Source organism: Glutamicibacter sp. BS14 (assembly GCF_056934375.1).
This window is the reverse complement of sequence record NZ_CM167801.1, coordinates 1-456730: the sequence shown is the minus strand read 5'-3', so window position 1 is coordinate 456730 and position 456730 is coordinate 1. Positions and strand designations below refer to the sequence as shown.

Sequence of the window (456730 nt, the reverse complement as noted above, 5' to 3'; positions counted from 1 at the left end):
AGCCGCGGTAATACGTAGGGCGCAAGCGTTATCCGGATTTATTGGGCGTAAAGAGCTCGTAGGCGGTTTGTCGCGTCTGCCGTGAAAGTCCGAGGCTCAACCTCGGATCTGCGGTGGGTACGGGCAGACTAGAGTGATGTAGGGGAGACTGGAATTCCTGGTGTAGCGGTGAAATGCGCAGATATCAGGAGGAACACCGATGGCGAAGGCAGGTCTCTGGGCATTTACTGACGCTGAGGAGCGAAAGCATGGGGAGCGAACAGGATTAGATACCCTGGTAGTCCATGCCGTAAACGTTGGGCACTAGGTGTGGGGGACATTCCACGTTTTCCGCGCCGTAGCTAACGCATTAAGTGCCCCGCCTGGGGAGTACGGCCGCAAGGCTAAAACTCAAAGGAATTGACGGGGGCCCGCACAAGCGGCGGAGCATGCGGATTAATTCGATGCAACGCGAAGAACCTTACCAAGGCTTGACATGTGCCAGACCGCCTCAGAGATGGGGTTTCCCTTCGGGGCTGGTTCACAGGTGGTGCATGGTTGTCGTCAGCTCGTGTCGTGAGATGTTGGGTTAAGTCCCGCAACGAGCGCAACCCTCGTTCCATGTTGCCAGCACGTAAAGGTGGGGACTCATGGGAGACTGCCGGGGTCAACTCGGAGGAAGGTGGGGATGACGTCAAATCATCATGCCCCTTATGTCTTGGGCTTCACGCATGCTACAATGGCCGGTACAATGGGTTGCGATACTGTGAGGTGGAGCTAATCCCTAAAAGCCGGTCTCAGTTCGGATTGGGGTCTGCAACTCGACCCCATGAAGTCGGAGTCGCTAGTAATCGCAGATCAGCAACGCTGCGGTGAATACGTTCCCGGGCCTTGTACACACCGCCCGTCAAGTCACGAAAGTTGGTAACACCCGAAGCCGATGGCCTAACCACCTTGTGTGGGGGGAGTCGTCGAAGGTGGGACTGGCGATTGGGACTAAGTCGTAACAAGGTAGCCGTACCGGAAGGTGCGGCTGGATCACCTCCTTTCTAAGGAGCTAACCATTATTGGTTGCCCATGCTGGACACGAGTGTTGTCCGGGTGGGTTGCTCATGGGTGGAATATCAATGGACTCAATACCGGAAAACGTGCTGGCTGATGCTGGTGCGGGGTATTGGCTGTGGCCGCGTGGTGCTTGGGCATCTGCTAGTACGCATTGCAGGGGGTTTTCTTCTTGCGGTGCTGGAATGCGGTGTGTGGGTGTTGCGTGGTTTGTATGGTTTGGCATGCTGTTGGGTTTTGAGGCAACAAGCCTCCTTTCCTGGTGAATGGTTGCTGGGGTTCTTCCTGTGGGGAGGGTCCTGGTGGTGTTCGCTTGGGTGAGGGGTTCTTGGTGTTTCGGTGTTTGTCCTGTGTTTGCTGCAAGGATGTCCTGTTGGATTGATGCTGGCCTTTGGTTGGTGTTGGTTTTGGGGTGTTGTTGCGGGGGTGCGGGGTTGTTGTTTGGGAACTGTATAGTGAACGCGAGCATCTTGCAGATGAGATGAGCTGGGTAGTCCTTTTCCTTGGATTGCCTGGTGTTGGAGTCTTGTCTGCGTGATTTTGTTAGATTGTTTTATTGCTCATATCTTTTGACTTTGATGTTGTGTTGAAGTTTTTAAGGGCGCACGGTGGATGCCTTGGCATCAAGAGCCGATGAAGGACGTGGGAATCTGCGATAAGCCTGGTGGAGTCGATAACCGGACGTTGAGACCAGGATTTCCGAATGGGGGAACCCCGCACCATGTTATGTGGTGTGACCTGCAGCTGAATGTATAGGCTGTGTGGAGGGAACGCGGGGAAGTGAAACATCTCAGTACCCGCAGGAAGAGAAAACAACAGTGATTCCGTTAGTAGTGGCGAGCGAACGCGGATGGGGCTAAACCGGTTGGTGTGTGATAGCGGATAGGCGTTGCATCACCGGGGTTGTGGGGTCGGCATGTACCAGCGCTATCTTGCTGGTGGGATGAGGTGCAGGCGTATAGGTGAATCGGTTGGAATGCCGGACCATAGAGGGTGATAGTCCCGTAGGTGTAATGCGTGTCTGCCGTTCTAGTGTTGATACCCGAGTAGCACGGGGCCCGTGAAACCTTGTGTGAATCTGCCAGGACCACCTGGTAAGCCTGAATACTACTTGATGACCGATAGTGAATCAGTACCGTGAGGGAATGGTGAAAAGTACCCCGGGAGGGGAGTGAAATAGTACCTGAAACCGTGCGCTTACAATCCGTTAGAGCTGGGGACTTGTTCCCTGGTGATGGCGTGCCTTTTGAAGAATGAGCCTGCGAGTTAGTGTTACGTCGCGAGGTTAACCCGTGTGGGGAAGCCGTAGCGAAAGCGAGTCTGAATAGGGCGTTTGAGTGGCGTGATCTAGACCCGAAGCGAAGTGATCTACCCATGGCCAGGTTGAAGCGCGTGTAAGAGCGTGTGGAGGACCGAACCCACTTCAGTTGAAAATGGAGGGGATGAGCTGTGGGTAGGGGTGAAAGGCCAATCAAACTTCGTGATAGCTGGTTCTCCCCGAAATGCATTTAGGTGCAGCGTTGCGTGTTTCTTGCTGGAGGTAGAGCTACTGGATAGGCGATGGGCCCTACAAGGTTACTGACCTTAGCCAAACTCCGAATGCCGGCAAGTGAGAGCGCAGCAGTGAGACTGTGGGGGATAAGCTTCATAGTCGAGAGGGAAACAGCCCAGAACGCCAACTAAGGCCCCTAAGCGTGTGCTAAGTGGAAAAGGATGTGGAGTTGCTGTGACAACCAGGAGGTTGGCTTAGAAGCAGCCACCCTTGAAAGAGTGCGTAATAGCTCACTGGTCAAGTGATTCCGCGCCGATAATGTAGCGGGGCTCAAGCACACCGCCGAAGTTGCGTCATTCAAATATTAACCTGGTTTCGATTGGGTGTTTGGATGGGTAGGGGAGCGTCGTGTGGACGGTGAAGTCGCGGTGTAAACCAGCGGTGGAGGCCACACGAGTGAGAATGCAGGCATGAGTAGCGAATGACGGGTGAGAAACCCGTCCGCCGAATGATCAAGGGTTCCAGGGTTAAGCTAATCTGCCCTGGGTTAGTCGGGACCTAAGGCGAGGCCGACAGGCGTAGTCGATGGACAACGGGTTGATATTCCCGTACCGGCGAAGGACCGCCCATACTGAGCTGTGGATGCTAACCATGATTGACGCTAGCTGTTGGTGCCTTCGGGTATCTTGCTGGTTGATGTGGTGGGAACCGATGCAGTGAGGTCAGCGTATTAACAGGTGTGACGCAGGAAGGTAGCCGAGCCAGGCAATGGAATTGACCTGGTCCAAGGGTGTAGGAAGAGTGGTTGGCAAATCCGCCGCTCATGTTTCTGAGACCTGATAGGCGCCCCGTTTTCGGGGTGATTCGGTGATCCTATGCTGCCTAGAAAAGCATCGGCGCGAGGTCCAAGTCCGCCCGTACCCCAAACCGACACAGGTGATCAGGTAGAGAATACTAAGGCGATCGAGAGAATCATGGTTAAGGAACTCGGCAAAATGCCCCCGTAACTTCGGAAGAAGGGGGGCCTGCCCCGTGATGAGAACTTGCTTCTCTGATGCGGGTGTGGGCCGCAGAGACCAGGGGGAAGCGACTGTTTACTAAAAACACAGGTCCGTGCGAAGTCGCAAGACGATGTATACGGACTGACTCCTGCCCGGTGCTGGAAGGTTAAGAGGACTGGTTAGCAGTAATGCGAAGCTGAGAATTTAAGCCCCAGTAAACGGCGGTGGTAACTATAACCATCCTAAGGTAGCGAAATTCCTTGTCGGGTAAGTTCCGACCTGCACGAATGGAGTAACGACTTCCCCGCTGTCTCAACCATGAACTCGGCGAAATTGCAGTACGAGTAAAGATGCTCGTTACGCGCAGCAGGACGGAAAGACCCCGAGACCTTTACTATAGTTTGGTATTGGTGTTCGGTGCAGCTTGTGTAGGATAGGTGGGAGACTGTGAAGCTTGGACGCTAGTTCAGGTGGAGTCATCGTTGAAATACCACTCTGGCTGTACCGGTCACCTAACTTCGGACCATGATCTGGTTCAGGGACAGTGCCTGATGGGTAGTTTAACTGGGGCGGTTGCCTCCTAAAATGTAACGGAGGCGCCCAAAGGTTCCCTCAGCCTGGTTGGCAATCAGGTGTCGAGTGTAAGTGCACAAGGGAGCTTGACTGTGAGAGTGACAGCTCGAGCAGGGACGAAAGTCGGGACTAGTGATCCGGCGGCACCTCGTGGAAGGGCCGTCGCTCAACGGATAAAAGGTACCTCGGGGATAACAGGCTGATCTTGCCCAAGAGTCCATATCGACGGCATGGTTTGGCACCTCGATGTCGGCTCGTCGCATCCTGGGGCTGGAGTAGGTCCCAAGGGTTGGGCTGTTCGCCCATTAAAGCGGTACGCGAGCTGGGTTTAGAACGTCGTGAGACAGTTCGGTCCCTATCCGCTGCGCGCGTTGGAAATTTGAGAAGGGCTGTCCTTAGTACGAGAGGACCGGGACGGACGAACCTCTGGTGTGTCAGTTGTACTGCCAAGTGCATCGCTGATTAGCTACGTTTGGAAGGGATAACCGCTGAAAGCATCTAAGCGGGAAGCCTGCTTCGAGATGAGATTTCCATGCACCTTGAGTGTGAGAGGCCCCCAGCTAGACCACTGGGTTGATAGGCAGGATGTGGAAGCAAGGACTAAAGACTTGTGTAGCTGACCTGTACTAATAGGCCGATGACTTTCAACACACAATAAAACAATATTTGAACTGATGATTTCAATGCTGTTCGCGTTCACTATGCGGTTACGAGACAACAACCTCTAACCAGCAAATACGGATACAAGACTTTGTAGCACCGGAAAACACTGACCAGGAAACGTTTTGGTTTGTGTGCTTCGTGATTGTTACGGCGGTCATAGCGTGGGGGAAACGCCCGGTCCCATACCGAACCCGGAAGCTAAGGCCCACTGCGCCGATGGTACTGCACTCGTGAGGGTGTGGGAGAGTAGGTCACCGCCGGACTTAACTTGAGTAGATGGTTTGAGGCCCTGGTACCGTTTGGTGCCGGGGCCTCACCTGTTTAACGGGAAGGGGAGGGGGAATTGGGCAGCTGGTGCTGCTTGGTTCCTCCTCCCCTCCTGCTTTAACGAGCTTGAGTGCTGGTCGCTAGCGCAGACCGCTCAAGGAACGACCAGGCAGGCATGGGGTTGTGAATGCAGCCATGGCTAAGCTGTGTCCCGATGTCGGACGCGCTTGAAGCGACTAAGCAGACGGCGTGGCCCTGGACCTCCGCGGCTCACTACGGGAGAGAACGCCCGCTCCGTTGCAGGTGCTTTATCCGATGGGTTCCGGTCCGCCAATCGGCAAGATCCTGCCTTTTGATGCCTCTGACAATCGATTGCTTGCACCTGGCTATCATTTCGGTAACTTGTTGCCGATTCTTGCTCCATGCTGAATGATAGTGAGCAGAATGTCGCCAATCGGCGAAATGCTGCCGGAAGAGGATCCTTCATGAATTCAGTGACTGAGCTAGGGGCCGAATTGCAGCGCGTTAGAAAACAGAATGGCCTGACGCAGGAACAGCTGGCTGAATTAGCTGGCATCTCCGAACGTACGCTGCGCTCCATAGAACGAGGGGCGGGAAACCCCTCCATTGAAGCGGTGCTCTCCGTCGCAAATGTACTCGGCCTTCGAATTCGCGTGGCCAAATGAAGCCGCAACTCCAAGAGCTCAAGCTTGTTACCAAGGCTGACGTCTACTGCAACGAAAACCTCGCCGGCACTCTAGCCAGACAGTCCGACGGAAGCGTGGCCTTCAGCTATAACAAGGACTACCTTGCACATGGTGGCGCGGGCATTGCGACATCTTTGCCAGCTTCTCCGGAGGCATACGTTGGGCCTGGGGGCGCGTTGCCATCGTTCTTCTCGGGACTATTGCCCGAAGGCCATCGCCTGACCGTTCTCAAGGACGCAACTAAGACCAGCATCTCTGACGAGTTGACTCTGCTGATGGCAGTGGGCGCCGATACTCCAGGCAATGTACGCGTTGTTCCGGAAGGATCAGCACTGGAGCAAACCCCCGTGGTTGCTGAATTCAGCAGCACGGCCGAACTCGACTTCTCGGTCCTCGCGCGCACCTTGGACCGCCACTCGATCCCCGGCGTGCAAGACAAGATCAGCGCAACCATGCTGACAACACCAGTGGAGTTCAAGAACAGCGCCTATCTGCTCAAGCTTGATCCCCGGGATCATCCGCATTTGGTCGTTAATGAGGCGCAGCACCTGAAAGCAGCGCGATTGCTCAAACTTCCGGTCGCAAACAATCGGCTAGTACTGGATTCCACTGGGAGTCCGGGGCTGCTGGTCGAGAGGTTCGATCGCGAGGGTGTCGAGGGGGCGGATAGTCCCACGCGTTTGGCGTTGGAAGATGCCATGCAGGTATTGAACCTTCCGCCGGCAAGCAAGTATGCAGTGAGCACGGAACAAGCTATTGAAGCCTTAGCGCTGCAGTGCCAGGCTCCGGTGCTCGCCAGGCGCAATCTATACATGCAGTTCGTCTTTGCGTGGCTAACTGGCAACGGCGACTTGCATGGAAAGAACGTCTCGATTCTGGCGGACTTGCATGGACGGTTTAATGTAGCGCCCATCTACGACATCCCATGCACCCTGGTCTACGGCGATGACACCATGGCTTTGACTGTTGCCGGCAAGGCTAAGAATCTGAAGAAGAAGCACTGGGCGGAGCTTGCAAGGGTGCTCGGCTTGGCTGACCGGGCCACGCAGTCAGCGAACCAGTTGGCATTGAAAGCCGCATTGACTGTGGATCTCAGCGAGTTGCCTTTTGAAGGTTCACCTTTGCGTGGTGCGCAACGAGAACTCAGGTTCCGGCGCATGGAGCTGCAGTAGGCGTCTGAGCGGGACAAGTTAGTCTGCGAGCAACGTGAACGCAGGCAGCTGACTATTCTGGCTTTTCTTCGCTTGCCCCTTAAGGCCAGCCGTCCATGATGGATAGACGCGGAAACCGCGCTTGCCTGGAGCCGATGCTGAGGCGAAGACGCCCAGCTCCTCGAGGTGCTGTTGAGTAAAGCGGAAGACGCCGAAACAGCCGGCTTCCTCGATAAAGACCATAACTCCGCGCAGTCCCTCTTCGGATTCGTAGGGGGCAGTAGTCCCAGTTTCGTCCCGATGCCATATGGCTACGAACCCACCTGGCTTTGTTGGCGTGATCCTTGCGGTCCTGATCCGCCACCGCTGTCCGTCAAGCTCAGTTACCCCGGCTTGATAATCGCTCTGCTGTTCTTCGGGAGTCACCTCGCCATACGATTGCCCAGTGAGGTGGCAATAGCGTTCCAACGCCGTGAACTTCATAGACTTCATCCTGTATTCGGTAGATCATCAAGTGGAGTGGCAGCGATCGAAATATCGCTGCTATTCACCGTAGCCGAGGGTGGTGCTTACGTAGCACTGCAAGACCTGTATTGGGCCGGCATCAATGCCGACTGCTCTAGGTAGTCATTGCGCTGATGCCGCCTTGGCCGTCACGCGCATGGAACCTCCAGATGCATCGTTTCGCCATGTGCGTTCTCTTCTTGTGCCTTGCTCAGACGCACGCATGCGCCCGCATCGTCTAATCGGCTGATGTGGGCACAATTCATTGGGTTCGCGTATATGCGTACGCTTCTCAAGGGTTCAATAAACTCGCTAGGTACAGGCGCTGATGCTCTGTGCAGCTGCGAAATAATGTTTACGCGCTCAGCCCTAGCTCGGTAATAATTGCCAGCGATTGGGCACATGGAAAGAGCCGAATCAGCAGTTCAGGAATTAAGTGTGCACGGTCACCGTCAAAAACCACCCACCCGATTTGCAGGACCCCCAAAACCTGTGTATAGTTTTTCCTTGTCGCCGAGAACAAAACGGAAGAAATAACCGGATGTGAAACGGCGGCAGAACCCCAGAAAATCAAGGTTTTTCCACAGTCTTGTGGACAACAATTGAAAAGAATGGGAACTGAGAATACTGGTTCAAATCACAAACAATGGATTTGACTTTCAGGAATTCGAAGTTATAGAATATGAATATAACGCTGGACGAAATTACCGCCTGGAATGGTGGGTAAAGAACCGGTAAGTGTTTGTTGTTTGAGAACTCAATAGTGTGCCAAGTTTGTTGATACCGAATATTTTTATTTGGTGAATACATAACATTTGCTTGAGGCATTGCACCCCCGTGCAGTGTTCTTGAGTGTTTTATTATTCGCCAGGACTTCATTGGCTTCGCCCTTATTTTCCAAGGGGTTGCCGGTGGCTTTTTATTTTTTTATGGAGAGTTTGATCCTGGCTCAGGATGAACGCTGGCGGCGTGCTTAACACATGCAAGTCGAACGATGAAGCCCAGCTTGCTGGGTGGATTAGTGGCGAACGGGTGAGTAACACGTGAGTAACCTGCCCCCGACTCTGGGATAAGCCCGGGAAACTGGGTCTAATACCGGATATTACCTTTGACCGCATGGTTGTTGGTGGAAAGATTTATCGGTGGGGGATGGACTCGCGGCCTATCAGCTTGTTGGTGAGGTAATGGCTCACCAAGGCGACGACGGGTAGCCGGCCTGAGAGGGTGACCGGCCACACTGGGACTGAGACACGGCCCAGACTCCTACGGGAGGCAGCAGTGGGGAATATTGCACAATGGGCGAAAGCCTGATGCAGCGACGCCGCGTGAGGGATGACGGCCTTCGGGTTGTAAACCTCTTTCAGTAGGGAAGAAGCGAAAGTGACGGTACCTGCAGAAGAAGCGCCGGCTAACTACGTGCCAGCAGCCGCGGTAATACGTAGGGCGCAAGCGTTATCCGGATTTATTGGGCGTAAAGAGCTCGTAGGCGGTTTGTCGCGTCTGCCGTGAAAGTCCGAGGCTCAACCTCGGATCTGCGGTGGGTACGGGCAGACTAGAGTGATGTAGGGGAGACTGGAATTCCTGGTGTAGCGGTGAAATGCGCAGATATCAGGAGGAACACCGATGGCGAAGGCAGGTCTCTGGGCATTTACTGACGCTGAGGAGCGAAAGCATGGGGAGCGAACAGGATTAGATACCCTGGTAGTCCATGCCGTAAACGTTGGGCACTAGGTGTGGGGGACATTCCACGTTTTCCGCGCCGTAGCTAACGCATTAAGTGCCCCGCCTGGGGAGTACGGCCGCAAGGCTAAAACTCAAAGGAATTGACGGGGGCCCGCACAAGCGGCGGAGCATGCGGATTAATTCGATGCAACGCGAAGAACCTTACCAAGGCTTGACATGTGCCAGACCGCCTCAGAGATGGGGTTTCCCTTCGGGGCTGGTTCACAGGTGGTGCATGGTTGTCGTCAGCTCGTGTCGTGAGATGTTGGGTTAAGTCCCGCAACGAGCGCAACCCTCGTTCCATGTTGCCAGCACGTAAAGGTGGGGACTCATGGGAGACTGCCGGGGTCAACTCGGAGGAAGGTGGGGATGACGTCAAATCATCATGCCCCTTATGTCTTGGGCTTCACGCATGCTACAATGGCCGGTACAATGGGTTGCGATACTGTGAGGTGGAGCTAATCCCTAAAAGCCGGTCTCAGTTCGGATTGGGGTCTGCAACTCGACCCCATGAAGTCGGAGTCGCTAGTAATCGCAGATCAGCAACGCTGCGGTGAATACGTTCCCGGGCCTTGTACACACCGCCCGTCAAGTCACGAAAGTTGGTAACACCCGAAGCCGATGGCCTAACCACCTTGTGTGGGGGGAGTCGTCGAAGGTGGGACTGGCGATTGGGACTAAGTCGTAACAAGGTAGCCGTACCGGAAGGTGCGGCTGGATCACCTCCTTTCTAAGGAGCTAACCATTATTGGTTGCCCATGCTGGACACGAGTGTTGTCCGGGTGGGTTGCTCATGGGTGGAATATCAATGGACTCAATACCGGAAAACGTGCTGGCTGATGCTGGTGCGGGGTATTGGCTGTGGCCGCGTGGTGCTTGGGCATCTGCTAGTACGCATTGCAGGGGGTTTTCTTCTTGCGGTGCTGGAATGCGGTGTGTGGGTGTTGCGTGGTTTGTATGGTTTGGCATGCTGTTGGGTTTTGAGGCAACAAGCCTCCTTTCCTGGTGAATGGTTGCTGGGGTTCTTCCTGTGGGGAGGGTCCTGGTGGTGTTCGCTTGGGTGAGGGGTTCTTGGTGTTTCGGTGTTTGTCCTGTGTTTGCTGCAAGGATGTCCTGTTGGATTGATGCTGGCCTTTGGTTGGTGTTGGTTTTGGGGTGTTGTTGCGGGGGTGCGGGGTTGTTGTTTGGGAACTGTATAGTGAACGCGAGCATCTTGCAGATGAGATGAGCTGGGTAGTCCTTTTCCTTGGATTGCCTGGTGTTGGAGTCTTGTCTGCGTGATTTTGTTAGATTGTTTTATTGCTCATATCTTTTGACTTTGATGTTGTGTTGAAGTTTTTAAGGGCGCACGGTGGATGCCTTGGCATCAAGAGCCGATGAAGGACGTGGGAATCTGCGATAAGCCTGGTGGAGTCGATAACCGGACGTTGAGACCAGGATTTCCGAATGGGGGAACCCCGCACCATGTTATGTGGTGTGACCTGCAGCTGAATGTATAGGCTGTGTGGAGGGAACGCGGGGAAGTGAAACATCTCAGTACCCGCAGGAAGAGAAAACAACAGTGATTCCGTTAGTAGTGGCGAGCGAACGCGGATGGGGCTAAACCGGTTGGTGTGTGATAGCGGATAGGCGTTGCATCACCGGGGTTGTGGGGTCGGCATGTACCAGCGCTATCTTGCTGGTGGGATGAGGTGCAGGCGTATAGGTGAATCGGTTGGAATGCCGGACCATAGAGGGTGATAGTCCCGTAGGTGTAATGCGTGTCTGCCGTTCTAGTGTTGATACCCGAGTAGCACGGGGCCCGTGAAACCTTGTGTGAATCTGCCAGGACCACCTGGTAAGCCTGAATACTACTTGATGACCGATAGTGAATCAGTACCGTGAGGGAATGGTGAAAAGTACCCCGGGAGGGGAGTGAAATAGTACCTGAAACCGTGCGCTTACAATCCGTTAGAGCTGGGGACTTGTTCCCTGGTGATGGCGTGCCTTTTGAAGAATGAGCCTGCGAGTTAGTGTTACGTCGCGAGGTTAACCCGTGTGGGGAAGCCGTAGCGAAAGCGAGTCTGAATAGGGCGTTTGAGTGGCGTGATCTAGACCCGAAGCGAAGTGATCTACCCATGGCCAGGTTGAAGCGCGTGTAAGAGCGTGTGGAGGACCGAACCCACTTCAGTTGAAAATGGAGGGGATGAGCTGTGGGTAGGGGTGAAAGGCCAATCAAACTTCGTGATAGCTGGTTCTCCCCGAAATGCATTTAGGTGCAGCGTTGCGTGTTTCTTGCTGGAGGTAGAGCTACTGGATAGGCGATGGGCCCTACAAGGTTACTGACCTTAGCCAAACTCCGAATGCCGGCAAGTGAGAGCGCAGCAGTGAGACTGTGGGGGATAAGCTTCATAGTCGAGAGGGAAACAGCCCAGAACGCCAACTAAGGCCCCTAAGCGTGTGCTAAGTGGAAAAGGATGTGGAGTTGCTGTGACAACCAGGAGGTTGGCTTAGAAGCAGCCACCCTTGAAAGAGTGCGTAATAGCTCACTGGTCAAGTGATTCCGCGCCGATAATGTAGCGGGGCTCAAGCACACCGCCGAAGTTGCGTCATTCAAATATTAACCTGGTTTCGATTGGGTGTTTGGATGGGTAGGGGAGCGTCGTGTGGACGGTGAAGTCGCGGTGTAAACCAGCGGTGGAGGCCACACGAGTGAGAATGCAGGCATGAGTAGCGAATGACGGGTGAGAAACCCGTCCGCCGAATGATCAAGGGTTCCAGGGTTAAGCTAATCTGCCCTGGGTTAGTCGGGACCTAAGGCGAGGCCGACAGGCGTAGTCGATGGACAACGGGTTGATATTCCCGTACCGGCGAAGGACCGCCCATACTGAGCTGTGGATGCTAACCATGATTGACGCTAGCTGTTGGTGCCTTCGGGTATCTTGCTGGTTGATGTGGTGGGAACCGATGCAGTGAGGTCAGCGTATTAACAGGTGTGACGCAGGAAGGTAGCCGAGCCAGGCAATGGAATTGACCTGGTCCAAGGGTGTAGGAAGAGTGGTTGGCAAATCCGCCGCTCATGTTTCTGAGACCTGATAGGCGCCCCGTTTTCGGGGTGATTCGGTGATCCTATGCTGCCTAGAAAAGCATCGGCGCGAGGTCCAAGTCCGCCCGTACCCCAAACCGACACAGGTGATCAGGTAGAGAATACTAAGGCGATCGAGAGAATCATGGTTAAGGAACTCGGCAAAATGCCCCCGTAACTTCGGAAGAAGGGGGGCCTGCCCCGTGATGAGAACTTGCTTCTCTGATGCGGGTGTGGGCCGCAGAGACCAGGGGGAAGCGACTGTTTACTAAAAACACAGGTCCGTGCGAAGTCGCAAGACGATGTATACGGACTGACTCCTGCCCGGTGCTGGAAGGTTAAGAGGACTGGTTAGCAGTAATGCGAAGCTGAGAATTTAAGCCCCAGTAAACGGCGGTGGTAACTATAACCATCCTAAGGTAGCGAAATTCCTTGTCGGGTAAGTTCCGACCTGCACGAATGGAGTAACGACTTCCCCGCTGTCTCAACCATGAACTCGGCGAAATTGCAGTACGAGTAAAGATGCTCGTTACGCGCAGCAGGACGGAAAGACCCCGAGACCTTTACTATAGTTTGGTATTGGTGTTCGGTGCAGCTTGTGTAGGATAGGTGGGAGACTGTGAAGCTTGGACGCTAGTTCAGGTGGAGTCATCGTTGAAATACCACTCTGGCTGTACCGGTCACCTAACTTCGGACCATGATCTGGTTCAGGGACAGTGCCTGATGGGTAGTTTAACTGGGGCGGTTGCCTCCTAAAATGTAACGGAGGCGCCCAAAGGTTCCCTCAGCCTGGTTGGCAATCAGGTGTCGAGTGTAAGTGCACAAGGGAGCTTGACTGTGAGAGTGACAGCTCGAGCAGGGACGAAAGTCGGGACTAGTGATCCGGCGGCACCTCGTGGAAGGGCCGTCGCTCAACGGATAAAAGGTACCTCGGGGATAACAGGCTGATCTTGCCCAAGAGTCCATATCGACGGCATGGTTTGGCACCTCGATGTCGGCTCGTCGCATCCTGGGGCTGGAGTAGGTCCCAAGGGTTGGGCTGTTCGCCCATTAAAGCGGTACGCGAGCTGGGTTTAGAACGTCGTGAGACAGTTCGGTCCCTATCCGCTGCGCGCGTTGGAAATTTGAGAAGGGCTGTCCTTAGTACGAGAGGACCGGGACGGACGAACCTCTGGTGTGTCAGTTGTACTGCCAAGTGCATCGCTGATTAGCTACGTTTGGAAGGGATAACCGCTGAAAGCATCTAAGCGGGAAGCCTGCTTCGAGATGAGATTTCCATGCACCTTGAGTGTGAGAGGCCCCCAGCTAGACCACTGGGTTGATAGGCAGGATGTGGAAGCAAGGACTAAAGACTTGTGTAGCTGACCTGTACTAATAGGCCGATGACTTTCAACACACAATAAAACAATATTTGAACTGATGATTTCAATGCTGTTCGCGTTCACTATGCGGTTACGAGACAACAACCTCTAACCAGCAAATACGGATACAAGACTTTGTAGCACCGGAAAACACTGACCAGGAAACGTTTTGGTTTGTGTGCTTCGTGATTGTTACGGCGGTCATAGCGTGGGGGAAACGCCCGGTCCCATACCGAACCCGGAAGCTAAGGCCCACTGCGCCGATGGTACTGCACTCGTGAGGGTGTGGGAGAGTAGGTCACCGCCGGACTTAACTTGAGTAGATGGTTTGAGGCCCTGGTACCGTTTGGTGCCGGGGCCTCACCTGTTTAACTAGACTATTTAAGCCGTACGCGCATCGGCCGTCCTCACCCTTCCTATCTTCATGGAAGTAGATAAGGTGTGTAGTAGAAATAACAAGATCTTCTACACGAGGGGCTTTCCTTGACCACCGAGACTACGAGTCCACTGACATACCGCGACGATTCAATTCGTCCCCAGGACGATCTCTACCGCCATAGCAATGGCAAGTGGTTCGAGACAGCAACAATTCCAGGAGATCAAGGAATTTACGGTTCCTTCATGGAACTCCGCGACCAGGCTGAGGCTGCGGTCCACGGAATCATTAATGAAGCAGTGCAGAAGGTCGATTCCGGTGCAGAAACTGACGCCGCCACCCAGCGCATCGCCCGCCTCTACAGCTCATTCATGAATGAAGCCGTTATCGAAGAACGCGGTGCCGATCCGGTTGCTGTCTTCTTGAATACTATTTCGGATATCCAGAGCACCGAACAGCTGCTCGAAGTATGCGGTTTCTTCCAGCGCAAAGGCATCAGCGGCTTCATGGATATCGGCGCGATGAACGACGCCGGCAATCCGGACCGGAACCTGCTGACCTTCCTGCAAGGCGGCCTGGGCCTGCCTGATGAGTCCTACTATCGCGAAGAGCAGTTCGCTGAAACCGTATCCGACTACCAGGACCACCTTGGCCGCCTGCTGGCCCTTGGCGGTATTGCTGATGCCGAAGCCGCGGCCGCACATGTCGTAGCGCTCGAGAAGGCCATGGCCTCGCATCACTGGGACCGGGTCAAGGTCCGCGATGCTCAGGCACGCTACAACCTGATGTCCGATGAGGAGCTTTCCGCGCTTTTCCCGGGTGTGAGGACCTGGCTGGCTGGCGCCGGCATTGAGCCGAAGTACTACAGCGAAGTTGTCGTCTGGCAGCCAAGCTACCTTCAGGGATTGTCTGAGCTATTCGGCTCCCAGCCGCTGGATGCCTGGAAGAACTGGTTGCGGGTCCAGGTGCTGCGCTCCTTCGCTCCCTATTTGTCCAGCGCATTCGTCAATGAGAATTTCTCCTTCTACTCGGCCAAGCTCGGTGGCGTGGAACAGCTCAAGGAACGCTGGAAGCGAGGTGTCGCATTCACCGAAGGTGCTGTTGGCGAAGACATCGGCCAGCTGTACGTGGCTGAGCACTTCCCTGCAGAGGCCAAGGGCGCCATGGACGCGCTGGTTCAGCGGCTCATCGAGGCTTACCGCATCTCGATCAGCGAACTGTCCTGGATGGGCCCGGAGACCATCGAAAAGGCACTGGATAAGCTTTCCAAGTTCCGTCCGAAGATCGGCTACCCGAACCAATGGATCGACTACTCTGCCATCCAGGCTGATGAACTGGACGTCATCGCGAATATTGCCTCGGCGAACGAATTCGAGTTCGCTCGTGAATTGAAGAAGATCGATGACGGGGTGGATCGCGAACTGTGGTTCATGTTCCCCCAGACTGTGAACGCCTACTACCACCCGCTGCTGAACGAAATCGCGTTCCCAGCGGCAATCCTGCGCCCGCCATTCTTCGACGTGAACCGCGACATCGCCTCGAATTTCGGCGGCATCGGCGCGGTCATCGGCCACGAAATCGGCCACGGCTTCGATGACCAGGGCTCGCAGTTCGATGGCACTGGCCAGTTGACCAATTGGTGGACCGATGAGGACCGGGCTTCCTTCGAGAAGCTGACCGCCAAGCTGGTGGACCAGTACAACGCGCTGTCCCCTTCAGAAGCCCCGGAACACAACGTCAACGGTGCACTGACCTTGGGCGAGAACATCGGCGACCTCGGTGGCCTGGGCATTGCCTACAAGGCCTACAAGCTCGAGTTGGCCGCCCTTGGCATACAGGAAGATGAAGTGATCGACGGCATCACCGGAGACCAGCGCTTCTTCTACTCCTGGGCCGAATGCTGGCGCACGCTGATTCGTCCGGAGACCGCGGTGGTACGCGTGACCACCGACCCGCATGCACCCGGGGAGTTCCGCTGCAACCAGGTTCCGAAGAACCTGGCATCCTTCCACGAGGCCTTCGGCACCAAGCCCGGCGATGGCATGTGGCTGGATCCAGCTGACCGCGTAGAAATCTGGTAAACCGCATAACTGAATGGATAGGGCAGGGGCAAAGCCAGCTTTGCCCTGCCCTATCCTGCGTTGCGGGCCAAGATCACTGTGTAAGGCTGATCATGAAGGGCTTCAACTGCACGCCATGACACGTAGAATGGTCTATTGTGACTTCCGAAAATAATTCCGCACAGGCCCCAGATCCAAACGACCAGCGACAGGTGCGCACCGATAAGCGCAACCAGCTGCTGGCCAAGGGCGAGGAAGCCTACCCGGTAGGCATAGCTCGCACCCACTCGTTGCAGGAAATCCGCGACAAGTACGAGCACCTCGAAGCTGGTGAAGAGACCGAAGACGTCGTCGGCATCGTCGGCCGCATCGTTTTCATGCGCAACACCGGCAAGCTGTGCTTCGCCACCTTGCAGGAAGGCGGCCAGAAGGGCGAAGGGGTTCGCCTGCAGGTCATGCTCTCGCTTGCCAACGTTGGCGAAGAGCGCCTGGCCCAGTGGAAGTCGCTCGTCGATCTGGGCGACCATGTGTTCGTGACCGGAAAGGTCATCTCCTCGCGCCGCGGCGAGCTGTCCATAATGGCAGACGCTTGGGAAATGGCTTCCAAGGCCCTGCGCCCACTGCCGGTGCTGCACGCCGATCTGAATGAAGAGACCCGCGTGCGCCAGCGCTACGCCGATTTGATCGTGCGCAACGAGGCCCGCGAAATGGTCTACAAGCGCGCCGCGATCGTCCGCGCCGTACGCAACACCCTGGAGAACCGCGGCTACGTCGAGGTTGAGACCCCGATGCTGCAGCTGGTTCACGGTGGCGCTTCGGCCCGTCCATTCAAGACGCACCTGAACGCCTTTGACCAGGAAATGACCCTGCGCATCGCAACCGAGCTGTACCTCAAGCGTTGCGTCGTTGGCGGTGTCGACCGCGTCTTCGAAGTGGGGCGCATCTTCCGCAACGAGGGTGTCGACTCGACCCACTCGCCGGAATTCACCACCTTGGAATCCTACGAAGCCTACGCCGACCAGTACGTCATGGCCGATCGCATCAAGGAAATCATCCTCAACGCCGCTGACGCCATTGGCGCCGGCCGGACCATCGAGACCCCGAAGGGCACCGCTAACCTGGACGGCGAATGGCGCTGGGTCAGCGTCTACCCTGGCCTGTCCGAAGCTGTTGGCGTGGAGATCACCCCGGAAACCGATGCTTCGGTGCTGCGCGAAGTCGCTGCGAAGCACGAACTGAAGATCGATCCGGCCTGGGGCGCCCAGAAGCTGGTCATCGAGCTGTTCGGCGAAATCGTCGAGCCGACCTTGATCGACCCGACCTTCGTGTGCGACTACCCGCCACTGGCACAGCCGCTGGCACGCCCGCATCGCTCGAAGCCGGGAGTCATCGAGGCCTGGGACCTGATCATCGGCGGCATGGAGCGCGGTACCGCGTTCTCCGAGCTGATTGACCCGGTGATCCAGCGCGAGCGCCTGACCGAGCAGTCCCTGATGGCTGCTGGCGGCGATCCGGAAGCAATGCAGCTTGACGAAGACTTCCTTCGTGCATTGGAATACGGTGCACCGCCGATGGGCGGTATCGGTTTGGGTATCGATCGTCTGGTTATGCTTTTCACCAACGTCGGTATTCGTGAAACTATTCTGTTCCCACTCCTAAAGCCGGAGGCATAGGAATGCCATATATTGAGGCGATCGTCCCGACAATCGGCCTGGCGCTGCTTTTCTGGTACGTGATGAAAGCAATTACAAACGCGGATCGAAAAGAACGCCAAGCTGAAGCTGAAGCTGATGCGCTAATTCAAAATCGCTCGGATTCTAATAATCCAGTAAACGAGAATTAGTCTTTCCTGAAAGAACCTTGTGAATTCTGATGATAATTAGAGTTTAGTGCGGCTATTTGTATATGCTTGTTGTTTGAAATGGGCTGATGATCGAATGTCAGTTGGTCCAGTACATTCAAGCTCGGAGGAATTCCTAAATGGCACGTCAGGTTCAAATTGCCCTGATCGACGATATTGATGGTAGCGAGGCGACTGAATCTATTGCATTCAGCGTCGCTGGTCAGCATTTTGAAATCGACCTGAACGACGAGCATGCTGCTCAGTTCCATGCAGCCATCGAGCCGTACATCGATGCGGCGCGCTCGTCGAAGCAGACTGCAGCGAGCGAAGCTCCAGCAATCCGCGCATGGGCGAAGGAAAACAACATCAAGGTCAACGCACGCGGACGCCTTAATGCAGAAGTTGTAGATGCCTACAATGCTGCAATGCGCAAGGGCGGACGAAACCGCGCGAAGTAATTTGCGAGGTTTTCAACAAGTCTCAATATAAGAGCCGGCACGCAATGCGTGCCGGCTCTTATTCTTATAACGACGTTCGTAATTCATCCAATACTTTCATTGAACATCGCAATATTGGCGAGCCAAGTAAATCTGGAAATTAATTGCACCTCAATTACGGATTTCCGGTACCAGGGGACCGCTTCGGTTATCCCTGTGGCGAACAAGGGCGCATTGCCGGCGCTTGGTGCGTAGCATCGAATTATTGGTAAGCAAGGAGTGTGCCGAAGATGTTTGAGAGATTTACCGACCGTGCCCGTCGAGTTGTCGTGCTCGCCCAAGAAGAGGCGCGCATGCTCAACCACAACTACATCGGCACCGAGCACCTGTTGCTCGGTCTAATCCACGAAGGCGACGGTGTCGCCGCAAAGGCGCTTGAGTCGCTGAATATTTCGCTGGGTGCCGTTCGTGAGCAGGTTCAGGAGATTATCGGCAAGGGCCAGCAGGCGCCTTCCGGTCATATCCCGTTCACTCCTCGCGCCAAGAAGGTTTTGGAGCTCTCGCTGCGCGAAGCGCTGCAGCTGGGGCATAACTACATTGGTACCGAGCACATCCTGCTCGGCCTGATCCGCGAGGGCGAGGGCGTCGCAGCCCAGGTACTGGTGAAGCTGGGCGCTGACCTCGGTCGCGTGCGCCAGCAGGTCATCCAGCTGCTCTCGGGCTACCAGGGCGGCAAGGAAACTGCCTCCGCTGGCGTCAGCTCGGGCGGACAGCAGGAAGGCACCCCGGCAGGCTCGGCGGTGCTCGACCAGTTCGGCCGCAACCTCACCGCAGCTGCCCGCGAGGGCAAGCTCGATCCAGTGATTGGCCGCGAGCACGAGATGGAACGCGTCATGCAGGTCCTCTCGCGCCGTACCAAGAACAACCCGGTGCTGATCGGCGAGCCTGGTGTCGGCAAGACCGCAGTCGTCGAGGGCCTGGCCCAGTCGATCGTGCGCGGCGATGTGCCCGAGACCATCAAGGACAAGCAGCTGTACACCCTGGACCTCGGTTCCCTGGTGGCCGGCTCCCGCTACCGCGGCGACTTCGAGGAACGCCTGAAGAAGGTCCTCAAGGAAATCCGCACCCGTGGCGATATCATCCTGTTCATCGACGAGATCCACACCCTCGTTGGTGCTGGTGCCGCCGAGGGCGCCATCGATGCCGCGTCGATCCTCAAGCCGATGCTGGCTCGTGGCGAACTGCAGACCATCGGTGCCACCACCTTGGATGAGTACCGCAAGAATATCGAGAAGGATGCAGCGCTTGAGCGCCGCTTCCAGCCGATCCAGGTCAAGGAGCCTTCGGTGGAGCTGACCACGCAGATCCTGCGTGGCCTGCGCGACCGCTACGAGGCGCACCACCGCGTGACCATCACCGATGGTGCACTGCAGGCCGCTGCCACGCTGGCGCACCGCTACATCTCCGATCGCTTCCTGCCGGACAAGGCCGTGGACCTGATCGACGAGGCGGGCGCACGCCTGCGCATCCAGCGCATGACCGCTCCTCCGGCCTTGAAGGAAATGGACGAGGAAATCGCCACCGTGCGCCTGGAGAAGGAAGCTGCGATTGACGCGCAGGACTTCGAAGGGGCTGCCTCGCTGCGCGATAAGGAATCCAAGCTGATTGAGGCCCGCAACGAGAAGGAGAAGTCCTGGCGCAATGGCGACATGGACGAAGTCTCCGAGGTGACCGAGGACCTTATTGCCGAGGTACTTGCCAACTCCACCGGCATCCCGGTTGTGAAGCTGACCGAGGAAGAGTCCACGCGCCTGCTGAACATGGAAGACGAGCTGCACAAGCGCGTCATCGGCCAGGACTCGGCCATCAAGGCCATCTCCCAGGCGATCCGCCGTACCCGTGCAGGCCTGAAGGATCCGAACCGCCCAGGTGGTTCGTTCATCTTCGCCGGCCCAACCGGTGTAGGCAAGACCGAGCTGGCCAAGGCGCTGGCAGAGTTCCTCTTCGGTGAAGAAGACGCGCTGATCACCCTGGACATGTCCGAATACTCGGAGAAGCACACCGTTTCCCGGCTCTTCGGTGCTCCTCCGGGCTACGTCGGCTACGAAGAGGGCGGGCAGCTGACCGAAAAGGTCCGCCGCCGTCCGTTCTCCGTAGTGCTCTTCGACGAGGTCGAGAAGGCGCATGCCGACTTGTTCAACTCATTGCTGCAGATCCTGGAAGACGGCCGCTTGACCGACTCCCAGGGCCGTGTGGTGGACTTCAAGAACACCATCATCATCATGACCACCAACCTCGGTACCCGCGACATCTCCAAGGGTGTGATGACCGGCTTCCAGTCGGCCGCGGATACCAAGACCGGTTACGAGCGCATGCAGGCCAAGGTCCAGGAAGAACTGCGTCAGCATTTCCGCCCTGAATTCCTGAACCGTGTTGATGACACCGTGGTCTTCCCGCAGCTGAACCAGGACGAGATCGAAGAAATCGTCGACCTGTTCATCGCACGCCTGGCCAAGCGCCTGGAAGAACGCGAGATCACCATCGAGCTGACCCAGGCTGCCCGCAGCCTGCTGGCCCAGCGCGGTTACGATCCAGCAATGGGTGCCCGCCCGCTTCGCCGCACCATCCAGCGCGATATCGAGGACCAGCTCTCCGAGCGCATCCTCTTCAGCCAGATCGTTGCGGGCCAGAAGGTCACCGTCGACGTCGAGGGCGAAGGCGAGAGCCGCAAGTTCGTCTTCCACGCTGAAGGCGGCACCGGCCAGCTGGAAGGCGAGCCGGCACCGGCAGCACTGGAAAGCTAGGCCGCAGAGGCATAACCCATAGCCGTGGAACTGACAACGTTCAGTTCCACGGCTATTGGCTTTAATCCGGCCATGTCGTAGGCTCAACACATGAAGAAGCGAAGCAAAGGGCAACAGCTGATTGCCGCTTCCTGCCTCGCAGTCATGGCCTATTCAGCCCTGTACCTTCTCCTCCGTCCCCAGCTTCCTGGACAATTGGTGCGCCATGCCGGCACCGACGGAGCCGGATACGGCCCAACGTGGCTGGTGGTGCTGGTGATTGGTGCCGCGGGCACGCTCAGTATTGCCATCGGCATCATTGCCTACCGCGACTTCACCTCATTGGGGCACTGGAACCCGGGACCGAAATCGATTGTGGTCTGCTTCCTGGCCGCTGGCTTCGGAATCCTCGGACTGGGCGCTGCCATGCTTCTCGCTGCCATGGGAGAAGACGCCGCGCAGCAAGGCACCCTGCCTATTGGCATGGGACTGCTTGGGCTGATCGGGGTCTTCGCGCTTTCCGCCTCGCTGCTGGCAAAGGCATTGCCCCAGGCGGAGCAAGAAAGCCTCGACGCCTGAAGAGCAATCGATTCCCTCCGGGCGTGCTGGGCTTAGCGGGCCACCGCCTTGGCTACCAACTCGGCAAGCATTTCTTCGAGCTGCCCATCAAGCGCGGTAATGGCGAACGAGGTGGGCCATAGGGTGCCCTCATCCAGCTGCGCAACATCGTTGAAGCCGAAAGTCAGGTAGCGGGTACCGAACTTCTTGGCATCCTGCATGAAGCACAAGATCTTGCCGTCCAAAGCGTAAGCGGGCATGCCATACCAGGTTTTCGGCTCCAATTCCGGAGCCGTCTCGGTGATGATCCGGTGCAGCTTCTGCGCAAGCACCTTGTCGTTGCCCTCGAAGGAAGCAATCTTCTCTTCCACTTCCTTGCGGGCCTGTTCCGCCTTCTCGGCTTTGGTCATGCGCTTCTTCGAAGTGCGCACCTCAGCGGCCCGCTCTTTCATCGCGGCCTTCTCGGCGGCTGAAAAGCCTTCTTGTTCTGAACTGCTCATGCTTCTTCTCCCTGAACTGCTTGGTTGATACGGACCATATTTCCCGAAGGATCGCGGAAGGCGCAATCGCGCGGACCCCACGGTTGGTCCATTGGCTCCTGCAGGACTTCAGCGCCCGACGCGCTCAAAGTTTCAAAGACCTTGTCCAGATCATTGGTGGACAGCACCAGCGGCCCGATCGCGCCCTTGGCTACCAGCTCGGCCAAGGCCTGCGCATCGGCAGCTGACCGGCCAGCGCCCGGAGCCGAAAGCACCAGGCTGGTGCCGGCGCCGTCGGAGCCGCCAAGGGACACCCAGCGGAAGCCGCCGTTGGCGACATCGGAGAGGACCGTGAAGCCCAGCGCATCGCGGTAGAACGCGAGCGCCTCATCCACATCGAGCACGGTCAAAGGGACATGATTGATTGAAATGCTTGCCATGGCTCCAGCCTAGGGAGCGCCGACCAGATAGCGCTTCTTCAAAACTGCTCAGAATCTCTCGGGACGCAAAAGGATCTTGGCGATGCAGGCAGGGATCGGCTCGGTGGCTGAATGGTCCCGTTCCCGGTATGACGAGGGAGTTTCGCCGACCACTTCGGTGAAGCGCGTGCTGAAGGAACCCAGAGAGGTCCATCCCACTTGCATGCAAGCATCTGTTACCGAGACCGATGCGCGCAGCAGATGCATGGCGCGCTCGATACGGCGGGTGAGCAAATAGGCATGCGGGGTCTCGCCATAGGCCCGCTTGAACTCCCTGGAAAAATTAGCAGGAGACATGGAAGCACGCTGGGCCAACGCAGGCACATCCAATGGTTCCGCATAGTGCCGGTCCATCAGGTCCCTGGCCCGGCGCAGGTGCGCCAGGGTTTTCAGCGCTTCGGCATCCACCGGCTAGCCCCGGTTCCTGGCTCGCAGGACAAGGAATGCACCCAGCACCGTTGAGCACAGGTAGATCCCGGTGACGGTGATCCAGCCCGCGGTGAAGCCACCGGCCGAGCCGACCAGCAGGCCCATGGCCAAGGGCCCCACGGTGAAACCGCCAAACTGGCCCGCCGAGACGATTCCGCTGGCACTTCCCAGGCGGCTTGCGGGGATCACCCGCAGCAAGCCCGCCATCAGCACTACCGAAACTCCCAGGGCCGAGGCGCCGTGCAGGCAGACCGCTAGCCAGAGCAAGGCCACCGAGTGCAGCTGCTGGGCCATCAGGAAGCTGGCACCGCCCGCAGTGGCCAGCGACGCCAGCAGCAGCAAGAGCTTAGGAGCTGATACGCCGCGTGACATCATCTGCCCCCATCCGACGCGGGCGGAAACGCCAATGACGCCAGCGACCGCGGCGGTCAGGCCGCCAGCGACCAAGGAGAAGTCCAGCTCGCGGACCGCAAAGAGCGCCAGGTAGACGTTGGTCGCCTGTACGCCGACACCGTTGATGAAACCGAATAGGGCCAGCGCAAAAATGACGAACTTCGTGGAGGGGGTGGCCGCAGCCACCGGCTGGCTCGCGCCCGTTGCCGCCTTCTGCGGGGCAGGCGCGGCGAGCATGGGGGTTGCGCGGATAACCCGTACAGCGATCACCGCGAGGACCGCGGCGAGCACGGCGCCGGCCAGCGATGCTCCGTTCCAGCCAATGAATGCAGCCAGCAGCGGGAACCCCACGCTGCCTACGAGCTGTGAAACCTGCACGCCAGACTGCTTGATGCCGGTCCACGTGATGCGCTGGGCACTAGGGACGCGCTGGGCCAGAATGCGGTTGGTGACCCCGTTGGGGAATGACTGGGCGAAGCCGGCCAAACCGGAAGCCGCCAGGAGCAAGACGTAGCCTGCGGGAATGGCTGCCAAGCCCAGCGCGACCGCCGTCGTGCCGAAGATCAGCAGGACCAGCCTGGTATCCGGTTGCCTGTCGGAGAACTTCCCGAAGACGGCGTTACCCAGTGCGGCGCAGCCGAAGCACACTGTCGCCAACAGGCCGAACTGGGATTCGGTGATTCCCAAATCCCTGATGACCAGGTCGCTGGTGGCGTTCAACCCGTAATTAAGCAGGGGAGCGATGCCGACGGCGGATAGGAGGATGGCAAGCAACCCGAATCCGGGGCGTGCTGTTCTAGCTGGCATCCTCATCCTTGCTCCAGTGCGACTTCAATGTTCAAGTTTATCTTGGCACACCGTGTTGCGGGATGTTCCTTCAATGACATATCCGGCATCTGCTTCGATTCTGCAAACGGTGGGGCATAGGATTTAGAACGTGAACTCTTTTACCGTCCGCTCAGCCAGAACCAGTGATGTCAACGCTATCCGCAATCTTGTGCGCCCGTTGGCCGAGGAACGGATCCTGCTGGATAAGGAAGCGGTCACCTACTACGAGTCCATCCAGGAATTCCTGGTCGCCGAGGACGCGGACGGCAATGTTGTCGGCTGCGGCGGTTTGCACGTCATCTGGGAAGACATCGCCGAAATCCGTACCTTGGCGACCTCGGGCGAGCTGCGTGGCAAGGGCGTAGGCCATGTCCTGCTCTCCGAACTCTTGGAACGTGCCCGGGAAGTCGGGGTTGGCCGCGTCTTCTGCCTGACCTTCGAAGTGGATTTCTTCATACGCCAAGGCTTCAAGGTGATGGCTGACCAGAGCGCCGTGGATCCAGCGGTATACCAGGAGATCCTGCTCTCCCGGGATGAAGGCGTTGCTGAATTCCTGGACCTCGCCCGCGTGAAGCCGAATACCTTGGGCAACACCCGGATGATCATTACGCTGGACTGATACTTCTAGTCCATCCGGTCGTAGCGCGCACGGAATACCAGGTACAGCGCGTAGCAAACCAGGCCCGCACCGATAGCAACCAGGGCAACCGGCCCAAACGGCTGATCCTGGATGGCCTTCAGCGCGCCATCGATGCCGCTGGCCTCTTCCGGGTCGCGCTGTACCGTGGCCACGATGAAGAGCAGGCCCACGGCACCGAGGACTACGCCTTTGGCAGGATAGCCCAGCATGCCCGAGTACTTGATCGCGCGCGATACCTCGGTATTTCCGGAACCGGAGAGATCCTTCAAGAACTTCCGGGTGGCACCCTTGTAGATGTAGTAGCCGGCCATGGCCAGCAGCCCCAGGCCCAAGGCGATCAGCAACCCCCGGCCAAGTCCGGTCTTCATCATTTCTCCGCTGAAGCTGGTGGCAGTCTTTCCCGAATCACTGGGAATTCCCACCGCAAACCGCCCAAAGGTGAAGCCGACAGCCAAGAAGGACACCGAGATGGCCGCGGACTTGAGCCTGCCCTTCAGCTCGTTTTCGGGCAAGAAGGCCTGCGCCAAGGACCATAGGCCCAGCAATAGTGCGCCGATTGCGCAGATCCACAGCAAGACCATGCCGAAAGGCTGCTCTGCCAAGGCGCCCATGGCTCCGCCCTGATCGGCTTCCGCCTTGCCGCCGGCAGCGACGAAAGCTGCGAGGATTCCCACGGTTGCGTGAAGTACGCCGTTGGCGACGTATCCCAGGCGTGCGGCGCGTTCGAACCATGGGTGCTTGGCTACGTGGCGAACAGCAGCGGCCGGATCAACTGAAGCGTTCATGGGCTAAGCATAGGTAGGCATCAGGGCATAAAGCTAGCCGCTTCTGGCTCGTTCCGGGCCGATGCTACGAAGGCAGGCGGATTCCATCTTCTTCGGCGATCGCCAGGCCATCTTTGAGCAGCCCGGCCAGTGCCCGTTCACGCTGCTCCAATGGTGATTGCAATTGGTCAAGCGCCACATACCTTGCATGCGATTCATGGGACAGCTCGGCCAGGAAGGACTGCTCTGGCACCGCCTGCTCATGCTCGCGCAGGATCGCCATGATGGCGCCGCGGACCTGCCGGTCCGTACCCTTCCAAGCTTGTCCCTTCGGGATGTAGTGCGGGGCCGGCTGCCCCTGGGCAATCCATGCGCACTGCTGGAAGACCGGGCATTGCTCGCACTTCGGGCTGCGAGCGGTGCACACCAGGGCACCGAGTTCCATTACCGAAATATTCCACAGATTCGCTGCCTGATGATCCTCGGGCTGGACTTCTGCAGCCCGGGCGAATTCACTGGCACGCGGGCTTGGCTCGGGCAATGCCATGCCGCCAAAGAGCCGTGCATGCACGCGGCGAATGTTCGTGTCCACGACAACGGTGCGCTCGCCGAAGGCAAAGCAGGCAATGGCGGCCGCGGTGTAGGAGCCGATGCCCGGCAAGGCCAGGAGCTCGGCTTCGGTGCGCGGGACTTCGCCGTTGTACTCGGTGGTGATCTCCACGGCGGCGGCATGCAAGCGCTGCGCGCGCCGCGGATAGCCCAGCCGTCCCCACGCTTTCAGTGCTTCGGACAGCGGTTCCGCAGCCAGATCCTGCGGCCGTGGCCAGCGGCGCATCCATTCTTCCCAAACCGGCAAGACACGAACTACCGGAGTCTGCTGGAGCATGAACTCGCTGACCATGACTTCCCAGCCGCTCACTCCGGGGCGTCGCCAAGGCAGGTCGCGGGCGTTCTCTAGGTACCAGGTGTTGATGGTGTTGTGGATTTGCTGCACCCCACCACTCTAAGCCAGCGCACCGTCCGCCCGGAATCAGCGGGAATGGATTGCAGAACGTGATTTGCCCTGGATCCTACGCCATTACCGGCTTCGGGCAGGCAAATGAATTAGCCTTAAGCCATGAGCAACGCATCAGGGGGGAAACCATCGGCCAGCGTCTACCGGCGCAGGCGGATCACCGTGGCAGTACTTGCCCTGGTGCTCGTCGGCCTGCTTGTCTGGGGCGTCGTTGCGCTGGCCGGATTGTTCTCCCCTGATGAGAAGAAAACTGCAGGCAATGAGCCAAGCGCCCAGCAAACCCAGTCGGTTCCTTCGCCATCGCCAGAGCCGGAAGACGACGAAGCTGCGGCCAAGAAGTGCAAGAGCGACGAGGTCGAGATTACTGCGACTACCGATGCGAAAAGCTACGCCTCGGACAAGAAGCCGACCTTGCTGCTGGGCATCGAAAATGTTTCCAAGCGCGAATGCGAATTGAACGTCGGAACCACGCAGCAGGAGTTCCTGGTTTCCAGCGGCGCGGACCGCATCTTCTCCACCATCGATTGCCTGGATGGCGCAGAAGATGTGAACCTGGCCTTCAAGCCGGGGCAGAAGGAGAACGCGCGCTTCACCTGGAACCGCGAGCGTTCGGCTCCCGGGTGCAAGTCGGTCAGCGTGCAGCCGCGTCCGGGAACCTACAAGTTCACCGCCGCTATCGGCGACTTCGTTTCGGAGCCGGTCACCTTCACCTTGGAGTGAAAACGCCTAGATGTAGCGATCCAGCAACGAGGATTCGGCCATGCGGGCCAGCCCTTCCCGGATGGAGCGTGCACGCTGCTCGCCGACGCCCTCGATTTCCATGAGCTGGCTGGTGGACGCTGCCATGAGCAGCTGCAAGTTATCGAAGGACGCCACCAGGCGGTCCCCGACCAGCTTGGGCACCGTGCGGATCTGCGAAAGCAGGCGGTAGCCCTTCGGGGTCAGCTGGTCGTCTTGGCCAATGGTGGAGTGCGGGAACAGGATCTTGGTCAGGCCATCAAGCTCAATGAGCTGGGCATCGGAAACTTCATGCAGCGTCTCCAGGGCACGCTCGATATCCAGCTCCTGGCCTTCAGCGTCGGAATAGTCCCGCAGGAGCAACTGGTTATCCGCCTGGATGCCGGAGAGCAATTCCGCATGCTGGGCCGCCAGCAGGCGCCCATCGATGCCCAGCTCCAGCACGTAGCGGGAGATTTCTTCGCTGGTACGGCGCAGCATCTCGGTGCGCTGCAAGACAGCGAGCACTTCCCGCGCGGTGGCGACATCTTCAATTTCCGCAGCTGACAGGGCGCTGGTGACCTGGTCCAGGCGGTGGCGGTACCGTTCCAAGGTAGCAATAGCCTGGTTGCCGCGGGCCAGCAGGCGCTCGGCTGGCTCGAGCACATGGCGCTCGCCGTCGGCATAGAGGGTGATGGTCTGCATGGACTGCGAAACCGAAATCGTCGGGAACCCGGTTTGCGCGGCTACGCGTTCTGCCGTGCGGTGGCGGGTGCCGGACTCCTGGGTTTCAATCTGCGCATCCGGCATCAGCTGCACGCCGGCCTGCTGGATCTGGCGTCCTGTGCCGTCCAGAATGATCGCGCCGTCCATCTTGGCCAGTTCGCGGATGCGTGTAGGCGTGTATTCGGTGTTGATCCTGAAGCCGCCGGAGCTGATCGACTCCACGAGCCTGTCATGGCCCAGCACTATGAGAGCGCCAGTACGGCCGCGCTGGATCCGTTCAAGACCCTGGGCGAGCTCGGTACCCGGGGCAATCTGGGCCAGAACGGCAAGGAATCCGGGGGTTGGGTGCGCTTTCAACTTGCGTCCTTTCGGCGGGCAGCAACAATCAAGTTTATCCTGCGGGCTTCTGTCGCTGGTTAAACGCAATATCCAGCGCCTGCGCGATGTTCTCCACCTGGAATACGCGGATGCCCTCGGGGATATTCTTCAACGGTTCCGGGGTGGCCGGAGCCATCGCGAAAGAGAAGCCCAGACGCTGCGCCTCGGTGATGCGCCGCGAGATTTCCGGTACTTGCCGAACTTCGCCGGCCAAGCCGACTTCGCCGAAGGCCACGAAGTCCTGCGGCAGCGGGAACTCATTCATCGAAGAAGCCAATGCCAGCGCGCAGGCCAGATCCGAGGCGGGTTCGGCAATTTTCACGCCACCCACGGTGGCGATATACGAGTCCATGGACGACAGATCCATATGCGCGCGGGCCTGCAGCACCGCCACAACCATTTGCGCCCGCGCGGCATCCAAGCCACTGGTGGCCCGGCGGGCAGCAGGGGCATTGCTGCGCGAGAGCAAGGTCTGCACCTCGGCAACCAGCGGCCGGCGGCCCTCCATCGTGACGGTGATGCAGGTGCCCGGCACCGGGGTGCGGGTTCGGGTGACGAAAAGCTTGGAAGGATCGGTCAGCGATTCAATGCCGTCTTCATTCAAATCGAAGCAGCCCACCTCGTCGGTGGCTCCGTAGCGGTTCTTCAGCGCGCGCAGGATGCGCAACCGCGAATGCTTCTCGCCATCGAACTGGCAGACCACGTCCACCAGGTGCTCGAGCAGCCGTGGGCCGGCGACCGAACCTTCCTTGGTCACGTGGCCGACCATGATGGTGGACATGGCTCGGGTCTTGGCCGCGTTGATGATCGAGGCAGCGACTTCGCGCACCTGGGAAACGCCGCCGGCAGCGCCGTCCACCTCTGCCGAGGAGAAGGTCTGCACCGAGTCCAGGATCAGCAGCTGCGGATCGATCTCCTGGATCTGGCCCAAGGCCAGAGCCAGGTCGGTTTCGGCGGCCAGGAACAGCGTATCGGCGATGGCGTTGATGCGTTCGGCGCGGGACTTTACCTGCGCGGCGGACTCTTCACCGGTTAGATAGAGCACGCGCAAGCCGGTTTGCGCGGCTTTCGCGGCAACGTCCAAGAGCAGCGTGGACTTGCCCACGCCAGGTTCGCCGGCCAGCAGGATCGCAGCTGCCGGAACCAGGCCGCCACCGAGCACGCGGTCAAGTTCGGAGACGCCACTGGGGCGGAAGGCCGCTTCGGAGCCGTCAATCTGCGCGATCGGCTTGGCTGGGTGGGCCACCTTGGCCGCGGCTACGGTACGGGCGGAGACGACACCCACTTCTTCGACAGTGCCCCAGGCCTGGCATTCGCCGCAGCGGCCCACCCACTTAATCGTGGTCCACCCGCATTCAGAGCATTTGAACGATGCGGAAGACTTGCTGCGAGTGGAGGTTTTGGCCATGGCTCAATGCTATCGAGCTATGCGGACATTTTCGTTCAGGACAGCTTGGGCAGCACTTCGATGGCTTCTTCGTGTTCGCGGCCTGCCGCTTCGAGCAGATCCACCACCATCGGGCGCAGCAGCAAGACCAGGCCTTCGCCCTGGAGCCCCTCAACTCCCAGGGCGCGCGGATCCAGCTGGGCGGCGACGCCTTCGAGCTGCAGCTGGGCGGCCTTCTCGTATTTGCGTTGGCCAGCCACCGTGGTTTCGCGCACCGAGTGCGCCAAGGTGTTGACCGCCTCGGATAGCTCGCGCATCAGGGGAGCCAAGGTTTGCGCGCCTTCCGGGTTCAGTGCGCTGTTGCTGAGCACGGAAGCAAGGCGCCGGGCGAAGACCCGCGAGTTGCGGGCGGCCCAGTCGTAGTGGTTGAAACGCTTGGATAGCCGGTTCAGTTCATGGCGGTGGCGACGCCCGGTGGGGGAAATCGTTGCGATTTCCTTCGAAGCGCGGAAGGCGGCTGGCAGCATATCCAGGTACTTCTGGGTTCCGCGAGCCTTGATCAGTGCGTGGAAGGCTGCGCGCCGGTCATCGTCGCGGATGGCCCAGGCGCATTCCAAAAGCGCTTCGGAGAGCTCCTTGAACAGATCCGATAACGCGGACACCGGGCTGCGCCGCGGGTCGGTAGGCCAGAAAATAATCACCAGCAGGGCAAGCAGGGACCCGGTCAGGGCATCGACGGAACGGGCAAATGGCCCATCCGCGCTGATGGGCAGCAGCACTACCAGTGCCGATTGCATGCCCAGCTGGGTGGAGAAGATGGCACCGGAATCCAAATAGCGGGCAATGACCAGACTCAGCGACATCACCAGTGCGGCCTGCCAGATCCCCTGCCCGAACCAGTGCATGAGGGTATCGCCCAGCGCCACCCCCAGGGTGCACCCCAGGGCGACTTCGGCGGTTTTGCGCACGGTGGTGGAGGCGCCGAAGCCCAGGGAAACCAGCGCGCTGGTGGCTGCGAAAATCGGTTGGGAATGTCCCCAGATGCTTTCGGCGATCCAAAAGGCTCCGATTGCGCCAAGCGTCATGCGCAGGATTCTAGGCAGGGAGTTGCGCGAGCGTATCAGCCCAGCGCGATTGCGCTGCGCTATGAATCCGAATAGATGCGCTGGCATGCGCTTCACTTTCCGCCCAGTTGCCATGGCTTCAGTCTTCCACGTGTTCGGCGGCAGGTGGCAGAAGCTGCCGGGATATTGCGCTGGTGAGCAGGATCACTTGGCTTCAGGTATGTTGTTAACCTTATGTTCACCTTTGCCGGGGGAGCTGGTTACTTTCGATCTTTAACGTCGTAGATGAAGCGGGAAGACGCCGCTGAAGGTTTTACATCGATCTACCAACATGGGGAGTAAATCTCGTGAAGCTCAATCGCTTTGGCAGCGCAGCTGCTGTTCTTTCCGTAGCGGCACTCGCGCTGACCGCTTGCGGCTCGGATAACCCAACCGCCGCAGCAGGTTCTGAAGGTGCCGAGGCGTCGGCAGCATCCGGTGTCACCGGAACCCTGACCGGCATCGGCGCATCCAGCCAGAACTCGGCCATGGAAGCATGGACCACCGGCTTCAAGACCGCCAACCCGGAAGCCAACGTGCAGTACTCGCCAGATGGCTCCGGCGCAGGCCGCGAAGCATTCCTGGCAGGTGGCGCGCAGTTCGCCGGCTCGGATGCATACCTGAAGGAAGACGAAGCCGAAAAGGCCAAGGAAGTTTGCGGCCCAGAAGGCGCATTCAACATCCCGGCCTACGTTTCGCCGATCGCGATCGCTTTCAACCTCGAAGGCGTTGAAGAGATCAACATGGACGCAGCCACCATCGCCAAGGTGTTCAAGAAGGAAATCACCAAGTGGAACGATGAGGCTATCGCCAAGCAGAACGAAGGCGTTGAACTCCCGGACACCGCAATCACCGTGGTGCACCGCAATGATGAGTCCGGTACCACCGAGAACTTCGTCGAGTACCTGAAGGCCGCAGCGGCTGACGTTTGGAGCTACGATGTTTCCGGCGACTGGCCAAGCGACATCCAGTCGGAGAATGCCAAGGGCACCTCTGGCGTGGTTTCGACCACCACCTCCACCAACGGCGCAATCACCTACGCCGACTTCTCCGCAGTGGGCGGCCTGTCCACCGTGAACGTGAAGGTCGGCGAGGAATACACCAAGATTTCTGCTGAAGCAGCTGCCAAGGCCCTGGAGACCGCAACCCCAGTTGAAGGCGCAGCCGAGAACGACCTGGCTCTGGACCTGGAGCGCGACACCACCGAAGCGGGCACCTACCCAATCGTCCTGGTTTCGTACCACATCTTCTGCAGCAGCTACAAGGACCAGGCAACAGCCGATCTGGTCAAGGCCTTCGGCAACTACGTCATCTCCGAAGATGGCCAGAAGACCGCGCAGGCTTCGGCAGGCAACGCCCCGATCTCGGCAGCCATTGCCGAGAAGGCAAAGAAGTCGATCGACGGCATCACCGTCGCCGAGTAGTACCCCGCCGGGCAACCGGCACCAGGTGCGGGTGGACGAACTCACCCACCCGCACCAGCAGTACCCCTCCACCCCCGCAGTGAAAACTGCACCACCCCCGTTTCGTAAAGGCTCTAGCCATGACTACCAATGCTTTGACAAGCAAGTCATCGACTTCCGGCCGCGCTGGTGACAAGATCTTCTCCGGTGCCGCCCTGGGCGCCGGTGTCCTGATCCTGATCACGCTCTTCGCGGTCGCGGTCTTCTTGCTGATCCAAGCCCTGCCGACGTTCTTCGCCGATCCGGCGGAGATTTCCGGCGGCGCAGGATTCTTCGCTTACATCTGGCCGATTGTTATCGGCACCGTGATCGCAGCGGCTATCGCGCTGCTGATCGCCACCCCGATCGGCATCGGCGTGGCGCTGTTCATCTCGCACTTCGCTCCACGCAAGGTCGCAGGCCCGCTGGGCTACCTGATCGATCTGCTCGCCGCGATCCCCTCGGTGATCTACGGCGCGTGGGGCTACATGGTGCTCGCTCCGGCTCTGGTTCCAGGCTACGAATGGCTGGCCAAGAATCTGGGCTTCATCCCCATCTTCGAAGGCCCCGCCAGCCAGACCGGCAAGACCATGCTCACCGCCGGCATCGTGCTGGCCGTGATGGTGCTGCCGATCATCACCTCGCTGAGCCGCGAGATCTTCTTGCAGACTCCCAAGCTGCACGAGGAAGCCGCGCTGGCACTGGGCGCAACCCGCTGGGAAATGATCACCACCGCGGTGATCCCGTTCGCCCGTCCGGGCATCATTTCCGCCGTCATGCTGGGTCTGGGCCGCGCCTTGGGCGAGACCATGGCCGTTGCGCTGGTGCTCTCCACCGGCAACCTGATCCCATCGCTGATCAAGACCGGCAACCAGACTATCGCCGCGGAAATCGCCTTGAACTTCCCTGAGGCCTTCGGCCTGCGCCTGGCAGAGCTGATCGCCGCCGGCCTGGTCCTGTTCCTGATCACCCTGGTCGTGAACATGATCGCTCGTGGAATCATCGCCCGCCACAAGGAATTCTCGGGAGCTAACTGATGAGCACCATGACTACTAACCAGAGCAACAGGCCCGGGGCCCCGACTCCACCGGTGCGCAAGCGCAACTCCTTGGCCAAGGGCAAGCTGCCGAAGTGGGCCATCTGGGCGATCGCCGCAGGCGCCATCATTGTCGGCGCGGCAGCGTCCACGCTGACCGGCTTCAACGTTGCCTCCTTCGCCATCTACTCGGCGCTCATCTTCCTGGTGGCCGCCTCCGTGATCACCACCGCAGCTGAAGGCAAGCGCCGCGGCAAGAACGCGATGTGGACCTACCTGATCTACGCGGCGTTCATCGTCGCCGTAATCCCGCTGGTATCCGTGCTCTATACGGTGCTGGAAAAGGGCATGCCGGGCCTGAATAGCCACTTCCTGTTCAGCTCCATGAACGGCGTGACCGGCGCGGTGGACAATGAATCCGTCGCCAATGGCACCCCGGTAGTCGGCGGCGCGTACCACGCGGTGATGGGCACCTTGCTGATCACCCTGTGGGCCACCTTGATCTCCGTTCCGGTGGGCATGCTGACCGCTGTCTACCTGGTGGAATACGGGCAGGGCAAGGCGCTGTCCAAGGCGATCACCTTCTTCGTCGACGTGATGACCGGCATCCCTTCGATCGTTGCCGGCCTGTTCGCAGCGGCCTTCTTCGGCATGATCCTGGGTCCGAACGCCCGCATGGGCATCGTCGCGGCGGTCGCGTTGAGCGTGCTGATGATCCCAACGGTGGTCCGCTCCACCGAGGAAATGCTCAAGATCGTTCCCAACGAACTGCGTGAAGCTTCCTTCGCGCTGGGCGTGCGCCGCTGGCGCACCATCTTGAAGGTCGTCATCCCGACCGCGATCTCCGGCATCGCCTCGGGCGTCACCCTGGCCATCGCCCGCGTGATCGGCGAGACCGCGCCAATCCTGGTCACCGCAGGCATCGCAAGCCAGATCAACATGAACGTCTTCGCAAACTGGATGTCCACGCTGCCGACGTTCATCTACTACCAGATCCTGACTCCGACCAGCCCGACGAACATCGACCCGTCGGTGCAGCGCGCCTGGGCTGCTGCCCTGCTGCTGATCTTCATGGTCATGGCTTTGAACCTCATCGCCCGCCTGGTCGCTTCGATCTTCGCCCCAAAGAAGGGCCGTTGAGCTAAGGCTCCGGTCCGGACAAACCCGAACTTTTCAAGGATTACATCATGGCAAAACGCATTGACGTCAACGACCTGAACGTCTACTACTCCAAGTTCCTCGCCGTTGAAGGCGTCTCGATCAACATCGAGCCGAAGTCCGTCACCGCTTTCATCGGCCCCTCGGGCTGCGGCAAGTCCACCTTCCTGCGCACCCTGAACCGCATGCACGAGGTCATCCCGGGCGGCCGCGTCGAGGGCCAGGTCCTGCTGGACGGCGATGACCTGTACGGCGCCGGCGTCGACCCGGTCACCGTGCGCAGCCAGATCGGCATGGTCTTCCAGCGTCCGAATCCGTTCCCGACCATGTCCATCAAGGACAACGTGCTCGCCGGAGTGAAGCTGAACGGCCAGCGGATTTCCAAGTCCGATGCCGATGCCCTGGTCGAGAAGTCGCTACGCGGCGCCAACTTGTGGAACGAAGTCAAGGATCGCCTGGACAAGCCGGGCTCGGGACTCTCCGGCGGCCAGCAGCAGCGCCTGTGCATCGCCCGCACCATTGCGGTCAAGCCGGACGTGATCCTGATGGATGAGCCTTGCTCGGCATTGGACCCGATCTCCACCCTGGCTATCGAGGACCTGATCAACGAGCTGAAGAACGACTACACCGTAGTGATCGTGACCCACAATATGCAGCAGGCCGCACGCGTGAGCGACAAGACCGCGTTCTTCAACATTGCGGGCACCGGCAAGCCGGGCAAGCTCATCGAGTACAACGACACTGCAGCCATCTTCTCCAACCCGGAGCAGAAGGCCACCGAGGATTACGTCTCCGGACGCTTCGGATAAAGATTTCGGATACCGCCGCTCCTTGAGCCGGCGGTAGACGGACCGGAAGGGGGGTCTTCCGGGGATCCTGGAGGGGATCACCGCCAGCGGCGCACCGATTACGGTGCGCCGCTGCACTTTAACTATTCATGTAAAGCACCCTTGACTGTAAAGCACGCTTGTCAGTAAAGTGTGGTTTACATCAATAGGGATAGGGGACAACGATGGATTCAAAAGCAGTTGGCCAGAGCAAATGGGGCCGTTCGCGCTTCGGTGGCGGGTCGGGCGCCCTGATTGCCGTCAGCCTCAGCGCAGGGGCAGTGCTTTCAGCCGGTGCAGGTGTGCTCTTCGCCCGGCTGAACGCCCCGGAGCATTTCGTCTTGGCAGCGTTGCTCATGGCCGCTGGCTTGCTGCCGGTGCTTTCTACAGCTTGCTGGGCGTTGCTGCTGGATCGCGACACCCTGCGCGGTGCCACAAGGAACCCCGAGATATCGGTGGAGAGCCAGTGGTATGACCGAGCTGCCATCGGAGTGTTCCAGGATTTGCTGTTAGTTTGCGGCCTCGGTGGTGCAGTGTTTTCGTTCATTCAGATCCAAGCATCACTTGGCCTCGTTCTGGCTGGTGTCGTGCTGCTGGCGTTGCTTGACTTCGGAATCCGCTATTTCATCATTAAGCGGGCAGAAAGCTAGTGGAGAACAATCTCAGTGCATACCGCAGGGAACGCGGGTTCTCCCAGCAAGCATTGGCCGACCTGCTGGGCGTCTCCCGGCAGACCGTCATCTCGCTTGAAAAAGGCCGCTACGACCCGTCCCTGCCGCTGGCATTCAAGCTCTCGGCGGTCTTCGGCTGCAAGATCGAAGACCTCTTCATTCCGGGCGAAGACTAGGCGTTGCCCAGCAGCGGGTGCACCGCCAGGGTGAGAATCGCGCCGCAGGCAACGCAGGCAATCGGGGTCAGCACCCAGTGCAGCAGCACCTTGGTGACATTGCGCCACACCACCGATTCGAAAGACTGGTTATTGCCGGCACCGACGATGCCGCTGGTTACCGCCTGCGTGGTGGACAGCGGCAGGTGCAAGACGAGCGAGCCGAGGAACAGCATTGCCGCGGCTACGCCCTGGGCGATCATGCCGCGCAGCGGATCGAAGTTCACCAGCCGGCGGCCGAGCGTATAGGTGATGCGCCATCCGCCCAGGAGCACGCCAAGCCCCAGTGCCGAGGCCGCGGCCAGCTGGATAGCCCATGTCACGGGCCCCGGGTCCATTGCATGACCGGTGATCAGCACCAGTGCGATCATCGCGCCGGTGCGCTGGCCATCTTGCAGCCCCAGTCCCAGAGCCACGGCGCAGGCGGTGATGGCCTGGCCTGCGCGCGAGCCGTTGTTGACCGAACGCGAGGAGTTGTGGCGCATCAGCCAGGTCGCCGGAATCACCAGCGCATAGGACAACAGGTAGGCGATGACCGGGGTGATCAGCATGGGCAGCAGCACCGAGCCGAGCAGCAGACCCCAGGCCCCGGACATCGACAGGTCGCCCATGAAAGCCGAGGCGCCGCTGGCGCCCACCAAGCCGGAGAACAGCGCATGGGTGGAACTGACCGGCAGGCCGCGCCACCAGCAATACAGGCCCCACGCGCCGGCGGTCAGCAGGCCGCAGATCAGCAGCTTCAATCCGACGACGCCATCGGGGAGATTGAAGTTCAGCTTGTCCACCAGCGCCACGCTCAGCCCCGAGGTCGCCAAGGTGCCGAGGAAGGCGAATACCGCCGCCACAGAGACCGCAATGGCCGGGCGCAGCGCCCTGGTGCGGACGGAGGCCGCAACGGCCGTAGAGGAATCCCTGAAGCCGTTGAGCACGCCATAGCCCAGGGTCAGGACGATCGCGAATCCGGTGAGGACCGAAAGGATGGTCATTTCCCCTAGGACTCCTTCACCAGCACGCGACCCAGGTGGTCGGCGAACTGGCGCAGGGTGTTGGCGGTAAGCATCAGGTGGTCGGCCACGCGCTGGTGGCGGTGGATGGTCCCTGGCTTGGCGAACTTCGCGATCTCATTGACCCACACCAGGTGGGTTCGGGCCGCGCGCTTGGAGAACTGCAGCATCTGCAGCCAGTTGTCTTCCAGGTCATCGAGGTTATGCAGGCGCTGGACCGAATCGGAGGCCAGCTCGGCCAGCTGCGAAATGAGTTCAAGCTGCTCCGAGGAACGCTCGGAAAGCGGGGTGGAGCCAACGGTCATGATCAGTTCGCCGGTGCCGCGCAGCTGTTCCATGGTTTCGTGCAGCAAGCGCGAAAGCGTGTACATGTCTTCGCGGGGAAGCGGGCTGATATAGCTGGTTCGCAGGTGGGTGAGCACCGCGTGCACCAGATCGGAGGCCTCGGCTTCCGCGGAGGCCAGATCCCGCAGCTGGTCCGCACGGGTATCGGGTGAGCCGATCATCTCGGCGACATTGGCAACGGAGGTGCGAATGGTCGTCGTCAACCCGCACAGCAACTCGATGCCGCGCGAGGCGGAGGGAAAGATCTGGAACTTCACTTTACGGCGCACCATTCGATTCGACGGCTATTGGTACCAACGCAGAACAGTTTACGACGTGGAAGTTAACACCGGGTATTTGAAGGTGCCGGACCGGGAACGCCTCTCGGCGGAAGGCCGCTCGAAGCGGCAGAATTTTGGAGCCCGGGGTTACCAGCGGCCCGGCACCGTTACCTAGTGTTCTCGCCCTACCGGTGTGCTGTCAACCGCAGGGCGGCGCTCGTGCGTTTTCTCACGCTAGCGGCGCACGCTCTTCTCCGCTCCGCTCAGGCAGAGCAGCGCGCAGCAGAACCAGATCGCTCCCGCCGGCCCCAAACCCGCGGCGACCGTACTCGAGATGATCGGCAAAGCTACTTGTCCGACCCGGTTTCCCATGAGCCGCACGGCCAATGCGGCACCGCGGTCCACCGCCGGTACCGAGGTGGAAATCATGGTCATGGTCATCGGCTGGCCCAGGCCCAGGAAGAAGCCGCCGACCAGCAACGCGGCCCCGGAGGCCCACAGCGAATCGATGAAGATCGGGGCCAGCGCGATGGCTATGCCCGAAATGTACAAACTGGTGACTAGCAGGTGGTTGCGTTCGAAGTGGGCCGAGAGCTTGGGGATGAACAGCCGGGAAACTACCGAAGCGAAACCTCGAATGGCCAAAAGCACACCAACATCTTCGGGTGTGACGCCATGTTTCTCCGCCACCAGCGGCAAGAAGGCCGTGAGGATGTCCAGCATGGCCAGCAAGGTCATCGAGGCGAACATGTGCGAAGCCATGCCCTTGATGCGCAAGACCGAGGGAATGGAGGCTTCGGACTTCGCCGGGCGGGTTTGCGGCGCCGTCTTGGAAATCCTCGGCTGCCAGCTCGGAAGCAAGAAGGGGACAGCTAGCAGTGAGCACCCGGCCGCAATCCACAGCGACAGGCTGATGCCGGCGATGCGCTCAGGGGAGGCGGCATCGGTACCGGAGCCGAGCACCAATCCGCCAATCAGCGGCCCGATGAATTGCCCAGCCGCGTAGGCGGCCGTGAACCAGCCAAAGCCCTTGTCCAGATCGCTGTCGGGGAAGAACCGGGCGATGGAAGATTGCCCGCCAATGGTAAACATCAGATGCCCGAGCCCGAGCACGGCACTGGCCAGCGCCACGGTCAAGGCATTCGGGGAGAAATTGATGCCGATGCCGCCCGCGGCCAGCAAGGCCACGCCGGCAACCATCAGGAACCGGATCCTGCGGATCCGCGAACTGGCCCGGCCCAGCATCATTGCGGTGAACAGCGGGAGGATGGCATAGGCGGCGGTCACCACGCCGACGGTGAACTCGCCGGAGCCAAAAGAGATGAGCTTATAGGTGGTCACCGGACGAATGAGGTTCAGCGCCGTTTGGGAAAGCAACGCCGTTGCGATCAGGATCAGCAACCAGCGTACGAGCCCTGAAGAGTTGGTCCTCGATGCGGCGCCCACACCCACCTGCCTAAAATTGAGGGGCAACTTCCTCAACCCATCCTAAGGGCGCGGGATCATGTTTCAGTCCAATGCGTCCTGGCGCCAAAGCCGGGCGCAGGCTTCCAGATCCACGGCGGTGCCCATCAGGGCCTTGGCCTGCTGGGTCAGCTTGGTTCCCCGATCGCTGCTGGAAAAATCCGCGGCATCGGCATGCTCGGTCATGCCCAGCGCCAGTACCCGGCAATAGGCGGCGGTGCGTTCCAAGGCGTGGGCGAAGTCGCCGTCGAAGGCGCCGGAGAGAATCGACCCGGTCATCTTCTTCATCTCCTCGGCGGTCGGCGGCTCGGCCACTCCGGCGACGATGCGTTCGACCTGGGCACGATGGGCTCCAGCCTGGAAGCGTGCAGAATGCACCTCGGGCTTGCTCATTGTTGCCGCGCGAACCGCATACAAGCGCCACAGGGCACCTGGCAGGGAGCGGGCCGGAGCCTCGCTCCACAGCTGCGCGAGCACCTCCAGCCCTTCTTCTTCGGCCACCGCAATCAGCCGGCGTGAAACTTCGGGGTCGTTGTTGGCAATGCCGCGCTGCACGAAAGCCTGGGCGGACAGATGGGCTGCCTCGGATACGCGTGCCGGATCAGCGCCTCCCTCGTAGGGCTCGAAATCTGCCGGGGCGAAGGGGCGTGGTTTGTGATGGCGGAATCCCGCATCCTGGGCAACTTTTGATCCTGCACGTGCACCTCTCATGCGCTCCAGAATACTCGCTGATCCTGAGTTCTGCGCCAACAAGTGATTTAGCTTGCAAACCCCAAGATCCAGCGGAAATTACGGGCTGCCGAATTGCGGAATACGCCGATTAATACTCATGCCGGTCCATCAGGTAGTATGGATTTTGGCCTTGTGCCGTGCGCCTTTAGCTCAGCTGGTAGAGCACTGGACTTTTAATCCATTGGTCGCGGGTTCGATCCCCGCAGGGCGCACAAAATGAAACCGGACCCGGCTTGCTAACGCAAGCCGGGTCCGGTTTTTCGATTTATTGTCCGGCATGGAACCAGCGGACTGCCCTCGTGCTAGACGTAGGGCTGAAGGAACTTGACCATGCGTTCCATCACCAACGCGCGAGCTTCTGGATCATGCGAGCGAAGCGAGCTGTCGGTGAACAGGTGCTGCTTGCCAGGGTAGGTGAAGAGCTGGGCGATATCGCCGCCCTCTGCTTCAACGAAGCGCTGAGCTGCCTCCAGGTCGCCTTCCTTCGCGAAGAACGGGTCCTGGTCCATGCCATGGATCTGCACCGGGACATTTTCCGGCCACGGCCCGAAGCTCCAGTCGGCGTCCAGATCCACGAAGGATTCGAGCAGGATCGCGGCGATGGCGCCGGGACGTTGCTGCGCGCACTGCTGGGCCAGGGCCGCGCCCCAGGAAGTGCCGATGTAGACCAGCTCTTCGGGCAGTTTGCCAAATAGCTTGTCGACGCGTTCCTGGATCTTGTCCGCGGTCAGCTTGCCTGCCATGCGCATCCCGGCATCGAAATCCTTGGGCAGCTTGCCGGCGTACAGATCCAGTGCGTGCACGGTGTGGCCAGCGGCGCGCAATTCTGCGGCCATCTCCTGCACCCCGGGGGTCAGGCCCTGGACGTGATGGAAAAGAACAATCGTAGCCATGGGTGCTCCTAGCGGTTTCTAGCGTTCGTCGACCAGGTTCTCGATGCGCTGCGGCAAGTGCTCAATGGCCATGTCCCAGCCGGGCATCTGGCTATTGATCTCCACGCTGTACCCCTCGACCAGCATGAATTCTGCGCAGGTGAGGATTTCCTGGCCGGAACCGGTTTCATAGATGAAGGCACGTTTGATGTCCTGCCAGAGCAGGGTTGCGGACTGGTCGATCACGAGGCCGCTCTTGACGACTTCGACGGTGCGCTGGGGGTAGGACATACTCAACTTGCTTTCGGGGTCCTTGGCGGTGTGCTTTGAACAAGTCTAAACCGGCAGCACACCGCCGTGGGGTTATCAAACTGGATTCGGGTAGGACTTCGCCAAGGTTCCCTGCGCATCCAGCTCCAGCAAATAGTCCAGATCCAGCTGCGACAGGAAATGCTGATCGTGGCTGACTACCAGCAACGCACCCTTATAGGCGCCCAGTGCTTCACTGAGCTGGCGCACGCTGTCCATATCCAGATTATTCGTCGGCTCATCGAGGATGAGCAGCTGCGCGGCTGGTTCTGCCAGCAGCAACGTCGCCAGATGGACCCGGAAACGCTCGCCGCCGGACAGCGCCGCCACTGGCCGGTCGGCGCTGGCCCCGCGCAGCAGCAACCGGGCAAGCATATTGCGCACGTCGTTCGCGGTTGCTGCTGGCGCCACCAGCGCCACGTTCTGGATCGCGCTTAGTTGGCCATCCAGGCCGTCCAGGCGCTGGGGCAGGTACCCGACCCGGTCCACGAAGAGCGTTCCGCCCGGTCCGGGGCCGGGATCTTCGCCGGCGAGCATCTGCTGGAGCAGCCGGGTCTTCCCGGAACCATTGGGGCCGACAAGGCCCACGCGTTCGGCTCCCTGGATGATGAACTGGTGATCTTCTGCACCTAGCGCCGCGACCTGCTTGCCCGAGGGCAACCGGGGATCGGGCAGCTCGATGCTGATGTGCTCGGCCTGCCGAACCCGCCGATCGGCATCGTCGAGCCTGGCCTGGGCCGAATCGACCTTGCCATCCAGGTTTGAACGCATCTTCCCGGCGTTCGCCTCGGATTTCTGGCGAAGGTGGTTGGCCAGGATCTTCGGCATGCCTCCGGAAAGCTGGGTGGCCCGACCCTTGCGCTTGGCCCGCGCCAACTTCGTTTCGGCCTCTGCCCGTTGGCGCTTTTCCACTTTCAGGGAGGCCTGGGCAGTTCTGGCTGCCTGCTCGGCCGCCTGCTGCTCGGTTTCAAGCTGCTCGCGGTATGAGCTGTAGGGCCCTCCGAAAACGCTGAGCTTCCCGTCGTAGAGCTCCACCGTATGCTCCATGAGCTCGAGCAGCTCGATATCGTGGCTCACCACAACCAGCGTGCCCTTCCAGGCACGTACAAGGTCGTAGAGCAATTCACGGGCAGGGCGATCGAGGTTATTCGTCGGCTCGTCGAGCAGCGTGATCGGCGAATCGGCCAGTCGCAGGCCCAGTACCGCCAGTAGCATGACCTCCCCACCCGATAAGGTGGTGATTTGGCGGCCCAGATCCAGCCCGTCGAAGCCCAGCGGCGCCAGTTCAGCTCGAACCCGGGCTTCGGCATCCCAGTTCGCGCCCACCGCATCGAAATCCGCTGGGTCGACACTGCCGGACTCGATAGCTTCCAAAGCCGCCAGGACCTGATGCGCCCCCAGCAGCTGGGCGACGGTCGTGTCCTGTTCCAGAGCCAGCGTTTGCGGCAGGTAGCTCAGCGGTGCGTTCGTTTCTGCCGTTCCGCTCGTTGGGCGCAGCTGCCCAGCGATCAGCTTCAGCAACGTCGATTTGCCGCTGCCGTTGGCGCCGATCAACCCGGTCCGCCCGGATGGAAACGTGCCGTCCAGATTGGCCAGGGCGCTTTCTCCCGTGGGCCAGGAAAAGCTGAGGTTGTTCAGGGTAATTGGTGGTGTCAAAGACATGCAGGTCCTCCCGCGAATGCGAAGGGGCTGCCGGCTTGGGGGATCGCAGAATTGGCTCAACCCCGCAGGGGAGCCGGAAAGGAAAAGGATACCGAAGCCGGTAGCCGAAATGAACAAGATGCACCGTTGGGAATCGATGCGGGGTCATCGGCTGGCTCAGTAGGTATCCATGCCAACGAGTGTAGCAGGGGGGAATTGGGGTGTTAACCCCCTCAGTACAAGAAGATCGGGAGCCATTCCCGGTTGTGCGCGTGGACCAGCGCGAGGAACAGGACGAAGTCGAAGATCAGATGCACGCTAACTACATAGGACAAGGACTTGGTCAGCTTGAAGGTATACCCCTGCAGCAGGGCGAAGGGAAAGGTCAGCAACGGCCCCCAGGATTGGTAGCCGATCTCCCACAGGAAGGAGGAGAAGATCACCGCTTGCAGGAGGTTGGCCTGCCAGTCCGGGAAATGCTGGCGCAGCAATGCGAATGCCGTGCAGATGAAGAACAGCTCGTCCCAGATGCCCACCGAATTAACTCCGAGGAAGAGCCGCCAGAAGATGACTGGGTCCGAGGCATCCGGCCAGTTCTGGTAGGCGCCGGTGCTGATCAGGTACACCGGGAGGATGAAGAAGCCCAGCGCCACCACCCCCAGCAAGTACAGCTTCGCTGCCAGCGGCCACTTGAGGCCGGTGTTCACCGGGAACTTGATGATCTGCTCGCGCAAGGCGAAGCGCGAGATCAGCCAGGGCAGCAGGACTGCCGCGGCCAGCGCTGCGCCCATCAGCGCCATGTGGCCCAGGTCCAGATCGGCGTTGAGCGGAACCAGGCTGATGATCACCAGCCCTGCAGCGATCAATGCCAGATGCCGAGCGAGCCTGCGCTGGATGACCGCTGCGCACAGCAGGCTCAGCGCCAGCAGGCCGTAGCCCAACAGGTCGTTTTCGGCGCCGAAGAGGAACACTGCGGAACCCGAGAGCAGGGAGGCTGGCAGCAGCTTCCAGCTCATCGCGGGGCGGTGCGATTCGGTTGGTATCTGGCTCACGGACACAAGCATGCCAGCTGGGCCGGCAGAAAGACACAGCCCGCCGCCGCGGAACCAGTGCTTTAAAGCTTCTGGCCCGCATCCGTCATTTCGGCTGCGGGCCAGAAGGAAAATTCTGGAGAAGTGCTACTTCCAGGCGCGGTGCACGGCGACGATGCCACCGGTCAGGTTGCGGTATTCCACGTTCTTCCAGCCAACGTTGACGAACTTGGCACCCAGTTCGTCCTGGTCTGGCCAAGCTGCAATGGATTCAGCCAAGTAGGCGTAAGCGGTCGGGTTAGGGGAAACCAGATAGCCCAGCGCAGGAATGGCGCGCGGCAGGAACTGCTTGTAGGCCGTCTTGATCGGGGCGACGGTCGGAGTGGAGAACTCGGCGACGACGATCCGTCCGCCGGGCTTGGCCACGCGGCGCATTTCGGACAGGGCCTTCTCGGTATCCGCGATATTGCGCAGACCGTAGGAGATGGTCACTGCATCGAAGGTGTTGTCTTCGAACGGCAGGTCGGTTCCGTCTCCGTAGACGAAGTTCAGCTGCGGGTAGCGCTTGCGACCCTCATCGAGCATGCCGTGGGACATGTCGCAAGCGGTGACGTCAGCGCCGGCTTCCGCGAGCGGGACCGAGGAGGTGCCGGTGCCTGCGGCGAGGTCGAGAATGCGCTCGCCGGGCTTTGGCGCGATCGCTTCGGTGGTGATCTTGCGCCAGTAGTTCACGATGCCGCCGGTCATCAAGGTATTGAGCAAGTCGTAGCGAGGAGCCAGCTTGTCAAACATTTCCTGAACCTGATCGGCCTTCTTGTCCAGGCCTGCGCGCGCATTCTGAGAACTCATGGGTCTAAGTCTTCCATATTTGCGCGCGCCAAGGCGCCGGATGTGGGGCGAATCGCCCTTTAGAGAATCGATTCGAGCCGGGCGTAGCTGGCCTCCATCCCGTCGATCATTCCGGTGGCGAGCACCATGTCGCGGGTTTGCGCATCTGGGTAGGTGATCAGGATCGTCAGCAGGGTGCCGCCCTGGTTGGATGTCAGCGTTAATTCATTCACCGTGGCCGGGTAATCGGTGCCGATCATTTGCTCCGTGGTCCGCTCGTAGGACTGGGGCAGCGTTTCAAGTACGGTTCCAGTGAAACCGAAACCGGAGCCGTCATCGGCAGATAGCGGTTCCCACCAGTACCGGTAGGTCTCGCCGGCCTCTTGCGCCGTCACGCATTCAGCCAACTGCCATCCGTCGGGGCCGAGCATCCAACGCTTCATGAGTCGCTGGTCATGGTGGGCCTGCCAGACTTGCTCCATTGACCCGCGAACCAAGCGGGTAATGCGCACCTGGGTGTCCGACAGGATCTGTGCGTCGGTGATGAAATCTTCGGCATAATTGCGCAGGTCGATGAGGACTTGCTCGATCTGGCTCATGGCCGAGCGGGTGCCATCGATCATGCCCATGGAGACGACTTGTTCCAGCTCCTCAACGGAATCGAAAACTGCTGTAATCGTCAGTTTTGATCCTTCAGGCGTCGGGTCGAAGGAGAAAACCATGCGGTTGAGGGGCAGGTCGGGGTTCGGAGTGCCGTCGGCGTGCGCAAAGCCGTCGCTGACCTCAAAGAATTTGTGCTCGACGACTTCATTCCAGATCCAGTAACCGTGGAATTCTTCGCCTTCGGGAGAAGTCATGTGGTAGTTCGAGCGTCCACCAGGGGTGGCATCGTGCCGGGTGAAAGTTGCCGGGTATTCCACCGGCCCCCAGAATTTTTCAAGTTGCCGGGCGTCCAGGTAAGCATCCCACAGGCGGGAAACCTTGACCGGAAATTCTGCGTGGACAGTCAGTGAGAGTGCTTCGGAATCTTTGACAACGGATGTGACAGGCATGGGAATGCTCCTTATTTGTCCCCATCGGCGAGGAAATCATCGAGCCGGCTGATGCGTTGGCGCCAGATGTCTTCGAGGGAAGAGAGTAGCTCTTGCGCGTGCCGGATGGTATCCGGCTGCCCGCGAACTATGCGTTCGCGACCACGTGCGATTTTTGTGACCAGACCAGCGGATTCCAATGCCGCGACGTGCTTCTGAACTGCCGCAAAAGACATGTCATAGCTTGCAGCAATTTCCGAAACGCTCACCTCGGCGTTTAGCGTCCGCCGCACGATGTCTCGTCGTGTGGCATCTGCCAAGGCGCGGAAGACCTTGTTTGCCTGTTCTTCGCTCAACTCATATACAACCATTTGGTTGTATGTTACGCCCGGAATGGGCTGGAAGTAAAGAGGTGGATCAAAACTTTTGGAGGTAGTGTACTTATCCCCTATATAATCGACATTGTATAGGTGATATGTCACCTGCGAATTTTAGCCTTGGGATTGCGCGCCGCGGGGCCGCCCCCATGCCACTCGCGAGCAGCCGTTCCCATGTCGGGAACAGGGTGCTGATGCGCATCGTGCGCGGATTTCCGATTTGCCGAACCCGAGGCGGTGGCCGATGCGATCGCATCCCTTGCCTCGGCGAGGCGTCGGGCATGAGCGGAGCGAATTCCCCAGTGCGCCCTGAGGCGACTGCTTGCGCAAAGCCTGGACGGGGCAAGCATCATCCATGGCTCCGGTGATCATGATTCAGCGCTTCTGCAGCGTCGCGCCCAGGATTGCTTGGGCGCGCGTGGCAAGTGGATGCGCTGCCCGGGGCGTTCGAGAGGCCGGATTGTAAAAATATATAGACTGGTCTATTTTTAATTGTATGACTTCCAAAGGAGACCTCACCAAGGCACGGCTCGCAGAGTCCATGCTTGAACTCATCCAGACCAGCGGATACAGCGGCACCGGCCTCAATGCAGTGATCGAGCACGCTGCAGCACCAAAGGGGTCGGTCTATTTCCACTTCCCCGATGGGAAAGAGGGGCTGGGCGTGGCCGCAGTAGAACTGGCCGCCAAGCAATTCGAGACCATGATTATCCAGGTCGCCCAGAGCGCAGGAGGTGCTGCCGAAGCCGCCAAGCTTGCTATCCAAGCGTTGGCCGCCATCATCAGCGATAGCGGCTTCCGCTTAGGCTGCCCCGTGTCAGTGGTGACCTTGGAAATGGGAGACTCAAGTGAACGCCTGCGGCAAGCCTGCGCCACCGCATTCGAGTCATGGATCACTCCGACCACTGCCCTGCTCGAAGCCGATGGCGTGGGCAATGCCCAAGCGAAGTCCCTGGCAACTGTTATCGTCTCGACCATCGAAGGGGCCGCCATCGTTTCCCGGGCGATGAAAAGCACCCGGCCGCTTCTCGCCGCCGCCGACGCGGTAGCCGACCTCATTGGCCTGCGCCAACAGGGCGAAGGGGACCAGAATTGATGCACGGAGCCAACCTTCGCCATGCGCTGGTTTTCGGGGCATCGGGACTAATCGGCAGGCATCTGATCCTTGCCCTCCTCGACGCCCGAACGCAGGTAACAGCAGCTGTCCGGAATGCTGAATCCGCAGCGAAGGTCAAGAATTGGCTGAGCCAGCACGGACTGGAACAAGAGATCAATACCGCGATCGTCGACTTCGACGCCCCTGAAATCCTGGCTGGCGGACCTGCGGCCTTCACCAGCGTCACCGAAATTCACAATTGCGCCGGAACCTACCGATTCGGCATGAGTGCGCAGGAAGCCCGCAGCGCTAATGTTGGCATTGTCGAGAAGCTGGTGGATTTTGCTGCAGCACTGCCAGAGCTGCAGCGCATTGTGCATATTTCCGGCTACCGAGTCGGCGGGCAGGATCCCTCGAAGGTTCCGTGGCCGCAGGACTGCCGCGATCATCTCTACCGGAAACTAGGCGCTTACGAAGCCTCGAAAGTGGAGTCCGACGCGGTCTTCCAAGCCCTCGGCAAAGAACACGGAATCCCTTGGACCATCGTCAATCCGGCCAGCGTCATCGGCCACAGCATTACCGGGGAATCCGACCAGCACATCGGGCTGGCCGGCACCATTGAGCAGCTCTGGGAAGGGAAAACCGCAGCTCTTCCCGCAGGTGACTCGACTTTCTTGCCGGTGCTCACGGTCGACTATATGGCTGCGTTCATGGCGGCCGTGGCCATTGCGCCGGAGGCGATAGGCAAATCCTACTGGCTGCTGGATGATGCCACTGCGCCACTGGGGCGCTTGCTGGCCGAAACTGGCCGGCATCTTGGCGCGAAAGTCCCCAAGCTGCGCTTGCCCGTGGGTCTAATCAAGGCTCTTCCTTCGTGGGTCACCAAAGCCGATCCGGAAACGCTCCACTTCATGTCCGCGGACCGCTATCCGACCGGGCCCGCGATCGAATTCGCCAACCGGCACGGAATCCAGATGCCTGATGTTGGTTCCTCTCTGGAGCGCTGGGCCGACTATCTGGCCGCCCACCGATTCGGGGCCGCGGCATCTGGGGCACGCCGCTATGTAGATGTCGGGGGAGTGAGAACTTTTGAGCTGGGCGACCGCGAGGAACGCCGGTTGATCTTCCCTGGCCTTCCGGTAAATGCCGATACCTGGGCCGCAGTAGCTCAGGGCATTGGCGGACGGGCCGTTGACCTGCCAGGGCTTGGGCTCAGCGGCGGACGGGGCGTCCCGGATTGGGGCCGGTGGCTTCCCGCTCTCCTGGCAGGCGGCCCGGTGGATCTGATCGGGCACTCCATCGGGGCAGCCGCCGCCACGCTCGCCGCGGGTCGACTGCCGGGCAAGGTCCGCTCGCTGACCTTGGTTGCGCCGTTTTTCTTGCAAGGGCACGCAGGGAAGGCGCCAAGGTTCCAGCCGCTGGTCCGCGGCTATTTGCGCCATGCGACCGCGGAGCAACTCTCACGTCAATTGACCGGCAACGAGGCGAGCTCAACTGCCTTGGTCTCCAGCGTCAGCGATCTGAAGCGAAGTACCGCCGCCGCGGTAGCTGGCCATCTCGCCCTGGCGAGTTCCAAGCAGTGGCGCCGGCAGTTGCGGGAGATGCTCGATCGCTATGACGGTCCGCTCCGAATTATCTGGGGAGCCGAAGACCCATTGGACCCCGCCGCAATCCGGCAGCTGGAGTCCCGGCCCGAGGCTGGACTGCACTCCATTCCCTCCGCGGGGCACCACCCGCAGCTGACCCACGAGGATGCCCTGATTGAACTGTTGAAGTAGGGGTTGGAGCACGCCTCTTCTCAAGCATCCCCTCTTCGCCTAGTCTGGTTGGAACTGCACAGAACCATCTTTCCGACGGGGTGAAGGGGGAGCGTGAGCACATCTGCCATCGACTGGTCCAACGCAACTCGCCGCGCACAAAAAGCCCGCGAGCTGCTCTCCTCGCAGGAAACCGGACTGGGCGACCTCCCATTGCGCAATGACGTGCGCGAATCCTGGAAACGGTCGCTGGCCCAAACAGGCTCGGTTCAAGAACCGCCGGTTCTGAGCAACGACCGGTTGCGCCTTGCCCGCGAGCGCAGCGAGCTCCAGCGGATTTGGCCTGTTTTCGAAAAGCTCCTTGTTCCCGCCGCAACCGACGCCAATCTCTTGGTCGCCCTTGCGGATGCCGGCGGAACCTTGTTGTGGGTTGCGGGAAGCACCAGTTCGATGAGCCAAGCCGAGCACGTGGGCTTCATGGCAGGTGCCGACTGGGCAGAAAAGAGTGTTGGCACATCCGCGCCGGGAATGGCGCTGGCAACCGGGGCCGGTTCGCAGGTCTCGGGGGCTGAGCATCTCTATGAGCAAGCCCAGCAGTACAGCTGCTCGGCGGTACCGATCCGCGATCCGCGCACTGGTCAGGTAATTGGCGCAATCGACCTGACCGGTGGCCCGGAAGCCGTTGCCACGCACTCCTTGCCGCTGCTGCAAGCGGCGGTCATGGCTGCGGAAACGCAGCTGCTCTTGCCGGGTGCCGGAGTCGTGGCCGATCCCGACTACCTGGACTTGGGGCGCTCTGATGGGGCCCATCTGGGATCAGTGCCGATTTCCCTTCGCCATGCAGAAATATTGACCCTTCTGGCGCACTACCGGGAAGGCCTGAGCACTGCCCAGCTGGTGGAAGAGCTGTTCGAGCGTCCCGATTCCGCGGCCGAGGGCACGGTCCGCGCCGAAATCGTCAGGCTGCGCAAGGTACTCGCGGGCCCAGGCGGGCGTGCCTTGACTTCACGCCCGTACCGCCTTCAGTGGGACCTGCATACGACCCTTGGCCGCCTATGGCGTGCACTGGAGCAGGGCGATCTCGATTCCGCCCTGCCGCTGTACTCCCCGGGCCTGCTGGCCCGCTCCCAGGCGCCAGGCATCGTCTCGCTGCTGTACCGGACCGAGGCCGCGCTGCGTGAAATGGTGCTGGATCGAGGAACTGCGCATCAGCTGCTGAACCTGGGCCGCCAGTTGGCTGACCCTGGCCTCTTGCGAGCTGCCTTGCGCGAATTGCCTGCGCAATCGCCAGCGCGCTCACTTGTCGTCGCCGAGGTCCAGGCCCTCGAGAACTAGGTTCCTTGCCATTGCCGTTCCTCCCGCCAGGCACGAACATGCCATTGCGGTCATCTGGGACCCGTTGCAACCTGCCTGCAACCTTTATGTGACTAGAGTCACAAGCATGGTTCCGCGATGATGCCGTCGCGGCCAGGACATCCGATTAAGGAGACGTGGAGCAATGGCGGTTTACGCAAACCCGAATACCGATGGAGCACTGGTCAATTTCAAGCCGCGCTACGAGAACTACATCGGCGGTGAATGGGTAGCCCCGGTCAAGGGCATGTACTTCGAGAACATCACCCCGGTCACCGGCAAGGTCTTCTGCGAGGTGGCCCGTTCCACCGCAGAGGACGTCGAAGTAGCACTGGACGCGGCGCATGCGGCGGCTGGCGCCTGGGGCAAGACCAGCCCGGCCGAACGCGCAGTCATCCTGAACAAGATCGCGGACCGCATCGAGGAAAACCTTGAAATGCTCTCCGTGGCCGAGACCTGGGATAACGGCAAGGCGATCCGCGAGTGCCTGAATGCCGACCTGCCGCTGGCAGTTGACCACTTCCGCTACTTCGCCGGCGCCATCCGCGCCCAGGAAGGCAGCCTCTCCCAGCTCGACGAGGACACCACCGCGTACCACTATCACGAGCCGCTGGGCGTGGTCGGGCAGATCATCCCGTGGAACTTCCCGCTGCTCATGGCCGTGTGGAAGCTCGCCCCGGCCCTGGCTGCCGGCAATGCGATCGTGCTCAAGCCCGCCGAGCAGACCCCGGTCTCCATCCTGGTTCTCATGGAACTGATCGGCGACCTGTTGCCGGCAGGCGTGCTGAACGTGGTCAACGGCTTCGGCGTGGAAGCGGGCAAGCCGCTGGCCTCCAACAAGCGCATCCGCAAGATCGCCTTCACCGGCGAAACCACTACCGGCCGGCTGATCATGCAGTACGCGTCGGAAAACCTGATCCCGGTCACCCTGGAACTGGGCGGCAAGTCCCCGAACATCTTCTTCGAGGACATCGCTGCCAAGGATGACGCCTTCTACGACAAGGCGCAGGAAGGATTCACGCTGTTCGCGCTGAACCAGGGTGAAGTCTGCACCTGCCCATCGCGTGCGCTGATCCAGGAAAGCATCTATGACCGCTTCATGGGCGATGTGGTGGCCCGCACCAAGGCCATCAAGCAGGGACACCCGCTGGATACCGACACCATGATGGGTGCCCAGGCATCCAACGACCAGCTGGAGAAGATCCTCTCCTACATGGACATCGGCAAGTCCGAGGGCGCCAAGGTGCTGCTCGGCGGGGGACGGGCGGATCTGGGCGGAGAGCTCTCCGGCGGCTACTACGTGCAGCCGACCATCTTCGAGGGCACCAACGACATGCGCATCTTCCAGGAGGAGATCTTCGGGCCGGTGGTAGCGGTGACCAAGTTCAAGGACTACGACGACGCGATCTCCATCGCCAACGACACCCTGTACGGGTTGGGTTCGGGGGTGTGGAGCCGCAATGGCAACGTGGCCTATCGTGCCGGCCGCGCCATCCAGGCCGGACGCGTGTGGGTCAACCAGTACCACGCCTACCCGGCGCACTCGGCCTTCGGCGGATACAAGTCCTCGGGTATCGGCCGCGAGAACCACCTGATGATGCTGGACCACTACCAGCAGACCAAGAACCTGCTGGTTTCCTACTCGGAAGACAAGCTGGGCTTCTTCTAGGAGCAGTAGCTGCCACGAGCAGCATGAGATGACAACAGACCTCGAAGGTACGGGGCCAGCCGGGACAGCGTCCGGGGATCGATTGGCCTCATCCCCCGAACACCAGCCGGCACCCCGCACCTTCGAATGCCATGCAAAGGACAAAGTACATGAGCAAGATGAAAGCTGCAATAGTCGAGGGCTTCGGCGAAGAGTTCCAGGTGAAGGACGCCGCGATCCCCGAGCCCGGCCCCGGCCAGGTGCTGGTGAAGCTGATCGCCTCGGGCGTCTGCCACACCGACCTGCACGCCGCCGAGGGCGATTGGCCGGTCAAGCCGAAGCTTCCGCTGATTCCCGGGCATGAAGGCGTGGGCATCGTGGAAAAGCTCGGCGAAGGAGTCACCGAGGTCGCGCTCGGGGACATGATCGGCAACGCGTGGCTGGCTAGCGCCTGCGGGCACTGCCAGTACTGCCGCACCGGCTGGGAGACGCTGTGCGAAGCCCAGTCCAATGGCGGGTACTCCGTGGACGGTTCCTTCGGCCAGTACATGCTGGTGGATTCCCGCTATGCCGCGCACATCCCGGAGGGCTCGGATCCCCATGAAATCGCGCCGGTGCTGTGCGCGGGAGTGACTGTCTACAAGGGCCTGAAGATGACTGAGGTCAAGCCCGGCCAGTGGGTGGCTATTTCGGGTATCGGCGGACTGGGCCATATCGCGGTGCAGTACGCGGTGGCCATGGGCATGCGGGTGATCGCCATTGACGTGGCCGATGACAAGCTGGCGCTGGCCTCGAAGCATGGAGCGGAAATCACCGTCAATGCCTTCGCCCAGGACCCGGCCGAGATCATCCAGCAGAAGGTTGGCGGAACGCACGGCGTGCTGGTTACGGCGGTGCATCCAAAGGCGTTCGGGCAAGCGATCGGCATGACCCGGCGCGGCGGAACGATCGTGTTCAACGGGCTGCCCGCCGGTGATTTCCCCGCACCCATTTTCGACATCGTGCTCAAGGGCCTGACCATCCGCGGATCGATCGTGGGAACACGGCAGGACATGATCGAGGCGCTGGAATTCTATGCGGCAGGGAAGATCAAGCCGACCTTCCATACCCGCCCGCTGGAAGACATCAACGCCGTATTCGACGAAATGCGCCATGGCAAGATCGATGGGCGCGTTGTCATCGACTACGCCGGCAGGGCGTAGCCGGATCCGCAACGGTTGATGGCACGGTACCGGATGCGGCTTTTCGAAGCGGCATCCGGTACCGGTGCCCTGGCCGCCCTGGCCGAGCGATGGACGGTGCGGCCCAAAAAGAGGACACTGGCCACAACGAGATAAATCCGGACGTGGACAACGAGGCAGGAGCAGGACATGAGCACCGTAACCGAAACACGCGCCGCAATCGAGGGCGAAGAGTTCTCGCGGGTGGCCTTCACCTCCGAAGCCCTGGACCTGCTGCGCAAGCTGTGGGGGATCCATGGCCCGCTGATGTTCCACCAGTCCGGAGGATGCTGCGACGGGTCCTCGCCGATGTGCTATCCGGCCGGCGAGTTCCGCACCGGGGGATCGGACATCCGGCTCGGCGTGCTTTCCCTGGACGGCGCTGATGGCACCGCCCTGGGCGACATTGATTTCTGGATGTCCAAGGAGCAATTCGAATACTGGAAGCACACCAAGCTCACCGTTGACGTGGTCAACGGGCGGGGATCCGGTTTCTCCGTCGAAGCCCCGGAGGGCAAGCGCTTCTTGATTCGCAGCGAGATCATCGAGTTCCCGGCTGGCCCGAACCCCGACTAGGCTTGGCCCATGCGACTGTGGTCCCTGCACCCCTCATTGCTCGACGCCAAAGGGCTGGTTGCCTGTTGGCGTGAAACACTGCTGGCCCAGAAGGTGCTCGCCGGCCAGACCAAGGGCTATACAGGGCACCCGCAGCTTCTCCGGTTCAAGGCGCAGCCCGCCCCGCTGGTGCATATGGGCGGCTATCTGCAGGGCTTGTGGGACGAAGCGGCTGTCCGGGGCTATCGCTTCGACGCCGCGAAGATCCTGCATCCGGCAGCCGCCGCGCAGCTGGAAAAGATCCCGGTCACCCAGGGGCAGGTGCACTTCGAGCGCGAGCACCTGCTGCGCAAGCTCTCCGTCCGGGATCCCGCGCGCATCGCCCGCTTGGAACCGGCAGGGCAGGTGGCCCTGCATCCGCTGTTCGTGCAGGTCCCGGGGCCAGTGGAGGCCTGGGAGAAGGATGCGCTCGCCAGCGGGTGAGCTGCTGGCCCGGCAAAATCCTAGAGCAGCTCCGCGCGCAACTGTGCGGGGGATTTGGGCGAGAGCAGCCCCGGGGCCACATCGTAAACGGTCTGCGCACCGGTGATGCCGCGCTGGTTCATCCGGAAGGCGGCCCGGGCGTAAGCCACCAGCACGCTGGAAGTGAATTCCGGGTTGGAGCCAAGGGCCAGCGAATACTCGATGACCTGCTTCTGCTCGTCGCTGGTATTGCCCGAACGGATCACGAACCCGCCATGCGGCATACTCGAATGCTCGGCGGCCAAGGTCTGCTCGTCGATGAACTGCACCGTGGTGTCGTACTGGTCGAAGTAGTACTCCATGGTCACGATGGCTTCGCGCACCGACTCCGGATCGGCACCGTCTTCGAGCACGACAAAGCATTCGCGCTGGTGCTTCTCGCGGGTGCTCAAGGAAGGGCGCTCGCCGGCCCGGACCCGGTCGATAGCCTCCTGGCTCGGGATGGTGTACTGCACGCCGGCGGCGACGCCCGGGACGCGGCGGATCGCATCCGAATGCCCCTGGCTCAGCCCGCGGCCCCAGAAGGTGTAGGTTTCGCCGTCAGGCAGCAAGGCCTCCCCGAAGACCCGGTTGATCGAGAACATGCCCGGATCCCAGCCCACGGAGAGCAGCGCGGTCTTGCCAGCTGCCTTCGCCGGGCCGTCGATGGACGCGTAGTACTCGGGGATGCGGGCGTGGGTATCGAAGCTGTCCACGGTGTTGAACAGCGCCGCGAACTTCGGGCCCTGCTGCGGCAAGTCCGATTTCGAGCCGCCGCAAAGGATCAATACGTCGATCTGCGCGGCGTGCTTTTCCAGCTCATCGATGCCGAACCGCGGTGCCGGCTGAGCCAGCTGGAGGGCCTGCGGATCACGGCGGGTGTAGACGCCCACCAGCTCCATATCCGGATTCTTGGCGATCGCGGCTTGGACGCCGCGTCCCAGATTCCCATAGCCAGCAATACCGATGCGGATCTTTGAAGTCATGCCTGCCGTTTCCTTGGGGGAGTGAAGTTTGCTCAGCCGCGGATGGGCTAAATACTTCGGATTATGCCAACGAATCCCGGGGCAGTGAAACCCTTGACCCTCTATGACCCCGGCTTAGCCGAACAGGCGCTTGAAGAAGCCCTTCTTCGGTTCGGCTTCGTGGCCCTGGCAGCGGTCCTTATTGGGGACATTGCGCATAGTTGCTTCAACGTGCTGGCCGCAGCCAGCCCACGTGGTCTTCTGGCAGATCTTGCATTGAACCTGGCGGCACATAATTTTTTCCTTTTCGTCAGTAATCAGGACAGGGAGAGGAAGAGCTTTTCGAGTTCTTCGACGCTCAGGCCGTCTTCTTCCTCGGAAGCCTTCTCGGGATCGGCGATGCAGTACTGCATCGCGGTGGAGACAATGGCGAATCCGGCGCGGTCCAACGCGGTGGAGACGGCGGCCAGCTGAGTGACTACCTCTTTGCACGAACCATCGGTTTCCACGGCGTTGATCACCGCATCAAGCTGGCCTCGGGCACGCTTAAGGCGGTTGAGGATCCGCTTGCGGGTCGCTTCGTCAGCAGTACGCATCAATTTCTCCTTGGTACGGGTAGCGGGTTAGTCGTCTTCTGCAATTTCGGCATCCAGGTGTTTGAGTTGGACGAGCAACTGCTCCATAGCGCCAGAGCTCAACGCTCCGGGTTTTGAATGTACAAGTATCCCATCCTTGAACGCCATGAGCGTCGGTATGGATGCAATCCGGGCTGCCTGCGCCAAATCCGGCTGGGTTTCGGTATTCACCTTGGCGAAGGCGATTTCAGGATGCGCCGCGGATGCTTCGTCGAAAATCGGGGCAAAGCCGCGGCAAGGACCGCACCAAGGCGCCCAGAAATCCACGAGCACCAGCCGGTTCCTTGCGATGAACCCAGCGAAGTTCGAAGCTGACAATTCAAGCGGCTTCATCGGGTTTCTCCTTTCAGAACGAGCGGGCAGCGCGCCCCCATCGCCGGAATTTTGTTGCACAGCAGCACCAATGCGCCCGCGAGGGCTGCAACCGCAACTACGACCAGCCCGCCGGGAGCCGGCAGTTCCTGGCTGAGCACGAACACGCCCATGGCCAAGACGAAGTAGCCAAAACCCTTGCGCAAAGCGCGTTCGTCGATCCTGCGCGAAAGCCGTGCTCCGATCAACGAACCGAGGATCGCGGTGGTCGCCAGCCCTGCGGCCAGCGGCCAATCCAGTGCAACTGAATTCAACTGCCCGGCCAGGCCAGTGATCGAATTCAGGGTGATCACCAGCAGGGAGGTGCCCACCGCCTGTTGCATGGACAGCCCGGCCAGCAAAGCCAGTGCAGGGACGAGCAGGAAACCGCCTCCGGCACCGACCAGGCCGGTGACCATGCCAATGCCCAAGCCGACCGGGGCGGACAGCCACAACGACTGTGTTGCGCTGCCAGTGTTTTTCCGTCCGCGGATCATCCCGCGGGCACTGGCCAGCATGATGATCGCGAAACCGAGCATCAGCAGCTGGGCAGGGATCCCGCTGGCCAGCAGCCCGCCGCCAAAGGCGCCAAGCATGCTGGTGGCCGCGAAGACCATCCCCTGTTTCCAACGCACATTGGCCTTGCGGGCATGCGGGATCAGGCTCGTTGCCGAGGTCGCACCGACCACCAGCAGGGAGGTGGCGATCGCTTCCTTGGCGGGCAACCCGGCTACATAGCTGAGCAGGGGAACCATCAGGATTGAACCGCCGCCGCCGAACAGTCCCAGGGACAGCCCGACGATGCTCGCTAGTGCAAGGGCCAGAACCAGCAGCGGTCCGAACTCCATGGCCTACTTCTTTACTTTGTTCCAGGGCATCTTGCCCAAGAAGCTGATCATCGGGCAAGAATCCCGCAGGGCTGAGAACACCAGTCCGCCACCGATGGCCGCCGAAAGATAGGCGAACTTCGGGGAGATGAACTTCGCTCCGAGCAACCCGGCGAGCACCACGGAACCTGCGGTCATGCGCATCTGGCGGTCCAGCGCCCAACGCTGCACGCCGCGCACCATGGTGCCGCCGGCATTTTCGTAGGCGGTGACGCCGCCAAGCAGTACCGTGCTGTGCTCGATCTGTTGCTCCTGCAGGGCACGCTGCGCCTTGGAAGCACGGTTGCCGCTGTGGCAGATCAGCACCGGCTTGCCTGGAATCTTGGCGAGCACCTCGGTGGCGTTGGCGGTGAATTCTTCGAGCGGCACGTTGTACGAGCCGGGAATGTGGAGGGTTTCGAATTCGCCCGCGGTGCGCACGTCAATCAAGGCGAGGTCCGTGTCGGGGGCTTCCACCAGGCATTTAAGTGCTTCGGCGTCCATGGTGGTCAAAGGGGTAGTCATTGAATGCAGTTCAGCTTTCGTGGCGGGGGTGGCTAGTTGGCGAAGGAGGACCAGCCGAGGTAGCTGCCCTCAAGCTCGACGACGTTGTAGCCGGCATCGCGCAGTGCGCTGGCGGCCACGGCATTGCGCATGCCGCTTTGGCAGTAGGTGACGATGGTGCCGCCGGCGGGCAGCTGATCGAGATTCCACAACACCCGTCCGCCGGACAGCTGCTTGGCGCCCGGGATATGCCCGGCGGCGAACTCGGTCTTGTTGCGGACATCCAGCAGCATCTCGTACTCGAAATCGTCCAGCTGTGCCGGGGTGATCGACTTCGGCTTCACCGTTGGCAGGCCTTCCAAGCTGGTGGTGAAACCCTTGACCGCGTCGATGCCCACGCGCATTAGGTGGGCGCGGATCGTCGCGGCGTGTTCGCCGGTCTCGGCCAGCACGATCAGGGCGCGTTGGTCCTTTTCCGGATCGTAGGCCCAGGCGCCGAAGCTGGCGGTCTTCGCCGTACCCGGGATGGACAGCGCGCCGGGAACGGTGCCTGCGGCGATCTGGGTGTGCCCACGGGTATCGACGAACACCGAGACCCCCGCCTCCAGCTGCTGGAGGAGCTGCTGGACGGGTATTTCAGCTAGGGGGTCGAGCTGGCCCAGGATGGCTGGGCCCAGGCGGTTCTGCCGCTTCATGCGGCCGAAGTAGGCGTGGGCGTCAGGCTGGCCGTTGAGCAGTTCGGCGATGAAGCCGTCCTGGTCGTCGTTGGCCAGGTAGGTGCTCCACCAGGCGAACTCGCGTTCGTAGCCCAACGTGGTGGAAGGGACCGCGCCCAGCGCTTTGCCGCAGGCGCTGCCCGAGCCGTGGCCTGGATGCACCTGGATGTAATCGGGCAATTCTGCCAGGGTTTTCTTCAGCGAAGCAAAGAGATCGCGGGCGCCTTCGAAGCGGGTATCGACACCGCCGGCGGCCTCGTCCAGCAAATCCGGACGGCCTAGGTCGCCGGCGAAGATGAAGTCGCCTGAGAGCAGGTAGCCAGGGTCTTGGCTGAAGGCTCCGTCGGTGATGGCGTAAGCCAGGTGCTCCGGGGTGTGGCCCGGGGTGTGGCGGGCGGCGATGCGCAGGTTGCCCAGCGTGATGATATCGCCATCCATCAAACGTTCTGCCTCGAATCCGTACTGCCAATCTTTGCCGCCCTCGCCCGAAACGTAGCTGGTGGCGCCGGTGGCGGCGGCTAGTTCGCGGGTTCCGGAAAGGTAGTCGGCGTGGATGTGGGTTTCAGCGACGGCCGTGATGCGCATGCCGTGCTTGGCAGCCAGGGCAAGGTAGTCGGCGATGTCGCGGCGCGCGTCGACCACGAGAGCTTCGCCTTTGGCCTGGCAGCCGATGAAGTAGCTGGCCTGCGCGAGATCTTCGTCGTAGAGGCGTTCAAGCAGCATGGTTGGTTCCTTTCAAGGTGGATTGGAACCAGACTAGTCTATACCCCCGGGGGTATGTCAAAAATACGGGTGGGGGTATGTGCGGAGGCCCGCAATGCCGCTAGGTGGGAAAGGTGTTTTTATGCCCGGGTGAAAGTGCGCAGCCAGCCGGTTAGCCGCAGCTGCTCCGCGGGCTCCAAGGTTGCCAATAGCTGCAGGGTGCCGTCGTCTGCGGGGCGCAGAATACCCAGGTGATCGGCTGGAACATCGGACATCGCCTCACCAGCCGGGGAATCGGGCGATGCGCTCGCCGCCCTGGAGATGAAGACCTCGTCGGGTGAACCGTTCCAACCCTCGAGGATCGAGATGGTGCCTTCCAGCAGGCGCAGGGCCTCGTGCGCGTGGATCCATGCGCTGGCATCCTTGGCAGCCAGCTCGAACCCGGCTTCGGGAACAATCTTTCGCAGGCCCGTGGCCAGGACGCGCGCTTTCGCGCTGAGCCCCTCGGCCTGGAAGGCGGCTACCGCATCCAGGCGCTGTGTCATGCGCGCGAAGTCCTGCTCAATGCTTTTCCTGCTTGCGAAAATGCCCATGCTCCTATCTTCGCCTACCTTGCGAAAGGCTGTCGAGGTGCTCGGCCAATCGGGTGCTGGCGCGGGAGAGGTGCTGGGCCAAAACCTCTGCCGCGCCCTGGGCATCGCCGGCGGCGATGCATTCGAGCAGGCGTTCATGTTCGCTGGCGATGTCCGCGGTGTTCAGCAGCGTTGCATCCTGGACGTGGGTCATGCACAGGCGGATCTCATCGCTGAGCTGGCCGTAGATTGCGCTGGTACGGGTCGAATCCAGGGCCTGGACCAGTGCGGAGTGGAAGCGGACATCCGGATTGACGATCTGGATCGGGGAAGCATCGCGCAGTGCGGTGATTTCGGCATTGGCCTCGCGTGCAGCTTCCGGGACCTGTCCGGTGCTGGCCAGCAGCCGCACGGCCTCTGCTTCGATGATGGCGCGGGTGCGGTAGATGTCGCGGGCGTCGGCGGATGAGAGCAGCGTGACTTTCGCGCTCTGATGCGCGTTGCGCGTCAGCAGGCCGCTGGCAACGAGGTTCTCCAGCGCGGCCTTGGCGGTTGGCCGGGCCACTTCATAGTGCGCGGCGACGTCCACTTCGCCCAGCGGGGTGCCGGGAGACAGTTCCCCGCTGAAAATCCGGGCACGCAGGGACTTGACGACGGCCTGAACCACGGAAACCACACCTAAACGGGCCGCCATCAGGGTCCTTTCGAGCCGCGGAAAATTTACCTAACAAGTATCCCATGAATAGTACTACTATGGCTTGTGTACTTGTAAGACAATTTCCGTATTCGGCAAGCGCCGCTTGCCAACTGCACAGGAGCGCACCATGGCATTGAGCACGCCAGCACTCGGAGAAACGACGGTTTCATCCGGCATCCTCGATCTGGTCGGCGACCAGGATCGCGTCAAGACCCGATCCATCGACCGCGTTGCCTACGCCTCGGATGCCTCGCACTACCTGTACACGCCGCAAGCTGTCGTGCTGGCCAAGGACGCCGCGGAAGTCTCCGCGCTGCTGGCTGCGGCCGCGCGCGGCAACCAGCCGGTCACCCTGCGCTCGGGCGGCACCTCGCTGGCCGGGCAAGCCAGCGGCGACGGACTGATGATTGATGTGCGCCGCAACTTCCGCGGCATCACCGTGCTCGATAACGGAGCGCGCGTGCGCGTACAGCCCGGTGCCACCGTCCGCCAGGTCAACGCACGCCTGGCCGTCTACGGCAGCAAGCTGGGGCCGGATCCGGCCAGCGAGGCGGCCTGCACCATCGGAGGCGTGATCGCGAACAACTCCTCGGGCATGGCCTGCGGCACCGAGTTCAACACCTACCGCACCCTGGAATCCATGACTTTCGTGCTCCCCTCGGGCACCATGATCGACACCGCGGATCCGCAGGCCGACCGCAAGCTGGCCGCCGCAGAACCGCAACTGGTCGCCACGCTGGACAAGCTGGGCCAGCGCGTGCGCAGCAACCCGGCCTCGGTCGCCAAGATCGAGAAGCACTTCGCGCTGAAGAACACCATGGGCTACGGCATTAATGCCTTCCTGGACTACGACACCCCGGCAGAGCTGATGGCCCACCTGATCATCGGCTCCGAGGGCACCCTGGCGTTCGTCGCCGAGGCCGTCTTCCGCACCGTGCCGATCCGCAAGCTGGCCATCGCCACCTTGGCCGTCTTCGATAACCTGGATCTGGCCACCCGGGCGCTGCCTGAACTCGTGGATTCCGGCGCCGCCACCCTGGAACTGATGGATTCCACCTCGCTGCGCGTGGGCCAGTCGCTGCCCGGCGTGCCGGATGCCATCATGGGCTTCGACGTCGACCAGCAGGCCGCCTTGCTGGTCGAATACCATGCGGACACCGAAGAGGAACTGGCCGGGCTGCGCTCCGCTGGCCAGTCGCTGCTCGACGCATCGGCATTGCGCGCCCCAGCGGTGCTGTCCCCAGATGCGAAGAACCGCCAGGCCGCGTGGAAGTTCCGTAAGGGCCTGTATGCTTCGGTAGCCGGTGCCCGCGCCACAGGCACCACCGCGCTGCTCGAAGACGTCGTGGTCCCGGTAGAGTCCCTGGCCGAAACCTGCGACAGCCTGCAGGAGCTGTTCACCGAGTACGGCTACGCGGATTCGGTGATCTTCGGCCACGCCAAGGACGGCAACATCCACTTCATGCTCACCGACCGTTTCGAAGGCGATGCGGCGTTGAACCGGTACAACTCCTTCAACGACAAGATGGTCCAGCTGATTCTGGACAAGGACGGCAACCTCAAGGCGGAGCACGGCACCGGCCGCGCCATGGCGCCGTTCGTGCGCGCGCAGTACGGCGATGAGCTCTACGAGGTGCACCTGGAGCTGAAAGCCGCCTGCGACCCGCGCCTGATGATGAACCCCGGGGTGATCATCGACGAAGACCACGCCGCGCACATCCGCAACATCAAGCTCAACGAGACCATCGAGATCGAGGCCGACCACTGCGTGGAATGCGGCTATTGCGAGCCGGTCTGCCCGTCCAAGGACCTGACCCTGACCCCGCGCCAGCGCATCGTCGTGCGCCGGGCCATCGCCAAGGCCGAGGCCGAGGGCAACGCCGAGCTGGCGGCCGAACTGGAGCGTGACTACGAATACAACGGCGTGCAGACCTGTGCCGTGGACGGCATGTGCGTCACCGCCTGCCCGGTGGGCATCAACACCGGCCTGCTGGTCAAGCGCCTGCGCCGCGGAGACGCGCACCCGGTCCTGGAAGCCGGCTTCAAGGCCGCAGCCAAGGGATGGGGACCTGCCACGCGCGCTGGTTCGCTGGCCCTGAGCATCGCCGATAAATTCCCTGCTTCGCTGGTCCGCGGTGCCACCGATGCTGCGCGCAAGGTGGTCAGCACCGACACCATGCCACGTTACGATGCCGACCTGCCTGGTGGCGGCAAGGCGCGCAAGCCCATGGCCGGCAACTTGGGTGCAGCTGGCACCGAGCCGCTGGCCATCTACCTGCCAGCCTGCGTGAATTCGATGTTCGGCCCTGCAGGAGACGGGGAAGGAGTCGCCCCGGCGTTCACCAAGCTGCTGCACGCTGCTGGCGTCTCGGTTTACGTTCCCGAGGGCATTGAATCCACCTGCTGCGGTACCCCGTGGACTTCCAAGGGCTACGAACAGGGCCATGAGGTCATGGGCCAGCGCGTGCTGGAAGAAGTCCGTGCGGCCATGCCGGGCAAGGTCCTGCCGATCATCTCCGATGCCTCCAGCTGCACCGAAGGCTTTGCGCATACCCTGGCCGAGCATGGCTACGAAGTGGTTGACCTGCTGGCGTTCACTTCGCAGCACTTGCTGGAGAAGCTGCCAGCGCTCGAGAAGATCTCCTCGGTCACCTTGCACCCAACCTGCTCGTCCACGCAGATGGGCCTGAACCCGGACATGCAGAAGATCGCAGAGGCTGTGGCAGATACCGTGAACACCCCGGTGAACTGGGGCTGCTGTGGTTTTGCCGGTGACCGCGGCATGCTGCATCCGGAGCTGACCGAGTCGGCTACCGCTCGCGAAGCTGCCGAGGTTCGTGAACTGGATGCGCAGGAACACGCTTCGTGCAACCGCACCTGTGAACTGGGCATGACCCGTGCGACGGGCAAGGAATACCGCCACATCGTTGAACTGCTGGCAGACGCCGCCAGCAAGTAGAGGTCGGAGCAAAGCCGCTTGGAAAGTAGTTTCCAGGCGGCTTTGTCGCAGGATGCTGCGCAAAGCCGGTGGCGTCGAGCGGCATTAAGCCATGAGTACGCGCAATGGTTGCTTGCCGGGAGTCAGGCTGCGAGGTCTTCAGGGCCATCCTTGGGCTTCAGCCGTTCCTTGAGTTGCTGTATCCATTTCGAGTCGCGTCTCAATTGCGGGAACGGCTTGTGCGCGTACCCCGTGGCTGGTGGCGCGGTGGACTTGTAGGACATCGCCGAGCCGGGACAGATCATGATGGTGTGGCCGTTGCCGTAGCTCGTGTATTCGTACCAGCCGGCGGCTTCCTTGGCCTTGTTGCAACTAGCGCATCGGCCATCGCCGTTGAAGACGGTGCTCTTGCCTCCGCGGGCGTATTGCTTGACGTGGTCTATTTCCTCCACGATGCCGTCGCAGAACGGGGTGCGGCAGTGCCGGTCGCGGATCGCGATGAACTTCTTGAGCTTTTCCGGGAAGATCCGGGCTTTGGAGTCCATGGCGATCAGGTCCTGGTCGCCGGGTGCGGTGTAGAGGCGGGCGAGTTCGGTGCGCACGTCGAGCTGTTCGATCAGCTCCGTGGTGGGTTTGGCGTCCATTTGGTCGAAGGTCAGGCTGTTGGGGATCTGGTGCCCGCTGATCCATTCGCGTACGCTCTGGGCGGGGATGAAGCCGTAGCCTTCCAGGTAGGCTGGTTCGCGTTCGCCGGCGAACAGGGCCCGGTCGGTCATGACTACTGCGACTTGCAGGGCGATGGGCATTTTGGAGGGTTCGCCGACCATCATGTAGCTGAAGAGCAGGTCGGCGCGGATCTGGGTGCGGGTGCGGGGGTCGCCTTTTTTGCGCAGGGTTTTGGATTCTTCGTCGAGGTAGCGTTTGAGGCACATGCCCTGCAGCAGGGGGTATTCGCCGTGGATGATGATGCGGCCGTGCTGGTCGTCGATTTTCAGGGTGAGGTTGCGTTGCTCTTCGACGGTTTTCTGCTTGATGGAGTCGGGGTCGGAGATGTAGGCCAGGGCGAATTTTCGGACTGTTTCCTTGATTTGGGTGGTGCCCATGGATTCGAACATGTGCGGGTTCTGGGCGTAGAGCTGGTCGAATTCGGTGCGGCGCTGGGGTTTGAGGTCTTGGAGCGGGGTGAGGATGGCTTGGGTTTGGGCTTCGGTGAATTCGCCGCGGGCGCAGGCGGCGGCGAGGTTCGGGGTGTCTTCGAAGAGGATGCGGCAATTGACCAGGTAGTTGCGCATGCCGTGCGGTGATTGCTTGCGGGCCAGGGCGACGCAGGCGGCTGCGCCGCGGGTTTGGTCATCGAGGTGGACGCCGCGTTCTTCGTGGTCGCGGACGTATTCTTTTTCGATTTGGTGGGCGAGGCCGGCCTGCTTGCAACGTGCTGCGGAGATGAGGGCTTCCAGCAACTCGATGCCGTGGGCGCAGTCGGCTTTGCTGCCGTGTTCCTCGAGGGCGGAGAGGTCGTTTTGCACGGTTTGGACGTGGAGGTCGAATTCCTCGGGGGGTGCTGGTGGGGTGAGGCTGTTTCCGTGCGCCTTTGCTTCGGACATGTTCTAATTATACTTCGCTTGTTCGAACATGTCTTCTAATAGTGTGGAAAACTTCAGGGGTTTTCGATAGACGAGAGTGCGCGAAGCGGAATAAAATGCATAAATATGCATTCCTGATCATGAAATCCATCTCAAAAGCTGACTGCCGAGCGATGCGCAAATACGGCTAATGCCCAAGAAGAAGCGGGAATTAGTGCGAACCCGCCGGATTCCTGAAAAGTCGGGACCAGCTGGATTATGACATGATATTCCAGTTCAGAACTTCCACGCGCAGCGCCCGGCCGCATCCTAGGCAGGGGCGAGGCAGCACCACCATTTCCCTTGAGGATCCGCGATGAACCGCAAACCGTCCGTGAGCTCCAGTCCGGCCACCCTGCTGGGCGCGCAGCTGCGCCGCCGCAAGTCGATCACGAATATGATCGCCGAAGCGGAAACCAATGCAGGGGCAGGCCAGCTGCGCCGCACCTTGGGCATGTGGCAGCTGACCATGATCAGCGTCGGCGCCACCATGGGCACCGGCATCCTGGTGATCCTCGGCGATACCGTGCCGATCGCCGGTCCGGCCATCTGGATCTCGTTCGTGATCGCGGGCATTACCGCGCTGCTTTCGGCGGTGTCCTATGCCGAAATGGCCGGCATGGTTCCGGTTTCCGGCTCCAGCTATTCCTATTCCTATGCCACCATGGGCGAAGGCATCGCCTGGATCTGCGGCTGGTGCCTGGTGCTCGAATACGCGGTGTCGGTGGCTGCGGTGGCCGTGGGTTCGGGCCAGTACGTGAACGAAACGTTGCGCACCTTCGGCATGGAGCTGCCCGAGCTGCTGGCTGGCGGCCCGGCCGACGGCGGAGTGGTGAACCTGCCGGCGCTGATCGTCGTCGCACTGGCCACCTTGCTGCTGGTGCGCGGGGCGCGCGAGTCGGCCATCGTGAACTCGATCGTCGTGGCCATCAAGGCCGGCATCCTGCTCTTCTTCTCGGCCGTCGCCTTCAGCGCCTTCAATGCGGGCAACTTCGAGCCGCTGCTGCCAATGGGCGCCGCCGGCGTGACCGCGGCGGCATCGAGCGTGTTCTTCTCCTATATCGGCTTCGACGCCGCCTCGACGGCCGGCGAGGAAGCCAAGAACCCGAAGCGCGACCTGCCCCGGGCGATCATGCTCTCCATGCTGATCGTGACCATCAGCTACGTGCTGGTGGCCGTTTCGGCGATCGGCGCGCGCGAATGGAACTGGTTCGAAGGCGCACAGGCGCCGCTGGTGCAGATCATCGGCGAACTGACCGGGCAGCCGATCTTCGTGCTGGTCTTCGCGGTCGCCGCCGTGCTGGCCATCGCCTCGGTAGTGCTCACCGTGCTCTACGGCCAGACCCGCATCCTGCTGGCCATGTCGCGCGACGGGCTGGTGCCCGCGGTGTTCGGCAAGGTCTCGGCCCGCACCGGCACCCCGGTCGCCGGCACCTGGATCACCGGCATCCTGGTGGCGGTCACGGCCGGGTTCATCCCGCTGGGCGCACTGGCCGACGCCACCAGCATCGGCACGCTGTTCGCCTTCGCGCTGGTGGGCGCCTCGGTGATCTACCTGCGCAGAACCCAGCCCAAGGCCGAGCGCACCTTCCGCGTGCCGCTGTACCCGCTCACCCCGATCCTGGGCATCTTCGCTTGCCTGTTCCTGATGAGCCAGCTCGGTTGGCATACCTGGCTGGTGTTCATCATCTGGATGATCGTCGGCGCAGCGCTCTACCTTGGCTACGGCCGGCGCCGTTCGCGCCTGGGCCAGATGAGCGCGCAGGACTACGCGGCCAGCCACGGAAACGAAAAGTAGCTGCGCGCAGCACGCAGCAAGCGGGCGGGACCCGGCAGCCACAGGCATGCCGGGTCCCGCCCCTTTAACTACTTGCCCTGGTAGCTGAGCCCGAAGCCGTAGTCGAAGAGCGCTCCATCGGCAGTTTCGCCGTAGCCGGGCAGGTCGCTGAACTGCTCGGTGATCGCTTCGCGGGTGCCGGCCAGCGCGAACGGCATGCGCCCCTGCGGGGCGAACTTGCCCGAGAGGATGTCCATCAGCGCGGTGTCGGACATGCCGAAGCCGGCGACGATCGAAAAGCCCGCACTCTCGGATACCCCTTTCGGGGATATGTTGGGTTTTGAGGGATGACTTTGAAATCGTCGAATCTGTCTCAATTCCACGTCGCCAATTTGAGCTCACTAGCAAAAGTTCTGCAGCGCTTCCTCATCGCCGACGGCTTGGCCGCGAAAGATTGGCAGCCGCGAGTACATCGGCACTGTCATCAACAAGAGGGGGCGCAATGCTTGAAGTGGTCTGGGGTTCTTCTCTGCCTATGAATCAGGAAGCCCAGAACTGGAAGACCTTCTGCACCTCCGTATGCCAAGGCCGGATGCCATCAGTCCACCCACTGCCTGGCGCGCCCGTGTCTTTATTGACGATGAGCGCTGCCAGCGAAGGCTCTCCACGGTTGATGCAGTCATCGGAAAGGTCGTCCAGGACGTGCCTCAATTCGTAGAAGACGCCTACTCCTTCGATACCGATTGCCTTGCCCAGTTCGCCGTAGGTAACGATCGTGCGCCGCATAGCAGCCATAATCAATGCCGCTCGGGCCTGAGCGACGTCTACAGTCCTGTCTTTTCTAGCCATGAGCTAATCATCCCCCCAGCGCGACGGTAAAGCTATCGACGGCGCCGTCAAAGAATGTCCACGCTCCATCTTCTAGAGTTGGGCAGCTGACGGTCTTCTAGAGTTGGGCAGCTGACGGTTGGTGACGGGGTAACGCGCATGACCATCCAGATTCCTCCGGGCGTGGAGGCAAGCCTCGAAGCCGTGCTCGACACAGCCATGGCAGTCGGGAACTGTTGAACATGGTCCGTATTGTCGAGGCCTTCGGAATCGCCCTGAGGCTGCGGGAGGCGCCACGAAGCGTTCAGCCGGTCCTCCAGGCGGGTGATGGACGAGTCGGCCTGTGTTTAACTACTTGCCCTGGTAGCTGAGCCCGAAGTCGTAGTCGAAGAGCGCTCCATCGGCAGTTTCGCTGTAGCCGGGCAGGTCGCTGGCCTCGTCCATGACGAATGGCTGGCGGATCGCACCGGGCGCTTAATGCCCGTCGGGCTGTTGAATTCGCCGTTCGCCGCATTTGAGGAGCTGCAGGCGAGTTCCGCGAAGTTGGGGGAGGGTGCGGCTTTCCGTACCGCCCCCAGCTCTGGCCCCTAGATTTCGCAGGTTTCGGCGGGCGCGTTGCGGATCAATCCGCGCTCAGCCACCAGCGTGCTGATGAGCAGAATGGCGGCGGCCGCGTTCCAGGGAACGAGCGGCAAATAGCCTTCTGGCGGCAGGTCGGAGAGCAGCCAGCGGGTTACCAGGAACGTGGCCAATCCCAGCGCAAGCGAAATGGCGAATGCGATGCCCCGGTGCTTCTTGGAGACGCCCTGCCACGCGGGGATTGACCCGTCGGCAGGTGCTTCAGAGGTGATTCCCAAGAATTTCAGCATGCGTTCCTTCTCGATAATGTCCGATAGTTGTCATATAAAGATCAAGTCAACTAAGTGTTATTTCGATAGTATCGAATCTGAAAATTGCTGTACATGGTACTTTCGGATGACACTTCGACCTCGAGCTCCGAGCCCGGGTGAAACTTTTGTCCCCGTGCACGGCGCGGTGGCCACGGTGGCGCCATTCGGCGTCCGGTGCAGCCAAGCGCGGGAGCAGGACCGAGGTGTGTGGGCGCATCGCTCGGAACGCTGCGAGATCGCCCCCGGGGGAAGTGTTAATGGGAAGGCGCACTAGCGGCCTAGCGCCAGGCGCGGTTCCTGCCTTATTATCAGTGAGTCAGGAACATGGCCCCGCCAGATTCCGGCGCTCTCAAAAGGGGCGATACCCGTTGCGGTCCAGCAACCGGTAACGGCAGACATATATGGAATTTCTTCAGCACGATTTCTTGAAAAGAGTCCATAATGTCTAGCGTTTCAGCTGCCATTGCCCACGCCCTTAAGCCGCTGGCCCCGCGGATCTTCGGATTGATGGGCAACGGCAATGCCCACTTCCTCGACGCCGCAGTGCGTGCAGGCTTCGACTACACCGCCGTGCGCCACGAATCGGCCGCCGTTTCGGCCGCCGACGCCTACTTCCGCATCTCCAATAAGCTGGCCATCGCCTCCACCACTTACGGTGCCGGCTACACCAACACCATCACCGCACTGGCTGAAGCCGCCGCGGCCCGGACCCCGCTGCTGTTCGTCACCGGCGACGCGCCAACTTCCGGCCTGCGTGGCTGGGACGTCGACCAGGCCGCGATCGACACAGCAGTGCGAGCGCCGCGCTACGTCGTTGACCGCGACAACCCGGGTGCCACTGCTCTGGAGGCGGCCGCCCGGGCGTTGCGCGAACAGATGCCGGTTGTTTTGGCGATCCCTTATGATTTGGCCGCGGTAGATTCGCTCGAAGAGCAGCTGCCTGATTTCGCCTCCCTGCGCAGCACCCCTCCGGCACCGCAGCTGAACTCCACCCAGCTGGAGCAGATCGCTGGAAAGCTCAATGCCTCGCAGCGCACCCACATCCTCTATGGCCGCGGCGCGATCGATGCCGCCGCGCAGGTCCAGTCGCTGGCGCAGAAGCTGGACGCCACCACCTCGGGTACGTTGCTGGCCCGCGACCTGCTGGACTACGAGTTCGATTTGGGCATCACCGGAGGCTTCTCCACCGAGGCCAACGCCCGCATCATCGCGCAGGCCGATACGGTATTGGTGCTCGGCGCCTCGTTGAACCAGTTCACCATGCGTTTTGGCGATCTGGTCGCGCAGGATGCCAGCTTGATCCAGATCGACCTGGGGTGCGCCGCCACCAACCCGCGCGTGGACTATTTCGCCACCGCCGATGCGGCCCTGGCCGCCGCGGACCTGCTCGGTGCGGTGGAGCAGGCGCAGGGCGGATGGCGTTCAAGCCTGGACCTGTCCAATCTGCGCACCCGTCCGGCCGGTGACGACCTAGCCGCCGACGGGCAGCTTGATCCGCGCCGCGTGGCCAGCGAACTGGAGAAGATCCTGCCGGCCAATCGCGTGCTGGTGCAAGACGGCGGCCACTTCATCGGCTGGGGGCCCATGTACTGGTCGACCACCGGTGCACGCTCCTTGAGCTGCGTGGGCACCGCGTACCAGTCCATCGGCCTGGGCATCGCCTCCATGGTGGGCGCAGGCCCAGCGGCGCAGGGGCGCACGGTCGTGCTGGCCGCCGGCGATGGCGGCTTCCTGATGGGCCTGGCGGACCTCGAATCGATCGTTCGCACCGTGGAGAGTGGCGTAATCGTCATCTACAACGACTCCGCGTACGGAGCGGAAATCCACCAGTACGGATCCGTCGGCCTGCACGAAGACCCGATGCTGATCCCGACGGTGGATTTCGCCGGTATCGCCAAGGCCATGGGAGCCACTGGAATCCGCGTTGACACGCTCGAAGACCTCGCCGGGGTCCAGCAGTGGGTGGATGCCGGAGCCCGTGGTGTGTGCCTGGTGGATGCCCGTGTCTCGATGCATGTGCGTGCTCCTTATATGGACGAGGTCCTTTCCGCGAACAAGAAGGCCGCCGCGGCTGCGGCATTACAATCCGGTAAAGGTGGTGGCAAGCGGTAGCCGAACGTCGTAGGGTGGTTGAGTGCGCAAGTTATTAGTCGGAACAGCAAGTCTGGGTCTAGGGGCACTTTTGATGTTCCCCTCAACCGGCGCTTTTGCTGCACCCACTGGCCCTGGCGACTCGGCGGGTGCCAGCGCAGCGCAGCTTTCCGAGACCTCGCTTCGCGTGGCAACCATTCAGGCAAATCTCAGCGGCGAAACCCCCCAGGAGCTGCCCGCGAACCTGATGCGCGGATCCGACCGCCAGGCGGCGCAGGTTGCAGACAAGATCAGCAGCGCCAATGCGGACGTGGTGGTGCTGACAGATATGGACGCCACCCAGGACGCGGTTGATGCACTGAACGACCAGTATCTGAACAATCCCGACGATGCCCGCGCCGATGTGGAATACGGGTATTCCTACCTGGCCGTGGGCTCCAAGGGCCTGCAAAGCGGTGCCGATCTGAACGCTGATGGCGTCATCGGCGGCGCCGAGGATGCGTGGGGCCAGGCTGCATTCGCCGAGCAGGGTTCGATTGTCGTGCTATCGAAGTACCCGATTGCACAAGACCAGGTCACCAGCGTTTCCCAGCTCAAGTGGCAGGACGTTGCCAACGACATGATGCACCACACCGACTTCTCTGGTGTGCTGGCCGCCTCCATTCCGGTGATGAGCACCGGGCTGTGGGACATTCCCATCCAATACCGTGGCGAGCCGGTGCATATTCTTGCGACCCAAACCCAGCCAGATGCGCAGGACCAGGAATTCGCCAAGGCACGCCAGGCTGATGAGTTGAAGGTTCTCACCGGCTACCTGTCCGGAGAGGACTACGTTCGCACCGATGAGGGCGAGCAAGCAGAAGGAGTCGGCGAAGACCGCTATGTCATCGCCGGCGCACTTGGCTTGCAGGAGAACGCGGCAGATCGCGTTGAACCATTCCTCCAGGGGCTCAAGCGCGCGAACGCTTTGAATGATTCCGGAAGCTACCTGGTCCCCAGCGCAACTTGGCAGGTATTGGGCCAGGGCCGCATCCAGGAGCATCCGCCAAGCAGTTCCCAGCCCCTGCCAGGAACGGTGCCGGACTTGGTGAAAGCATCAAGCCCGCTGATCTGGACCGATGTCCAGTTCTAGATGCCGAGCAAACCCCGCAGATAAGGATTGAGGAATCGTCCCTCCGGATCGGCAGTTTGGCGCACCCTCGTGAAATCGCTGAATTTCGGGTAGAGCTGCGCCAAATCCGCTGCTTGCAGGCTATGTTCCTTGCCCCAATGCGGCCGGCCGCCCAAAGAACGGAAGATCTCTTCCATGGCCGGGAAGTATCCCGGAGCCTTATCCCGAATGTAGCGGTGCACGGCAATGTACGCTGTCTGCCTGCCGCTGGCGGTACCCAACCAGGTGGAGTCCCCGGCCGCGGTACGCACCTCGACAGGGAAGGAAACTCCAACTCCCGAACGCCTGAAGTACGCTCGCACCTTCGTGAAAGCTTCATCGAAGCCAGCTAGCGGCAGCGCATACTCCATCTCGGTGAAGCGCACCCGTCGCGCACTGGTGAAAGCTTCATTCCATGGCGCGATGCTGCTGCGCTCCGGCAGGGCCGCGCAAGCCACCTCATTCAATTTGGCAGTGGTCCGGGGGACCGCTGCGCTCAGCGAGCTGAGCAGCTGCAACGCGCCATTGGAGAGCAGTTCATCGTTCAGCCAGCGGGCCGCCGCAGGCGGCTGATCGGCAGGGACCTGGCCGTCGAGCCGGGTATTGATCTTCACCTGGGCTTTGCTGGTGCCCGGGAACCAGAAGAATTCCAGATGGTCTTCTTGCCGGGCACGATCAACAAAGCTTTCGGCGATCTGCCCGATGAGTTCGATGGATTCGGCCGCACGCATCATGTAGTAGGGAACGCACCGCAGCCGGACGTGGGTGAGTACCCCCAGTACTCCCAGGCCAAGCCGGGCCGCCTCGAATAATTCGCTATTCTCCTGCGCGCTGGCGCGCAGATGGGTCCCATCGGCCAGCATGAGCTGCACTCCGGTGACCGTTGCGCTGAATCCGCTGAATTCCAGGCCCGTGCCGTGGGTGCCGGTGCTGATTGCTCCAGCGACCGACTGCTTGTCGATATCTCCCATATTCTCCAACGCGAGGTTGAAGGGCCTGAGCAGGGCGGGGATCTGCCAGAGCCGGGTTCCGGCGCGGAACGTCACCTCGTGGGTGCGAGCGTCGACTTCCTCGATGCCGCGAAAGCCATCCAGATTCAGCAAGATCCCGTCGGTATCTGCCAGCGGAGTGAAGGAATGGCCTGCGCCGACGGTGCGCACCGGCTGGTGCTGGTCGGCGGCCTGCTCCAGGCTCTGTGCTAATTCTGCGATGCTGCGCGGAGAATGGACAGCTGCTGGGTGGGAGACCACGGTGCGTGCGAAATTCCTGAAAGTACTCACAGGAATGCTTTCCCTTCTCCACGGTAAGTAGGCCATTGTTCGACGATCCTGCCCTTGGAGTACACCGCCGCCTTATTAACGCGTTCGGCCGGTTCGCCGGACTTGGCATGGCGCAGCCACACGGTATCGCCAATGGCAATGCGATGCGCCGAGGGGCCAGTGAGCGGAGTCTGCACTTCGCCGGCGCCTTCCATGGCCAGGTAGCGAAGCTTCTTGGGATGCTCGATGGTGGGCAAGCGGTCCTTGCCGGCTGGACCCGATGCGGCCCATCCGCCACCAAGGATGGTGACCGTTCGCTCATCGGGACGGCGTACTACCGGGAACCCCAGGTACAGGGCAGGGGTGGGGCGGAATGCGCGGTAGGAATCGAAGAGCGCGGGCGCGAATAATCCTGAGCCCGCGGCGATTTCGGTTACCGCTGGTTCTTGGATGGTGCTTTCTACCGAACCGGTACCTCCGGCATTTACAAACCGCAGGTCGCCGAGCTCCCGTACCAATTCCACGGTTTCGGCCCGGCGGTCCGCCAGTTCGGCGGCGCTGGCTTGGCGCAGCTTGCGGGCGATCAGTGCCCTGGGGCTGAAACCCCCATCGGGGACCGAAGCGATTTGGGATTCGTAGCCCATCAGCCCGTCCAAGATGAAGTTGCGCCGGCGGTGCACCTGGGCGGCCAGTTCGGCGACCTGTTCCGGCCGGGTCAGCGGGGAACGCGCGGCGCCGATACGGAGGTTGCTGCTGGGGTAATAGGCAGCATCCAGTTCCAGGGCGACCTTCAGCGGCCCGTGCCCCGGTGCGATCCTGTCGATCAAATCCAACTGCTCTTGGGTATCCACCATGAGCGTTACCTCTTCGCGTGCCTGTTCGCTGGCGGCCCACCGGCTGATCGCTTCGGCATCGGTTTGCGGGTAGGCAACCACCAAGTCCTTCAAGCCATGGCTGGCCAGCCATAATGCTTCGGCCAAGGTGAAGCAGAGAACGCCGCGGAAACCGGGCTCATCCAGGACCCGTTCCAATGCCTTGCGTACACGCAGGGATTTGGACGCGATGCGAATCGGCACACCTCCGGCCCGTTCGCGCAGGGCGATCACGTTGGAATCGAAGGCATCCAGATCGAGCAGCGCGACCGGATGCTCCGAGATCCCGGCGCTTTTCAAGGCGTGGTTATACCGTTTGGCCTGAGCGTTCTTCATAGGCCAACTCTTGCACCAGCGTCGGGGAGTTTCAAGGAATTTTTCAAGACGCTTGCTTGAAAGCGCAAAGCCCAAGGTAACTCTCAGGGTCTTGCGGTTAAGCTGGAGCCATCATGAAAAACGATCCGATTTCAATGACTTTGATTGGCAAAGATGGAAAGCCGCGCTCCGGCGTGCAGGACGCCATCATGAAGGGCATCGGCGTGCAGCGCCCGCTGGTGCTTGCCTACATCAAGCGGCTGCGCAAAAAGCACCCTGACGCTACTACTGCCCAGCTGGCAGCTATTGTCGAGCGCGATTACCTGCGCGTAGTTACCGGTTCCGGTGCAGCCGTGGGTGGAACCGCAGCCGTTCCCGCTGTTGGTACCGGTATCGCCCTGGGCCTATCCATAGCTGCGACCCTGGGCTTCCTGGAAGCCTCGGCGCTGTATGCGCAAAGCCTGGCAGAGCTGCACGGCATAGCCATCGACGATCCGGATCGTTCACGAGTCCTGGTTATGGGCATCATGATGGGCGATGAGGGCAGCTCGATGATTGCCGGATTGACTTCCCAGGCCGCAGGTCGCGGTGGGGGTCCAATCCAGGGATGGGCCAAGTCCTTCGGTGCCAGCAAGTCCACGAGCATCTACTCTGCAATGCAGCGCACCATGCAGAAGAAGTTCCTGCGCAAGATCATTGGCACCCAAGCGGCTAGCACCATCGGCCGTTTGGTTCCGTTTGGGGTCGGCGCAGCCATCGGTGGCGTAGGCAATCGATATATGGCCAAGCGCGTGATCGAGAATGCGGCAGTGGCCTTCGCCGGCATTCCCACGGTGGCGCCAAGCTCTCTGCCCCTGGATGATCCTAGAGTCATTGACGCAGAGATCGTCGAGGACTAGCTGAATCGCGGTAGCCGGCCACTGAGGTGGTCGGCTACCGGCTTTTAAGACGAATTTTTATGCGTTTTACAGATTTTTGCGAGCACCGAACCGCATGAACCCGGGCTTTAATCGGCGCTCCGGAATTAAGTGTGCACGGTCACCGTCAAAAACCACCCACCCGATTTGCAGGACCCCCAAAACCTGTGTATAGTTTTTCCTTGTCGCCGAGAACAAAACGGAAGAAATAACCGGATGTGAAACGGCGGCAGAACCCCAGAAAATCAAGGTTTTTCCACAGTCTTGTGGACAACAATTGAAAAGAATGGGAACTGAGAATACTGGTTCAAATCACAAACAATGGATTTGACTTTCAGGAATTCGAAGTTATAGAATATGAATATAACGCTGGACGAAATTACCGCCTGGAATGGTGGGTAAAGAACCGGTAAGTGTTTGTTGTTTGAGAACTCAATAGTGTGCCAAGTTTGTTGATACCGAATATTTTTATTTGGTGAATACATAACATTTGCTTGAGGCATTGCACCCCCGTGCAGTGTTCTTGAGTGTTTTATTATTCGCCAGGACTTCATTGGCTTCGCCCTTATTTTCCAAGGGGTTGCCGGTGGCTTTTTATTTTTTTATGGAGAGTTTGATCCTGGCTCAGGATGAACGCTGGCGGCGTGCTTAACACATGCAAGTCGAACGATGAAGCCCAGCTTGCTGGGTGGATTAGTGGCGAACGGGTGAGTAACACGTGAGTAACCTGCCCCCGACTCTGGGATAAGCCCGGGAAACTGGGTCTAATACCGGATATTACCTTTGACCGCATGGTTGTTGGTGGAAAGATTTATCGGTGGGGGATGGACTCGCGGCCTATCAGCTTGTTGGTGAGGTAATGGCTCACCAAGGCGACGACGGGTAGCCGGCCTGAGAGGGTGACCGGCCACACTGGGACTGAGACACGGCCCAGACTCCTACGGGAGGCAGCAGTGGGGAATATTGCACAATGGGCGAAAGCCTGATGCAGCGACGCCGCGTGAGGGATGACGGCCTTCGGGTTGTAAACCTCTTTCAGTAGGGAAGAAGCGAAAGTGACGGTACCTGCAGAAGAAGCGCCGGCTAACTACGTGCCAGCAGCCGCGGTAATACGTAGGGCGCAAGCGTTATCCGGATTTATTGGGCGTAAAGAGCTCGTAGGCGGTTTGTCGCGTCTGCCGTGAAAGTCCGAGGCTCAACCTCGGATCTGCGGTGGGTACGGGCAGACTAGAGTGATGTAGGGGAGACTGGAATTCCTGGTGTAGCGGTGAAATGCGCAGATATCAGGAGGAACACCGATGGCGAAGGCAGGTCTCTGGGCATTTACTGACGCTGAGGAGCGAAAGCATGGGGAGCGAACAGGATTAGATACCCTGGTAGTCCATGCCGTAAACGTTGGGCACTAGGTGTGGGGGACATTCCACGTTTTCCGCGCCGTAGCTAACGCATTAAGTGCCCCGCCTGGGGAGTACGGCCGCAAGGCTAAAACTCAAAGGAATTGACGGGGGCCCGCACAAGCGGCGGAGCATGCGGATTAATTCGATGCAACGCGAAGAACCTTACCAAGGCTTGACATGTGCCAGACCGCCTCAGAGATGGGGTTTCCCTTCGGGGCTGGTTCACAGGTGGTGCATGGTTGTCGTCAGCTCGTGTCGTGAGATGTTGGGTTAAGTCCCGCAACGAGCGCAACCCTCGTTCCATGTTGCCAGCACGTAAAGGTGGGGACTCATGGGAGACTGCCGGGGTCAACTCGGAGGAAGGTGGGGATGACGTCAAATCATCATGCCCCTTATGTCTTGGGCTTCACGCATGCTACAATGGCCGGTACAATGGGTTGCGATACTGTGAGGTGGAGCTAATCCCTAAAAGCCGGTCTCAGTTCGGATTGGGGTCTGCAACTCGACCCCATGAAGTCGGAGTCGCTAGTAATCGCAGATCAGCAACGCTGCGGTGAATACGTTCCCGGGCCTTGTACACACCGCCCGTCAAGTCACGAAAGTTGGTAACACCCGAAGCCGATGGCCTAACCACCTTGTGTGGGGGGAGTCGTCGAAGGTGGGACTGGCGATTGGGACTAAGTCGTAACAAGGTAGCCGTACCGGAAGGTGCGGCTGGATCACCTCCTTTCTAAGGAGCTAACCATTATTGGTTGCCCATGCTGGACACGAGTGTTGTCCGGGTGGGTTGCTCATGGGTGGAATATCAATGGACTCAATACCGGAAAACGTGCTGGCTGATGCTGGTGCGGGGTATTGGCTGTGGCCGCGTGGTGCTTGGGCATCTGCTAGTACGCATTGCAGGGGGTTTTCTTCTTGCGGTGCTGGAATGCGGTGTGTGGGTGTTGCGTGGTTTGTATGGTTTGGCATGCTGTTGGGTTTTGAGGCAACAAGCCTCCTTTCCTGGTGAATGGTTGCTGGGGTTCTTCCTGTGGGGAGGGTCCTGGTGGTGTTCGCTTGGGTGAGGGGTTCTTGGTGTTTCGGTGTTTGTCCTGTGTTTGCTGCAAGGATGTCCTGTTGGATTGATGCTGGCCTTTGGTTGGTGTTGGTTTTGGGGTGTTGTTGCGGGGGTGCGGGGTTGTTGTTTGGGAACTGTATAGTGAACGCGAGCATCTTGCAGATGAGATGAGCTGGGTAGTCCTTTTCCTTGGATTGCCTGGTGTTGGAGTCTTGTCTGCGTGATTTTGTTAGATTGTTTTATTGCTCATATCTTTTGACTTTGATGTTGTGTTGAAGTTTTTAAGGGCGCACGGTGGATGCCTTGGCATCAAGAGCCGATGAAGGACGTGGGAATCTGCGATAAGCCTGGTGGAGTCGATAACCGGACGTTGAGACCAGGATTTCCGAATGGGGGAACCCCGCACCATGTTATGTGGTGTGACCTGCAGCTGAATGTATAGGCTGTGTGGAGGGAACGCGGGGAAGTGAAACATCTCAGTACCCGCAGGAAGAGAAAACAACAGTGATTCCGTTAGTAGTGGCGAGCGAACGCGGATGGGGCTAAACCGGTTGGTGTGTGATAGCGGATAGGCGTTGCATCACCGGGGTTGTGGGGTCGGCATGTACCAGCGCTATCTTGCTGGTGGGATGAGGTGCAGGCGTATAGGTGAATCGGTTGGAATGCCGGACCATAGAGGGTGATAGTCCCGTAGGTGTAATGCGTGTCTGCCGTTCTAGTGTTGATACCCGAGTAGCACGGGGCCCGTGAAACCTTGTGTGAATCTGCCAGGACCACCTGGTAAGCCTGAATACTACTTGATGACCGATAGTGAATCAGTACCGTGAGGGAATGGTGAAAAGTACCCCGGGAGGGGAGTGAAATAGTACCTGAAACCGTGCGCTTACAATCCGTTAGAGCTGGGGACTTGTTCCCTGGTGATGGCGTGCCTTTTGAAGAATGAGCCTGCGAGTTAGTGTTACGTCGCGAGGTTAACCCGTGTGGGGAAGCCGTAGCGAAAGCGAGTCTGAATAGGGCGTTTGAGTGGCGTGATCTAGACCCGAAGCGAAGTGATCTACCCATGGCCAGGTTGAAGCGCGTGTAAGAGCGTGTGGAGGACCGAACCCACTTCAGTTGAAAATGGAGGGGATGAGCTGTGGGTAGGGGTGAAAGGCCAATCAAACTTCGTGATAGCTGGTTCTCCCCGAAATGCATTTAGGTGCAGCGTTGCGTGTTTCTTGCTGGAGGTAGAGCTACTGGATAGGCGATGGGCCCTACAAGGTTACTGACCTTAGCCAAACTCCGAATGCCGGCAAGTGAGAGCGCAGCAGTGAGACTGTGGGGGATAAGCTTCATAGTCGAGAGGGAAACAGCCCAGAACGCCAACTAAGGCCCCTAAGCGTGTGCTAAGTGGAAAAGGATGTGGAGTTGCTGTGACAACCAGGAGGTTGGCTTAGAAGCAGCCACCCTTGAAAGAGTGCGTAATAGCTCACTGGTCAAGTGATTCCGCGCCGATAATGTAGCGGGGCTCAAGCACACCGCCGAAGTTGCGTCATTCAAATATTAACCTGGTTTCGATTGGGTGTTTGGATGGGTAGGGGAGCGTCGTGTGGACGGTGAAGTCGCGGTGTAAACCAGCGGTGGAGGCCACACGAGTGAGAATGCAGGCATGAGTAGCGAATGACGGGTGAGAAACCCGTCCGCCGAATGATCAAGGGTTCCAGGGTTAAGCTAATCTGCCCTGGGTTAGTCGGGACCTAAGGCGAGGCCGACAGGCGTAGTCGATGGACAACGGGTTGATATTCCCGTACCGGCGAAGGACCGCCCATACTGAGCTGTGGATGCTAACCATGATTGACGCTAGCTGTTGGTGCCTTCGGGTATCTTGCTGGTTGATGTGGTGGGAACCGATGCAGTGAGGTCAGCGTATTAACAGGTGTGACGCAGGAAGGTAGCCGAGCCAGGCAATGGAATTGACCTGGTCCAAGGGTGTAGGAAGAGTGGTTGGCAAATCCGCCGCTCATGTTTCTGAGACCTGATAGGCGCCCCGTTTTCGGGGTGATTCGGTGATCCTATGCTGCCTAGAAAAGCATCGGCGCGAGGTCCAAGTCCGCCCGTACCCCAAACCGACACAGGTGATCAGGTAGAGAATACTAAGGCGATCGAGAGAATCATGGTTAAGGAACTCGGCAAAATGCCCCCGTAACTTCGGAAGAAGGGGGGCCTGCCCCGTGATGAGAACTTGCTTCTCTGATGCGGGTGTGGGCCGCAGAGACCAGGGGGAAGCGACTGTTTACTAAAAACACAGGTCCGTGCGAAGTCGCAAGACGATGTATACGGACTGACTCCTGCCCGGTGCTGGAAGGTTAAGAGGACTGGTTAGCAGTAATGCGAAGCTGAGAATTTAAGCCCCAGTAAACGGCGGTGGTAACTATAACCATCCTAAGGTAGCGAAATTCCTTGTCGGGTAAGTTCCGACCTGCACGAATGGAGTAACGACTTCCCCGCTGTCTCAACCATGAACTCGGCGAAATTGCAGTACGAGTAAAGATGCTCGTTACGCGCAGCAGGACGGAAAGACCCCGAGACCTTTACTATAGTTTGGTATTGGTGTTCGGTGCAGCTTGTGTAGGATAGGTGGGAGACTGTGAAGCTTGGACGCTAGTTCAGGTGGAGTCATCGTTGAAATACCACTCTGGCTGTACCGGTCACCTAACTTCGGACCATGATCTGGTTCAGGGACAGTGCCTGATGGGTAGTTTAACTGGGGCGGTTGCCTCCTAAAATGTAACGGAGGCGCCCAAAGGTTCCCTCAGCCTGGTTGGCAATCAGGTGTCGAGTGTAAGTGCACAAGGGAGCTTGACTGTGAGAGTGACAGCTCGAGCAGGGACGAAAGTCGGGACTAGTGATCCGGCGGCACCTCGTGGAAGGGCCGTCGCTCAACGGATAAAAGGTACCTCGGGGATAACAGGCTGATCTTGCCCAAGAGTCCATATCGACGGCATGGTTTGGCACCTCGATGTCGGCTCGTCGCATCCTGGGGCTGGAGTAGGTCCCAAGGGTTGGGCTGTTCGCCCATTAAAGCGGTACGCGAGCTGGGTTTAGAACGTCGTGAGACAGTTCGGTCCCTATCCGCTGCGCGCGTTGGAAATTTGAGAAGGGCTGTCCTTAGTACGAGAGGACCGGGACGGACGAACCTCTGGTGTGTCAGTTGTACTGCCAAGTGCATCGCTGATTAGCTACGTTTGGAAGGGATAACCGCTGAAAGCATCTAAGCGGGAAGCCTGCTTCGAGATGAGATTTCCATGCACCTTGAGTGTGAGAGGCCCCCAGCTAGACCACTGGGTTGATAGGCAGGATGTGGAAGCAAGGACTAAAGACTTGTGTAGCTGACCTGTACTAATAGGCCGATGACTTTCAACACACAATAAAACAATATTTGAACTGATGATTTCAATGCTGTTCGCGTTCACTATGCGGTTACGAGACAACAACCTCTAACCAGCAAATGCAAGATGAGTTACAAGACTTTGTAGCACCGGAAAACATTGACCAGGAAACGTTTTGGTTTGTGTGCTTCGTGATTGTTACGGCGGTCATAGCGTGGGGGAAACGCCCGGTCCCATACCGAACCCGGAAGCTAAGGCCCACTGCGCCGATGGTACTGCACTCGTGAGGGTGTGGGAGAGTAGGTCACCGCCGGACTTAACTTGAGTAGATGGTTTGAGGCCCTGGTACCGTTTGGTGCCGGGGCCTCACCTGTTTAACCCGTGCAGGGGCCAGGCATGAAAGCCTGGCCCCTGCACTTGTTTAAGCACTGTTCCTGTTGGCTTGCGGCCTGCCTATTATCGAAGCATCGCAATCGCTTTGAACCGCTTCAAGCAGTCCAAGGAGTGAGAAGACTAGTGGGCTGCTTCTTCGGCTTCAATTATTGACGCGAGTGCCAGGTCTTCGATGGTGAGCATCACGGTGCTATCCGACCGGTCAAATAGCTGCAGGGTGATGCTCCGGCCATTACAGCGCCACATGCCCACCGACTGATCTTCGTCGTCCCAAGGGCGCTCAGGAGTGCCATACAGTTGGGAAAGCTGCGCCTGCAGGGCTTCGTAGCCATACTGGGCCACCGGGTCCTGGGCGTTCAGCGATCCGTAGAGGTGGGTGCAGACGCTGAGGAATTGCTGACGGTAAGTATCCCAAAAACTCACCATTTTTCCTGGCAGGCCGAGGTCTAGGCTCATCATTTGATGTGGTGAATCGTGGTCTTCGGCATCAACGTTGTTTCCGGAAACGAATCCAAGGGCACCGAACAGGACTTCACGCTCGACTTCGGTCTTTGGCCAGGGGCCTTGGACCAGGCCCTGGACAATGGGCATGAGGTCGCGGGGACCAAGGGACAAACTTGGGGATGAGTCTGGTGGCGGCATACTGCGAGCCTACCTTTGACGCTTAGTCTCCCGGAGGATGAGTGTGAAATTGTGTTTCGCTTACAGGTTCTGCATCCAACGCAGATGCTGGGCGGACATCGCCGATGCGAACGGGCCTGTCTCTGCTTTCGCACCGGTTGCCTGATGATGCATCGTCGCTGCTTGACGTGGCTGGCCGGCAAACCTACAGTCAAGGCACCGGGGACCTGGTGGTGAGGCTATAGCTACAGGAGCTTGCGATGGGACAATTGACATTCAGCATCAACGTCACGCTGGATGGCTGTGTAGATCATCGCGAAGGCATCGCCGACGACGAATTGCACGACTACTTCACACGACTGATGAATGCGCACGGAGCGATGCTCTGGGGGCGTGCCACCTACGAGCTGATGGAAGATTACTGGCCGGCCGTCGCTCATGGAGATATCGCAGCGCCACCAGCGCTGCTTCGCTGGGCGCTGCAGCTGGAGGAGAAGCCCAAGTACGTTGTCTCAAGCACCCGCACCGCGTACTCGTGGAAGAATTCGCACTTGCTAAGCGGCGACCTACGCGCCTCGGTGCAGAAGCTGAAGGACCAGTACCCCAATGGAGTGCTGCTCGGTAGCGGCAAATTGGCAACGGTTCTGGACCGGATGGAACTTATCGACGAATACCACTTCCTAGTCCATCCAGTCATCGCCGGGCATGGACCAACCCTGCATGAGGCAGGATTGCAGGATTCCCGTCACCTCCAGTTGATATCAGCGCAGCCGCTGGCCAGCGGGGCAATCGCAGCCAGCTATCGGCGTGCAGGCTGATTCCCATGACGATGGCGATTTTGCCTTGGAATTCCGGGGCAGAATCAGGAAAGCGGACACCTTTTCTTGCCGGGTAACTTCGTGTTTTGCACGATGGCAGCAAGTGCTTGCATCCGCAGGCCGAAGCCACGAAAGCAGTCGAAGAAATAAGCGTCTTGGCAGAGGGCAATCTGCGTTGCCAAGGAGCGATGATCGCGTAGCGTAGGAATTATGGATACGCTTTTTTTCGCCCATCGCGGCAGCTCCCATAAATATTCGGAGAACACTCGTGCTGCCTATCTGCAGGCCATCGACGAAGGCGCCGATGGAATCGAATGCGACGTCCATCTGAGCAAAGACGGAATAGTCGTCTGCCACCACGATCCAACAGTCGACCGCACCTCTGATTCAGCCGGTCTGGTTGCCGGATTTACCTTGGCCCAGATGAAAGCCATGGACTTCACTGGAGTCGTTCCGAGCATGGTCCCGGCCGAGTACGGGGCGGAGAATGAACAGCTCCTGAGCCTCGGCGAACTTTTCGAGCTCATTGAAGCACGCGGCAAGCCAATTGGCCTGGCTATCGAAATCAAGCATCCAAGCCCCTATGGCCACCTGCTCGAAAAGGGTGTGCTGCAGGTTCTCGCAGCCCATGGCTTCGACCCGCAGACGGGCACGGCCGGCTCGCAAGGGCAGATCGCGGTGACCCTGATGAGCTTTGAGCCGAATTCCCTGCGCTATCTGGCACGCACCGTCAGCACTTCACTATTGTGCCAGCTGATGACCGAGGTCAACCCGGACTATGTCCGGCAGCTCATTGATTCCGGCGACCTGGGGCGAGCAGGTGTCTACGATGTTCTTTACCGCTCCGTGCCTGAAGGAATCGAACTGATCAACGCAGGGGGAGCTGGCATCATTGGATCCGGGGTCGCCTGGACCCGAGCCAATGAGCATCTTGTGCGCCGATGGCTGGAACAAGGGCTGAAGGCGCGCATCTGGACGGTTGACCGTCCCGCGGATGCGCAATTCCTGGTGGACCTGGGTGTCGGGGAATTGACGAGCAACCGCCCGGCAGAACTGCGCAAAGAATTGGAGCTGAGCTAGGCCACATGAACACCGGAGAAATCGCACAGGTCAACCTGTACCTGCAGGACACGTACATTTTTGCTGCGGAGGCCCGAGTCATTGCAACGGGAAGCGGCGAAGACGGGCAGTGGATTGCCCTGAGCCCCAATATCTTCCATCCCCGTGGTGGAGGCCAGCCCGAAGACTCAGGCACCGTGGACGGGCTGCCTGTCTCAGTCCAGCGCGACGCGAATGCACTGGTGGTCTTGTACGGCGCCGGCGCCCGGCAGGTGGGTGATCAGGTCCTAGCTGAGATCGATGGCGAGCTGCGCCTTTCCCATGCCGCATTGCACACCGCAGGGCACGTCCTGGGCTTCGCTGGCGAAGACCGCGGCTGGCAGCACCAGGGCCACTCGCACTTCCCTGGGCAGTCGCGCCTCGACTTCGATCCGGCCAGCCTCGACCTGCCATTGGGCGATGAGAACGAACGGGCTGCCGCCAAGGCCTGGCTCCAAGGACGCGTCGATGAACTCATCGCTGGCGGCGCAGAAATCACAACGGCCACCGATGCTCAGGGCATCCGTACCGTGAGCATCGCCGGGGTGAATGCCGAACCTTGCGGTGGCACCCACGTGAAGCACCTGAACCAGCTGCAGCACGTTCAGATCGGCGACGCAAAGGTCAAGCGCGGTGTCTACAAGGTCAGGTACGATGCACGCCACGTCCGCTAGCTGGTTCACTCCGGCGACCAGGATGGGCCTTTCCATCGCGATCGCCACCGGGCTCTACGGCATTTCCTTCGGGGCCCTGTCCATTGCTGCAGGACTGGATCTGTGGCAAACCGTTGCCTTGAGCGCCTTGATGTTCACCGGCGGATCGCAGTTCGCCTTTATCGGCGTGATCTCAGGCGGAGGTGCTGCCTCGGCAGCGTTCTCCGCCGCTTCGCTGCTGGGAATCCGCAATGCCGTGTACGGGATGCAGATCAAGCAGGCATTGCGGCCTTTGGGACGGCATGTGCCCTGGATGGCCCAGGTGACCATCGATGAATCCACCGCAGTCAGCTTGGGGCAATCGGACCTGGCCGAGAAGCGCCGTGGTTTCTTCACCGCCGGGGTGGGCGTCTACGTCCTGTGGAATCTGTTCACCCTCGTCGGAGCCTTGCTCGGAGAACGCATGGGGGACCCCGCGGCTTGGGGGCTCGATGGCGCCGCGGTCGCCGCCTTCATCGGTTTGCTCTGGCCGCGCTTGAAGTCAGTTGAACCGGTCATGATCGCGATTGCGGCCGCAATCCTCACCGCGCTGGCTGTGCCGGTCACCGCGCCGGGCTTGCCGATTCTGGTAACCGCGGCCTGCGCTGCGATCTACGCGGTGGCCACCGGCCGCCGGACCCCGGCTGCGACCGAGCACGGCGATCTGGAAAGCATTGAGGAGGACCAGCCTTGAGCGAATTGAGCTGGTGGATTCTGGGAGCCTGCCTGACGGCCTACGCAATCAAGCTCTGCGGCTACTTTGTGCCACGCAAGGTTCTGGACTCGCCGACCATGTCCCATGTCGCGGCCACGCTGACCATTGCGTTGCTCGCCTCGTTGGTGACGGTCAACGCCTTCACCTCCGGGCAGGAACTGGTGATTGACGCCCGTATCGGTGCGCTCGCGGCGGCGATTATCGCACTGGCTTTCAAGGCACCCTATCTTGTCGTCGTTGTCGTCGGTGCTCTGGCGGCCATCGTCTTGAGGGCGAGCGGACTAGCTGCCTAGATATTGCCTGCAAGGCGGATGACAAGCACAAGGCGTAGTGGGACAGTGGAAGCATGATTGTAGCTTTCTCCGTAGCCCCAAGTAACGACAACCCCAACGGTTCGGTCCACGATGCAGTGGCCGAAGCGGTGAAAATCGTCCGCGATTCTGGCCTCCCCAATCGCACCAGCTCCATGTTCACCGAGATCGAAGGTGAATGGGACGAAGTCATGGAGGTAGTCAAGCAAGCCACCATGGCCGTTGGCCGATTCGGTTCGCGCGTATCGCTGGTGTTGAAAGCCGATATCCGCCCCGGTTACGAAGGTGAGCTCGATGGCAAAATCCAACGCCTGGAGAAGGCTATTGAGGATAGTGAGGAGAACATGCCGTCATGATCCACCATTCTGCAGAGAACCATGCCGCAGCCGTCGATGAATATTTGGAACAGGCGCTGGGGCTGCGCGTTGATGCCTTGGAGGCAGGCCGGGAGCATTCCCATAGTGCCGGGCTTCCACGGATTGAAGTCAGTCCTGCCCAGGGAAAGTTCCTCCAGCTGCTCACCGAGATCACAGGTGCCCGCAGGGTCCTCGAGATCGGAACCCTCGGGGGCTACTCCACCAGCTGGCTCGCCCGGGGCGTCGGTGCAGCCGGTACCGTCATCAGCTGCGAATTTGAACCCCTGCATGCCTCGATTGCGCGTGAGAACTTGCAGCGGGCAGGGCTTTCAGAACGTGTTGAAATCCGGTTGGGGGCCGCTCAGGGTTCCATGGATTCGCTGATTTCCAAACGCGTTGCACCATTTGACCTGATCTTCATAGATGCCGATAAGCGCAACAACGTGCCCTACCTGGAACGCGCATTGGAGCTGGCGCATTCAGGCACCGTGCTGGTGCTCGACAACGTGGTGCGCAGCGGCGCGGTCTTGGATGACCCATCCCGGAATGGGACGCAAGAAGCCGATGTTCGCGGAATCCAGGACTCTTTGCGGTGGTTGCGCGATGACCCGCGCGTATCAGCCACGGCGCTGCAGACTGTAGGCGTCAAGGGGTGGGACGGGTTCGCGCTAGCGCGAGTCCTCTAGCGCGTTGGATAGCGTTCGGGGCGCTCGAATTCGAGTTCCCCGGCTTCATCGTGCTTGAACGGCGGCGACTTCAGGATCAAGAAGTACACGCCCAATCCGCAGAGAATGCCCATCGGCGGTCCGACCCACAGGGCATAACCGGTATTGCGCACCAGCCCCGCAACTACCGGGCCAACCAGCATGGGAACGATGTAGTAGTAGTGGTCCGGTTCGGCCGGGCCCCAGAAGCGTTCGAACCTGGCCAGAATGCTGAAGCCGGCGGCTAGGAGAACGCAACCGAGCAAAATCACCCAGAAGGTCGAGGAAAGGCTGATGGTCAGGGTCAGGGAACCGACAAGGCCACCAGTCAAGGCAGCGTATTTTGTATTCCGGTTCAAGTCCGACCCTCCTTTGAGCCAAAAAGTTTACGACTACGTGAATATTTTTTCAAGCATTTGGACAGTCCGCAATACTACTTTAGTAGGAGGGGGCCTTGGTGCGTTGGAAGAAAATAGCGAAGTCACTGCCGTAGGCTAGAGAAGTGCCGCAAATGAACGACTACCGAATCCGACTGGCTACTGAACAAGACGTCCGCCCAGCGCTGCAAATGAAATTGCAAGCCTGGCGAGAAGCGTACGCCGCACTTCGCGATGAGTCCTTTTTCGCCCACCATGAAGGCCAACTTGATGGCCAGACAGCCTGGTGGGAACGCGGGCTGGCATCCGGAGCGCAATTCTTCATCGCGGAAGACCGTGATGGCCGCATCATCGGGCTAGCCGGTGGAACTCCGGCCATCGAAGAAGACCAGGATGCCGGAGTGGACGTCGAATTGGGCATGCTCTATGTCCTGGAAGAGTACTACGGTACCGGACTGGGCCAGCACCTCTTCGATGTTGTCCTTGGACAGCACGACGCCCTGGTCTGGGTCCTGCAAGGCAACGAGAGGGCCCTGGCCTTCTTCGCGAAGCAGGGATTCACGCCTGATGGAACCAGTGAAGCCCTGACTGGCAGCTGGGATGGCTTAATCGAACAACGAATGGTGCGCGCGCGTGGCTAGGGATGCCAAGGAATCAATGCTCGGAGAGTATCCGATCGACACCGGAACGGCGATCATTGAAGCTGATCCCTACGGCGCCAGCCGCTATATCCTGAAGGTCAACGGCGTGCCCTCCTCCCATGTGGACCTGGAGGACCCGGCCTACCTCGATTTCGAGTACATGCGCTGGATGGAACCGGTCTTCGCCATCGGTTTCCCGGCCGGGCAATACGACGGGCGCGCCCGCAAGCTGCGCGTGCTCCACCTTGGCGGAGGTGGCTGCTCCATGGCCCGCTGGGTCGCGGCCAGCTATGAAAACGCCCGGCAGGTCGTGGTGGAGCTGGATGCCAAGCTGGCCGAGCTGGTGCGCGTCCACTTCGAGGTTCCGCGCGCTCCGCTGGTACGCCTGCGCGTGGGAGACGCAGCCCAGGTGCTGCCCACCTTGAGCGATGCGAGCCGCGATGTGATCATCCGCGATGTCTTCGCCGGGAGCACCACCCCGCGCGTGCTGACCACGGCGGACTACGCCCGCGAAGCCCAGCGCGTGCTGGATGCCGGGGGCGTCTACATCATGAATTGCGGCGATACCGCGGACCTGTCCGGCGCCAAGGCGGAAGCCGCGACGCTGCTGGAGGTCTTCGAGCATGTGGCCATGATCGCCGACCCGCCGATGCTCAAGGGCCGGCGCTACGGGAACATCGTGTTCCTGGCCAGCGACGAACCGCTCAAGCTCGGCCCTGCATTCGAACGCAGCCTGCGCACTGCGCCGTTGCCGGCGCAGCTGGTTTCAGGGGCGGCAGTGCAGCGCTTCGCCACCGGGGCCGTGCCGATTACCGGCTAGCTCCCGGGGCCCATCCGGTATCCGCTCCCGTCTGCTGCGCGCTGCAGCAGGCCGTGGTCAACCATGTAGCGGCGCAGCAGCGCGACGTCCGGGTGGAATACCCGCAGCCGTTCATTGAGCTGCTCTTCGCGCAGTTCGTCCCCGGCTCCTATCACCGCATTGCGCAGGTAGACCAGCACTTCATGGCGGTCCGCTGGTTTCGCCGGGAGGCTATGCAGCCGGTGTCCGTCGAAGAAGCGGCGGATCCCGACGCGGTCGGCCTTCGCGGCCGAGGCCGAAGCCAAGGTCTTCTCCAGCAGTTCGTCGTTCAGCGCCCAGCCGGACCCCTCTTGGCGCAGAAGCCCGATGCTGGCCCAGCGCTCCAAGTCCTTGCGTTCGGACTTATTGGCCTGCTCGGGTACCCCGTGCCCGCTCAATACCGCCCCGAGAAGCCGGCGCATCGAGGGGTTCTTCAAGCCTGCGGCCACCTGGATCCACTGCCCAGCGGTGTTCTGCTGATCGCTCATAGTGCCCATCCTAGCCAGTTCCCGCCGGGCCGGAGGCAAAAAACGCCCCGTCATCGCCGGAGCAATGACGGGGCGCCTGGAGGGCTTCGGGGCTATTTGACCCCGGCCCACATCTCAATCAGTCCGATGCCGAAGAACAGCACGAAAGCCGCGGAAACAACCCACATCAGCGGGTGGATTTCCTTGGCGCGGCCCTGCGTGGCGCGGATGAAGACGTAGGAGATGAAGCCGGCACCGATGCCATTGGCGATCGAGTAGGTGAACGGCATCAGGGTGAAGGTCAGGAAGGCCGGCAGCGCGATGCCCCAGTCGTTCCAATCGATCTTGGAGACCTGGGTGATCATCATGAAACCGACCACGACCAGTGCCGGCGCCACGGCTTCGAAAGGCACCAGGTAGATCAGCGGGCTCAGGAACATCGCGACGATCATCAGCAGGCCGGTGACTACCGAGGCCAGGCCGGTACGGGCGCCCTCGCCGATTCCGGCGCCGGACTCCACGAAGATCTGCGCCGAGGAGCTGGAGGTGCCGCCGCCGACGATCGCGCCGGCCGCATCCACCAGCAGGACCTTGTCCACGTTGGGGATCTGCCCGTTCTCGTCCATGGAACCAGCTTCGGAAGCCAAGCCCACCATGGTGCCCATGGCATCGAAGAAGATCGAGAGCAGGATGACGAAGGCCAGCAGCGAAGCGGCGGTGGCGCCGATCTTGCTGAAGGCGCCGAACACGCTGACCTGGCCGATCAGCGACAGGTCCGGAAGGGTCCACTCGGGCAGCGACGGAACCACCAGCGACCAGGTATTGGTCTCCATCGCGCCGATGTGGAAGACGGCTTCGAGGATGTTGGCAAGGATCGCAGAAACGACGATGCCGATCAGGATCGCGCCCTTGACCTTGCGCACCACCAGGGCCATGGTCAGCAGCAGGCCGACAACGAAGACCAGGATCGGCCAGCCCATCAGCTCTCCGTCGAAGCCCAGGCCCACCGGAACGGTGGTGTTCGCGGCATCCGGGAGGCGCTGGACGAAGCCGGCGTTGACCAGGCCGATCAGTGCGATGAACATGCCGATGCCCACCACGATGGCGGTCTTCAATCCGGCTGGAACCGCATTGAACACCGCGGTCCGGAACCCTGTGAGCACCAGGCCGAACATGACCACACCCGCAATGAGCACCAGGCCCATGACATCAGCCCAGGTCAGTTCCGGGTTGGTTGCCACGGTGATAGCGACGAAGGCGTTGACGCCCAAGCCGGTAGCCATGGCGAATGGGTGGCGGGCCCAGATGCCCATCAGGATGGTCAGGATGCCGGCGACAAATGCGGTCACCGCGGCAACGCGCTGGATGCCCAACTCGCCGCCCGAGGAATCGGCACCGGAAAGAACCAGCGGGTTGAGGACGACGATGTAGCTCATCGCGAAGAAGGTGGCGATGCCGCCGCGAACTTCGGTGGAGAACGTTGAACGCCGTTCCGAAATCTTGAAGTATCGGTCGATGCGCGCGGCCATAGCATTCCCGGACGCGGTTTGTGTGGAGGAGGACATGGAAAAATTCTATGACGTTTCGGGCGCTGATTCATATCGATCCGAGTGTCCAGTAGGCTGTACGCGAAAACTTTAGACCCAACTCACACCTAGAACTGCGGAAGCAAGTACATTGGTGGTAAGGGAAATCACATCCCGTTATATCTGAGGTAGTTGAGGAGCGAGTCTGATGAGTGACGAAGCACCAGTCGCAGCAGAGAAGATTGAAGGAATTGTCGTTGGCGTGGACGGATCCCAGCAGAGCAGATGCGCTTTGCGCTGGGCCGAACGCGAAGCGGTACGCCGCGGCAGCGTGTTGAATATCGTGTCCGCCTACACCATCCCGGTGTTCGCCGCGTCCTCCATGGACGCAGGCTACTCGACCCTGGATGACGACCTGATCCGCGGGGGAGCCGAGGACATTGTGCGCCAGGCGCGCGCAGAGCTTGAAGGCAGCACGGCGGCCATCCGCACCTATATCGAATCCGGGGACCCGTCCGGCGTGCTGCTGGACCTGAGCCAGGACGCCGAATTGGTAGTGGTCGGAACCCGTGGCCGCGGTGGCTTCGTTGGCCGCCTGCTCGGCTCGGTGTCCTCGGCACTGCCCGCGCACTCCAAGTGCCCGACCGTCGTGGTTCCGCTGGCCATGGCCAAGGAGCAGGAAGAGGCCGGTGCCGCCGCGGCGTCGAACCGCAACTGCATCGTGGTCGGCGTTGACGGTTCAGACCGCGCGCGTTCAGCGGTGCTGGCAGCCGCGGACGCGGCCATCGCCAGCGACCTGACGCTGCGCCTGATCTGCGCGGTGCCGCCGGTGGGGGCGGCGCTGGCATGGATGCCGGCGACCGTTGACCAGGAAGCCGTGCTGGAAGATGTGCGCTACCAGATGAGTGTGGGCTCCAAATGGCTGAAGTCGCACTATCCGGCGCTGAAGATGGAAACCGATGTGGTCTCCGGGCCTCCCGTCGAGGTGCTGATCCGCGAATCCGAGCATGCGGTACTGACCGTCACCGGCTCGCGGGGCCGCGGCGGCTTTACCGGGATGCTGCTTGGCTCAACCTCGCAGGGCGTCTTGCACCACTCCAAGGGCCCGGTGATGGTCGTGCCGGACTCGGATGACCCTCGCCTGGAGAACCGCAAGGACTTCGATACGCGGGCGCAGGAGCAGTGACCGCACGCCTGTAGCCAGAATGCAGGAAGGCCGCACACCCAAAAGGGTGTGCGGCCTTCGTGCTCTAGGGGTGGCGCTTAGTAGCGGGCTGCCTTCGGGTAGAGGTTGTTGACGTAGCTCAGTGGAGTCACCGAGATGCCGGCGTTCGGGTTGCGAGCGTGGACGACCTGGCCGTTGCCGATGTAGATGGCTACGTGGTAGAACGAGGAACCGCCGTTGGAAGACGAGAACACCAAGTCGCCTGGGCGCAGGTTGCTCAGCGACACGTACTGCGGGGCGCTAGCGAACTGCTGGGACGAAGTACGTGGCAGGCTGATGCCGGATTTGCCGAAAGCTCGCTGCGAGAAGCTCGAGCAGTCGAAAGCATCGGGACCGTTGGCACCGTAAACGTAGTACTTGCTGGGATCATCCGCGGTCTTCAAGGCCCAGGAAAACGCTGCTGAGTAGTTGCTGCCGGACTGCGGCGCGACTTCAGGCTTCGGCTCCGGCTTAGGTTCCGGCTTTGGCTCAGGCTTAGGCGCTGGCTTCGGGGTGACCTTCGGCTTGGGCTCCGGCTTTGGCTCAGGCTTGGGTGCCGGCTTCGGGGTAGCCTTCGGCTTCGGCTCGGCCTTTTTGGTGGGTTCCGGCTTCGGTTCGGCCTTCTTGGTTGGCTTTGGCTCCGGCTTTGGCTCGGCCTTCTCGGTTGGCTCTGGCTTCGGCTCGGCCTTTTTGGTTGGCTCCGGCTTCGGTTCGGCCTTTTTGGTCGGTTCCGGCTTTGGCTCGGCCTTTTTAGTTGGCTCCGACTTCGGCGCTACGGGAGGCTCAACAGCTTCCGGCTCCTCTTCAACCTTCTCAGGCTCCGGCTTGACCGTTTCCTCTTCAGGTTCGGCCTGCTCCAGCTCACGTGGCTTTTCAACCGAGAGCGGCTGAACGGAGTCTTGCTTCGTTTCGGGAACCTTGGCGGTTTCCTCTTCGGCGATGGCGTCCGCGAGAGCTTTTTCCTGCTTCTGCGTTTCGCGCTCTTCAACCGCCTGGCGAACCTCGGCCTCTTCCTTCTGCTTCAAGGTGGCGAGGTGGCCGATCAAGTCATCGCGCAGCTGCTTCTCAGGTGCGATAGCTGCTTCGTAGGTGGACAGGGTGCTGTTCGCGGTCGCTGCGGCTGCGTCATAGTTGGCTGCAGCTTCTTCGGCGGCGTTCTGTGCCGCATCAGCATATTCCTGCCAAGCCGAAACGAGGCCTTCGGCCTCGGTGGCGGTGTTGACGGACTGGACCTTCTGTTCGCTCAACGCGTCGATGGTAGCGGCCTTGTAGAACAGGTCGCCTTCCTGGTTGTCATCAAGGAGCAGGCTCAGGGTCGAGGTGCCTGCGCCATTGCGGTAGATATCCGAAGCGATAGCACCCAGATCGTTGCGGCTCTGCTCCAGGTAAGTCTTTGCGTACTCGAGCTGTTCTACAGCCTTCTCGGCCGCAGCGGTGCGCAGATCGCGCTCTTCGCCGGCGGTGAGCAGGGATTCCTGAGCCTGAGCGGCCTCAGTTTCAACGCGCTTCAGTTCGGCGCGGCTGGAAGCCAGGGAAGCTTCGATGCGCGCGATCATCGCGTTCGTCGAAGCCTTATCCTTCTTTGCGTCCTGGACCTCTGCGTCCGAAGGTAGCGCGGAAGCGCTAGGTGCGGCAGCGATGGCCACAGACTGAGGAAGCAGAGCTGAAGTAGATGCGGAAGCGGGCAAAGCGCCTGCAATGCAGGACACAGCTAGGGCTAGGGTGCTTGCAGCAACACCGAGCGTGTGGCGAGTAGCCATATCGTTCCTCACTAAGTACTTGGATGACGCGGAGTGCGTGAGTCGTGACCTTCACCGATGAGTAGGTCACGATTCGGATAAGACTCCAAATAGCACATTAGGCCAATTAAGACACGCTTGGCAACACTGTTCACATCAGTCACATGAATCCCATTCGTGTAATTCGCCTGGGTATTCGGCGGTGATCTGCGAAGATAGTGGCATTTGGGATCTGTGTGGCTGATCAAGAGTGGCTGGGAAATTACTCAGACATATATCTCGCCTCGTTACCAAGGTATCGATTGTCGTGAAGCTTGGGTAACGTGCCGGAGGGGAATGTGCGGCTGCAAAAAAGGTTTGCCTTTAAAGGGGAAGGTACTCCGGGAGGGCGCAAAGCTCTGCTTCGCTGGGTCTGCCTCGGAGGCGCCGGCTCCAATGGCGAAATCCTTTTGAAGGGGTGCGGTGCCGTGCTCCCAATCGGGATCACCTCGCTGCCCTTGGTGGCGGAGGGGCCCCGAGCCGCTGGGTGGACAAGGGCAAGGGACATGCCAGGTTCCTCCGGCTAGCTGCACCTGATCACGCCCGGATAAAGCAGCCGCTAGCGGAGCAACGGGAAACCGACCGGCGCGCCAATCGTTGCGAAACGGATTTTGGGCGGCTTGCCCGCCGGTCGACTGGACCCGGGTGGCGATTCCAAGCGCCATGCCTGTGCTTTGGGTCTCTTTCGACCTCGATGCGACCACTGCATTCGAGTATTTTTGTGAGGCAGATCTCAAAAGAAGATTCTGCGGATTCGGGGCTATGACCACCCTAAATCGTGCAATTTCGCGTCGTCGATTCCGAAGTGATGGGCCACTTCGTGCATCACTGTAATCCCAATTTCCCGCACTACATCTTCACGTGTTTCGCAGGCTCGAAGCGTCGGATTCTTGAAGATCGTTATGCGGTCGGGAAGTGCGCCCGTGCCCCAGTCCAGGTCCCGTTCCGTGAGTGCAATGCCCTCGTATAACCCCAGAATTTCAGGGTTTTCGGGTTCTCCTGGAGGCGGCTCATACTCGTCTTCGATGAAGAAAATGACGTTGTCCATCATGGCGAATGCAGCCTCCGGAATGGCGTCGATGGCCTGCTCGACCAGGGTCTGGAATTCGTCGTCATCCATCTCAAAAAGCATGCTTCCAGACTAGGCCCGCGCACCCGATTTGGCATGGGTGAAACTCGTCCAGGTGCCGATTTTGCAAAAGCAAAAAACACTGCGTATAGTTATTGGAGTCCGCTACGGAGAAGCAAGAAACCGAAGCGAACAACTTAGGCCCCCATCGTCTAGCGGCCTAGGACACTGCCCTTTCACGGCAGCGGCACGGGTTCGAATCCCGTTGGGGGTACAAACAACCATTTTGTGGTTGTCAGATGGAGAAATCCATTGGCTTGCGAAAGCAAGGCCCTGTAGCGCAGTTGGTTAGCGCGCCGCCCTGTCACGGCGGAGGTCGCGGGTTCAAGTCCCGTCAGGGTCGCTCAATTTACTATTTCAATAGTAAATTTGGTGTCCACTTAGTGGTACCAGGCTCTGTAGCTCAGTTGGTAGAGCGTTCGACTGAAAATCGAAAGGTCACCGGATCGACGCCGGTCGGAGCCACGCAGGCCCTCGGTTTATCCCGGGGGTTTTACTGTGTGACTTGAATTTATTCAAAGCACTAGGCCCTGTAGCGCAGTTGGTTAGCGCGCCGCCCTGTCACGGCGGAGGTCGCGGGTTCAAGTCCCGTCAGGGTCGCACACTAAACAGAAGCTCCGGATTCCGGGGCTTTTGCTGTATCCAGGGGCAGTTAGTTCGCGCGGCCAAGATGCCGCGGTCCAATCCAGCGATTGCTCAGCCGGCGATATGCGGCGGCGGCGCTAGTCATGTCCTCGTCTTCCAACGCCTGAATGCCGTGCATCAAGTCGTTCGCGGAATCATCGGGCCACACAATTTCTGCCAACAGGCCATAATCCAGTTCAATGACCGATCTGTTGTCGAAGGATTCCAGCCATCCGCCAAGGCTGCCCAGCTCCTCGAAGAGCTGCGACTGCGGCGCATGGGATGCCAGCGCTTGGACTGCCCAAGCCAGGCGGTCAATGGCTTGTTCGAAGGTGGCGTACATGCGAACCGTCTTCAGCTGCTCACCGCTGTGAACCAGCTCGTGCTCGTCGTCCTCGCGGAAGAGGGCAAACCAGCCCAGCGGGATGCCCCATGAAGAGGTCCTCGTGTGAAGATGGGTCAGGTCATTGGCCAGGCGGTCGGCATCAACGCGTTGTGCGTTAGCCTGCCGCGCTGCCGGCGGTACCAGCAGGTCGAAAACCTCGGCCCGCATGGCTTCTTCGGCTTGTTCGGCAGCGAGCAGGCTGCGTGCCTGCAATTGCCCCGGGCAATAGCGCGTGTGCTCGGCCCCTTGGTAGTCCAAGGACTTCACGCTGCGGAAGAATTCCGGCTCATTGTGCGGGAACGGGTCGGAGACATGGCGCAGGGTGCGGCTCCACAGCCGCTCGTTCTCGAAGTCATCCCACTGCTCCGCGGTGCGCCGCGGGGTACGCAGGATGATGGACTGGGCCCAATCCTCGAAAGCATCCAGCGGCTCGTAGACGCGCAGGTGCGCTGTAGCTGCGGTCAGCTCTGCGGCGGGCCCAATCATCTTTGCCGCCATGACTAGTCGGCCAGCTCCACGATGACCGGGGCGTGGTCGCTGGCGCCCTTGCCCTTGCGTTCTTCGCGGTCAATGCTTGCGCCGGTTACGCGTGCGGTGAGCGCAGGCGAGGTGAGCGAGAAATCGATGCGCATGCCTTCGCCCTTCGGGAAACGCAACTGCGTGTAATCCCAGTAGGTGTATTCGCCTTCGGTGTGCGGGCGCACGACATCGGTGAAGCCCAGCTCCTCGAAGGCAGCGAAGGAGGCGCGCTCTGGCGCCGAGACGTGGGTCAACTTGTTCTCGAGGAAGAAGTCGATATCCCACACGTCTTCGTCCTTTGGCGCGATGTTCCAATCGCCCATCAAGGCAATCTGCGCCTCGGGGTTTTCCGCCAGCCATCGGGCGGATTCCTGCTTGAGCACATCCAGCCAGTTCAGCTTGTAGCCCATGTGCTCATCATCCAACGCGCGTCCGTTGGGTACATACAGGCTCCAGACACGCACTCCGCCACAGGTTGCCGCGATGGCGCGAGGCTCCTGGATCGGATTCTTGCCGGCCTTGCCGAATTCCGGCTGCCCGGGGAAGGTGCGCTCAACATCCTCGAGGCCAACGCGAGAAGCGATGGCAACGCCATTCCACTGGTTGACTCCGAAGTGCGCTACCTCGTAATCGTTGTTCTCGAACAGTTCCCAGGGGAAATTGTCGTCTTTGCACTTAGTTTCCTGGATAGCCAGGACATCTACATCGGTACGTCGCAGCCAGTCCTCAACACGGTCGGCGCGGGCTCGCAGCGAGTTCACATTCCAGGTTGCAATCTTCACTAGTTCAACCTATCAAGTTTGCTGTCTTGTGCCACTTCAATTTAGTTGGAAGTCCGAGTATATTCGACACTAGTAGGTGACCTCAATCACTCAAAGGAGAGTCTGTTGCCTGAGATTCTGACCGAACGCCGGGGGCACCTGGGGCTCATTACGCTGAACCGGCCGAAGGCCCTGAACGCCCTCAACGCGGACATGTGCCGCGACTTCCTCGACGTGCTGCTGGAATGGCGCGATGACCCGGATATCGCCCAAGTAGCGGTTATGGGCGCAGGGGAGCGCGGCCTGTGCGCCGGCGGGGATATCGTGGCGATCTACCGGGATATCTTGGACCGCAGCGGTGCTTCGGCTGACTTCTGGCGCATTGAATACCAGCTCAACGTCCTGATCGACGAGTACCCCAAGCCGTACATTGCGCTCATGGACGGAATCGTCCTTGGCGGCGGCATCGGCATCTCGGCGCATGGCAGCCATCGCATAGTTACCGAAACCAGCCGTTGCGGCATGCCGGAAGTCGGTATCGGATTCTTCCCGGACGTAGGCGGAACGCATTTGCTGGCGCGTGCCCCGCATGCGGCCGGACGATTGGCGGCATTGACTGGAATGAAATTCGGCGCGGCCGACACCATCGCTTTGGGCCTGGCCGACTCGTATGTGCCCGAGGCCCGGATCCCCGACGTGCTCGCAGACCTCGAGGTCCAGCCGGCCGCGTCGGTGCTGGCCAGCTATGCCGAGACTCCGGAGCCTGGCTTCCTGCACGAAGAATGGGTGCAGGCCTTTGGCGAGGCAAGCACCCCAGCGGTCATGCGTGCACTGGAGCTGCACGAGTACCCGCAAGCCCAAGAGGCGTTGAAGGCATTGGGCGCCGCCTGCCCGAGCTCGGTGCGCTTGGCCGAAGAACTGATCCACCTGGCTGGAGCGGATTTGAGAAAAGACCTGCAGCGAGAGTATCGGGCTGCCGTTCACCGGCTTGATGACCCCGATTTCGCCGAGGGGATTCGCGCCGCGGTCATCGACAAGGACCGCACCCCGCAATGGACGGAAGCAGTCCCGGGGCTAAGCCCGGGCCAGCGCACGCAACGGCATTTGGAGCCCCTGTTCGGGGCAGAACTAACTTTCGCACTGCTCGGTGAAGATCTAGCGGAAAAGAGCCACTCATGAACGCAAAACCAGTTATCGGATTCCTGGGCATGGGCCATATGGGATTGCCCATGGCCATCAACCTGCACAAGGCAGGCTACCGGATCAAGGGCTTCGACGTGGTTCCTGATGCGGTGCAGGCCGCCCGAGAAGCAGGCATCGGCACCGTGGCTACCGGAGCCGAGGCGGCCGCCGGCGTGGACATCGTCATCACGATGTTCCCTTCGGGCAAGCACGTGCTCGATGCCTACCGCGAATACCTGCTCGATAGCGCCAAGCCCAATACGCTGTTCCTGGAGTGCTCCACCATCGACGTAGCGCAGGCCCGTGAAGCGGCGCAGCTTGCGGTCTCCGCGGGGCATCGAAGCGCCGACGCTCCGGTGTCCGGGGGCGTGGTCGGGGCAGAAGCGGGGACTTTGACGTTCATGCTCGGTGCGCAAGCCGAAGATCTCGGAGAGATCACCCCGCTGCTGGAGCACATGGGCAAGCGGATCGTGCACTGCGGCGGGTACGGCGCAGGCCAGGCCGCCAAGGTCTGCAACAACATGCTGCTGGGCATCTCGATGATTGGCGCTGCCGAGGCCTTCGTGCTCGGAGAACGGCTGGGCTTGGAGCACCAGGCGCTCTTCGATGTCATTTCCTCCGCGTCGGGGCAATGCTGGTCGGTCACCACCAATTGCCCGGTGCCCGGACCTGTGCCTGCTTCCCCTGCCAATCGCGATTACCAGCCAGGATTTGCCGCAGCGCTGATGGCCAAGGACCTCGGCCTGGCAGCTAGCGCGCTGGAGCATACGAGTACCGATGCCCAGCTCGGCTCCCTGGCCGCAGCGCTGTACCGCAAGTTCAGCGATGAGGGCGATGCGGGAACCGATTTTTCCGGGATTATCAACGCGATCCGCGACGGATCGCTATAGGAAGTCCCCGGAGGCCTTGCGGAATCGGGCCAGGATCTCGAAAATCTCGGTGGCGTCGGTGCCGGAGAGATCGCTCTGGGCAAAGAGCTTTTCGTTCAGATCGCCGCGGGCCGCTGGCAGCACTTGCTGGCCTGCGGCCGTGAGTTCCAAAAGGCGGGTGCGGCCGTCGGTCGGGTGCGGGATGCGCCGCACCAAACCGGTAGCTTCCAGGCGGTCTACCGAATTGGTCAGGCTGGTGGCGTGGACCTGCAGGAGCTGGCTGGCTTGGCTCATGGGCAGGGAGCCGCGCTTGGAGAAACCGAGCAAGGCGAGTACTTCGAATCGCGCAAAGGTCAGCCCGTGCGGCTTGAGGATGGCATCGGCTCGCTGCAGGTAAATCGATGCCGTGCGCATCACCGCGGTAATTGCGGCCATGGAGTCGGCCTCGGCTGACCATCCATGGGAAATCCATTGTTCCCTGGCTTGCGCGATTGGATCGCGTGAGAGCGGAGAAGTCATGTGCATACCCCCAAAAGAAGACTTAGTCCAACAATATACTTGGACATCCTATGGTTTGGAAGGAATCCCCGGATGGACCTCTTGAATGTGGCCGGAGAACTAAGTGGAACCGAACGGCAGCGACTGCTTGGAATCAGGCAGGTAGCGCAGCATCAGGTGCGCAAGCAGTCCGTTGGCTATTGGAACCGCGAAGAATTTCCGACCGAGCTGATTGGAAAACTGGCCGAACTCGGACTGGGCGGATTGCAGCTGGGGGACAGCTCGCATTTGCTGCGGGGGCTGATCCATGCAGAACTCGCCCGCGCCGATATTTCAATCTCATCCGTGGTCGGCATCCACAACGAACTGGTGATCGGGATGATCCGCGAATTGGGCTCGGAAGAGCAGCGCGAGCAGTGGCTGGGCAAGCTCGCCGGCTTTGAAGCCTACGGCGCATTTGCGCTGACCGAACCGGAACATGGATCGGATATCGCCGGCGGCATACGGAGCACCGCGCAGCGCGACGGGGACCAGTACGTTCTGAACGGGGCCAAGCGGTGGATCGGCATGGGCACCTTCAGCGATTTCGCGCTGGTCTGGGCCAAGGACGAAGAAACTTCGCAGGTCGGGGCCTACCTCGTTGAAGCGGACCGCCCTGGCTATAGCGCTTCCAAGATCGAACACAAGATCGGGCTGCGCAGCATGCAGAATGCGGATATTCGGCTGGAGAATGTGCGGATTCCCGTCTCGAATAAGCTTCCAGGGGTGACCAGCTTCGCTGCGGCAAACCAGCTATTAATGCAATCTCGCGCGTGGGTGGGGTGGCAAGCTGTCGGCGCGATGATGGCAACGCTCGACATCTGCAGCGCCTACGTCGCGCAGCGCCAGCAGTTCGGGCAGCCGCTGGCCGCTTTCCAGTTGATTCAGCAGCCCCTGGCCGAAATTGCAGGCAACCTGAGCGCCTGCCTTTCCATGATGGGCGATATTGCCCGCAAGCAAGAGCGCGCGGAATTGCACATGGTGGATGCGGCAATGGCGAAGTCCACTGCCACCCGCCTGGCGCGGGAGTCGGCCGCCTTGGGCCGAGCGATGCTTGGCGGCAACGGCATTGTGAGCGATTTCGAAATGGCCAAGGTCTTCTGCGATGTCGAGATTCTCCATACCTATGAAGGCACCTATGAAATCAATTCGCTGATTGTGGGACGTGCCCTGACCGGAGTCAGTGCCTTCGTGTAGCCGGGGCATCCGTCCGTTGGAATCTTTCCAGCTAATTCATAACAAGTACTTTCCAAAGCGGAAAGTACTTGTTATGGTTGGGGAACCCGGAAGGTCAAAGCCAAAGGAGCAGGACAATGAAGATGCCATTCAGCACCTGGTACACCATCATCACCGTTGCGGCAGGTCTGGCCTTCGCGGCAATGGCCATGACCGCCTATGCCACGGGCAACAACTCCCTGATCTTCATCGGCATGGGCTTCTTCATGGCAATTTGCATGACCATGACTTCCATTTATGCGCAGCGCCAGCAGAAGGCCCGCAAGGCGGCCAGCAAATGAGTTCCGGCAAGAAAATGAGTCCTGAAGAGCAACTGGCCGCTCTGGGGTTGGCGCAGCAGGGAATGCAGCGTGCCGCCGGGTACGGAGCCAAATTGCTGGGCACCTATTGCATCATCTTGGGTGTGCTCATGGGCGGCCTGGCCGCACTGCTGCAGGTCTTTCGTCCCGATGCGAATTTCATCGGCTTCATCGTCATCATGGCGTTGTTCTGCGTATCCGTTGCAGCAATGTCCTTGGCTTACGGGAAGCTCTACCGCTCGCTGCCGCGCGGGCATTCCAAGATGTACCTTCGGGGGTTCATTGCGAGCATGGTGCTTTACGCGGTGGCAGTGGCCTTGCTCGGGGCGGGACCCATGGGCTGGGGCGCCATCGCGTTGATCTGGATTATCGTTGCCGCGCCGTTGTTCCTGACCGGAATTGCGATGGTGCGCAAGTGAATGCCCATGCTCGCGAACGGCTCAACGACGACTTCTCCAACCCGGTACGGCTTTCACTGATGGGCTCCTTGCAAGCCGTGGACGAAGCCGATTTCAAATCCTTGAAAGAAGCCATCGGCATTTCGGATTCGGTGCTTTCCCGGCATCTGAGCGCACTGGAAGCCGGCGGTTACGTGCAGATCAAGAAAGGGTATGTGGGCAAAAGGCCTCGTACCTGGGCGAAGCTGACTTCAGCTGGGCAGGAGGCCTTTGCGCAACATGTCCAGGCGCTGAAGGAAATCACCGGCTTGGGGTAATCCTCAAGCGCGCCACCATTTGTCCCAGTAGGTGGCCGGTACGGTGCGCTTGTGCCGGGATCCCACGAAGCGCCTTTCGATGACCTCGGCCGCCGCAGGGTCAATCTCGCGGCCTTCGAGGTAGTCATCAATCTGCGGATAGGTCAGGCCAAGTTCCTCTTCATCTGCGCGCAGCGGCTGGCCGTCCAGCAGGTCCGCGGTAGGCTCCTTGGCCCACAGCAGCTCAGGAGCCTGCAGCTCGCGCAGCAGTGCCTGGTTCTGGCGTTTATTCAGCCCGGCCAGGGGCAGGAGGTCCGCTCCGCCATCGCCGAACTTGGTGAAGAAGCCGGTGATCGATTCGGCCGCGTGATCGGTGCCCAGGACCAGCATCCCGCGGTCCCCGGCCATGGCGTACTGCATGATCATCCGGGTGCGGGCCTTGAGGTTTCCGCGGTTGAAATCGCTCAGCGCCAGGTGGCCCGCATCGGCCAGGGCTTCATCGAAAGCGGCGACAGGCTTTTGGATGTTCACCTCGAACTGCTCGTCGGCAGCCACGAAATCCATGGCCGCTTCCGCATCGGCCGCATCCTTCTGCACGCCATGCGGCAGGCGCACCGACACGAAGTGCGCCTCGCCGCCGGATTCGCGCACCTCTTCGACGGCCAACTGGGCTAAGCGCCCAGCCAGCGTTGAATCGATGCCGCCGGAGATGCCCAGCACGAAACCCCGGGCGCCGGTAGCGGCCAGATAGTCCTTGAGGAAGTCGATACGACGGCGAATTTCGTCGGCCGCGTCGATTTCCGGGCGCACGCCCAGCTCTTCAATGATCTTTGCTTGCAGTTCACGCATGCTTCTAATCCTAGGCATGAGCCCTCGCCGTGCGGTACCGCTGCACAGGCTGGGAACGAAAGTTAATCTGTTCTCAACAAATCCCGGAGGGGCTATTCGGAATCCTGGTCCGGGTTCCAGCCGAGATTGCGCGCAATCTTTTCCAAGGCTTCGACCACCGCGTCATATTCGGAACCGTCCAGATCCTGGCCGAACTGGGTGCGGATCTTTTCCACGAGCTCACTGAGCTTGAGCAACGAGGTGTGGCCCCGATCGGTGATGGAATACTCGCCGTTGATTGCCGTAACCCAGCCGGATTCGATCAACTCGGCAAGGTGCTCTCTCAATGATTGCGGTTCATCCGGCGAGGCGAAGAACGGGGAAAGCCCGGCGTCCAGTTGCGCCTCGGTGGCAGGTTGCTGCTCCAGCAGGTTGAGCACCTGCCATTGCCTGCGTGTCACACCGTGCTCTTCCAAAGTCGCTGCAAACTGCTCGTCAATCAGCGAATCCACCAATTTCAGCCAGTAACCCAAGGGGCGTTTTGCGTTCATGGAATCAGCCTAGCCATGATGCCGACTAGAATCGAGGGTATGAGCGAAACCAGCGCCCGTGAGCGACTAAAAGAACTGATCCAAGAACTAGCCATTGTGCGCGGCAAGGTCACCTTGTCCTCGGGCAAGGAAGCTGATTACTACATCGATCTGCGCCGTGTAACCCTGCACCAGGAAGCATCGGGCTTGGTTGGCGAAGTCATGCTTGGCTTGCTGGACGAGGCCAAGCTGGAATTCAGCAATGTGGGCGGCTTGACCATGGGCGCTGACCCGGTAGGCACCGCCATCATGCACACCGCCCGGGCCAAGGACCGCGCCATCGACGCTTTCGTGGTCCGCAAGGCGCAGAAGTCCTACGGCATGGGCCGCCAGGTCGAGGGCCCGAGCGTCGAAGGCCGCGATGTCATCGTGCTCGAGGATACTTCCACCACCGGCGGTTCGGCGCTGACCGCTGTCGAGGGCGTGCGCAAGGCCGGCGGCAACGTGATTGCCGTGGCCGTGATCGTTGACCGCGACACCGGAGCCAAGGAACGCATCGAAGAAGAAGCCGGCGTTCCGTACCTGTTCGCCTACGGCAAGAACGAGCTGGGCCTGTAGCCGGCAAGCGATTCCCTGCACAGCACCTCGTTGCCCACCGGAGAATTCCCGGTGCGCGGCGGGGTGCTCTGCTTTTCCCGGCTAGCTGCTGCGCGCGGGGCCCGTGGTCTCGCGCGGGACGAGCACGGCAGGCAGATGGCCGGGGGAGCGGACGTCCTCGCCCGCAAGCAGGCCCAGCAGCATGCTCACCGCCTGGGCGCCCATCTCATGCAGCGGCTGGCGCACGGTGCTCAGCGGGGGAGAGGACTGTGCCGCGGCCGGGATGTCATCGAAGCCGATGATCGAAAGATCGCCGGGAACCTGCAGCCCGCGCTCGCCGGCCACCTGCAAGGCGGCCAGGGCCGAGAGGTCATTGGCCGCGAAGATCGCCGTGGGCGGCTGGGGCAGGTCCAGCAGGTCATGGGCGGCCTGCACCGCGGCATCATGCTGGTAATCGCCATCGTGCGACAGCTGCCCATCGAATTCCACGCCGGCCTCTTCCAGCGCTTGGCGGTAGCCCTGCTCGCGCAGGTGCGCGGAAGCCAGGTCCCCGCGCCCGCGGATGTGCCCGATGCGGCGATGGCCCAGATCCAGCAGGTGCCGGGTGGCCGTATAGGCCCCGGAACGGTTGTCCACGTCGATGGCGATCGGCATTTCCGGACCGGCATGCGGGTCAATGGCGACGACCGGCACCGAGCTGTGCGGGACTTCCACGGTGGGGGTGACGATGATGGCGCCGTCGATCAGCGTTCCGCCCAAGCGGGACAGGGAGCGGCGTTCCCAGCCGGCATGCCCTTCGGGGGAAAGGTTGCCCGCGTAGGCCATCAAATCGTATTGGGTTCCGCGCAGGGTCGCGGAGATGCCGTTGAGCAGGCCCAGCGAGAAGGGCTCGAACTCCGCCACCAGGATGCCGATGATGTTGGTGCGGGTGCTGCGCAGCGAGGAGGCGACCAGCGAGGTCTCGTAGCCCAGTTCGCTGATGACCTGGTGGACCTTGGCGATGGTGGCCGGGGCGACCCCGTAGCGGCCGTTGACGACCTTCGAGACGGTGGAGACGGAGACCTGCGCGGCGCGCGCGACGTCGTTGATGGTCACGCGTGCGCTGGAAGGCTCGCCGGGGATCTGCGGCTGCTGGGCATTGGCGATCCCGGGGATTCCGGTCTGAGGGGTCATCACGTCACTAACAGTAGCGCAAAATACTCCGGAATTCCGTGACTTCACGGGGGCGTGACGACCGATTGCGGATCTTTCGACAACGTTTTCGCAATGGATTTCGAAAACGTTATCGAAAACGATTGACATGACCTGCGTCACGGTGCAATTCTTGGTGGAGCCAATCGCCTGCCGTCCGATGCCGGCAGGTCTTCATCACAGCTGAGGAGCACGAGCATGTTATCCAAGATCCGAGGTGCGCAGATTCTGGCGCTGGCCGCCACGACTGCCCTGCTGGCCACCGGCTGCGCCGCCGATTCAGGCCAGGAAGGGACGTCGGCAGACGGAACCACCACCATCACCTGGTGGCACAACTCCAATAACGGCGACGGCAAGGCCTACTACGAACAGGTTGCAGCCGACTTCGAAGCCGCCCATGAAGGGGTGGAGGTCGAAGTCAGCGCAATGCAGCACGAGGACATGCTCACCAAGCTCGATGCGGCCTTCCAGAGCGGCGACGCCCCGGATGTCTACATGGAACGTGGTGGCGGGGAGCTCGCAGCCCACGTGGCCGCCGGGCTGACCAAGGACCTGACCGAGGCGGCCTCCGAGGAAATCGCCTTCCTCGGCGAGAACGCCGGCGGCTGGCAGCTCGATGGCAAGACCTACGCCTTGCCGTTCTCGCTGGGCGGCGCGGGGTTCTGGTACAACAAGGCGCTGTTCAAGGAAGCGGGCATCGACTCGGCCCCGCAGACCTTCGATGAACTGATTGCGGCCACCGGGAAGCTGAAGCAGGCAGGCATCGACCCGATTTCCATCGGCGCCGGCGACAAATGGCCGGCAGCCCACTACTGGTACTACGCGGCAGTGCGCGAATGCTCCCAGCAGACCCTGGCCGATTCGGTCGCCAATCTCGATTTCAGCGACCAGTGCTTCACCAAGGCCGGGGAAGACGTGGACCAGCTGATCAAATCCGAGCCATTCAACCCGGGCTTCCTCTCTACCCCGGCGCAGTCCGGCCCCACCTCCGCTTCGGGCCTGCTGGCCACCGGAAAGGTAGCCATGGAATTGGCTGGCCACTGGGAGCCGGGGGTCATGCAGGGCCTGACCGAAGACGGCACTGGCATGGGGGAAGACACCGGATGGTTCCCCTTCCCTGCCATTGAGGGCGGCCAGGGCGACCCGGCCGCGCAGCTTGGCGGAGGCGACGCCTGGGCAGTTTCCGAAGGCGCCCCCGACGCGGCGGTGGACTTCGTGAAGCACATGCTCTCCGACGAGGTCCAGCGCGGTTTCGCCGAGCTGGACATGGGCCTGCCGACCAACCCGGCGGCCAAGGACGCGATCTCGGATCCGGCATTGGCTTCGCTGATGGACGTGCGCGACAAGGCGCCATATTTCCAGCTGTACTTCGACACCTCGTTCGGCGCCTCCATTGGCGGGGCCATGAACGACGAGATCGCCCTGCTCTTCGCCGGCAAATCCGACGCGCAGAAGATCGTCGACGCCAGCCAAGATGCCGCTGACCTGGAGAAGTGATCCACGCCGTGGCCCCAGAAGTAACCTACGCAGCCAGTCCGCCAGCCAGCGGTGGCCCAGGGCTTTCCGAAAGGCGGCGTTCCACGCCAAGCGGACTGCCGCCTGCCGGTGCCAAGCGCACGCGCAAGCCCGCGCAGCGGCGCAAGAACCTGGAGATCCTGTTCTTCGTCAGCCCGGCATTGCTGCTGATCGCGGTCTTCATGCTGGTCCCCATCATCCAGGCCGTGCGCTTCTCGATGTACAACTGGAAGGGCTTCGGCCCGCTAGTGGACTTCGTGGGCTTCAAGAATTACGTCCGGGTGCTGGGCAACGAGGTGTTCACCGATGCCCTGGTCCATAACCTGGTCATCATCGGCGGCTCCATCGCCCTGCAGCTGCCGATCGGCCTGGGCATCGCCCTGCTGCTGAACCGGAAGATGAAGATCCAGTCCCTGCTGCGCACCATCATCTTCGTGCCCTACGTGCTGTCCGAAGTCATCGCCGGGGTGGTCTGGTTCCAGCTGCTGCAGCCGCAGTACGGGGTGATCGACACCATCTTGTCCAAGCTGGGAATCCAGGGGCCGGCCCAGGGCTGGCTGGGCACTCCGGAACTCGCTTTGTGGACCGTGCTGGCCGTGCTGACCTGGAAGTACCTTGGCCTGGCGGTGATCCTGTTCCTTGCCGGGCTGCAGGGGGTGCCGTCCGAGCTCTACGAAGCGGCGGAAATCGACGGCGCCTCCTGGTGGCAGATCCAGCGCAAGATCACCATCCCGCTGCTGGGCCCCACCCTGCGCACCTGGGGCTTCTTGTCCATGATCGGCTCGCTGCAGCTCTTCGACATGGTCTGGATCCTCACCGGCGGCGGACCGGCCAACGCCACCACCACGATGGCCAGCTTCCTGGTTTCGGAAGGAACCAAGCGCCAGAACTTCGGGATCGCCGCGGCCGCCTCGGTCATCTTGTTCATCGTCGCCCTGGTTCTGGCCATCTCCTACCAGCAGTTCATCCTCAAGCGGGATTCGCAGCCCGATGATGAGCGCACGAAGCGGAAGAAGGCCAAAGCATGAGCGCCACCCTGGCTACCAGGCCCCAGCACACCCCCGCCCAGGCAAAACGCGCCAAGAAGCGCAACGGCCGGCAAGGCGGAAACGTCCTGGTCTACGCCATCGCCTTGGCGGTTGTCGCGATCACCCTGGGCCCGGTCCTCTACGGGGTGCTCGGCGGGTTCCGCACCAACGCGCAGCTGGCCGAGAACCCGGCAGGCCTTCCCGAGCCGTGGGTGCTGGAGAACTACGCCGGCGTGCTGAAGAACCCGGATTTCTGGCAGTACGCGCTGAACTCCACGATGATCGCGGTGATCACCACCATCGTCGTGGTGGTCTTCGGCATCATGGCTGCCTACCCGCTGGCCCGCTACACGTTCCGCCTGCGCGAGCCGATCTTCATGGTCTTCGTGCTCGGCTTGCTGTTCCCGGCCACCGTGGCGATTGTTCCGCTGTTCATCCTGATTACCCGGGACCTGGACATGGGCAACACCTGGTGGGGCGTCGCCCTGCCGCAGGCGGCCTTCGCGCTGCCCATGACCGTGGTCATCCTGCGCCCCTTCCTGATGGCGCTGCCCCAGGAGCTGGAAGAAGCCGCCCAGCTCGATGGCGCCAGCCGCATCGGCTTCTTCTGGAGGATCCTGCTGCCATTGTCCGGGCCGGGCATGGTCACCGTCGGCGTACTGGCCTTCGTCGGCTCGTGGAACGCCTACCTGCTGCCGTTGCTGCTGCTGCAAGGGGATATGCGCACCTTGCCGCTGGGCGTCGCCGACTACTCCAGCGAGCACTCGGCCGACACCGCCGGCGTCTTCGCGTTCACCGCGCTGGCGATGATCCCGGCACTGATCTTCTTCCTGGCCATGCAGAAGCGCATCGTCAATGGACTGCAGGGCGCAGTCAAGGGCTGATCCGCCCCCGCAAGCAATCGAAATCTTTGAAGACAAGGAACTGCCATGAAAACCGTCGAGCAAATCTGGCACGACATCTCACTTCCTGCCGAACAGCGCGTCGCCGCGCTCATGGATGAAATGACCCTGGAAGAGAAAGCCGGGCAGCTGGGCTCGTTCTGGATCCGCCCGGAGGAAGAAAACCAGGACGGGGAAGGCAACGTCGCGCCGATGGCCGACACCTTCACCGCAGGCCCCAGCTTCGAAACCGCCATCAAGGACGGCTTGGGGCATATCACCCGCGCCTTCGGCACCATCCCGCTGGCCCCCGCCGAAGGCCGCGAACGCCTGGTCGAGCTGCAAGAACAGGTCATTGCCGCGAACCGCTTGGGCATCCCGGCCATCGCCCACGAGGAATGCCTGACTGGCTTCACCACCCTTGGCGCGACCTGCTACCCGGCGTCCATTGCCTGGGGCGCCACCTTCAACCCGGACCTCATTGGCGGCATGGCCCGGCGCATCGGCGCCGACATGCTGAAGATGGGAGTGCACCAGGGCCTGTCCCCGGTCTTGGACGTCACCCGCGACTACCGCTGGGGCCGGGTGGAAGAGACCATGGGCGAAGACCCCCACCTGGTTGGGGAGCTGGGCGTAGCCTACGTGCGCGGCCTGCAGGACTCGGGGGTGCACGCCACCTTGAAGCACTTCGCCGGCTACGCGGCCTCGCAAGCCGGGCGCAACCACGCGCCGGTCTCCATGGGCCCCCGGGCGCTGGAAGACACGGTGTTCCCGCCGTTCGAACGCGCGGTTCGCGAGGGTGGAGTGAAGTCCGTGATGAACTCCTATGCGGACGTGGATGGCGAAGCGCCCGCTGGCAGCCACCGGCTGCTCACCGAAGTGCTGCGGGGCCGCTGGGGCTTCGCGGGAACCGTCGTGGCGGACTACTGGTCCGTCAGCTTCCTGCACAGCATGCACGAAGTCGCAGAAGACGAGGACGCCGCGGGCCGGCTGTCCCTGGAAGCCGGCATGGACGTTGAGCTCCCGGAGACCACCGCCTTCGCCAACCTGGCCCAGGCGGTCCGCGCCGGAGCGCTGGAGCAGGAAGTCCTGGACACCGCGGTGCGCCGCGTGCTGGCCCAGAAGCTGCAGATGGGCCTGCTGGATCCGGGCTGGAACCCGCGCCAGGCCTGGCTGGGCGATGACGTGGAACTGGATTCGGCCGATAACCGTGCCCATGCCCGGAAAATGGCCGAGGAATCGATCATCCTGCTGCGCAACGAGCAGATCCTGCCCTTGGCCAGCCCGGCACGCTTGGCGGTCATCGGGCCCAGCGCCTCCCAGCCGCGCACCCACCTGGGCTGCTACTCCTTCACCAATCATGTCTACTCGCGCTTCGCCGAGCAGCAGGACTACGGCGTGCCGATGGCCTCGATCCTCGAAGCCTTGCAGCAGGCTCCCGCGCTCACCGGATCGCAGATCGAGTATGCCCGTGGCGTGGACTTCACCGATCTGGATGATTCGGGCATCGCCCAGGCGGTCCAGGCCGCCCGCAACGCCGAAGTCGCGGTGGTTGCCGTTGGCGACCTCGCCGGGCTCTTCGGCCGTGGCACCTCGGGGGAGGGCTGCGACGTCGTCGACCTGCGCCTGCCCGGGCGGCAGGGGGATCTGGTGGAAGCCGTGCTGGCCACGGGCACCCCGACGGTTCTGGTGCTGGTCACCGGGCGTCCGTATTCGCTGGGGCAATTCGCTGATCGCACCGCGGCGATCATCCAGTGCTTCATGCCCGGGGTGGAAGGCGGGCCGGCACTGGCTGGCGTGCTGACCGGCGAGGTCAACCCCTCGGGCAAGCTGCCGGTGCAGATCCCCGACCATATCGGCGGGCAGCCGGGCACCTACCTGGCTTCCAAGCTGGCCTGGCATTCAGAAGGCGTAACCAACCTCGATCCGCGTCCGCTCTACCCCTTCGGCTACGGCAGCTCCTACACCAGCTTCGAGATCTCCGGTCTGGAACTGCCGGAAACTGAAATCGCTGCCGACGGCACCATTCGGGTCAGTGCCACCGTGGCCAATACCGGAGCGCGCTCCGGCGCCGAAGTGGTGCAGCTGTACCTGGCTGACGCGGTGTCGCAGGTGGTGCGCCCGCGCCGCTGGCTGGCCGGCTTCGCCAAGGTGCAGCTTGAGGCAGGGGAGTCGAAGCGCGTGGCTTTCACCGTGCATGCGGACCGGACCTCGTTCACCGGGCTGTCCGGGAAGCGCATTGTGGAACCGGGCAAGTTCACCGCGCTGGTGGGAACCAGCAGCGAGGACCTGCCACTGCAGGCCGAGTTCCGGATCACCGGGAAGGTGCGCGAAGTGGCCGAGGGCCGCGTGCTGGACACCCCGGTGGACATCGCGTAGCCGCTAGGCGGTGCGCCGCCGCAGGGTCAGGGAACCGACGATCAGCGCGGCGGCGATCCAGGCGGCGATGACCAGCATGCTGCTTGCCGTCGCCGAATCCACTGTTCCCGCCGCGGCATCCGAGAGGGCGTCGATGGCGTGGGACAGCGGAAGCCAGTCGCCGATGGCCTCCAGCGCGCCGGGCAGCTGCTCGCGGGGCAGGATGATTCCGGCCAGCAGGAACTGCGGGATGACCAGCGCCGGCATGAACTGAACCACCTGGAATTCGGTGCGTGCGAAGGCGCTGGCCATCAGGCCGAGGCTGATGCCCAGCAACGCGTCGAGGGCGGCCACCGCAAACAGCAGCCAGAAACTGCCTTCGATCTCCAAGCCGCAAACCCAGATGGCGAAACTGACCGCGATCATGGTCTGGAGGATCGCAACCAGGGTGAACGCCAACGCGTAGCCGAAGATGAATTCGCCCTTGGCCAGCGGCATGCTCAGCAGGCGCTCAAGGGTTCCGCTGCGCCGCTCGCGCAGTGTTGCGATGCTGGTTACCAGGAACATGACCACGAAGGGGAACAACGCGATCATTGCCGGGCCAATGCGGCTGAAGGCCGGGGTGTCGGTGAAGATCCATGCGATCAGGCCGATCAGCAGGCTGGGCACGATGAGCATCAAGGCAATGGTCCGCGGGTCATGGCGCACCTGGGCCAGAACCCTCCCGGCGGTGGCGAACGTCCGTTTCATGGCTGGTTCCCTTTTGCCGCGATCAGGGCAACGAAGGCATTTTCGGGATTGTCTGCACCAGTTGACTCCATCAATGCAGCCGGGCTCATCTGGCCGAGCAGCTTCCCCTCGCGCAGCAGCAGGATTTCATCGCAACGCATGGCTTCGTCCATGACATGGCTGGAGACGACAAGGCACAGGCCGGTGGCCGCCAACTGCGAGAACATCGCCCACAGATCCGCACGCAGCACCGGGTCCAAACCCACCGTGGGTTCATCCAGGATGACAATTTCCGGCGAGCCGAGCAGCGCGATGGCCAAGGACACCCGATTGCGCTGTCCGCCGGACAGGCCCATGGCCAGCCGGCCAGCCTGGTCCGCCAGGTCCGTGGCTTCGAGGACTCGATCCACTTCTGCTGGGGGCTGGCCGAGGATCTTGGCGAAGTAGGCGATGTTCTGCCGGACGCTCAAATCGTCATAGACGCTGGCTGCCTGGGTCATGTAGCCGACCCGGTTGCGCAGGGACTTGTGCCCGGCGGGCTTTCCGAGAACGGACACTGTTCCGCTGCTGATGACCTGGTTGCCCACGATGCTTCGCAGCAAGGTGCTCTTGCCGCTGCCGCTGGGGCCGAGCAAGCCGATGATCCGTCCCGGCGCGAGCTGGAATTCCACGTGGTCCAGGACCAATGCCCTTCCGCGTCTTACGTCGAGCCGCTGCACATCGACACAAGCCGTTTTATTCATCACATAATGAATTAGGGACCTCTGCCAGCAGCATGTCAATGGTTCAACGCAGGCAATTGGCCGGTGAGGTAGCGCTGGATGGTGGGGGCCACCAGCTCGATAACCTGCTCATCATCCATGGAGGCCAAAGGCTCCAAGTCAATGATGTAGCGCGCGACAATCAGGCCGACAATCTGGCTGGCCACCAGGGCTACCCTCGGCTCGGCGCTTTCTTCCGGCAAACGCGCACCCAAGCGCGAGAAGATCTGCTCTTGCAGGAATGGACGGAGGATTTTCGCCGCGCTGCTGCTGGAGACCAAGCCCCGGATCATTGCCGTTGCAGCCGTGCGGAAAGCCGGCTTGCTCCAGGTAGCGAGCAATGCGCGAGTCAGCGCCTCGCCCATCTCCTCCAACGGCGCTGTTGCCGCCTCGGCGATGATTTCCCCTGGGTTGACGGGGATGCGCATGGTCTGGACAAACAAGTTGCTCTTGTCCTTGAAATAGTGGTGCACCAGTGCTGGATCCACCCCGGCTCGGCGCGCTACCGACCGGAGGCTGGCTGCCTCGTATCCGGCACGGGAGAACTCCTTGGACGCGGCTTTGAGGATCGCCGCTCTAGTTGTCCCCGTGGTGCTGCCTTTGGGCCGTCCACGCTTCCGCGCGCTCGGGACCTCGTTCAGTACTTGCTCGGTCACGGTTTCAGCATACTTCCGGAATCTTGCGTCAACGCAGCAAGGCCGGGCAAAAGCCCGGCCTTGCTGAATCCGCTAGCTGCTACTTCTTGGCTGCAGGCGCTTCCGCTGCAGCGGCACCCTTGGCGAGTTCCGCGTGCAGATTCGCCACGGATGGGAACTGCAGGTCCGGGCGGAACGGGAAAGTGTCCATGTCCTCGCGGGCGGTGATGCCGGTGTAGACCAATGCGGTCAGCAGTCCGGCTTCCATGCCCGCAACGATATCGGTGTCCATGCGGTCGCCGATCATTGCGGTGGTTTCCGAGTGCGCATCGATTCGGTTCAGGGCAGAACGGAACATCATTGGGTTCGGCTTGCCCACCACGTATGGCTCGCGGTTAGTTGCACGCGAGATCAAGGCCGCGATCGCACCGGTGGCTGGCATAATGCCTTCGGTGGACGGCCCGGTAGCGTCCGGGTTGGTGGCGATGAACTTCGCCCCGCCTTCGATCAGGCGGATGGCCTTGGTGATGGCTTCGAAAGAGTAGGTGCGGGTTTCGCCCAGCACGACGTAGTCAGGGTTCTGGTCGGTCATGATGAACCCCGCATCATGCAGGGCAGTGGTCAAACCGGCTTCGCCAATGACGAAAGTGCGGCCGCCGGGGCGCTGGCGAGCCAGGAACTCTGCAGTGGCCATCGCGGAGGTCCAGATGTTTTCCTCCGGGACGTCCAGGCCCGAGGCCAATAGGCGGGCACGCAGATCGCGCGGGGTGTAGATGGAGTTATTGGTCAGGACCAGGAAGCGCAGGTTGTTGTCGCGCCAGTAGCTCAGCATCTCGGCGGCGCCCTTGATGGCCTGGTTCTCGTGAACCAATACGCCGTCCATGTCCGTGAGCCAGCATTTGATGTCGTGGACAGTTCGCGTACCGCGGATTGAAGTTGTCACGAGGCGTGGATCCTCCCTAGGGAAATATGTGGTGGGAGCTATCGGCACTGAAAGTATCCCGTTCTATTAAGAGATTACACAGGCGCACGCAAATGCACCGTGAACAAGGGCACGAACATAACGAACTAGGCTTAATACTGTGAACGAAGAAACGCATGAACCAGTTAATGACCCGAGCGCGCAGCATGTGATCGGAGTGGGCCCCTGGGAGGGGGAACTGCCAACCGACGGAAAATACGATCCCCAGCTGCTTGCCGAGGGCGACCGGCGCAACGTCGCGGACAAGTACCGCTACTGGACGATGGACGCCATCATTGCTGATCTTGACGAACGCCGCCACGATTTCCATATCGCGATTGAAAACTGGCAGCACGATATGAACATCGGCACCGTGGTACGCAGCGCAAACGCCTTCCTAGCCAAAGAAGTCCATATCATCGGCCGTCGCCGCTGGAATCGACGAGGCGCCATGGTTACTGATCGTTACCAGCACGTACGCCACCATGCAACGGTGGAGGAGTTCGTTGCCTGGGCTGAAGGCGAGGGGTTGACGATTCTGGGAATCGATATCTTCCCGGACTCCGTTCCACTGGAAACCTACGACCTGCCGAAGGACTGCGTGCTGGTCTTCGGGCAGGAAGGTCCGGGCCTCAGCCCGGAAGTCCACGCTGCGGCCAAGGACACCTTGTCCATCGAGCAGTTCGGCTCGACTCGTTCAATCAATGCGGCATCCGCAGCCGGGATTGCCATGCATGCGTGGGTACGCAGGCACGTGTTTGGGCAAAAAGTAGGTTAACAAGAAATTTAATACTGACGAGTTTAGTCGAGCATCTGGATTAGTTATCATTTTCCGCCTACTCTGGGTTTTAGTTATGAAAACGTGATCTGGGAGAGGGCGGTCGTGAAACGACGTCATCAAGTAAACCGTGACTTGCTGTTGCCCGGGCTGCCTCGACGCAGAAGGCCATTGGTTATATGGTCCACTTCTATCGTCGCCGCGCTCGGACTGACGGGAGCCTTGGCGATCCCGATCATGGCTCAGGCCGGTGACTCCAGGCAGGGCGATATCCCTGTAGGCATCGATGCTGTGGCAGATCCATCAATGTTCAACGGACCGGTCTACGTCAGTGCAGATGCGCCGCTGAACTCATTTGGCGGTTCCGGCAAGGAGCTGGCTATTGACGGCCGTCCCGTTGGAATGCTTGATGGCGCTGACGCGGGCTCAGAAGCGTCCGGCAATGACAACGAATCCTCAGCTCTGCTTGCGGGCATGGTCGGCGAGCTCGGCAAATTGCCTGGCGACCTGCAACTGATGCACCCGGTCAAGACCCGCAGTATTTCCAGCCCTTATGGCTGGCGTGCCAACCCTACCGGTCCTGGCAACCAGATCCACATTGGCCAGGACTACCCTATTTCCTGCGGCTCGCCGGTCTACGCTTCTGAAGCTGGAACGGTGACCGTATCGGCATGGGCTGGTCACTCCGGCATGCGCGTGACTATCGACCACGGCAGCAATGTCCAGACTGGCTACAGCCACAATTCGAAGTTGATTGCCAAGGTGGGGCAGCGAGTCGAGCAGGGTGAACTGATCGCCCTGGCTGGCACTACCGGCAACTCGACCGGTTGCCACGTGCACTTCGAGGTCATCATCGACGGCCGTTGGCATGATCCGCGCAACTACCTGCCAACCATTCCGGGCCAGCGCGAGGCGATGATTAATTCGCAGCGGCTGACAGTCAATGCGGGCAGTGCTCCCAAGGGCAACGGCTCCCGGGTTCCTGATCGGGCTCCAAGCGGCCCGGATCCAGACGTCATTGTCCCCGAGGATGACACTCCAAGCATTCCACGGCCGAAGCCAAGCCCATCGGAGTCACAGCGCCCGTCGCCGAGCGAGAGTGAAAGTCCGAGCGGTTCGCAGTCTCCAGATGGTTCACAGAGCCCGGACGGTTCGAAGAGCCCTGACAGCTCGAAGAGCCCAGATAGTTCCAAGAGCCCTGACGATTCGAAGAGTCCAGACGCTACGAAGAGTCCAGGCGCTACGGACGGACCCGAAGATCCGGATGCTACTGATGAGGTGGAGGCTCCAGCTCCAGCGCCAACGAAGCCAGAAGAAGAAGTCGCTACGGATATTCCAACGAAGTCAGATCCTGCGCCAAAGACGGATTCGTCGAAGTCGACCTCGACCGGAACCGAAACTCCGGCGGCTTCCAAGAGCTCTGCATCAGTGCCCAGCACCACGACCAAGACACAGCTAGCTCCGTCGGGAAGCACCTATGTAAGCGCAACAACCGAATAGAGAACGTAAAAAGCCAGCGGCCAACCATAATGAGACAAGCTCTCATCTGGGTTGGCCGTTTGCTTTGCGGTAAACCCCGGAATTCCCCGTGTCACGATACGAGATTTAGGGCTTAGTTAGTGACATAGCCGATAGGATGGATGGCGAACCGCCGTCAATGGAGACGCGTAACCTCGCTAATCACCAGGAGTGAAGCATGCCTATCGCAACCCCCGATAAGTACAATGCAATGATCGATGCTGCCAAGGCAGGCGGCTACGCCTTCCCAGCAGTGAACGTGACCAGCTCGCAGACTCTGAACGCCGCAATTCGCGGCTTCGCAGAGGCTGAATCCGACGGCATCATCCAGGTCTCCACCGGCGGCGCCGCATACTGGTCTGGTGCATCCATCAAGGATATGGTTACCGGCTCGCTGGGCTTCGCGGCCTTCGCGCGCCAGGTTGCCAAGAACTACGGCGTGAACATCGCCTTGCACACCGACCACTGCCCAGCGGACAAGCTGGACGGTTTCGTGTTGCCGCTGCTGGCCGCTTCGGAGGCTGAAGTCGCTGCAGGCCGCGATCCATTCTTCAACTCCCACATGTGGGACGGCTCGGCTGAGACCCTCGAAGAGAACCTGCGTATTGCTGCTGAACTGCTGCCACGCACCGCTGCCGCGAAGCAGATCCTCGAAGTTGAAATCGGTGCCGTGGGCGGCGAAGAAGATGGCGTCGAGAACGCGATCAACGACAAGCTGTACAGCACCGTCGACGATGCCCTGGCTACCATCGAGGCTTTGGGCGCCGGTGAAAAGGGACGCTACATCACCGCGCTGACCTTCGGCAACGTCCACGGCGTTTACAAGCCAGGCAACGTAAAGCTGCGCCCAGAGATCCTGAAGGATATCCAGGCCCAGGTTGGTGCCAAAATCGGCAAGGTTAACCCATTCGATCTCGTATTCCACGGCGGATCGGGCTCCTCCGAGCAGGAAATCGCTGACGCTGTTGCCTACGGCGTGATCAAGATGAACATCGACACCGACACCCAGTACGCATTCACCCGTCCGGTCGCAGGCCACATGCTGGGCAACTACGATGGCGTGCTGAAGATCGACGGCGAAGTTGGCAACAAGAAGACCTATGACCCGCGCGTTTGGGGCGCCAAGGCTGAAGAGTCCATGGCTGCCCGCATCGTTGAAGCTGCCCAGCAGCTAGGCTCGGCCGGAAAGTCGCTGAAGTAACCATGGTCGGAGAAAACCTGCTGGGTATCCCGGAAACCCTGCTTCCGGAAGAAACCGAAGTGCTGGCACGCTATGAAGCCGGTGATGAAGCCACGGACTTGGCGGCAAAATTCCCTGCCTCGTCACTGGTTTGGGCGCTGCTTGCCAACGAAGCGCACAGTGAGGGCCGCGTAGTGGAGTCGTACGCGTTCGCACGAGTTGGCTACCACCGAGGCTTGGACTCGCTGCGCAAAGCCGGCTGGCGCGGACAGGGCCCTGTGCCTTGGCGCCATGAGCCAAACCGCGGCTTCCTTCGCTCGCTCTATGCGCTGGGCCGTGCGGCCGCAGCCATCGGCGAGACTGAAGAAGTCGACCGCATCGGCAAGTTCCTGAACGATTCGGATTCGACGGCCAAGGCTGAAATCGAAGCTGGCAAGTAAGCGATACTCCAACCGCTAACGGCGGCTATTCTCGCAAAGAGAATAGCCGCCGTTAGCTGTTTAACGCTTCGAGGGCATGCTCAAGAAATAAGAGAACTCGGGTGCGCGGAAGCTGAGTAGAACCAGCCAGACGGCACCCTCTCCGTCAGCAGAAGGCAAACATGCAAGTCAAGACCTATTCAGTAACATGAGGGCGTTCTCATGATGTTCTACTTTTAGACTCATTTAGTTCACCTAAAGTTCATAAAGAAGGGATCATCACTTCACACTTTTGAAAGGGATAGCAATGTTGTCATTCTGGACGGGACTAGCCTCAAACGTCATCGGCATTACGGTTCTGGTGTACTTCGTATACTTCCGCCGCCACTTCCGCCGCGACCTCGTGCTCGCATATATCGCCTTGAGCATGGGAATCTTCGCGGTCACCTTGCTGCTTTCAGGCAGCGGCGCAGGCATGGGGCTGGGGCTGGGGCTCTTCGGCATCCTCTCAATCATTCGCCTTCGCTCAGACACGCTGACCCAGGAAGAAGTCGCCTACTACTTCATTTCGCTGGCCATTGGTTTGGTCAACGGCCTGCACCCGGATCCGGCATGGTTGGCTCCGTCGGCCACCGCAGCCCTCGTGCTAGTCATGTTCCTGGCGGATCACCCGAGCTTCGCTCCGCGCACCGAGCGCCAGACTGTGACCCTGGAACGTGCCTACCCGAAGAAGGCGGATCTGCAGGCTGCATTGGAAGAACTGCTGGATGCCAAGGTGCTGCGAACAGTAGTTGTCGAGCTGGATATGGTTCGCGATCTGACCATCGTTGATGTCCGCTTCCGCACCAACATGGCCGGAGGCAAGTCCACTGCTAAGGCCAGCGCATCCGAGACCTTCTCCGGCACTTATGAATTGGCGAACAGCCAGTCTGCACCGGCAGCGCAGAACGGAGCCAAGCAGGAGACGTGGTCCTGATGACGACATATGCGGCCAAGGGAGCGGACCTCGTCGTCTCCCAGGCGCGAGCCGCTCTCGAAGAAGCCGTCATCGGCCGGGAACCGATCAGTCTCGAAGACGTGATTTCCGAAGCCGCGCTGCAGACCCGAGTCGACAAGAAGTTCCTGCTGGCCCCAGAGGAGTTCACGGCATTATCCGAGCGCTTGGGCGATCAATTCAAGATCATGCAGATCGATGGCCTGCGCACCTTCCGCTACGAATCGGTGTATTTCGATACCGAGGACTACGACCAGTACCGCGCCCACCGCCAGGGGCGGCGACGGCGATACAAGGTGCGCTCGCGCACTTATGCTGACACCGGGCTGTCGATGTTCGAGATCAAGACCAAGGGGCTTCGCGGCTCGACGGTGAAGCACCGCGTCGAGCAGGATCTGGACAGCGCCGGCGAGCTGACCGAAGAGAATCTCGAGTTCCTGGAATCGGTCCTGCGCAGCGAGTACGGGCAGGACGTGCCCCAACTGCAACCTGTGCTGGACAGTGCCTACCGGCGTGCAACTTTCGTGAACCCCATCGATGGCGAACGGCTGACCTGCGACGTGGAACTGGAATACGCCAACGGCGATTCGAGGGTTGACGGACCGGACCTGGTTGTCGTGGAGACCAAGTCCGCTGATGGCCGGGGCGCGTCGGACCAGGCCTTGGCCGAGCTGGGCATCCGAGAGGTATCGATGTCCAAGTATTGCATCGGCATTGCACTGCTGAACCCGCAGCTGCCGGCCAATCGCTGGAGCCGTTTGCTCCAGCAGAGCTTCGTTCCGGACCCGACGTTGCGCTAGATTCCGTGCAGGATTCGGCTAGCGCTCGGAGGCGAGTCGGTAGCCGAATCCGCGTACCGTCTCAAAACGTTCCGAGCCGAGCTTGTTGCGCAGGTAGCGGACATACACATCCACCACGTTGGACCCTGGATCGAAATCATAGCCCCAGACCCGGGAAAGCAACTGCTCGCGGCTGAGCACTTGGCCGGGGTTGCGCAAGAAGGCTTCGGCCAGCGCGAATTCACGCGCGGAAAGGTCGACTTCGCGCTCATTGACCGTCACCCGGCGGCGCAGCAGGTCCATGTTCAGGTCTTCGTGGGCCAGTGAGGAAACCTCGGGTGCGTTGTCCTCGGCGCGCAGGCGCAAGCGCACCCGCGCCAGCAACTCATCGAAGTGGAATGGCTTGGCCATGTAGTCATCGGCACCGTTCTGCAGGCCGGCTACCGTGTCTTCCACGCTGCCGCGTGCGGTCAGGATGATCACCGGAGTATCGATCTGCGCGGCGCGCAGACGCCGCAATACCGAGAAGCCGTCTTCATCCGGCAGGCCGAGGTCGAGGATGATCAGCTCATGGTCACCGTCAATGGCCTGGGTGAAGCCATCATGCCCGGTTTCTGCGATGGATGAGGTCAGTCCCGCAGCACGCAGCCCCTTGGCTACGAACGAACTGATTCGCGGTTCATCTTCAATGATCAGTATCTGGCTCATGCTTCCTTGCTTCCAGTCGTCAACGGCATGTCAATGTAGAACGTCGAACCCTTGCCATGTTCCGAGTTCACCCACACGCGTCCGCCGTGGGTCTCCGCTATGGCCTGCACGATGTTCAGCCCCAGGCCGGACCCCGAAGAACGAACAGAGTTCTGGCCCCGTCCAAAGCGCTCGAAAATACGTTCAAGATCTTCAGCCTGGATGCCCACGCCCGCATCGGATACCCACCAGCGCAAGGTGGTGTTGCCATGCCCATCGCGCACGATCTCGTTGCCCAAGCCGATACGGCTATCCGCAGCAGAGAACTTCACCGCGTTGGCGCAGAGCTGCAGCATGGCTTGGGTGGTCCGGACCGGGTCGAGAGCCACGGTGGCCTCGGTGCGGTAGTCCACGCGCCACTGGCGAGGCCCCAGGCCGCGGGCCTTGTCGAGGATGTCGTCAAGCAGCTTGCCGACTTCTGCCGGCTCCACCTGGAGAAAATCCGTGCGGTTGGACTTTGCCAGGGTGACTAGGTCATTGATGAGCAAGGACATGCGCCCGAGCTCGTCCATGGCGATATCGCGGCTCTGGGCAACGTCGTCCGGATCGTTGGGATCCATCAGTTCCAGATGCCCGTTGATGATAGTCACCGGCGTGCGCAGTTCGTGCCCGACATCATCAAGCAGCTGGCGTTGGGAGCTGAGCGCACCTTCAAGGCGATCCAGCATTTCGTTGACTGTGACCGTCAGTTCAGCGAATTCGTCGTTTCCGGAAACTTCAATGCGCTGGGATACGTCGGTCTCCGAGATCTGCTGCGCGGTAGTTTGCAGGCGGCGAATCGGGTCGAGCATTCGTCCAACCACAAGCCAGGCGGCCAGTGCGGCCACGAGCATGACCGAGGCGCCGACGGCACCATAGATCATGAAGTTGCGGTCGTTGGCGATGGCCTCGGCAGAGTAGTCATAGGCCAGCACGAAGGCGCCATGCTCGTGGTCTGCAGGGAGGCTAACCGGAACAACGACGGCGCGGTAGGTCGTGATGTCCGTGTCGACAGTTCCCAAGCGGATATGGTTGGCGTCCTGGACGCTTCTGGCCCATTCGAGGAATTCCGGATCATCTTCCAGTCGGGTGTTGACGATATCCGGTGCGGTCCAACGCACCTCGTCACCAACCAGGGAGAGCATGCCCTGCTTCGGGGAGGGCAGGGTGCGTTGCATTGCGATATACAGCAAGTCTTCGGCGTGCTTGAAGCGTTCCATGGTTCGCGGATCGACACCAGTATCGGTGAGAACTTCGAATTCCTTGACGGTGCGGGTCAATGACTCGTCGAGGCGTTCATTCAGTTCGTGGCGTTGAACCGCAAAGCTCGCGGTACCCGCTGTCAGCAGGGCCAGGCCTACCAGGAGCATCATGCCGGTCAGGACCCGTGCTCGGATGGACCAGCGGCGTTCTGGCGCTCTAGTCATCGTCGTCGTCATCGTCGTCATCGTCGTAGTCGTCGTAATCGTCATCGTCGTCGTCATCATCGTCGTACTGGGTGCCCGAAGGAGGCAGCGGAACGACGGTCTTCTTTGGCGGTGCCGGTGCTGGAGGTTTCGGCTTGGGCTTCGGTGTCGGGGTAGCGCTAGGCTTAGGCTTTTCCGAGGTTTTCGGCTTGGCGGAGGTGCTCGAGCTGGAAGACGGCTTTTGGGATCCAGTCGCTGGGGCAGAAGGCGAGGAGGAGGGGCTGTTGGGGGTGCCGCTCGTCGGAGACGGAGTTGCTTCTTCGAAGATGAACCCTTCCCCGAGGTCCTGGTCCGCCGGACCTTCCAAGGCTTGGCTGATTCCGAAAGCGCCAAGAAACACGACTGCGATTACAGCGATTGTCGCAAAGACGCGGCGCAAAGCTTCCTTTCCCATGTTTTTCATTGTGGCTGAAATAAATGAGATATAGATGAGAGACGCCGTTAGATGACAAAAAGCCTGTCTCGGCTAAGCCAGGTGCTCGAAGATAATTACCGTCTGGGTGGATGAGAACGCGCGGTTGGAGCCCAAGTGCGCGGCCACGAATGCCCGTAGGTCTTCGATGCTTCGGGTAGCCACCCGAACCAGCAAATCCGGCGAGCCGCCAAGAACGAAGACTTCCTTGACCTCGGCGAGCTCTTTGAGCTGATGCGCCGAGGAGAGCAAGCGGTCTCGGGCTGTGGACGAGACCACAATAGAGATCATGGCGTTGACGGCAACACCAAGAAGACGCTCATTGATCGCGGCATGGTAACCGGTGATCACCCCCGCCTTGGAGAGTGCTTTCACCCGGCCCAAGCAGGTCGATGGCGCCAAGCCGACTGTGGCAGCCAAGACGTTGTTGGCAATTCGAGCATCCTTGCTCAGCTCGGTGAGAATGCACAGATCCGTTTCGTCGACGCGAACAGGATTCGGCATGGCATCGCCTTGAACCGTCCATAATGAACCTGCCACGGCTAATCAACTCAATTCTTTGGAAAAGTTTGGATCTGGTCGCACTATATCGAACTAGATTCTACGATGGATGCACCAGGGAGAACGGAAGTCCTCCCGCTTTGATCTTGGCCGAACAGGAGATCCAATGACCACGGAACTGACCCGAGAGTCCCTTGCCCAATTGGACGCGGCAGACCCGCTGGTGGCCTTTGGCAACCGCTTCAACCTCCCGGAAGGCGTCATCTACCTCGATGGCAACTCATTGGGCGCGTTGCCGAAGGGTGCAGCCGAACGCGCCGCCCAGGTGGTGACCGAAGAATGGGGCCAGGGCCTGATCCGTTCCTGGAACACCGCCGGCTGGTTCGAGATGCCGCTGAAGCTCGGCGACAAGCTGGGGCGGTTGCTGGGCGCGAACCCCAGCGAGACTGCGATCACCGATACCACCACGCTGAATCTGTTCAAGGCCTTGGCCTCGGCACTGCGCACACAGAAGGCCGATGCCCCGCAGCGCCGGGTGATTCTCACCGAACGAGACAATTTCCCCACGGACATCTATATCGCCGAGGGGTTGGCCGACCTGGTCAACTCGCTCTCGCAGGAAACCGGTGTGGCCTATGAGGTGAAGCTCATCGATGGAGAGTCCTCGCTGCGCGCCGCACTGGACGAAACTGTCGCCGTGGTTGCCCTGTCGCATGTGAACTACCGCACCGGTTCCATGTGGGACATGGGCGAGACCACTGCAGCCATCCACGGCTCCGGAGCCCTGGTGGTCTGGGATCTGGCCCATGCCGCAGGTGCAGTACCGATTGACCTGAATGCCGCAGATGCCGACTACGCTGTGGGCTGCACCTACAAGTACCTCAACGGCGGCCCGGGCTCTCCGGCTTTCATCTGGGTCAATGCCCGCCACCATGAACGTTTCTGGCAGCCGCTGTCCGGCTGGTGGTCGCACAAGTCGCCCTTCGAGATGGCTGACAGCTACACGCCAGCAAATGACATTCGCCGCTTCATGTGCGGTACCCAGCCGGTTACTTCACTGGCCATGATCGAGGTCGGCCTGGATATCGCGCTGGAAGCGGACATGGACAAGGTGCGCGCCAACTCGCTGGAGCTAGTGGACCTGTTCATCGAGCTGGTTGAAACCCGCTGCGCCGGCTACCGCCTGGAACTGGTGACTCCACGCGAACATGCTGCTCGCGGCAGCCACGTCAGCTTCCGCCATGAGCATGGGTACGAAATCATCGCTGCGCTCATTGACCAGGGCGTCATCGGGGACTACCGCGAACCGGAAGTCCTGCGCTTTGGCATCACCCCGCTGTACCTGACGCGTACCGATATCTGGGATGCCGTGGAGAAACTGCGTGAAATTCTGCACACCAATGCCTGGCAGCGCGAAGAGTACGCCGTGCGTAATGCCGTGACATAACGCAAATTCCGCCGCTTTCGGGTCTTGGTGCGCCGAAGCCGGCGAATCTGCGCGAGAGTAACCTTAACAGCAGCACGGCATTTTCGATGCCGTGCTGTTCGCATAGGTCTAAAGGGAGCATCGTTGGGCAAGCAGCCGGTACGCGCCACTGAAGTCGGTTCGGGTTTGAAGAAGTCGCTGACTCCTGGGCAGATGTCCATGATCGCGCTGGGCAGTGCCATCGGCACCGGTCTTTTCGCGGGCAGCAAGCTCGCGATCGCCATGGCCGGTCCCTCGGTGATCATCAGCTACCTCATTGGCGGGGTCGTCGCCTTGCTGGTCATGGGCGCATTGGCGGAAATGACCGTAAAGCAGCCGGTGGCCGGTTCCTTCGGGGTCTACGCAGAACGCTATCTTGGACGTTTCGCCGGGTACCTGACCAAATACCTGTACTGGTCTGCGCTGATCTTCGCCGTGGGCACCGAAGTCAGCGCGGTAGGCGAGTACATGCAGTACTGGTTCCCCGAGATTCCAGGGCTGGTTTGGGTCCTTGTCTTCTCGGCTGCGCTTTTGGGCGTGAACTTCTCCAGCGTGAAGATCTTCGGAACCACCGAATACTGGTTCTCCGCGATCAAGGTCTTCGCGGTGGTCGCGTTCATCATCATTGCCCTCTGGCTGGTGTTCCACGACCCCAGCGACCAATACGGGTTCCATAACTACTCGGCCGAAGGCGGCTTCTTCTCCAATGGCCTGTTCGGCATGTGGACCGCTGTCATCGTGGCGATCTTCTCCTACATGGGCATCGAGGCGATCTCCATTGCCGCCGCAGAAGCAAAGAACCCCAAGATTGCCGTACGCAAGGCCTTCAAGGTCTCCTTCCTGCGCTTGCTGCTCTTCTACGTGTTCACCATGGCCCTGATCCTCGCGGTGGCGCCCACCAGCGAACTGCTGGCCGGAGGATCGCCATTTGTCACTGTGATGTCCCAGATGGGTATCCCGTTCGCCGATTCGGTACTGAACTTCGTGCTCATCATTGCCGCGCTCTCGGCCATGAACGCCCAGCTCTATGCGGCAACCCGCATGCTGCATTCGCTGGCCGATTCCGGGCACGCGCCGCGCCTGGCACACCGGACCAACAGCGCGGGCGCTCCTATCCACGCGGTGTGGATGTCTGCCGGAGGCATCGCCGTGGCAGCACTGGTCTACGCGCTGGTTCCGGAGGGAGGCTTCGGCATCATGATGTCGCTGGCTACTTTCGGTGCCCTGGCGACGTGGTTCATGATCCTGGTGACCCACGTGTCCTTCCGCCGCCAGGTGCGCCTGGACCGGGCCGTCCTGGAGTACAAGCTGCCAGGCTACCCGGCCGCGTCGATTTTCGGCTCGGTACTGCTCGGCGGCCTGCTGGTGACCTCGTTCTTCGTGCCGGAATTCAAGTACACCCTGATTTTCGGTGTTCCCTTCGTCATCGTGATGTCGGTGCTCTACAGGCTGGTTTTCGCCGGCAAGAAACAGCCTGCGGTGAAATAGCAGGGCAATCGTCCGCGGTGCCGGTTCGCTGGCGATCCGCGGCGCGGGCACTAAGATCTTAAGGGGCCTGCCAGTTGGCAGGCACCGCAACTTTCGAGGAGCAATGGTGGCCAAGCTGTATTTCCGCTACGGAGCGATGAACTCGGGCAAATCCACGAGCTTGCTGCAGGCTGCCTTCAACTACGAAGAACGCGGCCAGCGTATCCTGCTGGCCAAGCCGGGAGTCGACACCAAGGGCGAGAAATCAATCGTTTCCCGCCTGGGAATTGAACGGGAAGTCGACTTCAGCGTGGGGCCGGAAGAGAACCTCCGCGAGAAGTTCGCGGCCCATTGCCTCGGCGATGACCCTGATGCCTTGCTGCCGCATGTGGATGCGCCGCCGGTAGCCTGCCTGCTGGTCGACGAGGTGCAATTCCTCTCCCGCACCCAGGTCGATGATCTGCTGCGCATCGCCGTGCTCGATGATGTCCCGGTGCTCGCCTACGGTATCCGTACCGACTTCCGCACCCGCGCCTTCCCGGGGTCGGCACGCTTGATGGAACTGGCGCACTCGCTTGAAGAGCTGAAGACCATCTGCCGTTGCGGGCGCAAGGCCATGTTCAATACCCGCAGATCAGGTGACCACATTGTTTTTGACGGAGACCAGGTCGCCATCGACGGTGAAGAGGTCTGGTACGAGTCGCTGTGCGCTGCCTGCTATTTGGAAGCATCCGGCGGCAAGCTGAGCTAGCTCAGCAGCCTTTCGGACCGGCAGCCAGCGGCCGGTCTGCCCAGTGGCGGCTAGTCCGGTAGCAGTCGAGTGCCGCGTTGCGCCGATAGGCAAGACCGTGCGCGCACCGATCGATGCGCTCCTGTGCCGGACAGTGAAACATATGCCCGGCATCGGACAAGCGCGGGAACGATACGACCAGCTCGAAGAGCAGAATGGAAATTCATCCCGCTGGCCTTGCCTCCGGCTCATCAGGATCCCTCGAAGGCGCAAAACCCATGGCGGAAAGAACGGCCTGCGTCCGGCCGCAAGCACATGCCAGCGGTTCCAGGAGGGAGCCGTGAACAAGGAATTGACGCATGATGCGATCGAGCAAGGGCGTACTGCCGGAGCTGTTGCCATGGCAGTGCTCCACGACCTGGCGCGCAGGACGCCCAACCGTACCAGGATTTCGCGCAGCAACGGATCGCCGCCGCTCGGATGTGCGGCAAGCCAGTGATTGCGCGTTGGGTGGCTGATATGCCTTGGCCGAGTTCGCGTACCTGGAGATCCAGTGCAAAGCAGCCTGGTTGCTTGCCGCCTCGGTGCAGGAAGCGAAGGACTATCTGGCAAGTTTGGTTGAGGACGTCCCGGCGCGAGGAGTTAGCTGATGAGGCCGGCAACGGCCCGCTGCAGGCCCCAGTCGAAGCCATCAGCCAGTGGTGCGTCGACATCGAGCTGCACGAGGTTTTGGCGGTAGGCAACCGAGCCGAGCACGTGGTTCAGCAAAAGCTGCTGGCCATGGCGGGCATTTTCGGCAGGTAGCCCCGCTGCTTCCAGCAGGGTGCGAAGCTGCAGCACCGGCTGGAGCTCGGTGGCCTGCATTGCGGTGGCGACTTCGATGACCTCGGGGCTGTCCTGGATCGGCAGCAACGCGAGGTAGAGCTTGCGCGCCAGCTGCAGGATTGCCTCGGATGGGGAATTGTAGTCCTCGGCATCCACCGACAGCGCAGGGGTGTTCAGCAGCTGGGCGGCAACCTGCGCCAGCAGCTCCTGCTTGTTCTTCACATGCCAGTAGAGCGCACCGACCTGGACATCGAGTTCCTTGGCCAATCGGCGCATCGACAAATCAGCCAACCCGAACTGTTGCAGGATGCCGACCGCGGTGTCCACGACCGTTAACTGAGTCAATGCCATGGTGACAAGTCTAGTCGCAACGCCTGTGCGCGCTCAGGCTCCAAACACCGTGCGGTCCAGGAAGTCGTTGCGGAACTTGCCGGACGGATCCAGGCGCTGCGCCAATGCAATGAAGTCGTTGAACTTCGGATACAGCCCGGCCAGCTGCGCGCCGGTGGCTGCGAAGAGCTTGCCCCAATGCGGACGTGCCGCAAAAGGTGCCAGCGCTTCCTCGATCCGTGGAAGGAGCGCCTCGACAGCCTCCTGCTGGGGCTTCCACGTGAAGTGCAAGGCGATGCCGTCACGGCCGTAGTTTCCACTGAGCCACAGGTCATCGGCGGCAATGGTGCGCACTTCCGAGACCAGTAGCAGGGGAGTGATGGCGGGAGAGAGCCTGCGGACAGCCTGGATCGCTTCGACAGCGTGCTCGCGCGGAATCAGGTATTCGGTCTGCAATTCATCGCCGGCACTGGGGGTGAAGTCCATGCGGAAATGCGCCAAGCGATCCGACCATGCACCGGCCTGGCCCAACTGGATGCTGCAGATCCCGCCATCGGCGCCGGGCAGCGGGTGCAGCGCAGCGGTCGCCGGGAACCCTCCGAATCGGCCCTGGTCAATATGCTCTACCAGCGCATCGCCGACGCGGCGCTTGAGCCAGGTCTGGCCCACCTGCTCGCCGCTCCAGTCAGTGAACAGGCTGACGCTGTAGGCCGAAGCCTGGATGGTGTCGAAGCCGTCGAGCACCTTGTCCCAGGACAGATCCTGGTAGACGGTCTGCTGCACCTCGAAGCTCGGCAGGATATCCAAGGTGAGGTGGGCCAGCACGCCCAGCGCGCCCAGGCCGACCACGATCCCTTTGAAATCCTCGTCGCCGCGCTGCACGCTCAGTTGCGAGCCGTCGGCCAGCACCAGTTCCACTGCGCGCACGGCGGTGGCGAGGTTGCCATGGGTTTCGCCCGAACCGTGGGTTCCGGTGGATACTGCGCCGGCAACCGAGATATGCGGCAGGGAGGCGAGATTGTGCAGGGCGTAGCCGGCGCGTTGCAGTGCATCGGCCAGGGCGCCGTAGGTGGTGCCGGCGCTGACGCGCACGGCCATGGCCAGCTCATCAATCTCGATGGCTTCCGGCATCTTGGCCAGGGTGATCATGGTTTCGCCGGTATCGGCGATGTCATTGAAGGAATGGCGGGAGCCCAGGACCTTCACGGCCTTGGCTGCGCGAACAAACTCCTGCAGCTGCTCGAGGCTGGCGGGATGCAGCAGTTGCGCGGCCCGGTATTCAAGATTTCCGGCCCAGTTCAGTTCCTTGTTGCGCAGTTCCACGGCTAATCCTTACTTGTCGAGCCACTGGCTGGAAACCAGTGCGCGATAGCGTTCCAGTATCTGCGGGGCCAGTTCCATCGCTGGGACTTGGGCAGTGCCCTGGGCCCAATTGGGGAATTCCCCGGCCAGTACGCCGGCCGCCTGGCGGGCTGCGCCATCGGCGACGTATTCGCCCGGGGCCGGGATCAAAATTGGCAATCCCAGGATCTGGGCGGCGATCTGCTGGACCGCGCGGGACTGCGCGCCACCTCCGACAAGGATGATGCGCTGCGCTTCAACCCCTTGGGCTTCCAGTGCGCGCAGGCCGTCGGCTAGCGAGCAAACCACCGCTTCCACGGCGCTGCGGGCCAGATTCGCGGCGGTGTAGTTGGCTCGGGTGATGCCATGCAGCGAGCCGGTGGCCTCTGGCAGGTTCGGGGTGCGCTCGCCGTCGAAGTAGGGCAGCAAGGCCAGCCCGTCGCTACCCGGGACGGCGGATAGTGCCAGGTCATTGAATTCTTCGAGGCTGACCTGCAGCAGGGTGGCGGTGGCATCGAAGATGCGGGTGGCATTCAGGGTGCATACCAATGGCAGGTAGTTGCCGGTGGCGTCGGCGAAGCCTGCCACCAGGCCGGAGGCATCTGCCGATGGGGAATCGGTAACCGCGAAGACGGTGCCGGACGTGCCCAGGGACATGACGACGTCGCCCACCGTGGCGCCTACGCCCAAGCCGGCCGCGGCGTTATCGCCCGCCCCGGCACCGATCAGTGCGCCGGAAGTGGTGCGGCCAATGGATTCCAGCGGGCCAGCGACCGTAGGCAGAATCGGGGCGTGGCCCAGATGCTGCTCCAGCGCCTCGTAGTCATAGGCGTTTTCGGCGGCACGGTAGTAGCCGGTGCCCGAGGCATCCGAACGATCGGTGCGCAGGGCGGCCAGCCCTGCTGCCCCGGAGCCCGGGCCGTAGCCGGCCAGGCGCCAGGACAGCCAGTCGTGCGGCAGGCAGACGGCAGCGACCTTGGCCGCGTTCTGGGGCTCATTGTCCCTCAGCCAGCGCAGCTTGGTCAGCGTGATCGAGGAGACCGGGACGGTGCCGGTGCGCTGTGCCCAGTACCGGGCACCCGCCGCGGCATCGCCCTGGCCTGCCTCGGTGTTGATCTGGCTGGCCGCCTGCGCGCTGCGGGTGTCGTTCCACAGCAGTGCCGGGCGGATCACCGCACCGCTGGCGTCGAGCACCACCATGCCATGCTGCTGCCCGCCCACCGAGATGGCGTCCACGTCGTCCAGGCCCCCGGCCTGGGCGATCGCTTCCTGCAATGCGCTGAACCAGGATTCCGGATCCACTTCGGTGCCATCGGGGTGCGAGGCACGGCCGGAGCGGACCAGGGCGCCTGTTGCGGCGTCGCGGATGACCACCTTGCATGACTGGGTGGATGAATCTATGCCGGCAACGAGCGTCATTGTTCTTCGGCTGCTTTCTGCGGTGGGCGGGGGTGAGCGGTCTAGCGGGCGTTGAGCAGGTGCTCGATAGCCAGCTGGTTCAGGCGGATGAACGCGAAGTTGCGCTGCGCCGCGGCGTTGGCGTCGAAGTCGGCGAAGCTTGCCGCATCGTTCATCAGCTGCGCTGCGGTTTCGCCAGCGTTCAGGGTAGTTTCGCCCAGTTCGAAGACACCGGAAAGCTTCATGGCTTCCTGTACTTCTGGATCTGCGCGGAATGCCTGTGCGCGTTCCTTGAGCATCAGGTACATGGACATGTTGGCCTTGGCCGAGTCCCAGACGCCATCGTAGCCGTCGGTGCGCGATGGCTTGTAGTCGAAGTGGCGGGGGCCATCGTACTTCGGTCCGCCGGTCGGGAAGCCGTTCTCCAGCAGGTCGACGGTGAAGAAGGCGCTGGTCAGATCGCCGTGGCCGAAGACCAGGTCCTGGTCGTACTTGATGCCGCGCTGGCCGTTGAGGTCGATGTGGAACAGCTTGCCTGCCCACAGCGCCTGGGCGATGCCATGGGTGAAGTTCAGGCCAGCCATCTGCTCGTGGCCGGTCTCCGGGTTCAATCCGACAATGTCCCCGTGTTCCAGCTTCTCGATGAAGGCCAGGCCGTGGCCTACGGTTGGCAGGAAGATGTCGCCGCGTGGCTCATTCGGCTTCGGCTCCAGCGCGATGCGCAGGTTGTAGCCTTTTTCCTTGATGTAGCCGGCTGCGGTGTCCACGCCTTCGCCCATGCGGTCAAGTGCCGCGGCCAGGTCCTTCGAGCCGTCGTATTCGGCGCCTTCGCGGCCGCCCCACATGACGAAGGTTTCGGCGCCCATTTCGGCTGCCAGGTCGATGTTGTGCAGGACCTTGGCCAGCGCGAAGCGGCGGATCGAGCGGTCGTTGGAGGTGAAGCCGCCATCCTTGAATACCGGGTGGCTGAACAGGTTGGTGGTCACCATCGGGACCTTTAGCCCGGTTTCTTCCAGTGCTGCGCGGAAGCCGGCCAGGATCTGCTCGCGCTGCGAAGCGGTGGCGTCGAAAGGAATCAGGTCGTTGTCGTGGAAGGTGATGCCGTAGGCGCCGAGCTCGGCCAGCTTGTGGACAGCTTCCACCGGATCCAGGTTCTTGCGGGTGGCGACACCGAATGGGTCGGCACCGGTCCATCCCACGGTCCACAGTCCAAAAGTGAAGCGGTCGGCGGGGGTTGGCTGAAGAGTCATGGGATGCATCCTTGGATCGGAGGTTGGCTGATGCCATTTAGTTTATGTCCTGAACTATATGGGTGGTGATGCGCTAGAGTCAATAGCGAGCAGTGAACGATTCGTCCCAAAAAATTCTCAAGGAGAAGGCATGCGCCAACCAGCGTCTAGCGCCCGTGCCGCAAGCTCTTCGGCCCCGGGTAACGTCGGAGACGTGCGCAAAGCCAACCTGGCCAGGGTCCTATCGGTGATCGCAGGCGCAGGGGAAGACCAGCGGTTATCACGCGCCGATATCGCCCAACTCAGCCAGCTCACCAAGGCCTCGGTCTCCAGCCTGGTCGCCGATTTGCTGGCGGCCGGACTAGTTATCGAAATTGGCGTGCACCGCGACGGGGAACGCGGGCGGCCCTCGGTGGGGCTCATCCTGAACCCCGCACGCTGTGTCATGGGCATGGAAATCAACGTTGACTACATAGCCGCCGGGCTGGTGGACCTCAGCGGCAAACTGCTGGCACACGAAATCCTGCCCAGTGCCAACCACAGCTCAACAGCCAGCGAAGTGCTCGCTGCGCTGGGAGAGCTGAGTCAAAGGCTCCAAGCTGCCGCCCGGGCCCAAGGGCTAATGATTCTCGGCGGCGGGTTGGCTGTTCCTGGTTTGGTCAACGAGGAGCGGTACACCGTCCTGCAGGCCCCTAACCTCGGCTGGGAGCGGCAAGACCTGGATGTCGCAGCATTGCTGCCCGACGCCAAAACCCGCTTCAGGCTCTTTAACGAAGCCAACGCCTCAGCGCTGGCCCAGCAGCAGTTGATGGACGTCCAAGAACGCGACTTCCTGTTTGTCTCCGGGGAAGTGGGCATCGGTGGCGGATTGATAATCGACGCTGAACTTTTTGCCGGTCCCCAGGGACACGCCGGTGAACTCGGGCATGTGGTGATTGCCCCCGAGGGCAGGGCCTGCAGCTGCGGCGGTCGTGGATGCTTGGAAACCATTGCCGGGCAGGAAGCGATCCTGGCTGCCGCTGATCTAGGGGCGATGGTCGATAGCGCCTCGCGCCAACGGCGGATCCACCAGCTATTCCAAGCGCTGGAAACCGGAACCGAACCCGCGCTGAGCGCGGTAGCCGAGGCCGGAAAATCCTTGGGAATTGCGGTGGCCTCGGCCATGCGCCTGTATGACGTTTCCACGGTAGTCTTTGGCGGGCACTTTGCCGCCCTGGAACAGTGGCTACGTCCTGCCATGGAAGCCAGCCTCCAGATGCACGCGCCGAGCATCGCCGGCCAGGCTCGACTGCTGTGCTCGCCGCTGGGCCAAACAGGTGCGCTGGTCGGTGCCGCGCGCAGCGTGGCGGGGGACCTGTTGGAGGCCCCGCATCAGCTGGTGGGTTGAGAAACGCCTACCGGCTGCTGCAGTTCGGTCACCCAATCACCTTGGTCTTCGGAGATGGCACGCACGTAGACTTCGCGGCACGGACCGGTCGGAACCAAACCGCGGGCTAGGACTTCTTCGTGCACGGCCTGCCAGCTTTCATGGATGGTGTCCATGGAGCCGAGGTGCACTCCGCAGATGGCTTCGGGCACCGCGGGGAGCTCGATGATTTCGACATCGGCGAGGTTGGGAGCGTTAGTGGCGTATCCGGCAATGACCTCTACTCCATCCTCAGTTCCGTTGTATTGCGCAATGGGCGTGGCAAGGCTCTGGCCCTGAATGGACTGCGCGATTCTGTCGAAGAGCGGGCCGATGCGACCAGCGATTTCAGGTTGCTCGGACACCGTGAAGCGGCCTGCGGCCAAGCGCACTGCGGGCAGTGGCTTGTGGATGATTTCAATGCGTGACATGAGATTCTCCTTTGAGATCAGGCGCAGGCGCCGTTGCACATCCTGCAGCCGCTGCGTGGCCAGCCGGTGTTCGGCCTCGACCTGCGCGGCACGATTCTGCAAGTGCTCAGCAATCTTTTCCGCGGTGGCTCCCTGATCCAGGATCAGGGAAACCTCTTCCAGGCCGAAACCCAGCTCGCGCAAGGCCACGATCTGATGCAAGCGCTGGAGCTGGGAAGGGTCGTAGGAACGGTAGCCGCTGCACGGGTCTACGTGGGCGGGCTTGAGCACCCCGGCGGTATCCCAGTGCCGCAGCATGCGGTGGGTAACCTGGCCGATCTGCGCAAACGCCCCGATGGATAGCATGCTTCAGTTCTCCGCCCTCACACTGTGTCAGGGTCAAGCCCTTGGCTGGTTTTGGAATAATTGTTGCATCGCGAGAGTTCTCCCGGGCGGTTTTGACGGCCGGCAAAGTTCCGGAATCTCCGAGCAGCTACGCATGAATCCTTGGATGAGGCAGCAGCTGGCTATAGTCTTCCAGGGTGAAGACCCGTCAAACCGCCTTGCGCTTCCTCAACCTGGCTCGGATACTGTGGGCGCTGGCCACCCTGGGCGCTATCGTGGCGACCTACGCCGACACTGCCTCACGGGGCCCGGTGCAGCCACTGAATTTCTTTGGCTACTTCACCATCCAGTCGAATCTGGTGGTGGTTCTGGTCGGGCTTATCGCAGGACTGATGGGCCTAGCCAAGGGTGCTTCGATGCCCCGCTGGGTTGTGGGCCTGCGTGCCATGGCGAGCGTGTGCATGGTCGTGGTCGGGCTGATCTACCTCACGCTGCTGGCACCCTTAGGGGCCGCAGGCGGGGTTCCGCTTCCTTGGGCGAATTGGGTAATGCATATTCTCGGTCCCCTGCTGGTTCTGGCCGATTGGCTCTTGGCCAGGGACCGTACTTCCCTGTCCTACCGGGCGGTGCCGCTATTGCTGATTTACCCGTTGCTCTGGACCGGGGTAGTGCTGATTCGCGGAGCGTCCGATGGATGGGTTCCTTACCCGTTCCTCGACCCGGATCAGGGATACCCCGTCATTGCCCTGTACGTTGTTTCCATTGCCGTGCTCTTCGCGGGAATAGCTTTTCTGGTTGTCGCTTATGGCCTGCGTGGGCGACATCGTGACGTGCAACTCGAGATTCGCTAATCGTTTCGGTAAACTTTGGTCGTAAGAGCCCCTAACTCTTGCAACGGACCTTCGGGTTTCAGTGAGCAGGACAGGGGCATATTTTTTGTCCGGCACCGTGCCGGGACGGCGCTAAGCACGCCGCAACCGCTGCTTTAAGCAAGGGGGAGGATCCCATGCCAGCAATCGTGATCGTCGGAGCCCAATGGGGCGATGAAGGCAAAGGAAAGGCTACCGACCTGCTCGGTGGCAAGGTCGACTATGTAGTGAAGCCAAACGGCGGCAACAACGCCGGGCACACCGTGGTCGTAGGCGGCGAGAAGTACGAGCTCAAGCTCCTTCCTGCCGGCATCCTTTCCCCGAACGCCACTCCGATTATCGGCAATGGCTGCGTGGTGAACCTTGAAGCCCTCTTCGAAGAAATCGACGGCCTGGAATCGCGCGGCGCCGACACCTCGAAGCTGCGCGTTTCGGCCAACGCCCACCTGGTGGCCCCGTACCACCAGACCATGGACAAGGTCACCGAACGCTTCCTGGGCAAGCGGGCCATCGGCACCACCGGCCGCGGCATCGGCCCCGCCTACATGGACAAGGTCGGACGCCTGGGCATCCGCGTGCAGGACGTCTTCGACGAATCGATCCTGCGCCAGAAGGTCGAAGGCGCACTGCGCCAGAAGAACGAGCTGCTGGTCAAGATCTACAACCGCCGCAGCGTCGAGGTCGAGGAAATCGTCTCGTACTTCCTGTCCTACGCCGAGCGCCTGCGCCCGCTGGTCATCGACTCCACCTACGAGTTGAACAAGGCGCTGGACGAGGACAAGGTCGTGCTGATGGAAGGCGGCCAGGCCACCTTCCTGGACGTGGACCACGGCACCTACCCGTTCGTGACCTCCTCGAACCCGACCGCCGGCGGCGCATCGGTCGGCTCGGGCATCGGCCCGACCCGCATCACCCGTTCGATCGGCATCATCAAGGCCTACACCACCCGCGTGGGTGCCGGTCCGTTCCCGACCGAGCTGTTCGACGACATGGGCCTCTACCTGCAGAAGACCGGTGGCGAGTTCGGCGTGAACACCGGCCGCCCGCGTCGTTGCGGTTGGTACGACGCCGTGCTGGCCCGCCACGCCTCGCGCGTGAACGGCTTCACCGACTACTTCGTGACCAAGCTGGACGTGCTCACCAACATCGAGCAGATCCCGGTGTGCGTGGCCTATGACGTTGACGGCGTGCGCCACGACGAAATGCCGATGACGCAGACCGACTTCCACCACGCGAAGCCGATCTTCGAGTACTTCCCGGGCTGGACCGAGGACATCTCGGGCGCACAGACCATGGAAGATCTTCCGGAGAACGCCCGGAACTACATCCTGGCCCTGGAGAAGATCTCCGGCACCCGGATCTCCGCCATCGGCGTGGGACCGGACCGCGATCAGACCATCGTGCGCCACGATCTGATCCAGGACTAGTTCCTGTAGCCAAGGAGCCGCCGCAGTTCATCAGCTGATGAACTGCGGCGGCTCTTTTTCGTGCACTAGAACCTAAGACATGCTGGTAGTGCGGTTCAGGCACCCCAAGATGAAATTCTCGGACTGGATGGCGGGCATGGCGGTTTCTTCGGACATGCACAACCAGCACGTGGATGGATCACGAAGAAACTCGAATGCCGGAACAGATTACTTGTCAGCGGGCATTGCCGTGCATGAGGCCGGGCAGGTTCTGACAGGCCGCAAATGAGGCACGGCATCTTTCATGTTTCCGGGTGGCAAGCCGGAGCCGGACGGACCTCCTATCGATGCGGCCGTGCGAGAAGTGAGTGAGGAGCTACGGACAACCCCGTGTCTTGTTATGTACCTGGCGGGGTGAGCCGGTCGATCCGTTTTCTGGTGTCAGCGGCAACGTCGAGGATCATGGGGGTGAACCAGCCTTCTGCGCGCGATTGCTCGATGAGCGCCGGGAGCGCATCCAGCATCGCTTCCAGAGTGGCGCGGATCTGCCTGGCGGCAATTTTCGCTGGGATACCCCACGAGGACACTTCGTCCATCAGGTGCCTGCCGTTGACTTCGTCGATGTGCACGCCGGCGCCTACGTGCAGGGACAGCTCGCGGTCGGCGTGCTCCCATGCTGCGGTGGGGACCACATCGTAGGCCGGCGCCAGTCGCACGGTTCCGCGGTCGATGGTCAGCCCGATGTTCCGGGCGTGCATGTCGCAGTTCCCCAAGGCCAAGTTCACGGTCAGGTATTTGAGCAGGAGTTCGCGCTCTCGCGGAGGATTTGAAGCGTTGTCGGTGAGGACCTGGGCGATTAGCTTCAGCGTGGGGGATTTCTCTGCGGGTTTCTGGTACTTCTGCTTCATGCCGAGCGCTTGGCAGAAGTCCTCCTGGTGGATGCGCCGCACAGGTTCGGATTGGGCGTCGCGGTCGTAGCGTTCAACCAGGATTGCTTTGCGGCCTTGGACGGTGATGACTTCGGCGGCGGCGGCGATTTGGCGTTTGGAGCGGCTCAGGCGCACGGAGGCTTCGACCAGCCTCAGGCCGAACAGTTCCAGCTCGGCGATGGACGGCCATTGTTCGGTGCCGTCTTCGTTCAGCCGCGCGGGTTTGAGGATGTGGGTGGTGGGGCTGCCGTCCAGGGGCATGCCGATGCGGGGTCCGTCGCGGACTACGAGCAGCTTGCCTTGGAGTCCTCCCAGGCTCACCCGGATGGAGCTGTCGATGCCGATGCCCAGGGGTGCTGTGGGCAGGTTGGTGATGGCTTTGGCCAGTTCCTCGGCGGTGGTCCAGCGGATATTGTGCGGTTCGTTGTTGGGTTCTTCGCCCAGGGGGAGCACTTGGACGGCGCCGGCGCAGTCCTTACCGTAGGCGCCGAGCATCATGAAGGTGTCCACGTGAGCGATTCTCGCCTTGTCGGCGAGCATTTTGCGGATGTCGTCTTCTGGCAGCAGGCCGTCCAGGAAGTGGACGCATTCGACCCAGGGGTAGGGTTCTTCCCGGATGGGCAGCTTGGTGGACAGCAGTGCGCTGCTGTTTTGAGCTTCGGGGGTGTACTGCAGGGAAATGGTGCCGAAGCCGTGATCGGTGATGGTGGCCGTGTGCACTCCATCGAACCATAGTGCCAGCTGTGGGTCCGCCACGTCAGCTCCTCTTGACTCGGTGGTGGATGCTGCGGGCGTTGTGGGCCATGCTGTTGCGGATGGCGTTGGTCTCGCCGGAGTGGCGCGGGGCGATGAGCAGATCCAGGCCGAGGATGGACATGATTTCGAGCAGGATGTTGGCGTTGCCGAGCTTGCCGTTTTCGATCGCGCTGATGGTGTTGCGGGAGATGCCGAGCTGGTCGGCGACGTCCTCTTGGCTCAGTCCGAGGTCGATGCGCTGTTTGCGCAAGGTGCTTCCTATGGCTTTGGGGTCGTTTCGCATGCGCCCGCCTTTCTCTTAAAGCCCATTTTATCGTGAATTAACCCCGATGACATCATAATGTACTGATTTTTGCGCTTTAGTAGGTCGGTGGCTTTAATGAGCAGAATCTTGTGCATTAGCGCATGGTGAGCATTAATGCCCAGAAATTTGATCTTTAATCACTGTGTGCCACTAAAGACCAAAAAACTGCGCATTACCGCTAAGGTGCTAAAAGGCCAGCACCACCAGCAAGCTGGTCGTGCTGGTGGTGCTGGCAATCATCATGATCGGCCTGGGTCAGCTGCCACACCATCTATTTCGGGTGATGAAAATATGAGCATCAACGACAGATCAGAAATAAAGGGTTTCAAGTCGGCGGGAGCGATAAAGAAGCCGAGATGCCAACGCTGCAATACTGCCGTTTCTAAGTTCCCGTGCGGCAAAGACGCGTCCTGCTGAATTGTGAACTCATAATTTCATGTTCCGCTTGGATTCCTGCGCAGCCTATTCTGGGGCGCTGGATGTCGAACAGAAAACGAGTACTGTGCCCAGCGGTTTTCACCGCTGGGCACAGGGCTCGAATCTTATATGCTCCACTCGGTATTCTTGGCGGACTAGAGCGTAGGCTCTTGTGCCGTGGCATTGACCGGAGCGTCCTGGATCTTGCCCGCAACGCGCAGGTTCCAGTGCTCAATCACCTGTCGGTCCGTCGACTTGGTCAACAGCGAAACAGCAATGAACGCTGCTGCCGAAGCGATCAGACCGTAGTAGATCGGGTTATTGGCGTAGACGCCGTCGAACTTGTTCTCAGCCTGGATCTCCAAGATGATCATCGTGCCCAAAGTAGCTATTGATCCTGCCGCCATGGAGGCTGTGGCCCCAGCGCCATTGCCGCGCTTCCACAGCAGGCCGCCGATGATTGCCACCAGCAATCCGCCCACCAGGATGTCGTAGGCAATGGTCAGTGCTGCGACCACGTCGTCCACCAGGATCGCCAAGGTGACCGTGACGACGCCCAGCGCCATCACCCAGATGCGGTTCGCGCGCACGTCATGCTCGGGGTTCTCATCGGTATTCACTTCCACGCGCTTGCCGAACCAGCTGGCGACAAATGGGGTGACATCGGTGCGGGCCACGGTTGCGGCGGCGATCAGCGCTCCGGAGGCGGTGGACATCATCGCGGCCACGGCTGCGGCCATGACCAATCCGCCCACCGCAACGGGCAGCAGCTGAGTGGCGACCTCGGCATAAACCACGTCCTTGTTCTCCGCCGCGCCCGCGATATTCGGCAGCGCCACCTTCGCGGCCATGCCAATCAGTGCGCCGGCAGCACCGTAGAAGATGCAGTAGATGCCGGCGGTCATCCCGCCCCAGCGGGCGACCTTCGGGGTTTTGGCGGTGAAAACGCGCTGCCAGATATCCTGGCCGATCAGCAAGCCCAAGGTGTAGACCACGAAGTAGGTGATGATCGACTGCAGCCCCATGCCGGTGAAGCTGAAGAATTCGGCCCCCACGCGCTCGCGGATGCCATCCATGCCGCCTGCGGCATTCATGGAGAATGGCAGCATCAGGGCGAAGATGCCGACGGTCTTGATGACGAACTGCACCTGGTCGGCCAGGGTGATGGACCACATGCCGCCGATAGTGGAGTAGATGACTACGATGGCGCCGCCGATGGCGATGGCCAGCCATTTCTCCCAGCCGAAGAGCACCACGAAAATGGTGGCGTAGGCGCTGGTTGAGGTGGCGCAGAGCATCAGCGTGTAGGCCAGCATGACGATGCCGGAGGTATTGGTTGCCGCCGCGCTGCCGTAGCGCAGGGTCAGCATCTGCGAAACGGTGAAGACCTTGAGCTTCTGCAGCGTCGGGGCGAAAGCCAGCGACAGCAGGATCACGCCTGCGCCAATAGCCACCACGAGCCACATGCCGGAGATCCCGTGCTTGTAGCCCAGGCCAACGCCGCCCACGGTCGAGGCTCCGCCGAGCACCACCGCCGCCATGGTTCCGGTGTAGAGGAAGGGGCCCAGGCGCCGGCCGGCCACCAGATAGTCGCTGCTGTTCTTGGTGCGGGATTTGCCCCACCAGCCAAAGGCCAGCATTGCGGCCAGGTAGGCGGCGACAATCGCGCCGTTGATGAATTCCATGGAGAACCTCGATGTCCGGATAAAAGCAGCGCTTACCTTAAGTAAACTTTTGTTGCATCACAGGCTACTAGCGCTGGCGCTGCCGATCAATGGAAATCGCGAACATTGCCCACCGCACTGCTCTGGCCAGCCGCAATGTGACGAAGCAAACCGTTCCATTCAGTGAAACTTTCTAGACATTTTGCACTCAAATATGATTCACATACGGCATCGTGTCACATATGCGTAGCATTCGATCGGCGATGTGTGCAATCGCAGCTTGTTTAGTACTGTTTCACGTTGACGCAGCGTTGCATCATTGGCCAGCAGGGCCGTTTTCTCCGCCGTTGCGTCAGACGATTTCTCGAAACCAGAAAGACGCCTAGAAGATGAGTGAAAATGGTCAGGGCCTGACAAAGAAGTCGGCCGGACACGTCATTGTCGACACGCTTGCCGCGCACGGCGTGGAACGCGCCTACGTGGTGCCGGGTGAAAGCTACCTGGATGTCCTTGATGGGCTGCACAACTCGCCAATCGAAACCGTGGTCTGCCGCCACGAAGGCGGAGCCACCTACATGGCCGAAGCCGAAGGCAAGATGCACCAGCGCCCCGGCATTGCCATGGTGACCCGTGGCCCGGGAGCTGCCAACGCCCACGTCGGCCTGCATACCGCATGGCAGGATTCGACCCCGCTGGTGCTATTCGTGGGGCTGATCCCGTTCGAGCACCGTGAAAAGGAAGCCTTCCAGGAATTCGATCCCAAGGCATGGTTCGGCACCGGCGCCAAGCGCGTGATGATCCTGGACCACGCCGATCGCGCCAGCGAAGTCGTCGCCGAGGCCATGTTCGCTGCCATGTCCGGACGCCCGGGCCCGGTGGTCGTCGGCCTGCCAGAAGACATCATCCGCAACGAAGTTTCCGCCGAAGTCCATCCGGAAATCCCGGTGGCTACCGGCGGCATGACCGTGACCGACTGGAAGGCGCTGAATACTGCCTTGCAGGAAGCGGATAAGCCGCTGTTCATTTTCGGCGGCAACGACTGGTCCCACGAAGGCGCAGCGGACTTCACTCGTTGGCTCGAGGAACACGACCTGCCAGCCGCTGCCGAATGGCGTTGCGAGGGTACCGTGCCTTTCAACTCGCCATCCTATGTTGGCCCGATCGGCTACGGCCGCCCCAAGCCGACCTATGACCTGCTGGAAGAGACTGATCTGCTGATCTTCGTCGGCACGGTTCCAGGCGACGTCATCACCGACGGCTTCAATGTCCGCCAGAACTGGGACAAGAAGAACTTCCTGGTCACCATCGACCCGTCGCTGCGCGGACGTTCCGGCCCGGTATCGCACCAGATTGTCGCCAAGCCCGATGTCTTCGTTCGCGACCTGCTGCTGATGGATTTGCCGGTCAAGGAATCCTGGAAGGAGTGGACTTCCCGGATGCGCGGCGAGCAGGAGAAGTTCGCCGAACTTCCACCAGCGCAGCCTTCCGCGGGCCAGGCGAGGATGGCGACCATGATGGCTAATCTGGTTGGATCCCTGCCCGAAGACGCCCTGGTGACCTTCGGCGCTGGCGAGCACACCAACTGGGCCCACCGCTACTTCCCAACCAACGGCTACGCTTCGATGCTCTCGGCACGCAACGGTTCCATGGGCTACTCGATTCCTTCCGCCGTCGCCGCTTCGCTGAACTACCCGGGGCGCCGCGTGGTGACCATCGCAGGTGACGGCGAGTTCTTGATGAATGGCCAGGAGCTGGCTACCGCTGCCCAGTACGGCGCCACCCCGCTGGTGATCGTCATGGACAACCAGCAGTACGGCACCATCCGCACCCACCAGGAACGCCAGTACCCGGAACGGGTTTCCGGAACCCAGTTGGCCAACCCCGACTTCGCGCTGATGGCGCAGTCCTTCGGCGGGTTCGGCGTCCGCGTCGAGAATGATTCAGATGTCCCGGCTGCCCTGGAAAATGCGCTGAAGGCCATTGACGAAAACAAGAAATTCGCGTTGATCCATTTGGTGGTAGAGCAGGGAGCCAAGGCCTACTAGGCACTGGGTGCGCTCAGCGAACAGTCGGGTCTGCGACGTATAATTCCAGCGGGTATCGTTTCTAGCGATACCCGCTGGATGCTTTAACCAGCAGAGGCAACAGACCGAGACCTTCAACCGTGGAGCGGCCCTAGAATGAACGATGCCCTTATTGCTAGCCTTCTCCGGGCCGTAGAAGCAGCGCCGGACGACCATGCCCTGCGATTGCACCTGGCTGAACAGCTCGATGGTGCCGGTCGATCCGCCGAAGCGCTGTCCCATGTCAGCATCGTGCTGCAGCAGGATCCGGGGAACGCGTCCGCGCTGGGAAGGCTTGGAACGATCAGCGCGTCGATGGCCGCAGCGATGGCCCCGCAGGCGCCCGTCGAACCCGCAGCGGATGCCGCGCCGGCTGGAAACCAGCAGAACGATACGCCACCAGGCTACGACTGGGAAGCGGGTTCCAAGGAACTCGGCAGTTCGCTGCCGGCGCCCTTTATTGAAGGACGGGTCCCACTGCGCTCAGATGCGGGGTCCGATGCCCCGGAAGCTCCCATCGAGAACCCGGCCGGAAAGGGTGTCACCCTGGATGATGTGGGTGGCTTGCAGGCGGTCAAGGACCGCCTGCACGAATCCTTCCTGGCACCGATGCGCAACGCCGCAATTGCCAAGGCCTTTGGCAAATCATTGCGCGGCGGGCTGCTGCTGTATGGGCCACCGGGATGCGGCAAGACTTTCCTGGCTCGCGCGGTGGCCGGTGAGCTGAAAGCCAATTTCATGTCTGTCACCATTACCGATGTGGTTGACTCCTACATCGGTGAAACGGAAAAGCGGCTCAAGGCGATTTTCGACCAGGCCCGCAAGAATGCTCCAACGGTTCTCTTCATCGATGAGATTGATGCCATCGGCATCCGCCGCGGTTCGCTGACTGGATCGGGCGCGTGGATGCGCCAGATGGTCAATCAGCTGCTGATCGAGATGGATTCGCTTGCGGGAAACAACGATGGCCTTTACGTTCTGGGGGCTACCAACCACCCATGGGATCTGGACGAAGCACTGCTGCGTCCAGGCCGGTTGGACCGGACCCTGCTGGTGACTCCGCCGGACGCGCCGGCACGTGAGTCCATCTTGCGGTACCACCTGAAGAACCGCCCGATTGCCGGAATCGACCTGGAATGGATTGCGGCACAGACCGACGGATTCTCGGGCGCGGACCTGGAGCACGTGTGCACCACTGCCGCCGAGAAGGCAATGATGCAATCCATCGAGCGCAACGAGGTTCTCCCCTTGGACATGGGCCATATCAGAACTGCCCTGGCGGAAATCAAGGCGTCGACTTTGCCGTGGCTGGAATCCGCGCGAAATGTGGTGCGCTTCAGCAACCAGCATGGCCGCTACGATGATTTATCCGAGTATCTGGTTTCGCAGAACATGCTCTAGAAAGCACCGGGGGAGTACACCGCATGGAATTCGAGCGACTGCATCACCGGATCACTCACAACCTGGCTATCGGAGGTGAAACCGAAGCGATTGCCTTGCTGAAGGATAACCTCAACGAGCACCATCAGGTCCCTGCCTTCTGGATCCTCTATTCGTCATGCCATTTGAGCCTCAAGCAGTGGGCCGAAGCGGAGTCCGCTGCCAGAGCCGGGCTGAATCTGGATCCTGCCAACCCGGTGGCCGGGGAGTGCCTGGCCATCGCCCTGATGCGCCAGCATCGACGGGAGGAGGCGCTGCTGGCGATCCGGCAGGTAATCGAAACGGAACCGGAATACGGCAACGGGCACTACTGGCTGAGCATGATCACGCTCAGCGATATTCGGAGCAACGATGACAGGGTGCTGGCCCGCCAAGCCATCGAGCACGCGATTCGGCTGGAGCCGGGGAACCCCGATTACTACCAGGGCGCGGCAATTGCTGCCGAAGCCCAAGATGACAACCTGGCGGCTCTCGGATTCCTCCAATCCGGGCTGCAGATCGACCCCAATCACCAGGGGCTGTTGCGGGCAGCCGGAAGTATCGGCAATGGCGAAAAAATCGTCGGGGAACAAGGCGATGTGCTGCGTGGATTGATATCCATGGATCCGATGAACGAAGGCCTGCATCAGGACTACGCGGAAACCTTCGTTGCGAAGCAAACTGCCTACGCTAATCGGTTCTGGCTTTTCACTCCGGTGCTGGCAGTTGCCGCCGCCCTGGGGCAGCGGGCTGGTGGAACCGGGGCACTGCTGGCGATTGCCGCCATTGCCATCGTGGCCGGGCTCTTTGGATGGTGGAACAAGAAGGCGTACAGCAAGGCGGCCAGGTCGTTGCCCGCCGGCTACGCCAAGGACATTGATGCGCGCTTCCCCAAACTGCCCCGAGCTATTCGCTCCTACCGGATTGGTTGGCTCCTGAGCACGAGCGGAGCGGTCCTGGGCTGTTTCCTGCCGGTGGCTGGCATCATCGTGATGCTGCTCGGTGTGCTGGCAAGCCAGCTAGGAGCACTGTGGATCCTGCAAGAAAATGCTGGCCCGCCAAGAAAGGGCTCCGACCGCCACGAGCAACGCCGGTACCTCATCCGGTGCAGCGGCTTGCACGCGGCTGGCTTCTGGAAGCGGGCGTGCCTGGCGCTCATCCAGCTAGTGCTCTTAGGGATTTGCTTGGCCAATGAAAGCAGGATCGCTGCCGTGCCAGCCGGATCGGTGGCCGCCGGACTGCTGGTACCCGGAGTCTCCTTGCTGGCAGCCCAAGTCCGCCTGGGGTTCAAGGAAAATGCCTTCGCCTACGGGCTGGCTGTCAGCTCCTCGGCCAAAAACCGGAACTGGGCCATGCTGCGCGGCAATATCGGCGGCCTGTATTTCATCGGAGTGCATCTGTTCGCCGGACTGCTTGCCGCAGCTGCTTCGCTGGGGCTGCTCATATCGGGAGTGGAGGGTTCGCTGGATTCGCCACCGGAGCCCCGTCATCCAAGCCAGGATAGCGTCCTCGACGAAGACTTGCTGAATCAGCTCAAGGATGTGGAAACTCCGGATTCCCAGCCCCGTGAATACTCGATCCCTTCGCTGCCGGACATGCCCGATATTCCGTCCCTCGGCGTCCCGAACCAGTGAGCAGGAACCTACGCGGAAAAGATCACAACGCCGTGGGCCTTTCTGTCTTGGCACGCGCCCGCTGAAGAAATAAGATGAATTGCTACCGATTCCCGTGAGCACTAGAACCCCAACCACGAGGTGGATAATCTGATGGCACAGATGAGCGAAGAGCTCATTGAGCAGTGGGCTGACGCAACTGCTGAAATCTACAATGAGTCCCTGACTGGCATTAATCTGAGCCGTCTGCCCGAGGCAGTGGCTCAGTACGTCGACCTCTTCGCGCAGAGCGAGAACTTGACGTTCAATGGGGAGGCCACCCCCACCGATTACTTCGATAATCACCCATTCCTCGCGGTGACCGCAGTGCTCAACAGCCCAGAGGCGCTGGAAGCCCTGGATTCCGACGCGCAGGACGCGTTGGATGCGATGGTTGACTTCACCGAGGCCTGGTACAACTTCGACCTCGAGAATGAGCCGGAACTCGGTATCTCCGAGGCGGATGGCGACGACGAAGAAGACTGGTAAGCCTTCTGCCGCCCAGGGGCCGGCACCCAGCAGCGTACGCGCGCTGGGTGCCGGCCTTTGCTGCGGGCGGCCGGAAACCGGATTGCATGCCAACAGCCATGAAGCTATTCCATTTGGCCGCCCAGGGTGGCACTATGCGGATATGAGCCAGTTCAGCGTTTTCGAGAGCACCGTGGTCATTCACCTGCCGGTGCACCGTGTCTGGGAGCTGCTTACCGATTGGGCAGCAACACCCTTGTGGATCCATGGGATCGGCTCCATGCATTCAGACGACCCTGAACTCAAGGTCGGTACCAATCTGGTTTACCGCGTTGCAGGGCATGAACGCGTGTATCGCGTCCATGACCTGATCGAGAACCGCTTGCTGATCCTGCACACCTCGGAGAATCCCGATGGGCTCTCCTACCGCTACGACCTGAAGGACGACGCGGGGCATACCGAGGTAGTGCTGCAGGTGGCAATCATCAACCCGGATCTGACGGTGGAGCAGTGCGAGGAGCTGGCGGCAAATATCCGCGAAAGCGAAGGTGACAAGCTGGACCAGCTGCGGCTGTACGCAGAGCAGGCCCCCTGAGCACCTGCGCGGCGCAAGACTATTTCGTCGCGCCGGGAGCAGGAGCCGAAGCATAGGCCGTCGAATTCTCCAGCTGGCCATTGAATAGCTGGTCCACGGTGACCGGGGTGTAGCCCTCGGCCTTCAGCTTCTCCACGAGATCCGGCAGTGCCTTGACTGAGCTCTCATGGATGTCATGCATCAAGATGATGGAGCCCGGATGGACTTCGTCCATGGCGATGCGCACCGTTTTCTCCGGATCGTGGTGCTTCCAATCCAGGGTGTCAACATCCCACAGCACCAACGGGTAGGGCACCAGCCGGTCATAGACGGCACCGTGATTCCCATAGGGCGGGCGGAAGACGGTGGGCTCGTGGCCGGAGGCCTTTTCTACCGCTTCGCTGGTCCATCCCAGCTCATGCTGGATCTGTTCTCTGGTCAGCGTCGTGAGATCCGCATGGTCCCAGGTATGGCTGCCCAGCTGGTGGCCTTCGGCGGCCATGCGCTTGACCGCGTCGGGGTATTTGGCAATGTTCTTCCCGACCATGAAGAAGGTGGCTGGCGCATCCGCGGCCTTCAGCTCGTCGAGCAGCCGCCCGGTGTACTGGCCAGGTCCGTCATCGAAGGTCAGCGCCACGCATCGAGCCACGGCGCAATCCACCTGCTCGCTTGCCGCGGAGCCCGTGGGTTGCGCATCGGGAGCAGGCGCTGGTGCAGGGGAACAGGAAACCAGGAATGCCGGGCCCAGCGCCAACAGCGCCAACAGGGCCAGGTGCGCCATGTCGGGCAATCGAGAAGTCATCCTTCCACCTTCCCGTCATGCCCGGTCCGTGCCCGGGAACTACACGCGAAAATCTGCTGGGAGTTTGATCAGTGCCGGCCCAGCGCCAGCTGGTCGCAACCGGTCAACTGCGCTCGCCGTCCAGCTCCGCCGGAACGGGGTCCGAGAGCGGATGCGCTATTTCGTCGCGGGCAAATTTCCCGGCCCACCATGCGATGATTCCGAACAGCGGCGAGGCGAGGCCGGCAATGACGAATATCGCCTGCAAGCTGAGCACCTGGGTCAAAGGTCCCGCCGCCGCCATGGACAGCGGCATCAGCGCCAGCGAAACGAAGAAATCCAGGCTGGAGATCCGCCCGAGCAGGTGTCCGGGAACCCGGCGCTGGAGCAAGGTGCCCCAGATGACCATGCCCACGGCGTCGGTGATGCCGAAGGCCAGCAGGATCGCGAAGAGCATCCACGCGGCATCGACGTAGCCCACCAGGGCCAGGGGCAAGGTGCCCAGGCACCAGCAGGCGGTCATCAAGCTCAATTAGCGCCGCGGGAATTTCGCGGACGCGACCAGCAGCGAGCCGATCGCCGAACCGAGGCCGAAGAAGGCCAGTGCGAAGCTGAACAGTTTCGCGTCCCCGTGCAGGTTGCCGCTGACGATGAAGGGCAGCAGCACCTCGAAGGGCCCGATGAAGGTGAACACCGAAATGACCGAGAACAGCAGCGTCCACAGCAGCCAGCGGGTGCGCACCGTATAGCCGATGCCTTCGCGCAGCTGCCGGAACATCCCGGGCTGTCCCTGGCCGTCAACGGGGCCTGGCGCGTTGTACGCCTGGCGGTTGGGGATCCGGCGCAGCATCAGCAGCGCCGCGAGGTGGATTACGCAGATGCCGACGATGGCGTGCGCCGGCGAGAGTCCCGCCACCACGAATCCGGCGGCCATCGGGCCCAGGGCGGTGTGCACCACCGGCCGGGCTGTCCCTTCCAATCCGTTGGCGGCCAGCAGCTGCTCGGCGGGCAGCATCTTGGGCAGCAGTGCGGAGTAGGCGGGGTAGAAGAAGGCCGACCCGGCCCCGCCGCAGAAGCCGGCGAGCATCAGGTGCCACAGCTCCAGGGCACCGGCCATGGCCAGCACCGCGGTGATGCCCATGACTGCCAGCGACAGCGCCTCGACCAGCATCACGATCCGCCGGCAGGAATGGCGGTCCGCCATGATCCCGCCGAGCAGCACGAAGCAGAGCAGCCCGGCGGCACTGGCGGTGGCCACGGCAGAAAGCTGGATGGGCCCGCCGCCCAGCTGGCGCACCTGGTAGACCATTGCCACGGCCCACATGCCGGTGGCGAAGGTGGAGAGGACAAGTGCGCTGGCCAGCAGGGCGTAGTCGCGGTAGGCGAACGGCTTGATGAGGCGCAGTGCAGAGGTTTTGAGCGCGCTCATGGAAGCTCCTGCGGTAGTGCGTAGGAACTATCATCCATCCACTGATTGGGCTTTGTCAATCAGTGGATGGGAATTAAAGAACTCCGGGGACCACGCGATGGCGCGTGGTCCCCGGAGCTCGGCTTCGTGCTACTCGGCGTCGTGGTCGGTTTCCAGGATGGCCGCCAACTGCTCCAGGGCAGCTTCGGCTCCTTCGCCTTCGGCGCGCAGCACTACGGTGGTTCCGTATTCCGCGCCCAGGCCCATCAGCGAGAGGATGCTGGACGCGTCCAGCGCCTCGTCCACGGGCTCGCCCTGAAGGGCGATGGTGACCTCGACCGGCGCCTCGGCCGCGGCCTCGGCGAAGATGGCTGCCGGGCGGGCGTGCAGGCCGACGCGGCTGCCGATGATTGCTGTACGTTCTGCCATGATGGCTCCTTCGGGATCTATTGAACGGTTGATTGCGGTAAATTCGGGGGGCCTAGAGGCCGAATCGGTCCAGCTCGCCCAGCTGCGCGCGCACGGCAGTGCGTGCCGCCTCGGCCGACTCGGCGTCCAAGGCCAGCTGGGACAGGCGCTGCGCAGTGGGCAGGTCTACGGTGCGCAGCACCGCGGCAACCGGTGCCAACGCCCGCTTGTTCATGGACAGGGTGTCCACGCCCAGGCCCACCAGCACCACGGCCAGCGCCGGGTCGGCAGCCGCTTCGCCGCACACCCCGACGGGTTTGCCGCCGGCCGCCTGCGCACCGGCGGCGGTGGCGGCCACCAGGTGCAGCACTGCCGGCTGCCAGGGGTCGTTGAGCTCGGCCAGGGCACCGAGCTGGCGGTCCGCGGCCATGGTGTACTGGGTCAAGTCGTTGGTGCCGATGGAGACGAAATCGCAGCGCTGCAGGATCTGGCCTGCCAGCACCGCCGCCGAAGGGACCTCGATCATGGTCCCGGCGGTGGCCAGGCCAGCGGCCTTGGCCAGCTGCGCGAATTCCTGCGCTTCGGACGCAGTGGAAATCATCGGCGCCATCACCCAGATTTCGGCCTGGTGCTCGCCGGCGGCTTGCGCGATGGCCTGCAGCTGGCGTTCGAGCACGCCCGGGCTGGACAGGTCGGTGCGGTAGCCGCGCACGCCGAGGGCCGGATTCGGCTCGCTGGCATCGGTCAGGAAGGGCAGCGGCTTGTCCGCTCCCGCATCCAAGGTGCGCACCACGACCTTGCGGCCGGGGAAGGCGGCGAAGACCGCACCGTAGGCTGCCACCTGCTCGTCATGGGAGGGCTCCTTGTCCTTGCCCAGGAAGCAGAACTCGGTACGCAGCAGGCCCACGCCCTCGGCGCCCGCCGCGGCGGCCAGCTGCGCGTCGTCGCCGCTGCCGACATTGGACAATAGCGGCACGCGGTGCCCGTCGCGCAGCTGCCCGGTGCCGGAGAACTCCGGCAGCGCCTCGCGGTTGGCGTAGGTGGCGGCCAGGTGCTCTTCGGCCTCGCCGGGACCGGTGATGACCAGCCCGTCGATGCCGTCCACGAAGACATGGTCCCCGTCGGCCAGCGCTGTGGTGCCGGCAGCGGCCACGATGGCCGGAAGGCCCAGCGAGCGCGCGATGATGGCGGTATGCGATTGCGGCCCGCCATCGGAGGTGACCAGCGCCAGGACCTTGGCCGGATCCAGCGTCGCGGTATCGGCCGGAGCCAGGTCCACCGCGGCGAGGATGAAGGGCTGGTCCGAGTCCGGGATGCCCGGGGCGGGTACGCCGCGCAGCTCGGCGACGATGCGCGAGCGCACATCGAGCACATCCCCGGCGCGTTCGGCCATGTAGCCGCCGAGCGCCGACAGCTGCGTGGCGACCGCGTCGGCGGCCTCCCAGATGGCCGATTCGGCGCAGGTGCCCGATGCCACCAGCCTGGTGGCCGACTTGAGCAGCGTGCGGTCGCTGGCCATCAGCGCGGTGGCCTTGAGCACGGCTTGGGCATCGCCGGTGGCCTGCGCCGCGCGTTCCTTGAGCTGCGCGGCGACCGCCTGCGTGGCCTCGGCCAGGCGCAGGGATTCGGCTTCCGCGCTGGAACCTGCTGGCAGGGGCGCGCCGTCGGCGGGCGGGAGGATGGGGTCGGGCATGCGGCGCACGGATCCGATGACCCGTCCGGCGCTGACGCCTACTCCGGTGAATTTCTGGCTCATGCTGCGGCCTTTGCCTCTTCAGCGGCCCGTGCGGGGGCCTTGCGGACATATTTCTTCAGGATGATCACCAGCGCCGCGGAAACCAGCGTGCCGATCACGGTGGCCACCAGGAACATCGGCCAGGTGCTGTCCATCGCGAAGAAGACGAAGATGCCGCCGTGCGGTGCCTGGGAGAGCACATCGAAGCTCATGATCAGCGAGCCGGTGACCCCGGCACCCACCATGGAGGCCGGGATGACGCGCAGCGGGTCGGCCGCGGCGAAGGGGATGGCGCCTTCGGAGATGAACGCGGCACCCAGCAGCCAGGCCGCCTTGCCGTTTTCGCGTTCCGCCCCGGTGAACAGCTTCGGGGACACCGCGGTGGCCAGGGCCATCGCCAGCGGCGGAACCATGCCGGCAGCCATCACGGCTGCCATGATCATCAGCGGGGCCGGGTTCTCGGCCACCGAACCGGCGCCCAAGCCGGCTACCGCGAAGGAATAAGCGACCTTGTTGATCGGCCCGCCCAAATCGATGGCCATCATCAGGCCCAGGACCAGGCCGAGGATCGCCGCCGCGGTGCCGGACATGCCCGCCAGCCAGCCGTTGAGGGCTTCGGTGAGCTGGGCAATCGGCCCGCCAAGGAACAGGAACATCAGGCCCGAAGCGATGATGGAACCGAGCAACGGCACGATGACCACTGGCATCAGGCCGCGCAGCCAGCGTGGCACGGTCCAGGAATTGATCCAGCGGCAGGCCAGGCCGGCGATAACGCCGCCGACGATGCCGCCAATGAACCCGGCTCCCATGAAGCCTGCCACGGCACCCGCGGTGAAGCCCGGGGCGATGCCCGGACGGTCGGCGTAGGCATAGGCGATGTAACCGCCCAGCGCCGGGACCAGGAAGCCCATGGACAGGCCACCGATCTTGAACGCCACCGCGCCGAGGTAGGCCAGCAAGCCAGCTTCCGGCAGATTGAACAGCGTATTTTCGGTCAAGTACTGGTCTGCTGCATCAGTGATGGCGTAGCCGCCGAGCAGGAAGCCCAGAGCGATCAGCAGGCCGCCACCGGCGACGAATGGGATCATGTAGGAGACACCGGTGAGCAGCGCGCGCTTCAGGCCAGCGCCGAAGCCCTCGGAAGCAGAATCCGTGGAGCGCTCGTTTGCCGTTTCGTTGCCGGCTGGTACCTTGCGGGCCGCCGGATCCTTGGCCGCGGCCAAGGCATCCTTGAGCAGCTTTTCGGGTTCATCCACACCGCGCTTGACTGGAACCTGGATCACTGGCTTGCCGGCGAACCGCGATTGGTCGCGCACGTCGACGTCCACCGCAAAGATCACCGCGTCGGCCTGGGTGATCAATGCCGGATCCAACGGCTTGGACCCCGAGGACCCCTGGGTTTCCACAGCGAAGTCAATGCCGAGTTCTTCGGCGGCCTGTGCCAGGGAATCGGCGGCCATGTAGGTGTGGGCGATGCCGGTCGGGCAGGCGGTGACGGCCACGATCTTCGGCCGCGCCGTGGCAGCGGGTGCAGCTGCTGGTGCAGCTGGTGCGGCGGGGGCATCGGAGAGTACTTCGGAGACCAACGCGACGATTTCCTCGTTGCTCCTGGCTGCACGCAGGGCCGCGGTGAAGGGTTTCTTCACCAGTGCGCGGGCCAGCTTGGAGAGCAGCTTCAGGTGCTCCTTGTCGGCGCCTTCCGGGGCGGCAATGAAGAAGACCAGATCTGCCGGGCCGTCCTTGGCACCGAAGTCCACCGGGGTGCCCAGCCGGGCCATGGCCAGGGTGGGAACGGTGACCGCTGCTGATCGGCAATGCGGAATCGCGATGCCGCCGGGCACGCCGGTGGCCGTCTTCGCCTCGCGGGCCAAGGCATGCTCGGCCAATTCGGCAGCGCTGGCGGCTCGCCCGGCCTGCGTGATCTGCTGGGCCAGGTACTGGATGACGTCGGTACTCGTGGAACCTAGATGCGCATCCAGGGTGACGAGCCGGGTTTCGATCAGATCGCTCATGGTCAGGATCCTTGCCTTGGGGTGAGTTCGATGACGCTGACCGCATCGATGCGGAGGTCGGTTGGGGTTGGGATGCCGGAGCCGGGCAGCGAGGCCGCCGCGGTTCCGTAGGCGATGGCCTGGCGCAGCTTGAACGCCGGCAAGTGGCCTGCCGTGTCTGCCAGCAGATAGCCGGCCAGCGAGGAATCGCCGGCACCTACCGTGCTGCGCGGGGTGATCGGCTGCGGCCAGCCGTGCCAGCAGCCCTCGGCAGTGGCCAGTACCGCGCCGTGCGCACCCAGGGTGGTGAGCACCGCGGCCCCGGGGCGGCGCAGCAGCTTGGAGCTGGCGCGAGCGGCCAGCCCGGGGTCCGCTTCGAGCTGGGCTTCGCCCAGGTCCTCGCCCAGCAGCTCGGCAAGCTCTTCGGCGTTGGGCTTGACCAGATCCGGGATGTGGATCTCGTCGTGGGCGAAGAGCTGGCGCAGCGGCTCCCCAGAGGTGTCCACCGCAATCTTCGGGCACTTCGAGCCCAGCTGCTCGCGCAACGACGCGGTAAGCAGAGCGTAGTAGTTCGCCGGCACCCCGGGTGGCAGCGACCCTGCCATGACCAGCCAATCGGCGCCAGCGCAGGAATCGCGCACCAGCTCCGAGAGCTGCTCCAACGTGGCCGCGTCCAGCTCAGGACCGGCCTCGTTGATTTTGGTGGTCGATCCATCCGGCGAGGTCAGCGTCGTGTTGGTGCGCAGCGCAGCATTGATTTCCAGCGCCCGGTAGGGCAACTGGTCGGCGGCCAGGGCGGCGATGAGCGGATCGTTTCCGGCTCCGGGGAGTACAGCGAGGGTCCGCTGCCCGGCGGCGAGGATGGCCCGCGCAACATTCACGCCCTTGCCTGCGGCCTGCAGGTGGCTGCCAGCGGCCCGCTGCACCGCACCGGGCTGCAATGCGGCGACCAATTCGATGGTCTTGTCCAGCGCCGGGTTGACGGTCAGTGTGATAATCATGCGATCACCACCTCGACATCCGCCGCTTCCAGCGCAGCGGCAAGTTCAGTGCCGGGTTGCTGGTCGGTGACCAGGGTGTCGATGTCTTCGAGCCGGGCGAAGCAGACCAGGGTTTCCTGGTCGAATTTGGATCCGTCGGCCAGCAGCACCACGCGGCGGGCACTGGCGACCAGGGCGCGCTTGACGGCAGCTTCCAGCGGGTCCGGGGTGCTCAGGCCGAATCCTGCATGCAGCCCGTTGGTGCCGATGAAGGCGATGTCGGCCCGGTACTGGGAATACTCCTGCACGGTGCGGGCTCCGCTGGAGGCGCCGGTGATGCCGCGGACCCGCCCGCCGATCAGCTCCAAGGCGACATCCGGGCTGTGGACCAGCACCGAGGCAATGGGCAGGGCGTGGGTGATGACCACCAGTCCGGTGCCCGCGGTGCTCTTGAGCATGCGTTCGGCCAGGATTTCCGTGGTGGTTCCCGCGTCGATGATGACCGAGGCATCGGAGACCGGCAGCAGGCTCAGCGCGCGCTGGGCGATGCGGGCCTTGGACTCTGAATGGATGGCGGTGCGCACCACGTAGCTTTCCTCGCGGGTGCTGGCTTCGGTGATGGTGACCGCTCCGCCGTGGACGCGGCGCAGGTAGTTCTCGGATTCCAGCTGGGCCAGATCCCGCCGCACGGTTTCCCGGGTGATATCGAAGCGCTGCGCGAGCTGGGCGACGGTTACTTTCCCGTCAGCTTCCAGCTGCTCAACGATCAGCCGGTGTCGTTCTTCGGCGAACATTCTTGCCTCCGCAATTCCTCATGACCTGCAACACATTGATCTGTGTTTCCATGACTTTATGCCCGATTGTGTGGCATCGTCAAGTGAAAATCCGGGGAATATTTGGCTTTAGTTGGTTTTGAGTGGGTTTGCTAGGGGTTATGCAGAATCAACGGTGGGAGATACGCGCAACCCAAGCAGCGTGCGACTTGATTCTGTCCTCCGGAAATCGCCATCTGTGCGGCCTCAGTTGACTGGAAACCCAGCTAATGAGCAAGACGTCTGTACGGCCAGGAACCAGGGCGGGCAGTTCATGAATTCGACAGGAATCATAGGTTGCTGGGCGAATGAGTTGCGTCAGGACGACGTGCCTGGATCAAGCCATACCACTCTCCGCGCTTGAATGCGTTCGGTCGAGTTGACTGAAATGCGACAGCCCTTTGTGCATTCCTTTTCTCCTCGGATGTTACTCTGCCAAGGTATAACTTCGACCGGAACAGCGTGGGGGCGATCTGAGGTCAGCTCTGATATTTGCACTAGTGGGCGTCTGTTAAAGTCTTTCCGTTGGATTGGCATTTGGCGATGGATTCGTTATTGCGTTCTTGCAGGCTTCCTAGTTGCATTGGGGTCGAATTTACCATGACGGTGAAAACCATGGGGCCCACCGGCAATCTCGGATCGGCGTCACTGCCGTCGAAGCCAGAGGCCCGCAGCTCGAGGTTGTATTCGCGAACTTCGTCGGAGAGTTCGATTGTTATCTAGTTCGAGCGTTCCTCCCAAACCAAGTACATGATCACCGGAGTAGCATCGGGGAAGTATCGCGTCGAGGGCTGTATCGAATTCGGGCCGGCCTACTAGAGCACCGAATAGCTCGTGATGAATCCAGTGGTCATCGCAGCGGAATCGAATGACGAGGAAGCCCTGGACTTGGCGATCGGCGGCCTTAGCCTTGATTGATCCGCGAGGGGATCCGAAGAGACTGGTTATGGAGTCCTTGAAAAGCCTCTCGCGACTAATGGGGCCCGCATGATCCAACGATATTAGTGCGACACATAGTTGGGAGATTCTAGGACTAGTGAGTTCTCAAGGATTCTCGGCTGGGGAGCGGTGCCCGGCGAGACTTCTCGCAACCATGGAGTTGCAAGATGTCTCTGGATGGGTGTCGAATTCTTTTGTCATTGACGAACTTGATTGGTGATTACTGAGCACTCTCAGTCAGAATTAGCGCAGCTCGATAGCCATCTGACTCGAGACAAGACATGGCTTCTAGTTGCTGGAAAGCTATCGGTAGGCAGGTAGCATCCACCCAGCTCTCCCCGCTACTAACATCGACCCAAGAGTCCTCGATGAGAATGACGGGACGTTCCGTGGAACCAGCCGTTCCATGGCAGAGTAGCCAGTGCGGAACATCGTAGCCGAGCATCTGCTGCAATGACACCAGCAACAAGACGCGGGCACCCTGACTTAATACTTTGTGAATCTGTGAGATTTCCATACGCATAGAGGTCACCGGCAACCCGGTAGCTTCTGCACGGCGGCGCGAGTCAGCCTGCAAGATGCCCCGCCAACCACGTTCAACCTCGGGATAATAGTCGACGATTACTGGCTTATCGGTATCCAAAGACACCTGAACTGAGCTTGCTGGCCAGCGCTCAGCGATGGCCAGCCCGAGCCCCACGGGTTCGCAAGCCATGAAATTAGTCGCTTGACGCCACAGTAACAACTCGGCGGTACGCAGGCGATCCATCGTTGCAATGCTCATCGTTTCCCCGTGCGCGGCCAGCGCGGAAACCGCCGCGCAGGTGAAGTTCTCGCTTTGCTGGTAGTGCGAGGTACGCAGATATCGGGCTGGATGTGACCAGTGCACATAGCCGAATTTTGGAATCGATACCGACGCATCTGTGGTGAAGCGTGGAGTAGGCAACGACTGGAAACCCATTTGTTCAGCCAGGTCTGCGAGCCACGGTTCTTCCGACCAGCTTTCCCATTTCACGCAGGCCAGATCTTTTTCCCTGGCGTAGTCCAGCACCGCACGGACGAGCTCTTCATATGCAGCTGTGTCGCGGGCAAGAACCCCAGAGATCTTCACGTATGCAGTCGCCGAACGGGCGGTAAGCAATGCGGCACCGAGTATGGTGGCATCTGATGACTGTATCGTGAGCAGCCGAGCGTTGACCGTTGCCATGAGACTTTCCCACGGACCTGATATGCAACCCAGATGCCGTAGTTGCGCCGGGTGCTGCTCGGGGTCAAAGGCCTGGATTCTCGTTTGCCGGGCAGAGCGTTTCGCCATGATTCCTTACTATTAGGTGGGGTGGAGGCGGCGTCGGTTAGGATCCTCGCTTAACACCTAGCCGCGTGATCGGTACAAAAGCCAAATGAAGTACGGGGAGCCGAGTAACGACACGATCAGACCGGCGGGAATCTGTGCCGGCGCGATTGCGGTACGGCCCAAGGTATCGGCCAGGCAAACTAGCAAGGCTCCGAAAACCATGGACACCGGGATCGCCCGGTGATGGCGGGAACCCACCAACGACCGCGCCAGATGCGGGGCGATGAGTCCGACAAAGCCAACCACACCTACGGCCACGACGCTGAGTGCCGCAAGCAGCGCGGCAATGGACAATGAGACTAATCGGATGCGAACGGTCTTGACGCCCAGCACCCGGGGCAGGTCTTCGTCGATGGCTAGCAGGTCCAGTTTGCGTCCCATGAGCAGTACGACCGGAAGAGCTAATGCCAACACCGTCAGAACAGGTAACACGTCTGCGAACTGACGTCCATAAGTTGAGCCAGACAGCCAGGTGTAGATGCGCGGAGTTTCCCACGAATTAATGCTCAGCAGCAGGTAGGTGGTGACCGCAGAGAGCGTGTAGCCTGCACCGATGCCGATTAGCACAAAACGTTCAGGGGAGAATCCTCGACGCCAGGCTAGGGCGGTGATGGCAGCGAAGGTCGCGAGCCCGGCAATCACCGCAAAAATCACCAGTAGCGAGCGGGAACCGCCAAAGGCGGTGACCACTACAGCCGCGCCCAGCCCTGCCCCCGCAGTAATACCCAGGATTCCGGGCTCGGCCAATGGGTTGCGCACGGCGCCCTGCACCAAACAACCAGCCAGTCCCAAGGCGGCTCCGGCACCCAGCGCCGCGCTGGTCCGTGGTGCACGTTCGGAGAAGGCGCGGGCAATGAGCTTGGGCGCATCATCCTGGAACCACAAGGCGAGATCTCCCAGCTTGAGTAACATGCTCCCGGCCAAAAGGCCTAGAATCACCGCTCCCAACAGCAAACTGAATCCCAGCGTCATGGTGAGAATGAATCGGCGGTTGCTACGCAATTTGCTTGCTACCTGTAACGGGTTGCGAGAGCTGGAAGCTTCGGGCAGTCGCATTGCCAAGATGATGATCAGCACGCCGCCCAGGATCGCGGTGGGAACTCCAGTAGGAATGGAAGCCGCACCTTGCGCACCGAGCGAGGCACGAAGCGAAACATCGGCCAGCAGGATCAGTAGCGCACCAATCAGGCCGGTGGCGGGGAGCAAGAACAGTTGACGGCGCAACACTACCAGGCGGCGCGACAGCAGTCGGGCGAGCACGGGGGCGCCAAGCCCTACAAAAGCAATCGGGCCGGACAGCGAAACGGAAACGCCGGTGAGCAGCACAGCACACAGGACGGCCAGAGTGCGGGTTGAGCGCACCGGGATGCCGAGCACCGCAGCGTTTTCATCACCCAAGGACAGGACATCCAGTCGGCGAGAGAGCAAGAGGCAGATGGCCAGCACCACCAAGATCACTGGCAGACTGCGCAAGAATGCATCGAGATTTAGTTGGGCCAGCGACCCTGAACCCCAGGCATACAGTCCAGTCGTATTTTCCTTGAACAGCAGCAAGATGATTCCGCTGCCTGCTTCCAACGCCATGGCGATGGCTGAGCCAGCGAGGATCAACCGGGTGGTGGCGGTTCCCGCGCTGCGCCCAGAGATAGCCAATACGATCCCGGCGGCGAGCAGCCCGCCAGCGAATGCGAGAGTGCTGGAAGCCAGCGTGGACATGCTTATTCCCAAGGCAGCAGCCACGCTCAACGCGAAGAATGCACCTGAGGTGACAGCCAATGTGTCCGGCGAGGCCAGCGGGTTGCGGGTGACGGATTGGAGCAATGAACCTGCCACCCCCAAAGCCAGACCAACGGCGGCACCCGCACAGAGGCGCGGTAGCCGGGAGCCGGTGAAGATCTCGGCGGCTCCCACCCCTCCGATACGGGTGTCATCTCCGGTGAGTGCGCGTAGCAGTTCACCCAAACCAATACCGGAGGTCCCCTGGGTGAGGTGCCAAGCACCCACCAGCAGTACCGCTGCCGCTAAGGCGGCTAGCAGACCTAGGCCAGTGGCGAGACGGGTACCGGTGACCGGCGCGGGGGAATAACCAAGGCCGGTCATTTGGATGCCGACCCCGCTGTCCACGATGTGTCGCTCTGCTGATTCTTCAGCGGTTTTCATTTCAGTTGTACGCTACTTGGCTTCCGAGGCGGAGGTCAGTGCATCGGTGAAGGCATCTACCGCTTGACTGGTGGATTTCGGCCCGCCGGCACCCCAGATGTTTGGGAACTGGAAGGTCCGGCCTTCCTTGACTGCGGTCAAGTTGTTCCAGATCTCGCTGGATTCCAGCTCGGTGGTCCACCCGGTGCCTGCGTCGTTGGAGTAGAACAGGTTGACGTCGCCAACGCCCGCTAGGCCTTCTATGTCCGTCTGGGCCAGCCCGTATTCTTTGTTCACGCCGCCGGATCCGAAGGACTTGTTGATGTCATCGTTCCAAGCTGGGCTCAGGCCCAGTTCCTTGCCAAGCTCTGTGAACAGAGCCCCGTCAGTGTATGGGCGAATCGTCAGGTTGGAGCCGTCAACCCAACCGTCGAAGAAGAGGAAGTCGGTGGTTTCCAACTTCACCTCGGAGACTTCCTGTTTTTTCTGCGCCAAGTGGGCGTCGAATTCGTTGAGCACTAACGCAGCACGCTCGGTGCGGCCGGTGGCTTCGGCGACCTGTGAGAAGACTTTTTTCATGTTGCCGATGGGATCCGCAGAATCGTTGCCCTTGACCGCCAATACGGGAACGTCGCCCTTATCAAGCTGCGACAGCACGGGGTCTTCTTCACTAAAAGCGTCCACGATGATTAAGTCGGGGTCCAGCGCGTAGATCGAATCCAGATCTGGCTCGCCACGTTCACCCACCGAAGCAACACCCTCAGGCAGCTCCTCTGCAGTGACGTAGGTGCTATATCCATCTGGGGAAGCGACGCCCACCGGAGTGACGCACAAGGTTAGTACATCTTCAATTTCCTGCCATTCGAGCACCACCACGCGCTCGGCTGGTTTATCCAATTCAAGTGTGCGGCCCAGATCATCGGTCATAGATACCGGATCTGTGCTAGTGGCGGTGGTGTCATTCGCGCAACTTGCGGATGCGGCAGCGGGGCTCCGTTCGGCACCAGCGCTGCTAATGTCCGTGGTACCGCAAGCGGTGGCTGAGAACAACAGTGCTAGAGCGGCCGCTGAAGTGACTGCATTTCGAGCGAGTGTAGGCATAGGTTTTCCCTTGTAATTATATGTTTCGGTGGTAGAAAGAAAGTGGTTAGCTCATCCGGTGGCGGCTAACCGGTTCGATGCGCAACAATCCATTCTGCTTATCAGAGAGGACCTGCACAGGGATCTCATAGACCTCCGAGAGGTTATCTGCGGTGAGGACCTCAGCGGGGGTTCCTGAGACGTATACCCGGCCGTGTTTCATCAGCACCAGCCGATCAGCCAACGCGGCGGCTTGATTCAGGTCATGCAGGACGATGCCGATGGCTAGCCGATCTTGACGGGCTAGATCATGGACCAGATCTAGGGTCTCGACCTGATATCTCAAGTCGAGGTGATTGGTCGGCTCGTCGAGAAGCACCACATTGGTTTGCTGTGCCAAGCACACGGCCAACCAGACACGTTGAAGTTCTCCACCGGATAGTTCCCCAGCTGCCTTCCGGGACATCGAGGTAGTGCCAGTCAGTTCCATGGCCGAGGCAATCGCCGCATGATCCGCATCGGATAGCCCCGAGATACCGCGCCGATATGGATGGCGACCGAAGGCGACGATATCTGCCACGGCTAACCCTTCCGGGGTGGCGTGGGACTGCGCGAAGAGCGTAACTTCGTGGGCGAATGTTCGTCCATTCAGCGTGCTAATTTCGCGGGCCTCCCCGTGAGAATTGGAGAGCGTGATCACCCCCGCGGCGCGCTCATGCAACCTTGCCATGGAACGGAGAAGTGTGGATTTCCCGCTGCCATTGGGTCCAATGAGTGCGGTGACTTCACCCGGGGATAAACGGATGGAAGCACCGTCCACTACAGTGCTTTTGCCGTAGCGCAGCACTACCTCGTGGGCGAGCATCGTTCCGGCTGCGGCGGATGCTGCTCCGGACGCCACGTCTAGCATGCGTAAGGAACGGATTGAATACGTCCGATTTGAATAGGTATTTTCACTTAGGTAAGTCTAAGTTAACTAATCGATGTCAGCAATCGATGATTTCTGACAGTGTATCCGGCTTTTCGGTCACCTATTCACATTTGCTAAGGTGAATGTGCCAGGTGTGGAGCCCATGGTGCGTCGAAAAGCGTCGATAAAAGTACTCGGCTGCGCGTAGCCCAGCATTTCAGAGATGTCTTGGACGCCTTCACCGTTGGTGAGCAGCTCCAGGGCGCGATGAATTTTCACCGCTTGACGCCACTGGGCAAAGGATAAGCCGGTTGCTTCGCGGAAGACTCGCGTGATGGTTCGTGAGCTGATTCCAGCATCTACCGCCCATCGCTCGAGAGATCGGTTATCCGCAGGGTTGGCTAGTAGACGGTTGGCAATGCCATGGATACGAGGGTCATCGGGCAAGCGCAGCGCTAGCTGATGAGCTGATGGTTTGAGTACGTCGAAAACTACAGCCTCCGCACGCGCTCTGGCTTCTTGGCTCAGTTCCCGACTGGATAAATGGACCAGCAACGACTTAAGCAACGGTTTCATGTCGATCACTGTAGGGGTACTGAATGGGGTGGTGGTTCGTTCAGGGGAAAAGAACGCGCTGAAAAGTTCTACATGTGCGGTCAGGCGTCCACCGTGCAGCGCTCCGGACGGAATCCACAGACCATGACCCTCGGAGACCGTAAAAATCTGTCCTTCGATTTGAGCGGTGAGTGTCCCATCTTGGGTCCATAAGAGCTCATGGGCCAGGTGCGAATGAGGCTCCCACTCCGTAGAGACCTCAATGGTGTGCGTTTCGCTCAGAATCACAAATGATGAGGTCGCATCGCTAGGCAAGGCAGTTGCTTGCACTAGAGCAGTACCTGGTTCACGGGACCAAGTACCAAGCCCGATGGTCGAGGTAGGAGGGGAAGTCATATTTGCAGTATAGAAAGTATTCAGCATGACATAGCAGGTTTCATGTTAGATCTACCGAACCCCTTGAAGAACGGTTCAATAATCGCGTGCCAAAATTCTACGGATCGGCTACTAAACCAAATACATTTCACCCCCAACTGGTTCAATCAGGAATCTAGGCTGCGTTCGGTTACCCACAGAAGGCTATTCCAGTGTGTAGTACTCAAGCATGTCATCACGTTTTTCCAGTCTGAATCCTCGACTGGTGAGCAGTCGGGTTGAAGCAGTGTTAGCCGGAGCTACGCGGGCACTGATTTTCGTAATTCCGTATATCTTGGGAATTGAAATCAGGGTGCTATCGAGCACGGCTCCACCAACTCCTCGCCCCCATTGATCTGGAGATACCCAGTAACCGACCTCCACGCAACTTTCCTGCCGGGTGCAAAACACGAGGCCCACTGCTGCATTTGCTTCAGTAGCTAGGAACCATCGAGAGCCCCCCACAGTGTCGAGTGGTTCATGTTGGAGGGATTGCTTAACGCAGGCGTTGATGGTTTGCCGGTCCCATGGCTCCCCATACCCAATAAAACGAGCTACACGTTCATCCGAGGCCATGCTGGCAAAGAATTCGGTGTCTGCGCTGCGAAATGGACGCAGGGTAATTGATTGTGAGCGCGACATCCAAAGCCTTTCGATGTCGTAAATTTAAAAAACTCTTAAATGCATTAAACAGTACTAGACCTACCTATGGCGCTCTTATTTCAAATAGAGGTCAATGAGCGCTCAGAATCCCGCGCCGACCGCGCCGAGCGTCCCATAGCGGAAACCGAAGAACACGGCCCAGTGAAACGGTCCACAACGAGAACCTGCGCAAAGAACTGTTGAAGGTGAAACGGGAGAACGACTTCATAAAAGTTGTCGGAGCCTATCGCGCCTCGAACAGTAAGGAGTAAGCGCGGTCTTAGACTTCATCGAAGCCCACATAGGCGAGTATCCAGTGAACTGGATGGGCAGGAAACCCAGAATTCCAGGGGCAGTCACTACCGATGTCTGAACGCCTGCCAAGAGCTGAGCGAAGCCTAAGTCCTGCGAGCACACCGCACGAAACTGCTCCAGGACGAGTGTGAGGCGTCCAACCAGGTCGCCGGTGGCGGACAATCAGTGGATTTGATCCGCAAAAACCATGAGGAAGACATCTCGACATCCACGGTGATGTCGCTCATGAAAGAGCTGAGAATCCGGGCCAGGCGGATGAGCGCCTTCAAAACCACGACCGTGCGTGAGCGCCAATCCCGGACGGTGCGTATAGAAAACCATAGGGTCGACAATCTCGGCATGCGTGACTTCCGCTCCTCGCGGCTTGCGGCGAAACTGTTAGGCGATATTGCCTGCCTGCGCGCCGGTGAAGGCTGGTTGTATTTGGCGACGGTGATCGATTTGAATTCGCGACAGATCGTGGGCTGGTCAATGGGTAAGAACATGTAAACGTAGTTGGCCATTGACGCGAGGGGGCTTGCTGCGTCGCAGGCGTTCATCCAGTTTGGTAGTGTGTTCCATTCAGACCGAGGCCCCAATGTACCTCGGCGCGTTCCAGAGGTGGTGTGCTGCGCACAGGGTGCAGTAGTCGACGGGACGCGCCGGGGTGTCCCTGGGATAATTCCGTCGCCGAGTCAGCCTTCTTGACGATCAAGAAGGAAATGTTCCACCACAGGTTCTTCAGCAGCAGGGTGGCTGCGTGTGCCGCAGTGAAGGAGTGCATCGCGGTTTGGTACAACCGGAAGCGCCCGTATACGGCAAATGGCGGAGTTAGCCCCCAGGCGGTTCTGGACTCGTATCAGGAAAGGGATCCTCTAGCTTTGACGGCTTGAGGAAATGTACAAAAAGATCAAAGTTCGTGTCCCAAAAACTTGACCAGCTCACCGTAAGGGGTGAGCAAGGCCAGGGAGAGAGAGCCGGCGACCTGTTGGAGCGGCGTGAAGCCGGCACGCCCGAGGATTTCGGTGTCGATATGACGGGCGCCGATGAGGGACAGCTGCGCGAAACCTGCAAAGCCCACGAGAATCAGGCGATCGCGAGGATCCCGCGCGGGATCCTGCGTTTTTCGCCCGCGTAGACGCGGTGGTATTCGGCGGCGGGCGGAACACGGGAAGCTGATATCGGTTCGTCGATTTGGAGGAGCCAGTTTGAGGCGGCGTTCGGCATAGTTGTTTTCCTTTCGCGGGCTTAGCTGGCGAGTTCGTCGATCCAGCTCGATCGCATCCGCAAGGCACGTTCCGTGCTGCCAAGGACGGCCGCGAATCCGATGAAAAGGTTGCCCTGGAGCGGGAGTTGCACAGGAGAAGTGAAGGTGCCTATCGAATCGGCGATGGGAGGAAACTGGGATATCGATTCAAGGATCTGAGGCACCGTGATGCACAGGCCGGCGAGGACCAGCGCGGTCGAGACGATGCCGATGAATCGGCTCAGGCCCGGATGCCTGTGATGCAGTCTGGCACGGCACCCTTCCGCGGATGCGGGATCTGGGGCCAGCTGCAGTTCGCTGCCGCCTGCAGGCATATAGTGGCAGCGCTTGAGTCCGAAGCCGTTGGCAGCGACTTCGATGTGGCCGCCTGGGACTGGGAAGCGCGCGGGCATCTTCGAGTACGAGTGCAACGATCCATTCACATAGAGGCGGGCCCTGATCACGCCATCAGCCATGTCGCCGCCGTGGCGGACATCAACCGTGTAGGTGGATGCTGTCCCATCGGGAGAGGGTAGGGCGATGGTGCGCAAGGACCTGCTGAATATCTGCCACCAGCGCAAGCGCTTCACCGGCTCGCCGGATCCGGCACGCACGCGATGGTTCAACCACCTTTTGAACTTCATTTTCCGTCCTCGCTTCCAGACTAGTACGCCGTAATAGTCAATAATGGGATAGACTAGCACACTGTAATAGTTTTGTAACGAGAGGACGCCATGGGCAGCCAGCCTGATGCATCGAGAGAAGTGGGCACGCGTGAGAAGATCCTGATCGCTGCGGCGACGATGCTCGGCGAGGATCCAACCGCGCGCTTGAGTGTTCGGGCGGTCGCCGCTCGCGCTGAAGTGAGTACGGGTTCGCTGCGGCATTTCTTCCCCACGCAGCGTGCCCTCGTCGACACTGTCGTCGCCGGAATCTACGACGTCGACATTCCCGACGATCCGATCAACGATCGGGCTCTCATGCCGGCCGAGCGCCTGACCGCATGTTTGCGGCTGCTCCTCGCGCAGTTCGGTGCCGGCGATCGCGCCCGGGAGCAATGGGGATTCTTGTATGACGCGTACGTAGCCTCCGCACCGTCCGAAGATGAGACGAGAACCTACCTCGCGCTCGAGCGGATGGGGCGTCATCGTGTGGAGCGGTGGTTGGGTGCGCTTATTGAGGAAGACGCAATTCCCGCCGGCCAGATTGAGCAGCGGGCACGATTCCTCGCGACCGTAATCAGCGGCCTCATGACGGAGCGTGCTCTGCCCTCCGAAGCGGTACGGGTTGAAGCTGAAGCGGAAACGCTCCGTCTTGCCGTACACGCAGTGACGACCGCATGGAATGCGGCTTAAGCGGCTCCAGTGCGGGAATACTTAATCGTCAGCAAGCGGAGCTTCCGGCGTGAAGGCGCATGCCTCCGGCCAGGTTCTGGCAAGTGTCGGAGCTTGGCAAGGCCAGGACTGCCGACTTTGATTGCAGGCTGTTGAGCGTTGGAATACGGCCGTGTATCAGCCGCGCCGCGCCAGGCACGCCGCCACGACGCTTTGCGGGAGCCTCGATCACATCAGCCGCCGGATCGGAGGTCAACCGGAAACCAAGTTTGCCGAGGCCCCCACCGCCGTGTCATCGGTGGGACGAGCCAGCCACGTGTACACGTGGGCAATGGCCCGGTGATCCAAAGCCGCAGCCAGCAGCAGGCCGGCCGAGAGGTCCTGGCCTGCCGAGTCGAAATAGCAACTGGTCTCAGCACCGGGGTCATGAGAGCCAGAAGCGAACTGCTCGGCCAGCTTGGCCGCGCGCACTTCGCCAGTAACGTACGAGAGCGCAGTCCACCACCAGGCCGGATCTTCCAATGCAAGCGGCTGGGGTTATGCCGGATTGATGGTGGGAGATACGCGCAACCGAAGCAGCGTACGACTCGAGTCTGTCCTCCGTGATTCGCCATCTGTGCGGCCTCAGCTGACGGGAAACCGTACTAAGGAGCAAGGCGTCGGTACGGCAAAGGCCCGGGGCGAGAATGTCTTGAATTCGACAGGAATCCCAGGCAGCTTCGCGAGTGATTTGCGTCAGGACAAAATTCCCGGATCCATTCATGCCGCTCTCCGTGCCTGAATGCATTCGGGCGAGTTGGCTGACATTCAACAGTCCTTTGCGCATTCCTTTTCTCCTCGGATATCACTCTGCCAAAAGGATGGATTCTGCCAGAGCAGCGTGGGACGGGCTGAGGCCAGCCGGTACACTCGTAATAGGGGGCATCCGCCAAAGCTTTCTTCGCCGCTTGGTGCTAAGACTGGTGGTGCGTTCGAGCAGCTCGTCGGCGAGTTCGAGCTTTTTAAAGTAGAGCATCCCAGCCGATACAAGTTGGTGATCACCAGAGCATCATTGGGTGGAACAAGTCGAGTGCTTCATCCAACCCGGGCCGTCGGTCCAGCGCATCAAATAACTCCTGATAAATGTAGAGATCATCAATTCGGGCCCCGCGTTGAGAATGTCTTGGATTTTGCTGTAGGTTCCGTGAGCTTGGGCTAATATGCAAGTGCATCTCGTTAGCTTGGTCGGGGAATCCTTGAAGGTAGCTCCTAATGTGAGGGTGGAGTGGCGGGCTTATCGCAATGCTATCCGTCCCCGGAAAGATGCAGCTCGGAGACCGAACGTACTGAGTGGGACGCAAGCCCGGCTCAATATTCACGTACTAGAAGTGATCATCCGATGAAGAACATCCGGGATGAAGCCCATTCAAAGTACCTACGCCAGATATTTTCTCGAGAGGGGAATAGGGGAGATTCAAATATGGATCCGCCCAGTTTCGTCTATAGCTTAGGTACAGTCGCGCCGGAGGTTGGTTCCTCAGTCGCGGGTTTTCCGGACGTCAAGTACTGAGACCAGGATAGCGGCCGCTGTGAATGGCACCCCGCCGAGAGCGATCATGGCGAGTTCCGGTGAACCGCCGAATTCGATGATGCCATGGGTGAAGACGAGTTGGGATGCGCTTTGAAAAGCGACGTGGATGCCGACAGCGGTCCACACGCTGCCAGTGACGAGTCGAACGTAGCCCAGTACAATTCCCATGGCCGCGAACAGTGATACGTCGAGTGGGCTGACTCCGCCACGGAGGAAGACCGCAGTAGCAACGAAGAGTGCAGTCTGCACGCCGATGACCCACCACGATGGCAGACGTTCTGCAAGAACCGCGGACACGTAGCCGCGAAACACAAGCTCTTCGGGAATCGCCTCAGTTAAGAGCACCGCGAAAAAGATCAGGCCGAATACAAGCCAAAATTCGGCGGCGGCCACGGGAATCTGTAACGGATTGCCAAGTAGCCTGAGAACAAAGAAAGTGGCGACCGCAGGTACAGACCACGAGGCGATGCCCAGGGCAAACGCTCGCAGATCGCCGGAGGCTGTCGTGAAGCCGGCAGCGCTGAGAGAACGTCGCCCTGACCAGCGAACGAGGATCACAAGGACGGCGATCACGAGGCCAGAAATGGCGAAGCCGCTCAGGATGCGCGTCCAGAGGGTTCCGTGTGCGGTCGGGTCGGTCGAGTTGTTAAGTGCCACCGCGAGCAGAAGCGTACCTACTAGGACTCCGATCATGAAAGCGATGCGAACTAGAACCGACCAGAGTGGTAGCGGTATCCGTTGCTCTTGTGCGGTTTTCGGTTCAGGCCCTGTCATCGTGGGGGTGCCTCCGTTAGTCGAGCATTGCAGTCAAGAACAGCTAATTCGTCACGGTCAGCCGCGGGTCTCGGCCTATAAACGTAGCGGACAATGAGGGAGTTGTCAGCGGTCCAATCTGAAAATCATCTGCGTGACGCGGGCATACCGAGCGATCCATCAACTTCTTCTTGGGTATCTCTGGCCTCTGACAGGCTTAGAAAGTAGATGATGCGCTAGGCGTTGTCGGCTATTTCTTTTATGCGCAGGCGTTGTTCTTCCCACTGCGCGGGCGTCAGATCTGGAATGTTGGGTGCTGAGGGGCGTAACCCGACGAAACCGTCCAATTGCTCGCGTACGATATCCATGTGTCCTGCATGGCGATGAGACTCGGCGATCATATGAATCAGGAGACGTTCCACTGTCGTATGCCGATGCGTTCCCCACCAGGGAACAACGGCAGGGGAATCCAGATCCAAATAATCCAAAACTACGTCGGCAGCGGTGGTTGCCTCGCGGTAGATATTCATGGCATCAGCTAAGGTCATGTTCGGTGGCGGGCGGAAGTCGGCCTGGGCGTCTTCGTCTTCGGAAATGTCTCGGATAATGGGATTCTCAATTTTCTGTCCGAGGCATCCGACGAGATACTCTGATTCGGTGACGGCTAGGTGAAGCAGCAACCCCATGACATGGGTTCCTGTGGGTGCCAAGGGCGTACGCGCTTGGGTGTCGCTCAAGCCTTCGCATTTCCACAAGATTGCTTCGCGGGCATCATTCAGATATTCGCGTAGATGGGCCCCAGTGCCGCTATTGCCAATTGCCATGTGCTGAGTCTAATGCCGCGCAGGGGTCATGCCCCGAAGGATGCTGGACCGAATGCCCAAGATTCCGCCCGGCTTGTTTGACGGGAAATAAACGGCAGTCGCACCGCAGGTTCCCACGGAGAGGCATTCGCCTAATTCGGGCAAGGGGGCATATCCGGGTGAGCGATCGATAGCGTTTTCGTGAAGGGCATGCATAGGAAGCAACGTACGGGTCCGCCGAAATTTCGAGTTCATCTGGCTAGGCAATTGCCAGTCGCCAGTACCTCCGGCCTCCAAAAGATCTTGCCGCGTCCCATTTTCTCCAGCCCATGCAAATGCATTGCAAAGCAGCCGTTGCTGCTAGGCAAGGCGGCGGGAGGATACCAACGAGTAATTCAAGGGCTATTTGCGATTGCGGTTCTCGGGCCGAGTGCCGGACACCTGGAGAGCTGGCACCAGATGGTTTCTAATAACTGGCCGTAGCCGGCCGGTCGTTGTCGTGAGCAGTCCGCCGAGCCGCAAAACTCAGCAATGCCCCTGGGCAGGTGGCCTAGTACGCACAGCTCCCGAAGAAGAGCTCCGGTAGCGACGGCAAAAATGGGTGCATGCAACGCAATGTTGCATGCACCCATTTCCTGGAATCTTGGACTCCCTAGGCAAGTACCTGGCGCTTGGAGGAAATGACGCCGGTATTGAATCCAGCCAGGCGCAGGCCGCCGTGGAAGCGGGCGTGCTCGATCTTCACGCAGCGGTCCATGACCACATTCATGCCCGCGGCCTCGGCGCGCCGGGCCACTTCCTCATGCCAGGATCCCAGCTGCAGCCACAGGGTCTTCGCGCCTACGGCCAGGGCCTCGTCCAGCACGGTAGGCAGGTCATCGTGCTTGCGGAAAACCTCGACCAGATCCGGGGTCTCCGGCAGATCGGCCAGCGACTTGTACACCGGCTGGCCCAGGATCTCATCGAGTACCGGGTTGATGAAATACACCTTGTACTTGGAGGAGGAGAGCAGGTAGGTAGCCACGAAATAGCTGGCGCGCGATGGCTTGTTCGAGGCACCGACAATGGCGATGGACTTGGTGTCGCGCAGGATCTCCAGGCGCTGTGCGGCTCCAGGGCCTTCCCAAGCGGTACCAACGGCAGTCATTAGATTGCTCCCTTCGAAGCGGTTGGCAATGCGCAGGCGGAACCGTCATAGGCCGGAGCCTCGAACCCTGCGGCGGAAGCGGCAATCGCTTCCTGCGAAGCGGCCAGCGCCTGGTCCAGATCCCAGAGGATGTCCTCGACATCTTCCAGTCCTACCGACAGCCGGATCAGATCTTCTGGCACGCCAGCGGAGACCAGCTGCTCGGCGCTCAGCTGCTGGTGGGTGGTGGAGGCCGGGTGCAGCACCAGGGTGCGGGCATCGCCGATGTTGGCCAGGTGGCTGGCCAGCTGCAGGGCTTCGATGAACTTCGAGCCGGCTTCGCGCCCGCCCTTCACCCCGAAGCTGAAGACCGAGCCGACGCCCATGGGCAGCAGCTCCTTGGCCTGCGCGTGCTGCGGGTGGGATTCCAGGCCGGCATAGTTCACGTAGGTCACGCGCTCATCGGCCTGCAACCAGGCAGCGACCTGCTTCGCGTTGGACAGGTGGTTGTCCATGCGCTGCGGCAAGGTCTCCAGGCCCTGCAACAGCTGGAATGCGGACTGGGCCGGCAGAGCCGGTCCGAAGTCGCGCAGCTGTTCGCTGCGCAGCTTGGTCAGGAAGCCGTACTCGCCGAAGTTGTCCCACCAGGAGACGTTGCCGTAGCTGGCAACCGGTTCGGTCATGGCGGGGAACTTGCCATTGCCCCAGTTGAACTTGCCCGACTCGATGACCACGCCGCCCAGGGTGGTGCCGTGCCCGCCGATGAACTTGGTGGCCGAGTGGATCACGATGTCCGCGCCGTGCTCGATAGGGCGCAGGATGTACGGGGGAGTGAGCGTCGAATCGACTACCAGCGGGAGATTGTGGCGGTGCGCCACCTCGGCCAGGCCCTTCAGGTCAGCGATGTCGCCGGACGGGTTGGCCACCACCTCGGTGTAGACGGCCTTGGTGTTTTCCTGGATCGCCGCTTCGAAGTCGGCGGGATCATTGGAGTCGATGAAAGTGGTGTTGATGCCGAAGCGGCGCAGCGAGACATCGAGCTGGGTGATGGTGCCGCCATAGAGCTTCGATGAAGCCACAATGTGGTCGCCTGCCTGGGCCAAGGCCGCGAAGGTGACGAATTCCGCGGCCATGCCCGAGCCGGTGGCTACCGCTCCGATGCCGCCTTCCAGCGAAGCCATGCGCTCTTCGAAAGCCGCTACGGTCGGGTTGCCGATACGCGAGTAGATGTTGCCGTACTTCTGCAGGGCAAAGAGGTTGGCCGCATCGTCAGCGTCCTTGAAGACGAACGAAGTGGTCTGGTAGATCGGCACTGCGCGTGAGCCATGCTCGGCATCGGGGGTGCCTCCGGCATGCAATGCGCGGGTGCGGAATCCAAACTTGTGATCTGCCATGGTGGCTTACGACTCCTTGTCGATTGGGGTTTCGCGGGCACCGCAGGGCGGGCCGCGATCGAGGCAGGAATCCCGGAATCAATGTCGCTTCCTGCTGTGGTCCAACGGGTAGGCGGCTGCATCGTTTCTGGCGGTAGCACCGTAACCACCGGATGTGGCAGGTTGCTGCGGCGTCATCGAACCAGATCTCTCAGCCGCTCGGGATGGTGTAATAATCTTCGCAACATGACCGTTCGTGACCCAACTATGAGTCGTAACGTTGCGTATTGGAGCTGTTATCGGAGATTCTTCGATAACTATTACCCCGGTTAGGCTGGAGTCATGGATACTTCGCTGGCACTGGTGCGACATGGGCAGACCGATTGGAACCTTGCAGGGCGCCTGCAGGGGCGTACCGATATCCCGTTGAACGATACCGGGCGCGAACAAGCTCGCGAGGTCGGGCGCCAGCTGATCGGCCAGAACTGGTCGCTGGTACTTGCTTCGCCCTTGGAACGTGCCCGGGAAACTGCCTCGCTGATTGCCCAGCAGATCGGGGCCGAGACGGGGAACGCCGTTCCGGAACTCATTGAACGCGGCTTCGGCCCGCTGGAAGGCCGGATCATGGCCGAGGTCAGCGAAGCGGAATCGGCTGCTGCCAAGGACCTGCGTGAGCCGCGTGCCCAGATCTTGAGCCGTACGGTGCCAGCGCTGCTGGACTTGGCCAGCAGGCATGCCGGGCGCAAGGTCATGATTGTCAGCCATGGGGCCACCATGCGCACCATCCGCGACGCATTGGCCGGAACCACGGATCCCCAAGGCGTGGAAAATGGCGAAATGCTCCACCTGGAATTGATCCGCCTTGAGCAGATCGCCAGCGAATTGGATCTGGTGGCATTCTAGGAATCCATGGGTATCTGCGTGAAGGAATTTTTTTCGTTCACGCCTCACAAAATGGTCTCCTCGTACGTTTACATGGTGAGAAGCCATGAAGGCGCAAAATTCCAGGAGAGCCATGCAAGCACCGTTCGAGCGGATAGTCCAGGACTATGGACTGAACGTCCTGCGCGTTTGCCGTGCCCTGCTTGATGAGCATCGCGCGCAAGACGCCTGGTCCGAAACGTTCCTTGCCGCGCTCAAGGCGTACCCGCAACTGCCGGAGGACGCCAATGTCCTGGCATGGCTAGTGCGTATTGCCCGGAACAAAGCCATTGACGAGTTGCGCAGGAACAAGCCGGAAATCCTCATCGGCCAAGACGTGGACAGCCTGGCCCCATCGGCCCAACGGCCGGATCTGCAGTTGGAAAACCTGCAGCTGTGGCATGAGGTGAACCAGCTTCCTGGCAAGCAGCGGCAGGTGGTGGCCTACCGCTACCTGGGCGGAATGAGCTACGCGCAAATTGCCGGAATCCTTTCCGGCACCGAAGCTGCCGCCCGGCGTTCGGGCGCCGATGGGATCAAGAATCTGCGGGCCCGGATGGATGACCAAGAACTATGGCGGGAGCAGCCATGAACGGAAAAAATTATCGGCAGCAGGCTACGGCCGCTGAAGCGCAAGTCCTCGACTCGCTGCAGGACCGGCTCGTTGAACGGGCCCGTGCACGGGAACTTGTTGATGTTGCCTATCGCGTGGTCGATAGCCCCGTGGGGGCCTTGCTGCTGGCCAGTACCGATGCCGGGCTGGTCCGGGTCGCTTTTGAATCCGAAGGCCATGACCGGATTCTGGAGGTGCTCTCGGAAAGGCTCAGCCCGCGGATCCTGCGCGACAAGTCGAGCTTGGATGGTGCCGTCCGGCAACTGGATGAGTATTTCGCGGGCCAGCGGCATGGCTTCGATCTTCCGGTGGACTTGCAGCTCTCCACCGAGTTCCGCCGCCAGGTGCAGCTGGAGCTGGGTCATATCGATTACGGGCGTACCCTGAGCTACGCCCAGCTGGCGCAGCAGATCGGCAAGCCGAAAGCGGTGCGGGCCGTCGGTTCAGCCTGCGCCACCAACCCGATTCCCATCGTGCTGCCCTGCCATCGGGTGCTGCGCACCGATGGTTCATTGGGCGGCTACCTGGGAGGCTTGGAAGCCAAGTCCGAGCTGCTGAAGCTGGAGAACCCGGACTTCGCCAGCGGCGCCGCGACGCTGTTCTGACGGGCAGTTCCCGCATGAAACAAGTGCTGGGCTGCTGCCTCCCTTGCGGGAAGCAGCAGCCCAGCACTAATTGCTACGGGCTTGCAGCCCAGCAGCTGCTACTTGCTGCGCAGTTCGAAGCGATCTGCGTCCATGAGCTTGGCCCAAGCGGAGGCGAAGTCATTGACGAACTTCTCCTTGGCATCATCCGAAGCGTAAACCTCGGCCAGTGCACGCAGCTCGGAGTTGGCACCGAAGACCAGATCCACGCGGCTGCCGGTCCAGCGGCCATCGGTGGTGGTGTAGGTCTGCTCGTCAGCGGACGGGGTCCATTCCAACCCCAGCTCCAGCAGGTTCGCGAAGAAGTCGTTGGTCAACGCGCCTGGGGTGTCGGTGAAGACGCCCAAGTTGGAGCCGTCCCAGTTATTGCCGATGACGCGCAGTCCACCGAGCAGTACGGTAGCTTCCGGTGCCGAGAGGCCCAGCAGATTCGCGCGGTCGATCAGCAAGTACTCGCTAGGCAGTTTGACGAAGCCCGAGTCGTAGTTGCGGAATCCGTCGGAAACTGGTTCCAGCCATGCGAACTGGTCAACGTCGGTTTGCTCCTGGGTTGCGTCTACACGGCCCGGGGTGAATGGAACCTCGACCTGCTGGCCAGCTGCCAGGGCTGCCTGCTCGACTCCGACGTTGCCGGCTAGGACAACGACGTCCGCGAAGGAAGCCTTGATCCCGGAAGTGGCGTTGAAGTTGTCAACAATCTCTTCCAGCTTGGCAATTACCGGCTTGAGCTGTTCAGGCTGGTTCACGCTCCAGGAGACCTGTGGTTCCAGGCGGATGCGGCCGCCGTTAACGCCGCCGCGCTTATCCGAGGTGCGGAAGGTCGAAGCGGCCTTCCAAGCCGTGGATACCAGCTGCTGGACGGTCAATCCCGAATCGTTGATCAGGGCTTTAAGTGCGGCAACTTCAGTTGCACCCAAGGTGGTCTGCGGAGCTGCTGGCAGTGGATCCTGCCAGAGCAGGTCCTCAGCAGGAACCTCTGGGCCGAAGTAGCGGGACTTCGGGCCCATGTCGCGGTGGGTCAGCTTGAACCATGCGCGGGCGAAGGCGTCTGCGAACTGGTCTGGGTTCTCCTTGAAGTTCTTGGAGATCGGGCCGTAGACCGGGTCGAAGCGCAGGGCCAGGTCGCTGGTAAGCATGCGTGGCTCGCGGTGTTCCAAGGTCTCGAATGCAGGCTGGACCAAGCCGGCTCCGCCATTGTTGACCGGGCGCCACTGCTTGGCGCCTGCTGGGGATTCGAACAGTTCCCATTCGTAGGCGAAGAGGATGTGGAAGAACTCGTTGTCCCAGCGGGTTGGGTGGTAGGTCCAGGTGACTTCAAGACCCGAGGAGACGGTGTCCGCGCCCTTGCCGGTGCCGTGGCCGTTCTTCCAGCCCAGTCCCTGCATTTCGAGCGGAGCTGCTTCTGGATCCGGGCCGATCTTGTCATCGGCATGCGCGCCGTGGGTCTTGCCGAAGGTGTGGCCACCGGCGATCAGCGCGACGGTCTCCTCGTCGTTCATGCCCATGCGGCGGAAGGTTTCGCGGATGTCTACGGCCGAGGCCAGCGGATCCGGATTTCCGTCAGGACCCTCAGGATTCACGTAGATCAGGCCCATCTGCACTGCTGCCAGAGGAGCATCCAGGTCTCGCTTGCCGGTGTAGCGTTCGCTGTCCAGCCAGACCTTTTCCGGGCCCCAGTAGACATCGTCATCTGCTTCCCACACGTCCTTGCGGCCGCCGGCGAAACCGAAGGTCTCGAAGCCCATGTCTTCCAGAGCCACGTTGCCAGCCAGCAGGATAAGGTCGGCCCAGGAAATCGACTGGCCGTACTTCTTCTTCACTGGCCACAGCAGGCGGCGAGCCTTGTCCAGCGAAACGTTGTCAGGCCACGAGTTCAGCGGAGCGAAGCGCTGCTGGCCTGCGCCGCCGCCGCCGCGGCCGTCGTGCGAGCGGTAGGTGCCTGCGGAGTGCCAAGCCATGCGGATGAAGAACGGGCCGTAGTGGCCGAAGTCTGCTGGCCACCAGTCGTGCGACTGGGTCATGATTTCAGTCAGGTCGGCTTTTACTGCCGACAAGTCGAGGGCATTGAAGGCTTCAATGTAGTCGAAGTTCTCGTCCAGCGGGTTGGAAACCTGCTGGTTCTTGGCCAGAATCCTCAGATTCAGCTTATTCGGCCACCATTCGGTGTTGGCATTGCCCTGGGTAGGGTGAATTCGACCCGCGCCGCCAACTACTGGGCACTGACCTGCAGTCATCTCAGACATGTGCTCTTTCCTTCCGGATTGTTTAGGGTTTATCTGGTTTTATCCATCGCACAGCAGCTGCGCTGATGACGATGGCAAATCTAGGGGTTTACTTAGACAGCAACTATGCGTTCGCAGCCTGGCAACCCGGGCAGGTGCCCCAATAGATCACTTCGGCTTCATCAATGCTGAACCCGTGGTCATTGGAAGCATGCAGGCACGGGGCGCCGCCGACAGCGCAGTCGACGTCCGCCAGCTTTCCACATTGGCGGCACACCACATGGTGGTGATTGTCGCCAACGCGGGCTTCATAGCGGGCGGTATGGCCCTGTGGCTGTATCTGCCGAATGACACCCAGCTTCGTGAAGAGCCTGAGTGAATCGTAGACAGCTTGGTGCGACACATTGGGGTGATCTTCACGGACAGCCGAAATGATGGTTTCGGTATCCGCGTGCGGGTGCGCTGCGACGGCGGAAAGTACCGCAACGCGCGGTTGCGTGACCCGCATCGATGCCGCCTTCAGCACCTGCTCGATCCCTGCCTGTGATGTCATGTACCCAGCATGCCAGCTTATTTTGAATCAGTCAAGATAAGTTCCGGTGTATTTCACGTTAAAAGTTGGTGGACCCCGGTTCGCTGGTTGAATCAATGGCTCATTAGTAAGTATTCCGTAACCGACATGTTCAGGCATGACGTGCTTCCGGGGAGAAAAATTGCGGAATCATAGAGATTTCACCAGGAATAGGAAAGGCAATAATGAGCGATCTTGACTCCAAGAATATTTCCGGTCATTTGATGATTTCGCGGGGGCAAGGAGTGGAAAACTCCATGGGGCGAGGAAGCTCACATAGATGGTGATGCCAGCGTAAACAACGTGATCCTGGGGCGGCGGAGGTCCGAAAATGGCGAGAAATCAAGGAACAGATTTGACCCTTGATGAGATGTCGACCATGCTGGAAAAGGCCCATTTTGGGATTTATCGTGTCAAATTCGTGCTGAATCGGGTCAACTCGCAGAAATAATTCGCGGGATATCAGCGGAGAATAGCTGTTTCTTTCAGGCTGCTCCAACGCTAGATTTAGACACAACGGACCGACACCCGAAAAGCAATTCGCAATCAATCACACTGCATGGCGATCGTTTACTCGAGAGGCGATGGCTCGGCAGATTCCGCCCGGATCTTCTCCGCGGGATCTCACCAGTGAAGGAAGAACGCAATGAAGCAGACGGATCAATCAATCGTAGACCTCGTCGAGGAACTGCATTCAGTTCGTCACAGACGACCTAAGAAGTACTCACTTTCCGGTACGGATTACTGGGTATTCGGAATTGCCGGCGTTCTAGCGCTGGCATTTATCATTTGGGGTTTCGCTACCCCGGAAGGGCTGGGCAAGGCCTCCAGTGCGGCCCTTAATTGGGTTATCACCAACACTGGCTGGCTTTTTGTCATCGCTGCCGCGGTTTTCGCGGTCTTCGCCATCGTCGTAGCGGCCAAGAACTTCGGACGCATCCCGCTGGGCAAGGACGGCGAGACGCCAAAGTTCTCCACGGTCTCGTGGATCTCGATGATGTTCGCAACCGGCATGGGCATCGGCTTGGTCTTCTACGGCGTAGGCGAGCCGCTGTACTTCTACATGTCGCCTCCTCCGGGAACGGTGGAAGGTTCCACCAGTGATGCCCTGAGCACCGCTATGGGCACCACGCTCTTCCACTGGACCCTATTCCCATGGGCCATGTACGCCATCGTTGGCTTGGGCATGGCTTATGGCAGCTTCCGGCTGGGACGCCCCCAGCTTTTCTCAGCCATGTTCAGCTCGATCTTCGGCGACCGCGCCATCCATGGTTGGGGCGGGCGCACCATCAATATCCTGGCCATCATCGCCACCCTCTTCGGCTCGGCTTGTTCGCTGGGTCTGGGCGCATTGCAGATTGGCGGCGGCATCCAGGCCACCGGGATGATGGAGAAGGTCGGCTCCGGCGTTCTGGTTATCATCATTGGCATTCTGACCGCATTGTTTGTCGCTTCTGCCGTTTCCGGCATCGAGCGAGGTATCCAGTGGTTGTCCAACACCAACATGGTATTGGCATTGGTCATCGCATTGATCGTTTTCATTGGCGGCCCAACTCTGTTCATCCTGAACGTCATTCCCAATGCCATTGGCGCTTTCATCGGCGACTTGCCGGAGATGGCTTCGCGTACGGCTGCCGGCGATGGCGCAATGTCTGATTGGCTGTCCTCGTGGACTGTCTTCTACTGGGCATGGTGGATTTCTTGGAGCCCATTCGTAGGCTTGTTCATCGCCCGCATTTCCCGTGGCCGCACTATTCGCCAGTTCGTCACCGGCGTGCTGCTTGTTCCATCCAGTGTCACCCTGATTTGGTTCGCAATCTTCGGCGGCGGAGCCATCGGTATTCAGGAACGCGCTGAACGCGCCGGGGAAACCGGGGAAAAGCTGGCCAGCATTGTTGATGGCGCACCAGACATCAACTTCGATTTGATCCTCTTCGACATGCTTGGCAGCCTCCCGCTGTCGGGCTGGATGGCTACCGTGCTGATGGTCGTCACCGTGCTGCTGATTGCAATCTTCTTCGTGACCGGCGCAGACTCGGCCTCGATCGTGATGGGTGCGCTCAGCGAACGCGGCGCTGAAGAGCCATCCAAGAAGGCCGTGATCTTCTGGGGCGTGGCCACCGGCGCTGTGGCCGCGGTGATGCTGCTGGCTGGCGGCGATCATCCGGCGGAGGCATTGACCGGGCTGAAGAACATCACCATTGTTTCGGCGCTGCCATTCGTGATTGTGATGCTCCTGCTCTGCGTGGCGTTGTGGAAGGACCTGAGCAAGGATCCGCTGGTGCTTCGCGGCAAGGTGGCTCGAAAGGTCCTGGAGCAGTCCGTGGGCCAAGCGGTTGACCGCCATGAGGGCAGCCAGTTCAGCTTGATGACCACCGAAATTCCTTTGGTCAGTGCCGAGGGCAAGGCCTCCGAAGTGAAGCTCTTCGCCACCGAAGCCGCCGCTGACCCGGTGAAGGACGGCAAGGACACTGCGGCCGATGGCCAGAGCCAGAAGCCAACGACCGGGGATTCCTAACCGGCAAATCAAATGAAGCTTCTTCCCCGCCGGGGAAGAAGCTTCACTTGTTTAACCCCAAGGGGCCTGGGAGCAGCGTTTAGCCGCGCGCGCGGCAGATCGCGTTGATCTCCGGGATGCACGGCTCATTCTGCAGGCTCGTTGTGTCGCCGAGCGTGGTGCCCTCGAACAGCTGTGTGAGCACACGGCGCATGATCTTGCCCGAACGGGTCTTGGGCACATCTGGAACCAAGACGATTTCCCGCGGCTTGGCAATCGGGCCGATCTGCACCGCGACGGTATTGCGGAGTTCAGCAATGAATTCGGCCTGCCGTGCAACGAGCTGCTCGTCAGGCGACTCGGCAACCAGCGTCTTGTCCAGCGGTACCACGAAGGCGGTTGCAGCGTGCCCGGTCTTGGAATCCGGGGTCGGGCAGACGCCGGCTTCCACCACGCCGGGGTTGGTGACCAATGCCGATTCGATTTCAATGGTGGAAAGCCGGTGGCCGGAAATATTGATCACGTCGTCGGTGCGGCCCAGGATGTAGATATCGCCGTCCTCATCGAAGCGGGCACCGTCGCCAGCCAAGAACCAGCCCTGCTCTACGTATTGTTCCCAGTAGCTGGTGTAGTAGCGCGTCGGGTTGCCCCATACAGTACGGGCCATCGACGGACCAGTGCGCGTAATGACAATATTGCCCTGCTGGTTGGCCGGCACGCTCAGGCCGCCATCGTCAACAATGTCCACCGAGATGCCCGGCAGCGCGCGTGCGGCGCAGCCTGGCTTGAAATGTCCATCGGTCGGCAGGGGAGAAAGCACGGTCGCGCCGGATTCGGACTGCCACCAGGTGTCAACCATCGGCAGTCCTGCTTCGCTGTCCCGGCCGATCTGCTGGCGGAACCATTTCCATGCCTCGGGATTGACGGCTTCACCCACAGTGCCGCCGATCTTCACCGAGGACAGATCGTACTGGGCGGGGATGCCGTCCGGGAACCAGCCCATCAACGAGCGGACCAAGGTGGGAGCGGTGTAGTAGCTGGTGACCTTGTAGCGTTCAATGACCTCGAAGTGGCGGCCCGGGTGCGGGGCGTTGGGGACGCCCTCGTAGATTACCTGGGTGACGCCATTGGCCAACGGGCCGTAGATCTCGTAGGTATGCGCGGTGACCCAGGCGAGGTCGGCGGTGCACCAGTGCACGTCCTTGGCGCGCTGGGATTCGTCCGGGTTGGCGAACAGCAGGTTGTAGCTGGTGGCCGCCTGCGTCAGGTACCCGCCGGTGGTGTGAACCAAGCCCTTCGGCTGGCCGGTGGTTCCCGAGGTGTACATGATGAACAGCGGTGTCTCCGCATCGAATGCCTGCGCATGGTGCTCGGTGGACTGGGTATCAACCACCTCATGCCACCAGATGTCGCGGCCTTCGGTCCACGGGATTTCGTCGCCGGTGCGGCGGATAACCAGGACCTTTTCGATTTCGTTCTCTCCGGCAACGGCCGCATCGGCGTTGCCTTTGACCGGAACCGAAGTGCCGCGGCGGAACTGGCCGTCGGTGGTGACCAGGACCTTTGCCTTGGTGTCCTCCACGCGGAACCTCAGCGCCTCGGCGGAGAACCCGCCGAAGACCAGCGAGTGGATGGCGCCGATGCGGGCGCAAGCCAAGGTGATGACAATTGTTTCAATGAGCACCGGCAGGTAAATGACCACGCGGTCGCCCTTCACCACACCCAGGGATTCCAAGGCGTTGGCTGCCTGGGAGACCCGCTCCTGCAAATTCTTGTAGGTGACGGCTACCCGGTCTCCGGGCTCGCCTTCGAAATACAGTGCGACCTTCTGGCCGCGTCCCGCAGCTACATGGCGGTCGGCGCAGTTCACTGCGGCGTTCAGCTTGCCGCCGAGGTACCAAGAAATTTCCGGTCCGCGCTTGGCATCCGGATCGGCCGGAATGATGCGGCTGGTGGTGTGCCACGGGGTGTCCCAATCCAAGAGGTTCGCCGCTTCGTCCCAGAATTCCTGGCGTGCTGCCTCTGAAACTTGAGTTGAGGTTGTTGCCAATTCGGTGGTCATCGCAAACTTTCTTTGGTGAGGGGTAGTTTTGTCAGCGGGTACTAGCTGGTCCGGTTTCAGGTCCAGCGCTTGATAGCCCAACGTTCTGCTATCGACAGCAGGGCATCGGTGATCTTTCCAAAGACGGCCAGCAGCACGATGGTCATGATTAGGCGGTCCAATCGGCCGTTGTTCTGCGAGTCGGTAAGCAAGAAGCCTAGGCCCATTGACGCGCCGAGGAGTTCGGCTGCGACCAGGAAGAGCCAAGCTTGGGCTAGTGCCAAACGCAGTCCGGAGAAGATCGAAGGGACCACTGCGGGCAGCTGGACGGTGCGCAGCAGCTTCAATCCCTTCAACCCGAAGGCGCGGGCTGCTTCGACCAGGTGGGCATCGACATGGCGCAACGCCAAGGCGACGGTGGTAAAGACCGGGAAGAAGGCACCAATGATCACGAGTGTGACCTTGGAATCTTCACCCATTTTCATCCAGAGCACCAGCAGCGGAACCCAAGCCAAGGAAGGGACTGCACGCAGGGCGCTGATGCTCAGTCCCAGAAATGCATCTGCCAATTTGGACAGCCCGACAAGCGCACCCAGCGCCAAGCCCAGCAATGATCCGAAGGCGAAACCGAGAAGAACACGCTGAGTGGAGATGCCGATGTGCTTTCCGAGTTCGCCATCCTGGAAGAGCTCAATGGCAGCAGAAACCACTGAACCCGGAGTTGGCAGTGTCCACGGAGCAACGATTCCGGTAACGGTGACAAATTGCCACACAGCCAGGGTGGTCAGCGGCAAGACCAGCGCAAGCAGCCATTTCGGGGCACGCAGGATCGTTGCGGCCATGCTGGCCTTCTGCTTGGCAGGTGTTTGGCTTCCGCGGGTTCCAGCCACGTTAGTGGGGCTCATGGCTGGTTACTCTCCGGAGATCTTTGTTGCGTCTGCCTTGACGGCAAACTGGTCATCGATGAGGGTTTCCAGAGCTTCATCAACGGATTCCTGCTCCGAGACATCGCGGCTAGCGACCAGCGTGGGAGCAATCTTGCTCAGGACTCCAGTGAATTTGGCGTCGGGAACTGCCGGAACGTCCAGATTGGAGCGTTCCTCAATCACGGTGGCAGCAACTCCTGGTTCGAGCCCTGCTACGTCGGCCAGGATTTCTGCGGTTTCCTCGGGATTGTCAGCTGCCCAGCCACGAGCCTTTTCGTAGGCATCGACAACGAGCTGGGCGAGTTCGGGGCTCTGCTCAATGAAGTCTTCGCGAGCGTTCAGCGCACCGTAGGTGTTGAAATCCAAGTTCCGGTAAACCAGTTGCGCGCCGTCTTTTTCGGCAGCGGCCATGATCGGATCCAAACCGCTCCAGGCATCAACCGAGCCGTTGGCCAGGGCGGTACGTCCATCGGCATGCTGGAGGTTCTGCAGCTTGATGTCAGCTTCACTCAAGCCCGCGGATTCCAGCGCCTGCAGCAGGAAGAAGTATGGGTCGGTGCCCTTTGTAGCGGCCACGGTCTTGCCAGCGAGATCTTCAACGGACTCGATTTTCGAGTCCTTATCCACTACCAGGGCCGCCCATTCCGGCTGCGAATACAGTGCGATGGTCTTGATGGGTGCACCGTTCGAACGGTTCAGGAGCGCAGCGGAACCGGCTGTGGAACCAACATCGATTGCGTCGGCGCGAAGGGCTTCATTGGCCTTGTTGGAACCAGCGGACTGGATCCATTCGACATTTACGCCCTGCTCCTTGGCGGCTGCTTCCAACCATCCCTTTTCCTTGAGTACCAGGCTCAGCGGGTTGTAAGTGGCAAAGTCGATGGACAGGGTCTGACCATCCGAGGAGGCTGTAGCGTTTTCGCCAGCACAGCCGGTCAGGGCAACTGCGCCAACGATCAAGGCGGCGGCGGACAATGCAGTGCGGCGGGTGAGACGGTTCAAAAGCATGGAGAATCCTAGAATTGTGCGTGCAAGCGGTGTAGGTGAAAAGGCAAAGGGGACGAATGGTTCGGGACCCACGGCGTGGCCGGGACTAATGGTTGGTTGGGTCGACGCCGAGCAGGCGCAATAGGTGCAGGCGATCTGCAACGAACTTTTCATCGGTATGCCGGCGTGGATGCACAGCTGAGATGGACAGATCCTCGATGACGCCCGCTGCACTATGCCCAGCGCCTCGCCCCAGAACAATCACGCGGTCAGCCAAAGTCAACGCCTCGTCCACATCATGGGTCACCATGAGAACAGTGGTGGGGAACGATGCGTGAATCGAGAGCAGCAGATCCTGCATCTTCAAGCGTGTCAGCGCATCGAGGGCGCCGAAGGGTTCATCAAGAAGCAATACACCCGGGCGCCGAGCCAGCGCGCGAGCCAGCGAAACCCGTTGCGCCATGCCTCCGGAGATCTCGCGTGGGCGCAAGCTGGCTGCATGGCTCAGACCGGTCAGCTCGATCAACTCATCGATCAGCGAGTTGCCGGCGCGCTTATCGGTTTCCGGTGCCAGGCCCAGTGCAATGTTCTGGCGAACCGAGCGCCATGGCAGCAGCCGGGGCTCCTGGAAGGCAACGGCGCATAACTCGTTGATGCCGGTGACCTCGCGGGTGCCGGTGCGGATGGTGCCGGTGGTGGGGTGGTCCAAGCCCGATACTGAACGCAGCAGCGTGGATTTTCCGCAACCGCTGGCTCCAAGAATGGCCACGACTTGACCTGCTGGAATTTGCAGGTTGATATCGGTCAGAACGGTGCGGCTTTCCATCTTGGTGGTGAAGGTTCGCGACACGTTGCTGAACTGCACGTCCAGGGCGCTTGAAGCTGAGGCAACGGGAGCTGCCTCGGGCGCTGCAAAGGAAAGAGTCATGTTCATCTCCATCGTTCCTGGCGGTAGCACCGGCCTGCAGAGCAAAACTCCAAAGGTGGTTGCTGCGGCGTCGTGGAGCCAGATCTCTCGGCCGCTCGGGATGGTTACGTGTCCATTACAACGAGTCGAACGATTTGAACGCAAATCTTGCGTAATATGAAAAAATCTTCGACAACTACGTCACATTGCCCAGAAATTTCGTTATTTATTTTATTGCAGGCCGGTTTGCTCGACATTAAGCAAAACTTTGCAACTCATCTTCGGCAGGACGCGGATTAGGCTGTGAAATTTGAAGATGGGCACTGCCGGCACTGGGACGAAATGTGACTTCGCGGGTTGGAAACGCCGGTTTATTACCGTTACAAATGAATTACGACCCATCCAGAGCGGCTGAGAGATCTGGCTCCACGACGCCGCAGCAACCACCCCAATAGCGGGACGGTGCTACCGCCAGGACCGATGGAAAGAATTGAGAACCCTGATGCCTATTGGTGAATCGCACAATGCCCTCGGACTGGACTTCAACCAGCTCAGTGACCCTTCGCAGGCCACCGCAATGGACCTGGACAAGTTTGAAGAACAGCTGCCGACCAGGCAATTGCTGAAAATCACCCCCGGACCAAGTGCGGATGAGCAATACGACCGGCTGGCCGAAATTTTCCGTCCCGTTTTTGCGCAGATCGCCGCGACAGCCAAGGACCGCGACTTGAACCGCGTGCTTCCTTTCGAGCAGGTAGGCCTGCTGAATCGCGAGCGTTTCGGTGCGCTGCGCCTTTCCGTTGCCGACGGGGGCTACGGCGCACGGCTGGTGGATGTCTTCCGTCTGCTCATCGAGCTGTCCGAGGCGGACTCCCACGTAGGCCAGCTGTGGCGTGCGCATATCGCATTCGTCGAGAACGTCTTGGCACTGGAGGACGAAGAGCTGCGCAAGAAGTGGGTCGCTCGCATCGCTGCTGGGCAGATTATCGGCAACGCCTACACCGAACGCGGTGGCAACGCCCTGGGCACCTTGAACACCAAGGCCAGCACCGTGGACGGGCGCTGGGTGATCGACGGTGAAAAGTACTACTGCACCGGCACCATTTTTGCCGACTGGACCACCGTTGCCGTGGCCCACCCGGAGCTCGCCGGCCGCCAGATCGCCGTGGTCTCCACCCAGCGCAGCGGCGTCAAGATCCTCGACGACTGGGATGGGTTCGGCCAGGGCCTCACCGGAACCGGCACCACCGAATTCCACCAGGTCCCGGTGGATTGCTTCATGCCGCAGCAGACCAATGACTCCGAAGCGGCGATCTTCCAGCTGGTTCTCATGGCCGTGCAGGCGGGCATCGCCCGCGCCGCATTGAACGACCTGCGTCACGCGGTGCAGGCGCGCACCCGCATCTTCACCACCGGAACCGGGGTGCCGGTATACCAGGAACCCCAGGTCCTCCAGCTGGTGGGCGAAGTTTCCGCGGAGTCCTTCGCTGCCGACTCCGTGGTGATCGGCGCGGTACTCGAAGTCGAGGCGGCCCTGGGCGATCCGGGACTGAACGACGAGGAACGCTACGCCGTATGCGAGCTGGCCGCCAACCGCGCGCAAACCGTGGTGCAGCCACTGGCCATCGGCGTGACCAGCAAGCTCTTCGACGGACTGGGAGCCTCGTCCACCAGAAGCGGCTGCAACCTGGACCGGCACTGGCGCAATGCGCGCACCATCGCCACCCATAACCCGGCGATCTACAAGGCGCGCATCGTCGGGGACTACGAGATCAACGGGGTCCAGCCGCAGCGGCTGTCCGTCACCGGCGAAGATTCAACCCAGCGGGCTTGAGGGCCTGCGACGCAAACCAGCAACTTTCCACGATTACCGACCTATGGGGGCAAAGCCATGAGCGAGAACAAGCGCGAGATCCTATTCAACGCATTCGACATGAACTGCGTGGTGCACCAGTCGCCGGGCCTGTGGCGCCATCCGCAGGACAAGGCCTCGACCTACAACACCCTGGGCTACTGGACGCACCTGGCCAAGGTGCTGGAAAAGGGGAAGTTCGACGGACTGTTCCTCGCCGACGTGCTGGGCACCTACGACGTGTACAAGGGCACCAACGTCACCCCGCTGGGCTCCGGCGCCCAGGCACCGGTCAACGACCCGATGATGCTGGTTTCCGCCATGGCCGCCGTGACCGAGAACCTCGGCTTCGGCGTCACCGCGGGCACCGCCTATGAGCACCCGTACGCTTTCGCCCGCCGCCTGGCCACCCTGGACCACCTGACCAACGGCCGCGTGGGCTGGAATGTCGTCACCGGCTACCTTCCCTCGGCCGCCCGCAATATGGGCCAGGAAGACCAGATGGAGCACGACGAGCGCTACAACCACGCCGATGAGTACCTCGAGGTGGTCTACAAGCTGCTCGAAGGCTCGTGGGAAGACGACGCGGTGCAGAATGACAAGGCCACCGGCGTCTACACCGACCCGGCCAAGGTGCACCCGATCGAGCACGAAGGCAAGTACTTCAAGGTTCCGGGCATCGCCATCACCGAGCCGTCCACCCAGCGCACCCCGGTGATCTACCAGGCCGGCGCCTCCAAGCGCGGCACCGAGTTCGCCGCGTCGAACGCCGAAGCGATCTTCGTCAATTGCCCCACCCGCGACCTGCTGAAGGAAGCGGTCAGCAAGATCCGTGACGCTGCCGAGGCCGCCGGGCGTGGCCGCTACGACATCAAGGTCTTCGCCATGCAGACCATCATTACCGCCGAAACCACCGAACTGGCCCAGGCGAAGTTCCAGGACTACAGCTCCTACGTGGATATCGAGGGGTCGCTGGCACTGCTGTCCGGCTGGACCGGCATCGACATGTCCGTCTACGGCCCCGACGATGTCATCGGCGACGACGTGAAGTCCAACGCCATCCAGTCCTCGGTGGAAACCTTCAAGAAGGCCAGCGGCGATACCGGCAAGCCGTGGACCATCCGCCAGCTGGCCGAATGGATCGGCGTGGGCGGATTCGGCCCGGTCTCCGTTGGTTCCGGCGCCGAGGTAGCCGAGAAGCTTATCGACTGGGTGGAGTACACCGACGTGGACGGCTTCAACCTCGCCTATGCTGTCACTCCGGGCACCTTCGAGGACATCGTCGAGTACGTGGTTCCCGAGCTGCAGGCGCGCGGGGTCTACAAGACCGAATACACCGAGGGCTCGCTGCGCCACAAGATGTTCGGCGCCGGCGACCGCGTGAAGGACACCCACCGCGCAGCCCGGTACAAGATCTCCAACCGGATGGCCGCGCAGGCCTAGGCGCATCGCCTGCTAGCGCAGCAGACAGCGGCCCCCCGGCACCTTCGAATGAAGTTGCCGGGGGCCGCCGTCTGCCTGCGGACCTATTCGGTTGGCTGCAGCACCATGGCTGAACCGCCGCCGCGCCTCGTGGGCTCGGCCGCTGCGGTGAGCGTGCCATCGGCAGCGATTTCCACCGCTTCAACCGCTCCGATTTCCGCCTGCGGAGTGAAGGAATCGCCAGCTGGCGTGAGCTTGTGGCCGAAGGCTTCGAGCGCGGAACCGTGGGCTTCGATAAACTCCGGTTCCGCGGTGACAGCGGCCGTATTGCGCTGGGAAGCACGCGGAGCGGCGATGGCTTCGCTGATGCTCATGCCCAGGTCGATGCGGTTCACCAGGGTCTGCAGAACCGTGGTGATGATGGTTGAACCGCCGGGGGAACCGATGGCCAGCACCGGATCGCCGTCCTGCAAGACAATGGTTGGAGCCATCGAGGAACGTGGGCGCTTGCCAGGTTCAATGCGGTTCGGATCCTGCGGGTCGTACACCGTGGAGAAATCGGTCAGCTCGTTGTTCAGCAAGAATCCGCGATCGGGAACCACCATGCCCGAGCCACCGGTCTGTTCGATGGTCAAAGTGTAGGAAACGGCATTGCCCCAACGATCCACGACCGACAAATGGGTGGTGGAGATGTTTTCCGTATCCTGCTCTTCTACCGGTTCGCTGGTGGCAGCGGGGCATTGGCCATCATAGTTTTCAAGGTCGCCCGGAGCGACCGGCTTCGTTGCAGCCTGCTCCGGATCAATGGCGCAAGCACGATCCGTACCGAATAATTTGTCCGTCAGCGTCTGGGTCGGGACGTTGGTGAAAGCGGGGTCGCCGACGTACTTGCCGCGATCAGCGTAGGCGAGCGCAGTTGCCTCGAAATAATGATGCAAGGCATCGGGTTCTTCCATGGCTGGCAAATCGAACTCGCCCAGAATGTTCAGCGATTCGCCGATGGTCGTTCCGCCACTGGACGAAGGAGCCATGCCGAAGACGTCATAGCCCCGGTAGTCCACCTTAGTTGGTGCCTGCTCCACCACTTCGTAGCCGGCCAGGTCGGCAGTGCCCAGCTGCCCTGCGGGAACCGGGAGGGCGGTGTCTTCGCTCTTTGGCGGAGCCTGCACCGTTAGGGCGATTTCGGCAGCCAATTCGCCCTCATAGAATCCCTGGAGGCCTTGCTTGGCCAGCATCAGGTAGGTGTGTGCGAGATCCGGATTCTTGAAAATGCTCCCGACCTCCGGGGCATCTCCGCCGGGCAAGAACAATTCGCTCGTGGAGGTGAACGCGGCGAATCGTTCCTTGTTATCCAGGGTCTGCTCGCGGAACGTCTCGTCGATGACAAAGCCGCGTGAAGCGATCTGGGTCGCCGGCCGCAGAACCTGTTTCAGGTTCTGCGAACCCCAATTATCCAGTGCGCGCTGCCACGTGGCCAAGGTCCCGGGCACGCCCACGGACACGCCACTGGTGACCAGTTCCGGGGTGAAGTTATACGGCTCGCCGGTTTCAGGATCGATGAATGCATCATGCGCAATGCCTGCCGGTGCGGTTTCGCGGCCGTCGATGGTGCTGACCTTGCCCGACTTCGCATCGTAGTGCATGAAGTATCCGCCGCCGCCAATGCCTGCGCTATAGGGTTCGGTGACGCCCAGTGCCGCCGCGGTTGCCACAGCCGCATCGACGGCGTTGCCTCCCTTGCGCAGGATTTCGATGCCGGCAGCGGTGGCTTCCGGATCGACCGACGAGACTGCGCCTCCAGTGCCGATGGCGGTCGGGTCCTTCTGGGTGTGCCGTGGTTCGGCGCTCGCCGGAAGCGCTGAGAAAGCTCCCAGGCCCAAGGCGATGGCTGCCGCGCAGGCAACTGATCTTAAACGTACTCGTGGCATGCTTTGATCTCCTCTGCAGGTGGGGATGAAGTATGCGCAAATTTACGGGAGCGGGAACTCGCCGCACGGTTGTGACACGCAGCACCATGGGTTTGCGCGGCAATTTCGGCATTGCCGCGCGAATATTCCGGGTTGTGACGCGTTAAAGCGGCGGGCAGGCACCGCGGCCTCGATCGCCGCCAATGCCTGCCCGCTGGAACCCTAGTGCACCTGGGCTACTTGTCCAGGTTGTCCTTGATGACTTTGCCCAAGGAAGCCGGGGCGCGGCCGATCAGCTGAGCCAGCTCCCCGGAGTCCACTTCCAGCGCTCCTTCTCGAATGCGCATGTCGGTATCGACGAGGATGTGCGCGAACGGTCCGGGGACGCCGGCATCAGCGTAGATCTTTTCCAGTTGCCCGGGATCCATTTCCTGGTAGGCGATGTCCTGGCCGGCGGCAGCGCCAACCGCGCCAGCAAGCTGGGCGAGGGTGAATGGCTTGTCGCTGCCCAGCTCGTAGATCCTGCCGTTCTGGTTTTCTTCGGAAAGCAGCACGGCCGCAGCGGCATCCGCGTAGTCTGCACGGGCGGCAGCGCTGATCTTGCCATCGCCGGCGGCACCGAGCACCGTGCCGCTGTTGAGGTAGCCCATCAGCTGGTCGGTGTAGTTCTCGATGTACCATCCATTGCGCAACAGCACGTAGTCGATGCCGGATCCGGCCAGCAGCCGTTCGGTGGCGATGTGCTCCTCGGCGAGCTTCATGCCGCCGGACAGGGCGTTGGCAATTGAGGTGTAGGCGATCAGCGAGACATCCACGTGCTTGGCGGCATTGATGACGTTCTCATGCTGGGCAACGCGCTGGCCCACCTCGCTGGCCGAAATCAGCAGCAGCTTGTCTATGCCTTCGAGTGCGGACACGAGAGTTGGCTGGGCGTTGTAATCGGCAACGCGGGTTTCCAGGCCTTTGCCTGCCAGCGGTTCCAGCTTCTGCTCGGAGCGGCCAATGGCGACCAGATCAGCGGCATTCGCCCCGCGCGCCAGCAGCGCGTCGATGACTAGATTTCCAAGCTGTCCGGTGGCACCGGTAATTGCGATCTTCATGGGGTCCTCTCGTTGGTCTGCATCTGCTACAACCACCGTAGGCATCGCTGAATTCCCCACCCAAGATTGCTGGCACAAGCCAGCGAGAGATGGGCAGAAACTGCAAGGCTTTCGTCACAAAGAGGGGAAGTAGCGAAATGTGTCAGATTGCTACGTGGATTATTGCGTGATTTCAGCGTGGATCCGTCCGGACTATGACTTGATGACGCCGATTGAAGTAACGTTTGCCGGCCTGCGGGCGTGGACTCCAGACTTGAATTGTTCGGCTCGTACAACCGAACGCACACCATCCAGAGCGACTGAGAGATCTGGCTCAACGACGTCGCAGCAACCACCCGAGAGGGAGCGGTGCTACAGCCAGAACCGATGGAGTACTTTCACTTCGCGACGGAAAATCTGTGGAACGCAGATGATTTTCGCGAAGTGCGCTCCGCATAACCAAGCACCAAGGGAGCGATGATGATTCGTCTTGAAAACGTAACGACCGCCTTCGGCAAGGGCCAAGATCAATTCACGGCCGTCAAGGATGTCTCGCTGGAAATCCAGGCCGGAACCATCCATGGAATTATCGGATTTTCCGGTGCGGGAAAGTCAACGCTATTGCGCAATATCAATTTGCTGCAGCGTCCCACGTCGGGCCAGGTCATCGTGGATGGCGTCGAACTGACCGGGCTCAGTGAAGGAGACCTGCGAAAGCAGCGTCATGAGATCGGGATGATCTTCCAGCACTTCAACCTGCTGAACAATCGCACCGCGCAACAGAACGTCGAGCTGAATCTGAAGTTCGCTGGTGTTCCGAAAAAGCAACGCCGTGAACGTGCGCTGGAAGCGCTGTCCATAGTGGACCTCGCTGACAAGGCTGCCGCCTATCCAGGACAGCTTTCGGGCGGCCAGAAACAGCGCATCGCCATTGCCCGCGCGCTGGTCACCGAGCCCAAGGTCCTGCTGTGCGATGAGCCAACCAGTGCCGTGGATCCTAGAACGACAACGTCGGTGCTGCAATACCTCAGTGACATCAACGCCAGCCTTGGCATCACCACAGTCATCGTCACCCACGAGATGAACGTTATTAAGGCCATTGCCGACAAGGTTTCGGTCATGGAAGACGGAGCGGTAGTTGAAGAGTTCGCCCTGAGTTCGTTGCGAGAACCAGGCTTTGAACCAGTGACGCCAATCGGCCGCTACCTGATCAGTGACGAACTCACGCTTAACCGCCAGCCAAAGCAGGACCAAGCCGTCGCTGCCACCGTAGCCCGCGTATAGAGAACCTGGATTACCAATGAATTTCACGTCAGTAGTGCTAGCCACGAGCAACGGCAACGCAGCAGCTTTCAGTTTCGACCGCATCATCGAACTTGCCCCGGAAATCTGGGTCGCCATGGCGCAGACCTTTGCGATGCTGCTGGTTTCCATCCCGATCGCGATTCTCCTGGGAACCCCGCTGGGCATTTGGCTTTACTCGATGTCTCCCAACGGTTTGCGCCCACGTCCGCGACTGCACCGAATCGTTGACGGGCTGGTCAATACAATCCGTTCCTTCCCATTCCTCATCCTGCTGATCGCCATCATCCCGTTCACCCGATTCGTTGTGGGAACTACCATTGGCACCGCGGCGGTTATCGTTCCGCTGACCATCAACGCGATCCCCTATTTCGCCCGGTTCGTGGAGCAGAACATCAGCCAGCTTGGCAATGGCGTTGTCGAAGCAGCGCAGGCCATGGGCGCCACACGGGGACAGATCATCCGTGAAGTGCTGCTGATCGAAGCCAAGCCTGCACTGCTGTCTTCCATCACCATCATGACCGTCAGCTTCATCTCGTATTCGGCCATGGCCGGACTGGTCGGCGGAGGCGGTATCGGCGACTTCGCAATCCGCTACGGCTACTACCGCTATGAAACCGGAGTCATGCTGCTAGCCATCGTGTTGATGATCCTGCTGGTGCATGCAGTTCAGTTCGTCGGAACTCGGCTATCGCGCGCCGCTGACAAGCGCTAAACACAAAACCCGCTCAACTCGCATTTCAGCAAAGGACAACACCATGGCATTCTCTCGCCGCACCTTCTTAACTTTCACCGCCGGCTCCGCCGCACTCCTCGCGCTGGCTTCTTGCGGCCTGGCAGGTGGACAGGCCGCCGGCACCGGTGACAAGACCATCAAGGTTATTGTCACCGAATCGGCCCCATCGCAGGAACCAACCAAAATCGCACAGAAGCTGCTGGCCGAAAAGGGCTGGACTCTGGAGGCTACCTATGTCACCGACATCGTGCAGCCGAACCACGTGGTGTCCAATGGCGAATACGATGCCAACTTCTTCCAGCACGGCGCTTACCTGGAACAGTTCAAGAAGGATCAGAACGTCGACGTGGAGCCGGCCTTCTACATGTACAGCTCGCCTGCCGGCGTGTACTCGAAGAAATACGACGACATCAAGGACCTGCCCAACGGTGCGACCATCGCACTGCCTGTGGATACCGCCAACAACGGACGCGCGCTGGCCCTGTTGGATAAGGCCGGTGTCCTGAAGGTAGCTGAGGGCAAGAGCGTGATTCACTTGTCGCAGAACGACATCCTGGAGAACCCCAAGGGCTTCAAGTTCGTTGAGGTAGATCAGCAGTCGCTCTCAAAGACCCTGCCTGACGTGGATGCCGGGTTCCTTTTCGCCCGGCTCGGCGCCGAGATCGGACTGAACCCGAAGGACGCACTGCTCTTTGAAGAGGAAGAAGAAGCGCTCCCGTACATCAACATCATCGGCGCAAAGCCAGGGTTTACGGACACCGAAAAGGGCAAGGCGCTGGAAGAGGCCTACCACTCCGATGAGGTGCGCGAATGGTACGCGAGCTACCTCGACGGTGCGTTGGGCACTCCTTGGGACCGCAATCTCGAAGCGGACTTCGCCACCTGGAATAAGTAGGCCCTTGGCCCCACCACGCTGAACTTCGGCGTTGTGGGGCACCACATTTTCCGACTCCTTTACTCAAAGTATCGACGTTCTGCAGGGAGAACCCATGACGATGATCGCCGCGCCCGCAATCGAAAGCCGCTACCAGGAACTTCTGGAGCGATTCCACGCGGTCTTTGCCAGAATTGCTGAAGGAAGCTGTGAACGCGAGCAGCAGCGCATCCTGCCGTTCGAGCAGGTGCAGTGGCTCAAGGACGCCGGTTTCACCACGCTGCGCGTGCCAGAAAGCCATGGCGGTTCGCCTATCAGCCACGAGCATCTGTTCCGCTTGCTGATCGAGCTGGCCGCGGCGGACTCGAATGTGGCGCACCTGCTGCGCAGCCACTTCTCCTTCGTCGAAACCATCTCCCTGCAGCCGGCAGAGTTCCAGGACCGCTGGTTCCCGCGTGTGCTTGCCGGGGAAATCTTCGGCAACGCTGCGACCGAGCGTGGCGGCAATGCCCTTGGCACCACCAATACCAAGCTGGTCCAGACCGGGCAAGGCTGGGTGCTGCGCGGCGAGAAGTACTACACCACTGGCTCGATCTTCGCCGATTGGGTAGTGGTCATGGCGACCACCGACGGGATTGAGGGGCGCCAATACGCCATCGTCGATCGCCATGCCGAGGGCGTGGAGATCCTTGACGACTGGGATGGCTTCGGCCAGCCGCTGACCGGTACCGGCACCGCGATATTCACTGACGTTGCGGTGGAAGAAGCCAATATCATTCAGCGCAAGATAGCTTCCACCCTCGAACCTGCCTTCTTCCAGCTGTGCCTGCTCGCCGTACTGGCAGGTATCGGCAAGGGGGCCCGCAATGCCGCAGCAGGCATCGTTGCCAACCGCACGCGAACCTTCAACACCGGCTCCGGCGCGCTGTTCAAGGATGACGCGCAGATCCAGGAACTTGTCGGCCGTTTGGCGGCCAATGTCTTCGCTGCAGAGAGCATCGTGGTCACCGCAGCCCGGGAACTGGATTCGGCGCTCGACGAAGATCTGGGCTTGGACCCGCAAGCGGCCTACCTGCGCGCAGAGCTTGCCGTCCAGCAAGCCCACGTGGCCACGCCGAAGCTGGTCCTGGACGCCACCAGCGAGCTCTTCGACGTCACCGGGGCCTCGGCGATTTCGTCCTCCAAGTCGCTGGACCGCTTCTGGCGCAATGCCCGCACGGTGGCCACCCACAATCCGGTGGCCTTCAAGGCACGCTCGGTGGGGGACTACTTCATCAACGGCACCATTCCTACTGGTTTGAACTCGATCGGCGAAGCAAAGGCAGGAAAATAATCATGGGTACTTTCAACGAACGCCCGCGCTTGCTGCTTTCGGCCTTCTTGATGAACACCTCCAGCCACATCCTTGGCGGAATGTGGCGCCACCCCGAAGCGCAGCAGCATCGGTTCCATGAACTGGGCCTATGGGTTGACCTGGCCAAGAAGCTGGAAGAGGCAAAGTTCGATTCGCTGTTCTTCGCTGACGTGGTTGGCCTTTACGGCGAGCATGAGGGTGGTTGGGCATCGCACGTACGAAAGGGACTGCAGGTCCCCAGCCATGATCCGCTGGTCCTGCTTTCGGCATTGGCCGCCAGCACCAAGGACATCGGCCTGGCGATGACCAGCTCGGTCATCCAATCCCATCCATTCCAGTTTGCCCGGCAGATCTCCACCCTGGATCATCTCTCGCAGGGGCGTGTGGCCTGGAATATCGTCACCAGCGTACTGGAAAATGCGCACCGCAATTTCGGCGGGAAAGAACTGGTCGGGCATGATGACCGCTACGGTTGGGCCGAAGAATACGTGGACGCCGCCTACAAGCTGTGGGAGGGCTCCTGGGAAGAGGACGCCTTGCTGGCCGACAAGATTTCCGGAATCTACGCAGATCCGGCCAAGGTCAACAAAATCAACCACCGCGGCGACTACTACTCCATTGACGGTCCGCACCTGGCACTGCCAAGTGCCCAGCGCACCCCGTTCCTGTTCCAGGCGGGTTCGTCGGCACGCGGTTCGCAGTTCGCGGCCACTCACGCCGAGGCGACCTTCCTCTTTGCCCCGCACGCACAGTACGTGGCGAAGAAGAATGCCCAGCTGATCGAGCACCTGGCTGCTGCCGGACGCGGCCGCGATGACATCAAGGTCTTTGCCGGCTTGTCCTTCCTCGTTGGTTCCACCGAAGCTGAAGCCAAGGCATTGGAAGCTGAATACGACGAGTACCTGGACTTGGACGCCATCATCGCGCACATCGGCGGCGGTATCGGAGTGGATCTGGGCGGACTGGACCTGGATACCCCGATCGGCCAGATCCAGACCGAGGGTGCGCAGGGAGTACTTGAAGCAGCCCGGGCTTCGGTGCCCGGCGGCAATCCGACCCTGCGCGACTTGGCCTACTACCGCGCCAAGGCACAGCAGATTTCGGGGACCCCGGAACAAATTGTCGATGAGCTCGAACGCTGGCAGGATGCTGGTATCGATGGCCTGAACGTGATGAATCATGTTCTTCCCGGCTCCTACGACAACTTCATTGACGGAGTGCTGCCCGAACTGCGCCGCCGTGGCCTGGCCCAAAGTGGATATGCAGAGGGCAGCCTGCGCCAGAAGGTCTTTGGCCGTGGCGATTACCTGCCCGCGCATCATCCGGCGGCGAAGCACCGCGGGGCGTTCTCGCAGAACAGCGCGGCAGCCACTGGGAAAGCGGTTCAGCTGCAGCAGTGAATTCCGAACGCTTGGAAGGCCAGCGGTGTGAGCGGTTCCTGCCAATTGGACGTACTTCAGTACCTGGACGCCAAAAGTGCCAGCAACGCGGTATCGTGTCGTGCATGGACACGCAGCACGTAAATAATTCGGCAACAATCCGCAGGCTGTTGAGCACGCCTGGACGCTGGGCGGTTGTCGGGCTGACCAACAACCCAGCTCGCGTAGCTCCGACCATCGCCCGTTTCCTGCGTGATGAACTGTCGATGCAGATTATTCCCGTGTCGTTAGGCGCGGAAACTGTAATGGGCGAACCGGGCTTCGCGAAGCTTGCTGACATTCCAGGCCCCATTGACGTGGTGGATTGCTTCGTGAACTCTTCCAAGGTGGGAGACATCGTTGACCAAGCCATTGCCGTAGGAGCGAAGGCGGTGTGGTTGCAGCTGGGCGTCATTGACGAAGCTGCCGCCCGACGGGCCAAGGATGCGGGACTGGACGTAGTAATGGATACCTGCCCCAAGATCGAGTACCCATTTCGCTAGTGAGGCATTGATGGCAACAACAGCTGGGCAAGAAGAATTGGAAAATGCGTGGGCGCAGCTGTGCCTGCGCATGCCGTGCGCTTACGCCGATTACCCCTTCGGCCCTGACAGCACCGTATTCAAGGTGGCGGGCAGTGATCCGGGCAAAGGCAAAATATTTGGGCTGCTCATGCACCTGCAAGGCGAATTAGTGCTGAACCTGAAATGCGAACCGGCTCTGGCAGACCAGCAGCGCAGCGAGCATCCGCAGATCACCGCGGGCTATCACATGAATAAGAAGCACTGGAATTCGGTTCGTGCAGGACTCGACCCGCAACTGATGGGCGAGCTCATCGAGGATTCATACGATTTAGTGGTCGACGGCATGCCCCAAAGGGATAAAGAATACATTCGTTTGCAAGGCGCAATTAACAAGGGAACCCTAGACTAGAGACATGTACTTCATCGTTGTTAAATACCAAGTAAAGCCAGAATCCACCCCGAACTTCATGGGCCATGTCGCTGAATTCACCGCGGCAACCCGCGCCGAAGAGGGCAACATCTTCTTCGATTGGTCCGTGAGCGTCGAAGACCCCAACGAATTCGTCCTGGTTGAGGCCTTCCGCGATGACGAAGCCGCGGCAAACCACGTGAACTCCGCCCACTTCGCAGCCGGTCTTGAGTCCATGCGACCACACCTGGTCTCCACCCCGAAGATCGTTTCCCGCAAGGTAGACGGCGAAGGCTGGGATTCCATGGGCGAACTGGTCATCGACTAAGTTATTGGGACAATGGCAAAGGGAAGAACCTCTTGGTTCTTCCCTTTGCCTTTATCTTTGCCCTTGGGCTCTAGCGTCCGGCCTTGTTGCCGAAGCGGCGTATCAGTACCAAGGCGATGCCTGCCAGGACAACGACACCGGCGACGATGCCGATCCAGCTGGTGCCGAATCCGGTATCAGCTAGGTCTTCGGAGTCCCGGTTCTGGGAATCATCCTTCTGCTCATCCTTAGGCTCGCCAGACGAGTCAGGGGACCGGGTCGCGTCCCCAGTTGGCTCTGGCGAACTGGTAGGTTCTTCGGTCGCGTCGTCGGTTGCATCCTCAGATGGTTCCGGCGAATCAGTTGGATCCCCGGTTGGCTCATCCGAAGGATCCGGCGACTGCGTTGGCGCAACAGGCTCTTGCAGGACCGCGCGGCCCAGCGGAGCCGGCTCAACAACGTCATGTGCCTTGAAGTAGTTCACGGTGGCGTCCAAATCGATCTGGCCGGAGTCAGCATGATCGGTGCCGGCGGCAAACGCGGCGAAGTTATCGCCACCGGTAGCCAGGAATGCATTGGCTGCGACACGGAAGGTTGCTTCCTCGTCCAGTGGCTCGCCCTTGAAGGTGATGTCCTTGATGTGCTCGCCCTGGGCAGCGTCCTCGACGTAGGTGTAGGCGAGACCCTCGGAAATACCCAGATGCAGCTTGTTGCGTTCCGATCCTGCAGGCTGCCACTGCTGCTCCAAGGCCTCGCGGATCTGCGCCCCGGTGAGGTTGAAAGTGATCAGGGTGTTGGCGAATGGCTGGACCTCGGCTGCGGCCTTGTAGGACACTGTGCCATCTTGGCCGTAGAGCAGGTCGGCACGCAGGCCGCCTGGGTTCATGAATGCGATCTCGGCTGGTTCGCTGGCGAAATCCTCATTAGAGGTAGCCCATAGGTGGATGTCGGCTACGGTGTTGCCCAGGGTGGATTCAACGCCTCGGTCCTGGCCGGGTTCTTCTCCACCACGAAGGATGTCTTCAGAGATGGCGCCGATCTTCACGCTGCCGACCACTTCAGCTTCCGCTTCAGCGGCGCTAACGATTTCTGCGACCTCGGCATTGGCATCAAAGTTGCCCACCCATTCGCCGTCAGCGCCCTCGGTTGCCAAGGCGATGCGCTCGGTAGCGGCCTCGGTGACTTCGCCAGTCTCAGGATCTACCTGCAAGGAAACCTTGCCCAAAGTGGTGCCGTACTGGTGGGACTGGATCACCGGGCGGCCCGCGATTTCGCAGTCGTAGGACTGGTGGGTGTGGCCCGAGAAGATCGCGTCGATCTCGTTGCTGGCCTCGCGAACGAGCTCGCCATAGGCGCTGTCTTCTTCGGCAATATCTGCGCACTGATCGCCAGCGGAACCGTTGTGGGTCAGCAGCACCACTACATCTGCCTCGCCGTTCGCTTCATCGCCATCGGAGAGCTGCTCAGCTACACGGTTCGCTGCTTCCAGTTCGCTGCCGAAATCCAGGTCGGCGATGCCAGCTGGGGAAACCAGTGAAGGCATGTCTTCGGTAACGGTGCCAATGAAGCCCACGGAAATACCGGAGATCTCGCGGATCGCGTATTCCTGGAGGGCAGGAGCCGTGGTGCCCTTTTCATAGACATTGGCGCCCAGTGCGAAGTCTGCGCCGTTGACACCGCTGGAATCGGCGTAGCTGTCGATGACGCGTCCGGTCAGGTCCGCGAATCCCTTGTCGAACTCGTGGTTGCCTACTGCCGAGACATCCAGGCCGCCAGCACCCAGGGCAGCGATGGTTGGTTCGTCATCCTGCGAGGCGGAAGCGAGGGTTGAGGCGCCGATGTTATCGCCGGCGGAGACGAATAGGGTGTTTTCGTTTTCTGCACGCATTCCATCTACAGCACCGGACAGCACAGCAGCGCCGGCAGAGCTTCTGTCAGCAGAAATGCGGCCATGGAAGTCATTGATGCCAACTAGATCAATGGTGACGGCTTCAGTACCCGCAGCTGGCGACAGGGAAGCACTCTGCGTGGATGTAGCCTGAGCTGTTGCGGCACCGGTGGCGGCCAGCGAAATCGTTGCCAGCGAAGCGAGACCGAGTTTTCTTATCTGCCTGAATGCAGGCATGGGTACTCCTAAAAGTGACGAGTGTGACAAGACATATGTCTATCGCATCTGAATGAACCTGTCGATGCTTTGGCGTTAAATTTAGGTGCAGAAGTACAAGTACTGTCGGTTATTCAACAGAAGCAACCTCCCAGCCATAGGCCAAGAGGTTGCTTCGGATTAGAGGAGTATGCAGTTATTGCTGACGCTTATGCCGCGGGTCACCTGCGGTGACGGTGGAAGTTCCAAGGATCGCACTCAGCAGCAGCATGGCTGCTCCAATGAACATGAGGGTGGAGACGACCCAGCAGGCAGTGGCTGCCTCGCGCTGCGTGGTGGTCAGTGCAAAACTGAAGATGCACACGCTGGAAACCAGTAGGAGGACTCCGGGGATTCGTGTCTTCATCATGCGCCCTTGCAGTAGAGGATCAGGCCAAGCCATCGCAGAACATAATCGCTAACGTGTTGAATAATATCCATTTTGCCACAAGTCCATCGATTTGACGATAAGCCTTAAGGTGGATGTTTCCGTGCGATGTCCTGCGTACGGCTATGAGGCCCGGCGAAGCTGCCTGACTGCTAGATGCAGGATTTGAGGATGTTCCCGATCGCGGTGTGCTCTGCCTTGGTCATCCAAACGTCGTATTTGGCTTTTACCTGGGTCTGCCGCGAGACGTAAGTGCAACGGAAGCTCTTGTTGGGCGGCAACCATGATGCCGCGTCCTTGTCGCCTTTGGAAGCATTAGTGGGGCCATCGGAAGCCAGCAGGTTCAGCGGGTCATTGGCAAATTCCAAGCGGGTCTCGGCATCCCAGCGCTGCGCGCCCTTTTGCCAGGAATCGGACAGGGCGACAACATGGTCGATTTGCACGGAGGTGCTGGTGCCTTGGCCGCGCTTGAATTCGATGGTCTTGCCCGTGTAGGGATCATCGAACGTTCCGCTCAATACAACGCAGGGTCGCGTGGCCGGTTTATATGTCACGTCCACCAAATCGCGCGAGAGGATGTCGTTGCGCGCATCGCATCCATTGCGGTCCGGATCTTTCCATCCCTTGCCGAATTCCGCTCTGTCGTAGCCGGTTTTTGGTGCGCGGCCTTTGACCGTAACTTCATTGAGCAGTTCAAGGGATTCTGCGTAGATATCACGTTGTTCTGCGGTGCTTGGCGTCGGTGCGGCTTGGGCATCAGGAAGGGGCGGGAACTCAATGGTCTCCAATGAAGAGCACGAGCTCAGAGCCAGGGTGGACAGGAGGGCGAACAAAGATAAGGTGCGACGCAGCGAACGCATGCGGTAGTACTACTCCTAAGGTGGCTGGTGCTTGAGCTAGAAGATGCTCTGACTTGAACTATAGGCAGTGGAGCGGACCATTTAGCCTTCCATGATCCGTGTTGTGGCGTGAGGTCGGATGTACCGGCTTCAAGGAATGCTGCTACTCGAGCTCAGAAGAGCCCAGACCTGGAAAATCGTGTTCGAAATAGTCCAAGATCTTCTGGGTTGCGTAGTAGTCCAGAAGGTGGGCAGTGGTGAGCGGGAAGACGCTGCCGCTCTGCACCGATGGCAGCTGGGCTAGTGATTCATCCGAGGTAAATGCCGTGGTCGCTTTCTTGTTTGCGGCCAAGAGGAAGGTGGCATCTCCAGTGAGCGTTGCTGGCAGATCCCTGTAGCTGACGAAACTGAAATCTTCCCTTGGCTGTGTGGAAGTGTCGAACTTCTTTGGCGTGGATGCCACCGTGAAGCCGAGTCCTCTGAACAGCTGCGCATGCGGCCCGGTGGTTTTAGCGATCGGGGATATGCCATGGGCTGCGTAGGAAATGATTGAAGCCGTGGTTCCGGATGGGATTGCCAGCGTGCTTCTCAGTGCTGAAACCCGTTCGTTAATGGCTGCAGAGTTCTGCTCTGCTCGTTCTTCGGTACCAGTGGCTTCCCCGAGCAACTTTGAAAGTTCGTTCCAGTCCTTATCTGCGTAGTCCACGACAATGGTTGGTGCAATCTTCCTCAGCGCACCTACGTTGTCGACTTCGGAGTCTGCACCTGTTGCCGCCACGATGATGAGGTCGGGTTTCTGGTCCTCGATTTCTTCCAGATCGAACTTCCCGATCTCGTAGAGCGGATCAACTTTGCGGTCCGAGGCAACATCAGCCCAATGCTTGAAGAAACCGTCGCCATCGGTATCAGGCCCCGCCGGCGCCGTTGCGCTGGCAATGACCGGCGCGTCCAGGGCCAGCAGTGAACCCGTGAGTCCTACCGAGGTCGAGACGATACGTTCAGGTTTTGCCGGGATCCGTATGGGGTCATGCATTGAATCAGTCAAGGTGCGTGGCCAATGCCCGGCTTCAAATGCCGCGGTGCCCGCATCTCTCCCTTGCTCGTCAGGTAACGCCGCGCAAGAGCCAAGGGAAAAGGCCAAGATGCCAAGGCACAAGGCAACTGCGATTCGGGACAAGCTGGGACGCACTAGGATTCTCCTGGGCCGACGGCCAGAAAATGGCTAGGCGGCATTGAACGGCAATGAATTACTGGAAGTCTTTCCGAACCTATTTTATGTTCCCCAGACACGGGCCCGTGCGCTGGTACAAGAACAAAAGGAATCAGAGTGGCATCGCAAACGGTTATTTCCTGCACAGGGTGGAGCCTTCAGGGAAAGCTGGCTTCCCCTCAAGCAGCGAGTGGGTGAAGGCGACAAGATCTTCATTGAGTGCCGAGTCTGCCCCGACGAGCGGCATGTGGTCCAGTCCGGAGTACTCGAGGTAACCAATCTGGGCATCCGGGGTGCAAGAACTTCTGAAGAACTCGCGCTGCATCGAGGGCAAGACCAATGAATCAGCAGCGCCCTGGGCAATGAACGCCGGGTAGCCCGCCGGAACGATGGACGAATTGCGTTTCAGCACCGAGTGCAGCTGGCCGTCGAGAGCCTCGGAACTGAGAATCGGTTCGAAGAGCTGGCTGGCCTGGGCCAACCCGGTCAGCGCGCCCGTACCGGAAAAGCAATTCTGGGATAGCTGGTTTACCGCCATGCGAGAACGGGTCGTCAACCGCTCGTCGATGCCCAGATCCGGATACAGCTGGTTCCAGCTGGCGGCAATGTAGCTGGAAATGATTTTTCCCGCCGCGGTATCAGCAACCGACTCGGCCAATTCCGGAAGGTTGGTTGCCGGGGCCATGGCGGCGATGCCGAGAATCTCCAGGTTCGGAGCGTAGTCCCCGGCGGCTTCAGCCGTAGCCAGAGCCGCATGCCCGCCCTGGGAATGGCCCCACACTACGCTGGACTGTCCTAGCCGGACTCCTCGTGAATGCAGGTCTTGCAGCTGACCTGCAGCAAGAGTCGCGTCAAGCACCGCGTACGCCTCGGCAGCCGGAATCAAATAGGGATGAGGGCCGGCGGTGCCCAAGCCGACGTAATCGGTAGCGACTACTGCCCATCCGCCAGCCAACATGGTTTCACGGGCAGCAGCTGGACCATCATCATAAGGATTCGGTCCCATGGACAGCGCGCACTGGGACATGACGCCCTTGGTCCCATTGGCCCATGAGATGACAGGTAGGGTTCCCGTGGCGGACTCGGCCACGGTCACCACGCCCGAAGCTATTGCAGGAGAGCCATCGTGACCTTGCGTCGTATACAGAATTCGCCAGGCGAGAGTGTTCGGCGGAGTGCTCTTGGCCAGCGGTTCAGCGCGCAGCAACTGGCCATGGGCAGCAGGAACGCTAGCTGGCGGCAAATAGAAATCATCCGCGGCGGCCGTATCGCTTTGGCTATGCAGAAAAGCGGTGATCGTTCCGAGCCCGAGCACGGCGACGAGGCCAATGGCGCTCAATCCTGTCAGGCTAGCGCTACGCGCAGTGCGGAGCCAGCCAGGAATTGCCGGAAGGCGAGGCCGGAGAAAAGACCACAAGCAGTGGACTCCCAAAAGGAATAACCAGCCGCCGAAAGCGACGCCGAGCACCCACAAGGAAAGCCTGGGCCAAAACATCACCAGAGCCGCGCCAAAGACACCGGCAAGTGCTGTGAGAGCGCCGCGGAAGGAATACTGCCGCTGCCCGCGGAGCACCGCTGCCAGTCTGAGCACTCCGCCCAGGAGAAGAACCAGTGAAGTCGCCAAAGCCAGGACCGGCAAGCTGGCGCGATGCCAGAGCGGGAGGGCGACCCCGCTGAGCACCAGCAGGCCGCCCGAAAGCATCACTGGCCAGCGGCGAACGGAGTCCTGTTGAGCCTCGGCAAGGCGCACCAGGCCCGCAATCAACAGGCCAGCGCCCAGCAGCCAAATGATCAGCCGGACCGCGCTCGCCGAGTTGAGCATCAGGACGAGTCCGAGGGCAATCAGCAAAACACCGCCGAGAAAGCGCGCGAAATTGCTGGTGCAATCGGGCTGAGCCATGGACACTCCTCGGATAACCAGTGCGGATGCGATGCTTCCAAGGTTATCCGGAGTTAAAGAGCTTGTCCCTGTGCGTGCCGTTGTGATGCTGCGGATCACTCTGATCCAGCTTTTAGCGGCGTAATCTCCCCTCGCGCAGGGTCCAGTAAGAGGAAATGTGGGAGGAACGCTTGTCGAGGTGCCAGTGCCGCGCAACTTGGCTGATCTCTTTAACCGTGGAACGCTCGGCATGAGCGATTAGCCCAAGCCGCAGAGGGGGCAGCGGCAAGGAACGGAGCTCATCGGCCAGCAGTGAGCTGCGGCCCGCCGGAACGCCGTCACGCGGCAGCCAGCGTAAATCAACGCCTGGAGGATGTTTCACGTCAAACATTGCGTTCTGATCGGCAACTTCGAGCAACGCTAGACCGCGCGCATCCGAGGGCAATGCTTCGAGGGCTTTGCAGATCGCCGGGATGCCTGCTTCATCCGCGGCCAGCACGTAGTAGTCGGCATTCAGCGACAATGATGACTTGCTCCGTGAGGGGGAAATAACCAGTGGGTCCCCGGGCTGCGCTGTCCCGGCCCAATGGCCAACAGTCCCAGGCTCCCCATGAACTACGAAGTCGATCGCAATTTCCGGCACAACCGCGTTGATCCAACGTATCGTGTACGACTTGGAACGCGGAACCTGGTCGCGGGGCAGGCGCTGCCGCAAGGCGCGCAGATCATAGGGAGGCTCTAATCCGAGGGCGGGGTCAGCGGCAAAGACTTTCACGTATTCATCAATCGCCCCGTTGGAACGGTAGCCATCCAGATCGGGGGCGCCAGCGATGATGCGCACCATCTGGTCGTTCAGCTGTTCTACCCGGGTGATGGTCAGAATGTGCTGATCCACCTTTTCCCTTGACGGATCCAGATATCCCAAGGCGGGGGTGTGCTGGGCCAAGGGCTCCTCGTAGGTTTCCGAGTAGCTGCGCGTCTGCGCAGGAGCAAATGGCTGCGGGGCAAGCTGCTGCGCGGGCCCCTGCGCCGTTGAGTGGTGGTAGTGCTTGAACGAGGTGCGCAGTGTCTTATCCAGGACTTTGCGTGCCGCGGTGAGTGCCGCCGCGGCGCCGGCACGTTCGGCAGCGGCCAGCAATTCGTCGGTTTCCTGCTCGTTGATCACAGAGCTGTTGCCGATGTTCCGGTACAGCTGCTCTTTGGCCATCGCGTATCCTGCCTTTGCCCCGGCCTTTTCGGCCTGAGCGAGGATTTCCAGGGTGAGCCCTTCCCTTGGCGTCACCGTGTACTGCGGACCGTAGCTCTTGTACTTGTGGTGCTTAGACATGGTGTGCCCCTAACCCGGCCGGTGTGGGCACCAGCCTGTATGCCTGAGTATGGGGTATATCCGGCGTGGAAAACAAGTAATTTCAAGCTGGAGGGCAGGAAGTGTTCAAGGCCTGGGGTTCGTGCCATTTCCAGCGCGGAATTCCGGGGATTATTCGATATCCGATTCATTCGACATGGGGCATATCCGCTCACTAAAATCAGCTTCATGTCTGATACCTTGCCACCGTGCCCTGAATGCTCCAGCGAGTACACCTACGAAATGGATGCCCTGCTGGTCTGCCCAGAGTGCGCACATGAATGGAACGCTGAGGCCGAAGCTGTCGAAGCAGTGATCAAGGATGCTGTCGGCAATGCGCTGCAGGACGGAGATACCGTCAGCATCACCAAAACCATGAAGGTCAAGGGCGCGCAGAGTGCGCTGAAGGCCGGAACCAAGGTGCGCAATATCCGCTTGGTCCAAGGCTCTGGCGACCATGATATCGCCGCCAAGGTGGACGGCTTCGGCCAGATGGAACTGAAGTCTTCCATCGTCAAGAAGATCTAGGCGTTCCGCCCGCAGTTCCTCAGGCTCCCAGCATCTACGGATGGTGGGAGCCTTTAGTGTTCCATGCTGCTTGGCACGTGCCGCGGCATGCAAGGTGCTCGGCTGCGTCGCCGGCGGGAATCCTCAGGCCATGGGCTAGGCGGCAGAAGAATCCTGCTGGCTCTTCTTCTTGGCGTACGAACGGGCCGCCCGCACGCGATCACCGCAACGCGTGGAGCACCAATGCCGGCGGCCATGGGTCTTGAGCAGGTAGCGGGTGCATGGCTCGGCTTCGCATTGGGCCAGCAGGCCCGCTTCTTCGCTGCTCAGAAGTGCTGCGGCGTCCTCGGCAAGTCGCGACATGGCGTGCTCGGTCAATTGCGTGGCGGGGTGTTCCAATGCGCGGAAGAATCCCTTGCCCGGCTCATGGTGCAGCAATGGGGTGCTCGGTGCTGCCAGCAGTGCGGCGTTGATGCCCTGCAGCACTTCCCGGGCCACGGGTGTGCCCGTGGCGATGGCATGGAAAGCTTTCCTGATCTGGCTGCGAAGGGTGACCAGCCGATTCTGGCAATAGCTTTGCAGCGCCGCTTCCTGGGGCACGAGACCCCGCACGATGAGCCATTGCGTGGTGTCCGCCGGGCTAGCCAGCGCGTCGAAGCTCTTGCCGCCAGGCAGCTGGATTTCGCTGTTGGCCAGATCGATGCTGCAGTGCTGCGCGGTTCCGGGGCTCGGGGGAAGGGGCATCTGGGACATGTTCCTCATGGTATCAGTATTGCTTTACCGTGATCACCTGCTAGTGTGTGTATCACGGTAAAAAGTAGAAATAACATGAGAAAAGAGGTTGGCCTTGCAGCCAGTGCCACGATTCGGCTCCGCTCCCTTCGCCCTGTCGGTTCACACCGGAGGCGGACCCGGTGTAGGGCAAACCGCCCAAGATGGCCTGCAGGACACCATCGATATCGCCAAGGCTGCGGATCAATCCGGATATCACCGTTTCTGGATGTCCGAGCACCATGCCATGCCCGCGCTGTCCGTGGCATCGCCGCTGCTGATGATGGCCCGGCTCACCGCCGACACCCAGCGGATCAGGTTGGGCGCGGGTGGAGTGATGCTGCCCAACCATGCGCCGCTGGTGGTCGCGGAGCAGGTTGGCATGCTCGAAGCGCTGGCTCCGGGGCGCATCGACCTGGGTGTCGGGCGCGCGCCAGGTACCGATGGGGCCACCGCGGCCGCGTTGCGCCGCGGAACCGGAGCCAACGAAACCTTCGACGAGCAACTGGCCGAGCTGGTGGGATTCCTGAATGATGATTTCCCTGCAGGGCACCCCTACAGCGAAGTCCATGCAGTGCCCGGCCCGTGGCAGAACGAGCAGAACCGCCTGCCCGCACCGGAAACGCAGACCCCGTTGTGGATCCTGGGCTCCTCGCCGTATTCGGCGCAGCTGGCCGCGCGGCTGGGCCGGCCCTACGCCTTCGCCTTGCAGTTCGGCGATGCCGATATCGACACCGCGCTGCGCATCTACCGCGAGAACTTCGTGCCTTCGGCAGTGCTCGACCGTCCGTACGTGCTCATCAGCCAAAGCGTCATCGCGGCCGAGGATCCAGAATACGCCCGTGCCGAGGCCTCGACCATGGCGATGGCCATGCTGCGGATGTTCAAGCGTGAACCCTTTGCACTGCTATCCGCCCAGGAGGTCGCAGGATATCCGGCCACGCTCAATGAGCGAGCGATCATTGACATGTACACCAACCGCACCCTGGCCGGCACGCCTTCCGAAGTGGCCCAGCGCCTGGAAGCGCTGCAGCAGCGGACCGGAGCGGATGAGTTGATGATGGTCCTTGGCAGCCACACCCCTGGCGCAGCGGTGCAAACCGTGCAGCTCATGGCCCAGCACTACCGGCCGGCTAAATAAAACCTGAAACACCCGGTGCCGTATGGCGCCATCTCGACACATCGGAAAGAGGAACTCACTATGTCCGCACCACGCAGAGCACTAATCGTCATCGACGCACAGCAGGAATACTTTGATGGCCTGCTGCAGATCCAGTACCCGGATCGCGAGCAGTCGGTAGCCACCATCGCCAATGCCATGGACGAAGCGGCAAAGGCCGGGATCCCGGTGGTTGTCGTGCAGCACCAAGCGCCCGAGGGATTCCCCGTCTTTGCCCCGGAATCCGCTACCTATGCCCTGCACCCGCAGATCCAGGATCGGATGGAAGCTGCAGAGCACCAATTCTCCAAGAACTATGCCAGCATCTTCGCGGGTACAGGCCTGGAAGAGTGGCTTCGCGAGCGTGAAATCACCACGTTGACCCTGGTGGGCTACATGACCAATAACTGCGTGATCGGTTCTGCCGCGGCTGCCGAACCGCTGGGGTTCACCGTGGAAGTGCTCTCCGATGCTACCGGCGCGATCGAAATTGTCAACGCTGCCGGTTCCATCCCCGCCCAGCAGGTGCATGAAACCCTGATGGCCGTGCTGAATTCCAGCTGGGCTGCGGTGGCCCCGACCGCTACCTGGATCGAGGCAGTGGCCTCGGGTGCTGCACTGCCCGGCGATAACCTCATCGAATCAGCTGCTCGTGGCCGTGCCGGCCAATAGCCAGGTGAGCGTCCTGTAACTGGCGGATCGCATCTTGCAAAGGGTGTGGTCCGCCATTTTTCATCTCCGGGCTGTCCGGGCAAAGGTTGACGGAAGCGGCCTGCGGGAACAAGACTCGTGCTAGGACAAGACGGCGACAGCTAGGGGATTATCGTGGGTTCGGCAAACGCGGACGGAAAGCTCGATGCGATCGTGATCGGGTGGGGCAAAGGCGGCAAGACCCTGGCAGGTACCCTGGCCAAGGCAGGACAGCGGGTGGCGGTGATCGAGCAGTCCTCCCAGATGTATGGCGGCACCTGCATCAATATCGGTTGCGTGCCGACCAAGGCCTTGATCCATGATGCCGAATCCCGGGATGGCGCCGGATACGACCAGCAGGTCTTCCAGGAGGCCGTCCAGCGCCGGGACAAGCTCACCGCCATGATGCGCGCCAAGAATTTCTCCATGCTCGACGACCTGGAGTCGGTGCTGGTGGTCAATGGCAAGGCCGCATTCACCGGGCCTCGAAGCATCAAGGTCAGTGCCGGTTCCGAAGGGCTGGAACTGAGCGCAGGGAAGATCATCATCAACACCGGCGCGCTACCTGCGATCCCGGACATCGAAGGAGCGCAGATCGGCGGGCGGGTGCATGACTCCACAACGATCCAGCATGCCCAGCTGCCCAAGGCCCTGGCTGTGGTGGGCGGGGGATATGTCGGCATCGAGTTCGCCTCGATGTTTGCCCAGTTCGGATCGAAAGTCACCGTGCTGGATCGCGGGAGCCGTGCGCTGTCCAAGGAAGACCCGGATGTGGCCGGGGAAGTCCAGGCCTGCCTGGAAGATGCCGGAGCCGAGATCATCAGTTCGGCTTCGGTGCGTTCGATCAGCCAGGACGAGCAAGGCGCCACCGTCAGCTACGAGCGTCGGGGCGAGGTGCACCAGCTGCAGGCGGATGCCGTGCTGATTGCGCTTGGGCGCGTGCCGAATACTGCCGGTCTGGGGCTGGAAGCCGCCGGGGTCCAGACGGGCTCCCGCGGGGAAGTCGCGGTTGACGAGTTCCTGGCCACCAATGTCGAGGGCATCTATGCCCTGGGCGATGCCAACGGCGGACCCCAGTTCACCTATGTCTCGCTCGATGACCACCGGGTCTTGGCCAGCCAGTTGCTGGGAGACGGATCACGCAGCACCAAGGACCGGGTTGCTGTTCCGTACACCATCTTCACCACTCCGCCGCTGGCTCGCGTTGGCTTGAGCCAAGAGCAGGCAGCGCAGCAGGGGTTCCAAGCCAAGATCGCGGTGAAGAAAGTTTCCGAGATCGCCGCGATGCCGCGCCCCAAGATCGTGGGCGACCCGCGGGGCATCATCAAGTTCGTCATCGATGCGCGCAGCGACCAGATCCTCGGAGCGGCGCTGATGCACGTGGACTCCCAGGAGGTGGTCAACCTGGTGGCATTGGCCATGCGGCAGCACATGACTGCCGCTGAACTGCGCGACCAGATCTTCACCCACCCCTCGTCCACCGAAGCGCTGAACGAGGTGCTCGCGCAGCTAGGCTGAGGCCTGGACCTGCGCGGCATCGATGAGTTCGGCGAGCTCGGCCCGCGGCTTGTTCGCGCCGAAAGCAGGCTGGCCCGGCTGCAGGCGCAAGCCTTCAGCCAAAGGGCCGATCGGCAGCGGATCAAAGCCGAAATCATCAACGATCAGTGCTACCTGATCGACGTCGGCGCCCAGATCACCGGCGATCGCGATGGCCTTGCGGCGCTCGGCGCCGGCTGGACGGGACTCGTCCTCGAGGTCGTGGTAGCCCATGTGGTTGAAGGCCTTGACGATCCGCGAACCTGGCAGGAACTCCTGGATCAACTTGCTGGTGGACACCGTGGGGTCGTTCAGGTCCTCGTGGATGCCGTCGGTTTCCCACCAGTAGTTCATGGCATCGATAACCAGCTTGCCTTCAAGCTCGGCAGCCGGAATATTCTGGTACTTTCCCAGAGGCAAGGCCAGTATGGCAATGTCGGCTTCCCGTGCGGCGGTTGCCGGATCCACGGCCACGGCACCCGGAGTCAGGATCTCAATGGTCAGGGCAATGGCGCCGGGGTCGCCGGAACCGGCGATGAGCACCTTGTAGCCGGCCTGCAGGGCGCGGCGGGCCAGGACCGTGCCGATCTTCCCGGCGCCCAGGATGCCGATGGTCTGCTGTGTCATTTTCTCTCCTTCAGGCATGTCTTCGAATCCGGGTTTAGCTCTCGGCAAGCATTTCGCGCACCAACGGGATGACCTTCTCGCCGTAGAGTTCCACTGCACGCAGGCGGGCGCTGGCTTCTACTGCGCCGCCCGAGTAGATCAAATCGAAACGGCCGATATCCAAGGTCTTGATGGTCTTGGCGATCTTGCGCGCCACGGTTTCCGGAGAGCCCACGTACAGCGATCCTTCGCTGATTTCGTGCTCGAATTCGCCGCGGCTCATTGGGCTCCAGCCGCGGGTGGCGCCGATGCGGTCGCGCTGCTCCTTGTAGGCGTCGAACATGTGCTCGCGGGCCAACTCGTCGGTTTCTGCGACGAAGCCAGGTGAATGCAGGCCCACCGGCAGGGTTGGGTGCCCGAACTGGTCGTTGGCCCGGCGGTACAGGTCGATGTAGGGTGCGAAACGCTCGGGGGAGCCGCCGATGACTGCTAGCATCATGCGGAATCCGTAGTGCGCCGTGCGGATGACCGACTGCGGGGAACCGCCCACTCCCACCCAGGTGTTCAGGCGGCCGGACTCGGTCTTCGGGAAGACTTCCATGTCGGTCAGCGCTGCACGCTTGGTTCCCTGCCAAGTCACCGGCTTTTCGTCGAGCAGCTTGTGGAACAGGTCGATCTTCTCGTCGAAGAGCAGTTCGTAGTCAGCCATGTCATGGCCGAACAACGGGAAGGACTCGGTAAAGGAGCCGCGGCCCAGCATGACTTCGGCACGGCCGTTGGACAAGGCATCCACAGTAGCGAAGCGCTGGAAGACGCGGACCGGATCGTCGGAAGACAGCACGGTCACGCCGGATCCGAGGCGGATCCGCTCGGTCGCCGTGGCAATGCCCGCCAGAACGGTCTCGGGGCTTGAGATGGCGTATTCGGGGCGGTGGTGCTCGCCGACAGCGATCACATCGACGCCGGCCTGATCGGCCGCGATGGCTTCCTGGACCGTGGCGCGGATGCCCTGGGCATGGGTTACCAGCTTGCCTGACTTGTCGCTGGGTACGTCGCCAAAGGTGTCGAGGCCGAATTCGATGTTCTCGAAGGCGTTCATTGCGTGCTCCCTGTAGTCCAGAACTTTGTTGATGCATCAATCATGACTCAAAGTTATTGACGTGTCAACTATATCCGGAGATTGCGCCTCGACCGGTCTCCAGCCCAGCCGCACAGGCGCCAGAACGCATCGGACTCGGGGCTGGAGCAGACCTTGGAGCACTGCTTAGCGCCACATCATCCAGGCATGCAAAACGGCGGCTCTCCTCGATGAGGAGAACCGCCGTCCAGGGGTGGGCCAGAAACTAGCCGAAGTACTTCTTCATGGTGCCCTCGGAAGCCTCGCGCAGCTCGTCCACCGAAACGGTGAACTCGCCCTGGACTTCCAGGACGCCGGACTGCGCATCGACAATGCCCATGCGGGCCACGGTGACACCGCGGGCACTGGTCATGTCGTTGAAGCGGACCTCTTCGCTGCGTGGAACGGCAACCAAGGCGCGTGCCTGGGACTCCGAGAACAGCGCGGTGAAGGAATCGATGCCGTCACGCTGCTTGATCTCGTCCAGGGCCACGCGGGCGCCAACGCCGTAGCGCAGGACCATCTCGGACAGCGCTGCAAGCAGGCCGCCCTCGGACAGGTCGTGCGCGGCGTCGATCATGCCGTCGCGGCTGGCGTTGATCAGGATTGCGCCCAGTGCCTTCTCGGCAGCCAGGTCGACCTTTGGCGGCAGGCCGCCGAGGTGGCCGCGCAGGTTGGCGAACTCCGAGCCGTCCAGCTCATCGGCGGTGGTGCCGATCAGGTAGATGGCCTGGCCGTCGGCCTCTTCGCGCCAGCCCGAAGGGGTGCGGCGAGCGACGTCGTCGAACTTGCCCAGGGTCGCCACCACAGGGGTTGGGTGGATGGCCTTGTCGCCGGTCTGGTTGTACAGCGAGACATTGCCGCCGGTGACCGGGACGCCGAGCTCCATGCACGCATCGGACAGGCCGCGGATGCCCTCGGCCAGCTGCCACATGACATCCGGGTCCTCTGGGGAGCCGTAGTTCAGGCAGTCCGAAACCGCCGCAGGGATCGCACCGGAGGTGGCGACGTTGCGGTAGGACTCGGCCAGCGCCAGCTGGGCGCCGGCATACGGGTCCAGGTAGGTGTAGCGGCCGTTGGCATCGGTGGCGATGGCCACGCCGAGTCCGGTGGACTCGTCGATGCGGATCACGCCGGCATCATCCGGGGCGGCCAGCGCGGTGTTGCCGCCGACGTAGCGGTCGTACTGGTTGGTGATCCAGGACTTGTCGCACATGTTCGGGCTGGCGATCAGCTCCAGGGCGGCGGCCTTCAGCTCTTCGCCGGTAGCTGGCAGGTTGGCGCCGGCTTCCGAGGACTTGAAGGTGTCAGCCTGCAGCGCATCCTGCCACTGCGGGCGGGCATACGGGCGGTCGTAGACCGGGCCGTCGTGGGCGACGGTCTTCGGGTCCACATCCACGATGACTTCGCCATTCCAGGTGATGATCAGCCGATCGGTGTCGGTGACCTCGCCCAGCCAGGAGTACTCCACGTTCCACTTGGCCATGACGGCCTCGAACGCTTCGATGTTCTGCGGGGTGACTACGGCCATCATGCGTTCCTGGGACTCCGACATCAGGATTTCGCCCGGGGTCAGGGTGGAATCGCGCAGCAGCACGTTGGTCAGCTCGACCTGCATGCCGCCTTCGCCGTTGGAAGCCAGTTCGCTGGTGGCGCAGGAGATGCCTGCGGCGCCCAGGTCCTGGATGCCCTCGACCAGCGAGGCCTTGAACAGTTCCAGGCAGCACTCGATGAGCACCTTCTCGGCGAACGGGTCGCCCACCTGCACCGCAGGGCGCTTGGAGGGCTTGGTGTCGTCGAAGGACTCCGAGGCCAGCACCGACGCGCCGCCAATGCCGTCGCCACCGGTGCGCGCACCGAAGAGCACGACCTTGTTGCCCACGCCCGAGGCGTTGGCCAGGCGCAGATCCTCGTGGCGCAGTGCGCCCACGGCCAGTGCGTTGACCAGCGGGTTGCCCTGGTAGATCGGGTCGAAGACGGTTTCGCCGCCGATGTTCGGCAGGCCCAGCGAGTTGCCGTAGCCGCCGATGCCCGAGACCACGCCGTGCACGACGCGCTGCGAGTCCTCGTGGTCGATCGCGCCGAAACGCAGCGGATCCATCACGGCGATCGGGCGGGCGCCCATGGAGATGATGTCGCGCACGATGCCGCCGATGCCGGTAGCGGCACCCTGGTACGGCTCGACGTAGGAAGGCGAGTTGTGGGACTCGATCTTGAAGGTCACGGCCCAGCCGTCGCCCAGGTCGGTGACACCGGCGTTTTCGCCCATGCCGACCATCAGGTCCTTCTTCATTTCCGGGGTGACCTTCTGGCCGAACTGGCGCAGGTGGTTCTTGGTGGACTTGTACGAGCAGTGCTCGGACCACATGACCGAGTACATGGCCAATTCAGCGGCGGTCGGACGACGGCCCAGGATCTTCACGATCTCGGCGAACTCGTTGTCCTTCAGGCCCAGCTCTGCCCATGGCAGTTCTACATCCGGGGTGCCCGCTGCGTTATCGACGGTGTCGATATTGAATTCCTTAGTGGCTTCCTGGCTCACTTTTTGCCTCCAACAAGGTGGGTCAGAACGCTGGTGAAGAATGCCAGCCCGTCGGTGCCGCGGTGGTCCGGGCCGAAGCCGGCCTCAATGGCGTGCTCCGGGTGCGGCATCAGGCCGACAACGTTGCCGGCCTTGTTGCTCACGCCGGCGATCGAGCGGCGCGAGCCGTTCGGGTTCCAGCCCACGTAGGAGAACGCGATGCGGTTTTCAGCTTCGAGCTCGTCCAGGACCTTCTCGTCGGCCACGTACTGGCCATCCTGGTTCTTCAGCACGATGGTGATTTCCTGGCCTGCTTCGAAGCCGTTGGTCCATGCGGTCTGGTTGTTCTCCACGCGCAGCAGCTGATCGCGGCAGATGAACTTCAAGTGGTCGTTCTTGATCATCGATCCGGGCAGCAGGTGCGACTCGGTGAGGATCTGGAAACCGTTGCAGATGCCCAGCACGGGCAGCTTGGCATGGGAGTTCGCGGCATCTGCGATCTTCGCCATCATCGGTGCGAAGCGGGAGATCGCGCCGGCGCGCAGGTAGTCGCCGTAGGAGAAGCCGCCGGGGATCACCACGGCGTCGACATCCTGCAGGTCGGTGTCGGCGTGCCACAGGGACACCGCTTCGGCACCGGCTGCGCGCACGGCGCGAGCGGCGTCGCGGTCATCGAGGGTGCCCGGGAAGGTCACCACGCCGATGCGCGCTCCGGAAAGTTCAGTGCTTGGCGTTGAATAGTCGCCAATCAGGGGAAGTTCGGCGCTCATTAGTCTTCGAATACCTCGACGTTGACGACATCTTCGATCACCGGGTTGGAAAGCAGGGTTTCTGCAGCCTCGCGAGCCTGGGCGAGGATTTCTTCGGTCACCTCGCCGTCCACGGACAGTTCAAAGCGCTTGCCCTGGCGGACAGCTTCGAAGGAGGTGAAGCCTAGGCGGGGAAGAGCTCCCGCGATGGCCTTGCCCTGAGGGTCAAGGATTTCTGGCTTGAGCATGACATCTACAACGATGCGGGGCATCCGGCATATCTCCTGTTGGCGAGGTTAAGTTAAATGCCACACGGAGATGCCGTCTCACACCAGGGGGATTTGGCGCTCCGCGAGCTTGCCTTCATAGTCTACCCGTGAATGTGATGGGGAAAACGTCCCTGTGCGCGATAGCACCGATATCCTGCGGTTTAAGTCATGTGATCTTAGGCTCACGGGTTGTCGAAGCGCGCTCGACGCGTATGCTGAAACTGTGAAAAATGCTAGTCAAACCGTCTGCGCCTGCCGAGCCCTGGACGCTGTGAAGCCGTCCTACGAAAACTGCTGCAAGCCCTTGCATGACGGAAGGGAAGATGGCTCCTTGCTGCCGCAGACCGCGGAGCAGCTGATGCGCTCACGCTACAGCGCCTTCGTGCTGGGGCTGTCGCAGTATTTGCTGGCGACCTGGCATGAGAGCACGAGGCCCAAGGAACTGGACGTGGATTCGCAGATGCGCTGGACCGGCTTGGAGATCATTTCAACCCGTGCTGGCGGCGCGGCGGCCTCCCGCGGGGTGGTTGAATTCGCTGCCAACTATCGCGACGGCCGGCATGAAGCGCAGCAGCATGAGGTCAGCACCTTCGTGAAGCAGGACGGCGCCTGGTTCTACCTCGACGCCCTCTAGGACTCAGCGCTTGGCTGCGGCCTGCAGCATGGTCAGCATCTGGCTCTGTTGGCGTTCACGCGCTAGCTTGAATGCATCAGAACCGGAGTGGTCCTCCAAATGCGGGTCTGCCCCGTTGATAATCAGCAAACGCGCGATGGTGATGGCATTGGCGGTGCCCTGGCCCAGGACAATGGTTTCGTGCAGGGCCGTCCAGCCCAGGTCATTAACCTGGTCTACCGGGATATCGGTGCGGAGCAACTGGCGCACGGCCTGAACCCGGCCATTCTCGCTGGCGACGGTCAAGGCGGTCCCGCCCATGCGATTTACCGCCGTGAGGTCGGCCCCGCCGTCAATGAGAAGCTTCAGCGTTTCAACCTGGCCATTGGCGCTCGCGCGCAGGAACGGCGACTCGTAGAAGTCGTCCTTCTTGTCGGGATCCGAGCCTGCTTCGAAGAGGGTCTTGGCGATGGCAGGGTTCTTGTTGATGACTGCACGCATCAGCGCGGTGCGACCGGCCTCGTCCTGCGCGTCGAGGTCAGCTCCATCCTTGAGTGCTGACTTGACGTCCTTCAGCTTGCCTCGATTCACTGCAGCGAACAGCTGTGTGGTGGCCTTGGACATTTCGGCCGCTGAACTGGGAAGCGCCTTGATGGAGGCACCAGTGTTGGCACCCGAGGCCAGGGGCGACAGCGATGTCTTGGAGCTTTCGGGCTTGGCCGGAGTGCCGGCGGGCTGCTTGGCTGAATTGCTCGGAGTCGTGGTGGGAGCAGTGGCATTGTTCCCGGTTGGAGCCGGAAGCGGGACGCTGGAGCTTGCTGCGGCCTTGCTCGGAGCGGGCAGGGATTTTTCGGTGGCACTGCTGGAAGACGGGGCGGGAACCGGGGTGGAAGAAACTTCATGAGCCTGGGGTGAAGAAGCGGCGCAACTCGTGCAGGCGCCGATCACGGCAGCAAGGGGGAGTGCAAGCAATGCAATGCCACGGCGATGCGTGGATAGCCCGGTATGAAGTGCCATCTGTCCTTTCGCGGTTAAACAACCCTTCCCCGTATGGCTTTCGCATCATGCAGGGATTCTGCTCAGTAACTTTTGATCAATTGAGAGCTTAGCGGCCAAAGCTGAAAATTTGCGGTCAATCAGCGCCAAGATTTCTCTGTGCTCGGTGCCGGCCGATCTTCGCTAAAATCATAAGCACCATGGAATGCCTTTACTTTTCTGCCTCCCGTTGCCGCTCATGCACCTTGATGACGGTGCCTTACGCCCATCAACTGCAATCTAAGGTGGCGGATTGCCAGCAGCTGCTGGCCGGCTTCCCGGGCCTGGAATTCCTTCCGCCCCAAGCCAGCAGCGAACAGGGCTTCCGCAACAAAGCCAAAATGGTCATTTCCGGAACCACCGGCCAGCCGACCATCGGCATCCTGGATGCCGACGGCCACGGTGTCGATCTGCGCAACTGCGGAGTCATCGCAGCACCGCTACGTGCCGTATTCCCGGTCATCGAGCAGTTCATTCATGATCTGAAGCTCATTCCCTACGACGTTCCCAAGCGCAAGGGCGAACTCAAGCATGTGATTCTCACCCTGTCGGATACCGGTTCGGTGATGGTCCGTTGGGTATTGCGCACCAAGAAGCATTTTGTGGCACTGCGTGATTCGCTGCCGCAATTCCTTGAGCAGCTTCCACGCCACAGCGTGGTGTCGGTGAACTTCTTGCCTGAGCACAAGGCAGTGCTGGAAGGCGAAGAAGAAATCATTCTTACCCGCCGAACCACCTTGGAATTCGGGCTGAACGGCGTACCGATGCACCTGCGCCCCCAGGGCTTCTTCCAGACCAACAGCGAGATCGCTGCCGCCTTGTACCGGCAGGCCCGCCAATGGATCAACGATGCCAACCCCGAAAGCGTTTGGGATCTGTACAGCGGGGTGGGTGGTTTCGCACTGCATTGCGCTACCGAGGACCGTACCGTGTACGGCATCGAGACCAGCGGGGAAGCCGTTGAATCGGCAAAGACCAGCGCCAAGACCATGGAGCTGGATGACATCCATTTCAGGGTCCAAGACGCAACCGAATTCGCGCTGGGTGCCGGCTGGGCGCCAGAGGCGGTAATCGTGAATCCTCCGCGCCGCGGTATCTCCGCAGAGCTATCGAAGTGGCTGAACGAGTCCGATGTCCAGCACATCATTTACTCCAGCTGCAACGCGAAGTCACTGGCCAGGGACCTGGAGCGTTTGGAGAACTACGCTCCGCAGCAGGCTCGCGTCATGGACATGTTCCCGCAGACCAGCCACTACGAAGTCATCGTGAAGCTGGAGCGCAAGGCCGCCTAGCGATCCAGGGTTGCGGTGCGTCGGTCAAGGCGGCCGACAATCTCGTCAACGATGTGCGGGTCGATATTCGGTTCGCGGCGGGCCTTGAGCAGCTCGTCGCGGGCGGCTTCCAGGGCGATGGCCTGGATCGAATCGGCCTTGGCGATCACCGCGCGAATCTGCGTGTACTTTTCGTCCGAGATCGCATCGTGCGGATCCGGGTCCTTGGCCAGGATGGTATGCAGCGAGTTCATGCGCCGGCGCACTGCCTGCTGGTAATTCTCCGGCAGCTCTTCGAGCTGCACGTTCTTGCGCAGCGCCGCCAGTGCGACAGCCTCGGCGCGGCGGGCCAGGGCCCGGCGGGCACGCTTGGCATCTTGCTCGTTGTTGCGCAGCTTCAGCACGCGCATCAGCGCTGGCAAGGTCAGGCCCGGGAGCACCAAAGTGCACAGCAAGACGGAGCAAGCGGCGACCACCACGAAGTTGCGTCCCTCGATGGCCGATCCATCCGCTGCGACCTTGGGCAGTGCCAGGGCCAAGGCCAAAGTCGCCAGCCCGCGCATGCCGCACCAAGTGAGCACCAGCGCATCCTTGCGCGCAGGAATCTTGGGCTTGCTGCGGTTGGGCAGGTAGTAGGTCGCCAGCATCCACAGCGCACGCACTGCGATGACCACGAAGCAGATCGCGGCGATGCCCGGGATGAAGCCGATCAGGTTGCTGCCTTCCTCCTGGATCACCTGGTTCATCTCGATGCCCATCAAGCCGAAAGCCAGGCCGGTGGCCAGCAGCTCGAGCACTTCCCAGAAGGATTGCCGGGTTAGGCGTTCGGCAGAGTCCTGGGGGCGGTCCCGCCGCACCATTTCAAGGGCCGTCACCACCACTGCGATGACCCCTGAAATATGCAGCTCCTCCGCAATCATGTAGACCGCATAAGGTGCCACCAAGGTGGCCGCGCAACGCGCTGCCAGGTTGGGAACGAAGCGGTTCAAGGCGCCGATGGCCCAGCCCATGGCCAGACCCAGGACTACCGCCCCTGCGGCACCGAGCAGGAACTGCGGAATGATTTCGAGTCCGACTTCCGAGCCATTCAGGGTTGCCTGGACGGCCAACTGGAAGATCACGATGGCCATTGCGTCGTTGAACAGGCCCTCGGTTTCCAGCAGGGACGTCAGGCGCCGCGGCATTTTCACCTTGGTGGCAATTGCATCCACCGCGACCGGGTCAGGCGGGGCCACTACTGCGCCCAACGCCAATGCCAGCGGAATGGAAGCGATGGGGGAGAAGGCCAGCGCGGTAGCGGCCACGGTGCCTGCTGTCACCACGATGAGCACCACGGCCAGCCGGATCAGGGCCTTCCAGCGGAAGCGGAACACCGACCAACTGCTGCGCTGGGCCGTAGCGAAAAGCAAAGGCGGCAAGAAGATCGGCAGGATCAGCTCGGGCTCAATATGCATTTCGGGCATGAACGGCAAGAAACCTGCCAGCGTCGCGAAAATCAGCATCAAGATCGGGTAGGGCAATTTAATGCGTTCCCCGATGCCGACAATCAGGATCGTGGCGAATAGCAGCGCGATAACCAGCAGGAAAAACTCCATAGTCTTACTATTCTAGTTTCTCCGCGCAGTTATTCAGGGGTTATCGACTCATGTTTTCACGGAACCGAGTAGAAACGAGGCGGCATCCCAACGATCGATGGCGCAGCCGTTATGCCGGGAAAAGCTCGTATTCACCGTCTCGCCGTGCAGGGTTCCGCTTATTTCGGCCCGTTGCGGTCCACCGTATATTTCGGTGCAGATTTCCTGGGGATCAACTTCTCCGGCAATGGCACCGGGTTCAAGCTCGAGCTGCAAGCAAGCTTTGGATGCGTTCGGCAATGTGCTGGATTCAGCGGCTTGTTCGCCGGTGCATTCCAGGGAGTACTGCTGTGAAATTTCGCTGCCGTCATCGCGAATGGTGATTTCCAATTGGGTCTGCGGCCCCTGTCCGATGCTGGTGGCGCAGGAAGCCAGCGAGAGGCTCACGCAGCCGAGCGCGATACCGGCCGGAATCAGGCGAAGGCCCCGTGCAGTAACCATGGATCAATCTTGCCTGCGGCCGCGAATAAGTTCTAGTCTTCCGGGAAGATTGGCAGGTTGTTGGCGACTTCCAGCAATTGATTGCGCAGCGAGTCGGCACGCTGGGCAAATTCCTTTTGCAATCTCACGTACGCGGCCTTGCCCTCGGGAGTTTCAATGCGGATGGGTTCATGGCCCCAATCGCCCAGATCATAGGGGGACGCCTGCATATCCATGGTGCGAATGTCCCAGGCGAGCTCGAAGCAGTCCATGACCAAGTCGCTTGGCACCGCAGGGGAGAGCTTATAGGCCCACTTGTACAGATCCATGTTGGCGTGCAGGCAACCGGGCTGTTCCAGGTCGCGCTGGGTTTCCCTGGTCGGCTGCAGCTCGTTGAGCTCGATCGCCTGGGGAGTGTAGAAGCGGAATGCATCGAAGTGGGTGCAACGGATCTTGTGGGTTTCCACCACTTCGTCGGTTCCCTGCGCACCCAAGCGCAGCGGGAGGTATTCATGGCGGATGCCGTTGGCCTCGGATTTGTAGGCCATCGCCCATTCATGCAGGCCGAAGCAGGAGAAGTTTCCTGGCCGCTGCGCGGTGCCGGCCAGAATGATGCGGGCGAACTCGATGGCCCGGGCACGCGCCTTGCCGAATGCCTCCGCATCGAAGTGGTATCCCGTACCGTGGCCGGTTTGGACTCTGCGGTAGAACTTCCACTCGCCGCGTTCTTGGGCCGCGTCTCCGGCTAGAACCACGTTCATCCCTGGATGCCAGCGGTAGAGCTGGCCCGGCTTTTGCGTGTAATAGGTGAACAGGAAGTCCTCGATGGGATGCTTCTTGCCCTTCATCCGCCGTTCCACGAAAGGTTCGCCAAAGGCCCGAGCCCGTGCTTCATGCTCAGCGGCATGCGGCATCCACTGCGAGGGTTCCAAAATGGCGGCGGTCAGAGGCATACTTCTAATTATTCAATTCATGGGCCGATGAAACCAGTTTGGTACGCCAACTCACACTTCTCGCAAAGGGGTACGCCATGGAAATCCTGCCTCCCTGGGAACCGCCAATGAGCGGCTCCGACCAGCAGCATCTGTTCGGGATGCTTGACAGGCTGCGCGCCACTTTCAGATACAAGGCCGACGGGCTGGACATCGAACAGCTGGCAACCAAGTTGCCCAGCAGCCAGCTCAGCCTGGGCGGATTGCTCCAGCATCTTGCCCTTGTCGAAGATGAGAAATTCACCTACTTCATTGCCGGGCAACGACCTGAAGTCCTCCTTGGGTTCACTGCCAACGGGCGCGAGCACTTCGTGGTTGATCTGGAAGAGGATCCGGAGAATCTTTATCAACGCTACGACCGGGCCGTGGCCAAAAGCCGAGGAATCCAGCAGTCCGTTATCGAGGAAAGGAAGCTGGACACGGGCTCGGGGTTGGCCTTCGAAGGCAAGCATGCGTCGATACGCAGAATCATCTGCGACCTGATTGAAGAGTATGGGCGGCATGCAGGGCATGCGGATCTCTTGCGTGAAGCCATCGACGGGCGGGTGGGCGAGGATCCTCCCTTCGACTATCTTCCTGCATGGTATGCCTAGCTTTCTGGTTGCATTGGCAGCCGCTTCGGGCAACAGCCGGTCCGTTAGTTGTCCGCAATCAAGCTCTGTCCAGAAGTTCTTGTTCCTGCTCCAAGTCTGCCGGGATAGCGTGCTGCAGGAAACCGAGGGATTCATTGCGGCGCCGGACCAGACATTGCGACGGAATCCAGCAATTTCCCATCCTCGGGAACCGGCCTGCCTGAAGCCTCTAGGATGGGGCCATGAACACTGAGCGCTCCAGCCAACTTCCGGCATCTGCATCCGTTGTCTTTGACTGGTTCTCGCGACCCGGGGCCATGCAGCGGCTCTTGCCACCGTGGCTTCCGCTGAAGGTCATTGAAGAAGCCGGTTCGCTGAAGGACGGGACGGCCGTGCTGGGCCTTCCCGGCGGAGTGCTGTGGAATGCCAAGCACCAGCCTGAGGGGTTCGCGGAGAACCGCAGTTTCGTCGACCAGCTTGAACCCGAAGGGGTTCGCGGCCTTCCTGCCCGGGTGGTGCAGTGGCGGCATGAGCATTACTTCGAGCCCGCGGGCGCGCAGTGCACGACCGTGGGTGACTGCATCCAGTCGAATATGCCAGGACGGCAGATCGAATCGATGCTTGCATACCGCCACCGCCAGCTGGCAGACGATTTTGCCGCACACCAGCGGGCGGCGCAGGCCGGGTTGAAGCCGCTGGTGATAGCGCTGACCGGTTCAAGCGGATTAGTCGGACAGGCTTTGTGCGCCTTCTTGTCCACCGGCGGGCACCGGGTCGTCAAGCTCGTGCGGCACGAGCCGGAATCGGCAAGCGAACGGCGCTGGAATCCGCTGGATCCTGACCCGGGCCTGCTCGATGGCTGCGACGCGGTCATCCATTTGGCCGGAGCCAGCATCTTCGGCCGGTTCAGCCAAGCGCATCGGCAGGCAATTCTCTCCAGCCGCATCGAACCGACCCGATCCCTTGCCCTGCTGGCGTCACGTTCAGGTGTCCGGACCTTCATCAGCGCTTCGGCCATCGGATTCTACGGTGCTTCAGCCGGACCGCACCCATTGGACGAGACCGATTCCCCGCGGGCCGGGACTCCGGATTTCCTGGCTGACGTGGTGGACCGCTGGGAACGTGCGGCGAATGCCGGGGACAGCGGCATGCGCCGGGTGCAGATCAGGACCGGTATCGTGCTGAGCCCCAAAGGCGGGATGCTCGCCGTTTTGCGTCCTGTATTCTCCGCAGGCCTGGGCGGTCCCCTTGCAGGGGGAAAGCAGATGCTTTCGTGGATCGGGCTTGATGACCTGCTGGACATCTACCATCGCGCGCTCTGGGATTCGCAATTGGCAGGTCCGGTCAATGCGGTGGCACCGCAGCCGGTGAGCAACGCCGAATTCACCAGGGCCTTGGCGCGCGCAGTGCGGCGGCCTGCCATCATTCCGGTTCCTGCCGCGGCTCCCAAATTGCTGCTGGGAGCCGAAGGGTCCCACCTTCTGGCCATGGCCGATCAGAAAATTGTCCCGCGCAAATTGCTCGATGCCGGTCATCAGTTCCGCAATGAGCGCATTGAGCTGGAACTGGCTCATAGCCTGGGCAGTCGTTAGGGGTCGGCGACGCCCGCTGGCGATTAGGAGGCAAAGCAATTATTGTTAGCTTGGCTAGATAAAAGCTAATCTAGGTAATTGCTTGCGACTGCCAGCTCCGGGGAATTTTGCCCATGGCGGCAGTTGCCCGAGAAGAAAGCGTGGACGATCCCGATGGGAAACATGCAGGTAGCGCCGTTTGATGCAGTTGTGCTGATGTCCTTTGGCGGGCCGGAAAAGCCCGAAGATGTTCTGCCCTTCCTGCAAAACGTTACCCGGGGACGAGGGATTCCGGACGAGCGCCTTGAAGAGGTGGGCGAGCACTACTACATGTTCGGCGGAAAATCTCCGATCAATGAGCAGAACCAGGCTTTGCAGCAAGCCGTTCAAGAGGAATTCGCAGCCCGCGGCATCGATACGCCACTGCTCTGGGGGAACCGGAATTGGGAACCGTACCTCACCGAAGTGGTCGGAAACCATGCGCGCAGGCACGGCTCGAGAAGGTTCCTGGCCATCGATACGTCGGCCTACTCCTCATATTCCTCGTGCCGGCAATACCGTGAGGATTTCGCCGGAACTGTGGCGGCACTGCAAGAAGAGGGCCTCGAGGTGGTGATCGATAAAGTCCGGCAGTACTACAATCATCCGGGATTCGCTCATGCGCAGTTGGACTGCGTGCGGAAGGGTTTGAAGGAATTCAAGCAGCTCGTCGGCGGCCTGGACCGCAACCGGCACAAGATCCTATATGTCACCCATTCGATCCCTACTGCGATGCAAGAATCATCGCAGAAGTTCACCGCCGGCTACCAGCGGCAGCATGAGGAGCTCATGGCCTGGATTGGCGGGGAACTAGCTGGTGAGGAGCAGCTGGATGCCGAACTGGTGTACTGCTCCCGTTCTGGATCCATGCACACTCCCTGGTTGGAACCGGACATCAATGACCGCATGCGCGAGCTTGCGGAAACTGGAACTGAGGGCGTTCTGGTTGTACCCCTCGGATTCGTTTCGGACCACATGGAGGTCAAATTCGATCTGGATACCGAAGCGGCAGATACCGCGCGCGAGTTGGGGATGGCGTTTCTCCGTGCCGGCAGTGTTGGCACCTCACCGTCGTTTGTCAGCGGCTTGGTCGATCTGGTCCTGGAACGGGCAGCGCAAGTGCGTGGCGAGCAGCCGGAGTCATCGACCATCGCCGGAAGCAAAGCGCTGGGCCCGGGCAGTGGCGCCTGCTCCCTGAATTGCTGTGAAGGCACTACTAGGAAAAATACCGTTCCGAATTGGAGCGCCGGCATGCCTGCAAGCTAGGCCGGCAGCAGGCTGGTGGCCGATCCCGGGAATCCTTTTTCGCCGGCCATCACGGTTGGCCGGCGAATCAGCGAAGCTGGACCGGTTGCGGATAGATGCCGGAATCCGTGCGATCCGGATGAAGGAACCGGGTGGAGCTTTGGGGACTGCGATGAATGAATCCTGTCCACCGGATCCGTATTCACTGCTCGCGCGGCCAGCGGACACTTGCGGCAAGGAGCAGTGGCGTCCTAAGTGCTTTCGTCGTCAAAAGGGGCCGGACCGGAGGGTTCTGGCGGTGATGATGAACTCCTGGTCTCGGGTCCCCTTGAGCGGGCAGAATCCGGGAATCCTTGGGCAGGCGGCTCTTCGAGTTGATCTCGCAGCGCTTCGCTGATGATCCTTCGAGGATCATATTGCCGCGGATCGAACTTCTTCAGATCCATGTCCGCGAAATCCTCGCCAAGCTCCTCGCGGAGTTGTTCCTGGGCACCAGAGGCGAGTCGGCGCAACTCGCGAATCAGCGTGGCTAGTTTCCTTGCGTAGTCCGGCAATTTTTCAGGTCCGAGCAGCACGGCCGCCAAAATGGCCAGCACGATGAATTCATTGCCATTGATGCCTGCAATGCTCACTGTGAATCACCTCGCTGCAAGGGACGCGGTCAAACGGAATTGGCAGGTGCAGCCCAGCCGGAATACGAAGGCCAACAGCCGCGGGCAAACGGAGATTCGCCTGGCAGCCATCGCGGCATGGCAGGATTTTCCGGTGGCGCGGCCTGCCCTTGGGGCCGGCTCAGCCGCAGAGTTTCTGGTCTGCTTTGCGGCTGTTCACCTTGACGGGCTGCTTTTCTGGCCGCCCCAGGTTTTGGTAATCCTGGCCCAGGATCAATTCGATGCTTTCGACATCGGCGACTGTTGCCTCGATGTCGAGATCGACTGCCTTGGCGAATGCGTCGGCTGTTTTCCTGGCTGCATCAGTATCCGGAATCAGCAGCCGTGTTTGCGCCTGCAAGGACGCCGCGGTAGTGATTGAAGTGACGGTGAAGCCTTGCTCCGTGGCTTCGTTGGCGAATTTGCCGGCCAGTCCGCTCACTCGCGCTGCGTTGGCTATGCTGACAGGAAGCTGCCGGGCGGAGGTTTTCGCCGTGGCAGTTTCTCCTGCATCGGATTCGGAGCCGGATTCGGACTCGGAATCCGGATTCACCGGGATGTCTTGCTTGATGCGTTCAAAGATGAGGGTCGCGTCGGGAGCCGGGACAACCCGGTTGGCGTTTGATGGTGCAGGCTGGGTCGGCATGGTCATGAAGGTGATCTTGTCCGTGGGAACGTCCTTGACCCGCGCAGCCAATCCTGCAAGTTCCGGTAGCGAACTCAGTTCCGGGTCAACGGTCATCGAGGAGGTAATCGCGTCAAGGAAAGAGTAGAGCCGGTCCGGGCGTGCGAGAACTTCCTTGCTGGTGGCACGCTGGACTATTGCGGACATGACCTTCTGCTGGTTTCCGAGCCGAGCGAGGTCGCTTCCATCGCCAACGGCATGGCGGGTCCTGGCCAGGGCAAGCGCATCGGTTCCGTCCAGCTCCTGCAGCCCGGCTGGAAGATCCAGGTTCGCTTTCGGATCGGTCATTGGCTGGGCCAGGCACACGCTGACTCCGTCGAGTGCGTCGATGATTGAAATGAATCCCTCGAAATCCACCTCAATGAAGTGGTTCAGGTGAACTCCGGTGAGCGTTTCCACCGCGGCGACAGAGCATGCGGGACCGTAATTCAGCGCAGAATTGATCATGCCGTATCCTCCGGCATAGGCGCCGGACCCGGTATCCGCGCAGGCCGGGCGCTGCAATACGGTATCGCGTGGGATCTGGACCGCCTCGATGCGCTCGTTGCCTGGCGACAAGTGGACAAGCAGCATGGAATCGCTGCGTCGGGAACCGTTATCCGTGCCGAAGCCGGTGGAGCTGAAATCCCGGCTATCGGAACCGAGCACCAGCAGATTCAGGCCTTCGCTGGAGTCCGGGACATCCGCTTCAGACGCCCTGAGCGCCGAGACGGAAATATTTCCCTGCAGGCGCAGGAAGGCAATGCTGGTCGGCACAACTACTGCTAGCACCAGCGCCGCTGCAATGATGGCAGCTACCCGGCGCCGCGGCCGTTTGGAACTACGCCTGGCAGAGGAAGGTGTTCGTTGGGAATTCACGATCTTGCTCTCCTTGGTAGGACCATGGCCGGATTACCCATCAAGCTGACCACGTGGAACGCCGCTGGAACCAATAGCATGATTGATTAGAGCCATGCATGCAGCGCATGAAAGGCCGATTTCGCGCGCAGGTTCAGGAGAGCGGAAACCGCCTGGAGATCTCTGTCTCAGAGGTATTCGAGGAATTCGCCCAGCGCCGGATTGCGGTATTCTTCGCGGCGGTAGATGACGCCCAGGGGCCTGCTGGCTGGCAAGCTCAGCGGGACCTGCTTGCCGCCGAAGATCACTGCGGTGCTGGCCATGATCCGTGGAACCAAGGTGATGCCGCCGGCGGCGATGCCCAGATGGACCAATGCGTCGCGTTGCGTTGTGGTGATGAGCCGCGGAGCGGTGGCCTTCAAGCTCCGGTAAACTTCGTCGGTGATCTTGCGAATCGACGTGCCCTGGGGGAGGGTGGCCAGAGTCAGGGAATTGAGCAATTCAGTGCTTAGCCCAGTGTCCGGGTCCACCTCGGTATCCTCGGATACGACCGCCGAGAATTGCTGATCGCGCAGGGATTTGCCGATGAGGTCCGCGGGGATGCGCTCGTTCACGCCAAAAGCCACATCGGCGCGATTCAGGCGAAGCGCATCGGCAAGCTGCTCGTCGTCCTCCACGCTCAGGATCTCTATCCGGACACCGGGGTGCTGGCGATGGAAGGGGCCGATGTATTCGGGCATGATTCCTCCAACCAGGGAAGGCAACCCCGCGATGCGCAGGGATCCGGTGGCCAATGCACGCGTGGAAGAGGCAATGGTTCCGATCGCGGCGACTTCACGCAGTGCGCGGCGGCCGGCAGGAATGATGCTCCGGCCAACCTCGGTCAGCACCATGTCCCTTCCAGCGGCCCGGAACACGGGCATGCCAAGAGTGCGCTCCAACGCACTAATGCGCCGGGACAAGGAGGGCTGGGAGATACCAAGGATATCCGCGGCGGCGGTGAAGGAACCATAGTCCACAATCATGACAACCGCTTCGAGCTGGGCCAGGGAGATGCTGTTGTCCAGAGGTTCTCTTTCCATGCGCTGGAGCCTTCCTTTGCGTCGGGAGAAGACGGTCGAATTCGCGGTGTGGCCCAGTGGCGTGTCCATCCGGTCCAGGGGAAGCACGCGCTGTGCACGTCTTGCCCTGCCTCCAGTTTTTCACGGGAAACTGTGCTTGCTGAACCGGCGCCCTGTGCAGACCGTCAATGGCTGGCGGGAAGAAGCAACTGGGTGCTCGAATAGCTGCATGCGGCAGCCTCCGGCGGGCTGCCAACAGGGTCAGCCCGGGTTAAACACCGGACTCCGTGCCACCCGCTTGGAAATGTCCGGGTGGCACGGAGCCTGGCTGACGACGGACCTTTGGTCCTGGGGCGTTAGCCCATGTGGATGACACCAAGGAGCATGCCCGAAGCGAGCATGACCAAGGAGACCACCAACGCACGCCACAGCACCTTTTTGTGGTGATCGCCCAAGTCCACACGAGAGAGCGACACCAGCAGCAAGATGGCTGGAACGAGCGGAGACTGCATGTGCACTGGCTGTCCGGTGATGGAGGCGCGAGCCATATCCACCGCTGGTACACCGAAATGCGCGCCGGCTTCGGCGAGAACTGGCAAGACACCGAAGTAGAAGGCGTCATTGCTCATCAGGAAGGTAGCTGGAATCGAAATCAGCCCGGTCAGTACTGCCATGTATGGACCCATGGAGGTAGGAATGACATCCACCAGCCACTGGCTCATGGCATCAACCATGCCGGTGCCGGAGAGCACGCCGGTGAGCACTGCCGCGGCGAGCACCATGGAGACCACGGCAATGATTTCGCTGGAGTGCGCGGCGATCATCTTCACCTGGTCGGAGACCTTGGGGAAGTTGACGATCAAGGCGATCGCGGTACCCACCATGAACAGGTAGGGCAACGGAGTGACATCGACTACCAGCAGCACCATGATGGCGACGGTCAGTGCCAGGTTGAAGTAGAAGGTCTTGGGGCGCAGGGTCTCGCGATCCGGATCCAGGACGGTGCCGTCCAAGGTGGAAGCTTCGGTGCCATCGCCCTTGCGAGCCACGGATTCCAGTACGGCCAGGTTGCCTCCGGCAGGGGAAGTGCCAGCAGGGCTCTTTCCTCCGGTTGGGGTGGAAACGTTGCCGCCACCGAGTTCGGTGCCCCAGATTTCCGGACGCTCGCGCTGCAAGCGGCGGCGTTCGGATACGCCCATCTGCCATGCGAACAGGGCAATGACAATGAGGGAAATTCCCAGCGCAGGGAGCATCGGCACGAAGATTTCCGAGGCGTCAACGCCAAGTGCCGCTGCCGCGCGGGCCGTTGGGCCGCCCCAGGGAACGATGTTCAGCGTGCCATTGGTCAGGCCTGCAACACAGGTCAGGACCACAGGGCTCATGCCCAGGCGCTGGTAGATCGGCAGCAGAGCCGCGGTAACCACAATGAAGGTGGTCGAGCCATCGCCATCGAGGGAAATTACGCCGGTGAGCAGCGAAGTGCCCATGACGACCTTGGCGGGGTCGTTGCCCACTAGCTTCTGGATGCCGGAGACCAATCGGTCGAACAAGCCGACGTCGATCATGATGCCGAAGTACATGATGGCGAACATCAGCAGGGCTGCGGTACTGGACATGTCCTTGACCGCGTCCATGACCATGTCGCCAAGGCCGAATCCAGCACCGGTGAACAAGCCGAAGATGGTTGGAACCAGAATCAATGCCAGCAGCGGCGTCATGCGTTTTGTCATGATCAGCACCATGAAGGTGGCGACCATGAGGAATCCGAGTACAACGAGCATTGACCCGACCTCCATTTCAGTGTGAGTGAATCCTTAGTCCCCACAAGCTAGGAGGGGCACCCATTCAAGGTACGTGTCGGTGCTCACTTTGCGCGTCTTGTGCTTATTGTTGAAGGCTTAAGTTCTTTGCCAACTTTTTGCTCATTAAAATCACGAGAGTGGAAAGATGGGTTTATGCTGGGTGGCATGTTCCGTTCTGGCGCCGGCACCCGGCATTTCGCATCACGCATCATGCGGCTTCAATTTCTGGTCGTAGGTGTGCTGATTGTTCTCGTTACCGCCGGAACGCTTTTCGCCAGCTATGACCGCGTCTATTCGAAAGCCGAAGATACCTCGCTGACCATAGCTCGTTCGGTGGCCGTCTTGCCGGAAGTAGTTGAGCAGGTCTCGCACTATGCAAAGCTGGACGAGCTGGATGCCAAGGCGCTCGCCGATGGAAAACTGCAGCAACTGGCAGGCGCTGTCATTGGGCAAGAGCAAGCGTATTTCGTGGTGATTACCGAGGACCGCGGACTGCGCTTGAGCCATCCGAACCCCGAGGAACTGGGCCAAATGGTTTCTACTGACCCGGTGGCGCTGGAAGGCATTGAAGCGGTCTCCCGGGAACACGGAACCCTTGGTGAATCGGTGCGCGCCAAGGTCCCGGTCTACAGTAACGCGGGTGCGGTCATCGGAGAGGTTTCCGTGGGCGTGACCACTGACTCCTTGACCGGGGCACTGCTTGGGTCCTTCGCCTGGATTGTATTGCTTGCGGTGATTTGCGCAGCCTTGGCAGTGCTTGCCGGACGAGTCACCGTACGCCGTTTGAAGCGCCAGACCCTTGGGCTGGAACCGGCCGAAATTGCCCAGCTTGTCAGGGACCAGCAGGCCGTGCTCTACGGTGTTACCGAAGGTGTCATGGGCATTGGCGCCGATAGCCGGATTACCGTGCGCAACAGGGCCGCCAGGCAATTGCTGGGACTGCCGCACCGCACCGAATTGGAAGACGTGGTCGGCCGCCACTTTGAATCCGCTGGTTTGGATCACCGGCTGGTCAGGGCGATCAAGGAATGCGACCCGGCACCGGTGCGCTTTGCGGCCAATGGCAACTCGCTCATAGCCCGCGTGACCAAGGTCGACCGTGACGGAGTGGACCTCGGACTGGTCGTGCTGCTCCATGATGTCACCACCCTTGAAGCGCTGGGCACCAAACTCGATGCAGTCCAGGACATGGCCGATGCGCTGCGCGCCCAGCGCCATGAATTCGCCAACCGGATGCACGCAGTCCTCGGGCTGATCAACTTGGGCAAGATCGAACAGGCAGAAGACTACCTGCGTGAGGTGATGGAATCCGGGCCGAAGATCGCTCAGGTTCCCGGGCTGGAGGCCATCCAGGACGCTTACCTCTCGGCGTTTATTTCGGCGAAGGCGGTGCGCGCCCACGAACAAGGCATAGAACTGAGAGTGTCTGCCCAATCCATGCTTTTCGGACACATCGCCTCGGCCCACGATGCCCAAGACGCCACCGCAGTCCTGGGGAATCTGCTGGATAACGCCTTCACTGCAGCTCTTTGCACAGATGCAGAACCCTGGGTGGAAATCGACTTGCTCTCCGAAGGGAACACCTTGCACATAGCCGTGGCCGATTCTGGACCCGGCATTACCACCGACGAGGATATCTTCACCCGGGACGTCAGCACCGGATCCCATCTGGGCGGTGATCATGGCCATGGCGTCGGATTGCCGCTGATCAGACGGCTCGCCCAAGCCCGCAGCGGGGACGTCTGGATAGCGGACCGCGGGACGGATGGTTCCGGGGCAGTTATCGCAGCAAGATTGCCGGCCGTACTGGTCGAGCCAGCCAATACGGAAAACGACGAGATTGAAGGAGCGCAACATTGAGCGAGAATTCCAGCGGCAACTACCGGGTGCTAATTGTCGATGACGATTTCCGGGTAGGAGAGCTGCACGCTGAGATGGTCAACGCCATTCCCGGGTTCCAGGCCCTGGAGCCTGTGCAGGATCCGCGTGTTGTGCCCAAAATGGTGCAGAGCCTGAAACCTGATTTGGTATTGCTGGATCTCTACCTGCCGCATGTCAGTGGAATCGAGCTGCTGAGAGAACTCGATGTTGATGCGATCATGATTTCCGCGGCGATTGAACCGAAGAACATTGACAAAGCGTTGCGCTCGGGCGCACTGGCGTTCATCATCAAGCCCTTTGAGGCCAAGACCCTGGCCGCCAAGCTCAAAGGCTGGGCTCGCTATCGTCGCCAATTGACCGGGACCGCGGAGTTCAACCAGCAGGGCGTGGACCGGTTGTACCGGGCGCTCCAAGGGGGCGAAGAAACCAACGCATCGGTGGGTGCCGCCCCCACCGAACAGGCAGTTCTTTCCTGCGTCAAGGATGCTACCGAACCCATGAGCGTCGCCGAGGTCGCGGAGGCAATTGGGGTTGCCCGTGCGACAGCGCAACGGTATTTGGCGGCGCTGGTGGCCAATGAATCCCTGGAGCTGCAGCTTGGATACGGAACTCGTGGCCGTCCCGAGCACCGTTACGTGGCACGCTAGCGGCTCGGCCTCCTAGGTTGCGTCCCAGACCTTTCGGTAGAACGACGCCTTCCGCTCATCGGGTTCGATTCCGTACCCGGCGTAGACATGTTGTTCGAAACCAGGCCCGTAATTCCACTCGGTGCTCCATGCGGCAACGGCGAGATCCGCCCAGCGGTCTCCAAGACCCAATTTCCCCATATCCACATGCGCGCTGAAATCATGGCTGTCGGTGATGATCGTGTTGGGCAGGCAAGCATCGCCATGGCAGACCACGAGATCAAGCTCCGGGACTTCAGCCAGCAAAGCAGCTTGCTCCCGGGCAGGCAGGTGCTGGATGCGGGATTCCAGATCCCAGCTGAAGGGGCACTGGTCGACCGGCAGCCGATCGTGCAGGTGGCGCAGACCGGCGCCCACTGCAAACGCGGATCGCGCCGGATCGCTTTTGCCAAGCTCGCTGACTGCACTGTGCCCGGGCAATGCTGCCGTGACGAGCAGCTGGCCGCCAGCATGCTGTCCGCAGCTGAGCACTTCGGGGACTCTGATGAATTCTCCCGCCCACCGCATGCGCAGGGCTTCAGCCAGGAGATCGCCGTCCTCTTCGGGAGGGCATCCCGGCGACCACTTGGCGAAGCGCATCGGCTCGCCCTGCCCAAGCCGGTATGTTATCCCGCCAAATGCGTTCTGCCAGATACCCTCGATTTCCGCCTGGCCGGCTGCAGTGCGCACAGCTGGAGGAACTGGGTGGCCAGCCGACGGCGGGCCAGAAATGACTTGAGGTGAACTCATTTTTCTAGTCTGCCAGTAATGGGCGTGCTTTGGAGTTCAGGATCTCTGGATTCGTGGTGTGGACTGGACACGAACGATTTCTCTTGGTGTTCATCTGGGCTCAAGGAAATGGCTGATCAAGTCGTGAACACTGAATCCCATGAATAATATTTCGCGACGCAAATTGCTCACCGGCGCCATTGGCGCAGGTGCTTTGACCTTGGTTGGGCCCACTGGAACAGCGCTGGCTTCCAGCAGTCCCCGACTCGTGCGTTCCCGCCTGGGATTGACCAGCGGATTTTCCATGGGGGATGTCTCTGCCAGCAATGCCGTACTCTGGGCTCGCAGCTCCGGGGAAGGCCGCTTGCGCGCGCAGCTGCGTGCGGTGGACGAAGCGGGGGAAATCATCCGCGGCCGTGGATCCTTCGCCAAGACTTTGCGCGGTGCCTACGCCCGCGAGGCCACTGACTTCACTGCAAAGATCAATGCCGAGCATCTGCCTGCCGGTACCCGTTTCGCGGTCAGCATCGGTTTCGAGGACGATAACGGCACCCTTGGCGAGACTCAGAACGGCTGGTTCAGCACCGCACCGGCGTTGACCGGTCGCCGCAACCACGACGCCTCCCGTGCCCAGAGTTTTGTGTGGTCCGGCGACACCGCTGGCCAGGGCTGGGGCATCAACGAAGAAATCGGTGGCATGCGCGCCTACGCGGCCATGCATGCAACCAAGCCGGACTTCTTCGTGCACAGCGGCGACACCATCTACGCCGACGGCCCGATTGCCGCAGAAGTTGTGGAACCGGACGGCCAGATCTGGCGCAACTTGGTCACCGAGGAAGTCTCCAAGGTGGCCGAAACCCTGGCCGAGTACCGTGGGCGGCACCGCTACAACCTGATGGACCGCAACGTGCGTGCCATGTATTCCGAGGTTCCGGTGATTGCCCAGTGGGATGACCACGAGACCCATAATAACTGGTGGCCGGGTGAGGTCATCGAAGATGAGCGCTACACGGTGCGCGATATCAACACCCTTGCCGCCCGCGGCCGCCAGGCCTGGCAGGAATACCAGCCGATCGCCGACCCGCGCGCCATGCGCGCAGGCACCGGATTCGAGGCAGCACGCATCTACCGCAAAATCTCGCGTGGTCCAGCAATGGACCTGTTCGCATTGGACATGCGCAGCTACAAGTCCGAGAACACCGCCGGAATGGAAGAGAAGTCCACTTCAATTCTCGGCGAAGAGCAGCTGAATTGGCTAGTCGATTCCTTGGCCAAGTCCAAGGCAACCTGGAAAGTCATTCTCAACGACCTGCCGCTGGGCATCATTGTTCCGGACGGCAAGGCGCAGGAATCAATTTCCAACGCAGACCACGGCGCACCACTAGGCCGCGAGCTGGAACTTGCCCGCCTGCTCAAGGCCATTAAGGACCGCGGCATCAAGAATGTCGTCTTCCTGACCGCGGATGTGCACTATTGCGCGGCGCACCACTACTCTCCAGAGCGTGCAGCCTTCAGCGAGTTCAATGAGTTCTGGGAATTCGTGGCCGGTCCAGTCAATGCCGGTTCCTTCGGGCCGAACCAAATGGATGGCACTTTCGGACCACGCGTGGACTTCTCGCTGTCTGGCAGCACCAACCAGTCGCCGCGCGATGGCAAGGGCCAGTTCTTCGGCCACGTCGACCTCGATGAGCAGGACCTGTTCACCGTCACGCTGCGCAATGGCTTGGGCGAAATCGTCTACACCAAGACGCTGGAACCGAATAAATAGCAGTTAATTGGGAGAACGCCTGCGAAACAGTAATTGTTTCGCAGGCGTTCTCCTTTTCAGCTTGTCGGCGCTTAGCGGCCGGTGCCGCCGTAGACGGTGGCTTCCACGTCGGTATCCAGATCGAACGCGGTGTGGATAGCGCGTACTGCATCGTTGAGCTTGTCGGCGTCGGTGACCACGGAGATGCGGATCTCTGAAGTGGAGATCATGTCCACGTTCACGCCCGCGCGGTGCAATGCCTCGAAGAAGGTGAAGGAGACTCCTGGATTCGAGCGCATTCCGGCACCGATCAGCGAGAGCTTGCCAACCTCGTCATTGTGCTCGATTTCCTCGAAACCGATCTCCGGCTTCGCGGTGTTCAGTGCTTCAAGCACATGCTTGGTCTCGGTCATCGGCAGGGTGAAGGAGATATCGGTGGCACCCGAACCGCGGGTCGAGATGTTCTGCACAATCATGTCGATATTGGCCTGCGCAGCGGCGATAACCCCGAAAATCTGTGCTGCTTTGCCGGGGATGTCCGGAACGCCAATGATGGTGACCTTGGCTTCGGAGTGGTCGTGGGCGACACCTGAGATGATTGGCTGTTCCAAGGGTTCTCCCTCTTGAATTTTGATTTTGTCTTCGGGATCCGGGAGCACCCAGGTGCCCTCGTTGGTGCTGAATGAAGAGCGCACGTGCAGCGGCACGCCGAACCGGCGGGCGTATTCCACGCAACGCAGGTGCAAGATCTTCGAGCCGCTGGCGGCCATTTCCAGCATTTCTTCACTGGTGATCTTCTCGATCTTCTTGGCCGAGGCGACCACGCGCGGGTCGGCGGTGTAGATGCCGTCCACGTCGGTGTAGATTTCGCAGACATCGGCGCCCAGCGCTGCGGCCAGCGCGACGGCGGTGGTGTCCGAGCCGCCACGGCCCATGGTGGTGATGTTCTTGGATTCCTTGCTCATGCCCTGGAAACCGGCGACGATGGCGATGAATCCGCGGTCGATGGCACGGCGTACGCGCTGCGGGGAGACCTCCATGATGCGGGCTTTGCCGTGGGTGGAGTCGGTGATCAAGCCTGCCTGCGAGCCGGTGAATGAAGCAGCCTGCTCGCCGAGCTGGTTGATCGCCATCGCCAGCAGCGACATCGAGATGCGTTCGCCAGCGGAGAGCAGCATGTCCATCTCGCGGGCTGGTGCATCATCGGTAAGCTGGCCTGCCAGGTCCAGCAAGTCATCGGTGGTGTCGCCCATTGCGGAAACAACGACAACGACGTCATGGCCCTTGGACTTAGTATCAATAATTCGGCGCGCTACACGCTTGATGCCTTCGGCATCTGAAACGGAAGAACCGCCAAACTTTTGAACAATTAGGCCCATGGGCACTCACTCCACCTGTTGAAAGCTGTGCCTCGCCGCCGGTGGTTTTTGATGGAACTGTGGCGCGAGACATCTACCAGATAAATATTGTGACAGCTACGGGGCGACATGTCCTAGTTGTGAAGGTAACCATTGGTCATATTGCCTAGGAACCTCAATGCAGGTTGTTGAAAAACACTGGCTACCCCTTGAATTCAGCCAAAATTTGTCGCCAAAAGCTCTTCCATCCAGACACCTGTTCAGGTGTTTCAGCCTTAGTAATGTTTATGGCAACCGAGGATTTTCCACCTTTGAGGCCAATGTCTACCTGTGTCTTGGTTCCGTCGCTGAAATCAGCTCGCCAATAGCGCCATCGCTCTGAGCCGCTGGTGCGTGCAGGTTCGGAAAGCTGGTGGCCGTTGAACTCCTGGAGCCCCTGGACGCAGGCGATCCAGCGTTCCAGCGTGGTATCCAAATCAGCATCGATGGTGCTGCTCACCGAACCTTGGAAGGTGCCGTCTTGGGATTGGCCGGGCAGGCGTCGGCCAATATGCTGCTCATAGGCAACAGCCACGGATTGAGCCCACCAGCCCGGAGTATCCACGGTTGGGGGCATGTGGGTGAAAGCCAGTTCGGCTATCTGCTTGTGCGTAAGTTGATCGGCTCCGCCAGCGCGCAGTTTGGCGCACCACTGATCCCATTCAATGCCGGTGGCCTTGGCGATGGCCGGGAGGTTGCTGCTTTTTATTGCCATGAGGACAGTCTATGGCGGACTTGGAGCTGTCGGTACTCCGAAGCGATGCGCCGGGCCCGCAGGAGCCTGCCGCTTTTCTGAGGTCCTGCAGCAGCGGAAGCAGCCTCTGAACCCGTTCGTTCTGCGTCATGTCGCGCAGGCCCGCGGCATCCATGATGCCTGCCCAATCCTCCACGCTTGAACCAGTGCGGATTTCGATTTTCCCTGATCTGCCCAGTGAAGTGCTCATGTGCCGAAACCTGACGCGCTCCAACAACAAGGTGGCCGCGGCGCCGCTGTCTGGCGCCGGGGAATGGGCCTTGAGCGAGGGCGCTGTGCGAAGCCGTGAACTGCCGGTGCATGTAGTGGGCTTTAAAAGCCCCTGGCCGGTCTTCTCGGTAATTCCGAGAAGACCGGCCTGGGATTGGACCGCTCTAGAGGGACTTGATTTCCAAATTCAATCGGCTCAGGAGGTCGATGAGTGCCGACAGATCCTCATTGTCCCAATTGGTCATGCGCGAGCGGAGCTCTGTACGCCACCCTTGGAAGCATTCATGCCACCTTTCAACCGCAAGCTCGGTAGGCAGGATGTGGAACACCCTCCGGTCTTCCGGGTCGACTTCACGCTTGACCAGCGCCAGCTGTTCCAGCTTGGTGATCATGCGCGATAGCGCAGCTTTATCGACCAGCAAGTGTTCGCAGATTTCAGACTGGGTGATGCGTTGGCTGCGCAGAATCATCCCGAGCACGGGCAGGTATCCCGGGGTGAGCCGGCTGTCGAGCCGAGTGGCCAGTTCCCGCTTGGCACGCGCCGTCAGCGCGATCAGTGAAAATAACTCCTGTTCGGCTGAGGCATAGAGATCGGGACGTTGAGCGGCGGGAACGTCTTCGGCTTTGCTTGAAACCTGCACCGGATCTCCTAGTTGCCAGCTGGCGTTTCTGCCTTGGCTGCGTCCTGGTCCTCAGCAGCCAGCTCCTGCATGCGTTCACTTGCAGTCTGGGTCTTCAGCGACTGGTTGGGGATCAGGCAGACAGCCACGACGATGAGCAGCGACAGCGGAGCGGCAATGGTGAACAGCGAAGGCACTGCGTCGCCGTAGATGGACTCGAAGATCACGCGGACCGGTTCAGGCATCGCTGCAACTGAAGGCAGGGTGCCCGATCCCAATGCTGCGGTCAGCTCCTTGGCTTGGTCGCCCAGGGAAGCCAGGGCTGCAGCCAAATCGGATTGCCGGTCGGCGATCATGTTCGGCACAGTGGTCGCCAGTATGGCGCCCAGGCCTGCGGTACCCGCAGTGCCGCCCAAGGTGCGGAAGAAGTTCACGGCCGAGGAGGCTACACCCAGTTCCTTGACGTGGACCGAGTTCTGCACCACCAGCACCATGTTCTGCATGACAAGGCCCATGCCGGCGCCGAGGATGAACATGTAGGCGGCGACCAACGCGTAGTTGGTGTCGTAGTGGATGGTTCCCAGCAGGAACAGCCCAACGACGATCAGCACCGAACCGGTGACTACCAGTGCCTTCCACTTGCCGGTGCGCGAGATCATCGCACCGCCGATGGTGGAGATGACCAGCAGGCCGCCCATCAGCGGGAAGGTCATCAGGCCGGCCATGGTGGCTGATGCGCCACGGGCCATGATCATGTACTGGCTGAGGAACACCGAGGTGCCGAACATCGAAACGCCAACGGCCAGCGATGCGATGACCGCGAAGGTGAAGGTGCGGTTCTTGAACAGGCCCAGGCTCAGCAGCGGCTCGGAGGACTTGGCTTCGACCAGAATGAACAGCGCCAGCAGGATTACCGCACCGGCAATCATCAGGTAGCTGGTCGTCGAGGCCCACTCGAACTGCGAGCCGCCCAGCGACATCCAGATCAGCAGCAGCGAGACGCCGGAGGAAAGCAGGACGATGCCCCAGTAGTCGATCTTGACCTTGCGCTTGGCCATGGCCGGAAGGTGCAAGGTGCGCTGGATCAGGATGACCGCAGCGATGGCGAAAGGCAGGGCGATGAAGAAGTTCCAGCGCCAGTTGATGGTGTCAGTAACGAAGCCGCCGATCAGCGGGCCGCCCACGGTGCCAACGGCCATGACCGCGCCGAACAGGCCCATGTACTTGCCGCGTTCGCGGGGGGAGAGGAAATCGGCCATGACGATCTGCGCCAAGGCGCCTACGCCGCCACCGGCCAGGCCCTGGACGACGCGCATGGTGATCAGGAAGCTGGTGTCCTGCGAGAAACCTGCGGCGGCCGAGGCCAGCACGAAGATGCCGAGCGAGATCTGCAGCAGCAGTTTGCGGTTGCCCAGGTCGGCGAGCTTGCCCCAGATCGGAGTGGAGATGGTGGTCGCCAACAAGGTGGCGGTGACCACCCAGGTGTAGGCGGTCTGGCTGCCGTTGAGATCGGAGACGATCACTGGCAGCGAGCTGGAAACGACGGTGCTGGCCAAGATGGAGACGAACATGCCCATCAAAATGCCCGTGAGGGCAGTGAGGATTTCGCGGTGAGTCATCTTGGGCTTGGCGACCGGTGCGGTTGCGGTCATGGAAGCTCCAAAAATTTAGGGTCAGGCATAGAGGGCCTGAATGGTTGATTGATATCAACTATAAGGCGATAGTTGACTATTATCAACTAAGCGTGTTTCACCCCACATCACCGTGCTGGCATAGAAAAACGCCCTGCGCTCAAGCCGGCGAACCGGAAGAGTGCAGAGCGTTCCAAGGCAACCAGAACTACTGGCTGCGACGGCTATCCATCTCGGGGACTACCGGATGCGAAGGCCCTTCGCCAGCGTTGCTGGAAGAAACCGGCGCACCGCCAACGTGCAGCAGGCGAGGTTCGGATAGCTGGGCTTTCGGCTTCTCTGCAGCTTCTCCGGACTGATCTTGCGGCGCCTGCTCCTCGGATCCCTGCTTCTGGGCCTTGGCGCGGGCCGGACCCGGCGCGGTGCGGCCGGCAGCGCGACGTCCCTCGAAGGCGCGGGCCAGGGTCACTTCATCGGCGTATTCCAGATCGCCGCCCACCGGCAGGCCGGAGGCCAACCGGGTGATGTGGATGCCCAAAGGGGCTAGCGCGCGCACCAGGTACACGGCGGTGGCTTCGCCTTCGAGATTCGGGTCGGTGGCCAGGATCAGTTCGGTGATCGAGTCATCGGCCAAGCGGGTTACCAGCTCGCGGATGTGCAGCTGTTCCGGGCCAATGCCTGCCAGCGGATTAATGGAACCGCCGAGCACGTGGTACTTGCCGGAGAACGCCCGGGTGCGCTCAATGGCCAGGACGTCCTTGGACTCCTCCACGATGCAGATCTTGGTGCCATCGCGACGTTCATCGCGGCAAATGGCGCAGGTTTCCTGCTCCGAGATGTTGAAGCAGATCTCGCAGAACTTCACCTTTTCCTTGACCAGCTGGATCGAGGCGGCGAGCCGGGTCATGTCCTCGGCATCGGCGTCAAGAATGTGGAAAGCAATGCGCTGAGCCGACTTCGGGCCGATGCCAGGCAAGCGACCGAGCTCGTCGATCAGTTCCTGTACAGCACCTTCGTACACGTGCGCCTACTTTCTAGCTTGCTTCAATACCGTGAAATCGTTCCGTGGTACACCCTAGTGTCTCACTCCGACAGTTCGCCGTGGTGCCGGCTACAAGCTTCGTTTGATTTCCACTACATTCCCGTTGACGTCACGCTGCTCGATGACCATGCCGCCGAGCAGGCGTTCCACGGCTGGAACACCGATCAGTGCCGAATCCTCGACCTCGATATCATCGTCGCTCGGGACAAATTCCTCGGGCTCTTGCACCGGAGCAGGCGCGGGAGCCGAAGCAGGACCGCCCCAGCCGCGCGCCGCCTGGGCAGGCGCCGGGGCATTGGGTGCGTTCTTCGCCTGGTCCATCAGCTGCTGGTATCGGCTCATGCGGCCTGAGACCGCCGGTGCCGAATCCGCAGGATCCGGTGCCGGTTCAGCCTGTGGAGCGCCCCATCCCGGAGCGGATTCAGGGGCCGGCTGCGGGGCTGCCGGGGGTTGCAGCGGTGCGGCCGGGGGTTGCAGCGGTGCGGCCGGTTCCTGGCGAGGCTGTTCCTGGTGCTGGGGGCGGACCTGCGGCTGCGTTTGGGCAACCCGCGGCGCCGGGGTTTCCGGAACCGATGGAGCTGATGGCGCCATAGCTTGTGGAGCCTGCTGCCCGGATTCGCCAACCGCTAGATTCCCGAAGGAATCGGTGGTGCTTTCCGGGTGCAACGGGGTCGAAGAAACCGGACGTGCAATGTTCGGAACACCGCCCTCAGCCTGGCGCGCCGTCATGCCAGCGGTCATCCGGGGCTTGGGAGCCACCGGAGGTCCACCGAAACTCCGTGGTGCACTAGCCGCCGGCGCCGGCGTCGGTGCTGGCGCTGCCGGGGTCGGCTGCGGAGCCACGGCCGGGACCGGAGCCTGTTGCTGCGGCTGAACCTGCTGGGCTTCCGGAACAGAACCAGCTGGCACGTAGTACGGGTCATCCGGGAACGGGGGCTCGTCGAAGTAGGGTTCATCCGCGGGAGGCGGAACGTCATCATAGGAGCTGTCGTACCCGTCATGGGCTCGTGGTGCAGGCGCGACTGGTGCCGAGCTTGGCACAGCGGATACCGGACGCTGCTGCGGTGCCGGAGCGGCAGCTTGGGCCCGTGCCGCAGCGCGCGCAGCCGCCCCAGCAGAACTTACAGCCTTGGTGAACTTAGTTGGTGCTGGGGTTGGCGCCGGGATTGGCCGGCGCTCACCTTTTGGGTAACCACCACCGTTGGGGTTGGAGCCGCCTTCGGTGAGGACCACTTCGATCGGTGCACCGGTGACCTGGGACAGAACCCCGGTCAGCGTATTCATCAGATCCGGCCGGTTGCGCAGATTCACGATTGGGCCAGTATTGCTGAACGCCAAGGTGAGGGTGCGGCCATCGAAGCCTGCCACAGAGCCATAGGTGGCAACCATGGAATGCAGGACGCGCGAGCTGCCTTGCAACTGCTGCAAGATCGTTGGCCATGCTTGCTGGAACATCGCCACCGGTGAGCCGGTGTCCTGTGGTGCTGGCTGGCTCTGCGGCATCCCGCTAGGGGCACCATGTTGAGGTTGCTGAGCACCCTGTTGTTGCTGTTGCGGTGCTTGAGCGCGTTGGGCTTGTTCTTGTGCGGCGCGCTGTTGTGCTTCGCGTTCAGCTTGTTCGCGTTGGGCTTGTTCCTGTGCGGCGCGCTGTTGTGCTTCGCGTTCAGCTTGTTCGCGTTGGGCTTGTTCCTGTGCGGCGCGCTGTTGTGCTTCGCGTTCAGCTTGTTCCCGTTGGACCTGTTCTTGTGCGGCGCGCTGTTGTGCTTCGCGTTCAGCTTGTTCGCGTCGGGCTTGTTCTTGCGCCTGGTGGGCAGCATGGCGCTGAGCATCCACGCCAGCCTGGCTAGCTTCTGGTGCCTGTTGCGGCTGTGCCGACTGCGGCGCCTGTTGTTGCTGTGCCGACTGCGGTGCTTGTGGTGTTCGGTTGGCAGCTGCACGACGTGCGAATTCGGCCATGGCAGGATTTTGCTTCACGTCATCAATGGAGACCCCGGTGCCGAATGACAGGTCTTCACCGCTGGAAGGATCGGGAACCAAGCTGAATGGTGCCACGCCTTCCGGACGAGCTGCCGGAATACTCGGACCAGGCTGCACCTCGGTGGTCACCGAGTAATTTTCGCCCTTTGGACCCCAAGTTGCGCCCCAGTCAGCGGCTTCACCAGTGTTCAGCGACGCTGCCGCGCCTGGATCCAGCGGAGCATTTGGATCATCATGTGGCTGTGGCTGTGGCTGTGGCTGTGGCTGTGGCTGTGATGGCGCGGACTGCTGGGGATGCGTTTCCTGCTCGGCAGGTACTGGCTGCGGAGTCTCTTGAGGCTGCTCGGTGCGCTGAGCTTGAACTGGTTCTGCGTGCTGCGCGGGCTGCTGCATTTGCGCTGGAGCCTCGGGAGCCTGCGGTTGCGGCTGGGCATGATTTGGCTGAACCTGTGGGGCCTGTTCGCCAGCCACTGGTTCGCCCTGCGCTTCAGCCGGTTCGGGTGCACCCTCACGACGGGATTTGGCGGCGGCCAGGGCTTCGCGTACTGCGGCAGCGCCCTGACGCGCGGCGCCCGGGTTAGGAGTGGCGTTCATTGAGGCACCAGCACTTGCAGCGTCGTCCTCATCAAGCGCAGGCAGCACTCCACCGGTCATCGCATGGCGCTCCAACCGATCCAGCCGAGCGGCAAAAGCGCTGTCGGAATTCTGCGAACCGGGCAGCATCAAGCGCGCGGCCAGCAATTCCAGGTGCAGACGAGGCGAGGTTGCGCCGGTCATCTCGCTCAGGGCCTTGTTGGTTACATCGGCCCAGCGCGATAGTTCGCCTGCGCCGACCAGGCCAGCCTGCAAGCGAAGGGATTCAAGCTGGTCTTCGGGTACGCCGCGCAAGATCTTCTCAAGGCCTTCTGGCATGGCCTTGGCGATGATCAGATCGCGGAAGCGCTCCAGCACGTCTTCAACGAAGCGCCGGGGATCCAGACCGGTCTGGATGATGCGGTCAATCGCACCGAACAGACCAGCGCCATCGGATTCGTGCAGCGACAAGGTGACCTCATCGAGCAGTGTCGAGTGGGTGTAGCCCAGCAGTGCAATGGCCGTCTCGTAATCCAGGTTGCCATCGCGGGCACCAGCGATCAGCTGATCCAGCACCGAAAGAGTGTCGCGGACCGAACCGCCGCCAGCACGGATCACCAGTGGCAGTACACCTTCGGCTACCGCGACGCTTTCGCGTTCGCAGAGCACTTGCAGGTACGCCAGCAATGCCTCTGGCGGAACCAGGCGGAATGGGTAGTGGTGGGTACGCGAGCGGATGGTGCCGATGACCTTTTCCGGCTCGGTAGTCGCGAAGATGAATTTGATGTGCGCCGGTGGCTCTTCAACGATCTTCAGCAAGGCATTGAAGCCTGCCGCCGTGACCATGTGGGCCTCATCGATGATGAAGATCTTGTAGCGGTCGCGAGTTGGCGCGAAGGTTGCGCGCTCGCGCAGATCGCGGGCATCATCGACGCCACCATGGCTGGCCGCGTCAATCTCGATGACGTCCAGCGAACCCGGGCCACCATTGGCAAGGTCCACGCAGCTTGGGCAGGTGCCGCAAGGAACGGGCGTAGGGCCCTGCTCGCAGTTCAAGCAACGGGCCAAAATGCGGGCAGAAGTCGTCTTGCCGCAACCGCGCGGACCGGAGAATAGGTAGGCGTGGTTGACGCGGTTCTTCTCCAGCGCCGTCATCAAGGGCGCGGTAACGTGCTCCTGGCCGATAACGTCGCCAAACGTATCGGGACGATATCTGCGATATAGCGCTGTACTCACACCGGTTCCCTATCAGTTGCCTGATGCTTTAGGCATCAGCTGTTGGACAATATTCAATGGTTCGACGGTCCACGGTTCACGTGGCAGATTCGCCGGATCGAAAGCTTCCAGAGCTGCCTGCAAACTTGTGCTGGGCAAGCCCAATGACTCTAGCAAAATCGCCACAACGTTGGCTGGATGCACACCTTGTTCGGTGATCTCTTCGAGTGTTACTGCACCGTCGCGTTTAGCCAAGCGCTGGCCCTTGGTGTTCAGTGCCAGCGGTACGTGCGCGTAGGCCGGGACCGTGTAGCCCAGTAGCGTTGCCATGTAGGCCTGCCGCGGCGCAGAAGAGAGCAAATCATCTCCGCGCACGACCTGGTCGATGCCTGAGAACGCATCGTCGACGACAACCGCAAGGTTGTAGGCGGGAGCTCCATCGTTGCGGACCAGGACGAAGTCATCTACCGCGCCGGTGTAATCGCCGAATAGTTCGTCATGAACGGAAAATTCGTTCACTTCTGAACGCAGTCGCAAGGCGGCTGGACGGTTCTGCGCTTTAGCCGAGCGTTCGCTGGCGCTCAGATCGCGGCAGGTTCCCGGGTAGGCGCCGGGAGCAGCATGCGGAGCACTTCCGGCTTCGGCGATGTCCTTGCGCGAGCAGAAGCATTCATAGACCAAGCCGCGGGCCTTGAGCCGCTCAACGGCCTGGAGATAAATCGGAAGGCGGTCGGACTGTCGGAGAATTTCGCCGTCGAAATCAAGGCCCAAGGACGATAATTCAGCAATTTGGGTGGCTTCGGCGCCGGAACGAACACGATCCAAGTCTTCAATGCGCAGTAGGAATTTGCGTTGCGAGGAGCGGGCGAAAAGCCAAGCGAGGATGGCCGTGCGCAAATTGCCAAGGTGGAGTGGCCCCGAAGGGCTAGGGGCGAAACGGCCAGCGCCCACGTGGACTCCATTCGGCTTGCGTAAGAAAGTAAAAGACCCCTCATGCACCTGCCAGAGCCCATCTACCCTTGCTACCTTCCGGTCCTGGGGGAGTTCAACAGGATGACACCACACGAGGGGTCACCAAAAATACTACCCGAGGTTGGCGCTTGGATGAAAATCGGCAGGCGTGCGCTTGCTCTCAGCTTGCAAATCATGGCTCAGAGAGCTTGACCAAAAATGCTGTTCGTCCTCAGCCGGTCGCTTCTTCAGGCGGTTCTAGCCACCCAAGTACGCGTCGAACGCGGTCATTGAGCTGGACGGTAGGCAACATGGGCGTCTGCTCCTTCTCGAAGTCGAAGTTCTGGACGCTGGTGACGCTGCCGGGAAGCTCAACACAGATCATGCCGTTGGGGGAGCGCCAGTTCACTGAACCGTCCGGAAGATAGGTGGCTTGCCATCCCAGCACGTGCTTGAACATCTGATGCCGCTTGCACAATAAATGCGTATTGCTGCGCGTGGTGTGCCCGCCCTTTGCCCATGCATCGATGTGGTCAATCTCGGATGCTTCGGCGGGCCGATTGCACCCGGGGAAGCGGCAGACGATATCCCGATTTCGCAGCAGATCACGCAGCGCCTTGGACGGACGGTACTTTTCGCGGCCCACGTCTATAGCTGCCCCTGACCAAGGATCGGTGAGCACCTTGATGAAAGACGGGGCGTCTTTTGCGATTAGCAGCGCTGTCCCTACTGGGATCGGCCCGTAGCCCTCAAGGTCAGCTAGTGCGCGTTTAGGGTTGGCCAGCATTTCCAGCGCAGGAATCGTGACAGCTACACGAGCTTTGAGCGGGGTCCCTTCGGTTGCGGGCCAACCATCGAGCAACGCATCGCAAACAATGTCCAGCCGTCGTTGCTGTTCGGTCCGATTATCAGCTGGATCAACATTTCGTACGGCATGCCAATTGACCGTATTGATAATGCCCAACGCCTTTTCCACCGGCAGATGCAGCTGAATCACGCTCATTCCATTGGCCTCGTGCCAATAGGTGATCTTGCGGTCCTCCGCACCTTTCTTGTGGCGTTCTTCAATGGGCTTTGGATGCAATCGCTCACGCATTTTCCTGGCACGTAGGGCTATCGCGGAGTCAGCGGCCTGCCGCGCTATCGGCAGCAAGGTTCGTTGCATTAGTGCCACGTCCTCGGGTGCCAGATCCTGAGAGTGCTTGACGATCTCCTGCGCGGATCTGGTCGTGATCTCACCGACGCTCAGGGCGTCCAAAGTGTCTGCGCAAAGATGGCGCAGTCCTTCGGCGAAGAACAACTTGTCCTGGACTTTCTTTTCCGAGGAGCGCATTGCCACCGATGCCTCGGCAACAAAGGAAGAACGGATCAGCGACTCGTCGGAGCGATTGACACCGTAGAAGTAGGCAGAATGAGTTTCAGCTGTTTCTTCCGTTGTGCCAGGGTCATCCAGCAGCGGCTCTTGGGTTCCGTGGCTGATTGTCTCGGCGACCGAATATTCGTAGCTATCGGCCAACACCGCTGCCTCGGCAGCATCCAGCATGCTGTGCAGCCGGGCAATGGTCTTCAGCCGCTCCAGGCCCTGGGCGGATGCAGTGACCGGCGACTGGTCATAAAGGTTTATGGCGGTAGCGGCGATCTGGGTAAAGAGATTGTCTTTGTCCAGGTTCGCGGCCCAAAGACCATCGATTCCGGGGATGCCCCTTGTTCCGGGCGGGCTGATGGGCAGTCGGCGAGGGTCGTCTTGGCTGTGAAATACCTCTCTTTTACTCATGTTTACAGTATTGATCTGTTCAAACGGCAGCCTTTGAAGAAAAGATCGGGATGGTGAAAAGGTGCAAAATTACCGAATTTCAGGGGTTTGGCGCCTCAAGAATGAGCTGGGAAGCAACGTGGAAACGTCCGATTCGTGATTGAGCGAGAATTTAGATATGCTGGATCCTGCTCCACGGAGCAAACTGAGGAGGATTCGCCTAGCGGCCTATGGCGCACGCCTGGAACGCGTGTTGGGTTAACGCCCTCAGGGGTTCAAATCCCCTATCCTCCGCCGAATTTAATGTCCCGGCTCATCGTGAAAACGCTGAGCCGGGACATTATTTTTTTGCGCTTACCGGCATTGCAAGAACCTGGCGGGTAGTATCCGTGGCAACTGTTCAGCAATCTTTCGGCAAGGTAAGACTATGGCAAGTGTATTGAGCGAAATCGCCGTCGACTGCGCGAACCCGATGCTGGTGGCGAGGTTCTGGTGCGAAGCGCTGAACTATGACGTATTGGAAGAAGAAGTCGGCTTGGTCAGTATTGGGTCCAAATCCCAAGGCCAGGGCGGGCTGAAATTGACGTTCGCGCAAGTGCCCGAAACCAAGAGCATCAAGAATCGCCTCCATCTGGACCTGCGTCCTCAAAACGCCCAGCAGCAAGAAGAAGCTGATCGCCTGATCTCTTTGGGGGCCAGCTACGCCGATGTGGGCCAGCGGGAGGACGAGAGCTGGATCGTGATGGCTGATCCTGAAGGCAACGAATTCTGCGTGCTTTCCGGCGTCGAATAAGCGAGGCGCTTTAAATGCCTATTGGCGCCGGGCCGGTAATCTCTCACCAGCTCGACGCCAACAGGTTTTGCGTGTGCAGCTCCTGATCCCTGCAGAAGCTCACGGCCTAGGCGCTTTTGCGCCCCTTGGCCAGCTCTGGGTAGTGGATGGCCGCGGTCTGCGGGTGGGCTCGCAGCCATCCCTTGAGCACGTTGGCGCCGTAGGAAGCCAGCATTGGGTTTTCCGGATCATCGGAGACGCCGCGAGCTTCGGCAGCCAGCTCGGCTGGCAGTTCGACCTTGTCGATCACTGCATCCAGTCGAGGGGAGTAGAAGAACGGCACCGAGTAGCGGTCAACGCCAGCTGGTGGCGCAATGACGCGGTGGATGGTGGCCATCAGGTAGCCGTTGGTCGCGACTTCGAGCATCTCCCCGAGGTTCACTACCAATGCACCCGGGGTCGGCGGCACCTCGATCCACTCTTCCTGGCCGTAGGGTTGCACCTGCAGCCCTCCAACCTGGTCCTGCAGCAGCAGGGTGACGAAGCCGTAGTCGGCGTGCAGGCCAACGCCCTGGTTGCCCGACTCTGGTACGACGTCGCCCGAAACGTAGTGCACCAACTTGCCCATCCATGACGGGGTGTTGGCGAATGGCTCGTCGAAGTGGCCTTCGGGCAAGCCCAGCCCCACAGCGATGGCCGAAAGCAGCTCGTGGCCGGTTTTGTTCATCAGCTCGGCCCACGCCATGGCGCGCTCTTCGAGCTGGGGGAAATCGGCAGGGAACTGGTTCGGGCCCTGCAGGTTCAAGTACGGCTTGTCCTCGGGAACGACCGCCAACGTCTCGCGTTCCGGTCCGTAGTCGATCTGTTCGCGGGCATCGGCGCGGCCGCGGGTGATTTCGGTGCCCATCCGGGTGTAGCCGCGGAACTGGGCGCTATTGCGGTTATCGAGCTTGATTTTCTGCTCAACGGGCTTCTGGAAGAATTCTGCGATGGTGTCGAGCAGTTCCTGGTCCTGCCCGGCATATGCGCTGTATCCGACGATCTGGAAGAAGCCGACGCGGTGTGCGGCGTCGCGAATCGCGGCAACGAAATCCTTGTTGAAGGAGCCGTCAGCATTGCGTGCGGTAGAAATATCGAGCAGTGGGATCTCGGTGACTACGTTGTTCATAAACCCAGAGTGCACCTTATGACGCGATTGTTACCAGCTAAAGTTACGCCCGGTTCCTCCAAGTTTCCCTTGGCGTAACAATCCTTGCTTTTTCGCATTGCGTGTCTGATTATTCGCATTCGCGTGTAGCATTCGCCCGGCAACTGCGCGGCGAGTCCGGCTGCCACCCGGCTCAATCGGCGCCGTCTCGGGAAGTGGCCTTCCTGCGGCCTGCCAACTAGCGCCTGATCTGTAGGTCTGTGGGTCTGGAGAGTTTGTCCGTATGCTTGAATAGTGATTTTTCGAGCGGTAGGTGAAGGCCGTCCATACCCGGACCACGGCTATTCTTCGGCGCGTGATTGGAGCGGACTTCCCCCGCAGCAAGTGAAACTAGCTGACTTGGTCACCACCAAAGCCACCTTGGATCTTGAAACATTGCTCTCTGAAGATTCCACCTTCTATGGCGACTTGTTCCCGCATGTAGTGCGCTATCGGGGCGTGTTGTATCTGGAGGATGGGATGCACCGCGCGCTGCGCTCGGCGCTTCATCATCGCTCGGTAATACACGCACGCATATTGGATCTGGACGCTAGTTAGATAAGCTAGCGCCACGAGGATGACGATGACGTCGCCTTCAGGCCAGCAGCTGCCGAAGGCTGACCAGAGCAAGGTGGAATGATGCGTGATCGCGATGACCCGGGGCAATGGCACGGTGCGCATATTGTCGACGAGCAAGAATTAAGTTTCAGCTCGGACGGCCAGGCTAAGCGGCGTGCCCGCAAACGCCAGAACATTGTTTTCTCCGTGATGGCCCTGCTGGTGATCGCGGTTTTGGCCGGCGCCGTACTCGTTTTCAATGGAACGCTGAAGTTGGGTGGCGAGCCTGCCGCCGTTGCGAGCCCGAAGCCAAGCGAGACGAAAATCGAAAACCCCAAGTGCCCGGCCATCGATTTCAAGTACCAAAAACCTTCAGATGTCGAAATACGCGTGCTGAACACGACCGATATTTCGGGTCTTGCGGGTGACACTGCCGAGGCACTGGAAAAGCGCGGCTTCAAGATTTCGTCGCTGACTTCCGGGTGGAAGTCGCTCTCAGAAACCGCTGGCGCGGTCATTGCCGGGCCTGATGGCTATGCCCAGGCTTTCACCGTGCAGCGCCAGATCCCCGGCATCGTTTTCATCTACGACGAAAAGAAGTGGGGCAGCCGGGTGGACCTGGCGCTGGGGGAGAAGTTCGACGGCCTGGAAAAAGAACGCAAGCTCGATACTTCTGAAGGCAAGCTGGTCTGCAGCAAATAGCTGGCTACGGGGTCTGCACATCTCCGGAATGCACTTGGGCCAGCGCATTTGCGAAGACCTCGGCTGGCTGGGCGCCGGAAATGCCGTACTTTCCATCAATGATGAAGAAAGGAACACCGCTGATGCCCAGCTCGCGTGCCTGGACGATATCTGCGTTGACTTCCTCAACGTAGGATCCGGACGAGAGCTTCGCACGCAGTTCCCCGGTATCCAGCCCCAGCGTTCCGGCCAGTTCGAGCAGCGTTTCTAGGTCTCCGGTGTTCAGGCCCTTCTCGAAGTGGGCAGAAAGCAGCGCTTCCTTCATCTCGTTTCCGGCACCATGCTTCTTGGCGTATTCCAGTACGCGTAGTGCAGTGAAGGAATTAGCGACCTTCAAGTTGGCGAAGTCGTAGTTCAATCCTTCGGCGGCAGCCTGGGTGGTGACATGGTCAAGCATTTGGGCGACCTGTTCCTGGCCCAGCCCCTTCATCTGGGAGAGGTATTCGGCCTCGCTGCCGTCATAGTTCTCAGGCAGGCTCGGGTCCAGCTGGTACGAGTGCCAGTAGACATCCACGTTCTGGGAGTATTCGAACGCCTCGACACCCCGCTCAAAGCGGCGCTTGCCGATGAAGCACCAAGGGCAGGCAATATCGGAGAAGATATCCACGCGGATGCGCTTGTCTTCCGGGGACTGGACAGCCGTATTTTCGCTCATGCTTGAGGTAACAACTTTTGCTCACCGGGCATTCCTTATTCGCAGCTGCTGATTTCGGGGGAGATAATGGCAGGGCTCCTACGGAAACCGGATGGTGCTGATGGCGAGAGAAAGCAGGGCAAGTGGCAAAGAACCTTCGATGGCGCGGAATCCTCTTCGCCGGAACGATTACGGCGATGGCAGGCTTTGTTGATGGCGTCGGATTCGTGCACTTCGGCGGCTACTTCCTCTCCTTCATGTCGGGAAACTCCACGCGTTCCTCCGTGGCGCTGATGACAGGGGACCTTGCCGGATGGGCGATGGCGATGTCCTTGGTGGGCTGCTTTGTCGCAGGTGTCATCCTCGCAACGCTGGTTACCTTCCGGCTCGATAGGCTGCGCCGGCCAGTGGCCATGTATTCCAGTGCGGCACTGCTGCTCGCTGCGGCCATCTCCGGGAATTTCTTGCCGCAGCTGACGGCTCTGCTGCTGGCCGCCGCGATGGGCGTGGTCAATGTTTCCTACACTCGTTCGGGAGAGGTTTCCCTGGGCCTGACGTATATGACCGGCACGTTGGTCAAGCTCGGGCAGGCACTCGGTGGAGCAATCATCGGGTTGGCCACCGGGTCGGACCGAGGCGGCTACCGGATGCTATGGATGCGCTACGCAGTGCTTTGGCTGATGATCACCATGGGTTCCCTGGGTGGCGTCTTGGCCTACCTGCGGCTGGGGCTCGGCAGCTTGTGGATCGTCGCAGGCGGCATGCTCGCGTGGGCCAGCCTGGCGTTGTTCCAGGAGCTGCGCACACCCCATGGCCTGGAGTCGCCCTCGGAGCCTCAGGCCGGAACCTCCACCGGGATCAAGTAGAAAGACATAAAAAATATGCCTGGCTTCGCTTTATGCGAAACCAGGCATATTTTATTGCGCGGTGGCTAACTCAGCAAGGAGTCGCTGTCCTGTTTTATTGTGCGGTGGCTAACTCAGCAAGGAGTCGCTGTCCTGCTTGATTGGCGCCGCTGGGCGTACCAGCAGCTTGAAGAGCACGGCCAGAAGCACGAGCCATGCGATTCCGGTGTACAGGGCTACACGCGTCGTCGGGCTCAGGGCCAAGAGCACGACAACGAAGACCATGAAGGCCAAGGCGATCCATACGGCAACGGTGCCGCCGGGCACAGCGTATTCGCGGGCAACGGCCGGTCCGCGGCCCGCCGCGGCTTCCTTGCGTCGCATGGCCAGGTACGAAGTCAGAATCATGATCCACACCCAGACGGTGGCGAAGGTAGCGATGGAAGCGATGATGGTGAACAGCGACTCCGGGAGCAGGGCGTTGAGCACCACGCCGACCAGCAACACAATGGCCATGATGACCACGGTCATCCACGGCACGCCGTTACGCGAGATGCGGCCAAAGGACTTCGGAGCATGGCCGATCTCGGACATGGCGTAGAGCATGCGGCCAGCCCCAAAAGTATCGGCGTTGATCGCCGAAACGGCTGCGGTGATCACCACGGCGTTGAGCACGTGGGCGGCGGCCGGGATGCCCAGGCCGTCGAAAATCTGCACGAATGGCGAAGCTGAGCCGTCGATCTGGCGCCAGTCAAAGAGCATCATGACTACGGCCAGCGAAGCTACGTAGAAGAGCAGGATGCGCCATGGCACGGTATTGATGGCGGCTGGAACCGACTTGGCAGGATCAGCTGCTTCACCAGCGGTGATGCCGATGGTTTCGATGCCGCCGAAGGCGAACATCACGACGGAGAACGAGAGCAGCAGGCCCACGAAGCCGTTGGGGAACAGGGTGCCAGCGCTCATCAGGGTAGCGATGCCGGTTGCGGTTTCGGTCTCAGGGGCGTTGAAGCCGAAGATGATCAGGGCGGCGCCGCCAATGATCATGGCGATAATTGCGGTCACCTTGATGATAGCCAGCCAGAATTCGGTTTCACCGAAGACCTTGACCTTCATCAGGTTGATCGAAGCGATCAGCAGGACGACCGCCAGCACCCAGATCCACTGCGCCACCTGCGGGAACCAGAAGCCCATGTAGATGCCGAACGCGGTCACATCGGCGATCGCGACAATGGCCATTTCAAAGGCAAAAGTCCAGCCGGTGACGAAGCCGGCGAAGCGGCCCAGGTAGCGCGAAGCGTAGTGAGCGAAGGATCCGGAAACCGGATGCTTGACAGCCATCTCGCCCATGGCACGCATGACGATGAAGACGGCAGCGCCGCCAATCATGTATGCGAAGAGGACGGCAGGGCCAGCAGCCTGGATAGCAGAAGAGGAGCCGTAGAAAAGGCCCGTTCCGATAGCTGAGCCGAGGGCCATGAAGCGGATGTGGCGGGCCGTCAGCCCGCGGGCGAGAGACGCCTTTATTTCGTTCACGATAGTAATGCTCGGATCCTATAAGGGGTGCGTTCGATGGGGACGGGCCCGCGCCAAAGGCAGGGCACAGCCGTGAAAATCCTATGCGCTCCAGGCAGCCATGACGCGCTTAAGTGTTGCAGATCCATCGTGAGCTTGGCCACCAGCGGTTGCTGTTGGCCACCTGCCGGGTGGGAGAATGGGCATATGAAACTAGGATTCGTCCGCCACGGACAGACGCAATGGAACCTCGAAGGCCGCTTGCAGGGTTCCAGCGACATCCCCCTGAACGACACCGGGCGAGCCCAAGCCCGCGAGGCTGTCTCGGTGCTGGACGGCGGCCAATGGGACGCTATCGTTTCCTCGCCGCTCTCTCGTGCACGCGAGACGGCACAGATCATCGCCGACGGTCTGGGACTGGAACTGGGTCCTAGCTACGACCTGCTGATCGAGCGCGACTACGCCCAGGGCGAGGGCATGGTTGAGGCCGAAGCGCTGGCGCTATGGCCGGACAAGAACGGTGGCGGAATTGAACCACTGGAATCTGTAGTTGACCGTGGCCTGCGCGCAATCAACCAGATTGCAGCAGACTACCCGGGCAAGAATGTCGCGGTAATCTGCCACGGCACCATTATCCGCTACACGCTCTCGCACTTCGCCGGCTACAAGCTGGACACCATCCGCAATGGCTCGGTTGCCATCATCGGCAATGAGCCCGGCGATTGGCAGCTGGAACTGGTCAATGACCAGGTGCCCAGCAAGGTCGCGGGCTAGGCCGCACTAGATGCCGGAAGGAACAATCCGGCGGATGCTGGAGGCCACCAGCGAATCACGCTGCCGGTTCTTGACGACCGCAAGCCATGAGCCCAACGCCATGTAGGCCTTGGAGCGGATCTTTGGCGAGGAGAGGAACACGTCGTGCAGCGCGCCGGGCAGGCGCACCAAATGCAGTTCCCGGCCTAGGTCGATGCTGCGCTGGGCGACGACCTGCACGTTCAAGGCCACGTCGGCGCGGGTGGCGGTGTCGTGCCAGCGTGGCAGCAAATAGTCTTCCGCCGAAAGCATCACCAGGGTGGGCATCTGGAGATCCAGCCCCTTCTTCACCTTGGCTTGCGCATTGAAGACTGCAGAGATGAAACCCGCGGTGAGCTTGAAGCCGTTGACCGGGCGCCAACCCAGATCGTAATCCCATTCGCCGGAAAACTGGCTGGAGACCGTGCGGGTGTAGAACCCTGGATCCACCGTCGGCAAGAAGCGGTGGGGGTTGCGGCTGCTGGCCGCCTGGACGATCCTCGCCAAGGCGGTGCGCCCGATCTCGCTGGCCTGGAATTCCAGCCACGGGCTGTTCAGCGCCAGCGCATCAACTTTCTGCGGGTTGGCTGCCGCATACAGAGAAGCGCTGAGCCCGCCAGTGGAGTGGGCGAGCAGGACAAAGCGGGTGCCCGGATGCGCGCTGGAAATGATGCGGTGGGCCGCGTCGAATTCCTCGAAGTACTCCTCCAGATCGGTGGTGAAGCCCGGGCTTCTGTGCTCGGCGATTTTGGTGGCCTGGTCTACCGGCAAGTTCCGTCCATAATGGCGCAGGTCCAGTGCGTAGAAATCCGCTCCGGCTTCACTGAGGAACTCGGCGAGCTCTTTTTGGAAGAAGTAGTCCGACCAGCCATGCACATAAAGCACCGCGATCCCGCGCAATGGCGGCGGCAGGCGCAGCGTTCTGCGCGGACGGTGCCTGATCAACGTCGCGGTGGAACCGTCCGACATCGGCAGCGGCCGTTGCGAGAAATCCTCGCCCAGCAGATCGGGCTGCCACAGGTCCTCGGCCGGGTTCTTGAACTGGAAAGCCATGGCTACAGCCTAGCCACCGCACACGCAAAACGGCATCCACCCGCTGGACTGGTTACCAACGGATGAATGCCGCTTTGCGTGGCCGACGTTCAGGGACGACTGTTTTCTATCGGCCGGGTCTCGGGTACTGCCTAACCTGCCATTTCCAGGGTGCGGGCTGGCGCATCCAGGTAGCGCAGGTAGGCGTTCTTGGTCAGGAAGGTCGGGAAGTCATCGCGCAGGGCGCAAGCTTCGAAGATTTCCACGGCTTCCTCGAAGCGATCACCCTCGAAGCGCTCCAACCCCTCCATGGTCTCCTCGGCCAGTTCCTGGACCCAGCGACGGGTGATGATCTCGCCCTCATCGGTGATCGCCGACTGGTGGATCCACTGCCACAGCTGCGAACGGGAGATCTCGGCGGTAGCAGCATCTTCCATCAGGTTGCGCAGCGCCACAGCACCGTTGCCGCGCAGCCAGGACTCGATGTAGCGGATGCCGATCTCGATGTTGTCGCGGATGCCGCGTTCGGTGATCTTGCCGGTGACACTCTCGATGTTCAGCAGGGCCGGGCCGGAAACCTCGACATCTTCGCGGGTGCGCTGCAACTGGTTGGGGTTCTCGCCGAGCACCTCGTCGTACACCTCCCGGGCAACCGAAACCAGGTCGGGATGGGCAACCCAGGAGCCGTCGAAGCCATCAGCTGCTTCGCGGGCCTTGTCCTCGCGGACCTTGCCGAAGGCCAGCTCGTTGATCGAGGCGTCCTTGCGGTTGGGAACGAATGCGCTCATCCCGCCGATGGCCGAAGCCCCGCGGCGGTGGCAGGCACGCACCAGCTGCTCGGTGTAGGCCCGCATGAACGGGGCGGTCATGGTCACGGTGTCGCGATCCGGGAAGACGAAGCGCGGTCCGCGGGAACGGAAGTTCTTGATAATCGAGAAGATGTAATCCCAGCGGCCAGCATTGAGCCCCGAGGAATGCTCGCGCAGCTCGTAGAGGATCTCTTCCATCTCGAATGCGGCGGTGATGGTCTCGATCAGCACGGTGGCACGGATAGTGCCGCGCTCGATATCCATCAGATCCTGGGCCATGTTGAACACGTCGTTCCACAACCGTGCTTCCAGATGGTTCTCCAGCTTCGGCAGGTAGTAGTACGGGCCGCGTCCGGCTGCCAGCAGGCGCTTGGCGTTGTGGAAGAAGTGCAGTCCGAAGTCCACCAGCGCACCGGACATCGGGGTGCCGGCAACCAGCAGGTGCTTCTCCGGCAGGTGCCAGCCGCGGGGACGAACCACGATGGTTGGCAGCTGCTGCAGATCGTAGCTGTTCAGCTTGTACTCGCGGCCATCCGGCGCGGTGAAGTCCAGGTCCTGATCCAGCACCCGGATCAGGTTGACCTGGTTCTTGATGACGTTCTGCCAGGTTGGCGAGGAAGCATCCTCCATGTCGGCCAGCCAGACCTTGGCCCCGGAATTCAGCGCATTGATAGCCATCTTGCGTTCGATCGGGCCAGTGATTTCCACCCGGCGATCTTCCAGCCCCGGAGCGATCGGGGCGACCTGCCATGAATCGTCTTCGCGAATAGCGCGGGTCTCGTCCAGGAACTTCGGATCGCGGCCATTGGCAATGCGCGCCCGGTTGACCTGGCGGCGCTGCATCAACTCGGCACGGCGCGGTTCGAATGCGGTGTGCAGGGCCGAAAGGAAGTCCAGGGCCTCGCTGGTCAGGATCTGCTCCTGGTAGCGAACGGGGATAGCGGTAATGGTGATGTTGTTCAGGGTGATGGGGGAGTTCATGGCAGCGTCCTTAAAAATCTTGGAAATGGTGCTGGTGCTAGCCGGCGCCTTTGCCGGCTAGCACCATCGACCCATCAGGGTCTAATGGAATTGGCCTTCTTCGGTGGATCCCACCAAGGCCAGGGTTGAGGCGTTAGGGTTCAGCGCCGTGGAGATCGCATCGAAGTAGCCGGTGCCGACTTCGCGCTGGTGCCTGGTGGCGGTGTAGCCGGCGGCCTCGGAAGCGAATTCGCGTTCCTGCAATTCGACGTAGGCGCTCATGCCGTCCTTCGCGTAGCCGGAGGCCAGGTCGAACATCGAGTGGTTCAATGCGTGGAATCCGGCCAGGGTGATGAACTGGAAGCTGAAGCCCATGGCGCCTAGTTCGCGCTGGAACTTCGCGATGGTCGCATCGTCCAGGTGCTTCTTCCAGTTGAACGACGGCGAGCAGTTGTAGGAAAGCATCTGGTCCGGGAAGTCCTTTTTGACCGCTTCGGCGAACTTGCGGGCCAGCTCCAGGTCAGGGGTGCCGGTTTCCATCCAGATCAGGTCCGAGTACGGTGCGTAGGCCTTGGCCCGGGCGATGCATGGCTCGATACCGTTGGTGACCTTGTAGAAGCCTTCCGGGGTGCGCTCGCCGGTGATGAACTGCTGATCGCGTTCATCGACATCCGAGGTGATCAGCGTTGCCGCTTCAGCGTCGGTGCGGGCGATAACTACGGAAGGGGTGCCAGCCACGTCGGCGGCCAGGCGGGCCGCGTTCAGGGTGCGGATGTGCTGCTGGGTCGGGATCAGCACCTTGCCGCCGAGGTGGCCGCACTTCTTTTCGCTGGCCAGCTGGTCTTCCCAGTGGACGCCCGATGCGCCAGCGGTGATCATGGACTTCATCAGTTCGTAGGCGTTCAGCGGGCCGCCGAAGCCGGCTTCTGCATCAGCGACGATGGGGACCATCCAGTCTTCGACGGTCTGGATGCCTTCGGAGAACTCGATCTGGTCTGCACGCTGCAATGCGTTGTTGATGCGGCGCACGACCTGGGGAACCGAATTGGCCGGGTACAGCGACTGGTCCGGGTAGGTCTGGCCTGAAAAGTTGGCATCTGCTGCTACCTGCCAGCCCGAAAGATAGATGGCTCGAAGGCCGGCCTTGACTTGCTGCACTGCCTGGTTGCCGGTCAGTGCGCCCAACGCGTTGGTGTAGCCGCCGGTGGGGGTTTCCTCGGTGAGCTGCTTCCACAGCTTCTCGGATCCGCGTTTGGCCAAGGTGTGCTCTTCCTGGACCCGGCCCTGGAGCTTCACGACGTCGGCAGCGCTGTAGTCGCGGGTTACGCCGTTCCAGCGGGGGTTGTTTTCCCAGTCGCTCTCGATGGCTGCGATGCGGTTGTCGATCGAGGTTTCGTTGGTGTTTTCAGTAGTCATTGCTTCGGCTCCTTCGCACAAGCTGCGGGTTCATGTCGATCGGAAGGTGATCTTGTGAACTTCTTCGTGACAACTACTTTTCCGCAGGTGCGAGGGCTTCAACAGAGGTTTTTTGAATTAAGATTTTCACTTCTTCACAAAAATGGAAATTTATCGCTTCTTGCGCTGAATCTGAGTCAAGGCATGGAAATTTGCCGATATTGAATCAATCCCTAGCGAAGAAGAGTGAAATTTAACAGCAAGCCTGGATAAGGGCGAAGCCAAAGCAGACCGATTCCGGGGTCTGCGAGAATCGGCGAATCACTGATGATCTGGGATTTTATGGAAACCGCAGGTGCTGATTCGCCATGGAGGGCATTATGCAGCAGGCCAAAAAACGTGAAGTATCAGAGTCTGGACTGGTAGCTGGCTTTTGCCAGATGGGGGCCTGGACTTGTCGCTATGGCCGATATTCTTGGCCGGCAGTGCAGTTTCTGAGTGCGAAGATTTATGGATCTTGCGACCATGGCTGATTGAGCCGGAACGGGCTAGGGCTGGTCGAAAGAAACCACAGCCATGAAACCGCGGCCGGAGATGCGTGGGTTACCGGCGTCAGAGCCAACGACGGTGTCACGCAGGTTCAGCGACTTTTCGCTGTCGCCGAGCAAGAGCTTGGCGGAGCCCTGGACCAAAAGGCCCAGTTGCCCATCAAAGAGGTACTGCTCGCGCTTTTTGGACAGCTCGACAATGCGAACGGTGGCTCGTACCTGCTCTGGAACGGCGGCCACGTGCACGATGAGCAGTTCTTCGGCGGGCTGGCTCGCCTGGACAGGATTTTCCGTTTCGAATTTCAACGGGCGCAGCGGTTCCAATCCGTGCTCTTGCCCGTCTACATCCAGTTGCACGAAATCGCCGGCGATCAACGTGAAGACTTGAGCCAAAGGCGACGGAGTAAAGGCTGCAGATTTCTCGATAGAGCGAATCGACAGTTGCCAGGTTGCTTCCCGCAGTTCGCTGGACCGCAACGTTCCGTCCTGCGCCAGAATGCCGCTCGCAATGAGCCGGACCTGCCCCAGCTCCCATTGCTTCTTGGTGCTTTGCGCCAATTCGAGAATGGAACCCGGTGCAAAAGATGCTTGTGCTTCGCTCATGGGACGAGTCTACTTGCCGATGACCAAGCGAAGTTGTTCGACCAGCTGGGATGTGGGCAGCGAGGCATCAAGGGTGATCCAACCGTGCACTTGCGCAAGGCGCAGATACTCATTTCGACTTTCGCTGAGATACTCCATGCTTTCGTCGTCTTTGCCGCGGGAATTGATCCGCTCAAAGGCAAGGATGGGGTCGATGTCGAGCAGGACAATTCTCGCGTGCTCGGTACTTTTCGCCGCAAGCCAGGGGAGGAGCAGTCCCGGAGGATGGCCGCGTAAGCGCCGCAGCACTAATTGGCAATACAGGTGCCGGTCCATCACGCTGAGTCCGGGAGAGCGGGCCGCGAAAAGCATATTGCGGGCAACATTGAAGCTGCGAATGGAAGTTTCGAAGAAATCCTGGGTGAAAGTCGGGAACGTGATTCCCAGGGTGCGAGAGAATTTGGTAAGCCAGCTCCGCGCGGCGACGTTTGCGAGCCTACGAGCCTGAATGCGATCGTTGCGCAGCTGCTGTACTAAAGCTTCAATAGTGGTGCTTTTGCCTGCGCCATCGGTGCCGACGATGACCAAAGTCCGGGGTGGATCGTGGGCATGGCGCGGGGCCGGTAGGGGGCGGGTGGAGACTGCGTGCATGGTGCTCCTTGCGGGATCTCTTTGTAGTTTCAACGTTTGCGCTTCGCTGAAGATTCCGCAGAAAGGCTGTGCATTTGTTGAGAGTAGCTCGCCGGGGAAGTAAGGAAAGAACCGTGAATATTTGCTTCCGCGTCACTGCTGGGCGATTGAATTACGGGTTGAATCCGGAAGATCTAGAAATTTTCACGATCCTTGGCATAACCTTGTCATGTGACTGCAACCACATGGAATCGCTCAGTGAACTCAGCCGGCAATGGCGCTGGCAGCGAAGATACAGAACTCGACGCCATTGCTCTCGGCCGCAGAATCCGCTTTCTGCGCAAGGGCAAGCAACTGACCTTGGATGATGTCTCGGCGCTCGTTGACACCGCGCCGAGCCAGTTGTCGCTGATTGAAAACGGCAAGCGCGAACCGAAGCTATCGCTGCTTAAGTCCCTGGCTGGAGCCATGGGGGTTGGCGTCGACGATCTGCTGGGCACCGAACCGCCATCGCGCCGTGCTGCTTTGGAGATCGAATTGGAACGTGCCCAACGCGGTCCACTGTACGAGTCCTTGGGATTGCCTACCGTTCGTGTTGGCACGCGTCTGCCCATGGACGTCCTGGAATCCCTGGTGGGACTGCAGCATGAATTGGAACGCCGCCTGAACGAGCAGGCCGCGACCCCTGAAGAAGCCCGTCGGGCCAATACCGCGTTGCGCCATGAGATGCGCCAACGCAACAACTACTACAAGGATATCGAGCAGGAAGCCGCCAAAGTCCTCTCTGCAGTTGGCCACGATTCAGGGCCGCTCTCGCATCATCGTGCAGCAGATATCGCCGAGCATCTGGGATTCAGCCTGCGCTTTGTTGGCAATCTTCCGCATTCCACGCGTTCGGTGACTGACCAGAAGAACAAGCGTATCTATCTGACGCAGGCGAACCGCTCGGAACATGATCCTCGTTCGGTGTTGCTGCAGGCGCTAGGGCATCACGTATTGGGTCATAGGACTCCAACCGATTATTTCGATTTCCTCTCGCAGAGGGTCGCGACCAACTACTTTGCCGCGGCGTTGATGATGCCGGAAAAGTCCACGGTGGACTACTTGCGGCGAGCTAAGAACAACCGTGAGTTGGCCATCGAGGATCTGCGCGATGCTTTCGCCGTGTCCTATGAGTCCGCAGCCCACCGGTTCACCAACCTTGCCACCGAGCATCTGGGGATGACCTGCCACTTCCAGAAGGTCCACGAATCGGGCATCTTGCACAAGGCTTATGAGAATGACCGAGTGAACTTTCCAGCCGATCACACCGGTGCCATTGAAGGACAAACCATTTGCCGGTATTGGACAAGTCGCGTGGTCTTCGAGCAGATGGATAAGTTCCGTTCCTTCGAGCAGTACACCGATACCGTCAATGGGACCTTCTGGTGCACGGCGCGCACCGAGCGCCATTCCTCGGGACTGTATTCCTTGTCCATTGGCGTGCCTTTTGAGCATGTGAAGTGGTTCCGCGGGCGGGATACCAAGGAGCGCTGCCAATCCACCTGCCCGGACGAGAACTGCTGCCGCCGTCCACCTGCTGACCTATCCAGCCAGTGGTTCGGCAATGCGTGGCCGGCTACGCGCGCCAATACCCACTTGCTGGCGGCCATGCCAACCGGAGCCTTTCCCGGAGTAGATGAAACCGAGGTCTACCGATTCCTGGAAAAGCAGGTGGACTAGGACCGTTGGACTATGCGATGTGCTTGGAGATGAAGGCAAGAGCAGTTTTCGCCAGCCACGCGCCATCCTGGGCAACGGTGCGGCCGGAGCGGGCTACCTTGAAGGAATGGTTGCCACCTTCGAACCAGGAAAGTTCGCTGTGCTCGTTCAGCTTGCTGGCGACTTCTTCCATCTTTTCGGGGTTGGCAAAGGGATCTCGGGTGCCTTCGAGGAAAAGCATCGGCACCGCAATCGGGTAGAGATGCTCATCGCGTAGCTTCTCTTCCTTCTTAGGCGCGTGCAACGGGTACCCCAGGAAGATCAACCCTGCCGAGGGCATGCCCTCGGCAACTGACAGGGAAGCGATGCGCCCGCCAAAGGACTTTCCTGCCGTGAAGATTGGCAGGCCTTCAGCCAAGTGTTCTTCAACCCAACGGCGGACCTGGTGCCACACTGCGACCGCAGCTGGCGCTTTGTCGGGAAACTTCTTTCCAGCATCCATGTAGGGGAAATTAAAACGCAGGACGCTGGCACCCAGATTCGCAGCGGCTAGCGCAAAGCCGGCCATGAAGTCATGATCCTTTCCAGCACCTGAACCGTGTGCGAGCACGATGACGGCCTTCGCCGCCTTTGCTCGGTCCCAGAGCGCGCTGAGTTCCAGGTCTTCGTATGGAATGGAGAGTTCTTGGGTCATAGGTACCACCCTAGGGGCTGAGGGCCCATCAACTGATCATGAAAGGAAATGAACTACATTTCCCAGTCCTTGCGGAGTGCCGTATCGGTGTCATCGCCATTTCTGGCCAGTACCGTCAGCTTTTCAACTTTTTCGCCGGTTGCCGCACGCTCGTTGATCTTGAGCATCATATTTCCCGAGACGAAGATCGATGCGGGCACGTCGTATTCGCCGTCGATCCATGGACCGTCTGCGAGGGTGACGACGAGTTCGCCAAGCGCAGGCGACTCGACTTTCTCAACGTAGGCGTGGGGGTCAGCGGGCAGGCATGTGCGGTAGATTTCCAGCTCAGTGATTTCAGCGCCGCATAGGGATTTGTAGGTATCGTTCATGGCGGACAGCCACTGCGTGTACTTTTCCGAGGCCCAGGCTTTGCGGTCCTCGGGATCGGCACCAGTACGAGCCCGGGTGAAAGTTCCTGAGTTATTGCCGTCTTCAGTAGCGAAGGTGACAGATTCCAATTCCGGCGAGGCCTCGCCTACGCTTTCGAACATGATTCGGCCCATCATGCGCAGCTCATCCTCGTTGGTTTCGTAGCTTTCCCGCATCTGGGTTCCAAACTTCATGCTGTTATCCAAGAAGATATTGATGGCACCAGGTGCTGGAGATTCCCAAGAAGTCATTAGGTTGTAGGGATACAAGAAGCCTTTGGTGGACTTGATGCCAGAGTTTTCTTTCCACATCTCAATTTTGGAATCTGCCCAGGCCTGTCCCGAATTGGCGTTGGCGTCCAACTCCGCGGGTCCAGGCTCGGGGGCGGTTTCACCGGGTTCACCGGTTTCGGCCGCGGGCTGTGCCGCCGGAGTGGAGCCAGCGACGGAAGCCGCCGTCGAATCGGCTGGCGCTGCTTGTTCGGGAGCTGCATTGCACCCTGCTAGAAGCAAAGCCAACGATGACAGGGCAATGACCGAACGGGTGCGCAAGAATAACTCCTCATTATCGATGAATGGTCAGTCTATACAGGCCAGGCAGCGAAGGGAGAGCTGTTACGAGAATTTGGCAAAGGTCCGGATCGCACCGGGACGGAAATCCGACGCTTCCGTGAGCCCCATGGATTCGTAGAAGGCACGTTGCCAGGGTTCATCATCGGTGATCAGGACCAGCTGACGCACATGCTCATATTTCACTAGTACGGCAGAGAACAAAGCACGGCCTACGCCGGTGCGATGCGTAGATGGACGCACCAGGATGTCCTGGACGTAGCAGATGGTGGCATTATCCGAGACCACGCGCACAAGGCCGATTAACTGGTGGTCTACGTCGTAGGCGTAGATTACGCATGCTGAATTCTTCAGGCCTTCGAATAGTACGTCTGGGTTGTCTGTATAGGCGCTCCAGCCCACCGCGTTGTAGAGCGAGAGTATTTGTTCCTCGGAAGGCACCTTAGTGGTGGAGAGTTCCATCGAGTCCTTTTACTGTTGCGGGGAAACCGAAAGGATCTCTGCGTTGCCCAGCAACGGATGCTTCACCAGTTCTGTTTCCAATGTGTGGATGATGGCTTGGGCGGAGTCGCCGTTGTAAACGAACACCGGGCCATCATGCCGGTAGTAGACATCCTCATGCCATCCGATTTCGCCGTCACCCAATGCATGCTGCAGGGCCCTGACTGTTGGCTCCAGATCCGATTCCGATTCGGCCCCAAGCCTGGTTCGAAGCAAAACGTACTCGCTGCCGCCTACTTCGGTGCGTTGTCCATCAATAATCAGCCAGGAACCATGCCCCAGTCCTCCATCGATGAGCGAAGAGAGCAATTCGGAAAACAGCTTCTTCGGTTCGGGGGTGGCCACTTCAAGGTTAATGTCGCTGGAGATCGGCTCCTCGGCCGCGTCCAATGTGGTCTTGGCGCTGATGATGGTTCCGGAAGACTTGTATTTGGGCAACAATGTATCGAGCAGGCCCGCCTCATGATCTTTGCGCAGGCGTTCGGTCATCGGCTGGGCAAAATGGATCTGCACCCGGTGAGTCGAAGCCTCCGATGATTTCCTGGCGAACAGCGACATGTCCTCAGTCCTCGTGTGGGTCGGAAATGCAAAAGACGATTCCGTAAGGATCGCGCATAATGGTCCAGCCAAAAGTGGGATCTTCGGTGTGGTCCTCAACGCGTGTTGCGCCAGCAGCCATGCAACGGGTGACTTCCTGCTCGCGGCTGGTGCTTGCTTCCAAGTCGAGATGAACCCGGTTCTTGCCGGCAGTGATCTCATCAACTTTTTGGAACCCCAACCGAGCGCTGAAGCCAGGGACGCTGATCATGGTGAACCCCGGGTACTGGCCCAGATATTTCCCGCCCAGAACAGCCCTCCACCAAGCCGAGGCAGCTTTCTCGTCAAGGGCATCAAGGGTGATCATTCCAATGTTCGCCATGCAGTCAAAGGTACCGGGAGTCTTCCTGCTTAGCTAGAGGTTGACTGCATTTCTGCCGCTGACTAGCGCACTTTCTAAGTGAAGAAAAGGGGCTTGCTTGGCCGGGACGGAAGTCCCGAGCAAGCAAGCCCCTTTATGGGCTAAGCCGGCCTAGCTATCGAAGTAGTTTGGCGCGTGCTCGTTGTGAGCAGGTGGAGTCGGCATCTCGACTTTCTTCTGCACCTTCAGCATGCCAGCGGCGTAGTCCACCGAAACGGTGTCACCAGCGGCAAGCGAATCACTGATCAGCAGGTCGGCAATGGCATCCTGTACCTTCCGCTGTACCAGCCGGCGCAGCGGGCGGGCACCGAACTCGGGGTCGTAGCCTTCGTTTGCCAGCCACTGTACGGCAGCGTCGCTCACCTCCAGCTTCAGCTCCTGGTCCACCAGGCGAGCTTCGGTCTCGGCGATGACCAGCTTGACGATCTGGCCAATCTCGGACTGCGAGAGCTTGGAGAACAGCAGTACCTCGTCCAGCCGGTTCAGGAACTCTGGGCGCATGAACTCGCGTACCTTGCCCATGACCTTGGCCCGGATTTCTCCAGCCTCGCTGGTGGCATTGGCGGAGGTGAAACCGAAGTTTCCGGCCTTGTTGGCCAAGTACTCGCCGCCGAGGTTGCTGGTCATCAGGATCAGCGTGTTGGAGAAATCGACAGTGCGCCCGGCTGAGTCGGTCAACCGGCCGTCATCGAGTACCTGCAGCAGCACGTTGAACACGTCCGGGTGGGCCTTCTCGATTTCATCGAGCAGCACGACCGAATACGGGTTGCGGCGGATCTTCTCGGTCAGCTGGCCGGGCTCGTCATGGCCGATGTACCCCGGAGGTGCTCCGATCAGGCGCGCCACGGTGTGCTTCTCACCGTATTCGCTCATATCGACGCGAACCAGCGATTCGGCCGAACCGAAGAGGTTTGCAGCCAGAGCCTTGGCCAGTTCGGTCTTTCCGACGCCGGTGGGACCCAGGAAAAGGAACGAGCCGATGGGGCGACCTGCTGGCGACATTCCGGTACGGTTGCGACGCACGGCGCGTGCCACAGCGGCAACGGCATCGTGCTGGCCGATGACCGAAGCATGCAGGGAATCTTCCAGCGAAGCCAAACGTGCCTTGTCATCTCCCGAGATCCGCGAGGTGGGGATGCCGGTGGATCGGGAGATCACTTCCGAAATCTGCTTCTCATCCACTACCCGGGTGACCCCTGCATCGCCGGCCTCCTCAGCAGCCTTGATGCGCGCGGTCATCTCCACGATGTGGTCACGCCATGCGCCAGCTTCTTCGAATCGTTCCTCGCCGATAGCGCGTGACTTCTCACGCTCGGCGTCTACCATTTCGGCACGCAGGGACTGCACATCCTCGGCATCTCCGGCAGCGATGGACCGCCGGGCACCGGCGATATCGATCAAGTCGATGGCCTTGTCAGGAAGCTGGCGGTCGTTCAGGTAGCGGGCAGAGAGCGTCACCGCGGCCTTGAGCGCTTCGGGGGTGTACTGCACCTGGTGGTGATCCTCGTAGGATTCGCGCAGGCCGTCCAAAATGGCCAGTGCAGTTTCCTCCGACGGCTCGGCGACAGTAACCTTGCCGAAGCGCCGAGCCAGCGCGCTGTCCTTCTCCACCTTGCGGAACTCATCGAGCGTAGTGGCGCCGATCATGTGCAGCTCGCCACGCGCCAAACGCGGCTTGAGGATATTTGCGGCGTCCATATTGCCGGACTCGCCAGAGCCTGCACCGACCAGCAGATGCATCTCATCGATGAATATCAGCACCTGCCCCTCGGCTGCGGCTACCTCGTCGAGCAGGCCGGTGAGCCGCTGCTCGAAATCTCCGCGGTAGCGGGTTCCGGCGAGCATGCCCGGAAGATCAATGGAGATCAAGGCCGCATTGCGCAGTTGGGCTGGTACCTGGTCATCGATGATGGCGCGGGCCAGGCCTTCGGCAATGGCGGTCTTGCCCACGCCGGCCTCGCCAATCAGCACAGGGTTGTTCTTGGTGCGACGGGCCAGGATTTCAATAACCTGATCCAGTTCCTCCTTGCGTCCGATCACCGGATCAATCTGGCCGTCGGAGGCCAGCAGGGTCAGATCGGTTCCGTAGCGTTCGAGCATGGACACGTCGGACTCGGAATCGGACTGGTTCTGGGCATCGTTTTGGCCACGCTGGGCCTGCTCCATGGCGGCTTGCTGCAAGGACTGGCCGGTGATGCCGTGCTGCGCCAGGAGCTGGCTGACCGGAGATTCCGGGTTGAAAACGAAGGCCAGGAAAAGATGATCAGGGTCGATGTAGGTCGAACCGTAGTTACGAGCAACCTGATAGGCGTCAAAGAGGCTGCGCTGAGCTGCCGACGATAGGTGGGATGGTTTCTCGCCCTTCTCCTGGGACTTGGGCATGCGCGCGATGGCATCTGCACTCAAAGCCTCGATGTCGATACCCATGGCGGTCAGGTGCTCGCCGACTGGTTCGGTGCGCAGCAGGGCCATCAGGAGGTGCAGCGAATCAATCTCGTCGTGGCCATGCTCCTGGGAAATCGCTGCCGCGGTGGCTACCGCTTCGTGGGTGCGGGCGGAAAGCAGGCGCGTGAGGTCGATGGGACGTGCTGCCTGGGCACGTGAAGACAGGAATCGAGAGAGGAATTCCTCAAACGAGCCATCTGACGGTGCGCCGAAAAATGCTGGCAAGTGAGCCTCCTAATAGAAACTTGAGCGGTCTATGCTCATGTTCAACGCATATGGCGCGCAGATATTCCCGAACCAGCCGGGCAAGGTGTCAAAGAGGTTGACTTCACACTAATAGCTGGAAAGCAGGCGCTAGTCTTTCGGGATTTCGATAAGGCCCATACGCGCGGCCGCAACCAGGGCCTGGACCCGATCGCGAACATTCAGCTTAACGAAAATCTTCGCCATATGGGTTTTAACCGTGGTTTCGGAAATAGTCAGAGTTCTTGAAATCTCGGTATTGTTTAGCCCGCGTGCGAGCAGTTTTAGAATCTCGAATTCCCGATTGGTAATTCCCAAGTCATAGGCCAGTTCTTGAATGTCTTGGGAATTATCCCGGTAAGCTTCGCGAACCGCAGAAACTAGATCAGAAGAAACCGACGGGGAAATGGCTGCAGTTCCTTGGTGAACGGCATGGATCGCATGAATAATTTCATCTGGTTCAGAGTCTTTTACCAAGTATCCGCTGGCCCCAGCGGTCAGTACCGGAACCAGATAGTCGTCCGAAGAAAAGGCGGTAATGGCAAGCACTGAGGGGCTGTCTTCGGCAGATTTGATTGCTTTAGTAGCGCTAACCCCGTCCATTATCGGCATCTGCAAATCCATGAGCACAACGTCCACTTGATTGCCGCTGCAATACTCGACGGCGGCCTGTCCATTTTCAACAGAATTAACCGTTACAATTCCGGGGTCTGTTGCTAGGATTGTGCCCAACGCATGCCGAATTAGAGGTTCATCATCGACAATAAGGACCTTTATTTGTTCCATCTGATTCCTCTGATTCGATGCGGGTGGCCTCATGTTGGCCTGTTCACCTGAAAGTATATAAGTTGATCTGATGTGGAGTTTGTTATGAAGGGTTTGAAAATGCTGGCCGTAGCAGCATTAGTTCTGGCACCATTGACCGCCGTGGCAGCTCCTGCATCTGCTGCGAGCTCTCCAGCCTCCAGCAGTGGCAACGTTGCTACTCCTGCTGGCTTTGGCTCAGCCTTCTCGGAGTGGTTCTGCAAACGCTACGGCGTCGCCTGCCCATAACGCGGTTTATTTGACTTGATCATCTGAGCCGGGAATTATTCGGCATATGAATGGACGACTAAAGGACACCCTGACCAAGCTCTTCGCTGGTCGGGGTGTCATTGTTTGGACTGGTATTGCGGTTCTGATCGCGGTTTCCAGTAGCGAGTTCGTGACTCTGCTGGAAGACGGATTTAGTGGTTCGTCGGATATTTCGGTTCGAGGCGCGTTGCTCGGCGTAGGACTGTGCGCAATTCTTGCGCTTGGTCTTCGCTGGGTTGCCGTATCCGTCGGATTGTTTGTGGCAGTTGCCTATTTCTTCCTCACGGACGGCGCCTTGTTCTTCTGGACTGTCGTTTCATTCATGATTTTTTCGGCGCTGGCAGCTACGGCCAGTGCCATGAGTGTTAGGGCCTTATTCCTAACCTTGTCCGCAGCGTGGATGGTGCAGTTCGGCATCCAGTCCGGGCAAGACGCGGTTCTGCTTGTCGGGATTGCCCCGTTGACGGCGATGGCGTTCTTCTTAACGAGGAATATTTACTTGCTGCGCGAGAAGAACGAGCTCGCTCTTCGGCAAATGCATACGGTCAAAGAGCAGACTCGTCTTGCTGTCGACCGGGAGCGAAAGAACATTGCCCGGGATCTGCACGATATTGTCGCGCATGACATCACGGTCGTGGCCATGCAGTCGAAGGCCGCGAAATTCGCAAACGATGGGCAGAAGGCCCTCGAAGCTCTGGATGTCATCGCCAAACTGAGTACTGAGACTTTGCACGATTTACGCCTGATGCTCAATGTCCTGAGGGCTGATGGGACCATGGCAGATCCCTCGTCCCAGGGCATTGATAAGCCGGCCGCTACTACTGTTTACGCGCTTCAGGGTGCAGAACTTTTCGTTCAGAGGCTAAAAGAGGCAAATTTCGAGGTGAGCTCCACCACTGACGAGAAAATTTCCGAATTGCCCCGTTCTGCACAGACTGCGATTTATCGGGTCATGCAAGAAGGTACAACAAATGTGATAAAGCACGGTGCCTTGGGCGGGAAGTGCACCTTCGAACTCACGGTCCAAGGGGCAGAGGGCATCCTGGAAATTACTAATCAGATGGGGAATTTCGACAAGAAGGCGAGTGGGTTGCCCGAAGGCGGGACAGGCCTGATTGGCATGGGTGACAGGATGCGTGCATTTGGTGGAAAGTTTGCAACCAGTTCCGAAAACGGTGTTTGGGCACTGCGCGCAAGCATCCCGTTCTGACCCCTGCCCTCCTACTAAAGTATGATTTCGGATTTTCGCAGGACGCGATAAATTAGACATGTATCGGTGAAGACCGATCACCGGGAAGGTACTTGGTGGTGTTTTGCGAGTGGCATCACTAAGGATCCGAGGGTGATTAAAAGGTACGTTGCATTGCGTAAACGGACTGATCTTTCATCGGCGCTGTGCCCCCATCGCACGCCGTTGTCTGTCAGTAATGCAACGTACCTTTTATAACTTAAACCCAGCCCGTGTTTCTGCGTTCTGCCTCACACCTCAGGTCGGAATGGGCCTGCGTGGCGGGGTGTTGCGCCTATGGAGAGCATTTCCTGTCTGGGAAGCGAGAGCGCATGAGTACCCAGGCAGATACGCTTGTTTGGCAACAATAAGGCCTGGCCGTGGAGCCTAAGGGCGGCTTTGATAGCAAGACGGCAGATGCTGCGATCAACGCAGAAGCAACCGCAGATTCTTTGGCCGTGAAGGCCGGCGAACCAAGCGGGGCCCATGGTTCGATCGCCTGCTATGGCACGACGCCGAGCTGGCCACGCGCAGCTCCTAATCGATGAAGCAACGGCAAAGGGTGCGAGAACTCGAATTAGTTCTCGCACCCTTTGCCGTTGCTGGTGGTTAAGCCTCGGAGGCCTCTGCCTCTTGGGTGTCTTTCAAAACGTGATCAGAAACCTTGGCCAGCGCTCGTTCCAGTGAAGAACGCAAGACCACAGGAATCGTGATCTCGTCATTAATCTCGACAAGGCCTTCGCGTTCGAAGACGCGCAGCAGGGACTCGACCTGGGGGACAACCTCCTCAAGGCTGGCAATCAGGTGATGCTGCTCGGCGGGAAGGTCATCTTCGGTCGGAACTTGCAACGCGAACTCGGCACGTGGCGGTGTCGATGATGCGGCATTGCTCAACACGCCGGCTACCATCTCGGCGATCTGCGCCTTGCCCGTCTGCTCCAAGGTGTTGATCAGGATGTGCGAGTAGAGAACCTCTGCAATCAGCTCCTTGACCAAGCGGGCGCCTTGTCCGCTGGATGCCAGCAGCGCATCGCTGAGCGACTCGGTTGGGGTTGCGTTCGGTTCCTGGTAGCGCAGCATGGCCGTGCCGATCAGGGCGTCCCAGTATGCCGATAGGCGTGGAACGTCGGCCAGCGAAGAAACGGCAGTGCCGTCTTCCGGCTCCCATTGGGCATCCTCTGGAACGACGGCGGATTCATCGACCTTGACGAACAGGCCCAGCGCGCTGGCCGCATCCTGCAGCGTATCGCCGGTGAGTACGCCAGCCGGGGTGGTCGGCTTGCCTTCGCCAACCCAGCTGATCAACTCGCGAGCCGCAAAAACGAAGGGCATCGCTTCGAGGCTGCCGTTGGCCTCATCATCTTCGAGATAGGGTGCCACGATGGGTGAACCGCCAGCCATGCGGGAGAGGAATTCGAAAGTCTGCTTGAAGTCATCCACGCTTCCGCCGAAATTTGCGGTCGTGCCCAGGAAAGTCAGGTAATGCTTGAGGATCGCAGCGCTGGCTTCCGAAACTTCCTTGCCCAGCGACGTCAAGTGGCCCAGCTGTTCACCCAGAATCGTCGGATCCAGGGTTTTGACGTCAACGCTCTGGCGCAACTGGGCATGCACGGTCAGCAGGGTAGTGAGCCCTTCGAGCGCTGCGCGGGTCTCGCTAGCTGCCTGGCCCTCTTCGTGGAAGTGGCGGAAGAGCGAGGACTTGAACGGCTGAAGAGCTTGGCGCACTTCGGATTCAAAAGGCACGCTGCTGGCGCCGGAACGGCGGGCTGGATGACCCTGGGCAGGCTTCTTCTTGGCTGGTTTACGTGAGGCCATGAGTGTGGTGCAGTTCCTTAGAAATGGCTGATCGGCGGGATTGGTAATTCGCTTCTCTCCAGTCTACGCAGGACGCGTTGGGGGCGAAGTTCCCGATGGGCGATAGTGATGCAGCCTCTGGGGAAAGTGCCCGTACGGGAGGAAGTACTTGTTGAAAGTTCGGAATAGGCAATCATTTACCGCAAGAAACACGAACCTCCTGCCGGTGTGGTGGCGCTCACCGTCGAATCGTCAGGACGCGTTGATTTTCCCTGGGGATCGCGCGACAGTGAAGACATGCGGGCTCGTGTGGAGAGGCCGTCGAAATGCTAGGAGAGTGGATCATGGCTGGAGTAGGCGTGCCAGATCATGTCGTTGTTGTAGGCGCTGGCTTTGTTGGCCTGTCGACCGCTTGGTACCTGCAGGAAGCGGGCATTAAGGTCACCGTCGTGGATCGCGGCGGCGTCGCGTCCGGTTCCTCTTGGGGTAACGCCGGCTGGTTGACCCCGGCCCTGACCCTGCCCATCGCGGAGCCTGCAATTTTCAAGAACGGCCTCAAGATGATGCTCGACCCGGCATCCCCGCTGTACATTCCGCTGAAGGCCGATGCCAAGTTGCTCCGCTTCCTGATCGGTTTTGCCTGGCACTCGACCCCGAAGAAGTGGGAAGAAGCCATGCGGGTCTACTCGGAAATCGGCGCAACCGGTTTGGATGCCTTCGACGAAATCGCGCAGGCGACTTCGGCAGGGCCGGGCGTGCAGGAGCCGACCAAGCCGGCAAATCCATTCTTGACCGGATTCACCTCGCTCAGCGACCGCGATGCGCTGCTGCATGAATTCGAGATGATCGAGAAGACCGGCGGCGAAGTTGATTACGAATTGCTCACCGGCGACGAGTTGCGCGGCATCGAGCCGACCCTGTCCAATAAGGTCGCTGCGGGCGTAGCCATCAAGAACCAGCGCTACATCAACCCGCCGAAGTTCATGGATTCACTGGCCGAATCCGTCATCGCCCGCGGCGGCGACATCATCGGAGCCTTCAACGTCACCGATGTGCGCGACAATCGCGGCTCGGTCACCGTCATCGGTTCCGAAGGCCGTTCAATCACCGCGGATCACGTGGTGCTGGCTACCGGTGCTTGGATGACCGACATGGCCAGCAAGTTCGGTGTGAACGTTGTGGTTCAGGCAGGCCGCGGCTACTCGTTCACCGTGGAGCCGGAACACATGCCAACGCACCCGATCTACTTCCCGACCCAGCGCGTTGCCTGCACCCCGCTGGGCGATCGTTTCCGCATCGCCGGCACCATGGAATTCCGCGACGCCAACCACAAGCTGGAGCCGAAGCGCATTGAGGCCATCGTTGCCGCTGCGACCCCGGTCTACCAGGGGATTAACTGGGAGAACCGCAAAGAAGAATGGGTGGGTGGACGCCCATGCACCGCGGACGGCATGCCACTCATTGGCCAGACCGGATCCTCGCGCGTGTCGGTTGGCGGCGGCCACGGCATGTGGGGCGTTGCGCTGGGACCGCTGACTGGCAAGATCCTGGCTGCCCAGATTGCTGGCCAGCAGGTTCCAGGCATCGCCCGGCACTTCAACCCCTTGCGCAAGGGGTTCTAAGCGTTTCGGTCCACACCCGGAACGAAATAAAACAACCGGCTTGCGGTGCATCATGGCGATGCGCTGCAAGCCGGTTTTCCTTTAAGGCTGTCTTTTACGCGCTTTAGGCATGGCGGGTTGATGTCCCGGCAAGGATCGCGCGGTAGCCTTCGGCAAATCCTGGATACTGCAGTTCAAGCCCGCTGGCTAGCAGCTTGGAATTATCGAGCCGGCGGTCGGCAGCACGTCGTGCCGGGGCTTGTCCTGCCTCTTCCGGCGCAGGCAAACCAAGTTCCTTGGCCAAAAACTGGTAGACCTCGCCTAGCTGGGCTGGGGTGCTGTCACTGGCCAGGTAGAGGCCAGCGGCTTGCTCTCCCAGCGCCGCAACGTGAACGATGGCCGCGGCCAGGTCATCGCGGTGGATGCGGTTGGTCCAATGCGAGCCCGCGGGAATCTGTGCGGCTCCGGCAGTGACGTGATCGATGAGCCGGGTGCGGCCCGGGCCGTAGATTCCCGACGCCCGCAGGATTGTTACCGGCAGGCCGCTGCCGGCGAGCGCTGCCTCGGTGTGCGCAAGGACCTGCGCGGTGGGGCTAGCTGGGGCAAGCGGTGCTGATTCGTCGACGAGTTCTCCGTTGGCGCCGCCCATCACTGCGGTGGAGGAGATGTAGATAAGCCGGCGAAGATTGGGGCATTGGGCTGCCAGCCGTGAAGCCAGTTCTTTGGCGACCTGCAGATAGCCGCGCGTGTAGCCATCGGCATCGCGGGTGGCTGGCACGGGAGTGAGCACGACGATTTCGGTCTGCGGATCGATGCTTGGCCACTGGGCGGCATCGAGCAGGTCTACGCTGTGGCCGGTAAATCCTGCGGGCAGCTTCTGGCTGTTGCGCCGCCAGCCGGTGACGCGATGGCCCTCCTGCTGGAACCGCAGTCCTGCCTCGGTGGCGACATCTCCGCAGCTGACCAGTAATACTTTCACGAGACTCCTTTGGCGCGATATGTCCTCGGAGGCGAATCCCCCTACCCATAGACTAGAACCTTTAGGCCAGCGTGGCATGCGCGCGGAGGAAGGGGGCCAGGTGCAGTCTTCGGTGCGTTGTGTCCTGTTCTGCGTGGTTGCATTGCTCTCCATGCTCGGCGAGGGCATGGCGGTCTTTGCCTTGACCCTGGAATCCGCGGATCAGTTGGGGTCCTGGGGCGTAACCGCGTTGTTCCTCGCCGGCTTGGTTCCGCCGATCCTTGCCGCCCCGGCTATAGGGCGTTGGGTGGACGGGGCAGCCCTTTTCAGGGTGTGGATCCTGAACCTGTGCGTGCATGTGGCGATTTTCGCGGTGATGGCCATTGCCTCCAATATCTTTGCGAGCCTCGCCTTGATGCCTGTGGCCAGTATTTGCGCGGTGGTTAACGGAGCGGTCATTTTCAAGATCATTCCGCGCATCCGCGGAGGCTTCAGCATTGCTCGTGCCAGCAGCTTCCTTGTCGTAGCGACGTCCCTGGCGGGAATCATCGCGCCGGCGATAGCTTCACTCGTCTTCGCGAAAGCGGGGATCGGCGCGGTGCTTTGGTACGCGGCGGCAGGATTCCTGGCACTGGCCCTGGCGGCCATCTTCCTGTCCCGCTCGCAAGCCGCCAACGGGAAAGGAGCAGACGCAGGGAACGAGCCGGATCCGGGTGGACCGGTATCGCCCGGTGGAGCTGCCTTGACGCGCAATCCACAATTGCGGATCTTGCTGCTCCCGGTGGCAGCGATCGTGCTGTTTACCGCAGCAGAAGGCGTTTCGGGGGTGTTCTACCTGCGCGGGATCACCGATAACGACACTGGATACGCGGTATTGCTCGGTGCCTGGTCCGTGGGCGCAGTGTTCGGTTCCCTGCTGGGAGGCAATCGCCGCTTCGGTACCCGAAGCGCCTTGCCGATTCTGCTCGGTGGAGGGCTGGTGGGCGCCGCGATCCTCACAGAAGGGCTCTGGTCCAACGCGGCTGGCCTGGCCTTGGTGTTCCTTGCCGGCGGGCTGGGCAATGGACTGCACAATGCCGGAGTGCGAACAGCCATTTACGAATACGTGCCGGAAACCCGCCATGGCGCTGCTTGGGCGCAGCTGCGGATGCTCATCAACATCATGGTCGCATTGGGCTATCTCATCGGCACCCCGGGATTGCTGGTTGGCCCGGCCAGGGCAATTATCGTGATCTCCGGTGCCGCGACGCTGCTGGTTATCGTTGTATCCGCCGCGCTGTACAGCTGGAAAGCGCAGGCCAAGGTCCATGGGAGGACCTCTGCTACGGAATCCCGGGGGTAGCGCGCTCGCCGGAAACATGAAGGTTGCTGGATAACGCGCTACAATTCAAGTATTCGAATATTTGTACTAGAAAGTGGTGGGGTGTGGCTGAAGAACAGGAGCTGATGCCTCCGGGAGCAACCCAAGGGCCGGTCCAAGCGGTATCCGCGATGGGTTTCCCCTCGCCAGCACGCGATTATTTTGACGGTGGACTGGACCTGAACCGGTTGCTGGTCCGTGACCGTGTCTCCACCTTCATCATGCGCGTCTCGGGCCACGCCATGCGGTCAGCTGGCATCTTCGACGGCGATGAAGTGATCGTGGACCGTTCACTGGCCGTGCGCCACGGCTCTGTGGTCATCGTCAACCTCAACGGGCAGATGCTGGTGCGCCGCTGGCAGATTGACGGCCACGAGGTTGGGCTGCTCAGCGATGAATCTCCCCTGCCCGTGGTACTGGCCGAAGGCGATGAGGTCAGCGTCTTCGGCGTCATTACCAGGTGCCTGCATCATGTCCGCTGACCACGTATCCCTGGTGGACGTCAACAATTTCTACGTCTCCTGCGAGCGGGCCTTCGACTATTCGCTGCGCAATCGTCCCGTGGTGGTGCTGTCGAACAATGACGGCTGCGTGGTGGCCCGTTCCCAGGAAGCCAAGGATCTGGGCATTCCTACCGGAGAACCCTTCTTCAAGGTCCAACGCTATATGGACTCCCACAACCTTGCGGTGCGGTCAAGCAACTATGAACTGTACGGGGACATTTCTGCCCGGGTCATGGAATTGCTCGGACGCTTCGGGACCTGGCACGAGGTGTATTCCATCGATGAATCTTTCGTCGGCCTGGAAGGCAACCTGGAGCAGGTGCGCAGCACCGCGGCCCAGATCCGTGCAGCCATTGACAAGACTATCGGGGTGCCAGTCTGCGTGGGTGTCTCATCCACCAAGACCCTGGCGAAGCTGTCCAACCATATTGCCAAGCACAATCCGGGACTGGGCGGAGTCTGCGTCCAGCAGCTCATGGATCCCGAGGTCCTGGGCAGTATCCTGAACCGGGTTCCAGTCACCGATGTCTGGGGTGTGGGCCGCAAAACCGGTGCCAAGCTGGCAGCCATGGGCATTGAATCCATCGCGGACCTGCAAGCAGCGGACCCATTGGCGATCCGCAAGAAGTTTTCTGTCGTCTTGCAGCGCACGGTCTTCGAACTCAACGGGCAACGTTGCATCGGTCCGGTGGAGGAACGCGCGGACCGCGGCCAGGTCATGTTCACCCGTTCCTTCTCCACGCCGGTGCGCACCTATGAAGCGATGGAAGAAGTCATGTCCATCTATGCGCAGAAGGCTGCCGGCCGCTTGGCGCGCGAGGGCCTTTACGCTTCATTGCTTACCGTCACCGCGGGCACCAGCCGCTTCGCCCGGGGAGAGGCCTCATTCCCCAGTGCCCAGGTGCGCCTGTCGCGTCCGACGCGGGATCCCATCGTGCTCAGCAAGCTGGCAATTGCCGCGATGCGGGATCTGATGAAACCGGGGATGGACTATGTTCGCGGGGGAGTGATCCTCTCCGGGCTCAGCGATTCTCCGGGCGAGCAACAGCTGGACCTCTTTGGCCAGAGTCCCGATCCGGCTGCCGAGGAACTAGAAAACGTCTCGTCGGTAGTCCAGGACATCTCCCTGCGATTCGGTGCCAAATCCATTGGACTGGGGCATGCCGGAATGGCCAAAATCCCTGAATGGTCGATGAAACGAGAGCATATTTCGCAGCGCTACACCACCGACTGGGATGAACTGCTGGTGGTGCGTGCCTAGCGTTCTGCCAACGGCAAAAGGTTCTCGGCTCTTCGGCAACTTCGCAGTTTACGGTGGGAGGATGATCTCATGACTACCCGTGCCAAGCAGCTCATGTCAGTCGGAATCCTGATGACGGTGATGCTCGCTAGCTGCAGTGCGCCGAATGCCCAAGAAGCAGCTTCGAGCACGTCCGCTGGCAGTTCCAGCAGCCCGAGCAGTACGAGGACTCCTGCGCAGCAGGCAACTCCCAGCCCGTCCGGCAACTCCGGGGCCGAAGAAAGCCCATCGCCTAGCCGCAGCCAGGAACCCTCGCTGCGCCAGCAAGCAGAAGCGCTGGCCGACGAGCTGAGCGCCAGCGAACAGGCAGCGAGCCTCGTGATGGCCGGTGTCCCGGCAACAGGAGCAACCGCTGCGGAAATTTCTGCGATGAAGAAGCAGGGAATTTCCAATGTCTTCCTGCGTGGCCGTTCGCAACTGCCGGTGAAGCAGACCGCCGCCCAGGTCCAGGAAATTACCCAGGGCTTGGAGTCCGGCATTCCCGGGCAATTGCCGGCCTGGGTGGCCACCGATCAGGAAGGGGGCTTTGTCCGGGTGCTCCAGGGCCCCGGTTTCACCGAACTGCCGACTGCGTTGACGCAGGGAGGGTGGCCTGTATCGAAGCTGGAGCGTGAAGTGGGCGCCGCCGGGAAAGAACTGGCTGAAGCCGGCATCAACGTGAATCTGGCTCCGGTGGCGGACGTTGTTCCGGCCAGTATCGGCACCGGCAACGCACCCATCGGCTACTTTGGCCGCGAATACGCGCATGACGCCGCGGGGGTCTCCAAGGCCATTTCGACGGTGAACGAAGCGCTGCGCTCCGAAGGCGTGCAACCGGTAGTCAAGCACTTCCCCGGATTGGGCCGGGTCGCTGGGAACACCGATACCAGTACCAAAGTGACCGATACGAAGATCGATGCGGACTCCAGCGATCTGCAGCCATTCGAGCAGGCTATCGAGCAGGGCAAGTCCTGGGTCATGGTCTCCAACGCCCGCTACTCCCGGCTCGATGGAAAGAACGATGCACCGTTCTCTTCGAAGATCATCACCGGATTGCTGCGTGAACAAATGGGGTATGGGGGAATCGTGATTTCCGATGATCTCTGTGAAGCCAAGCAGGTCGGCTACCTGCCGGTGGGCGAGCGCGCAGTGAAGTTCGTGGCCGCCGGCGGAACTGTTCCGCTATGCGTTAAATCGGCTCCGGCCATCACCATGGCGAAGGCCCTGGCCGCCGAGGCCAAGGCCGATGGGAAATTCGCGGCCCAGGTCAGAGAAGCCGCAGTACTGGTTCTCGAAGAGAAGCTGCGCATGCAATAAGCTGCGCGGCTGGATCTTAAAGGTGTAGGCCCGGGGCTCTTCCTTACTCGCTAGGAAGTGCCCCGGGCCTGCTCTTGGGAGGTGGAAGGCCTACTTCTTGCCCTTCTTCTTTCCGTCAGTTACTTCCAGAACCTGTGCACGGTCATCATTGCCGTTGTGCAGGTGAAGCAACAGTGCCTTCGATGCCTTGGTGCTGTCTGCAACGGTCACCGGGATCTGGGTACCGGACAGATCGGTGAACAAGGTGCCTTCTGCACCGAAATCAACCTGTGGCGCTGCCACGTTGAAGTCGATCCAGTCGGTCTGGTCAACCGGGATCATCGAGCCGTTCTCATCGGTGTTGTACCAGGAGTAGCCCAGCACACGGTAGGAGATCTCCGACGAATCCTCATCGAGCCCCAGGGCTGACAGGGAGATCGGGAAGACCGCTGCATTGGTGTCGAAGGTGTTGGTATCGACATCGCCGAGCATGCCGTTCACTGGCTGCAGATCAACTTGCTCGCCGGTGGCGAGGTTGAAGGTTGCTGCCAGGTCAAGGTCAACTTCGTCAAATGCGGCGTTGAAGGTAACGAAGTCGGCTTCGCCGTCGCCATTGGTATCGATCTCGACATCCAGCTCGGTGCCGCCAGCCAGGTGGGCCCAGTTGGCCCAGGTGGAGATGCCGACGTTCAGCAGGCCGTCAGCCACACCGGTGCGGGCAGCGGTGCTCGATGCGCCAACGTGCTGCAGGTCCACGGAACGGGCCGCCGGGATGCTGTCCAGCGAATCGTCGCCGCGTTCACTCGAAGCGCCCAGTTCGAAGGCGCCGAGCAGGGAGGTGACCGAAGTAGCGCCCTCGCCAGCAGTGATGTCCTTGCCCTTCAGGCTCAGGGTGGTGGTATCCGCGCCCTTCTTCATCTTCTTGAGCTTGCCCTCCATGTCAGCAGCCAGCTTGGGTGCTGCCTGGACTGGAATGCGCAGGGTCGGAGCATTGCTGGCAGTCAGCTCGACGCGACCGCTGGCATCGGCAACCCAGGCACGAGCCAGACCGGACTGGCTGGTAGCCATGGTTGGATCGATGGTCTTGGCCCACTGCTGCGGGTCAACGCTCAGGGTGACGTTCAGCTTGGCGCTGCCGCCGGCCGGCACGGTGACACTGCTGCGATCCAAGGTGAAGCTTGCGCCTGGGATCTCGGTAGCGGCCACGTAGTTGGCGTCGTAGCTCTGCGCCTTGCCGCTGGTGTTCTCAATGGTGATTTCGCGCTGCGCGCTGAACGGCTTCTTGCCTCCCAGCTCGATAACGCCGAAGACCACGCTGGTCAGATCCGCTGCCTCGGAATCGTAGGCGAAAGCAGGGCTCTGGAGTGCGGCATCGGCCATCACGCGACCGGAACCAACACGGTTCGGACCGTAGGCTTCGCCATTGGCGGCCTTGATGTCGGTGGCCGCGGTGTTCATGATGATGCTCTTGGCTTCATATGGGGTGTAGTCGCTGTCTTCCAGAACCAGCGCGGCGATACCAGCAACCAATGGAGTGGCCATCGAGGTACCGGTCATCACGGCGGTGCCGGTACCGGTGCCCACGCCAACCGAGCCGATCTGGGTACCTGGGGCAGCCACATCCGGCTTGACCACGCCGTTGGAACCGTGGACGCCACGCGATGAAGAGGAATTCAGCGTGTCTGCAACGCCGGACTCGCTGGAGGAACCGCCAACGAATTCGGGGGACAGGGTAACCTGCAGCGTGCCAGCTTCAGCTGCTGGGCGCAGCTTGTTCGACTCGTCCAAGGTGAACTGCGCACCTGGGATGGTCGCGTTGCCGGCGATGCCTGCATCGAACAGGTTGCTTTCTGCATCCAAGAGGACGCCGGTGGCACCGGCGGCTTCAGCGTTGTTGAAGCGGGCGCCGGAACCGCAAGGGAACTCGCCGTTCTCGCTCCACTGCAGCCAAACCCACTTGCCTTCCAGTGAACCTTCTTCGAAAGCGTCGCAACCGAATGCGTTATCGGCCGGAGCCATCACTGCTTCTCCGGACAAGGCGGCCGGATCAGCATTGGTGTAGTTGAAGTTCGCCGAGTACTGGCCCGAGGCCGAACCGGCGACATTGTCGGGGCCATCGACCTGGATCTTGTCCAGGGTGACGTGCGAGCCAACGGAGTTGGCTACGGTCAGCGAGGAACGCGAGTTGCCCGGCGAACCGCCCACGTCGGTGACATCACCGGCATTGCCGGAAGCGACAACCGAGAGGATGCCGGCTGCGCTCAGGGCGTCGACAATGTCATTTTCAGGGTCGTTGGCCGGGGAATGATCCGAACCAAGGGACATGTTGACCACGTCGGCGCGGTCCGAGAAGTCGCCGTCGCCGTTCGGATCAAGTACGTAGTCCAGTGCTTGGCCAACCACGGAGGAGGAGCCGCCGCAACCGAAGACGCGGATGCCGATGAGCTGTGCGTCAGGGGCCGAGCCCGGGCCGACCTTCATCTGCGCCAGCGCGTCGGCGTCCAGCGAGGAATAGTCCCCGGTGAAGGTCGAGCCATCGGCGTTGACGCCATAGCCTGCGGTGGTTCCGGCAACGTGGGAGCCGTGTCCGGCAGCTTGGCAGTCAAGCGGGTTAGGGTCCGGATGCGGAATTGGCTGGTAGGTGGGATCGTCGGAGTCGGCGTTGTAGTCATCGCCAACCAAGTCCCAACCGCCAATGAACTTGTTGGTGTCGATCAGGCCCGAATCTGCACCGGGCAGCTCATCGGAAGCCTGGGCTTCCTTGTAGCCTTCCAAGGTGCCCGGGCCGCCGAAGCTGGCATGGGTGTAATCCACACCGGTATCCAGTACAGCCACCTTGACGCCGTCGCCGGTCTTGTCCAGGGACTTCCATGATTCCAGGGCGCCGGTGTCAACTACCGAGCTGCGGTTGGAGGGCTTCTTGGGAACGATGGAGCTGATCTTGGCAACGTCGCTACGCTGTGCAAGCTTGCGCAGATCAGCGGCATCACCGGTCAGTGCGACACCCTGCAGTGCGTTGTGCGTGGTGTAGATGACCTTCGAATTGGCCTCGGCTGCCAGCTGCTTGCCCTTGGCCTTGACCTCCTTGCCGATCTTCTTGACCTTGGCAGTGTCCTTCTTCTTGCCGGACTTCTTCACCGTCTCGAAGGCGCCATCACCCTGGAACTGAACGAAAACAGACACTTCACCAGTTGATTTGGCAAGAGGTCCGGAGACTTTCAGGTTGGACAGCGCTGATGAACTGGTGATTGGCAGGGACGCGGCATTTTCGCCGTCGCCTGGTTGGGGGATTCCTGCTGCGCTTGCCGGTCCTGACAAGGTAACAGCCAGTGCAAGCGCAGTGGCTGATCCCAAAATCAGGCGCGGCACTCTCTGCGTGCGGCGAGTGACCATGATTCTCCTAGCTGGGCTGGATAGCGGTGCTGCTCCCGTCATGGGCGGGCGACATAAAAGCGGTGCGAGCCTTGATGATCGTCCGGGGTAAACGTCCGCTAGTGCGTATACCCATAGCTGGAATCTTAGGTGACGTAGCTCATATATCAAGGGGTTATTGAATAGTAACCTTTGGCTGGATATTGTGCTGGCTTGGGAATTTCACAATAAAATCCGCGAACCACTGCGACAAACCCGCCCAGCAAGGCCTGATGGGCCCGTCCATTTTTGAGAAAATTTGGACGCTTTGTTACTCATCAGTTCACTACTTGCTGGGCGGGCGGCGCCGGAATCGGCTTGAAGGCTGCGGTTGCCTAGAGGCGGTTCAGGAAGCTATGCACGCGCTCGTCGAGCAGCTGGATGCGCTCGGCAACGACAACCATTGGGTCCGGGTAGATCGGATTCTTCGGAGGCGGGATCCGCACATTGCGTGAGCACTCGAAGTTCAGGCAGATCAATGTCCCCAAGGTATTGCCGTCACGTCCAGCCTGGCCAGCGCGCTTGGTCGTCCACATGCCTACCGCGCAGGGGATGTTCACATCGCGGCACATCTCGCACATCGTGGCGTTGGTCGGCTTGCGGCCACCGTCGGTGGGGCGCAAGAGGATGCCGCGGGTCTGCCCCGCTTCGTCGGTGTGGAGCAGGTAGCCGCGCTGCATCATTTTCGGGTCGCGCCAACCCAGGTACTCCAGCGAATCCCACTCGAGGGAGGCAAAGTTTTCGGGAAGGGTCAATTTCTTCGCTTCTTGGCGGCTGGCGTTGATGAAGGAAGAACGGATGGTTTTTTCGGTCAATGGCTGCATGGGAAATCCTCAAATAGTCCGCACGCGCTTCATGGGCGCGCGGAATCACGAATCGTCAAGGTGTTGAGGTCTGCAAGGGAACGAAAAATTGGGGGCACTGGAACATTGCCTAAGGCAGAAGCCCTAAGCGGAAAATGTGTTGCCAACCCCGTTCGATACGCAGACGAACGGGCAGAGCGTCAAAGTGGCTTGCATAGCCGACCGCTCCTTCCTGTGGTTCTCCACGCATTGATTCTGAGCACTTCCGGAATAACCATAACAAGTGCGGTTGGCTTAGGCCAATGACTGGGACCACGGTTAAAGCAGTTTGCTGGCCACCGCCGTGAACGGCAGTGGCCAGCAAACACTCCAGCAGCCAGGGCCTAGCGGCGGCCGCCCTGCCAGAGTGCGTCAAACGGGGTGTTGCCAGAAACGCGGTTGCGGATGCCTTCGGTGACAAACGCCTTGGCTGTGCGGGCTGCCTCCAGCGGGGTAGCGCCCTTGGCCAGCTCTGCAGTTACGGCTGCGGCCAGCGAGCAGCCCGCGCCGGAGACCGCAACTTCGCCGATCTTCTTCTCGCGCAAGACCTCGAGGGTCGTGCCATCGTAGAAAACGTCCACGGCGTCTTCGCCAGCGATGCGGACTCCACCCTTGGCCAGGACCGCCGCGCCGGAGACCTCGTGGATCTTCTTGGCGGCTTCGATCAGATCATCTTCGGTGGTGATCTTGATTCCCGAGAGCTGTTCAGCCTCGAAGTGGTTCGGGGTGACGAACGTAGCCAAGGGCAGCAAGGCAGCCTTGAGGGCTTCGTCGGTGTCCAGTGCGTGGCCTGGTTCCTGGCCCTTGCAAATCAGCACCGGGTCCAGCAGTACGTTGTCCCACTGCTGGGAATTCAACGCGGTGGCAACGGTGTTGATCGTTGCTGGCGAGCCCATCATGCCCAGCTTGACCGTGCTGAGCTTGTCCTCGTAGCAGGCCTGGATGGCTTCGAGCTGATCGGCAATTACCTGCTGGTCAACGGGAACGAAACGGTGGTTCCAGGAGTCCTTGGGATCGAAGGAGACGATGCAGGTCAAAGCCACGATGCCGAAGGTTCCCAGTTCCTGGAAGGTCTTCAAATCGGCCTGGGCGCCTGCGCCGCCAGTGGCTTCGGAACCAGCGATGGTCAGGGTCATGGCTGGAGAGGCAGTGTTTGTATTAGTCATAGTCTCAATTGCGGGTAGTGCGGGTAGGGAATGGGATTAGCCGTGCTGCCAGAAGCTGAGCGTGGTCGCTTTGGACCAGCCCTCGGGAAGCTGCTGGGCGTGTTCTGCGGTGGCTACCAGCAGCAGCCAGGGCAGCCCGTGGCCGAAAGCTGCGCCTGCAAAGTTAGCCAGTACCGCGCGGCGAGCCGCATCGGGATCAGCGGGGGAGAAAAGGTCCGGGTCGGTAAGCAGGCCGTAGTTTTCGCCGTAGCGCATGCGTCCTCGGGCGACCGGACGGTCGAAGTCGGTCACCTCAACGACGTCATAGTTATCCATTGGAGCCTCGAAAAGCCCGGATGTATCGGCGAGCTTGACTACCTGCTCGACGTCGTCGGGCTTGCCGGCCAGCAGATGCATGGTCGTGCTTGGCTGCCAACCCGAAGTGGCGAGTTCTGCAGCGGTGCCGTCGTTGGGAGTGCCCAAGAGGATCAAGCGCTGCGCGTCCTTTGGCGCGGACCAGGAAGCATCAGGCCAGTAGCGGAGGATTTCCACGTCTTCACCGTCTTGATTCACCGAACGAATCTCGTGCTGGTTCGGGAAGGAAGCAATGCGATCACGCAGCGTGGCGTAGTCGTGGGTCCAGCTTGGCAGTGCTCGTGCCATTGCGCTCATAGTGCTGCATTCTCCTTTGGTTCGCTAGGGATCACCTATCGGCATGTTTGACTTTACGCCTTAAGGCGCGGTGATACGGAACTCTGTGTCAGGGTGTTTGCCGGCTCGCGCAATCCGCAGCTTTTCAGGAGGCTTTCGGCCGTCTCAGCGGTGAAGGATCTGCCATGGACACCTCGGCAATCCCTGCTGGCCCTGGATCCATCAGTGCCAGCACATCTTCAAAGAGCGAGCGCACCACAGGCAAGCGGCAGAGCACCGCGAACTTGGCGGCAACCGGTGCCATGTTCTTCATCAGAAGCCTGGATCGGCGCTGCTGCGGCGACTGGTCGAAAGCCCACGCCGAGAAGATCTGGCGGGAGACCAGCAGCAAGAACTTCGGCAGATCGCGTCGTATGCCCAATGGGGGCAACGGGCGGGATCCGGAAACGACCTTCTCCCATATCTCCAATTCAATGCTGGAAATCTCGTCGTTGCCCATATCGCGCGCGAGCATCAGACGCAGGAACGCAGGCCCGAAATCGTGATAGGGAGCCAACGCTTCGACGCCCGTGTCGAGTACTGCGCGGATGTTGGCTTCGAGGGTATTTCCCTCTGCGAGCATCCCCGCGCAAAGATCGAATTGCTCCCTGCGCAGGTTCAGCAGGAGCTGGGCAACGATCTCCTCTTTGGACTTGAAGTAGTAGTACGCATGCGACAGGGAAACCCCTGCGTTCGAAGCAATGGCACGCATGCTCGAGGCTTTATATCCGTCCGTGGCAAAGCACTCCAAGGCAGTTGCCAAGAGCTTGGCTTGGGTCTGCTGGCCTTTTTCGGTGCGTGGTTGCGTTGTCATGGAGCCTTTGGATGGAAGTGGGTGGATCCGATTCTACCAATTATTTGAACGCGTTCAAAAAAGGAAAATTTTCATGCTGATGTACGGGAGGACGGTCACTGCACTATTTGTTTCCTCGAATTTATAGTTCGAAGACATTCAAGTGAGATATGAATTTTGGAATTCTTTGATTTCTGAAACATGGTTGGCCTTCAACAGGTGAGAACGTGGCCGCAGTTATGCATGGGATACTTGTTGCGTAAGTGCTAATACAGCGGGACAGCGCGCAGGCATGGAACCTCCACCCTTTTGATTCGTGGGCAGGGCCGTGCCTTTTAGCGATGTTCTGGCGAACCACTTTGACAAGGAAAATTTCATGGGCGATTCCAACGCCAGCAACAATCTGATTCGAACCAAGAACGCGGTTTTCGCTTCTTCGGGTTCTCCCTACTTCTCCACGGTGCTCACCTTGATGGGCGCGGTCGTGATTCTTTCGAATATCGGCGCCTCCAAAGGTGTCAGCTTCGGTCCGCTGGTCACCGATGGCGGTTTCTTCCTCTTCCCGCTGGCCTACATTCTGGGCGACGTCATTGCGGAAGTCTACGGATTGAAGGCGGCTCGCCGTTCAATCCTGGTGACTTTCGCCTTGGCGTTCTTCGCAGTGTTCTGCTTCTGGGTCATGATCCAATTGCCATCAGCCGAGTTCTACGACGGGCAAGACGCATTTGAGCGCACCCTTGGCCCGATCTGGCAGATCGTCGTCGCCTCCGCTTGCGGCTTCCTGGTGGGGCAGCTGGCCAACTCATGGGTGCTGGTCAAGCTCAAGGAACGTACCGGCGAGCGCGGGCTGATTCTCCGCTTGATCGGCTCCAGCGGTGTTGGGGAGTTCCTGGATACCCTGATCTTCTGTGCCATTGCAGCGCCAGTTATCGGCATCGCCGATGCGCCGACATTCATCAACTACGTGGTGGTGGGCTTCATCTACAAGACTGCCGTGGAGGTCCTGTTTGTTCCGGTGACCTCGATGGTCATCAAATGGTTCAAGAAGCGCGAACCTGGCTACAGCCAAGCGGCCATCGCAAGCTAGTGATCCTGTGGGCATCATCCGTGAGGGCGATGCCCACAGCTGTATCCGGACACTAGAATCGATGGCATGCAGACAGGTCAAAGCGCTGAAGTTCAGCTAGAAGCACGCGACTTGACCATTGGCTATCCCAATCGCGTGATCTGCGGGCCGATCAACCTGCAGCTGGCTCCCGGTGCTGGCTTAGGAATTATCGGTGCCAATGGCAGCGGAAAATCAACACTGATCCGCACGATCCTGGGACATCTCATTCCGGTGGAAGGCACCGTCGAGTTCCAAAGCCTTCCCGTGAATGAAAGCTCGGAGCATTTTCGCCGTACCGTCGCAGTACAGGTCACCGACGGCGCCTTCTTCGAAGAACTCACGGTGCGCGAACATCTGGAAATGGTCGCTCGTGGACACGGACTGGATGATTGGGCCCAGTTAGTCCAGGCAGAACTCGACTTCTTCGAAATCACTGCTGCTGCCGATCACCTTCCCGGCGAGCTGTCTTCTGGCCAACGCCGTAAGCTGCTGCTCGCCGCGGCCTTGATCCGTCCGGCAGAACTGCTGATTCTTGACGAACCGGAACAACGCCTGGACCTGCGTATCAGGCAGAAGCTGTACCAGCGGCTTGCCGGGGTACGCGCCAGGGGAACAACTTTGCTAGCGGTGACCCATGATCCGCTGATGGTGCGAAGCTGCGTGGACCAAGTGCTGCTTCTGGATGAAGACGAGGGTGAACTGCTTGATCCGCAGGCAGGGGCGCAGTGGCTTGAGCGCTAGCCGGGTTGCAAGCCATGCCGTTGATTTCAATCCTCGAGAACTGGTCAATAGAGCCAAGAAGCGGCGGAATTTCTCCGAGAAATTCGACAGCTTTTCCGATGCCTATGTCTGGGTGCTGGCCGCGCTGGTGGCGTTGGCCTACCTCTTCAGCGCACTCTTTGGCATGCTGTTTGTGCTCTTGGGCGAGGGCGTAGCGCACCAAGAGCTGCCCAGCGCCGTCTGGCGCTTGCAGGACCTCTCTTTCGTGCTATTGGCCTTGGCCGGCTTGGCAACCTTTCGGCTCATGCTCTACCTGGGGCCTTGCGGGCTCAGTGCGGCCAAGGCCGACTGGTGGCTGCCGCTACCGGTCAAGCTCCGGGCTATCCGCCAGCCGACTTGGCGAAATGCGGTGCTCATCGGTCTTTTCGCGAGCAGCTTTGCCGGTGCGTTGTGGCTGATCGTGATGCTGGGGCTGGCCGGATCGCTCCCGGTACCCGTTGCAGTCCTTGGGCTCGCCTGCTTCGCAGTGGCCGGTGTCGGGCTTGCCAACGCGGCCACGGCGATCCAGGGGAAGAACCACCAAATAGCTGCGCGACGGATCTGCGACTGGGTGGGCCTCGGGCTGCTCATCGCCTTGGCCGTGCTGTGGATGCTCTTGATGTTCCAGATTCCTTGGGCCCAAAGCCTGGTTGGCGCTATGGCTGCGGCCACCTTGAAGCCGGCTGCCTGGGTGCTCGCCTTGCTCGTTATCCTGGTACTTAGCGGCGCGAGTACGTACGGTGCGTTTCGCCATTTTGACCAGATTCCGGGCCAGGCGTTGCGTTTTGCCGGAGAGCACCAGCAATTCGCCGTGGGGGCTTTGATGCAGGGCGACTCGCGAGGCCTCTCGGCTCCGGCGACATCCGCTATTAGCCGCAGGCGCGCACGCGGTGGCAAGCTCACCGCCAAGTTGCCGGTGGCGTGGCGCATTCTCTGCCTCCGTTTGCTGAGGGGAGGCCGTTGGCATTCGGTGGCCGGGTTCCTGCTCCTGGCTTTCGCGTTGGCCGCCACGGTTCAGCGAATTGCCAACCCGCTGAGCGCAGCGGCCTTTTACCTGGTGCTCTGCCTGGTTCTCACCTTGAGCATTTCCGCGACCATTGCACCGCTCGTTTCCGAACGGCAGCTCACCCAGCTTCTAGGGATTTCGGAACAGCGCCTGATGCGGGCAGCAACGCTGTATGCAATGCTCTTTTCAGCCACCGCCTTGCTGTTCTTGACCGGCGGGCTGGGAATGCTGGGCATGATCCAGCTGGATCGCATTTGGCTTTGGATCGCCGCAGGCCTGGTCGCCGCGTTGGGGTGTGCTGCGGCAAGCAGTGCCCACGCCAGCAGGGAAGAACGGGACTGGGATGCATTACTCGGGGGAGCCACCAGCGAGTCGGCCGTGGCCACGTATCTTTTCCTGGAAACAGCGACTTTCCTTCGGGCAGCTGCCACGTTCTCGCCAATTTTCTTCTTGGTGCTCAGCCCCGGTACTCCCATTCCCTTGTTGCTGTGGATCGCGGCAATGCTCTTTGGTGCAAGTGCCCTGGTTCAAGTTTCCGGCAGGAAGCTGGGCGCGGGGGCGTAGGTAGTCTTGGAGGATGAACGATTTGATTTCCATCCACGAGCCCGATGGGCTTTCCGCAGAATTGCTCTACTCAATACTGAAACTGCGTGCCGAGGTATTCATCGTCGAGCAGCGATCGTGCTACCCGGACATCGATGGCCGCGATCTGGATGCCGGCACTGTGCATCTGGTGGCCACCGAGAACGGGAAAGTGCTGTGTACTGTGCGAATCATGGACAGCGCAAGCGGCACTCCGCGCATTGGGCGGGTTGCAACGGCCGCAGAAGCCCGAGGCCGGGGCCTGGCCGGGGAACTCATGCAGCGTGCCGTGGCGCTTTGCGCTCCGGAGGCGGAGATCCAGCTCAGCGCCCAGACCCAGCTGGAGGGCTGGTACGGAAAGTTCGGTTTCCTCCGCTCCGGAGAAGACTATGACGACGACGGGATCATGCATTTGCCGATGACCCGCGCAGGGCAGAGGGCTTCGGCTTAGAAAAGCCAGAGGCATCGATTCTCCTTGCACTGCCCAGTGCGTGGAGAATCGATGCCTCGACTGCTTTGCGGCCCTTGGCTACAGGGCGGCCGGCTGGCCCTGCGGATCCGGTTCGCCAGCGTAGTAGCTGGAGAGCACCTTGTCCTTGAGCTCGAAGAAGGTTCCATCTTCGATCGCCTGGCGCGCGGATTCAACCAGCGAAACAGTGAACTGCTCGTTGTGGATGGAAATCAACGTGTGGCTGAGCAGTTCCTTGGCCTTGTACAGGTGGTGAATGTACGCACGGGTGAAGTTCTTGCAGGCATAGCACTCGCAGCCTTCCACCAGCGGAGTGAAATCCCGCTTGTAGCGTGCGCCGGAAAGATTGAAACGGCCCCAGGGGGTATAGAACGCCGAGTTGCGCGCAACGCGAGTGGGCGAGACGCAGTCGAAAGTATCGGCACCATTCTCAATCGCGGTGAAGACGTCATCTGGCTCGGAAATGCCCAGCAGGTGGCGCGGCTTGTTCTCTGGAAGCTCTTCGGCGCACCAGCCGACGATGGTTCCCAGATTTTCCTTCTCCAAGGCGCCGCCGATGCCGAAGCCATCGAAGGCCATGGCCCCCAAGTCCTGGCAGGCCTTGCGGCGCAGGTCCTCGTACTGGGCGCCCTGGATGACGCCGAACAAGGCTTGGTATTCCTTGCCTTCGCGGGAGTCGGTCAATGCAAAGTGCTCGGCAATGCAGCGCTCGGCCCAGCGCCGGGTGCGCTCCAGGGACTCGACCTGGTAGCCGCGGGAATTCTGCAAGGTGGTCAGCTCGTCGAAGGCGAACATGATGTCCGCGCCGATCCGGTGCTGCACGCCCATGGAGATCTCAGGGGAGAAGCGGTGCTTGGTGCCGTCGAGATGGGACTTGAACCAGACGCCGTCCTCGTCCACATTGGCCAGGCGTTCCTTGCCCGGGGCCACGGCGTCGTCCGGACCAGACTGGTCTACGGACTTCATGTCGATGACCTTCTTGAAGCCCGAGCCCAGGCTCATGACCTGGAATCCGCCGGAGTCGGTGAAGGTCGGCCCCTGCCAGCCCATGAACTTGCCTAGTCCGCCAGCTTCATCGAGGATATCCGCGCCTGGCTGAAGATACAGGTGGTAGGCGTTTGACAGCACAGCCTGCGCGCCAAGCTCCTGAACCTGCACCGGGGTGACTGCCTTGACGGTAGCTTTGGTGCCTACCGCAATGAACGCGGGCGTCTTGACGTCGCCGTGCGGGGTACGGATAACGCCGGTACGTCCCAACATCGGGGAACCGTCCGGAGCGGTCAGCCGGGTTCCGACTTCAAAGCCGAATTCATCCTGGCGGGCATGCGGGGCACTGGGGTCAAAGTTCTTTTCGGACACGTACCAAGTGTGCCGTATTAACCGCGCGGTGAGGAAAACGACAGGGGCAATGTGCGCCAAAACCTAACGCTTCACAAGGCAAAGCGCGAATAATGGAGCGTACGTGTTGTGTCCAACGCGACGGAAGGAAGATGTGGGTCTGGAGAATCTGAAGGAATCCGCCAAGGCGCTCATTACGCTGGGGCCTGCCCGCAAGGACCATTGGATCGGCCTGCGCACCGGCATCGGTGTTTTTGCGCCTCTGATCACGCTCTTCGCGATTGACCGGCTGGACCTTGTGGTCTTTGCCGTGTTCGGCGCCTTTACCGGCGTGTATGGGCGCGTGGACGGCTACTGGAACCGGTTGCGGATGCAGGTGCGTTCCGGGGCCTTGTTCTTCGCGGTAATCGCCCTGGCGCTGGCCGCTTCGCACTGGTGGATCGACCATTCGGACCCTGGAATCAAGCAGTGGCAAGTAGTTGGCGCGACGACTCTCGTGGCCGGTGCCTGCTCGGTGCTGGTGGGTTTCATGCGGCTGCGGCCCGGCGGTTCGCTGTTCCACATCTTCGCATTCGCGGCAATTGCCTCGATCCCCGTCCCCGCGCCAATCGGCGAAGCCCTGCTCGTGTCGGCCCTGACGATCTTGTTGTCGGTAGCCATCGGTGCGGCCGGTGCACTCGGGCAGTGGACCAGCTTGTGGAAGCGCACCCCGCTGCCGCCACTATCGGATAACGTCCGCAAGGCCATCTGGTGGGAAGGGCTGTTCTACATCCTGACAGCCGGCGTGGCCGGCGCCTTGGCCAATACCGTGGGCAGCAGCCTGGAAGCCGGGCACAACTACTGGGCGATGGTGGCCGCGGTGGTTCCCCTGGTCGGGCACACCACGACCTTGCGCATCCGGCGCGGCGTGCACCGAATGCTTGGCACCCTGGCAGGCATGGTCCTGATGGCGATCTTGATCTTCCTGAACCCGCAGGTCTGGATCCTGCTCGCCTTCATCGCCATATGCCAATTCATGGCCGAGCTGCTGGTCATGCGCAACTATTTCCTGGCGCAGGTCTTCATTACCCCGATGGCGCTCGTGGGCGTCTCGCTGGTGACGGGCCTGAGCGGCTCGGTGATGTACGACCGCGTGGTCGAGACCCTGATCGGCTGCACCGTGGGCATGCTCGGGGTGCTCTTGGGAAGCTGGGTTGGATCGATCATCAAGCGCCGGCAGGGAATCATTCCAAATAGCGGGCAGCAGGGCTAGATATTCACTCCGACATGGGCTAATGCCTGACGGAGAATATTTTCTCGACCGCCAGCGAACTCGCCCTGGATGTCCGAGCTGAGCGCTTCGCTGGGCGAAAGCCAGGTCAGCTCCAACGCATCGGAGCGAGGGCTGGTCTCGCCGCGAACCGGCACGATGTAGCACATGGATACGGCATGCTGGCGATCATCGGTCAGGCCGGTTTCGCTCGGTGCCGGGAAGTATTCTGCAACGGTGAATGGCACCGGTGAAGCCGGAAGCTGCGGAAGCACCATGGTGCCCAGGTCCTTTTCAATGTGGCGGATCAACGCGGCGCGTATGGTCTCGCGGTACATCACTCGCCCCGAAACGAAGGTGCGCAGCATGCGCCCGTCATCATCGCCGGTGAGCAGCAGGCCCACCTCGTTGACGTAGCCCAGCGGGTCCAGGCGCACGGGAATGGCCTCGACGTAGAGCATGGGCAGGCGCTGCCGTGCCTCGTAGAGGTCTTCTTCGGAGAGCCATCCAGGGTATGGGTCAGGAGTGCGCACGTTCATGGTTCTATCTTCGTACACAAACCCTCGACATTCCGTGAAGCTGGATCTGTGTTGCCGAACTCACCTATAAGGTTTCCTGCACCCCTAGTGCACCGCAATCCCAAGCGATAAAATCGATAGAGCTATTTGAACTTCCTTGCCCGGCGAAGCAGCCGCAAGCGTCAGATAGCGTTTCCTTTTTCCGAATCCTCGTGGAAGCAGATTCCTGCCGTGACGAACGCTCCAGAACGACTGAGCAAACAGAACTTCACCACGATTGCGGTGCTGATTGTTTCCAGCTTCGTGGTCATCCTGAACGAGACCATCATGAACGTGGCCCTGCCTGTTCTGATGGATGAATTCAATGTCACCGCTGACGCAATTCAGTGGCTGTCAACCATCTTCATGCTGACTATGGCCGTGGTCATTCCAATGACCGGCTTCCTGCTTCAGCGGATGAGCATCCGTAATGTCTTCGTCTTGGCCATGGGCCTGTTCACTCTGGGCACCCTGCTGGCTGCCCTCGCGCCGGGCCTGAGCGTCCTGCTGGTGGCCCGTGTGATCCAGGCCAGCGGCACCGCCATCATGATGCCGCTGCTGATGACCACCATCTTGCATCTGGTCCCTGCTGAGCGCCGCGGCGTGCTGATGGGCAATGTCTCCATCGTGATCTCCGTAGCCCCGGCCATCGGCCCGACGGTATCCGGACTGATCTTGCAGTACCTGTCGTGGCGATTCATGTTCATCGTGATCATCCCGATCGCGGTAGCGGCTCTGCTGATCGGCACCCCTCGACTGTCCAAGGACGTTGACGGCGCCTCGACGCCGCTGTCCATTCCTTCGCTGATTCTGGCCATCCCGGGTTTCGGCGGCCTGGTCTACGGCCTCAGCGGCTTGTCGGTTGGCGTCACCCCGCTGAACCTGGGCATCCTTGTTGGCGCGATTCTGTGCCTGCTCGCTTTCGTTTTCCTGCAGCTGAACCTGCAGAAGGAAGACAAGGCGCTGCTGGATCTGCGTCCGCTGAACTACAGGGCTTTCACCCTTTCGCTGGTGCTGATGATGTTCTCGATGATTTCGCTGTTCGGCGTGATCATCCTGCTGCCGATGTTCTTCACCAACGTGTTGGGCATTGAAACCCTGACCACCGGTTTGATCATGCTCCCGGGCGGTCTGCTGATGGGTGTCCTGGCGCCATTGGTCGGAAAGCTCTACGACAAGGTCGGCGCCCGTCCGCTGATCGTTCCCGGCGCCCTGGTGCTGCTGGTTTCGCTGCTGGGCTACGCGGTGGTCCTGGATGTGGACACTCCGATCTGGCTGCTGGTTGTCATGCACCTGGTGATGAGCTTGGGCCTGGCCTTCATCTTCACCCCGGCCTTCACCACTGCGCTGAACCCGCTGCCGCACAGCCTGCACTCGCACGGTTCGGCCCTGCTCTCGACCTTGCAGCAGTTGGCGGGCGCCATGGGCACCGCCCTGCTGGTTGGCGTTGTCGCCTCATCCACCGCCGCGAAGATCGCAGCTGGCGGCGATCCGCTGACCGCTTCGGTCGAAGGCTTCCAACCTGGCTTCCTGATCGGTGCCGGCTGCAGCGTCGGCATCGTGGTGATCGGTTTCCTGCTTGGCGGCAAGAAGAAATCGGCTGGAGTCGAAGCCGAGCCTGCGACGGTTCCGAGCCACTAGGCTGCAGGACAGTGCAAGAGCCGCTGGATCCCATCGCGGGGTCCAGCGGTTTTTCCATGCCCGCGGGCAAGAGTCTTCGCCTCCACGCAACTGGCCAGTAATGTAGATCACAAGACCACTGTCTACAAAGGGGTAAATATGCAGTTGCAGGATTCAGTCGCTCTGGTCACCGGCGGCCTATCGGGATTGGGACGCGCCACGGCGCAGAAGCTGGCCACCGCCGCCAGGCATGTGGTGGTACTCGACCTGCCGCGTGAGGATGGCGATGAAATCGCCGCCGAGATCGGCGCGAATGTCCGCTTCGTGCCAGCTGATGTCACTGACGCGCAGCAGGTGGCTGCCGGCATCGAACGTGCCAAGGAACTTGGCACCCTGCGGGTGCTGGTCAATTGCGCCGGTGTGGCAACACCAGGCAAGGTGCTGGGCCGCGACGGAGTGCTGCCGCTGGAGCGCTTCGCCAAGGTGCTGGACATCAATGTCAACGGCACCTTCAACGTGATCCGCCTGGCCGCAGAAGCCATGGCGCATAGCGAAGCGCTGAGCGATGAGCAGGGAACCACCGAACGCGGGGTCATCATCAACACCGCGTCGGTGGCGGCCTTTGACGGCCAGATCGGGCAGCCGGCCTATGCGGCCTCCAAGGGAGCAGTAGCGGCCATGACCCTGCCGCTGGCTCGCGAGCTGGCGAACCACCAGATCCGCGTCATGACCATCGCACCGGGCATTTTCCACACGCCGATGATGGCCGGCCTGCCGCAGGCTGCCCAGGACTCGCTCGGAGCCCAGGTGCCGCATCCTTCGCGTCTTGGACGTCCGGAAGAATACGCGGCATTGGTGGAGCACATCGTGGCCAACCCGATGCTCAACGGCGAAACCATTCGCCTTGATGGAGCCATCCGCATGGCGCCACGCTAGGCACCCGTGGCGGGCGCGGCCAGTCCTAGAACTCTATGGGCTTGCCGCGCTGCGCACGGTGCTCGGCATGGCTGATCTGGAACCGGCGGTTCTCGGCCATCAGGAAGACCAGCAAGGCCATGAAGATCCAGACCGCGCAGACCCACAGCGGTGCGGACTCATTGAGCCAGCCCTGGATGGCAGCGGCGATCATGCAGATTCCGAAGCCGCTGGCAAAGGCGTGGCGGCCGCGCTCCGAGTGGGCGAAGGCGGCGGCAACCACTGAAATTCCGGCCGCCACCACCACAGCAGGAAGTCCCTGCCCGCCGTCATTCCATCCGGCGGCGGCAAACCAGAGTTGCAGGGCATAGACCAGGCTGGAACCGGCAAAGAAGCTTACCGGGGCATCCGTTGCCCAGCGCTCCAAGCGGTTTCGCGCAGTATTCCTGTTCAGCTGGAGCACGCCGTACAGGGACAGCAGCGAAGCGATGGTTGCCAGGATGGCAGCGCTGATGGCCAAGAACCCGGAGGCCAGGGTGATGGCGCAGGCCATCATCGCTGTGGCCGGGATCGAATAAACGGAAATGATTCGTTGGCGTCGCGCCGAAAGCTGATCGCGGCGCAGCGAAAACGCGGCGCTCAGGACCAGCGCGATGGCAGTTGCCGGCCACAACACCGAATGCACCAGGCTGGTATCCAGCAGGCTGGACGGCGCGCGTCCATGCAAGCCGGAAGGCAACGCCAACGAGGTCAGCAGCAGCAATAAGCCCGACGCGCCCAAGAGGTATCCGCGGACCGTGTCGAAAGGTTCCACTGCAGGGTTGGGGCGATGATCTGGCGCCGAGTAGGGCAACACGAAGGAGGACCGTTCTGCCGCCGAAGCAATGGCAGACTGGGCCGACTCCACCAGGGAATCGAGTTGCGGGGTCCGCTGGTGTTCGGCCATCTTGCCTTCATCCTTACGGGGCACGGGATAATAGGCACCAGCCTAGGGCAATTCTTCCCCCGTGAGAAGAGGTTATGGGACCGACGGCGCTTCCAGTAGCCGCTGTTGCGAGCTGAAGCTGCGCGCGTGGCCGGTCAGCGGATCGGTGAAGGAAATGGTGTGCGCCAGCAATTGCAGCGGGCGCCGGTAGTCATCCGGGGCCAGGTCCCACAGCCGCGGATAGAACGCGTCATTGATGATGCCCAGGCCCAAGGAAGCCAGGTGCACTCGCAGCTGATGGGTCTTGCCCGATCGCGGTTCCAGATCCATCAAGGCGACCTCCAGCCCGGCATGGAAACCGGTGCTCGTTCCGATCGCCTCGAGCTTGACCAGGGTCTGGGCGTTCGGCTCGCCTTCTTCCACAATGGAACGCAGCTGGCCCTTGACCTTGGCCATCCGGTTCTCGAAGAGCAACGGCATCCGCTGCAGCAGGCCACGCAGCTCGGATTCCGGTTTGACCTGCGAATGCTCCCCATTTGGATGCAGCACCCGTCCAGTTTCCAGGCCTTCGCCCGGCTGAAGGGCGACCACCGCCTTGTAGCGCTTGGCGATCTCGCGGCGTTCGAAGAGCATCTGGTAATCGCCGCGGGTCGCCGGATTCACCGCGAAAAGAATGACCCCGGCGGTGGCCCGGTCCAGCCGGTGCATCGGCACCAAATCATCGATGCCGGTCTGGTTGCGCAGGCGCACCAGCGCGGATTCCTGGATGAAGCGTCCGCCGGGTGTGGTGGGGAGGAAATGCGGCTTGTCCACGACCAGCAGATGCTCGTCTTGGTGCAGGATCCTGGCTTCAAAGGGAATGGGAGTTTCTACCGGCAGGGAACGGTAGTACCAAATGAATTCGTGCTCGCCCAGGGGCGTCTGGCGGGTGAGCGGAGTGCCGCCCAAGCCAACGATCTGCTGATCATCGAAGCGGCGCAGGATGCCCTCTGGATCCACATGGCCGAAGCGCTCAAGCAAATAATCTGCGACAGTTGCCCACGAACCGGTCCGCGGGAGGCGAAGACGAGTTGCATTGACGCCGTTGCGCACGGGAAGCGGGGATTCCATAGCCATAGGGGCTATTCTCCCATCTTTGCCAGGACCGCGCAGGCCGCGGTCTGCTAGGTTGGTTCGATGGCCATGCGTAAATACAGCGAAGTCGACGTCTTTTCTCCCACTGCATATCTGGGCAACCCCTTGGCTGTGGTCCACGATGCAGAAGGCCTGGCCAGCGGGCAGATGCAAGGATTTGCCAAGTGGACCAATCTGGCCGAGACCACGTTCCTGATGCAACCGGAGGATCCGGCCGCCGACTACCGGGTGCGGATCTTCTCTGCCACCCAGGAATTCCCCTTCGCCGGCCACCCGACGCTGGGCTCGGCCTTTGCCTGGCTGAAGGCCGGCGGGGTTCCCAAGAAGCAGGGACGGGTCATCCAGGAATGCGCCGCCGGGCTGGTGGAGGTGCGCGTTGAGCCGCAACGGCTATGGTTCGCTGCCCCGCCGCTGACCCGCTACGAACCGGTTGCCGAATTGCTGGTGCAGCGCATCGCCGAGGTACTGGCGATTCCCCGGGAGCAGATCCAGGATGCCTCATGGCTGGTCAACGGCCCGGAATGGATCGGGGTGAGGCTCTCCAGTGCGCAGCAGGTACTGGCCTTGGACCCGGATCCCAACGCCCTGGGGACGCTGGCCATCGGGGTTGCAGGTCCGCAGGAGCCAGGGGCCGGCACGCAGTTCGAAGTGCGTGCTTTCGTCGGCGGGGACCCAGTGTGGGAAGACCCGGCCACCGGCAGCCTCAATGCGGGCCTGGCCCGGTGGCTGGCCGATTCCGGGTTGGCTCCCGAACGCTACATCGCCGCCCAAGGCACCGCGATCGGGTACCAGGGCCGGGTGCATCTGCGCGTGGAGGACGGCGTGGTCTGGGTGGGAGGCGACGTGAGCAGCTGCGTGCAGGGCGAAGTCGACCTCTAGGCTTGCAGCCGCGCCCCGCCGCCTAGGCCGCTGGCTGGCAGGAAGGGCACAGGTAGCAGTCCCGTTCGGCACCGGTGGAAGCCGAGGGAATGCGCAGCAGCCCGATGCGGGTTCCGCAGCGCAGGCAGGGCTTTGACGCCCGGCCGTAGACCCACAGCGGGTCGCGGGTGCGCGGCTGCCCGGTAGTCACCCGCCGCGACCGGTCCTTGTTCACCACCAGCAAGCGGTGGGCCAGTTCGATTAATGCCGGCAGGCCGGCCACCTCGCCCACCGCGGTGAGCGGATGCACGCGCCGCAGGAACAGGATCTCGCTGCGGTAGACATTTCCCACCCCGGCCATGATCCGCTGGTCCAGCAGCGCTTGGCCGATGCCCAGCTGCGGATCGGCGCGCAGGTTGTCCAGCGCCCGTTGCGCATCCCAGTCCGACCCGAGCAGGTCGGGTCCCAGATGGCCGACCACCTCGGATTCCTGTTCGGTTGGCAGCAGTTTCACCTGGGCGATCTCGAAGCCCACGGCCTTGGCGTTTGCTGTTTCCAGCACCACCCGGGCGGTATGCGCCGGGCGCCTCCAGCGTTCGCCTGGCGCATAGAGATCCCAGCGCCCTTCCATGAGCAGATGCGAATGCAAGGTCAGCGCAGGCTGGGCGAAGGCCGGGTTCGCAGTAGCCGGCGGCTGCAGGCGCATCAGCAGGTGCTTGCCCCGGGGGACGACCTCGCGCACCGTGTACCCGGCGACGTCCACGGTGGCCAGGGCCGGGACGCGGAAATCGGAGGCCAGCAGGATTTCGCCGGCCAGCGCCTGGTGCAGGCGGGCGGTGGCGCGGTAGACGGTATCGCCTTCGGGCATGGGCAACGCTCCTTCGATAGCGGGTCAGCGGCGGAAGCGGATGCCTTGGGGCGTCGCATAGAAACCGGCGCCCAGCAGGGCGGCGCCGACCGGATGGTCCTGCACCGGCTGCCCGTCGACCGTGGCGATGGCGATCTTGTCGACCTGGGCGGTGCGCAGCGCGGCGACCATCGCCGTGGCGAGGATGCGCCAGGACGGCTCGGGCAGCTGCCCGAAGGTCAGCACCGTGCGCCCGCCGCGCTCCAGATAGAGGCTCAGGGCACCGTCGAGCAGCCCGACGATTGCGCCGGCCTTGCGCCCGGGGCGGTGCCCGGTTTCGGTCGCAGGCCAAGCCAGCGCCGCGCCATAGGGGTTCGCCGGATCGGTGGAAGCCAGCACCGTGGCCACCGGCTGTCGGCGCGGGTCATCGGCCAGCTGGAATCCGCGCAGCCGGTCAATGGTGGTAGAGGTGGAGAACTGGGCGGCGCCGAGCTTCTCGACGAAGTAGCCGCGCCGGGCATGGCCAGCCTCTTCCAGCTTCGAGAGCACCCGGTAGAGCTGGCCGAAGCCGCCGGGCACCGACTCGGCGGCCACCGAGCCGCGGGTGAGCACCCCGTAGCGTTCCAGCATGATTTCCGCGGTGGCGTGGGCGCTGATCGTGGGGTCCGCTACCGGTGCGGGCAGCAGCGACCAGCGGGCCGCGCCGCGCGAGCCGCGCGCCGGCCCGCCGGCTTGTTCCCGGGCCAGCCGGTTCAGCCCGGAGAGCCGGTTCAATCGTGCGGCGCGGGCCCGCGGGGCGGGCTTGGCGATTTTGTGCGCGGTGCTTCCGCCGGCCAGGTAGCCGCGGATCGGCGCCATGGTATCCGGTGAAATGTACCCGGCCCAGAACAGCCTCCAGCAGGATTCGGCGACCTCGTGGCTGCTGGCCGCCGGCTCATCGCTGCGGTGGATGCGCCCGGCCAGCTCCTCGGCGAAGTAGGCGCCGGTGGACTCGAAGGCCTGGAGCACGCGCAGGTCCAGGGCTTGCAGCGCGCTGGCATCGGGCTGGGGAAGGCTCAGCGCTGCATGCTCGGCGGTGTGCAGCGACAGCCAGCCGTCCTTGCCCCCGGCGGCTCCGGCGCCGCAGATCAGGATATCCCCGGAGCTGCACAGCTCATCCAGCCAGGAATTCTGGTAGCCCCTCAGCCGGGCCGGGAGCACGAAGGATTCCAGGGCGGAGGCGGGGACCTCGGCGCCGGCGAGCTGGGCAACGATTTCATAGGCGCCGTCGGCTCCCTGCAGCGAAGAACCGATCTGCTGCCAGGCCGGCAGGAAGCGCCCGTAGGTGTGCTGGTCCACCGGCTCCACCTCGGCGCGCAGCGCCGCCAGGGATCGGGTGCGGATGGTGCGCAGCACCGCCACGTCGCAGTATTCGTCGCCGGCCACGCCTTCGGGGACGAGCTCCAGCGGGCGGAAGGCCCCCAGCGACAAGCGGCCGGCGGCCACCAGCTGGTCGAGAACGGGGCGCAGCACCGCGACGCCCAGTCCCAGCTGCGCGGCCAGCTCCCCGAGGGTGAACGGGGCGTGGGTGCGGGCGAAGCGCGAGACCAGGTCCTGGATCGGAGCGGTGGCAGGCTCCAGGAAGGCCGCCGGGATGCCGGTGGGCAGCGGGGTGCCCAGCGCATCGCGCAGCTTGCCGGCATCCTCGATGGCCGCGTACACCAGCTGGCCGGAGCGCCGCAAGGTGAAAGCCCGGCGCGTGGAAACCAGGGCCTCGGCGTGGGCCCGGGCGCTGGCAGGATCCAGCGCCGCCTCGTCATCGGCCGGATCGCGCAGCCGGGCTGCCAGCTGCCCGGCATCCAGCGGACCCAGCAGCCGCAGCAGGTCCGCGGCGCCTTCCATGCCCGCCAACCGGCGGTTGGCTGCCAGATGCTGCAGCTGCTCCTGCAAGGCCGAGATGACCTGCGGGTCCAGCACCTCGCGCACGTCGTTGCGCCCGAGCAATTCGCCCAGCAGCACCGGATCCAGGCTCAGGGCGGCGGCGCGGCGTTCGGCCAGCGGCGCGTCGGATTCGTAGAGGAACTGCGCCACGTAGCCGAAAAGCAGGGATTGGGCGAAGGGCGAAGGCAGCTCGGTGGTCACTTCCACCAGGCGGATGGCCCGCGAGGAGATGCTGGAGAGGATCCTGGACAGCGCCGGCAGATCGTAGACATCATTCAGGCATTCGCGCACGGTTTCCAGGATGATCGGGAAGTCCGGGTAGTTGCGGGCCACATCCAGCAGCTGGCTGGCACGCTGGCGCTGCTGCCACAGCGGGGTGCGCTTGGTCGGGTTGATCCGCGGCAGCAGCAGCGCGCGGGCGGCGCATTCGCGGAAGCGGGAGGCAAACAACGCGGAATTGGCCACCTGCGAGGTGACCACCTCGATGATCTCGTCGGCTTCGAAGGCGAAGAGGTCCGCCCCGGGCGGCTCATCGTCCATGGCGGGGATGCGCAGCACGATCCCGTCGTCGGCGGCCATCGCCGAGGCGTCCAGCCCCCAGCGTTCGCGGACCCGCGCGCCGACGGCCAGCGCCCACGGGGCGTGCACGGCCAAGCCGAACGGGGAGTGCAGGATGACCCGCCAGTCGCCCAGTTCGTCGTGGAAGCGCTCAATCACGAAATTCTGGTGGTTGGGCACCTGGCCGGTGGCCCGGCGCTGCTCGTCCAGGTAGTTGAGCAGATTGTTCGCGGCGAACGGATCCAGCCCGCTGCCGTGCAGCACTTCGGCCGCTTCGGTGCGTTCGCTGGCCAGCAGCTTCGTGGTGAATTCGCCCAGCGCCGCCCCGAGTTCCACCGGGCGTCCCAGCCCGTCGCCGTGCCAGAAGGGCAGCTTTCCGGGCTGGCCGAAGGCCGGGGTGACCAGCACCCGGTCGTGGGTGATGTCCTCGATGCGCCAGCTGGTCGCCCCGAGGGCGAAAATGTCCCCGACGCGCGATTCGTAGACCATTTCCTCGTCCAGCTCGCCCACGCGCTTGGGCGCCTTGTCATCCTCGGATCCGGCCAGGAAAACCCCGAACAGCCCGCGGTCCGGGATGGTGCCGCCGGAAATCACGGCCAGGCGCTGCGCCCCGGGCCGGGCGGTGAGGGTGCCGGCATCCCGGTCCCAGATCAGCCGCGGCTTAAGCGTGGCGAATTCATCCGAAGGGTACTTGCCCGAGAGCATGTCCAAGGTGGCCAGATAGGCGCTGCGCGGCAGCTGCTGGTAGGGGGCGGCGCGGCGCACGGTGTCGAACCATTGCTCTACGTCCAAGTCGTCCATGGCCACCGCGGCCAGGGTCTGCTGCGCCAGCACATCCAGCGGGTTGGCGGGGATCACCATCTTCTCGATGGCTCCTTGGCGCATGCGGGTGACCACCAGGGCGGTGGAGAGCAGGTCCGCCCGGTGCTTGGGGAAGAAAGCGCCCCGGGAGACCGAGCCGACCTGGTGCCCGGCACGGCCCACGCGCTGCAGCCCCGAGGAGACCGAGTTCGGGGATTCGACCTGGATCACCAGATCCACCAGTCCCATGTCGATGCCGAGTTCCAGGGAGCTGGTGGCCACCACGGCGCGCAGCTTGCCCAGCTTCAGGTCGTCCTCGATCTGGGCGCGCGAATCCTTGGACACCGAGCCGTGGTGGGCTCGGGCCAGCAACGGAGCTTCCGGGTGCGCGGCAGCGGTGGAGCCGGCCTGGGCCATCAGCGCTGCGGGGCTGGAGGTGGAAGCATCCTCGGCGCTGAATCCCTCGCGTTCGGCGTAGATTTCGTTCAGCCGCCCGGTCAGCCGCTCGGCCAGCCGGCGGGAGTTGGCGAAGATGATGGTCGAATGGTTGTCCAGCACCAGATCCACCAGCTGGTTTTCCACATGCGGCCAGATGCTCGCCGACGCCGCGGGGGAGGAACCCGGACCCAGATCATGCGCTCCGGCCGCGGAAGGCAGGTCGGTCATGTCTTCCACCGGGACGCGCACCGCCAACTCCCATTTCTTGGTGGACGGCGGGCGCACGATGTTCACCGGGGCGGAGCCGGCCAGGAAGCGGGCCACTTCTTCGGGCGGCTCGACGGTGGCAGAGAGCCCGATGCGCTGGGCCGGGGCGGGCAGCAGCGCGTCGAGCCGTTCCAGGGACAGGGCCAAATGGGTTCCGCGCTTGGTATTGGCAATCGCGTGGACCTCATCGATGATTACGGTGTGCACCTCGGCAAGGGTCTTGCGTGCTTGGCTGGTGAGCATCAGGTACAGCGACTCGGGCGTGGTGATCAGGATTTCGGGCGGGTCCTTGAGCAGCTTGCGCCGGTCATTGGCCGGAGTGTCTCCGGAGCGCACGCCCACCGACACCGACGGCTGGGACAAGCCCATTTCGTGCGCGGTGGCGCGGATGCCAGCGAGCGGAGAACGCAGGTTGCGCTCCACATCGACCCCGAGGGCCTTCAGCGGAGAAATGTAGAGCACCTTGGTGCCATTGCCTGCTGGATGATCGGCATCGGAGTCCATCCCCGGCAATGCTGGAGCGTCAAGTTCCGCGTGGTGCAGCCGGTCCAGTGCCCAGAGGAACGCGGCCAGGGTCTTGCCAGAGCCGGTTGGCGCGATGACCAGGGTGTGCTTCCCGTCCGAGATGGATTCCCAGGCGCCACTCTGGGCAACGGTGGGCGCGGAGAAGACGTCGGTGAACCACTTGCGGGTGGCTGCGCCGAACCGGGACAGGACATCGCTCATGGAATCGATACTACGGTCTGCGAACGACAAGATCGGCCATTATCCGCCCGCCGTGATCTCCCGCAGGGCCGCCACATGGCTGACGTAGGCCCGGCGTCCGGATTTGGTCAGCGAAACGCGCATATGGCTGCGCCCCAGCTTGGTGAACCGCTCGATGCCGATATACCCGGCATCGGCGAGCTGCTTGAGGTGCTTGCTCAAGACGGAGTCGGCGACATCGAGGATGCCGCGAAGGTGCGCGAATTCTGCCCACTGCACCGGGGCGAGGCTGGCGCAAATGCGCAGGCGGATGGGTGCATGGATCAGCTCGTCGAATTGCGCATTGCTAGATGGCTTGTTCATTTCCATCCTTGATGCGGGATTTGATGGTTTCGCGGCGCATGATCCACAGGGAACTGGTGAAGACAGCGGCCAATGCGAGGAATTTGGGTATCGCGAACAGCCAAGTCTGGGGAATCCAGAAGGTGCACAATTGCAGGGCGAGCATCATGAACAGCATGACAGCGATGTATTTGCCCGAGTGCCTCAATGCAGGACGGGACTTGGGCCGCTGGCGCGACCAGTAGGCGTACCAGGCGATCAATGGCACATAGAGCACCGGCGACCAGTACCAAAGGGCGATGTCGATGACTCCGTAGAGCGAAAAGATTGCCGACGTGGCGATGCCCAGGGCAATCATGAATGCCCCGGGGGCTTCGGTGGCGCTGACGGTGCCGCTCGCGGCTTCTTCGGCCGTGGCGAGTTGGGAAGCGGCTTCGCGCTCCGAGGGGATCTGCGAATTGTTCACCTGGCTAGACCGCCATTTCCTGGGCATCTTGCACACGGTCCTTGTCCCATGCCGCTTGCGCGGAGGAAAGCAAATGCCATAAGGCGGTGCAGGAGACGACTAGTTTCGCACCGATGCTCCAAGGGTCCTCGGCGACCCAAAAGCGCAGGCACATCACGATCATTGACGCCAGGAACGCGTACCAGCCGTAGGTTGCCGAGCTGCTGAGCAAAGGGCGCATCTTGGCGCGGCTGCGCATAATCACGTAGTGCACGAGGGCTGCAACGACAGCCACCGCGAATAACGCCAGAGCCATCTTTGGCGAAAGGACATGTTCAAGACTCATCGCGGTGCTCCCGAGCACCACGTACACGAAGAGGGTGGCCCGGGAAGAAGTGCCGGCAGCGATCATCTTGTTCGAGGCCTGGTCCGCGGAGGCCAGGCGCTCCGCGGCGGTCAGCTTGTCGATTCGTTCTTGCCCCTCAGCCATGATTTCCCCACTTTCCGTTATGGAAAGTCTTGTCTTTCCAAGTTGGAAAGTCAAGGGAATGGCTTAAATGTGATGGTACTTCCCGCCTGCCAGGATGTCCTGCGCGCGGTACAGCTGCTCGGTGAGGATCAAGCGCACCAGCTGGTGCGGGAAGACCAGCTTCGAAAGCGACCAGGTGAAATTGGCCCGCGCATGCACGGATGCGTCCACGCCGTACGCGCCGCCGATGATGATCACGACATTGCGCGAAGCATCGATCGGCGTGCGCAGGGTGTTGGCCAGGGCAGGGGAGTCCACGTTCTTTCCGCGCTCATCGAGCAGAACCACGAAGTCGCGGTCATCGATTTTCGCCAGGATGCGGGCCGACTCCTCGGTGCGGGCCGCGTCGTTCTCGCGCGAGGAGTGGCTCAGCAGCTGCCAGGTGAGGTCGAAGGGTTTCTTCAGCCGCTTCTCGTAGCGGGAAATACCCTCGTCCACCCAGGATTCGTGTTTCTTGCCAACTGCCAGCACCTTGATCGTCATGCTTCCATTGTTCCGCATCGATCGAGTTCAGCGCTTCGCGCCCATCCCGATACGATGGAAGCCATGCGATCCTCATGGTATTTCCGGCAAGGCCAACGTTCCCGCGGCGCACAGGTGCTATGGATCATTTTCGGGCTGGTCGTCGCCATGTTCTACTTCACCCGCAGGGTGCTGGTCTCCCTGCACGCGGGCGGATGGGCCAAGGATCTGGACGCCCCAGCCTACCAATGGGCACTGGAGCACCAGTCGCCGTTCCTGTTTGCGGTCTCCGACTTCCTGTACTTCTGGGGATCCACACCGGGAATGACCATGATCATGCTGGTGATCACCTCATTGCTGTGCTGGAGAACCCGCAGCGCGTGGCCGTTGGCGGCCATCGCGTTCACTGCACTGGTCTCGGTCCTGCTGACCGTTATTCTCAAGACAAGCCTCCAGGTGCCGCGTCCCCAAGGCGTTCCCGGAGGCCCGGCGCCGCCGCAGACCTTTTCGTTCCCCAGCGGGCACACGCTGAACTCGGCCGCGCTGATCGGCATCGCCAGCTACCTGGCGATCATCTACGGGCTGCGCCGCTACGCGTACCTGATCTCCATCGTCGCGGCGCTATTCGTCCTGGCGATGGGAGCTTCCCGAATCTACATCGGGCACCACTGGGTCTCGGACGTGCTGGTGGGGTTGCTGATCGGGGCCGCATGGGCTGCCGTCGTGGGGATCCTGCACTACTACTTCGTGCCGCGGCCGCAGGTCCCTAGGCCAGCACCCGGATCGGTGCGCCGCTAGCCCACGCGCGGATGTCTTCCACCGCGTCGCGGTAGAACATCTCGAACTGCTCGATGGTCACATAGCCGATATGCGGGGTGGCAATCACGCCCCGGGTAGCGGCCAGCCGGTCCTTGGCCGGCAGCGGTTCCACGTCGAAGACATCCACCGCGGCCAGGTGCAACTGCCGGCTGTCCAGCGCGTCGATGAGCGCGTCGGTCTGCACGATCCTGCTGCGCGAGGTGTTGACCAGGATGGAATCGGGACGCATCCACGCCAGCTGCTTGGGTCCGATGACCCCGGTGCTGCGCTCCGAGAGCTTCAGGTGCACGGTGACGATGTCGCTGGTGGAGAACAGCTCGGCTTCGGAGACCAGCTCCACGCCCACTTCGGTGGCGCGGGCCTTGGTGAGATTCTGGCTGTAGGCGATGATCCGCATGCCGAAGGCCAAGCCGACCTTCGCAACCTTCGCTCCCAGATTTCCCAGGCCGTAGACGCCCAGGGTCTTGCCGGACAGGCCCAGTCCGAAAGTGGTCTGCCAGCCCGAGCCAGCCGCCAGCGGGCGGTCCGCGGAAAACAGCTCCACATCCAGTCGGCGTGCGGCGCTGAGGATCAGCGCCCAGGTGTGCTCGGCGGCATCGGTAGCCACGTAGCCGGTGTGGCTGACCACGATGCCCTGGTTCTTGGCAGCCTGCAGGTCGATGGATCCGTTGCGGCGGCCGGTGGTGACCAGCAGCTTCAGGTTGGGCAGCGCAGCCAGCCGGGCGGCCGGGAAAGGCGTGCGTTCGCGCATGGCGACGATGGCGTCGAAGGGCTGCAGCGCCTGGACGACGGTACTGTCCTCGTGGCCCAGGTGCTCGGTGAAGACCGTGACTTCGGCGTCCAGGGCGACGGCGAGGCCGTCGAAATCGGCCAGCGAGCGGGCCACGTTGTGGTAATCATCCAGGATTGCAATGCGCATGGATTCATCCTAGGCACCTGCAGCCGATGCTGTCCCACTGCGGGCGTAACAAAAAGCTGGTGCCTGCTCATTGAACTGCTCCCCAAAAGTTGGACTGAAAAAGTCACAACAACTTTTGGGGAGTTTTTCATGCACGCACGAAGGATGGCGCTACCCGATGACCGTGAAATCCAATTCCTCGGTGAAAGAACGCCCATGCACGTCGGTGGCAGTCACCGTGGCCGTGTGCGCCCCGACGGAGAGATCATCTGGCAGTTCCAAGCGCCACAAGTGGCTGGTCTTCTCGGCGAAGCCGCCGCCATGGACGAATTGCTCGGCGATGGCCGCCGGATCCGAGTACTCGGCGCCTGACAGCGGGCGTTCGCCGGCCATTTTCTGCGTCCGCTCGGCCGCAACCGGGTCCTGGCCGTCGATGGAGACCTCGACAGCGGAGCCGGTGCTGCCCATCCAGAAGTTCGTGGTCAGCCAGGTGTCCTCGGCCAGTCCCTGCCGGCTCACCGCCAACGGGTCATCCAGGGCCGGAACCGTGCCGCGCTCCTTTTCCAGATTCTCCTCGTACCACTGCCGGTACGCCGGGGTGTTCAAGCCCAGGGACATCTGCTTGCTGGCATCCCCGCCGGTCACGGTGAAGCGCTCGGTGATCTTGGTGTTCTTGATGTCCAAGGTGAGCACTCCCGGAGGGGTCCCGTCGCGCTGGATGGAAGTCGGGTAGCCGTTCCCGGTAACCCGCCCGTCATACCACTGCCCGGAAATGGCCGGGACAGTCAAGTGCGTGAACGGCAGGCCTGCCTCGCCGACCTCGTCGCGCCAGCCATCCATCAGGTCCCCGGCGCGCAGGTTCTCTGACATGTGGGTGTGCCCGCCCAGGGAAACGACCTCGCGTCCTTCCAGCAATTCGTAGATCTCCCGGACCTGCTTGGTGGAATGCTCGTCGCTGTAGAAGAACTCCAGCAGGGGGCTGTGCCCGGCCAGGACGATGGCCTTGTTCTTGGGTACCTCGGCCAGGTCCGCGCGCAGCCACTGCAGCTGGCGCTTGCCCAGATCGTAGGTGTAGTCGCTCTTCTTGGCCGGAACCGCAGTCGGGTAATCGATGGTGCTCAGGGCGATGACGTGAGTCTTGCCCGTGTCGTAGGAGTAGTACTCCGGACCGAACTGGGCGCGGAAGGAATCGTACTCGTGCTGCCCGTCCAGCGAGTCGTAGTCGATGTCGTGGTTGCCCGGCAGGAACCGGGCCGGACCGTTGAGCATGGAGGACAGTTCGCGGGTCTGGTGGAAGAAGTTCAGGTCATCGCCCACGAGGTCGCCGATGAACAAGGCGCCGCAGCCGGTGTAGTCGGTGCGGGCCGCCAGATCGGCGAAAGCGCCTTCCCTGGCGTACTCGACTTCCTGCTGGGTATAGGTCTGCACATCCGCACCGATGACGCAGCTCTGCTCGGGCGATTGCGTGGCGCTGCTGGCCACCAGCGGGAAGTTGACTGCCTCGGGCAGCGGCCCGGTCGGGGCGATGCCGTCGTACTTCAGGTCCGGGGAGCCTTCAGGCAGGTGGGTGTAGAAGAATTGGGCGACGTTGTCGTCGTCGACCGGAACCTGGAAGCCCCGGGGCTGGGTGACGAACGCGGTCATGTTGTTGTATGCCGGAAGTTCGTAGCGTCCCTGCCCATCGGTGGCCACGACGTCGCGGCCGTTGGAAACCGTGACGTTCGGTAGGCCAGGCTCGTTGGCATCCTGCGTGGAGTTCTTGTTGCGATCCTCGAAGACCACTCCGTCGAGCGTCTCTTGCGCGGTGCCGCTGCGGCCAGTTCCTGCCGGGATCACCTCGACTGACCCGCGGTAGGCCGAGGAGCTCCAGTCCGCGGCGGACTTGGCTGCCGGCACTGCCTCGAGTTCCGGGGTGGCGCCGATGAATGCGGTGGAAGCTGCAATGGCAACTAGGCTTCCGGCGGTGAGATGCAGTGGGGTGAGATGATTGGTTTTGCCGGGTCGAGCGAAGATTTTCACGAACGTTCCTCCGGGTGGGGACAATCTGCCGGCCCCTTGGCCGGCCGTCTTCCACGGTGCCAATGGCAGGTGAATTGCAACCCCTGCTCAGGTAATGTCTAATAATCGATCCCGTAAATAGTTATCGACTGTCTTGGCGGGATTTACTGTTTTCGAACCAGTGAAATGAAGTGGCGCGGATGGAACTAGTGCAGGCGCTCATGGCAGGCGCGCGCGGGCGCAGGATGCTGTGGGAGTTCGCCACTGCCAGCGAAGAGAAGCTGCTACCGGCGTTCGGGGAGCATCCGCTGCATGCGGCGATGTTCTACGCCGCGTATCGCGTAGCGGTAGAACGCGGCGAAAGCGTTGGCCTGTTTGGCGCGGATGAATCCAGCATGCCCGAAACCAGTGTCCAGCAGATCGCCCGGCGCCTGGACGGCACCACTTTGGTTCCGGCCACCGCAGCGCTGCTGCAGCAAGCGCTGGTCCGCTCGGTCGACAGTGCCCGCTATTGGCAGGAACCGGATGGGGAAGACACCCTGCTGGCGTTGCCGGAACTGGCCGCGCCGCTTGAGCGCGTGGCCCGGCACCTGGCGGACAGCGGGCTCGCGGCCGTGTGGCTGGATCCCGTGGATCTGCGCAACCAATTCCAGGTCGAATTCGACCAGCATGACCCGCAGGGCAGGACGCAGGCTCCCGGCAGCAATGCCCTGGGCCTACTGCAGGAGTGGAGGGCCGGCATCCTGGCGACCGAAGCCCGCGATGCCGCCGAAATGAGCAGCACCCCGCTGGGCAGCTTCAGCGGGGAATGGTGGTCCAAGCCCAGCAGCCGCCTGCCCTCCACTACCGGTGTGTTCCCAGACCGGGAGCCAGTGGGCCTGAGCTGCGTGGAAGACGGTTTCGGATGGGAGCAAGCCAGCGTCAGGTTCACGAGCGTGCCTCCCGCAGCCAAGGTGCTGGAGATCGCCACGGCCGAGGACTGGATCCGGCTCTGCCGCGAGCACGGCATCGAGGTCACCGCGCACAAGCGCCACGACTGGTACCTGTCCACCGGGCGCGACGGCGCATGGAAGATCCCCGACTGGCTGGCCGTGGCGCGCGATTACGACGGGGTGCATCTGGGTATCGGCGCCTATCTGGCGCTCGCCGGGCAATGCCTCGACATCGATGATAAATACGCCAGCGTGATCGCCGGGTGGGACCCGGACCAGACGTTCTGGTTCACCGATGAGCTGCGGTGCTACGGGCCTGCACAGGAATGGATCTGCCTGGACGCCAACAACGAGGATGCACGGTGGGTGCCTTCCGGCGATGGCCCAAGTTCATGAGCCGTCACGGGCGCAGTAGCCAGCCCGGGTTTCTGGTGCAATGGGTTCCATGAGTGAAACGACAAACGATGGACTGGCCGCGGCTACCGAAGTCATCTTGCAGCTGCGCTGGTCGGACCAGGATGCCCTGGGACATGTGAACAATGCGCGCATCGTGACCCTGATGGAAGAAGCCCGCATCCGCTGGACGCGCGAGGACGGGACAACAGGCCGTTTCGAATTCGGCACCGTGGTGGCATCCATCCAGATCGACTACCTGCGCCCGCTGTACTACCAGCCCGAGATGCTCATCCGCATGGGCATCAGCCGGCTGGGCAACAAGTCCTTCACCGTGCGGGGCATCGGCTACCAGGACGGGCAGCCGGTATTCGACTCGACCACGGTCATGGTGCCGCTGGCAGCCGATGGCGTCTCGTCACGCCCGCTCAACGAGCTGGAGCGCAGCTGGCTCGGCAAATCGCTGATCCCAGCACGCAGCTAGGCTTCGGGTGCCGGTCCCTGGCCGTTGAGCAGCGCGGCCAGATCGCGCAGCTTCGCTTCGGAGTCCGAGCCCGGGTCGGTGGTGTAGATGAACAGGGTCTGGTCTGGTGCCCCGGTCACGTCCAAGGCCTCGTAGTTGACCTCCAGATAGCCCACCTGGGGATGGTTGAACCGCTTGATCCCGTCCCGCCGCTCGACCACCCGGTGATCGGCCCACCAGGTGCGGAATTCTTCGCTGTTCATGGACAGCTCTCCGACCAGCTGCGCGAGCAGCGGATCATGCGGATGGCGCCCGGCATCCAGGCGCAAGGTGCCGACCATCGAGGCGGCGATCTGCTCCCAGTCGGCGTAGCGCTGCCTGGCTTCGGGATCCAGAAAGGCCCAGCGGATCAGGCTGCGGTGGCGCACCGGCTTGGCGAGGAAGTCGGTGAGCAGGCTGGCGGCCAGCGCATTCATGCCCAGCACCTCGGTACGCCGTCCGCGGATGAAGGCCGGATGCCCGGTGAAGGAATCCAGCAGCTGATGCAATGAGGGGCGTACCCGCTGGATGCTGCTCGACGGGATGTTGCGCCCGGAACCGGAGACCGAGCGGGCCAGATTGAACAAATGCCCGGCCGCCGTCTCATCCAGTTCCAGGGCCTTGGCCAACGCGCCGAGCACGGATTCGGAAGGGCGCTTGTGCCGGCCCTGTTCCAGCCGGGTGTAGTAGTCGGTGCTCACGCCGGCCAGGACCGCAACCTCTTCGCGGCGCAGGCCAGGCACGCGTCGCCGGGGACCGCCATCGCCTGCCGGGCTGATCAGGGCCCGCCGTGCCTTGAGGAATTCGCCGAGCTCGGTATTGGAATTCATCCCTGCATTCCTTTCATCCGCGGGCCGCATCGCCCCGGTCTTATCCTAGCCCTGCGTGCAGTGGCAGCTAGCAGCCCGAACTATCCTAGGACTGCCATACCCCGGATCAATGCGCCACGTCCCACGGCCCCTGGAGCCGTGCAATGGTGGTGGACTATTAATGCCACTGCCACCATCGCCCAGGAGCGCACATGCCCAAACCCGCCGATAACCTGCCCACCCGCGAATCGGCTCCAGCAGCTGCGCGAGCACCACGCGAACCGCTGCTGGAGCGGGCCGCGCAACGGCCTGCCGGAATCCGCGACCTGCTGCGCGACGTGGGCGGGGTATATGCCAGCAATGGCGTGATCGGGCTGGTGTTCTCCGCCTCGGGCCCCATCGCGGTCACCCTTGCGGTGGGTGCCGCTGGCGGGCTGTCCCAGGCCGAGATGGCTTCCTGGGTCTGCGGGATCTTCCTCTCCGCCGGGTTGGCGACCATCGTGATGTCCCTGCTCTACCGCCAGCCGCTGGGATTCGCCTGGTCCATCCCCGGCACGGTGCTGCTGGGCCCTTCGCTGCAGCACCTGTCCTTCCCCGAAGTGGTCGGGGCGTTCTTCGTCTCCGGGGTATTGGTCCTGGCCTTGGGCGCTACCGGGGTGGTGCGCCGGATCATGGCGGCCATACCCATGCCGATTGTGATGGCCATGGTGGCCGCGGTTTTCTTGCGCTTCGGCACCGACATCGTCTCGTCCACCCAAGCCAACCCGGTGGTGGCCGGCCCCATGGTGCTGGTTTTCGTCCTGCTCGCTGCGGTGCCGGCGCTGGGCAGAAGAATTCCCCCGGTGCTGGGCACGCTGATCGCCGGGGTCATCGCGGTGGCCGCCAGCGGCCAGTTCGCGTTGGACGCAGCTGGCGGGCCCGTGCTGGCCACCCCGGTGTTCACCGCTCCGGAATTCAGCTGGGCTGCGCAGCTGGAACTGGTAGTGCCGTTGGCCATCACCGTGCTGATTGTGCAGAACGGCCAGGGTGTCGCGGTGCTGCGCTCTGCCGGGCACCGTCCCCCGGTCAATGCCTTTGCGCTGGCCTCGGGCGGGTTCTCGATCCTGAACGCATGCTTCGGTGCGGTGTCCGCCTGCGTCACCGGGCCAACCAACGCGTTGCTCACATCATCTGGCGAAAAGCACCGCCAGTACACCGCAGCGGTGGTCTATGGCCTCCTGTCCCTGCTCTTCGCCCTGTTCGCTCCAACGCTGACGCGTTTCATGCTGGCCACCCCAGAGGCTTTCGTGCTGGCCTTGGGAGGCATCGCCATGCTCAAGGCCCTGCAGCAGGCCTTTGTGACGGCCTTCGCCACCAAATTCACCCTGGGCGCCCTCGTGACGTTCGTGGTAACCATTTCCGGCCTGGACCTGTTCAACATCCATGCCGCCTTCTGGGGCATCCTCATCGGATATGGCGCCTCCCGGCTCATGGAACGCACGGACCATTCGACCGCTTCCCGGCACTAGCGGCAACGGCCCGCACCCTGGCCAGCTGGCAGTTCGTGCCGAGCCTGCGAGCTGGCCTAAGCTGGCGGTAGCTTACATCGATCTTTTCGGACAGGACGGGCATGGCCACGGGCAGCATGTATCGGGTGGGAATACTGGGCCACGGGGCGATCGGCTCCGTGGTGGCGGAGCAACTGGCAGCCGGGACGGTGCACGGTGCCCAGCTCGAAGGGGTGATCCTGCGCCGTCCGCAAACCGGGCTGGAGCATGAGCAGCTGAGCTGGGAGTCGGCCCTGGAGCGCTGCGACCTGGTGGTCGAATGCGCGGGCCAGCAAGCCCTGCGCGAGAATGCGGTGCGCATCCTGGCCTGTGGGGTTGACCTGCTGGCCAGTTCCATGGGAGCGCTGGCTGACCCGGAGTTCGCCGCGCAAGTGCAGGCCGCCGGACCTGGACGCTTTTCCAGCACTGCCGGGGCCATCGGCGGATTGGACCTGCTGGGCGCGGCTGCCCGGATGGGCGGCATCGACCAGGTGCTGGTGACGACGCGCAAGCTGCCGGCCACCTTGGTGCAGCCGTGGATGGATGCGCAGCGGCGCGGTGAATTGGAGCAGGCCGCCGGACCGGTAGAGGTATTTCGCGGTCCAGCCGCGGCAGCGGCCCAGGACTTCCCGAAGTCATTGAATGTGGCCGCGGCGGTGGCGTTGGCTGTGGGGGATTGGGATGCGGTGACAGCCAGATTGATCGCCGACCCGGAGGCAGGCCTGACCGAGCACCGAGTCGAGGCGCGCGGCCCAGCCGGCGAATACAGCTTCTCGATCAAGAACCACCCCTCGCCACGCAACCCGCGCACCAGCGGCATCGTCCCGTGGGCTCTGCTGCACTCGATCCGGCAAGCCGCGGCGGCGCGCCGCTAGCGGCGCGGTGCCACCGCTAGTGGCCTTCGGCTGCCGCATACTCCTCCAGCACCTTCTTGCCGACCTTGAACGCCACGTTCGCCGCCGGAACGGAACAGTAGATGGCGCACTGCAAGAAGACTTCCTTGATTTCTTCGGGAGCCATGCCATTGCGCAGGGCCGCGTGCACATGCATTTCCAGTTCTTCCCAGTAGCCGCCGGCGATCATTGCGGTCAGCGTGATGGCGCTGCGGGTAGTGCGCGGCAGGCCGTCGCGGGTCCAGATGGTGCCCCATGCGTAGCGGGTGATCATTTCCTGGAATTCGTCGGTGAACTCATTCGAGTTCCTGGTGGAACGCTCAACGTGCTCGTTGCCCAGCACCTGGCGGCGTACCTCCATGCCAGCATCATAGGTATCGCCGGGAAGGCGCGGTGAATCAGCCATTTCTGCAAGTCCTCGCTTCTAGTTGGCCAGCAAGAACTCGGCCAGCAAGGCCGCGGTCTCTTCGGGTGCTTCGGCCGGGGCCAGGTGGGCGGCCGAATCGATGACCGCCATGGTTCCGCGGGGTGCATTTTCGGCGATGAACTCCGCGTCTGCCGGAGGGCACACCTGGTCCTGTGCGCCGTTGATGGCAATGATCGGGTCGCTGGTTGAAGCCAGCTGCCCGCGCACGTCGAATCCTGCCAAGGCGCCGCAGGCGTGGGCGTAGGCGAAGCGGTCAGCGTTCTGCAGGCTGTGCAGCAGCTCGGTGCTGATCACCGGCTCCTTCTCGATGAATCCCGGTGCGAACCAGCGCTCGGCAGAACCGGCGACCATGGTCGGGGTGCCGGCCTTGGCGACCAGCTCGGCACGGTCGGTCCACCCGTCGGGGGTGCCGATCTTCGCCGCAGAGCAGATGGAGGACAACGCGTCGAAGAAGCCGGCGTGGTCCACGGCCAGCTGCAGGGCGGTGGCCCCGCCGACCGACACTCCGGCGTAGTACAGCTTGCTGCCCTCGGAGATGACGCCGTCGGCACGCAGCGCCTCGACGGCCTTGGTGACGCCGGTAGCCAGTTCGGCCAGCGAGAAGGCTTCGGTGGACGGCTTGCTTTCGCCGTGCCCCGGCAGGTCCCAGGCGATGACCTGGAACTTGTCCTTGAGGTAAGGCAAGGCCGGAGCCCACAGCGGCAGGGCCGCAGTGCCCAGCGAGGGGCCGACGATGAGGGTGGGAAGTGCCTTGTCGGTGTGCAGCAAGGAGGGGGTTAGTTGCGGGACTGCCATGATTCCTTCCGTGCCGAGTAATCGGCGAGTACGGTTTCGGTGAAGCGATCCGCGGCACCGAGGTAGCCAGCTGGATCAAATAATTCGTAGAGGTCCTGGTCGTTCAAGTCATGCACGGAGATTTCCAGGCGCAGCAGATCGCGCAGGGAAATGCCCTCGTCGAGGCTGCGGCGCACCAATGCCTGGATGGCCGGTTTTCCGCCGACCACCAGATCAGCCAGGGCGGCAGCGAGACGTTCGGAGAGCACGGCATCTCCGCCCAGGGCGAGGTTCCGCTCGATGGCAGCGCGATCCACTCCCAGGCCGTTGGCCAGGAACGAAGCGTGGAATGCCGCCCCTGATGCCAGCCGGGCCAGTTCGCGCAGGGCACTCCATTCGGCGTGCCAGCCGCCATCGGGGCGTTCATCCACCGCGGTGCCGGCAGCAGTGAACAGGGTGGAGAGCAATCCGGGGGCGCTGAATGCCGCATTGCGCAGCAGTACCGAGCGCACCGGGTTCTGCTTCTGCGGCATGGCCGAGGAGCCGCCCTTGCCGGCCTCGCGAGGTTCGGACAGCTCGCCGATTTCCGGACGGGAGGCGGTGAGCACATCAGCGCCCAGGGTCCCCAGCGCGGCAATGGCCGCACCCAGTGCGGAGCCAAGCTGGAGAATCGGCATGCGGTTGGTGTGCCAGGGCGTTCCCGGATCCTCCAGGCCCAGCAGGGCCGCCAGATCCGAGGACAGCGACTGGCTTGTGGCCGTTGTCTCCGGCTGGCCGGAGAGCAGCTGCTCCAGGGAGGCGAGCGTGCCCACCGCACCGCCCCATTGCAAGCGCAGCTGCCGCGCCGCGGCATCCAGCTGCTGCTCGGCATCCAGCACGGCCGAGAGCCAGCTGGCCGCTTTCCAGCCCAATGTGGTGGGCAGCGCATGCTGGGTCAGCGAGCGGGCAATGCACACGGTCCCGCGGTGGGCCTGCGCCAGGGCAGCCAACCCGCCAGCGGTGCTGCGCAGATCTGCCAGCGTGAGCGTGAGCGTCTTGGACAGGACCAGCATCAGCGCTGTGTCGATGATGTCCTGGCTGGTGGCACCGCGGTGCAACGCGGTGCCCGCAGTTGCCGCGGCCCCGTCGTGCTTGAGCAGGTCGCGCATCATGCCCAGCAGCGGGATGAGCGCATTGGCCCCATCCGGTGTTCTGGAGGCCAGCAAGGCCAGGTCGTAGCGGTCCGCGCGGGCCACCTCGCGCACGGCCTGCGCATCCTGGACGCTGCACAGGCCGGCATCCGCCTGGACCTGCACCCATCCGGCTTCGGCATCCAGCATGGCTTGGACGAAAGACGCATCGCTGGCCAAGGCCGCGGCCGCAGTTCCTGCCCAGGCGGGGGCCAGCACGCCGTAGTCTGCGCCATCCATTCGGTGCCTCGATTCTTAGCTGTTGAGCGTATAAGCCGTCTATCTAGAACTGTAGTGCCCGGCAACGGGCAACACCCCGCCGGGCGCTCCAACGCCCGTAACAGTGCGGGCACTGGGGCAATCCAGCGGGGTGTCGCGGTGGCAACTAGCTCTCGCGCGGGTAGGAGAGGAACACCGTTTCGTTCTCGCCTTGCAGGCGGATATCAAAGCGCAGCGAGCCGTCGTCTTCGCGAGCAGCAATCAGCGTTGCGCGTTCTGCTTCGCCCAGCGATGACAGCAACGGGTCGCTAGCCAGCGCGTCGGTGTCCTCCGGCAGGTAGATGCGGGTGAACAGGCGATTGAGCAGGCCGCGGGCAAAAACCGCGAGCATGATGAACGGGGCCTTGCCCTCTTCGGTAGCGCCCGGGTTCACGGTGGTGAAGGTGTAGTGCCCGGCGTTATCCACCGCCACCCGTCCCCACCCGGTGAAGGTGTAGTCGTCGCGGACCAGCGAGCCATCGCGGGAAACGACATTGCCGTTCTCGTCGGCCTGCCAGATTTCCAGCAGGGCGTCCGGAATGGCCTCGCCGTTACCGTCATAGACCATCCCGTGCAGGCGCACCGAGCGGGGATGGGCCTGGCTGGCCAGCTCATTGCCTTTCTCATATGGCAATGCGTAGCCGTAGAACGGGCCGATGGTCTGCCCCGGTGTGGGGGCCAGCTTCAGTTCTGGTGCCTGAGCCATGCTAGTGGTCTCCCTCTTCATCTTCCATCCAGGTGCGGTTGGAGCCGGTGAGTACGATGTCCCAGTTGTAGCCGGTAGCCCATTCATGGGACGTCAGCGAATGGTCGTAGCTGGCGACCAGGCGGTCGCGCGCTTCCTTGTCGGTGATCGCCTGGTAGATCGGGTCGAGGCTGAACAGCGGGTCGCCCGGGAAGTACATCTGGGTAATCATGCGCTGGGTGAAGTCGGTGCCGAACAGCGAGAAGTGGATGTGCGCCGGGCGCCAGGCGTTGTGGTGGTTCTTCCACGGGTAGGGTGCCGGCTTGATGGTGGTGAAGGAGTATTCGCCGTTCGGGCCGGTGTTGGCGCGTCCCACGCCGGTGAAGTTCGGATCGATCGGGGCCGGATGCTGGTCGCGCTTGTGGATGTAGCGTCCGGCGGCATTGGCCTGCCAGATTTCCACCAGCTGCCCGGCCACCGGGCGGCCGTCGCCATCGAGCACGCGGCCGGCGACCACGATGCGCTCGCCGATCGGCTCGCCGTTGTGCTGGATGGTCAGATCCGATTCCAGCGCGTGCACGTCGCGCTGGCCGAAGGCCGGGGAGTGCAGCTCAATGGTTTCCGGGTCCACATGGCGCAGGTTCTTGGTCGGGTGGCGCAGCAGCGAGGAACGGTAGGGCGCGAAGTCGATGCGCGGCTGGCTCTCGGCTTTCTTGCCCTCGACCACCGACTGGCGGTAGGCCGCATGGATATCGGCGATTTCCTGGCTGATGGATTCTTGCGAGAGCGTCGTGGCTGCGGGATCCAGCACGGGGGAATCGCTGAACGACTCGTTAGCTGTGGTTTCGGTGCTCACTGCGTGCTCCTTTCGAAGGGGGCGTACGGGCGTGGTGGAGGAAATGCTTGGCAAGGGCGAAGGCTAAGCGTGGGGCCAGCCGGTGTAGGACTCGGCCAGGTACTGCTGGCCGAAGCGCGAGGAGGTGACCGTTTCCAGTTCGCCCAGGGCGCGCTTGGCCATGAAAGGGTCCCCGCCTACCGGGGTGTGCAGCATGGAGGTCATCCAGTAGGAGAAGTTCTGCGCCTTCCAGACCCGCTTCAACGCCAGGTCCGAATAGCCGTCCAGCAGCTGTTCGCTGCCGGTGGAGAAGAAGGAATCCAGGGCCTCGAAGAGCACCTTCACATCGGCGAAGGCCAGGTTCAGGCCCTTGGCTCCGGTGGGCGGGACGGTGTGCCCGGCATCGCCGATCAGGAACATCCGCCCGTGGGAGAGGGGTTCGCGCACGAAGGAGCGGAAGCCCAGCACGGTCTTGTCGAAGATCTCGCCGGTTTTCAGCTGGAAATTATCCGGCCCGTCCACGCGCTTTTGCAGCTCGGCCCAGATGCGGTCGTCGCTCCAGGCATTCACGTCTTCGTTCGGGTCGCATTGGAAGTACATGCGCTGCACTGTTTCGCTGCGCTGGGAGATCAGCGCGAAGCCGTGCGGGGAGTTCGCATAGACCAGTTCCGGCGCGGACTTCGGCGCCTCGGTGAGGATGCCGAACCAGGCGAAGGGGTAGGCGACCTTGAAATCCTTGCGCAGCGTTTCGGGCATCTGGCGGCGGGCGAAGGAGCGCGAGCCGTCGGCGCCGACGATCACATCGGCGTGCACCTCGAAGAGGTTGCCCTGCTCATCGGTGAAGCGGAACTTCGGGGTGGAGGTCTCCATATCCAGGATCTCGGTGACTTCGCAGGAGTAGCGCACATCGCCCTGGTCGCGCTGGCGCGCCGCGGCCAGGTCAACGAAGACCTCGTTCTGCGCGTACAGGGTGACGGTGGCGTCGACCAGATCGCGGAAGTCCAGCGGGTGGGATTGACCGTTGAAGCGCAGGTCGATGCCGGCGTGCTCGTCGCCGTGGGTACGCACCCGTCCTTGCACGCCGGACTCGGTGAGCATCTTGACAGCCTGGGCTTCGAGGATGCCCGCGCGGTGGGTGTTGCGGATGGTCTCGTGGTCGCGCCTTTCCACGACGATGTTCTCAATGCCGGATGCGGCCAGCAGGTGGGAGAGCATGAGCCCTGCTGGACCGCCGCCGATGATGCCGACCTTGGTCTTGAGAATGCGCGGATTCTGAGCCATGGGACCTGCCTCGTTAGCGTCTGGACCAGAAGCCGCACTGCCGGCTGCGTTGCCGGACCGATGCATCTGGTCTAAGGAAGTAATATGAACTTCCCTCATGATGCGGCGCATGTGATCGGGCAGACAGCCGGGTTCTCAATGAATGAGAATAATTGGTTGCGCACCTATGCCGCACCGGCCAAGTGCAACAGGGCGCTGGCTTTGCTATTTCCGGTCGCTAGATGTTGTCGATGCGCAGTGCGCGAGCGATGCCCCGGGCTGCGGTGCGTAGCGCCAGGGCTGCGGACTGCAGTGTTCCGGAGTCGCGGGGAACAACCACCGAGATTACGGCAACCTGATAGCCCGCCTCGTCGAGGATCGGGGCGGCGGCACCGGTGGTTTCCGGGTCGATGAATCCGTCGAACGAGGCGAATCCGTTGCGTCGGATTTCCGCCATTTCTGCGCGGAGTTCAGGATGGGTGGCGGTCATCAGTTCGTGGTGGCGTTCCAGGAACCCGTGAATGGTTTCCGGCCGTGAAAAGGCCAAAAGTGCCATGCCCATCGAGGTTCGGTGCACAGGCATGCGTCCGGCGACATTCGCCTGATTGACAACGGAGCCCGGCCGCGAGAGACGCTCGATGATCAGCACCTCGTCCTGGTGCAGTACCGAGAGCTGGGTATTTTGCCCCAGCAGCTGGTTGATGTCCTCCATGAACGGCAATGCCGCGGTGCGAAGGTCCTGGGTGGCAGCGCTTCGATTGGCTAATTCCCAAAGGCGCAAACCCAGCCGCACCTGGCCAGACCCGTCTCGCGCCAGCAAGTCATGGGATACCAATTCATCGAGCAACCTGTACATGGTTGCTTTGGGGATGTCGGCACGCCGGGCCAGGCTGCTGACGCTGAGCGACTGATTGTTGAGATCAAAAGAATTCAGGATCCGAACCAAGCGGTCCAGCATAGAGTCCCCACTGGGCGAATTGGCCATGGAACTATTTTAGGGCAGTGGCTGCTTCGCTTCTCCTGCATCCAGGTGAGCGGCTCTGCGCTTTAGTGCAAGCAGGGTTCGCAATCGCGTCGAATTTCCCTTGTTCATCCAGAGTTAACATCGAATTTTTCCAGCGATTCACATTGAAAAGCGTAGCCAAAACATTATTTGAATAGTGGTCGTATTATCGAAATGCTTGATGTAATGTCGTTTTCGAACGCGGAAAAAACTCCAAGAAGGTGGCGGCAATGGTTCGAAATCATCAAGTGAAGCTTGCAGCTTTGATGGCTGCATTGACGCTGGCAGCCAGCGGTTGCGTCAGTGCATCCCAGGGAGGAGCCGGCGATCCTTCTGCTGGCACCGTGTCGCCCACGCCGAGCTCCCCGGAGCAAAATGCCGAAGTTCCGCAGCGCCCGGCGGTCCTCAGCGAGAAAACCGAGGAAGGGCTGCAAGGTGCCATGGAGTACTGGGTACAGCTGCTGAATTATGCGGTGGCGAGCGGTGACACCGCCGCACTCAAGGGCTTCTCGGCAGCGGACTGCACCTTGTGCCAGGAGCTAATCGCCCAGACCGACCAGGCCTATGCCAATGGCGGAAGCGTTGACGAAGGCGAATTCAGGGTTATTGAAACCATGAGCACCCTGGACAAGTATCAAGCATCGCCGGGCGAGCCCAAGGTTGTGTTTGCCAGCTTTGGAATAGAGCGAGCCGCTGGCCAAGTCCTCGGTGCAGATGGAAAGGCGACCAGCGAAATTGAGCCGGTTTCCTGCATGGATTTTGAAGAAAATTGGGATGAGATCGCTTATGACGAGGATGGAAACTTCATTGGATCCATTTGCTCGCTAGCTGTGCAGGATCCGGCGTTCGACGAGTCTTCCGGATGGCAGCCGCTAAATGTCGCGATTAACGCGCAATAGCAATATGTGACTTGGAAAGTGCCCTGGCTGCTTCGGCAGCCGGGGCCTTTTGTGTGCGGGGAACCGGGTGGACCGCGAGGGAAATCTATTGAAGCTACGGGCATCAAATGCTAAAGTTCATTCTACGAACACAAGTTCACGATGTGAACATACCGCAGCGATGGAGCAGTGAGACGATGCAGCAGGCCTACCTATACGACGCAATCCGCACCCCCTTCGGCAAGATCGGCGGCGCGCTGTCCAGCCACCGCCCCGATGACCTGGCCGCCCACGTGGTGCGCGAGCTGGTCGCCCGGGCGCCGCAGCTGGATGTCGCGGATATCGACGAGTCGATCTTCGGCAACGCCAACGGCGCCGGCGAGGAAAACCGCAACGTGGCCCGCATGGCCACCCTGCTCGCCGGGTTGCCGACCTCGCTGCCGGGCACCACGATGAACCGCCTGTGCGGCTCCTCGCTGGATGCCTCGATCGCCGCCGGGCGCCAGATCGCCACCGGCGACGCGGACCTGGTCCTGGTTGGCGGCGTCGAATCGATGAGCCGTGCTCCATGGGTGCTTCCCAAGACCGAGCGTCCTTTCCCGATGAGCAATCTGGAACTGGCCAACACCACCCTGGGCTGGCGCCTGGTCAACCCGGCCATGCCGGGGGAATGGACGGTATCGCTGGGCGAGGCCACCGAGCAGCTGCGCGAGAAGCACGGCATCTCCCGCGAAGACCAGGATGAATTCTCCGCGGCATCGCACCAGCAGGCCGCGGCCGCCTGGGAGGCCGGAAAGTACGACAACTTGGTAGTTCCGGTTCCGCCGGCGAACAAGCGCGGCACCGAAGTCACCCGCGACGAAACCATCCGTGCCGATTCCACTGCCCAGACCCTCTCCAAGCTGCGCACCGTGTTCCGCACCGGGGAGAATGCCACGGTGACCGCGGGCAACGCCTCGCCGATGAGCGACGGCGCCTCGGCGGCCTTCATCGGCTCCGAGCGCGGCGGCGAATTGCTGGGCGCCGCCCCGATCGCCCGCATCGTCTCCAACGGCGCTGCCGCACTGGATCCGCAGTTCTTCGGCTTCGCCCCGGTGGAAGCCGCCAACAAGGCTCTGGCCAAGGCCGGCCTGAAGTGGTCGGATATCGCCGCGGTCGAGCTGAACGAGGCATTCGCGGCCCAGTCCCTGGCCTGTATCCGGGCCTGGGACATCGACCCGGCTATCGTCAATGCCTGGGGCGGGGCCATCTCCATCGGCCACCCGCTGGGAGCCTCGGGCCTGCGCATCCTGGGCACCGTCGCCCGCCGCCTGGCAGAATCCGGCGAGCGCTACGGGCTCGCCGCGATCTGCATCGGCGTCGGCCAGGGCCTGGCTGTCGTCGTCGAAAACGTGAACGCAACCAAGTAGCTTATAGAAAGGCAGCATCATGGCACCACGCATTGCCACCTCGGCCGCGGACGCCGTCGCCGAGATCACCGACGGCGCCACCGTCCTGATCGGCGGCTTCGGCAACGCCGGCCAGCCGATGGAACTGATCGACGCGCTCCTGGACTGCGGCGCGAAGGACCTGACGGTCGTGAACAACAACGCCGGGCAGGCCGACGCCGGCCTGGCCCTGCTGATCAAGGAACGCCGGGTCAAGAAGATCATCTGCTCCTTCCCGCGCCAGTCCGACTCCTGGCACTTCGATGAGGCCTACCGGGCCGGGGAAATCGAGCTGGAGCTGGTTCCGCAGGGCAACCTGGCCGAGCGCATCCGCGCCGCCGGCGCCGGCATCGGCGGGTTCTTCACCCCCACCGGCTACGGCACGCTGCTGGCCGAGGGCAAGGAAACCCGCGTGATCGATGGCAAGGGCTATGTGCTGGAAACCCCGATCCACGCCGATTTCGCGCTGATCAAGGCACTGAAGGCCGACACGCTGGGCAACCTGGTGTACCGCAAGACCGCGCGGAACTTCGGCCCGATCATGGCCACCGCGGCCAAGTCGGCCATCGTGCAGGTGGACGAGGTCGTCCAGGCCGGTTCCATCGATCCGGAAAACGTCATCACCCCGGGCATCTTCGTGGATACCGTGGTGGAACTGGGAGGGGAAAAGTAATGAGCGCAATGACCACCACCGAAGCAAAGCTCACCCGCGATGAAATGGCGCAGCTCGTTGCCGCGGACATCCCGGCCGGAGCATTCGTGAACCTGGGAATCGGCCAGCCGACCAACGTCTCGAACTACCTCACCAAGGAACAGGGCGTCACCCTGCACACCGAGAACGGCATGCTGGGCATGGGCCCGGTCGCCACCGGCGAGGACATCGACCCGGATCTGATCAATGCAGGCAAGATCCCGGTCACGCAGCTGCCGGGCGCCTCCTTCTTCCATCACGCGGATTCTTTCGCGATGATGCGCGGCGGCCACCTGGATGTATGCGTGCTCGGTGCCTTCCAGATCTCCAAGGATGGCGATTTGGCCAACTGGCACACCGGTGCCGAAGGTGCCATCCCTGCTGTGGGCGGCGCCATGGACCTGGCTATCGGCGCCAAGGCGACCTGGGTGATGATGAGCTTGTTCACCAAGGCCGGGGAATCCAAGCTGGTTGAAACGCTGAGCTATCCGGTCACCGGGCTGGGCTGCGTCTCGCGGATCTACACCGAAGTGGCCGTCTTCGAGCTGCGTGATGCCAAGGTCTTCGTGCGCTCCACCCATGGCATCAGCTTCGAGGAGCTGGCCGCCAAGGTCCCGGTGGAACTGACCCAGGCCTAGAAGACCCAGTAGATTAGTGGGGTGCGCATCCGAGTCTTGGAAGTGCGCCCCGCAATCATTTCCAGCGCGCAAGGAGCACGGTGAGCGAGCAGGCAGCAACAACCACATCGGTCCAGTCCCTGGCCCGCGGCTTGGCGGTCATCAGCAGCTTCGATGCCGATCACGCGTCGATGACCCTTTCCGAGGTTGCCGGACGGACTTCCCTGTCCCGGGCCACCGCCCGGCGATTCCTGCTGACCCTGGTGGAGCTGGGCTATGTGCGCACCGACGGCAAGCATTTCGAGCTGACCAGCAAGGTCCTGCAGCTGGGGTACTCGTACCTGTCCAGCGCCACCTTGCCGCAGCTGATCGAACCGGTGCTCGAGGAACTCTCGGCTGCTGTGCATGAATCGGCCTCCGCTTCCATCCTGGACGGATCGCAGATCGTCTACATCGCCCGGGTGCATACCCGTTCGATCATGCGCGTGGGCATTTCGGTGGGCACCCGCTTCCCGGCGGCCAATACCTCCATGGGCCGGGTGTTGCTGGCCTACCAGCCTGAAGAAATCAGCGAGGCGGTGATCGCCGCCGGCGTGCATTCAATGACCGGGCTGGGGATCGATGGCCCGGATCAGCTACGCGTTGAACTTCAACGGATCCGTACCCAGGGCTATGCCGTGGTAGACCAGGAATTGGAGATCGGCCTGCGCTCGGTGGCGGTGCCGGTATTCAGCGCCGATGGCACCGTGGTCGCCGCGATGAACGTGTCGATGAGCGTGCGCCCCGATACTACGCAGAGCGCCGAACAGGCAGCCGAGGTGGTTTTGCCGCAGCTGCTCGAAGCTGCCGCGCAGGTACGCGAAGCCCTCGCCGCCAGCCGCTAGTACCCGCCGGGATCAGGCGGTGGCCGGATCCCATTCGATGCCAGCACACGTGGTGATCGCGGCGAGCCGCGCAGGCCAGCACCAGTTGCTAGGGCTCGCGCACGTCCCGGCGGATCGGGTGCCCTTCGGGTACCTGCACCAGCACGATTCTGGTGCCGTCGGGATCCTGGATCCATGCTTCCATCAGGCCCCAGTCCTCCTTGCGCGCCTCGCGCTGCACCGTCGCACCGCGGGCCGTCAACTGTTCCAGCTCTGCCTGCACGTCGCGCACCTGCAGCCACAGCACCAGCGTGGACGGCTTCCCTGGCGGCCGGTGCCCGGAGACTTCTAGCAGGCCATTGCCCAGGAAGAACACCATTCCCGGCTGCTGTGCCGGACCGAATTCCCGGGCAACGGCTAGTTGCAGCACATCTCGATAGAACTGCTGGGTTGCGGCCAGGTCAATTGGCCGCAGCAGCACCCTGCTGGAAAGTACGTCCATGCCCACCAATCTAGTAGCTGGCTGGCGCTCTGCCTAGGTGCGAGCCAGGCGCATCCCGGCATCGGCGCGGACGCCGGGATGCGCCGATTCCCGCTTACAGGTAGCAGGAAGGGCGGTAGCCCGGATCGGCCGGACCATCCGTGGACAGTGCGTTGAGCACCCAGCGGTGGACTACAGGATCAACGGCCATGCTGGCGTGTCCCGAGGCATCCAGCGGGCACTTGTCCTGGCGCAGCACGTTGGTCACGTGCTCGCTGTCTCCCTGCAGGAACTGGGACTTGTACGGCATGACGACCTCGTCGTACTTGGTGGAAATGACCGTGTAATCCGGGCCTGCGACGGTGTCGCCGATCGAATTCAGCTCGGTCATGAACTCGCTGCCCGCCACCTGGTCGGCGCAGGCGTCGCAGATCCAGCCAGCGTAGCTGCCGGCAATCCTGACTCCGGTAGCGCTCGGCACCAGAATGCCCTGGGTGCCGTGGCTCGATGGGGCGATGGCCACCTATTCGTTGACATGTTTTGCTCCGCCCATGTGCCCCATGTACCAGCGGGGCATCATTCCGCCCTGGCTGTGCCCGACGATGTCCACCTTCTTGGCGCCGGTGGCCTGGCGGACGCGGTCAATGAAGTCGCGCAGTTCGGCTGCCGAGTCCGGGGCATGCGCCGCACCCGAGATGCCGTTTTCCAAGCCGTAGTTCAGTGCGAAAACGCAATAGCCGTTGCGCTTGAGCTTGGGGGGACAGTGAGATCCAGTTGAAGTCCATGGTGGCAAAGGTGCCGTGGACGAGGACTACGGGATAGGGATGTTCGGAATCGGGTGCGCAATCCCAATTATTAGCCCCGGCCGGGCTGATGTTCAGGGACGAAGCTGTTTCGGCTTGTGCGGTGCTTGCCGCGCTCGGTGCGATGGCCGGGGCGGTGAGTGTTGCAGCGGCCAGGCACAGCGCGCCCAGAACGGAAAGTATGCGTCGTTGCATGGTGGTCCGTCGAGTAAAAGATGGGAGGCACTTGCTACTGGCCGGCAGTAACACGAAATGATCACAGTAATTTTAGTTTCTGTCTAGGATTTTCTGGTGACAAGGTTTTGCGTGAAGTAGGATGCGTTCCCTCCAGATTGCGCGAATTTTCCCTGGAATGCCCGCAAGCCTTCGCACTAGCTTGAACCCTGCTTTATGTCGGAGTTATCCATCGTGACTAGCTGGTTTTTGGGGGGCGCTTGTGGTGGCCGGCAGAAGGGTAAGCGGGACTTGGGTGCGCTTCGCTTCAGATTTCCTGGGCGGGTGGCGCCCGGGGTACTGTGACGGATCGCGGTAATGGAATTTACTTGTATCTTCAATCAATTACGGTATGCTTGGCTTATTGAACCTTGTTGGGAACGCCGCCGGAAGGCTGTGATTCCACCATCGGGAACCGCCCGCAAACAACTTATGAGGAGTTGGCCTGCTATGAGCAACCTGTTGAGCGATGTGCGTTCCGCCAATTGGAGCAGTGCCCCGGAATCCGGTGCCGTGCTGGTCTTCCTGCATGGCTTCGGCTCCAATGAACACGACCTCGGCTCGCTCGCCGAACCGCTGGGATTGGATCTGCCTTGGGCTTCGCTGCGCGCTCCGCTGGAATTGGGCCACGGTGGGGCCGCCTGGTTCCAGATCACCACTCCGGGCGTCCCCGACGCGGCGCCGGTGCAAGCGGCCACCGCGGCGATCTGGGCCTGGATCGATGCAAATGTAGACACCGCCACCAAGATCATTCCAGTCGGTTTCTCCCAGGGCGGGCTGATGGCCAGCCAGCTGCTGCGCACCCGGCCCGAGCGGGTGCTGGCCACCACAATCCTGGGCGGATTCGTCTTAGGCGGCACCCAGTCAGCCGATGAAATCATCGCCGCGCAGCGTCCAGCAGTGTTCTGGGGCCGTGGCACCGAAGACCGGGTCATTGCCCCGGTCGCCATTGAACGCACCACCAAGTTCCTGCCCGAGCATTCGACCCTGACCGCCCGCACCTACTCGGGGTTGGCCCACGGGATCAACATGGATGAACTGAACGACGTCCGCAGCCATATCACCGCGCAACTTGACCTGATACCGCTGGGCAAGTCCTGAAGCGCGGCTGGCGGGCAGCAGGGCCCGCCGGCCGGGATAACCTTGTGCCATGGACAATGTTGAGCAAGCACTGGGCAGAATCCGCGCGGCTATCGAGAAGCTGCACCTCGCAGCGGCCCAGGACCATGACGCGCAACGCGCCCATGCGGCTCGCTGGCTTGATGGCCTCTTCGAGGATATCGAAAGCCGAGAGCAACTGCGAGAGGCTTCCCGGAAGGCCTTGGAACTCTACCGCGGCGGCATGGGGTCCTTCCAGGATGTGGGAACCGCGGTCATGGATGACGCGGTGAGCGGACTGCGCCGAGCCTTGGGCTCCGCGCGCTCCTGGCTCTTGCGCAGCTAGGAGCGGCATCTGGCAGGGAGCAATCCCCGCGGCGCGTGCCGCTACGCGGCGACGGTTTCCTCGACGTCCCGGATCCTGGCATTTTCATCGGCCACGCGGGTTTTGCGCACGCTCCACGCGTGGGTCAGGATGACCAGCAGGATGCCGGGGATCAGCCAGAGGATTAGCCGCAGGAGATCCATGCCGATGGACTGCCCGGGGAAGTAGGCGAGGGTCTGCACTGCGTGCAGCCACCCGGCGCCATTCCAGAAGGTATTGAGTGCACCGTAGAATCCCGGCTGCATTTGCGGCTGGAAGATCCCGCCGGAACTGGTGAAATTCAGTGCGACGAAGCACAAGGTCAGCGTCGGGGTGGTCCAGTGGCGCAGCAGTGGATGCAGGCCCAGGCCCAGCAGGGTGATGCCGGCGGCGTAAACCCAGGAAATCAGCCAGATGCCCGCGTAATGATCCTCGATGATCCGGTAGACCGGGCCCGCGATCAGCACCGTGATTGTGGCAACCACCGCTGCGGCAACCGCCGCCATGGCGAAGCGCACGGGCAGCTTGACCTTGCCCATGAACCCGGCCAGCGGCACGGCGCTGGCGTAGCCGCCAATGCTCAAGGCGACCAGCAGGAAGAACAGCCCCTGCCCGGTGGTGTCCTGCTCGCCGGTGGGCACGACATCTTCGATGCGCAATGGCTGGCCTTGTTCGTAGGCCACCTCCAAGAAGACTTTCTGGGCGATATTCGCCGAGGTTTCCGACGCGGCGCTAGAGCTGTAGAGCGTTGCCGTGCCGCCGCTGGTTTCGTAGGCGGCCACGAGCTCGCGCTGCTCTACCAGTTTCCGGGCCTGGTCCGCATCGGCGACGGTGTGCACATTCAATGCACCGTCGGACCCATCCTGCAAGGTCTGGGCGAAAACCTTGGATTGCGCGGAATCGCCCACCACCGCCACCTGCACGTTGTGCGGACTGGGCGCGTGGAAGGCCCCCAGATAGAACAAGCCCATGATGGCGCACAGGAAGAACGGGATCAGCATGGTCAACACGAGCTTTCCCCAGCCCAGTGGTGCCGGCTTGGCTGCGGGGGACTTCTTCTTGGCCGGATTATCGGCATGCTTGGAAGCGGGGGATTGGCGCGGGGCGTTGTCGGTGAGAGTCATCAGCATTAAAGAATACGCTTAATGTTGCATGATGCAACATTGAGTGCCCGGCAAAGCCCTGCGTACTAGACTCGGAACATGGGCAAGGAACAGCGGGAAGCCGATATCCAATCGATCTTCCACCACATGCAAATGATTACCCGACGTGCCAATACGCGCTCACGCCAGTTGGCCGAGCCGCTGACACTCGTGGAGCATTCCCTGCTGCGCTTCATTGCCGATACGCCCGGAACCCGGGCCACCGACATTGCCGAGGCGTTCTCGCTGAACCGCTCGACAGTCTCCCGGCAGGTAGGCACGCTGCTGGACTTGGGATATATCGCCTATGATGATGCGGAATCCGGGCGCGGCCGCGTATTGGAACTGACTGGCGTGGGCCGCGAGCGGCTTCAGGCTTCCGCCGCCGTGCACCGCGCTGCGGTAACCGATCGTCTGGAGGGCTGGAGCGAAGAGCAGATCTCGGCCTTTGCCAAAGCCTTGGAACGCTATAACGTTGCCGACTCGCAGTAGGTGCAGGGAAATCTGCAACTTGCCCTAGGCGATCCTGGCGAAACGCGGGCCGTTGTAGCCATCGCGTTCAACGTGCTCCGCAAACATCTCCAGTGGCCGAGCCCAGAAGCTGTAGTCATCGTAGAGCTTGCGGTAGAAGACCAGTGGCTCTTCGGTTTCGCTGTGCTTCCCCACGGCCAGCACCTCGTAGCGCTGACCCTTGAAGTGCTGGTAAATTCCGGGTTCGATGCTCAACCTGGTGGCCTTTCTGATCAATGATGGTGCTGGAAAACTTACCGCGGTCCGTGCCCGGTGCCGCCGCTGCGCTGGACCAGCAGGTGCTCCAGGATCGGATCCAGGACGGCCAGCCCGTCTTTCACTCCGCCGGTGGACCCGGGCAACGTGATGACGAAGCTGTTGCCGGAGAATCCTGCGACCCCGCGGGTAATGATGGACAGCGCGGTGGTCGCTTCTCCGCGCCGGCGGATGGCCTCGATGATTCCGGGCAGCTGGACGTCCAGCAGCGGGGCAACCATTTCGGGGGACTGGTCATCGGGTGAGACCCCGGTCCCGCCGGTCACGATCACGACCTGCGCGTCGTTGGCCAGCAGGTCATCCACGGCAAAACGCACCGGCTGCCCGTCGGCCACCACCGTCGGCTCGCCGGTCTCGAAGCCGCGCTCGGACAGCCACCGGGTGATCAGCGGACCGGTCTTGTCTTCGGCGGTGCCTGCTGCGGCACTGGTCGAAGCAACCACCACGGCCGCCATGCGGCTAGTCTCCACGAACCCAGTCACCGCTCTTGCCGCCGGACTTCGCCAAAACCTTCACCGAGCGGACCTCGGCGTGCTTGTCCACGGCCTTGACCATGTCGTAGAGGGTCAGGGCCGCAACGCTGGCCGCGGTCAACGCTTCCATCTCCACCCCGGTGACGCCCTTGGTGGTCACCTGGGCGGTGACGCGCACCGCGGATTCCTCGGCGGTGAAATCAATGGACACCTTGGAAATCGGCAGCGGGTGGCACAGCGGAATCAGTTCCCAGGTGCGCTTGGCCGCCATGATGCCAGCGACCCTTGCGGTGCCCAACGCCTCGCCCTTGGGCAACTGCCCGGTCATCAGCATCGGGACAACATCCGGGCGGGTGGCGAAGATGGCTTCTGCGGTGGCCACGCGCTTGGTGACGGCCTTGTCGCTGACATCGACCATATGGGCGCTGCCGTCTTCGCGCAGGTGGGTGAGTCTCTCAGACATTCATGCTCCAAATTTCGATGCTTTGGCCGGCAGCCAACTGGCTGACGCCTACCGGGATATGCACCAGCGCATCGGCGCGGGCCAGATCGTGGACTAGGTGGGATCCCGGATCCAGGATGGCGACCTGGCCATCGCGGATCAGCGCGCGGCGCACCTGGTGCTTGTGCTCGGGGGAACTGGCATCGGTTGCCAGCGGGTAGTGCCTGGGCAAGGGCTCTGGCAGGGCATTGAGCTGTCGCAGCAGCGGGGCCAGGAACAGTTCTGCCGACAGCAGGGCACTGACCGGGTTGCCCGGGAAGCACAGCACCGCTGCCTTGGCCAGTCGGGCGAAGCCTTGCGGACCGCCGGGCTGGATGGCCACATGGTGGAAAACCCCGCCTAGCGGCGACAGCGCTTGGCGGACCACCTCGTAAGCTCCGGCGCTGATACCGCCCACGGTTACGATCAGGTCAACCTGTTCCTGCAAGACATCGATGGCCAGGGCGAAGCGCTGCGGATCATCGGGCAGCTGCAAGGTGCGCACCTGCACCTGATAGCGGCGCAGCCAGGCTGCGAGCATAGGGGAATTCGAGTCCGGGATCTGGCCCTGGGAACGCTGTCCATCGCTGAGCTCATCGCCGGTAGTGCACACGGCCACCTTCAAGGCCCGGCGCACCGGTACTTCACGCAGCCCGCTGGAAACCAGTGCAGCAATCATGGTCGGGGTCAGCCGGGTTCCGGCCTTGGCCACCAAGGCGCCGGTTTCGAGATCACCGCCGGCGGGGCGGATGAAGCGGCCCGCGGCGCTGGGGGCCGAGAATTCCGCGTGGCCGCTGGGGGTGCCAAAGCCGGCACGAACCAATTCCGGGAAAGCGCCAGAGCCGCTTTCCTCGATGGGGATGACGGTGTCAGCACCCAGCGGGATCATCGCACCGGTCATCACCGGACTGACCGTGCCTTCAGCCAGGGATATTTGCCGATCGCCGGCAGCAGCCGTGAAACCCAATGGCAAAGAGATGGGGGAGCGGAGCGAGGCTGCTGCCAGATCCGCGCTGCGCGCAGCGTAGCCATCCATCTGCGAATTGGTGAACGCAGGGATGGGCAAAAGGGCGTACTGGTCCTCGCTGAGGATTCGATCGCTGGCCTCAGGGCTATCGATGGGCAGCACTTCATTGTCCAGGCAGGCGAAGACCGGGGACATCAGCTCTTCAAGTTCCGCGCGATGGCTTTCCAGAGTGCAGGACATGGACTATCCGCCTGCGAACGGCGGCAGGACATCCACGGTCAGATCGTCGGCAGTGCCCAGCTCGCCGGCATCGCGGCGCACCACGCCGTTGATCAGGAAACTTCCGGCGCGCAAAACCTGGGCCATTTCAGGTCCGTAGGAATCGATCAGTTCGCTACGCAGCCTGGCGAGTGTATCGGGGCGTTCCCAGCTCTCCTGCTCGCAGCCCGCTGCTGCCGCCGCGGCAGCGAAGTAGCGTATCGTAATCTTCGACATGACTTCATGCTATCGCGCCTAGGCGATAAGGAGCACGATGAAAAGCGAACGCGACTTTCCCGCGCTTGTGGCCCCCGGGCCGCCACTGAGCGGCGAACAGGCTGCTCGCGCTGCACGCCAACTCTCGTTGCCCGGATTTGATGACACTGCGCAGCGCAGGCTGGCTGCCGCCCGGGTACTGGTTATCGGCGCCGGAGGGCTGGGCAGCGCCAGTGTCCCGTATCTGGTCGGAGCGGGAGTAGGCTCCATCGGCATCGTGGATGATGACGTGGTGGAGCTATCCAACCTGCACCGCCAGGTCACGCACACCACCGCTAATATCGGCTTGGCCAAGACCGCTTCCCTGGCGCAGGCCGCCACGGCGCTGGACCCCAATGTGAAGATCATCGAGCACAACCTGCGCCTGGATTCATCGAATGCGCTTCAGATTTTTGCGAATTATGACCTCGTCATCGATGGCAGCGACAACTTCCCGACCCGGTACCTGTCCAATGACGCCGCGCAGCTCACCGGCATCCCGCTGATCTGGGGATCGATCCTGCAGCATCATGGACAAGTTTCCGTGGCCTGGCATGAGCATGGTCCGGGTTACCGCGACCTGTTCCCGGTCCCGCCTGCCCCGGGCACCGTGCCGGATTGCGCGGCCGGGGGAGTATTGCCTGGATTGTGCGGAACCGTCGGTTCGCTGCTGGCTACCGAAGCCTTGAAGCTGATCGCCGGAATCGGTGCCCCGCTGGTGGGCAAGGTGCTGATCTACGATGCGTTGGCGGCTAGCACCCGTACCCTCGAATTCTCCCGTGATCCCCAAGCAGGCGAAGTCACCGACCTGATCGATTATGTGCTTTTTTGCTCGGGAACGCTGCCCGAAGCTGAAGGCATCGGCGCCGAGGCGCTCGCCGAAGCACTAACTGGTGATGCAGCTCCGGTTTTATTGGACGTGCGCAATGATGACGAACGCGCGCAACAGCACATCACCGGGTCCCTGCACCTTCCGCTGCCCCAGCTGGAAGCAGCCATCGAATCCGGGGCCGAACTGGAACAGATCCCGGCACAGGTGACGGTTTACTGCGTCCGTGGCCCGCGCTCGCAACGCGCAGCATCCTTGCTCGCAGGACGAGGCATCAAAACAAACTATCTTGAAGGCGGGCTTCCCGCTCTGGCCGCCGTGGCCCCGCAGCTACTGACCGAACCCGCACATACCGAAGGAACCCGATCATGAGCTACGCGCTGATTACCGAAGAACCTATCGACGAGGCTGCCGTCCGCGATGCCGTGCAGTCTGATACCGCCGGTGCGCTGGTGATGTTCCACGGGATCATCCGCAATCACGATGGTGGCCAGTCGGTGAATTCCCTGGACTACTCGCATCACCCGCAGGCTCAAGAATTCTTGGAGAAGATTATTGCCGAAGAAGAACGCACCGGCCTGAAGCTCTCGGCTGTGCACCGCGTGGGTCCGCTAAAGATTGGCGATGCCGCGCTGGTGGCTGCCTCGGCGGCTGCGCACCGCAAGGAAGCCTTCGACGCAATTGAGAACCTGGTGGAGCGCATCAAGGCCGAGGTCCCGATCTGGAAGAAGCAGCACTTCACGTCCGGCAGCTCCGAATGGGTGGGGCTGTAATCGTCTTGAACCCGGTCAAGGACAGTTGGGTGGATCTCGATTTGTTGGATTGCACGACAGGCCTCTTGGCTCGTGAATGGTGGGTCTGCCTGGAGCTCTTGATTTCATGAAGACCGGGTTTTCGACTGAAGTTGGCGGGGCATGATGAGAGACCTGAAGAACTATTGACGCAACTATTGACGGTACGGGGCTGGATGATCATTGGTGAGCTAGTCAAAGGTGTCTTGCAACTGATAATGGGGTCATAATCCGAAGAGGTTGCTGATAACACATGGTTGCAAGAAAATTCGGGCGTCGAGTTTTCAAGGATTTTAAGCTGAAGAAGGGGTGGACGGCAAGACGTCTTACAACCCATTGGTTATAAGACGGTGCCCGATTCATCGTTCTTTATAGAATACGGATTTTTAGCTGGATTACGGACTCATCCAATGAAAAAGAGGAGCAGTTCATCATTCTTCAGTAGTCGGTCGTTTTCTGGCATCCGCATCTCTGGTTGTTTCAAACCATGCCCGCCCGTGCTGGTAGCGGATGGCATGCCCTCCTAGACCTGCCGGTCTTAGATCGATCCGGTCCACGGCTCCACTTAGTGGCGGTAAGGGCCGCTTCCACTGTGATTCGTTTATCTGCGGATTGCGCTCCTCAACGAAGTTATCTGTGTCGGGTTGGATTTCTGCTGTGTCATTAGAGAAGTGTGCCGGCAACCCGATAAAGGAAGTGCCCGCGTATCCGATGAGTAGAGTTCTGTCTTCTTCGGCCTGCGTGGATATTGGTAACAGGGAATCTTCGTCCCAGAACCAGGTATTGGTCGCTTTGGAACGAAAATGTTCGTGAGTTAGGGAATTGATGTGATCGATCCCGTGAACCGGGCAGTAAACGGATGCCGTAATGCTGATGTCACCGTATAGGTCCACTTCGTCAGGGTTACCGCGTTTAAAATCGTTGATACAGATACACGAAGGTAATGAACGAGCATGATCAAAAGACACCATGCCAGCGTCTTCGGAAAGCGATGACCATAGTCCCTCAACCGGGCCACCCACGATCGGGACATGCCACACCATGTTGCCTACGCGCCTGCGAGCTAGGGACCGCCAGCCGTAGCGATGCCACTGGGCTAGTGCCAAAATGCTCACGGTTGCAGCAGCTGTTCCCAGATAATCGGATAATGCCAGATCTTCGAGTTCTTGAAGGGTGCGTCCTACCGCAGTAGGTAGTGCCATTGCAGTAGCTAACCAGAAGAGGATTGCGATCGAGCTTAAAGTCGCCGCCCAGGAGAGGCTGCGGTTTTTGATGCGTTTCAGTGACATCTGTGCATCCGGGCCTAGCTCGAGGGTGGCGCCGGTGTTGGACTCTGTGGCGAGATTCCGGACGGCGTGAATTTGTTGGTGGGAGATTTTTGTCTGGACAAGCCACCAAAGTGCCGCGGCGATGGTCCCAGCCCACCAGATAGCGGAATCTTCGGTGGTGTCGAGTGAATATGGTATTGCCGCATAGAGCAAAATGATGGGTGCCATGGCAACAGCCAGACGCCCAAAAAACCAGCCGGTAAGAGAAAAGAATAAGGCAACGAGGGTGGCAGAGAAACCGAACATGTCCGCAATTTGGTACGGGTGTTGCCAGTATTCTGGCGGAGGATCTTCCCAGCCCCGAGCCTCGATGAATGAGGCAACTGTTGTTATCAGGATGATCGCACAAGCGACAAGCATTTGTCGCCACGGACGGGGGCACAGTGGAAGCGCGTCCCATCCCTCGGGATTAGGTCTGATCAAGAAGTAAGTTTTATTCATTTTGCAACCACGGCGTTCATAAAATCATTCTCGCACTGGAATGAGGAAGAGTTTCTTCCAGCGTACTCATTCCAAATGGTCTGCGGCTTCTGGTCTGATAATAGGCGGCAAAGGATCTACGACTGTCGTCTTTGAGGGGAGCAAGTCGGATGGTTCAGAGGTCCCGTAGGACATGGGATGCAAGACATGCCAAAGAATAACCAAAGCTTTCTTTGAAACCGTCGCGAGATAATACCGGAATACCAACTAATTCTTGCCAAGCAGATTTACAGATATGGTTTGACAGGCACAACGAAGAGAATCTTTATCGCTTGTGACCTTAGCTAGGCCCTCGCATTTGTTACACGCGAACTCCCTCATCAGGCGTCTCCAGGACGCAGCAACGAGAGCAAATTCCGAGGGAGTCTGGTTCTCCCATTCGTTGAAGTGAACGATTGTATTGATAGCCCATTCTGCCTGTTTTGCTTCCAGAGCGGCCGTTTGAACCCGAGTATCCCAAGCGTCTAACTGAGCAACAAGCTCCGGTCGACCCCAGGAGTTAGCAGAATTTTTCCCCTTCCTAATAGTGGATCGAAGTGTACTGATGCTGCTGTTGAAGAGTTCCCCGAGAGTGTTTTGGCCATCAAGCTTGTATGGGATGGGTGCGGCGAGATTACTGGCACATTCGCGTCCTACGTGCTCCAGATAGGAACGTAAGGACCCAGCGGCAGTTTTCCATGACCTGCCTCTAGGAAGGTTTCGATTTCACCCCATGGTTCATAGTGTGCCCAATCGACGGGTCCACTATCGACATTCCAGGTTCGAAATTGAAGCACGTTCCGCCCCTGAACGAAGCCCAGTGACTTCATCTGACGCATCCATTGCTCATCATGCGTGGTCACAACAAACTGTGTGTCAGAAAACTGTTGAATCAACAACGTTACGACGAAGCGGCGATGGCCAGAATCAACCGACATCAGTACGTCATCCAAAGCGCACAAGGTAAATCCGGTACCCAATGTAAATTGAGCCAACGCGAGATAGAGGCATAGCCCCATCGCATCCTGATGGCCCTCGCTGTGGTATGCCCCAGGGGGAAACTCTCCGCGGCCGTAGAAGTCAACATTCATATCCAAGCCAGCACCCGACTGAGTTAGAGTGGCCGAAAACTGGCTCTCGTCGTCGGCGTTGATAGCGGAGTAGAAGAGCGCAAACTTCGACTGAACGGCAGAATAAATTTCTATGAGGCTCGCAGCAGTTGAATACTCGAAGACTTCGCAAGCTGTAGTTGATCTTAACGACTTCTCGGAAAGGCTAGAAGTCAGGCGTTTCTGTTCCGCATATTCATGAAAACTATGCGACAAAGATCGTAAGCGACCTTTTTGCTCGTCGGCTTCGTTTGGCAGGGGGAGCTCACGAACTTTCTTTTCGAGTTCGCAGGTCCACTACTTGATTGGAGCAATTTTCGACTTCGTCAGCGCCGCAAGTTCTGTCAGCTCCGAAGGGTTACTGATGCAACGAAGTGTCTTGGTTATTGCACGAATTACTTCAAGCTGTTTTTTTGTGTTGATTGCTTCCTGGCCAACCCCTTCAGCCACAGGAAGCGCAATTTCGATGGTTTGTTGTAAATCCGTGAAATGAGGGAGTAATCGGCTTGCTCTCAGTTTCAACGCAGCTATTTCTTCTCTTGCGGCGGCAGATTGAGCTTTTTTGCGTGCGATTACCTCCTCAAACTCGCCGAGTGGCCATGTGGTGGCGCAAACAGGACAGTCCGTGCCGTTGAACAGTTCCAACGCTGAATCTAGAAGAGCATCTGATTCTAATGCCGTCATGAACTCCGCTGAATTTGATCTATCAGCGGCATCCTCAACTAATTGGTCTAATAGACCATCGAGGTTAGTCGAAAGAGCAATTTCCACGGTGGAATGAAGCGCTGAGAGCCTTTGCAGCCATTCGTTTCGATTTGCTGATGGAGTGTAACTGCTCGGGGATGAATCGACCCCTTCGATGATCGCTTCGGGCGTTAGATCCTCTATTGGCGCAAGCCCTAGCTTTGTTCTGTTTGCGTTGATGGCTCTTGATAGCGTTTCAGGGTTAAAAGTTTCGATTCCCGAGGCATGAACCAATGCCCTCACTCGACTGGCGAGAACGGTTGCGGCACCTGCATAATCTCGTTTATCTGCATTTCGCACTCGAACTAGTAGCGCCCTCACTTGCCCAATGCGTTGAAGACCGAGCAAATCCGCGACACCGTCAGCTCGGCTTCTACCCTCAGCCAGCACGAAGCAGACAATCTCCCTTCGTGTTAGTGCAAACTCGGGATGCTTGAGCGTCCATTCGAGTGCCTCTTCCGCTTCGGGTGTTTTTGGGGAGATGGTTGGTTTTCGGGAAGTTGCAACGGACCTCCTAAGAATGTGGGATGAACCGGTTCCTACAACGGTGAATGTCATCTCGACCCAGGCATCTTTAGGAGTCTCGGCGATGTCGACATGGGGCGCATGGGACTTTACTGAAACCCCCGCCGTCCCGCTGCCTGTTAAGCGTGTGATAGATCCGGTGAGCGCAAACTCCAGTGCATCGATCACTCCGCTCTTTCCTGTCCCATTTCGTCCCGCAACTACGAAGGATTTTTGATTCATTTTGAACTCAAACGAGCGGATGCCCCGAAAGTTATTCACACGCAGTTTCTCAACCTTGATCATTTGTCGCTTCCTTCAAGCGCTGCGCGTATTTCAGCTTCATTCGGCACCTTGACGCGACTGAAAAGGGTAGCTAATTCTGAGCCTAGGCCTACGAAGCCGTCTTTTTCTTCCAAAGAGAGTCCAAAATCGATCATGATTCGATCTACAACGGAATGAACGGTCTCGTCCCCGGGTGCCTCATCAGGCGTAGTTTTCTCAGAATTGATCATGTGTTCATTCTGAAAGCTGGAGTCGTCAACCGCGGGCATTTCCATTTTCCGCGCGATTCATTACGTGGCTCTTCGCAGTTGAGGGTGCACATCTCTAATAGCAGTACTCAGTGTCCCGGGCGCGCCATAAAGGAACTAGTGCATTGTGTTGGAGTTGCGCGTCTTGGTCGCCGGTGGAGACTCTGGCGTATCAGAGGCGGTGTCCCATGGGATCAAATGTACCAATACTCGTGGAGTGGCCACTATAGCAACACATAGTTTGTGGTACTGGGTTTTGCGACGAAACATGCTTGAAAATCTGTTGTGTTTTCGAATGTCAGGAGTTTTGGTTGATCCCCACAGATCGGTGTGTCATTAACGACCGATATTGAGACCGCACAATTTATCTTGGAAATATTGTACTAGGCGTTGTTGCAATCTATGATACGGATCATTGAAATTGTCCAGACGGTGTCTGGACAATTTCAATGAGTCGCCACGTCGCCGTTTATGGCTAATGTGTCGGGCACCCATCAGTATCAAGTCGCCAATGTTGGCAACATGTTCAGCGGCGGCATGCAAACCATATGTCATCGCATCGGTATTCAGCGGTTCGATAAGCTGATTGCCGTAATCCCGGTGAACTAGCTTGTTGCTTGAAGATCTCCGCTATGGTAGGAACCCCGCTGCTCGGTTCACCATCCGTGAACTATTTTTGGCTGCTCAGCCATAGTATTCTTCCGCTCTGAGAAATGATTGGACTGGACTTGACCATTGCACTTCGCTTCCCATAAGTGCCTCGGACAACTCAATTTCAGACTCAAATAGCGGATCGTGATTGTCTCCTCCCTCCCCAAGAGGTTCTCTACCCGGTAAGAAACTCACATCCCAGAAAATTTCCGGCTCGTGACCGAGGATACAAACTATCACTTCGTAGTTTTTCCATACGCCACTGGTCATACACCCAACGAAGACGTCGACGCCTAGCCTAAAATTTTCAATACCGGGGTTCCAACTGTGCGATTGGGAGGACTCGTTTTCAATCATCTGTAACCGCCTCATCCGCGTCTGCAGTTCTTCTTTTACCACTAGTACTGCCCTCGATGCCCGTGGTTTTTCACGTGAGTTCGCCTATTTTTGACCTGAGTATTGAATGAATCTCATAGATTAATTAAGATGAGAAAATACACATGTTGCAGATTCTTCCACACCATACTTAGGTTTGGCTGGTTACGTGAAATATTCAATCATTTACAGTTCAATGTAATAGCCAAAGGAATCGATACCGAACATTTATGGAACAAACAATGCATTAATCCTGAAGTGTAATACCAGCGCTGGCCAAAATATGATAGTAGGTCTTCGGCGCGATTTGAGTTTCCAATAGTAATCAGAAGCTCAAGGGTCAAATTCCTTTCTTGGACTATCCATAAAGGGACCCAGTGGGTCAAATGGTGAAGCCAGAAGCCAGGATATATTGAGGCAGATGGTGTATGTTATCGCCAATTCAATAAACACTTGGGCCGCAGTGTAAGTAGCAATCGTCTTCATTTTGTATTCATTTTTCCAGCGAAAATCTTGAAAAATTATCACACTAAGAACCAAGGCAGGAACTGTGGCATGCATTACATATAGCAAATTATCCATTTTTATTACACTGAAATCCATTAGGGCCATGTTCCCGTCAACGCGTAGTCAGCGGCCAACCGCCGGCGCTGTGCAGGGTTCAAATCACGCCCAGCTGCAGCTGGCCTTCGACGCCCATGCCGGTCGCGTGATAGTCTCGCTGGCCCTGGATAACCTCACCAAGGGCACCGCCGGCGTCAATGCGTAGTGAGCGCTATCCAGTCGTACATTAGAGCTATTCGATACGCGCACAGGTGCCTCCAAATACGTCTGCTAATACACGATGGTTGGAGCCAGTGTTTAGCAGGAGTATTTGGTAGCACCTGTGTATCGAAACGGTAGCAGTAGTACGTGGACCGGATAGCACTCCGAAATCAGAGAAATCCACGCACCACCACCCGTTTACTGCTCTATGGTGTTCTAATGACTTGTGATGTACTCATACCGGCGCATGTTCGGCCCATCGAGCTGAATCATTTCACTCTTGGAAACCAACCGATTCAGAATCGACTCAGCAACCACCGCATCATACAACGACCGATACCAGTCCTCCGAATCAAACTCCAAAGTGACGATCGTCGACCCCCGATGCTCCCGAGCCGACAGAATATTCAACAGCTCACTGGCAATATGCCAGAATAATTACAGATATTAATTGTTGTGAAATGCGGGAGTATTTGTATTCGCACTTCATACTAATCAATAATGCTTTAAAGCTCATCGACAAAGAAATGATTTTCCAACTTGCGAATTGCGGACTGAATCGTGATCCCTCCTGAAGCTTTGATTACATTAGAGATCGCCAATCTAGCTTGCCGATCATCAAAGGAATCCAATTCGATGGCACGCTTGTCAATAAATCTTTTGTCATTTTCTGCAAACTGCGGCGACCGAACCCTGATGGAAAAAACATTCCCAATTTCTTCAGAGAAAATCTCCAGTCCTAGCTTCCGGTAACTTAATCGAAGCTCATACATAGTTGCCCAAGGCATTCCAGCAAGCCCGAAAAATTGATTCGGGGGATACCTTAGGTTCTCTTCCGGCTCATCGCCTGCGAAATTGCCATGAAAGGGTTCCTCCATAAAATCAATGGATATCCTGTGGAGAAAAGAAGAATTCGCCAATTTTACCACCTTCTGACTTTTACGTGATAATTTCCATACTTATTTGGGTATCCTGAAGTTTTTTTGGAAGAAGGGCGCTTGGAATACCTTTCGAGGTTTCCGTATTTTCCCCGCTTGCCTTGCTTTGCTGCGGGATTTCGATATCCGCGTAGACCACGCGAACTCATAATACTTCCACCCTTGCTGCCATAATTATTTACATAATGGCCTCTTCTTCCGGCATGTATTCTCGTTGCTTTTTTCCAAACTTTTCTACTTACGGATTTTCCGTAGGTTGCACTACCTCCATATCTCGAAGTACGGACTAATCTCGCCGCTTTGAAGGTAGATCTAGAGATTCGCGTTGATTTGTACAATTTATACCCATGATACGCAGCACGCGCAGCCCGTACTCCAGCGGAAATTCCTCGCAACGGAATTGCTACAGCGTTTACTCCAGGAATGAATGAAGCTGCAGTAAGCACAACATCAGCTGTGTCCCACCATCCCCATTCCCCAGATACGTCGTTAGCGTTTACTGGATTCTGCGGGTACACATACGATGTCGAGTTACCGCCTTCAACTGGGTCGCGGCTGGTAAACAGGCCAGTGACCGAGTTATAGAGTCGAGCTCCCATCAGGATCAGCCCGCTCATGTCGACTGCGCGTTCATCGGCTCCGTGCCATCCGTAAGTGGTGGCGCCGGTGTTCACTGGTTCGGTGAGCTGGTTGCCGTACTCATCGTACTGAGCCCATCCGGTGATACCTTGCCCTGCACCGGTACCGGTCAACGGTAAGGTCGCGACTACGTCCCCGTGGGGGTTGTTCACGGCCAGTTCGACGGTGTTCCCGGTAATGGTCAACGCCAGGTCTCCACCGATGGTGGATTCGTACCTGGTGGTGATGGTTTGGGTACCTTGCTTACGGGTGCTCCAGGCAGGGTTATCCGAATCATCGGCGTAGTGCTTGGTTTCGGTTCCTGCAGCCGCGGTTCCCGTAGAGGTCACCGTCAGGCGGCGACCTGACGGGTCCCGGGCGATGGTTGACGTGGTGCCGTTGCGGGTGATCGCTGCGGCCGCGTCATCGGCGAAGTACTTCACCGTGATCGCCCCAGCCCCGGCCTTCACTCCGTTGGCAGCTGCTGACGCATCCGCTGCAGGAACCGTGGTCTGCCGTCCCAACCCGTCATACACATACCCAGCGCCCACGCCGACGCGGTCTGCTGCGTCGTAGGCCCAGGTCCGCTTGGCGGTCTGGGTGCCGTTGACCGTGGTGGTCAGCGTGGTCCGATTGCCGTTCTTATCAAACGCATACTTCCGCACCGTCGTGGGGGGTGACCGCACCTTCCTCGGAGTCTGTATTCAGTGTTTCACCAGGTTGGGCAGTGATGTCCTTGACTTCGGTGAGTCGTCCAGCTCGGTCGTAGGTGAACGCGCGATCGTAGGCTGCGCCGCGGTCTCCTGCGGTTGAGGTGCCTGCGAGCACGTCGCCTTCGGGGGTGGTTTCACCCATGATGCGTCCGGTGACGTCGCGGTTCAGTTCCCACGCGATCCAGGTCCCGTTCGAGGTGGTTCCGTCTTCGGCTTTCAACGGTCCGTCGTAGGCTAGACGGACTTGTTTGCCGGATTCGTCGTAGTCCATTTTCTGGGTGAAGCCCCCGGGGATGACCTGGGTGAGGACGTTGCCGTCCCCGTCATAGCTGGCCTTGTAAGTGGCGGTGCTGGTGCCGCCGTGCTTGGACACGGTCATGCTGGTGACCGCACCCTGATACTCGGTGGTCCCATCGTTGGACAGTGCCCCGTACTTGTACGTGGTGGTCGAGACAGGGGAGACCGTCTTGGAGACGTTGCCGAATCCGTCGTACTCGGTGGTGGTCGTTTCTCCTAGTGAGTTCGTGTAGGAGGTGGTGCGTCCCCACAAGTCCTGGGTCCACTTGATCTCGGATTGCGGCAGTGAGCCGGAAGCTACCGCGCGCACCCCGTTCTGTACGCCGGTGGCGTCGTAGAGCTTCTCTGCCGGTTGCACCGCAGTAGTGGTGATGCCGCTGGTGGTGACAGTGGTCTTCAGCTCTTGGCCGTCGGCTCGGTAGGTTTGGGTGGTGGTGCGTTTGGCGCCATCGGTCCCGGTCGAGGCTTCGGTGAACGTGGCCGGCTGGCCATAGATGTTGAATCCGGTCTGGTGCTTGGCTACCGACCCGGCGCCCTGCGGGGTGTTCTTGCACAAGTACCCTGCGTACTCCGGAGCATTGCCGCAGGTAGTATCGTCAGCATTCGCTGCGGCGGTGTAGTAGGTGCTCTTCGTCGTGCCAGCATCGGCTCCCGCGGATTTCGGCTGCCGGGACTCGATCACGCGGCCCTGGTCGTCGAACCGGGTTTCAGTGACGATATTATCCGCAGTTTTAGCCATGACCTGGGTGACCTTGGTCGGTGAACCAACCACCCAACCTGAGCGTAGGTTGTTCTTGTCTGTTGCGGCTTTCCCGTTCTTGTCGGTCGTGTAGGCGTTATAGCCGTTCTCCACGTGGGTGATGATAGGTTCCCCGGTGGCATCTGGTTCTGTTTTCCCGGAGCTGGCCTTTGAAGTCACTACCGTGGTTGGCAGCATGCGCGGCATGCCCCCGGCGTCCACATCCGTGATCGGCGTGTAGCTGGTTTTGGTATGGACACGGGAGGGCTCATCGTTTTCATCGGTGGTTACCGGTGAATAGGTGTCGGTGACGTAGCCGCGGAGGAACTCGGCGGTCGCCTCATTCTTGGCGATTTCTGCAGCTTTTTCCGTGGCATCGGTTTTGGTTGAGAGGCCGTTGCCTTCATTATCGACGAACTTCGCTAAGTCAGCGAAGTAGACGCTTATGGACGCATAGTCTTCATGGCTTTTGAGTACCCCGTCCTTGATATTGGATGAGTCTTTTGCCGCAGCCAAAATGAATCGAATGCCGCGGGCATCGTAATCACGAACGATATTGCCGTCCGCGTTAAACACGTTGGCTGTGATCTGCCAGGCGCCTGCCGCATAGGATGCGGTGTTGACGACGCGGTTCTGCGGATCCGTATAGTGCAGGTCTGCATACTTGAAATCAGCCGCGGTGACAGAGGATGCTTTGGAGGTTTTAACGTCTTTTCCTGGCCCGAATACTGCGTAACCCGTGACCGGTCGTTTAGTGCCTTCTTGCTCCCACAGCTTGACTTGGCCTTCGGAAAGGTTGGGGGTGTTCTTCCCATCGCCTACGACGTCAAGACCGTAGACGAAGCGCGCAGTCTGGACTTTTGTATTGCCGTCGGTCGCGTTGCCGCGTTCGACGAGCTCAAGCCAGTCGGAGCGGTCTGAGTCGTTGGCCTTGCCGTAGGTGTAGTAGGTGGGAGCATCCACGCGGGAGCCTGAGCTTGTTTTCTCTTCCGTGGAAGCCAGCAATGGTACCCCGGCTTTGGAGTCAGTGCTGTAGGTGTAGGTGGTGGTGTCTCTGGTGCGATTATCTTTCACACTGATCAGTCGTGCGTCCAGGCTGGTTCCGTCATACCCGTATTCGGCAATACCTACGGTGTCCATCGCCTTCTTGGCTGGGTCCCAGGCGGTGTAGGTGACCTTGGTGATTTTGCCTGACGTGTCGTAGGACAGGTTGATGCGTCGGCATCCCTTCACCGGAGTTGCCTCAGTGTGTACGAGGGTCGCCGTGTCGCAGATGAGGTTGGTTTCGGTGCCGGCGATGACCATGGTGGTTTGGCCGGCCGTGTTCGAGACGAATTTGCTGGTCCCGGTGCCGTTGCCGCCGGTGACGGTCTCGGTGATCCATTCCCAAATCTTGGGGTTACCCTCCAAGTTGGCACCGCGCTTGAACGTAGTCACCGTTCCGTCTTCTTCGGTGACCTTGATCCGCGCGTTGGTTCCGGAGCCGGACAGGGCGAGCTTCCAGCCCGAAGCGGTGGCGTCTTCGTTGGCCGGCGTGTAGGTTCCGGTCTTCAACGACACACGGCCGTTGCCTGGCTGGCGGAAGACGGCTGCGGTTTCATCGTCACTGACCAGGGTGATGGAGCCGTCCACTGCGGTGGATTCGGCGACCAATAATCCTGCCAGCCCTTCGTCGGGGCCTTCGATGTTGGCGCGCCATCCTTTGCCGAAGATGCGGGAATTGGCTCCGATCCCGGAATAGGAGGAGTAGGAGCGGCTCACCGACAGGCCGGTATTGCCGGCGTTGACCTCGACGTCGGTTTCGGAAAGGTTCAGTTCGCCGGTGGTCAGTGCGACCTGGCCGTCGCCGGCCTCGGCGACGGGGTAGTTGTCTCCGAAGGCGTGCGGCAGCTTGGTGACCTGGACTGGTTTTTTGGACTTGTTCGTGGTGCACTGCAGCTTAGAAGTTGATGGTGCTCCGGCGTAGTCGAAGCAGACCTGTACTTCTACGAGTGCTGCAATCCGGTCTTTGCCCAGCTCCTTGAGTTTGCCTGCCGGAGCTGCTGCGACATCGATCATGGTGTCGATTTTGACGGGCTGGCCCGCTGCGATCTCTGCCAGTGTTGCCGCTTCGTACCAGCCTGCAGTTGCGCCGTATGTTGAGGTATCTGCCGTTGCGCTGTTGGCTTCGCGCCAATATACCTTTGGCGTGACCGCACCGGTGGAGGAGGTGGGCCCTTGACCGGTGACCTTGAATGAATCCGAGGTCGTGGAACCGGCAGCGGGAGAGCTGAGGGAAGCGACGCCGTTGCCGAAGGTCCACGTGGTGGTTCCTGAGGTGTTGTTGGCCAAATCTGTGGCTTTCACCCGCAGCACGTTCGCCCCCACCGGGTTCAGTGCCACCTTGGCTTCGTTGGCCGTGGGCTTGAGCGCCTTCCAGGGGGCGTCGTTCAGTTGGTAGGAGATCGTGGCGGCATCTGCGTTGGACTTGAACGTGAAGGTGTTCGAAGCGGGCTTCGCAGGCAGCCACCCGTTGTTAGCGATTCCGCCGGTGGAGGTGATCGTTGGGGCGGATGGTGCGACAGTGTCAACGGTGAACGTCGTGGCAGGTCCGGCAGCCTTGGACCTCAGCGTGCCGTCATTGGCCCAGGCCTTGACGGTGTAGGTGCCGTCTTTCAGTGCGGCCTTGTATATGGAGACCTGTTTGGAAGCGACTGATGAGCCAGCTTGCTTGCTCAGGGTGCTGGTGCCGGTCACGTCGAACTCGGCATTGACTTTTCCTCCGTCCGGGTCAGTGACCGTGGAACGGAGTGTTTGGGATTTCTTGTTCACCCAGAGCTTTCCGGTGGAGTCTTTGACGGACTCGCCTGCGCCGAAGGACACTGCTGAAGGTGTGCTGGGGTAGGAGTTGTAGGTGACGATGAACTGCGGTTCGATTGGATCATTGGCACCAGCAATGTAGTTTGCTGAGCGGTACCGCTTCCAGGTGTAGTTGTTTGTCTCATCGGCTGCGATCAACCGGACCCCGTAGTTCTTGGTGGGGTTATCTGCCCAGTACTGGGCGATCGGGGTGATCGGGTAGTAGACGTATCCTGCAGCGCAGCTCGAAGAGTAGCCCTTGGAGACGTTGTTCGTCCCTTCACCACTGGTCGTGGCGGTGGGCTGCTTGGTCCAGCGGACATCGGAGGAAATCCAGTCGCTGGTCAGTCTTTGGACTTTCACTGGGGCGGAGGTGCACGAGTAGGAATGGTAGTTATGCATCTTCAGTTCGGCTTTGGTGATCTTCTTCCCATCCAAGGCCGAGGAAGCGAACTGCAGGAACGAACGTGACTTCAATGCGCCGGCGTTGAACGTGCCTACACGCAGTTCCGGGTCGCCGGCCTTGGAGCCCGGGACATCGGCCTGAACCCACGTATCAGAGACACCCGACGACCAAGTCGGATCAATGGTGACCGGGTACTGACGCTGTGGATCTTGCAACCAGGCGGCATCAGCGTTCAAGGTGAGCACCGGGACACCATCTTCTTCGGTGAGCGTGGTGTCCACGGTGCGTTCGGCAGGATGCAGTCCGGATGCTTCATCGATTTTGGCATCCCACATCGTTGGCGCCGGGGCGAAGAACACAGTCTCGCCCTTACCGTTGATGGCGCGAAGGTCCCCGGTGTCCTTGTCCCTTGTGAGCTTCAAACCTTTAGAGAGCTTGATGGGGAACCGTAGCGACACGTCCCCTTCGGGGGCTTGTTCCAGGACGGTGCGGTGTGAGAAGCCCGACCGCAGCGGCTCGACAACCACGCTGGCGTCCACCGACTGGGGTCCGGCAGGCATCTCGAGTGACGGTTCCGCTGATTCGGTGGCCGGCTCTGAAGAAGTGCTTGCGGGTTCAGAAGGCTCCGGAGTTGAATCTGAGGATTTTGCATCCTCATCCTCTTCGGGCTGCTCTTCATTGACCTCGGGAGTTTCCGTTTCGGTGGGAGACTCTGAAGGAGCGTCCGAAGGGACTGGGTCCACTGTGGAGGTTTGTGGCATGACGTCGCCGGATGGATCTTCGATGATGGGCACCTGCACTTGTTCGGTGTAGGTGGCTTGGTTCTCACTGATCTGCGGGGCAGGTAGTTCACCTTCCCAGCCCAGCTTCAAGGTGGAGCCTTCGTGCTCACCGGTGGACTCCAGCTGAGCGAGGATTACCGAATCCTGGGTGGGGCCATCGCCGATGTCGTCGGTTCCGTCCGCGATGGTGAGCTCGGTACCATCACCTACGACCGGGGATGCGGTGTCGGTCAGTTCCCCGTCGGCGCCTAGGGGAACGAAGCTGTCTTTTCCTTCTTTGAAGCGGGCCGCTGAGGTCGTTTCGGACGTCCAGGTTCCATCCGGGTTGGCGAACACCTGTTCGGTGGCCGTGCGGAGGGACAAGTCTTCGACGCGCTGACCGGTGGCCTTGGCCGTAATTTGGGCTGAAACCCCATCGGGGCGTTCAGTGACGTCCTCGACGGTTTGCTCGGTACCCTGCGGTTCCTCGTCTGCGAAAGCAGAGGGAACGAAAAGGCTCGATGCCAGCAATGCTGAAGTGCTGCCTATCGCGATGGCAGACAGGATTCTCCTCTTGCGCACTGTGAAATCTGTCCACAAGCGTGCAGAGGTATCCCCAAGTAAGTGGTGCACCATGACCCCGTTTTCGATAAGAAATTAAGCTGGCACATAGCCAACACATAGATTCTGCTATAGGGGCACGTCACATAATGCAATTTTTGATGGAGAAATGAAATTGTAGCCAAACTGTGACTAAATCTTGCTTGGCTAACTAACAGCTAAGGGACCGTCTGCATTCATGAAGGGATCGGGCGTCCGCTGGCGCGGCCGGCTGTTGGCCCGGACTTCGTCCGGTCTTTTCCTGTTTTTTGCTGCTGTCCTTCGGAGTGTACGGGCCACCTCCAAACCCACAAGCCACTCGCTGCGCTTCGGGCGTGCTCCACCCAGAAATTCTCGGGCCGCGCTCTTTCGTCGCTTCTTCCGGCCCAAGATTTTCGTGGGTTGCGCAGCCCTGGCGGGTTGATGGATTTTCCGGCTGGCCCCGCTTCATTGCATTTGGCCGGCAGAAAAATAACCGGGGGACGATTTTGGCCGGCTGGCCCGCGCGTAGGCAAGCATACGAGCGGAGGTTGCCCGATAACGGGTACCGGGTTTCGTGTTGCGTGGAGGATAGCGATCTCCCCGCGTTGGGCGAATCGTCAGGGACCGTCCTTTCAAAGTTCCTGCCGTGGCGAGGTCGGACGCCACCGGCAGCGGCTAATATAGTGCGACCCGTACGCCTGCTGGTAGTGATCGGAACCACGGCATCGGTGATGAAATCACCAGCCTGCATCCCCGCCGAGAGACCTGCAGCAGATCCGGACGGAAAAGGACCAAGTACATCGCCATGTCACCACTCATCCATTAAGCGCTGCAATCACCGCAAGAACCCAAGAAACCGTGTCTGCATCTTATGAAACAGCATTGGCCAGTCACTGGTCTTTTCGGAAAATTTCCACGATATGTATACCGGATGATCGATGCCGTTGGAAGCAAGGATTTCGGCTATTAAACCTGTCATCCACCCAATAGAAGGTAATGAATGAAGACCAGAAGAGAAGGAGAGCAGAGCAGAAGAAACCCCTGGTCCATTCCAAATACCATCAGAAATCGGTGGAGATTCCTTCGAGAAGGTACAACGGGAATCAACTTCGATCGCCAGGGCAGTAGAGATCCGCGAGGCGAGAGAGTTGAGAACATCGTCAGAGAAAGCATTCTTATGCCCAGACAGTACCTCGACCGAAATATCCCGTCTATTCTCATTCGTCTCAAGTCCAACAACTCCACTTAGGCCCTCTGATGGGAGCACACCGGAATTGAGATTCTTTAGCTGTTGGAGCGGAACGGCAAAATCAACATGTGCTAGAGGACTAGAACTTGCAGATCGAAAAGTATCGGCTAAAACAGTCAATGCGTAGCATGGAAGAGTTGCGTTAGCCGCAGCAGCTCGGACACCTACCTGGAACCAATAATCCGGCGCGTTCACCGAGCTGTGAAAGTCATCCCGGCTACCCGCATCGTTGACCAGCCATGCACGTTCCACTGACTCATCTTCAACGCCCCACAGTAACTCGGAGTAGTCGTTGAGGAAACCAACTGGGTCGGATAAAGACCTATCGGCCGGCACGCTCGATTTGGCTTCCCAAATGCCAATGAACATCGGCTCTGAATAATTTGACGAGAACAAACTTGAACCCTAAGTGTGTGAATAGGATCTAACGGTTTAGTTAGAGAACACGGCAGTTCACATCGGCCTGCATGCGCTTGATCTCAGTGGTACCGATTCGGCCATCAGCATCTACATCAACATGGTCCCTCCACGAAACCCACCACCAGGATTCAGCTTTGTCTTCTTGGAACAGTTTTACGTTCCCAGTATCCCGAGCCCTTGTAATTGGTGTAGTACTCGTAAAAGCATGAGATCACGTAAGAGAGTGCAAGTGCGATCCGTTGTCCTCAAGTCAGCTCGATTTATGCACGAAATTGGATGGCGTTCCAGCAAGTGCAAATGGGGAACGCGCTGCTTCACGGAGGCGGCATTGGGGCAACGGTGCGGGCTATTTGCGTAGTTGCCGCGTTGCGGGAGTATGTTCCGGACGTGCGTGTCCTTGCACCACGTTGAGGTAACTGCTGCTCAAATGGCCAATATCAAGAGCTCGGATCCCGCGTTCGGAGAGTTTTTTGGCCAAAACGGTTCCGGCCGGGCCCAGGGAAATAATGGCAAGGTCCGGATTCTTTTCCAGGGTCTCGGAGACAACTCGCTCCAGATCGGTAAATGCGTCCTTGGGAGTTGAATGGATAAAGTCTGCGGTTTTCAGGTTATCGAAAAGTGCCGGGACCAAATCAAACCGTGAGCCCTCGCCGGTGATGATGACGGCATCTTTCCGGTCCCAGACTTTGCGCCATAGCTCTACTGCTTCCTGGCCCAGGACTTCAAACACTCGGGGCCTGGTGATATGGGCATTGATGTATTTTTGCTGAGGGTTAACCAGTGGCTTCAAGCTGGGCCACAGCTCGGCATACACGTTGGACCAGTGGGCATCTCGGAATAAGAAGGGGAAACCGATGAGCAGGTCTTCGGATTGAGTTTCAAAGACTTCCCGGAGCTGATACTGGAGCTCCTTGGAGTTGCTTTGGAAGCCTAGGTTGAACTCTGGGCGGAGCATGAGCCGGAATTCGCCATCTCCGAATCGTGCGATGGAGGCGTTAGACGCGGCCAGTAGCTCCAGAGACTCCTTAAAGGGCAGGACTTGGTGCGCGTAGACTTCTGCCACTTCGTCCATGAACCGGCCAGTGGTGGCAGTGCGAATCGCGGTCAGCTCGTTGCGATTTTTCTTCAGTTCGGCGATCACTTGCTTGAGCAGTGCCGGCAGTTCCTCGTGGCCGCCCATCTTGACAGGAATGGGTTTCTTATTCCGGATCTCCACGTGGAAGGTGCGATTCGCGATTTCTTTGATCTTTGACAGCAAAACTAGTATCCGTTCTCGCGGAGGAGCCGCGTTATCCCGCACTGCAGGGCCGCAGGGTGATGCGCAGAGGCTGCAATGTATTGCATTGATTCTATGCGTTTGGATTCATCTTACGATGCGCGTCGATGCCAGGTCAGGGCTGTGGTCGTGTCGCTCAAACAATTAGATGGATGGATAAGCGAAGTGTCTGCGGTTCAAATGTGGGCAATTATCCTTTTACGAGTCTGCAGTGGACGCGCAATGTTAAAGCGATTCCAGGGGCGACGCGCGTCTTACCGTCTAGCTGGGAAGGATCGAATGCTGTGATCGCGGTGGACTACTCGACCAATCCGATGCGGGAAGATTCGGTGTACTGGGTTCCTGCGGTCAAGGTAATTGCAAGGTACGGGATGCCTATTGCTACTAGCGTGAGAGCCATTTCGAAGCCCCATGTAACGGGAAGCAAGATCGCGACTGAGAAGCTCACTGCCAAAATCGATGCTATCTATTTCCCATGCAGAGTTTCCAAGGTATGCCCAGGGGAGCCCTAATGCTGGTGCCACCGGGTCAACGTTCATTCCCGGTGCTGAGTTCGTTGGTCAGAACTGTCACGAGTGAGTCTACGGGCAAGGTCGTTCCAGCGAAGCTGAAAGTAGCAAAGCCGCCTGCGACTACTGGCAAGCCACTGGCAGGGAGATCAAAGTAAGCGCTGGTACCTAAAAGGCGAAGGACGTGAAATTTTCGTATCAGTGCCCGCGCTCGGAAAAGATTATCGGCGAGGCCCCCCGGGACTATTGGCTAAGCGGGGGCAAGACACCATGCCGAGATTGGTTGGCCGACAGCTCCTATGCTCCTCGGAGATAAGGAGCTGTCAACAATATAACGGGTCTTTGGTGAAGTTGATACCGGCACGGGAGAGCAACTGCATGCGTAATCCGTCGATGTTCCAGCTCACCCATCGGGCGAACTTGCGTGATCGGCTCAACGCGAGGGAGAAGTGGGTGTAGTCGATGACGGGAGAGCCGTCGAGCTGCACGAGATCTTCGGCAATCTCGGCGTTGGCGGTGGGGAGGTCAAGGCCGTGGTGAGGAAGTGCAGGTGAAATCCCGCGGACTCACTGGACAATTCTTTCTACCGACTCATGGATGGCACGTGCGATTTTTCTGGATTCGGCATTAAACATGGAAGCATCCTGCAAAGACCGCGGGATGCTTCCATGCGAAAGAGTCTGTTGAGACATGAACAATCATTGCCACCCTTGTTGCAGATGAGGTCTCTCCCTCATGGGGATTCAGCAATCCTGGACGGCTCCGACGATATCAACCATCACCAGCACCGCGACAGAAACCTCAGCCGTGTGATGCAGACGATCAGAATAATCAGGGGTTTGACCTCAGACTTTTCTCTATAGTTCGGTTACTCTCGCTATTTCATCAAACTTGATGGTGACTGACTCCGCTGATCCATCACTTATCATCAGATCGGCTGTCTTCTCAAACGAATTCCAGCGTGCCGTCACTTGAACAGCACCGACAGATTCCAAAGCCACTGTCCCAGACCCGTTGGAAGATGGAATGCTCACTTCATGGCCGTTGACCGTTACTGAAAGGTTCGCAGGAACTTTTACGGTAAAACAATCATTTTTTGCACAAACATCCATGACGGCATCCACAGATAGTGACTGGGATGTATCTGAAGTTGAGCAACCAGCTGCGATCAGAACAAATGATGCAAGGGCTAATCCCTTTGCCCAGGTGCGTCCTAGCATCGGTAAGACCCGGCTTGGCTTGATTTCTGCCATAGATTTGAGCTCGTATTCCATGAGATTCCGATTGAAGACTTACCTATACTAAAACCGGTCAGCTTTGTAGAGTTCCAAGAATGCCCATATTTCGCAAAAGCTTGAAGGCATTTAGTTGAACTCGTGGTTAGCGTATAGGTCAAAGTTCCTTTATATGTAGGACTGTGTCCGTAAAGCGCGCCGTAGCCCCAATCCTGGAACGCCCAACCCGCACCATATTGATTGTTGGTTTCCAGCCATCCAGTTTTCTCACACTTGTTATAGCTGTTGCACCCCACAAAGGAAACGCCCTTGTTGGTGACGGCGCGGTTGAACGTAATTGCTAGCCCGTCGGGTCCACCGATCTGAGATTTGCCGCGTGGACACTCGGAAAAGGGTGCATTCTTCCAATTGTATCGAGCATACGCATAAATCTTTGTCCCAGATTTTACAATCTGGGGGCGAGAAATATTTATGTCACCTGCACTCGACGAAGGCTTGGTAACACGGCACCCGAGCTTGGCCGGTTCAGCTACCCCAAGAAGAAAATCGCTGGGTTTTACTGTCACTGGGATTGTCGCCAGAGTTTCTGCCGGCTCCGAAAGGCCCAGCTCATTCATCTTGGCTGACGTTAGCTGATCGAGAGTTACCAACAATGACACTTCACTGCGGAATGCTTCCTCTTCAGCACTCGTACGGTCGTCTGCACTGAAAGGTACAATCACCCCGTTTGATAAAGTGATCGTCTTCGATGACGGATCGTCTTTCAGAAGAGACGCAGATTCGGCTGCTGGAATAGGCGAAGCGCTCTTGACATCGCTTAGGTTTAGATCCGTATCTTGTGATGCGTAAGAAGGCATCGCAGCCATGGTCAGCGCCAATGTCAGCCCAGAGACAAGCATCGTCATTAGTCCCTTCAAAGGGCCCTCTTTCAATTGATAGCCAATTCCAAGTAGGGACCACGTCCGCTAGTGCAAGTTCTGACTGCAGGTGGCGCCTCGGAATACGAACGTATTAATGCATTCTGATTTATATGCATTGCATATGATCATATCTAGTAAATTCGCTTTTCACTTCGATGTTGCCAAAAAGTTAGAATTAGACGCATTCGCGCCTCGCTCTCGTGGCTGCAACCTCACGATCCGGGATCCACGCTGTGTCCACAACGGGTTTGGAGCAGGAGTGGGCAAGAGCCCCCACAGATTGAATCGTCCCGGGTTTTATGCCGCTTTCTATTGAGAGAATGGAAAGCATGCCCAAGCAGTACACCCCCGAAGTCAAAGCCCGCGCAGTGGCCTACATCATGGAACGACTTGACCGCTATAAGTCGGTCTACGCAGCCTGCAATGACATGGCTCCAAAGCTGAACGTCGGTAAAGAAACCCTGCGCCGCTGGGTGCTCCAAGCCCAGGTTGATTCCGGTGAACGAACCGGACCGACCAGCGAAGAACTCGCCGAGATCAAAGCGTTGAAAGCCAAGGTCCGGGACCTTGAAGAAGCCAACGACATCTTGAAGGCATCAGCGATTTTCTTCGCGAGGGAGCTGGACCCTAGCCGGCACTAATCACCGAGTTCATCGACCAGCAACGCGAACACGGCTACGCAGTCCAGCAGATCTGTGATGCCCTGAATACTCAGGGCCTGAAGGTTTCTGCCCGCACGTATCGCAGTTGGAAAGCAGCTGAACCAGCACCACGGGTCGTCACGGACGCACTGATTTTGAACGTTCTTCATGACCTGCAGAAACCTGATGAAAAGACGGGGAGACCGATGCCCGAGGTTCTTTATGGGCGGAGGAAAATGCTGGTCTGGTTGCAGCGCAACGGCTTCACTGACATCTCAAAACACACCGTGGATCGGCTGATGCGTGTAGCTGGGATGAATGGGCTGGTGCGGGGTCGGAGAACGACTACAACGATCCGCGCTAAAGATAAAATCCGGGCGAAAGATCTATTGAATCGGAACTTCTATACTGATGCACCTAACAAGGTGTGGGTCACTGATTTCACTTATGTTCCGATTCGTGGCGGGTTCGCCTATGTGTCCTTCGTGATCGATTTGTTCTCACGCCGGATCTTGTCCTGGGCTTCGTCGACCTCGCATGACACCGAGTTTGTGGAGGAAGCTCTCCAACTGGCCCTATGGCAACGCCGGATTGAGCAAAAAGCGCATGTGAGATCGGCCTTTGGCACCATCCACCATTCAGATGCGGATAGTGAATATACCTCTCAGAGGTACACGCAGACGCTGGCGATGGAGGGGCTGGTGCCGTCGATCGGAACGATTGGGGACGCGTTCGACAACGCGGCCGCCGAAATGGTGATGGGGTTGTTCAAGAACGAGGCGGTTGCTAAGGATTCACCGTTCCGCACTGGAGTCTTGGCTACCAAGGCGGACGTGGATGACGTGGTCGTGGAATGGGTGCACTGGTACAACAACGACCGGTTGCACTCGACCCTCGGATATCGGGCTCCGGTTGAATTTGAAGAACTCTATTATGATGAAATGAGCGGCTCGTTACCCGATGAAGCCGCCAGTAAACTGGCGGCGTAATTTCCGGGACGGTTCATTGCGCTTCAGTCAGTTGGTAGAGAGCTTCGATCATGCGTTTGACCTCATCAGGACGTACCGCTCTTCCCTGCAATGGTTGATGCCTTGCTTAAGAGGTTTCAACAGCGATTCCCAGCACAGGTTTCGGGCGCTCTGAAGTGAAGCGGATCTGTCCAACGGCAGACTGGTGGACGATCTTCAGCAGCCAAGTTAGTGCGGTAGTTCGCACAGTGGCGAAGCCATCAACATGTCGTTAATCGTCTGAAAATATTCATTGTGCGGCTTCCTGCCTTTGGACTTCATCGCTCAGTTGACGGGCGTCAAAACCGAACACCCTTGGGACAAGTCCGCCATAAGGCTGCGTAGCTGCTTCATCTCCTTGTGCGGCTTGAAGCAAGAGAGCCTCATCCGGCGCTGAACCGTCGGTGATTTCGACTGCCCAATTCGGGATCTTGGGTTCAACGACCCCATACCGTCAAGGACATTGCTCTCGTTCAGGGCAGTAGCTGCAGGTCAAATCTTGGGTAGACGGAAGCCAGGGAACGGGCCCCCAAATCGTGCATCGCCCGTCCCCTGGCTTCTTCAGCTTGATGCTGTAGTACTACTTCTTTGCCGGTGGCATCAGCACCGAATCAACGAGGTAAACGGTGGCATTGGCAGTCTGCACGCCACCGCAAATGACCTTGGCATCGTTGACCATCAAGTCATCGCCGCTGCCGCTGATCTTGACCTTGTCACCTTCAACGGTTTCCAGATCACCCTTCAACTCATCGGGAGTTATCTGGCCTGGGACCACATGGTAGGTCAGCACCTTGGTCAGCATGTCAGCATCCGACACAACAGCGTTCAGGTCTTTTTCTGGAATGGCCTTGAATGCGTCATCCACAGGTGCGAAGACGGTGAACTCATCGCCGTTGAGCGTGTCCACCAGATCCACGTCCTTGTTCAGCTTTCCCGACACGGCCTTGGTCAGGGTGGTCAGCAACGGGTTGTTGGACGCTGCCACGGCTACCGGATCCTGGGCCATGCCAGCAACGGAGCCGTCACCTTCGGGCACTGCTTCTGCGTACGCCGCACATCCTGAACCAACAAGGTTGGCGGCTGGATCCATGGCCGATTCGCTGGCCATGCCCGAATCCTCAGATGCTTCCGGGCTGCTAGAAGCCATGCTCGATGCCGAACTTTCGCTGCTGGGAGTGGACTCGGCGCTGTTGTCCATCGAGCAGGCGCTCAATCCGAACGCGGCTACCGCGGCAATCGAGAGCAGTCCTACCGTCTTGCGCTGCATGGTTTTCATGTCGAACTCCTTACCTGGCGACCCCGTTGGGCCAGTTGGTTTTCCAAACCTCTTGGTTTGGGTTTTCACAGGGCATTCGGGGCAAAGTGGTTCGCGGATTGGAACTTATTTAAAGATTTTCTGTTCCGCACATTAGGGGCTCATATCATGACTGATTGCTAGCGCTTAGCCGAGGCATAGAGCTCGTTGACGAAGCCGTTTGCTCTCTCAAGAAACTTACTTCGCTTGAGTTTCAAAGTCGGTGTCAGCAGTTCACTGTTTTCCCCTAAATCGGTAGAAAGCATAAGAAACTCTTTGACTTGTTCACTTCTTGCTACCCGCTTATTGGCTGAGCTGACGGAGTCGAGGACGACTTGAAACAAGAGCCCGTTTCTAATCCTGTCAATTGACCCTTCTGTGCGAGGCTGAAAAAGGGATGCGTCTGTAATCCCTTGGCTAGAGGCCCACTGTTTGACTGCTTCCGGGTCAATCAGTACGAGGCATCCCAAGAACGGCTTACCTTCTCCAACCATTACCGCGTGGGCAATCAATGGCTCAGTTTCGACGTATCCTTCCCATATGCTGGGGGATATTGTCTTCCCTCCCGCAGTTACTATGACATCTTTGATTCTTCCCTTCAGCGTGATGCGCCCAAGGTTGTCCAAGGATCCCAGGTCTCCTGTGCGGAAGAAGCCATCGGTGAAAGCGTCGGCGTTGTCGTCGGGATTGGTATATCCAGCAAATACGCCGATTCCTTGTGCGAGCACCTCACCGTCGTCCGATATTCGTACAGTGGTCCCAGGCATCGGAACTCCCACGGTTCCAGACTTGATCGACCCGGGCATATTTCCCGTTAGCGGCGCTGTAGTTTCTGTCAGCCCATAGCCCTCGATTACTGGCAAGCCAATACCCCTGAAAAAGAGGGAAACTTCTCTATCTAGGGTTGCAGCTCCTGATAGCAGGTACTCAAGACGACCGCCGACTACTTTTCTTAGACGCGAGTAGAAAATCCGATCAAAAATGAAATGTCTCATCCTAAGGCTAGGAGAAGCTTGCTTCGACGAAGCGGTATCGTGTCCCTCAGCCATCGCGCCCCACTGCGTTGCCGTGTCGCTGGCCCACTTCCAAATACGATTCAGGCGTTTCTGATTGGCGGCCTGTGCTGCGGAGTCTTGGATCTTCTGTAGCACCCGTGGCACTACTACGAGAAATGTGGGTTTGAGGAATTCCAAAGACGGTATTACTTCTTTGGGTTCTGAGAGATGCGCGATGCGCATCCCGTTAGCCAAACAAATCAGCTGTAGACCACGAGCCAGAACGTGGGCCATGGGAAGGAAAATAATCGTATTTCCTGTCTCCTTAACCACTTCAGTGTAAGCGGCAGCAACATTGAGTACTAAGCCAACGAGGTTACCGTGCGTAATTAAAGCGCCCTTGGGTGCTGCCGTCGTTCCCGAAGTGTAGACGATAGTCGCTATCGTCTCTGACGTTGCCAACAATCGTCGTTCTTCAACAGCACCATCGGTGATAGATTTCCCTTCGTCAACAAGATCCTCAAGATCGAGATCGTTCCGGGTGTCCATTGTCCAGATTCTCGACCCGCATATTCCCGCGCCACTTAGCCCGCGCTCGAGAATCGAGGCGTGGTCGGTGCTTCCAGCAACTATAAATTTTGGGGAGCAATCGGCAAGTATGGCTGTGACCTGATCAAGCGACGAAGTTTCATAAATAGGGACCACGACCGCACCTGCAAACCATGCCGCCATATCCACCTGAGCCCATTCGTAGCGTGTAGGTGACATAATCACAAGCTTGTTTCCAGGTTGCAGCCCACTAGCGATGAGCCCCTTAGCCAATGCCTGCACTTCGAGAAAAAATTCTCGAGTAGTTATTTGCTTCCAGGGGGCAGCAACGGGACCATCAGCAGATCGAACTTCGAATGCTATATGTTCAGGCGAATTCTTCAGGCGCTCCATCAAGAGATCGGTGGCATTCCTGTGCATGTGCGAAGTGGCCAATAGCGGCGTCGCAAATTCCCTCATAGCTCGTCCTTCCGGGCAGGGGTAACGGTGGATATCAAATACGGACAGGACTAGCCTGCTGTGGACTACTTCTCGGTCAGGCGTCATTCAAGGTAGGCATTGTTGGGCGCTATCATCTCAGATAGGCAGCATAAGCAGGGACGAGGCAAGGTTCGCATAGCTTGGTTTCAAGCTTGTTTAATGTGGGGCTTGAAGCCAAGCTATGCGTTCCGTTTCGACGTAACAACTAGTCAATCGAGATTAGAACGGTTTTCGTCCAGCATTCAGAATGCTTGATTTGTTCAGTCCGGCCAATTTACAGGTCGTGAACAGTTCTGGGGACGAAAGCTGTTTCTGCGATCCTCCGCCAACAGTAAGCATCTCTTAGACGATAGCCCCGCGAAGAGATGCCATGAGAAGCGTCAAGCCGCGATTCCGTCAAAAGCTTTGGCTCAACCTGTGTCCAATAGTATTGCCCGGTCCCAGAGAATATGATGAGGCGACTCTTGGATAAAAGTATCGCAGGATCCCTGGATTGTCTCTGAGGGAAATTTAACGGAGGAAACCTCATAATGAAGAGCAAGGAACGCAAGGCGCTGACCGCTATGCCTGTAGTGCTTCTGCTAGGTGTGCTGCTTGCATTGTCCGGTAGTGATGGCGGGATTACATGGGGTTCGATGCCCCTCTTCGCTCTGGCTGTACTGGCGTCCTTTATAGCCCAATGGATCGCATTCATACCTTCATTCCTAAGGCAAACAGAGAGATTCTACGACCTGACCGGAACCCTGACCTATACAGCAGTCACATTGCTCCTGCTTCTCTTAGTCCCTGAAGTTCATTCAAGATCGCTACTACTGGCATTCATGGTCCTGGCCTGGACTCTTAGGCTGGGAATCTTCCTCTTCAGCCGTGTCACTAGGGACGGCAAAGATGATCGCTTCGACCAGATCAAACCGTCTTTTATCCGGTTTCTCAGCGTCTGGACCATTCAGGGTCTCTGGGTCTCTTTCACTGCTGCTACTGCTTGGGCTGCTATGACCTCGGAATACTCTAGTGAATTGGACGGATTCGCACTGGTCGGACTCGTCATCTGGGCGATTGGGTTGGGTGTGGAAAGCCTAGCCGATCACCAGAAATCAATTTTCAAACGCGACCCGCAAAATCAAGGGAAATTCATCTCCTCCGGACTCTGGTCCAAATCTCGCCATCCCAACTATTTCGGAGAGATTCTGCTTTGGATCGGCGTGGCTGTTGTGGCCGCTCCGGCGTTGCAGCACTGGCAGTGGGTTGTGATGATCTCACCGGTATTCGTCGCCGTGTTGCTCATCAAGATCAGCGGAATCCCGCTGCTTGAAGCGAAAGCTGAATCAAAATGGGGAGGCCGCGCCGACTATGAAACCTACAAGGAAAACACGCCGGTGCTTATTCCTAAGTTCTGGTAGGAAACGGTTTGCTGAAATAGTTGCTGATGCTCTCTAGACTCTGGCACTTCTAGAATTTGCTCTATGTGAAGTCGTCGAGATGCAAAACGAATCTAGACCAGATAAAGCGGGCTGCGCATCGTCGACAGGCGTAGGTTGCCCTGCATCGCAGGTGACAGCGCGGGCCAACCTGGCCAGTGCGAATCTGCCAACCGGCCATGCTGGATAGTGGGTCTGATTGCCACTGCGATGCTGAGCCTCGGAAATTTATGATGCTTCCGCCACTAAGCGGAAGGCGCGAATGCTTTAACGGAAAATTCCTCGTAGGCCTCTGTCGACCTACGAGGAATTTTGGCCGGATGCAGCCGCTTATGAGATATCCGCAGGGGTAGGGAAGCGCTACCCACAGATGTTTTTAGTCTTCCTCGGACTGGGCAGCGTCATTTTCTGAGGAAGCTTCCTCCCTGGCCTTTTCTTGATGGATCACCGCGGCCAGCAGTTTTTCCATTTCCTTTGCAACACCGGCAGCCGAGGCAGGGTTCTGACCGGTGACCAGACGCTCGGATACCTGGACATTTTCCTCGAAATCATCGGCGGCGATATGGTTGGCCCCCTGCTCAACAAGTTTGTCGGCCAATGAGAATGGAATGATCTTGTCCTTGCCGACCGCGACTTCTTCATCGTTGGTAAAGACAGCAACATCCTTGCCGCTCAGCAACTTGATTCCGTGGTGCAGTTCTACATCCAGTAACCCTGCCGGACCGTGGCATACTGCGCCAACTATGCCTCCACTGTTGTAGACGGTCCCGATGAGCTTTTGCAAGAATTCGTTGTTGGGGAAGTCCCACATGGTGCCATGACCACCGACAAGATAGATGGCATCGTACTGGTCCGGATCAACTACCTCGACCCTGGCCGTGTTGTAGAGGCCTGCTCTCGTGGTTTCGTCTTGGGTGAACTGCACCTGAATCGGATCATCGGTATCGACCGTATCTTGTGGCGGCTGCCCGCCCTTGATGGAGGCGAAGTCGACGAAATGTCCCGAATCCCGGAAAACCTTCCAGGGATGAGCCGCTTCTGCGACGTTGTATCCGGTGGGTTCCCCTCCTGCACCGAGTTCGGAAACGCTGGTGAGGACCATGAGGATTTTCTTCACGTTAATGACCTTTCATAAATTTCGGCTCCCCAGTTTCCATTTCCTATGCTGAGGGGGAATCTGTGGAAGATATCGTGAATCTTGTTCTGAATCGTGGTCTCGCTCCGTGCTGTAGTCTTGCAGACCGCGGAAGACTTGCAGATCTGCTGCTGGCTTCTCACGCTGTCAAGCTACACGCATGAGGGCTGATTCTCGAAGTGTTTTAGCGCTTGAATCAGCGATCACAGTTTCTTTAGCCTAAGATTGTTTTTTGGCATCTTTGATAGAGTCCTTGACGTCCTCCGCCGATTGCTTCGCCTTTGCTGCGGCTTGGTCCTTGAGCCCTTCGGCTTGCAGGTCCTTGTTGTTGGTGGCATCGCCCATGCTTTCTTTGGCTTTGCCGGATACTTCCTGGGCTTTGTTCTTGATTTTGTCTCCGAGTCCCATGATGCTTCCTTTCGATTGGGTGACTAATACAAACTATTAGGTCAGGGTCGTTCTAGCGGATGGCCCGGATTTTTTGGGTTGGAAATCAATGTTCACGTGTTTCTCCGCGAACTGGGCACCGAGAGCTTGCTCCGTCTGAGGAATAAGAACGTCCCGAATCAGGCCTATGCCATCGATTGGCCGGGCATCTGCACGCAAAGTGAAGCGTGCGTAGAGTACGGGGTTCTTCGCTGTTCCATTGATGCGGATATCTGCGCTGTCGACCTCGGGGGTGCTTTCAGCTGCTTCCTCGGCGGCCATGGAGACGGTCCTCGAATCAACGGTGGAGACACCAGTGCCATTATCGGAACGGTAGATGAAAGTTGGTTTGCCTGGTTTCTTAGGTAGAGCTGACATCATTACAAAGAGCAAGATGATCGTCATCATGGCTAGTGCGCCGGCTAAGTAAATGCCTAATTCTGGCATTTGTGCAGGGAAAGTATCGATTAAACGCGTCTGTGCGAGTCCGTTTCGAGTTGAATCCCAGCTTAGCCAGGCCACGGCAGCACCACTTGCCATAAGAAGCAGCCCGAGAAGCGCCAGCATGACTCGTTGCCGAATACTGTTGGGTTTCCACAAATCTACTGCCCTCCTCGGGTAGTTGCTTTGACGCTGACTCTTATCGAATGTGCCAGCGGGATTGCGGATAGCTTTTTTTGGACGTTCGCTTGCACCGACTGTGAAATATCGCTGGTTTCATGCACCGGAGTGAAAACGCTGACATGCAGCTTCTTACCCCGCAATGTCGGCGAGGCGCTACCCACCCCATCAGTGCGCTCTGCTTCATAGCGGGCCAGGTTGGCCAAGCCGCGGTTTTCCGCAACCCACTCTTCTTGTTCGTCGACTGAGTCCCATTCAAGCAACGCTGTTCTGTGCTTTCCCGGGACTAAGGCAACAATGAACAGAAGCAGTCCGAGAATTGCAACGCCCACAGCTACGGCGATCAAATTGTTATTCGCCCAAACAATGTTCTTGGCAGAATCCAGAAATCCGGTTACCCAGCTCGGCCAGGAACCGCTGTCCAGTCTGATCAGGCAAATCACCAGGGACGTAGTTGAGATGCCTAATAGCACTATGCAGGTACTGAGCAGGGTTGCAGTTCTGGCACTGCGGACATGCCAAAATCTGCTCATAACAGACTCCTCTCCCCAGCGTTTGCTGAAACTGCATGAAGCCAAGCAACGTCGATGTCGACTTGGACAGACGAGACCCCCAAGAATTGAACGAGCTCATCTGTCACTTGTTGACGTATGGCCTCGCAAGTTTGCTGCAGGCTCAACGGATATCGGATGCCGACTTTCAGCTTGACTGCTACGGTACCCCCGAGAACGTCGGCCGTAGCAGCAGGCTTCCCTGCGATAGCGCGAGGTTTGCCCAATTGCAACAGGCCGCCAGAGCTGGCTCCGACTCCAGGGATCTTGGAGGCGGCTTTGGCTGCGATCTTGGAATAGATCTGGTTATCCACAGTAGTAGCACCCACAGTGGCACTTTTTGTTTCCACCCTGGTCACCGCCTACGGGTAATGAATACACGCTCCCAATCGACGCGGGTCTGCAGGAACCAGCCGACCACACCACCGATGAGCACGAAGAATGCTACGACTATGAACTGGGTGAATGAGCCGAACGCTATGAGCAGTCCGGCCACTAGCCCTATTGCCAGTCCCCACCTGAGCTTATCCATGGGTATTCCTTTCGTTGCCCATCGGCAGTGTTGTGGCCTACTTCAAGTCTTCGCGCGGCTCGTCGTCTTCGTCATCTTCTGGCAGGTGGACGTCGGTGACATCGATGTTCACTTCGATGACTTCCAGTCCGGTGGCACGTTCCACCTGGGAAACAATGTTCGCGCGGATGTCCTCGGAGACCTCCACAATTGAGAATCCATAGGAGACGACGATGGAGACGTCGATCGCGGTCTGCTGCTCGCCCTTTTCCACGCTCACCCCGCCTGAGGTGTTCGCCGAGGCACCTGGGATGCGTTCTGCCAGGGAATTGAAAGTTCGGCGCGCAGCGTTGCCCATTGCGTATACCCCGGGCACTTCGCGTGCTGCGATGCTGGCGATCTTCTGAACAACCCGGTCTTCAATGGTCGTCTTGCCCAATTCGGTGTGCAGTGGGCCCGTAAGGTGCTCTTCCTGAGCATCCTGGTTCCCCTGGCGCTTGGCTTGACGTTCCAGTTCCTCGCCAGTTGGCTTGATTACCTTGTCGTTCGACATTGGCTGTGCCATGTTCTTCACTCCTATATCGAGGGAAACTTTTTCGCTTACACTCATACAGACGAGGTCCGTACCAATATCCTCACACATAATTTAAGTGATCTACATCACAATAGGGGGATTGTGTGGATGAATTAAAACGGTTAGCGGTCGTGGGCCGGTCCCGTGAGGGTGATTCAGAAGCTTTCGGAATGCTCGTTGCCGAACTGACCCGGGGCTTAGGAGATACTGCCGTTCCTTTTTTGAGAATTGGCAAGATGCGGATGACGCGGTGCAGGAAGCTTGGATCAAAGCCTGGAGAAGCATGCACACCCTCCAGCAGAATGGCACCTTCAAGACGTGGCTTTTTCGAATGACAAGGAATATTTGCCTGGACCGAGTTCGTTCAGCCCAAAGTCGTGTTCACGTAGTTGATGCCGAAGAATTCTCCGGGCAGCCGGCAGCGGAGCACCTTTCGCCCGAATACCTAGCTGTGCAGCGAAGTGAGGTTGATAGGGCGTGGAATATCGTCGCCAAGCTACCATCGACCTTGAAGCAGGCTTTTGTTCTGGTATGCCTTGAGGACATGACCTATGAGCAAGCAGCTACAATCGCCAACACGTCAGAATCAACTATTCGAGGACGGGTCGCGCGGGCCCGCAAGGCAATTATCGAGGCGGTGTCATGAAAACCCTTCCCTGCGGACGCACGATAGAAGACATACTCCACAAGCTAGATGACTCACCAGACCCTCATGAGCTCGAATGCCGCTGGTGCCATCAAGAACGGCGCCACTTAAAGGACCAAACCAGAATCGTTCTGGATCAGCTTAGAAGCGAAGATTACTCTGCGGGCAGCAGAGACTTAAGTAGCAATGTTCTGAACAGGATTTCCAAACTACGACCCACGCAGAGGACTTGGGAAGCAGTCGTACGAGAAACAGGAGACGATGTGCGCATTTCCTCAAGCGAGATTATCAGCGACATCAGGCAGCAGTTCTCGCGATCCCAAACTGCGCAATTGAACTACGCCGAAGTCAAGGCCACGGACGCGAGAATCCCCCATGTTCAGTGGCTGGTCCGATGCACCATCAGCATGCTCAGCGAAGCAACTGTCCAGCAGATCGAGCAAGAGATCTTGGAATATGTTCAGGTCGGCCTCAGTACACGTTTGCTCGTAGAACAATTACGAGTTGAGATAACGGTGGAAGATGTCCATGGAGAAATTCTCAGTTATACGGAAATTACACGCTGATTCCCTCGGCCCAAAGGTAGACCGCGGATCCTAATATAGCTGCCCCCGATGTTACGTCTCAGTGCCCGACAAGCAGCGCTTCGGCCGAAGCGCAAAAGTTCACCTATCCGGCGAATCATCAGGAGAGTTTCTTCGATGGCGCTGTAGAAAGTGGATCGCGCGGGACACACGAAATCGCCAACGAGCTGAGCCAGGGCTATCTGGTAAATGCGACCACTTATCTTGACACCGGAACTAGATCAGGCTGATGTCTGCATAGCTATAGAGAACCCAGCTGAATTAGTTTCGGCGTAAGGCTAACCCCGTAGAGCGGGACGTTACCCGAAGCTTCGTTATGTGCGGCAGAAGCAAATTGAGTATTTACTGCTTTACAGAACTCCAATTGAATCGTCCCGGGTTTTATGCCGTTTTCTATTGAGAGAATGGAAAGCATGCCCAAGCAGTACGCCCCTGAAGTCTAGGTACGCGCAGTCACCAGGGGGTGAGGACCGCGTTTATCGCGAGAAGAACGATAGCTCGGTACTCATGTTCGTTTCATTATTTGGCACCGGGGTTTTGGTTGCTCCTTCATGGGCGTTAGAAGCTGGCAGAGAGCTACCCGATTCTGAACTGGCCAGCCACGCGAAACTTTTGGAACTCAGCACTCCCTATGGTGGGCGGGCTCTGGGGGTGGCGAAGCTGTACTTCAGTGATTCAGCTCCATCATTGCCAAACCCAAACCCAAACCCAAACGCCGAGCTGAGCCGTGCACGAACGGACGCTGTTGATCTAGAAACAGCCTGCCCAGACGAGGACACCGCGGAAGTCGGATTGAGTGAGATGGAGAATACCTTCATATTGCTCAGCGAATCAGAACGTGATTCGCTTCCTGTGGCGGGTGCTGGCTATGACGTGTGGGAAGAAAAGCTGGCCCACCTCGGCGCGCTCGTAGCACCTACCAATCGTCGAAGTGGACTCGGTTTTCAATCTGTCGCTTTTGCTCAGAAGCATGCAATGGACGCCGGCCTGAGTCCTCAATGGCGCGTGCACGTTGATAATGCAGCGTCAATCAGAACGGCGCTGCGCGCCGGGTTTAAGTATGCGGGGACCCAAACCACCGTAATTCTCAAGAACTAGCGCAGCTCCTATGTTCAGTGGGCGGTGCGTTTGAAAGCGATGGCAGCCAGAGCTGCGGCCTGAACTGCGAGCACCGCGTCATCAAAGACGACACGTGGCGAGTGATTCCACTCTGCTTCCGACGCGCTCAATTCCGGTGGAGTGGCCAGTAACGCGATGAATGTGCCGGGAACTTCATCGAGCACAAAAGCGAAATCCTCAGATCCCATCATTGGTGATGGCATGATCGCCACACGCTGTTCGCCGTAGATTTCGCGCATCGTTTCCAGTGCCGCTTCGGACTCAATCGGATCGTTCACGGTCACCGGGTAGAGCGTTTCAAAACTCACGTCTGCGGTGAGCTCATGGGCTGCTGCCACACCATTGATGACACGTGGCAGGCCTTCCTCCAAAACAGCCAGCGATTCGTGGGACATGGTGCGGATAGTGGCCGCCAGCTCGACACTTTCCGGGATGACGTTGATTGCACCGTCTCCGGTGGACAGTCGGGTGATCGAGAGGACCACCGGGTCGAAGGCATTGAACCGTCGAGTCACGAAGCTCTGCAGGGCCAGGACGAGCTCGGCCGCGGCAGGAACTGGATCCAAGGTGTGGTGGGGTTGTGAGCCATGTCCGCCGCGCCCTTTCAGCTTCACGGTTAGCTGATTTGATCCAGCAGCTACGGGGCCGCTTCGTGTTGCAAAGACTCCTCGCGGGCCGGGGCCCACATGGATCGCGTAGGCGGCAACTGGAGGTTCTCCGGCTGCGGAGAGCAGTCCCTCTTCGAGCATGATCTTGGCGCCGCCGTGGCCTTCTTCGCCTGGCTGGAACATGAAGATGACCGAGCCACGAAGTTCACTTTGGCGAGATGACAGCAACTTAGCTGCGCCAACTAGTCCTGCAGTATGCAGATCATGGCCGCAGGCGTGCATGTTGCCGTTGGCAGAGGCAAAGTCCAGATTGGTTTCTTCGGTGATCGGCAATGCGTCCATGTCGCCACGAAGCAACACCGTCGGGCCGGGCCGTTCTCCTCGAAGTACTGCGGTGACCGAGCTGGTGCGCGTGCCGGTGGTGATTTCCAATGGCAGCCCTCCGAGCGCGTCGAGCACCTTTTGCTGGGTGCGGGGCAGATCGAGCCCGAGTTCGGGGTCCGCATGCAACGCGCGGCGCAGTTTAATCAGTTCGGGAAGTATGGTTTGCGCATCAGCAGTAAAGTCGGCAGTGGTCATGAATCAGCCTTTCGTAGGCGTCGTCGACGGACGGGCAGGGCGCCTCAGGATGCGAAGAGTTGACTATGCTGATTATTCAAAATTTAAGTATTCACTAATCAAAGCGTTTATTCCGAACGATTTGAATGTTATTAGCACGCGAGTGAGTATACGCCTCGCAGTTGTGCCATCGTCAAGTTGCCAAGACGCTTTTTGCTGCATCTCACAACTTTCCAGATTGAGAGGAAAAATTGAACGACCATAAGCCGAGCAGTTTCCGCAGTTCCCTCGGATACACCTCGCTGACCCTGGCCTCGCTCATCGCAAGGCCGAACGCCGCCCAGCGCAGATCCATATTCTCGGTGCGCACGAGGCAGCTGTTCTCACCGATCTGCTGGATCTGGAACCAGCGGCCAATGAGCGGCTCCAGCTTTTCGGCGCTTGCCTGAATCCGAGCGCTCACTTCTGGTTGCCCGCTGCCGCGCAATCCTACGCGCACAAAGGCCGCCGCATCGCCACCTGGCACTTCACGCGGCGCAAACCGCAATGCCCTGGGTGAGGGGTTCAATGCGCGATCCACCCGGAAACTGCGCCAGTCATCGCGGTCCAGATCAAAGGCCACCAGATAGTAGCGGTTTCCCACGTTCACTAGCTGGACCGGTTCTACGCGGCGCGAGGTTTCTGCTGACTTGGCATCCTTGTAGTCGAAGGCGATTCGTTCATGATCGCGGCACGCCTGGGCCAATGCCACCAGTACCGCCGGATCCACCGGATCCGTTGCGGAGGACTGGGAATTGAGCGGGACAGTGCTCGCGGTCAGCGCCTGCGCCCGCTTCCTCAATCTGGCTGGCAGCACGGGCACAACTTTTCCCATGGCCCGCAACGCGGCCTCGGCCAGCGCAGAAGAACCGCTGTGCACGGTGGATTGCAATGAGACTACCAGCGCGACGGCTTCCTCATCGTCGAGCACCAAGGGAGGCAGCGCGGTGCCGGAGGCCAGCTGGTAGCCGCCGCCCACGCCGCGATCAGCCTGCACCGGATAACCGAGATCGCGCAGCCTGTCGATGTCCCGGCGAACGGTGCGCAGGCTGACATCCAGGCGTTCGGCGAGCTCGTCTCCTGACCAATAGCGATGGGTCTGCAGCAGCGAGAGCAGGCGCAAGAATCTGGTGCTGGTACTCATGCAACAAGTCTGCCTTGATTTAGGACAAAAACTGGCACTTTTCACTTCTACTCTGGTTACTACCAGCTGGAAATACCGGCTGCAGCTTATGCCAGGAGGCAATCATGAGCACCATGTCCATCACCAACACCACCCTCACCGGGGAACGCGCGGACCTGCTCCAGGCTCTGGCCAACGCGAGGCATTTCCTGCGTTTCACTGTCCAGGGCCTGAACGACGAGCAGGCATCGCAACGCACCACGGTGAGCGAGCTGACCCTCGGCGGGTTGATCAAGCACGTGACCGCGGTCGAAAAGCAGTGGCAGGGATTCATCGTCATGGGCCGGGCGGCCATGGCCTGGGACGGAGCGGATTTCAGCCAGATGCCGCCCGAGGCGGTCGAAGCCTTCCTCAATGAATTCCGCATGCAAGACGGAGAAAGCCTGGAAGAGCTGCTGGAGAACTACGCGCAGATTGCCGACCGCACCGACGCGCTGCTGGCAGAGGTGGACCTGGATACCGTGCATGAGCTGCCCTCGGCCCCGTGGTTCACCGACAAGCAGTGGTCGGTGCGCCGCGCCTTGCTGCACATCATTGCCGAGACCACCCAGCATTCGGGGCATGCGGACATCATCCGCGAATCCCTGGACGGGCAGAAATCGATGGGCTAGCCCCCGATGTAGGACATCTCGATGCGCTTGCGGTTGCCTGGGGTCAGCGCGGCGCGCAGCTCCGAGTAGTTGTCATCGCGCTTGCGCCAGTGCCCGGTCAGTGCCTTGGCAAGATCCTCATCGCTGATCCCGTCGCGCATGAGCTGGCGCAGGTCGTAGCCGGAGCCGGCGAACAGGCAGGTGTAGAGCTGGCCTTCGGCCGAGACCCGGGCGCGCGAGCAGTTGCCGCAGAAGGCGTTGGTGACGCTGGAGATCACACCGATCTCTCCGGCGCCGTCCTTGTAGCGCCAGCGGTTGGCCGTTTCACCCGGTTCGGTTTTAGTCACCGGTTCCAGCGCCCAGCACTTATTGACCATGGCCACGACCTCGGAGGAGGGCAGCACCTCATCCAGCTTCCAGCCGTTGGTGGTGCCCACATCCATGTATTCGATGAAGCGCAGGATCGCCCCAGTGCCGCGGAAGTGCTCGGCCAGCGACAGGATCTCCGAGTCATTGACCCCGCGCTTGACCACGGTATTGATCTTCACCGGGCCCAGGCCCACTTCACGGGCCACGTCGATGGCGTGCAGTACCCGGGAGACCGGGAAGTCCACGTCGTTGATGGCCTTGAACTTCTCGTCATCCAAGGAATCCAGGGATATGGTCACGCGGTTCAGCCCGGCTTCCTTCAACGCAGGTGCGAGCACCGGCAGCGCCGACCCGTTGGTGGTCATTGCCAGATCCACCGGCTGGCCCTCGGGGGTGCGCAGCTTGGCGAGCATGCCCACCAGGTCCACGATGCCACGGCGCAGCAGCGGCTCGCCGCCGGTCAACCGCAGCTTGGTGACCCCCAGCGAAACGCTGACGCGGGCCAGCCGCTCGATCTCCTCGAAGCTGAGCAGCTCGGAGCGCTCGCGGAAAACGAAGTCGCGGCCGAAGATCTCCTTGGGCATGCAGTAGACGCAGCGGAAATTGCAGCGGTCTGTCACCGAAATCCGCAGGTCATGCAGGGGCCGTCCACGGGCATCGCCCAGGGTGCCGGCCGCTTGTGCTTTCATACACTCCACAGTAGCCCCCGGCACCGTTGCGTGGAAGACGGTTAACCTGAAAGTAACAAATCAAGTACGCAAAATGGATCGGCCCCGGTTGGCTCGACGGTAGCATTGGCACCAGCCCCCGATTTCAAGGAGATCCCATGCAGCACCGCCCGTTTCCACGGTTCCGAGCCCTTGCCGGGCTCGCGGCGGCCGTGCTGGCTTTGGCGGGCTGTTCGGCCAGCGGCTCTTCCGATCAGGCCGCGTCCGAACCCATCACCATCTCCGCGGCAGCCTCCTTGCAGAGCGCCTTCGAACAGATCTCCGAGGAGTTCACCGCAGAACATCCGGAGGTGCAGATTGCCGGCATCTCCTATGACGGCTCTTCGACCCTGGCCACGCAGATCCTTGAAGGCTCAAACGTGGATGTCTTCGCCTCGGCAGATGAACGCAACATGCTGGAGGTGACCGAGGCCGGGTTCGGCCACGAGCCGGTGATCTTCGCCAGCAACACCATGGTGATCGCGGTGCCGCAGGAGAACCCGGCGGATATCGATTCGCTGGAAGACCTTGCCGGGGCCACCACGGTGCTGTGCGCGCAGCAGGTGCCGTGCGGCTCGGCCTCACGCCAGCTGCTCCAGGCCCAGGGCGTCGAAGTGGTCCCGGCCAGCGAGGAGCAGAATGTCACCGCGGTGCTGCAGAAGGTGGCCGCCGGCGAAGCGGATGCCGGACTGGTCTACGCCACCGATGTACTGGGTGACGAAAACGTCGCCGCGATCGTTCCGGAAGGAGCCGACGAGGTCGTGAACACCTATCCGATCGCCACGCTGGGCCAGAACCCCGGCGCGCAGGCGTTCGTGGACTTCGTGATCAGCGAGCGCGGCCAGGAAATCCTGGCAGAGCACGGTTTCGGCACCGGGGCTGCGCAGGCCAATGGCTAGCGATACCGGGGTACGGGTTCCAGGCTTCGCCATTGCCCCGGCCTTGCTGGGCGTGGGATTGCTGGTGCTGCCGCTGCTGGCGCTTCTCACCCGTGCCAGCTGGTCCACGCTGGTGGCCGATGCCACCAGCCCCCAAGCCCTCTCGGCGCTCTGGCTGAGCTTGCGCACCGGGGTGGCTGCCACCGCCCTGTGCGTGCTGCTCGGCGTGCCGCTGGCGGTGCTGATGGCCCGCAGTTCGGCCCGGGTTGCCCAGCTGTTGCGGGCCTTGATCGCCGTGCCGCTGGTGCTGCCGCCCATGGTCGGCGGCGTGGCCCTGCTCTTCCTCTTCGGGCGCACCAGCCCCATCGGCCAGTTCATCGATTCCCTGTGGGGGATTACCCTGCCCTTTTCCACCGCCGCGGTGGTCATTGCCCAGAGCTTCGTGGCCCTGCCCTTCCTGGTGCTCTCCGTGGAAGGATCGCTGCGGGCCGCCGGCGCCGGGTACGAACAAGCCGCCGCCACCCTGGGCGCCGGGCGCTGGATGGTGCTCACCCGCATCACCTTGCCGCTGGCCGCCCCCGGACTGGTGGCCGGCGTGATCCTGTGCTTCGCGCGGGCCATCGGCGAATTCGGGGCCACCGCGCTATTCGCCGGCAACGCGCCGGGGGTTACCCAGACCATGCCGCTGGCCATCTACACCGCGTTCAACGGGGCTGGAACTGGACGCGACTCGGCCGTTGCCCTGTCGATCCTGCTCCTGGCCACCGCGGTAGTGGTGCTGCTGCTGGTGCGCGCCTGGCGTCCGGGGGCCTTGAAATGACATTGAAGGTTGCGCTGCGCGTGCCGCGCACCGGATTCGACGTGGCCGTTGAATTCGAAGTGCCTGCCGGCAGCACGCTGGCGATGATGGGCCCTAGCGGCTCGGGCAAGTCGACCATTGTGCATGCGATTGCCGGGATCCAGAAGATTGCCGAGGGGCGCATCGAGCTTTCCGGTTCCCTGCTGGCTGACGCGAAGCAGCACCGCCCGCCGCACCTGCGCGAGGTGGGCCTGCTGGGCCAAGACCCGCACCTGTTCCCGCACCTGGATGCGCTGAAGAATATCGCCTTTGGCGCCCGGGCCGGGGGACTGGACAAGGCTGCCGCCAAGGCCGTGGCCGCCGAATGGATCGGGCGGCTGGGACTGGAAGAAATCGCCACCCACCGGCCCGAGGCCCTCTCCGGCGGGCAGCGCCAACGCATTGCGCTGGCCCGGGCCTTGGCCGCCCAGCCCAAGATCCTGCTGATCGACGAGCCCTTCGCCTCGCTGGATGTCGAAGCCGCCATGGACATGCGCGCATTGGTGCGCGAAGAGCTGGAACGCACCGCGACCAGCGCCATCGTCGTCTCGCATTCGGCCGCCGACACCTTGGCGCTCGCCGATGACCTGCTGGTGCTGGAACGGGGAAGCATCATTGCGCAGGGAACCGTCGAGCAGGTCTTCGCCGATCCGGCCAACCGTTTTGTGCGCGCGGTGGTGGCTACCTTGCCAGCGCAGCACCCCAGGAGCATCCAGGGAGAGCAGCCATGAGCACCGTCAATGAACCCGTGGAACTTGAAGTGCACCGCGCGCGGCTGCTGTCGCAGGTCGTGCCGTTGGCCCCGCAGCAGATCGAGGTGGCAGGCGGTTTCGCCCTCCTGCACGGCGCGGTGCTGGCCGAGGATGCCACCTCCACGCACCCGTTGCCGCTGTGGGACAACTCGGCGATGGACGGCTATGCGGTGCGCTCCGAGGATACCGCTGAGGCGCCAATTGCCCTGGAAGTCGTCGGCGAAGTGCCCGCGGGCAGCGGCTGGGACCCGAAGCTGGAACCGGGCCAGTGCGTGAAGATCATGACCGGTGCTCCGATCCCGACGGATGCCGATGCCGTGGTGCGCATCGAGGACACTTCAGCCGCTGCAGATGGCTGGGATGCCGCCACCGTGCAGATCCATGGGCCGGTGCCAGCAGGCAAGGACATCCGCCGCAGCGGCGAGGACAAGGCCGCCGGTGACCTGGTGGCCTATGCCGGCGAGCAGCTCACCGCGGCCCGTCTTTCCGCCTTGGCGGCAGCCGGTGCCAGCAAGCTGTCGGTGCGCACACGGCCCAAGGTGGCCGTGCTGGTCACCGGGGCGGAATTGCTTGCGCCCGGTGAACGGCTCTCGCGCGGGCAAATCCCGGAAACCAATTCGCTGCTCATGGCAGGGCTCCTGGCTGAATCCGGCATACAGGCAGCTACCGTGGTGCACTGCGTGGATGACACTCAAGCGGTCCGCGAACAGCTGGAGGTGCTCGGCTCCACGCATGATGCCATCCTGAGCACTGGGGGAGTAGGCCCCGGCGCCTACGATGTGATGCGCCAGGTGCTGGAAGCCGAACCGGCAGTGCAGGCGGCCCGGGTGAAGATCCGCCCCGGCCAGCCGCAATGCGCGGGCCGTTTGGAGGCCGGTGCGATGGTCTTCGCCCTGCCCGGCAACCCGGTCAGCGCAGCAGTCAGCTTCGAGCTGTTCGTGCGCCCGTGCCTGCGGGCCATGCAAGGCCACCGCGAGGTGCTGCGCCCGACTTTGCGCGCCATCGCCGCGGTGGGATGGAAAGCCGCGGCCGGACGCATGCAGGTCATCCCGGTAGTCTTCGAGCCTGGGGAGCAACTGCGGTGCGCCCCGGCGGTTCACGCCAGCAGCATTTCCCACTCGGTGGGCGGGTTCGGCGCTGCCCAGGGCTACGCGCTGGTCCCGGCTGGCGTCAACCAGATCCACCCCGGCGATGAAGTCGAGGTACTGGGGATGATCCCATGAGCACGCGGCAGCTCGCCAACTTCAATGCCCTGGTGCTCGCCGGCGGCAGGGGCTCTCGGCTGGGCGGCGAAGGCAAAGCCGAAATAGAGCTGCACGGACAGCGCCTGGTTGACCGCGTGGTCGCCGCGGCCCGCACAACCGGCGCACTACGCGTCGTTGTGGTCGGCCCGGATTCCGCTGGTGCCAAGGCCGATTCCGTTCTCCGGGAGGATCCGCCATTCGCTGGTCCCTTGGCAGGCATCGCTGCCGGGCTTGCAGAACTAGCTGCCAGCGCAGGCAGTGAATGGACCATGGTTCTGGCCTGCGACCTGCAACGGCCGGTCGCGGTGGCCACTGCGTTGATCAACGACTTTGGGCAACGCGCAGCCGATGGCTTGCTGCTGGTTGACGCGCAAGGCCACACCCAATGGCTGGCTGGAATCTATCGCACCTCGGCACTGGCTTCGGTCTGCGCAGAGCTGGGCGGGAACCTGGTCAATGCCCCGGTGCGCCGAGCCTTGAATCAGCTGCAGCTGGCGCGGGTACCGGTGGATGATGAAACCAGCAGCGACATTGATACCCCGCAGGCACTGGAAAGCGCCCGCCAGAATGAAAGGAAAGCCATGGCACAGCATCTGCCACCCGAAGCACTGAACGATTGGCTGGAAGCAGCCGCCAAGGAATTGGGTCTGGACTCCGGCGAAGTGGATATCGCTACCGTGCTTGATGTTGCCAAGCATGTAGCTCACGAGGTGGCCCGACCAGCAGCACCCCTGAGTACCTTCCTGCTCGGACTTGCGCTGGGCAGCGTCAAGGGAGACTTGTCCGGGCTGTCGGAGCAGCTGGTTTCCCGGGCGCATCGATGGGCCGACGAGCATCCGGAGGGCGTTGCATAAGTAGCACCGTGTTCCCTTCGCCTCAGTAGGGACCGGCCGTCATGGAAGGCCAGCTGCACCGGGTGGTCGACGGAAGCGGATTCCGGATTACTCACCAGACCCACCTGTTATCTGGGACTTTGCAACCAGCGTGAGCGGAGGCCAGAGGGCCCACCGGACGGGCAGTTCGCGGCGCGGGGATGTTCAGGCAGATGTATGGCTATGGACCAGCTTCTTGCGCTGCGCTGGTTAAAGGCCCGTCGATGGCAGGCCGGCGCTCCAGATATCCCGGAAGCTCATCGGATCCCCAGCAGGTGGCCAGTGGGCCTCAGTGTAGACCATGCTGGCAGGATGTGAAGCCCAAGAAGAATCGTGGCGTCGGTAGCGGTTCCGTGTGCTTGGGTCGGGCGCACCACGAGGTGCGCGTGCACCTCGTACTGGTTTTTCGGTATCAGCCGGTGGATAGCGCGACGCTGGCTGCCAGATGATAATGAACGGAGTCCCGGTAGCTGCATGCCCGATACTGTTGAGCGCTTTTGCCAGTGGCTCAAGGGCTGAGTGGAAAAACTGCCACCGTCTGGATATGTCTTTTATCCGCGAGCTGTATCAAATAGGATTTATTTATGAAGACCCTGTTCGTTGTTTCTACCATTCTTTTTGCTGTTTGTTCGGTGCTTTCCTTTAGCGGAAATCCGATGGTTGGCATCTTTGCGGCCGTGGCCAGCTTGTCATCGCTGGCGGGATTCTTCGTGGTTCGAAATCGCGAGGCGAAGGCTTAGCCCACGTACCTCTCGTCGATGGAGCCGTGGCGTTCACGGTAAACTCGAGAACTATGGCTATCGGCGCGACTATACACACCTTTGAAGTTCAACTTGCTGATGTAGATCGCGGGGTTTACGAGGATCTTTCGCTCCGTGTTGCGCAGCATCCGTCAGAAACCGATGCCTACATGGTCACCCGTGTGCTGGCCTACTGCCTCGAATATGAAGAAGGCATCGCCTTCTCGGCCGGAGGCGTTTCCACCGGGGAAGAGCCAGCCATTTTGGTCAAGGACCTGACCGGACTCATCACCGCGTGGATTGAAGTGGGCGCCCCCGATGCCCAACGCCTGCATTTGGGCAGCAAGCGGGCAGACCGCACCGCCGTCTACACGCACCGCGATCCTGCCAAGCTTCTGGCTTCTTGGCGCGGCAAAACGATCCACCAGTCGCAGGAGATCATGGTGCGCTCCTTCGACCCCAAATTCATTGATGCAGCGGCCCAAGCATTGACCCGCCGCAACACCATGTCCGTCTCGGTGACCGAGGGGCAAATCTACCTTGAATTGAACGGGACGAATCTGGAAACCCAGTTCAGCACGCATGAGATTGAGTAGAAAAGCTTAATCTCTGATTCAGCTCAGTGTGGGGTCGCAGTCATCAGCGCGCTGAAACATGGCCGGTGTACACCAATGACACCGACGGAAGTGCTCCATGAAACTGCGCAATATCACCCTTGGCACGGCAACTCTGGCTTTGGCCGTCACCCTGGCAGCTCCCGCCGTGGCTGCTCAGATCGAACCGACTGGATCTGATCCACTGATCATCGGCCACCGCGGAGCAGCAGGCGTGGCACCGGAGAACACCTTGGCTGCCATCAAGGCAGGCAGCCAGTCCGGCGCCGAATTCATCGAAATTGATGTGCAGCTGTCCAAGGACGGAGTACCGTTCATCTTCCACGACGGTACGCCCTCCCGCACCACGAACGTGGCAGAGGTCTTCCCTGACCGCGTCAATGACCCCATCACGTCATTTACCTGGGAAGAACTGCAGCAGCTCGATGCCGGTTCCTACTTCTCAGACGAGTTCGAGGGAACGAAAATTCCCCATTTCGATGAGGTTCCAGGTGCACTGACCGGTGGCACGGGAGTATTCATCGAAATCAAGGATCCAGCCAAGTCCCCTGGCGTGGAGAAGCTGGTAGCCGACGCGCTGGCTGAGGATCCTGAATGGAAGGCACTGGCAGAGGCCAACAAGATCGAGGTCCTTAGCTTCGACGCAGCATCCAACCAGATCTTTGCCCAACTGGCACCTGAAGTACCACTGCAGCAGCTGACCGGAACCGTGCCTTCTGCCGCGGAACTGGCAACCTACGCGACCTACGCGGATTCTTTCGGCACTAGCTACCGCACCCTTGACGCCGCCGGTGCGCAGCGCGTGAAGGACGCAGGCTTGGGCCTGGGCGTCTACACCGTCAACGCCGTCGAAGCAGCCGATGCTGCACTGGCCCTGGGTGTTGAGCGAATCACCGGCGACTTCCCAGCACAGGTGAACCGCCACATCGCTGGCCAGAAAGATTTCCCTGCCAACAATGGCGTGGTGATTGCCAACGCGATCAATGACGTGCCGGGAGATGACATCGCCCCGGAAAATGGCGAGCACGTTATCCTGGAGAACACCGGAAAGCGCACCATCGATGTCAGCGGCTACATCATTCGCGATGCCGCTAACAACATCCTGGAAATTGGAGAAGGATACGAGCTGGAGACAGGAGATCAGCTGCGCGTGTACTCGGGTCCGGGTACCAACAGCGAAGAAGCCTACTACGTGGACGGACCGGGAATCCTGAACAACGGTGGCGACTCGCTGGCGCTGTGGGATGCCAAGGGCAAGCTCACCGATACCTTCGCGAACTAGCTCTAGGTAGAGCGAACCCCCGGGAACCATTGTGGACTGCTCCCCAGAATTTGGATAGGGAAACCAGTACTACTTCCGGGGAGCAGTCTACAAAAATGGGGCGGTTTTCCGTATTAAGGCAGGCAACCCGCCAGCACTTGGGGGACGCTGACGGGTTTCACCAGCGTGAGGCCGCTCTTGGGGAAACGAACTCAATGCCTGACTGGTGACTTTTCGTAATTGGCCTAGGCCAATAGCTACTGTAGTTGCAGGAGAGTGAAAGGTGAAGTGGGCGGGGATAAAATAAAAACTTTTCCCAATTCCAAAAATTCTCTAGGCGTTATGGGCTTGACGAAGTATTCTGTGCATAGGTTTCACGCCGGACTGACGTTTTTTGGGGAATCGGAAGTCTTTGGGGAGATGGATGGGGATCCATCGCCCAGCGCAAAACTCGCAACCAGCCCTCGTTGATGATCGAATCAGCGAGGGCTGGATTAGTTTAAGTGACAACACGCGGGTGGATTCTCACGAGCAACAAGGCCGCACTCCCCAGTACGGGTCGGGATTTGAATCTGTTGTGGATTCCCAATGAATCAGACCAGCCTCTTTGCCTACACCTCGCTCGACGCTAGGGTGATTGATAGGCGGCCTGACCCAATGCACCGGGAAGGGTCCGCTGTGATCGGTTGCACCGTTTGTTTGCCTTCTTGCTTACCGTTTGTTGGCAGCAACTGTAGCTGGGAACCCCTATCGGTGGTTCCGGTGTTGTAGTAGGCTCCGGGACCACCGCCAGCTTGGAACGCGGACACTAGCTGTTTGGATTCAGCTAGTATGAGAACGACGGTCATGGATGCCGTCAGTTTGGTGATCCGTAAGTGCAAGCGAAACTGCGACTGCGATCTTTCGCCTTGTCTTCGTCATTGTTGTATGTACGTTGTTGGAGAGTTCCATCCGGTTCCCGCCAAACGACTCGATAACTGTAACCGTGCTTTAGCTCTCGTCGTTGTACCGTCGCCACTTCTACCTTTAACCCGGTTGTTCTATCTTTAATGCAACAGATCCGGAGTCTAAGGCAACAAGCCGATTTGAGATAAGAAAAACCCCGGAATCACAAGGATTCCGGGGCTATTCAACGCGGTGACGGTGGGATTTGAACCCATTATCCTATCCGCGCCATTACTGCTAGCTCCCGAATATCCCTTGTGTTTACTGGCATCTGGGCTCATTGGCTCACAGGTGCGCACCACGTCCCACAGGTATTCCTGCACCAAAATGCACCACAGTGCACCACCGTTAGAGCTGTTCGGCGCGCTGCTTGCTGAGGGCTTCGACCACGTTGTCGAGGTCGTCGGGGAACAGTGCCGCGTAGGTGTCCAACGTGACCTTGGCCGACTTGTGGCCGAGCATGCGCTGTACCACCTTGACGTTGGCCCCGGCGCTGATTGCCAGCGATGCCGCCGTGTGCCGCAGGTCGTGGGGCGTGACCCTGCGGAACGACTTGTCGGACGCCTGGGCTCGCTTCACGGCTCCGGTGAACCATCCGGTCTTGGCGTTGCCCGGGTTCGCCCCTCCTACTTAAGTAGTATTTACGCCGTTCTTATTTAATGGTGATTATTAAACGTGCTCGTATCTGAGGCAATTCGATCCAGACCGAGGACTTTTGTTGCGGAGACTCGATTTCGGTCGACCCCCGCTTGGCACGGCAGATGATGCGCCGATCTTTACGAAGATGTAGATTTCGATTCATTCAAAAGGTGATAGTCGTGAAGCTCAAACTTCACTCGATTGCGGACAGGTCAAATGAAGACCACTGCATTCCAATCCCAACATCAAGACAACAATCCAGCTCCGGGGTCACGTACCTCGCGATCGCGTTCGTGGCAATCGCTTCCCTGGTCCTGAGCCTGAGTACGGCTTTGACTAAGCCAGCGGCGGCCGCTTCGTCTCCGGCTGTGACCAGCATCGCCAGCTTCGGCGAGAACGCAGAGATTCTGTCGAAGTCGGAGGCCCTCCAGTTGGCCAAGAATGCCGATCTTCCAACAGAGTCGCTCTCAGGTCTGAAAGTTGACCGTTCCGGCGTCCAAGCATGGTCGATGTCAGACGGGACATCGTATGTGAGCTACCCGCTCGTCGGCGACGGCGTCCAGCTCGCCACAGTCGGTGCACTCCTGGACAACTCAGGCAACGTTGCGCAGCGCACAGAGATGGCTTTCGTTGGCGACGATGCATCTGGTCATGCCCGCATGTGGGTTGACGGAAATCTGACCATGGACAAGCAATTGACCACTGCTGACGCGGCAAACAACGTCACCACATATGCCGGTTTCTGGGACAAGCTCAACAACTGCCTTGCCAACGCGGGCATCCCTGGCTGGGTTATTACCGCCATCACTATCGCCTGCGCGGCGGTCTGCGTAGGAACCGTTGGGCTCGGCTGCGTGGGCTGCATCGCGGCAGCTGCGGGCGTCTGGGGCGGCCAGGTCGGCTATTGCATCGACCAGGCCCAGAAATAGGAAGTGGTCAACATGAAAAAGATTTCGAAAGCAATCATCGCGATGGTTGCAGGCTGGGCGATGCTCTTCGCGGTTGCTAGTCCGGTCAACGCTTCCGAAAGCTCGTTCTCAACCAACCGGCCGCTTTCGGATTCAACTGTTGAGCGAGCGATCGCAATAGCTGAGCCGAGTTTCGACGCTCAGCTGCGAAACGGCGCAGAAGTCGATATCAAGCAGGCAAACGTCGCCCGGATCAATGGCTCCAGTTCGTTGATGGTGGCAGTGGCTACGTCTGGCGACGGCCACAACGAGGGTTCGTTCGCCGTTGCCGTCGTCGACGCCGCGGGAGACGTTGTCCAGAGCTTTGCGCAGGTTCAAGCTACGTACACCAGCGACAGCACTGCCGATGTGAAGCAGTGGGTCGATGGGAGTCTCCTTAAGCAGTGGACTGTTGAAGCCACTCCCGAAGCTGAAGCTCAGGCTGCGAAGGCTTTGAGCGCCATGTCTCCTGCAGACTCGTCGGTGGGCGTTGCGGCCGCTGGTAACGAGGGTGTGATCAAGTGCCTCAACGCGCTGGGCATCTCCACCATGGCGGCGCTCGTGATCATCTCCACCTGTGCGGCATTCTGTGCTGTTACCGTTGGAACAGGCTGCATCATCTGCGTGGCTGGGTTCACCGCTGTCGCTGGCGCATCCGTAGGACAGTGCCTGAGCGGTGCCAGCTAGGCACGAGAAAGGAAACGGCAAATGACAAAGCAACCTAGCAATTCGTCTGCCGCCAGGAAGAGTACCGTGGTGGTGCTTCTGTTCCTTGCGGTAGCCGCGATCAATCTGCCTCGCGTCCCTCAGCTTACTGACTACGCCGTGGTTGGATGGGCTGTCGGCGGAGTGCTGCTGCTCGCAGCACTGATCCTGGCATTCACCAACTACCGCCACCACTCGAAGACCAGCACTTCACGATAGTAGGTAACGCCGGCTCGTTCGTCGAATGAGCCGAGACGAGCACGTCCAGATCCGCTGAGCCTAACCCGAAGAGATCCCCTTGCCGCATACAGCAGCAGGGGGACCTTTCTCTGTGCCCGGCTTCCTGAGGGCAAGCGCGCGTAGCGCGTGCGGCAGCCCGCCGGGAGGCTATTGGTTCGCAGCGTCCTGCTTGCGCGATGCCCAGTAGGGGCACTCTTCACCGTGGTTGCCCCGGTCGCAGGCGTGCGGGCCGGCATGGTGGTGGAAGCCGTGTTCGCAACGCATGACGACCATGTTGCGACGTCCCTCCGCTGAAATATGCACCACATGTGCACCACGCCAGTTCTTTAAAGGAAGAAAACCCCTGGCTGACCAGGGGTTTTCATTGGCGGTGACGGTGGGATTTGAACCCACGGTACGGGGTTACCGTACACAACATTTCGAGTGTTGCACCTTCGGCCGCTCGGACACGTCACCAGACCTGATAACTCTATAACGAACATCAGGCGAAAACAAAAACGAGAGCGCTGTTTTTGGCCTGAAGTGTTCCGAAACACATCAACGTCGGTTTCTAGCCGCGCTTGCTCCGGAAGAATTCACGCAACAGGTCACCGCATTCTTCTTCCTTGACCCGCGAGTACACCTCGACCCAATGGTTCAATCGCGGTTCACGGACGATATCGAAGACCGAGCCGCACGCGCCGGCCTTCTCGTCCCAGGCCCCGAAGACCAATTTGGGAATGCGCGAAAGGACTATTGCCCCGGCGCACATGGCGCAGGGCTCAAGGGTCACCACCAGGGTGCAGTCGGATAAGCGCCAGCCATCATCTTGTCCCTTGGCTTCCAAGGCCTTGACCGCATTGCGAATGGCGACCACCTCGGCATGCGCCGTGGGGTCCTTGATGGCCTCGCGCTCGTTGCGTCCGGTGGCCAGGACTTCGCCTTCGGGGGAGAGGATGACGGCGCCGATGGGTACGTCATCAGTGGCCAGCGCTTCGCGCGCTTCAGCCAAGGCGAGGTCCATCCAAGCATCAAATTCGTGCACCATAGTGCTTTCACTTTACGTGTTTTGGGACGGTAGCCGGGCGCTCGGAGTGTGGTGCACTGCGCACTGCACTGAAGTTTGCTGTTTCCTTGGGCACACCAAAGTGCTTTAACGGCGGGAAATCGGGGATATCTCTCGATTTGCCTGAGTCGGTGCTGATAGATTTCTACTTATGCGCGTACAGGTAGTCGACCACCCACTGGTGGCACACAAGGTTTCGGTTCTTCGTGATAAGAACACCCCATCCTCGATTTTCCGCCAGCTGACCGACGAACTGGTCACCCTGCTGGCTTATGAGGCAACCCGCGAGGTGAAAACCGAAAACGTTGAGGTGCAGACCCCGGTCGCCACCACCACCGGTACCTCCATTGCCAAGCCGACCCCGCTGGTTGTCCCCATCCTGCGCGCCGGCCTGGGCATGCTCGAAGGCATGACCCGCCTGGTTCCGACCGCTGAGGTCGGCTTCCTGGGCATGGCCCGCAACGAGGCAACCCTGGACATCATCACCTACGCTGACCGCGTGCCAAATGACTTGGCCGGCCGCCAAGTGTTCGTGCTGGATCCGATGCTGGCCACCGGCGGCACCCTGGCCGAGGCCATCAAGTTCATCTTCGAACGCGGCGCAGAATCCGTTACCTGCATTTGCCTGATCGCTGCCCCTGAGGGCATCGAGCGTCTGAAGGAAATCCACGGTGGCGATCATCGCGTGCACATCGTGCTGGCAGCGATGGACGAAAAGCTGGACGAGAAGTCCTACATCATCCCAGGCCTGGGCGATGCCGGCGACCGCCTGTATGGCGTGACCCCGCCCATTGCCTAGTTCCAGCTAAGCGATGTGCCCGAAGGCTGCGGTGACTACACCGCAGCCTTCGGCGTTTCTTCATCGGTTTCGGGCGTGTCCAACGGAAGCCGGACCTCGAAGACGGTATCTCCTGGCTGGGAGGTGACCGTGACGGTGCCCCCGTGGGCTTCGACGATGCTCTTGGCGATCGGCAGGCCCAGCCCGGTCGTGCCATCGGAGCCAGAACGCGCCTTGTCGGCGCGGGTGAAACGTTCGAAGACCCGAGGCAGGAATTCCGGGGCAATGCCCTCACCGGTGTCGTGAACCCGGATGATGGCTTCATCGGTGTCTTCGTCTTGGTCCACCGAAACGGTGACGGTGTTTCCGGCCGTCGTGTGCTTGCGGGCGTTGGCCAAGAGGTTGGTGATCACCCGGCGAAGCGAGGCCGAGTCGCCATTGACAATGGTCTGCGGCGCCTGGCAGTCGAACTCCCAATGGTGGTCGCTCGCGGTGAGCTTGAAGTCCTCGGTGATATCCGATGTCAGCGAGCACAGGTCAATTTCGCTGCGCTTGAACGCATTCTCCTCATCCAGCCGAGCCAGGAGCAGCAGATTCTCAACCAGTGAGCTCATTCGGCTGCTTTGCTGCAGAACGCGGTCCACCGAGCGCTGCCCGTCCGGGGAGAAATGCTCGGTGGCCGAGAGCAGCTCGGTGTAGCCGCGGATCGCCGAGAGCGGAGTGCGCAGTTCGTGCGAGGCATCGGCGACAAATTGGCGCATCTGGGCCTGGGACTTCTCGCGGGCGGTCAGTGCGGTGGCGACGTTGCTGATCATCGCGTTCAGCGCATTGCCGACATTGCCCACCTCGGTACCGGGGACTGCATCTTGCGCCGGGACGCGCTGGGTCAGGTCCACCTTTCCTGAATCAAGCTCTTCGGCGGCAACCGAAGCAGCCACGGTGGCCACGCGCTTCAGCGAGGCAAGCGAGCGGGAGATCAGCCACGAACCGGCCAGGCCCGCACCGGCGATCAGGATCAAGGCGATGAACAGCGTCAGCCAGGCCATGCCGCGCAACGCCAGATCGGTGCTGTGCAGGGGCAAACCGACAATCAGGATGCCGTTGGATCCAGAGTCCTTGACTGCGACGAGGTAATAGTCGCCCACAGTCAGGTGGGCACGTACCGGCTTGAACTGCCCGCCGGCACGCAACGTGCTCAGCTCCAGATCCACCATCGGGATGGCATCTTCCTGGCTCAGCTGCTTCAGCACGCCGGTGCGTTCGTCCAGCACACCGCCGTTGAAGACGTATTTGTCGACGAACCGCGCGGTCAGCGTGCCGGCGGACTGGCCGGGGGCATCAAGCCGGGAGTTCACCGCTGGTGCACCCTGCGAATAAGTCAGCGCGCGTTCGGTGGTGAGCCGCAGCTGGCTGTTGAGCTGGTCCATCAAGGTCTGGCGCATGCCCGCGTTATAGAGCAGGCCGAGCAAGACAGATACGGCGGTGACCGAGGTCAGCAGGATGAGCAGCAGTTTGCGCTGCAGCGCGTGCGGCGAGCTCACCCTGGTGTTCGGGGAAAAGAAACTCATGCAGCCGGCTTCAGCACGTAGCCAACGCCACGCACGGTGTGGATCATCGGCTCCGCGTCAACGTCAATCTTCTTGCGCAGGTACGAGATGTACAGTTCGACGATGTTCGCCTGGCCGTCGAAATCGTAGTGCCAGACGTTGTCCAGGATCTGCGACTTGGATACCACGCGGCGGGCGTTGTTCATCAGGTAGCTGAGCAGGTCGAATTCGGTGGCGGTCAGCGAAATTTCGCGGCCTGCGCGGGATACGTCGTGCGAGTCCATGTTCAGCACCAGATCGCCGACGACCAATTCAGCGGAATCCGCAGTGGCCGCACCGGAACGTTCCACGAGTCGGTGCAATCGGATCAGGACCTCTTCGAGGCTGAAGGGCTTGGCGACGTAGTCGTCTGCACCGGCCCCCAGGCCCTCGATACGGTCTTCAACCGCGTCCTTGGCAGTGAGGAAAAGTACGGGGATTTCAGGGAAGTGGGTGCGCACCTTGCGCAACACCTCGGGGCCGTCGAACCCAGGCAGCATCCAGTCGAGAACCAGTACGTCCGGCGCTAGGGAGCGAGCGGTGGCTACTGCTTCGGGCCCATCGTGGGCCATCGTGGCTTCCCAGCCGAGCATGCGGGTTCCCATGGCGACCAATTCCGCCAATGAAGGTTCATCATCGACCACGAGAACTTTGATTGCCGTGCCATCAGGGTGAGTCAGCCGGGGCAATTGCGAAGGGGAGAATCGTGATTCATTCATGTTAATCAGCTTGTCCTATTGCCATGGGCCGAGAATATGTTTTTGCTGTGTGCCAGCTATGACTATAAGTCGATTTTATGCGGGGAAAACCCGAACCGATAGTGGTTAATTTGGTCAACCCCCAAGAACGACGAATGATTGAAGCGTGGACGGACCATAGTGATGAATGAATATTCAGGCCTATGAATGGACCGGACATAATGACGAAGTTCTATTGATATGTTGACCATATTGTTTAGTTAAGCGCTTAGGTAGCCTAGAATTGTCTAAAGTGTTGTGCGTCACGTTTGGAAACATTCGTCTCACTATGTGGACGCAGGTGTTCATTGTTACTTGCAAGTTGCCAATGTTACGAGGAAACTAGAGGTGTGAGTACGGCGCAGGACGGTAAAAGCACCTCGGATTCCAACATCGAGTTGCCCAAGATCGTCCTCAACGAATGCTCGGCGTCCATGGCCTCCAAGCCGAATTATGAGTGATTTGTAATCCGATTTTGGGAGTTATTGACGGGAAACCCAACTGCTGAACGTGGACGAAGGCCGCGAACAGCGCAAGCAAAACCCGAAGCATGAGCGCCAAACCACTTGGCCTTCGCACTAAAAGAGGAAAAGATTATGTCGGCTGGTTCCGGATACGTCCACGTTTCAATTCGCAATGCGCAGAACCGCGCAGCAGCTGCGCAGCGTTCAGCTTCTGGCAGCTATGCACCAGCGGGTTACCGTCCGCTGCGCGCGGTTTCCAATGTTCATGAAACACGTGATGCATCGCATCAGCCGGCTAGCACTCCAGTGCAGTCAACAGGCCAGCCAAGCGCCGACACCTCCGCACGCGGCTTCGTGCTCTACGTGGGCCTGGATGAAACTGCCGCCCAGGCGCAGGGCACCTCGCTGGGCAAGCTGGCCACCCAGGTCCGCGCCTTCCTGGCCACCTTGTCGCCGCAAGCGCAGACCCATGCCGCCGTGGCACTGGCTCCAACTAGCGCCCAGGGTGAGCCCATCGATGTAGTTCGCCAGGCTTTGGGCGATCCGACGATTTCCCGCCGGCCACGCGCTGAAGCCCGTCCATCCACCCCGCGCCCATCTGGCGTGCTGATCGACCTCTCGCGCCGCGAAGTCTACCTGGATGGCGAAACCCTGAACCTGACCTTCAAGGAATTCGAGCTGCTGAACTTCCTCGTGGAAAACGGCACCCGCACCGTAGGCCGCGAAGAGCTGCTGGAAAACCTGTGGCGCAATGCCGAAGAAGTCCCTAACGAACGCACCATCGACGTGCATATCCGTCGTCTGCGTTCCAAGCTCGGACGCCTGGCCAATACCGTGCGCACCGTACGTGGCCAGGGCTACCGCTTCTACGAGCACCCAGAAGTTGTTGTCTGGGCAGCTCCGGAATACTCCATCTAGCATCAGCTGGCAGCAGTGGCGGGCAAACCGGGTTCGGTTTGCCCGCCACTGCTGTCTTAAGCTGGAACAATGAACACCATGCATTCCCGCAAGCTCATGCTGATGCGCCACGCCAAAGCCGACTACCCGCTGGGCGTCGCGGATCACGACCGGCCGCTGGCGGCCCGCGGGCACCGCGAAGCCCCGGCCGCCGGAGCCTGGCTTGTGGAGAATGGCCTGATACCGGACTACATCATCTGCTCCGACGCGCTGCGTGCGCGCTCCACCTGCGCCTGGGTGCTTTCCGAACTCGGCGAGAAGGGCCCGACCCCCTATGTCGATTCGCGCATTTTCACCGCAGGAGTCTCGCAGCTGTGCTCCATCATCAATGAAGTTCCCGATACGGTCAGCAACCTGCTGGTGATCGGGCACCAGCCGGTGCTCCAGGAATTGGCGCTGCGCTTGGCGGCAATGGACTCGGATGAAGAAGCCGTTTACGAGCTGGCGATGAACTATCCGACCCTGGGAACCACGGTGTTGGAAACCAAGCATCCGTACTCGCACCTGGATGCCCGTGATGCGCGCGTCACGCATTTCACCGCACCGCGGCCCGCATGAGAGAAGTCTCATCAAGTTTTTTCTAATGCACTAGTCAGCCTGTAAATAAGCGGTGATCTGCCTTTATGAGAAGCAGATGATAGGCCTCTCATCGAATACACCTCGCCGCCTCATGAACCGTTCACTTTCAGTTAACCATTGCTCGTTTCACTGGGAATCGTTGGCAGCACGGCCAGCACCGGCAAACCGCAACGGCGGGCCGGAAACACTGAAAGAGGAATAGGCAGATGGCCATCATCGCAGAATCACTTCCAACGCAGACCCCCGCAGCGCGCAATGAAGTGCAGCAGCAGATCGATGCACAGCGCGCCCGCACCATCCGCGCTGCCTACACCACCCGCTTCGTTGCAGCCGAGCTGCAGCGCAATCCGCAGGATTTCGAGATCGTGCGCCGCGCAAACATGGTGCCGCGTGCCGGTGACGTCGTCATCGCGGCTGTGACCGAGCTAGGCAAGCACACGCGCCTGCAGTCCCCGGTTTCCCGACGCCAGCTGATGTTCGTCGGACAGGAAATCATGGTCGCCTACGGCCACCGCTACGCACCAGACCAGTTCCTGGCCCATGTGCCGGATAACCTGGGTCCATGCCAGCTGGTTGCAGGCGGCGGTGTCGCCAGCGAAGTCATCGAACAGCACGCCTCGATCGATATGGCGACACAGCTGCAGCCCGCAGGCCTGCTGATGCGCCACGGCAAGGTCGTGAACCTGGTGGACTTCGCTCCACTGGGCATCGAGAACGCATCGCCGCGCGCAGCGCAGGTTGCCGCGCCGCGCCCGCCGGTGATCGCAGTGCTGGGCACCTCGATGAACTCCGGCAAGTCCACCACCCTGGGATGCCTGGTCAACGGACTGGTCAACTCCGGCATGGAAGTTGCCGCAGGCAAGGCCACCGGCACGGGTGCCGGCAATGATCCGAACCTGTTCACCGATGCCGGCGCCTTCAGCGTCTGCGACTTCACCGACTTCGGCTTCCCAACCACCTACCGCTTGGACTACGAAACCGTGCGCGACCTGCTGGTGGCGATGATCCGCGAGCAAAGCGCCACCGGCGCAGACGCAGTGGTCATCGAGATCGCCGACGGGCTGTTCCAGGGCGAAACTTCCCGCTTGCTGCGCGACCCGATTTTCGCCGAGCATGTAGACCGCGTGCTGTTCAGCGCCCAGGACGCTTTGGGTGCCCAGGCCGGAGAGCGAATCCTGCGCGAAGCAGGCCTGGATGTTGCCGCGGTTTCCGGGGTGCTCACGGCCTCCCCGCTGGCCGCGATGGAAGCCCAGGCGCAGCTGTCCACCCCGGTCATCGGGACCTTCGACCTGTGCCAGGCAGAGGTTGCCGCCGCCCTGCTGCCAACCCGCTAGGAGCCAAGATGCTGGACCAGAAGATCGCCGTTGAGCAGCCGGCGCAGCCTGGGCGCCTGCCGGCCCTGGTAGCGCCCGGGCGGCGGATGCTGCTGGCCGGATTGCTCAGCCTGGGCATTCTCGCCGGCTTGCTCTCGATTGCCATCGGCTGGCTGATCGGACAGCTCTCGGCCCGCATCAGCTGGGCAGCTCTTGGCGCGGTCCTGGGCTTGGTGGGATGCTTCTTCCTGGCCAAGTACGCTGAACGGGTGCTGGCCGAGAAGCTCGGCCAGCATTATGTGGCCCAGCTGCGCCGCGGGCTGGTCACGCACGCTTTGCGCAGTGCACGCGGTCCGTCCATGGGCATCACCATCGCCCGTTCCACCAACGACCTGTCCTCGATCCGCAACTGGATTGTGCAGGGCATGGTCCCGCTGGTCGCCGGCTTGCCATTGCTGATTGTCAGCGGTGCGGGCCTGTGGTTCCTGCATCCGCTCCTGGCCCTGAGCTTGGCCGCGACCCTGGTGCTCGAGGGCGTCCTGCTGGCGGCCTTGGCCGGGGGTACTTTCCTGAGCGCCAGGACCTTGCGCCGGCACCGTGGGAGCCTGGCCTCGCGCATTGCCGATACCGTCGCGGCGCGGACAGCTATTGCGGCCGGCGGCGGCGTGGAACGTGAAGTGCAAAGGGTGCAGGACTCCTCGCAGAAGGTGATCGATGCTTCGGTGCATCGCGCCCGGTTCGCCGCCGCCCTGCGTGGCGGGGCGCTGGCCATTCCGCTGCTGGGTACCGCGCTGGTTGTGGCAGCGGCCTCGATGGCGCAGCTTCCGCCAGCTGCCGTGGCGACCGCCCTGACGCTGATGGGAATTTGCGCAGGAACTCTGGGCGAGTGGGGCCGCGTGGTGGAGTACCGGCAGAATTACAAGGCGGGCCGGCGAATCATCGCGCCGCTGCTGGCCGAGCAGGAACGCTGGCGGGCCCGCGAAGAATCTTCGGCAAGCACCCGCGATGCCAAGGAGCTGATGCTCCAGCCTTCCTCGGTGCGCATCCAGGTGCCCGCAGGGATGGCCGACCAGTTTTCCACCCTGCGGGCACAGCCCGGGGAGCGAATTGCGCTGCGTGGAAGCCAGGGCCAATGCGCGGCGCTGCTTTCGGCCATTGCGACCGGCGCCCTGGTGCACGGCGCCGACCCGCAGGCCGGGGTCTGGATCGCCGAGGGGCGCAGCGAGGATCTGCCTGCTGCTGGCCGCCGCAAGCTCGTGGGCTCCGCGTTGGAATCCATGGTTCCCGAGCGCGGAAGCGTCGCCCGTGCGCTGCGGTATCGCCATCCGGGCGCTTCGCTGCGCAAGGCCGTGGCGCTGGCTGAAACCTGCGGTTTGAAGATGGCCGATTTGCCCGGTGGAGCGGAAGCCCGCTTGCGCCGGGGCGGCGAACCGCTTAGTTCCGGGCAGCAAGCATCGTTGCTGGTGGCACGGGCGCTGTTGCGCGAACCGCCCTTGCTGGTGGTCGATTCGCTGCTGACCCGCTTGCCCGATGGAGCCTACGGCGACGTGGCCGAACTGCTCAACGGCTATCCCGGGGTGCTGCTCTTCAGCGCCGGACTGCCTGGCATCAGGGAAACCGCCAGCTGGGACGCGCAGGCCTAGGAGCCGGCCGCCGGACGGGTAGCGCGAAGCCCATCCACGGTGAGCAGCACGGCGCGCACCGTTTGCCCGCGATCCAGGCCGGTCTGCCCCGAGGCGCGCATCCGGGCGGTAAACAAGGCGGCACCGAAAATGCTGGTGGCTACCGAGAGCTTCTGGTCGGGCTCGAGCACGACCAGGCGTTCGAGCACCTCGATGATCAGCCCGGTCACCTGCGTGTGCAGCGGGGTACTGGCGAACGCAGTGGCGGTGTCCGCGCTCAGCTGCTCCTGCATCCACAGGTGGGCAAAGGAGGGGTAGCTGGCGACGAAGTCCATGGAGAATTCCACCATCTGCCTCAGCGCAAGGTAGGGGTCTTCCCCGGAGGCCGCACGTGCCAGTTCGCCCATGAGCTTGTGCGCGCCGTAGCTGAGGATCTGGCTGACCAGCTCGTCTTTGGAACCGAAATTGTAGTAGACCGTGCCCTTGGAAACGCCGGCCGCGGCCGCGATCTCGTCCACCGAGACGGACTCGGGGGAGCGCGAACCGAGCAGCTGCATGGCCGCTTCGAAGAGCTTCTCCTTCGAATCCGTGGCCCGCACACGGCGGCGTTGGCCCGTTGGCGTTGTCATTCTTTCAGCTCCGGTTGCAGTGTTTTCAAGCTCCAGGTCTTGTTCTTGCGTACCGCAAGCATACTCAAGACTAGTCCAATGGCGGTGTAGAGCAGCAACGAACCGGTAACCGATGGCAGCACTGCCAGATCCGCGCCGTACATCAGGTGGCGCATGCCGATCACCACATTGCTCATGGGCAGGATCCGGTGCAGCAGGTGCAGCGAATCAGGCAAGGTCTCCCAGGGGAAGGTGCCGCCTGAGGTGACCAGCTGCAGGACCATCAGTACCAGCACCACGAACTTTCCAGCGGTGCCCAGCAGCGCGAAGCACCCCTGGATCAGCGCACTGAAGCATAAGGCAGAACCGGCCAGCAAAGCCCAGATCAGCCACGGGTGGGCGGCATGCAGTCCCAGCCCGAATCGCACCACCGCGTAGAGCAGGCTGGTTTGCAGCACTGCGATGGCGGCGAAGGGCAACCAGCCGCCGATGGAAATTTTCCAGTTGCTGCCGTTGGAAGCCAGCGCGCGCTTGGTCATCGGGCGCATCACCTGGGTCAGGATCAGCACGCCGATAAAGGTCGCCAGGGTCATGAAGAAGGGGGCAAGGCCTTCGCCATAAGCCTGCGCTTCGGCCTGCTTGCTATTGGAGACAGCTACCGGATTGCCCATGACTTCGGCCAGTTGCCCGCTGGTGGACTTATCGGGGTTCGGCACCTTCCCGGTGCCGTCCTCCAGGCCGGCGGCCAATTCATCTGAACCGTCTTGCAGTTCTTCGGTGCCGTCCGAGAGCTCGCCGACTCCATCGGAGAGCTGCACCAGTCCGTTGTGCAGGGCTCCGGTGCCGGCGAGCAGCGTGCCGGCACCCTGATCCAGTTGGCTTGCGCCGTCAGCCGCGTTGGTGGCGCCATTCAATGCGGACTGCTGGCCCTCGGCCAGGGTCTTTGCCCCGGTGTGGGCTTCGGCGGCGCCGGAGGCGAGCTTCGCCGAGCCTTGGGCTGCCGAGCCGATGCCCTTCGCGAGTGCAGGCATGGCGTCATCCAACGCCTTGGTGCCATCCGCGAGGGTGCCCAGGCCGGTGGCCAGCTGCTGGTTTCCTTCGGCTACCTGCGCCGATCCGTCGGCGAGGGTGTGCAGCTGCGTTTGCAGGGTAGATAACTCGGTATTGACCTGGGTCACTTTGGTATCCAAGGCATTGCCGAGCGTAGAATTCTGCACGCTTTGGCTGACCGTGTTCTGGATGGAATCAGCCTGGTCCTGGGTGAGCACGCCACTGCTGACCAACTCGTCCAGGCGCCGCTGCGTATCTTCCTTGACGCTATCCAGCTGCGTTTTCGTGTTGGCCTGCAGCTGGTCGATTACCGCGATGGCCTCATCTGCCGTGCTGGCCAGCTGCTGGTTGCCGTCTGCGACCTGCTGTGAACCGGCAGCAAGCTGGTCGGCGGCTTCTTTCGCGCTGGCGGCGCCCTGATCCAGCTTCGAGACGGAACCGGGCAGCGCTTTGGTCTGCGTCTTCAAGGTGTGCAGACCGTCGCTCAGCTCTTTGCTGCCGTCGGCCAGCTGCGCGGTGCCGTCGGCCAGTTCGGCGCTGCCGTCGCGCAGCCGGGTTTGGCCGTCGACCAGTTGGCCCAACCCTCCCGACAGGTCGGCGGTGCCATTCTTCAGGGTCTTGGTGCCCGAGTTCAGCTCGGTGCTGCCATCGACGAGCTTGGTGGTGCCATCGGCCAAGGTGACCACGCCATCGCCCAGTCGCAGGGTGCCATCGTAGAGCTTCCCGGCGCCGTCTGCGGCTTCGCCCATCGAATCGTGGATGTCCACGAATCCGGCGATCATCGCCGAAGCCGTTTCGGTTCCCACTTCCTGGGCGACCGAGGTGCGCACCGTGGTAGCCAGCGTTTTGGCGAAGTTGGAAACCATGAAGTTATTGGCATCGTTGGTCAGCAGCTCGATATTGGCCTGTTCGGCATCATCGAAATCGCCCGGCGAGACCAGGGCCGAGGAAAAGTCCTCGGGCAGGATCAGCGCAAAGGCGTACTGGCCGGTGGCCACGGCCTGCTCGGCTTCCGCCTTCGAATCCACGTGCGCCCAGCTGAAGGTGCCGTCGTCTTCCAATTCCTCGACGACGTCGTCGCCGACTCGGGTTTTCTCGCCGTCCTGTTCGGCGCCTTCATCCAGATTGACCACGGCGGCCGTGACCTTGTCGAGGTTTCCCTGGGGGTCCCAGTTGGCGTAGAGGTAGAGCGCGCCATAGAGCAGCGGAACGCAGGTGACCGCGATGAGCGCCAGTTTGGGCAAGGTGCCGCGGCTCATCCGCTTGAGCTCGGAGAGGGCAAGTCGCAAAGTTGTCATGGGCTATTCCTTTGCTTCGCACTGAACAGCGTCAGCAAGTTCGTCGGCTGGGAGGAAGAAATCGTGGTTGTCCGCGATGCCCTCGGCCATGGCCAGGTGATCCAGGCCCAGATCGAGTTCGCCTTGGATGAACCCGGTGGATGGATCGGGCAGCGGGAGCACTGCTGGTTCCGGGTCGGCGGCCTGCCCGGTTTGCGGCTGCCAGCACTGGGGCAGCCGGCTGACGATAGCCAGGACTGCGAATTCCCGATGCGAGGAAGCGAAGTTCTCCAGGGTCTCGAGCCAATGCTCGTCTTCCAGATCGTGCCGGTCCGGTGAATCGACGATGAGCAATTCAAGACGGGGATTCTCGGCAGCCAGCAGGAGCTGGAGCTCGAAGAGGCGGCCCGGATCGATGGCATCGCTCCAGCAGCTGGCGATATCGTCGAATCCATGCTGCGCCATCCACTTCCTGGCGCCGGGCTTGCGCCAGCTTGGCCCCGGGATCAGCCCCAGATCTTCTGCGACAAGATCGCAAACCTTCAAGTGGGATTCGGGTTCATTGATCCCCGGCGAATCGACCAGAGCGCTGTGCTTGCGCAGGGTTCGCAGCTTCGGATCCGCATTCCACACCACCGTCCCGGAGCTGGGTGCCATGCGTCCGCTCAGTACAAGGGCCAGCGCGGTCCGGGAAATCTGCGGCTCGGATACCAGCAGCTGCAGTTCACCTCTTTGCAGTTGCACGGAGGTGGGCCCCACGAGCTGGTCGTGGCGTCCCTTGACGGTAATGGAATCTGCGGTAAGCACAGTTAAAGACTAATTGAACTGACCAGTCAGTTCAATTAGTGAAAAGGTTCCTTTAATCACTACTGGACGTAAAGCGTTTGATGACCTTTGATGGTTGTTGGGTACGTCACGAAAAAGCGGGGCAGAGTTCAGGTGCAGTTAATCGGGCTTTGCTTACCTTGGAACCAGGCCCATGCACGCGGCAGGGCCGCCGCTGCTTGAATATCTACCTAGGGAAAAACATGATCAATAGACGTCCCACTCGCATCGCTGCCGCGGTGCTGGGAACCGCGCTTGCGGTTTCGAGCTTCTCGGCGGCGCACGCCGATACTGCCGAAATCACCCCCATCGAACAGATCCAGGGGACCGGCGACAGGTCACCCATGGCTGGCCAGGACGCAACTGTGCGCGGTGTTGTCACCGGAGCCTACGCCGACGGCGGATTCCGCGGTTTCTATCTGCAGAGCGCTGGCAGCGGCGTAGATGCCTCGGGCCAGGCGAGCTCGGCGATCTTCGTGTACGCGCCGGACGAGGTTTCCTCGGTGAGCGTCGGCGACCATGTCCAGGTTTCTGGCGAAGTGTCCGAATACTATGGCTTGACCCAGCTCAAGGCCGGCAGTGTTGAGGTGCTCGATGAACCGGCGCAGGGCGTTAAGCCGCTGGCGATTTCACTGCCGAGCAGCGATGCCGAGCGCGAGCGCTTTGAATCCATGCTGATCGAGCCGCAGGGCGAGTTCACCGTCTCGGACAACTACTCGCTGAACCAGTACGGCGAGCTGAGCCTGGCCATGGGCACCAGCGAGATCCTGCCCGGCGAACGGCTGCTGCGCCAGCCAACCGATGTCTTCAAGCCGGCCAGTGCCCAGGCCAAGGCTCTCGCGGCGGAAAACGAGCAGCGTTCGATCGTGGTCGATGACGGGGCCACGCTGAACTTCTCCACCAGCAAGAACAAGCAGATCGCCCTGCCGTACATCGACGCGCAGCAGCGCGTCACCGTGGGCGCTGACGCATCCTTCATCGCACCGGTCATTTTGGACTACCGCTACGATATGTGGCGTTTGCAGCCGCAGGGCCAGGTGGTCGGCGCCGATGATGCCGATATCGCCGTGAACTTCGAGCAGGTCGACAACGACGCTCCGCAAGAGGTGGGCGGCAATGTCAGCGTTGGCAGCTTCAACGTGCTGAACTACTTCACCACTACCGGCGACATGCTCGATGGGTGCTCGTACTACACCGACCGCGAGGGCAATCCGATCAATGTCCGCGGTGGTTGCGATGCGCGCGGCGCGGCGACCGCTGAAAGCTTTGAGCGCCAGCAGTCCAAGATCGTTGCCGCACTGGGCAAGTTCACCGCAGACGTGGTGGTCCTGGAAGAAATCGAGAACTCGGCACGCTTCGGACAGAACCGCGATGCCGCCCTGGCTCACTTGGTCAACGAGTTGAACCAGGAAGCTGGCCAGAAGGTTTGGAGCTATGTCCCGACCCCATCGGTTGTGCCCGCTGACGAAGATGTGATCCGCACCGCGATCATCTACCGCGACAAGTCAGTGAAGCCCATCGACGAGTCGGTCATCCTCGACGATCCAGCATTCGTGAACGCCCGGGATCCACTGGCCCAGGCCTTCCAGCGTGTTGGCGGAAACCAGAACACCCGCTTCCTGGTCGTTGCCAACCACTTCAAGTCCAAGGGCTCGGATCCTGCTGATGGATCGGGCAATGCCGACAGCGGCGATGGCCAAGGCGCTTGGAACGAAGCCCGTGTCGGCCAAGCGGAAGCGCTGGTTGGCTTCGCGGACGATCTGAAGAAATCGCGCAATACCGACCAGGTGCTGCTGGCGGGGGACTTCAACTCCTATTCGGCTGAAGATCCGATGCAGGTTCTGGTTGAAGCCGGGTACGTGGACCTCGGCGCCGCAGCCGATTCCCAGAGCTACCTCTACGACGGCTTGGTCGGCTCGCTGGACCACATCTTCGCCTCGGAGAAGCTGGCGGGCAAGGTGACTGGAGAAGACATCTGGAATATCAACGCCCTTGAATCCGTGGGCTACGAATACAGCCGCTACAACAACAACATCACTAACCTGTTCGCGGCTGACCAGTACCGTTCCTCGGATCATGACCCGGTGCTCGTCGGACTGCAGCTGGATAAGAAAAACTGACTTTTCCCGCCTGCGCGGTGGCCAGGCGCTCTTCTACCCTGAAGAGCGCCTGGCCACCTTCTTTTAACCCGCTTTGGGGAACCCAAAGGGGTGCTGGCTGCGGGGCGGAGAATTCTTTGGGGAAAAGGCTTGACAGAAAACTTCCATCGTGGAGAATTGTTGGAGAAGATTTGTGAGAGCGCTCACAAAATGTTTGGCAGAGTCGCTTTCATCGTTTCAGGCATCCAGGAAATCGCAGGGATTTTCTTTTTTGCCGTATTTTGAGAGCGCTCTCAAACTTGTTGGCGCTCGCCCGCTCGCACGATTCATATCCGAAATGGAGTCACCGTGAAACCCTCACGCAAATCCCCACTGGCACTGGCCACGGCCGTTGCCGGAAGCATCGCCCTGGTAGCAACCGGCTGCGCAGCCGACGCAAGCAAGGATGCCCAGCCGGCCTCGGCTGATAACCCGGTCACGCTGACCGTGACGACCTTCGGCACCCAGGGACTGGACCCGCTGTACGAGAAGTACCAGAAGGAAAACCCTGGAATCACCATCGAAGCCACCAACATCGACACCGGTGGCAACGCGTTGACCGACTGGAAGACCAAGCAGGCTGCGGGCGCCGGCCTGCCAGATGTCCAAGCAGTGGAAGAAGGCTGGCTGGGCCAGGTGATGTCGGTTGCAGATTCCTTCACCGATCTGCGCGAGTTCGGTGCCAATGAGGTAGCGGGGGATTGGGTTGATTGGAAGGTCAAGCAGGCCACCGACCCAGAAGGCCGCGTCATTGGCTACGGTACGGACATTGGGCCGATGGGCATCTGCTTCAATGCCAAGCTGTTCAAGGACGCTGGCATGCCCAGCGAGCGCGAAGAAGTTGCCGAGCTGCTCGGTGGCGACGACGCAACCTGGGAAGACTTCTTCAAGGCAGGCAACGAGTATGTGAAGAAGACCGACAAGGCCTTCTACGACCAGTCCGGTTTCGTCTGGAATTCCATGGTCAATCAGCTCGACGAGGGCTACTACAAGGCTGACGGATCACTGAATATCGAGGGCAACGCCGAACTGCGCGAGCGCTGGGACCTGCTCTCCGATGCTGCGTCCAAGGGGCTGTCGGCCAACCAGACCCAGTGGGACTGGGGCAAGGGCCAGGCCTTCGTTGACGGTTCCTTCGCCGTCATGCCTTGCCCGGGCTGGATGCTTGGCACGGTCAAGGGCCAGGTTGAGGGTGCCGGCGGAGACTCCAGCGCAGGCTGGGACTTCGCAGATGTCTTCCCGGGCGGCGCGGCCAACTGGGGCGGCTCGTTCCTGACCGTGCCGACCACCTCCGAGCACCCGGCCGAGGCTGCGAAGCTCGCCCAGTACCTGACCAGCGCATCGTCGCAGGCGACCTCATTCGAGGAAGCCGGCACGTTCCCTTCGAACCTGGAAGCGCAGAAGTCCGATTCAGTGACCGGCACGAATGAGATGAGCGAATTCTTCAATAACGCACCGGTGGGCGAAATCCTGGGCAACCGCGCCAACGGCGTCCAGGCCCAGTACAAGGGCCCTCAGGATTCGGTGATCCAGGAGCAGGTCTTCGGCCCGGCTATCAAGGCGATCGATGCTGGCAGCGACAGCGAGACCGCCTGGAACAAGGCCCTCTCCACCCTGCAGGAACTGGAAATCAAGTAATCCCGTAGCCCGCTTCGAATCCAGGCAAGGGCCGCGGCACGCAACGAGGTTGCGGCCCATGCCTGGACAGCTACTGCAGCAGGAAAGATGCCACTGATGAGCACCACAACACACGATGCCCCGGAACAAGACCGGGACGCCAGCGCGCCCAGTCCGCAGCCCCAGCGTTGGAACAAGGGGAACAATGCTCCGGCCGGGGCTAAGCCGGCCGAGACCAGGGACGAGCGCAAGACGCGCCGCCGGCACCTTCGCGGGCGGTGGGATTTCAAGTACTCCCCATATCTCTACATCTCGCCTTTCTTCATCCTCTTCGGCCTGGTGGGCCTGTTCCCCCTGATCTACACGTTCGTCGTCTCGATCAATGACTGGGATCTGCTCGGCGGAGCAGGAGCCTGGATCGGCCTGGAAAACTACAAAGCCGAACTGACCTCTCCGCTGTTCTGGAATTCCCTGTTCAACACCTTCAGCATCTTCCTGCTTTCGGCCATCCCGCAATTGGTGATCGCGACGTTCATCGCGGCCATGCTGGACCAGAACATCCGCGCCAAGACCTTCTGGCGCATGAGCGTGCTGGTTCCCTACGTGGTCACGCCGGTGGCCGTCACACTGATTTTCTCCTCGGCATTCGACGAGCAGTATGGCGTGCTGAACAACCTGCTGGCCGCCGTGAATATCGACCCGATCGCGTGGAAGACCGAGGTCTTCCCGTCGCATATGGCTATTGCGACCATGGTGAACTGGCGCTGGACCGGCTACAACGCGCTGATCCTGCTGGCAGCCATGCAGGCGGTGCCACGCGAACTGCATGAATCAGCGGCCATCGACGGCGCCGGCGTGATCCGCCGCTTCTTCTCGATTACCTTGCCCAGCATCCGCCCCACGATGATCTTCGTGATCATCACTGCCACCATCGGCGGCCTGCAGATCTTCACCGAACCCAAGCTGTTCAACCCCAGCAGCTCGGTTCCAGGCGGCCCGGACCGCCAGTACCAGACCACGGTGCTCTACCTCTGGGACCTGGCATTCAATCGCGGGGACTTCGGACGCGCTTCGGCCGTGGCCTGGATCCTCTTCCTGATCATCATCGTGATCGGCGTGATCAATTTCCTGATCTCCGGATCCATCGCTTCCTCGGCCGACAAGAAGGGCGCCGGCAGCACTGGCAGAACCCGAGCGGCACGTCGGGCAGCTGCCCGAGCCGAAGCCAAAGCAGCAAAGCCGGCCAACGGAACGCAGAGCGGAAGTGCAGCAAATGAGTAATGCAACAGTGGAACGCCCCGCGCGCCAGGTCCGTGCGCCCCAGCGCCGCGGCAAGAACTTCTCCATGGACCGCCGTCCTGGCTTCCTCACCTACGGAATCCTGCTGGCCTTCCTCATCGGCAGCACCTACCCGCTGTGGTACTCGTTCGTCATCGGTTCCTCCACCGGTGCGGTATTCGCCTCGGCGTACCCGCCGCTGCTGCCAGGCGGCCAGTTCTGGACCAATGTCGCCGAGGTCCTGGACTCCGTCGATTTCTGGGCGGCCCTGGGCAACAGCATCATCGTCTCCTCGGTGATCACCTTCTCGGTGGTTTCCTTCTCCACCCTGGCAGGCTACGCGTTCGCCAAATTGCGCTTCCGCGGGCGCCAGGGGCTGCTGGTCTTCGTGATCGCGACCTTGGCCGTGCCCACCCAGCTGGGCATCATCCCGATGTTCATGATGATGAAGCAATTCGGCTGGACCGGCTCGCTGGGAGCCATCATCATCCCGACCCTGGTCACTGCCTTCGGCGTATTCTTCATGCGCCAGTACCTGGTGGAGAACATCCCCGATGAACTGATTGAGGCCGCCCGCGTGGATGGCGCCTCCATGATCGGCACCTTCTGGCATGTCGGGGTTCCAGCGGCTCGCCCGGCGATGGCGATCCTGTCGCTGTTCACCTTCATGACCGCCTGGACCGACTACCTGTGGCCCATGCTGGTGGCACCGCAGAACCCAACCTTGCAGGTGGCGTTGAGCCAACTGCAGTCTGCCCGATACGTTGACTACACCATCGTGATGACCGGGGCCCTGCTGGCCACGATCCCGCTGCTGGTGCTCTTCATACTTGCAGGCAAACAACTTGTATCCGGAATTATGGCAGGAGCTGTAAAGGGCTAATGATGAACCACCTATCCCAAAAATTCGCGTGGCCTAAGGAATTCCTGTGGGGCTCGGCTACGGCAGCAGCCCAGATCGAAGGCGCTGGCCATTCCTACGGCAAGGAAGATTCGGTCTGGGACGCCTTCGCCCGCAAGCATGGGGCCATCGCAGGAGGTGAGAACCTCGAAGTCGCAGTGGACCACTACCACCGCTACCGCGAAGATGTGCAGCTCATGCGCGAACTGGGCCTGGACTCCTACCGGTTCTCCACCAGCTGGGCTCGCGTGGTCCCCGGGGGCCGAACCGTGAACCCCGAAGGCCTGGATTTCTACTCCCGGCTGGTCGACGAGCTGCTGGAGAATGGCATCCTGCCGTGGCTGACGCTCTACCACTGGGATCTGCCGCAGGCATTGGAAGAGCGCGGTGGCTGGACCAACCGCGAGACCTCCTACAAATTCCTCGAATACGCGGAGGCTGTGCATGAAAAGCTCGGCGACCGCGTGAAGCACTGGACGACATTCAACGAACCGCTGTGCTCTTCGCTGATTGGCTACGCCGCCGGCGAGCATGCCCCGGGACGCCAGGAACCGGAAGCGGCGCTGGCAGCGGTGCACCACCAGCATCTGGCCCACGGGTTGGCCACCGCCCGGCTGCGCGAACTGGGCGCGGAGCATATCGGCATCACGCTGAACCTGACCAATGCGGTTCCGAATAATCCCGGCGATCCGGTGGATCTGGAAGCAGCGCGCCGCGTCGACGCATTGTGGAACCGCATGTACCTGGACCCTGTCCTGCGCGGTTCCTACCCCGAAGACCTGCTTGAAGACGTCCGGGGTTTGGGGCTGGCTGAAGTCATTGAAGCAGGGGACCTGGAGATCATCTCGCAGCCAATCGACTTCTTGGGCGTGAACCACTACCACGATGACAACGTTTCAGGCCATCCGCTGCCCGCCGGCCAGCCGCAGCCCGTGGTGCCTACCGATTCGCCGAAGTCTTCGCCTTTTGTCGGCAGCGAGTATGTGACCTTCCCGGCACGCGACCTGCCGCGCACGGCCATGGGCTGGGAAGTGAATCCCGAAGGGCTGCGCGTGCTGTTGAACCGGTTGAACCAGGACTACGCTAACCTTCCGTCGCTGTACATCACGGAGAACGGCGCTTCCTACACCGATACGGTGACGGAGGCCGGAACCGTTGAAGATCCCGAACGCGAGGAATACATCCTCAACCACCTTGATGCTGTGGCCCGCGCGATAGAAGACGGCGTGGATGTCCGCGGCTACTTTGTCTGGTCTTTGCTGGACAATTTCGAATGGGCTTGGGGCTACGCGAAGCGCTTTGGCATTATCCACGTCGATTACCAGACCCAGGTGCGAACGATTAAGAATAGTGGCAAGGCCTACGCGGGGTTGATTGCCGCAAACCGTACAATGGCATAACACCTGAGCATGATGGTCCGCAGCCTGCCGATGGTGCTGCGGACCATCATCGTGTTTCACCGACGGACTACTGCAAGGCACCTGGATAAAGATCATGATCATGCACGAAGCGCGGAGCCCGAAACCGACCCTCGAGTTGGTGGCAGAACGCGCAGGTGTCTCACGGGCCACGGTCTCCCGTGTAGTGAATGGCTCGGATCGGGTGAAGCCAGGGGCTCGCAAGGCTGTTGAATTGGCTATCCGCGAATTGAACTACGTGCCTAACCGTGCCGCCCGTTCGCTGGCGCAGGGCCGGACCAATTCCATCGCCTTGGTGGTTCCCGAGAACACCGCGAAGTTCTTCGCAGACCCGTACTTCGCCAAGGTCGTCCAGGGCGCTGCCCAGTACTTGGCCGATACCGAATTCATGCTCACCTTGCTGCTGTCCACCGAAGCGGATCCGGTGAAAACCACCCGTTACCTGCAAGGCAGCAATGTGGATGGCGCGCTGGTGCTTTCGCACCACGCGGATGACCGTTCCTATGCGGATCTCGGAACTGTGTTGCCCATGGTTTATGGCGGACGCACCATGAGCACCGATCAAAAGGACATCTATGTTGTCGATATCGACAACATCGCCGCCGCCAGGCAAGCGACTGAGGTCATCCTTGGCCAGGGACGCACCAAGCTGGCAATTATTGCCGGGCCACAGGACATGGGCGCGGGACTGGACCGTTTGGTGGGATTCAAGCAGGCAGTTGAACGCGCGGGCCTGGAGCCTGCGGCTATTGAGATCGGCGACTTCACCCCGGCTAGCGGACGGCGCATCATGCAGCAGCTGCTGGACGCGGATGTTGCGGTAGACGGCCTGTTTGCCGCCAGTGCCCAGATGGGCTTCGGAGCTTTGCAAGCCCTAGGGGAAGCCGGTGTGAAAGTGCCGGAGGACATTTCGGTAACGTCCGTTGATGATGACTCTTTCGCGCGAAGCTCGACACCGCCGTTGACGACCATTGCGCAGAACCCGGAGCGCCAGGGCGAAATCATGGCGGAACTGTTGATCAAACGCATCAACGGAGAACAGGTACCCGAGTGGAGCATCATGGACACGAAATTGGTGTTGCGCGCTTCGCACTAGTCTGTTGCGGCACCGCTGCCGTTCACCGCCGGGATTTAACAAAAAAATTCCCACTCGATCGAGTGGGAATTTTCAGTTGGTGCGCCCAAAGGGATTCGAACCCCTGACCTTCTGTTCCGTAGACAGACGCTCTATCCAGCTGAGCTATGGGCGCATATTCATTTATTAGCCGTCTTGACGACTTGAATAACTTTACACGAGATTTCCGGGGAGCAAGAACCAAAACAGCAAAAAGTGCCGTGATTCACAAAATAACTAGTCGACTACGAAATCACTGGGATTGGAAGCCGAATGATCGTGCAAGATCGCTTGGTAGAGGTTGTGGTCCTGCCAGCGTCCTTCGATCTCCAGATAGTTCGGCGCCATGCCAATTCGGACGAAGCCGTTCTTTTCAAGAACGCGCTGCGAGCCGTAATTGTGGGGGAGCGTACTGGCTTCCAGCCGGTGCAAGCCCAGATCGTTGAGCGCCACCGTGCGCAAGGTGGCCACGGCTCGGGAAGCCAAGCCCCGCCCGGTGTATTCATGATCGATCCAGTAGCCCAGGCTGGCGCTTTGGAATGCGCCACGGGCCACTCCGCTGATATTAAAGCGTCCGATGAGCGCATCCCGTTCGAAGAGCCCGAAGGGAAAGGCCAATCCGCTTCGGCGAGCTTCTGAGGCGGCTGCGAGGTGTGCCGCTTGCCGCGTCTCGGTGAAGAATTCTGCGGGGCGAGCCGGCTCCCAGGGCTCCAGGTGCTGTCGATTGCGCTGGTAGGACTCAGCGATTTGCTTTGCGTCGGCGACTTCCAGCAGGCGCAGGCTGAGCTGGCCGCCTAGAGCAAGCTGTGTCATCGGGCAATCCTTTGGGGGAAACAAAAAATTCCCACTCGAGCGAGTGGGAATTTTTCAGTTGGTGCGCCCAAAGGGATTCGAACCCCTGACCTTCTGTTCCGTAGACAGACGCTCTATCCAGCTGAGCTATGGGCGCATATTCTTTTGTCTGGCTCGTTCTCACGAACCTCGAATAACTATACAGGTCGATTTCGCGCTGTACAAATCGACGGGCAAAGCTAGTGGGTCCAGATGAACATAAGGTTATGTGAAGACGTTGAAAGGGTACCGGTCTACGTGACCTTCGTCACATAATCGAGTCAATTCGTTTAGACCAACCCCCGGAATTTCGGGAATTTTTTCCTTCTGGTCCTCCGGGTTTCACTTTCATGAGGTTTCGATCACACGGCGCTGGAGTTGAGCACCTAATAGCCTTGATTTATTGCAAGTTCAGCCCAATGGAGGGAATGGATAATGAGCACGAGCTCGGATCAGAACGTTATCAGCGCAGCACCTACTTCGCACGAGAAGTTGGCATCCTGGGTTGAGGAAGTTGCCGCACTGACGAAGCCGGATCGTGTTTATTGGGTTGATGGGTCAGCTGAAGAAAATGATCGCCTGACTGCCGAGCTGGTTGAAGCCGGCACCTTAGTCAAGCTGACCGATCCGAACTTCCCTAACTCTTACGCTGGTTTCTCGGACCCCAAGGATGTGGCCCGAGTCGAAGAGCGCACCTTCATCTGCTCCGAAAAGGAAGAAGATGCAGGCTTCACCAATAATTGGGAAGACCCAACCAAGATGAAGTCCATGCTCAGCGGCCTGTTCGATGGCTCGATGCGCGGACGCACCATGTACGTCATCCCATTCGTCATGGGCCCGCTGAACGCGGAAGTGCCTGCCTACGGCGTGGAGATCACCGATTCCGCCTACGTCGTTGCCTCGATGCGCATCATGGCCAAGATCGGCAATGAAGTACTGCGCAAGATGGAAGCCGAGGACGCATTCTTCGTTCCAGCGCTGCACTCGGTAGGTGCACCCCTGGAGCCGGGCCAGGAAGATGTTGCCTGGCCATGCAACGAAGACAAGTGGATCGTGCACTTCCCCGAAGAGCGCGCCATCATGTCCTACGGTTCGGGCTACGGCGGCAACGCGCTGCTGGGCAAGAAGTGCTACTCGCTGCGCATCGCCTCGGCGATGGCCCGCGATGAAGGCTGGCTCGCAGAGCACATGCTCATCCTGAAGCTGACCAGCCCACAGAACAAGTCGTACCATATTGCCGCGGCATTCCCGTCGGCCTGCGGCAAGACCAACCTGGCGCTGCTGGATCCAACCATTGAAGGCTGGAAGACTGAGACCCTGGGCGATGACATCAACTGGATGCGCATCGGCAAGGACGGCGAGCTGCGCGGCGTTAACCCCGAATACGGCCTGTTCGGCGTGGCGCCAGGCACCGGCTGGTCCACCAACCCGAACGCGATGCGCGCCATCTCCAAGGGCAACAACATCTTCACCAATGTTGCGCTGACCGATGACGGCGGCGTCTGGTGGGAGGGCATGACCGACGAGGCTCCTGCGCACCTGACCGACTGGTTGGGCAACGACTGGACTCCTGAATCCGGTCGTCCGGCAGCGCACCCTAATTCGCGCTTCTGCACCCCGATCGACCAGGTCGACATGCTTTCCGAGGACTACTACTCGCCTAACGGCGTGAAGATCGATGCGATCCTCTTCGGCGGCCGCCGCAAGACCACCATTCCGCTGGTGACCGAAGCCCGCAGCTGGACCAACGGCATCTTCATGGGTTCGACCCTTTCCTCCGAGACCACCGCAGCCGCTGCAGGTGCGACCGGAGTGATTCGCCGTGACCCGATGGCGATGCTGCCATTCATCGGCTACAACGCAGGCGACTACCTGAACCACTGGGACAAGATCTCGAACAAGCTCAACCCAGAGCAGATGCCGAAGATCTTCTTGGTGAACTGGTTCCGCCGCACGGCTGACGGTGGCTTCGCGTGGCCAGGGTTCGGCGACAATTCGCGTGTGCTCAAGTGGGCTGTCGAGCGTATCGAAGGCACCGCGGACGCCCGGGAAACCATCATCGGAAACGTCCCGACCGGCGAGTCCCTGGATTTGGCCGGCCTTGAAGGGTTCACCCCAGCCGACGTCGAAGCGGCAGTAGCTGTCAACAAGGATGAATGGGCTACCGAAGTCGAGGCCATCGAAGAGTGGTACGCCAAGTTCGGCGACGCGCTGCCGGCTTCGCTGCGTGCAGAGCTCGACGGCTTGAAGGATCGCCTGAACGCGTAGTTGACTGGGATCTCCAGCAGATCCGCACAGTGAACGCCCCGGTGACTGGAATTCCAGTCACCGGGGCGTTCTCGTGCGCCACGGAGGAATTGTCACAATCCGGGTACAGTTTCCACACGCCGGGGCAAAGTGGGTGCAAAATCAACTATTTATGAAAAGATTGCTCTATGGTTTTGGCACGATTGATTCTCGGGCTGCTGTGCTTGTCGCCCATGACTGGCTACGAGCTCAAGAAGCACTTTGACTCCTCTATTAACCACTTCTGGAACGCAGACAAGGCGCAGATCTATCGCACTTTGGCGCAGCTGGTGGACAAGGGGTATGCCACCGTGCGCACCGTCGCGCAGTCGAATTACCCTGACCGCCAGGAGCACCACATCACGGAAACGGGACGTGCGGCACTGGCCCAGTGGCTTTCTGCTGGTGCGGTGCAGTCTCCCGAGCGTGATCCCTTCATGGGGCAGGTGTTCTTCGCCGCCGAACTCGAACGCGATGATATCCAGAGCTTGCTGGAGGAACGCCGCCAAGCCACGCAGTTCATCCTCGATGACTACCTCTCCCAGCGCGAAGGCATTGACATGCGAGCCGCTGCGGACCGTCGCAGCTTCCTGATGGCTGCCACACTTGACCATGCAATCCGACAACAAGCCGCGGAGCTGGAATGGCTCGACGCGGTATTGGAGTACTTGCCATGACTGCAGCCAAAGACCAGAACAAGACCCCTGCAAGCGGTGCCGGGCGCGATGCCACCGATTATCCGGAAGTGCATCCCGGGCGGCATCACGATGGGCAACGGTCGATGAAGACCCTGGTCTTCCTCCACGGCGGAAACGTCGGCAACTGGAGCTGGGACCCGCAGGTTCTGGCCTTTGGCGACTGCAACATCCTGACGCTGCACCTGCCGGCCTTTGGCGCCCGGTTCGAGGAGACCTGGGATGGCCTGGAATCCGCCGCCGATGATGTCGCAGCCTTGATCGCCGACGAGGTTTCCGAAGGCGGCGTGCACCTGGTTGGCATTTCCCTGGGCGGAGTGATTGCTTTGCACGTGGCCGCACGGCATCCGGAGCTCGTTGACTCCGTGCTGATTACCGGCACTCCGGTGACCGGTGTGGGCCAGGCGGCCCGGGCTTTCCAGCGGATGCAGCTCAAGCTCATTGGCAGCGAGTGGTTCTGGCGTTTCCAGGCTGGTGCCTACGGAATGGTGGATGATGAGCGCGAGCTGTTCACCGAGCACGGCGTGAAGCTCAAAGCCGAGAACATGCGGGCCATCATGGACGAGATGGACCCAGGGGGATTGCCGCAGAAGCTCGGCTCCTACCGGGGCCCGGTACTGGCCCTCGCTGGAGCCAAAGAGCCCAAAGTTGTGCAGAAATCCTTTGACGCGCTGCGCGCAAGGCTCCCGCAGGTGATCACGCGCGTGGTTCCGGGCATGCACCACCAATGGAATATCGAGAACCCGATCCTGTTCAACTCGGTGCTGCGCAAGTGGATTTCCGATGCGGGTCTGCACCAGATCCTAGTTGATCCGCAGGCTGCGAAGCCGGCACCCGGCGCGAAAGCAACACCGGTGGAACAAGCCGCTGAAGCGCCGGCGAATCAGGACCTGGAAGCCGGGGAGCCCACGCTGCCAGCTCAAGAAGCCGGGCAGAAGAAGCCTGGCAGGTTCGCCGGGAAAATCGATCCTCGAAAGCTGGACCCGAAAAAGTTCGATTTGAAGAAGAAGGCACCGAAACAGGGTGGCAAGCCGGATTCTCCTGCGGATACCGGAAAATAAAGGCAAAAAAGTGCTGCAGGCGGATTCCCCATGGATCCACCTGCAGTACGGCTCTGTCACCAGGAAGCTAGGCAGCGAGCCATACATCCGGGCCGAAGACTTCATAGTGGATACGCTCGGCCGGGATGCCGGCTTCCAGCGCCTGGTTGCGCATTGCATGCATGAATGGCAGCGGGCCGCACAAGTAGACCTGGGCATTCCCGGTCAGTGCGCCGGCGAGATCCATGTAGCCGGACGTGGCGTTCAGCCCCTCCGGCAATTCCCCGCGTTCGAACCAGGTGCTGATGGTGGCTTCTGGCAGCTTGCCGATGGATTCGAGCATCTGCTCGCGCAATGGCCAGGCGGTGGCCGTTTGGTCTGCGTGCAGCACGGTGACCTTGCGGGTGGAGCCGCGTGCGGCCAGGGTCTGCAACGCGGCCGCACTCGGGGTGCAGCCGATTCCGGCGGTGGCGATCACCAGCGGCGAGCCATCGTCATCGATGACCAGGTCGCCATACGGATTCGATAGTTCCACCACGTCGCCGAGTTTCAGGCCATGGTGGATCACGGGGGAGAATTCGCCGTTCACATCCAGTTTGACCGTGACGGTGCGGCGGTCGGTTCGCTCGATGTCGCCGCTCAAGGTGTACTGGCGAACCTGGCGCAGGCCGTCGGCCATCGGCATGCGGACCGAAACGAATTGGCCCGGCTTGGCGACGGTGGCAGGGGTCCGGTCAGCTGGCTCGAAGCTGAAGCAGACCGAATCAACGCCGGTTTCGATGCGCTCGACAAGCTTCCACGGGGTGTAGATCTCGGCGTTGGCCTGCTGCGCGTACAAGCCTTTCTCGATCTTGACCAGCGCGTGGGCCATCAGCCAGTAGACCTCGGTCCAGGCCTCGGCGATCTGCGGAGTCAGCGCCTCGCCCAGGTCTTCGGCGATGGCGTCGAAGAGGTGCTTGTAGACGATGGGGTACTGCTCCTCGGCGACACCGAGGGAAGCGTGCTTGTGGGCTACGCGCGCGAGCATGGTTTCCGGAGTGGTGCCCGGGTACTTGACCAAGTAGGTTGCGAAGACTGCGATGGATCCCGCCAAGGCCTGCTGCTGGGTGCCGTTCTTCTGGTTCGAACGGGAGAAGATTCCGTCGAGCAGTTCCGGGTGCGCGGTGAACAGGCGGTTGTAGAAGTTCGGGGTAATGCTGGAAATGCGCTCTGCGATGATTGGCAACGTGGCTTCAACGACCGGGAAGGACTTCGTGGACAGCATCGGGTCTCCTTGGAGTAGGCGATAACTTGTATTACAGATACAAGATTTATGATTCATTTCTACGCCTAGTAGAAAAGGATTGCAAATCCACCGGCCGGTATTCGTAACAGAAATCGGCGATGCGACCCCCAGGGGGACGCAGGGGAATCAGGAAAGGGCGCGCACCGTCGGGAAGGGGAGCCCCGTGAAGGGCATCGCGGATGATGCCGGGCAGATGTCCTGGATGGTCAGCGGGTCCAGTGAAGCGTAGAAAGCTTCGCGGGCCTGCCGGAAGACTGCCCGCAAGCGGCAGTTGCTCGAAAGCGGGCAGTTGGATTGCGCATCATGATCGGAGCAATCCACAATATCGGTGCGCTTGTCCAACTTGCGCAGCAGTGAGCCGAGGGAAAAATCCAGTGCTCCATCGCTCAGCTGCGCGCCGCCATTGCGGCCGCGGGTGACCTGCAGGATTCCCAGCGTGCGCAGTTCCAGAACGGCTTTGGCAACGTGGTTGTAGGGAACCCCCACGGACTCGGCGATCTGGCGGCTGGTCAGTTGCCCGGTGCCGGGCGTTGCAAGGACCATGACGGTTCGCAAGCATACGTCGGTGAAGGCACTGAGTTTCATGATTCCTACTTTACGTGGGAAAAGCATTCCGGGGTCAGCAGAGTGACTATGCCGACCCCGGAATCACCAACCGCGGTCTAGAGCGCGTTGGCCCAAATGGCTTCCGCCGACTCTGCCGCTGGCTCGTCGAAGATCCATTCGCCGCCTGGCTCTGCAGGCATGGTGTACGGCTGCACGATGGCCAACGCCGCACCGACACGGTGCTCGGCCACAATGTGGATGGCGTCCTGGTCGTTTTCCTGGAGCAGCACATCCGAGGCGACGGCGATCGCCTGGAAGTGGGTGCCCTGCTGGTTCAGCACCTGCATCAGGTCCGCAACCATGGCTTCGGTGTCGATGTCGGCTTCCGGATCCTCAGGATCATCCGTTGGCGGAACAGCGATCAAGCGCAGCTCCGGCTCGTCTTCCTCTTCCTTCGGCTCCAGCGCGATCGCAAAAGGCAGGAACACGCCCTGCTCTTCGAGCTGTTCGCGGGCCACGCCCAGGGCGGTGCCCAAGACCTTGTTCAGCGCGTCCTTGACGCCCTCATCCAGTTCTTCGAGGTTCATGTCTTCCCTTTGCTAGTTGGTGACGTTCTTTTCACGCACGATAGCCAGAACGGCATCGCGGATGGGCTCAATGATTTCTGCGGTCCGGCCTTCGCCGTTGAAACGCAGGAATGGTTCGGTGTTCGATGGGCGCAGATTGATCCACCAGCTGCCATCGGCCGCTGAAATGGTCGTGCCGTCCATGGTGATCACTTCTACTGGCTGGTCTTGGAAATGCGACACGACCCGGGCAGTGGCACCTGCCTTGTCCTCGACCTCTGAATTGATTTCACCGGTGGCAGCGTAGGGTTCGTATTCGGCACCCAGCTCGGAGAGCGGCAGTTCCTGCTCGCCCAAGGCGGCCAGCACATGCATGGCAGCGAGCATGCCGGTATCGGCATTGTAGAAGTCGCGGAAGTAGTAGTGGGCGGAATGCTCGCCTCCGAAGACCGCGCCCTGCGAAGCCATTTCAGCCTTGATGAAGGAGTGGCCTACGCGGGTCATCACCGGAACGCCACCGGACTTGGCGACGAATTCAGGCACCGCCTTGGAAGTGATCAAGTTGTGGATGATCACCGGGGACTCTTCGCCAGCTGCCTGCACACGGGCGATTTCGCGCACCGCGACCAGTGCGGTGATAGCCGAAGGGGACAGCGGCAGCCCGCGCTCGTCGATCACGAAGCAGCGGTCGGCATCGCCGTCGAAAGCCAGGCCGAGATCGGCCCCATGCTCCAATACTGCGGATTGCAGGTCCTTGAGGTTTTCCGGTTCCAGCGGATTGGCCGGGTGGTTGGGGAAAGTGCCATCCAGCTCGAAATACAGCGGAACAATTTCGAGCGGCAGCTCAGCGAGCACCGTACCCCCAAGAACTGCAGGGGTAGTCATGCCGCCCATGCCGTTACCGGCATCCACCACGATCTTCAGCGGACGAATGCCCGACAAGTCCACCAATTCTCGCAGGTAAGCTGCATAGTCGGCCAGCACGTCGCGCTCGCTGATGCTGCCCTGCGGGGCGTCACCGGAGACCGGCAGTCCCTCGTCAAGGTACTGCTGGGCCAGGTCGCGAATGTCGAAAAGACCGGTAGCCGAAGAAATCGGGCGGGCGCCAGACTTGGACATCTTAATGCCGTTGTACTGGGCGGGATTGTGGCTGGCGGTGAAGACAACACCGGCGGCATTGAGCTTGCCCGATGCGAAGTACAGCTCATCGGTGGAGATCAATCCGAGCATGATCACGTTGGCGCCGCGGTAGGTGGCGCCACGAGCGAAGGCTTGGGCGAATTCTGCGGAAGACGGGCGCATGTCACCGCCAACCAGTACTTCCTTGCCGGACAGGGACAGGACGTCGACAAAGGCCGCGCCGATGGCTTCAATTGCTTCGGCATCCAGGTTCTCGCCGACTACGCCGCGTACGTCGTAGGCCTTAAAGCTCTGATTAAGATCAATTTCTTCACTCACGCCTTTCAGCCTACCGGTTTGACTGATTCAAATCATTGAGAACTAGGCGATTGCGGATGGGAAATGCCTAACATTTCAGCTATTTTCCCCTGCCGGCACCGCAGCTTGCGAGAGCTCATCCACAATTAGCGGACGCCACGGGCTAAATCGTGGGCAGGAACTGAAATACTGGAGGCATGGATGGCTCAACGCAAGTGGATCTGAAAACGCTGGCACTGCAGAAACTGCGCGCACTGGTGCAAAACCCGGACGCGCAGTTCCATGATGGCCAGTATGAAGCGATCAGCGCACTGGTGGCCGAGCGGCGCCGCGCACTGGTCGTCCAGCGTACCGGCTGGGGCAAGTCCGCCGTGTACTTCATCGCTTCCCTGCTGCTGCGAGAACAGGGCTACGGGCCAACACTGATCGTTTCCCCGCTGCTGGCATTGATGCGCGACCAGGTTGCGGCCGCGGAGCGTGCTGGAGTCCGCGCTGCGGCCATCAATTCGGCCAATGTGCTCGAATGGCGTGAAATCCTCGAAAAGCTGCAACGCAATGAGCTCGATGTGCTGCTGGTGTCCCCGGAGCGTTTGAACAATCCATCCTTCCGCGAGCAGCAGCTGCCGATGCTGATGCAGCGCTTGGGCCTGCTGGTCATCGACGAGGCGCACTGCATTTCGGATTGGGGCCACGATTTCCGCCCGGATTACCGCCGCATCCGGGACCTGATCGCCCGATTGCCTCAGGGCCTCCCGGTTTTGGCGACCACTGCAACAGCGAACAGCCGAGTAGTCCAGGACGTTGCCGAACAGCTGGCCGGCGGCACCGAGGAGGTCTTCACGCTGCGCGGCACCCTGGCTCGCGACTCGCTGCGCCTAGGTGTCCTGCGTCTGGCTTCGCCGCGCATGCAGTTAGCCTGGTTGCTCAGCCACATCGAGGACTTCAAGGGCTCGGGCATTATCTACACCCTGACGGTTTCTGCGGCCGAGGATATTGCTCGCCTGCTCAAGGATGCCGGGCACGAAGTTGCTGCCTACACCGGGCGCACCGATTTGGAAGAACGCGAACGCCTTGAACAAGCGTTGAAGAATAACGAAGTGAAAGCGCTGATCGCCACGAGCGCCTTGGGCATGGGCTTTGACAAGCCAGACCTCGGTTTCGTCTTGCACATCGGTGCCCCCAGCTCGCCCGTGGCCTACTACCAGCAGGTGGGCCGTGCCGGGCGTGGGAGCATCAACGCAGATGTCCTGCTGCTGCCCGGGCCTGACGACTCGGAAATTTGGGAATACTTCGCCACCAGCTCCATGCCGGACCAGGTACGCGCCACCCAGGTGCTCGAGGCCTTGGCCAAGACCGACGGTGCGATGAGCGTCCCGGCGCTGGAAAGCGCCGTGAACCTTCGCCGCTCGCCACTTGAGCTGTTGCTGAAGGTGCTGGCCGTGGATGGTGCGGTGGAGCGTGTTGCCGGCGGCTGGATGCGCACCGACATGCCTTGGACCTATGATGCCGATCGGTACAAGCGAGTGGCGCAGAGCCGGATCCATGAACAAAACCTCATGGTCAGTTACGAGAACACTCGCGGATGCCGCATGCAGTTTCTGACCGACGCCTTGGATGATCCCCAGTCTGCTCCCTGCGGCCGGTGCGACAACTGCGCTGGCGTTTGGTTTGACGACCATATTCCTGACGATTCGAAGGACAGCGCGCAGGCGGCACTTGGACGGGTGGGAATTCCTATTGAACCGCGCAAGCTGTACCCTTCGGGACTGGACCGGCTGGGGTACACGCTCAAGGGCAAAATCGCTATTGACGAGCAGGTGGAAACGGGCCGGGCGCTGGCTCGCCTGACCGACCTGGGGTGGGGCAACCGATTGCGCCAGCTCTTTGCCGACCCCACCGATTCCCCTATCGACAAGGCGATGTTCGATGCGTGCATCAAGGTGCTTGCCGAATGGAATTGGGAGGAACGTCCAGTGGGCGTTGTAGCCATGCCATCGAATAAGCGTCCCCAGCTGATCACCTCCCTTGCTCAGGGCCTAGCTGAGGTGGGACGGTTGCGCTACCTGGGGCAGCTCGAATATCGCGGTGCTGGACCACAGAATGGCCCGGGCGGGAATTCCGCTTTCCGTGTGGCTGCGGTTGCCGATGCTTTTGAACTTCCAACGCAGCTCGAACAGCTCATTGCCGACGCTCCAGGGCCGGTGCTGCTAGTTGATGATCTGGTTGATTCCCGGTGGTCCATGGCGATGGCTGGGCGGGCCCTGCGCATCGCCGGCGCACCGGGTGTCATGCCTTTCACTTTGGGCGTAGCCGGGTAATCGCACAGTTAAACAAAGTAGTCTGGAAGTATGGAATTTCTCATCTGGCTCGTTGTCCTCATCGCAGTGATTGCCCTGGGCTACTTCGGTCTGCAAGCGCTGCGCAAGAAGAACACTGCGCAAATCGCGCAGGCGATTTCCCGTGAAGCAGCGCAGGCGGCAAACGCGAGGCTGGATGATGCTTCACGCAATTCGGTGTACCGCAATCTGGCCAAGGGCGACGTCATGGGCGCGGTCAAGGATTTCCGCGCTGCTACTGGCGACTCGGTCAAGGATTGCGTGATTGCAGTACGCAGCCTCGACAAGTACCCGCAGACAGCCCCTGCCAAGGAATTGCCGAATGATGATGCCGAGATCAAGGCTTTGAGCGACAAACTCGAAGCTCAAGTTGAGCGCGAAGATCGTGAAGCGGCCGCCACTGCCGCAGAGGATGCCACACCAGCACCTGCCGATGACACTTGGGTTGTACCCCAGGAATGGAGCGAGCAGTTCAGTTCCCTTCAGGAACCAAGTGCTACGCACTTCAAGATGGCGTTCGAACTTGATGGCGAGAACCGCGAATTTTCCAGCGAACAACTGCCGGCAAATGAATACGACCAGCTATTCTCCATGCTGCGGGATTCCAATTTTGAAGAAGCGGCAAAGATCCTGCACGGCTATACGGATCTGCCGGTCGAAGACCTGGAACGCATGATCGCGACGTCTCCCATGTCTGGCGCGAGCGCCAACGGCAATATTGCAGACTTCCGCTTTGAAGGCCAGGGCCCGGATGGTCCAGTGCATTTCGATGCTGCCGAACTTCCAGAAGCTGACCGCGAAGCGCTCTTCGACGCAATCGCCGATACCGATCTGGACCGGATGTCGGAAATCATTGTTCGCCACACCTCGTTGCCAGAGGATATCGTGCAGAACATGCTGCGGACCTTCGTTAAGCGCGACGACCAGTAGCGGAGAAACTGCTGTCCTGGAGTTTTGAAAATCCCCCGGATTCACCGAAAAATCGGTGAATCCGGGGGATTTTCCGTATTCGGAACGTTCTCGTCGAAAAAGTGCCATATGAACGAAAAACCCCCTACCTGAGTAGGGGGTTCTTGGCGGACACGGGGGGATTTGAACCCCCGGTCGAGTTTTAGCCCGACCCTTCATTAGCAGTGAAGTCCATTCGGCCGCTCTGGCACGTGTCCATCCGCTGTTTCCAGCAGAATCTAGCCTACCCGAAGATGGGCGCGTGTTCCAAAACGAGAGAGCTAACGCACCTGTCGCCACAGGAATTCGTAGCTGGTGGCCAGCATTTTGGCGGTTGACTCGTTATCCGTTGACCCGGCATGGCCACCGCCCTGTGGCTCGTGGTACCGCACATTGGCAATGCCCAGATCCATCATTTTGGCTGCCATGATGCGTGCCTGCGAAGGGCCGACACGGTCATCAGAAGTCGTGGTCCAAATCAACGAGGCCGGATAGTCATTGGCTGGATGAGGCTGGTCGGTGAGTCGATGCACGGGGGAGAAAGTCCGCAGGAAGTCCCAGTCCCCGGGAACCTGCGGGTCGCCGTACTCGGCAATCCAGGAATGGCCGGCAGCTAGCTGCGTGTAGCGCTGCATGTCCAATAGCGGGACGCCGCAGGAAATTGCTCCGAACAAGTGCGGGTAGCCAGAGATCATATTGCCCATGAGCAACCCGCCGTTAGAACGCCCTGTCGCGGCCAAATGCGCGCGGGACGTCACCCGGCGAGCCACCAGGTCCTGGGCGATGGCTGCGAAATCCTCGTAGGCACGATGGCGCTTTTCACGCAGGGCAGCACGATGCCAATCCGGCCCGTACTCGCCACCACCGCGAATGTTGGCCATGACGTATACCGGTTTGCGGCCCTCAACGGTACGCTGCGATAACCAACCGGTGCCCATGGCGGCTGCATAGCCAGGAGTCATGCTGTGCTGGAAACCGCCGTAGCCGTCCATCAGCACCGGGTTCTTCCCATCGTGGACCAGGTCGGATGCCGCGACTTGGAAATATGGAACCCTGGTGCCGTCCGCAGAGGACGCAAAATGCTGGGTGACTTCAAAACCACCGGCATCAAAGCGATCCGGCGATTTCTTCACGACCTTTGCTGCCGAACCAACTGTGCCGCGCAACAAGGTAGTAGGGGTAATGAATCCGGTGATGGTCATCCAATAGTCATCGCCATGCTCCGGGTCCTCATCATCAACGGCTCCCACCGAGACGCTGAGCATTGGATCCTTCAGTGGCATGTCCGACTGGCTGAAATGATCTGCGAGATCAATAATGCGCACTTGCGAAGCCACATCACACAATACGGTGAGCAGCAGATAATTGGCGGTAAAGCTCAGTGATTCCAGCGCAGTGTGCGCATCCGGGACGAAGAGAACCTTCTCGATGCTGCCGGACTCGAGGAATCTATCCAGCCGGGCGATAGCCAATGAACCCGCAGCGATCTTCTGGCCCTGGTGTTCCCAATTGGTTTGGGGAGCAAAGATGACCCACTGCCGGTGCAGGCTGACCTGCACATCGGTTGGAACATCGATCAGATGGTGTTCCCCGTCGATGAGGACACCGGCATTGGAATTGTAGAAGTCGATGGCATCAGTGGTGACCACGCGTTCGAATCCCGGAGTCGAATCGAAGTAGCCGAAGGCTGCGACATGTTCTCTATCGACTTGGAAGAGAATTGGCGCTTCTTCGATCTCCATGCCGCGGCTGAGCCTTCGCAGGGTATTCGCGTAGGTCGAACGGGTCGTGAACTGCTCGCTGCTGGCGGAACCGACAAGCAAGGTATCGTGGTCAATCCACGAGGCTTGGGTCTTCGCGACGGGAACGTCGAAACCGCCGGCAACGAAGCTCTTGGAGGTCAGATCGAATTCGCGAATGCGCACCTGGTCGCCGCCGTCAGGACTCAAGCGAAGCAGGGCCCGCTGGTAGGCGCCACCGGCCGCTGGACGCAGGAGTGCTGAACCAGCGAAATGCCATTCGTGGCCTTCCAGCTGCGCATGCAGGTCAAGATCCAATAGGATTTCCCACTGCGGGTCGTCGCTGAGGTAGGAATTCCAAGTGGTGCGACGCCAAAGTCCAAGACGATGGGCGGAATCGCGCCAGAAGTTGTAGTAGTGATCGCCACGCTTGGTCACCATGGGAATGCGGTCTTGGGCATCCAGGACCGTTTTGATCCGCTCCGCAGTGGCATGGAACGAGTCGTCGTACAGCTCGGACTCGGTACGCTGGGTCTGATCCCGCACCCATTCGAGTGCCGTTTCGTCGTGAATTCCTTCAAGCCAGGAATACGGATCAGCGCTTGCAACCTCAGAATCATGCTCAGTCATGGCCATAGTCTATGCGTCTGGCCCATGCCCTGTTCCAAAGGTAATAACCTAGAGGAGTGAACAGCGAGATAGCAACACCAAAGAACGAGTTCAGCCTGGCCCTTGTCGGGGCAGGCCCACGCGGCACGAGCGTGGTTGAAAGACTCGCTAACTTGGCGTTGAAACTCCCGGCCCAAGGCACCGTTCTGAAAGTTACGGTCTTTGATCCGTTCCCTCCGGGCTCCGGCCACGTGTGGAACCCGAAACAGTCGGAGCATTTCCTGATGAACACCCCGTCATCATTTCCGACAGTGGCCCCCGAACGGTTGGGCGATGAACCGGGGTTGAGCTTTCGCCAGTTCGTCGCACTGCGCGGCGATGGACGCAAGCTCACCGATGAGCATGCCAAGCTGATCGGGCGAATTGAACCCGGCTCCTATCCGTCACGCGCAATCTATGGCGAGTACCTCGAGCACGTGTATGAGCGCAGCGCAGCGATACTTGCCACCCACGAGAATTTCAGCATCGAACATGTAGCCGCAGAAGTCGTTGCGGTCCGCCCCGTCGGCAACGCCTATCAGATCGATTTCCGCAGTAACCTGGAGGGTGCCGAAACCCGTCAGCTGGCCGCTGACGCTGTGGTGCTGGCCTTGGGCCACCAGCCGGCAGAACTGAACCCATGGCAGAAGCAGCTCAAGGAAGCTGCCTCCCAAGCCGGGGCCACCTACCTGCCACCGAATGTTCCAGCGGACCTCGACTACTCCCAGTTCAAGGAAGGCCAGCCTGCGTTGATCCGCGGGTTGGGCTTGAATTTCTTTGACGGCATGGTCGAGCTGACGGCAGGCCGCGGCGGGATTTTCCGTGAGGCCAGCACCGAGCCGGGGCATCGCCTGCAGTACATCGGCTCAGGCCGGGAGCCGGCACTGATCGTAGCTTCGCGCCGCGGTACCCCCTACTGGGGCAAGCCAGTAGTGGAGCAGTTCATTCCTGATGAAATTGAACTACGCTACTTCGACGTTCCGGAACTCATCGGGCGCCTTGCCGAAGCACGCGCCACCAACCCTGCCTCCTCCTTGGTGTTCTCACGCCATATTTGGCCCAAACTGCACCGGGACATCTTGTTCGCCTACTACAGCACCTGCGCTCGCGCGCATGGTGCCCCGGAAGGCCTCGATGAGCGAGAATTCGTTGATCAGCTCGACGCGATCCTCTCTGCGGAGCACCATGAAGGAAGCCAAGTGTGGCTTAGCGAACTGCGCAAGTTCGTCGGGCAGTTCCCGCAGTTGCAGTGGCTCGATGTGCCAAAGCTGGCAAGGCCATTTGAAGAACTCGGGTTCAGCTCCGATGAGCAATACCAGCAGGCAGTACGCGACTACCTCGTGGGCAATGCCCGGCACAGCACCGGCGGGCTAGAAGACCCGTTGTCATGCGCCATCATGACGATGAATGCCGGACGCATGCTGGTCAAGGAGCTGATTGCTTCCGGCGTGATCGACGAGCAGTCGCGCATTGAAGAAATCCAAGCGCACTTCGAACCACTGGTCGAAGGACTGTCCTCAGGCCCGCCGCTCGAACGCATTGAACAGCTGCTGGCGCTCTCGCGCGCCGGGATAGTAACCTTCCTTGGTCCGGACCCGGAGTTCGGCTTCGACGAGGTTTCCGAGCAATTCACCGCATCCTCGCCCTGGGTAGATGCGGAGGTGCACACTGCGAAGACCATGTGCGAAGCGATGATGCCCAGTAACCGCGTGCTGCAAAATAACGCGGCGCTGATAAAGCAGCTCTTGGGAGATCACGTAGCGCGCGTGCACACTTGGAAGAACACGGAAGGCGAAAGCCTGCCTGGATCCGGTTTCGACGTGGTCGGTGAACCATACCGTCTGGTCAACAGCGATGGGCTGGCGCACCGCGGGCTATTCGTGCTGGGATTGCAATTGTCATCAGCGCAGTGGGGGACCGCTATTGCCGCGCAAGCGGGCGACCTGCGCCACCCCGCGGCCCGAACCTTGCAAGACGCAGCCAACGTAGTGAACGAAGTGGCTCGCCTGGCGGGGCTGATCGCCAACGAAAGATTAAGCGCGGAGCAGTATTAAGCAGTTTGGCGGGCTGATCCAAGGATCAGCCCGCCAAACTCGAAAAGCGCGGATGGTATGGGATTTGAACCCATGAGACGGGGTTGCCGCCTACTGGTTTTCAAGACCAGCTCCTTCGGCCGCTCGGACAACCATCCAACCCGAAAAAGTATACGGCATGAACCCCTGTTGAAAGGAATTGAAGGCCATGAACGACGTTATGAACGCCTATATCTACAACCGTGCCGGTGGGCCAGAAGTCCTTGAACTGGTCCAACGGCCAATGCCGGTCCCCGCAGCTGGGGAAGTGCTGGTCAAGGTCGAGGCCTTCGGACTGAACCGCGCGGATGTGCAGCAGCGCAAGGGAGTGTATCCGCCACCTCGCGGAGCCAGCGATATCCCCGGGCTGGAAGTCTCGGGCAGCATCGTGGAGATCGGCGATGGCGTCAGCGGATGGAAACCGGGAGCGCGAGTTGCCGCCCTGCTCGCTGCTGGCGGGTATGCGCAGTACGTCAATGTTCCGGCAGAACTGCTCATCGAAATCCCTGGAACGGTTTCGAGCATCGAAGCCGCCGGGTTGCCGGAAGTCGCCGCCACCGTGGTCTCCAACCTCTTCATCGAAGGCGGACTAGGCCAAGACCAGACGCTGTTGATCCATGGCGGAGCCGGCGGCATCGGCTCCATGGCCATACAGCTCGCCAAGGCCGCTGGCGCCCGCGTCATCGTCACCGCTTCCTCGGCAGAGAAATTGGACTACTGCCGTGCCCTCGGCGCCGACGAGGGAATCAACTACCGGGAAGAGGACTTTTCTGCACGCGTCAAGGAACTGACCGACGCCAGGGGCGTGGATCTGATCCTGGATGTCGTGGGCGCCAAATACCTGGGGGAGAACGTCAAGGCGCTCGCCGTCGGCGGACGGATGGTAGTCATCGGACTGCAAGGCGGAGCCAAGGGAGAACTGAACTTGGGCCTGCTGATGAGCAAGCGGGCGCGGATCATCGGCACAACTTTGCGTTCCCGCCCGCTGCATGAGAAGGCGGAGATCGTTCGCCAGACCATTACCCGCGTGATGCCGCTGCTGGAACAGGGGAAACTGGCACTGAACGTCACCAAGGCCTTTGGATTCCCGGAGCTGGCCGCTGCCCACGAATACTTCGATTCCGGTGAACATACGGGAAAAGTTGTCATAGAGGTTTAAAGCAGCGGGAAACCAGTTGTAAGGTGACTCAGTAGTCATTAATGCGTGACTAGCCTAATAACCGCTGGTCGCGCACATCACTTGCACTGTTCCTAGGAGGTTGCTCGATTTGAGTACCCAAAATACCTTGCCACCAGCGGGTGTCGATCCTGAGGTTGCCGAACGCGAAGAAAAGCGTTGGACCCCCGCCAAGATCGCCATCTGGGTTGCCATCGCGCTGGTCGGCGGAATCGCATGGTCGATTCTCGCCTTCTCGCGCGGGGAAACCATCAATGCCATCTGGTTCGTCTTCGCCGCTGTTGCGACCTACCTGATTGCCTACCGCTTCTACTCGAAGTTCATCGAGCGCAAGATCGCCAAACCGGATGATTTCCGGGCCACCCCGGCCGAATCGGTCAATAACGGCCGTGACTTCGTTCCCACCGATCGCCGCGTGCTCTTCGGCCACCACTTCGCCGCCATCGCAGGCGCCGGTCCGCTGGTTGGACCGATCCTCGCAGCGCAGATGGGCTATTTGCCAGGCACCATCTGGATTATCGTGGGCGTGGTGCTGGCCGGGGCGGTCCAGGACTATCTCGTCATGTTCTTCTCCATGCGCCGTGGCGGACGCTCGCTGGGCCAGATGGCCCGCGAAGAGCTGGGCCTGATCGGCGGCACCGCTGCCCTGATCGCCACCCTGGCTATCATGATCATCATTACCGCCATCTTGGCGCTGGTGGTCGTCAACGCACTGGGCGAGTCCGCTTGGGGTGTCTACTCGGTGGGCCTGACCATCCCTATCGCCTTGTTCATGGGCATCTACCTGCGGTTCATCCGCCCGGGCAAGGTCCTGGAAATCTCCATCATCGGCTTCGTGCTGCTGATGTTCGCGATCATCTCCGGCCGCTGGATTGCCGAGTCTGCGTGGGGTGCCGAGTTCTTCCACCTGGATCGCACCACCATCGCCTGGGCCATCATCATCTACGGCATCATCGCCGCGGTGCTCCCGGTATGGCTGCTGCTGGCTCCTCGCGACTACCTGTCGACTTTCATGAAGATCGGCGTCATCGGCCTGCTGGCCGTGGCGATCATCGTCGTCCGCCCGGAAATCGATGTTCCGGCCTTCTCCGAGTTCGCTGGCCGTGCCGATGGCCCGGTCGTTGCCGGGCACATCTTCCCATTCCTGTTCGTGACCATTGCCTGCGGTGCGCTGTCGGGCTTCCACGCACTGATCGCCTCGGGCACCACCCCGAAGCTGGTCGAGAAGGAAAAGCAAACCCGCTTCCTGGGCTACGGCGGCATGCTCATGGAGTCCATGGTCGCCATCATGGCGCTGGTTGCAGCGATTTCCATCGACCGCGGCATCTACTTCGCGATGAACTCCTCGGCTGCCGCTACCGGTGGCACGGTGGAAACCGCGGCGGCATTCGTGAACTCGCTGGGTTTGGCCGGCGTTAGCCTGGATCCAAACCAGCTGACCGAACTTGCCAATAACGTGGGCGAGAGCTCGGTTGTCTCGCGTACCGGTGGCGCTCCGACCCTGGCTGTGGGCATTGCGCACATCATGCACCAGTGGTTCGGCGGCACCGCGATGATGGGCTTCTGGTACCACTTCGCGATCATGTTCGAGGCACTGTTCATCCTGACCGCGGTTGACGCCGGTACCCGTGTTGCGCGCTTCATGCTGCAGGACACCATCGGCAACTTCTTCCCGAAGTTCAAGGACACCTCGTGGCGTCCGGGCGTGTGGCTGTGCACGTTGATCATGGTTGCCGGCTGGGGCTACATCCTGATCCTCGGCGTGACAGATCCCCTGGGCGGCATCAACACCTTCTTCCCGCTGTTCGGCATCGCCAATCAGCTGCTGGCTGCGATAGCGCTGGCCGTGGTGATGACCATCATCGCCAAGCAGAACAACTTCAAGTACCTGTGGGTCGTGGCTCTGCCGCTGGCCTTCACCGTGGTGATCACCTTCGTCGCGAGCTGGCAGAAGATCTTCTCCGCAGATACCAAGGTGGGCTACTTCGCCAACCACAACGCCTACAAGGAAGCTCTGGCCAATGGCGAGACTTCCCTCGGCTCGGCGGGCAGCGTCGAAGCCATGGAGGCCGTGGTCCGCAACACCGGTGTCCAGGGCTGGCTGTCCGTGGTCTTCCTGGTGCTGACCGCCATCGTGCTGGTTTCGGCGGTTGTCGCAACCGCCAAGGCCAAGCAGAGCGGTGGTGGCAACAGCACCGAGGATCCTGCCGTGCCATCGAAGATGTACGCACCCGCCGGCTTGATCTCGTCGCCTGCCGAAAAGGAACTTGAGAAGGCTTGGAAGCAAATCCCTGCCGAAGCCCAAGTCCAGCGAGGCGGCCACTAGCCATGGCGACGCTGTTGGAACGCCTGGGGCAAGCCAAGAAGTTTGTCGACGGGGTGCTCGGGGCCGACAAGTACCAGCACTACCTGGAACACCATGAACGCAATCATCCTGGCTCCAAGCCAATGACCGAGCGCGAATTCTGGAAGGACTACACCGACTGGCAGGAAAAGAATCCTGAAGGGCGTTGCTGCTGAACGCGACTGGTACCGGCCGTGAGAACCATTGGCGAAAGCGGATGGGGCTCGCGGCCGGTTTCGTTTTATGTCGACCCCGCTGCCGGGAACACTGCGGTGATCCCGGTAGGCTAGAACCAGTAATTCATCGGAAACCACCGGCAGAGAAGTGTAATGGCGTTCTTTTCACGACTGCGCGCTGAGCGTGCTGCTGCTCGCGAACTTGGCGAGGGCGTCTGGCGTCGCGCCCATGACCGTTTCCAGCGGTCATTGGACCGGGTCTTCCAGGTGGTAGACGGCATCAACGATGACCAGGTTTACAACCAGCTGGTCCGAGAAGCCAATGAGATGGCTGTGCTGTTGCCGACCGTGCGCCAGCTTTGCTGTGCGGCGCATCGGATCACCCCGAGCAATGACGACACGATCCCGCAGCTGACCTCTGCGGCGCATCGTTCGCTGACTAAGGCCGCCAACGATTTGGCGACGACCGCACAGGTCGTAGCGATGATGCGCATGCAGGCCGAAGCCGGCAAGCCGATCGATATCGAAGCCGTGCGCCATCGTGCCATGCTGGTGAAAGAAGACGTCAGCCGGGCCGTGCAATTGCTCGCTTCCAGCGAATAATTGGGTTTTCCCGATCGCTCGCGTGGTGTTCCACCGCGCAGGGCGCATCAGTGGACTAAATTAGTTGCATGACCCAAACAATTCCTGAACTGAAGTTCCTTGACGGAAACACCATCGACCAGCTTGGCTACGGCGTCTGGAAGGTCGCCGACGAGGACGCGGAAGCAGTCGTTGGCCAGGCCATCGACGCCGGCTACCGCCACATCGACACCGCACGCATCTATGGCAACGAAGCTGGCGTCGGCCGCGCAGTTGCAGCCAGCACCGTGCCACGCGAAGACCTCTTCATCACCACCAAGGTCTGGAACTCGGACCAGGGTTTCGAGAAGACCCTCGCCGCAGCGGATGCCTCGCTGGAACGGCTCGGCCTGGAATACGTCGACCTGTACCTGATCCACTGGCTGCAGCCCAAGCGCGGCACCTACGTGGACACCTGGAAGGCACTGATCCAGTTGCAGAAGGACGGCAAGGCCAAGTCCATCGGCGTTTGCAACTTCACCAAGGAAGCACTGGAAAAGCTCTACACCGAAACCGGCGTCCGCCCGGTGATCAACCAGGTCGAAACCCATCCGTACTTCCCGCAGGGCGAGCTGCGCGCCTACGAGGCCGAGCACGGCATCCTGCACCAGTCCTGGTCCCCGCTGGGCCACGGCGGCGAACTGCTCAGCGACCCAGCGCTGGTGGAGATCGCCAAGAAGCATGAAGCATCGGTGGCACAGGTAGTCATCGCGTGGCACCTGGCGGTAGGCAACGTGGTCATCCCGAAGTCGACCACCGAATCGCGCATCGTCGAGAACTTCGAATCGCTGAACGTGAAGCTGGACGAAGAAGATCTGGCTGCCATCGCTACCCTGGACCGCGGAGCGGAAGGCCGTATCTCGGCTGACCCGGCAACCGCCGACTTCGAGTAAAAAAGCTAGGCAGAACAGAAGGCTCCCGGTTTCTTCCGAAACCGGGAGCCTTCTGCCGCAACTGCCTTGTGCCTGGCCTCTAGCAGTCCAGTACGGTTGGTGCAGCGAACAGCGTATCGACGCCTTCGGCGTACAGAACCGAGTCAGGAGCTCGATCAGCGAGAGTGGCGAAACCGGCGGCACGCAGCAGGCCATCGTCGAATTCAACGAGTTGTGCAGGTTGCAGCGGCCACGGTTCATGGTGGTTCCGGCAGTGCAAGGTGCGCCCAAGATGCCGCTGGTGGAACGCCCACTGTGCCGATAGCGCGATGGCGGTCTGCGAACCCGGGGTAATTGGATCGGCACTGGCAGAAGCTTCTACCGGACGCACGACGATGCGGGAACGTGCGCTCGGATTTCCGATGCGCCGTGTTGCATAGCTGATCGTGCCGGCCTTCTTCAGGATTTTCATGGACGACCACTGGTACTTCAACCCGAAGACTGCCCGCGCCATGAGCACAGGTAGCAGGCGTGATGCTTCAAGGCTCAGGAATACCACTGCGCGGCGTCCTTGATTGTCAACGGAATAGAGGCGCACATTGATCTCCGGGAAGTCACCCAACCACGGAATCGCAGGACCGGAGAAGAACGCACTGCGCGACATCTGGAAAGCGACGAGGCCCACCCAAGCGCTGCCGGCGACAATATCTGGCCGGCATCCTTCGGGCATGTACGGCGCCACCTCATCCGGGCTAACCCGCCAATGCAGGAACGCTACTTCGCTCCACCGTTGGCGCATGATCGCGTTGCCGCCTAGCGATGGCGGTTCAGGGGAGTACTGCAAGGATTGCATCAGTTTGGAATTCCTTGGAAATTGCTGTCGAAGGCTTATACCGCTATTGCCGGTCGCGAACCAGGATCGATGATCTGCTGATCGCGGAGTGAAGAATCGTTTGCCGGCTCTGGCCTAATTGAATATCCAAAAGCGCCGTTGGGCAAGATGCGGGATAAGAATGGACTGCGTGGGAATCGAAGACCCCGGGACCAGTCATGAAAATCCATTGAAAATTGCGAAAACCCCGGAATCATGCGGCAAGCGCGATTCCGGGGTTTTCTTCACAACGAGCCCCCTGCCGGATTTGAACCGGCGACCTGCTCTTTACGAGGGAGCTGCTCTACCCCTGAGCTAAGGAGGCCTGTACCTGCAAACAGGCACCACGTCACTTTATCCGAGGAATTGTCTGAACGTCAAAACGGCGACGACATCATCAAGCCCAATCAGCACCGGGTGCCGGCTTCGGGGACTTTGCCGTCAATCAGGTACTCATCCACCGCTTTGGTAATGCATTCATTGGAGCGTCCATATGCGGTGTGGCCATGGCCTTCATAGGTCAGCAGGGTCGCGTTATCCAGCTGCTGCGCCAATGCCTCAGACCATGCGTAGGGGGTAGCTGGATCGCCGACGGTGCCAATGACGAGGATCTCATTCGAGCCTTCCGCGTCGAGGACCTCAGGCTTGCCAGTGGCGTCGTGGTCCCAGGCCTCGCAGGTGATGCCGCCGTAGGCGAGATACTTGCCCAAGGTCGGGGCCGCACGCATCAACTCTGTTGCTTCGGCCTGCATCGCTTCTGGACTGGCGTCCATTGGACGGTCCAGGCAATTGATGGCGGTGAAAGCATCGGTGGAATTCGATGCATACGTGCCGTCGCCCTCGCGGTCCGCCGAGAGATCCGCGAAGCCGAGGATCATATCCACATCCGCGTCGTTGACGGCAGCGTTCATCGCATCGGTCAAAATGGGCCAGCTGGAATCGTCATACAGCGGCAAGATGAAGCCGTTGATGAAGTCGATGATCGGCACTGCACGCCCGTCGCTGGCAGTCATTGGTTCGTTCTCCACCTGCGCAAAGAACTGCTGCAGCTGCACCTTGGCCTCTTCAACGGTTCCAGTGAACGGGCACTCACCGCTTTCAAGGCAATTGGCGAGCCACGCGTCGATCTCCTTCTCGAAGCCAACTGCCTGGGCCAAAGTGAGGTCCGAAGCTGTGCTGGTTGGATCCATGGCGCCATCGAGTACGAAGCGACCCACATTCCGAGGGAACAAATCAGCGTAGGTTGCTCCGAGGAAGGTTCCATAGGAGAAACCGAGGTAGTCCAGCTGTGCATCACCGAGCACAGCACGGATCACGTCCATGTCCTTCGCTGCCGAAACGGTATCGACGTGGCCTAGGAGATTGCCGGTATTGGACGCGCAGTCAGCTGCGTAGTCCTCGGTATCCTCGACAATTTCGTCCTGGTCTTCAGGAACCCAAGCCCGCAGGTTTTCCTGGCGTCCCTCATCGGTCTCGGCACCGCTTTGGCAGGTGACCGGGGAGCTTTCTCCCACGCCTCGCGGATCGAATCCGATGACGTTGTAGGCGCGCTGCAGGTCAGCGCTGAACATGCCTAGTACCGAGGACGCCACCAGATCCAGGCCGGATCCGCCTGGGCCGCCGGGGTTTACCAGCAGATTGCCTGTCGCTCCGTCCACTGCGCGGCGGTTCAACGCCAGATCAATGCTCTCGCCTTCGGGATCGGCATAGTCCAGCGGAACCTCTATGGTGGCGCATTCGATGATGCTGCCGCATTCTTCCCAATCGAGGTCTTGGCTGTAGAAGGATTCCAATCCTTGCGGCGTACTGGCGTTGGGCGCGGACTGCGACGCATCCGATGCGCCGGACTGCGAATCCGCTGTAGTGGAAGAGCAGCCGGCCAGGGTCAAAGCCAGAGCGGTCCCCACTGCGGCCAAGCGCATCATCGGTGAGCGTGCAGGCACTTTTAGTGTCTCCTTGTGATGGGTTAACGGCGTCCCGGCTGCGGCAGCAAACGGGTCATGAGTGCTTCCAGGGCCATGAGCTGGTTGACGTTGGCAGCCAAGCGGCTGCGCGTTTCATTGATGGCATCAAGCTGGGCCAAGGACTTCTCGCTGGACTGTTCCGCTGCGAAACGTTCGAGCTTCTCGCGCAGGTGCTCGTTGATCAGCTCAATTCCGGTATTCAGCTGGATGCTCAAAACATCGCGGAAGAATGTGGTCAGGTCTGTCAGGGTACGGTCCAAGGCATCGAAAGCCGCACGCCGAGCGAATCGCTTGGCATCATCCTCCAGCGCCTTGAACTGTCCACGCAATCCAGCGGGGATGTTCTCCTCTGGACCCAAGCCGTTGGCGTGGCGCAGCTGGGCAATCTTGTTCTGCAGATCGGTGCCGGTAATGTTCTCGGCACGCTCGCTGGCCAGTTTGGAAATTTTTGCGGCAGCGGCCATCGCCTGCGGCAAGGTGGTGGTGCGCAACGGCAGGGTAACGACTTTTTCACGCTGGATGCGTGCTTGCTCGTCACGGGCCAGCAAACGGGCTACGCCAATGTGGGACTGCGAGACACGGGCAGCGAACAGCGCCTGTTCCGGTTCCAGCCCGTCACGGCGCACCAGAAGATCCGCAACATCCTGGGTGGCCGGCACGGAGAGATTTACCGCGCGGCACCGTGAACGAATGGTCACCAGAACATCTGCAGGAGACGGGGCGCTCAGGATCCAGATCATCTTGGCGGGAGGTTCTTCAATGGCCTTGAGCAGCACGTTGGTGCTGCGCTCGGACATGCGGTCGGCATCTTCGATGATGATGATGCGCCAGCGGCCGGTGCCAGCACTTTCCTGTGCACGGGTAATCAGATGGCGGACGTCAGCGATCTGGTACTCGAATTTGTCGGTGGATACGAAGGACACATCCGGGTGCTCCGAATTCATGACCATTTTGCAGTTGGCGCACTGCCCGCAGCCGGCCGGGGCCTGGGTGCACTGCAAAGCTGCCGCGAAAGCCCGCGCCGCAGTGGTACGGCCCGAACCCGGGGGACCGGTGACCAGCCAGGCATGCGTCGGGTTGCCGCGATCAACCTCAGCGGTCAACGTGGCAATGACACGTTCCTGCCCGGCAAGTTCTGCGAAGACCGGCCGGGTCACAGCAAGCCTGCCAAATGCTGCGCAACCGACTGGTGCAGCTGCTCCACGCTGGCGGTGGCATCCAGGACCAGATAGCGTTGCGGATCACGGGCCGCCAAGTCGAGGAAGGCGTTGCGGATGCGTTCATGGAAATCATCCGGCTCGGATTCCAAGCGATCCGAATCCTCCACGCCGCCGCTGGCCGCAATGCGCCGGGCACGTCCCTGTGCGGCGGAGATATCAAGAATGATGGTGGCATCCGGCTTCAGTCCGCCGGTTGCGAAGTCGTTGATCGATGCGACGGCATCAAAGCCGAGGGCGCGGCCCATGCCCTGGTAAGCCAGTGAGGAATCAACGAATCGGTCGCAGATGATGTGGGTTCCGGTATCCAGCGCGGGGGAGATGACCTGCTGGACATGGGCGGCACGCGCCGCCGAGTAAATCAGGGCCTCGGTACGGGCATCGATCTCGCCGTGGCCGTGTTCGAGCACCAAGGAACGCAGCTCTTCGCTGATCTGGGTTCCGCCTGGCTCACGGGTAGTGGTGACCTTGGCGCCACGGGACTCCAGCCACTGCTGGGCCAGGGCGACCTGCGTGGACTTCCCAGCGCCGTCACCGCCTTCAAAAACGATGAACAAGCCACGGGTTGGGGTACTCGATTCGATACTCACCCCACTAGCCTATCCAAGGACATTTAAAGATGTGCGTTGCAACGGCAGGATGTGCAACGAAAATGCACCCAGTGTGGTGGATCAGTCAGATGAAATGTAGTGAAATCCACCGGCTGGCAGCGTCAAAGGAAGCGTAGAGTTTTTTCCATGAACCCCCGCACCGCAGAATCAGGCGCCAATCCGGCCTGGGATCCGAAAACTTTGCTCGTTGCCGGTGGGCGTCCGGCCCATGGGTACGATGCTCCAGTCAACCACCCGGTGACCTTCACCTCGACCTACCACTCCAAAGGCCAGGCGGTGCCGGGTGAACGCGTATATGCGCGCTTCTCCAATCCGACCTGGGATCCGTTTGAAGAAGTACTGGGCCAGCTCGAAGCGGCAACGCTGCCTGCCCTGGTGTTCTCCTCGGGCATGGCAGCTATTGCCGCCGCACTGAGCATCGTGCCAGAGGCCGGCGTGCTGGTGATGCCGCAGCATTCCTATAACGGTTCGCTGGCGTTGAGCGCAGAGCTGCAAGAGGCGGGACGGCTGTGCATTCGCCCGGTGGATATTGCCAACACCGAAGAAGTGCTCGCTGCCTTGGAGGGGGCCGATGTGCTCTGGGTGGAATCGCCAACCAACCCGATGCTGGAAGTCGCCGACCTGCCGACCCTGCTGGCTGCCGCCAAAGCGAAGAACGTCGTGAGCATCGTGGATAACACCTTTGCCACCCCACTGCTCCAGCAGCCGCTGGTCCACGGTGCCGACCTTGTAGTTCACTCGGTGACCAAGTACCTGTCGGGCCACTCGGACGTGATCATGGGCGCGCTGGTCACCAGCGACGAGCAGCTCCACAGCCGCCTGCATGGGTACCGGACCTTGCATGGCGCGATCGCCGGCCCGATGGATACCTTCCTCGCATTACGCGGGGTGCGCACCATGGCCGTGCGCCTTCAGCGTTCGCAGTCAAACAGCCAGGTGCTGGCAGAACGCCTCGCGGCACATCCCAAGGTGCAGGCCGTACGCTACCCGGGACTGCCCAACGACCCGGGCCACGCGCGCGCCGCGGACCTCATGGGCGGGTTCGGATCGGTGATCGCCTTTGAAGCGGGAAGCACCGCCGAAGAAGCGGACCGGGTACTGGAAGCCTTCCAGCTCATCACCGGCGCCACCTCGCTTGGAGGCGTGGAATCCCTGGCTGAGCGCCGGGCCCGCCACGCTTCGGAGCCGGCCAGCGTCCCGGCCAGCCTGATCCGACTGTCAGTAGGCATTGAAGAGGTGGAAGACCTCTGGGCCGATCTGCAGCAAGCGCTGGACCGGCTTTGATGCCCGCGGGCGCTGATTTCCGCGCGTGGCACAGCGCCCATCATTTGCGCCAAAAAGGTAGAGTACAAGCATGAACATGTTGCGCATGGCCCAAATAATCGAGTACTACATGATGATCGCTTTGAGCATTGTCATCGTTGCGCTCGCCGTCTGGGCTTTGGTTGATTGCCTGCGCCATGGCGCAGATCGTTTCGCCCAGGAAGGCAAGCGCACCAAGGGGTTCTGGCTTGGACTGACCGTCGCCAGCACCGCCGTGGCACTGCTTGGCATCTTCAGCCAGGGCGGAATCGGCTTCCTGCAGCTGATCGGCGCCTGCATCGCCTGCGTGTACCTCGCGGACGTCAAGCCTGCCGTCAGCGGCAAGGGCGGCGGCTGGTACAACTACTAGGCGTGCCAAGGCACCAAGTTTTCCCGAAGACCTGCATCCGCATCTTGGCGGACTGCAGGTCTTCGCACTTTAATCACGGGCCTTAACTTTCGCACGAGCAGGCTTGCGCATTGGTTAGGATGGATTACATGAGCCACACTTTGATTTTGCTTCGCCACGGACAGAGCGAATGGAACGAAAAGAACCTGTTCACCGGTTGGTACGACGTATCGCTGACCGAGAAGGGCCGTGCTGAAGCTGCCCGCGGCGGCCAGCTGCTGACCGAAGCTGGCTACAAGCCGGAGGTGCTTCACACCTCCTTGCTGACCCGCGCCATTGTTACCGCGAACCTGGCCCTGGAAGCCGCTGGCCGTTCGTGGATCCCGGTGAACCGCGACTGGCGCCTGAACGAGCGCCACTATGGTGCGCTGCAGGGCAAGGACAAGGCGCAGACCTTGGCCGAGTTCGGTGAAGAGCAGTTCATGGAATGGCGTCGCAGCTACGACACCCCGCCACCAGCACTGGATGATTCCTCGGAGTTCAGCCAGATCAACGACGAGCGCTATGCGGCGTTGGGCGACTCCGCCCCACGCACCGAGTGCCTCAAGGACGTGCTGGATCGCATGCTTCCCTACTGGGAGAACAACATCAAGGCTGACCTGTCGGCAGGCAAGACCGTCATGGTCACCGCCCACGGCAATTCGCTGCGTGCGCTGGTCAAGCATCTGGATGGCATCAGCGATGAAGACATTGCTGGCCTGAACATCCCAACCGGCATCCCGCTGGTGTATGAGCTGGATGACAACTTCCAGCCAATCACCAAGGGCGGAACCTACCTGGATCCAGCAGCCGCTGCGGACGCCATCAAGGCCGTTGCCAACCAAGGCCGCAAGTAGGATACGCTTTTCGGCGGCATCGAGGCTGCTGGCTACTCGCCAGTAGTTCGCGATGCCGCCGTCCGCTTGTTAACGCCGAGGTAACGCCAAGCGTCCGGCTGTGAGCGAAACAACTGCGCACGATTGTATTTTTGGCATTAGTATGCTGTAATCTCCTATTTCGAATAGGCTCAATGGCTCACGTTAGGAATGCAATTCGTGGCAACTGATTACGATGAAGTCCGCCCAGACGTTGCTGAGGCACGTAAGGCTTCTCTGGATGCGGTGAAGTCCGCAAACGCACCGGACGCCAAGTCGGTGGTGCGCGAGCTCGACGAGACCGACCACACCGATGGCATGGATCTGCCAGGTGCGGATCTATCCAACGAGGAATTGACCGTTACGGTCATTCCGCAGAAAGACGACGAGTTCATTTGCGGCTCGTGCTTCTTGATTCGCCACCGTTCGCAGCTGGTGCGCGAAGAGGGCAATGTAGGCTTCTGCGTCGAGTGCGAAGGCTAGAAGCCCGCTAGACGCTGGCGCCACTTGCGCGCCAACAACCTGCGAGGGCAGTCCACCGATCGGTGGACTGCCCTCTGCTGGTTTAACGGGCTGGATTCCCCGGATGGGACCGGACTCCAACGACGGTCCCTGGGCTGCCCAGCGCTGCGTCGTGCGTCCGCTGGCATCCTGCCGGGGCAATGGCTGGATGTGCGCTCACCGGGAGCGCGTGGAGCTGCATGGCCGGACGAGGCGCAGCACTGCCATGCCAACGGGGCCGCGGGCCGCGGGCGCGGTACCCAGTTCGCGCCGCGATGCGAAGGCTTCCCGGACCCCGGACACCCAGTTTCAGTGCTGAATGAGCTGGAGAGCAAAAATGGCGCCTGCCATCCGGTGGTACCGGATGGCAGGCGCCAAGGCGCAGCCTTATATCTTAGGTCCGCGGACCTAGATCTCGGTGGGGTCCCATTCGCCGGTCACCAGATAGGTGACCTTGCGAGCTACGGACACACCATGATCGCCGAAGCGCTCAAGGTAGCGGCTGGTCAGCGATACGTCCACGGTGGTGGGTGCATTGGCATCCCAGTCGTCGGCCGCGACCAGGGTGAAGACGCTGGAGTGCAAGCGATCCAGCTGGTGGTTCAGCTCGATAATTTCGGTAGCGATCTGCAGATCGCGGGTGTCGAGCAAACGCGCAACGGCCTTGGCGATGTCAATATCGATCTTTGCCATCTGGGCAAAGGTGTCGGAAATCCTGGCTGGGATTGCCGGGTTGGGGAAGCGCAGGCGGGCCAGCTGCGCCAAGTGGCGTGCCAAGTCGCCCATGCGCTCCAGCGAAGCACTCATGCGCAGCGAACCGACGATCATGCGCAGATCGCTGGCTACCGGTCCCTGCAAAGCCAAGGTATCGATAGCGCGCTCATCGAGCTGGTTCTGCAGGAAGTCGATCTTCGCGTCCGCTGCGATGACTTCCTGGGCCAGCTCGACGTCGACGTTGGCTAGCGAATCCCAAGCTCGATCCATTGCGGTTGCGACCTGGTTGGCCATCTCAATGAGTTCTTCGCCAATTTGCTGCAGGTCTGCTTGAAATACCTTACGCACAGCAGTTCCTTTCGAGTGTCGGTATCCATGCCGGATGGTGGACTGCCGTGGCAGCCAACCGCCCCGAAACAGTTTTGTGGCATGGTGGAGGGTCTTGCTCCAGCTTGTCAGCGGGTGATTAACGAATATGCCACGAAAGGTGAACGTTTGGTGAACAGCGCGCCGAAATCGACTAAATCACGTCATTTAGGGCCGGTGCCACCCAAAGGTGAAGCTAGTCTAAAGATGTGAACGAAGTGATCTCGACTCTTATAGCCGGCGTCCTCGGCCTGGCTCTGGGGATCGTTGGCGTCATCGCCTTCCGGCTTTCCCAGAACCGCTCCTCGAAGCTGCCGCAGGTCGACGAACCCGTGCTCCCCGAGGGAGCCGCCGCCGTCCTGTCGGTCATTGGACGCGCCTTCGTGATCCTTGATGACGTCGACGGGGTGGTCCGGGCCAACCCCGCTTCCTACGCCTACGGACTGGTGCGAGGACACACGCTCGTCCACAACGAACTGCTCTCGCTGGTGCGGCAGGTTCGCGCCGACGGCGTGATTGCCGAAAGCCAGTACGAGCTGCAACGCTCCACGCTGGGTGCCGGGCAGCTGATTGTCCATGTGCGCGTGGCACCGCTGGGCGACGAGTACATTCTCCTGCTGGCCGACGACCGTACCGAAATCACCCGTACCGAAGCGATGCGCAACGACTTCGTGGCCAACGTTTCCCACGAGCTGAAGACTCCGGTCGGCGCGATCGGCCTGCTGGCCGAGGCCATTACCGAGGCTGCCGATGACCCCAAGGCGGTACGCCGCTTCTCCACCCGGATGGACAAGGAATCGCGGCGCCTGGCCGCCCTGGTCCAGGACATTATCGAGCTCTCCCGCCTGCAGGCATCCGATGCCATCGTGCAGGGCCAGGAAGTGAATATCGACAGCGTCGTGGCCGAGGCAGTTGACCGCAGCCACCTGATTGCCGAGGAAAAGGGCATCGCCATCACCGTAGGCGGACATCTCGAGGAGCCGATCCTGGGCGATGCGGACCTGCTGATGACTGCGATCCGCAACCTGATCGATAATGCCATCCGCTACTCCCCGGAGAACACCACGGTAGGCGTGGGCATCCGGCAGCGTGATGGCTATGCGCAGATCTCGGTCACCGACCAGGGACCCGGGATTTCGGCCGAAGAGCAGGAACGCGTTTTCGAGCGCTTCTACCGCGTGGACTCCGCACGTTCGAGGCAGACCGGGGGCACCGGCCTGGGGCTGAGCATCGTCAAGCACGTGCTGGCCAACCACGGCGGCGAAGTGTCGCTGTGGTCGCAGCCGGGCCACGGATCCACATTTACCCTAAGACTTCCCCTAGCGGACGAAGAACCGGCGACCAGCAATGTGCTTGCCGGCCAGACGATGAAGGAACGAACGATCGAGACGAATGCGTCCGATCGTGAAGGAGGACGCCGATGACCCGCATATTGATCGTTGAGGACGAGGAATCGCTCTCTGACCCGCTGTCCTACCTGCTGGAACGCGAAGGTTTCGAAGTCCGGATCGCCGACGACGGTCTGAAGGCCGTGACCGAGTTCGAACGCCATGGCGCAGACCTGGTGCTGCTGGATCTGATGCTCCCGGGCCAGCCCGGAACCGAAGTGATCCGCCAGATCCGCCTGAACAGCCAGGTCCCGGTCATCATGCTCACCGCAAAGGACTCGGAGATCGATAAGGTCGTCGGCCTGGAGCTCGGCGCCGACGACTACGTCACCAAGCCGTACTCCTCCCGCGAATTGCTGGCCCGCATCCGTGCTGTGCTGCGCCGCCAGGGCGAAGGCGAAGAACTGATCAGCAATGTGGTCACCGCCGGTCCGGTGCGAATGGACGTGGAACGCCACGTGGTCTCGGTCGACAACACCGAGGTATCCATGCCGCTGAAGGAATTCGAGCTGCTGGAAATGCTGTTGCGCAACGCCGGTCGAGTGCTCACCCGAGGCCAGCTGATTGACCGCGTCTGGGGCAGCGACTACGTGGGGGACACCAAGACTTTGGATGTGCACGTCAAGCGCCTGCGCTCCAAGATCGAGGTCGACCCGGCGGTGCCCGAACGCCTGGTGACCGTGCGCGGGCTGGGCTACAAGTTCGTGGTCTAAAGCCAAAGAGCCCGGATACGGCAAGAGCCTCGGGCAGAATCTTTCGATTCTGCCAGAGGCTCTTGTTTTGTCTTGCGCGAAGCTTAGTGGCCCGAAGTGGAGTGGGTCTCTTCTGGAATCAGGTGCTCGGTAACCGACTGGTCAGCACCGCCTGGTACGAAGTCGCGGTATTCAGCCAGGGTGCCATCGACAACTGGAACGCTGAATTCCACGTTCTCACCGGCAACGGTGAAGACCGAGTCGGCGTGTTCGCCAGCTGCGATGCCCATGTTCTTGATGATCTGCTGGTTCTTGTCTTCTTCAAGCTTGATGGTGCCGTCTGCAGGAACCTGGATGGAGACAGGTGCTGCGTTGTCAGCCTTGACCGACAGGGTCAGCGCGGAATCGCCGGCGTTGACTACGGAGCCGATCAGGCGGGCTTCAGTGTCGTCGCTGTTGGTGACGAACATCAGGTTGCGGACCTTTGCGTCTGCGACATCGACGTTGACGCCATCGCTGGCGGCGTAGTCGGTGTTGGTGGCCTGCTCGTTGATGGCGCCACAGCTGGTGACACCGAATGCCAGGGCAGCCACAGCGAGGGACGCGGCAATGCGACGTCCAGCGGTCATGCGTGCGGTGATCACGACACTAACTCCTCGGTGAGAAAAATGAGTTGCTTCGGTTCGTGGTCTGCTTAATCGAATGCACCTAGGGCAGGCGCAATCGAAAATTGGACCACGATTACCTCTAAGCCTAGCTGTTTTTCACGCAAAGACGCGATTTAGCGACGTGCAACACACGCATTTCGACAAGTTGTAGACAACCGATGTGGGGAAGGGGGTTGGTGCGCAGTCGACTGCCCTACCTTCTTCATAGCATGTTTCTCTTGCAAGTGGAAGAGGCATTTCCGCGTGAATTCGCGGTTATATGGGGCACAGTCGCAGGATCCGGAATAGCAAACATGGTAGACTAGGGCGTGGGAAAGGGGTTTATCCACATGGTTTTTGAGGTTGGCGAGACTGTTGTCTACCCGCACCACGGTGCCGCGATGATCGAAGAGATCAAGATGCGCAAGATCAAGGGCGAAGAGAAAATGTATCTCAAGCTCAAGGTGGCTCAGGGCGACCTGACCATCGAGGTTCCTGCTGAGAACGTTGATCTTGTTGGCGTACGTGACGTGGTAGGTCAGGAAGGCTTGGACCATGTGTTCGATGTCCTTCGTGCTGAATTTACCGAAGAGCCGACCAACTGGTCGCGCCGCTACAAGGCAAATGTCGAGAAGCTCGCTTCCGGCGATGTCATCAAGGTTGCAGAAGTAGTCCGCGACTTGTGGCGCCGAGAAAATGACCGTGGCCTGTCGGCAGGCGAAAAGCGCATGCTGGCAAAAGCTCGCCAGGTATTGATCAGTGAATTGGCCTTGGCCAAGGATCTGGACGAGGCCAAGGCAGAAGGCCTCTTGGACGAGGTTCTGGCTTCGGCCTAGCCCCGTTCCGGTAACGCATCGCCGTGAAACGCTCCCAAGCGTTTCACGGCTTTTGGCGTTAAAGCGGCCAAGGCCGAACCGCGCGGCACGATAAGCTGGGCGCTGTGAAGCAAAGCGAAGTGCATAACTCAAGCCTGATCCTCGTGGCTGCTGGAATGGGAACCCGCCTCGGCGCTGGCCTTCCCAAAGCGATGGTCCAGGTGGCCGGAAAATCCCTGGCTGAACATGCCGTGGACCGGGCGCTGGGAATTCCGAAGATCACCGAAATCATCGTGGTTACCCCGCCGCAGGACGAACGCCTGGCCGCGGCCATGGCGCAGTACGGGGACAAGGTGCGCACCGTGCCCGGTGGCGCCAGCCGCGCCGCGTCGGTCCGTGCCGGCTTGGCTGTAGCCAGTTCCGCCGCCACCAACATTCTGGTCCATGACGCCGCCCGTGCTTTTGCCCCGGCGAAGCTGCATGAACAAGTGCTTGGCGCTCTGGCCGACGAGCAGTGCAACGCCGTCATCCCGGCGTTGAACGTCACCGACACCATCTGCGTGGTGGAGCTCGATGCCGCCGGCGAGCACGAAATCATCAAGGAAACCCCGGCACGTTCCATCCTGCGCGCGGTGCAAACCCCGCAGGGCTTTGACGCGCAGCTGTTGCGCGATGCCCATGCCCAACTGGATGGCTGCACCGAGGCAGAACTGGAGAAGGTTACCGACGACGCGTCGATCGTGCGGGCTTTCGGAGCCGAAGTCCATGTGGTGCCGGGATCGCAGCAAGCCATGAAGGTCACCTATCCCGGAGATCTCGACGCGGCAGGCAAGCTCGCGGCGAACCAGCCCGCGGCCACCCCAAGCGCAAAGGAAGAAACCATGATCCTGCCACGAGTCGGCAACGGCATCGATGTTCACGCGGTTAGCGAAGACCCGACTCGCGAAATGTGGCTGGCAGGACTGCACTTCCCGGAAGACACCGGGCTTTCGGGCCACTCCGATGGCGACGCGGTAGCGCACGCGGCCTGCGATGCGCTGTTCTCCGCGGCGGGCATTGGCGATCTGGGCACGCACTTCGGGGTGGACCGACCGGAATTCGCCGGGGCCAGCGGTGTGAGCCTGATTGCAGAAGCCGCGCGCCTGGTGCGGGAGGCGGGATTCGAAATCGGCAATGTCGCGGTGCAGTTCGTTGGCCGCCGCCCGCGCTTTGCCGCGCGCCGCGAAGAAGCCAGCAAAGTGCTGAGCGAGGCTATCGGCGCCCCAGTCAGCGTCATTGCGACCACCAGCGACGGGCTGGGCTACGAGGGGGAAGGCAAGGGCGTGACAGCCTATGCCACCGCACTGGTCTACCCGGTATCGGGCTAGGCCCCTTGGCGCAACCGCGGGGCTTCGATCATCGAGAGTGTCACAAGTGAAGTACAAAGGGTGCATCCATCGGATAACCTTAAAGGCGTGAGCCTGCGATTCTATGACACCAAAACAGCATCCGTACGCGACTTCCAGCCATTGGCGGAAGGCGAAGTCAAGCTGTACTACTGTGGCGCCACCGTGCAGGGCATGCCGCACGTGGGCCACGTCCGCAGCGCCATTGTCTTCGACCTGTTGGTGCGCTGGCTCGAATACCGCGGCTTTGCCGTCACCACCGTCCGCAACGTGACCGACATCGATGACAAGATCCTGGAGAAGTCGGCGAAATCCTTCGCCGAGGACTTCGAGGCGGATGCCCATTACAAGCCGCGCGAAGAATGGTTCGCCCTGGCGTACCGCTTCGAGCAGGAATTCGCACGGGCTTACGAGGCTCTGGGTGTCCAACGCCCGACTTACGAGCCCCGCGCGACCGGCCACATCACCGAAATGCATGAGCTGATTGCACAGCTGATCGAACGCGGCCATGCCTACCCGGCGGCCGACAGCTCCGGAGATGTCTATTTCGACGTGCGCTCCTATGAGCAGTACGGCGCACTGACCCGCCAGAAGATCGAAGATATGCAGGACGCGCCGGATTCGGATCCGCGCGGCAAGAAGGATCCACGCGACTTCGCGCTGTGGAAGGGCTACAAGGGCACCGATCCGTTGACCGCTTCCTGGCCAAGCCCCTGGGGACGCGGCCGCCCGGGCTGGCATCTTGAGTGCTCGGCGATGGCTGGCAAGTACCTGGGCAGCGAATTCGACATCCATGGCGGCGGACTGGATCTGCGCTTCCCGCACCACGAGAACGAAATGGCCCAGTCCAACGCGGCTGGCCACGGCTTTGCAAACTTCTGGATGCACAACGGCATGGTCACCTATGAGGGTGAGAAGATGTCCAAGTCCATTGGGAACACCATTTCCCCGGAAGAAATGCTCGCGCTGGCCGACGCCCGCGTGGTGCGCTACTTCCTGGGCCAGGCGCAGTACCGTTCGATGCTCGACTACCGCCCGGACTCGCTGACCGAAGCGGGGGCAGCGGTCGAACGCATCGACACCTTCATCTCCAACGCGCGCTACCGCCTGGGTGCCGTCGCCGAGTCGATCGTGGCCACCGGGGTTCCGGAAGCTTTCGGCACCGCGATGGATGATGACCTGAACGTTCCAATGGCGCTGGCCGCGCTGCATGAAACCGTGCGGCTGGGCAATGCATCCTTGGATAGCCATGACGACGCTGCCACTGCCAAGGCCTTGGGCCAGGTCTTGGCCATGACCCAGGTATTGGGCCTGGATGATGCCGGCAGCAATGAAAGCTCGAAATCTTCTGCAGAGCACGCAGCCCTGGATCAGCTGATCCAGGCCCAGTTGGCTGAACGCGCCGAAGCACGCGCTGCCAAGGACTGGGCACGCTCCGACGCCATCCGCGATGCGCTGGCATCCGCTGGCATTACCGTGGCGGACTCGGCCGATGGCGCTCGCTGGACTCTGGACAACTAGTCGCGAACACGCGCGGCACCAACGAACTCAAAACTAAAGGACATGAACCAATGAACAAAAAGGGCCCAACCAAGGGTAGTGGTGGCAAGGGACGTCGTTCCCTCGAGGGCAAGGGCCCGACCCCCAAAGCGGAGGACCGCCCGTACCACAAGGCTTACCGTGCCAAGCAGCTCTCTGAGCGCTCGGCCGCCAAGCGCAGCACCGGCCGCCGAACCGACCGCATCAAGGTTAACGCCGAATTCGTCACCGGCCGCAACTCCGTCGTTGAGGCGCTGCGCGCCGGCATCCCTGCCAAGGCGCTGCACGTTGCCATCCGCATCGACGTCGATGACCGCGTCCGCGAATCCCTGAAGCTGGCTGCCGAGCTGGGCATCCCGCTGATGGAAGCATCCAAGCCCGAGCTCGACCGCATGACCGATGACGCGATCCACCAGGGCATGGCCCTGCAGATCCCGCCATACGAATACAAGGATGCAGTCCAGCTGGCTACCAAGGCCATCAAGGACTTCGACAAGGGATACACCCGGACCCAGCCGCTGTTCCTGGCACTGGATGGCATCACCGACCCGCGTAACCTGGGTGCGATTGTCCGTTCGGCTTCGGCCTTCGGCGCAGACGGCGTGATCATTCCAGAGCGCCGCAGCGTCGGCATGACCGCTTCGGCATGGAAGACCAGCGCCGGTGCAGCTGTACGCGTACCAGTAGCCAAGTGCAGCAACCTGACCAGCGCACTGAAAGAAATCAAGGCTGCTGGCATTTTCGTGATCGGCCTCGACGCCGGTGGCGACATGGAGCTTCCGAACTTCGAATTGGCTACCGGCCCGCTGTGCATCGTGGTTGGTTCCGAAGGCAAGGGCCTGTCCCGGCTGGTCCGCGAAAACTGCGACGCCATCGTTTCGATTCCAATCGACTCGGCAATGGAATCGCTGAATGCTTCGATGGCTGTTGGCATCTCGCTCTACGAGGTATCGCGTTTGCGCGCTGGACAGTCCAAGTAGTCTCCAAGCACCGTGAAGGGGCCATAACTTGCCAAGGCAAGTTATGGCCCCTTTTCATTGGGGTGACCTGCTTCATAACAACAATTTTCCGTTGTTTTTAGCCGATATTCACCTTGGACCGCAGGGAATCCGCATGATTCCGGGGATTCTGCGCAGAAAAGCATGGAAACTGGCCGATTTTGCGTCGTGGCTGAACCCGTGTAGAGTTTTATCTCGCGCCGCTGATCCGGACAGCCTGAAAGGGCGAAACGGAAACGGCGGGGTGAACAAGACTGAAATGTCGAGTTGACAACGGTCAACTTGGTGGTAAGCTTGTAAAGTTGCTCCGGAGCGAAGCAGTCATCGAAGGATCGGTGGTTGTGGTGTCGAGAGTGTTTGTTGTTTGAGAACTCAATAGTGTGCCAAGTTTGTTGATACCGAATATTTTTATTTGGTGAATACATAACATTTGCTTGAGGCATTGCACCCCCGTGCAGTGTTCTTGAGTGTTTTATTATTCGCCAGGACTTCATTGGCTTCGCCCTTATTTTCCAAGGGGTTGCCGGTGGCTTTTTATTTTTTTATGGAGAGTTTGATCCTGGCTCAGGATGAACGCTGGCGGCGTGCTTAACACATGCAAGTCGAACGATGAAGCCCAGCTTGCTGGGTGGATTAGTGGCGAACGGGTGAGTAACACGTGAGTAACCTGCCCCCGACTCTGGGATAAGCCCGGGAAACTGGGTCTAATACCGGATATTACCTTTGACCGCATGGTTGTTGGTGGAAAGATTTATCGGTGGGGGATGGACTCGCGGCCTATCAGCTTGTTGGTGAGGTAATGGCTCACCAAGGCGACGACGGGTAGCCGGCCTGAGAGGGTGACCGGCCACACTGGGACTGAGACACGGCCCAGACTCCTACGGGAGGCAGCAGTGGGGAATATTGCACAATGGGCGAAAGCCTGATGCAGCGACGCCGCGTGAGGGATGACGGCCTTCGGGTTGTAAACCTCTTTCAGTAGGGAAGAAGCGAAAGTGACGGTACCTGCAGAAGAAGCGCCGGCTAACTACGTGCCAGCAGCCGCGGTAATACGTAGGGCGCAAGCGTTATCCGGATTTATTGGGCGTAAAGAGCTCGTAGGCGGTTTGTCGCGTCTGCCGTGAAAGTCCGAGGCTCAACCTCGGATCTGCGGTGGGTACGGGCAGACTAGAGTGATGTAGGGGAGACTGGAATTCCTGGTGTAGCGGTGAAATGCGCAGATATCAGGAGGAACACCGATGGCGAAGGCAGGTCTCTGGGCATTTACTGACGCTGAGGAGCGAAAGCATGGGGAGCGAACAGGATTAGATACCCTGGTAGTCCATGCCGTAAACGTTGGGCACTAGGTGTGGGGGACATTCCACGTTTTCCGCGCCGTAGCTAACGCATTAAGTGCCCCGCCTGGGGAGTACGGCCGCAAGGCTAAAACTCAAAGGAATTGACGGGGGCCCGCACAAGCGGCGGAGCATGCGGATTAATTCGATGCAACGCGAAGAACCTTACCAAGGCTTGACATGTGCCAGACCGCCTCAGAGATGGGGTTTCCCTTCGGGGCTGGTTCACAGGTGGTGCATGGTTGTCGTCAGCTCGTGTCGTGAGATGTTGGGTTAAGTCCCGCAACGAGCGCAACCCTCGTTCCATGTTGCCAGCACGTAAAGGTGGGGACTCATGGGAGACTGCCGGGGTCAACTCGGAGGAAGGTGGGGATGACGTCAAATCATCATGCCCCTTATGTCTTGGGCTTCACGCATGCTACAATGGCCGGTACAATGGGTTGCGATACTGTGAGGTGGAGCTAATCCCTAAAAGCCGGTCTCAGTTCGGATTGGGGTCTGCAACTCGACCCCATGAAGTCGGAGTCGCTAGTAATCGCAGATCAGCAACGCTGCGGTGAATACGTTCCCGGGCCTTGTACACACCGCCCGTCAAGTCACGAAAGTTGGTAACACCCGAAGCCGATGGCCTAACCACCTTGTGTGGGGGGAGTCGTCGAAGGTGGGACTGGCGATTGGGACTAAGTCGTAACAAGGTAGCCGTACCGGAAGGTGCGGCTGGATCACCTCCTTTCTAAGGAGCTAACCATTATTGGTTGCCCATGCTGGACACGAGTGTTGTCCGGGTGGGTTGCTCATGGGTGGAATATCAATGGACTCAATACCGGAAAACGTGCTGGCTGATGCTGGTGCGGGGTATTGGCTGTGGCCGCGTGGTGCTTGGGCATCTGCTAGTACGCATTGCAGGGGGTTTTCTTCTTGCGGTGCTGGAATGCGGTGTGTGGGTGTTGCGTGGTTTGTATGGTTTGGCATGCTGTTGGGTTTTGAGGCAACAAGCCTCCTTTCCTGGTGAATGGTTGCTGGGGTTCTTCCTGTGGGGAGGGTCCTGGTGGTGTTCGCTTGGGTGAGGGGTTCTTGGTGTTTCGGTGTTTGTCCTGTGTTTGCTGCAAGGATGTCCTGTTGGATTGATGCTGGCCTTTGGTTGGTGTTGGTTTTGGGGTGTTGTTGCGGGGGTGCGGGGTTGTTGTTTGGGAACTGTATAGTGAACGCGAGCATCTTGCAGATGAGATGAGCTGGGTAGTCCTTTTCCTTGGATTGCCTGGTGTTGGAGTCTTGTCTGCGTGATTTTGTTAGATTGTTTTATTGCTCATATCTTTTGACTTTGATGTTGTGTTGAAGTTTTTAAGGGCGCACGGTGGATGCCTTGGCATCAAGAGCCGATGAAGGACGTGGGAATCTGCGATAAGCCTGGTGGAGTCGATAACCGGACGTTGAGACCAGGATTTCCGAATGGGGGAACCCCGCACCATGTTATGTGGTGTGACCTGCAGCTGAATGTATAGGCTGTGTGGAGGGAACGCGGGGAAGTGAAACATCTCAGTACCCGCAGGAAGAGAAAACAACAGTGATTCCGTTAGTAGTGGCGAGCGAACGCGGATGGGGCTAAACCGGTTGGTGTGTGATAGCGGATAGGCGTTGCATCACCGGGGTTGTGGGGTCGGCATGTACCAGCGCTATCTTGCTGGTGGGATGAGGTGCAGGCGTATAGGTGAATCGGTTGGAATGCCGGACCATAGAGGGTGATAGTCCCGTAGGTGTAATGCGTGTCTGCCGTTCTAGTGTTGATACCCGAGTAGCACGGGGCCCGTGAAACCTTGTGTGAATCTGCCAGGACCACCTGGTAAGCCTGAATACTACTTGATGACCGATAGTGAATCAGTACCGTGAGGGAATGGTGAAAAGTACCCCGGGAGGGGAGTGAAATAGTACCTGAAACCGTGCGCTTACAATCCGTTAGAGCTGGGGACTTGTTCCCTGGTGATGGCGTGCCTTTTGAAGAATGAGCCTGCGAGTTAGTGTTACGTCGCGAGGTTAACCCGTGTGGGGAAGCCGTAGCGAAAGCGAGTCTGAATAGGGCGTTTGAGTGGCGTGATCTAGACCCGAAGCGAAGTGATCTACCCATGGCCAGGTTGAAGCGCGTGTAAGAGCGTGTGGAGGACCGAACCCACTTCAGTTGAAAATGGAGGGGATGAGCTGTGGGTAGGGGTGAAAGGCCAATCAAACTTCGTGATAGCTGGTTCTCCCCGAAATGCATTTAGGTGCAGCGTTGCGTGTTTCTTGCTGGAGGTAGAGCTACTGGATAGGCGATGGGCCCTACAAGGTTACTGACCTTAGCCAAACTCCGAATGCCGGCAAGTGAGAGCGCAGCAGTGAGACTGTGGGGGATAAGCTTCATAGTCGAGAGGGAAACAGCCCAGAACGCCAACTAAGGCCCCTAAGCGTGTGCTAAGTGGAAAAGGATGTGGAGTTGCTGTGACAACCAGGAGGTTGGCTTAGAAGCAGCCACCCTTGAAAGAGTGCGTAATAGCTCACTGGTCAAGTGATTCCGCGCCGATAATGTAGCGGGGCTCAAGCACACCGCCGAAGTTGCGTCATTCAAATATTAACCTGGTTTCGATTGGGTGTTTGGATGGGTAGGGGAGCGTCGTGTGGACGGTGAAGTCGCGGTGTAAACCAGCGGTGGAGGCCACACGAGTGAGAATGCAGGCATGAGTAGCGAATGACGGGTGAGAAACCCGTCCGCCGAATGATCAAGGGTTCCAGGGTTAAGCTAATCTGCCCTGGGTTAGTCGGGACCTAAGGCGAGGCCGACAGGCGTAGTCGATGGACAACGGGTTGATATTCCCGTACCGGCGAAGGACCGCCCATACTGAGCTGTGGATGCTAACCATGATTGACGCTAGCTGTTGGTGCCTTCGGGTATCTTGCTGGTTGATGTGGTGGGAACCGATGCAGTGAGGTCAGCGTATTAACAGGTGTGACGCAGGAAGGTAGCCGAGCCAGGCAATGGAATTGACCTGGTCCAAGGGTGTAGGAAGAGTGGTTGGCAAATCCGCCGCTCATGTTTCTGAGACCTGATAGGCGCCCCGTTTTCGGGGTGATTCGGTGATCCTATGCTGCCTAGAAAAGCATCGGCGCGAGGTCCAAGTCCGCCCGTACCCCAAACCGACACAGGTGATCAGGTAGAGAATACTAAGGCGATCGAGAGAATCATGGTTAAGGAACTCGGCAAAATGCCCCCGTAACTTCGGAAGAAGGGGGGCCTGCCCCGTGATGAGAACTTGCTTCTCTGATGCGGGTGTGGGCCGCAGAGACCAGGGGGAAGCGACTGTTTACTAAAAACACAGGTCCGTGCGAAGTCGCAAGACGATGTATACGGACTGACTCCTGCCCGGTGCTGGAAGGTTAAGAGGACTGGTTAGCAGTAATGCGAAGCTGAGAATTTAAGCCCCAGTAAACGGCGGTGGTAACTATAACCATCCTAAGGTAGCGAAATTCCTTGTCGGGTAAGTTCCGACCTGCACGAATGGAGTAACGACTTCCCCGCTGTCTCAACCATGAACTCGGCGAAATTGCAGTACGAGTAAAGATGCTCGTTACGCGCAGCAGGACGGAAAGACCCCGAGACCTTTACTATAGTTTGGTATTGGTGTTCGGTGCAGCTTGTGTAGGATAGGTGGGAGACTGTGAAGCTTGGACGCTAGTTCAGGTGGAGTCATCGTTGAAATACCACTCTGGCTGTACCGGTCACCTAACTTCGGACCATGATCTGGTTCAGGGACAGTGCCTGATGGGTAGTTTAACTGGGGCGGTTGCCTCCTAAAATGTAACGGAGGCGCCCAAAGGTTCCCTCAGCCTGGTTGGCAATCAGGTGTCGAGTGTAAGTGCACAAGGGAGCTTGACTGTGAGAGTGACAGCTCGAGCAGGGACGAAAGTCGGGACTAGTGATCCGGCGGCACCTCGTGGAAGGGCCGTCGCTCAACGGATAAAAGGTACCTCGGGGATAACAGGCTGATCTTGCCCAAGAGTCCATATCGACGGCATGGTTTGGCACCTCGATGTCGGCTCGTCGCATCCTGGGGCTGGAGTAGGTCCCAAGGGTTGGGCTGTTCGCCCATTAAAGCGGTACGCGAGCTGGGTTTAGAACGTCGTGAGACAGTTCGGTCCCTATCCGCTGCGCGCGTTGGAAATTTGAGAAGGGCTGTCCTTAGTACGAGAGGACCGGGACGGACGAACCTCTGGTGTGTCAGTTGTACTGCCAAGTGCATCGCTGATTAGCTACGTTTGGAAGGGATAACCGCTGAAAGCATCTAAGCGGGAAGCCTGCTTCGAGATGAGATTTCCATGCACCTTGAGTGTGAGAGGCCCCCAGCTAGACCACTGGGTTGATAGGCAGGATGTGGAAGCAAGGACTAAAGACTTGTGTAGCTGACCTGTACTAATAGGCCGATGACTTTCAACACACAATAAAACAATATTTGAACTGATGATTTCAATGCTGTTCGCGTTCACTATGCGGTTACGAGACAACAACCTCTAGCCAGCAAATACGGATGAGTTACAAGACTTTGTAGCACCGGAAAACATTGACCAGGAAACGTTTTGGTTTGTGTGCTTCGTGATTGTTACGGCGGTCATAGCGTGGGGGAAACGCCCGGTCCCATACCGAACCCGGAAGCTAAGGCCCACTGCGCCGATGGTACTGCACTCGTGAGGGTGTGGGAGAGTAGGTCACCGCCGGACTTAACTTGAGTAGATGGTTTGAGGCCCTGGTACCGTTTGGTGCCGGGGCCTCACCTGTTTAACGGGAAGGGGAGGGGGAATTGGGCAGCTGGTGCAGCCTGGTTCCCCCTCCCCTCCTGCTTTAACGACCAGTGCGTCCAGGGTATTTGTGTTGGCCAAGGTTGCCGGCTGGCTCAGTTGCTTGCACCGGATGACGAGGGCCAGGTTACCCGAGAATTATTCACTGGAGTTCTTATCCAAATTGAAGATCAGGTTGTCGGCCCAGCCAGCCTTGCTGAGCCATATTTGTTCCCTGACGGGTATCGACTAAAAATGCCAGCTGGTCGACTGCGTAATTTGAGTTTCAGGCACCAAGGCGACAGCTCCGTTTCGGAAGACGATTCCCGCAGTTGCACCACATTCACCTGCCGGCGTGCAATGGTGAGAGCAACTGGCAACCACAGGTCTCGGCGTAAGGGGATTCGACCGACCAAGGGAACCAAGACTGCGAGAATTCACCGGGTCAGGCCAATGAACGTCATTGTGGACCTCGTCTTGGAAAGCCTTGAAAGCAATAGATACTGTCATCCACCGCCCGAAGACACCGGCATCATGTTTCTGAAGACGCGGACGCTAACGGACAGCAGATGCTTTGACTTCCGGTGGACAACATGACGGACACAGGCGGGCGTGGCTGCTGACCACTGACGTGCAGCACTTTGAAGCCAGCCGTATCGGAATCCTGCCTCGATATCGAGGGATTGCGCAAGCACATTTAAGCATTCTCAAGGTCGTTGGTGAGGATCGCGCAGCATGATCCTTCAATTGGATTCACGAGTATCTGACTGCATTGCATGCCGGGATGTGTACTTCTATCTACAGCTCGCGAGTGGTCGAAATTCCAGAATGCCCATCACGCTGTCCCGAGATACCCGTTGGAAGAATTGCCATCCGGTATCTCAGCTTCTTTTCACCACGAGTCTGAGGTACCGGACTATCTTGTCTTTTTCCCCGCTCCAAGATGCGTGTGACTGCGATTACATGGATGTCGGGGTTGAAGCACACCATGAAAAGTGAGCGGCAAACCTCTGATGCAGTTAGGAATCTCGGAGGAGCAGCATGCGTACTAGCCAGACAAGTCAAAACTTGAAACGTGGTTTAAGCACACGGCACATCAGGTTTATCGCTCTAGGGTCTGCTATTGGCACAGGCTTGTTCTATGGTTCCGCAAGCGCCATTCAAATGGCTGGGCCAGCGGTGCTGTTGGCATACATACTCGGTGGGGCAGTGGTGTTCATGGTGATGCGTGCGTTGGGAGAAATGGCAGTCCGCAATCCGACCTCCGGCTCATTCGGAAGCTATGCCACTGAATTCGTTGGACGCTTTGCTGGCTTTGCAACCGGGTGGACCTACACGTTTGAAATGTTTGTGGTGGCCCTGGCTGACGTGACAGCTTTTGGCGTATATATGGGTTTCTGGTTTCCCAACGTCGAACGATGGATCTGGATCCTGGCAGTTGTTTTCTTCATTGCTGCCGTGAACCTGCTCTCGGTCAAAGTCTTCGGGGAACTGGAATTTTGGTTCTCCTTGATCAAGGTCGTCGCTATCATGGCAATGATCGCTGGTGGCGTTCTCGTAATCGTCTTCGGGTTGGGCAACCAAAGCGAAGGAGCTGCAGGTCTATCCAATCTCTTTGCTGGCGACGGTTTCATGCCGCATGGTGTCTGGGGCATTCTCGCTTCCCTGACGATTGTCATGTTTGCCTTCGGCGGCACCGAAGTGATCGGCATTACCGCTGGCGAAGCGCAAAACCCGCGTAAAGTCATTCCGCAGGCAATTAACTCTGTACCAGTGCGCATCTTGCTGTTCTACGTACTGACGCTCAGCGTCATCATGTGCATTCAGCCGTGGAACACGATTGACGGTAGTGAAAGTCCATGCGTTTCGATCTTCTCCAGCATCGGCTTCTCGTCAGCAGCAAATGTCCTGAACTTCATCGTCATCACTGCGGCACTCTCAGCAATCAACGCAGACATCTTCGGCGCGGGACGCATGATTCACGGTATGGCCAAACAAGGCCAGGCACCACAGGTATTCACGAAGACCACGGCTAACGGGGTCCCATGGGTGACTTCACTATCGATGATCGGCGCATTGCTGATTGGCGTAGTGCTGAACATATGGTTCGAAGATGAGATCTTCTTCCTCATTGCTGCATTGGCTACTTTCGCCACCGTCGTTGTTTGGTCGATGATCCTGATCTCTCATATTCGGATGAAGCACCGGATAGACAGAGATAATCTTGAACCTTCTGCATTCCCAGTTCCGCTTTGGCCAGTGGGTAGCTACTTGGCGCTGGCCTTCATGATCTTCGTGATCATCTTAATCGGCATTATTCCTGATACGCGTAGTGCACTCATTATCGGTCTAATCTGGGTGGCAATCCTGGGCGTCTGTTATCGACTATTCGTCAGGGGAAAAGCTCTTCCAGCAGAAATCCAAGCAGCACAATCGAAAGAAAATGCAGCAGCTGAACGGTCCTAGCCCGATAAATAATAGGGCAATGACGTATGCCGGCCCCGGACTGGCTGGCCATGAGGGCGCAAACGCAGTGTTGAACCGAGCTACTAGTAAATTGCCAAGTCATCAAGTTCGGCAAAGACCTTCAAAAGCCGTAGTCTCAGGTAATCACTTGCACGCAACGATCCGTGGAGATAAAGATGGCCGCTACCCATGCCGGATTTCTAGATGCCCTCAGCGCGGCATTACCAGAGAATGCCATAGAATCATCGGGCCCGCTGCTTCGAGAAAACTCTAGAGACTTCGGGCAGTTGTCGGGGGATCCCATTGAACCGCTGGCCGTGGTTTTCGCCAGTTCCGTAGCGGATGTACAACACGTTCTACGCTTGGCTGGCGAATACAGGGTACCGGTCATCAGCCGCGGCGCCGGCACAGGTGTTTCTGGCGGTGTGCACGTACTAGGTGATGCCATCGTCTTGAACTTGAGCAAGATGAATAGAATCCTAGAGATCCGCCCGGAAGATGAAGTCGCTGTGGTTGAACCTGGCGTCATCAATCATCAGCTGAACGAAGCCGTTTCCGAATTCGGCCTCATGTACGCCCCGGATCCTGCTAGCTACAAGATGTCTACGATTGGCGGCAACATCGCAACCAACGCGGGAGGCCTGCGGTGCGCGAAGTATGGCGTGACTCGAGAAGCAGTGCTCTCCCTAGACGTCGTATTGGCTGACGGCCGACTAATCCGCGTTGGCAAGAATACGTTCAAGGGTGTAGCAGGGTATGATCTCGCCGCACTTTTCACAGGGTCCGAGGGCACGCTGGGCGTTGTCGTTCGCGCAGTTCTCCGATTGCGCTATCTCCCGGTAGACGAACGAGACATAGCTCTATTGTTCCCCAGCCTGGAGGAAGCAGTCGAGGGCGTTCAACTGATTGCCAAAGCCAGAATTCAGCCTGCCATTTTGGAACTCATCGATCATTCGACTCTGCTCATTCTTGATGAACAGTACTCGACGAATTACGCAGGTCTCGGCGGTGCCATGCTCTTGGCTCGACTGGATGGCTACGGCGCCGAGCGTGAAGAAGCCGCTCTCCGCAGTGTTTTCGCAGAACGCAATGCCCAGCTAAGCAATTCGGCAGATCCGAGTGCTATGCAACTGATCGAAATGCGCCGAACCAGCCGGGGTGATACTAAAGACGATGCTTACCGGACTGGAGAGGATGTCGCCATTCCGAAAAGCAAGATGCTTGAATACGTGCACCGCGTTCAACGGGCTGCGCGGGAGGAAAACGTAAACATGCGGATGATTTCGCATGTAGGGGATGGCAATCTGCATCCGACGTTTTCTGTAGAACCGGAAGACGGCAACGAGCCACTAGCGAGGCTTGACCGTGCAGTTGAAAGCTCCGTACGTATTGCACTGGAACTAGGCGGCACAATTACTGGCGAACACGGTGTCGGGTTGATCAAAAAAGATTGGTTGCAATGGGAACAAGCAACAGAAGTGATCGAACTCCAACAGCAGATCAAGAACCTTTTGGACCCGTTGAATATCTTGAATCCTGGGAAAGCTATCTAATGGTCTTAAGCTGCGAGGCCCGGCTAAGGACTTGGCGGCAAAGAAAAGAGTAGCTATGCCGGGCATTGATGAGAATTCTGCAGGGTGTATAGTGAAATGGTTGTAACCACGGGATATAGCGCAGCTTGGTAGCGCGCGTCGTTCGGGACGACGAGGTCGCAGGTTCGAATCCTGTTATCCCGACACACAGCTAAGGGGGAACTTCGGTTCCCTCTTTTGCATTAAGCAGTCGTCTCAGCACGCAGTGACAGGTCAAGTGGACCTGCCTCCTTCGGCGGCAATTTATCGGCTGACGTGTAGCGAAGCTCAGGTCTGTTACAGGCATTTCAATAAACGAGCTGCAGATCACTCGAGGATATTGCCCCAGGATGTGCGATCCGTGAATTTTTTAGGTATAGTTATATCTCGTGCTAAGGCGTTCAGCGCAGATCAGCTTCGGCTGCTGAAGCAAATGAATAGCAAGTCACATTGGGATATGGTGTAATTGGCAACACAACGGTTTCTGGTTCCGTCATTCTAGGTTCGAGTCCTGGTATCCCAGCGCTTCACCAAAGAGATTTGGTGAGCTGAAGATTTATCTTCAGCATACGGCCCCATCGTATAGCGGCCTAGTACTCCGCCCTCTCACGGCGGCAACACGGGTTCGAATCCCGTTGGGGTCACCAAAGCAAAAATCGCGAAACTTATGTTTCGCGATTTTTTTATGCCCAAAAACCGAGGATTCTACGGAACCGACAGCGGCTTCCGCTGCAACCTCCTTAAGCAGGGTAATCCGTCAGTAATGTAACGGCGCAGAGTTGCAGGTCTGGCGCGGGTGAGGGGAAACTGCCCGTTGAGCCCGTTGAGCCCGTTGAGCCCGTTGAGCCCGTTGAGCCCGTTGAGCCCGTTGAGCCCGTTGAGCCCGTTGAGCCCGTTGAGCCCGTTGAGCCCGTTGAGCCCGTTGAGCCCGTTGAGCCCGTTGAGCCCGTTGAGCCCGTTGAGCCCGTTGAGCCCGTTGAGCCCGTTGAGCCCGTTGAGCCCGTTGAGCCCGTTGAGCCCGTTGAGCCCGTTGAGCCCGTTGAGCCCGTTGAGCCCGTTGAGCCCGTTGAGCCGCAGGGCATAACAACTCATTGCCGCCATCCTGACTATTGGACGCTGCCACGAAAATGCCCGACTCATACATCGCTGGAAGCTCATGAGCTTCAATCTGAGCATGCTGTGCAAGGTGACCCATATGGATAACTAAGAACCGCCCTGATTAAGTTTCAATTTTCTATTCGCCGATCCTGGGATGTTTATGCTTGATCCATGAGTGGCAGAGCCAAAGCATTTAGCGATGAAGGCGCACAGGATCCATCGCGCCCAAAACAGTATCGGGAACGAAAGAGAGCTCTCTACTTCCTGGGCATAGGAGGATTCTGCTTCCTCCTGACCTTGGCAGTGAATTACGGATTGAAGTTCACGATTCTGGGGGCGCATCCAACTTCAGCTTTTCTTATCGCTAATGCAGCGGCCACGGTAGTTTCCTACTACCTCTCGCGACGGTTTACCTTTGGGGATGTCGTCCATGGCCTCAAACGTATCCAGTTCATCAAATTCGTCGGCATGTCTACGGTAGCTATTGGAATTACTGCGGCGCCGGTTTATGTATCCCGTTGGATCTTTGGAATCACGGAACCACACGTTTCTTTTATCGTCCAGGAGATCGCCGACTTTATCGCCGGACCAATTATCGGGACGTTATTTGGGATGATCTTCCGATGGTGGGCAATGAAGAAGTTCGTCTTCCTGGATACGCTCCATAAACGTACAGAGATCCTGTAAACCGCAGGAGCAAAGCAGTCGCGATTCCGCTGCAGATTTGTTTAACTGTCAGGGCGTCAGAGTACGCCCGCGGATTATGCCACCACAGTGTAACCACGATCACTGTCAAAAGTGCCCTGCCGATTTGCGGAGCCCTGAAAACCTGTGTATAGTTTTTATCTGTTGCCGGAACGGAAACAACACGGAATCTACCGATTGTTTACCCGGCAGCCAATCACTTTTCACTGAAGGTTTTCCGCCGATTTTGATCGGATCAGGAAGTCTGGTAAGTTGGAAAAGTTGCTCCGGAGCGAAGCAGTCATCGAAGGATTGGTGGTTGTGGTGTCGAGAGTGTTTGTTGTTTGAGAACTCAATAGTGTGCCAAGTTTGTTGATACCGAATATTTTTATTTGGTGAATACATAACATTTGCTTGAGGCATTGCACCCCCGTGCAGTGTTCTTGAGTGTTTTATTATTCGCCAGGACTTCATTGGCTTCGCCCTTATTTTCCAAGGGGTTGCCGGTGGCTTTTTATTTTTTTATGGAGAGTTTGATCCTGGCTCAGGATGAACGCTGGCGGCGTGCTTAACACATGCAAGTCGAACGATGAAGCCCAGCTTGCTGGGTGGATTAGTGGCGAACGGGTGAGTAACACGTGAGTAACCTGCCCCCGACTCTGGGATAAGCCCGGGAAACTGGGTCTAATACCGGATATTACCTTTGACCGCATGGTTGTTGGTGGAAAGATTTATCGGTGGGGGATGGACTCGCGGCCTATCAGCTTGTTGGTGAGGTAATGGCTCACCAAGGCGACGACGGGTAGCCGGCCTGAGAGGGTGACCGGCCACACTGGGACTGAGACACGGCCCAGACTCCTACGGGAGGCAGCAGTGGGGAATATTGCACAATGGGCGAAAGCCTGATGCAGCGACGCCGCGTGAGGGATGACGGCCTTCGGGTTGTAAACCTCTTTCAGTAGGGAAGAAGCGAAAGTGACGGTACCTGCAGAAGAAGCGCCGGCTAACTACGTGCCAGCAGCCGCGGTAATACGTAGGGCGCAAGCGTTATCCGGATTTATTGGGCGTAAAGAGCTCGTAGGCGGTTTGTCGCGTCTGCCGTGAAAGTCCGAGGCTCAACCTCGGATCTGCGGTGGGTACGGGCAGACTAGAGTGATGTAGGGGAGACTGGAATTCCTGGTGTAGCGGTGAAATGCGCAGATATCAGGAGGAACACCGATGGCGAAGGCAGGTCTCTGGGCATTTACTGACGCTGAGGAGCGAAAGCATGGGGAGCGAACAGGATTAGATACCCTGGTAGTCCATGCCGTAAACGTTGGGCACTAGGTGTGGGGGACATTCCACGTTTTCCGCGCCGTAGCTAACGCATTAAGTGCCCCGCCTGGGGAGTACGGCCGCAAGGCTAAAACTCAAAGGAATTGACGGGGGCCCGCACAAGCGGCGGAGCATGCGGATTAATTCGATGCAACGCGAAGAACCTTACCAAGGCTTGACATGTGCCAGACCGCCTCAGAGATGGGGTTTCCCTTCGGGGCTGGTTCACAGGTGGTGCATGGTTGTCGTCAGCTCGTGTCGTGAGATGTTGGGTTAAGTCCCGCAACGAGCGCAACCCTCGTTCCATGTTGCCAGCACGTAAAGGTGGGGACTCATGGGAGACTGCCGGGGTCAACTCGGAGGAAGGTGGGGATGACGTCAAATCATCATGCCCCTTATGTCTTGGGCTTCACGCATGCTACAATGGCCGGTACAATGGGTTGCGATACTGTGAGGTGGAGCTAATCCCTAAAAGCCGGTCTCAGTTCGGATTGGGGTCTGCAACTCGACCCCATGAAGTCGGAGTCGCTAGTAATCGCAGATCAGCAACGCTGCGGTGAATACGTTCCCGGGCCTTGTACACACCGCCCGTCAAGTCACGAAAGTTGGTAACACCCGAAGCCGATGGCCTAACCACCTTGTGTGGGGGGAGTCGTCGAAGGTGGGACTGGCGATTGGGACTAAGTCGTAACAAGGTAGCCGTACCGGAAGGTGCGGCTGGATCACCTCCTTTCTAAGGAGCTAACCATTATTGGTTGCCCATGCTGGACACGAGTGTTGTCCGGGTGGGTTGCTCATGGGTGGAATATCAATGGACTCAATACCGGAAAACGTGCTGGCTGATGCTGGTGCGGGGTATTGGCTGTGGCCGCGTGGTGCTTGGGCATCTGCTAGTACGCATTGCAGGGGGTTTTCTTCTTGCGGTGCTGGAATGCGGTGTGTGGGTGTTGCGTGGTTTGTATGGTTTGGCATGCTGTTGGGTTTTGAGGCAACAAGCCTCCTTTCCTGGTGAATGGTTGCTGGGGTTCTTCCTGTGGGGAGGGTCCTGGTGGTGTTCGCTTGGGTGAGGGGTTCTTGGTGTTTCGGTGTTTGTCCTGTGTTTGCTGCAAGGATGTCCTGTTGGATTGATGCTGGCCTTTGGTTGGTGTTGGTTTTGGGGTGTTGTTGCGGGGGTGCGGGGTTGTTGTTTGGGAACTGTATAGTGAACGCGAGCATCTTGCAGATGAGATGAGCTGGGTAGTCCTTTTCCTTGGATTGCCTGGTGTTGGAGTCTTGTCTGCGTGATTTTGTTAGATTGTTTTATTGCTCATATCTTTTGACTTTGATGTTGTGTTGAAGTTTTTAAGGGCGCACGGTGGATGCCTTGGCATCAAGAGCCGATGAAGGACGTGGGAATCTGCGATAAGCCTGGTGGAGTCGATAACCGGACGTTGAGACCAGGATTTCCGAATGGGGGAACCCCGCACCATGTTATGTGGTGTGACCTGCAGCTGAATGTATAGGCTGTGTGGAGGGAACGCGGGGAAGTGAAACATCTCAGTACCCGCAGGAAGAGAAAACAACAGTGATTCCGTTAGTAGTGGCGAGCGAACGCGGATGGGGCTAAACCGGTTGGTGTGTGATAGCGGATAGGCGTTGCATCACCGGGGTTGTGGGGTCGGCATGTACCAGCGCTATCTTGCTGGTGGGATGAGGTGCAGGCGTATAGGTGAATCGGTTGGAATGCCGGACCATAGAGGGTGATAGTCCCGTAGGTGTAATGCGTGTCTGCCGTTCTAGTGTTGATACCCGAGTAGCACGGGGCCCGTGAAACCTTGTGTGAATCTGCCAGGACCACCTGGTAAGCCTGAATACTACTTGATGACCGATAGTGAATCAGTACCGTGAGGGAATGGTGAAAAGTACCCCGGGAGGGGAGTGAAATAGTACCTGAAACCGTGCGCTTACAATCCGTTAGAGCTGGGGACTTGTTCCCTGGTGATGGCGTGCCTTTTGAAGAATGAGCCTGCGAGTTAGTGTTACGTCGCGAGGTTAACCCGTGTGGGGAAGCCGTAGCGAAAGCGAGTCTGAATAGGGCGTTTGAGTGGCGTGATCTAGACCCGAAGCGAAGTGATCTACCCATGGCCAGGTTGAAGCGCGTGTAAGAGCGTGTGGAGGACCGAACCCACTTCAGTTGAAAATGGAGGGGATGAGCTGTGGGTAGGGGTGAAAGGCCAATCAAACTTCGTGATAGCTGGTTCTCCCCGAAATGCATTTAGGTGCAGCGTTGCGTGTTTCTTGCTGGAGGTAGAGCTACTGGATAGGCGATGGGCCCTACAAGGTTACTGACCTTAGCCAAACTCCGAATGCCGGCAAGTGAGAGCGCAGCAGTGAGACTGTGGGGGATAAGCTTCATAGTCGAGAGGGAAACAGCCCAGAACGCCAACTAAGGCCCCTAAGCGTGTGCTAAGTGGAAAAGGATGTGGAGTTGCTGTGACAACCAGGAGGTTGGCTTAGAAGCAGCCACCCTTGAAAGAGTGCGTAATAGCTCACTGGTCAAGTGATTCCGCGCCGATAATGTAGCGGGGCTCAAGCACACCGCCGAAGTTGCGTCATTCAAATATTAACCTGGTTTCGATTGGGTGTTTGGATGGGTAGGGGAGCGTCGTGTGGACGGTGAAGTCGCGGTGTAAACCAGCGGTGGAGGCCACACGAGTGAGAATGCAGGCATGAGTAGCGAATGACGGGTGAGAAACCCGTCCGCCGAATGATCAAGGGTTCCAGGGTTAAGCTAATCTGCCCTGGGTTAGTCGGGACCTAAGGCGAGGCCGACAGGCGTAGTCGATGGACAACGGGTTGATATTCCCGTACCGGCGAAGGACCGCCCATACTGAGCTGTGGATGCTAACCATGATTGACGCTAGCTGTTGGTGCCTTCGGGTATCTTGCTGGTTGATGTGGTGGGAACCGATGCAGTGAGGTCAGCGTATTAACAGGTGTGACGCAGGAAGGTAGCCGAGCCAGGCAATGGAATTGACCTGGTCCAAGGGTGTAGGAAGAGTGGTTGGCAAATCCGCCGCTCATGTTTCTGAGACCTGATAGGCGCCCCGTTTTCGGGGTGATTCGGTGATCCTATGCTGCCTAGAAAAGCATCGGCGCGAGGTCCAAGTCCGCCCGTACCCCAAACCGACACAGGTGATCAGGTAGAGAATACTAAGGCGATCGAGAGAATCATGGTTAAGGAACTCGGCAAAATGCCCCCGTAACTTCGGAAGAAGGGGGGCCTGCCCCGTGATGAGAACTTGCTTCTCTGATGCGGGTGTGGGCCGCAGAGACCAGGGGGAAGCGACTGTTTACTAAAAACACAGGTCCGTGCGAAGTCGCAAGACGATGTATACGGACTGACTCCTGCCCGGTGCTGGAAGGTTAAGAGGACTGGTTAGCAGTAATGCGAAGCTGAGAATTTAAGCCCCAGTAAACGGCGGTGGTAACTATAACCATCCTAAGGTAGCGAAATTCCTTGTCGGGTAAGTTCCGACCTGCACGAATGGAGTAACGACTTCCCCGCTGTCTCAACCATGAACTCGGCGAAATTGCAGTACGAGTAAAGATGCTCGTTACGCGCAGCAGGACGGAAAGACCCCGAGACCTTTACTATAGTTTGGTATTGGTGTTCGGTGCAGCTTGTGTAGGATAGGTGGGAGACTGTGAAGCTTGGACGCTAGTTCAGGTGGAGTCATCGTTGAAATACCACTCTGGCTGTACCGGTCACCTAACTTCGGACCATGATCTGGTTCAGGGACAGTGCCTGATGGGTAGTTTAACTGGGGCGGTTGCCTCCTAAAATGTAACGGAGGCGCCCAAAGGTTCCCTCAGCCTGGTTGGCAATCAGGTGTCGAGTGTAAGTGCACAAGGGAGCTTGACTGTGAGAGTGACAGCTCGAGCAGGGACGAAAGTCGGGACTAGTGATCCGGCGGCACCTCGTGGAAGGGCCGTCGCTCAACGGATAAAAGGTACCTCGGGGATAACAGGCTGATCTTGCCCAAGAGTCCATATCGACGGCATGGTTTGGCACCTCGATGTCGGCTCGTCGCATCCTGGGGCTGGAGTAGGTCCCAAGGGTTGGGCTGTTCGCCCATTAAAGCGGTACGCGAGCTGGGTTTAGAACGTCGTGAGACAGTTCGGTCCCTATCCGCTGCGCGCGTTGGAAATTTGAGAAGGGCTGTCCTTAGTACGAGAGGACCGGGACGGACGAACCTCTGGTGTGTCAGTTGTACTGCCAAGTGCATCGCTGATTAGCTACGTTTGGAAGGGATAACCGCTGAAAGCATCTAAGCGGGAAGCCTGCTTCGAGATGAGATTTCCATGCACCTTGAGTGTGAGAGGCCCCCAGCTAGACCACTGGGTTGATAGGCAGGATGTGGAAGCAAGGACTAAAGACTTGTGTAGCTGACCTGTACTAATAGGCCGATGACTTTCAACACACAATAAAACAATATTTGAACTGATGATTTCAATGCTGTTCGCGTTCACTATGCGGTTACGAGACAACAACCTCTAACCAGCAAATACGGATACAAGACTTTGTAGCACCGGAAAACATTGACCAGGAAACGTTTTGGTTTGTGTGCTTCGTGATTGTTACGGCGGTCATAGCGTGGGGGAAACGCCCGGTCCCATACCGAACCCGGAAGCTAAGGCCCACTGCGCCGATGGTACTGCACTCGTGAGGGTGTGGGAGAGTAGGTCACCGCCGGACTTAACTTGAGTAGATGGTTTGAGGCCCTGGTACCGTTTGGTGCCGGGGCCTCACCTGTT

At 60.4% G+C, this 456730-nt stretch carries 399 protein-coding genes, 15 tRNA genes, 15 rRNA genes, 1 other RNA gene, 7 pseudogenes and 4 riboswitches (1 of these 441 cut by a window edge); of the genes and pseudogenes, 212 read left to right on the top strand and 225 right to left on the bottom strand.

Translation table 11 applies throughout. The features are described 5' to 3' along the window. The 5 genes from AC1Z36_RS02185 to AC1Z36_RS02165 form a co-directional block, all read left to right on the top strand. Window positions 1-1028, top strand: a 16S ribosomal RNA gene (locus tag AC1Z36_RS02185); it begins 498 nt to the left of the window's first position. Window positions 1029-1626: 598 nt separating this feature from the next. Beyond that, window positions 1627-4758, top strand: a 23S ribosomal RNA gene (locus AC1Z36_RS02180). Between the two features lie 158 nt (window positions 4759-4916). Then, window positions 4917-5033 (top strand): 5S ribosomal RNA (gene rrf / locus AC1Z36_RS02175). The 16S, 23S and 5S rRNA genes sit together here, the layout of an rRNA operon. 489 nt (window positions 5034-5522) lie before the next feature. Further along, window positions 5523-5723: a helix-turn-helix transcriptional regulator gene (locus AC1Z36_RS02170; RefSeq protein ID WP_105662736.1), complete on the top strand. Its 201-nt coding sequence runs from the start codon at window positions 5523-5525 to the stop codon at window positions 5721-5723. After that, entirely contained in the window at window positions 5720-6916 is a 1197-nt protein-coding gene (locus AC1Z36_RS02165; protein ID WP_133835120.1) for a type II toxin-antitoxin system HipA family toxin, read from the top strand. The genes AC1Z36_RS02170 and AC1Z36_RS02165 overlap by 4 nt, the downstream gene beginning before the upstream one ends. Window positions 6917-6934: 18 nt before the next feature. Here the strand turns inward: AC1Z36_RS02165 and AC1Z36_RS02160 are convergent, their stop codons facing one another. Continuing rightward, on the bottom strand, window positions 6935-7378 hold the full coding sequence (locus tag AC1Z36_RS02160; protein WP_038993720.1) for a MepB family protein: 444 nt from the start codon (window positions 7376-7378) through the stop codon (window positions 6935-6937). A gap of 947 nt (window positions 7379-8325) precedes the next feature. On the opposite strand from AC1Z36_RS02160, the gene AC1Z36_RS02155 reads away from it, so the two are divergent. The 9 genes from AC1Z36_RS02155 to AC1Z36_RS02115 all read left to right on the top strand — a co-directional run bounded on the left by AC1Z36_RS02155 (window position 8326) and on the right by AC1Z36_RS02115 (window position 21624). After that, window positions 8326-9851: ribosomal RNA gene (locus AC1Z36_RS02155) — 16S ribosomal RNA — on the top strand. Between the two features lie 598 nt (window positions 9852-10449). Further along, a 23S ribosomal RNA gene (locus tag AC1Z36_RS02150) occupies window positions 10450-13581 on the top strand. Window positions 13582-13739: 158 nt separating this feature from the next. Then, window positions 13740-13856 (top strand): 5S ribosomal RNA (gene rrf / locus AC1Z36_RS02145). A 173-nt stretch (window positions 13857-14029) separates the two neighbouring features. Further along, complete coding sequence (locus tag AC1Z36_RS02140) at window positions 14030-16003, top strand: M13 family metallopeptidase (RefSeq protein WP_483561609.1); 1974 nt, start codon at window positions 14030-14032, stop codon at window positions 16001-16003. A 137-nt stretch (window positions 16004-16140) separates the two neighbouring features. Further along, window positions 16141-17655 carry a lysine--tRNA ligase gene (gene lysS, locus AC1Z36_RS02135; protein WP_483561608.1) on the top strand — a complete coding sequence of 505 codons (1515 nt, stop codon included), beginning with the start codon at window positions 16141-16143 and terminating at the stop codon, window positions 17653-17655. A 2-nt stretch (window positions 17656-17657) separates the two neighbouring features. Continuing rightward, the gene (locus tag AC1Z36_RS02130) at window positions 17658-17825 is read left to right on the top strand and encodes a hypothetical protein (RefSeq protein WP_166650875.1); all 168 of its coding nucleotides are present in this window, start codon (window positions 17658-17660) and stop codon (window positions 17823-17825) included. 137 nt (window positions 17826-17962) lie between these two features. Next, window positions 17963-18283 carry a histone-like nucleoid-structuring protein Lsr2 gene (locus tag AC1Z36_RS02125; RefSeq protein ID WP_105659017.1) on the top strand — a complete coding sequence of 107 codons (321 nt, stop codon included), beginning with the start codon at window positions 17963-17965 and terminating at the stop codon, window positions 18281-18283. A 269-nt stretch (window positions 18284-18552) separates the two neighbouring features. Continuing rightward, on the top strand, window positions 18553-21066 hold the full coding sequence (locus tag AC1Z36_RS02120) for an ATP-dependent Clp protease ATP-binding subunit (RefSeq protein ID WP_105659016.1): 2514 nt from the start codon (window positions 18553-18555) through the stop codon (window positions 21064-21066). Between the two features lie 90 nt (window positions 21067-21156). Then, complete coding sequence (locus tag AC1Z36_RS02115) at window positions 21157-21624, top strand: hypothetical protein (RefSeq protein ID WP_105662701.1); 468 nt, start codon at window positions 21157-21159, stop codon at window positions 21622-21624. Between the two features lie 32 nt (window positions 21625-21656). On the opposite strand, the gene AC1Z36_RS02110 is transcribed toward AC1Z36_RS02115, so the two are convergent. From AC1Z36_RS02110 to AC1Z36_RS02095, 4 genes are read right to left on the bottom strand one after another with little or no spacing between them, the layout of a single operon-like run. Beyond that, window positions 21657-22103: an iron chaperone gene (locus tag AC1Z36_RS02110; protein WP_105659014.1), complete on the bottom strand. Its 447-nt coding sequence runs from the start codon at window positions 22101-22103 to the stop codon at window positions 21657-21659. Next, window positions 22100-22522, bottom strand: coding sequence for a VOC family protein (locus AC1Z36_RS02105; protein ID WP_105659013.1), 423 nt, complete (start codon window positions 22520-22522; stop codon window positions 22100-22102). Before AC1Z36_RS02105 ends, AC1Z36_RS02110 begins: the two co-directional genes overlap by 4 nt. Before the next feature lie 48 nt (window positions 22523-22570). Continuing rightward, window positions 22571-22915, bottom strand: coding sequence for a helix-turn-helix domain-containing protein (locus AC1Z36_RS02100; protein WP_483561954.1), 345 nt, complete (start codon window positions 22913-22915; stop codon window positions 22571-22573). Window positions 22916-22972: 57 nt separating this feature from the next. Continuing rightward, window positions 22973-24190, bottom strand: coding sequence for an MFS transporter (locus tag AC1Z36_RS02095; RefSeq protein ID WP_286134409.1), 1218 nt, complete (start codon window positions 24188-24190; stop codon window positions 22973-22975). 130 nt (window positions 24191-24320) lie between these two features. Here AC1Z36_RS02095 and AC1Z36_RS02090 point away from each other — a divergent pair, with 130 nt between their 5' ends. After that, entirely contained in the window at window positions 24321-24830 is a 510-nt protein-coding gene (locus AC1Z36_RS02090; RefSeq protein ID WP_105659010.1) for an amino-acid N-acetyltransferase, read from the top strand. A 5-nt stretch (window positions 24831-24835) separates the two neighbouring features. Here the strand turns inward: AC1Z36_RS02090 and AC1Z36_RS02085 are convergent, their stop codons facing one another. Beyond that, the gene (locus AC1Z36_RS02085) at window positions 24836-25636 is read right to left on the bottom strand and encodes a DUF1206 domain-containing protein (protein WP_105659009.1); all 801 of its coding nucleotides are present in this window, start codon (window positions 25634-25636) and stop codon (window positions 24836-24838) included. Window positions 25637-25700: 64 nt separating this feature from the next. After that, on the bottom strand, window positions 25701-26609 hold the full coding sequence (locus tag AC1Z36_RS02080; protein WP_105659008.1) for an HhH-GPD family protein: 909 nt from the start codon (window positions 26607-26609) through the stop codon (window positions 25701-25703). A gap of 123 nt (window positions 26610-26732) precedes the next feature. Between AC1Z36_RS02080 and AC1Z36_RS02075 the strand changes: the two genes are divergently transcribed. Then, the gene (locus tag AC1Z36_RS02075; RefSeq protein WP_105659007.1) at window positions 26733-27350 is read left to right on the top strand and encodes a hypothetical protein; all 618 of its coding nucleotides are present in this window, start codon (window positions 26733-26735) and stop codon (window positions 27348-27350) included. Between the two features lie 6 nt (window positions 27351-27356). On the opposite strand, the gene disA is transcribed toward AC1Z36_RS02075, so the two are convergent. Genes disA through AC1Z36_RS02060 form a run of 3 tightly spaced genes read right to left on the bottom strand, consistent with a single transcriptional unit; the run spans window position 27357 to window position 30923 of the window. After that, complete coding sequence (gene disA / locus AC1Z36_RS02070; protein WP_105659006.1) at window positions 27357-28430, bottom strand: DNA integrity scanning diadenylate cyclase DisA; 1074 nt, start codon at window positions 28428-28430, stop codon at window positions 27357-27359. A gap of 34 nt (window positions 28431-28464) precedes the next feature. Continuing rightward, complete coding sequence (radA, locus tag AC1Z36_RS02065) at window positions 28465-29859, bottom strand: DNA repair protein RadA (protein WP_105659005.1); 1395 nt, start codon at window positions 29857-29859, stop codon at window positions 28465-28467. Window positions 29860-29894: 35 nt separating this feature from the next. Further along, complete coding sequence (locus AC1Z36_RS02060; RefSeq protein ID WP_483561607.1) at window positions 29895-30923, bottom strand: FUSC family protein; 1029 nt, start codon at window positions 30921-30923, stop codon at window positions 29895-29897. 326 nt (window positions 30924-31249) lie between these two features. On the opposite strand from AC1Z36_RS02060, the gene pstS reads away from it, so the two are divergent. The 6 genes from pstS to AC1Z36_RS02030 all read left to right on the top strand — a co-directional run bounded on the left by pstS (window position 31250) and on the right by AC1Z36_RS02030 (window position 36251). Then, entirely contained in the window at window positions 31250-32365 is a 1116-nt protein-coding gene (gene pstS, locus AC1Z36_RS02055; RefSeq protein ID WP_105659003.1) for a phosphate ABC transporter substrate-binding protein PstS, read from the top strand. A 119-nt stretch (window positions 32366-32484) separates the two neighbouring features. Beyond that, window positions 32485-33420, top strand: coding sequence for a phosphate ABC transporter permease subunit PstC (gene pstC / locus AC1Z36_RS02050; RefSeq protein ID WP_105659002.1), 936 nt, complete (start codon window positions 32485-32487; stop codon window positions 33418-33420). After that, window positions 33420-34559, top strand: coding sequence for a phosphate ABC transporter permease PstA (pstA, locus tag AC1Z36_RS02045; RefSeq protein WP_105659001.1), 1140 nt, complete (start codon window positions 33420-33422; stop codon window positions 34557-34559). The genes pstC and pstA overlap by 1 nt, the downstream gene beginning before the upstream one ends. A 47-nt stretch (window positions 34560-34606) precedes the next feature. Then, complete coding sequence (pstB, locus tag AC1Z36_RS02040; protein ID WP_105659000.1) at window positions 34607-35386, top strand: phosphate ABC transporter ATP-binding protein PstB; 780 nt, start codon at window positions 34607-34609, stop codon at window positions 35384-35386. 203 nt (window positions 35387-35589) lie between these two features. Then, entirely contained in the window at window positions 35590-36054 is a 465-nt protein-coding gene (locus tag AC1Z36_RS02035; protein ID WP_105658999.1) for a hypothetical protein, read from the top strand. Then, window positions 36054-36251 (top strand): helix-turn-helix transcriptional regulator, encoded by a 198-nt coding sequence (locus AC1Z36_RS02030; protein WP_105658998.1) that lies wholly within the window; start codon window positions 36054-36056, stop codon window positions 36249-36251. The genes AC1Z36_RS02035 and AC1Z36_RS02030 overlap by 1 nt, the downstream gene beginning before the upstream one ends. Here AC1Z36_RS02030 and AC1Z36_RS02025 read toward each other — a convergent pair. From AC1Z36_RS02025 to AC1Z36_RS02010, 4 genes are all read right to left on the bottom strand, one after another. Next, window positions 36248-37276 carry an inorganic phosphate transporter gene (locus AC1Z36_RS02025; protein ID WP_105658997.1) on the bottom strand — a complete coding sequence of 343 codons (1029 nt, stop codon included), beginning with the start codon at window positions 37274-37276 and terminating at the stop codon, window positions 36248-36250. The two genes, AC1Z36_RS02030 and AC1Z36_RS02025, sit on opposite strands and share 4 nt — an antisense overlap. 5 nt (window positions 37277-37281) lie before the next feature. Beyond that, complete coding sequence (locus tag AC1Z36_RS02020; protein WP_286134404.1) at window positions 37282-37896, bottom strand: hypothetical protein; 615 nt, start codon at window positions 37894-37896, stop codon at window positions 37282-37284. A 237-nt stretch (window positions 37897-38133) separates the two neighbouring features. After that, the gene (locus AC1Z36_RS02015; protein WP_105662707.1) at window positions 38134-39345 is read right to left on the bottom strand and encodes an MFS transporter; all 1212 of its coding nucleotides are present in this window, start codon (window positions 39343-39345) and stop codon (window positions 38134-38136) included. A 63-nt stretch (window positions 39346-39408) separates the two neighbouring features. Beyond that, complete coding sequence (locus AC1Z36_RS02010; protein WP_105658994.1) at window positions 39409-40074, bottom strand: hypothetical protein; 666 nt, start codon at window positions 40072-40074, stop codon at window positions 39409-39411. A 160-nt stretch (window positions 40075-40234) separates the two neighbouring features. Here AC1Z36_RS02010 and AC1Z36_RS02005 point away from each other — a divergent pair. Further along, window positions 40235-40307: transfer RNA gene (locus tag AC1Z36_RS02005), tRNA-Lys, on the top strand. A 90-nt stretch (window positions 40308-40397) separates the two neighbouring features. Here the strand turns inward: AC1Z36_RS02005 and AC1Z36_RS02000 are convergent. From AC1Z36_RS02000 to AC1Z36_RS01970, 7 genes are all read right to left on the bottom strand, one after another. Next, the gene (locus tag AC1Z36_RS02000) at window positions 40398-40988 is read right to left on the bottom strand and encodes a dienelactone hydrolase family protein (RefSeq protein ID WP_105658993.1); all 591 of its coding nucleotides are present in this window, start codon (window positions 40986-40988) and stop codon (window positions 40398-40400) included. A gap of 18 nt (window positions 40989-41006) precedes the next feature. Then, entirely contained in the window at window positions 41007-41258 is a 252-nt protein-coding gene (locus AC1Z36_RS01995) for a hypothetical protein (RefSeq protein WP_105658992.1), read from the bottom strand. Window positions 41259-41333: 75 nt separating this feature from the next. Then, window positions 41334-42938 carry an ABC-F family ATP-binding cassette domain-containing protein gene (locus tag AC1Z36_RS01990; protein WP_483561606.1) on the bottom strand — a complete coding sequence of 535 codons (1605 nt, stop codon included), beginning with the start codon at window positions 42936-42938 and terminating at the stop codon, window positions 41334-41336. A 212-nt stretch (window positions 42939-43150) separates the two neighbouring features. Further along, the gene (locus tag AC1Z36_RS01985; protein ID WP_402741984.1) at window positions 43151-43933 is read right to left on the bottom strand and encodes a CPBP family intramembrane glutamic endopeptidase; all 783 of its coding nucleotides are present in this window, start codon (window positions 43931-43933) and stop codon (window positions 43151-43153) included. 162 nt (window positions 43934-44095) lie between these two features. Further along, window positions 44096-44797: a demethylmenaquinone methyltransferase gene (locus AC1Z36_RS01980; protein WP_013347526.1), complete on the bottom strand. Its 702-nt coding sequence runs from the start codon at window positions 44795-44797 to the stop codon at window positions 44096-44098. Window positions 44798-44856: 59 nt separating this feature from the next. Continuing rightward, entirely contained in the window at window positions 44857-45828 is a 972-nt protein-coding gene (locus AC1Z36_RS01975) for an SRPBCC family protein (RefSeq protein ID WP_483561605.1), read from the bottom strand. An 11-nt stretch (window positions 45829-45839) separates the two neighbouring features. Beyond that, the gene (locus AC1Z36_RS01970) at window positions 45840-46178 is read right to left on the bottom strand and encodes an ArsR/SmtB family transcription factor (RefSeq protein ID WP_105658988.1); all 339 of its coding nucleotides are present in this window, start codon (window positions 46176-46178) and stop codon (window positions 45840-45842) included. Between the two features lie 502 nt (window positions 46179-46680). Between AC1Z36_RS01970 and AC1Z36_RS01965 the strand changes: the two genes are divergently transcribed. The 7 genes from AC1Z36_RS01965 to AC1Z36_RS01935 all read left to right on the top strand — a co-directional run bounded on the left by AC1Z36_RS01965 (window position 46681) and on the right by AC1Z36_RS01935 (window position 54296). Beyond that, the gene (locus AC1Z36_RS01965; RefSeq protein WP_105658987.1) at window positions 46681-47280 is read left to right on the top strand and encodes a TetR/AcrR family transcriptional regulator; all 600 of its coding nucleotides are present in this window, start codon (window positions 46681-46683) and stop codon (window positions 47278-47280) included. Next, complete coding sequence (locus AC1Z36_RS01960; RefSeq protein WP_483561604.1) at window positions 47280-49058, top strand: alpha/beta fold hydrolase; 1779 nt, start codon at window positions 47280-47282, stop codon at window positions 49056-49058. Before AC1Z36_RS01965 ends, AC1Z36_RS01960 begins: the two co-directional genes overlap by 1 nt. 93 nt (window positions 49059-49151) lie before the next feature. Continuing rightward, window positions 49152-50372: a GAF domain-containing protein gene (locus tag AC1Z36_RS01955; protein ID WP_105658985.1), complete on the top strand. Its 1221-nt coding sequence runs from the start codon at window positions 49152-49154 to the stop codon at window positions 50370-50372. Window positions 50373-50535: 163 nt separating this feature from the next. Further along, the gene (gene adh / locus AC1Z36_RS01950; RefSeq protein ID WP_402697711.1) at window positions 50536-52059 is read left to right on the top strand and encodes an aldehyde dehydrogenase; all 1524 of its coding nucleotides are present in this window, start codon (window positions 50536-50538) and stop codon (window positions 52057-52059) included. Between the two features lie 149 nt (window positions 52060-52208). Next, on the top strand, window positions 52209-53240 hold the full coding sequence (gene adhP, locus AC1Z36_RS01945) for an alcohol dehydrogenase AdhP (protein WP_332488507.1): 1032 nt from the start codon (window positions 52209-52211) through the stop codon (window positions 53238-53240). Between the two features lie 168 nt (window positions 53241-53408). After that, window positions 53409-53834 (top strand): DUF779 domain-containing protein, encoded by a 426-nt coding sequence (locus AC1Z36_RS01940; protein ID WP_013347532.1) that lies wholly within the window; start codon window positions 53409-53411, stop codon window positions 53832-53834. 9 nt (window positions 53835-53843) lie between these two features. Then, window positions 53844-54296, top strand: a complete 453-nt coding sequence (locus AC1Z36_RS01935; protein WP_105658982.1) for a pyrimidine dimer DNA glycosylase/endonuclease V — start codon at window positions 53844-53846, stop codon at window positions 54294-54296. Window positions 54297-54316: 20 nt separating this feature from the next. On the opposite strand, the gene AC1Z36_RS01930 is transcribed toward AC1Z36_RS01935, so the two are convergent. From AC1Z36_RS01930 to AC1Z36_RS01890, 9 genes are all read right to left on the bottom strand, one after another. Next, window positions 54317-55300 (bottom strand): diaminopimelate dehydrogenase, encoded by a 984-nt coding sequence (locus tag AC1Z36_RS01930; protein WP_332728308.1) that lies wholly within the window; start codon window positions 55298-55300, stop codon window positions 54317-54319. 114 nt (window positions 55301-55414) lie between these two features. Next, the gene (locus AC1Z36_RS01925) at window positions 55415-55573 is read right to left on the bottom strand and encodes a hypothetical protein (protein WP_166650877.1); all 159 of its coding nucleotides are present in this window, start codon (window positions 55571-55573) and stop codon (window positions 55415-55417) included. Window positions 55574-55596: 23 nt separating this feature from the next. Further along, window positions 55597-55875 carry a metal-sensitive transcriptional regulator gene (locus AC1Z36_RS01920; RefSeq protein ID WP_105658980.1) on the bottom strand — a complete coding sequence of 93 codons (279 nt, stop codon included), beginning with the start codon at window positions 55873-55875 and terminating at the stop codon, window positions 55597-55599. A gap of 27 nt (window positions 55876-55902) precedes the next feature. Then, window positions 55903-56247 (bottom strand): thioredoxin, encoded by a 345-nt coding sequence (gene trxA, locus AC1Z36_RS01915; RefSeq protein WP_105658979.1) that lies wholly within the window; start codon window positions 56245-56247, stop codon window positions 55903-55905. Next, window positions 56244-57113 (bottom strand): sulfite exporter TauE/SafE family protein, encoded by an 870-nt coding sequence (locus AC1Z36_RS01910; RefSeq protein WP_332488496.1) that lies wholly within the window; start codon window positions 57111-57113, stop codon window positions 56244-56246. The genes trxA and AC1Z36_RS01910 overlap by 4 nt, the downstream gene beginning before the upstream one ends. Window positions 57114-57116: 3 nt before the next feature. Then, entirely contained in the window at window positions 57117-57656 is a 540-nt protein-coding gene (locus tag AC1Z36_RS01905) for a rhodanese-like domain-containing protein (RefSeq protein ID WP_105658977.1), read from the bottom strand. A 32-nt stretch (window positions 57657-57688) separates the two neighbouring features. Further along, the gene (locus tag AC1Z36_RS01900; RefSeq protein ID WP_105658976.1) at window positions 57689-59074 is read right to left on the bottom strand and encodes an MBL fold metallo-hydrolase; all 1386 of its coding nucleotides are present in this window, start codon (window positions 59072-59074) and stop codon (window positions 57689-57691) included. A gap of 119 nt (window positions 59075-59193) precedes the next feature. Continuing rightward, window positions 59194-59646: a hypothetical protein gene (locus tag AC1Z36_RS01895; protein WP_483561603.1), complete on the bottom strand. Its 453-nt coding sequence runs from the start codon at window positions 59644-59646 to the stop codon at window positions 59194-59196. A 4-nt stretch (window positions 59647-59650) separates the two neighbouring features. Continuing rightward, on the bottom strand, window positions 59651-60319 hold the full coding sequence (locus AC1Z36_RS01890) for a GntR family transcriptional regulator (RefSeq protein ID WP_105662720.1): 669 nt from the start codon (window positions 60317-60319) through the stop codon (window positions 59651-59653). Between the two features lie 130 nt (window positions 60320-60449). Here AC1Z36_RS01890 and AC1Z36_RS01885 point away from each other — a divergent pair, with 130 nt between their 5' ends. Next, window positions 60450-63281, top strand: a complete 2832-nt coding sequence (locus tag AC1Z36_RS01885) for an FAD-binding and (Fe-S)-binding domain-containing protein (RefSeq protein WP_402697707.1) — start codon at window positions 60450-60452, stop codon at window positions 63279-63281. Between the two features lie 122 nt (window positions 63282-63403). On the opposite strand, the gene AC1Z36_RS01880 is transcribed toward AC1Z36_RS01885, so the two are convergent. Next, window positions 63404-64864: an HNH endonuclease gene (locus AC1Z36_RS01880; RefSeq protein ID WP_483561602.1), complete on the bottom strand. Its 1461-nt coding sequence runs from the start codon at window positions 64862-64864 to the stop codon at window positions 63404-63406. Between the two features lie 334 nt (window positions 64865-65198). Between AC1Z36_RS01880 and AC1Z36_RS01875 the strand changes: the two genes are divergently transcribed. Next, a complete protein-coding gene (locus AC1Z36_RS01875) occupies window positions 65199-66680 on the top strand; it encodes an amino acid permease (protein ID WP_105662734.1) in 1482 nt (493 codons plus the stop codon). Between the two features lie 68 nt (window positions 66681-66748). Here AC1Z36_RS01875 and AC1Z36_RS01870 read toward each other — a convergent pair whose 3' ends face one another. The 3 genes from AC1Z36_RS01870 to AC1Z36_RS01860 all read right to left on the bottom strand — a co-directional run bounded on the left by AC1Z36_RS01870 (window position 66749) and on the right by AC1Z36_RS01860 (window position 68356). Continuing rightward, complete coding sequence (locus AC1Z36_RS01870; RefSeq protein ID WP_388026044.1) at window positions 66749-66934, bottom strand: glycoside hydrolase family 3 protein; 186 nt, start codon at window positions 66932-66934, stop codon at window positions 66749-66751. Between the two features lie 265 nt (window positions 66935-67199). Beyond that, window positions 67200-67508, bottom strand: coding sequence for a hypothetical protein (locus AC1Z36_RS01865; RefSeq protein WP_332489301.1), 309 nt, complete (start codon window positions 67506-67508; stop codon window positions 67200-67202). 566 nt (window positions 67509-68074) lie between these two features. Then, entirely contained in the window at window positions 68075-68356 is a 282-nt protein-coding gene (locus AC1Z36_RS01860; protein ID WP_105658972.1) for a hypothetical protein, read from the bottom strand. Window positions 68357-68818: 462 nt separating this feature from the next. Here AC1Z36_RS01860 and AC1Z36_RS01855 point away from each other — a divergent pair, with 462 nt between their 5' ends. Next, on the top strand, window positions 68819-70489 hold the full coding sequence (locus AC1Z36_RS01855) for a thiamine pyrophosphate-binding protein (RefSeq protein ID WP_483561601.1): 1671 nt from the start codon (window positions 68819-68821) through the stop codon (window positions 70487-70489). 73 nt (window positions 70490-70562) lie between these two features. Beyond that, the gene (locus AC1Z36_RS01850; RefSeq protein ID WP_332489299.1) at window positions 70563-71600 is read left to right on the top strand and encodes an endonuclease/exonuclease/phosphatase family protein; all 1038 of its coding nucleotides are present in this window, start codon (window positions 70563-70565) and stop codon (window positions 71598-71600) included. On the opposite strand, the gene AC1Z36_RS01845 is transcribed toward AC1Z36_RS01850, so the two are convergent. Further along, window positions 71597-72898: a D-arabinono-1,4-lactone oxidase gene (locus AC1Z36_RS01845; protein ID WP_332489298.1), complete on the bottom strand. Its 1302-nt coding sequence runs from the start codon at window positions 72896-72898 to the stop codon at window positions 71597-71599. The genes AC1Z36_RS01850 and AC1Z36_RS01845 overlap by 4 nt on opposite strands. Beyond that, window positions 72895-74085 carry an alanine racemase gene (locus AC1Z36_RS01840; RefSeq protein ID WP_105662729.1) on the bottom strand — a complete coding sequence of 397 codons (1191 nt, stop codon included), beginning with the start codon at window positions 74083-74085 and terminating at the stop codon, window positions 72895-72897. Before AC1Z36_RS01840 ends, AC1Z36_RS01845 begins: the two co-directional genes overlap by 4 nt. A 113-nt stretch (window positions 74086-74198) precedes the next feature. On the opposite strand from AC1Z36_RS01840, the gene AC1Z36_RS01835 reads away from it, so the two are divergent. From AC1Z36_RS01835 to rrf (AC1Z36_RS01820), 4 genes are all read left to right on the top strand, one after another. Next, window positions 74199-74963 (top strand): hypothetical protein, encoded by a 765-nt coding sequence (locus AC1Z36_RS01835; protein ID WP_105658967.1) that lies wholly within the window; start codon window positions 74199-74201, stop codon window positions 74961-74963. Window positions 74964-75582: 619 nt separating this feature from the next. Beyond that, window positions 75583-77108, top strand: a 16S ribosomal RNA gene (locus AC1Z36_RS01830). A 598-nt stretch (window positions 77109-77706) separates the two neighbouring features. Then, window positions 77707-80838, top strand: a 23S ribosomal RNA gene (locus AC1Z36_RS01825). Window positions 80839-81002: 164 nt separating this feature from the next. After that, a 5S ribosomal RNA gene (gene rrf / locus AC1Z36_RS01820) occupies window positions 81003-81119 on the top strand. A gap of 197 nt (window positions 81120-81316) precedes the next feature. On the opposite strand, the gene AC1Z36_RS01815 is transcribed toward rrf (AC1Z36_RS01820), so the two are convergent. Next, window positions 81317-81838: a hypothetical protein gene (locus AC1Z36_RS01815; protein ID WP_483561600.1), complete on the bottom strand. Its 522-nt coding sequence runs from the start codon at window positions 81836-81838 to the stop codon at window positions 81317-81319. A gap of 239 nt (window positions 81839-82077) precedes the next feature. On the opposite strand from AC1Z36_RS01815, the gene AC1Z36_RS01810 reads away from it, so the two are divergent. From AC1Z36_RS01810 to AC1Z36_RS01780, 7 genes are all read left to right on the top strand, one after another. Then, window positions 82078-82635 (top strand): dihydrofolate reductase family protein, encoded by a 558-nt coding sequence (locus AC1Z36_RS01810; protein ID WP_332488844.1) that lies wholly within the window; start codon window positions 82078-82080, stop codon window positions 82633-82635. Between the two features lie 210 nt (window positions 82636-82845). Next, complete coding sequence (locus AC1Z36_RS01805; protein ID WP_105657872.1) at window positions 82846-83715, top strand: glycerophosphodiester phosphodiesterase; 870 nt, start codon at window positions 82846-82848, stop codon at window positions 83713-83715. 5 nt (window positions 83716-83720) lie between these two features. Continuing rightward, window positions 83721-84407, top strand: coding sequence for an alanyl-tRNA editing protein (locus AC1Z36_RS01800; RefSeq protein ID WP_105657873.1), 687 nt, complete (start codon window positions 83721-83723; stop codon window positions 84405-84407). Beyond that, a complete protein-coding gene (locus AC1Z36_RS01795; RefSeq protein WP_286134236.1) occupies window positions 84388-85119 on the top strand; it encodes an AzlC family ABC transporter permease in 732 nt (243 codons plus the stop codon). The genes AC1Z36_RS01800 and AC1Z36_RS01795 overlap by 20 nt, the downstream gene beginning before the upstream one ends. Next, window positions 85116-85433 carry an AzlD domain-containing protein gene (locus tag AC1Z36_RS01790; protein WP_105657874.1) on the top strand — a complete coding sequence of 106 codons (318 nt, stop codon included), beginning with the start codon at window positions 85116-85118 and terminating at the stop codon, window positions 85431-85433. Before AC1Z36_RS01795 ends, AC1Z36_RS01790 begins: the two co-directional genes overlap by 4 nt. 53 nt (window positions 85434-85486) lie before the next feature. After that, a complete protein-coding gene (locus tag AC1Z36_RS01785; RefSeq protein WP_105657875.1) occupies window positions 85487-85807 on the top strand; it encodes a thiamine-binding protein in 321 nt (106 codons plus the stop codon). After that, window positions 85804-86493, top strand: a complete 690-nt coding sequence (locus AC1Z36_RS01780) for an O-methyltransferase (protein WP_483561599.1) — start codon at window positions 85804-85806, stop codon at window positions 86491-86493. Before AC1Z36_RS01785 ends, AC1Z36_RS01780 begins: the two co-directional genes overlap by 4 nt. On the opposite strand, the gene AC1Z36_RS01775 is transcribed toward AC1Z36_RS01780, so the two are convergent. Next, window positions 86490-86870, bottom strand: coding sequence for a hypothetical protein (locus tag AC1Z36_RS01775; protein WP_105657877.1), 381 nt, complete (start codon window positions 86868-86870; stop codon window positions 86490-86492). The two genes, AC1Z36_RS01780 and AC1Z36_RS01775, sit on opposite strands and share 4 nt — an antisense overlap. A 152-nt stretch (window positions 86871-87022) precedes the next feature. On the opposite strand from AC1Z36_RS01775, the gene AC1Z36_RS01770 reads away from it, so the two are divergent. Both AC1Z36_RS01770 and AC1Z36_RS01765 read left to right on the top strand, forming a co-directional pair. Continuing rightward, window positions 87023-87529, top strand: coding sequence for an N-acetyltransferase family protein (locus AC1Z36_RS01770; RefSeq protein ID WP_483561598.1), 507 nt, complete (start codon window positions 87023-87025; stop codon window positions 87527-87529). Beyond that, on the top strand, window positions 87522-88349 hold the full coding sequence (locus AC1Z36_RS01765) for a spermidine synthase (protein WP_286134238.1): 828 nt from the start codon (window positions 87522-87524) through the stop codon (window positions 88347-88349). Before AC1Z36_RS01770 ends, AC1Z36_RS01765 begins: the two co-directional genes overlap by 8 nt. Here AC1Z36_RS01765 and AC1Z36_RS01760 read toward each other — a convergent pair. Together AC1Z36_RS01760 and AC1Z36_RS01755 are read right to left on the bottom strand one after the other, a co-directional pair. Further along, window positions 88346-88855, bottom strand: a complete 510-nt coding sequence (locus AC1Z36_RS01760) for a DUF2087 domain-containing protein (RefSeq protein WP_181148870.1) — start codon at window positions 88853-88855, stop codon at window positions 88346-88348. The two genes, AC1Z36_RS01765 and AC1Z36_RS01760, sit on opposite strands and share 4 nt — an antisense overlap. A gap of 92 nt (window positions 88856-88947) precedes the next feature. Continuing rightward, window positions 88948-90399, bottom strand: a complete 1452-nt coding sequence (locus tag AC1Z36_RS01755; protein ID WP_181148871.1) for an NCS2 family permease — start codon at window positions 90397-90399, stop codon at window positions 88948-88950. A 169-nt stretch (window positions 90400-90568) separates the two neighbouring features. On the opposite strand from AC1Z36_RS01755, the gene AC1Z36_RS01750 reads away from it, so the two are divergent. Next, window positions 90569-91546: a universal stress protein gene (locus AC1Z36_RS01750; protein ID WP_332488837.1), complete on the top strand. Its 978-nt coding sequence runs from the start codon at window positions 90569-90571 to the stop codon at window positions 91544-91546. 77 nt (window positions 91547-91623) lie between these two features. Here the strand turns inward: AC1Z36_RS01750 and AC1Z36_RS01745 are convergent, their stop codons facing one another. Next, a complete protein-coding gene (locus AC1Z36_RS01745; RefSeq protein ID WP_332488835.1) occupies window positions 91624-93324 on the bottom strand; it encodes an NlpC/P60 family protein in 1701 nt (566 codons plus the stop codon). A gap of 778 nt (window positions 93325-94102) precedes the next feature. Further along, window positions 94103-94474 (bottom strand): metallopeptidase family protein, encoded by a 372-nt coding sequence (locus AC1Z36_RS01740; protein WP_332488833.1) that lies wholly within the window; start codon window positions 94472-94474, stop codon window positions 94103-94105. A 138-nt stretch (window positions 94475-94612) separates the two neighbouring features. On the opposite strand from AC1Z36_RS01740, the gene AC1Z36_RS01735 reads away from it, so the two are divergent. The 4 genes from AC1Z36_RS01735 (at window position 94613) to AC1Z36_RS01720 (ending at window position 95071) form a co-directional block, all read left to right on the top strand. Then, window positions 94613-94685 (top strand) — tRNA-Glu (locus AC1Z36_RS01735). Window positions 94686-94740: 55 nt separating this feature from the next. Further along, window positions 94741-94814, top strand: a tRNA-Asp gene (locus tag AC1Z36_RS01730). Between the two features lie 49 nt (window positions 94815-94863). Beyond that, window positions 94864-94936 (top strand) — tRNA-Phe (locus tag AC1Z36_RS01725). Between the two features lie 61 nt (window positions 94937-94997). Next, window positions 94998-95071 (top strand) — tRNA-Asp (locus AC1Z36_RS01720). A gap of 52 nt (window positions 95072-95123) precedes the next feature. Here the strand turns inward: AC1Z36_RS01720 and AC1Z36_RS01715 are convergent. Both AC1Z36_RS01715 and AC1Z36_RS01710 read right to left on the bottom strand, forming a co-directional pair. Then, the gene (locus AC1Z36_RS01715; RefSeq protein WP_286134704.1) at window positions 95124-95978 is read right to left on the bottom strand and encodes a DUF8083 family protein; all 855 of its coding nucleotides are present in this window, start codon (window positions 95976-95978) and stop codon (window positions 95124-95126) included. A gap of 2 nt (window positions 95979-95980) precedes the next feature. Next, window positions 95981-96781 (bottom strand): exodeoxyribonuclease III, encoded by an 801-nt coding sequence (locus AC1Z36_RS01710; protein WP_105657885.1) that lies wholly within the window; start codon window positions 96779-96781, stop codon window positions 95981-95983. A gap of 105 nt (window positions 96782-96886) precedes the next feature. On the opposite strand from AC1Z36_RS01710, the gene AC1Z36_RS01705 reads away from it, so the two are divergent. Both AC1Z36_RS01705 and mmsB read left to right on the top strand, forming a co-directional pair. Next, window positions 96887-97939 (top strand): 3-hydroxyisobutyryl-CoA hydrolase, encoded by a 1053-nt coding sequence (locus AC1Z36_RS01705; protein WP_105657886.1) that lies wholly within the window; start codon window positions 96887-96889, stop codon window positions 97937-97939. Then, a complete protein-coding gene (gene mmsB / locus AC1Z36_RS01700; protein ID WP_105662664.1) occupies window positions 97936-98832 on the top strand; it encodes a 3-hydroxyisobutyrate dehydrogenase in 897 nt (298 codons plus the stop codon). Before AC1Z36_RS01705 ends, mmsB begins: the two co-directional genes overlap by 4 nt. Here mmsB and AC1Z36_RS01695 read toward each other — a convergent pair. After that, window positions 98827-99330, bottom strand: coding sequence for a MarR family winged helix-turn-helix transcriptional regulator (locus tag AC1Z36_RS01695; RefSeq protein ID WP_105658003.1), 504 nt, complete (start codon window positions 99328-99330; stop codon window positions 98827-98829). The genes mmsB and AC1Z36_RS01695 overlap by 6 nt on opposite strands. Window positions 99331-99402: 72 nt before the next feature. Between AC1Z36_RS01695 and AC1Z36_RS01690 the strand changes: the two genes are divergently transcribed. From AC1Z36_RS01690 to AC1Z36_RS01675, 4 genes are all read left to right on the top strand, one after another. After that, on the top strand, window positions 99403-100545 hold the full coding sequence (locus AC1Z36_RS01690; RefSeq protein ID WP_332488827.1) for an acyl-CoA dehydrogenase family protein: 1143 nt from the start codon (window positions 99403-99405) through the stop codon (window positions 100543-100545). A 116-nt stretch (window positions 100546-100661) separates the two neighbouring features. After that, complete coding sequence (locus tag AC1Z36_RS01685) at window positions 100662-100865, top strand: hypothetical protein (protein WP_332488825.1); 204 nt, start codon at window positions 100662-100664, stop codon at window positions 100863-100865. After that, the gene (locus AC1Z36_RS01680) at window positions 100862-101302 is read left to right on the top strand and encodes a hypothetical protein (RefSeq protein ID WP_332488823.1); all 441 of its coding nucleotides are present in this window, start codon (window positions 100862-100864) and stop codon (window positions 101300-101302) included. The genes AC1Z36_RS01685 and AC1Z36_RS01680 overlap by 4 nt, the downstream gene beginning before the upstream one ends. Next, on the top strand, window positions 101299-101598 hold the full coding sequence (locus AC1Z36_RS01675) for a winged helix-turn-helix domain-containing protein (RefSeq protein WP_105657891.1): 300 nt from the start codon (window positions 101299-101301) through the stop codon (window positions 101596-101598). The genes AC1Z36_RS01680 and AC1Z36_RS01675 overlap by 4 nt, the downstream gene beginning before the upstream one ends. Window positions 101599-101601: 3 nt before the next feature. Here the strand turns inward: AC1Z36_RS01675 and nadE are convergent, their stop codons facing one another. Together nadE and AC1Z36_RS01665 are read right to left on the bottom strand one after the other, a co-directional pair. Further along, on the bottom strand, window positions 101602-102426 hold the full coding sequence (gene nadE, locus AC1Z36_RS01670) for an ammonia-dependent NAD(+) synthetase (RefSeq protein WP_133834975.1): 825 nt from the start codon (window positions 102424-102426) through the stop codon (window positions 101602-101604). Window positions 102427-102518: 92 nt separating this feature from the next. Further along, entirely contained in the window at window positions 102519-102956 is a 438-nt protein-coding gene (locus AC1Z36_RS01665) for a MarR family winged helix-turn-helix transcriptional regulator (RefSeq protein WP_105657893.1), read from the bottom strand. A gap of 39 nt (window positions 102957-102995) precedes the next feature. On the opposite strand from AC1Z36_RS01665, the gene pyrE reads away from it, so the two are divergent. Beyond that, window positions 102996-103553 (top strand): orotate phosphoribosyltransferase, encoded by a 558-nt coding sequence (gene pyrE / locus AC1Z36_RS01660; protein WP_181148872.1) that lies wholly within the window; start codon window positions 102996-102998, stop codon window positions 103551-103553. An 81-nt stretch (window positions 103554-103634) separates the two neighbouring features. On the opposite strand, the gene AC1Z36_RS01655 is transcribed toward pyrE, so the two are convergent. Beyond that, a complete protein-coding gene (locus AC1Z36_RS01655) occupies window positions 103635-104705 on the bottom strand; it encodes a LacI family DNA-binding transcriptional regulator (RefSeq protein WP_105657895.1) in 1071 nt (356 codons plus the stop codon). A 216-nt stretch (window positions 104706-104921) separates the two neighbouring features. Here AC1Z36_RS01655 and AC1Z36_RS01650 point away from each other — a divergent pair, with 216 nt between their 5' ends. The 4 genes from AC1Z36_RS01650 to AC1Z36_RS01635 are packed head-to-tail and all read left to right on the top strand — an operon-like array spanning window position 104922 to window position 110526. Continuing rightward, window positions 104922-106220: an ABC transporter substrate-binding protein gene (locus tag AC1Z36_RS01650; RefSeq protein ID WP_483561597.1), complete on the top strand. Its 1299-nt coding sequence runs from the start codon at window positions 104922-104924 to the stop codon at window positions 106218-106220. Window positions 106221-106228: 8 nt separating this feature from the next. Next, complete coding sequence (locus tag AC1Z36_RS01645; protein ID WP_105658004.1) at window positions 106229-107266, top strand: carbohydrate ABC transporter permease; 1038 nt, start codon at window positions 106229-106231, stop codon at window positions 107264-107266. After that, complete coding sequence (locus tag AC1Z36_RS01640; protein ID WP_105657897.1) at window positions 107263-108150, top strand: carbohydrate ABC transporter permease; 888 nt, start codon at window positions 107263-107265, stop codon at window positions 108148-108150. Before AC1Z36_RS01645 ends, AC1Z36_RS01640 begins: the two co-directional genes overlap by 4 nt. Window positions 108151-108195: 45 nt before the next feature. After that, the gene (locus tag AC1Z36_RS01635) at window positions 108196-110526 is read left to right on the top strand and encodes a glycoside hydrolase family 3 N-terminal domain-containing protein (protein WP_483561596.1); all 2331 of its coding nucleotides are present in this window, start codon (window positions 108196-108198) and stop codon (window positions 110524-110526) included. 3 nt (window positions 110527-110529) lie between these two features. Here AC1Z36_RS01635 and AC1Z36_RS01630 read toward each other — a convergent pair whose 3' ends face one another. The 4 genes from AC1Z36_RS01630 to AC1Z36_RS01615 all read right to left on the bottom strand — a co-directional run bounded on the left by AC1Z36_RS01630 (window position 110530) and on the right by AC1Z36_RS01615 (window position 113573). Beyond that, the gene (locus AC1Z36_RS01630; protein WP_483561595.1) at window positions 110530-111255 is read right to left on the bottom strand and encodes an ABC transporter permease; all 726 of its coding nucleotides are present in this window, start codon (window positions 111253-111255) and stop codon (window positions 110530-110532) included. Beyond that, complete coding sequence (locus AC1Z36_RS01625) at window positions 111252-111977, bottom strand: ABC transporter ATP-binding protein (protein ID WP_133834970.1); 726 nt, start codon at window positions 111975-111977, stop codon at window positions 111252-111254. Before AC1Z36_RS01625 ends, AC1Z36_RS01630 begins: the two co-directional genes overlap by 4 nt. A gap of 35 nt (window positions 111978-112012) precedes the next feature. Beyond that, window positions 112013-112651: a TetR/AcrR family transcriptional regulator gene (locus tag AC1Z36_RS01620; RefSeq protein WP_483561594.1), complete on the bottom strand. Its 639-nt coding sequence runs from the start codon at window positions 112649-112651 to the stop codon at window positions 112013-112015. A 79-nt stretch (window positions 112652-112730) separates the two neighbouring features. Then, a complete protein-coding gene (locus AC1Z36_RS01615; protein ID WP_105657902.1) occupies window positions 112731-113573 on the bottom strand; it encodes an HAD-IIA family hydrolase in 843 nt (280 codons plus the stop codon). 139 nt (window positions 113574-113712) lie between these two features. Between AC1Z36_RS01615 and AC1Z36_RS01610 the strand changes: the two genes are divergently transcribed. The 6 genes from AC1Z36_RS01610 (at window position 113713) to AC1Z36_RS01585 (ending at window position 119280) form a co-directional block, all read left to right on the top strand. After that, the gene (locus AC1Z36_RS01610; RefSeq protein WP_105657903.1) at window positions 113713-114369 is read left to right on the top strand and encodes a TrmH family RNA methyltransferase; all 657 of its coding nucleotides are present in this window, start codon (window positions 113713-113715) and stop codon (window positions 114367-114369) included. Between the two features lie 222 nt (window positions 114370-114591). Next, entirely contained in the window at window positions 114592-115869 is a 1278-nt protein-coding gene (locus tag AC1Z36_RS01605; RefSeq protein WP_483561593.1) for a peptidoglycan DD-metalloendopeptidase family protein, read from the top strand. Between the two features lie 196 nt (window positions 115870-116065). Further along, complete coding sequence (gene fbaA / locus AC1Z36_RS01600; RefSeq protein ID WP_332488809.1) at window positions 116066-117088, top strand: class II fructose-bisphosphate aldolase; 1023 nt, start codon at window positions 116066-116068, stop codon at window positions 117086-117088. 2 nt (window positions 117089-117090) lie between these two features. Further along, complete coding sequence (locus tag AC1Z36_RS01595; RefSeq protein WP_448939637.1) at window positions 117091-117507, top strand: DUF3151 domain-containing protein; 417 nt, start codon at window positions 117091-117093, stop codon at window positions 117505-117507. Window positions 117508-117793: 286 nt separating this feature from the next. Then, window positions 117794-118462: a DUF4956 domain-containing protein gene (locus AC1Z36_RS01590; protein WP_483561592.1), complete on the top strand. Its 669-nt coding sequence runs from the start codon at window positions 117794-117796 to the stop codon at window positions 118460-118462. Further along, window positions 118462-119280 carry a polyphosphate polymerase domain-containing protein gene (locus AC1Z36_RS01585; RefSeq protein ID WP_400291049.1) on the top strand — a complete coding sequence of 273 codons (819 nt, stop codon included), beginning with the start codon at window positions 118462-118464 and terminating at the stop codon, window positions 119278-119280. Before AC1Z36_RS01590 ends, AC1Z36_RS01585 begins: the two co-directional genes overlap by 1 nt. 18 nt (window positions 119281-119298) lie before the next feature. On the opposite strand, the gene AC1Z36_RS01580 is transcribed toward AC1Z36_RS01585, so the two are convergent. From AC1Z36_RS01580 to AC1Z36_RS01565, 4 genes are all read right to left on the bottom strand, one after another. Beyond that, window positions 119299-119967 (bottom strand): response regulator transcription factor, encoded by a 669-nt coding sequence (locus AC1Z36_RS01580; RefSeq protein WP_105657909.1) that lies wholly within the window; start codon window positions 119965-119967, stop codon window positions 119299-119301. Further along, window positions 119964-121433: a sensor histidine kinase gene (locus AC1Z36_RS01575; RefSeq protein WP_483561591.1), complete on the bottom strand. Its 1470-nt coding sequence runs from the start codon at window positions 121431-121433 to the stop codon at window positions 119964-119966. Before AC1Z36_RS01575 ends, AC1Z36_RS01580 begins: the two co-directional genes overlap by 4 nt. Beyond that, window positions 121405-121845, bottom strand: coding sequence for a hypothetical protein (locus tag AC1Z36_RS01570; RefSeq protein WP_332504260.1), 441 nt, complete (start codon window positions 121843-121845; stop codon window positions 121405-121407). The genes AC1Z36_RS01575 and AC1Z36_RS01570 overlap by 29 nt, the downstream gene beginning before the upstream one ends. Window positions 121846-121917: 72 nt before the next feature. Then, complete coding sequence (locus tag AC1Z36_RS01565) at window positions 121918-122367, bottom strand: Lrp/AsnC family transcriptional regulator (RefSeq protein ID WP_483561590.1); 450 nt, start codon at window positions 122365-122367, stop codon at window positions 121918-121920. Between the two features lie 163 nt (window positions 122368-122530). Here AC1Z36_RS01565 and kynU point away from each other — a divergent pair, with 163 nt between their 5' ends. The 4 genes from kynU (at window position 122531) to AC1Z36_RS01545 (ending at window position 126525) form a co-directional block, all read left to right on the top strand. After that, window positions 122531-123811 (top strand): kynureninase, encoded by a 1281-nt coding sequence (gene kynU, locus AC1Z36_RS01560; protein WP_332499375.1) that lies wholly within the window; start codon window positions 122531-122533, stop codon window positions 123809-123811. A 123-nt stretch (window positions 123812-123934) separates the two neighbouring features. Further along, the gene (locus AC1Z36_RS01555; protein ID WP_332489391.1) at window positions 123935-125317 is read left to right on the top strand and encodes an amino acid permease; all 1383 of its coding nucleotides are present in this window, start codon (window positions 123935-123937) and stop codon (window positions 125315-125317) included. A gap of 106 nt (window positions 125318-125423) precedes the next feature. Next, window positions 125424-126047, top strand: coding sequence for a thymidine kinase (locus AC1Z36_RS01550; RefSeq protein ID WP_105658007.1), 624 nt, complete (start codon window positions 125424-125426; stop codon window positions 126045-126047). A 319-nt stretch (window positions 126048-126366) separates the two neighbouring features. Continuing rightward, window positions 126367-126525 (top strand): hypothetical protein, encoded by a 159-nt coding sequence (locus AC1Z36_RS01545; protein ID WP_332504263.1) that lies wholly within the window; start codon window positions 126367-126369, stop codon window positions 126523-126525. A gap of 143 nt (window positions 126526-126668) precedes the next feature. Here AC1Z36_RS01545 and AC1Z36_RS01540 read toward each other — a convergent pair whose 3' ends face one another. From AC1Z36_RS01540 to xylA, 4 genes are read right to left on the bottom strand one after another with little or no spacing between them, the layout of a single operon-like run. Further along, entirely contained in the window at window positions 126669-127202 is a 534-nt protein-coding gene (locus AC1Z36_RS01540) for a TetR/AcrR family transcriptional regulator (RefSeq protein ID WP_483561589.1), read from the bottom strand. A gap of 33 nt (window positions 127203-127235) precedes the next feature. After that, a complete protein-coding gene (locus AC1Z36_RS01535) occupies window positions 127236-128504 on the bottom strand; it encodes an FAD-binding protein (RefSeq protein ID WP_483561588.1) in 1269 nt (422 codons plus the stop codon). Between the two features lie 9 nt (window positions 128505-128513). Further along, complete coding sequence (gene xylB, locus AC1Z36_RS01530) at window positions 128514-129941, bottom strand: xylulokinase (RefSeq protein ID WP_483561587.1); 1428 nt, start codon at window positions 129939-129941, stop codon at window positions 128514-128516. A gap of 41 nt (window positions 129942-129982) precedes the next feature. Then, window positions 129983-131170: a xylose isomerase gene (gene xylA / locus AC1Z36_RS01525; RefSeq protein ID WP_483561586.1), complete on the bottom strand. Its 1188-nt coding sequence runs from the start codon at window positions 131168-131170 to the stop codon at window positions 129983-129985. Between the two features lie 130 nt (window positions 131171-131300). Here xylA and AC1Z36_RS01520 point away from each other — a divergent pair, with 130 nt between their 5' ends. Next, entirely contained in the window at window positions 131301-132536 is a 1236-nt protein-coding gene (locus AC1Z36_RS01520) for an ROK family transcriptional regulator (RefSeq protein WP_332488375.1), read from the top strand. On the opposite strand, the gene AC1Z36_RS01515 is transcribed toward AC1Z36_RS01520, so the two are convergent. Next, window positions 132521-133330 carry a MerR family transcriptional regulator gene (locus AC1Z36_RS01515; protein ID WP_105657919.1) on the bottom strand — a complete coding sequence of 270 codons (810 nt, stop codon included), beginning with the start codon at window positions 133328-133330 and terminating at the stop codon, window positions 132521-132523. The two genes, AC1Z36_RS01520 and AC1Z36_RS01515, sit on opposite strands and share 16 nt — an antisense overlap. Window positions 133331-133506: 176 nt before the next feature. Between AC1Z36_RS01515 and AC1Z36_RS01510 the strand changes: the two genes are divergently transcribed. The 4 genes from AC1Z36_RS01510 (at window position 133507) to AC1Z36_RS01495 (ending at window position 136002) form a co-directional block, all read left to right on the top strand. Further along, window positions 133507-134160, top strand: coding sequence for a Pr6Pr family membrane protein (locus AC1Z36_RS01510; RefSeq protein ID WP_105657920.1), 654 nt, complete (start codon window positions 133507-133509; stop codon window positions 134158-134160). A 155-nt stretch (window positions 134161-134315) separates the two neighbouring features. Next, complete coding sequence (locus tag AC1Z36_RS01505; RefSeq protein ID WP_483561585.1) at window positions 134316-135605, top strand: adenylosuccinate synthase; 1290 nt, start codon at window positions 134316-134318, stop codon at window positions 135603-135605. Window positions 135606-135714: 109 nt separating this feature from the next. Continuing rightward, entirely contained in the window at window positions 135715-135873 is a 159-nt protein-coding gene (locus AC1Z36_RS01500) for a hypothetical protein (RefSeq protein ID WP_402697469.1), read from the top strand. A 15-nt stretch (window positions 135874-135888) separates the two neighbouring features. After that, window positions 135889-136002 carry an NUDIX domain-containing protein gene (locus tag AC1Z36_RS01495; protein WP_286172329.1) on the top strand — a complete coding sequence of 38 codons (114 nt, stop codon included), beginning with the start codon at window positions 135889-135891 and terminating at the stop codon, window positions 136000-136002. On the opposite strand, the gene AC1Z36_RS01490 is transcribed toward AC1Z36_RS01495, so the two are convergent. The 3 genes from AC1Z36_RS01490 to AC1Z36_RS01480 form a co-directional block, all read right to left on the bottom strand. Further along, the gene (locus AC1Z36_RS01490) at window positions 135983-137269 is read right to left on the bottom strand and encodes a HipA domain-containing protein (protein WP_133834949.1); all 1287 of its coding nucleotides are present in this window, start codon (window positions 137267-137269) and stop codon (window positions 135983-135985) included. The genes AC1Z36_RS01495 and AC1Z36_RS01490 overlap by 20 nt on opposite strands. A gap of 1 nt (window position 137270) precedes the next feature. Then, a complete protein-coding gene (locus tag AC1Z36_RS01485) occupies window positions 137271-137552 on the bottom strand; it encodes a helix-turn-helix domain-containing protein (RefSeq protein WP_133834948.1) in 282 nt (93 codons plus the stop codon). A gap of 593 nt (window positions 137553-138145) precedes the next feature. Beyond that, window positions 138146-139675, bottom strand: coding sequence for a sodium:solute symporter family protein (locus tag AC1Z36_RS01480; protein WP_483561584.1), 1530 nt, complete (start codon window positions 139673-139675; stop codon window positions 138146-138148). Window positions 139676-140043: 368 nt separating this feature from the next. On the opposite strand from AC1Z36_RS01480, the gene AC1Z36_RS01475 reads away from it, so the two are divergent. The 5 genes from AC1Z36_RS01475 (at window position 140044) to AC1Z36_RS01455 (ending at window position 145851) form a co-directional block, all read left to right on the top strand. After that, window positions 140044-141699 (top strand): thiamine pyrophosphate-dependent enzyme, encoded by a 1656-nt coding sequence (locus tag AC1Z36_RS01475; protein WP_483561583.1) that lies wholly within the window; start codon window positions 140044-140046, stop codon window positions 141697-141699. Window positions 141700-141834: 135 nt separating this feature from the next. After that, a complete protein-coding gene (locus AC1Z36_RS01470) occupies window positions 141835-143118 on the top strand; it encodes an AAA family ATPase (RefSeq protein WP_105657925.1) in 1284 nt (427 codons plus the stop codon). A gap of 23 nt (window positions 143119-143141) precedes the next feature. Then, a complete protein-coding gene (locus AC1Z36_RS01465) occupies window positions 143142-144770 on the top strand; it encodes a hypothetical protein (RefSeq protein WP_483561582.1) in 1629 nt (542 codons plus the stop codon). 132 nt (window positions 144771-144902) lie between these two features. Beyond that, a complete protein-coding gene (locus tag AC1Z36_RS01460) occupies window positions 144903-145277 on the top strand; it encodes a hypothetical protein (protein ID WP_105657927.1) in 375 nt (124 codons plus the stop codon). A gap of 142 nt (window positions 145278-145419) precedes the next feature. Then, the gene (locus AC1Z36_RS01455) at window positions 145420-145851 is read left to right on the top strand and encodes an SRPBCC family protein (RefSeq protein WP_038991977.1); all 432 of its coding nucleotides are present in this window, start codon (window positions 145420-145422) and stop codon (window positions 145849-145851) included. A 19-nt stretch (window positions 145852-145870) separates the two neighbouring features. Here the strand turns inward: AC1Z36_RS01455 and AC1Z36_RS01450 are convergent, their stop codons facing one another. The 14 genes from AC1Z36_RS01450 to AC1Z36_RS01385 all read right to left on the bottom strand — a co-directional run bounded on the left by AC1Z36_RS01450 (window position 145871) and on the right by AC1Z36_RS01385 (window position 161978). Then, window positions 145871-146632, bottom strand: a complete 762-nt coding sequence (locus AC1Z36_RS01450) for a polysaccharide deacetylase family protein (RefSeq protein ID WP_402741724.1) — start codon at window positions 146630-146632, stop codon at window positions 145871-145873. A 103-nt stretch (window positions 146633-146735) separates the two neighbouring features. Further along, window positions 146736-147143, bottom strand: coding sequence for a hypothetical protein (locus AC1Z36_RS01445; protein WP_483561581.1), 408 nt, complete (start codon window positions 147141-147143; stop codon window positions 146736-146738). Beyond that, window positions 147144-148040, bottom strand: coding sequence for an MFS transporter (locus tag AC1Z36_RS01440; protein ID WP_483561580.1), 897 nt, complete (start codon window positions 148038-148040; stop codon window positions 147144-147146). A gap of 129 nt (window positions 148041-148169) precedes the next feature. Further along, window positions 148170-148448, bottom strand: a complete 279-nt coding sequence (locus AC1Z36_RS01435) for an HPr family phosphocarrier protein (RefSeq protein ID WP_105657931.1) — start codon at window positions 148446-148448, stop codon at window positions 148170-148172. A 52-nt stretch (window positions 148449-148500) separates the two neighbouring features. Further along, window positions 148501-150183 carry a phosphoenolpyruvate--protein phosphotransferase gene (ptsP, locus tag AC1Z36_RS01430; RefSeq protein ID WP_105662633.1) on the bottom strand — a complete coding sequence of 561 codons (1683 nt, stop codon included), beginning with the start codon at window positions 150181-150183 and terminating at the stop codon, window positions 148501-148503. After that, on the bottom strand, window positions 150180-152174 hold the full coding sequence (locus AC1Z36_RS01425; protein ID WP_332503405.1) for a PTS fructose transporter subunit IIABC: 1995 nt from the start codon (window positions 152172-152174) through the stop codon (window positions 150180-150182). The genes ptsP and AC1Z36_RS01425 overlap by 4 nt, the downstream gene beginning before the upstream one ends. 2 nt (window positions 152175-152176) lie before the next feature. After that, window positions 152177-153154, bottom strand: a complete 978-nt coding sequence (locus tag AC1Z36_RS01420; protein ID WP_105662631.1) for a 1-phosphofructokinase family hexose kinase — start codon at window positions 153152-153154, stop codon at window positions 152177-152179. Next, a complete protein-coding gene (locus AC1Z36_RS01415) occupies window positions 153151-153927 on the bottom strand; it encodes a DeoR/GlpR family DNA-binding transcription regulator (RefSeq protein ID WP_105662630.1) in 777 nt (258 codons plus the stop codon). Before AC1Z36_RS01415 ends, AC1Z36_RS01420 begins: the two co-directional genes overlap by 4 nt. A gap of 1177 nt (window positions 153928-155104) precedes the next feature. After that, entirely contained in the window at window positions 155105-156091 is a 987-nt protein-coding gene (locus AC1Z36_RS01410; protein ID WP_404598716.1) for a peptidase C39 family protein, read from the bottom strand. Window positions 156092-156256: 165 nt separating this feature from the next. Continuing rightward, complete coding sequence (locus AC1Z36_RS01405; RefSeq protein WP_404598718.1) at window positions 156257-158398, bottom strand: iron ABC transporter permease; 2142 nt, start codon at window positions 158396-158398, stop codon at window positions 156257-156259. A 12-nt stretch (window positions 158399-158410) separates the two neighbouring features. Next, entirely contained in the window at window positions 158411-159304 is an 894-nt protein-coding gene (locus AC1Z36_RS01400) for an iron-siderophore ABC transporter substrate-binding protein (RefSeq protein ID WP_404598719.1), read from the bottom strand. Window positions 159305-159524: 220 nt separating this feature from the next. After that, a complete protein-coding gene (locus AC1Z36_RS01395; protein ID WP_404598721.1) occupies window positions 159525-160367 on the bottom strand; it encodes an ABC transporter ATP-binding protein in 843 nt (280 codons plus the stop codon). 117 nt (window positions 160368-160484) lie between these two features. Next, window positions 160485-161318 carry a helix-turn-helix transcriptional regulator gene (locus tag AC1Z36_RS01390; protein WP_105658009.1) on the bottom strand — a complete coding sequence of 278 codons (834 nt, stop codon included), beginning with the start codon at window positions 161316-161318 and terminating at the stop codon, window positions 160485-160487. A 183-nt stretch (window positions 161319-161501) separates the two neighbouring features. Continuing rightward, entirely contained in the window at window positions 161502-161978 is a 477-nt protein-coding gene (locus AC1Z36_RS01385; RefSeq protein ID WP_404598723.1) for a GNAT family N-acetyltransferase, read from the bottom strand. A gap of 111 nt (window positions 161979-162089) precedes the next feature. Between AC1Z36_RS01385 and AC1Z36_RS01380 the strand changes: the two are divergent. Then, window positions 162090-163165: pseudogene (locus tag AC1Z36_RS01380) on the top strand (IS3 family transposase); the annotation flags it as partial. Window positions 163166-163191: 26 nt separating this feature from the next. Beyond that, window positions 163192-163410: a hypothetical protein gene (locus AC1Z36_RS01375; RefSeq protein WP_483561579.1), complete on the top strand. Its 219-nt coding sequence runs from the start codon at window positions 163192-163194 to the stop codon at window positions 163408-163410. Window positions 163411-163520: 110 nt separating this feature from the next. On the opposite strand, the gene AC1Z36_RS01370 is transcribed toward AC1Z36_RS01375, so the two are convergent. Continuing rightward, entirely contained in the window at window positions 163521-164162 is a 642-nt protein-coding gene (locus AC1Z36_RS01370; protein WP_105657942.1) for a hypothetical protein, read from the bottom strand. A gap of 90 nt (window positions 164163-164252) precedes the next feature. On the opposite strand from AC1Z36_RS01370, the gene AC1Z36_RS01365 reads away from it, so the two are divergent. Beyond that, on the top strand, window positions 164253-164873 hold the full coding sequence (locus tag AC1Z36_RS01365; RefSeq protein ID WP_105657943.1) for a TetR family transcriptional regulator: 621 nt from the start codon (window positions 164253-164255) through the stop codon (window positions 164871-164873). A 231-nt stretch (window positions 164874-165104) separates the two neighbouring features. Here the strand turns inward: AC1Z36_RS01365 and AC1Z36_RS01360 are convergent, their stop codons facing one another. The 5 genes from AC1Z36_RS01360 to AC1Z36_RS01340 all read right to left on the bottom strand — a co-directional run bounded on the left by AC1Z36_RS01360 (window position 165105) and on the right by AC1Z36_RS01340 (window position 170498). Continuing rightward, a complete protein-coding gene (locus AC1Z36_RS01360) occupies window positions 165105-165374 on the bottom strand; it encodes a hypothetical protein (protein WP_483561578.1) in 270 nt (89 codons plus the stop codon). 994 nt (window positions 165375-166368) lie between these two features. Beyond that, window positions 166369-167115, bottom strand: a complete 747-nt coding sequence (locus AC1Z36_RS01355) for a CPBP family intramembrane glutamic endopeptidase (protein WP_219844127.1) — start codon at window positions 167113-167115, stop codon at window positions 166369-166371. A 296-nt stretch (window positions 167116-167411) separates the two neighbouring features. Then, complete coding sequence (locus tag AC1Z36_RS01350; RefSeq protein WP_404598730.1) at window positions 167412-167999, bottom strand: DinB family protein; 588 nt, start codon at window positions 167997-167999, stop codon at window positions 167412-167414. A 631-nt stretch (window positions 168000-168630) separates the two neighbouring features. Beyond that, window positions 168631-169125: a CoA-binding protein gene (locus tag AC1Z36_RS01345; RefSeq protein ID WP_332595231.1), complete on the bottom strand. Its 495-nt coding sequence runs from the start codon at window positions 169123-169125 to the stop codon at window positions 168631-168633. After that, entirely contained in the window at window positions 169125-170498 is a 1374-nt protein-coding gene (locus AC1Z36_RS01340; protein ID WP_483561577.1) for an O-acetylhomoserine aminocarboxypropyltransferase/cysteine synthase family protein, read from the bottom strand. Before AC1Z36_RS01340 ends, AC1Z36_RS01345 begins: the two co-directional genes overlap by 1 nt. Before the next feature lie 115 nt (window positions 170499-170613). Beyond that, a riboswitch (SAM riboswitch) is annotated at window positions 170614-170708 on the bottom strand. 111 nt (window positions 170709-170819) lie between these two features. Between AC1Z36_RS01340 and AC1Z36_RS01335 the strand changes: the two genes are divergently transcribed. The 3 genes from AC1Z36_RS01335 to AC1Z36_RS01325 all read left to right on the top strand — a co-directional run bounded on the left by AC1Z36_RS01335 (window position 170820) and on the right by AC1Z36_RS01325 (window position 172616). Then, window positions 170820-171380 (top strand): histidine phosphatase family protein, encoded by a 561-nt coding sequence (locus AC1Z36_RS01335; protein WP_404598732.1) that lies wholly within the window; start codon window positions 170820-170822, stop codon window positions 171378-171380. 112 nt (window positions 171381-171492) lie between these two features. Next, a complete protein-coding gene (locus AC1Z36_RS01330) occupies window positions 171493-171990 on the top strand; it encodes an RNA polymerase sigma factor (protein WP_332595234.1) in 498 nt (165 codons plus the stop codon). After that, window positions 171987-172616 (top strand): methylated-DNA--[protein]-cysteine S-methyltransferase, encoded by a 630-nt coding sequence (locus tag AC1Z36_RS01325; RefSeq protein WP_332488328.1) that lies wholly within the window; start codon window positions 171987-171989, stop codon window positions 172614-172616. Before AC1Z36_RS01330 ends, AC1Z36_RS01325 begins: the two co-directional genes overlap by 4 nt. 98 nt (window positions 172617-172714) lie before the next feature. On the opposite strand, the gene katG is transcribed toward AC1Z36_RS01325, so the two are convergent. Continuing rightward, window positions 172715-174898 (bottom strand): catalase/peroxidase HPI, encoded by a 2184-nt coding sequence (gene katG / locus AC1Z36_RS01320; protein WP_105657950.1) that lies wholly within the window; start codon window positions 174896-174898, stop codon window positions 172715-172717. A 103-nt stretch (window positions 174899-175001) separates the two neighbouring features. Continuing rightward, window positions 175002-175430, bottom strand: a complete 429-nt coding sequence (locus AC1Z36_RS01315; RefSeq protein WP_105657951.1) for a Fur family transcriptional regulator — start codon at window positions 175428-175430, stop codon at window positions 175002-175004. Between the two features lie 664 nt (window positions 175431-176094). Here AC1Z36_RS01315 and AC1Z36_RS01310 point away from each other — a divergent pair. After that, a complete protein-coding gene (locus tag AC1Z36_RS01310; RefSeq protein ID WP_332488324.1) occupies window positions 176095-177966 on the top strand; it encodes a BCCT family transporter in 1872 nt (623 codons plus the stop codon). 79 nt (window positions 177967-178045) lie between these two features. Here AC1Z36_RS01310 and acs read toward each other — a convergent pair whose 3' ends face one another. From acs to AC1Z36_RS01290, 4 genes are all read right to left on the bottom strand, one after another. Next, window positions 178046-180007, bottom strand: a complete 1962-nt coding sequence (gene acs, locus AC1Z36_RS01305; protein ID WP_332488322.1) for an acetate--CoA ligase — start codon at window positions 180005-180007, stop codon at window positions 178046-178048. A gap of 56 nt (window positions 180008-180063) precedes the next feature. Next, the gene (locus AC1Z36_RS01300; RefSeq protein WP_388024657.1) at window positions 180064-180828 is read right to left on the bottom strand and encodes an ABC transporter permease; all 765 of its coding nucleotides are present in this window, start codon (window positions 180826-180828) and stop codon (window positions 180064-180066) included. Window positions 180829-180897: 69 nt separating this feature from the next. Next, window positions 180898-181920 (bottom strand): aliphatic sulfonate ABC transporter substrate-binding protein, encoded by a 1023-nt coding sequence (locus AC1Z36_RS01295; protein ID WP_332488319.1) that lies wholly within the window; start codon window positions 181918-181920, stop codon window positions 180898-180900. Between the two features lie 85 nt (window positions 181921-182005). Further along, window positions 182006-182827: an ABC transporter ATP-binding protein gene (locus AC1Z36_RS01290; protein ID WP_332488317.1), complete on the bottom strand. Its 822-nt coding sequence runs from the start codon at window positions 182825-182827 to the stop codon at window positions 182006-182008. A gap of 5 nt (window positions 182828-182832) precedes the next feature. After that, a riboswitch (SAM riboswitch) is annotated at window positions 182833-182934 on the bottom strand. Window positions 182935-183201: 267 nt separating this feature from the next. Beyond that, window positions 183202-183293, top strand: a riboswitch (SAM riboswitch). 15 nt (window positions 183294-183308) lie between these two features. Here AC1Z36_RS01290 and AC1Z36_RS01285 point away from each other — a divergent pair. Beyond that, a complete protein-coding gene (locus AC1Z36_RS01285) occupies window positions 183309-184640 on the top strand; it encodes an acyl-CoA dehydrogenase family protein (protein WP_483561576.1) in 1332 nt (443 codons plus the stop codon). A gap of 57 nt (window positions 184641-184697) precedes the next feature. Beyond that, window positions 184698-186101, top strand: coding sequence for an LLM class flavin-dependent oxidoreductase (locus tag AC1Z36_RS01280; protein ID WP_332498882.1), 1404 nt, complete (start codon window positions 184698-184700; stop codon window positions 186099-186101). Between the two features lie 83 nt (window positions 186102-186184). Here the strand turns inward: AC1Z36_RS01280 and ggt are convergent, their stop codons facing one another. Together ggt and AC1Z36_RS01270 are read right to left on the bottom strand one after the other, a co-directional pair. After that, window positions 186185-188008 carry a gamma-glutamyltransferase gene (ggt, locus tag AC1Z36_RS01275; RefSeq protein ID WP_483561575.1) on the bottom strand — a complete coding sequence of 608 codons (1824 nt, stop codon included), beginning with the start codon at window positions 188006-188008 and terminating at the stop codon, window positions 186185-186187. A 215-nt stretch (window positions 188009-188223) separates the two neighbouring features. Further along, complete coding sequence (locus AC1Z36_RS01270) at window positions 188224-189087, bottom strand: NAD(P)H-binding protein (protein WP_332488383.1); 864 nt, start codon at window positions 189085-189087, stop codon at window positions 188224-188226. Window positions 189088-189370: 283 nt separating this feature from the next. Further along, window positions 189371-189460, top strand: a riboswitch (SAM riboswitch). Between the two features lie 83 nt (window positions 189461-189543). Between AC1Z36_RS01270 and AC1Z36_RS01265 the strand changes: the two genes are divergently transcribed. From AC1Z36_RS01265 to AC1Z36_RS01230, 8 genes are all read left to right on the top strand, one after another. Then, on the top strand, window positions 189544-190350 hold the full coding sequence (locus AC1Z36_RS01265) for a methionine ABC transporter ATP-binding protein (protein WP_286134248.1): 807 nt from the start codon (window positions 189544-189546) through the stop codon (window positions 190348-190350). 16 nt (window positions 190351-190366) lie between these two features. After that, window positions 190367-191083 (top strand): methionine ABC transporter permease, encoded by a 717-nt coding sequence (locus AC1Z36_RS01260; protein ID WP_105657960.1) that lies wholly within the window; start codon window positions 190367-190369, stop codon window positions 191081-191083. A 43-nt stretch (window positions 191084-191126) separates the two neighbouring features. Further along, window positions 191127-191999 carry a MetQ/NlpA family ABC transporter substrate-binding protein gene (locus tag AC1Z36_RS01255; RefSeq protein ID WP_332488386.1) on the top strand — a complete coding sequence of 291 codons (873 nt, stop codon included), beginning with the start codon at window positions 191127-191129 and terminating at the stop codon, window positions 191997-191999. 94 nt (window positions 192000-192093) lie between these two features. Beyond that, window positions 192094-193311 (top strand): acyl-CoA dehydrogenase family protein, encoded by a 1218-nt coding sequence (locus tag AC1Z36_RS01250; RefSeq protein WP_332488388.1) that lies wholly within the window; start codon window positions 192094-192096, stop codon window positions 193309-193311. Between the two features lie 2 nt (window positions 193312-193313). After that, entirely contained in the window at window positions 193314-194732 is a 1419-nt protein-coding gene (locus AC1Z36_RS01245; RefSeq protein WP_105657963.1) for an NtaA/DmoA family FMN-dependent monooxygenase, read from the top strand. 104 nt (window positions 194733-194836) lie between these two features. After that, on the top strand, window positions 194837-195253 hold the full coding sequence (locus AC1Z36_RS01240) for a CoA-binding protein (RefSeq protein WP_332488390.1): 417 nt from the start codon (window positions 194837-194839) through the stop codon (window positions 195251-195253). A 10-nt stretch (window positions 195254-195263) separates the two neighbouring features. Continuing rightward, the gene (locus AC1Z36_RS01235) at window positions 195264-195683 is read left to right on the top strand and encodes an MmcQ/YjbR family DNA-binding protein (RefSeq protein ID WP_105657964.1); all 420 of its coding nucleotides are present in this window, start codon (window positions 195264-195266) and stop codon (window positions 195681-195683) included. A gap of 4 nt (window positions 195684-195687) precedes the next feature. Then, window positions 195688-196011, top strand: a complete 324-nt coding sequence (locus tag AC1Z36_RS01230; protein ID WP_105657965.1) for a putative quinol monooxygenase — start codon at window positions 195688-195690, stop codon at window positions 196009-196011. A 70-nt stretch (window positions 196012-196081) separates the two neighbouring features. Here AC1Z36_RS01230 and AC1Z36_RS01225 read toward each other — a convergent pair whose 3' ends face one another. The 6 genes from AC1Z36_RS01225 to AC1Z36_RS01200 form a co-directional block, all read right to left on the bottom strand. Next, complete coding sequence (locus tag AC1Z36_RS01225) at window positions 196082-198115, bottom strand: bifunctional metallophosphatase/5'-nucleotidase (RefSeq protein ID WP_483561574.1); 2034 nt, start codon at window positions 198113-198115, stop codon at window positions 196082-196084. A 175-nt stretch (window positions 198116-198290) separates the two neighbouring features. After that, a complete protein-coding gene (locus tag AC1Z36_RS01220) occupies window positions 198291-198503 on the bottom strand; it encodes a hypothetical protein (protein WP_105657967.1) in 213 nt (70 codons plus the stop codon). Between the two features lie 170 nt (window positions 198504-198673). Beyond that, on the bottom strand, window positions 198674-199381 hold the full coding sequence (locus AC1Z36_RS01215; protein WP_332488394.1) for an HNH endonuclease family protein: 708 nt from the start codon (window positions 199379-199381) through the stop codon (window positions 198674-198676). Window positions 199382-199523: 142 nt separating this feature from the next. Beyond that, window positions 199524-200549 carry a Fe2+-enterobactin ABC transporter substrate-binding protein gene (gene fepB / locus AC1Z36_RS01210; RefSeq protein WP_332488396.1) on the bottom strand — a complete coding sequence of 342 codons (1026 nt, stop codon included), beginning with the start codon at window positions 200547-200549 and terminating at the stop codon, window positions 199524-199526. Between the two features lie 154 nt (window positions 200550-200703). Beyond that, window positions 200704-202470 carry a lipase family protein gene (locus AC1Z36_RS01205; RefSeq protein WP_426735737.1) on the bottom strand — a complete coding sequence of 589 codons (1767 nt, stop codon included), beginning with the start codon at window positions 202468-202470 and terminating at the stop codon, window positions 200704-200706. A 112-nt stretch (window positions 202471-202582) separates the two neighbouring features. After that, complete coding sequence (locus AC1Z36_RS01200) at window positions 202583-203776, bottom strand: siderophore-interacting protein (RefSeq protein ID WP_426735735.1); 1194 nt, start codon at window positions 203774-203776, stop codon at window positions 202583-202585. Between the two features lie 207 nt (window positions 203777-203983). On the opposite strand from AC1Z36_RS01200, the gene AC1Z36_RS01195 reads away from it, so the two are divergent. Further along, window positions 203984-204322: a zinc ribbon domain-containing protein YjdM gene (locus AC1Z36_RS01195; RefSeq protein ID WP_332488402.1), complete on the top strand. Its 339-nt coding sequence runs from the start codon at window positions 203984-203986 to the stop codon at window positions 204320-204322. A gap of 135 nt (window positions 204323-204457) precedes the next feature. Here the strand turns inward: AC1Z36_RS01195 and AC1Z36_RS01190 are convergent, their stop codons facing one another. Next, a complete protein-coding gene (locus tag AC1Z36_RS01190) occupies window positions 204458-205054 on the bottom strand; it encodes a CGNR zinc finger domain-containing protein (protein ID WP_133834332.1) in 597 nt (198 codons plus the stop codon). Between the two features lie 103 nt (window positions 205055-205157). Between AC1Z36_RS01190 and AC1Z36_RS01185 the strand changes: the two genes are divergently transcribed. From AC1Z36_RS01185 to AC1Z36_RS01175, 3 genes are all read left to right on the top strand, one after another. Next, window positions 205158-206213 carry an LLM class flavin-dependent oxidoreductase gene (locus AC1Z36_RS01185; protein WP_332488435.1) on the top strand — a complete coding sequence of 352 codons (1056 nt, stop codon included), beginning with the start codon at window positions 205158-205160 and terminating at the stop codon, window positions 206211-206213. A 60-nt stretch (window positions 206214-206273) separates the two neighbouring features. Next, a complete protein-coding gene (locus AC1Z36_RS01180) occupies window positions 206274-206903 on the top strand; it encodes an isochorismatase family protein (protein WP_105657973.1) in 630 nt (209 codons plus the stop codon). Window positions 206904-207056: 153 nt separating this feature from the next. Then, window positions 207057-208439, top strand: a complete 1383-nt coding sequence (locus AC1Z36_RS01175) for an FAD-dependent oxidoreductase (RefSeq protein ID WP_483561573.1) — start codon at window positions 207057-207059, stop codon at window positions 208437-208439. Here the strand turns inward: AC1Z36_RS01175 and AC1Z36_RS01170 are convergent. The 5 genes from AC1Z36_RS01170 to purS form a co-directional block, all read right to left on the bottom strand. Next, on the bottom strand, window positions 208431-209102 hold the full coding sequence (locus tag AC1Z36_RS01170) for an NADPH-dependent F420 reductase (RefSeq protein WP_105657975.1): 672 nt from the start codon (window positions 209100-209102) through the stop codon (window positions 208431-208433). The genes AC1Z36_RS01175 and AC1Z36_RS01170 overlap by 9 nt on opposite strands. A gap of 16 nt (window positions 209103-209118) precedes the next feature. Then, entirely contained in the window at window positions 209119-210162 is a 1044-nt protein-coding gene (locus AC1Z36_RS01165; protein ID WP_105657976.1) for an LLM class flavin-dependent oxidoreductase, read from the bottom strand. Between the two features lie 244 nt (window positions 210163-210406). After that, on the bottom strand, window positions 210407-212722 hold the full coding sequence (gene purL / locus AC1Z36_RS01160) for a phosphoribosylformylglycinamidine synthase subunit PurL (RefSeq protein ID WP_105657977.1): 2316 nt from the start codon (window positions 212720-212722) through the stop codon (window positions 210407-210409). Continuing rightward, the gene (purQ, locus tag AC1Z36_RS01155; RefSeq protein ID WP_105657978.1) at window positions 212719-213471 is read right to left on the bottom strand and encodes a phosphoribosylformylglycinamidine synthase subunit PurQ; all 753 of its coding nucleotides are present in this window, start codon (window positions 213469-213471) and stop codon (window positions 212719-212721) included. Before purQ ends, purL begins: the two co-directional genes overlap by 4 nt. Further along, entirely contained in the window at window positions 213471-213722 is a 252-nt protein-coding gene (gene purS / locus AC1Z36_RS01150) for a phosphoribosylformylglycinamidine synthase subunit PurS (RefSeq protein WP_102598679.1), read from the bottom strand. Before purS ends, purQ begins: the two co-directional genes overlap by 1 nt. Window positions 213723-213942: 220 nt before the next feature. Between purS and AC1Z36_RS01145 the strand changes: the two genes are divergently transcribed. Next, window positions 213943-214353 carry a YchJ family protein gene (locus tag AC1Z36_RS01145; RefSeq protein ID WP_181148880.1) on the top strand — a complete coding sequence of 137 codons (411 nt, stop codon included), beginning with the start codon at window positions 213943-213945 and terminating at the stop codon, window positions 214351-214353. Window positions 214354-214356: 3 nt separating this feature from the next. On the opposite strand, the gene AC1Z36_RS01140 is transcribed toward AC1Z36_RS01145, so the two are convergent. Next, entirely contained in the window at window positions 214357-215349 is a 993-nt protein-coding gene (locus AC1Z36_RS01140) for an ankyrin repeat domain-containing protein (protein WP_105657979.1), read from the bottom strand. A gap of 179 nt (window positions 215350-215528) precedes the next feature. Here AC1Z36_RS01140 and AC1Z36_RS01135 point away from each other — a divergent pair, with 179 nt between their 5' ends. Beyond that, window positions 215529-216659, top strand: a complete 1131-nt coding sequence (locus AC1Z36_RS01135; RefSeq protein WP_483561572.1) for a methyltransferase domain-containing protein — start codon at window positions 215529-215531, stop codon at window positions 216657-216659. On the opposite strand, the gene AC1Z36_RS01130 is transcribed toward AC1Z36_RS01135, so the two are convergent. The 3 genes from AC1Z36_RS01130 to AC1Z36_RS01120 are packed head-to-tail and all read right to left on the bottom strand — an operon-like array spanning window position 216656 to window position 219645. Further along, entirely contained in the window at window positions 216656-218233 is a 1578-nt protein-coding gene (locus AC1Z36_RS01130) for a cation:proton antiporter (RefSeq protein WP_105657981.1), read from the bottom strand. The two genes, AC1Z36_RS01135 and AC1Z36_RS01130, sit on opposite strands and share 4 nt — an antisense overlap. Window positions 218234-218281: 48 nt before the next feature. Next, window positions 218282-218713 (bottom strand): hypothetical protein, encoded by a 432-nt coding sequence (locus AC1Z36_RS01125; protein ID WP_105657982.1) that lies wholly within the window; start codon window positions 218711-218713, stop codon window positions 218282-218284. 32 nt (window positions 218714-218745) lie between these two features. Further along, the gene (locus tag AC1Z36_RS01120) at window positions 218746-219645 is read right to left on the bottom strand and encodes a 3-methyladenine DNA glycosylase (protein ID WP_105657983.1); all 900 of its coding nucleotides are present in this window, start codon (window positions 219643-219645) and stop codon (window positions 218746-218748) included. 77 nt (window positions 219646-219722) lie between these two features. Between AC1Z36_RS01120 and AC1Z36_RS01115 the strand changes: the two genes are divergently transcribed. The 3 genes from AC1Z36_RS01115 to AC1Z36_RS01105 all read left to right on the top strand — a co-directional run bounded on the left by AC1Z36_RS01115 (window position 219723) and on the right by AC1Z36_RS01105 (window position 223132). Continuing rightward, the gene (locus tag AC1Z36_RS01115) at window positions 219723-220277 is read left to right on the top strand and encodes a DinB family protein (protein WP_105657984.1); all 555 of its coding nucleotides are present in this window, start codon (window positions 219723-219725) and stop codon (window positions 220275-220277) included. 221 nt (window positions 220278-220498) lie between these two features. Next, window positions 220499-221848: a TIGR01777 family oxidoreductase gene (locus tag AC1Z36_RS01110; RefSeq protein ID WP_105657985.1), complete on the top strand. Its 1350-nt coding sequence runs from the start codon at window positions 220499-220501 to the stop codon at window positions 221846-221848. A 153-nt stretch (window positions 221849-222001) separates the two neighbouring features. After that, window positions 222002-223132, top strand: a complete 1131-nt coding sequence (locus AC1Z36_RS01105; protein ID WP_105657986.1) for a ferrochelatase — start codon at window positions 222002-222004, stop codon at window positions 223130-223132. A 230-nt stretch (window positions 223133-223362) separates the two neighbouring features. Here AC1Z36_RS01105 and AC1Z36_RS01100 read toward each other — a convergent pair whose 3' ends face one another. The 4 genes from AC1Z36_RS01100 to AC1Z36_RS01085 all read right to left on the bottom strand — a co-directional run bounded on the left by AC1Z36_RS01100 (window position 223363) and on the right by AC1Z36_RS01085 (window position 228125). Next, entirely contained in the window at window positions 223363-223743 is a 381-nt protein-coding gene (locus AC1Z36_RS01100) for a twin-arginine translocase TatA/TatE family subunit (protein ID WP_286134254.1), read from the bottom strand. Between the two features lie 160 nt (window positions 223744-223903). Next, window positions 223904-225304: an LCP family protein gene (locus AC1Z36_RS01095; protein ID WP_146112293.1), complete on the bottom strand. Its 1401-nt coding sequence runs from the start codon at window positions 225302-225304 to the stop codon at window positions 223904-223906. A gap of 167 nt (window positions 225305-225471) precedes the next feature. Then, the gene (locus AC1Z36_RS01090) at window positions 225472-226365 is read right to left on the bottom strand and encodes a LysR family transcriptional regulator (protein WP_105657988.1); all 894 of its coding nucleotides are present in this window, start codon (window positions 226363-226365) and stop codon (window positions 225472-225474) included. Between the two features lie 335 nt (window positions 226366-226700). Further along, window positions 226701-228125 carry a CitMHS family transporter gene (locus AC1Z36_RS01085; protein WP_105657989.1) on the bottom strand — a complete coding sequence of 475 codons (1425 nt, stop codon included), beginning with the start codon at window positions 228123-228125 and terminating at the stop codon, window positions 226701-226703. Between the two features lie 186 nt (window positions 228126-228311). Here AC1Z36_RS01085 and AC1Z36_RS01080 point away from each other — a divergent pair, with 186 nt between their 5' ends. Next, complete coding sequence (locus AC1Z36_RS01080) at window positions 228312-230006, top strand: sensor histidine kinase (RefSeq protein WP_332488422.1); 1695 nt, start codon at window positions 228312-228314, stop codon at window positions 230004-230006. Further along, window positions 230003-230674 carry a response regulator gene (locus AC1Z36_RS01075; RefSeq protein WP_105657990.1) on the top strand — a complete coding sequence of 224 codons (672 nt, stop codon included), beginning with the start codon at window positions 230003-230005 and terminating at the stop codon, window positions 230672-230674. The genes AC1Z36_RS01080 and AC1Z36_RS01075 overlap by 4 nt, the downstream gene beginning before the upstream one ends. 12 nt (window positions 230675-230686) lie before the next feature. Here the strand turns inward: AC1Z36_RS01075 and AC1Z36_RS01070 are convergent, their stop codons facing one another. Continuing rightward, entirely contained in the window at window positions 230687-231442 is a 756-nt protein-coding gene (locus AC1Z36_RS01070) for an aminoglycoside 3'-phosphotransferase (protein ID WP_332488424.1), read from the bottom strand. A gap of 139 nt (window positions 231443-231581) precedes the next feature. Between AC1Z36_RS01070 and AC1Z36_RS01065 the strand changes: the two genes are divergently transcribed. Next, on the top strand, window positions 231582-233189 hold the full coding sequence (locus AC1Z36_RS01065; protein ID WP_332488426.1) for an alkaline phosphatase D family protein: 1608 nt from the start codon (window positions 231582-231584) through the stop codon (window positions 233187-233189). 71 nt (window positions 233190-233260) lie between these two features. Here the strand turns inward: AC1Z36_RS01065 and AC1Z36_RS01060 are convergent, their stop codons facing one another. The 9 genes and pseudogenes from AC1Z36_RS01060 to AC1Z36_RS01020 form a co-directional block, all read right to left on the bottom strand. After that, the gene (locus tag AC1Z36_RS01060) at window positions 233261-234547 is read right to left on the bottom strand and encodes an aspartate kinase (RefSeq protein ID WP_105657993.1); all 1287 of its coding nucleotides are present in this window, start codon (window positions 234545-234547) and stop codon (window positions 233261-233263) included. Between the two features lie 181 nt (window positions 234548-234728). Further along, window positions 234729-235280 carry a hypothetical protein gene (locus AC1Z36_RS01055; RefSeq protein ID WP_332488429.1) on the bottom strand — a complete coding sequence of 184 codons (552 nt, stop codon included), beginning with the start codon at window positions 235278-235280 and terminating at the stop codon, window positions 234729-234731. A 413-nt stretch (window positions 235281-235693) separates the two neighbouring features. Further along, window positions 235694-236170 (bottom strand): MarR family winged helix-turn-helix transcriptional regulator, encoded by a 477-nt coding sequence (locus AC1Z36_RS01050; protein WP_105657995.1) that lies wholly within the window; start codon window positions 236168-236170, stop codon window positions 235694-235696. A gap of 8 nt (window positions 236171-236178) precedes the next feature. Then, complete coding sequence (locus AC1Z36_RS01045) at window positions 236179-237801, bottom strand: MFS transporter (RefSeq protein ID WP_105657996.1); 1623 nt, start codon at window positions 237799-237801, stop codon at window positions 236179-236181. Window positions 237802-238210: 409 nt separating this feature from the next. Beyond that, window positions 238211-238801, bottom strand: a pseudogene (gene recR, locus AC1Z36_RS01040) (recombination mediator RecR); the annotation flags it as partial. A 90-nt stretch (window positions 238802-238891) separates the two neighbouring features. Further along, on the bottom strand, window positions 238892-242608 hold the full coding sequence (locus AC1Z36_RS01035) for a DNA polymerase III subunit gamma and tau (RefSeq protein ID WP_483561571.1): 3717 nt from the start codon (window positions 242606-242608) through the stop codon (window positions 238892-238894). Between the two features lie 12 nt (window positions 242609-242620). Next, window positions 242621-243538: a tRNA glutamyl-Q(34) synthetase GluQRS gene (gene gluQRS / locus AC1Z36_RS01030; protein WP_332487365.1), complete on the bottom strand. Its 918-nt coding sequence runs from the start codon at window positions 243536-243538 to the stop codon at window positions 242621-242623. Between the two features lie 28 nt (window positions 243539-243566). Continuing rightward, window positions 243567-243663: signal recognition particle sRNA small type (gene ffs / locus AC1Z36_RS01025), an RNA gene on the bottom strand. A gap of 107 nt (window positions 243664-243770) precedes the next feature. Next, window positions 243771-245312 carry an HNH endonuclease signature motif containing protein gene (locus AC1Z36_RS01020; RefSeq protein ID WP_332503485.1) on the bottom strand — a complete coding sequence of 514 codons (1542 nt, stop codon included), beginning with the start codon at window positions 245310-245312 and terminating at the stop codon, window positions 243771-243773. 188 nt (window positions 245313-245500) lie between these two features. On the opposite strand from AC1Z36_RS01020, the gene AC1Z36_RS01015 reads away from it, so the two are divergent. Both AC1Z36_RS01015 and AC1Z36_RS01010 read left to right on the top strand, forming a co-directional pair. Continuing rightward, window positions 245501-245585, top strand: a tRNA-Ser gene (locus AC1Z36_RS01015). Window positions 245586-245718: 133 nt separating this feature from the next. Then, the gene (locus tag AC1Z36_RS01010) at window positions 245719-246084 is read left to right on the top strand and encodes a VOC family protein (protein ID WP_332503487.1); all 366 of its coding nucleotides are present in this window, start codon (window positions 245719-245721) and stop codon (window positions 246082-246084) included. 106 nt (window positions 246085-246190) lie between these two features. Here the strand turns inward: AC1Z36_RS01010 and AC1Z36_RS01005 are convergent, their stop codons facing one another. Continuing rightward, window positions 246191-247231 carry an isopenicillin N synthase family dioxygenase gene (locus tag AC1Z36_RS01005; RefSeq protein WP_105659189.1) on the bottom strand — a complete coding sequence of 347 codons (1041 nt, stop codon included), beginning with the start codon at window positions 247229-247231 and terminating at the stop codon, window positions 246191-246193. Window positions 247232-247504: 273 nt separating this feature from the next. Between AC1Z36_RS01005 and AC1Z36_RS01000 the strand changes: the two genes are divergently transcribed. Beyond that, window positions 247505-247807, top strand: a complete 303-nt coding sequence (locus tag AC1Z36_RS01000; RefSeq protein ID WP_105659188.1) for a type II toxin-antitoxin system VapB family antitoxin — start codon at window positions 247505-247507, stop codon at window positions 247805-247807. Window positions 247808-247885: 78 nt separating this feature from the next. Next, window positions 247886-248509, top strand: coding sequence for a LytR C-terminal domain-containing protein (locus AC1Z36_RS00995; protein ID WP_105659187.1), 624 nt, complete (start codon window positions 247886-247888; stop codon window positions 248507-248509). Between the two features lie 4 nt (window positions 248510-248513). Here the strand turns inward: AC1Z36_RS00995 and AC1Z36_RS00990 are convergent, their stop codons facing one another. After that, complete coding sequence (locus AC1Z36_RS00990; RefSeq protein WP_332503489.1) at window positions 248514-249203, bottom strand: DsbA family oxidoreductase; 690 nt, start codon at window positions 249201-249203, stop codon at window positions 248514-248516. A gap of 122 nt (window positions 249204-249325) precedes the next feature. On the opposite strand from AC1Z36_RS00990, the gene AC1Z36_RS00985 reads away from it, so the two are divergent. Beyond that, the gene (locus tag AC1Z36_RS00985; RefSeq protein WP_181149078.1) at window positions 249326-250048 is read left to right on the top strand and encodes a YoaK family protein; all 723 of its coding nucleotides are present in this window, start codon (window positions 249326-249328) and stop codon (window positions 250046-250048) included. Between the two features lie 108 nt (window positions 250049-250156). On the opposite strand, the gene AC1Z36_RS00980 is transcribed toward AC1Z36_RS00985, so the two are convergent. Then, window positions 250157-251563: an amino acid permease gene (locus tag AC1Z36_RS00980; protein ID WP_105659184.1), complete on the bottom strand. Its 1407-nt coding sequence runs from the start codon at window positions 251561-251563 to the stop codon at window positions 250157-250159. A gap of 186 nt (window positions 251564-251749) precedes the next feature. On the opposite strand from AC1Z36_RS00980, the gene AC1Z36_RS00975 reads away from it, so the two are divergent. Then, window positions 251750-252316 (top strand): histidine phosphatase family protein, encoded by a 567-nt coding sequence (locus AC1Z36_RS00975; RefSeq protein WP_105659183.1) that lies wholly within the window; start codon window positions 251750-251752, stop codon window positions 252314-252316. A gap of 6 nt (window positions 252317-252322) precedes the next feature. Here the strand turns inward: AC1Z36_RS00975 and AC1Z36_RS00970 are convergent, their stop codons facing one another. The 5 genes from AC1Z36_RS00970 to AC1Z36_RS00950 all read right to left on the bottom strand — a co-directional run bounded on the left by AC1Z36_RS00970 (window position 252323) and on the right by AC1Z36_RS00950 (window position 258311). Further along, window positions 252323-253387: an alpha/beta hydrolase gene (locus AC1Z36_RS00970; RefSeq protein ID WP_332487375.1), complete on the bottom strand. Its 1065-nt coding sequence runs from the start codon at window positions 253385-253387 to the stop codon at window positions 252323-252325. Window positions 253388-253518: 131 nt separating this feature from the next. Continuing rightward, complete coding sequence (aceB, locus tag AC1Z36_RS00965; RefSeq protein WP_332498606.1) at window positions 253519-255156, bottom strand: malate synthase A; 1638 nt, start codon at window positions 255154-255156, stop codon at window positions 253519-253521. A gap of 81 nt (window positions 255157-255237) precedes the next feature. Next, window positions 255238-256551, bottom strand: a complete 1314-nt coding sequence (gene aceA / locus AC1Z36_RS00960) for an isocitrate lyase (RefSeq protein ID WP_332498605.1) — start codon at window positions 256549-256551, stop codon at window positions 255238-255240. Between the two features lie 527 nt (window positions 256552-257078). Further along, window positions 257079-257681 carry a HutD family protein gene (locus tag AC1Z36_RS00955; protein WP_483561570.1) on the bottom strand — a complete coding sequence of 201 codons (603 nt, stop codon included), beginning with the start codon at window positions 257679-257681 and terminating at the stop codon, window positions 257079-257081. Between the two features lie 9 nt (window positions 257682-257690). Next, window positions 257691-258311 (bottom strand): nucleoside/nucleotide kinase family protein, encoded by a 621-nt coding sequence (locus tag AC1Z36_RS00950; RefSeq protein WP_332498602.1) that lies wholly within the window; start codon window positions 258309-258311, stop codon window positions 257691-257693. 210 nt (window positions 258312-258521) lie between these two features. Between AC1Z36_RS00950 and AC1Z36_RS00945 the strand changes: the two genes are divergently transcribed. Beyond that, window positions 258522-260012: a helix-turn-helix transcriptional regulator gene (locus tag AC1Z36_RS00945; protein WP_105658616.1), complete on the top strand. Its 1491-nt coding sequence runs from the start codon at window positions 258522-258524 to the stop codon at window positions 260010-260012. Window positions 260013-260022: 10 nt separating this feature from the next. On the opposite strand, the gene AC1Z36_RS00940 is transcribed toward AC1Z36_RS00945, so the two are convergent. From AC1Z36_RS00940 to AC1Z36_RS00910, 7 genes are all read right to left on the bottom strand, one after another. Continuing rightward, window positions 260023-260685: an alpha/beta hydrolase family protein gene (locus AC1Z36_RS00940; RefSeq protein WP_332487381.1), complete on the bottom strand. Its 663-nt coding sequence runs from the start codon at window positions 260683-260685 to the stop codon at window positions 260023-260025. Between the two features lie 53 nt (window positions 260686-260738). Then, window positions 260739-261458 carry a hypothetical protein gene (locus AC1Z36_RS00935; protein ID WP_332498600.1) on the bottom strand — a complete coding sequence of 240 codons (720 nt, stop codon included), beginning with the start codon at window positions 261456-261458 and terminating at the stop codon, window positions 260739-260741. Between the two features lie 252 nt (window positions 261459-261710). Then, a complete protein-coding gene (locus AC1Z36_RS00930) occupies window positions 261711-262127 on the bottom strand; it encodes a GNAT family N-acetyltransferase (protein ID WP_483561569.1) in 417 nt (138 codons plus the stop codon). A gap of 9 nt (window positions 262128-262136) precedes the next feature. Further along, the gene (locus AC1Z36_RS00925) at window positions 262137-262724 is read right to left on the bottom strand and encodes a hypothetical protein (protein ID WP_146112328.1); all 588 of its coding nucleotides are present in this window, start codon (window positions 262722-262724) and stop codon (window positions 262137-262139) included. A 4-nt stretch (window positions 262725-262728) separates the two neighbouring features. Then, window positions 262729-263085: a VOC family protein gene (locus AC1Z36_RS00920; RefSeq protein WP_105658611.1), complete on the bottom strand. Its 357-nt coding sequence runs from the start codon at window positions 263083-263085 to the stop codon at window positions 262729-262731. Window positions 263086-263235: 150 nt separating this feature from the next. Then, entirely contained in the window at window positions 263236-265794 is a 2559-nt protein-coding gene (locus AC1Z36_RS00915) for an ATP-dependent Clp protease ATP-binding subunit (protein WP_332728243.1), read from the bottom strand. A gap of 129 nt (window positions 265795-265923) precedes the next feature. After that, a complete protein-coding gene (locus AC1Z36_RS00910) occupies window positions 265924-266598 on the bottom strand; it encodes a response regulator (RefSeq protein WP_105658609.1) in 675 nt (224 codons plus the stop codon). Window positions 266599-266911: 313 nt separating this feature from the next. Here AC1Z36_RS00910 and AC1Z36_RS00905 point away from each other — a divergent pair, with 313 nt between their 5' ends. Next, window positions 266912-268096 carry a sensor histidine kinase gene (locus AC1Z36_RS00905; RefSeq protein WP_332594868.1) on the top strand — a complete coding sequence of 395 codons (1185 nt, stop codon included), beginning with the start codon at window positions 266912-266914 and terminating at the stop codon, window positions 268094-268096. Between the two features lie 627 nt (window positions 268097-268723). Here AC1Z36_RS00905 and AC1Z36_RS00900 read toward each other — a convergent pair. Next, window positions 268724-269929 carry a hypothetical protein gene (locus AC1Z36_RS00900; protein WP_483561568.1) on the bottom strand — a complete coding sequence of 402 codons (1206 nt, stop codon included), beginning with the start codon at window positions 269927-269929 and terminating at the stop codon, window positions 268724-268726. A gap of 323 nt (window positions 269930-270252) precedes the next feature. Here AC1Z36_RS00900 and AC1Z36_RS00895 point away from each other — a divergent pair, with 323 nt between their 5' ends. After that, window positions 270253-271530 carry an NAD(P)/FAD-dependent oxidoreductase gene (locus tag AC1Z36_RS00895; RefSeq protein ID WP_133834359.1) on the top strand — a complete coding sequence of 426 codons (1278 nt, stop codon included), beginning with the start codon at window positions 270253-270255 and terminating at the stop codon, window positions 271528-271530. A 103-nt stretch (window positions 271531-271633) separates the two neighbouring features. On the opposite strand, the gene AC1Z36_RS00890 is transcribed toward AC1Z36_RS00895, so the two are convergent. After that, entirely contained in the window at window positions 271634-272488 is an 855-nt protein-coding gene (locus AC1Z36_RS00890) for an NAD-dependent epimerase/dehydratase family protein (RefSeq protein WP_483561567.1), read from the bottom strand. 76 nt (window positions 272489-272564) lie between these two features. Here AC1Z36_RS00890 and AC1Z36_RS00885 point away from each other — a divergent pair, with 76 nt between their 5' ends. The 4 genes from AC1Z36_RS00885 (at window position 272565) to AC1Z36_RS00870 (ending at window position 276926) form a co-directional block, all read left to right on the top strand. After that, window positions 272565-273809: an MFS transporter gene (locus tag AC1Z36_RS00885; RefSeq protein ID WP_332487394.1), complete on the top strand. Its 1245-nt coding sequence runs from the start codon at window positions 272565-272567 to the stop codon at window positions 273807-273809. Between the two features lie 83 nt (window positions 273810-273892). Next, entirely contained in the window at window positions 273893-274309 is a 417-nt protein-coding gene (locus AC1Z36_RS00880) for a LexA family protein (RefSeq protein ID WP_105658603.1), read from the top strand. Continuing rightward, window positions 274299-275591 (top strand): Y-family DNA polymerase, encoded by a 1293-nt coding sequence (locus AC1Z36_RS00875; RefSeq protein WP_332487396.1) that lies wholly within the window; start codon window positions 274299-274301, stop codon window positions 275589-275591. The genes AC1Z36_RS00880 and AC1Z36_RS00875 overlap by 11 nt, the downstream gene beginning before the upstream one ends. A gap of 69 nt (window positions 275592-275660) precedes the next feature. Beyond that, a complete protein-coding gene (locus AC1Z36_RS00870; RefSeq protein WP_332487398.1) occupies window positions 275661-276926 on the top strand; it encodes a glycoside hydrolase family 3 N-terminal domain-containing protein in 1266 nt (421 codons plus the stop codon). 90 nt (window positions 276927-277016) lie between these two features. Here AC1Z36_RS00870 and AC1Z36_RS00865 read toward each other — a convergent pair whose 3' ends face one another. From AC1Z36_RS00865 to AC1Z36_RS00845, 5 genes are all read right to left on the bottom strand, one after another. After that, on the bottom strand, window positions 277017-280088 hold the full coding sequence (locus AC1Z36_RS00865; protein ID WP_286172251.1) for a S8 family peptidase: 3072 nt from the start codon (window positions 280086-280088) through the stop codon (window positions 277017-277019). A 563-nt stretch (window positions 280089-280651) separates the two neighbouring features. Next, window positions 280652-281140, bottom strand: coding sequence for an FBP domain-containing protein (locus AC1Z36_RS00860; RefSeq protein ID WP_105658599.1), 489 nt, complete (start codon window positions 281138-281140; stop codon window positions 280652-280654). A 362-nt stretch (window positions 281141-281502) separates the two neighbouring features. After that, complete coding sequence (locus tag AC1Z36_RS00855; RefSeq protein ID WP_332487402.1) at window positions 281503-282324, bottom strand: hydroxymethylpyrimidine/phosphomethylpyrimidine kinase; 822 nt, start codon at window positions 282322-282324, stop codon at window positions 281503-281505. 36 nt (window positions 282325-282360) lie between these two features. After that, a complete protein-coding gene (locus AC1Z36_RS00850; RefSeq protein WP_332487405.1) occupies window positions 282361-282975 on the bottom strand; it encodes a hypothetical protein in 615 nt (204 codons plus the stop codon). Window positions 282976-283099: 124 nt separating this feature from the next. Continuing rightward, window positions 283100-283807, bottom strand: a complete 708-nt coding sequence (locus tag AC1Z36_RS00845) for a TetR/AcrR family transcriptional regulator (protein WP_332487407.1) — start codon at window positions 283805-283807, stop codon at window positions 283100-283102. A gap of 355 nt (window positions 283808-284162) precedes the next feature. Between AC1Z36_RS00845 and AC1Z36_RS00840 the strand changes: the two genes are divergently transcribed. The 4 genes from AC1Z36_RS00840 (at window position 284163) to AC1Z36_RS00825 (ending at window position 287692) form a co-directional block, all read left to right on the top strand. After that, window positions 284163-284873 (top strand): queuosine precursor transporter, encoded by a 711-nt coding sequence (locus AC1Z36_RS00840; protein ID WP_332487409.1) that lies wholly within the window; start codon window positions 284163-284165, stop codon window positions 284871-284873. A gap of 66 nt (window positions 284874-284939) precedes the next feature. After that, window positions 284940-285635 (top strand): ABC transporter ATP-binding protein, encoded by a 696-nt coding sequence (locus AC1Z36_RS00835; RefSeq protein ID WP_105658594.1) that lies wholly within the window; start codon window positions 284940-284942, stop codon window positions 285633-285635. After that, window positions 285625-287223 carry a hypothetical protein gene (locus AC1Z36_RS00830; RefSeq protein WP_332487411.1) on the top strand — a complete coding sequence of 533 codons (1599 nt, stop codon included), beginning with the start codon at window positions 285625-285627 and terminating at the stop codon, window positions 287221-287223. The genes AC1Z36_RS00835 and AC1Z36_RS00830 overlap by 11 nt, the downstream gene beginning before the upstream one ends. A gap of 13 nt (window positions 287224-287236) precedes the next feature. After that, the gene (locus AC1Z36_RS00825; protein ID WP_105658592.1) at window positions 287237-287692 is read left to right on the top strand and encodes a GNAT family N-acetyltransferase; all 456 of its coding nucleotides are present in this window, start codon (window positions 287237-287239) and stop codon (window positions 287690-287692) included. 78 nt (window positions 287693-287770) lie between these two features. Here AC1Z36_RS00825 and tgt read toward each other — a convergent pair whose 3' ends face one another. Beyond that, window positions 287771-289069, bottom strand: a complete 1299-nt coding sequence (tgt, locus tag AC1Z36_RS00820; RefSeq protein WP_105658591.1) for a tRNA guanosine(34) transglycosylase Tgt — start codon at window positions 289067-289069, stop codon at window positions 287771-287773. Between the two features lie 133 nt (window positions 289070-289202). Between tgt and AC1Z36_RS00815 the strand changes: the two genes are divergently transcribed. Further along, window positions 289203-290300 carry an FUSC family protein gene (locus AC1Z36_RS00815; RefSeq protein WP_286134340.1) on the top strand — a complete coding sequence of 366 codons (1098 nt, stop codon included), beginning with the start codon at window positions 289203-289205 and terminating at the stop codon, window positions 290298-290300. Here the strand turns inward: AC1Z36_RS00815 and AC1Z36_RS00810 are convergent. Then, window positions 290297-290836, bottom strand: a complete 540-nt coding sequence (locus AC1Z36_RS00810; protein WP_105658590.1) for an NUDIX hydrolase family protein — start codon at window positions 290834-290836, stop codon at window positions 290297-290299. The genes AC1Z36_RS00815 and AC1Z36_RS00810 overlap by 4 nt on opposite strands. Window positions 290837-291046: 210 nt before the next feature. Here AC1Z36_RS00810 and AC1Z36_RS00805 point away from each other — a divergent pair, with 210 nt between their 5' ends. Together AC1Z36_RS00805 and AC1Z36_RS00800 are read left to right on the top strand one after the other, a co-directional pair. Next, window positions 291047-292495 carry an MDR family MFS transporter gene (locus AC1Z36_RS00805; RefSeq protein ID WP_133834369.1) on the top strand — a complete coding sequence of 483 codons (1449 nt, stop codon included), beginning with the start codon at window positions 291047-291049 and terminating at the stop codon, window positions 292493-292495. 138 nt (window positions 292496-292633) lie between these two features. Beyond that, window positions 292634-293410, top strand: coding sequence for an SDR family NAD(P)-dependent oxidoreductase (locus AC1Z36_RS00800; protein ID WP_105658588.1), 777 nt, complete (start codon window positions 292634-292636; stop codon window positions 293408-293410). Window positions 293411-293435: 25 nt separating this feature from the next. Here AC1Z36_RS00800 and AC1Z36_RS00795 read toward each other — a convergent pair whose 3' ends face one another. Together AC1Z36_RS00795 and AC1Z36_RS00790 are read right to left on the bottom strand one after the other, a co-directional pair. Further along, complete coding sequence (locus AC1Z36_RS00795; RefSeq protein WP_105658587.1) at window positions 293436-294335, bottom strand: hypothetical protein; 900 nt, start codon at window positions 294333-294335, stop codon at window positions 293436-293438. A 72-nt stretch (window positions 294336-294407) separates the two neighbouring features. Next, window positions 294408-295430 carry a pseudouridine synthase gene (locus tag AC1Z36_RS00790; RefSeq protein WP_105658586.1) on the bottom strand — a complete coding sequence of 341 codons (1023 nt, stop codon included), beginning with the start codon at window positions 295428-295430 and terminating at the stop codon, window positions 294408-294410. A gap of 60 nt (window positions 295431-295490) precedes the next feature. On the opposite strand from AC1Z36_RS00790, the gene AC1Z36_RS00785 reads away from it, so the two are divergent. Beyond that, the gene (locus AC1Z36_RS00785) at window positions 295491-296327 is read left to right on the top strand and encodes a PhzF family phenazine biosynthesis protein (protein WP_332498592.1); all 837 of its coding nucleotides are present in this window, start codon (window positions 295491-295493) and stop codon (window positions 296325-296327) included. Between the two features lie 22 nt (window positions 296328-296349). Here AC1Z36_RS00785 and AC1Z36_RS00780 read toward each other — a convergent pair whose 3' ends face one another. From AC1Z36_RS00780 to AC1Z36_RS00755, 6 genes are all read right to left on the bottom strand, one after another. Then, window positions 296350-297174, bottom strand: coding sequence for a DNA-formamidopyrimidine glycosylase family protein (locus AC1Z36_RS00780; RefSeq protein WP_402741776.1), 825 nt, complete (start codon window positions 297172-297174; stop codon window positions 296350-296352). A gap of 24 nt (window positions 297175-297198) precedes the next feature. Then, entirely contained in the window at window positions 297199-301863 is a 4665-nt protein-coding gene (locus AC1Z36_RS00775; protein ID WP_332498589.1) for an ATP-dependent helicase, read from the bottom strand. Window positions 301864-301902: 39 nt separating this feature from the next. After that, entirely contained in the window at window positions 301903-302205 is a 303-nt protein-coding gene (locus AC1Z36_RS00770; protein WP_105658582.1) for a transcriptional regulator, read from the bottom strand. Then, window positions 302189-302650 (bottom strand): hypothetical protein, encoded by a 462-nt coding sequence (locus tag AC1Z36_RS00765; protein WP_483561566.1) that lies wholly within the window; start codon window positions 302648-302650, stop codon window positions 302189-302191. Before AC1Z36_RS00765 ends, AC1Z36_RS00770 begins: the two co-directional genes overlap by 17 nt. Window positions 302651-302654: 4 nt before the next feature. Further along, window positions 302655-303119, bottom strand: a complete 465-nt coding sequence (locus AC1Z36_RS00760) for a hypothetical protein (protein WP_133834374.1) — start codon at window positions 303117-303119, stop codon at window positions 302655-302657. Between the two features lie 63 nt (window positions 303120-303182). After that, window positions 303183-303641, bottom strand: coding sequence for a 23S rRNA (pseudouridine(1915)-N(3))-methyltransferase RlmH (locus tag AC1Z36_RS00755; RefSeq protein ID WP_332487428.1), 459 nt, complete (start codon window positions 303639-303641; stop codon window positions 303183-303185). A gap of 63 nt (window positions 303642-303704) precedes the next feature. Here AC1Z36_RS00755 and AC1Z36_RS00750 point away from each other — a divergent pair, with 63 nt between their 5' ends. Next, window positions 303705-304418 carry a phosphatase PAP2 family protein gene (locus tag AC1Z36_RS00750; RefSeq protein WP_332487430.1) on the top strand — a complete coding sequence of 238 codons (714 nt, stop codon included), beginning with the start codon at window positions 303705-303707 and terminating at the stop codon, window positions 304416-304418. Here the strand turns inward: AC1Z36_RS00750 and AC1Z36_RS00745 are convergent. After that, complete coding sequence (locus tag AC1Z36_RS00745) at window positions 304387-305358, bottom strand: D-2-hydroxyacid dehydrogenase family protein (RefSeq protein WP_483561565.1); 972 nt, start codon at window positions 305356-305358, stop codon at window positions 304387-304389. The two genes, AC1Z36_RS00750 and AC1Z36_RS00745, sit on opposite strands and share 32 nt — an antisense overlap. A gap of 150 nt (window positions 305359-305508) precedes the next feature. Then, window positions 305509-307356 carry a calcineurin-like phosphoesterase C-terminal domain-containing protein gene (locus tag AC1Z36_RS00740; protein ID WP_402697326.1) on the bottom strand — a complete coding sequence of 616 codons (1848 nt, stop codon included), beginning with the start codon at window positions 307354-307356 and terminating at the stop codon, window positions 305509-305511. A 179-nt stretch (window positions 307357-307535) separates the two neighbouring features. Between AC1Z36_RS00740 and AC1Z36_RS00735 the strand changes: the two genes are divergently transcribed. Beyond that, window positions 307536-308663, top strand: a complete 1128-nt coding sequence (locus AC1Z36_RS00735; protein WP_402741779.1) for a hypothetical protein — start codon at window positions 307536-307538, stop codon at window positions 308661-308663. A 49-nt stretch (window positions 308664-308712) separates the two neighbouring features. After that, window positions 308713-309144 (top strand): acyl-CoA thioesterase, encoded by a 432-nt coding sequence (locus tag AC1Z36_RS00730; RefSeq protein ID WP_388024474.1) that lies wholly within the window; start codon window positions 308713-308715, stop codon window positions 309142-309144. Here AC1Z36_RS00730 and AC1Z36_RS00725 read toward each other — a convergent pair. Further along, window positions 309141-309992 (bottom strand): helix-turn-helix transcriptional regulator, encoded by an 852-nt coding sequence (locus tag AC1Z36_RS00725; protein WP_483561564.1) that lies wholly within the window; start codon window positions 309990-309992, stop codon window positions 309141-309143. The genes AC1Z36_RS00730 and AC1Z36_RS00725 overlap by 4 nt on opposite strands. A gap of 191 nt (window positions 309993-310183) precedes the next feature. Here AC1Z36_RS00725 and AC1Z36_RS00720 point away from each other — a divergent pair, with 191 nt between their 5' ends. Together AC1Z36_RS00720 and AC1Z36_RS00715 are read left to right on the top strand one after the other, a co-directional pair. Next, window positions 310184-311479, top strand: coding sequence for a benzoate/H(+) symporter BenE family transporter (locus tag AC1Z36_RS00720; RefSeq protein WP_105658573.1), 1296 nt, complete (start codon window positions 310184-310186; stop codon window positions 311477-311479). 101 nt (window positions 311480-311580) lie between these two features. Further along, window positions 311581-312372, top strand: coding sequence for an aspartate dehydrogenase domain-containing protein (locus tag AC1Z36_RS00715; protein WP_105658572.1), 792 nt, complete (start codon window positions 311581-311583; stop codon window positions 312370-312372). Window positions 312373-312388: 16 nt separating this feature from the next. On the opposite strand, the gene pcaC is transcribed toward AC1Z36_RS00715, so the two are convergent. The 7 genes from pcaC to AC1Z36_RS00680 form a co-directional block, all read right to left on the bottom strand. Beyond that, the gene (gene pcaC / locus AC1Z36_RS00710; protein WP_105658571.1) at window positions 312389-312796 is read right to left on the bottom strand and encodes a 4-carboxymuconolactone decarboxylase; all 408 of its coding nucleotides are present in this window, start codon (window positions 312794-312796) and stop codon (window positions 312389-312391) included. Between the two features lie 18 nt (window positions 312797-312814). Next, window positions 312815-313612: an alpha/beta fold hydrolase gene (locus tag AC1Z36_RS00705; RefSeq protein ID WP_166650807.1), complete on the bottom strand. Its 798-nt coding sequence runs from the start codon at window positions 313610-313612 to the stop codon at window positions 312815-312817. Then, the gene (locus tag AC1Z36_RS00700) at window positions 313594-315000 is read right to left on the bottom strand and encodes a lyase family protein (RefSeq protein ID WP_105658570.1); all 1407 of its coding nucleotides are present in this window, start codon (window positions 314998-315000) and stop codon (window positions 313594-313596) included. The genes AC1Z36_RS00705 and AC1Z36_RS00700 overlap by 19 nt, the downstream gene beginning before the upstream one ends. Window positions 315001-315145: 145 nt before the next feature. Then, a complete protein-coding gene (gene pcaG, locus AC1Z36_RS00695) occupies window positions 315146-315724 on the bottom strand; it encodes a protocatechuate 3,4-dioxygenase subunit alpha (protein WP_402741780.1) in 579 nt (192 codons plus the stop codon). A 1-nt stretch (window position 315725) separates the two neighbouring features. Then, window positions 315726-316559, bottom strand: a complete 834-nt coding sequence (gene pcaH, locus AC1Z36_RS00690) for a protocatechuate 3,4-dioxygenase subunit beta (protein WP_483561563.1) — start codon at window positions 316557-316559, stop codon at window positions 315726-315728. Between the two features lie 63 nt (window positions 316560-316622). Further along, window positions 316623-317819, bottom strand: a complete 1197-nt coding sequence (locus AC1Z36_RS00685) for a 4-hydroxybenzoate 3-monooxygenase (RefSeq protein ID WP_105658567.1) — start codon at window positions 317817-317819, stop codon at window positions 316623-316625. A gap of 217 nt (window positions 317820-318036) precedes the next feature. Further along, window positions 318037-318783 (bottom strand): IclR family transcriptional regulator, encoded by a 747-nt coding sequence (locus tag AC1Z36_RS00680; RefSeq protein WP_105658566.1) that lies wholly within the window; start codon window positions 318781-318783, stop codon window positions 318037-318039. A gap of 266 nt (window positions 318784-319049) precedes the next feature. Between AC1Z36_RS00680 and AC1Z36_RS00675 the strand changes: the two genes are divergently transcribed. The 5 genes from AC1Z36_RS00675 (at window position 319050) to AC1Z36_RS00655 (ending at window position 323298) form a co-directional block, all read left to right on the top strand. After that, window positions 319050-319700: a DUF6318 family protein gene (locus tag AC1Z36_RS00675; RefSeq protein WP_105658565.1), complete on the top strand. Its 651-nt coding sequence runs from the start codon at window positions 319050-319052 to the stop codon at window positions 319698-319700. A 176-nt stretch (window positions 319701-319876) separates the two neighbouring features. After that, a complete protein-coding gene (locus AC1Z36_RS00670; protein WP_105658564.1) occupies window positions 319877-321088 on the top strand; it encodes a thiolase family protein in 1212 nt (403 codons plus the stop codon). Between the two features lie 19 nt (window positions 321089-321107). After that, a complete protein-coding gene (locus tag AC1Z36_RS00665; RefSeq protein WP_105658563.1) occupies window positions 321108-321779 on the top strand; it encodes a 3-oxoacid CoA-transferase subunit A in 672 nt (223 codons plus the stop codon). Beyond that, window positions 321779-322435, top strand: coding sequence for a 3-oxoacid CoA-transferase subunit B (locus AC1Z36_RS00660; RefSeq protein ID WP_105658562.1), 657 nt, complete (start codon window positions 321779-321781; stop codon window positions 322433-322435). The genes AC1Z36_RS00665 and AC1Z36_RS00660 overlap by 1 nt, the downstream gene beginning before the upstream one ends. 80 nt (window positions 322436-322515) lie before the next feature. Next, window positions 322516-323298, top strand: a complete 783-nt coding sequence (locus AC1Z36_RS00655; protein ID WP_105658561.1) for an IclR family transcriptional regulator domain-containing protein — start codon at window positions 322516-322518, stop codon at window positions 323296-323298. An 88-nt stretch (window positions 323299-323386) separates the two neighbouring features. On the opposite strand, the gene AC1Z36_RS00650 is transcribed toward AC1Z36_RS00655, so the two are convergent. Then, window positions 323387-323779 (bottom strand): VOC family protein, encoded by a 393-nt coding sequence (locus AC1Z36_RS00650; RefSeq protein WP_102598610.1) that lies wholly within the window; start codon window positions 323777-323779, stop codon window positions 323387-323389. Between the two features lie 94 nt (window positions 323780-323873). Further along, window positions 323874-324467, bottom strand: a pseudogene (locus tag AC1Z36_RS00645) (alpha/beta fold hydrolase). Between the two features lie 757 nt (window positions 324468-325224). On the opposite strand from AC1Z36_RS00645, the gene AC1Z36_RS00640 reads away from it, so the two are divergent. Together AC1Z36_RS00640 and AC1Z36_RS00635 are read left to right on the top strand one after the other, a co-directional pair. After that, window positions 325225-325875 carry an alpha/beta hydrolase gene (locus AC1Z36_RS00640; RefSeq protein ID WP_181148920.1) on the top strand — a complete coding sequence of 217 codons (651 nt, stop codon included), beginning with the start codon at window positions 325225-325227 and terminating at the stop codon, window positions 325873-325875. Between the two features lie 49 nt (window positions 325876-325924). Next, a complete protein-coding gene (locus AC1Z36_RS00635; protein ID WP_105658559.1) occupies window positions 325925-326218 on the top strand; it encodes a DUF6966 domain-containing protein in 294 nt (97 codons plus the stop codon). Window positions 326219-326259: 41 nt separating this feature from the next. On the opposite strand, the gene AC1Z36_RS00630 is transcribed toward AC1Z36_RS00635, so the two are convergent. Continuing rightward, on the bottom strand, window positions 326260-327360 hold the full coding sequence (locus tag AC1Z36_RS00630; protein ID WP_105658558.1) for a hypothetical protein: 1101 nt from the start codon (window positions 327358-327360) through the stop codon (window positions 326260-326262). A 78-nt stretch (window positions 327361-327438) separates the two neighbouring features. Between AC1Z36_RS00630 and AC1Z36_RS00625 the strand changes: the two genes are divergently transcribed. After that, a complete protein-coding gene (locus tag AC1Z36_RS00625; RefSeq protein ID WP_105658557.1) occupies window positions 327439-327870 on the top strand; it encodes a MarR family winged helix-turn-helix transcriptional regulator in 432 nt (143 codons plus the stop codon). A gap of 24 nt (window positions 327871-327894) precedes the next feature. Here AC1Z36_RS00625 and AC1Z36_RS00620 read toward each other — a convergent pair whose 3' ends face one another. Genes AC1Z36_RS00620 through AC1Z36_RS00600 form a run of 5 tightly spaced genes read right to left on the bottom strand, consistent with a single transcriptional unit; the run spans window position 327895 to window position 330580 of the window. Next, entirely contained in the window at window positions 327895-328104 is a 210-nt protein-coding gene (locus tag AC1Z36_RS00620; protein ID WP_013347838.1) for a DUF1653 domain-containing protein, read from the bottom strand. A gap of 38 nt (window positions 328105-328142) precedes the next feature. After that, the gene (locus tag AC1Z36_RS00615; protein ID WP_105658556.1) at window positions 328143-328634 is read right to left on the bottom strand and encodes a MogA/MoaB family molybdenum cofactor biosynthesis protein; all 492 of its coding nucleotides are present in this window, start codon (window positions 328632-328634) and stop codon (window positions 328143-328145) included. Beyond that, window positions 328624-329100, bottom strand: coding sequence for a cyclic pyranopterin monophosphate synthase MoaC (gene moaC, locus AC1Z36_RS00610; protein ID WP_105658555.1), 477 nt, complete (start codon window positions 329098-329100; stop codon window positions 328624-328626). The genes AC1Z36_RS00615 and moaC overlap by 11 nt, the downstream gene beginning before the upstream one ends. Continuing rightward, on the bottom strand, window positions 329093-330325 hold the full coding sequence (locus AC1Z36_RS00605) for a molybdopterin molybdotransferase MoeA (RefSeq protein ID WP_105658554.1): 1233 nt from the start codon (window positions 330323-330325) through the stop codon (window positions 329093-329095). Before AC1Z36_RS00605 ends, moaC begins: the two co-directional genes overlap by 8 nt. Window positions 330326-330328: 3 nt before the next feature. Then, entirely contained in the window at window positions 330329-330580 is a 252-nt protein-coding gene (locus AC1Z36_RS00600; protein WP_105658553.1) for a MoaD/ThiS family protein, read from the bottom strand. Between the two features lie 37 nt (window positions 330581-330617). Here AC1Z36_RS00600 and AC1Z36_RS00595 point away from each other — a divergent pair, with 37 nt between their 5' ends. Both AC1Z36_RS00595 and AC1Z36_RS00590 read left to right on the top strand, forming a co-directional pair. Next, the gene (locus tag AC1Z36_RS00595) at window positions 330618-331799 is read left to right on the top strand and encodes a ThiF family adenylyltransferase (protein WP_105658552.1); all 1182 of its coding nucleotides are present in this window, start codon (window positions 330618-330620) and stop codon (window positions 331797-331799) included. After that, the gene (locus AC1Z36_RS00590; RefSeq protein WP_105658551.1) at window positions 331796-332200 is read left to right on the top strand and encodes a molybdenum cofactor biosynthesis protein MoaE; all 405 of its coding nucleotides are present in this window, start codon (window positions 331796-331798) and stop codon (window positions 332198-332200) included. Before AC1Z36_RS00595 ends, AC1Z36_RS00590 begins: the two co-directional genes overlap by 4 nt. A gap of 449 nt (window positions 332201-332649) precedes the next feature. Here the strand turns inward: AC1Z36_RS00590 and AC1Z36_RS00585 are convergent, their stop codons facing one another. From AC1Z36_RS00585 to AC1Z36_RS00560, 6 genes are all read right to left on the bottom strand, one after another. Next, window positions 332650-333792: a hypothetical protein gene (locus tag AC1Z36_RS00585; protein WP_146112967.1), complete on the bottom strand. Its 1143-nt coding sequence runs from the start codon at window positions 333790-333792 to the stop codon at window positions 332650-332652. Between the two features lie 866 nt (window positions 333793-334658). Then, complete coding sequence (locus AC1Z36_RS00580; RefSeq protein WP_105658549.1) at window positions 334659-335330, bottom strand: hypothetical protein; 672 nt, start codon at window positions 335328-335330, stop codon at window positions 334659-334661. A gap of 81 nt (window positions 335331-335411) precedes the next feature. Beyond that, entirely contained in the window at window positions 335412-336668 is a 1257-nt protein-coding gene (locus AC1Z36_RS00575; RefSeq protein WP_105658548.1) for an ATP-binding protein, read from the bottom strand. Then, complete coding sequence (locus AC1Z36_RS00570) at window positions 336665-336877, bottom strand: hypothetical protein (protein WP_146112323.1); 213 nt, start codon at window positions 336875-336877, stop codon at window positions 336665-336667. Before AC1Z36_RS00570 ends, AC1Z36_RS00575 begins: the two co-directional genes overlap by 4 nt. A 702-nt stretch (window positions 336878-337579) precedes the next feature. Further along, a complete protein-coding gene (locus tag AC1Z36_RS00565) occupies window positions 337580-337903 on the bottom strand; it encodes a hypothetical protein (RefSeq protein WP_146112322.1) in 324 nt (107 codons plus the stop codon). Window positions 337904-338254: 351 nt separating this feature from the next. Further along, a complete protein-coding gene (locus AC1Z36_RS00560; RefSeq protein WP_146112321.1) occupies window positions 338255-338524 on the bottom strand; it encodes a hypothetical protein in 270 nt (89 codons plus the stop codon). Between the two features lie 28 nt (window positions 338525-338552). Here AC1Z36_RS00560 and AC1Z36_RS00555 point away from each other — a divergent pair. Further along, a pseudogene (locus AC1Z36_RS00555) lies at window positions 338553-338678 on the top strand (N-acetyl-gamma-glutamyl-phosphate reductase); the annotation flags it as partial. Window positions 338679-338902: 224 nt separating this feature from the next. Here AC1Z36_RS00555 and AC1Z36_RS00550 read toward each other — a convergent pair. From AC1Z36_RS00550 to AC1Z36_RS00510, 9 genes and pseudogenes are all read right to left on the bottom strand, one after another. Further along, entirely contained in the window at window positions 338903-339097 is a 195-nt protein-coding gene (locus AC1Z36_RS00550) for an ATP-binding protein (protein ID WP_286134333.1), read from the bottom strand. Between the two features lie 95 nt (window positions 339098-339192). After that, entirely contained in the window at window positions 339193-339606 is a 414-nt protein-coding gene (locus AC1Z36_RS00545) for a hypothetical protein (protein ID WP_105658543.1), read from the bottom strand. 2 nt (window positions 339607-339608) lie between these two features. Continuing rightward, window positions 339609-340766, bottom strand: a complete 1158-nt coding sequence (locus tag AC1Z36_RS00540; protein ID WP_483561562.1) for an RHS repeat-associated core domain-containing protein — start codon at window positions 340764-340766, stop codon at window positions 339609-339611. A gap of 121 nt (window positions 340767-340887) precedes the next feature. Beyond that, a complete protein-coding gene (locus AC1Z36_RS00535; protein ID WP_483561561.1) occupies window positions 340888-346578 on the bottom strand; it encodes a DNRLRE domain-containing protein in 5691 nt (1896 codons plus the stop codon). Between the two features lie 615 nt (window positions 346579-347193). Beyond that, window positions 347194-347385, bottom strand: a pseudogene (locus AC1Z36_RS00530) (IS30 family transposase); the annotation flags it as partial. Window positions 347386-347413: 28 nt separating this feature from the next. Then, window positions 347414-348196 carry a hypothetical protein gene (locus AC1Z36_RS00525; RefSeq protein WP_146112969.1) on the bottom strand — a complete coding sequence of 261 codons (783 nt, stop codon included), beginning with the start codon at window positions 348194-348196 and terminating at the stop codon, window positions 347414-347416. A 397-nt stretch (window positions 348197-348593) separates the two neighbouring features. Next, on the bottom strand, window positions 348594-349505 hold the full coding sequence (locus AC1Z36_RS00520; protein WP_105662468.1) for a GT-D fold domain-containing glycosyltransferase: 912 nt from the start codon (window positions 349503-349505) through the stop codon (window positions 348594-348596). A 1384-nt stretch (window positions 349506-350889) separates the two neighbouring features. Next, the gene (locus tag AC1Z36_RS00515; protein WP_146112352.1) at window positions 350890-351285 is read right to left on the bottom strand and encodes a hypothetical protein; all 396 of its coding nucleotides are present in this window, start codon (window positions 351283-351285) and stop codon (window positions 350890-350892) included. Continuing rightward, window positions 351246-352172, bottom strand: coding sequence for a hypothetical protein (locus AC1Z36_RS00510; RefSeq protein ID WP_133833153.1), 927 nt, complete (start codon window positions 352170-352172; stop codon window positions 351246-351248). The genes AC1Z36_RS00515 and AC1Z36_RS00510 overlap by 40 nt, the downstream gene beginning before the upstream one ends. A gap of 344 nt (window positions 352173-352516) precedes the next feature. Between AC1Z36_RS00510 and AC1Z36_RS00505 the strand changes: the two genes are divergently transcribed. After that, window positions 352517-352828: a transposase gene (locus tag AC1Z36_RS00505; RefSeq protein WP_483561560.1), complete on the top strand. Its 312-nt coding sequence runs from the start codon at window positions 352517-352519 to the stop codon at window positions 352826-352828. Beyond that, window positions 352828-353817: an IS3 family transposase gene (locus AC1Z36_RS00500; RefSeq protein WP_483561953.1), complete on the top strand. Its 990-nt coding sequence runs from the start codon at window positions 352828-352830 to the stop codon at window positions 353815-353817. Before AC1Z36_RS00505 ends, AC1Z36_RS00500 begins: the two co-directional genes overlap by 1 nt. Before the next feature lie 598 nt (window positions 353818-354415). Here AC1Z36_RS00500 and AC1Z36_RS00495 read toward each other — a convergent pair. Both AC1Z36_RS00495 and AC1Z36_RS00490 read right to left on the bottom strand, forming a co-directional pair. Beyond that, window positions 354416-355111 carry a fasciclin domain-containing protein gene (locus AC1Z36_RS00495; RefSeq protein ID WP_105659206.1) on the bottom strand — a complete coding sequence of 232 codons (696 nt, stop codon included), beginning with the start codon at window positions 355109-355111 and terminating at the stop codon, window positions 354416-354418. 158 nt (window positions 355112-355269) lie between these two features. Next, entirely contained in the window at window positions 355270-357132 is a 1863-nt protein-coding gene (locus AC1Z36_RS00490; RefSeq protein WP_105659205.1) for an AMP-dependent synthetase/ligase, read from the bottom strand. A 551-nt stretch (window positions 357133-357683) separates the two neighbouring features. Here AC1Z36_RS00490 and AC1Z36_RS00485 point away from each other — a divergent pair. After that, window positions 357684-358553, top strand: a complete 870-nt coding sequence (locus tag AC1Z36_RS00485; protein WP_105659204.1) for a DUF1295 domain-containing protein — start codon at window positions 357684-357686, stop codon at window positions 358551-358553. Between the two features lie 394 nt (window positions 358554-358947). On the opposite strand, the gene AC1Z36_RS00480 is transcribed toward AC1Z36_RS00485, so the two are convergent. The 7 genes from AC1Z36_RS00480 to AC1Z36_RS00450 form a co-directional block, all read right to left on the bottom strand. Further along, complete coding sequence (locus AC1Z36_RS00480; protein ID WP_105662471.1) at window positions 358948-359688, bottom strand: type 1 glutamine amidotransferase domain-containing protein; 741 nt, start codon at window positions 359686-359688, stop codon at window positions 358948-358950. A gap of 237 nt (window positions 359689-359925) precedes the next feature. Next, a complete protein-coding gene (locus tag AC1Z36_RS00475; RefSeq protein WP_105659223.1) occupies window positions 359926-360114 on the bottom strand; it encodes a CsbD family protein in 189 nt (62 codons plus the stop codon). Between the two features lie 36 nt (window positions 360115-360150). Beyond that, on the bottom strand, window positions 360151-360699 hold the full coding sequence (locus tag AC1Z36_RS00470) for a hypothetical protein (protein ID WP_402741784.1): 549 nt from the start codon (window positions 360697-360699) through the stop codon (window positions 360151-360153). A gap of 35 nt (window positions 360700-360734) precedes the next feature. Beyond that, on the bottom strand, window positions 360735-361286 hold the full coding sequence (locus AC1Z36_RS00465; protein ID WP_105659221.1) for a DUF6286 domain-containing protein: 552 nt from the start codon (window positions 361284-361286) through the stop codon (window positions 360735-360737). Beyond that, on the bottom strand, window positions 361283-361618 hold the full coding sequence (locus tag AC1Z36_RS00460; RefSeq protein WP_483561559.1) for an Asp23/Gls24 family envelope stress response protein: 336 nt from the start codon (window positions 361616-361618) through the stop codon (window positions 361283-361285). The genes AC1Z36_RS00465 and AC1Z36_RS00460 overlap by 4 nt, the downstream gene beginning before the upstream one ends. 41 nt (window positions 361619-361659) lie before the next feature. Continuing rightward, window positions 361660-361836: a DUF2273 domain-containing protein gene (locus AC1Z36_RS00455; RefSeq protein ID WP_105658843.1), complete on the bottom strand. Its 177-nt coding sequence runs from the start codon at window positions 361834-361836 to the stop codon at window positions 361660-361662. A gap of 37 nt (window positions 361837-361873) precedes the next feature. After that, a complete protein-coding gene (locus tag AC1Z36_RS00450) occupies window positions 361874-362380 on the bottom strand; it encodes an Asp23/Gls24 family envelope stress response protein (RefSeq protein WP_286134380.1) in 507 nt (168 codons plus the stop codon). Window positions 362381-362591: 211 nt separating this feature from the next. Between AC1Z36_RS00450 and AC1Z36_RS00445 the strand changes: the two are divergent. From AC1Z36_RS00445 to AC1Z36_RS00435, 3 genes and pseudogenes are all read left to right on the top strand, one after another. Next, window positions 362592-363035, top strand: a pseudogene (locus AC1Z36_RS00445) (RNA polymerase sigma factor); the annotation flags it as partial. A gap of 263 nt (window positions 363036-363298) precedes the next feature. Beyond that, window positions 363299-363601: a hypothetical protein gene (locus AC1Z36_RS00440; RefSeq protein ID WP_105658840.1), complete on the top strand. Its 303-nt coding sequence runs from the start codon at window positions 363299-363301 to the stop codon at window positions 363599-363601. A gap of 525 nt (window positions 363602-364126) precedes the next feature. Further along, window positions 364127-364717, top strand: a complete 591-nt coding sequence (locus AC1Z36_RS00435) for a GNAT family N-acetyltransferase (protein ID WP_105658839.1) — start codon at window positions 364127-364129, stop codon at window positions 364715-364717. A 14-nt stretch (window positions 364718-364731) separates the two neighbouring features. Here the strand turns inward: AC1Z36_RS00435 and AC1Z36_RS00430 are convergent, their stop codons facing one another. Further along, entirely contained in the window at window positions 364732-365925 is a 1194-nt protein-coding gene (locus tag AC1Z36_RS00430; RefSeq protein ID WP_402735357.1) for a M20 metallopeptidase family protein, read from the bottom strand. A 202-nt stretch (window positions 365926-366127) separates the two neighbouring features. Then, window positions 366128-367087, bottom strand: a complete 960-nt coding sequence (locus AC1Z36_RS00425) for a helix-turn-helix transcriptional regulator (protein WP_483561558.1) — start codon at window positions 367085-367087, stop codon at window positions 366128-366130. A gap of 104 nt (window positions 367088-367191) precedes the next feature. Between AC1Z36_RS00425 and AC1Z36_RS00420 the strand changes: the two genes are divergently transcribed. Next, entirely contained in the window at window positions 367192-367737 is a 546-nt protein-coding gene (locus AC1Z36_RS00420; protein WP_105658836.1) for a DinB family protein, read from the top strand. Here the strand turns inward: AC1Z36_RS00420 and moaA are convergent. After that, on the bottom strand, window positions 367734-368774 hold the full coding sequence (moaA, locus tag AC1Z36_RS00415; protein ID WP_105658835.1) for a GTP 3',8-cyclase MoaA: 1041 nt from the start codon (window positions 368772-368774) through the stop codon (window positions 367734-367736). The genes AC1Z36_RS00420 and moaA overlap by 4 nt on opposite strands. Before the next feature lie 137 nt (window positions 368775-368911). Here moaA and modA point away from each other — a divergent pair, with 137 nt between their 5' ends. From modA to AC1Z36_RS00375, 8 genes are all read left to right on the top strand, one after another. Beyond that, window positions 368912-369691 (top strand): molybdate ABC transporter substrate-binding protein, encoded by a 780-nt coding sequence (gene modA / locus AC1Z36_RS00410; RefSeq protein ID WP_105658834.1) that lies wholly within the window; start codon window positions 368912-368914, stop codon window positions 369689-369691. Beyond that, entirely contained in the window at window positions 369684-370490 is an 807-nt protein-coding gene (locus AC1Z36_RS00405; RefSeq protein WP_332499125.1) for an ABC transporter permease, read from the top strand. Before modA ends, AC1Z36_RS00405 begins: the two co-directional genes overlap by 8 nt. Then, entirely contained in the window at window positions 370487-371239 is a 753-nt protein-coding gene (locus tag AC1Z36_RS00400) for an ATP-binding cassette domain-containing protein (protein ID WP_332489267.1), read from the top strand. Before AC1Z36_RS00405 ends, AC1Z36_RS00400 begins: the two co-directional genes overlap by 4 nt. Continuing rightward, a complete protein-coding gene (locus AC1Z36_RS00395) occupies window positions 371236-372483 on the top strand; it encodes a molybdopterin molybdotransferase MoeA (protein ID WP_105658831.1) in 1248 nt (415 codons plus the stop codon). The genes AC1Z36_RS00400 and AC1Z36_RS00395 overlap by 4 nt, the downstream gene beginning before the upstream one ends. Further along, a complete protein-coding gene (locus AC1Z36_RS00390) occupies window positions 372480-373358 on the top strand; it encodes an NTP transferase domain-containing protein (RefSeq protein WP_105658830.1) in 879 nt (292 codons plus the stop codon). Before AC1Z36_RS00395 ends, AC1Z36_RS00390 begins: the two co-directional genes overlap by 4 nt. A 602-nt stretch (window positions 373359-373960) precedes the next feature. Continuing rightward, the gene (locus AC1Z36_RS00385; protein ID WP_166650883.1) at window positions 373961-374116 is read left to right on the top strand and encodes a hypothetical protein; all 156 of its coding nucleotides are present in this window, start codon (window positions 373961-373963) and stop codon (window positions 374114-374116) included. Between the two features lie 53 nt (window positions 374117-374169). Beyond that, entirely contained in the window at window positions 374170-374712 is a 543-nt protein-coding gene (locus tag AC1Z36_RS00380) for a YaeQ family protein (protein WP_105658829.1), read from the top strand. 97 nt (window positions 374713-374809) lie between these two features. Next, a complete protein-coding gene (locus AC1Z36_RS00375; protein WP_105662481.1) occupies window positions 374810-376012 on the top strand; it encodes a glycerophosphodiester phosphodiesterase family protein in 1203 nt (400 codons plus the stop codon). Window positions 376013-377284: 1272 nt separating this feature from the next. On the opposite strand, the pseudogene AC1Z36_RS00370 reads toward AC1Z36_RS00375, so the two are convergent. Continuing rightward, window positions 377285-377533, bottom strand: a pseudogene (locus AC1Z36_RS00370) (tyrosine-type recombinase/integrase); the annotation flags it as partial. A 221-nt stretch (window positions 377534-377754) separates the two neighbouring features. Between AC1Z36_RS00370 and AC1Z36_RS00365 the strand changes: the two are divergent. From AC1Z36_RS00365 to AC1Z36_RS00355, 3 genes are read left to right on the top strand one after another with little or no spacing between them, the layout of a single operon-like run. After that, entirely contained in the window at window positions 377755-378504 is a 750-nt protein-coding gene (locus tag AC1Z36_RS00365; RefSeq protein ID WP_146112334.1) for a hypothetical protein, read from the top strand. Window positions 378505-378516: 12 nt separating this feature from the next. Then, window positions 378517-379209 carry a hypothetical protein gene (locus tag AC1Z36_RS00360; protein ID WP_105658824.1) on the top strand — a complete coding sequence of 231 codons (693 nt, stop codon included), beginning with the start codon at window positions 378517-378519 and terminating at the stop codon, window positions 379207-379209. A gap of 21 nt (window positions 379210-379230) precedes the next feature. Then, window positions 379231-379446: a hypothetical protein gene (locus AC1Z36_RS00355; protein ID WP_133835086.1), complete on the top strand. Its 216-nt coding sequence runs from the start codon at window positions 379231-379233 to the stop codon at window positions 379444-379446. A 386-nt stretch (window positions 379447-379832) separates the two neighbouring features. Here the strand turns inward: AC1Z36_RS00355 and AC1Z36_RS00350 are convergent. Then, window positions 379833-379923 (bottom strand) — tRNA-Ser (locus AC1Z36_RS00350). Between the two features lie 94 nt (window positions 379924-380017). Beyond that, window positions 380018-380494 carry a tRNA adenosine(34) deaminase TadA gene (tadA, locus tag AC1Z36_RS00345; protein ID WP_105658823.1) on the bottom strand — a complete coding sequence of 159 codons (477 nt, stop codon included), beginning with the start codon at window positions 380492-380494 and terminating at the stop codon, window positions 380018-380020. 169 nt (window positions 380495-380663) lie between these two features. On the opposite strand from tadA, the gene upp reads away from it, so the two are divergent. Next, window positions 380664-381311: a uracil phosphoribosyltransferase gene (gene upp / locus AC1Z36_RS00340; RefSeq protein ID WP_105658822.1), complete on the top strand. Its 648-nt coding sequence runs from the start codon at window positions 380664-380666 to the stop codon at window positions 381309-381311. 35 nt (window positions 381312-381346) lie between these two features. Here the strand turns inward: upp and AC1Z36_RS00335 are convergent, their stop codons facing one another. Next, a complete protein-coding gene (locus tag AC1Z36_RS00335) occupies window positions 381347-382858 on the bottom strand; it encodes a sensor histidine kinase (protein ID WP_483561557.1) in 1512 nt (503 codons plus the stop codon). Beyond that, entirely contained in the window at window positions 382855-383595 is a 741-nt protein-coding gene (locus AC1Z36_RS00330; RefSeq protein WP_105658820.1) for a response regulator transcription factor, read from the bottom strand. Before AC1Z36_RS00330 ends, AC1Z36_RS00335 begins: the two co-directional genes overlap by 4 nt. A gap of 614 nt (window positions 383596-384209) precedes the next feature. Between AC1Z36_RS00330 and AC1Z36_RS00325 the strand changes: the two genes are divergently transcribed. The 4 genes from AC1Z36_RS00325 (at window position 384210) to AC1Z36_RS00310 (ending at window position 388569) form a co-directional block, all read left to right on the top strand. Next, complete coding sequence (locus tag AC1Z36_RS00325; protein WP_105658819.1) at window positions 384210-384995, top strand: winged helix-turn-helix domain-containing protein; 786 nt, start codon at window positions 384210-384212, stop codon at window positions 384993-384995. A gap of 69 nt (window positions 384996-385064) precedes the next feature. After that, window positions 385065-385592 (top strand): SixA phosphatase family protein, encoded by a 528-nt coding sequence (locus AC1Z36_RS00320; RefSeq protein ID WP_105658818.1) that lies wholly within the window; start codon window positions 385065-385067, stop codon window positions 385590-385592. 227 nt (window positions 385593-385819) lie between these two features. After that, entirely contained in the window at window positions 385820-386947 is a 1128-nt protein-coding gene (locus AC1Z36_RS00315; protein WP_105658817.1) for a DUF1611 domain-containing protein, read from the top strand. 8 nt (window positions 386948-386955) lie between these two features. Beyond that, complete coding sequence (locus AC1Z36_RS00310; protein ID WP_105658816.1) at window positions 386956-388569, top strand: ABC transporter transmembrane domain-containing protein; 1614 nt, start codon at window positions 386956-386958, stop codon at window positions 388567-388569. On the opposite strand, the gene AC1Z36_RS00305 is transcribed toward AC1Z36_RS00310, so the two are convergent. From AC1Z36_RS00305 to AC1Z36_RS00295, 3 genes are read right to left on the bottom strand one after another with little or no spacing between them, the layout of a single operon-like run. Further along, window positions 388566-389177, bottom strand: a complete 612-nt coding sequence (locus tag AC1Z36_RS00305) for a TetR/AcrR family transcriptional regulator (RefSeq protein ID WP_105658815.1) — start codon at window positions 389175-389177, stop codon at window positions 388566-388568. The genes AC1Z36_RS00310 and AC1Z36_RS00305 overlap by 4 nt on opposite strands. Further along, window positions 389174-391504 carry a YhgE/Pip domain-containing protein gene (locus tag AC1Z36_RS00300; protein WP_105658814.1) on the bottom strand — a complete coding sequence of 777 codons (2331 nt, stop codon included), beginning with the start codon at window positions 391502-391504 and terminating at the stop codon, window positions 389174-389176. The genes AC1Z36_RS00305 and AC1Z36_RS00300 overlap by 4 nt, the downstream gene beginning before the upstream one ends. A gap of 3 nt (window positions 391505-391507) precedes the next feature. Further along, entirely contained in the window at window positions 391508-392290 is a 783-nt protein-coding gene (locus tag AC1Z36_RS00295; RefSeq protein WP_105658813.1) for an ABC transporter ATP-binding protein, read from the bottom strand. A 221-nt stretch (window positions 392291-392511) separates the two neighbouring features. Here AC1Z36_RS00295 and AC1Z36_RS00290 point away from each other — a divergent pair, with 221 nt between their 5' ends. The 6 genes from AC1Z36_RS00290 to AC1Z36_RS00265 all read left to right on the top strand — a co-directional run bounded on the left by AC1Z36_RS00290 (window position 392512) and on the right by AC1Z36_RS00265 (window position 400756). After that, window positions 392512-394428 carry an ExeM/NucH family extracellular endonuclease gene (locus AC1Z36_RS00290; protein WP_105658812.1) on the top strand — a complete coding sequence of 639 codons (1917 nt, stop codon included), beginning with the start codon at window positions 392512-392514 and terminating at the stop codon, window positions 394426-394428. Window positions 394429-394755: 327 nt separating this feature from the next. Beyond that, the gene (locus AC1Z36_RS00285; protein WP_105658811.1) at window positions 394756-396084 is read left to right on the top strand and encodes an ABC transporter substrate-binding protein; all 1329 of its coding nucleotides are present in this window, start codon (window positions 394756-394758) and stop codon (window positions 396082-396084) included. 96 nt (window positions 396085-396180) lie between these two features. Beyond that, window positions 396181-397344 carry a carbohydrate ABC transporter permease gene (locus AC1Z36_RS00280; protein WP_105658846.1) on the top strand — a complete coding sequence of 388 codons (1164 nt, stop codon included), beginning with the start codon at window positions 396181-396183 and terminating at the stop codon, window positions 397342-397344. Beyond that, complete coding sequence (locus AC1Z36_RS00275; RefSeq protein ID WP_041648380.1) at window positions 397337-398224, top strand: carbohydrate ABC transporter permease; 888 nt, start codon at window positions 397337-397339, stop codon at window positions 398222-398224. Before AC1Z36_RS00280 ends, AC1Z36_RS00275 begins: the two co-directional genes overlap by 8 nt. Then, window positions 398224-399642: a GH1 family beta-glucosidase gene (locus AC1Z36_RS00270; protein WP_105658810.1), complete on the top strand. Its 1419-nt coding sequence runs from the start codon at window positions 398224-398226 to the stop codon at window positions 399640-399642. Before AC1Z36_RS00275 ends, AC1Z36_RS00270 begins: the two co-directional genes overlap by 1 nt. Window positions 399643-399742: 100 nt before the next feature. Next, window positions 399743-400756 carry a LacI family DNA-binding transcriptional regulator gene (locus AC1Z36_RS00265; protein ID WP_286134377.1) on the top strand — a complete coding sequence of 338 codons (1014 nt, stop codon included), beginning with the start codon at window positions 399743-399745 and terminating at the stop codon, window positions 400754-400756. 77 nt (window positions 400757-400833) lie between these two features. Here the strand turns inward: AC1Z36_RS00265 and AC1Z36_RS00260 are convergent. The 3 genes from AC1Z36_RS00260 to AC1Z36_RS00250 all read right to left on the bottom strand — a co-directional run bounded on the left by AC1Z36_RS00260 (window position 400834) and on the right by AC1Z36_RS00250 (window position 401723). After that, window positions 400834-400910 (bottom strand) — tRNA-Arg (locus tag AC1Z36_RS00260). 101 nt (window positions 400911-401011) lie between these two features. Beyond that, the gene (locus AC1Z36_RS00255; protein WP_105658808.1) at window positions 401012-401587 is read right to left on the bottom strand and encodes a GNAT family N-acetyltransferase; all 576 of its coding nucleotides are present in this window, start codon (window positions 401585-401587) and stop codon (window positions 401012-401014) included. 59 nt (window positions 401588-401646) lie between these two features. Further along, window positions 401647-401723 (bottom strand) — tRNA-Arg (locus AC1Z36_RS00250). A gap of 317 nt (window positions 401724-402040) precedes the next feature. On the opposite strand from AC1Z36_RS00250, the gene AC1Z36_RS00245 reads away from it, so the two are divergent. The 3 genes from AC1Z36_RS00245 to AC1Z36_RS00235 all read left to right on the top strand — a co-directional run bounded on the left by AC1Z36_RS00245 (window position 402041) and on the right by AC1Z36_RS00235 (window position 405647). Next, window positions 402041-403873: a phosphoenolpyruvate carboxykinase (GTP) gene (locus AC1Z36_RS00245; RefSeq protein WP_105658807.1), complete on the top strand. Its 1833-nt coding sequence runs from the start codon at window positions 402041-402043 to the stop codon at window positions 403871-403873. 167 nt (window positions 403874-404040) lie between these two features. After that, window positions 404041-404568 (top strand): PadR family transcriptional regulator, encoded by a 528-nt coding sequence (locus AC1Z36_RS00240; protein ID WP_105658806.1) that lies wholly within the window; start codon window positions 404041-404043, stop codon window positions 404566-404568. Continuing rightward, window positions 404565-405647, top strand: a complete 1083-nt coding sequence (locus AC1Z36_RS00235) for an alpha/beta fold hydrolase (RefSeq protein ID WP_181148944.1) — start codon at window positions 404565-404567, stop codon at window positions 405645-405647. Before AC1Z36_RS00240 ends, AC1Z36_RS00235 begins: the two co-directional genes overlap by 4 nt. Window positions 405648-405714: 67 nt before the next feature. Here AC1Z36_RS00235 and AC1Z36_RS00230 read toward each other — a convergent pair whose 3' ends face one another. The 4 genes from AC1Z36_RS00230 to AC1Z36_RS00215 form a co-directional block, all read right to left on the bottom strand. Further along, window positions 405715-406890 (bottom strand): globin domain-containing protein, encoded by a 1176-nt coding sequence (locus tag AC1Z36_RS00230; protein WP_105658804.1) that lies wholly within the window; start codon window positions 406888-406890, stop codon window positions 405715-405717. Between the two features lie 147 nt (window positions 406891-407037). Next, window positions 407038-407496, bottom strand: a complete 459-nt coding sequence (locus AC1Z36_RS00225; protein WP_105658803.1) for an RrF2 family transcriptional regulator — start codon at window positions 407494-407496, stop codon at window positions 407038-407040. Between the two features lie 77 nt (window positions 407497-407573). Next, window positions 407574-408044 carry a hypothetical protein gene (locus tag AC1Z36_RS00220; protein WP_105658802.1) on the bottom strand — a complete coding sequence of 157 codons (471 nt, stop codon included), beginning with the start codon at window positions 408042-408044 and terminating at the stop codon, window positions 407574-407576. A gap of 12 nt (window positions 408045-408056) precedes the next feature. Further along, window positions 408057-409490, bottom strand: a complete 1434-nt coding sequence (locus AC1Z36_RS00215) for a phosphomannomutase/phosphoglucomutase (protein WP_166650881.1) — start codon at window positions 409488-409490, stop codon at window positions 408057-408059. A gap of 167 nt (window positions 409491-409657) precedes the next feature. On the opposite strand from AC1Z36_RS00215, the gene AC1Z36_RS00210 reads away from it, so the two are divergent. Together AC1Z36_RS00210 and AC1Z36_RS00205 are read left to right on the top strand one after the other, a co-directional pair. Then, complete coding sequence (locus tag AC1Z36_RS00210; protein WP_105658800.1) at window positions 409658-411778, top strand: RecQ family ATP-dependent DNA helicase; 2121 nt, start codon at window positions 409658-409660, stop codon at window positions 411776-411778. Window positions 411779-411808: 30 nt separating this feature from the next. After that, complete coding sequence (locus AC1Z36_RS00205) at window positions 411809-412726, top strand: hypothetical protein (RefSeq protein WP_105658799.1); 918 nt, start codon at window positions 411809-411811, stop codon at window positions 412724-412726. Between the two features lie 144 nt (window positions 412727-412870). Here the strand turns inward: AC1Z36_RS00205 and AC1Z36_RS00200 are convergent. Together AC1Z36_RS00200 and AC1Z36_RS00195 are read right to left on the bottom strand one after the other, a co-directional pair. Then, a tRNA-Ser gene (locus AC1Z36_RS00200) sits at window positions 412871-412962 on the bottom strand. 63 nt (window positions 412963-413025) lie between these two features. After that, window positions 413026-415113 (bottom strand): prolyl oligopeptidase family serine peptidase, encoded by a 2088-nt coding sequence (locus AC1Z36_RS00195; RefSeq protein ID WP_105658845.1) that lies wholly within the window; start codon window positions 415111-415113, stop codon window positions 413026-413028. Between the two features lie 56 nt (window positions 415114-415169). Between AC1Z36_RS00195 and AC1Z36_RS00190 the strand changes: the two genes are divergently transcribed. Continuing rightward, window positions 415170-417185, top strand: a complete 2016-nt coding sequence (locus tag AC1Z36_RS00190; RefSeq protein ID WP_105658798.1) for an FAD/NAD(P)-binding protein — start codon at window positions 415170-415172, stop codon at window positions 417183-417185. 49 nt (window positions 417186-417234) lie between these two features. Here the strand turns inward: AC1Z36_RS00190 and AC1Z36_RS00185 are convergent. Next, a tRNA-Ser gene (locus tag AC1Z36_RS00185) sits at window positions 417235-417322 on the bottom strand. 62 nt (window positions 417323-417384) lie between these two features. On the opposite strand from AC1Z36_RS00185, the gene AC1Z36_RS00180 reads away from it, so the two are divergent. The 5 genes from AC1Z36_RS00180 (at window position 417385) to AC1Z36_RS00160 (ending at window position 422414) form a co-directional block, all read left to right on the top strand. Continuing rightward, on the top strand, window positions 417385-418362 hold the full coding sequence (locus AC1Z36_RS00180) for an NAD(P)H-quinone oxidoreductase (RefSeq protein WP_402741807.1): 978 nt from the start codon (window positions 417385-417387) through the stop codon (window positions 418360-418362). Window positions 418363-418471: 109 nt separating this feature from the next. Then, window positions 418472-420706 (top strand): carbon starvation CstA family protein, encoded by a 2235-nt coding sequence (locus AC1Z36_RS00175; RefSeq protein WP_388024215.1) that lies wholly within the window; start codon window positions 418472-418474, stop codon window positions 420704-420706. Window positions 420707-420708: 2 nt separating this feature from the next. Then, complete coding sequence (locus AC1Z36_RS00170) at window positions 420709-420900, top strand: YbdD/YjiX family protein (RefSeq protein ID WP_105658795.1); 192 nt, start codon at window positions 420709-420711, stop codon at window positions 420898-420900. 153 nt (window positions 420901-421053) lie between these two features. After that, window positions 421054-421503, top strand: coding sequence for a hypothetical protein (locus AC1Z36_RS00165; RefSeq protein ID WP_105658794.1), 450 nt, complete (start codon window positions 421054-421056; stop codon window positions 421501-421503). A gap of 68 nt (window positions 421504-421571) precedes the next feature. Next, window positions 421572-422414, top strand: coding sequence for an aldo/keto reductase (locus AC1Z36_RS00160; protein ID WP_105658793.1), 843 nt, complete (start codon window positions 421572-421574; stop codon window positions 422412-422414). Window positions 422415-422493: 79 nt separating this feature from the next. On the opposite strand, the gene AC1Z36_RS00155 is transcribed toward AC1Z36_RS00160, so the two are convergent. The 5 genes from AC1Z36_RS00155 to tmk form a co-directional block, all read right to left on the bottom strand. Next, entirely contained in the window at window positions 422494-423246 is a 753-nt protein-coding gene (locus AC1Z36_RS00155; RefSeq protein ID WP_105658792.1) for a YqjF family protein, read from the bottom strand. Window positions 423247-423517: 271 nt separating this feature from the next. After that, a tRNA-Thr gene (locus AC1Z36_RS00150) sits at window positions 423518-423589 on the bottom strand. Between the two features lie 82 nt (window positions 423590-423671). Further along, window positions 423672-425207: an alpha/beta hydrolase gene (locus tag AC1Z36_RS00145; RefSeq protein WP_286134375.1), complete on the bottom strand. Its 1536-nt coding sequence runs from the start codon at window positions 425205-425207 to the stop codon at window positions 423672-423674. 23 nt (window positions 425208-425230) lie between these two features. Continuing rightward, the gene (locus AC1Z36_RS00140) at window positions 425231-426385 is read right to left on the bottom strand and encodes a DNA polymerase III subunit delta' (protein WP_105658790.1); all 1155 of its coding nucleotides are present in this window, start codon (window positions 426383-426385) and stop codon (window positions 425231-425233) included. Next, complete coding sequence (gene tmk / locus AC1Z36_RS00135) at window positions 426382-427035, bottom strand: dTMP kinase (RefSeq protein ID WP_105658789.1); 654 nt, start codon at window positions 427033-427035, stop codon at window positions 426382-426384. The genes AC1Z36_RS00140 and tmk overlap by 4 nt, the downstream gene beginning before the upstream one ends. A gap of 147 nt (window positions 427036-427182) precedes the next feature. Here tmk and AC1Z36_RS00130 point away from each other — a divergent pair, with 147 nt between their 5' ends. The 4 genes from AC1Z36_RS00130 (at window position 427183) to AC1Z36_RS00115 (ending at window position 430104) form a co-directional block, all read left to right on the top strand. Beyond that, window positions 427183-428340: a trans-sulfuration enzyme family protein gene (locus tag AC1Z36_RS00130; RefSeq protein WP_105658788.1), complete on the top strand. Its 1158-nt coding sequence runs from the start codon at window positions 427183-427185 to the stop codon at window positions 428338-428340. A gap of 70 nt (window positions 428341-428410) precedes the next feature. Beyond that, window positions 428411-428728, top strand: a complete 318-nt coding sequence (locus AC1Z36_RS00125; RefSeq protein WP_105658787.1) for a DUF2516 family protein — start codon at window positions 428411-428413, stop codon at window positions 428726-428728. A 128-nt stretch (window positions 428729-428856) separates the two neighbouring features. Continuing rightward, the gene (locus tag AC1Z36_RS00120) at window positions 428857-429603 is read left to right on the top strand and encodes a phosphoglyceromutase (protein WP_105658786.1); all 747 of its coding nucleotides are present in this window, start codon (window positions 428857-428859) and stop codon (window positions 429601-429603) included. 198 nt (window positions 429604-429801) lie between these two features. Beyond that, on the top strand, window positions 429802-430104 hold the full coding sequence (locus AC1Z36_RS00115) for a DUF4193 domain-containing protein (RefSeq protein ID WP_038993831.1): 303 nt from the start codon (window positions 429802-429804) through the stop codon (window positions 430102-430104). A gap of 426 nt (window positions 430105-430530) precedes the next feature. On the opposite strand, the gene phoU is transcribed toward AC1Z36_RS00115, so the two are convergent. Continuing rightward, window positions 430531-431184, bottom strand: a complete 654-nt coding sequence (phoU, locus tag AC1Z36_RS00110) for a phosphate signaling complex protein PhoU (RefSeq protein ID WP_105658785.1) — start codon at window positions 431182-431184, stop codon at window positions 430531-430533. 227 nt (window positions 431185-431411) lie between these two features. Between phoU and AC1Z36_RS00105 the strand changes: the two genes are divergently transcribed. Further along, on the top strand, window positions 431412-432626 hold the full coding sequence (locus tag AC1Z36_RS00105) for a sensor histidine kinase (RefSeq protein ID WP_388024205.1): 1215 nt from the start codon (window positions 431412-431414) through the stop codon (window positions 432624-432626). Continuing rightward, window positions 432623-433303, top strand: a complete 681-nt coding sequence (locus AC1Z36_RS00100) for a response regulator transcription factor (RefSeq protein WP_105658784.1) — start codon at window positions 432623-432625, stop codon at window positions 433301-433303. The genes AC1Z36_RS00105 and AC1Z36_RS00100 overlap by 4 nt, the downstream gene beginning before the upstream one ends. Before the next feature lie 83 nt (window positions 433304-433386). On the opposite strand, the gene AC1Z36_RS00095 is transcribed toward AC1Z36_RS00100, so the two are convergent. Next, the gene (locus tag AC1Z36_RS00095) at window positions 433387-433926 is read right to left on the bottom strand and encodes a hypothetical protein (protein ID WP_105658783.1); all 540 of its coding nucleotides are present in this window, start codon (window positions 433924-433926) and stop codon (window positions 433387-433389) included. 353 nt (window positions 433927-434279) lie between these two features. On the opposite strand from AC1Z36_RS00095, the gene AC1Z36_RS00090 reads away from it, so the two are divergent. From AC1Z36_RS00090 to AC1Z36_RS00030, 13 genes are all read left to right on the top strand, one after another. Beyond that, window positions 434280-434765: a CarD family transcriptional regulator gene (locus AC1Z36_RS00090; RefSeq protein ID WP_038993823.1), complete on the top strand. Its 486-nt coding sequence runs from the start codon at window positions 434280-434282 to the stop codon at window positions 434763-434765. Window positions 434766-434884: 119 nt separating this feature from the next. Next, window positions 434885-436111: a 2-C-methyl-D-erythritol 4-phosphate cytidylyltransferase gene (ispD, locus tag AC1Z36_RS00085; protein ID WP_402741803.1), complete on the top strand. Its 1227-nt coding sequence runs from the start codon at window positions 434885-434887 to the stop codon at window positions 436109-436111. Window positions 436112-436198: 87 nt separating this feature from the next. Continuing rightward, window positions 436199-437650, top strand: a complete 1452-nt coding sequence (gene cysS / locus AC1Z36_RS00080) for a cysteine--tRNA ligase (RefSeq protein WP_483561556.1) — start codon at window positions 436199-436201, stop codon at window positions 437648-437650. Window positions 437651-437700: 50 nt separating this feature from the next. After that, window positions 437701-438648 (top strand): 23S rRNA (guanosine(2251)-2'-O)-methyltransferase RlmB, encoded by a 948-nt coding sequence (rlmB, locus tag AC1Z36_RS00075; protein WP_105658780.1) that lies wholly within the window; start codon window positions 437701-437703, stop codon window positions 438646-438648. 43 nt (window positions 438649-438691) lie between these two features. After that, window positions 438692-438937, top strand: a complete 246-nt coding sequence (locus AC1Z36_RS00070; RefSeq protein WP_133835060.1) for a hypothetical protein — start codon at window positions 438692-438694, stop codon at window positions 438935-438937. Between the two features lie 270 nt (window positions 438938-439207). Further along, window positions 439208-440733, top strand: a 16S ribosomal RNA gene (locus tag AC1Z36_RS00065). 598 nt (window positions 440734-441331) lie between these two features. Further along, window positions 441332-444463: ribosomal RNA gene (locus tag AC1Z36_RS00060) — 23S ribosomal RNA — on the top strand. Between the two features lie 163 nt (window positions 444464-444626). Next, window positions 444627-444743, top strand: a 5S ribosomal RNA gene (rrf, locus tag AC1Z36_RS00055). Between the two features lie 1098 nt (window positions 444744-445841). Continuing rightward, window positions 445842-447266: an amino acid permease gene (locus tag AC1Z36_RS00050; protein ID WP_483561555.1), complete on the top strand. Its 1425-nt coding sequence runs from the start codon at window positions 445842-445844 to the stop codon at window positions 447264-447266. Between the two features lie 176 nt (window positions 447267-447442). Then, complete coding sequence (locus tag AC1Z36_RS00045; protein ID WP_402741996.1) at window positions 447443-448819, top strand: FAD-binding oxidoreductase; 1377 nt, start codon at window positions 447443-447445, stop codon at window positions 448817-448819. A 109-nt stretch (window positions 448820-448928) separates the two neighbouring features. Then, window positions 448929-449002, top strand: a tRNA-Pro gene (locus AC1Z36_RS00040). A 286-nt stretch (window positions 449003-449288) separates the two neighbouring features. After that, window positions 449289-449360: transfer RNA gene (locus AC1Z36_RS00035), tRNA-Gln, on the top strand. Window positions 449361-449408: 48 nt separating this feature from the next. Then, window positions 449409-449484, top strand: a tRNA-Glu gene (locus AC1Z36_RS00030). Window positions 449485-449542: 58 nt separating this feature from the next. Here AC1Z36_RS00030 and AC1Z36_RS00025 read toward each other — a convergent pair. Then, window positions 449543-449929: a hypothetical protein gene (locus tag AC1Z36_RS00025; protein ID WP_483561554.1), complete on the bottom strand. Its 387-nt coding sequence runs from the start codon at window positions 449927-449929 to the stop codon at window positions 449543-449545. Window positions 449930-450106: 177 nt separating this feature from the next. Between AC1Z36_RS00025 and AC1Z36_RS00020 the strand changes: the two genes are divergently transcribed. From AC1Z36_RS00020 to rrf (AC1Z36_RS00005), 4 genes are all read left to right on the top strand, one after another. Further along, window positions 450107-450622: a GtrA family protein gene (locus AC1Z36_RS00020; RefSeq protein ID WP_105659209.1), complete on the top strand. Its 516-nt coding sequence runs from the start codon at window positions 450107-450109 to the stop codon at window positions 450620-450622. Between the two features lie 518 nt (window positions 450623-451140). Beyond that, window positions 451141-452666, top strand: a 16S ribosomal RNA gene (locus AC1Z36_RS00015). A gap of 598 nt (window positions 452667-453264) precedes the next feature. Then, window positions 453265-456396, top strand: a 23S ribosomal RNA gene (locus AC1Z36_RS00010). Window positions 456397-456554: 158 nt separating this feature from the next. Further along, window positions 456555-456671, top strand: a 5S ribosomal RNA gene (gene rrf / locus AC1Z36_RS00005). The last annotated feature ends 59 nt before the right edge of the window (window positions 456672-456730 follow it).

What these genes read in the sequence shown, in the direction of transcription:
- AC1Z36_RS01745 (WP_332488835.1), bottom strand. Translation starts at nt 93,324, where the DNA reads ATGGCTACTCGCCACACGCTCGGTGTTGCTGCAAGCACCCTAGCCCTA.
- AC1Z36_RS00265 (WP_286134377.1), top strand. Translation starts at nt 399,743, where the DNA reads ATGCACGAAGCGCGGAGCCCGAAACCGACCCTCGAGTTGGTGGCAGAA.
- AC1Z36_RS00575 (WP_105658548.1), bottom strand. Translation starts at nt 336,668, where the DNA reads ATGATCAAGGTTGAGAAACTGCGTGTGAATAACTTTCGGGGCATCCGC.
- AC1Z36_RS01250 (WP_332488388.1), top strand. Translation starts at nt 192,094, where the DNA reads ATGACGATGATCGCCGCGCCCGCAATCGAAAGCCGCTACCAGGAACTT.
- AC1Z36_RS00660 (WP_105658562.1), top strand. Translation starts at nt 321,779, where the DNA reads ATGAGCGCAATGACCACCACCGAAGCAAAGCTCACCCGCGATGAAATG.
- AC1Z36_RS00900 (WP_483561568.1), bottom strand. Translation starts at nt 269,929, where the DNA reads ATGGCCTCACGTAAACCAGCCAAGAAGAAGCCTGCCCAGGGTCATCCA.
- AC1Z36_RS01485 (WP_133834948.1), bottom strand. Translation starts at nt 137,552, where the DNA reads ATGCGAAACGACCCCAAAGCCATAGGAAGCACCTTGCGCAAACAGCGC.
- AC1Z36_RS01265 (WP_286134248.1), top strand. Translation starts at nt 189,544, where the DNA reads ATGATGATTCGTCTTGAAAACGTAACGACCGCCTTCGGCAAGGGCCAA.
- AC1Z36_RS00810 (WP_105658590.1), bottom strand. Translation starts at nt 290,836, where the DNA reads ATGAACGTGCGCACTCCTGACCCATACCCTGGATGGCTCTCCGAAGAA.
- AC1Z36_RS01295 (WP_332488319.1), bottom strand. Translation starts at nt 181,920, where the DNA reads ATGCTTTTGAACCGTCTCACCCGCCGCACTGCATTGTCCGCCGCCGCC.
- AC1Z36_RS00230 (WP_105658804.1), bottom strand. Translation starts at nt 406,890, where the DNA reads ATGCTGTCCACGAAGTCCTTCCCGGTCGTTGAAGCCACGTTGCCAATC.
- AC1Z36_RS00640 (WP_181148920.1), top strand. Translation starts at nt 325,225, where the DNA reads ATGAGCAACCTGTTGAGCGATGTGCGTTCCGCCAATTGGAGCAGTGCC.
- AC1Z36_RS01805 (WP_105657872.1), top strand. Translation starts at nt 82,846, where the DNA reads ATGGATACGCTTTTTTTCGCCCATCGCGGCAGCTCCCATAAATATTCG.
- AC1Z36_RS00930 (WP_483561569.1), bottom strand. Translation starts at nt 262,127, where the DNA reads ATGGAACTCTCCACCACTAAGGTGCCTTCCGAGGAACAAATACTCTCG.
- AC1Z36_RS00785 (WP_332498592.1), top strand. Translation starts at nt 295,491, where the DNA reads ATGGCCATGCGTAAATACAGCGAAGTCGACGTCTTTTCTCCCACTGCA.
- AC1Z36_RS00170 (WP_105658795.1), top strand. Translation starts at nt 420,709, where the DNA reads ATGGCGACGCTGTTGGAACGCCTGGGGCAAGCCAAGAAGTTTGTCGAC.
- AC1Z36_RS01520 (WP_332488375.1), top strand. Translation starts at nt 131,301, where the DNA reads ATGCGCCAACCAGCGTCTAGCGCCCGTGCCGCAAGCTCTTCGGCCCCG.
- AC1Z36_RS00860 (WP_105658599.1), bottom strand. Translation starts at nt 281,140, where the DNA reads ATGCAGCCATTGACCGAAAAAACCATCCGTTCTTCCTTCATCAACGCC.
- AC1Z36_RS01540 (WP_483561589.1), bottom strand. Translation starts at nt 127,202, where the DNA reads ATGGCATTGACTCAGTTAACGGTCGTGGACACCGCGGTCGGCATCCTG.
- AC1Z36_RS00210 (WP_105658800.1), top strand. Translation starts at nt 409,658, where the DNA reads ATGGATGGCTCAACGCAAGTGGATCTGAAAACGCTGGCACTGCAGAAA.
- AC1Z36_RS00400 (WP_332489267.1), top strand. Translation starts at nt 370,487, where the DNA reads ATGACATTGAAGGTTGCGCTGCGCGTGCCGCGCACCGGATTCGACGTG.
- AC1Z36_RS00715 (WP_105658572.1), top strand. Translation starts at nt 311,581, where the DNA reads ATGGCCACGGGCAGCATGTATCGGGTGGGAATACTGGGCCACGGGGCG.
- AC1Z36_RS01635 (WP_483561596.1), top strand. Translation starts at nt 108,196, where the DNA reads ATGAAAACCGTCGAGCAAATCTGGCACGACATCTCACTTCCTGCCGAA.
- AC1Z36_RS00600 (WP_105658553.1), bottom strand. Translation starts at nt 330,580, where the DNA reads ATGTCGAAGATTACGATACGCTACTTCGCTGCCGCGGCGGCAGCAGCG.
- AC1Z36_RS01440 (WP_483561580.1), bottom strand. Translation starts at nt 148,040, where the DNA reads ATGAGCGCGCTCAAAACCTCTGCACTGCGCCTCATCAAGCCGTTCGCC.
- AC1Z36_RS00730 (WP_388024474.1), top strand. Translation starts at nt 308,713, where the DNA reads ATGAGTGAAACGACAAACGATGGACTGGCCGCGGCTACCGAAGTCATC.
- AC1Z36_RS00100 (WP_105658784.1), top strand. Translation starts at nt 432,623, where the DNA reads ATGACCCGCATATTGATCGTTGAGGACGAGGAATCGCTCTCTGACCCG.
- AC1Z36_RS01850 (WP_332489299.1), top strand. Translation starts at nt 70,563, where the DNA reads ATGTTCCCCTCAACCGGCGCTTTTGCTGCACCCACTGGCCCTGGCGAC.
- AC1Z36_RS01240 (WP_332488390.1), top strand. Translation starts at nt 194,837, where the DNA reads ATGGACACGCAGCACGTAAATAATTCGGCAACAATCCGCAGGCTGTTG.
- AC1Z36_RS00560 (WP_146112321.1), bottom strand. Translation starts at nt 338,524, where the DNA reads ATGGATTTCAGTGTAATAAAAATGGATAATTTGCTATATGTAATGCAT.
- AC1Z36_RS00845 (WP_332487407.1), bottom strand. Translation starts at nt 283,807, where the DNA reads ATGACAACGCAACCACGCACCGAAAAAGGCCAGCAGACCCAAGCCAAG.
- AC1Z36_RS01935 (WP_105658982.1), top strand. Translation starts at nt 53,844, where the DNA reads ATGCGACTGTGGTCCCTGCACCCCTCATTGCTCGACGCCAAAGGGCTG.
- AC1Z36_RS01260 (WP_105657960.1), top strand. Translation starts at nt 190,367, where the DNA reads ATGAATTTCACGTCAGTAGTGCTAGCCACGAGCAACGGCAACGCAGCA.
- AC1Z36_RS00510 (WP_133833153.1), bottom strand. Translation starts at nt 352,172, where the DNA reads ATGACGATGCTTGTCTCTGGGCTGACATTGGCGCTGACCATGGCTGCG.
- AC1Z36_RS01020 (WP_332503485.1), bottom strand. Translation starts at nt 245,312, where the DNA reads ATGAGTAAAAGAGAGGTATTTCACAGCCAAGACGACCCTCGCCGACTG.
- AC1Z36_RS01760 (WP_181148870.1), bottom strand. Translation starts at nt 88,855, where the DNA reads ATGAGCGATCAGCAGAACACCGCTGGGCAGTGGATCCAGGTGGCCGCA.
- AC1Z36_RS01135 (WP_483561572.1), top strand. Translation starts at nt 215,529, where the DNA reads ATGGAATGCCTTTACTTTTCTGCCTCCCGTTGCCGCTCATGCACCTTG.
- AC1Z36_RS02105 (WP_105659013.1), bottom strand. Translation starts at nt 22,522, where the DNA reads ATGGCAAGCATTTCAATCAATCATGTCCCTTTGACCGTGCTCGATGTG.
- AC1Z36_RS00780 (WP_402741776.1), bottom strand. Translation starts at nt 297,174, where the DNA reads ATGCCCGAAGGCGATACCGTCTACCGCGCCACCGCCCGCCTGCACCAG.
- AC1Z36_RS01780 (WP_483561599.1), top strand. Translation starts at nt 85,804, where the DNA reads ATGATCCACCATTCTGCAGAGAACCATGCCGCAGCCGTCGATGAATAT.
- AC1Z36_RS00750 (WP_332487430.1), top strand. Translation starts at nt 303,705, where the DNA reads ATGCGATCCTCATGGTATTTCCGGCAAGGCCAACGTTCCCGCGGCGCA.
- AC1Z36_RS02110 (WP_105659014.1), bottom strand. Translation starts at nt 22,103, where the DNA reads ATGAGCAGTTCAGAACAAGAAGGCTTTTCAGCCGCCGAGAAGGCCGCG.
- AC1Z36_RS01495 (WP_286172329.1), top strand. Translation starts at nt 135,889, where the DNA reads ATGTTTCCGGGTGGCAAGCCGGAGCCGGACGGACCTCCTATCGATGCG.
- AC1Z36_RS01110 (WP_105657985.1), top strand. Translation starts at nt 220,499, where the DNA reads ATGAACACTGAGCGCTCCAGCCAACTTCCGGCATCTGCATCCGTTGTC.
- AC1Z36_RS01580 (WP_105657909.1), bottom strand. Translation starts at nt 119,967, where the DNA reads ATGAGCCAGATACTGATCATTGAAGATGAACCGCGAATCAGTTCGTTC.
- AC1Z36_RS02125 (WP_105659017.1), top strand. Translation starts at nt 17,963, where the DNA reads ATGGCACGTCAGGTTCAAATTGCCCTGATCGACGATATTGATGGTAGC.
- AC1Z36_RS00220 (WP_105658802.1), bottom strand. Translation starts at nt 408,044, where the DNA reads ATGAACCTCGAAGAACTGGATGAGGGCGTCAAGGACGCGCTGAACAAG.
- AC1Z36_RS00720 (WP_105658573.1), top strand. Translation starts at nt 310,184, where the DNA reads ATGCCCAAACCCGCCGATAACCTGCCCACCCGCGAATCGGCTCCAGCA.
- AC1Z36_RS01200 (WP_426735735.1), bottom strand. Translation starts at nt 203,776, where the DNA reads ATGTCTAAGCACCACAAGTACAAGAGCTACGGTCCGCAGTACACGGTG.
- AC1Z36_RS01290 (WP_332488317.1), bottom strand. Translation starts at nt 182,827, where the DNA reads ATGACTCTTTCCTTTGCAGCGCCCGAGGCAGCTCCCGTTGCCTCAGCT.
- adh (WP_402697711.1), top strand. Translation starts at nt 50,536, where the DNA reads ATGGCGGTTTACGCAAACCCGAATACCGATGGAGCACTGGTCAATTTC.
- AC1Z36_RS01120 (WP_105657983.1), bottom strand. Translation starts at nt 219,645, where the DNA reads ATGCCTCTGACCGCCGCCATTTTGGAACCCTCGCAGTGGATGCCGCAT.
- AC1Z36_RS00630 (WP_105658558.1), bottom strand. Translation starts at nt 327,360, where the DNA reads ATGACTCTCACCGACAACGCCCCGCGCCAATCCCCCGCTTCCAAGCAT.
- AC1Z36_RS01205 (WP_426735737.1), bottom strand. Translation starts at nt 202,470, where the DNA reads ATGGCTCAGCCCGATTGCACCAGCAATTTCGCGCGCTTTCTCGGCGGT.
- AC1Z36_RS00360 (WP_105658824.1), top strand. Translation starts at nt 378,517, where the DNA reads ATGAAAAAGATTTCGAAAGCAATCATCGCGATGGTTGCAGGCTGGGCG.
- AC1Z36_RS00120 (WP_105658786.1), top strand. Translation starts at nt 428,857, where the DNA reads ATGAGCCACACTTTGATTTTGCTTCGCCACGGACAGAGCGAATGGAAC.
- AC1Z36_RS01770 (WP_483561598.1), top strand. Translation starts at nt 87,023, where the DNA reads ATGAACGACTACCGAATCCGACTGGCTACTGAACAAGACGTCCGCCCA.
- AC1Z36_RS01130 (WP_105657981.1), bottom strand. Translation starts at nt 218,233, where the DNA reads ATGGAGTTTTTCCTGCTGGTTATCGCGCTGCTATTCGCCACGATCCTG.
- AC1Z36_RS01570 (WP_332504260.1), bottom strand. Translation starts at nt 121,845, where the DNA reads ATGGGAAAGGAAGCTTTGCGCCGCGTCTTTGCGACAATCGCTGTAATC.
- AC1Z36_RS02120 (WP_105659016.1), top strand. Translation starts at nt 18,553, where the DNA reads ATGTTTGAGAGATTTACCGACCGTGCCCGTCGAGTTGTCGTGCTCGCC.
- AC1Z36_RS01890 (WP_105662720.1), bottom strand. Translation starts at nt 60,319, where the DNA reads ATGGCGGCCCGTTTAGGTGTGGTTTCCGTGGTTCAGGCCGTCGTCAAG.
- AC1Z36_RS00155 (WP_105658792.1), bottom strand. Translation starts at nt 423,246, where the DNA reads ATGCAATCCTTGCAGTACTCCCCTGAACCGCCATCGCTAGGCGGCAAC.
- aceA (WP_332498605.1), bottom strand. Translation starts at nt 256,551, where the DNA reads ATGACTACTGAAAACACCAACGAAACCTCGATCGACAACCGCATCGCA.
- AC1Z36_RS00195 (WP_105658845.1), bottom strand. Translation starts at nt 415,113, where the DNA reads ATGACTGAGCATGATTCTGAGGTTGCAAGCGCTGATCCGTATTCCTGG.
- AC1Z36_RS01060 (WP_105657993.1), bottom strand. Translation starts at nt 234,547, where the DNA reads ATGGGCCTAATTGTTCAAAAGTTTGGCGGTTCTTCCGTTTCAGATGCC.
- AC1Z36_RS01515 (WP_105657919.1), bottom strand. Translation starts at nt 133,330, where the DNA reads ATGCTATCCATCGGGGCGTTTGCGCAGATCGGCCAGGTTACCCACCGC.
- AC1Z36_RS01910 (WP_332488496.1), bottom strand. Translation starts at nt 57,113, where the DNA reads ATGGAGTTCGGACCGCTGCTGGTTCTGGCCCTTGCACTAGCGAGCATC.
- AC1Z36_RS00475 (WP_105659223.1), bottom strand. Translation starts at nt 360,114, where the DNA reads ATGGGACTCGGAGACAAAATCAAGAACAAAGCCCAGGAAGTATCCGGC.
- xylA (WP_483561586.1), bottom strand. Translation starts at nt 131,170, where the DNA reads ATGACTCTTCAGCCAACCCCCGCCGACCGCTTCACTTTTGGACTGTGG.
- AC1Z36_RS01450 (WP_402741724.1), bottom strand. Translation starts at nt 146,632, where the DNA reads ATGACTTCTCGATTGCCCGACATGGCGCACCTGGCCCTGTTGGCGCTG.
- AC1Z36_RS01795 (WP_286134236.1), top strand. Translation starts at nt 84,388, where the DNA reads ATGCACGCCACGTCCGCTAGCTGGTTCACTCCGGCGACCAGGATGGGC.
- AC1Z36_RS01415 (WP_105662630.1), bottom strand. Translation starts at nt 153,927, where the DNA reads ATGTTCGCCGAAGAACGACACCGGCTGATCGTTGAGCAGCTGGAAGCT.
- AC1Z36_RS01195 (WP_332488402.1), top strand. Translation starts at nt 203,984, where the DNA reads ATGTCTGATACCTTGCCACCGTGCCCTGAATGCTCCAGCGAGTACACC.
- AC1Z36_RS01655 (WP_105657895.1), bottom strand. Translation starts at nt 104,705, where the DNA reads ATGACCCCTCAGACCGGAATCCCCGGGATCGCCAATGCCCAGCAGCCG.
- AC1Z36_RS01425 (WP_332503405.1), bottom strand. Translation starts at nt 152,174, where the DNA reads ATGAGCGATCTGATCGAAACCCGGCTCGTCACCCTGGATGCGCATCTA.
- AC1Z36_RS00320 (WP_105658818.1), top strand. Translation starts at nt 385,065, where the DNA reads ATGAACACCATGCATTCCCGCAAGCTCATGCTGATGCGCCACGCCAAA.
- radA (WP_105659005.1), bottom strand. Translation starts at nt 29,859, where the DNA reads ATGGCCAAAACCTCCACTCGCAGCAAGTCTTCCGCATCGTTCAAATGC.
- AC1Z36_RS00760 (WP_133834374.1), bottom strand. Translation starts at nt 303,119, where the DNA reads ATGGCTGAGGGGCAAGAACGAATCGACAAGCTGACCGCCGCGGAGCGC.
- AC1Z36_RS00050 (WP_483561555.1), top strand. Translation starts at nt 445,842, where the DNA reads ATGCGTACTAGCCAGACAAGTCAAAACTTGAAACGTGGTTTAAGCACA.
- AC1Z36_RS00280 (WP_105658846.1), top strand. Translation starts at nt 396,181, where the DNA reads ATGAGCACCACAACACACGATGCCCCGGAACAAGACCGGGACGCCAGC.
- AC1Z36_RS01855 (WP_483561601.1), top strand. Translation starts at nt 68,819, where the DNA reads ATGTCTAGCGTTTCAGCTGCCATTGCCCACGCCCTTAAGCCGCTGGCC.
- mmsB (WP_105662664.1), top strand. Translation starts at nt 97,936, where the DNA reads ATGAACGCAAAACCAGTTATCGGATTCCTGGGCATGGGCCATATGGGA.
- pstB (WP_105659000.1), top strand. Translation starts at nt 34,607, where the DNA reads ATGGCAAAACGCATTGACGTCAACGACCTGAACGTCTACTACTCCAAG.
- tadA (WP_105658823.1), bottom strand. Translation starts at nt 380,494, where the DNA reads ATGGTGCACGAATTTGATGCTTGGATGGACCTCGCCTTGGCTGAAGCG.
- AC1Z36_RS01985 (WP_402741984.1), bottom strand. Translation starts at nt 43,933, where the DNA reads ATGAGCTGGAAGCTGCTGCCAGCCTCCCTGCTCTCGGGTTCCGCAGTG.
- AC1Z36_RS00755 (WP_332487428.1), bottom strand. Translation starts at nt 303,641, where the DNA reads ATGACGATCAAGGTGCTGGCAGTTGGCAAGAAACACGAATCCTGGGTG.
- AC1Z36_RS01370 (WP_105657942.1), bottom strand. Translation starts at nt 164,162, where the DNA reads ATGAAGTTCAAAAGGTGGTTGAACCATCGCGTGCGTGCCGGATCCGGC.
- AC1Z36_RS02085 (WP_105659009.1), bottom strand. Translation starts at nt 25,636, where the DNA reads ATGAACGCTTCAGTTGATCCGGCCGCTGCTGTTCGCCACGTAGCCAAG.
- AC1Z36_RS00495 (WP_105659206.1), bottom strand. Translation starts at nt 355,111, where the DNA reads ATGAAAACCATGCAGCGCAAGACGGTAGGACTGCTCTCGATTGCCGCG.
- AC1Z36_RS00270 (WP_105658810.1), top strand. Translation starts at nt 398,224, where the DNA reads ATGATGAACCACCTATCCCAAAAATTCGCGTGGCCTAAGGAATTCCTG.
- AC1Z36_RS00180 (WP_402741807.1), top strand. Translation starts at nt 417,385, where the DNA reads ATGAACGCCTATATCTACAACCGTGCCGGTGGGCCAGAAGTCCTTGAA.
- acs (WP_332488322.1), bottom strand. Translation starts at nt 180,007, where the DNA reads ATGACCACCGAATTGGCAACAACCTCAACTCAAGTTTCAGAGGCAGCA.
- AC1Z36_RS01630 (WP_483561595.1), bottom strand. Translation starts at nt 111,255, where the DNA reads ATGAAACGGACGTTCGCCACCGCCGGGAGGGTTCTGGCCCAGGTGCGC.
- AC1Z36_RS01980 (WP_013347526.1), bottom strand. Translation starts at nt 44,797, where the DNA reads ATGAGTTCTCAGAATGCGCGCGCAGGCCTGGACAAGAAGGCCGATCAG.
- AC1Z36_RS01410 (WP_404598716.1), bottom strand. Translation starts at nt 156,091, where the DNA reads ATGGCAACGGTCAACGCTCGGCTGCTCACGATACAGTCATCAGATGCC.
- AC1Z36_RS01860 (WP_105658972.1), bottom strand. Translation starts at nt 68,356, where the DNA reads ATGCTGAAATTCTTGGGAATCACCTCTGAAGCACCTGCCGACGGGTCA.
- AC1Z36_RS01755 (WP_181148871.1), bottom strand. Translation starts at nt 90,399, where the DNA reads ATGTCCTCCTCCACACAAACCGCGTCCGGGAATGCTATGGCCGCGCGC.
- AC1Z36_RS01940 (WP_013347532.1), top strand. Translation starts at nt 53,409, where the DNA reads ATGAGCACCGTAACCGAAACACGCGCCGCAATCGAGGGCGAAGAGTTC.
- AC1Z36_RS01235 (WP_105657964.1), top strand. Translation starts at nt 195,264, where the DNA reads ATGGCAACAACAGCTGGGCAAGAAGAATTGGAAAATGCGTGGGCGCAG.
- AC1Z36_RS01170 (WP_105657975.1), bottom strand. Translation starts at nt 209,102, where the DNA reads ATGCCTGAAGGAGAGAAAATGACACAGCAGACCATCGGCATCCTGGGC.
- AC1Z36_RS00870 (WP_332487398.1), top strand. Translation starts at nt 275,661, where the DNA reads ATGACTACCCGTGCCAAGCAGCTCATGTCAGTCGGAATCCTGATGACG.
- AC1Z36_RS01685 (WP_332488825.1), top strand. Translation starts at nt 100,662, where the DNA reads ATGAAGATGCCATTCAGCACCTGGTACACCATCATCACCGTTGCGGCA.
- AC1Z36_RS01475 (WP_483561583.1), top strand. Translation starts at nt 140,044, where the DNA reads ATGAGTGAAAATGGTCAGGGCCTGACAAAGAAGTCGGCCGGACACGTC.
- AC1Z36_RS01505 (WP_483561585.1), top strand. Translation starts at nt 134,316, where the DNA reads ATGCCAGCAATCGTGATCGTCGGAGCCCAATGGGGCGATGAAGGCAAA.
- katG (WP_105657950.1), bottom strand. Translation starts at nt 174,898, where the DNA reads ATGTCTGAGATGACTGCAGGTCAGTGCCCAGTAGTTGGCGGCGCGGGT.
- AC1Z36_RS01270 (WP_332488383.1), bottom strand. Translation starts at nt 189,087, where the DNA reads ATGAAGATCGCAATTACCGGTGCCACCGGACAGCTTGGAAATCTAGTC.
- AC1Z36_RS01405 (WP_404598718.1), bottom strand. Translation starts at nt 158,398, where the DNA reads ATGAAAACCGCTGAAGAATCAGCAGAGCGACACATCGTGGACAGCGGG.
- AC1Z36_RS00770 (WP_105658582.1), bottom strand. Translation starts at nt 302,205, where the DNA reads ATGAACAAGCCATCTAGCAATGCGCAATTCGACGAGCTGATCCATGCA.
- AC1Z36_RS00705 (WP_166650807.1), bottom strand. Translation starts at nt 313,612, where the DNA reads ATGGCAGTCCCGCAACTAACCCCCTCCTTGCTGCACACCGACAAGGCA.
- kynU (WP_332499375.1), top strand. Translation starts at nt 122,531, where the DNA reads ATGACCACGGAACTGACCCGAGAGTCCCTTGCCCAATTGGACGCGGCA.
- AC1Z36_RS02010 (WP_105658994.1), bottom strand. Translation starts at nt 40,074, where the DNA reads ATGAGAGGTGCACGTGCAGGATCAAAAGTTGCCCAGGATGCGGGATTC.
- AC1Z36_RS01115 (WP_105657984.1), top strand. Translation starts at nt 219,723, where the DNA reads ATGGAAATCCTGCCTCCCTGGGAACCGCCAATGAGCGGCTCCGACCAG.
- AC1Z36_RS01470 (WP_105657925.1), top strand. Translation starts at nt 141,835, where the DNA reads ATGAACGATGCCCTTATTGCTAGCCTTCTCCGGGCCGTAGAAGCAGCG.
- AC1Z36_RS01840 (WP_105662729.1), bottom strand. Translation starts at nt 74,085, where the DNA reads ATGAAGAACGCTCAGGCCAAACGGTATAACCACGCCTTGAAAAGCGCC.
- AC1Z36_RS00160 (WP_105658793.1), top strand. Translation starts at nt 421,572, where the DNA reads ATGACCCAAACAATTCCTGAACTGAAGTTCCTTGACGGAAACACCATC.
- AC1Z36_RS01395 (WP_404598721.1), bottom strand. Translation starts at nt 160,367, where the DNA reads ATGCTAGACGTGGCGTCCGGAGCAGCATCCGCCGCAGCCGGAACGATG.
- AC1Z36_RS00425 (WP_483561558.1), bottom strand. Translation starts at nt 367,087, where the DNA reads ATGAGTACCAGCACCAGATTCTTGCGCCTGCTCTCGCTGCTGCAGACC.
- AC1Z36_RS01325 (WP_332488328.1), top strand. Translation starts at nt 171,987, where the DNA reads ATGAACGGAAAAAATTATCGGCAGCAGGCTACGGCCGCTGAAGCGCAA.
- AC1Z36_RS00840 (WP_332487409.1), top strand. Translation starts at nt 284,163, where the DNA reads ATGGGCGATTCCAACGCCAGCAACAATCTGATTCGAACCAAGAACGCG.
- AC1Z36_RS01500 (WP_402697469.1), top strand. Translation starts at nt 135,715, where the DNA reads ATGAAATTCTCGGACTGGATGGCGGGCATGGCGGTTTCTTCGGACATG.
- AC1Z36_RS01435 (WP_105657931.1), bottom strand. Translation starts at nt 148,448, where the DNA reads ATGGCAGAACGTACAGCAATCATCGGCAGCCGCGTCGGCCTGCACGCC.
- AC1Z36_RS01930 (WP_332728308.1), bottom strand. Translation starts at nt 55,300, where the DNA reads ATGACTTCAAAGATCCGCATCGGTATTGCTGGCTATGGGAATCTGGGA.
- AC1Z36_RS01230 (WP_105657965.1), top strand. Translation starts at nt 195,688, where the DNA reads ATGTACTTCATCGTTGTTAAATACCAAGTAAAGCCAGAATCCACCCCG.
- AC1Z36_RS00235 (WP_181148944.1), top strand. Translation starts at nt 404,565, where the DNA reads ATGACTGCAGCCAAAGACCAGAACAAGACCCCTGCAAGCGGTGCCGGG.
- AC1Z36_RS01070 (WP_332488424.1), bottom strand. Translation starts at nt 231,442, where the DNA reads ATGAGTTCACCTCAAGTCATTTCTGGCCCGCCGTCGGCTGGCCACCCA.
- pcaG (WP_402741780.1), bottom strand. Translation starts at nt 315,724, where the DNA reads ATGGCTCAGGCACCAGAACTGAAGCTGGCCCCCACACCGGGGCAGACC.
- AC1Z36_RS01045 (WP_105657996.1), bottom strand. Translation starts at nt 237,801, where the DNA reads ATGACCGCAACCGCACCGGTCGCCAAGCCCAAGATGACTCACCGCGAA.
- AC1Z36_RS00470 (WP_402741784.1), bottom strand. Translation starts at nt 360,699, where the DNA reads ATGCTGGCGCTTCTCGGGCTGCTTCTTATGGCAAGTGGTGCTGCCGTG.
- AC1Z36_RS01315 (WP_105657951.1), bottom strand. Translation starts at nt 175,430, where the DNA reads ATGACATCACAGGCAGGGATCGAGCAGGTGCTGAAGGCGGCATCGATG.
- AC1Z36_RS01865 (WP_332489301.1), bottom strand. Translation starts at nt 67,508, where the DNA reads ATGGCTAGAAAAGACAGGACTGTAGACGTCGCTCAGGCCCGAGCGGCA.
- AC1Z36_RS01005 (WP_105659189.1), bottom strand. Translation starts at nt 247,231, where the DNA reads ATGAACAACGTAGTCACCGAGATCCCACTGCTCGATATTTCTACCGCA.
- AC1Z36_RS00525 (WP_146112969.1), bottom strand. Translation starts at nt 348,196, where the DNA reads ATGTTCATTGGCATTTGGGAAGCCAAATCGAGCGTGCCGGCCGATAGG.
- xylB (WP_483561587.1), bottom strand. Translation starts at nt 129,941, where the DNA reads ATGACGCTCGTTGCCGGCATAGATTCATCCACCCAGTCATGCAAGGTG.
- pstA (WP_105659001.1), top strand. Translation starts at nt 33,420, where the DNA reads ATGAGCACCATGACTACTAACCAGAGCAACAGGCCCGGGGCCCCGACT.
- AC1Z36_RS01255 (WP_332488386.1), top strand. Translation starts at nt 191,127, where the DNA reads ATGGCATTCTCTCGCCGCACCTTCTTAACTTTCACCGCCGGCTCCGCC.
- AC1Z36_RS00355 (WP_133835086.1), top strand. Translation starts at nt 379,231, where the DNA reads ATGACAAAGCAACCTAGCAATTCGTCTGCCGCCAGGAAGAGTACCGTG.
- AC1Z36_RS00435 (WP_105658839.1), top strand. Translation starts at nt 364,127, where the DNA reads ATGTTCGTTTCATTATTTGGCACCGGGGTTTTGGTTGCTCCTTCATGG.
- AC1Z36_RS02160 (WP_038993720.1), bottom strand. Translation starts at nt 7,378, where the DNA reads ATGAAGTTCACGGCGTTGGAACGCTATTGCCACCTCACTGGGCAATCG.
- AC1Z36_RS01390 (WP_105658009.1), bottom strand. Translation starts at nt 161,318, where the DNA reads ATGACTTCCCCTCCTACCTCGACCATCGGGCTTGGTACTTGGTCCCGT.
- AC1Z36_RS01665 (WP_105657893.1), bottom strand. Translation starts at nt 102,956, where the DNA reads ATGAACGCAAAACGCCCCTTGGGTTACTGGCTGAAATTGGTGGATTCG.
- AC1Z36_RS01640 (WP_105657897.1), top strand. Translation starts at nt 107,263, where the DNA reads ATGAGCGCCACCCTGGCTACCAGGCCCCAGCACACCCCCGCCCAGGCA.
- AC1Z36_RS02115 (WP_105662701.1), top strand. Translation starts at nt 21,157, where the DNA reads ATGAAGAAGCGAAGCAAAGGGCAACAGCTGATTGCCGCTTCCTGCCTC.
- aceB (WP_332498606.1), bottom strand. Translation starts at nt 255,156, where the DNA reads ATGAACTCCCCCATCACCCTGAACAACATCACCATTACCGCTATCCCC.
- AC1Z36_RS00070 (WP_133835060.1), top strand. Translation starts at nt 438,692, where the DNA reads ATGGCCCCTTTTCATTGGGGTGACCTGCTTCATAACAACAATTTTCCG.
- AC1Z36_RS00300 (WP_105658814.1), bottom strand. Translation starts at nt 391,504, where the DNA reads ATGACAACTTTGCGACTTGCCCTCTCCGAGCTCAAGCGGATGAGCCGC.
- AC1Z36_RS00130 (WP_105658788.1), top strand. Translation starts at nt 427,183, where the DNA reads ATGAACCCCCGCACCGCAGAATCAGGCGCCAATCCGGCCTGGGATCCG.
- AC1Z36_RS01385 (WP_404598723.1), bottom strand. Translation starts at nt 161,978, where the DNA reads ATGTCGCGCTCACAATCAATTACCCTGCGTCCATTTCGCAGCGCAGAC.
- AC1Z36_RS01340 (WP_483561577.1), bottom strand. Translation starts at nt 170,498, where the DNA reads ATGGCAGATCACAAGTTTGGATTCCGCACCCGCGCATTGCATGCCGGA.
- ggt (WP_483561575.1), bottom strand. Translation starts at nt 188,008, where the DNA reads ATGCCACGAGTACGTTTAAGATCAGTTGCCTGCGCGGCAGCCATCGCC.
- AC1Z36_RS00605 (WP_105658554.1), bottom strand. Translation starts at nt 330,325, where the DNA reads ATGTCCTGCACTCTGGAAAGCCATCGCGCGGAACTTGAAGAGCTGATG.
- AC1Z36_RS01215 (WP_332488394.1), bottom strand. Translation starts at nt 199,381, where the DNA reads ATGCGTTCGCTGCGTCGCACCTTATCTTTGTTCGCCCTCCTGTCCACC.
- AC1Z36_RS02025 (WP_105658997.1), bottom strand. Translation starts at nt 37,276, where the DNA reads ATGACCATCCTTTCGGTCCTCACCGGATTCGCGATCGTCCTGACCCTG.
- AC1Z36_RS00125 (WP_105658787.1), top strand. Translation starts at nt 428,411, where the DNA reads ATGAACATGTTGCGCATGGCCCAAATAATCGAGTACTACATGATGATC.
- pstC (WP_105659002.1), top strand. Translation starts at nt 32,485, where the DNA reads ATGACTACCAATGCTTTGACAAGCAAGTCATCGACTTCCGGCCGCGCT.
- AC1Z36_RS01650 (WP_483561597.1), top strand. Translation starts at nt 104,922, where the DNA reads ATGTTATCCAAGATCCGAGGTGCGCAGATTCTGGCGCTGGCCGCCACG.
- AC1Z36_RS01350 (WP_404598730.1), bottom strand. Translation starts at nt 167,999, where the DNA reads ATGGCAATTGGCAATAGCGGCACTGGGGCCCATCTACGCGAATATCTG.
- purS (WP_102598679.1), bottom strand. Translation starts at nt 213,722, where the DNA reads ATGCCCCGCATCGTTGTAGATGTCATGCTCAAGCCAGAAATCCTTGAC.
- AC1Z36_RS00590 (WP_105658551.1), top strand. Translation starts at nt 331,796, where the DNA reads ATGAGCTACGCGCTGATTACCGAAGAACCTATCGACGAGGCTGCCGTC.
- AC1Z36_RS01925 (WP_166650877.1), bottom strand. Translation starts at nt 55,573, where the DNA reads ATGTGCCGCCAGGTTCAATGCAAGATCTGCCAGAAGACCACGTGGGCT.
- AC1Z36_RS00855 (WP_332487402.1), bottom strand. Translation starts at nt 282,324, where the DNA reads ATGACTAATACAAACACTGCCTCTCCAGCCATGACCCTGACCATCGCT.
- AC1Z36_RS00940 (WP_332487381.1), bottom strand. Translation starts at nt 260,685, where the DNA reads ATGACCCAAGAACTCTCCATTCCATACGAAGACCTGGAACTCAGCGCG.
- AC1Z36_RS01125 (WP_105657982.1), bottom strand. Translation starts at nt 218,713, where the DNA reads ATGGTTACTGCACGGGGCCTTCGCCTGATTCCGGCCGGTATCGCGCTC.
- AC1Z36_RS01695 (WP_105658003.1), bottom strand. Translation starts at nt 99,330, where the DNA reads ATGACTTCTCCGCTCTCACGCGATCCAATCGCGCAAGCCAGGGAACAA.
- AC1Z36_RS01335 (WP_404598732.1), top strand. Translation starts at nt 170,820, where the DNA reads ATGGATACTTCGCTGGCACTGGTGCGACATGGGCAGACCGATTGGAAC.
- pcaC (WP_105658571.1), bottom strand. Translation starts at nt 312,796, where the DNA reads ATGGCTGATTCACCGCGCCTTCCCGGCGATACCTATGATGCTGGCATG.
- AC1Z36_RS01400 (WP_404598719.1), bottom strand. Translation starts at nt 159,304, where the DNA reads ATGACCGATGATCTGGGCCGCACACTTGAATTGGATAAACCAGCCGAG.
- AC1Z36_RS01800 (WP_105657873.1), top strand. Translation starts at nt 83,721, where the DNA reads ATGAACACCGGAGAAATCGCACAGGTCAACCTGTACCTGCAGGACACG.
- AC1Z36_RS00385 (WP_166650883.1), top strand. Translation starts at nt 373,961, where the DNA reads ATGAAGACCCTGTTCGTTGTTTCTACCATTCTTTTTGCTGTTTGTTCG.
- AC1Z36_RS01165 (WP_105657976.1), bottom strand. Translation starts at nt 210,162, where the DNA reads ATGAACGCCTTCGAGAACATCGAATTCGGCCTCGACACCTTTGGCGAC.
- AC1Z36_RS00975 (WP_105659183.1), top strand. Translation starts at nt 251,750, where the DNA reads ATGAAACTAGGATTCGTCCGCCACGGACAGACGCAATGGAACCTCGAA.
- AC1Z36_RS01595 (WP_448939637.1), top strand. Translation starts at nt 117,091, where the DNA reads ATGGTCGGAGAAAACCTGCTGGGTATCCCGGAAACCCTGCTTCCGGAA.
- AC1Z36_RS00315 (WP_105658817.1), top strand. Translation starts at nt 385,820, where the DNA reads ATGGCCATCATCGCAGAATCACTTCCAACGCAGACCCCCGCAGCGCGC.
- AC1Z36_RS01140 (WP_105657979.1), bottom strand. Translation starts at nt 215,349, where the DNA reads ATGGCACTTCATACCGGGCTATCCACGCATCGCCGTGGCATTGCATTG.
- AC1Z36_RS00920 (WP_105658611.1), bottom strand. Translation starts at nt 263,085, where the DNA reads ATGGCGAACATTGGAATGATCACCCTTGATGCCCTTGACGAGAAAGCT.
- AC1Z36_RS00950 (WP_332498602.1), bottom strand. Translation starts at nt 258,311, where the DNA reads ATGCACGCAGTCTCCACCCGCCCCCTACCGGCCCCGCGCCATGCCCAC.
- AC1Z36_RS00670 (WP_105658564.1), top strand. Translation starts at nt 319,877, where the DNA reads ATGCAGCAGGCCTACCTATACGACGCAATCCGCACCCCCTTCGGCAAG.
- AC1Z36_RS00305 (WP_105658815.1), bottom strand. Translation starts at nt 389,177, where the DNA reads ATGACAACGCCAACGGGCCAACGCCGCCGTGTGCGGGCCACGGATTCG.
- AC1Z36_RS00850 (WP_332487405.1), bottom strand. Translation starts at nt 282,975, where the DNA reads ATGAGCGCAATGGCACGAGCACTGCCAAGCTGGACCCACGACTACGCC.
- AC1Z36_RS01740 (WP_332488833.1), bottom strand. Translation starts at nt 94,474, where the DNA reads ATGCTTTTTGAGATGGATGACGACGAATTCCAGACCCTGGTCGAGCAG.
- AC1Z36_RS00515 (WP_146112352.1), bottom strand. Translation starts at nt 351,285, where the DNA reads ATGGCAGAAATCAAGCCAAGCCGGGTCTTACCGATGCTAGGACGCACC.
- AC1Z36_RS01575 (WP_483561591.1), bottom strand. Translation starts at nt 121,433, where the DNA reads ATGACGACGATGACGACGACGATGACTAGAGCGCCAGAACGCCGCTGG.
- AC1Z36_RS01975 (WP_483561605.1), bottom strand. Translation starts at nt 45,828, where the DNA reads ATGCCTGTCACATCCGTTGTCAAAGATTCCGAAGCACTCTCACTGACT.
- AC1Z36_RS01885 (WP_402697707.1), top strand. Translation starts at nt 60,450, where the DNA reads ATGGCATTGAGCACGCCAGCACTCGGAGAAACGACGGTTTCATCCGGC.
- AC1Z36_RS01715 (WP_286134704.1), bottom strand. Translation starts at nt 95,978, where the DNA reads ATGGCGGCAAAGATGATTGGGCCCGCCGCAGAGCTGACCGCAGCTACA.
- AC1Z36_RS00795 (WP_105658587.1), bottom strand. Translation starts at nt 294,335, where the DNA reads ATGGCCGAACACCAGCGGACCCCGCAACTCGATTCCCTGGTGGAGTCG.
- AC1Z36_RS00745 (WP_483561565.1), bottom strand. Translation starts at nt 305,358, where the DNA reads ATGCGCATTGCAATCCTGGATGATTACCACAACGTGGCCCGCTCGCTG.
- AC1Z36_RS00310 (WP_105658816.1), top strand. Translation starts at nt 386,956, where the DNA reads ATGCTGGACCAGAAGATCGCCGTTGAGCAGCCGGCGCAGCCTGGGCGC.
- AC1Z36_RS01880 (WP_483561602.1), bottom strand. Translation starts at nt 64,864, where the DNA reads ATGTCCGAAGCAAAGGCGCACGGAAACAGCCTCACCCCACCAGCACCC.
- AC1Z36_RS00700 (WP_105658570.1), bottom strand. Translation starts at nt 315,000, where the DNA reads ATGGATGGCGCAGACTACGGCGTGCTGGCCCCCGCCTGGGCAGGAACT.
- AC1Z36_RS00685 (WP_105658567.1), bottom strand. Translation starts at nt 317,819, where the DNA reads ATGGCTCAGAATCCGCGCATTCTCAAGACCAAGGTCGGCATCATCGGC.
- AC1Z36_RS01285 (WP_483561576.1), top strand. Translation starts at nt 183,309, where the DNA reads ATGCCTATTGGTGAATCGCACAATGCCCTCGGACTGGACTTCAACCAG.
- AC1Z36_RS00725 (WP_483561564.1), bottom strand. Translation starts at nt 309,992, where the DNA reads ATGAATTCCAATACCGAGCTCGGCGAATTCCTCAAGGCACGGCGGGCC.
- AC1Z36_RS01055 (WP_332488429.1), bottom strand. Translation starts at nt 235,280, where the DNA reads ATGGCAATAAAAAGCAGCAACCTCCCGGCCATCGCCAAGGCCACCGGC.
- AC1Z36_RS00650 (WP_102598610.1), bottom strand. Translation starts at nt 323,779, where the DNA reads ATGGACGTACTTTCCAGCAGGGTGCTGCTGCGGCCAATTGACCTGGCC.
- adhP (WP_332488507.1), top strand. Translation starts at nt 52,209, where the DNA reads ATGAGCAAGATGAAAGCTGCAATAGTCGAGGGCTTCGGCGAAGAGTTC.
- AC1Z36_RS01750 (WP_332488837.1), top strand. Translation starts at nt 90,569, where the DNA reads ATGAGTGACGAAGCACCAGTCGCAGCAGAGAAGATTGAAGGAATTGTC.
- AC1Z36_RS01870 (WP_388026044.1), bottom strand. Translation starts at nt 66,934, where the DNA reads ATGTCCGACACCGCGCTGATGGACATCCTCTCGGGCAAGTTCGCCCCG.
- ptsP (WP_105662633.1), bottom strand. Translation starts at nt 150,183, where the DNA reads ATGAGCCAGAAATTCACCGGAGTAGGCGTCAGCGCCGGACGGGTCATC.
- AC1Z36_RS01995 (WP_105658992.1), bottom strand. Translation starts at nt 41,258, where the DNA reads ATGTCCTACCCCCAGCGCACCGTCGAAGTCGTCAAGAGCGGCCTCGTG.
- AC1Z36_RS01680 (WP_332488823.1), top strand. Translation starts at nt 100,862, where the DNA reads ATGAGTTCCGGCAAGAAAATGAGTCCTGAAGAGCAACTGGCCGCTCTG.
- AC1Z36_RS00635 (WP_105658559.1), top strand. Translation starts at nt 325,925, where the DNA reads ATGGACAATGTTGAGCAAGCACTGGGCAGAATCCGCGCGGCTATCGAG.
- AC1Z36_RS00390 (WP_105658830.1), top strand. Translation starts at nt 372,480, where the DNA reads ATGAGCACGCGGCAGCTCGCCAACTTCAATGCCCTGGTGCTCGCCGGC.
- AC1Z36_RS00275 (WP_041648380.1), top strand. Translation starts at nt 397,337, where the DNA reads ATGAGTAATGCAACAGTGGAACGCCCCGCGCGCCAGGTCCGTGCGCCC.
- AC1Z36_RS02095 (WP_286134409.1), bottom strand. Translation starts at nt 24,190, where the DNA reads ATGCCAGCTAGAACAGCACGCCCCGGATTCGGGTTGCTTGCCATCCTC.
- AC1Z36_RS02165 (WP_133835120.1), top strand. Translation starts at nt 5,720, where the DNA reads ATGAAGCCGCAACTCCAAGAGCTCAAGCTTGTTACCAAGGCTGACGTC.
- AC1Z36_RS01465 (WP_483561582.1), top strand. Translation starts at nt 143,142, where the DNA reads ATGGAATTCGAGCGACTGCATCACCGGATCACTCACAACCTGGCTATC.
- AC1Z36_RS00895 (WP_133834359.1), top strand. Translation starts at nt 270,253, where the DNA reads ATGGCTGGAGTAGGCGTGCCAGATCATGTCGTTGTTGTAGGCGCTGGC.
- AC1Z36_RS00205 (WP_105658799.1), top strand. Translation starts at nt 411,809, where the DNA reads ATGGAATTTCTCATCTGGCTCGTTGTCCTCATCGCAGTGATTGCCCTG.
- AC1Z36_RS00225 (WP_105658803.1), bottom strand. Translation starts at nt 407,496, where the DNA reads ATGAAACTCAGTGCCTTCACCGACGTATGCTTGCGAACCGTCATGGTC.
- AC1Z36_RS00020 (WP_105659209.1), top strand. Translation starts at nt 450,107, where the DNA reads ATGAGTGGCAGAGCCAAAGCATTTAGCGATGAAGGCGCACAGGATCCA.
- AC1Z36_RS00450 (WP_286134380.1), bottom strand. Translation starts at nt 362,380, where the DNA reads ATGGCACAGCCAATGTCGAACGACAAGGTAATCAAGCCAACTGGCGAG.
- AC1Z36_RS01455 (WP_038991977.1), top strand. Translation starts at nt 145,420, where the DNA reads ATGAGCCAGTTCAGCGTTTTCGAGAGCACCGTGGTCATTCACCTGCCG.
- AC1Z36_RS00090 (WP_038993823.1), top strand. Translation starts at nt 434,280, where the DNA reads ATGGTTTTTGAGGTTGGCGAGACTGTTGTCTACCCGCACCACGGTGCC.
- AC1Z36_RS02000 (WP_105658993.1), bottom strand. Translation starts at nt 40,988, where the DNA reads ATGGCTACGATTGTTCTTTTCCATCACGTCCAGGGCCTGACCCCCGGG.
- AC1Z36_RS00380 (WP_105658829.1), top strand. Translation starts at nt 374,170, where the DNA reads ATGGCTATCGGCGCGACTATACACACCTTTGAAGTTCAACTTGCTGAT.
- AC1Z36_RS00290 (WP_105658812.1), top strand. Translation starts at nt 392,512, where the DNA reads ATGATCAATAGACGTCCCACTCGCATCGCTGCCGCGGTGCTGGGAACC.
- AC1Z36_RS00585 (WP_146112967.1), bottom strand. Translation starts at nt 333,792, where the DNA reads ATGTTCGGTTTCTCTGCCACCCTCGTTGCCTTATTCTTTTCTCTTACC.
- AC1Z36_RS00925 (WP_146112328.1), bottom strand. Translation starts at nt 262,724, where the DNA reads ATGTCGCTGTTCGCCAGGAAATCATCGGAGGCTTCGACTCACCGGGTG.
- AC1Z36_RS00240 (WP_105658806.1), top strand. Translation starts at nt 404,041, where the DNA reads ATGGTTTTGGCACGATTGATTCTCGGGCTGCTGTGCTTGTCGCCCATG.
- AC1Z36_RS01420 (WP_105662631.1), bottom strand. Translation starts at nt 153,154, where the DNA reads ATGATTATCACACTGACCGTCAACCCGGCGCTGGACAAGACCATCGAA.
- AC1Z36_RS01965 (WP_105658987.1), top strand. Translation starts at nt 46,681, where the DNA reads ATGACTTCCAAAGGAGACCTCACCAAGGCACGGCTCGCAGAGTCCATG.
- AC1Z36_RS00790 (WP_105658586.1), bottom strand. Translation starts at nt 295,430, where the DNA reads ATGGCTATGGAATCCCCGCTTCCCGTGCGCAACGGCGTCAATGCAACT.
- AC1Z36_RS00405 (WP_332499125.1), top strand. Translation starts at nt 369,684, where the DNA reads ATGGCTAGCGATACCGGGGTACGGGTTCCAGGCTTCGCCATTGCCCCG.
- AC1Z36_RS01460 (WP_105657927.1), top strand. Translation starts at nt 144,903, where the DNA reads ATGGCACAGATGAGCGAAGAGCTCATTGAGCAGTGGGCTGACGCAACT.
- AC1Z36_RS00835 (WP_105658594.1), top strand. Translation starts at nt 284,940, where the DNA reads ATGCAGACAGGTCAAAGCGCTGAAGTTCAGCTAGAAGCACGCGACTTG.
- AC1Z36_RS01970 (WP_105658988.1), bottom strand. Translation starts at nt 46,178, where the DNA reads ATGGTTGTATATGAGTTGAGCGAAGAACAGGCAAACAAGGTCTTCCGC.
- AC1Z36_RS00505 (WP_483561560.1), top strand. Translation starts at nt 352,517, where the DNA reads ATGCCCAAGCAGTACACCCCCGAAGTCAAAGCCCGCGCAGTGGCCTAC.
- AC1Z36_RS00330 (WP_105658820.1), bottom strand. Translation starts at nt 383,595, where the DNA reads ATGAATGAATCACGATTCTCCCCTTCGCAATTGCCCCGGCTGACTCAC.
- AC1Z36_RS00255 (WP_105658808.1), bottom strand. Translation starts at nt 401,587, where the DNA reads ATGACACAGCTTGCTCTAGGCGGCCAGCTCAGCCTGCGCCTGCTGGAA.
- AC1Z36_RS01085 (WP_105657989.1), bottom strand. Translation starts at nt 228,125, where the DNA reads ATGCTCGTTGTACTCGGATTCCTCATGGTCGCCACCTTCATGGTGCTG.
- AC1Z36_RS01875 (WP_105662734.1), top strand. Translation starts at nt 65,199, where the DNA reads ATGAACCGCAAACCGTCCGTGAGCTCCAGTCCGGCCACCCTGCTGGGC.
- trxA (WP_105658979.1), bottom strand. Translation starts at nt 56,247, where the DNA reads ATGAAGCCGCTTGAATTGTCAGCTTCGAACTTCGCTGGGTTCATCGCA.
- AC1Z36_RS00905 (WP_332594868.1), top strand. Translation starts at nt 266,912, where the DNA reads ATGAATGGACGACTAAAGGACACCCTGACCAAGCTCTTCGCTGGTCGG.
- AC1Z36_RS01625 (WP_133834970.1), bottom strand. Translation starts at nt 111,977, where the DNA reads ATGAATAAAACGGCTTGTGTCGATGTGCAGCGGCTCGACGTAAGACGC.
- AC1Z36_RS02060 (WP_483561607.1), bottom strand. Translation starts at nt 30,923, where the DNA reads ATGACGCTTGGCGCAATCGGAGCCTTTTGGATCGCCGAAAGCATCTGG.
- AC1Z36_RS00955 (WP_483561570.1), bottom strand. Translation starts at nt 257,681, where the DNA reads ATGAGCGAAGCACAAGCATCTTTTGCACCGGGTTCCATTCTCGAATTG.
- AC1Z36_RS00570 (WP_146112323.1), bottom strand. Translation starts at nt 336,877, where the DNA reads ATGATCAATTCTGAGAAAACTACGCCTGATGAGGCACCCGGGGACGAG.
- AC1Z36_RS00875 (WP_332487396.1), top strand. Translation starts at nt 274,299, where the DNA reads ATGTCCGCTGACCACGTATCCCTGGTGGACGTCAACAATTTCTACGTC.
- AC1Z36_RS00595 (WP_105658552.1), top strand. Translation starts at nt 330,618, where the DNA reads ATGAAAAGCGAACGCGACTTTCCCGCGCTTGTGGCCCCCGGGCCGCCA.
- AC1Z36_RS01815 (WP_483561600.1), bottom strand. Translation starts at nt 81,838, where the DNA reads ATGCCGCCACCAGACTCATCCCCAAGTTTGTCCCTTGGTCCCCGCGAC.
- AC1Z36_RS01920 (WP_105658980.1), bottom strand. Translation starts at nt 55,875, where the DNA reads ATGCGTACTGCTGACGAAGCGACCCGCAAGCGGATCCTCAACCGCCTT.
- AC1Z36_RS00375 (WP_105662481.1), top strand. Translation starts at nt 374,810, where the DNA reads ATGAAACTGCGCAATATCACCCTTGGCACGGCAACTCTGGCTTTGGCC.
- AC1Z36_RS01280 (WP_332498882.1), top strand. Translation starts at nt 184,698, where the DNA reads ATGAGCGAGAACAAGCGCGAGATCCTATTCAACGCATTCGACATGAAC.
- AC1Z36_RS01180 (WP_105657973.1), top strand. Translation starts at nt 206,274, where the DNA reads ATGTCCGCACCACGCAGAGCACTAATCGTCATCGACGCACAGCAGGAA.
- AC1Z36_RS01785 (WP_105657875.1), top strand. Translation starts at nt 85,487, where the DNA reads ATGATTGTAGCTTTCTCCGTAGCCCCAAGTAACGACAACCCCAACGGT.
- AC1Z36_RS00420 (WP_105658836.1), top strand. Translation starts at nt 367,192, where the DNA reads ATGAGCACCATGTCCATCACCAACACCACCCTCACCGGGGAACGCGCG.
- moaC (WP_105658555.1), bottom strand. Translation starts at nt 329,100, where the DNA reads ATGTCTGAGAGACTCACCCACCTGCGCGAAGACGGCAGCGCCCATATG.
- upp (WP_105658822.1), top strand. Translation starts at nt 380,664, where the DNA reads ATGCGCGTACAGGTAGTCGACCACCCACTGGTGGCACACAAGGTTTCG.
- AC1Z36_RS02075 (WP_105659007.1), top strand. Translation starts at nt 26,733, where the DNA reads ATGAGCAACGCATCAGGGGGGAAACCATCGGCCAGCGTCTACCGGCGC.
- AC1Z36_RS01690 (WP_332488827.1), top strand. Translation starts at nt 99,403, where the DNA reads ATGGACCTCTTGAATGTGGCCGGAGAACTAAGTGGAACCGAACGGCAG.
- AC1Z36_RS01960 (WP_483561604.1), top strand. Translation starts at nt 47,280, where the DNA reads ATGCACGGAGCCAACCTTCGCCATGCGCTGGTTTTCGGGGCATCGGGA.
- AC1Z36_RS00735 (WP_402741779.1), top strand. Translation starts at nt 307,536, where the DNA reads ATGGAACTAGTGCAGGCGCTCATGGCAGGCGCGCGCGGGCGCAGGATG.
- AC1Z36_RS00465 (WP_105659221.1), bottom strand. Translation starts at nt 361,286, where the DNA reads ATGAGCAGATTTTGGCATGTCCGCAGTGCCAGAACTGCAACCCTGCTC.
- AC1Z36_RS00970 (WP_332487375.1), bottom strand. Translation starts at nt 253,387, where the DNA reads ATGGCTTTCCAGTTCAAGAACCCGGCCGAGGACCTGTGGCAGCCCGAT.
- AC1Z36_RS02170 (WP_105662736.1), top strand. Translation starts at nt 5,523, where the DNA reads ATGAATTCAGTGACTGAGCTAGGGGCCGAATTGCAGCGCGTTAGAAAA.
- AC1Z36_RS01190 (WP_133834332.1), bottom strand. Translation starts at nt 205,054, where the DNA reads ATGTCCCAGATGCCCCTTCCCCCGAGCCCCGGAACCGCGCAGCACTGC.
- AC1Z36_RS01080 (WP_332488422.1), top strand. Translation starts at nt 228,312, where the DNA reads ATGTTCCGTTCTGGCGCCGGCACCCGGCATTTCGCATCACGCATCATG.
- AC1Z36_RS01895 (WP_483561603.1), bottom strand. Translation starts at nt 59,646, where the DNA reads ATGGGCATTTTCGCAAGCAGGAAAAGCATTGAGCAGGACTTCGCGCGC.
- AC1Z36_RS01245 (WP_105657963.1), top strand. Translation starts at nt 193,314, where the DNA reads ATGGGTACTTTCAACGAACGCCCGCGCTTGCTGCTTTCGGCCTTCTTG.
- AC1Z36_RS00045 (WP_402741996.1), top strand. Translation starts at nt 447,443, where the DNA reads ATGGCCGCTACCCATGCCGGATTTCTAGATGCCCTCAGCGCGGCATTA.
- AC1Z36_RS01090 (WP_105657988.1), bottom strand. Translation starts at nt 226,365, where the DNA reads ATGGAAAGAGAACCTCTGGACAACAGCATCTCCCTGGCCCAGCTCGAA.
- AC1Z36_RS01220 (WP_105657967.1), bottom strand. Translation starts at nt 198,503, where the DNA reads ATGATGAAGACACGAATCCCCGGAGTCCTCCTACTGGTTTCCAGCGTG.
- AC1Z36_RS00910 (WP_105658609.1), bottom strand. Translation starts at nt 266,598, where the DNA reads ATGGAACAAATAAAGGTCCTTATTGTCGATGATGAACCTCTAATTCGG.
- AC1Z36_RS00025 (WP_483561554.1), bottom strand. Translation starts at nt 449,929, where the DNA reads ATGAGTTGTTATGCCCTGCGGCTCAACGGGCTCAACGGGCTCAACGGG.
- AC1Z36_RS01345 (WP_332595231.1), bottom strand. Translation starts at nt 169,125, where the DNA reads ATGACTGCCGTTGGTACCGCTTGGGAAGGCCCTGGAGCCGCACAGCGC.
- AC1Z36_RS00485 (WP_105659204.1), top strand. Translation starts at nt 357,684, where the DNA reads ATGAAGAGCAAGGAACGCAAGGCGCTGACCGCTATGCCTGTAGTGCTT.
- AC1Z36_RS00800 (WP_105658588.1), top strand. Translation starts at nt 292,634, where the DNA reads ATGCAGTTGCAGGATTCAGTCGCTCTGGTCACCGGCGGCCTATCGGGA.
- AC1Z36_RS00455 (WP_105658843.1), bottom strand. Translation starts at nt 361,836, where the DNA reads ATGGATAAGCTCAGGTGGGGACTGGCAATAGGGCTAGTGGCCGGACTG.
- AC1Z36_RS00885 (WP_332487394.1), top strand. Translation starts at nt 272,565, where the DNA reads ATGCGCGCGGAGGAAGGGGGCCAGGTGCAGTCTTCGGTGCGTTGTGTC.
- moaA (WP_105658835.1), bottom strand. Translation starts at nt 368,774, where the DNA reads ATGAAAGCACAAGCGGCCGGCACCCTGGGCGATGCCCGTGGACGGCCC.
- AC1Z36_RS00245 (WP_105658807.1), top strand. Translation starts at nt 402,041, where the DNA reads ATGAGCACGAGCTCGGATCAGAACGTTATCAGCGCAGCACCTACTTCG.
- pyrE (WP_181148872.1), top strand. Translation starts at nt 102,996, where the DNA reads ATGAGCGAAACCAGCGCCCGTGAGCGACTAAAAGAACTGATCCAAGAA.
- AC1Z36_RS00325 (WP_105658819.1), top strand. Translation starts at nt 384,210, where the DNA reads ATGTCGGCTGGTTCCGGATACGTCCACGTTTCAATTCGCAATGCGCAG.
- AC1Z36_RS01010 (WP_332503487.1), top strand. Translation starts at nt 245,719, where the DNA reads ATGGCAAGTGTATTGAGCGAAATCGCCGTCGACTGCGCGAACCCGATG.
- AC1Z36_RS01480 (WP_483561584.1), bottom strand. Translation starts at nt 139,675, where the DNA reads ATGGAATTCATCAACGGCGCGATTGTCGCCGCCTACCTGGCCGCAATG.
- AC1Z36_RS00565 (WP_146112322.1), bottom strand. Translation starts at nt 337,903, where the DNA reads ATGATTGAAAACGAGTCCTCCCAATCGCACAGTTGGAACCCCGGTATT.
- AC1Z36_RS01225 (WP_483561574.1), bottom strand. Translation starts at nt 198,115, where the DNA reads ATGCCTGCATTCAGGCAGATAAGAAAACTCGGTCTCGCTTCGCTGGCA.
- AC1Z36_RS02130 (WP_166650875.1), top strand. Translation starts at nt 17,658, where the DNA reads ATGCCATATATTGAGGCGATCGTCCCGACAATCGGCCTGGCGCTGCTT.
- AC1Z36_RS01105 (WP_105657986.1), top strand. Translation starts at nt 222,002, where the DNA reads ATGGGAAACATGCAGGTAGCGCCGTTTGATGCAGTTGTGCTGATGTCC.
- AC1Z36_RS01585 (WP_400291049.1), top strand. Translation starts at nt 118,462, where the DNA reads ATGACGACATATGCGGCCAAGGGAGCGGACCTCGTCGTCTCCCAGGCG.
- AC1Z36_RS00165 (WP_105658794.1), top strand. Translation starts at nt 421,054, where the DNA reads ATGGCGTTCTTTTCACGACTGCGCGCTGAGCGTGCTGCTGCTCGCGAA.
- AC1Z36_RS00395 (WP_105658831.1), top strand. Translation starts at nt 371,236, where the DNA reads ATGAGCACCGTCAATGAACCCGTGGAACTTGAAGTGCACCGCGCGCGG.
- AC1Z36_RS01565 (WP_483561590.1), bottom strand. Translation starts at nt 122,367, where the DNA reads ATGCCGAATCCTGTTCGCGTCGACGAAACGGATCTGTGCATTCTCACC.
- AC1Z36_RS01300 (WP_388024657.1), bottom strand. Translation starts at nt 180,828, where the DNA reads ATGGCCGCAACGATCCTGCGTGCCCCGAAATGGCTGCTTGCGCTGGTC.
- AC1Z36_RS01330 (WP_332595234.1), top strand. Translation starts at nt 171,493, where the DNA reads ATGCAAGCACCGTTCGAGCGGATAGTCCAGGACTATGGACTGAACGTC.
- AC1Z36_RS01310 (WP_332488324.1), top strand. Translation starts at nt 176,095, where the DNA reads ATGAAGCAGACGGATCAATCAATCGTAGACCTCGTCGAGGAACTGCAT.
- AC1Z36_RS00825 (WP_105658592.1), top strand. Translation starts at nt 287,237, where the DNA reads ATGAACGATTTGATTTCCATCCACGAGCCCGATGGGCTTTCCGCAGAA.
- AC1Z36_RS01990 (WP_483561606.1), bottom strand. Translation starts at nt 42,938, where the DNA reads ATGTCTTTGACACCACCAATTACCCTGAACAACCTCAGCTTTTCCTGG.
- AC1Z36_RS01810 (WP_332488844.1), top strand. Translation starts at nt 82,078, where the DNA reads ATGGGACAATTGACATTCAGCATCAACGTCACGCTGGATGGCTGTGTA.
- AC1Z36_RS00995 (WP_105659187.1), top strand. Translation starts at nt 247,886, where the DNA reads ATGATGCGTGATCGCGATGACCCGGGGCAATGGCACGGTGCGCATATT.
- AC1Z36_RS01365 (WP_105657943.1), top strand. Translation starts at nt 164,253, where the DNA reads ATGGGCAGCCAGCCTGATGCATCGAGAGAAGTGGGCACGCGTGAGAAG.
- nadE (WP_133834975.1), bottom strand. Translation starts at nt 102,426, where the DNA reads ATGCGTGAACTGCAAGCAAAGATCATTGAAGAGCTGGGCGTGCGCCCG.
- purQ (WP_105657978.1), bottom strand. Translation starts at nt 213,471, where the DNA reads ATGAGCGCCGAACTTCCCCTGATTGGCGACTATTCAACGCCAAGCACT.
- modA (WP_105658834.1), top strand. Translation starts at nt 368,912, where the DNA reads ATGCAGCACCGCCCGTTTCCACGGTTCCGAGCCCTTGCCGGGCTCGCG.
- AC1Z36_RS02035 (WP_105658999.1), top strand. Translation starts at nt 35,590, where the DNA reads ATGGATTCAAAAGCAGTTGGCCAGAGCAAATGGGGCCGTTCGCGCTTC.
- AC1Z36_RS01905 (WP_105658977.1), bottom strand. Translation starts at nt 57,656, where the DNA reads ATGACTACCCCTTTGACCACCATGGACGCCGAAGCACTTAAATGCCTG.
- AC1Z36_RS02100 (WP_483561954.1), bottom strand. Translation starts at nt 22,915, where the DNA reads ATGGACCGGCACTATGCGGAACCATTGGATGTGCCTGCGTTGGCCCAG.
- AC1Z36_RS01065 (WP_332488426.1), top strand. Translation starts at nt 231,582, where the DNA reads ATGAATAATATTTCGCGACGCAAATTGCTCACCGGCGCCATTGGCGCA.
- AC1Z36_RS00335 (WP_483561557.1), bottom strand. Translation starts at nt 382,858, where the DNA reads ATGAGTTTCTTTTCCCCGAACACCAGGGTGAGCTCGCCGCACGCGCTG.
- AC1Z36_RS00990 (WP_332503489.1), bottom strand. Translation starts at nt 249,203, where the DNA reads ATGAGCGAAAATACGGCTGTCCAGTCCCCGGAAGACAAGCGCATCCGC.
- AC1Z36_RS01355 (WP_219844127.1), bottom strand. Translation starts at nt 167,115, where the DNA reads ATGATCGGAGTCCTAGTAGGTACGCTTCTGCTCGCGGTGGCACTTAAC.
- AC1Z36_RS01590 (WP_483561592.1), top strand. Translation starts at nt 117,794, where the DNA reads ATGTTGTCATTCTGGACGGGACTAGCCTCAAACGTCATCGGCATTACG.
- AC1Z36_RS01835 (WP_105658967.1), top strand. Translation starts at nt 74,199, where the DNA reads ATGAAAAACGATCCGATTTCAATGACTTTGATTGGCAAAGATGGAAAG.
- AC1Z36_RS00665 (WP_105658563.1), top strand. Translation starts at nt 321,108, where the DNA reads ATGGCACCACGCATTGCCACCTCGGCCGCGGACGCCGTCGCCGAGATC.
- AC1Z36_RS00625 (WP_105658557.1), top strand. Translation starts at nt 327,439, where the DNA reads ATGGGCAAGGAACAGCGGGAAGCCGATATCCAATCGATCTTCCACCAC.
- AC1Z36_RS00680 (WP_105658566.1), bottom strand. Translation starts at nt 318,783, where the DNA reads ATGGCCAATTCGCCCAGTGGGGACTCTATGCTGGACCGCTTGGTTCGG.
- rlmB (WP_105658780.1), top strand. Translation starts at nt 437,701, where the DNA reads ATGAACAAAAAGGGCCCAACCAAGGGTAGTGGTGGCAAGGGACGTCGT.
- AC1Z36_RS00430 (WP_402735357.1), bottom strand. Translation starts at nt 365,925, where the DNA reads ATGACCACTGCCGACTTTACTGCTGATGCGCAAACCATACTTCCCGAA.
- AC1Z36_RS01900 (WP_105658976.1), bottom strand. Translation starts at nt 59,074, where the DNA reads ATGCTGCTTGAACGCCTCTACGACGAAGATCTCGCGCAGGCCAGCTAC.
- fbaA (WP_332488809.1), top strand. Translation starts at nt 116,066, where the DNA reads ATGCCTATCGCAACCCCCGATAAGTACAATGCAATGATCGATGCTGCC.
- AC1Z36_RS00490 (WP_105659205.1), bottom strand. Translation starts at nt 357,132, where the DNA reads ATGAGGGAATTTGCGACGCCGCTATTGGCCACTTCGCACATGCACAGG.
- AC1Z36_RS00775 (WP_332498589.1), bottom strand. Translation starts at nt 301,863, where the DNA reads ATGAGCGATGTCCTGTCCCGGTTCGGCGCAGCCACCCGCAAGTGGTTC.